The 461,373-nt window shown below is 47.3% G+C and carries 404 protein-coding genes, 16 tRNA genes, 9 rRNA genes, 17 pseudogenes and 1 riboswitch (2 of these 447 only partly in view); of the genes and pseudogenes, 268 read left to right on the forward strand and 178 right to left on the reverse strand.

Translation table 11 applies throughout. The annotated features are described in order from the left end of the window. Positions 1-858: pseudogene (locus ACUHGC_RS02920) on the forward strand (subtype B tannase); it begins 624 nt to the left of the window's first position. 42 nt (positions 859-900) lie between these two features. Here the strand turns inward: ACUHGC_RS02920 and ACUHGC_RS02925 are convergent. Continuing rightward, positions 901-1,320 (reverse strand): LysE family translocator, encoded by a 420-nt coding sequence (locus tag ACUHGC_RS02925; protein WP_446834182.1) that lies wholly within the window; start codon positions 1,318-1,320, stop codon positions 901-903. A gap of 100 nt (positions 1,321-1,420) precedes the next feature. Between ACUHGC_RS02925 and ACUHGC_RS02930 the strand changes: the two genes are divergently transcribed. The 4 genes from ACUHGC_RS02930 to ACUHGC_RS02945 all read left to right on the forward strand — a co-directional run bounded on the left by ACUHGC_RS02930 (position 1,421) and on the right by ACUHGC_RS02945 (position 4,159). Then, a complete protein-coding gene (locus tag ACUHGC_RS02930; RefSeq protein ID WP_446834183.1) occupies positions 1,421-2,263 on the forward strand; it encodes a LysR substrate-binding domain-containing protein in 843 nt (280 codons plus the stop codon). Positions 2,264-2,456: 193 nt separating this feature from the next. Beyond that, positions 2,457-3,299 carry an RNA polymerase sigma factor RpoH gene (gene rpoH / locus ACUHGC_RS02935; protein WP_446834184.1) on the forward strand — a complete coding sequence of 281 codons (843 nt, stop codon included), beginning with the start codon at positions 2,457-2,459 and terminating at the stop codon, positions 3,297-3,299. A 150-nt stretch (positions 3,300-3,449) separates the two neighbouring features. Next, the gene (locus ACUHGC_RS02940) at positions 3,450-3,857 is read left to right on the forward strand and encodes a nucleotidyltransferase substrate binding protein (RefSeq protein ID WP_446834824.1); all 408 of its coding nucleotides are present in this window, start codon (positions 3,450-3,452) and stop codon (positions 3,855-3,857) included. Next, the gene (locus tag ACUHGC_RS02945) at positions 3,854-4,159 is read left to right on the forward strand and encodes a nucleotidyltransferase family protein (protein ID WP_446834185.1); all 306 of its coding nucleotides are present in this window, start codon (positions 3,854-3,856) and stop codon (positions 4,157-4,159) included. Before ACUHGC_RS02940 ends, ACUHGC_RS02945 begins: the two co-directional genes overlap by 4 nt. 55 nt (positions 4,160-4,214) lie before the next feature. Here ACUHGC_RS02945 and ubiA read toward each other — a convergent pair whose 3' ends face one another. The 8 genes from ubiA to ACUHGC_RS02985 all read right to left on the reverse strand — a co-directional run bounded on the left by ubiA (position 4,215) and on the right by ACUHGC_RS02985 (position 13,067). Next, positions 4,215-5,081, reverse strand: coding sequence for a 4-hydroxybenzoate octaprenyltransferase (ubiA, locus tag ACUHGC_RS02950; RefSeq protein ID WP_446834186.1), 867 nt, complete (start codon positions 5,079-5,081; stop codon positions 4,215-4,217). 185 nt (positions 5,082-5,266) lie between these two features. After that, on the reverse strand, positions 5,267-5,914 hold the full coding sequence (locus ACUHGC_RS02955; protein WP_446834187.1) for a bifunctional 4-hydroxy-2-oxoglutarate aldolase/2-dehydro-3-deoxy-phosphogluconate aldolase: 648 nt from the start codon (positions 5,912-5,914) through the stop codon (positions 5,267-5,269). Positions 5,915-5,992: 78 nt separating this feature from the next. Then, the gene (locus ACUHGC_RS02960; protein WP_446834188.1) at positions 5,993-6,856 is read right to left on the reverse strand and encodes a DMT family transporter; all 864 of its coding nucleotides are present in this window, start codon (positions 6,854-6,856) and stop codon (positions 5,993-5,995) included. 47 nt (positions 6,857-6,903) lie between these two features. After that, the gene (uxuA, locus tag ACUHGC_RS02965) at positions 6,904-8,085 is read right to left on the reverse strand and encodes a mannonate dehydratase (protein ID WP_446834189.1); all 1,182 of its coding nucleotides are present in this window, start codon (positions 8,083-8,085) and stop codon (positions 6,904-6,906) included. 20 nt (positions 8,086-8,105) lie between these two features. Then, positions 8,106-8,855, reverse strand: coding sequence for an FCD domain-containing protein (locus tag ACUHGC_RS02970; protein WP_446834190.1), 750 nt, complete (start codon positions 8,853-8,855; stop codon positions 8,106-8,108). Between the two features lie 12 nt (positions 8,856-8,867). After that, positions 8,868-11,246: a TIM-barrel domain-containing protein gene (locus tag ACUHGC_RS02975; protein WP_446834191.1), complete on the reverse strand. Its 2,379-nt coding sequence runs from the start codon at positions 11,244-11,246 to the stop codon at positions 8,868-8,870. Positions 11,247-11,263: 17 nt separating this feature from the next. Next, positions 11,264-12,565: a TRAP transporter large permease gene (locus ACUHGC_RS02980; RefSeq protein ID WP_446834192.1), complete on the reverse strand. Its 1,302-nt coding sequence runs from the start codon at positions 12,563-12,565 to the stop codon at positions 11,264-11,266. 25 nt (positions 12,566-12,590) lie between these two features. Continuing rightward, positions 12,591-13,067: a TRAP transporter small permease gene (locus tag ACUHGC_RS02985; protein ID WP_446834193.1), complete on the reverse strand. Its 477-nt coding sequence runs from the start codon at positions 13,065-13,067 to the stop codon at positions 12,591-12,593. Between the two features lie 251 nt (positions 13,068-13,318). On the opposite strand from ACUHGC_RS02985, the gene ACUHGC_RS02990 reads away from it, so the two are divergent. From ACUHGC_RS02990 to ACUHGC_RS03015, 6 genes are all read left to right on the forward strand, one after another. Continuing rightward, the gene (locus ACUHGC_RS02990; protein WP_446834194.1) at positions 13,319-14,308 is read left to right on the forward strand and encodes a TRAP transporter substrate-binding protein; all 990 of its coding nucleotides are present in this window, start codon (positions 13,319-13,321) and stop codon (positions 14,306-14,308) included. Positions 14,309-14,389: 81 nt separating this feature from the next. Then, entirely contained in the window at positions 14,390-15,838 is a 1,449-nt protein-coding gene (locus tag ACUHGC_RS02995; protein WP_446834195.1) for a mannitol dehydrogenase family protein, read from the forward strand. Between the two features lie 4 nt (positions 15,839-15,842). Next, positions 15,843-17,246 carry a glucuronate isomerase gene (uxaC, locus tag ACUHGC_RS03000; RefSeq protein ID WP_446834196.1) on the forward strand — a complete coding sequence of 468 codons (1,404 nt, stop codon included), beginning with the start codon at positions 15,843-15,845 and terminating at the stop codon, positions 17,244-17,246. A gap of 9 nt (positions 17,247-17,255) precedes the next feature. After that, positions 17,256-18,200 carry a 2-dehydro-3-deoxygluconokinase gene (kdgK, locus tag ACUHGC_RS03005; protein WP_446834197.1) on the forward strand — a complete coding sequence of 315 codons (945 nt, stop codon included), beginning with the start codon at positions 17,256-17,258 and terminating at the stop codon, positions 18,198-18,200. Positions 18,201-18,311: 111 nt separating this feature from the next. Beyond that, positions 18,312-19,331 (forward strand): glycerophosphodiester phosphodiesterase family protein, encoded by a 1,020-nt coding sequence (locus tag ACUHGC_RS03010; RefSeq protein WP_446834198.1) that lies wholly within the window; start codon positions 18,312-18,314, stop codon positions 19,329-19,331. Positions 19,332-19,500: 169 nt separating this feature from the next. After that, entirely contained in the window at positions 19,501-20,331 is an 831-nt protein-coding gene (locus ACUHGC_RS03015; RefSeq protein WP_446834199.1) for a MurR/RpiR family transcriptional regulator, read from the forward strand. A gap of 64 nt (positions 20,332-20,395) precedes the next feature. On the opposite strand, the gene iolB is transcribed toward ACUHGC_RS03015, so the two are convergent. Next, positions 20,396-21,217: a 5-deoxy-glucuronate isomerase gene (iolB, locus tag ACUHGC_RS03020; protein ID WP_446834200.1), complete on the reverse strand. Its 822-nt coding sequence runs from the start codon at positions 21,215-21,217 to the stop codon at positions 20,396-20,398. A 221-nt stretch (positions 21,218-21,438) separates the two neighbouring features. On the opposite strand from iolB, the gene ACUHGC_RS03025 reads away from it, so the two are divergent. The 5 genes from ACUHGC_RS03025 (at position 21,439) to ACUHGC_RS03045 (ending at position 28,013) form a co-directional block, all read left to right on the forward strand. After that, the gene (locus ACUHGC_RS03025) at positions 21,439-22,953 is read left to right on the forward strand and encodes a CoA-acylating methylmalonate-semialdehyde dehydrogenase (RefSeq protein ID WP_446834201.1); all 1,515 of its coding nucleotides are present in this window, start codon (positions 21,439-21,441) and stop codon (positions 22,951-22,953) included. A gap of 74 nt (positions 22,954-23,027) precedes the next feature. Continuing rightward, entirely contained in the window at positions 23,028-24,164 is a 1,137-nt protein-coding gene (locus tag ACUHGC_RS03030; protein ID WP_446834202.1) for a Gfo/Idh/MocA family protein, read from the forward strand. A gap of 264 nt (positions 24,165-24,428) precedes the next feature. Next, positions 24,429-25,358, forward strand: a complete 930-nt coding sequence (locus ACUHGC_RS03035; RefSeq protein WP_446834203.1) for a substrate-binding domain-containing protein — start codon at positions 24,429-24,431, stop codon at positions 25,356-25,358. 60 nt (positions 25,359-25,418) lie between these two features. Then, positions 25,419-26,957 (forward strand): sugar ABC transporter ATP-binding protein, encoded by a 1,539-nt coding sequence (locus tag ACUHGC_RS03040; protein WP_446834204.1) that lies wholly within the window; start codon positions 25,419-25,421, stop codon positions 26,955-26,957. A gap of 27 nt (positions 26,958-26,984) precedes the next feature. Further along, the gene (locus tag ACUHGC_RS03045; protein ID WP_446834205.1) at positions 26,985-28,013 is read left to right on the forward strand and encodes an ABC transporter permease; all 1,029 of its coding nucleotides are present in this window, start codon (positions 26,985-26,987) and stop codon (positions 28,011-28,013) included. 425 nt (positions 28,014-28,438) lie between these two features. On the opposite strand, the gene ACUHGC_RS03050 is transcribed toward ACUHGC_RS03045, so the two are convergent. The 8 genes from ACUHGC_RS03050 to iolD form a co-directional block, all read right to left on the reverse strand. Next, positions 28,439-29,362: a substrate-binding domain-containing protein gene (locus tag ACUHGC_RS03050; protein WP_446834206.1), complete on the reverse strand. Its 924-nt coding sequence runs from the start codon at positions 29,360-29,362 to the stop codon at positions 28,439-28,441. 50 nt (positions 29,363-29,412) lie between these two features. Next, entirely contained in the window at positions 29,413-30,300 is an 888-nt protein-coding gene (locus ACUHGC_RS03055; RefSeq protein ID WP_446834207.1) for a sugar phosphate isomerase/epimerase family protein, read from the reverse strand. 54 nt (positions 30,301-30,354) lie between these two features. Continuing rightward, positions 30,355-31,518 (reverse strand): Gfo/Idh/MocA family protein, encoded by a 1,164-nt coding sequence (locus ACUHGC_RS03060; RefSeq protein ID WP_446834208.1) that lies wholly within the window; start codon positions 31,516-31,518, stop codon positions 30,355-30,357. Between the two features lie 11 nt (positions 31,519-31,529). Then, positions 31,530-32,435, reverse strand: coding sequence for a TIM barrel protein (locus ACUHGC_RS03065; protein WP_446834209.1), 906 nt, complete (start codon positions 32,433-32,435; stop codon positions 31,530-31,532). A gap of 231 nt (positions 32,436-32,666) precedes the next feature. After that, entirely contained in the window at positions 32,667-33,467 is an 801-nt protein-coding gene (locus tag ACUHGC_RS03070; RefSeq protein WP_446834210.1) for an AraC family transcriptional regulator, read from the reverse strand. Between the two features lie 75 nt (positions 33,468-33,542). Beyond that, entirely contained in the window at positions 33,543-34,556 is a 1,014-nt protein-coding gene (gene iolG, locus ACUHGC_RS03075; RefSeq protein WP_446834211.1) for an inositol 2-dehydrogenase, read from the reverse strand. 1 nt (position 34,557) lies between these two features. After that, the gene (gene iolE, locus ACUHGC_RS03080; RefSeq protein ID WP_446834212.1) at positions 34,558-35,454 is read right to left on the reverse strand and encodes a myo-inosose-2 dehydratase; all 897 of its coding nucleotides are present in this window, start codon (positions 35,452-35,454) and stop codon (positions 34,558-34,560) included. A 52-nt stretch (positions 35,455-35,506) separates the two neighbouring features. Continuing rightward, positions 35,507-37,447, reverse strand: coding sequence for a 3D-(3,5/4)-trihydroxycyclohexane-1,2-dione acylhydrolase (decyclizing) (gene iolD, locus ACUHGC_RS03085; RefSeq protein ID WP_446834213.1), 1,941 nt, complete (start codon positions 37,445-37,447; stop codon positions 35,507-35,509). A gap of 314 nt (positions 37,448-37,761) precedes the next feature. On the opposite strand from iolD, the gene ACUHGC_RS03090 reads away from it, so the two are divergent. From ACUHGC_RS03090 to ACUHGC_RS03100, 3 genes are all read left to right on the forward strand, one after another. Further along, a complete protein-coding gene (locus tag ACUHGC_RS03090; protein WP_446834214.1) occupies positions 37,762-39,681 on the forward strand; it encodes a bifunctional 5-dehydro-2-deoxygluconokinase/5-dehydro-2-deoxyphosphogluconate aldolase in 1,920 nt (639 codons plus the stop codon). A 109-nt stretch (positions 39,682-39,790) separates the two neighbouring features. Then, positions 39,791-41,662: a DUF294 nucleotidyltransferase-like domain-containing protein gene (locus ACUHGC_RS03095; RefSeq protein ID WP_446834215.1), complete on the forward strand. Its 1,872-nt coding sequence runs from the start codon at positions 39,791-39,793 to the stop codon at positions 41,660-41,662. Next, positions 41,659-42,393, forward strand: a complete 735-nt coding sequence (locus ACUHGC_RS03100) for a 3'-5' exonuclease (RefSeq protein ID WP_446834216.1) — start codon at positions 41,659-41,661, stop codon at positions 42,391-42,393. The genes ACUHGC_RS03095 and ACUHGC_RS03100 overlap by 4 nt, the downstream gene beginning before the upstream one ends. A gap of 74 nt (positions 42,394-42,467) precedes the next feature. On the opposite strand, the gene ACUHGC_RS03105 is transcribed toward ACUHGC_RS03100, so the two are convergent. Continuing rightward, a complete protein-coding gene (locus ACUHGC_RS03105; protein ID WP_446834217.1) occupies positions 42,468-44,150 on the reverse strand; it encodes a solute:sodium symporter family transporter in 1,683 nt (560 codons plus the stop codon). A 335-nt stretch (positions 44,151-44,485) separates the two neighbouring features. Here ACUHGC_RS03105 and narQ point away from each other — a divergent pair, with 335 nt between their 5' ends. The 4 genes from narQ (at position 44,486) to ACUHGC_RS03125 (ending at position 48,767) form a co-directional block, all read left to right on the forward strand. After that, complete coding sequence (narQ, locus tag ACUHGC_RS03110) at positions 44,486-46,189, forward strand: nitrate/nitrite two-component system sensor histidine kinase NarQ (RefSeq protein ID WP_446834218.1); 1,704 nt, start codon at positions 44,486-44,488, stop codon at positions 46,187-46,189. 32 nt (positions 46,190-46,221) lie between these two features. Next, positions 46,222-46,725, forward strand: a complete 504-nt coding sequence (locus ACUHGC_RS03115) for an N-acetyltransferase family protein (protein ID WP_446834219.1) — start codon at positions 46,222-46,224, stop codon at positions 46,723-46,725. Positions 46,726-46,807: 82 nt separating this feature from the next. After that, on the forward strand, positions 46,808-47,620 hold the full coding sequence (locus ACUHGC_RS03120; protein WP_446834220.1) for a Cof-type HAD-IIB family hydrolase: 813 nt from the start codon (positions 46,808-46,810) through the stop codon (positions 47,618-47,620). A gap of 13 nt (positions 47,621-47,633) precedes the next feature. After that, the gene (locus ACUHGC_RS03125; RefSeq protein ID WP_446834221.1) at positions 47,634-48,767 is read left to right on the forward strand and encodes a glycerate kinase; all 1,134 of its coding nucleotides are present in this window, start codon (positions 47,634-47,636) and stop codon (positions 48,765-48,767) included. A gap of 41 nt (positions 48,768-48,808) precedes the next feature. On the opposite strand, the gene ACUHGC_RS03130 is transcribed toward ACUHGC_RS03125, so the two are convergent. The 5 genes from ACUHGC_RS03130 to rpe all read right to left on the reverse strand — a co-directional run bounded on the left by ACUHGC_RS03130 (position 48,809) and on the right by rpe (position 52,715). Beyond that, positions 48,809-49,477 (reverse strand): ATP-dependent Clp protease proteolytic subunit, encoded by a 669-nt coding sequence (locus tag ACUHGC_RS03130; protein ID WP_446834222.1) that lies wholly within the window; start codon positions 49,475-49,477, stop codon positions 48,809-48,811. Positions 49,478-49,580: 103 nt separating this feature from the next. Beyond that, positions 49,581-50,321 (reverse strand): PHP domain-containing protein, encoded by a 741-nt coding sequence (locus tag ACUHGC_RS03135; RefSeq protein ID WP_446834223.1) that lies wholly within the window; start codon positions 50,319-50,321, stop codon positions 49,581-49,583. A gap of 9 nt (positions 50,322-50,330) precedes the next feature. Continuing rightward, entirely contained in the window at positions 50,331-51,338 is a 1,008-nt protein-coding gene (trpS, locus tag ACUHGC_RS03140; protein WP_446834224.1) for a tryptophan--tRNA ligase, read from the reverse strand. A 15-nt stretch (positions 51,339-51,353) separates the two neighbouring features. Continuing rightward, positions 51,354-52,016 (reverse strand): phosphoglycolate phosphatase, encoded by a 663-nt coding sequence (locus ACUHGC_RS03145; protein ID WP_446834225.1) that lies wholly within the window; start codon positions 52,014-52,016, stop codon positions 51,354-51,356. 15 nt (positions 52,017-52,031) lie between these two features. Beyond that, on the reverse strand, positions 52,032-52,715 hold the full coding sequence (rpe, locus tag ACUHGC_RS03150) for a ribulose-phosphate 3-epimerase (RefSeq protein ID WP_446834226.1): 684 nt from the start codon (positions 52,713-52,715) through the stop codon (positions 52,032-52,034). A gap of 273 nt (positions 52,716-52,988) precedes the next feature. Between rpe and ACUHGC_RS03155 the strand changes: the two genes are divergently transcribed. From ACUHGC_RS03155 to ACUHGC_RS03225, 15 genes and pseudogenes are all read left to right on the forward strand, one after another. After that, entirely contained in the window at positions 52,989-53,873 is an 885-nt protein-coding gene (locus ACUHGC_RS03155) for a substrate-binding domain-containing protein (protein WP_446834227.1), read from the forward strand. 57 nt (positions 53,874-53,930) lie between these two features. After that, positions 53,931-55,439, forward strand: a complete 1,509-nt coding sequence (locus ACUHGC_RS03160) for a sugar ABC transporter ATP-binding protein (RefSeq protein WP_446834228.1) — start codon at positions 53,931-53,933, stop codon at positions 55,437-55,439. Then, positions 55,436-56,386 (forward strand): ABC transporter permease, encoded by a 951-nt coding sequence (locus ACUHGC_RS03165; protein WP_446834229.1) that lies wholly within the window; start codon positions 55,436-55,438, stop codon positions 56,384-56,386. The genes ACUHGC_RS03160 and ACUHGC_RS03165 overlap by 4 nt, the downstream gene beginning before the upstream one ends. A 3-nt stretch (positions 56,387-56,389) precedes the next feature. Beyond that, positions 56,390-57,334, forward strand: a complete 945-nt coding sequence (locus tag ACUHGC_RS03170; protein ID WP_446834230.1) for a tagatose kinase — start codon at positions 56,390-56,392, stop codon at positions 57,332-57,334. After that, a complete protein-coding gene (locus ACUHGC_RS03175; protein WP_446834231.1) occupies positions 57,327-58,358 on the forward strand; it encodes a LacI family DNA-binding transcriptional regulator in 1,032 nt (343 codons plus the stop codon). The genes ACUHGC_RS03170 and ACUHGC_RS03175 overlap by 8 nt, the downstream gene beginning before the upstream one ends. Positions 58,359-58,391: 33 nt before the next feature. Next, complete coding sequence (gene araC / locus ACUHGC_RS03180; protein ID WP_446834232.1) at positions 58,392-58,958, forward strand: arabinose operon transcriptional regulator AraC; 567 nt, start codon at positions 58,392-58,394, stop codon at positions 58,956-58,958. Positions 58,959-59,059: 101 nt separating this feature from the next. Next, on the forward strand, positions 59,060-59,242 hold the full coding sequence (locus ACUHGC_RS03185) for a helix-turn-helix domain-containing protein (protein WP_446834233.1): 183 nt from the start codon (positions 59,060-59,062) through the stop codon (positions 59,240-59,242). A gap of 249 nt (positions 59,243-59,491) precedes the next feature. Continuing rightward, positions 59,492-60,244, forward strand: coding sequence for a substrate-binding domain-containing protein (locus ACUHGC_RS03190; protein WP_446834234.1), 753 nt, complete (start codon positions 59,492-59,494; stop codon positions 60,242-60,244). A gap of 33 nt (positions 60,245-60,277) precedes the next feature. Further along, entirely contained in the window at positions 60,278-60,475 is a 198-nt protein-coding gene (locus ACUHGC_RS03195; RefSeq protein WP_446834235.1) for a hypothetical protein, read from the forward strand. A gap of 80 nt (positions 60,476-60,555) precedes the next feature. Continuing rightward, complete coding sequence (locus ACUHGC_RS03200; RefSeq protein ID WP_446834236.1) at positions 60,556-62,034, forward strand: sugar ABC transporter ATP-binding protein; 1,479 nt, start codon at positions 60,556-60,558, stop codon at positions 62,032-62,034. Continuing rightward, positions 62,024-62,992: an ABC transporter permease gene (locus tag ACUHGC_RS03205; RefSeq protein ID WP_446834237.1), complete on the forward strand. Its 969-nt coding sequence runs from the start codon at positions 62,024-62,026 to the stop codon at positions 62,990-62,992. Before ACUHGC_RS03200 ends, ACUHGC_RS03205 begins: the two co-directional genes overlap by 11 nt. 5 nt (positions 62,993-62,997) lie before the next feature. Further along, the gene (locus ACUHGC_RS03210; protein ID WP_446834238.1) at positions 62,998-63,948 is read left to right on the forward strand and encodes an ABC transporter permease; all 951 of its coding nucleotides are present in this window, start codon (positions 62,998-63,000) and stop codon (positions 63,946-63,948) included. Between the two features lie 17 nt (positions 63,949-63,965). Beyond that, positions 63,966-64,406 (forward strand): hypothetical protein, encoded by a 441-nt coding sequence (locus ACUHGC_RS03215; protein ID WP_446834239.1) that lies wholly within the window; start codon positions 63,966-63,968, stop codon positions 64,404-64,406. Beyond that, on the forward strand, positions 64,309-65,649 hold the full coding sequence (locus ACUHGC_RS03220; RefSeq protein ID WP_446834240.1) for a ribulokinase: 1,341 nt from the start codon (positions 64,309-64,311) through the stop codon (positions 65,647-65,649). Before ACUHGC_RS03215 ends, ACUHGC_RS03220 begins: the two co-directional genes overlap by 98 nt. 44 nt (positions 65,650-65,693) lie before the next feature. Beyond that, positions 65,694-66,353 (forward strand): annotated as a pseudogene (locus ACUHGC_RS03225) (L-ribulose-5-phosphate 4-epimerase). A 68-nt stretch (positions 66,354-66,421) separates the two neighbouring features. Here the strand turns inward: ACUHGC_RS03225 and purT are convergent. The 11 genes from purT to ACUHGC_RS03280 form a co-directional block, all read right to left on the reverse strand. Continuing rightward, positions 66,422-67,603 carry a formate-dependent phosphoribosylglycinamide formyltransferase gene (gene purT, locus ACUHGC_RS03230; RefSeq protein WP_446834241.1) on the reverse strand — a complete coding sequence of 394 codons (1,182 nt, stop codon included), beginning with the start codon at positions 67,601-67,603 and terminating at the stop codon, positions 66,422-66,424. Between the two features lie 63 nt (positions 67,604-67,666). Further along, the gene (gene luxS / locus ACUHGC_RS03235; protein ID WP_446834242.1) at positions 67,667-68,167 is read right to left on the reverse strand and encodes an S-ribosylhomocysteine lyase; all 501 of its coding nucleotides are present in this window, start codon (positions 68,165-68,167) and stop codon (positions 67,667-67,669) included. A gap of 163 nt (positions 68,168-68,330) precedes the next feature. Continuing rightward, positions 68,331-69,899: a glutamate--cysteine ligase gene (gene gshA, locus ACUHGC_RS03240; protein ID WP_446834243.1), complete on the reverse strand. Its 1,569-nt coding sequence runs from the start codon at positions 69,897-69,899 to the stop codon at positions 68,331-68,333. Positions 69,900-69,911: 12 nt separating this feature from the next. Further along, positions 69,912-70,379: a YqaA family protein gene (locus ACUHGC_RS03245; RefSeq protein ID WP_446834244.1), complete on the reverse strand. Its 468-nt coding sequence runs from the start codon at positions 70,377-70,379 to the stop codon at positions 69,912-69,914. Between the two features lie 8 nt (positions 70,380-70,387). After that, positions 70,388-70,867 (reverse strand): HAD-IA family hydrolase, encoded by a 480-nt coding sequence (locus tag ACUHGC_RS03250; protein WP_446834825.1) that lies wholly within the window; start codon positions 70,865-70,867, stop codon positions 70,388-70,390. A gap of 8 nt (positions 70,868-70,875) precedes the next feature. After that, a complete protein-coding gene (locus ACUHGC_RS03255) occupies positions 70,876-71,847 on the reverse strand; it encodes an NADP-dependent oxidoreductase (RefSeq protein ID WP_446834245.1) in 972 nt (323 codons plus the stop codon). A gap of 190 nt (positions 71,848-72,037) precedes the next feature. Further along, entirely contained in the window at positions 72,038-72,667 is a 630-nt protein-coding gene (locus tag ACUHGC_RS03260) for a response regulator (protein ID WP_446834246.1), read from the reverse strand. A gap of 60 nt (positions 72,668-72,727) precedes the next feature. After that, positions 72,728-75,268 (reverse strand): class I adenylate cyclase, encoded by a 2,541-nt coding sequence (locus ACUHGC_RS03265; protein ID WP_446834247.1) that lies wholly within the window; start codon positions 75,266-75,268, stop codon positions 72,728-72,730. Positions 75,269-75,497: 229 nt separating this feature from the next. Further along, on the reverse strand, positions 75,498-76,547 hold the full coding sequence (locus ACUHGC_RS03270; protein ID WP_446834248.1) for an ABC transporter ATP-binding protein: 1,050 nt from the start codon (positions 76,545-76,547) through the stop codon (positions 75,498-75,500). After that, on the reverse strand, positions 76,544-78,229 hold the full coding sequence (locus ACUHGC_RS03275) for an ABC transporter permease (protein ID WP_446834249.1): 1,686 nt from the start codon (positions 78,227-78,229) through the stop codon (positions 76,544-76,546). Before ACUHGC_RS03275 ends, ACUHGC_RS03270 begins: the two co-directional genes overlap by 4 nt. Positions 78,230-78,295: 66 nt before the next feature. Next, the gene (locus ACUHGC_RS03280) at positions 78,296-79,306 is read right to left on the reverse strand and encodes a Fe(3+) ABC transporter substrate-binding protein (protein WP_446834250.1); all 1,011 of its coding nucleotides are present in this window, start codon (positions 79,304-79,306) and stop codon (positions 78,296-78,298) included. Between the two features lie 246 nt (positions 79,307-79,552). On the opposite strand from ACUHGC_RS03280, the gene argF reads away from it, so the two are divergent. The 4 genes from argF to ACUHGC_RS03300 all read left to right on the forward strand — a co-directional run bounded on the left by argF (position 79,553) and on the right by ACUHGC_RS03300 (position 82,766). Then, positions 79,553-80,557 (forward strand): ornithine carbamoyltransferase, encoded by a 1,005-nt coding sequence (gene argF, locus ACUHGC_RS03285; protein ID WP_446834251.1) that lies wholly within the window; start codon positions 79,553-79,555, stop codon positions 80,555-80,557. 54 nt (positions 80,558-80,611) lie between these two features. Next, positions 80,612-81,001, forward strand: coding sequence for a RidA family protein (locus ACUHGC_RS03290; RefSeq protein WP_446834252.1), 390 nt, complete (start codon positions 80,612-80,614; stop codon positions 80,999-81,001). 63 nt (positions 81,002-81,064) lie between these two features. Then, the gene (locus ACUHGC_RS03295; RefSeq protein ID WP_446834253.1) at positions 81,065-81,733 is read left to right on the forward strand and encodes an NAD(P)H-dependent oxidoreductase; all 669 of its coding nucleotides are present in this window, start codon (positions 81,065-81,067) and stop codon (positions 81,731-81,733) included. Between the two features lie 127 nt (positions 81,734-81,860). After that, on the forward strand, positions 81,861-82,766 hold the full coding sequence (locus ACUHGC_RS03300; protein ID WP_446834254.1) for a glycerophosphodiester phosphodiesterase family protein: 906 nt from the start codon (positions 81,861-81,863) through the stop codon (positions 82,764-82,766). A gap of 53 nt (positions 82,767-82,819) precedes the next feature. Here the strand turns inward: ACUHGC_RS03300 and ACUHGC_RS03305 are convergent, their stop codons facing one another. From ACUHGC_RS03305 to ACUHGC_RS03345, 9 genes and pseudogenes are all read right to left on the reverse strand, one after another. Beyond that, positions 82,820-85,066: an esterase-like activity of phytase family protein gene (locus tag ACUHGC_RS03305; RefSeq protein ID WP_446834255.1), complete on the reverse strand. Its 2,247-nt coding sequence runs from the start codon at positions 85,064-85,066 to the stop codon at positions 82,820-82,822. Between the two features lie 129 nt (positions 85,067-85,195). Continuing rightward, positions 85,196-85,687, reverse strand: coding sequence for a hypothetical protein (locus ACUHGC_RS03310; RefSeq protein WP_446834256.1), 492 nt, complete (start codon positions 85,685-85,687; stop codon positions 85,196-85,198). A 161-nt stretch (positions 85,688-85,848) separates the two neighbouring features. Continuing rightward, the gene (locus ACUHGC_RS03315; RefSeq protein WP_446834257.1) at positions 85,849-86,895 is read right to left on the reverse strand and encodes a DUF4153 domain-containing protein; all 1,047 of its coding nucleotides are present in this window, start codon (positions 86,893-86,895) and stop codon (positions 85,849-85,851) included. A 15-nt stretch (positions 86,896-86,910) separates the two neighbouring features. Further along, positions 86,911-87,279, reverse strand: coding sequence for a DUF488 domain-containing protein (locus ACUHGC_RS03320; RefSeq protein WP_446834258.1), 369 nt, complete (start codon positions 87,277-87,279; stop codon positions 86,911-86,913). A 141-nt stretch (positions 87,280-87,420) separates the two neighbouring features. After that, positions 87,421-87,501, reverse strand: a complete 81-nt coding sequence (locus tag ACUHGC_RS03325) for a hypothetical protein (protein ID WP_446834826.1) — start codon at positions 87,499-87,501, stop codon at positions 87,421-87,423. Then, on the reverse strand, positions 87,477-87,608 hold the full coding sequence (locus ACUHGC_RS03330) for a hypothetical protein (RefSeq protein ID WP_446834259.1): 132 nt from the start codon (positions 87,606-87,608) through the stop codon (positions 87,477-87,479). Before ACUHGC_RS03330 ends, ACUHGC_RS03325 begins: the two co-directional genes overlap by 25 nt. Before the next feature lie 17 nt (positions 87,609-87,625). Continuing rightward, positions 87,626-88,279, reverse strand: coding sequence for a DmsC/YnfH family molybdoenzyme membrane anchor subunit (locus ACUHGC_RS03335; RefSeq protein ID WP_446834260.1), 654 nt, complete (start codon positions 88,277-88,279; stop codon positions 87,626-87,628). A 1-nt stretch (position 88,280) separates the two neighbouring features. Further along, positions 88,281-88,898 (reverse strand): DMSO/selenate family reductase complex B subunit, encoded by a 618-nt coding sequence (locus ACUHGC_RS03340; RefSeq protein ID WP_446834261.1) that lies wholly within the window; start codon positions 88,896-88,898, stop codon positions 88,281-88,283. A gap of 10 nt (positions 88,899-88,908) precedes the next feature. Beyond that, positions 88,909-91,310: pseudogene (locus ACUHGC_RS03345) on the reverse strand (DmsA/YnfE/YnfF family dimethyl sulfoxide reductase). Positions 91,311-91,562: 252 nt separating this feature from the next. On the opposite strand from ACUHGC_RS03345, the gene dmsD reads away from it, so the two are divergent. The 5 genes from dmsD (at position 91,563) to glpC (ending at position 97,138) form a co-directional block, all read left to right on the forward strand. Then, entirely contained in the window at positions 91,563-92,180 is a 618-nt protein-coding gene (gene dmsD / locus ACUHGC_RS03350; RefSeq protein ID WP_446834262.1) for a Tat proofreading chaperone DmsD, read from the forward strand. Positions 92,181-92,207: 27 nt separating this feature from the next. Continuing rightward, positions 92,208-92,768 (forward strand): ferredoxin-type protein NapF, encoded by a 561-nt coding sequence (gene napF, locus ACUHGC_RS03355; protein WP_446834263.1) that lies wholly within the window; start codon positions 92,208-92,210, stop codon positions 92,766-92,768. 158 nt (positions 92,769-92,926) lie between these two features. Continuing rightward, entirely contained in the window at positions 92,927-94,597 is a 1,671-nt protein-coding gene (gene glpA, locus ACUHGC_RS03360) for an anaerobic glycerol-3-phosphate dehydrogenase subunit A (protein WP_446834264.1), read from the forward strand. Beyond that, positions 94,587-95,882 carry a glycerol-3-phosphate dehydrogenase subunit GlpB gene (gene glpB / locus ACUHGC_RS03365; RefSeq protein WP_446834265.1) on the forward strand — a complete coding sequence of 432 codons (1,296 nt, stop codon included), beginning with the start codon at positions 94,587-94,589 and terminating at the stop codon, positions 95,880-95,882. The genes glpA and glpB overlap by 11 nt, the downstream gene beginning before the upstream one ends. After that, positions 95,879-97,138 (forward strand): anaerobic glycerol-3-phosphate dehydrogenase subunit GlpC, encoded by a 1,260-nt coding sequence (gene glpC, locus ACUHGC_RS03370; RefSeq protein ID WP_446834266.1) that lies wholly within the window; start codon positions 95,879-95,881, stop codon positions 97,136-97,138. Before glpB ends, glpC begins: the two co-directional genes overlap by 4 nt. Before the next feature lie 15 nt (positions 97,139-97,153). Here the strand turns inward: glpC and ACUHGC_RS03375 are convergent, their stop codons facing one another. Continuing rightward, on the reverse strand, positions 97,154-98,080 hold the full coding sequence (locus ACUHGC_RS03375) for a LysR family transcriptional regulator (RefSeq protein WP_446834267.1): 927 nt from the start codon (positions 98,078-98,080) through the stop codon (positions 97,154-97,156). 131 nt (positions 98,081-98,211) lie between these two features. Between ACUHGC_RS03375 and ACUHGC_RS03380 the strand changes: the two genes are divergently transcribed. From ACUHGC_RS03380 to cynS, 10 genes are all read left to right on the forward strand, one after another. Beyond that, the gene (locus ACUHGC_RS03380; protein WP_446834268.1) at positions 98,212-99,579 is read left to right on the forward strand and encodes an anion permease; all 1,368 of its coding nucleotides are present in this window, start codon (positions 98,212-98,214) and stop codon (positions 99,577-99,579) included. Between the two features lie 72 nt (positions 99,580-99,651). Further along, a complete protein-coding gene (gene ttdA, locus ACUHGC_RS03385) occupies positions 99,652-100,554 on the forward strand; it encodes a L(+)-tartrate dehydratase subunit alpha (protein ID WP_446834269.1) in 903 nt (300 codons plus the stop codon). Beyond that, entirely contained in the window at positions 100,551-101,165 is a 615-nt protein-coding gene (gene ttdB, locus ACUHGC_RS03390; protein WP_446834270.1) for a L(+)-tartrate dehydratase subunit beta, read from the forward strand. The genes ttdA and ttdB overlap by 4 nt, the downstream gene beginning before the upstream one ends. 95 nt (positions 101,166-101,260) lie before the next feature. Continuing rightward, positions 101,261-102,085, forward strand: a complete 825-nt coding sequence (locus ACUHGC_RS03395; RefSeq protein ID WP_446834271.1) for a DUF5718 family protein — start codon at positions 101,261-101,263, stop codon at positions 102,083-102,085. A 93-nt stretch (positions 102,086-102,178) separates the two neighbouring features. Beyond that, positions 102,179-103,018 carry a DNA ligase gene (locus tag ACUHGC_RS03400; protein ID WP_446834272.1) on the forward strand — a complete coding sequence of 280 codons (840 nt, stop codon included), beginning with the start codon at positions 102,179-102,181 and terminating at the stop codon, positions 103,016-103,018. A 285-nt stretch (positions 103,019-103,303) separates the two neighbouring features. Beyond that, positions 103,304-104,844, forward strand: a 16S ribosomal RNA gene (locus tag ACUHGC_RS03405). Positions 104,845-104,930: 86 nt separating this feature from the next. Then, positions 104,931-105,006 (forward strand) — tRNA-Glu (locus tag ACUHGC_RS03410). Positions 105,007-105,251: 245 nt separating this feature from the next. Next, positions 105,252-108,257, forward strand: a 23S ribosomal RNA gene (locus ACUHGC_RS03415). A gap of 173 nt (positions 108,258-108,430) precedes the next feature. Then, positions 108,431-108,546: ribosomal RNA gene (gene rrf / locus ACUHGC_RS03420) — 5S ribosomal RNA — on the forward strand. The 16S, 23S and 5S rRNA genes sit together here with 1 tRNA gene alongside, the layout of an rRNA operon. Before the next feature lie 241 nt (positions 108,547-108,787). Further along, the gene (gene cynS / locus ACUHGC_RS03425; RefSeq protein WP_446834273.1) at positions 108,788-109,237 is read left to right on the forward strand and encodes a cyanase; all 450 of its coding nucleotides are present in this window, start codon (positions 108,788-108,790) and stop codon (positions 109,235-109,237) included. Positions 109,238-109,356: 119 nt separating this feature from the next. On the opposite strand, the gene dld is transcribed toward cynS, so the two are convergent. Further along, positions 109,357-111,060: a D-lactate dehydrogenase gene (dld, locus tag ACUHGC_RS03430; protein WP_446834274.1), complete on the reverse strand. Its 1,704-nt coding sequence runs from the start codon at positions 111,058-111,060 to the stop codon at positions 109,357-109,359. A 375-nt stretch (positions 111,061-111,435) separates the two neighbouring features. On the opposite strand from dld, the gene ilvG reads away from it, so the two are divergent. The 5 genes from ilvG (at position 111,436) to ACUHGC_RS03455 (ending at position 118,996) form a co-directional block, all read left to right on the forward strand. Continuing rightward, a complete protein-coding gene (gene ilvG, locus ACUHGC_RS03435; RefSeq protein ID WP_446834275.1) occupies positions 111,436-113,091 on the forward strand; it encodes an acetolactate synthase 2 catalytic subunit in 1,656 nt (551 codons plus the stop codon). A gap of 35 nt (positions 113,092-113,126) precedes the next feature. Then, the gene (gene ilvM / locus ACUHGC_RS03440) at positions 113,127-113,351 is read left to right on the forward strand and encodes an acetolactate synthase 2 small subunit (protein ID WP_446834276.1); all 225 of its coding nucleotides are present in this window, start codon (positions 113,127-113,129) and stop codon (positions 113,349-113,351) included. 58 nt (positions 113,352-113,409) lie between these two features. After that, positions 113,410-115,251 carry a dihydroxy-acid dehydratase gene (ilvD, locus tag ACUHGC_RS03445; protein WP_446834277.1) on the forward strand — a complete coding sequence of 614 codons (1,842 nt, stop codon included), beginning with the start codon at positions 113,410-113,412 and terminating at the stop codon, positions 115,249-115,251. A gap of 3 nt (positions 115,252-115,254) precedes the next feature. Continuing rightward, a complete protein-coding gene (gene ilvA, locus ACUHGC_RS03450) occupies positions 115,255-116,799 on the forward strand; it encodes a threonine ammonia-lyase, biosynthetic (protein WP_446834278.1) in 1,545 nt (514 codons plus the stop codon). Positions 116,800-117,028: 229 nt separating this feature from the next. Continuing rightward, positions 117,029-118,996, forward strand: a complete 1,968-nt coding sequence (locus ACUHGC_RS03455) for a BCCT family transporter (protein ID WP_446834827.1) — start codon at positions 117,029-117,031, stop codon at positions 118,994-118,996. Positions 118,997-119,063: 67 nt separating this feature from the next. On the opposite strand, the gene ACUHGC_RS03460 is transcribed toward ACUHGC_RS03455, so the two are convergent. Next, entirely contained in the window at positions 119,064-119,855 is a 792-nt protein-coding gene (locus ACUHGC_RS03460) for a DUF4198 domain-containing protein (RefSeq protein WP_446834279.1), read from the reverse strand. 222 nt (positions 119,856-120,077) lie between these two features. Between ACUHGC_RS03460 and ACUHGC_RS03465 the strand changes: the two genes are divergently transcribed. The 15 genes and pseudogenes from ACUHGC_RS03465 to tuf all read left to right on the forward strand — a co-directional run bounded on the left by ACUHGC_RS03465 (position 120,078) and on the right by tuf (position 137,755). Next, positions 120,078-121,538 (forward strand): surface lipoprotein assembly modifier, encoded by a 1,461-nt coding sequence (locus tag ACUHGC_RS03465; protein WP_446834280.1) that lies wholly within the window; start codon positions 120,078-120,080, stop codon positions 121,536-121,538. A gap of 143 nt (positions 121,539-121,681) precedes the next feature. Beyond that, a complete protein-coding gene (gene proS, locus ACUHGC_RS03470; RefSeq protein WP_446834281.1) occupies positions 121,682-123,388 on the forward strand; it encodes a proline--tRNA ligase in 1,707 nt (568 codons plus the stop codon). A gap of 171 nt (positions 123,389-123,559) precedes the next feature. Then, positions 123,560-125,053 carry an ABC transporter substrate-binding protein gene (locus tag ACUHGC_RS03475; protein ID WP_446834282.1) on the forward strand — a complete coding sequence of 498 codons (1,494 nt, stop codon included), beginning with the start codon at positions 123,560-123,562 and terminating at the stop codon, positions 125,051-125,053. Positions 125,054-125,126: 73 nt separating this feature from the next. After that, entirely contained in the window at positions 125,127-125,561 is a 435-nt protein-coding gene (locus tag ACUHGC_RS03480) for a DUF805 domain-containing protein (protein ID WP_446834283.1), read from the forward strand. 11 nt (positions 125,562-125,572) lie between these two features. Next, a complete protein-coding gene (locus ACUHGC_RS03485; RefSeq protein ID WP_446834284.1) occupies positions 125,573-126,181 on the forward strand; it encodes a hypothetical protein in 609 nt (202 codons plus the stop codon). A gap of 36 nt (positions 126,182-126,217) precedes the next feature. Next, positions 126,218-126,838: a ribosome biogenesis GTP-binding protein YihA/YsxC gene (gene yihA / locus ACUHGC_RS03490; protein WP_446834285.1), complete on the forward strand. Its 621-nt coding sequence runs from the start codon at positions 126,218-126,220 to the stop codon at positions 126,836-126,838. A 364-nt stretch (positions 126,839-127,202) separates the two neighbouring features. Then, entirely contained in the window at positions 127,203-129,713 is a 2,511-nt protein-coding gene (locus ACUHGC_RS03495; protein WP_446834286.1) for a TonB-dependent receptor plug domain-containing protein, read from the forward strand. A 78-nt stretch (positions 129,714-129,791) separates the two neighbouring features. After that, positions 129,792-132,521, forward strand: coding sequence for an insulinase family protein (locus ACUHGC_RS03500; RefSeq protein WP_446834287.1), 2,730 nt, complete (start codon positions 129,792-129,794; stop codon positions 132,519-132,521). A gap of 56 nt (positions 132,522-132,577) precedes the next feature. Continuing rightward, positions 132,578-134,245 (forward strand): annotated as a pseudogene (locus ACUHGC_RS03505) (ABC transporter ATP-binding protein/permease). 141 nt (positions 134,246-134,386) lie between these two features. Beyond that, positions 134,387-135,916: a YifB family Mg chelatase-like AAA ATPase gene (locus tag ACUHGC_RS03510; RefSeq protein WP_446834288.1), complete on the forward strand. Its 1,530-nt coding sequence runs from the start codon at positions 134,387-134,389 to the stop codon at positions 135,914-135,916. Positions 135,917-136,089: 173 nt separating this feature from the next. Further along, positions 136,090-136,165 (forward strand) — tRNA-Thr (locus ACUHGC_RS03515). Positions 136,166-136,182: 17 nt separating this feature from the next. Continuing rightward, positions 136,183-136,267: transfer RNA gene (locus ACUHGC_RS03520), tRNA-Tyr, on the forward strand. A gap of 45 nt (positions 136,268-136,312) precedes the next feature. After that, positions 136,313-136,387: transfer RNA gene (locus ACUHGC_RS03525), tRNA-Gly, on the forward strand. A 3-nt stretch (positions 136,388-136,390) separates the two neighbouring features. Further along, positions 136,391-136,466 (forward strand) — tRNA-Thr (locus ACUHGC_RS03530). A gap of 104 nt (positions 136,467-136,570) precedes the next feature. Next, positions 136,571-137,755 (forward strand): elongation factor Tu, encoded by a 1,185-nt coding sequence (gene tuf / locus ACUHGC_RS03535; protein ID WP_446833822.1) that lies wholly within the window; start codon positions 136,571-136,573, stop codon positions 137,753-137,755. Positions 137,756-138,317: 562 nt separating this feature from the next. On the opposite strand, the gene ACUHGC_RS03540 is transcribed toward tuf, so the two are convergent. After that, a complete protein-coding gene (locus ACUHGC_RS03540) occupies positions 138,318-139,343 on the reverse strand; it encodes a LacI family DNA-binding transcriptional regulator (RefSeq protein WP_446834289.1) in 1,026 nt (341 codons plus the stop codon). Between the two features lie 162 nt (positions 139,344-139,505). Between ACUHGC_RS03540 and ACUHGC_RS03545 the strand changes: the two genes are divergently transcribed. From ACUHGC_RS03545 to ACUHGC_RS03555, 3 genes are read left to right on the forward strand one after another with little or no spacing between them, the layout of a single operon-like run. Then, positions 139,506-139,946, forward strand: coding sequence for a PTS sugar transporter subunit IIA (locus tag ACUHGC_RS03545; protein ID WP_446834290.1), 441 nt, complete (start codon positions 139,506-139,508; stop codon positions 139,944-139,946). Positions 139,947-139,971: 25 nt separating this feature from the next. Continuing rightward, positions 139,972-140,241, forward strand: coding sequence for a PTS sugar transporter subunit IIB (locus ACUHGC_RS03550; RefSeq protein ID WP_446834291.1), 270 nt, complete (start codon positions 139,972-139,974; stop codon positions 140,239-140,241). Positions 140,242-140,267: 26 nt separating this feature from the next. Beyond that, a complete protein-coding gene (locus ACUHGC_RS03555; protein WP_446834292.1) occupies positions 140,268-141,626 on the forward strand; it encodes a PTS ascorbate transporter subunit IIC in 1,359 nt (452 codons plus the stop codon). A 68-nt stretch (positions 141,627-141,694) separates the two neighbouring features. Here the strand turns inward: ACUHGC_RS03555 and ACUHGC_RS03560 are convergent, their stop codons facing one another. Beyond that, a complete protein-coding gene (locus ACUHGC_RS03560) occupies positions 141,695-143,161 on the reverse strand; it encodes a glycoside hydrolase family 1 protein (RefSeq protein WP_446834293.1) in 1,467 nt (488 codons plus the stop codon). A 187-nt stretch (positions 143,162-143,348) separates the two neighbouring features. Here ACUHGC_RS03560 and ACUHGC_RS03565 point away from each other — a divergent pair, with 187 nt between their 5' ends. The 4 genes from ACUHGC_RS03565 to ACUHGC_RS03580 all read left to right on the forward strand — a co-directional run bounded on the left by ACUHGC_RS03565 (position 143,349) and on the right by ACUHGC_RS03580 (position 146,580). Next, entirely contained in the window at positions 143,349-144,329 is a 981-nt protein-coding gene (locus tag ACUHGC_RS03565) for an alpha/beta hydrolase fold domain-containing protein (protein ID WP_446834294.1), read from the forward strand. A 10-nt stretch (positions 144,330-144,339) separates the two neighbouring features. Further along, a complete protein-coding gene (locus tag ACUHGC_RS03570; RefSeq protein WP_446834295.1) occupies positions 144,340-145,956 on the forward strand; it encodes a mucoidy inhibitor MuiA family protein in 1,617 nt (538 codons plus the stop codon). Between the two features lie 79 nt (positions 145,957-146,035). Further along, complete coding sequence (locus ACUHGC_RS03575) at positions 146,036-146,293, forward strand: type II toxin-antitoxin system Phd/YefM family antitoxin (protein WP_446834296.1); 258 nt, start codon at positions 146,036-146,038, stop codon at positions 146,291-146,293. After that, positions 146,281-146,580 carry a type II toxin-antitoxin system RelE/ParE family toxin gene (locus ACUHGC_RS03580; protein ID WP_446834297.1) on the forward strand — a complete coding sequence of 100 codons (300 nt, stop codon included), beginning with the start codon at positions 146,281-146,283 and terminating at the stop codon, positions 146,578-146,580. Before ACUHGC_RS03575 ends, ACUHGC_RS03580 begins: the two co-directional genes overlap by 13 nt. A 62-nt stretch (positions 146,581-146,642) precedes the next feature. Here ACUHGC_RS03580 and ACUHGC_RS03585 read toward each other — a convergent pair whose 3' ends face one another. From ACUHGC_RS03585 to ACUHGC_RS03595, 3 genes are read right to left on the reverse strand one after another with little or no spacing between them, the layout of a single operon-like run. Beyond that, a complete protein-coding gene (locus tag ACUHGC_RS03585) occupies positions 146,643-146,756 on the reverse strand; it encodes a pirin-like C-terminal cupin domain-containing protein (RefSeq protein WP_446834298.1) in 114 nt (37 codons plus the stop codon). 42 nt (positions 146,757-146,798) lie between these two features. After that, a complete protein-coding gene (locus tag ACUHGC_RS03590) occupies positions 146,799-147,470 on the reverse strand; it encodes a pirin family protein (RefSeq protein ID WP_446834299.1) in 672 nt (223 codons plus the stop codon). A 9-nt stretch (positions 147,471-147,479) separates the two neighbouring features. Then, positions 147,480-147,713: a DUF896 domain-containing protein gene (locus ACUHGC_RS03595; protein ID WP_446834300.1), complete on the reverse strand. Its 234-nt coding sequence runs from the start codon at positions 147,711-147,713 to the stop codon at positions 147,480-147,482. Positions 147,714-147,807: 94 nt separating this feature from the next. Here ACUHGC_RS03595 and ACUHGC_RS03600 point away from each other — a divergent pair, with 94 nt between their 5' ends. Next, positions 147,808-148,680 carry a LysR family transcriptional regulator gene (locus ACUHGC_RS03600; protein WP_446834301.1) on the forward strand — a complete coding sequence of 291 codons (873 nt, stop codon included), beginning with the start codon at positions 147,808-147,810 and terminating at the stop codon, positions 148,678-148,680. A gap of 143 nt (positions 148,681-148,823) precedes the next feature. On the opposite strand, the gene recO is transcribed toward ACUHGC_RS03600, so the two are convergent. The 4 genes from recO to ACUHGC_RS03620 all read right to left on the reverse strand — a co-directional run bounded on the left by recO (position 148,824) and on the right by ACUHGC_RS03620 (position 152,441). Beyond that, entirely contained in the window at positions 148,824-149,588 is a 765-nt protein-coding gene (gene recO, locus ACUHGC_RS03605) for a DNA repair protein RecO (protein ID WP_446834828.1), read from the reverse strand. 53 nt (positions 149,589-149,641) lie between these two features. Further along, positions 149,642-150,706, reverse strand: coding sequence for a Gfo/Idh/MocA family protein (locus tag ACUHGC_RS03610; RefSeq protein ID WP_446834302.1), 1,065 nt, complete (start codon positions 150,704-150,706; stop codon positions 149,642-149,644). Between the two features lie 4 nt (positions 150,707-150,710). Beyond that, positions 150,711-151,412: a FadR/GntR family transcriptional regulator gene (locus ACUHGC_RS03615; RefSeq protein WP_446834303.1), complete on the reverse strand. Its 702-nt coding sequence runs from the start codon at positions 151,410-151,412 to the stop codon at positions 150,711-150,713. Between the two features lie 126 nt (positions 151,413-151,538). Next, on the reverse strand, positions 151,539-152,441 hold the full coding sequence (locus ACUHGC_RS03620) for a DMT family transporter (RefSeq protein WP_446834304.1): 903 nt from the start codon (positions 152,439-152,441) through the stop codon (positions 151,539-151,541). A 188-nt stretch (positions 152,442-152,629) separates the two neighbouring features. On the opposite strand from ACUHGC_RS03620, the gene ACUHGC_RS03625 reads away from it, so the two are divergent. The 5 genes from ACUHGC_RS03625 (at position 152,630) to ACUHGC_RS03645 (ending at position 158,075) form a co-directional block, all read left to right on the forward strand. Continuing rightward, complete coding sequence (locus tag ACUHGC_RS03625) at positions 152,630-153,730, forward strand: ABC transporter ATP-binding protein (protein WP_446834305.1); 1,101 nt, start codon at positions 152,630-152,632, stop codon at positions 153,728-153,730. A gap of 18 nt (positions 153,731-153,748) precedes the next feature. Continuing rightward, positions 153,749-155,098 (forward strand): ABC transporter substrate-binding protein, encoded by a 1,350-nt coding sequence (locus ACUHGC_RS03630; RefSeq protein WP_446834306.1) that lies wholly within the window; start codon positions 153,749-153,751, stop codon positions 155,096-155,098. Between the two features lie 94 nt (positions 155,099-155,192). Beyond that, positions 155,193-156,071: a carbohydrate ABC transporter permease gene (locus ACUHGC_RS03635; protein ID WP_446834307.1), complete on the forward strand. Its 879-nt coding sequence runs from the start codon at positions 155,193-155,195 to the stop codon at positions 156,069-156,071. A gap of 3 nt (positions 156,072-156,074) precedes the next feature. Beyond that, positions 156,075-156,908, forward strand: coding sequence for a carbohydrate ABC transporter permease (locus tag ACUHGC_RS03640; protein ID WP_446834308.1), 834 nt, complete (start codon positions 156,075-156,077; stop codon positions 156,906-156,908). A gap of 63 nt (positions 156,909-156,971) precedes the next feature. Beyond that, on the forward strand, positions 156,972-158,075 hold the full coding sequence (locus ACUHGC_RS03645; protein WP_446834309.1) for a Gfo/Idh/MocA family protein: 1,104 nt from the start codon (positions 156,972-156,974) through the stop codon (positions 158,073-158,075). 350 nt (positions 158,076-158,425) lie between these two features. Here ACUHGC_RS03645 and ACUHGC_RS03650 read toward each other — a convergent pair whose 3' ends face one another. After that, on the reverse strand, positions 158,426-159,226 hold the full coding sequence (locus ACUHGC_RS03650) for a sulfite exporter TauE/SafE family protein (protein WP_446834310.1): 801 nt from the start codon (positions 159,224-159,226) through the stop codon (positions 158,426-158,428). Between the two features lie 220 nt (positions 159,227-159,446). On the opposite strand from ACUHGC_RS03650, the gene ACUHGC_RS03655 reads away from it, so the two are divergent. The 5 genes and pseudogenes from ACUHGC_RS03655 to ACUHGC_RS03675 all read left to right on the forward strand — a co-directional run bounded on the left by ACUHGC_RS03655 (position 159,447) and on the right by ACUHGC_RS03675 (position 165,258). Further along, on the forward strand, positions 159,447-161,126 hold the full coding sequence (locus tag ACUHGC_RS03655) for a solute:sodium symporter family transporter (RefSeq protein WP_446834311.1): 1,680 nt from the start codon (positions 159,447-159,449) through the stop codon (positions 161,124-161,126). Positions 161,127-161,128: 2 nt separating this feature from the next. Next, a complete protein-coding gene (locus ACUHGC_RS03660) occupies positions 161,129-162,574 on the forward strand; it encodes a sulfatase-like hydrolase/transferase (RefSeq protein ID WP_446834829.1) in 1,446 nt (481 codons plus the stop codon). 95 nt (positions 162,575-162,669) lie between these two features. Beyond that, positions 162,670-163,267 (forward strand): annotated as a pseudogene (locus ACUHGC_RS03665) (Crp/Fnr family transcriptional regulator). Between the two features lie 21 nt (positions 163,268-163,288). Then, positions 163,289-164,425 carry an anaerobic sulfatase maturase gene (locus ACUHGC_RS03670; protein ID WP_446834312.1) on the forward strand — a complete coding sequence of 379 codons (1,137 nt, stop codon included), beginning with the start codon at positions 163,289-163,291 and terminating at the stop codon, positions 164,423-164,425. 14 nt (positions 164,426-164,439) lie between these two features. Then, complete coding sequence (locus tag ACUHGC_RS03675; protein WP_446834313.1) at positions 164,440-165,258, forward strand: D-hexose-6-phosphate mutarotase; 819 nt, start codon at positions 164,440-164,442, stop codon at positions 165,256-165,258. Positions 165,259-165,307: 49 nt separating this feature from the next. Here the strand turns inward: ACUHGC_RS03675 and lysS are convergent, their stop codons facing one another. Both lysS and prfB read right to left on the reverse strand, forming a co-directional pair. After that, on the reverse strand, positions 165,308-166,816 hold the full coding sequence (gene lysS, locus ACUHGC_RS03680) for a lysine--tRNA ligase (RefSeq protein WP_446834314.1): 1,509 nt from the start codon (positions 166,814-166,816) through the stop codon (positions 165,308-165,310). A gap of 44 nt (positions 166,817-166,860) precedes the next feature. Beyond that, positions 166,861-167,959, reverse strand: a protein-coding gene (prfB, locus tag ACUHGC_RS03685) for a peptide chain release factor 2 (RefSeq protein WP_446834315.1) whose coding sequence is annotated in 2 segments (ribosomal slippage) — positions 166,861-167,883 and positions 167,885-167,959 — 1,098 coding nt in all. Because the reading frame shifts where the segments join, the coding sequence is not laid out codon by codon here. Between the two features lie 289 nt (positions 167,960-168,248). Here prfB and ACUHGC_RS03690 point away from each other — a divergent pair. Together ACUHGC_RS03690 and ACUHGC_RS03695 are read left to right on the forward strand one after the other, a co-directional pair. Beyond that, complete coding sequence (locus ACUHGC_RS03690; protein ID WP_446834316.1) at positions 168,249-169,079, forward strand: formate/nitrite transporter family protein; 831 nt, start codon at positions 168,249-168,251, stop codon at positions 169,077-169,079. A gap of 237 nt (positions 169,080-169,316) precedes the next feature. Beyond that, positions 169,317-169,940 carry a DUF417 family protein gene (locus tag ACUHGC_RS03695; RefSeq protein ID WP_446834317.1) on the forward strand — a complete coding sequence of 208 codons (624 nt, stop codon included), beginning with the start codon at positions 169,317-169,319 and terminating at the stop codon, positions 169,938-169,940. Between the two features lie 51 nt (positions 169,941-169,991). On the opposite strand, the gene fdhE is transcribed toward ACUHGC_RS03695, so the two are convergent. Genes fdhE through fdnG form a run of 4 tightly spaced genes read right to left on the reverse strand, consistent with a single transcriptional unit; the run spans position 169,992 to position 175,546 of the window. After that, a complete protein-coding gene (fdhE, locus tag ACUHGC_RS03700; RefSeq protein ID WP_446834318.1) occupies positions 169,992-170,912 on the reverse strand; it encodes a formate dehydrogenase accessory protein FdhE in 921 nt (306 codons plus the stop codon). Then, positions 170,909-171,580: a formate dehydrogenase subunit gamma gene (locus ACUHGC_RS03705; RefSeq protein ID WP_446834319.1), complete on the reverse strand. Its 672-nt coding sequence runs from the start codon at positions 171,578-171,580 to the stop codon at positions 170,909-170,911. Before ACUHGC_RS03705 ends, fdhE begins: the two co-directional genes overlap by 4 nt. A 2-nt stretch (positions 171,581-171,582) precedes the next feature. Continuing rightward, positions 171,583-172,488 carry a formate dehydrogenase subunit beta gene (fdxH, locus tag ACUHGC_RS03710; RefSeq protein WP_446834320.1) on the reverse strand — a complete coding sequence of 302 codons (906 nt, stop codon included), beginning with the start codon at positions 172,486-172,488 and terminating at the stop codon, positions 171,583-171,585. A 1-nt stretch (position 172,489) separates the two neighbouring features. Beyond that, the gene (gene fdnG / locus ACUHGC_RS03715; protein ID WP_446834321.1) at positions 172,490-175,546 is read right to left on the reverse strand and encodes a formate dehydrogenase-N subunit alpha; all 3,057 of its coding nucleotides are present in this window, start codon (positions 175,544-175,546) and stop codon (positions 172,490-172,492) included. Between the two features lie 263 nt (positions 175,547-175,809). Here fdnG and fdhD point away from each other — a divergent pair, with 263 nt between their 5' ends. From fdhD to ACUHGC_RS03780, 13 genes are all read left to right on the forward strand, one after another. Next, positions 175,810-176,601 (forward strand): formate dehydrogenase accessory sulfurtransferase FdhD, encoded by a 792-nt coding sequence (fdhD, locus tag ACUHGC_RS03720; RefSeq protein WP_446834830.1) that lies wholly within the window; start codon positions 175,810-175,812, stop codon positions 176,599-176,601. A gap of 79 nt (positions 176,602-176,680) precedes the next feature. After that, on the forward strand, positions 176,681-179,479 hold the full coding sequence (gene polA / locus ACUHGC_RS03725; RefSeq protein WP_446834322.1) for a DNA polymerase I: 2,799 nt from the start codon (positions 176,681-176,683) through the stop codon (positions 179,477-179,479). 73 nt (positions 179,480-179,552) lie between these two features. Further along, complete coding sequence (locus tag ACUHGC_RS03730) at positions 179,553-179,708, forward strand: hypothetical protein (RefSeq protein ID WP_446834323.1); 156 nt, start codon at positions 179,553-179,555, stop codon at positions 179,706-179,708. Further along, on the forward strand, positions 179,701-180,009 hold the full coding sequence (locus ACUHGC_RS03735; RefSeq protein ID WP_446834324.1) for a type II toxin-antitoxin system RelE/ParE family toxin: 309 nt from the start codon (positions 179,701-179,703) through the stop codon (positions 180,007-180,009). The genes ACUHGC_RS03730 and ACUHGC_RS03735 overlap by 8 nt, the downstream gene beginning before the upstream one ends. Next, positions 179,999-181,465: a 4-hydroxy-3-polyprenylbenzoate decarboxylase gene (gene ubiD / locus ACUHGC_RS03740; RefSeq protein WP_446834325.1), complete on the forward strand. Its 1,467-nt coding sequence runs from the start codon at positions 179,999-180,001 to the stop codon at positions 181,463-181,465. The genes ACUHGC_RS03735 and ubiD overlap by 11 nt, the downstream gene beginning before the upstream one ends. Before the next feature lie 122 nt (positions 181,466-181,587). Next, positions 181,588-182,937: an NADP-specific glutamate dehydrogenase gene (gdhA, locus tag ACUHGC_RS03745; protein ID WP_446834326.1), complete on the forward strand. Its 1,350-nt coding sequence runs from the start codon at positions 181,588-181,590 to the stop codon at positions 182,935-182,937. 162 nt (positions 182,938-183,099) lie between these two features. Continuing rightward, positions 183,100-184,170: an ABC transporter substrate-binding protein gene (locus ACUHGC_RS03750; RefSeq protein ID WP_446834327.1), complete on the forward strand. Its 1,071-nt coding sequence runs from the start codon at positions 183,100-183,102 to the stop codon at positions 184,168-184,170. 9 nt (positions 184,171-184,179) lie between these two features. Next, positions 184,180-184,977 carry an alkaline phosphatase family protein gene (locus ACUHGC_RS03755; RefSeq protein WP_446834328.1) on the forward strand — a complete coding sequence of 266 codons (798 nt, stop codon included), beginning with the start codon at positions 184,180-184,182 and terminating at the stop codon, positions 184,975-184,977. A gap of 10 nt (positions 184,978-184,987) precedes the next feature. After that, on the forward strand, positions 184,988-185,824 hold the full coding sequence (locus ACUHGC_RS03760) for an ABC transporter permease (RefSeq protein ID WP_446834329.1): 837 nt from the start codon (positions 184,988-184,990) through the stop codon (positions 185,822-185,824). Positions 185,825-185,826: 2 nt separating this feature from the next. Beyond that, positions 185,827-186,624 carry an ABC transporter permease gene (locus ACUHGC_RS03765; RefSeq protein WP_446834330.1) on the forward strand — a complete coding sequence of 266 codons (798 nt, stop codon included), beginning with the start codon at positions 185,827-185,829 and terminating at the stop codon, positions 186,622-186,624. Next, the gene (locus ACUHGC_RS03770) at positions 186,624-187,616 is read left to right on the forward strand and encodes an ABC transporter ATP-binding protein (protein WP_446834331.1); all 993 of its coding nucleotides are present in this window, start codon (positions 186,624-186,626) and stop codon (positions 187,614-187,616) included. The genes ACUHGC_RS03765 and ACUHGC_RS03770 overlap by 1 nt, the downstream gene beginning before the upstream one ends. Continuing rightward, positions 187,613-188,299 (forward strand): HAD family hydrolase, encoded by a 687-nt coding sequence (locus tag ACUHGC_RS03775; protein WP_446834332.1) that lies wholly within the window; start codon positions 187,613-187,615, stop codon positions 188,297-188,299. The genes ACUHGC_RS03770 and ACUHGC_RS03775 overlap by 4 nt, the downstream gene beginning before the upstream one ends. Before the next feature lie 105 nt (positions 188,300-188,404). Next, the gene (locus ACUHGC_RS03780; protein ID WP_446834333.1) at positions 188,405-189,253 is read left to right on the forward strand and encodes a class II glutamine amidotransferase; all 849 of its coding nucleotides are present in this window, start codon (positions 188,405-188,407) and stop codon (positions 189,251-189,253) included. 55 nt (positions 189,254-189,308) lie between these two features. On the opposite strand, the gene ACUHGC_RS03785 is transcribed toward ACUHGC_RS03780, so the two are convergent. Beyond that, positions 189,309-190,217 carry a LysR family transcriptional regulator gene (locus ACUHGC_RS03785; protein ID WP_446834334.1) on the reverse strand — a complete coding sequence of 303 codons (909 nt, stop codon included), beginning with the start codon at positions 190,215-190,217 and terminating at the stop codon, positions 189,309-189,311. Between the two features lie 301 nt (positions 190,218-190,518). Here ACUHGC_RS03785 and atoD point away from each other — a divergent pair, with 301 nt between their 5' ends. The 17 genes from atoD to rrf (ACUHGC_RS03870) all read left to right on the forward strand — a co-directional run bounded on the left by atoD (position 190,519) and on the right by rrf (ACUHGC_RS03870) (position 210,242). Then, positions 190,519-191,175: an acetate CoA-transferase subunit alpha gene (gene atoD, locus ACUHGC_RS03790; RefSeq protein WP_446834335.1), complete on the forward strand. Its 657-nt coding sequence runs from the start codon at positions 190,519-190,521 to the stop codon at positions 191,173-191,175. Between the two features lie 12 nt (positions 191,176-191,187). Continuing rightward, the gene (locus ACUHGC_RS03795) at positions 191,188-191,844 is read left to right on the forward strand and encodes a 3-oxoacid CoA-transferase subunit B (protein WP_446834336.1); all 657 of its coding nucleotides are present in this window, start codon (positions 191,188-191,190) and stop codon (positions 191,842-191,844) included. Positions 191,845-191,870: 26 nt separating this feature from the next. Next, positions 191,871-193,052 (forward strand): acetyl-CoA C-acetyltransferase, encoded by a 1,182-nt coding sequence (locus ACUHGC_RS03800; protein WP_446834337.1) that lies wholly within the window; start codon positions 191,871-191,873, stop codon positions 193,050-193,052. Positions 193,053-193,106: 54 nt separating this feature from the next. Next, positions 193,107-193,883 (forward strand): 3-hydroxybutyrate dehydrogenase, encoded by a 777-nt coding sequence (locus ACUHGC_RS03805; RefSeq protein WP_446834338.1) that lies wholly within the window; start codon positions 193,107-193,109, stop codon positions 193,881-193,883. Positions 193,884-194,057: 174 nt separating this feature from the next. Further along, positions 194,058-195,404 carry a GntP family permease gene (locus tag ACUHGC_RS03810; protein ID WP_446834339.1) on the forward strand — a complete coding sequence of 449 codons (1,347 nt, stop codon included), beginning with the start codon at positions 194,058-194,060 and terminating at the stop codon, positions 195,402-195,404. A gap of 258 nt (positions 195,405-195,662) precedes the next feature. Then, positions 195,663-197,627 (forward strand): acetate--CoA ligase, encoded by a 1,965-nt coding sequence (gene acs / locus ACUHGC_RS03815; protein ID WP_446834340.1) that lies wholly within the window; start codon positions 195,663-195,665, stop codon positions 197,625-197,627. A 140-nt stretch (positions 197,628-197,767) separates the two neighbouring features. Beyond that, positions 197,768-198,391, forward strand: coding sequence for a guanylate kinase (gene gmk / locus ACUHGC_RS03820; RefSeq protein WP_446834341.1), 624 nt, complete (start codon positions 197,768-197,770; stop codon positions 198,389-198,391). A 57-nt stretch (positions 198,392-198,448) separates the two neighbouring features. Further along, positions 198,449-198,727 (forward strand): DNA-directed RNA polymerase subunit omega, encoded by a 279-nt coding sequence (gene rpoZ / locus ACUHGC_RS03825; RefSeq protein WP_446834342.1) that lies wholly within the window; start codon positions 198,449-198,451, stop codon positions 198,725-198,727. A gap of 33 nt (positions 198,728-198,760) precedes the next feature. Continuing rightward, the gene (spoT, locus tag ACUHGC_RS03830; protein WP_446834343.1) at positions 198,761-200,890 is read left to right on the forward strand and encodes a bifunctional GTP diphosphokinase/guanosine-3',5'-bis pyrophosphate 3'-pyrophosphohydrolase; all 2,130 of its coding nucleotides are present in this window, start codon (positions 198,761-198,763) and stop codon (positions 200,888-200,890) included. Between the two features lie 11 nt (positions 200,891-200,901). Beyond that, entirely contained in the window at positions 200,902-202,983 is a 2,082-nt protein-coding gene (recG, locus tag ACUHGC_RS03835; protein ID WP_446834344.1) for an ATP-dependent DNA helicase RecG, read from the forward strand. Next, positions 202,976-203,488, forward strand: coding sequence for a chorismate--pyruvate lyase family protein (locus ACUHGC_RS03840; protein WP_446834345.1), 513 nt, complete (start codon positions 202,976-202,978; stop codon positions 203,486-203,488). Before recG ends, ACUHGC_RS03840 begins: the two co-directional genes overlap by 8 nt. Further along, positions 203,485-204,324: a glutamate racemase gene (murI, locus tag ACUHGC_RS03845; protein ID WP_446834346.1), complete on the forward strand. Its 840-nt coding sequence runs from the start codon at positions 203,485-203,487 to the stop codon at positions 204,322-204,324. Before ACUHGC_RS03840 ends, murI begins: the two co-directional genes overlap by 4 nt. A 412-nt stretch (positions 204,325-204,736) precedes the next feature. Further along, positions 204,737-206,277, forward strand: a 16S ribosomal RNA gene (locus tag ACUHGC_RS03850). A 68-nt stretch (positions 206,278-206,345) separates the two neighbouring features. Further along, a tRNA-Ile gene (locus ACUHGC_RS03855) sits at positions 206,346-206,422 on the forward strand. Between the two features lie 127 nt (positions 206,423-206,549). Beyond that, positions 206,550-206,625 (forward strand) — tRNA-Ala (locus ACUHGC_RS03860). 322 nt (positions 206,626-206,947) lie between these two features. Beyond that, a 23S ribosomal RNA gene (locus tag ACUHGC_RS03865) occupies positions 206,948-209,953 on the forward strand. Between the two features lie 173 nt (positions 209,954-210,126). Then, positions 210,127-210,242: ribosomal RNA gene (gene rrf, locus ACUHGC_RS03870) — 5S ribosomal RNA — on the forward strand. Between the two features lie 413 nt (positions 210,243-210,655). Here rrf (ACUHGC_RS03870) and pyrE read toward each other — a convergent pair. Then, positions 210,656-211,297 (reverse strand): orotate phosphoribosyltransferase, encoded by a 642-nt coding sequence (gene pyrE / locus ACUHGC_RS03875; RefSeq protein ID WP_446834347.1) that lies wholly within the window; start codon positions 211,295-211,297, stop codon positions 210,656-210,658. 10 nt (positions 211,298-211,307) lie between these two features. After that, positions 211,308-212,027 carry a ribonuclease PH gene (gene rph / locus ACUHGC_RS03880; RefSeq protein ID WP_446834348.1) on the reverse strand — a complete coding sequence of 240 codons (720 nt, stop codon included), beginning with the start codon at positions 212,025-212,027 and terminating at the stop codon, positions 211,308-211,310. 128 nt (positions 212,028-212,155) lie between these two features. Between rph and ACUHGC_RS03885 the strand changes: the two genes are divergently transcribed. Next, a complete protein-coding gene (locus tag ACUHGC_RS03885) occupies positions 212,156-213,019 on the forward strand; it encodes a YicC/YloC family endoribonuclease (RefSeq protein ID WP_446834349.1) in 864 nt (287 codons plus the stop codon). 47 nt (positions 213,020-213,066) lie between these two features. Here the strand turns inward: ACUHGC_RS03885 and ACUHGC_RS03890 are convergent, their stop codons facing one another. The 3 genes from ACUHGC_RS03890 to epmB form a co-directional block, all read right to left on the reverse strand. Beyond that, a complete protein-coding gene (locus ACUHGC_RS03890) occupies positions 213,067-213,471 on the reverse strand; it encodes an MliC family protein (RefSeq protein ID WP_446834350.1) in 405 nt (134 codons plus the stop codon). A 68-nt stretch (positions 213,472-213,539) separates the two neighbouring features. Next, on the reverse strand, positions 213,540-214,676 hold the full coding sequence (locus tag ACUHGC_RS03895) for a LysM-like peptidoglycan-binding domain-containing protein (protein ID WP_446834351.1): 1,137 nt from the start codon (positions 214,674-214,676) through the stop codon (positions 213,540-213,542). Between the two features lie 94 nt (positions 214,677-214,770). Beyond that, on the reverse strand, positions 214,771-215,823 hold the full coding sequence (epmB, locus tag ACUHGC_RS03900; RefSeq protein WP_446834352.1) for an EF-P beta-lysylation protein EpmB: 1,053 nt from the start codon (positions 215,821-215,823) through the stop codon (positions 214,771-214,773). A gap of 67 nt (positions 215,824-215,890) precedes the next feature. On the opposite strand from epmB, the gene efp reads away from it, so the two are divergent. Beyond that, positions 215,891-216,457: an elongation factor P gene (gene efp, locus ACUHGC_RS03905; RefSeq protein ID WP_446834353.1), complete on the forward strand. Its 567-nt coding sequence runs from the start codon at positions 215,891-215,893 to the stop codon at positions 216,455-216,457. A gap of 58 nt (positions 216,458-216,515) precedes the next feature. Here efp and folA read toward each other — a convergent pair whose 3' ends face one another. The 3 genes and pseudogenes from folA to ACUHGC_RS03920 all read right to left on the reverse strand — a co-directional run. Continuing rightward, positions 216,516-217,001, reverse strand: coding sequence for a type 3 dihydrofolate reductase (gene folA, locus ACUHGC_RS03910; RefSeq protein WP_446834354.1), 486 nt, complete (start codon positions 216,999-217,001; stop codon positions 216,516-216,518). An 18-nt stretch (positions 217,002-217,019) separates the two neighbouring features. Then, positions 217,020-217,487, reverse strand: coding sequence for a threonine/serine exporter family protein (locus ACUHGC_RS03915; RefSeq protein WP_446834831.1), 468 nt, complete (start codon positions 217,485-217,487; stop codon positions 217,020-217,022). Positions 217,488-217,493: 6 nt separating this feature from the next. Then, positions 217,494-218,279 (reverse strand): annotated as a pseudogene (locus tag ACUHGC_RS03920) (threonine/serine ThrE exporter family protein); the annotation flags it as partial. A 116-nt stretch (positions 218,280-218,395) separates the two neighbouring features. Between ACUHGC_RS03920 and proB the strand changes: the two are divergent. The 3 genes from proB (at position 218,396) to ACUHGC_RS03935 (ending at position 221,103) form a co-directional block, all read left to right on the forward strand. Then, positions 218,396-219,532 carry a glutamate 5-kinase gene (gene proB, locus ACUHGC_RS03925; protein ID WP_446834355.1) on the forward strand — a complete coding sequence of 379 codons (1,137 nt, stop codon included), beginning with the start codon at positions 218,396-218,398 and terminating at the stop codon, positions 219,530-219,532. A gap of 99 nt (positions 219,533-219,631) precedes the next feature. Beyond that, entirely contained in the window at positions 219,632-220,894 is a 1,263-nt protein-coding gene (gene proA, locus ACUHGC_RS03930) for a glutamate-5-semialdehyde dehydrogenase (protein ID WP_446834356.1), read from the forward strand. Positions 220,895-220,950: 56 nt separating this feature from the next. Further along, complete coding sequence (locus tag ACUHGC_RS03935) at positions 220,951-221,103, forward strand: hypothetical protein (RefSeq protein WP_446834357.1); 153 nt, start codon at positions 220,951-220,953, stop codon at positions 221,101-221,103. Positions 221,104-221,140: 37 nt separating this feature from the next. Here ACUHGC_RS03935 and ACUHGC_RS03940 read toward each other — a convergent pair whose 3' ends face one another. Continuing rightward, positions 221,141-221,572, reverse strand: coding sequence for a GNAT family N-acetyltransferase (locus tag ACUHGC_RS03940; protein WP_446834358.1), 432 nt, complete (start codon positions 221,570-221,572; stop codon positions 221,141-221,143). 208 nt (positions 221,573-221,780) lie between these two features. Between ACUHGC_RS03940 and tpiA the strand changes: the two genes are divergently transcribed. Beyond that, entirely contained in the window at positions 221,781-222,548 is a 768-nt protein-coding gene (tpiA, locus tag ACUHGC_RS03945) for a triose-phosphate isomerase (protein ID WP_446834359.1), read from the forward strand. An 84-nt stretch (positions 222,549-222,632) separates the two neighbouring features. Here tpiA and ACUHGC_RS03950 read toward each other — a convergent pair whose 3' ends face one another. The 14 genes from ACUHGC_RS03950 to kduD all read right to left on the reverse strand — a co-directional run bounded on the left by ACUHGC_RS03950 (position 222,633) and on the right by kduD (position 233,057). Then, the gene (locus ACUHGC_RS03950; protein WP_446834360.1) at positions 222,633-223,118 is read right to left on the reverse strand and encodes a YchJ family protein; all 486 of its coding nucleotides are present in this window, start codon (positions 223,116-223,118) and stop codon (positions 222,633-222,635) included. Positions 223,119-223,166: 48 nt separating this feature from the next. Continuing rightward, positions 223,167-223,243, reverse strand: a tRNA-Arg gene (locus ACUHGC_RS03955). A gap of 65 nt (positions 223,244-223,308) precedes the next feature. Beyond that, positions 223,309-223,385, reverse strand: a tRNA-Arg gene (locus tag ACUHGC_RS03960). A 10-nt stretch (positions 223,386-223,395) separates the two neighbouring features. Beyond that, positions 223,396-223,485 (reverse strand) — tRNA-Ser (locus tag ACUHGC_RS03965). Positions 223,486-223,634: 149 nt separating this feature from the next. After that, positions 223,635-225,653 (reverse strand): DNA helicase Rep, encoded by a 2,019-nt coding sequence (gene rep, locus ACUHGC_RS03970; protein WP_446834361.1) that lies wholly within the window; start codon positions 225,651-225,653, stop codon positions 223,635-223,637. After that, a complete protein-coding gene (locus ACUHGC_RS03975) occupies positions 225,650-225,883 on the reverse strand; it encodes a YceK/YidQ family lipoprotein (protein WP_446834362.1) in 234 nt (77 codons plus the stop codon). The genes rep and ACUHGC_RS03975 overlap by 4 nt, the downstream gene beginning before the upstream one ends. A 186-nt stretch (positions 225,884-226,069) precedes the next feature. Next, positions 226,070-226,795: a nitroreductase family protein gene (locus ACUHGC_RS03980; RefSeq protein WP_446834363.1), complete on the reverse strand. Its 726-nt coding sequence runs from the start codon at positions 226,793-226,795 to the stop codon at positions 226,070-226,072. A 156-nt stretch (positions 226,796-226,951) separates the two neighbouring features. Beyond that, positions 226,952-227,593 carry a bifunctional 4-hydroxy-2-oxoglutarate aldolase/2-dehydro-3-deoxy-phosphogluconate aldolase gene (locus ACUHGC_RS03985; protein ID WP_446834364.1) on the reverse strand — a complete coding sequence of 214 codons (642 nt, stop codon included), beginning with the start codon at positions 227,591-227,593 and terminating at the stop codon, positions 226,952-226,954. 9 nt (positions 227,594-227,602) lie between these two features. After that, complete coding sequence (locus ACUHGC_RS03990) at positions 227,603-228,544, reverse strand: sugar kinase (RefSeq protein ID WP_446834365.1); 942 nt, start codon at positions 228,542-228,544, stop codon at positions 227,603-227,605. Positions 228,545-228,555: 11 nt separating this feature from the next. Continuing rightward, a complete protein-coding gene (locus ACUHGC_RS03995; RefSeq protein ID WP_446834366.1) occupies positions 228,556-229,860 on the reverse strand; it encodes a TRAP transporter large permease in 1,305 nt (434 codons plus the stop codon). A gap of 18 nt (positions 229,861-229,878) precedes the next feature. Next, positions 229,879-230,358 carry a TRAP transporter small permease gene (locus tag ACUHGC_RS04000; protein ID WP_446834367.1) on the reverse strand — a complete coding sequence of 160 codons (480 nt, stop codon included), beginning with the start codon at positions 230,356-230,358 and terminating at the stop codon, positions 229,879-229,881. 58 nt (positions 230,359-230,416) lie between these two features. After that, a complete protein-coding gene (locus tag ACUHGC_RS04005) occupies positions 230,417-231,403 on the reverse strand; it encodes a TRAP transporter substrate-binding protein (protein ID WP_446834368.1) in 987 nt (328 codons plus the stop codon). Between the two features lie 32 nt (positions 231,404-231,435). Next, on the reverse strand, positions 231,436-232,275 hold the full coding sequence (gene kduI, locus ACUHGC_RS04010; protein WP_446834369.1) for a 5-dehydro-4-deoxy-D-glucuronate isomerase: 840 nt from the start codon (positions 232,273-232,275) through the stop codon (positions 231,436-231,438). A gap of 26 nt (positions 232,276-232,301) precedes the next feature. After that, the gene (gene kduD, locus ACUHGC_RS04015) at positions 232,302-233,057 is read right to left on the reverse strand and encodes a 2-dehydro-3-deoxy-D-gluconate 5-dehydrogenase KduD (protein ID WP_446834370.1); all 756 of its coding nucleotides are present in this window, start codon (positions 233,055-233,057) and stop codon (positions 232,302-232,304) included. Between the two features lie 569 nt (positions 233,058-233,626). Here kduD and kdgR point away from each other — a divergent pair. Further along, positions 233,627-234,403 carry a DNA-binding transcriptional regulator KdgR gene (kdgR, locus tag ACUHGC_RS04020; RefSeq protein WP_446834371.1) on the forward strand — a complete coding sequence of 259 codons (777 nt, stop codon included), beginning with the start codon at positions 233,627-233,629 and terminating at the stop codon, positions 234,401-234,403. 88 nt (positions 234,404-234,491) lie between these two features. On the opposite strand, the gene rplS is transcribed toward kdgR, so the two are convergent. From rplS to rpsP, 4 genes are read right to left on the reverse strand one after another with little or no spacing between them, the layout of a single operon-like run. Then, positions 234,492-234,839 (reverse strand): 50S ribosomal protein L19, encoded by a 348-nt coding sequence (gene rplS / locus ACUHGC_RS04025; protein ID WP_084256716.1) that lies wholly within the window; start codon positions 234,837-234,839, stop codon positions 234,492-234,494. Between the two features lie 36 nt (positions 234,840-234,875). Next, positions 234,876-235,622 (reverse strand): tRNA (guanosine(37)-N1)-methyltransferase TrmD, encoded by a 747-nt coding sequence (gene trmD / locus ACUHGC_RS04030; protein ID WP_446834372.1) that lies wholly within the window; start codon positions 235,620-235,622, stop codon positions 234,876-234,878. A 54-nt stretch (positions 235,623-235,676) separates the two neighbouring features. Next, entirely contained in the window at positions 235,677-236,201 is a 525-nt protein-coding gene (gene rimM / locus ACUHGC_RS04035) for a ribosome maturation factor RimM (RefSeq protein WP_446834373.1), read from the reverse strand. 34 nt (positions 236,202-236,235) lie between these two features. After that, positions 236,236-236,484, reverse strand: a complete 249-nt coding sequence (gene rpsP / locus ACUHGC_RS04040; protein ID WP_446834832.1) for a 30S ribosomal protein S16 — start codon at positions 236,482-236,484, stop codon at positions 236,236-236,238. A gap of 260 nt (positions 236,485-236,744) precedes the next feature. On the opposite strand from rpsP, the gene ACUHGC_RS04045 reads away from it, so the two are divergent. The 4 genes and pseudogenes from ACUHGC_RS04045 (at position 236,745) to ACUHGC_RS04060 (ending at position 243,340) form a co-directional block, all read left to right on the forward strand. Next, positions 236,745-237,116 carry a YbaN family protein gene (locus ACUHGC_RS04045; RefSeq protein WP_446834833.1) on the forward strand — a complete coding sequence of 124 codons (372 nt, stop codon included), beginning with the start codon at positions 236,745-236,747 and terminating at the stop codon, positions 237,114-237,116. A 78-nt stretch (positions 237,117-237,194) separates the two neighbouring features. Next, positions 237,195-238,802, forward strand: coding sequence for a bifunctional UDP-sugar hydrolase/5'-nucleotidase UshA (ushA, locus tag ACUHGC_RS04050; RefSeq protein ID WP_446834374.1), 1,608 nt, complete (start codon positions 237,195-237,197; stop codon positions 238,800-238,802). 89 nt (positions 238,803-238,891) lie between these two features. After that, entirely contained in the window at positions 238,892-240,697 is a 1,806-nt protein-coding gene (locus ACUHGC_RS04055; protein WP_446834375.1) for a protein-disulfide reductase DsbD, read from the forward strand. A gap of 215 nt (positions 240,698-240,912) precedes the next feature. Continuing rightward, positions 240,913-243,340: pseudogene (locus tag ACUHGC_RS04060) on the forward strand (TonB-dependent receptor). 85 nt (positions 243,341-243,425) lie between these two features. Here the strand turns inward: ACUHGC_RS04060 and ACUHGC_RS04065 are convergent. The 5 genes and pseudogenes from ACUHGC_RS04065 to ACUHGC_RS04085 form a co-directional block, all read right to left on the reverse strand. Further along, positions 243,426-243,989 (reverse strand): annotated as a pseudogene (locus tag ACUHGC_RS04065) (porin family protein). A gap of 149 nt (positions 243,990-244,138) precedes the next feature. Next, positions 244,139-245,596 carry a catalase gene (locus tag ACUHGC_RS04070; RefSeq protein WP_446834376.1) on the reverse strand — a complete coding sequence of 486 codons (1,458 nt, stop codon included), beginning with the start codon at positions 245,594-245,596 and terminating at the stop codon, positions 244,139-244,141. 255 nt (positions 245,597-245,851) lie between these two features. Further along, positions 245,852-246,256 carry a DUF2251 domain-containing protein gene (locus ACUHGC_RS04075; protein ID WP_446834377.1) on the reverse strand — a complete coding sequence of 135 codons (405 nt, stop codon included), beginning with the start codon at positions 246,254-246,256 and terminating at the stop codon, positions 245,852-245,854. 91 nt (positions 246,257-246,347) lie between these two features. After that, positions 246,348-247,649, reverse strand: a complete 1,302-nt coding sequence (eno, locus tag ACUHGC_RS04080; protein WP_446834378.1) for a phosphopyruvate hydratase — start codon at positions 247,647-247,649, stop codon at positions 246,348-246,350. 141 nt (positions 247,650-247,790) lie between these two features. Then, positions 247,791-249,422 carry a CTP synthase gene (locus ACUHGC_RS04085; RefSeq protein WP_446834379.1) on the reverse strand — a complete coding sequence of 544 codons (1,632 nt, stop codon included), beginning with the start codon at positions 249,420-249,422 and terminating at the stop codon, positions 247,791-247,793. A gap of 230 nt (positions 249,423-249,652) precedes the next feature. Between ACUHGC_RS04085 and ACUHGC_RS04090 the strand changes: the two genes are divergently transcribed. Beyond that, the gene (locus tag ACUHGC_RS04090) at positions 249,653-250,348 is read left to right on the forward strand and encodes a 7-cyano-7-deazaguanine/7-aminomethyl-7-deazaguanine transporter (protein WP_446834380.1); all 696 of its coding nucleotides are present in this window, start codon (positions 249,653-249,655) and stop codon (positions 250,346-250,348) included. Positions 250,349-250,376: 28 nt separating this feature from the next. After that, the gene (locus ACUHGC_RS04095) at positions 250,377-251,684 is read left to right on the forward strand and encodes an MFS transporter (protein ID WP_446834381.1); all 1,308 of its coding nucleotides are present in this window, start codon (positions 250,377-250,379) and stop codon (positions 251,682-251,684) included. 391 nt (positions 251,685-252,075) lie between these two features. Here the strand turns inward: ACUHGC_RS04095 and prlC are convergent, their stop codons facing one another. Continuing rightward, positions 252,076-254,115 carry an oligopeptidase A gene (gene prlC / locus ACUHGC_RS04100; RefSeq protein ID WP_446834382.1) on the reverse strand — a complete coding sequence of 680 codons (2,040 nt, stop codon included), beginning with the start codon at positions 254,113-254,115 and terminating at the stop codon, positions 252,076-252,078. 137 nt (positions 254,116-254,252) lie between these two features. Here prlC and ACUHGC_RS04105 point away from each other — a divergent pair, with 137 nt between their 5' ends. From ACUHGC_RS04105 to phoR, 4 genes are all read left to right on the forward strand, one after another. After that, the gene (locus tag ACUHGC_RS04105; RefSeq protein WP_446834383.1) at positions 254,253-255,095 is read left to right on the forward strand and encodes a 23S rRNA (adenine(2030)-N(6))-methyltransferase RlmJ; all 843 of its coding nucleotides are present in this window, start codon (positions 254,253-254,255) and stop codon (positions 255,093-255,095) included. A gap of 120 nt (positions 255,096-255,215) precedes the next feature. Further along, the gene (gene gorA / locus ACUHGC_RS04110) at positions 255,216-256,568 is read left to right on the forward strand and encodes a glutathione-disulfide reductase (RefSeq protein WP_446834384.1); all 1,353 of its coding nucleotides are present in this window, start codon (positions 255,216-255,218) and stop codon (positions 256,566-256,568) included. A 207-nt stretch (positions 256,569-256,775) separates the two neighbouring features. After that, positions 256,776-257,468: a phosphate regulon transcriptional regulator PhoB gene (gene phoB, locus ACUHGC_RS04115; protein WP_446834385.1), complete on the forward strand. Its 693-nt coding sequence runs from the start codon at positions 256,776-256,778 to the stop codon at positions 257,466-257,468. 9 nt (positions 257,469-257,477) lie between these two features. Then, positions 257,478-258,764 (forward strand): phosphate regulon sensor histidine kinase PhoR, encoded by a 1,287-nt coding sequence (gene phoR / locus ACUHGC_RS04120; protein ID WP_446834386.1) that lies wholly within the window; start codon positions 257,478-257,480, stop codon positions 258,762-258,764. 30 nt (positions 258,765-258,794) lie between these two features. Here phoR and ffh read toward each other — a convergent pair whose 3' ends face one another. Further along, positions 258,795-260,177 (reverse strand): signal recognition particle protein, encoded by a 1,383-nt coding sequence (gene ffh, locus ACUHGC_RS04125; RefSeq protein WP_446834387.1) that lies wholly within the window; start codon positions 260,175-260,177, stop codon positions 258,795-258,797. Positions 260,178-260,373: 196 nt separating this feature from the next. Here ffh and ACUHGC_RS04130 point away from each other — a divergent pair, with 196 nt between their 5' ends. From ACUHGC_RS04130 to ACUHGC_RS04175, 10 genes and pseudogenes are all read left to right on the forward strand, one after another. Further along, the gene (locus ACUHGC_RS04130; RefSeq protein ID WP_446834388.1) at positions 260,374-261,186 is read left to right on the forward strand and encodes a cytochrome C assembly family protein; all 813 of its coding nucleotides are present in this window, start codon (positions 260,374-260,376) and stop codon (positions 261,184-261,186) included. 88 nt (positions 261,187-261,274) lie between these two features. Next, positions 261,275-262,546: an HlyC/CorC family transporter gene (locus ACUHGC_RS04135; RefSeq protein WP_446834389.1), complete on the forward strand. Its 1,272-nt coding sequence runs from the start codon at positions 261,275-261,277 to the stop codon at positions 262,544-262,546. 145 nt (positions 262,547-262,691) lie between these two features. Next, entirely contained in the window at positions 262,692-263,246 is a 555-nt protein-coding gene (locus ACUHGC_RS04140; RefSeq protein ID WP_446834390.1) for an ATP-binding cassette domain-containing protein, read from the forward strand. Between the two features lie 9 nt (positions 263,247-263,255). Beyond that, a complete protein-coding gene (locus ACUHGC_RS04145; protein WP_446834391.1) occupies positions 263,256-263,423 on the forward strand; it encodes a hypothetical protein in 168 nt (55 codons plus the stop codon). A 105-nt stretch (positions 263,424-263,528) separates the two neighbouring features. Continuing rightward, positions 263,529-264,883, forward strand: a pseudogene (locus ACUHGC_RS04150) (ABC transporter permease/substrate-binding protein). Between the two features lie 219 nt (positions 264,884-265,102). Then, entirely contained in the window at positions 265,103-265,258 is a 156-nt protein-coding gene (locus tag ACUHGC_RS04155; protein ID WP_446834392.1) for a hypothetical protein, read from the forward strand. A gap of 25 nt (positions 265,259-265,283) precedes the next feature. Next, positions 265,284-266,915: a TonB-dependent receptor domain-containing protein gene (locus tag ACUHGC_RS04160; RefSeq protein ID WP_446834393.1), complete on the forward strand. Its 1,632-nt coding sequence runs from the start codon at positions 265,284-265,286 to the stop codon at positions 266,913-266,915. A 120-nt stretch (positions 266,916-267,035) separates the two neighbouring features. Next, positions 267,036-267,491, forward strand: a complete 456-nt coding sequence (gene exbB, locus ACUHGC_RS04165; RefSeq protein ID WP_446834394.1) for a TonB-system energizer ExbB — start codon at positions 267,036-267,038, stop codon at positions 267,489-267,491. Positions 267,492-267,506: 15 nt separating this feature from the next. Further along, positions 267,507-267,893 carry a TonB system transport protein ExbD gene (gene exbD / locus ACUHGC_RS04170; RefSeq protein ID WP_446834395.1) on the forward strand — a complete coding sequence of 129 codons (387 nt, stop codon included), beginning with the start codon at positions 267,507-267,509 and terminating at the stop codon, positions 267,891-267,893. 2 nt (positions 267,894-267,895) lie between these two features. Beyond that, a complete protein-coding gene (locus ACUHGC_RS04175) occupies positions 267,896-268,657 on the forward strand; it encodes an energy transducer TonB (protein ID WP_446834396.1) in 762 nt (253 codons plus the stop codon). A 93-nt stretch (positions 268,658-268,750) separates the two neighbouring features. Here the strand turns inward: ACUHGC_RS04175 and lexA are convergent, their stop codons facing one another. Further along, positions 268,751-269,398, reverse strand: coding sequence for a transcriptional repressor LexA (gene lexA / locus ACUHGC_RS04180; RefSeq protein WP_446834397.1), 648 nt, complete (start codon positions 269,396-269,398; stop codon positions 268,751-268,753). Positions 269,399-269,637: 239 nt separating this feature from the next. On the opposite strand from lexA, the gene plsB reads away from it, so the two are divergent. Next, positions 269,638-272,076 carry a glycerol-3-phosphate 1-O-acyltransferase PlsB gene (gene plsB / locus ACUHGC_RS04185; RefSeq protein WP_446834398.1) on the forward strand — a complete coding sequence of 813 codons (2,439 nt, stop codon included), beginning with the start codon at positions 269,638-269,640 and terminating at the stop codon, positions 272,074-272,076. Between the two features lie 100 nt (positions 272,077-272,176). Here plsB and ACUHGC_RS04190 read toward each other — a convergent pair whose 3' ends face one another. Next, on the reverse strand, positions 272,177-272,881 hold the full coding sequence (locus ACUHGC_RS04190; RefSeq protein ID WP_446834399.1) for a pirin family protein: 705 nt from the start codon (positions 272,879-272,881) through the stop codon (positions 272,177-272,179). A gap of 113 nt (positions 272,882-272,994) precedes the next feature. On the opposite strand from ACUHGC_RS04190, the gene ACUHGC_RS04195 reads away from it, so the two are divergent. Beyond that, positions 272,995-273,897 (forward strand): LysR substrate-binding domain-containing protein, encoded by a 903-nt coding sequence (locus ACUHGC_RS04195; protein ID WP_446834400.1) that lies wholly within the window; start codon positions 272,995-272,997, stop codon positions 273,895-273,897. 13 nt (positions 273,898-273,910) lie between these two features. Here the strand turns inward: ACUHGC_RS04195 and ACUHGC_RS04200 are convergent, their stop codons facing one another. Beyond that, positions 273,911-274,771 carry a LysR family transcriptional regulator gene (locus tag ACUHGC_RS04200; protein WP_446834401.1) on the reverse strand — a complete coding sequence of 287 codons (861 nt, stop codon included), beginning with the start codon at positions 274,769-274,771 and terminating at the stop codon, positions 273,911-273,913. A 79-nt stretch (positions 274,772-274,850) separates the two neighbouring features. Here ACUHGC_RS04200 and ACUHGC_RS04205 point away from each other — a divergent pair, with 79 nt between their 5' ends. From ACUHGC_RS04205 to ACUHGC_RS04215, 3 genes are all read left to right on the forward strand, one after another. Then, the gene (locus ACUHGC_RS04205) at positions 274,851-275,273 is read left to right on the forward strand and encodes a hypothetical protein (RefSeq protein ID WP_446834402.1); all 423 of its coding nucleotides are present in this window, start codon (positions 274,851-274,853) and stop codon (positions 275,271-275,273) included. Positions 275,274-275,381: 108 nt separating this feature from the next. Next, positions 275,382-276,671 carry a mechanosensitive ion channel family protein gene (locus ACUHGC_RS04210; RefSeq protein WP_446834403.1) on the forward strand — a complete coding sequence of 430 codons (1,290 nt, stop codon included), beginning with the start codon at positions 275,382-275,384 and terminating at the stop codon, positions 276,669-276,671. 100 nt (positions 276,672-276,771) lie between these two features. Further along, positions 276,772-276,861 (forward strand) — tRNA-Ser (locus ACUHGC_RS04215). Positions 276,862-276,983: 122 nt separating this feature from the next. Here ACUHGC_RS04215 and corA read toward each other — a convergent pair. Continuing rightward, positions 276,984-277,931: a magnesium/cobalt transporter CorA gene (corA, locus tag ACUHGC_RS04220; protein WP_446834404.1), complete on the reverse strand. Its 948-nt coding sequence runs from the start codon at positions 277,929-277,931 to the stop codon at positions 276,984-276,986. 427 nt (positions 277,932-278,358) lie between these two features. Between corA and uspA the strand changes: the two genes are divergently transcribed. The 5 genes from uspA to galU all read left to right on the forward strand — a co-directional run bounded on the left by uspA (position 278,359) and on the right by galU (position 284,355). Beyond that, positions 278,359-278,790: a universal stress protein UspA gene (uspA, locus tag ACUHGC_RS04225; protein ID WP_446834405.1), complete on the forward strand. Its 432-nt coding sequence runs from the start codon at positions 278,359-278,361 to the stop codon at positions 278,788-278,790. A 215-nt stretch (positions 278,791-279,005) separates the two neighbouring features. Then, positions 279,006-281,630 carry an alanine--tRNA ligase gene (gene alaS, locus ACUHGC_RS04230; protein WP_446834406.1) on the forward strand — a complete coding sequence of 875 codons (2,625 nt, stop codon included), beginning with the start codon at positions 279,006-279,008 and terminating at the stop codon, positions 281,628-281,630. 179 nt (positions 281,631-281,809) lie between these two features. Then, positions 281,810-281,992 (forward strand): carbon storage regulator CsrA, encoded by a 183-nt coding sequence (gene csrA, locus ACUHGC_RS04235; RefSeq protein ID WP_446834407.1) that lies wholly within the window; start codon positions 281,810-281,812, stop codon positions 281,990-281,992. A 19-nt stretch (positions 281,993-282,011) separates the two neighbouring features. Continuing rightward, positions 282,012-283,379 (forward strand): phosphomannomutase CpsG, encoded by a 1,368-nt coding sequence (locus ACUHGC_RS04240; protein ID WP_446834408.1) that lies wholly within the window; start codon positions 282,012-282,014, stop codon positions 283,377-283,379. An 88-nt stretch (positions 283,380-283,467) separates the two neighbouring features. Beyond that, positions 283,468-284,355, forward strand: coding sequence for a UTP--glucose-1-phosphate uridylyltransferase GalU (galU, locus tag ACUHGC_RS04245; protein WP_446834409.1), 888 nt, complete (start codon positions 283,468-283,470; stop codon positions 284,353-284,355). A gap of 68 nt (positions 284,356-284,423) precedes the next feature. Here the strand turns inward: galU and ygfZ are convergent, their stop codons facing one another. Then, positions 284,424-285,383, reverse strand: coding sequence for a tRNA-modifying protein YgfZ (ygfZ, locus tag ACUHGC_RS04250; protein ID WP_446834410.1), 960 nt, complete (start codon positions 285,381-285,383; stop codon positions 284,424-284,426). Between the two features lie 207 nt (positions 285,384-285,590). Between ygfZ and ACUHGC_RS04255 the strand changes: the two genes are divergently transcribed. Further along, positions 285,591-286,040, forward strand: coding sequence for a DUF302 domain-containing protein (locus ACUHGC_RS04255; protein ID WP_446834411.1), 450 nt, complete (start codon positions 285,591-285,593; stop codon positions 286,038-286,040). Between the two features lie 148 nt (positions 286,041-286,188). On the opposite strand, the gene ACUHGC_RS04260 is transcribed toward ACUHGC_RS04255, so the two are convergent. From ACUHGC_RS04260 to ubiK, 4 genes are all read right to left on the reverse strand, one after another. After that, positions 286,189-287,076, reverse strand: a complete 888-nt coding sequence (locus ACUHGC_RS04260) for an IS256 family transposase, variant Zn-binding type (protein WP_446834810.1) — start codon at positions 287,074-287,076, stop codon at positions 286,189-286,191. A 65-nt stretch (positions 287,077-287,141) separates the two neighbouring features. Beyond that, entirely contained in the window at positions 287,142-287,858 is a 717-nt protein-coding gene (locus tag ACUHGC_RS04265; RefSeq protein ID WP_446834412.1) for a metallophosphoesterase family protein, read from the reverse strand. Between the two features lie 3 nt (positions 287,859-287,861). Next, positions 287,862-289,130: a multifunctional transcriptional regulator/nicotinamide-nucleotide adenylyltransferase/ribosylnicotinamide kinase NadR gene (gene nadR, locus ACUHGC_RS04270; RefSeq protein WP_446834834.1), complete on the reverse strand. Its 1,269-nt coding sequence runs from the start codon at positions 289,128-289,130 to the stop codon at positions 287,862-287,864. 26 nt (positions 289,131-289,156) lie between these two features. Beyond that, entirely contained in the window at positions 289,157-289,447 is a 291-nt protein-coding gene (gene ubiK, locus ACUHGC_RS04275) for a ubiquinone biosynthesis accessory factor UbiK (RefSeq protein WP_446834413.1), read from the reverse strand. A 113-nt stretch (positions 289,448-289,560) separates the two neighbouring features. After that, positions 289,561-289,710: riboswitch (FMN riboswitch) on the forward strand. Positions 289,711-289,840: 130 nt separating this feature from the next. Here ubiK and ribB point away from each other — a divergent pair. The 17 genes from ribB (at position 289,841) to ACUHGC_RS04360 (ending at position 305,108) form a co-directional block, all read left to right on the forward strand. Continuing rightward, entirely contained in the window at positions 289,841-290,485 is a 645-nt protein-coding gene (gene ribB, locus ACUHGC_RS04280; RefSeq protein WP_446834414.1) for a 3,4-dihydroxy-2-butanone-4-phosphate synthase, read from the forward strand. A gap of 223 nt (positions 290,486-290,708) precedes the next feature. Next, complete coding sequence (locus ACUHGC_RS04285; protein WP_446834415.1) at positions 290,709-291,650, forward strand: substrate-binding domain-containing protein; 942 nt, start codon at positions 290,709-290,711, stop codon at positions 291,648-291,650. A 59-nt stretch (positions 291,651-291,709) separates the two neighbouring features. Further along, a complete protein-coding gene (locus ACUHGC_RS04290; RefSeq protein WP_446834416.1) occupies positions 291,710-292,294 on the forward strand; it encodes a DUF2291 family protein in 585 nt (194 codons plus the stop codon). A 5-nt stretch (positions 292,295-292,299) separates the two neighbouring features. Continuing rightward, positions 292,300-293,820 carry a sugar ABC transporter ATP-binding protein gene (locus ACUHGC_RS04295; protein ID WP_446834417.1) on the forward strand — a complete coding sequence of 507 codons (1,521 nt, stop codon included), beginning with the start codon at positions 292,300-292,302 and terminating at the stop codon, positions 293,818-293,820. A gap of 19 nt (positions 293,821-293,839) precedes the next feature. Continuing rightward, entirely contained in the window at positions 293,840-294,883 is a 1,044-nt protein-coding gene (locus ACUHGC_RS04300) for an ABC transporter permease (protein ID WP_446834418.1), read from the forward strand. A 71-nt stretch (positions 294,884-294,954) separates the two neighbouring features. Beyond that, entirely contained in the window at positions 294,955-295,785 is an 831-nt protein-coding gene (locus ACUHGC_RS04305) for a transketolase (RefSeq protein WP_446834419.1), read from the forward strand. Continuing rightward, complete coding sequence (locus ACUHGC_RS04310; RefSeq protein ID WP_446834420.1) at positions 295,778-295,999, forward strand: hypothetical protein; 222 nt, start codon at positions 295,778-295,780, stop codon at positions 295,997-295,999. Before ACUHGC_RS04305 ends, ACUHGC_RS04310 begins: the two co-directional genes overlap by 8 nt. 20 nt (positions 296,000-296,019) lie before the next feature. Beyond that, positions 296,020-296,712: a transketolase family protein gene (locus tag ACUHGC_RS04315; RefSeq protein ID WP_446834421.1), complete on the forward strand. Its 693-nt coding sequence runs from the start codon at positions 296,020-296,022 to the stop codon at positions 296,710-296,712. A gap of 10 nt (positions 296,713-296,722) precedes the next feature. Next, positions 296,723-298,177 (forward strand): FGGY family carbohydrate kinase, encoded by a 1,455-nt coding sequence (locus tag ACUHGC_RS04320; RefSeq protein ID WP_446834422.1) that lies wholly within the window; start codon positions 296,723-296,725, stop codon positions 298,175-298,177. Positions 298,178-298,197: 20 nt separating this feature from the next. After that, positions 298,198-298,500, forward strand: coding sequence for a hypothetical protein (locus ACUHGC_RS04325; protein ID WP_446834423.1), 303 nt, complete (start codon positions 298,198-298,200; stop codon positions 298,498-298,500). Then, positions 298,443-299,615 carry an L-fucose/L-arabinose isomerase family protein gene (locus ACUHGC_RS04330; protein WP_446834424.1) on the forward strand — a complete coding sequence of 391 codons (1,173 nt, stop codon included), beginning with the start codon at positions 298,443-298,445 and terminating at the stop codon, positions 299,613-299,615. The genes ACUHGC_RS04325 and ACUHGC_RS04330 overlap by 58 nt, the downstream gene beginning before the upstream one ends. A gap of 129 nt (positions 299,616-299,744) precedes the next feature. Further along, positions 299,745-300,695 carry a sugar-binding transcriptional regulator gene (locus ACUHGC_RS04335; RefSeq protein ID WP_446834425.1) on the forward strand — a complete coding sequence of 317 codons (951 nt, stop codon included), beginning with the start codon at positions 299,745-299,747 and terminating at the stop codon, positions 300,693-300,695. 97 nt (positions 300,696-300,792) lie between these two features. Continuing rightward, positions 300,793-301,839 (forward strand): extracellular solute-binding protein, encoded by a 1,047-nt coding sequence (locus ACUHGC_RS04340; RefSeq protein ID WP_446834426.1) that lies wholly within the window; start codon positions 300,793-300,795, stop codon positions 301,837-301,839. A gap of 64 nt (positions 301,840-301,903) precedes the next feature. Beyond that, a complete protein-coding gene (locus tag ACUHGC_RS04345; protein WP_446834427.1) occupies positions 301,904-302,599 on the forward strand; it encodes a helix-turn-helix transcriptional regulator in 696 nt (231 codons plus the stop codon). A gap of 66 nt (positions 302,600-302,665) precedes the next feature. Further along, positions 302,666-303,304 carry a glutathione S-transferase family protein gene (locus ACUHGC_RS04350; RefSeq protein WP_446834428.1) on the forward strand — a complete coding sequence of 213 codons (639 nt, stop codon included), beginning with the start codon at positions 302,666-302,668 and terminating at the stop codon, positions 303,302-303,304. 61 nt (positions 303,305-303,365) lie between these two features. Then, positions 303,366-303,800 (forward strand): GNAT family N-acetyltransferase, encoded by a 435-nt coding sequence (locus ACUHGC_RS04355; RefSeq protein ID WP_446834429.1) that lies wholly within the window; start codon positions 303,366-303,368, stop codon positions 303,798-303,800. Between the two features lie 42 nt (positions 303,801-303,842). Beyond that, positions 303,843-305,108 (forward strand): DUF2254 domain-containing protein, encoded by a 1,266-nt coding sequence (locus tag ACUHGC_RS04360; RefSeq protein ID WP_446834430.1) that lies wholly within the window; start codon positions 303,843-303,845, stop codon positions 305,106-305,108. Between the two features lies 1 nt (position 305,109). Here the strand turns inward: ACUHGC_RS04360 and tusA are convergent, their stop codons facing one another. After that, complete coding sequence (tusA, locus tag ACUHGC_RS04365; RefSeq protein WP_446834431.1) at positions 305,110-305,349, reverse strand: sulfurtransferase TusA; 240 nt, start codon at positions 305,347-305,349, stop codon at positions 305,110-305,112. A gap of 85 nt (positions 305,350-305,434) precedes the next feature. On the opposite strand from tusA, the gene pepQ reads away from it, so the two are divergent. The 4 genes and pseudogenes from pepQ (at position 305,435) to hemG (ending at position 309,424) form a co-directional block, all read left to right on the forward strand. Then, a complete protein-coding gene (pepQ, locus tag ACUHGC_RS04370; RefSeq protein ID WP_446834432.1) occupies positions 305,435-306,766 on the forward strand; it encodes a Xaa-Pro dipeptidase in 1,332 nt (443 codons plus the stop codon). A gap of 28 nt (positions 306,767-306,794) precedes the next feature. Continuing rightward, positions 306,795-307,402: pseudogene (locus tag ACUHGC_RS04375) on the forward strand (YigZ family protein). Between the two features lie 11 nt (positions 307,403-307,413). Then, on the forward strand, positions 307,414-308,877 hold the full coding sequence (locus ACUHGC_RS04380; protein ID WP_446834433.1) for a TrkH family potassium uptake protein: 1,464 nt from the start codon (positions 307,414-307,416) through the stop codon (positions 308,875-308,877). A 16-nt stretch (positions 308,878-308,893) separates the two neighbouring features. Next, positions 308,894-309,424 (forward strand): menaquinone-dependent protoporphyrinogen IX dehydrogenase, encoded by a 531-nt coding sequence (hemG, locus tag ACUHGC_RS04385; protein WP_446834434.1) that lies wholly within the window; start codon positions 308,894-308,896, stop codon positions 309,422-309,424. 656 nt (positions 309,425-310,080) lie between these two features. Here the strand turns inward: hemG and ACUHGC_RS04390 are convergent. Further along, the gene (locus ACUHGC_RS04390) at positions 310,081-311,139 is read right to left on the reverse strand and encodes a glycosyltransferase family 9 protein (RefSeq protein ID WP_446834435.1); all 1,059 of its coding nucleotides are present in this window, start codon (positions 311,137-311,139) and stop codon (positions 310,081-310,083) included. A 96-nt stretch (positions 311,140-311,235) separates the two neighbouring features. On the opposite strand from ACUHGC_RS04390, the gene ACUHGC_RS04395 reads away from it, so the two are divergent. Continuing rightward, the gene (locus ACUHGC_RS04395; RefSeq protein WP_446834436.1) at positions 311,236-311,955 is read left to right on the forward strand and encodes a 3-deoxy-D-manno-octulosonic acid kinase; all 720 of its coding nucleotides are present in this window, start codon (positions 311,236-311,238) and stop codon (positions 311,953-311,955) included. Here ACUHGC_RS04395 and coaD read toward each other — a convergent pair. Further along, positions 311,952-312,452, reverse strand: a complete 501-nt coding sequence (gene coaD / locus ACUHGC_RS04400) for a pantetheine-phosphate adenylyltransferase (protein ID WP_446834437.1) — start codon at positions 312,450-312,452, stop codon at positions 311,952-311,954. The two genes, ACUHGC_RS04395 and coaD, sit on opposite strands and share 4 nt — an antisense overlap. A gap of 13 nt (positions 312,453-312,465) precedes the next feature. Continuing rightward, complete coding sequence (gene waaA, locus ACUHGC_RS04405; protein ID WP_446834835.1) at positions 312,466-313,749, reverse strand: lipid IV(A) 3-deoxy-D-manno-octulosonic acid transferase; 1,284 nt, start codon at positions 313,747-313,749, stop codon at positions 312,466-312,468. Positions 313,750-313,846: 97 nt separating this feature from the next. On the opposite strand from waaA, the gene ACUHGC_RS04410 reads away from it, so the two are divergent. Next, positions 313,847-314,623 (forward strand): glycosyltransferase family 2 protein, encoded by a 777-nt coding sequence (locus tag ACUHGC_RS04410; RefSeq protein WP_446834438.1) that lies wholly within the window; start codon positions 313,847-313,849, stop codon positions 314,621-314,623. Here the strand turns inward: ACUHGC_RS04410 and ACUHGC_RS04415 are convergent. From ACUHGC_RS04415 to ispB, 4 genes are all read right to left on the reverse strand, one after another. Further along, on the reverse strand, positions 314,620-315,660 hold the full coding sequence (locus tag ACUHGC_RS04415) for a glycosyltransferase family 9 protein (RefSeq protein WP_446834439.1): 1,041 nt from the start codon (positions 315,658-315,660) through the stop codon (positions 314,620-314,622). The genes ACUHGC_RS04410 and ACUHGC_RS04415 overlap by 4 nt on opposite strands. An 81-nt stretch (positions 315,661-315,741) precedes the next feature. Continuing rightward, on the reverse strand, positions 315,742-316,212 hold the full coding sequence (locus ACUHGC_RS04420; RefSeq protein WP_446834440.1) for a hypothetical protein: 471 nt from the start codon (positions 316,210-316,212) through the stop codon (positions 315,742-315,744). A gap of 99 nt (positions 316,213-316,311) precedes the next feature. Further along, positions 316,312-316,950 (reverse strand): epoxyqueuosine reductase QueH, encoded by a 639-nt coding sequence (locus ACUHGC_RS04425; protein ID WP_446834836.1) that lies wholly within the window; start codon positions 316,948-316,950, stop codon positions 316,312-316,314. A gap of 201 nt (positions 316,951-317,151) precedes the next feature. Next, positions 317,152-318,144: an octaprenyl diphosphate synthase gene (ispB, locus tag ACUHGC_RS04430; RefSeq protein ID WP_446834441.1), complete on the reverse strand. Its 993-nt coding sequence runs from the start codon at positions 318,142-318,144 to the stop codon at positions 317,152-317,154. Between the two features lie 248 nt (positions 318,145-318,392). Here ispB and rplU point away from each other — a divergent pair, with 248 nt between their 5' ends. The 4 genes from rplU to cgtA all read left to right on the forward strand — a co-directional run bounded on the left by rplU (position 318,393) and on the right by cgtA (position 321,213). Then, positions 318,393-318,704 carry a 50S ribosomal protein L21 gene (rplU, locus tag ACUHGC_RS04435; RefSeq protein ID WP_446834442.1) on the forward strand — a complete coding sequence of 104 codons (312 nt, stop codon included), beginning with the start codon at positions 318,393-318,395 and terminating at the stop codon, positions 318,702-318,704. Positions 318,705-318,721: 17 nt separating this feature from the next. Further along, positions 318,722-318,979 (forward strand): 50S ribosomal protein L27, encoded by a 258-nt coding sequence (gene rpmA / locus ACUHGC_RS04440; RefSeq protein ID WP_034614873.1) that lies wholly within the window; start codon positions 318,722-318,724, stop codon positions 318,977-318,979. Positions 318,980-319,085: 106 nt separating this feature from the next. Continuing rightward, complete coding sequence (locus ACUHGC_RS04445; RefSeq protein WP_446834443.1) at positions 319,086-320,024, forward strand: DMT family transporter; 939 nt, start codon at positions 319,086-319,088, stop codon at positions 320,022-320,024. 19 nt (positions 320,025-320,043) lie between these two features. Beyond that, entirely contained in the window at positions 320,044-321,213 is a 1,170-nt protein-coding gene (gene cgtA, locus ACUHGC_RS04450; protein ID WP_446834444.1) for an Obg family GTPase CgtA, read from the forward strand. A gap of 72 nt (positions 321,214-321,285) precedes the next feature. Here cgtA and ACUHGC_RS04455 read toward each other — a convergent pair whose 3' ends face one another. From ACUHGC_RS04455 to ACUHGC_RS04470, 4 genes are all read right to left on the reverse strand, one after another. Further along, complete coding sequence (locus ACUHGC_RS04455; RefSeq protein ID WP_446834837.1) at positions 321,286-322,623, reverse strand: SLC13 family permease; 1,338 nt, start codon at positions 322,621-322,623, stop codon at positions 321,286-321,288. A 361-nt stretch (positions 322,624-322,984) separates the two neighbouring features. Beyond that, positions 322,985-323,197, reverse strand: coding sequence for a transcription antiterminator/RNA stability regulator CspE (cspE, locus tag ACUHGC_RS04460; RefSeq protein WP_446834445.1), 213 nt, complete (start codon positions 323,195-323,197; stop codon positions 322,985-322,987). A gap of 245 nt (positions 323,198-323,442) precedes the next feature. Further along, positions 323,443-323,519: transfer RNA gene (locus ACUHGC_RS04465), tRNA-Arg, on the reverse strand. Positions 323,520-323,554: 35 nt separating this feature from the next. Beyond that, positions 323,555-323,631, reverse strand: a tRNA-Pro gene (locus ACUHGC_RS04470). A 173-nt stretch (positions 323,632-323,804) separates the two neighbouring features. Here ACUHGC_RS04470 and folD point away from each other — a divergent pair. Further along, positions 323,805-324,659, forward strand: coding sequence for a bifunctional methylenetetrahydrofolate dehydrogenase/methenyltetrahydrofolate cyclohydrolase FolD (folD, locus tag ACUHGC_RS04475; RefSeq protein WP_446834446.1), 855 nt, complete (start codon positions 323,805-323,807; stop codon positions 324,657-324,659). Positions 324,660-324,729: 70 nt separating this feature from the next. Further along, positions 324,730-325,176, forward strand: a complete 447-nt coding sequence (locus ACUHGC_RS04480; RefSeq protein WP_446834447.1) for a hypothetical protein — start codon at positions 324,730-324,732, stop codon at positions 325,174-325,176. Positions 325,177-325,265: 89 nt separating this feature from the next. On the opposite strand, the gene cysS is transcribed toward ACUHGC_RS04480, so the two are convergent. Beyond that, positions 325,266-326,645 (reverse strand): cysteine--tRNA ligase, encoded by a 1,380-nt coding sequence (cysS, locus tag ACUHGC_RS04485; protein ID WP_446834448.1) that lies wholly within the window; start codon positions 326,643-326,645, stop codon positions 325,266-325,268. Between the two features lie 90 nt (positions 326,646-326,735). On the opposite strand from cysS, the gene ACUHGC_RS04490 reads away from it, so the two are divergent. Then, positions 326,736-327,245 (forward strand): peptidylprolyl isomerase, encoded by a 510-nt coding sequence (locus ACUHGC_RS04490; RefSeq protein WP_446834449.1) that lies wholly within the window; start codon positions 326,736-326,738, stop codon positions 327,243-327,245. A gap of 337 nt (positions 327,246-327,582) precedes the next feature. After that, the gene (locus ACUHGC_RS04495) at positions 327,583-327,873 is read left to right on the forward strand and encodes a Bor family protein (RefSeq protein WP_446834450.1); all 291 of its coding nucleotides are present in this window, start codon (positions 327,583-327,585) and stop codon (positions 327,871-327,873) included. 43 nt (positions 327,874-327,916) lie between these two features. Here ACUHGC_RS04495 and xerD read toward each other — a convergent pair whose 3' ends face one another. The 5 genes and pseudogenes from xerD to ACUHGC_RS04520 all read right to left on the reverse strand — a co-directional run bounded on the left by xerD (position 327,917) and on the right by ACUHGC_RS04520 (position 332,359). Next, complete coding sequence (xerD, locus tag ACUHGC_RS04500; RefSeq protein ID WP_446834451.1) at positions 327,917-328,810, reverse strand: site-specific tyrosine recombinase XerD; 894 nt, start codon at positions 328,808-328,810, stop codon at positions 327,917-327,919. Positions 328,811-328,898: 88 nt separating this feature from the next. Then, positions 328,899-329,986: pseudogene (locus ACUHGC_RS04505) on the reverse strand (5-methyltetrahydropteroyltriglutamate--homocysteine S-methyltransferase). Between the two features lie 126 nt (positions 329,987-330,112). Then, a complete protein-coding gene (locus ACUHGC_RS04510; protein ID WP_446834452.1) occupies positions 330,113-330,880 on the reverse strand; it encodes an amino acid ABC transporter ATP-binding protein in 768 nt (255 codons plus the stop codon). A 4-nt stretch (positions 330,881-330,884) separates the two neighbouring features. Beyond that, positions 330,885-331,563: pseudogene (locus ACUHGC_RS04515) on the reverse strand (amino acid ABC transporter permease). Next, positions 331,547-332,359 carry a transporter substrate-binding domain-containing protein gene (locus tag ACUHGC_RS04520; protein ID WP_446834453.1) on the reverse strand — a complete coding sequence of 271 codons (813 nt, stop codon included), beginning with the start codon at positions 332,357-332,359 and terminating at the stop codon, positions 331,547-331,549. The pseudogene ACUHGC_RS04515 and the gene ACUHGC_RS04520 overlap by 17 nt, the downstream one beginning before the upstream one ends. 202 nt (positions 332,360-332,561) lie before the next feature. Here ACUHGC_RS04520 and ACUHGC_RS04525 point away from each other — a divergent pair, with 202 nt between their 5' ends. Both ACUHGC_RS04525 and ACUHGC_RS04530 read left to right on the forward strand, forming a co-directional pair. Beyond that, complete coding sequence (locus tag ACUHGC_RS04525; RefSeq protein ID WP_446834454.1) at positions 332,562-332,786, forward strand: hypothetical protein; 225 nt, start codon at positions 332,562-332,564, stop codon at positions 332,784-332,786. Beyond that, complete coding sequence (locus tag ACUHGC_RS04530; protein ID WP_446834455.1) at positions 332,764-333,747, forward strand: amidohydrolase family protein; 984 nt, start codon at positions 332,764-332,766, stop codon at positions 333,745-333,747. Before ACUHGC_RS04525 ends, ACUHGC_RS04530 begins: the two co-directional genes overlap by 23 nt. 40 nt (positions 333,748-333,787) lie before the next feature. On the opposite strand, the gene nrdG is transcribed toward ACUHGC_RS04530, so the two are convergent. From nrdG to trmB, 6 genes are all read right to left on the reverse strand, one after another. Further along, positions 333,788-334,255: an anaerobic ribonucleoside-triphosphate reductase-activating protein gene (gene nrdG / locus ACUHGC_RS04535; protein WP_446834456.1), complete on the reverse strand. Its 468-nt coding sequence runs from the start codon at positions 334,253-334,255 to the stop codon at positions 333,788-333,790. Positions 334,256-334,281: 26 nt separating this feature from the next. After that, entirely contained in the window at positions 334,282-336,405 is a 2,124-nt protein-coding gene (gene nrdD, locus ACUHGC_RS04540) for an anaerobic ribonucleoside-triphosphate reductase (RefSeq protein ID WP_446834457.1), read from the reverse strand. Between the two features lie 148 nt (positions 336,406-336,553). Further along, positions 336,554-336,850: a DUF167 family protein YggU gene (gene yggU, locus ACUHGC_RS04545; RefSeq protein WP_446834458.1), complete on the reverse strand. Its 297-nt coding sequence runs from the start codon at positions 336,848-336,850 to the stop codon at positions 336,554-336,556. Next, positions 336,850-337,401, reverse strand: coding sequence for a YggT family protein (locus ACUHGC_RS04550; RefSeq protein WP_446834459.1), 552 nt, complete (start codon positions 337,399-337,401; stop codon positions 336,850-336,852). The genes yggU and ACUHGC_RS04550 overlap by 1 nt, the downstream gene beginning before the upstream one ends. 100 nt (positions 337,402-337,501) lie before the next feature. Further along, positions 337,502-337,840 carry a YggL family protein gene (locus ACUHGC_RS04555; RefSeq protein WP_446834460.1) on the reverse strand — a complete coding sequence of 113 codons (339 nt, stop codon included), beginning with the start codon at positions 337,838-337,840 and terminating at the stop codon, positions 337,502-337,504. 32 nt (positions 337,841-337,872) lie between these two features. Then, on the reverse strand, positions 337,873-338,631 hold the full coding sequence (gene trmB, locus ACUHGC_RS04560; RefSeq protein ID WP_446834461.1) for a tRNA (guanosine(46)-N7)-methyltransferase TrmB: 759 nt from the start codon (positions 338,629-338,631) through the stop codon (positions 337,873-337,875). A gap of 259 nt (positions 338,632-338,890) precedes the next feature. Here trmB and ACUHGC_RS04565 point away from each other — a divergent pair, with 259 nt between their 5' ends. The 6 genes from ACUHGC_RS04565 to ACUHGC_RS04590 all read left to right on the forward strand — a co-directional run bounded on the left by ACUHGC_RS04565 (position 338,891) and on the right by ACUHGC_RS04590 (position 342,871). Continuing rightward, the gene (locus tag ACUHGC_RS04565) at positions 338,891-339,934 is read left to right on the forward strand and encodes a hypothetical protein (protein ID WP_446834462.1); all 1,044 of its coding nucleotides are present in this window, start codon (positions 338,891-338,893) and stop codon (positions 339,932-339,934) included. 87 nt (positions 339,935-340,021) lie between these two features. After that, on the forward strand, positions 340,022-341,155 hold the full coding sequence (gene mutY / locus ACUHGC_RS04570) for an A/G-specific adenine glycosylase (RefSeq protein WP_446834463.1): 1,134 nt from the start codon (positions 340,022-340,024) through the stop codon (positions 341,153-341,155). Positions 341,156-341,194: 39 nt separating this feature from the next. Continuing rightward, the gene (locus ACUHGC_RS04575) at positions 341,195-341,467 is read left to right on the forward strand and encodes an oxidative damage protection protein (protein WP_446834464.1); all 273 of its coding nucleotides are present in this window, start codon (positions 341,195-341,197) and stop codon (positions 341,465-341,467) included. Positions 341,468-341,497: 30 nt separating this feature from the next. Further along, on the forward strand, positions 341,498-342,583 hold the full coding sequence (gene mltC, locus ACUHGC_RS04580; protein ID WP_446834465.1) for a membrane-bound lytic murein transglycosylase MltC: 1,086 nt from the start codon (positions 341,498-341,500) through the stop codon (positions 342,581-342,583). Between the two features lie 132 nt (positions 342,584-342,715). Then, a tRNA-Phe gene (locus ACUHGC_RS04585) sits at positions 342,716-342,791 on the forward strand. Positions 342,792-342,795: 4 nt separating this feature from the next. After that, positions 342,796-342,871 (forward strand) — tRNA-Asn (locus ACUHGC_RS04590). A gap of 162 nt (positions 342,872-343,033) precedes the next feature. Here ACUHGC_RS04590 and ACUHGC_RS04595 read toward each other — a convergent pair. After that, positions 343,034-343,633: a YajG family lipoprotein gene (locus ACUHGC_RS04595; RefSeq protein WP_446834466.1), complete on the reverse strand. Its 600-nt coding sequence runs from the start codon at positions 343,631-343,633 to the stop codon at positions 343,034-343,036. A 128-nt stretch (positions 343,634-343,761) separates the two neighbouring features. On the opposite strand from ACUHGC_RS04595, the gene ACUHGC_RS04600 reads away from it, so the two are divergent. The 15 genes from ACUHGC_RS04600 to ACUHGC_RS04670 all read left to right on the forward strand — a co-directional run bounded on the left by ACUHGC_RS04600 (position 343,762) and on the right by ACUHGC_RS04670 (position 357,030). Continuing rightward, positions 343,762-344,070, forward strand: coding sequence for a BolA family protein (locus ACUHGC_RS04600; protein WP_446834467.1), 309 nt, complete (start codon positions 343,762-343,764; stop codon positions 344,068-344,070). 371 nt (positions 344,071-344,441) lie between these two features. After that, a complete protein-coding gene (locus ACUHGC_RS04605) occupies positions 344,442-345,782 on the forward strand; it encodes a Na(+)-translocating NADH-quinone reductase subunit A (RefSeq protein WP_446834468.1) in 1,341 nt (446 codons plus the stop codon). Positions 345,783-345,784: 2 nt separating this feature from the next. After that, positions 345,785-347,035 carry an NADH:ubiquinone reductase (Na(+)-transporting) subunit B gene (locus ACUHGC_RS04610; protein WP_446834469.1) on the forward strand — a complete coding sequence of 417 codons (1,251 nt, stop codon included), beginning with the start codon at positions 345,785-345,787 and terminating at the stop codon, positions 347,033-347,035. After that, entirely contained in the window at positions 347,028-347,804 is a 777-nt protein-coding gene (locus ACUHGC_RS04615; RefSeq protein WP_446834470.1) for a Na(+)-translocating NADH-quinone reductase subunit C, read from the forward strand. The genes ACUHGC_RS04610 and ACUHGC_RS04615 overlap by 8 nt, the downstream gene beginning before the upstream one ends. Then, entirely contained in the window at positions 347,797-348,426 is a 630-nt protein-coding gene (locus tag ACUHGC_RS04620; RefSeq protein WP_446834471.1) for an NADH:ubiquinone reductase (Na(+)-transporting) subunit D, read from the forward strand. The genes ACUHGC_RS04615 and ACUHGC_RS04620 overlap by 8 nt, the downstream gene beginning before the upstream one ends. A gap of 2 nt (positions 348,427-348,428) precedes the next feature. After that, positions 348,429-349,025: an NADH:ubiquinone reductase (Na(+)-transporting) subunit E gene (nqrE, locus tag ACUHGC_RS04625; protein ID WP_446834472.1), complete on the forward strand. Its 597-nt coding sequence runs from the start codon at positions 348,429-348,431 to the stop codon at positions 349,023-349,025. A gap of 15 nt (positions 349,026-349,040) precedes the next feature. Continuing rightward, positions 349,041-350,264: an NADH:ubiquinone reductase (Na(+)-transporting) subunit F gene (gene nqrF / locus ACUHGC_RS04630; protein WP_446834473.1), complete on the forward strand. Its 1,224-nt coding sequence runs from the start codon at positions 349,041-349,043 to the stop codon at positions 350,262-350,264. Between the two features lie 30 nt (positions 350,265-350,294). Beyond that, a complete protein-coding gene (locus ACUHGC_RS04635) occupies positions 350,295-351,332 on the forward strand; it encodes an FAD:protein FMN transferase (RefSeq protein ID WP_446834838.1) in 1,038 nt (345 codons plus the stop codon). A 29-nt stretch (positions 351,333-351,361) separates the two neighbouring features. Then, positions 351,362-351,598 (forward strand): (Na+)-NQR maturation NqrM, encoded by a 237-nt coding sequence (nqrM, locus tag ACUHGC_RS04640; protein WP_446834474.1) that lies wholly within the window; start codon positions 351,362-351,364, stop codon positions 351,596-351,598. A gap of 159 nt (positions 351,599-351,757) precedes the next feature. Continuing rightward, a complete protein-coding gene (mnmA, locus tag ACUHGC_RS04645) occupies positions 351,758-352,918 on the forward strand; it encodes a tRNA 2-thiouridine(34) synthase MnmA (RefSeq protein ID WP_446834475.1) in 1,161 nt (386 codons plus the stop codon). A 15-nt stretch (positions 352,919-352,933) separates the two neighbouring features. Further along, positions 352,934-353,374, forward strand: coding sequence for a GNAT family N-acetyltransferase (locus ACUHGC_RS04650; protein ID WP_446834476.1), 441 nt, complete (start codon positions 352,934-352,936; stop codon positions 353,372-353,374). Between the two features lie 105 nt (positions 353,375-353,479). Then, complete coding sequence (gene hflD, locus ACUHGC_RS04655; RefSeq protein ID WP_446834477.1) at positions 353,480-354,103, forward strand: high frequency lysogenization protein HflD; 624 nt, start codon at positions 353,480-353,482, stop codon at positions 354,101-354,103. 24 nt (positions 354,104-354,127) lie between these two features. Beyond that, on the forward strand, positions 354,128-355,495 hold the full coding sequence (gene purB / locus ACUHGC_RS04660) for an adenylosuccinate lyase (RefSeq protein ID WP_446834478.1): 1,368 nt from the start codon (positions 354,128-354,130) through the stop codon (positions 355,493-355,495). 121 nt (positions 355,496-355,616) lie between these two features. Further along, positions 355,617-356,144 (forward strand): inorganic diphosphatase, encoded by a 528-nt coding sequence (gene ppa / locus ACUHGC_RS04665; RefSeq protein WP_431053677.1) that lies wholly within the window; start codon positions 355,617-355,619, stop codon positions 356,142-356,144. A gap of 109 nt (positions 356,145-356,253) precedes the next feature. Continuing rightward, positions 356,254-357,030, forward strand: coding sequence for a M48 family metallopeptidase (locus tag ACUHGC_RS04670; RefSeq protein WP_446834479.1), 777 nt, complete (start codon positions 356,254-356,256; stop codon positions 357,028-357,030). Between the two features lie 71 nt (positions 357,031-357,101). Here ACUHGC_RS04670 and ACUHGC_RS04675 read toward each other — a convergent pair whose 3' ends face one another. From ACUHGC_RS04675 to tal, 3 genes are all read right to left on the reverse strand, one after another. Continuing rightward, on the reverse strand, positions 357,102-358,550 hold the full coding sequence (locus ACUHGC_RS04675; protein WP_446834480.1) for a surface lipoprotein assembly modifier: 1,449 nt from the start codon (positions 358,548-358,550) through the stop codon (positions 357,102-357,104). Positions 358,551-358,607: 57 nt separating this feature from the next. Next, positions 358,608-359,618: a factor H binding protein domain-containing protein gene (locus ACUHGC_RS04680; protein ID WP_446834481.1), complete on the reverse strand. Its 1,011-nt coding sequence runs from the start codon at positions 359,616-359,618 to the stop codon at positions 358,608-358,610. Between the two features lie 315 nt (positions 359,619-359,933). Then, the gene (tal, locus tag ACUHGC_RS04685; RefSeq protein ID WP_446834482.1) at positions 359,934-360,884 is read right to left on the reverse strand and encodes a transaldolase; all 951 of its coding nucleotides are present in this window, start codon (positions 360,882-360,884) and stop codon (positions 359,934-359,936) included. A 206-nt stretch (positions 360,885-361,090) separates the two neighbouring features. On the opposite strand from tal, the gene lptD reads away from it, so the two are divergent. From lptD to mtnN, 5 genes are all read left to right on the forward strand, one after another. After that, entirely contained in the window at positions 361,091-363,439 is a 2,349-nt protein-coding gene (lptD, locus tag ACUHGC_RS04690) for an LPS assembly protein LptD (RefSeq protein WP_446834483.1), read from the forward strand. Positions 363,440-363,459: 20 nt separating this feature from the next. Then, entirely contained in the window at positions 363,460-364,146 is a 687-nt protein-coding gene (dsbC, locus tag ACUHGC_RS04695; protein ID WP_446834484.1) for a bifunctional protein-disulfide isomerase/oxidoreductase DsbC, read from the forward strand. A 120-nt stretch (positions 364,147-364,266) separates the two neighbouring features. Continuing rightward, positions 364,267-365,982: a single-stranded-DNA-specific exonuclease RecJ gene (recJ, locus tag ACUHGC_RS04700; RefSeq protein ID WP_446834485.1), complete on the forward strand. Its 1,716-nt coding sequence runs from the start codon at positions 364,267-364,269 to the stop codon at positions 365,980-365,982. A 122-nt stretch (positions 365,983-366,104) separates the two neighbouring features. Beyond that, positions 366,105-366,887 (forward strand): thiol:disulfide interchange protein, encoded by a 783-nt coding sequence (locus ACUHGC_RS04705; protein ID WP_446834486.1) that lies wholly within the window; start codon positions 366,105-366,107, stop codon positions 366,885-366,887. A 39-nt stretch (positions 366,888-366,926) separates the two neighbouring features. Then, positions 366,927-367,619 carry a 5'-methylthioadenosine/S-adenosylhomocysteine nucleosidase gene (mtnN, locus tag ACUHGC_RS04710; protein ID WP_446834487.1) on the forward strand — a complete coding sequence of 231 codons (693 nt, stop codon included), beginning with the start codon at positions 366,927-366,929 and terminating at the stop codon, positions 367,617-367,619. Between the two features lie 39 nt (positions 367,620-367,658). Here the strand turns inward: mtnN and ACUHGC_RS04715 are convergent, their stop codons facing one another. Beyond that, the gene (locus ACUHGC_RS04715) at positions 367,659-368,321 is read right to left on the reverse strand and encodes a trimeric intracellular cation channel family protein (RefSeq protein ID WP_446834488.1); all 663 of its coding nucleotides are present in this window, start codon (positions 368,319-368,321) and stop codon (positions 367,659-367,661) included. A 158-nt stretch (positions 368,322-368,479) separates the two neighbouring features. Here ACUHGC_RS04715 and ACUHGC_RS04720 point away from each other — a divergent pair, with 158 nt between their 5' ends. Further along, positions 368,480-369,655, forward strand: coding sequence for an MFS transporter (locus ACUHGC_RS04720; protein ID WP_446834489.1), 1,176 nt, complete (start codon positions 368,480-368,482; stop codon positions 369,653-369,655). Positions 369,656-369,989: 334 nt separating this feature from the next. Beyond that, positions 369,990-371,258 (forward strand): NRAMP family divalent metal transporter, encoded by a 1,269-nt coding sequence (locus ACUHGC_RS04725; RefSeq protein WP_446834490.1) that lies wholly within the window; start codon positions 369,990-369,992, stop codon positions 371,256-371,258. A gap of 334 nt (positions 371,259-371,592) precedes the next feature. Here ACUHGC_RS04725 and crcB read toward each other — a convergent pair whose 3' ends face one another. The 7 genes from crcB to argC all read right to left on the reverse strand — a co-directional run bounded on the left by crcB (position 371,593) and on the right by argC (position 377,396). Further along, positions 371,593-371,967: a fluoride efflux transporter CrcB gene (gene crcB / locus ACUHGC_RS04730; RefSeq protein WP_446834491.1), complete on the reverse strand. Its 375-nt coding sequence runs from the start codon at positions 371,965-371,967 to the stop codon at positions 371,593-371,595. A gap of 9 nt (positions 371,968-371,976) precedes the next feature. After that, on the reverse strand, positions 371,977-372,591 hold the full coding sequence (locus tag ACUHGC_RS04735) for a glutathione S-transferase N-terminal domain-containing protein (RefSeq protein WP_446834492.1): 615 nt from the start codon (positions 372,589-372,591) through the stop codon (positions 371,977-371,979). 12 nt (positions 372,592-372,603) lie between these two features. Beyond that, positions 372,604-373,425 carry a Cof-type HAD-IIB family hydrolase gene (locus ACUHGC_RS04740; protein WP_446834493.1) on the reverse strand — a complete coding sequence of 274 codons (822 nt, stop codon included), beginning with the start codon at positions 373,423-373,425 and terminating at the stop codon, positions 372,604-372,606. A gap of 108 nt (positions 373,426-373,533) precedes the next feature. Beyond that, a complete protein-coding gene (locus tag ACUHGC_RS04745; RefSeq protein ID WP_446834494.1) occupies positions 373,534-373,830 on the reverse strand; it encodes a DUF2288 domain-containing protein in 297 nt (98 codons plus the stop codon). Between the two features lie 86 nt (positions 373,831-373,916). Next, on the reverse strand, positions 373,917-375,290 hold the full coding sequence (gene argH, locus ACUHGC_RS04750; RefSeq protein ID WP_446834495.1) for an argininosuccinate lyase: 1,374 nt from the start codon (positions 375,288-375,290) through the stop codon (positions 373,917-373,919). A gap of 296 nt (positions 375,291-375,586) precedes the next feature. Beyond that, positions 375,587-376,360, reverse strand: a complete 774-nt coding sequence (gene argB, locus ACUHGC_RS04755; protein ID WP_446834496.1) for an acetylglutamate kinase — start codon at positions 376,358-376,360, stop codon at positions 375,587-375,589. A 13-nt stretch (positions 376,361-376,373) separates the two neighbouring features. After that, a complete protein-coding gene (gene argC / locus ACUHGC_RS04760) occupies positions 376,374-377,396 on the reverse strand; it encodes an N-acetyl-gamma-glutamyl-phosphate reductase (protein ID WP_446834497.1) in 1,023 nt (340 codons plus the stop codon). A gap of 157 nt (positions 377,397-377,553) precedes the next feature. Between argC and argE the strand changes: the two genes are divergently transcribed. After that, positions 377,554-378,696 carry an acetylornithine deacetylase gene (gene argE / locus ACUHGC_RS04765; RefSeq protein ID WP_446834498.1) on the forward strand — a complete coding sequence of 381 codons (1,143 nt, stop codon included), beginning with the start codon at positions 377,554-377,556 and terminating at the stop codon, positions 378,694-378,696. 169 nt (positions 378,697-378,865) lie between these two features. Here argE and mutM read toward each other — a convergent pair whose 3' ends face one another. Beyond that, positions 378,866-379,696: a bifunctional DNA-formamidopyrimidine glycosylase/DNA-(apurinic or apyrimidinic site) lyase gene (gene mutM / locus ACUHGC_RS04770; RefSeq protein WP_446834499.1), complete on the reverse strand. Its 831-nt coding sequence runs from the start codon at positions 379,694-379,696 to the stop codon at positions 378,866-378,868. Between the two features lie 147 nt (positions 379,697-379,843). Between mutM and ACUHGC_RS04775 the strand changes: the two genes are divergently transcribed. After that, positions 379,844-380,422 (forward strand): LysE/ArgO family amino acid transporter, encoded by a 579-nt coding sequence (locus ACUHGC_RS04775; protein ID WP_446834500.1) that lies wholly within the window; start codon positions 379,844-379,846, stop codon positions 380,420-380,422. 25 nt (positions 380,423-380,447) lie between these two features. Here the strand turns inward: ACUHGC_RS04775 and ACUHGC_RS04780 are convergent. The 7 genes and pseudogenes from ACUHGC_RS04780 to ACUHGC_RS04810 all read right to left on the reverse strand — a co-directional run bounded on the left by ACUHGC_RS04780 (position 380,448) and on the right by ACUHGC_RS04810 (position 387,510). After that, positions 380,448-381,914: pseudogene (locus ACUHGC_RS04780) on the reverse strand (surface lipoprotein assembly modifier). 66 nt (positions 381,915-381,980) lie between these two features. Continuing rightward, complete coding sequence (locus ACUHGC_RS04785) at positions 381,981-383,378, reverse strand: hypothetical protein (RefSeq protein WP_446834501.1); 1,398 nt, start codon at positions 383,376-383,378, stop codon at positions 381,981-381,983. Positions 383,379-383,668: 290 nt separating this feature from the next. Beyond that, entirely contained in the window at positions 383,669-384,490 is an 822-nt protein-coding gene (gene cysE / locus ACUHGC_RS04790) for a serine O-acetyltransferase (RefSeq protein WP_446834839.1), read from the reverse strand. Positions 384,491-384,502: 12 nt separating this feature from the next. Further along, positions 384,503-385,528, reverse strand: a complete 1,026-nt coding sequence (gene gpsA / locus ACUHGC_RS04795; protein ID WP_446834502.1) for an NAD(P)H-dependent glycerol-3-phosphate dehydrogenase — start codon at positions 385,526-385,528, stop codon at positions 384,503-384,505. Positions 385,529-385,641: 113 nt separating this feature from the next. Further along, positions 385,642-386,151 carry a protein-export chaperone SecB gene (gene secB / locus ACUHGC_RS04800; protein ID WP_446834503.1) on the reverse strand — a complete coding sequence of 170 codons (510 nt, stop codon included), beginning with the start codon at positions 386,149-386,151 and terminating at the stop codon, positions 385,642-385,644. A 32-nt stretch (positions 386,152-386,183) separates the two neighbouring features. Beyond that, a complete protein-coding gene (locus ACUHGC_RS04805; protein WP_446834504.1) occupies positions 386,184-386,624 on the reverse strand; it encodes a rhodanese-like domain-containing protein in 441 nt (146 codons plus the stop codon). Between the two features lie 202 nt (positions 386,625-386,826). Next, positions 386,827-387,510 carry a 2,3-diphosphoglycerate-dependent phosphoglycerate mutase gene (locus tag ACUHGC_RS04810; RefSeq protein ID WP_446834505.1) on the reverse strand — a complete coding sequence of 228 codons (684 nt, stop codon included), beginning with the start codon at positions 387,508-387,510 and terminating at the stop codon, positions 386,827-386,829. A gap of 297 nt (positions 387,511-387,807) precedes the next feature. Here ACUHGC_RS04810 and envC point away from each other — a divergent pair, with 297 nt between their 5' ends. Further along, on the forward strand, positions 387,808-388,989 hold the full coding sequence (gene envC / locus ACUHGC_RS04815) for a murein hydrolase activator EnvC (protein ID WP_446834840.1): 1,182 nt from the start codon (positions 387,808-387,810) through the stop codon (positions 388,987-388,989). A gap of 139 nt (positions 388,990-389,128) precedes the next feature. Further along, a complete protein-coding gene (locus tag ACUHGC_RS04820) occupies positions 389,129-389,965 on the forward strand; it encodes a divergent polysaccharide deacetylase family protein (RefSeq protein WP_446834841.1) in 837 nt (278 codons plus the stop codon). 19 nt (positions 389,966-389,984) lie between these two features. Here the strand turns inward: ACUHGC_RS04820 and ACUHGC_RS04825 are convergent, their stop codons facing one another. Both ACUHGC_RS04825 and ACUHGC_RS04830 read right to left on the reverse strand, forming a co-directional pair. Continuing rightward, positions 389,985-391,031 carry an NADP(H)-dependent aldo-keto reductase gene (locus tag ACUHGC_RS04825; RefSeq protein WP_446834506.1) on the reverse strand — a complete coding sequence of 349 codons (1,047 nt, stop codon included), beginning with the start codon at positions 391,029-391,031 and terminating at the stop codon, positions 389,985-389,987. A 71-nt stretch (positions 391,032-391,102) separates the two neighbouring features. Then, a complete protein-coding gene (locus ACUHGC_RS04830) occupies positions 391,103-391,912 on the reverse strand; it encodes an alpha/beta hydrolase (protein ID WP_446834507.1) in 810 nt (269 codons plus the stop codon). A 186-nt stretch (positions 391,913-392,098) separates the two neighbouring features. Here ACUHGC_RS04830 and ACUHGC_RS04835 point away from each other — a divergent pair. Beyond that, positions 392,099-394,245, forward strand: a pseudogene (locus ACUHGC_RS04835) (FepA family TonB-dependent siderophore receptor). Positions 394,246-394,304: 59 nt separating this feature from the next. Here ACUHGC_RS04835 and srmB read toward each other — a convergent pair. Further along, a complete protein-coding gene (gene srmB, locus ACUHGC_RS04840) occupies positions 394,305-395,666 on the reverse strand; it encodes an ATP-dependent RNA helicase SrmB (protein ID WP_446834508.1) in 1,362 nt (453 codons plus the stop codon). 393 nt (positions 395,667-396,059) lie between these two features. Here srmB and ACUHGC_RS04845 point away from each other — a divergent pair, with 393 nt between their 5' ends. Then, positions 396,060-396,782, forward strand: a complete 723-nt coding sequence (locus ACUHGC_RS04845) for a tRNA1(Val) (adenine(37)-N6)-methyltransferase (protein WP_446834509.1) — start codon at positions 396,060-396,062, stop codon at positions 396,780-396,782. Positions 396,783-396,833: 51 nt separating this feature from the next. On the opposite strand, the gene pnuC is transcribed toward ACUHGC_RS04845, so the two are convergent. Further along, positions 396,834-397,556 (reverse strand): nicotinamide riboside transporter PnuC, encoded by a 723-nt coding sequence (gene pnuC, locus ACUHGC_RS04850; protein WP_446834842.1) that lies wholly within the window; start codon positions 397,554-397,556, stop codon positions 396,834-396,836. Between the two features lie 215 nt (positions 397,557-397,771). Between pnuC and rapA the strand changes: the two genes are divergently transcribed. The 3 genes from rapA (at position 397,772) to uvrD (ending at position 403,734) form a co-directional block, all read left to right on the forward strand. Next, on the forward strand, positions 397,772-400,699 hold the full coding sequence (gene rapA / locus ACUHGC_RS04855) for an RNA polymerase-associated protein RapA (protein ID WP_446834510.1): 2,928 nt from the start codon (positions 397,772-397,774) through the stop codon (positions 400,697-400,699). A gap of 3 nt (positions 400,700-400,702) precedes the next feature. Continuing rightward, the gene (rluA, locus tag ACUHGC_RS04860; protein WP_446834511.1) at positions 400,703-401,362 is read left to right on the forward strand and encodes a bifunctional tRNA pseudouridine(32) synthase/23S rRNA pseudouridine(746) synthase RluA; all 660 of its coding nucleotides are present in this window, start codon (positions 400,703-400,705) and stop codon (positions 401,360-401,362) included. Between the two features lie 191 nt (positions 401,363-401,553). Further along, a complete protein-coding gene (gene uvrD, locus ACUHGC_RS04865) occupies positions 401,554-403,734 on the forward strand; it encodes a DNA helicase II (protein WP_446834512.1) in 2,181 nt (726 codons plus the stop codon). Between the two features lie 73 nt (positions 403,735-403,807). Here uvrD and mazG read toward each other — a convergent pair whose 3' ends face one another. After that, the gene (gene mazG, locus ACUHGC_RS04870; protein ID WP_446834513.1) at positions 403,808-404,509 is read right to left on the reverse strand and encodes a nucleoside triphosphate pyrophosphohydrolase; all 702 of its coding nucleotides are present in this window, start codon (positions 404,507-404,509) and stop codon (positions 403,808-403,810) included. An 86-nt stretch (positions 404,510-404,595) separates the two neighbouring features. Then, on the reverse strand, positions 404,596-404,808 hold the full coding sequence (rpmE, locus tag ACUHGC_RS04875; RefSeq protein WP_446834514.1) for a 50S ribosomal protein L31: 213 nt from the start codon (positions 404,806-404,808) through the stop codon (positions 404,596-404,598). Between the two features lie 199 nt (positions 404,809-405,007). Between rpmE and priA the strand changes: the two genes are divergently transcribed. The 6 genes from priA to rrf (ACUHGC_RS04905) all read left to right on the forward strand — a co-directional run bounded on the left by priA (position 405,008) and on the right by rrf (ACUHGC_RS04905) (position 413,793). Next, complete coding sequence (priA, locus tag ACUHGC_RS04880; RefSeq protein ID WP_446834515.1) at positions 405,008-407,221, forward strand: primosomal protein N'; 2,214 nt, start codon at positions 405,008-405,010, stop codon at positions 407,219-407,221. Positions 407,222-407,307: 86 nt separating this feature from the next. Further along, positions 407,308-408,117, forward strand: a complete 810-nt coding sequence (gene ftsN / locus ACUHGC_RS04885; RefSeq protein WP_446834516.1) for a cell division protein FtsN — start codon at positions 407,308-407,310, stop codon at positions 408,115-408,117. Positions 408,118-408,550: 433 nt separating this feature from the next. Continuing rightward, positions 408,551-410,091 (forward strand): 16S ribosomal RNA (locus tag ACUHGC_RS04890). Positions 410,092-410,177: 86 nt separating this feature from the next. Further along, positions 410,178-410,253, forward strand: a tRNA-Glu gene (locus ACUHGC_RS04895). Between the two features lie 245 nt (positions 410,254-410,498). Continuing rightward, a 23S ribosomal RNA gene (locus ACUHGC_RS04900) occupies positions 410,499-413,504 on the forward strand. A 173-nt stretch (positions 413,505-413,677) separates the two neighbouring features. After that, positions 413,678-413,793, forward strand: a 5S ribosomal RNA gene (gene rrf, locus ACUHGC_RS04905). A gap of 403 nt (positions 413,794-414,196) precedes the next feature. On the opposite strand, the gene ACUHGC_RS04910 is transcribed toward rrf (ACUHGC_RS04905), so the two are convergent. From ACUHGC_RS04910 to ACUHGC_RS04975, 14 genes and pseudogenes are all read right to left on the reverse strand, one after another. Continuing rightward, positions 414,197-414,655, reverse strand: a complete 459-nt coding sequence (locus tag ACUHGC_RS04910; protein WP_446834517.1) for a DMT family transporter — start codon at positions 414,653-414,655, stop codon at positions 414,197-414,199. A gap of 4 nt (positions 414,656-414,659) precedes the next feature. Further along, on the reverse strand, positions 414,660-414,998 hold the full coding sequence (gene glnB / locus ACUHGC_RS04915) for a nitrogen regulatory protein P-II (RefSeq protein ID WP_446834518.1): 339 nt from the start codon (positions 414,996-414,998) through the stop codon (positions 414,660-414,662). Between the two features lie 12 nt (positions 414,999-415,010). Continuing rightward, complete coding sequence (mog, locus tag ACUHGC_RS04920) at positions 415,011-415,595, reverse strand: molybdopterin adenylyltransferase (RefSeq protein WP_446834519.1); 585 nt, start codon at positions 415,593-415,595, stop codon at positions 415,011-415,013. Between the two features lie 12 nt (positions 415,596-415,607). Next, positions 415,608-416,507, reverse strand: a complete 900-nt coding sequence (ccmI, locus tag ACUHGC_RS04925) for a c-type cytochrome biogenesis protein CcmI (RefSeq protein WP_446834843.1) — start codon at positions 416,505-416,507, stop codon at positions 415,608-415,610. Further along, positions 416,504-416,971, reverse strand: coding sequence for a cytochrome c-type biogenesis protein (locus tag ACUHGC_RS04930; protein ID WP_446834520.1), 468 nt, complete (start codon positions 416,969-416,971; stop codon positions 416,504-416,506). Before ACUHGC_RS04930 ends, ccmI begins: the two co-directional genes overlap by 4 nt. Then, complete coding sequence (locus ACUHGC_RS04935; protein ID WP_446834521.1) at positions 416,959-417,525, reverse strand: DsbE family thiol:disulfide interchange protein; 567 nt, start codon at positions 417,523-417,525, stop codon at positions 416,959-416,961. Before ACUHGC_RS04935 ends, ACUHGC_RS04930 begins: the two co-directional genes overlap by 13 nt. Continuing rightward, on the reverse strand, positions 417,515-419,491 hold the full coding sequence (locus ACUHGC_RS04940) for a heme lyase CcmF/NrfE family subunit (RefSeq protein WP_446834522.1): 1,977 nt from the start codon (positions 419,489-419,491) through the stop codon (positions 417,515-417,517). Before ACUHGC_RS04940 ends, ACUHGC_RS04935 begins: the two co-directional genes overlap by 11 nt. Beyond that, complete coding sequence (gene ccmE / locus ACUHGC_RS04945) at positions 419,488-420,042, reverse strand: cytochrome c maturation protein CcmE (RefSeq protein ID WP_446834523.1); 555 nt, start codon at positions 420,040-420,042, stop codon at positions 419,488-419,490. Before ccmE ends, ACUHGC_RS04940 begins: the two co-directional genes overlap by 4 nt. Continuing rightward, the gene (gene ccmD / locus ACUHGC_RS04950; RefSeq protein ID WP_446834524.1) at positions 420,032-420,271 is read right to left on the reverse strand and encodes a heme exporter protein CcmD; all 240 of its coding nucleotides are present in this window, start codon (positions 420,269-420,271) and stop codon (positions 420,032-420,034) included. Before ccmD ends, ccmE begins: the two co-directional genes overlap by 11 nt. After that, positions 420,268-421,023 (reverse strand): heme ABC transporter permease, encoded by a 756-nt coding sequence (locus ACUHGC_RS04955; RefSeq protein ID WP_446834525.1) that lies wholly within the window; start codon positions 421,021-421,023, stop codon positions 420,268-420,270. The genes ccmD and ACUHGC_RS04955 overlap by 4 nt, the downstream gene beginning before the upstream one ends. A 44-nt stretch (positions 421,024-421,067) precedes the next feature. Then, entirely contained in the window at positions 421,068-421,730 is a 663-nt protein-coding gene (gene ccmB, locus ACUHGC_RS04960; protein WP_446834526.1) for a heme exporter protein CcmB, read from the reverse strand. 13 nt (positions 421,731-421,743) lie between these two features. Further along, complete coding sequence (ccmA, locus tag ACUHGC_RS04965; RefSeq protein ID WP_446834527.1) at positions 421,744-422,385, reverse strand: cytochrome c biogenesis heme-transporting ATPase CcmA; 642 nt, start codon at positions 422,383-422,385, stop codon at positions 421,744-421,746. 245 nt (positions 422,386-422,630) lie between these two features. Continuing rightward, positions 422,631-424,812 (reverse strand): annotated as a pseudogene (locus tag ACUHGC_RS04970) (molybdopterin-dependent oxidoreductase). 34 nt (positions 424,813-424,846) lie between these two features. After that, positions 424,847-425,955, reverse strand: a pseudogene (locus ACUHGC_RS04975) (NapC/NirT family cytochrome c). Positions 425,956-426,254: 299 nt separating this feature from the next. On the opposite strand from ACUHGC_RS04975, the gene ACUHGC_RS04980 reads away from it, so the two are divergent. The 3 genes from ACUHGC_RS04980 to ACUHGC_RS04990 are packed head-to-tail and all read left to right on the forward strand — an operon-like array spanning position 426,255 to position 428,491. Further along, positions 426,255-426,884 carry a nucleoside recognition domain-containing protein gene (locus tag ACUHGC_RS04980; RefSeq protein WP_446834528.1) on the forward strand — a complete coding sequence of 210 codons (630 nt, stop codon included), beginning with the start codon at positions 426,255-426,257 and terminating at the stop codon, positions 426,882-426,884. A gap of 2 nt (positions 426,885-426,886) precedes the next feature. Continuing rightward, positions 426,887-427,354: a YjiG family protein gene (locus ACUHGC_RS04985; protein WP_446834529.1), complete on the forward strand. Its 468-nt coding sequence runs from the start codon at positions 426,887-426,889 to the stop codon at positions 427,352-427,354. A gap of 15 nt (positions 427,355-427,369) precedes the next feature. Beyond that, positions 427,370-428,491, forward strand: coding sequence for a M20/M25/M40 family metallo-hydrolase (locus ACUHGC_RS04990; RefSeq protein ID WP_446834530.1), 1,122 nt, complete (start codon positions 427,370-427,372; stop codon positions 428,489-428,491). A gap of 146 nt (positions 428,492-428,637) precedes the next feature. Here the strand turns inward: ACUHGC_RS04990 and ACUHGC_RS04995 are convergent, their stop codons facing one another. Together ACUHGC_RS04995 and ACUHGC_RS05000 are read right to left on the reverse strand one after the other, a co-directional pair. Then, on the reverse strand, positions 428,638-428,922 hold the full coding sequence (locus ACUHGC_RS04995; RefSeq protein ID WP_446834531.1) for a helix-turn-helix domain-containing protein: 285 nt from the start codon (positions 428,920-428,922) through the stop codon (positions 428,638-428,640). Continuing rightward, entirely contained in the window at positions 428,912-429,256 is a 345-nt protein-coding gene (locus ACUHGC_RS05000; protein ID WP_446834532.1) for a type II toxin-antitoxin system RelE/ParE family toxin, read from the reverse strand. The genes ACUHGC_RS04995 and ACUHGC_RS05000 overlap by 11 nt, the downstream gene beginning before the upstream one ends. An 809-nt stretch (positions 429,257-430,065) precedes the next feature. Here ACUHGC_RS05000 and ACUHGC_RS05005 point away from each other — a divergent pair. The 10 genes from ACUHGC_RS05005 (at position 430,066) to ACUHGC_RS05050 (ending at position 440,155) form a co-directional block, all read left to right on the forward strand. Further along, positions 430,066-431,934, forward strand: a complete 1,869-nt coding sequence (locus ACUHGC_RS05005; protein ID WP_446834533.1) for a PTS mannitol transporter subunit IICBA — start codon at positions 430,066-430,068, stop codon at positions 431,932-431,934. Between the two features lie 65 nt (positions 431,935-431,999). Further along, on the forward strand, positions 432,000-433,148 hold the full coding sequence (locus tag ACUHGC_RS05010; RefSeq protein ID WP_446834534.1) for a mannitol-1-phosphate 5-dehydrogenase: 1,149 nt from the start codon (positions 432,000-432,002) through the stop codon (positions 433,146-433,148). Positions 433,149-433,174: 26 nt separating this feature from the next. Next, positions 433,175-433,723 (forward strand): MltR family transcriptional regulator, encoded by a 549-nt coding sequence (locus tag ACUHGC_RS05015; RefSeq protein WP_446834535.1) that lies wholly within the window; start codon positions 433,175-433,177, stop codon positions 433,721-433,723. 82 nt (positions 433,724-433,805) lie between these two features. After that, positions 433,806-433,958, forward strand: a complete 153-nt coding sequence (locus ACUHGC_RS05020; protein ID WP_446834536.1) for a hypothetical protein — start codon at positions 433,806-433,808, stop codon at positions 433,956-433,958. A gap of 203 nt (positions 433,959-434,161) precedes the next feature. Further along, a complete protein-coding gene (rbsD, locus tag ACUHGC_RS05025; protein WP_446834537.1) occupies positions 434,162-434,581 on the forward strand; it encodes a D-ribose pyranase in 420 nt (139 codons plus the stop codon). A gap of 9 nt (positions 434,582-434,590) precedes the next feature. Then, entirely contained in the window at positions 434,591-436,081 is a 1,491-nt protein-coding gene (rbsA, locus tag ACUHGC_RS05030) for a ribose ABC transporter ATP-binding protein RbsA (RefSeq protein WP_446834538.1), read from the forward strand. Between the two features lie 9 nt (positions 436,082-436,090). Further along, the gene (rbsC, locus tag ACUHGC_RS05035; protein ID WP_446834539.1) at positions 436,091-437,071 is read left to right on the forward strand and encodes a ribose ABC transporter permease; all 981 of its coding nucleotides are present in this window, start codon (positions 436,091-436,093) and stop codon (positions 437,069-437,071) included. A 46-nt stretch (positions 437,072-437,117) separates the two neighbouring features. Then, positions 437,118-437,999 carry a ribose ABC transporter substrate-binding protein RbsB gene (gene rbsB / locus ACUHGC_RS05040; protein WP_446834540.1) on the forward strand — a complete coding sequence of 294 codons (882 nt, stop codon included), beginning with the start codon at positions 437,118-437,120 and terminating at the stop codon, positions 437,997-437,999. 92 nt (positions 438,000-438,091) lie between these two features. After that, complete coding sequence (gene rbsK, locus ACUHGC_RS05045) at positions 438,092-439,021, forward strand: ribokinase (RefSeq protein ID WP_446834541.1); 930 nt, start codon at positions 438,092-438,094, stop codon at positions 439,019-439,021. A 108-nt stretch (positions 439,022-439,129) separates the two neighbouring features. Further along, positions 439,130-440,155, forward strand: coding sequence for a substrate-binding domain-containing protein (locus ACUHGC_RS05050; protein ID WP_446834542.1), 1,026 nt, complete (start codon positions 439,130-439,132; stop codon positions 440,153-440,155). 72 nt (positions 440,156-440,227) lie between these two features. On the opposite strand, the gene pssA is transcribed toward ACUHGC_RS05050, so the two are convergent. Next, entirely contained in the window at positions 440,228-441,595 is a 1,368-nt protein-coding gene (gene pssA / locus ACUHGC_RS05055; protein WP_446834543.1) for a CDP-diacylglycerol--serine O-phosphatidyltransferase, read from the reverse strand. Between the two features lie 203 nt (positions 441,596-441,798). Between pssA and ACUHGC_RS05060 the strand changes: the two genes are divergently transcribed. Further along, on the forward strand, positions 441,799-442,923 hold the full coding sequence (locus tag ACUHGC_RS05060) for a TrmH family RNA methyltransferase (RefSeq protein ID WP_446834544.1): 1,125 nt from the start codon (positions 441,799-441,801) through the stop codon (positions 442,921-442,923). A 15-nt stretch (positions 442,924-442,938) separates the two neighbouring features. On the opposite strand, the gene ACUHGC_RS05065 is transcribed toward ACUHGC_RS05060, so the two are convergent. Continuing rightward, positions 442,939-443,199, reverse strand: a complete 261-nt coding sequence (locus ACUHGC_RS05065; protein WP_446834545.1) for a YfhL family 4Fe-4S dicluster ferredoxin — start codon at positions 443,197-443,199, stop codon at positions 442,939-442,941. Between the two features lie 118 nt (positions 443,200-443,317). Here ACUHGC_RS05065 and ACUHGC_RS05070 point away from each other — a divergent pair, with 118 nt between their 5' ends. The 3 genes from ACUHGC_RS05070 (at position 443,318) to fbaA (ending at position 446,597) form a co-directional block, all read left to right on the forward strand. Then, positions 443,318-444,007 carry a ribonuclease T2 family protein gene (locus ACUHGC_RS05070; protein ID WP_446834844.1) on the forward strand — a complete coding sequence of 230 codons (690 nt, stop codon included), beginning with the start codon at positions 443,318-443,320 and terminating at the stop codon, positions 444,005-444,007. Positions 444,008-444,281: 274 nt separating this feature from the next. Continuing rightward, positions 444,282-445,448 carry a phosphoglycerate kinase gene (gene pgk, locus ACUHGC_RS05075; RefSeq protein ID WP_446834546.1) on the forward strand — a complete coding sequence of 389 codons (1,167 nt, stop codon included), beginning with the start codon at positions 444,282-444,284 and terminating at the stop codon, positions 445,446-445,448. Positions 445,449-445,517: 69 nt separating this feature from the next. Next, a complete protein-coding gene (fbaA, locus tag ACUHGC_RS05080) occupies positions 445,518-446,597 on the forward strand; it encodes a class II fructose-bisphosphate aldolase (protein WP_446834547.1) in 1,080 nt (359 codons plus the stop codon). 54 nt (positions 446,598-446,651) lie between these two features. On the opposite strand, the gene cpxA is transcribed toward fbaA, so the two are convergent. The 3 genes from cpxA to mutH all read right to left on the reverse strand — a co-directional run bounded on the left by cpxA (position 446,652) and on the right by mutH (position 449,639). Next, the gene (gene cpxA, locus ACUHGC_RS05085) at positions 446,652-448,085 is read right to left on the reverse strand and encodes an envelope stress sensor histidine kinase CpxA (protein ID WP_446834548.1); all 1,434 of its coding nucleotides are present in this window, start codon (positions 448,083-448,085) and stop codon (positions 446,652-446,654) included. A 68-nt stretch (positions 448,086-448,153) separates the two neighbouring features. Then, positions 448,154-448,867: an envelope stress response regulator transcription factor CpxR gene (gene cpxR / locus ACUHGC_RS05090; protein ID WP_446834549.1), complete on the reverse strand. Its 714-nt coding sequence runs from the start codon at positions 448,865-448,867 to the stop codon at positions 448,154-448,156. Between the two features lie 82 nt (positions 448,868-448,949). Then, on the reverse strand, positions 448,950-449,639 hold the full coding sequence (gene mutH / locus ACUHGC_RS05095) for a DNA mismatch repair endonuclease MutH (protein WP_446834845.1): 690 nt from the start codon (positions 449,637-449,639) through the stop codon (positions 448,950-448,952). A gap of 663 nt (positions 449,640-450,302) precedes the next feature. Between mutH and rppH the strand changes: the two are divergent. The 10 genes and pseudogenes from rppH to ACUHGC_RS05145 all read left to right on the forward strand — a co-directional run. Beyond that, positions 450,303-450,758, forward strand: a pseudogene (gene rppH / locus ACUHGC_RS05100) (RNA pyrophosphohydrolase); the annotation flags it as partial. 230 nt (positions 450,759-450,988) lie between these two features. After that, on the forward strand, positions 450,989-451,780 hold the full coding sequence (locus ACUHGC_RS05105) for a sulfite exporter TauE/SafE family protein (RefSeq protein WP_446834550.1): 792 nt from the start codon (positions 450,989-450,991) through the stop codon (positions 451,778-451,780). A 13-nt stretch (positions 451,781-451,793) separates the two neighbouring features. Beyond that, positions 451,794-452,603, forward strand: a complete 810-nt coding sequence (gene lgt / locus ACUHGC_RS05110) for a prolipoprotein diacylglyceryl transferase (protein WP_446834551.1) — start codon at positions 451,794-451,796, stop codon at positions 452,601-452,603. Positions 452,604-452,615: 12 nt separating this feature from the next. Next, positions 452,616-453,467: a thymidylate synthase gene (locus ACUHGC_RS05115; protein WP_446834552.1), complete on the forward strand. Its 852-nt coding sequence runs from the start codon at positions 452,616-452,618 to the stop codon at positions 453,465-453,467. 115 nt (positions 453,468-453,582) lie between these two features. Further along, positions 453,583-454,026 carry a peptidoglycan-binding protein LysM gene (gene lysM / locus ACUHGC_RS05120; protein ID WP_446834553.1) on the forward strand — a complete coding sequence of 148 codons (444 nt, stop codon included), beginning with the start codon at positions 453,583-453,585 and terminating at the stop codon, positions 454,024-454,026. A gap of 249 nt (positions 454,027-454,275) precedes the next feature. Continuing rightward, positions 454,276-455,577 carry a trigger factor gene (gene tig, locus ACUHGC_RS05125; RefSeq protein ID WP_446834554.1) on the forward strand — a complete coding sequence of 434 codons (1,302 nt, stop codon included), beginning with the start codon at positions 454,276-454,278 and terminating at the stop codon, positions 455,575-455,577. A 124-nt stretch (positions 455,578-455,701) separates the two neighbouring features. Beyond that, positions 455,702-456,286 carry an ATP-dependent Clp endopeptidase proteolytic subunit ClpP gene (clpP, locus tag ACUHGC_RS05130; protein WP_446834555.1) on the forward strand — a complete coding sequence of 195 codons (585 nt, stop codon included), beginning with the start codon at positions 455,702-455,704 and terminating at the stop codon, positions 456,284-456,286. 12 nt (positions 456,287-456,298) lie between these two features. After that, positions 456,299-457,552: an ATP-dependent protease ATP-binding subunit ClpX gene (gene clpX, locus ACUHGC_RS05135; RefSeq protein WP_446834556.1), complete on the forward strand. Its 1,254-nt coding sequence runs from the start codon at positions 456,299-456,301 to the stop codon at positions 457,550-457,552. 151 nt (positions 457,553-457,703) lie between these two features. Beyond that, positions 457,704-460,115, forward strand: coding sequence for an endopeptidase La (lon, locus tag ACUHGC_RS05140; protein ID WP_446834557.1), 2,412 nt, complete (start codon positions 457,704-457,706; stop codon positions 460,113-460,115). Between the two features lie 143 nt (positions 460,116-460,258). After that, on the forward strand, positions 460,259-461,373 hold the 5' portion of the coding sequence (locus ACUHGC_RS05145; RefSeq protein WP_446834558.1) for a SurA N-terminal domain-containing protein. The gene runs 766 nt beyond the window's last position; only the first 1,115 of its 1,881 coding nucleotides appear in the window; it begins with the start codon at positions 460,259-460,261; its stop codon lies beyond the right edge, outside the window.

Raw genomic sequence — 461,373 nt, forward strand, 5'->3', positions numbered from 1 at the left:
CAGCCGTATCTGACCGCACTTGGTGCTGCACCCGTTTCTGATCATATTTTTGCGGTGTCCGCCTATTGCCCGATCATCAATTTAGAACACGCCGATGCGGCGTACGAATGGCAATTTAACGGCATTAATGATTACAAACAGATTTAAATCAGTATGCTGGATTACAACGTCAAGCGCACCGAAGTGCCGGGAACATTGGACAGCGAACAAATCACCGTTTCCAACCAATTAAAACCGCTCTTTACCGATTATCTCAATCAACTGCAGTTGCGTGACTCGGACGGCGCGGTGTTATCGCTGGATAAAGACGGCAACGGCAGCTTTAAGCAATGGGTAAAAGATTATGTTTTAGCCTCGGCGCAGCGGGCATTGGACAGTGGCAGTGATTTGTCCGCTCATTCGTGGTTGACGATCCGCTCAGGTAAGGCGGTCGATTTAGATTTTGACGGTTACTTGGCATATCTCGGACGAATGAAAACGCCGCCGGCGTTTGGCGCATTGGATTTAAGCAGCGGCGAGAACCAACTGTTCGGCACGGAAAAAATTGATGCGCAACATTCCACTGCCTACGCACTGCAACACAGCACCAAAGCGGGAAGCATGGCGGATTCACAGCTGATTAAATTGATGAATCCGATGAATTATCTCGACAACAAAGCGGGCGCGGCACCGCACTGGCGGATTCGCCATGGCACTAAAGATCGCGACACTTCGCTGGCGATTCCGATTGTGCTGGCGACTGCACTGCAAAATCACGGCTATCAGGTTGATTTTGCGCTACCGTGGGATCGCCCGCACAGCGGCGATTATGATCTGCCGGAATTATTCGACTGGATTAAGCAGCTTACGGCGAAATAATATCAACTGACAGGGCGGCAGTGCCGCCCTCACTCCAAACGCTTATGTTGTAGCAGATGAGAACAGCAACATCGCGCCGAGCACCGATAAAATCACGCCGATAATTCGATTAACATACACTTGTTTGCTTAATAAGTGATTGCGGATACGCGGCGTGGACAGCATGATCGCCACCAAACCGAACCAGATGAGGTGCGCAAGCGACATAAACGCACTGTAACCGATTTGCAGCCACAACGGCGTGTCGGGATTAACGATTTGGGTGAAAGTGCTGAGCACAAACAGCGTGGTTTTCGGATTCAGCGCATTGGTGATGAAGCCCTGTTTAAACGCCTGTTGATCGCTCAACACCGCACGTTTGCCGTATAAATAACTATTGCGAGTGGTCATGGCAAAATCGCCGCCGGGGCTGATCACTGCTAAAATGGTAATTGTCATCACCGCGAGAAGTTCGTTCATCATACTTGAGAAAATATCCGATAAATTATGTTATGATTTACAAAAATTTTGCCGTAGTTTCAAGCAAAAGAAAATCGAAATATTTTAACCTAAGTGTGAGATTTTGGAACAGATCAAGAACCTGCCGCTCAAGGCACTAAGCTTTTTTTACTTCGTCGCCGAGTACGGCAGCTTAAGTGCGGCTGCGGTACAGTTAAACGTCACCCACGGTGTGGTCAGCAAGCAGTTGAAGCTGCTGGAAAGCTATCTGGGCACGCCGTTGTGGCTGAAACAGGGCCGCAATCTGGTGTTGTCGCCAAACGGCGAAATTCTGTATCAAAGCTGCCAATTGCTGTTCGGCGAACTGCAAAGTGCGGTACGAAAAATTCAAGCCCGACAGCAGCGGGATTTGGTGGTTTCTTGCGAACCGACATTGGCGATGAAATGGTTAATTCCGAGAATTTCGGCTTTTCAGCAACAAAGCGGTATTCAGCCGGTGATTCTTGCTGCCGGTGGCGAGGTGGATTTTACCCGCCAGGGGATCGACATTGCGATTCGGCGCAATGATTTTCAGTGGTCGAAACAGTTGTATGCTGAAAAAATTGTCGATGAGCAGATTGGCTTGCTGCACAGCCCGCAACTGAATCACACCAATCGGCTGCACACCCACACTCGTCCGCAAGCATGGCAAAACTGGCAGCAGCTGACCGGCGAGACCTATCCGCAGTATCAAGGCGATGTATTTTTTGAACATTTTTACTTATCGCTACAAGCCGCAATTGCCGGCATGGGTGCAGCGATTGGTTCGCGTTTTATGGTGCAAGACGAGGTGGCGCAGGGCATTCTGCTTGTGCCTTACGGCTTTGTCGCCGACGGATCGGCGTATTATCTGCTGTCGCAAACCCCGTTTGACGCAAGCGATGTCAAGCGTACATTTTTACGCTGGCTAAGAACCGAAATGGGCTGAAAGCAACCGCAGAAATACAATATTTTTTGAACTTTTCAACAAAAGTGACGTCTAATTTTGCGTACCAAACTAACTTGCGTGAGGCTAAAACGGGTTGAAATTTTGCACTCGGCACGATTTATGCTATAACTAGCAACTCACCGCACAAATCAAGGCAAGTTAGCGGTTTTAACTAGAACAAAGAAGGAATGCGATGACTAAAGATATGCAAATGATGCTTGTTCCTCAAGGCAGCTTGGAAGGCTATATCCGAGCGGCGAATCAATACCCGATGCTGACTGCTGAGGAAGAGAAGGAGTTAGCGGAGCGTTTGTATTACCAACAGGATCTGGAGGCGGCGAAAGAGTTAATTCTGTCGCACCTGCGTTTTGTGATCCATGTTGCGCGTGGCTATTCCGGCTATGGCTTGCCGCAAGCGGATTTGATTCAGGAAGGCAACATCGGCTTGATGAAAGCGGTGCGCCGTTTCAATCCGGAAGTGGGCGTGCGCCTGGTTTCGTTTGCCGTGCACTGGGTGAAAGCTGAAATTCACGAATATGTGCTGCGCAACTGGCGGATTGTGAAAGTCGCCACCACTAAAGCGCAGCGCAAATTGTTCTTCAACTTGCGCAAAACCAAACAGCGTTTCGGTTGGTTCAACGAAAATGAAGTGGCAATGGTCGCCAATGAACTGGGCGTGTCGGTTGAGGACGTGAAAGAGATGGAATCACGCATGACCGGACAAGACATGGCGTTCGATCTGCCGACTGACGATGCTGAGGAAAGTTACAGCCCGGCGTTGTATCTGGAAGACAAAAGCTCGGATTTTGCCGCCGAACTGGAAGATGAAAACTACGACACTCAAGCCACCGAACAGTTGAACGAAGCGTTAGCCGGCTTGGACGAGCGCAGTTTGGATATTATCCGTTCCCGTTGGTTAGACGACGACAAAGCGACGCTGCAAGATTTGGCAACCAAATACAGCATCTCCGCCGAACGTGTGCGTCAGTTAGAAAATAACGCGCTGAAAAAACTGAAAGGCGCCGTGAATTTTTAATCGAATAATTCTCGAAAACCCGTCCTAGTGGCGGGTTTTTTATTGCCGGACGGTTGTCGCAAAATGATGGCACTTGATACAATTAAGACGTACACTACTCTAAGAACATAAATCACGCATAACTATACCGAAAATATGCTCAAGGAGAGAATCATGCGTTTGGATTTGACATCATTCACCAATGCGGTGGCTCGATTGGACGAGGGCTTGATCCGCTACCAGCAAGACATCAGCGACAGTCAAATTCGTGACGGTTTGATTCAACGTTTTGAATTTACTTATGAAATCAGCCATAAAATGTTAAAACGTTATTTGGAAGCGGCTTCCGCCAACCCTGCGCAGTTTGACAGTATGGCTTTTCAGGATTTGATTCGCACGGCAAACGAACAAGGGCTGTTACAGGGAGACTGGCGAAACTGGAAGCAATATCGCGAAATACGCAGCCGCACCAGCCATACTTATGATGAAAATACCGCACTTTGGGTGGTCGGAGGCATTCCGGCATTTTTACAAGAAGCGGCATTCTTACTCAATTCGCTGCAAGTGCGGTCGGCATGACGGAATCGTTGATTATGCGCCCGGATGAACGGGAAATTGTTCGGGATATTTTGCAGCAATATGTGGCGCAATATCCGGTATGGGCATTCGGCTCCAGAGTGAACGGCAATCCGAAGCCTTATTCCGACTTGGATTTGGCTGTGATCACGCAAACGCCATTATCGCCGGCGGTGTATGCCGATCTGATCGACGCCTTTTCGAATTCGGATTTGCCGTGGAAAGTCGACATTGTCGATTGGGCGATGATCCAGCCCGCATTTCGTGACATTATCCGTCAAAAATATAGCGTGTTACAGCCGTAAAAACCGAATGCCGCCGGGTAGAAAAAGCTGATAATTTTCCTAAAGTTGGTCGAACCTATAAAAAAATCCCCAGCAACAGTGCGATAAAAATCCCCATGCCGAAGTAGTTGTTATTCAAAAAGGCATTGAAGCAGTCTTCACGCGTGCGTTCGCGAGTGAGTTTGCATTGGTACACAAAGCAAAGTGCGGTGACGGCAAGGGCGGCATAGTAGATCGGGTGCAGTTGTGCCAGATGCCCGATGCTGATAAACAGCAACAGCGCGACAAATTGCAGCAAGGCGATGATTTTGTTGTCATATTGCGCGAACAGAATCGCGGTTGATTTCACCCCGATGCGTAGATCGTCATCGCGATCAACCATCGCATATTGCGTATCATAGGCGACAGTCCACAACAGATTGGCGGCAAACAGCAGCCAGCAGATCAGCGGAAGTTGTTCGCTCACCGCGCCATACGCCATCGGGATCGACCAACCGAATGCCGCGCCGAGCACAAATTGTGGCAAGTGGGTGTAGCGTTTCATAAACGGATAGACAAACGCCAACGCCACCGCGATAAACGACAGCACAATCGCGTACAGATTCAGATTCAGCACCAGTAAAAATGAAAGTGCGGTCAGCCCGAGAAATAACCTTTTTGCCTCTTTCTCGCTCACCTCGCCGGTCGCTAGCGGACGATGGGCGGTGCGCTTCACGCTGCCGTCGATATGGCGATCGGCATAGTCGTTGATCACACAGCCGGCAGCACGCATTAACACCACGCCACACAAAAAAATCAGCAAAGTGCGGTAGTCCGGTACTCCGTCAGTCGCCAAAAATAGCGCCCACAAGGTCGGCCACAACAGCAGCAAGGTGCCAATCGGGCGATCAAGGCGCATTAAACGGGCATAAGCCGACAGCTTTTGGGTTAATACATTAGACATGGTGGTAATCGTTTTACGGTCAAACTGAGTGTTGCTTATAAAAAATAACGGCGAATAAGATGCGCTATCTTACCCCAAAATAGGCAGGAACGCATAGGGTTATGCGGGATTTTAGTGCTGTCGGACGCACAAAAGGCAGGCAACGGCGCCTGCTTTTGTGTGAGTTGTGGTGAAAAAGTGAACGGTTATGCGCGTAAACTACGGATAAAACTCACCGCTTCTTGGGTCAAACGCGTCACTTCCTGCCAGTTTCCGGCAGCAATTGCACCGTTTGGTAGAATCCAAGAACCACCGACCGTTGCCACACAATCCAGTGCTAAATAATCAGCCACATTTTTCGGACTGATGCCGCCGGTCGGGCAGAAAGTCAATTGCGGCAACGGCGCGGAAATGGCTTTCAGTGCCGGCGCACCGCCGTTGGCTTCCGCCGGAAAGAATTTCAGGTGGTCGTAACCCAACTCAAGTGCGGTCATCATTTCCGACGGGGTCGATGTGCCCGGCATTAACGGCGCGTCGCCTTGTGCGGCGTGTTTCAGTAAGGAAAGGCTCACTCCCGGAGAAATCACAAATTTCGCCCCGGCTGCCACAGCATCGTCATACTGTTTCGCCGAAATCACCGTACCGGCACCGACCAACGCCTGCGGCATTGCTTCATGAATCAGTTTAATCGCATCTAACGCAACCGCACTTCGCAAGGTGATCTCAAACACATTAATCCCCCCGTCCAGCAATGCCTGCGCCATCGGCACCGCATCGTCCAAATTTTTAATCACCATCACCGGTACCAGAGGAGAGGCGGCAAACACCGCACTTGGTTGTAATTTCCATGACATAGTTGTGTTTCCTATTTAAGTGTGATCTCTTTGCAGAGAATGTAAGTTTAAATTGAACGGTCTATCTTTTTCGATTGATTAGTGTTTTATCATTCGCAGTCGATAAACGAGTAATGCACATAAAATTAGCGCGCAGCCAACTAACTTTAGTGCTGTAATTGTTTCATTCATAATCCAAACACTGAGCATCAGCGTCCAAACCGGTTCCAAGACCATAATAATGGCGGCGGTGGTGATATTGCAGTGTTTTTGTCCGAGTGTCTGTATAAAATAGCGTAAATTGCTCGCAATTAATACACTGGCAGTAAACCAGAACCACGTTTTTGTTGAAATATTCGATTGCCAAGTTTCAAATCCGAGTGAATATCCACTACACAAAAGACCCACGATCACAAATTGGATCATGATTAATGGCACCGGCGGGATATCTTTTGCATATTGGTGATTTAAAACAAAATAGAGTGCCGCCGAAAGTGAGCTGAGCAGAAAAAGAATACTGCCGACAGCAAAACGAAGCTCACCGTAACGACCGATCGCCAAGCAATATAATCCGACTAAAGCCAGTGGCATCGATAGCCAAAATACCGGCATCGGGCGATGCTTAAAAAGCAGCCAAGACACCAATGGTGCAATCAGCATGGCAAGGCTGACCAAAAAAGCACCCTCGCCTAAATCATTGCTGTAGGTGACACCCTGCACCCATAAAAATAAATTTAAAGCCAGTGCGACACCCACCGCAGCGGCACGCAGAATATGCGCTTTACTGAGATGATATAACTGGCGATAAGCAAAGGGCAAAAAAATCAGTGCGGCAACTAAAAATCGTGCGCCCATAAACCCTACCGAGGGCATTTCCATGATCGCATTCTTAGAGAAAAACCATCCGGATGCCCCAATTAGGGTGACAAAAAAGATCAGAATTTGCCCGAAATACGTTTGCATATCGCTAGCCGATTGTAATGGGAGAGTGGCTCTCCCATTTTGTTTGATTAACTAAAATAAATTTTCTTCAATGCCAGCTCCAATCCACGAAACTCCGCCAATCCTTTTAAACGCCCAATGGCAGAATAGCCCGGATTGGTTTTCTTGCGCAGATCGTCCAGCATTTGGTGACCGTGATCAGGGCGCATCGGAATCAGGCGCAGATTGCCCGCCGCTTTGCGTTTATACTCTTCAGCCAATAAGGCTTTGACCACGTTGAACATATCCACATCGCCTTCTAAATGCGCTGCTTCATGGAACGTCAACGGATTATCTTCACGACAAGTTGAACGTAAATGGGCAAAATAAATCCGGTCGGCAAATTTTTCGGTCATGCTGACCAAATCATTATCCGAGCGCACCCCGTAAGAGCCGGTACACATCGTAAAGCCGTTCGCCGCCAGTGGTTGTGTTTCCACAAACCATTGCATATCTTCAATGGTGGACACAATGCGCGGCAAACCTAAGATCGGGCGTGGCGGATCGTCAGGGTGGATTGCCATGTTAATCCCCACTTTTTCAGCAACCGGAATAATCTGTTGTAGGAAAAATGCCAAATGCTGACGGAACTGCTCTTTGCTGATGCCTTGATAGCGATCCAACTGCTGTTGGAATTCGGCAAGGGTATAGCCCTCTTCCGCACCCGGTAAACCTGCGATGATATTGTTGGTCAGCTGTTGAATATCCTGCTCGCTCATCTTGTCAAAATAGGCTTTAGCCGTTTGCTGTTCACTTTCGCTGTAGTTGTCGGTTGCTCCCGGGCGTTTTAAAATATACAACTCAAAGGCGGCAAAGGCATCTTGATCAAAGCGTAATGCCTTTGAGCCGTCAGGCAATTGGTATGCCAAATCGGTGCGGGTCCAGTCCAGCACCGGCATAAAGTTGTAACAAACGGTATCAATACCGCACTTTGCCAAATTACGCAGCGTTTGTTGATAGTTTTCAATCCACGTTTGGAATTGCCCGGTTTGGGTTTTGATCTCTTCATGCACCGGCACACTTTCCACCACCGACCAAACCAATCCCGCTTGCTCAATGACTTGCTTACGTTTTTCGATCTCTTCAACACTCCACACTTGTCCGTTTGGAATGTGGTGAAGTGCGGTTACGATGCCGGTTGCACCGGCTTGTCGAATATCACTCAATGAGACCGGATCATTCGGTCCGTACCAACGCCATGTTTGTTCCATTTTTTACTCCTGTAAATAAACTAAATCCCGACTATCACCGGATTGACACTAAATAAGTAACCATCAAAATTAGGATCTTCAACATCAGATAATTCAAACAATTTTTGTTTTACATTTTCTAGGTGCTGCCACATTGCTTTTCTTGCTAAAGCGGGATCTTTACGTTGAATGGCGGTAATAATATTTTCATGATCTTGTAACCATAAATAACGATAACTCTGGTTTGGAATGTGTGTATGTAACCCTTTCCACATTTCGCTGTCAGTTCGATATTTCCAAAGATCTTTCTGCATTCTGATTAAGACTTCATTTTGCGTAATTTCAGCAATACTCGAATGAAAATCTTCATCCGCAATATAATCTTCATCCCCCTGTTCTAAGCTTTTTCTTTCTTGGCTTAGAATTGATTTCAATCGATCTATATCTTTTTTTGTCGCTTGAATTGCCGCAAATTCGGCAATGCTACTTTCTAATAGCTGGCGAGCTTGTAATAGCTCAAAAGGCCCGATATCGGAAAAAATATCGTCTTTTTCATCATTGGCTGCTATTGGTAATGTGGCAACATAAACGCCGGAACCTTTTCGAATATCGACAAGATTTTCCAGCTCAAGCATAATCAGCGCTTCTCTGATGACAGTACGACTGACGCCAAACTCTTCGGCAAAATCACGCTCGGTGGGAAGTCGTTCGCCAATGTTATAAATACCATTAGCTAGCCTTTCTTTTAGTAGCAGCCCTATTTTTTTATAAGATCGTAATTCATTATCCATCTCTAAATACCTTTAATGAGTTTTTATATCGGCAGTAGTGATTTTATTTCCAGGTATATTATTGATTATTAACTCTCTTTTTTCTCCAGCAGGTAAGGTTAATAATATTTCACTATAGCCTGGCGTAAAATCGCCGCTTTTATTGACGATTAATTCTATACTATTTTCCGTACATTTCATTTTTATATCTAGGCTAAAATAGCGATTGTTGAGATAATCAAAGCTAACGCCATCGTCATCAAATAAGCTCACATCAGTATGACCTTTATCTAAAAACGGCATAATTAACAATTCACGTTGATTATCATGCAGTGTATTTTTAAGGTGACTTCTTGATAGCGGAATGATGCTTCCTGCACGAATGAAAAGCGGTATTTTTTCAATTGGCGCATCGGCAGTAATTGTTTGTTTTCCGGCAAACCATTGATGCGTATAAAAATCATACCAGCCTGACTGATTATCCGGTAAATAGACTTCACGCTTGGTTTGCCCCGGTTCGACGACAGAGGCGACGAGTAAATCACGTCCTAAAAGATAATCATCACACTCTTCAAAGGTTTTTTTATCCCACTCATAATCGAGGAAAGTCGGGCGAAGCATTGGCTCATGCTCATGGTGTGCTTTCCATAATAAATTATATAAATACGGCATGAGTTGATAACGTAATTTGATAGCCTCACGAATAATCGGTGTGACTTCAGGATACATCCACGGTTCATTAACCGTTTTATCATCATTCCAAGAATGAATGGTAAAACGAGGGTGCATAACGCCGTTTTGTACCCAGCGGACAAAGAGTTCCGGATCAGGTTTATTGCCTGAAAATCCTCCGACATCATGTCCGACGTTATAAAGCCCTGATAAGCTCATACCTAAGCCCATTTTGATATTGTAACGCAACGTATTCCAATTGGTTCGGTTGTCGCCGGACCAGGTTTGTACATAGCGGTTCATGCCGGGAGAGCCGGAGCGCGAAATCAAATAAGGGCGGATATTTGGCGCATATTCCATTTGCGCCTCATAAGAGGCTTTCATCATTAATAATGGTTGTAGAGGACGAATCAGCTTAATTGGTAATCCCTTACCAAAATAGTGGCACTTAGCATTATTATCCCAAACTTCAAATTCATTATTATCATTCCATGTGGAGTCAATGCCGTATTCAAGCAGCTGTTGTTTGACATTATTTTTCCACCAAGTAATTGTTTCAGGATTGGTGAAATCTAAATGGGAGCCTTCATCGTCCCAGAAAACGGAGATCTCCGGTTTATTCGATTCGGAATCTTGGATAAATAAACCGGCTTTTGCTACTTCATTGTATTTCGGGTGATCATGCAGTAAGCAAGGTTTGATATTGGCGGCAAGTTTCATACCGGCATTGTGGAAATAATCACTCATTTTCTGAGGTTGAGGTACTTTGTCATAGTTCCAATTGAAAACATAACGTTTATCGCCAATCGAGGTATAGCCTGATGACAATTGGAATGAATCACATGGAATCGAATGTTCCGCACACAGATCAACAAATTTTTTCAATTGCTCCTGTGCATCTGGTGCGTCGGTATAATGCATGGTTGAACCGCTATAACCCAAGCTCCATTTTGGTCCGAAAATGGTTCCGCCGGTGAGTGCGGTGTATTTTTTCGTTACATCGAGGATCTTCGGACCTAAAATCATGTAGTAATCCAGATCGCCGTCCTCGACCTGATAACTACGATAATAGGTATGATAATTATCAATTTCGCTGCCTAATCTGAACCAGCAAGAGGCTAAATTATCATAGTACAATCCATAGCTGACATTTTCCGCGTGGGAAATATAGAAAGGAATGTGCTTATATAACGGATCGGTTGTTTCCGCATTGTATCCCATCGCATCAAGGTTTCGCATTTCAAAGCGCCGACCGTGGCGATTTAAATTCCCTGTTTTTTCCCCTAAGCCGTAATATTGCTCAGACACATTTCTTTGTAAAAAATGTGATAGCTGATTATTTGAAATCCCAAACAAGTAAGCCCCGGTTTTACGATCGGAAACAAATGTTTTCCAGACTCCCTCATCATTGTATTGCCATTCCAAGCATAACGGTTGATGGATAATCACCCTGAGTTTTTTACTTTCTACTGTGATATCACTTTCATTTTCAGTAACACTGTAAGTTGGTAGAGAAAAGCCGTCTAAAGACCAACGATCTCGCCCCTGCCAGGCAATATCTGCTTGGTTTGGGGTAATTGCCCATGTTTGAGGCACTCGAAAAGCTTCATTTTGGCTGAATGCGACCCGGAATAGATCCTGTTCTAATACAAAAAGATGCAGCGTCCAATTATATTCGCACTGTATATCAATCCGGTTGTTATGGTTATTCAGCAGTTTCCAATTTTTTAATGTTTTCATTCTACAATCCTATTCAATTAGTAACCGAGGAAAAAGCGAGGAAGCGCCAAGCTTAATTCCGGAATAAATGTAACTAACATCAATGCCACGATAAGTACGGCATAGAATGGTAATAATGGTTTGATCACTTTATCAATTTTAACGCCACCGACAGAGCAGCCGATAAATAACGCACTGCCTACCGGTGGTGTACAAATCCCGATAGATAAGTTAAATGCCATTAAAACACCAAAGTGAACGGGATCCATTCCTAGTTCGGTTACAATTGGGAAAAAGATTGGTGTAAAAATAAGAAGTGCCGGTGTCATATCCATGAAAACACCTACAATTAACAAAATAACGTTGATGATTAATAGAATAACAATTGGATTTTCTGAAACGGTTAACAGTGCGTCACTAATGGTATAAGGAATATCAGCATTTGCCATTGCCCAAGACATCCCCATTGATGTACCGATTAGTAGTAAAACGATAGATGTTGTAACGACAGAATCTAAAATAATTTTCGGTAGTTGCTTTAATGAAACTTCACGGTAGAAAACTGATGCCAAAATTAAGGTGTACACAACGGCAAAGGCAGATGCTTCGGTTGCGGTGAAAATTCCGCCGACAATCCCCCCCATGATGACAACAATGAGTCCGAGACTAGGTAGTGCGTCTAATGTTTTTTTAATGACTTCTGACTTTGTTGGTCTTGGTGATATCGGATAATTTCTTTTTTTGGCAATGATACAGATGACGGTCATTAGCGCCAATCCCATTAGGATGCCAGGGATATAACCGGCTAAAAACAGTGCGCCGATAGAGGTACCACCGGAAATTAAGGAGTAAACGATAAACGTATTGCTTGGCGGAATCAGTAGCCCGGTTGGTGATGAAGTGATATTTACTGCGGCAGAAAAGGCGGGGTCATAGCCCTCTTTTTTCTGTAATGGTGCCATTGTTCCGCCTACGGCAGCAGCAGACGCTACGGCAGAACCGGAGATTGAACCGAACATCATATTGGCTAATACGTTCACGTGTGCTAATGAGCCCGGCAAGCGTCCTCCAAGCACTTTTGCAAATTCAATCAGGCGAAGCGCTATTCCACCTTGATTCATAATGTTACCGGCTAAAATAAAGAATGGAATTGCCAGTAATGAAAAACTGTCTAATCCGGAAGCCATTTTTTGTGAAATAACCGTAATCGCCGCATCAAATGGAATTGAAAGCATGATGGTGATTAATGATGAAAGACCGATGGCAAAGGAAATTGGTACGCCAATAAAGAGGAAAAAGAAGAACGTTGAACAAAGTACGATAACTGTTGACCATTCCATATTACTTACCTTTTGTCAAAAATGACTAACTATTTAATTCTTTAGAAATATCTCTAATGAGATAAATCAACATAAAGATGCCGCTCAGTGGGATTGCAAAATAGACCCACCCCATTTGAATCCCAAGTACCGGAGAAATTTGCCCGGCGTTCATAGTGTCAAGAACTAGTTTGCTGCCGCCATAGCACATAATTAATACAATAAAAAACAGACTAATAATGTTGATTAGTAAATTAAGAAGATTGTGCTTTTTAGGTGACGATTCTAATTTTGTCAGCAGCAAATCAATAGCAAGATGCTTTTTTTGTCCCAATGCGTAAGCCGCACCGATGAGACCGACCCAGATAAAGAGAAAGCGTGCAATTTCATCGGTATAAGTGCTTGGTTGATTCAGCACATAGCGTGAAAAAACTTGCCATACAACACAGACGACTAAGAATACACTCAGCGTAACGCATAGTGCGGATAATGTTTTATCTATTGTTGATATAAATTTAGCCATGATATTCCTTAATATTGAATAAAAATGGTGAGGCTGGAGTATTTTGGTATGCCAAAATATACATCAAAGCCATTTTATAGCAATTAATAATTATTTATTTTGTGATCTGGCTCACCAATATCGTCATATTGGCTTGATATCTTATCAATACCTTGTACGATTCTTGTCAACCACCGCCAAGAGGAAGTGAGGCTTGTGGGTAATTTCAACTTAACTAACCTTAAGCAGTAACCAAAACGGAGACTCTGTATATGTTGACTAAGAAAACAATTCTTTCATGTGCTTTAACGACGCTTTTATCCGCGGGCATTGCATTTAGTGCCTCGGCAAAGACAACATTAAAATTAAGCCACAATAATGATAAAACTCACCCGGTTCATATCTCGATGCAATATATGGCGGATGAAGTGAAAAAACTGACAGACGGAGAGGTTATTGTTCGTATTTATCCTAACAGCCAATTGGGAACTCAGCGTGAATCAATGGAACTCTTGCAGGCGGGTTCTTTAGATATGGCAAAATCCAATGCCAGTGAGTTGGAAACATTTGAGGCTTCTTATGGGGCATATAATTTGCCATATTTATTCCGCAATACCGATCATTACTATCGCGTTTTATCCGATAAAGATGTAGGACAAAAAATTCTATCCGCTTCCCAAGGAAAGGGTTTTATCGGCTTGACGTATTACGACGGCGGTGCTCGCAGCTTCTATGCCAGCAAACCGATTCGCTCACCTGCAGATCTGGTCGGTATGAAAATTCGTGTTCAACCGAGCCCAAGTGCGGTTGAGATGATTAAATTAATGGGCGCTTCACCAACACCGCTGGCTTACGGCGAATTATATACCGCATTACAACAAAAAGTGGTTGATGGTGCCGAGAATAATCCAACGGCTTTAACCTTGGCGCGTCATGGCGAAGTTTCCAAATACTTCAGTCAAGATGAACATACTATGATCCCGGATGTATTGGTCATCGGTGAAAAAGCATGGGCTAAATTGACGCCGGAACAACAAGTTGCGTTAAAACAAGCCGCTGACGCTTCCATGATGTATCACAAAGATTTATGGGTGAAAATGATTGCGGAGAACGCACAAGAAGCGAAAGATAAAATGGGTGTAGAGTTTATCGAAGTTGAAAAACAACCATTTATTGATGCGGTGAAGAGTATGCACGATAAAGCCTTAAATGATCCGGCTATCGGTGAATATATCCAAAAAATTGATGCGCTGGCGAACTAAATCATCGCAAAGCGAAAGGAAGAGGATACTGTGAAAGGGCAGTATCCTCTTTTCGTAAAATCGGATTAATAAGGACGTAATATGAATGAGATTCAACCAGTTAACTATAGTAAGGCAAAACTAAAATCTAAAATCGTTCACCTCGGTTTCGGCGCTTTCCACCGTGCGCATCAGGCACTGTTTGCTGATCAGCTGGCACGGGTTTCAGACAGTGACTGGGGTTATGCCGAAGTCAATTTAATCGGTGGTGAAATGCTGATTGAATTGCTGAAAAAACAGGATTTGCAATATTGTGTATTGGAAAAGGGCAACGGCAAAAATACCGCTAAAATCATCAATTCAGTATGCGAAGCGTTGCACGCAAAAGTGGACGGCATCGAGGCGGTGTTGGAAAAAATGGCAGAGCCGCAAGTTGCGATTGTATCGCTGACCGTTACCGAAAAAGGCTATTGTACCGATTTGGCAACCGGCAAACTGGATTTGAATAATCCGTTGATTCAACAGGATCTGGCTAATCCGCAACAGCCGACTTCCGCTATCGGATATATTGTGGAAGCATTGCGCCGCCGCAAAGCCCGCAATCTTGCACCGTTTACGGTGATGTCTTGCGACAATGTGATGGAAAACGGGCATATTGCCAAAAGTGCGGTTTTAGAATTGGCATACCAAATTGATGAAACACTGGCACAGTGGATTGAACAACACGTTACTTTCCCTTGCACTATGGTTGATCGAATTGTGCCGGCGGCAACCGAAGAAACCTTGCAGGAGATTGCCGAGGTTTTAGGCTATGACGATCCGTGCGGCATTGCTTGTGAAGCGTTCAGACAATGGGTGATTGAAGACAACTTTGTTGCTGGTCGCCCGCAATGGGAGCTGGTCGGTGCAGAATTGGTTGCCGATGTGCGCCCGTTTGAGCAGATGAAACTGCGTATGCTAAACGGCAGCCACTCTTTCTTGGCGTATTTGGGGTATCTGGGCGGCTATCAACATATTTCTGACACCATGACCGATCCGCATTACCGTGCTGCAGCGCATCAATTGATGTTGCAAGAACAAGCCACCACCCTCGCCATGCCAGAAGGCATTAATCTGCAGAACTATGCCGATTTGTTGATTGACCGCTTTACCAACCCAAGCCTGAAACACCGCACTTGGCAAATTGCAATGGACGGCAGCCAAAAATTGCCGCCTCGCTTGTTGGAGTCGATAGCGTTTCATCTGGAAAACAATAGCTCGTTCCGATTATTGGCGTTGGCAGTTGCCGGTTGGGCGCGTTATGTCAGCGGCATTGACGAGAACCAACAGCCGATTGAGGTGAAAGATCCGATGGCGGAACAGCTTGCTGCCATTTATGCCAAGTGCGGTTTAGATGTTGCCGTTGTCGATGAATTATTGAAACTGGAGAACATCTTCCCTGCGGAGCTAGCGGCGAACCCGACGTTTGTTGAACACGTCCGCACGGCCTATCAAACTTTGTTAGATCATGGCGCGCGTCAAGCGGTCGCCGATGCGTTAGCACAGGAGTAACATCATGAAAGCGTTTATGTGTGAAGATTTTTTGTTATCAACCGAAACCGCACGCCGTTTGTATCACGACTATGCGGCACAGCAACCAATTTTTGATTACCACTGCCATCTTAACCCGAAAGAGATCGCTGAAAACCGCCGTTTTAACGATTTAACCGAAATTTGGCTGGAGGGCGATCACTATAAATGGCGGGCATTGCGTACCGCCGGTGTCGAAGAGCGGTTGATCACCGGTGATGCCAGCAACTATGAAAAATATCAAGCATGGGCAAATACCGTGCCGCAGTGTATCGGCAACCCGATTTATCACTGGACGCATTTGGAGCTGCGTCGTCCGTTCGGCATTCGTGAAACCCTGCTTAACCCGCAAAATGCCGACAAAATCTGGCAACAATGCAACGAAATGCTGCAAGATAGCCGCTTTTCGGCACGTGGCATTATGCAGCAGATGAACGTGAAACTGGTCGGCACGACCGATGATCCGATTGACAGCTTGGAATACCACCAACAGATTACCGATGATGTCACTTTTGATATTGACGTTGTGTCGAGCTTCCGACCGGATAAAGTCTTTAAAATCGAACTACCGCACTTTAATGACTATTTGGCACAACTTAGTGCGGTCAGCGATGTAGAGATTCTCAGCTTTGCCGATTTACAACAGGCATTATTGAAACGCTTGGCACACTTTGATGCGCACGGCTGTAAATCTGCCGATCACGGGATTGAAATTCTGCGCTTCGCACCGATTCCGGCGGAAAGTGAATTGAATCATATTTTGCGTTTGCGGCGTGATAACCAACCGTTGACGGAGTTGCAAATCGCACAATTCAGCACCGCCGTCTTAGTGTGGCTGGGCGAACAGTACCACCGTTTGAATTGGGTAATGCAATTGCATATCGGTGCGCTGCGCAACAATAACAGCCGTATGTTCAAGCTGCTGGGTGCAGATGCCGGTTTTGATTCCATCGCCGACCGCACGTTTGCCGAACCGCTTTCTCGCTTGCTTGACAGCATGGATCAGCATGACTGCCTGCCGAAAACCATCATTTATTGCCTGAACCCGAGAGACAACGAAATGATCGGCAGCATGATTGGCAATTTCCAAGGCGGTGGCGTTGCTGGCAAAATTCAGTTCGGTTCGGGCTGGTGGTTTAACGATCAAAAAGACGGCATGGAACGCCAATTACAACAGCTTTCCCAATTAGGGCTGCTCAGTCGGTTTGTCGGTATGTTGACCGATTCCCGTAGCTTCTTGTCTTACACCCGCCATGAATATTTCCGCCGCATTCTGTGTGAAATGTTGGGGCAATGGGTTGAGAAAGGCGAAGCACCGAATGATCTGACGCTGTTGGGCGGCATGGTTAATGACATCTGTTTCAACAATGCCAAACACTATTTTAAATAAGGGTGTCGCATGAAAAAAATAGCGATTATCGGTGAATGTATGGTCGAGCTGGCACTGAAAGGGACGCAGCCGCCACAGTTGGGATTCGGTGGCGACAGTTTAAATACGGCGGTCTATCTGGCTCGGCAATTAACCCAAAGTGCGGTATCCATTTATTATGTCACCGCACTTGGACAAGATCCGTTCAGTGCGCAAATGCTGGCGCACTGGCAGCAGGAGGGCATCAACATCGATTTAGTGCAGCAGCTGCCGGATAAATTACCCGGTCTGTATTCGATCGTAACTGATGAACAGGGCGAGCGCAGCTTTTACTACTGGCGCAACGATGCCGCTGCCCGTTATCTGTTGAAAACCGCTGACAGTGCCGCCATCGTGCAGCAACTGGTTGGCTTTGATTACCTGTATCTCAGCGGCATCAGCGTGGCGATTTTGGATCACGCCAGCCGTGAAACCTTGTATCAGCTGCTTGCCGATTTTAAACGGCAAGGTGGAAAAGTGATTTTTGACAACAATTTCCGCCCACGCCTGTGGGAGTCGATTGCCAGCGCAAGGGAGGTGTATCAGCGGATTTTGTCTTTCACCGATATTGCTTTCCTCACGCTTGATGATGAAACCGCACTTTGGGCAGACGATTCAGCGCATCAAAGCGCGGTTGAAGCGGTGATCGCACGCACCCAAACCTATGGCGTGGCGGAAATCGTGATTAAACGTGGCGCAGACAGTTGCATCATCACCCAAGGCGAACAGCGTACAGAGGTGGCTGCAAACCGTATCGCCGCCGACAAGGTGATCGACACCACCGCCGCCGGCGATTCTTTCAGCGCCGGGTATCTGGCAGCACGCTTGAGCGGTGAATCCGCCGAACAAGCGGCACAACAAGGACATCGCCTCGCTGGCACGGTGATTCAATATCGGGGCGCGATTATTCCGCCGGAGGTCATGCCGAGCCGCTAAAATAAACGGCTGCTGTCATCTTTTTATCATACGGCAGCCTTATAATCGTGCTCTATTTGTATTGATTTATCGTCATAAATAGTCTTAATTGCACTCAAGGAAAACATCTAGATGAAACACAAAATCAGCAGCGCACTGGCGCTCTTATTATCCCTGACCGCACTTTCGGCAACCGCCGCCCCGAACCATGTTGATGCGATTTTAGAACGGTTGAGCAACGCCAATCAACATCGTGATCATGTGATGGTTGCCGCTCACCGTGGCTTATGGAACAAACACGGGCAAACCGTCTATCCGGAAGCCTCGGTGTCTTCGGTGCGTAAAGCAATTGAATTGGGCATTGAAATCGTGGAACAAGATATTCGCCAGTCAAAAGACTGGGTGTTTATCGTACTGCATGACGAAGAGCTAGAGCGCACCACCACCTGCACAGGCTTGGCAAAAGAGAAAACTCTGCAAGAGCTGAAACAGTGTAAATTGAAAATCGTCAATCAAGGGCAAGAAACCATCACCGATGAACAGATCCCGACATTGGAAGAGCTGTATGTTGAAATCAACGGTAAAATCTTACTCAATTTAGACAATAAAATCGGTTACGAACACTTCCCTGAAATGTTCCGTTTGGCACAAAAACACGGTGTCGAAAAACAAATTCTGGCATCGGTGAACCAAAACACTCCTGAACAGCGTGAAAGTGCGAAGAAAATCAATGCCGATTTGGCGCAGTACGGTGTGAACCTGATGCCGAACATCTACGACAGCCATGTAGATTTTGAGCTGTACAAAACCGTGTTGGAAGAATACAAACCGAAACTGGTGCAATTGCGTAATGCGCATAAGCTGGGACAACCGCTCACTCAAGACGGCGGCATTTTCTTCAGCGATGAAAGCCGTGAACTAGCGAAAAAATACAACACCCACTATTGGGTGAACACCTTGTATGATCCGGGTACAACACCGGGATTGCGCTCCGGCGGCCGAGGCGATGAGATGGCATTCTATGCTAAATTGCCGAATGAAGTGTTTGGCTTCTGGGTCAACAAAGGCGTAACCATTTTCCAAACCGACGAGCCTGAGTTTTTATTGGATTGGCTAACCGAAAACGGCTATCGTAAGCCTTATAAGAACTAACCTGTTCACTCGAACCGTATTTTTAATAACCGCTGGTGGAATTTTCACTGGCGGTTATTTTTATGAAATAAATTTTCTATTTTGTTAAATAACAACCAATTAATGACTTATAATTAGACAAAAAAGCGCTTATACTAGTTAAAAATTTATTGGTTGAGAAGAATAAAATATGAATAAATCCCTTGAGCTGGAGCAGTTGGAAAGCCAGATTCGTGAGCGTTATGATAATTTGAGCAAACGGCTGAAGCAGGTCGCGAAATATATTTTAGATAATCCGAATAGCATTGTATTTGATACTGTCGCTGTGATTGCCGAGCGGGCGGATGTGCCGCCTTCCACTTTAATTCGCTTCGCCAATGCGTTCGGTTATGGCGGATTTAATGAAATGAAACAGATATTTCGCGAAAATTTGATGGAAGAAACCGTCAATTATAGCGAGCGTGCGCTACTATTCGATCAAATTGATCCGGAAAATGCGACACAGGGCGCGCCGAATGAGATTTTAAGCGTATTTGCGCAGGCAAACCACCAAGCGTTATTGCAATTGAGCGCACAAATTAGCCGTGAACAATTAGAAAGAGCGGTTGATATACTGCATTCTGCCAATAATATTTTTATTATCGGTTTGAAGCGTTCGTTCAGTGTGGCGAGCTACTTGAATTATGCCCTGCATCACCTTAATTGCCATTCGTATATTATTGATGGTTTGGGCGGAATGTTCGAGGAGCAACTGAATTTAATTAAGCCGGGAGATGTGGTGGTGGCAATCAGCTTCTCGCCGTATGCCAAAGAAACGCTGAATATTATGAACGCCGCAGCTAAAAATGGCGTGAAACAAATCGCGATTACTGACAGCCAAATCAGCCCGTTAATCAGCTTCAGCGATGAAGCCTTTATCGTTAAGGAAGCGCAAGTCAGCGGCTTCCGCTCGCAGTGCGCCACTATGACGCTGGTACAAACGCTGGCAATTTCTTTGGCGTTTAAGCGTAATGAGGGATAACACTCGAAGCCAAGTTAAAAAATAAGCGGCTGTAATGAGCCGCTTATTTGTTTATTTCAAATGACTATTTAAATTTCGCCGCATATTCTTCGCTGTTAATCCACTGGTGATCTTGTTCCCAAGTGAAACGCCATTTGCGCACCGGCCCTGCCATGACATTCAGATAATAGTTGTTGTAGCCTGCGATAGTGGCGACCGGGTGATAGCCTTTCGGTACTTTGACCACATCGCCGTCATACACTGCCATGCATTCATCCAAAGTGCGGTCGTCGGTATAAACGCGTTGCAGGCAGAAGCCTTGTGGCGGGTCGAAACGGTGATAGTAAGTCTCTTCCAAATAGGTTTCATGTTCAGATGCTTTTTGATCGTGCTTGTGGCTCGGGAAAGAGCTGGTGTTGCCTTCATCGGTAAACACTTCCACCACCAATAAGCTGTCGGCGGCTTCCGTTTCCGGCAGAATATTATGCACTAAGCGTTTATTGTTGCCATAACCGCGTTTTTCCACGCCGACATCTTCCGGTTTGATCACTCGGATTGGCAGATTGCCGTTACTCGGTGCGCGGCAGATCGCCAGTTCAAGCTCGGTTTCGGCAATAACCAAAACTTGTTTTTGGTGCGGAACATACAGTGAATATGGCGGAATACGTTCAAACGGCGAAGTGCGGTTTCCGAGATGTTCGAAAATTTTGGCATCGACTGCAAATGAGGCATAGCCTGATACCACCACAAAGCAGGTTTCGGTATTGTCGGTATTGATTTCAATATTTTTACCGGCTGATAAATGCAGCAATTCAAAACCGACATATTCCCATCCGGCATTTTGTGGGGTGATTTGTTGGCGAAAGCCGTCATCGACAGATTTGGATTTGGATAATAATGGACTCATGCTTAACCTCATTTTATTGTTGGCACGTTAGATATAATCAGTATAAAGGACAACCGCATTTTGCTGAACGGGATCTTTCTTAAGATTCTACTTAGATCACAAAAAATGAAATAAAAATTTCATTTTTTCGATTTTCGGTTGAAAAAACTGTTTCGTAAGAGTATCGTGTAATGGAAATTTGCACTTATTGTCATCAGTTAATTTTTTCGTCGAGGAGAAGTATGAGCCAGTTTATTCCAAATTTTATCAACGGAGAAACCGTTGAAAGCCAAAGTTCCCATTTAGCGCCTGTTTTCAATCCGGCTACCGGCGAGCAAACCAAGCAAGTCAAACTGAGCACTGCCAGCGAAGTAGAAGCGGCAATTGCAGCGGCGCAAGCAGCTTATCCGGATTGGTCGCAGCAATCACCATTGCGTCGCGCACGCGTATTGTTCAAATTTAAAGAGTTATTGGAAGCGAATTTTGATGAGCTGGCAAAATTAATCACCAACGAGCACGGCAAAATTTATTCGGATTCTATCGGTGAATTGACTCGCGGTTTGGAAGTGGTGGAATTTGCGACCGGCATACCGCACTTGCTGAAAGGGGAGTTTTCAGCCAATGTCGGACGCGGCATCGATACGCATTCGGTTATGCAGCCGTTGGGTGTGGTCGCAGGTATAACGCCGTTCAATTTCCCGGCAATGGTGCCGATGTGGATGTTCCCGATTGCTTTGGCTTGCGGTAACACCTTTATTTTGAAACCGTCGGAGAAAGATCCGTCGCTGTCGATTCGCTTAGCGGAGTTGTTAAAACAAGCGGGCTTGCCTGACGGGGTGTTTAACGTGGTGCAAGGCGACAAGGAAGCAGTGGACGTGTTGTTGCGTGATCCGCGTATTCAAGCGGTGAGCTTTGTCGGCTCAACTCCGATTGCACAGTATATTTATGAAACCGGTTCGGCTCACGGCAAACGCGTGCAAGCCCTCGGCGGCGCGAAAAACCATGCGTTGATCATGCCGGATGCGGATATCGAAATGACCGCAAATGCCTTACTGGGCGCGGCATTTGGTGCGGCGGGCGAGCGTTGTATGGCGTTGTCGGTTGCGGTGACTACCGATGACAAAGTGGCGGATGCGATTGTAAACAGCCTGAAACCAAAAGTCGAAGCGTTGCGTATCGGCCCGGGTGTGTTGCCGGAAGGACAAAAAGAAAATGATATGGGGCCGTTAATTTCCAAAGTACATTTGGAAAAAGTGTCCGGTTATGTTGATCAAGGTGAAGCGGCTGGTGCGACCTTGGTGGTTGATGGTCGTAACTATAAAGTAGCGGGGCATGAAAACGGCTATTTCATCGGCGGAACCTTATTTGATCATGTAACCACTGAGATGAGCATTTACCAAGAAGAAATCTTCGGGCCGGTACTGTGTGTGGTGCGGGCAAAAGATTATGCTTCGGCGATTAAATTGATTAATGATCACCAATATGGCAACGGCAGTGCGATTTTCACCAGTGACGGCGATGCCGCCAGACAGTACAGCCAAGATGTGCAAGCGGGCATGGTGGGCATTAACGTGCCGATTCCGGTGCCGATGGCGTTCCATTGCTTCGGTGGTTGGAAAGCCTCCATTTTTGGTCCGTTAAATGCGTATGGTCCGGATGGGGTGCGCTTCTATACCCGCATGAAAACCATTACCAGCCGTTGGCCTAACCATAATGTGCGCGAACAAGGCGCAGCATTCAGTATGCCAACATTATAATTTCAGCGATACAACGAGCATGGGCGGATTAAATATCCGCCCATTTTTGAGTGAAAAGAAAAAAGGGGGATGCAATGGAAAAAGTGAGAGTCGGACTAATCGGTACCGGTTATATCGGGCGCTGTCATGCAATTGCTTATGCGCAAGCGCCGGCAGTCTTTAATTTACAAGGCAAGCTAGAGCTGGAATATTTGGCAGAGATTACCCCCGAGCTTGCGGCACAAAAAGCACATGAATTCGGTTTCAAACGTTCAACCGGCGATTGGCGCGAAGTGGTCAGTGATCCGAATGTCGACGTCGTGGATATTTGCACGCCTAATTTTTTGCATAAAGAGATTGCGTTGGAAGCGATTAAACACGGCAAACACGTTTACTCGGAGAAGCCGCTAGCCTTAACCGCACTTGAAGCCAAACAGATGTATGATGCTGCTGAGAAGGCGGGCGTGAAAACGTTAGTTGGCTTTAATTATATGAAAAACCCGACCAGCCAACTGGCAAGGGAAATCATTGCTAACGGCGAAATCGGTGAAGTGATTCATTTCTACGGTACACATAATGAGGATTATCTTGCCAGCCCGAATACGCCGATCGATTGGCATTGTTACCGTGCAAAAGCGGGTTTGGGTGCATTGGGCGATATTGGCGCGCACATTGTTAATATGGCGCAATATCTGCTCGGTGAAAAGGTTGTTAGTGTCAGCGGTGATCTGCAAACGGTGATTAAACAACGCCCGGATCCGCAAGATAACACTAAATTGGTTGAGGTGGAAAACGAAGATCAAGCCAGTGCGCTATTGCGATTTGCTGACGGCACAATGGGAACGATCGAAACCTCAAGAATTGCTAGCGGTCGAAAAATGGGGTTGACGTATGTTGTCACCGGCACCAAAGGCACTCTTAGTTATACTCAAGAGCGGATGGCGGAATTGAAATTGTACCTGCATGATGACGATCTGGCTCGCCAGGGATTTAAAACGATTTTGACCGGGCCCTTACATCCGGATTACAAACCGTTTTGTGTCAGTGCCGGTCACGGAATTGGCTTTAACGATCAAAAAACCGTTGAAATCCGCGATTTGATTATGGGACTGACTGAAAATAGACCGATGTGGCCGGATTTTGCCGAAGGCTATTATGTTTCTCGGATTCTGGAAGCGATCGCGAAATCTGCCGAAATAAAACGCTGGGTTGATGTCAGCGAAATGGATTAATCGAGCTAAAAATGAAATAAAGCAGATCATTTTTATGATCTGCTTAACAGAAATGAAACATAATTTCCAATCTTAATTGACAGAGTTGCATTGCGTGCTATTCTCATCGACATGAAATGAATTAAACATTTCATATTTTTAATATCTTGATTTTTTGTTCGGTATTAAATAAGTCACATTACACGTCTTAATTATTCGATAAATAAACATGACGTATCTATGATTGATGTTTTTTCGAATCATTCAATATCATGAGGTGAATATATGAAAAAATGCAGTAAATTGGCTCTTTCCTTCTTGGCTAGCACATTGGCTTTCAGCGTTTATGCGAAAGACGAATTGGTTGTTTTTAGCCTACCGAATTTATCCAGTCCTTTTGAAGTCCAGATGTCCAAAGTCGCAATCAATACCGCGAAAGAACTGCAATTTAATTTGCAAGTTTTGGACGGTCAAAGCAGCTCAACTAAACAAGCAGCTGACCTTGAGAATGCAATTACCAAAGGCGCAAAAGGCATTATTATCGCACCAAATGATGTGAATGCGATTGCCGCAGCGGTTGAAGAAATTATTGCTGAAAAAATTCCGGCGGCAACTTTAGATCGCAAAGTACAAAGCAGTGAGCCGATCGCACATTTCGGCGCAAATAACTATACCGGCGGGCAAGAGATTGCCAATGTGGTCAAAGGTAAATTTCCGGATGGCGCGAATATTATCCTGTTAAGCGGTCAGCCGGGCTCCAGCTCGAATATTGAACGGATGAACGGGATTCGTGAAGGGCTAAAAGACGCCAAATACAACATCGTGGTTGACCAAACCGGTAACTGGTTACGTTCCGAAGGGTTACGGATCATTGAGAGTGTGCTGCCGACACTGAAACAAAAACCGGATGTGATTTTATCAGCAAATGATGATATGGCATTAGGCGCAATTGAAGCCTTAACCGGACTGGGCTATAAAGCCGGTGATATTCTGGTGACCGGATTTGATGCAGGCCCGGAAGCGCTATCGCGGATTAAAGACGGCTGGTTGTATGCAACTGCTGATCAACGCCCGAGTTATGCGGTCAAAACCGCACTTGAACAAGTCGTTTCCAAAGCGCGTGGTGAAGGTGAGGTTCAGGGACTAGACTTTGCACCGACAATTATTACTCAAAGCAATTTGAATGATGCTGAACGAATCGGAGAAGTAAAATAATTAGCAGCTAAATTTTCGGTCTTTATATCGCGATATAAAGACCGAATCTGTGAGGTTTATATGTCAGTCCCTTTATTAAAAGTCCAGAATCTGAGCAAAAGTTTTTCCGGTGTGATGGCGTTGAACGGGGTGCAGCTCGAAGTCGCGGCAGGTGAAGTTCATGCCCTGTTGGGCGAGAACGGTGCGGGAAAATCAACATTGCTGAAAGCCTTGTCCGGCGCACAGCCGCAAACCAGCGGCGAGATTATTTTTAACGGCAAACCGTTGGATATTAATGATACGCCACACGCTAGACAATTGCAGGGTATCGTCACCATTTACCAGGAATTTAACCTATTGCCGAACATGACAGTGGCAGAAAATTTCTTTCTGGGGAGAGAACCGTTAAAAAATGGCCTTTTTGTTGATCGCAAAAACTTAGAGCAAGAAGCCAAAATGGTGTTGGATAATCTGAAGCTCAATATTTCCCCGAATGCACAAGTGGCGTCTTTAAGTGTTGCGAAACAGCAAATGGTAGAAATCGCACGCGCGTTGACCCTCAATGCCAAGTTGATCATTATGGATGAGCCCTCTGCCGCATTGAGCGATAAAGAAGTCGAAACCTTGCATCAGATTGTGAGAGACTTAAAGGGCCGCGGTGTCAGCATTATTTATGTTACCCACCGCTTAAACGAGGTCTTTGCATTATGTGATCGTTTCACCGTTTTCCAAGACGGGAAATATACCGGTCAAGGTAATGTTGCTGAAACCAATGTAGATGAAATCATCCGAATGATGGTTGGACGCAATGTCATTTTTAGTCGTCGCCCACCTAGTGAAACCCACCATACCGACAAACCTGTTGTACTCTCGGTTCGCCATTTAAGAAAAGAGAAACCGAAAATGGATCCGCATGGCATCGCGTTGCATGATGTCAGCTTTGACATTCATCAAGGCGAGGTGCTGGGTATTGCAGGGCTAGTCGGCGCAGGTAGAACCGAAATTGCGCGCTGTCTTTTCGGGGCGGACGAGTATAAATCCGGTGAAGTCAAATTAAATGGCGAGCCTTATCACGCAACCTCACCATTAGAAGCGTTAGAAAAAGGGATTGCATTAGTGCCGGAAGATCGTAAAAAAGAGGGCTTGGTATTGGGGCTGCCGATTAGAACCAATATGACCTTATCGAATTTAAAAAATCTGCTCAGCATGAAATGGTTTGTGAATGAAAACCGTGAAACCGATTTGATCGAAGCCTATCGTCAGGCGTTGCGGATTAAAATGGCGAGCGCTTCCCTTGAGGCGCGTAAATTGTCCGGCGGGAATCAACAAAAAATTATTCTTGCCCGTTGTATGTCTTTGCAACCGAAAGTATTAATTGTTGATGAGCCGACCCGCGGCATTGATGTCGGGGCTAAATCCGAGGTGCATCAGGTGTTGTTTGACATGGCGAAAAAAGGGGTTGCCGTTTTGGTAATTTCATCCGATTTGCCGGAAATTATGGCGATTTCGGATCGGATTATCACATTGTCGGAAGGTAAAGTCACTGGCGAAATCCATGGCGATGATGCAACAGAAGAAAAATTGATGTCAATGATGGCGATCGGTGTAAACCGGAATTAAGCAGCCTTGTAAGATAAGGAAATGATTATGTTTGAGAATATGCTAAAAAATTTAGGAATTGTGGATGAAAACGGCAAAAAAGATCCGATAGCTTTTTTTGAACGTTTTGGAGTGTTGGTATTTCTAGTCTTTTTGGTTATCTTTTTCCAATTCCAGAATAGTGCGTTTTTATCCGAACGCAATATCTTCAATATCCTGACCGAAGTCTCTATTTTCGGGATTATGGCGGTCGGTATGACCTTTGTGATTTTGACCGCGGGTATCGATCTATCGGTCGGCTCGATTCTAGCCGTGTGTGCGATTTTCGCTGCGTATGTGATTAAAGGCGACAACACTGTAACAGTTGAACCCGGCGCATGGGGCGGCATGAGTTGGTTAATCGGCTTAGGGATCTGCTTAGCAATGGGAACCTTTATCGGCTGGTTACACGGCTTGGGCGTGACTAAACTGAAAATCCCACCGTTTATCGTTACCTTAGGTGGCATGACCATTTGGCGTGGATTAACATTAGTGATTAATGATGGTGCACCGATCGCGGGTTTTGACCAAGGCTATCGCTGGTGGGGGCGTGGCGATCTGCTAGGTATTCCGGTGCCGGTAGTGATTTTTGCTATCGTTGCGATTCTCGGTTATATCGCATTGCATAAAACCCGTTGGGGACGTTATGTTTATGCTGTCGGCGGCAATCCGGAAGCGGCGCGTTTGGCAGGGGTGAATATCAACCGCACTTTAGTCAGTGTGTATGTCGTGATCGGCGCATTAGCAGGTTTGGCTGGCTTTATCCTCAGCGCCCGCTTAGGTAGCGCAGAATCCGTTGCCGGTGTAGCTTTTGAATTGCGGGTTATTGCCTCAGTCGTTATCGGCGGTACTTCTCTTATGGGAGGTTACGGCCGGATTACCGGTACTATCTTCGGCTCGATTATTATGGGCGTGTTGATTAACGGCTTGGTCTTGATGGATGTTTCCGCCTACTACCAACAAATTATCATGGGTGCGATTATTATCCTTGCGGTATCGTTTGATACTTATGCGAAGAGCAGAAGAGGGGCGGTGTGATTTTAGTTTAGTTTAGAACGTGTAAGAGTCCAAAAACAGAAGATCAGAATTGGTCTTCTGTTTTTTTATAGTTGTTATTTCAATTACGTATTTTTTCATGATATGTTGAAGAGCAAACCAAGAGTATTATGTGCAATTCAATGACCTCGTGTTAGAAACACGCTGAAATTTTAGATATGCAGGGTTTCTTGCTGGAAAATGTATTATAGATAACGTAATGAATACTAGGGTGGGAGTGGATTGTTAATTGAAACCGCTGCTATAAAGAGTAACATGGCAGTCAATAAGCGGTAAGGTTCTTGCTACAGTTGAGTAAGATATATCCCTGAAGAGGATGGTATATACAAGATAAGGAAGAAAGAGATTTGAACGCAAAAGCCATTTGATAATTACAAATGGCTTTTTTCCGTGATTAACTAAAAGAGCTACTTCAACTCGACTATTCTCTCTGCTTCGGTAACATTTTCTTTCTTGATAATCATCGGTGCGAAGTCCAATCCTTCGATTTCGGTTCCATTTCGCAATTTAGCGGCAATTTGGCTCAGCGCGGTGCTAACAGCATAGCTTGGACGTTGATCTGCGGTCACATACAGCCAATCGTCTTGTATTCTTGATAGCGCTTCTGGACCCGCATCAAAGCCAGTTACCGTAATTTCACCAGCCTTATAACCCAAAGCGCGTAGTGCTTCAATCGCCCCCATCGCCATATCATCATTTGCTGATAAAATCACATCCGGTTTTTGTTTTAACGTAGGTAGCACACTTTCAATGATTCGTAATCCTTCTGAACGTAGCCAGTTACCAGTTTGATCTACCAAAATATTATAAGTGTCACCGTATGATTTCAACTCATCCCGAATGCCTTTTGTGCGCTCAATATTTGATGTTGACCCTGGTTGCCCGGTGAGCAAGATAATATTTGCACCATTCGGAAATTTTGCTTTTACTTCTTGTGCAATTTTTTGTCCACCTAGATAATTATTGGCACCAAAGTGCGGTATGTTTCTTGAGCTACTGACTTTTCTATCTACCGTAGCGACAATGACACCAGTATCTAGCGCATCTTCAACTGCTGCCGCGATGGCATTGACATCATTGGGGGCAATTAAAATGGCTTTTGCGCCTCGAGTAACGGCATTATCTACATCGGAAACCTGTTTAGTTGAACTGTCCTGTCCGTCTAGGACTTGCATTTTCAAATTCAATTGTTTACCCGCTTCCGTTGCTGCCTGGCTCATTTTGATTTGGAAAGGGCTGTATAAACTTGGCGAGCTGAATGTCACAAATTCATCTTTTGCCGCTGCATTTAAGGCGAGTGTTGCCCCTAGTAATAACACCAGTTTTTTCATAATGATGATCCTCAATATGTGATTAGTAAAGGTTATCTAGTTTAAAACCGTTATTTTCCAAGTAATTCCTTTTCAATTCGCTCTCTGGCTCTAGGTGCTTCTACGGCCATTTTTTCAGGAAAACCGAACATAGATACACAAGCAATTGATTCGCCACCGACAGCAAAAGTGCGGTCTGAAAATTTCATTTTTCTCAAGCTTTCAAAGATGCCGCCAAAATCAACCTCACCTTCGCCTAATGGCAAATGTTGATGAATGGTTGAGCAACAACCTGGAGGATTCATGATATAGCGACAATCTATGGTGTGATTATGGGTATCGGCAAATAAGATATGGGACAGATCTTCACCTGCATAATCCAGCATAGCGCGCACATCGCCTTTACCTTTATCATAGAAAAATCCGTGCGGGCTCGAATATACATATTTCAGATGATCTGAACGATAAGATTTTACTATGTCGACGGTTTCATTATTCAACTCACAAAAATCATAGGGGTGCGATTGAATTTCACAACGGATACCATATTTTTCAAATAATGGTAATAATTCGTCCAAAGAGCGAAATAACATACCGTTACAGATTTCTGGTTGGTGCGGATCTCCCGATAATTCGGTATTAATCACCCGTACGTCCATGCTGTCAGCAATTTCAATCATGCGCTTCCAGTTAGCCACTGCGTGACTTCGTTGCTCTTCCGTTGGACCTGACCAACGGTAAACAACGATAAACGATGAAATCTCTACTCCGGTGCGTTGAAGTGCGGTACGGTATTCTTGCTCACACTCTTTTGAGAATAGTGGGTGTTTATAAAACGGATTAATCCGTGGATGTGGAGATTGTTCGATATATTTATACCCCCAGTCTGCTACTTGGTGAACCATATCGGAGATGCTCATTTGTTTAGCGAGCACATCAACGTCAAATGCAATTTTCATAAGATTACCTCTTTGTGTGTTGCGGAATGATTCAAAATATAGATACTTGGCTATTTACCGGTAGTCCACCCAAATTGCGCCTGCATCAGCGGATTTGACGCAATTTTCAACCCAGCGTACACCCTCGACACCAGCATTAATATCTGGATACCAAAAATCAAATGGCAACCCATTATCTTTAGCAACGATGGCTTCAGCAAAACGGGCGTATAAATTCGACCAAGCCTCAAATAGTCCTTCAGGGTGTCCGCCACCGATACGATCTTCTAGTAGGGCACTATCATGTAAATAACCCATGCCACGCTCTAAAATACGTACGGGTTCACCTTGTATTTCCAGGCGCAATTGATTAGGTTGTTCGTCCCACCATTCAATACTGGCTTTTTCACCAATAATTCGAATACGTTGCCCGTGCATTGAGCCAGCATTCACACAGCTTGACCAGACACTACCAACAGCACCAGTGTTATATTGCATTAATGTCAAGGCGTTATCTTCTAATGGCGCACGACTTGTAACAAAACTTTGTCTGGAGCACAACAGACGCTTAATTTTCAAGTGTGGTAATAATACTTCGGAAATAAATAGCGGATGAGTGCCTAAATCGCCTAATACATAACTAGGTCCAGCCATTTTTGGATCGACCCGCCACTTTGTGCTCTCCGTATCTTTTTCGACGGCAACATTATGGAAGCCATGGGCAAATTCCATTTTAACAATTCGAATTTCACCGAGTACGTCATCGGCAATCAAACGCCGACCTTCCTCTAAAACTTGATGCCCAGAATAACCGTAAGTGACACCGACAATACGCTGTTTCTGTTTTGCTAGTGCAGCCAATTCCTCTGCTTCCGCTATGCTAAAGCAGAGTGGTTTTTCACAAATAACGTGCAAGTTTGCTTCTAAGGCGGCTTTGCAAATTTCGTAGTGCGTCCCATTCGGTGTGGCGATTGATACCGCTTCAATACCGTCAGGGCGGTTTGCCTCTTGAGTAAATAGTGTTTTGTAGTCTGGATAGCAGCGTTCAGGATTAATATGTAGTTGCTCAGCAAATGCTTTTCCTCTTGTAAAATCTAAATCGAATGCGCCAGCAACTAATTCAAAGCAAAAGTCGCGTAATGCAGCTGAACGATGGATGTAACCAATTTGACTTCCTTTGCCACCACCAACCATTGCCCAACGTATTGGTCTTTCGACCCGTTTTTCTCCGTAAATCATGTTTCTCTCCTTTAAAATCCAATACTGTGTAGGTAATCACGACTAATTTTTACGTCATCTAGGCTTGAGGCGGCATTGCGTGGATCCCGTTCTTGCTCCACGGTAATGTAGCCTCGATACTGTTTATCATGTAAGAAGCGATAAATGGCAGGATAATCAATAACGCCCTCTCCGATGCGACACATCACCCCCTTACCACACGCAGCGAAAAAGCGAATTCTTTCATTCATAACTTGATGATAAACATCAATATTAATATCTTTGAAATGTAGGTAGTCAATGTGATCCCAATATTGATTCAGCAATGTTAATGGATCCATTTTAGAATAATAGAGATGCCCAGTATCTAAACATAAACCTGCTTGTTCATACGGAATGTCTTGAACCACTTTTTCAAGTTCATCTGCAAATTCAATATATCCGCCTGCATGAGGGTGAATAACCGCTCTTACGCCGTAGCCTTTCGCAATGGCAGCTAGATTTTTAATATGCGAGATCATTTTGTCCCATTCTGCTTGCGCTAATCTTGGGGCTTTGTCAGGGTGTCCTGCGGCATAATCACGTTCATCGTGTCCCCAATCAATAATTACTAAATAAGGTGTCGGGAACTTTTGGTATGGCTGAGATGGTTGTTGCGGAAGACGGGTAATTAAGCTGCAGATATCATGAACTTGCTGTTTCAGTTTTGCTTGATTGTCATCGGAAACTAAATCATCAAAAATCGTGCCGGCAACAATAAATAATCCTTGTTTTTTGAGCTCAGTGGACACGCGTTCAATATCAATCGGTAAATATCCGTAAGGGCCTAGCTCAATCCCCTGATAACCAGCTTGCGCGGCCTCTTCCAACACTGAAGTCCATTTGTGCAAGTAAGGATTTTTAGGATCGTCAACCCCCAACAACAAGGGGCGGTACAAATATGGATGCTCATATACGTTACTCCTATTCAATTAAGTCATGGAGCAAGTATATGAATGATTTCAAATAGAGGCGTTTAACATCTTGCTTTTTTATGAAAGAAAAAGGTTAAAATTTCGTTAATGAAATCACATTTTCCACAGGCAATCTTCACTATCTTGCGTTCAGGAATTTATTTCTTTTTTCCAATCCAGTAAGTGCGGTACGCACTCGGTGAAATTCCTGTCATTTTAGTAAAAAATAGTACTGAAGTAGTTGATATTGTCATAGCCAACTAAGGTGGAAATTTGTGTTACGCTATAGCTTGTATTGATCAGTAATGATTGTGCCTCCCCAATTCTGCGGCGTAAGGTGTATTGAATCAATGAAAATCCAGTATTACGTTTGAATAAATGGGATAAATAATAGGGATTAATGTTAAATTGTTCAGCAACAGATGACAGGGTTATGGCTTCCCAATAGTGGCTGTCGATGTATTGTTTGACTTGATGAATCAACACCAGTGTATTATTTTGCTTTTTCGTGTTTTTTTGTGGAAGTTGCAAAATAATGGTAATCAAGGATGCCAGTAAGTAGCGGCAAGTTTCACTAGAGGTATCTGGATTGTATTTGATTTGCGCATCCATAATATCCAGCAACGTATTGATTTGTTTGGTGTATTTACCGGCTTGTAACACCGCTGGATACTCTAAATCCAACAGACAATTTTGTCTTTTACCTTTTATTTTTAAGCGGTTAATACCACAACAATAAACGGTCATATCGGATCCGATTTCTGCCACTTCATCGTGCAATACACCTTGGTTAAAGATTAAGATATCCCCAGCTTGGGTTTGGTATTTTTCATTTCCGATTAGGTGGCTACCCTTACCTTTCACAATAAAAACGATTTCTACCCGATCTTCATGCTTGTGCATTAAGCGAGGGAAATATTCTTGCATCGTTTCGGTATTACACAAGTAAAGTAATTGCGGTAGCGTACCGTTTTCGAAAACCGAACATTTATTTTCTTTCACAAAATACTGTAGCATGGCGGATTCCTTTTAGTAGAATAGATATATAAAGGCATGAAAATCATGCCTTTATATATTGTCTGTGAAATTGAGTTATTGATTCACTTCACTGATCTTAACCGGCCGCCCCTCTTCCATCGATTTCTTCGCCGCAAGTGCGATAAGCACCGGCTGTAAACCGTCATCACCGTTGACTACGGTTGGTTTGTTGTTAACCACCGAGTCGACAAAGCAAGAGATTTCATCGGCGAAAGATTGCATATAGCGTTCTAGGAAGAAATATTTTGGTTTTTCCGCCACCACACCGTGTTCACCGGAGAAAACCGCACTTGAACCGGTGTCATTGCTGATTTGAATCGCACCTTTTGAGCCGAACACTTCTGCGCGTTGATCATAGCCGTAAACCGCTTTGCGGCTGTTGTCGATCACACCGATTGCGCCGTTTTCCAGTTTTAAGGTAATCACCGCAGTATCAATATCGCCGGCTTTGCCGATTTCAGGGTTCACCAATACGCTGCCAACGGCGAAAACTTCGGTGACGTTGCTGCCTGACAGGTAGCGAATCATGTCGAAATCGTGAATGGTCATGTCGAAGAACATACCGCCGGAGACTTTTACATACTCGATTGGTGGCGCGTCGGGGTCGCGTGAGGTCACTTTAATGATATGCGGCTCACCAATGTCGCCAGCCACCACCCGATCTTTAATCGCTTTGAAGTTATGATCGAAACGACGGTTGAAACCGACTTGGAATTTCACGCCGGCTTTTTCCACTTCGGTTAATACTTGTTTGATTCTGCCGACATCGGCATCAATCGGTTTTTCACAAAAGATGTGCTTACCGGCTTGCGCCGCTTCGATTGAAATTGGGGCGTGCGTATTGGTGGAGGAACAAACTAACACCGCATCAATTTCTGGATCTTGCAGAATCTGTTTGTAATCGTCATAGACATTCGGAATGCCCATGGATTTTGCCCATTGTTGTAGCTCGTCGGTCACTTTAATATCAGAAATCGCTTTGATTTCCGCGCCTTTGACGTATTTGCTGATGCTTTCTGAATGAACACGTCCGATACGGCCTGCGCCGATAATACCTACTTTAATCATATTAAACTCCTGCTACGTCTTTAATGTATTTGCGGCCTTTCAGCGCATATTCGAATGGGTTTGCCAACGCCGGATCTTGTTCGGCTTCCACCACCATCCAGCCTTGATAATTGTGTTTTTCTAAAATATCGAAAATCGGTTTGAAGTCGATAACCCCATCGCCTGGTACAGTGAAAGTGCCTTTTTTCACGCCTTCGAGGAAGCTCAAATCGTTGGCTTTCACTTCTGCCACCACGTCATCACGTACGTCTTTTAGGTGAACGTGAACGATGCGGTCGATGTATTTTTCCAATACATCCAACATCGCTTGCTGTGATCCTTCGGAATAGTAAAGGTGACCTGAATCGAACAATAAATAAACATCATCATTAGTGACTGCCATATAACGATCCACTTCTTCCGGAGTTTGAATGCCGGTGCCCATGTGGTGGTGCAGGCAGACTTTCATGCCTTTTTCCGCCGCCAGTTTTGCTAGTTCGTTATAGCCTTCGGCTAACAATTGCCATTCGGCATCGGTAAACACGGTTTTCTCTTTGAAAATGGCTTTTTTCTGCCCTTGAATACTGCGGCTTTGTTCGGAACAGCCGATCACTTTCGCGCCCATGGCGTGTAGGAAGTTCATGTGTTCGATAAAATCGTTAATCGTTTGTTCTTTTTTACCGTCCACAAAAAAGGTGCTGAACCACGCGTTACAAATTTGAATGCCGCGCACGTCCAGCTTATGCTTTAATACCGCCACATCGCGCGGGTATTTATTGCCGACTTCGCAGCCTTGATACCCCGCAAGCGCCATTTCGCTGACGCACTGCTCAAAGGTGTTTTCAGCACCCAACTCGGGTAAATCATCATTGGTCCAACCGATCGGGGCGATCCCCAACTTCACATTTTCTGCCTTCATGTTTTTCTCCTTGAAAAGGGTTAATTTGAAATTCTATTGCTATGTAAATCGATTAATAACGACGTGCCCGATGAATTTGGACCTCGGCGTTTTTAAAGGCTTCTCGCACCCGCTCTTTTTCCGAGACTTCCGCAACACCCACGTGCCACCAGCTGCCGTAGCCGTGCATCATGGTCTTCGGCAACACTTTAATGTCGATCAGAGTGGACACTTTCTGTTGTTTAGCATCTTCAAGTGCGGTTTGCAGTTCATCCGCCGTTCTGACTTTATAGGTTTTACAGCCATAAGAAGCGGCATTCATCGCAAAATCCACCGGAATAAAGCCGGCATCCAATTTGTTGCTTTCCGGATTTCTAAAGCGGAATTCGGTGCAGAAGCTATCCATGCCGTGTCCGATTTGCAGGTTGTTGATACAGCCGTTGGTCATATTGTCGAGCAGGATAATATTGATTTTTTTGTGTTCCTGAATTGAGGTGATTAACTCGGAATGCAGCATCAGGTAAGAACCATCGCCTAAGAAAGCGTACACCTCTTTTTCTGGTTCGGCGATTTTTACCCCTAGAGCGGCATTGACTTCGTAGCCCATGCAGGAATAGCCGTATTCCAGGTGATAGGTGTTTTCCCCTTTGCTTTGCCAGGTGCGTTGTAAATCGCCCGGCAAACTGCCGGCGGCGGCAACGATAATGTCATTCGCACCCAAAGTGCGGTTTAAAATGCCTAAGACTTGGCTTTGGGTTAAACAAGAGCCGGTGAGGTGTTGAAATTCTTGATAAACGCTGTTGGTATCTAAACGGTCATTGACTTCAGGTACGAAATCTTTGCCGGTGTAGGTGATGCCATAAACCCGATTCAGCTCGTTTGCAAATTGTTGTTTGGCGTTTGCGATTTGATCGCCCCATGCCGCTTGGTAGCCGCTTTCTGCCAGTTTGGTTTGCAGTTGTTGTAACGCCGCTTTGGCATCGGCAGTGACTTGTACGCCGTCGAGTTTATAGGCGTCAAAACGCGCGACGTTGATGTTTAAAAATTCAACATCCGGATGTTGGAAAATCCATTTTGAAGAGGTGGTGAAGTCGGTGTAGCGCGTGCCGACCCCAATTACTAAATCCGCCTCTTTTGCCAACAGGTTTGCCGATAAGCAACCGGTTTCGCCAACGCCGCCGACATTCAGCGGATGATCGGACACCACCGCACTTTTGCCCGCTTGCGTTTCGGCAAACGGAATGCCGTAGGCTTCAGCAAAGGCTTTCAGTTCGGCGGCTGCTTCGGAATAGCGCACGCCGCCGCCGCAAATGATTAATGGTTTTTTCTTGGTTTTAATCAACTCAACCGCTTGTTGCAACATCGGCTCGGTCGGCAAGCTGTGTTCAATGCGGTGAATGCGTTTTTGCAGGAAATAATCCGGGAAGTCATAGGCTTCGCCCTGAACGTCTTGCGGCAGGGCAATGGTCACCGCGCCGGTTTCCGCCGGATCGGTCAAGACTCGCATGGCATTAATGCAAGCAGTCATCAACTGCTCCGGGCGGCTGACTCGATCCCAATATTTACTGACTGCTTTAAACGCATCATTGGTGCTGATGCTTAAATTGTAGCTTTGTTCAATTTGTTGTAATACCGGATCAGGTTGACGAGTGGCAAACACATCGCCCGGCAGTAATAATAGCGGGATCCGATTTGCCGTTGCAGTGGCGGCGGCGGTGATCATATTGGCGGCACCGGGGCCGACGGACGAGGTGCAGGCATAAATTTGTTTGCGCGCTTTTTGTTTGGCAAAGCCCATTGCCGCGTGTGCCATGCCTTGTTCGTTGCGGCCTTGGTGCACAATCAGCTGCCCACTGTCTTGTTCTAACGCTTGCCCCAAACCGAGTACGTTACCATGCCCGAAAATACCAAAGACCCCTTTAACGAACTTGATGACTTTGCCGTCGAATTCAACATATTGATTATCCAAGAATTTCACCAGCGCTTGTGCGACTGTTAATCTTTGTGTTTTCATATTTTCTCCTGCCCATTTGATTTGGAAACTGCCGCTATTCTACTCAAAATAAATTTCAATTAAATATAAAATGGAATGTAAATTTCATTTTTGCGAGCGAGATCAATTTCTTTATCAAAAAAAGCACAAAACATGAATTTTTTGGAAACTCATTTGGTGGATAGTAAAAAAATTTTTGGGATCAAGATCGCAAAAAAGAAGGTATATAATAGCAAAATGAAATATTTATTCTAAAATATAGTGTATTAAATGTTTTATTTTGATTAAAATGAAATTCATCATATACATGAGCAAAATGCCAACAGGAGAGCCTTATGTTAGAACCTTCAGTTTCGAAGCCTTTAGATTTGATTTGTCTGGGACGGATTGCGGTTGATCTTTATGGTCAGCAAATCGGTTCGCGCTTGGAAGATGCCACCAGTTTTGCTAAATACCTCGGCGGTTCTTCCGGTAATGTGGCATACGGCACCGCGATTCAGGGGCTGAAATCATCAATGCTTGCGCGCGTCGGTGATGAGCATATGGGGCGTTTTTTGCGTGAAGAGCTACAAAGCGTCGGCGTGGATACCAGCCATTTAATCACTGACAAAGAGCGGTTGACCGCACTGGTGATCTTGGGCATTAAAGATACCGAGACTTTCCCTTTGATTTTCTATCGTGATAATTGTGCCGATATGGCAATCAGTGCCGATGATTTCAACGAAGAATATATCGCTTCGGCAAAAGCGCTGGCGATCACCGGCACGCATCTTTCACATCCGAAAACCCGCCAAGCGGTGCTGACCGCACTTGAATATGCCGGACGCAATGGCGTGAAACGTCTGCTGGATATTGATTATCGTCCGGTACTTTGGGGCTTAACCTCATTGGGCGATGGTGAAACCCGCTATATTGATTCGCAAACGGTAACCGAATCGTTGCAAGAAGTGCTGCACCATTTTGATGTGTTAGTCGGCACGGAAGAAGAGTTTCATATTGCCGGTGGCTCGACCGATACCTTAACCGCACTTAAAAATGTGCGTAAATGCAGCCAAGCAACGTTGGTTTGTAAACGCGGGGCATTAGGCTGCTCGGTGTTTGAAGGCGAGATTCCGGATGATTTGGACGGCGGCTTGAATGTGTATGGTGTGCGGGTTGCGGTGCTGAATGTGCTGGGCGCCGGTGATGCCTTTATGTCAGGATTGCTACGCGGCTATATCAACAACGAAGGCTGGGAACAGGCGTGTCGTTATGCAAATGCTTGCGGCGCGCTAGTGGTTTCTCGCCACGGCTGTGCACCGGCGATGCCGACCAAACAAGAGTTGGATAATTATTTGTTGCGTGCCGAATCCGTGCCGCGTCCGGATTTGGATAGTGGATTGAACCACTTACACCGTGTTACCACCCGCAAGCAGGCATGGAATAATTTGTGTATTTTTGCCTTTGATCACCGTAAACAGCTGGAAGAAATGGCAAGCAAGTGCGGTGCTGACGTAAAACAAATTCCGAAATTAAAAACTTTACTGTTGCAAGCGGCGGAACAAACTGCACTGGCGGAACAGGTGAATAACGGGCAATCGGGCATTCTGGCGGATACGACTTACGGGCAAGATGCGCTGAACGCAATCACCGGTAAAAACTGGTGGATTGGGCGTCCGATTGAGCAGCCGTCATCTCGTCCGTTAGCCTTGGAGCATGGTGATTTAGGCAGCCAGCTGATTTCTTGGCCAAAAGAACACGTGGTGAAATGTTTGGCATTCTACCACCCGCACGACAGCGCCGAACTTAAAGCGCAACAGGATCAAAAACTGTTGGAAGTTTACCAAGCCTGTTGCCGTACCGGACATGAGTTATTGCTGGAAATTATCCTGCCACTGGATATGGAGAAACAAGAGAACTATTATCACCAAATAATCGAGCACCTCTATTCACTAGGCATTAAACCGGATTGGTGGAAATTGCCGGGCATGAGCGCCGAAGGGTGGGCGAAGTTGAGCCAATTGATCGAGCAAAATGATAAACATTGTCGCGGCATTCTGATTTTAGGATTAGATGCACCGGAGTCGGTGTTTGACGAGACGTTCAAAGCCGCTGCCAGTGCGCCGCTAGTGAAAGGCTTTGCTGTCGGGCGTACCATTTTCGGCGAACCGTCGGCAGCGTGGTTAGCGGGCAAACTGGACGATCAACAATTGATTGAAGCGGTGTCGGCACGCTATCAACGTTTGATCCGGTTATGGAAAAAATACCGCACTTGATACTCGGCTAAACGGCTGATGCGCGAAGACACCTTAAATGCTGGGATTTAAGGTGTCTTTATTTTTGATGCAGGCTAAAATAATCGTAAACGATCATAAGGAGCCATCGATGGACGCCTCGCTTATTCCAAATATTGAACTGTTTATCGCGCAAGTCGATCCGTTCAATCAGCTGCCGAAAACGGTTATTGCGCAAATTGCCGCCAATGTTGAAATTCGCTATGTGCCGCAAGGCGAGATTATTGTTGCGGCGGAGCAGGCGGCACAGCACGTTTTGTATATTATCCGTATTGGGGCGGTCGAGCAGAAAAAAGCTAACGGCGAATTGCGCGCCCGCTTGGAAAGCGGCAGTGTATTCGGTTTCAGCATTTTTAATCCTAAAGAGGACGAAAAATACACTGCCTGCGCCCTTGAAAATTGCCTGATTTATCAAATTCCCTATTCTCTGTTAAATGAGATTCTCAAAAATCATCCTGAATATGCCGCCTATTTTGCGGCGGAAGCCGGAACGCGGTTGCATAACGCCTCAAAAGCCGGCTGGCTGCAAAATCAGGACGGCATTTTTATCAAGACGGTTGAGGAGGTGGCAAACCGCAAAATCGCAACCGTGACGGCGTCGGCAACGATTAAAGAAACGGCAAAAAGTATGTGCCGTCAGCGACGATCTTCTGCTTTAGTGATGCAAAACGGCAAATTGGTCGGCATGGTAAATGATCGTGATATGACCAAAAAAGTGGTGGCGGAAGGGCTGGACGTTAATCAACCGATTAGCCGTGTGATGAGCGTCAACCCGCCGACTATTGCCGCGGATGAGCTGGTGTTGAACGCCATTTCTTTGATGATGCGGCATAATATTCGCAATTTGCCGGTGATGGTAGATGAAACCGTTATCGGGATTTTGACCGCCACCGATCTGGTGCAAAAAAACAGCACCCAATCGGTTTTTATGATTAATCATATTTTCCAAGCCGATAGCCTAGCGCTGCTCATTAACTTATCAACAAAACGGCAGGCGATTTTTGAGGCGTTGATCGACGGTGGCGTGGATTATCAAAATATCATGCAGGTGATGACCCTGATCGCCGATGCGTTCCACCAAAAATTACTGCTAATGGCGGAACATCAATTTGGTAAGCCGCCTTGTGCTTATGCTTGGATTGTTGCCGGTTCACAGGCGCGTGCGGAAATTCACCCGCTGTCGGATCAAGATAATGCGATTATCACTGAACGGGCGTTGAATGACGACGAACGTCACTATTTCGCGCAATTGGCGGAATTTGTCAACCAGGGATTGGATAAGTGCGGTTATGAGCGCTGCTCGGGCGGTTATATGGCGTTAAATCCACGCTGGTGCCAATCACTGGCGCAGTGGAAACAAGATTTTGAACACTGGATATTAACGCCGGAACTGGAAAGTTTGCTGCATGCCTCGGTATTTTTAGATTTGCGTGCGATTCACGGCGATCAGACGTTGGCGGATGAGCTCAGTCACTTTTTTGTGGAGCGCATTCAAGGAAATCGCCGTTTTCTGGCATTTTTAGTTGCCAACGCTATTCGAGTTAAACCTCCGCTAAGTATTTTCAGAAACTTTGTGCTAATTAAAGACGGTGAACATAAAAATAAACTGAATTTGAAAAAACGTGCTATCAGTTTATTAGTTGATTTAGGACGGATTTATGCACTAGCGGCAGGGATTGTACAAACCGCCTCGACCGAGGAGCGGTTTCTTGCCTGTTATCAGAAAAAAGCAATTAATAAGGAAATGTTGGACGATATTCTGGGTGCTTACCGTTTTGTATGCGAAGTGCGGTTTAAGTATCAATTACAAGCGTTACGCCAGCAACAACCACTGACTAACCATATTGCGCCTGATGAGTTGACCTCATTCGAGCGTAATAATCTAAAAGATGCGTTCCGCTTGATCGCGAAATTGCAGGAAGCGGCGGAAATGCGCTTTTCACAGCAAGGATTAATTCGATGATTACCGGCATTTCCCACTGGTTCCAGCGTTTTGACCCGTTGCACAAACTGGAAAAACAACGCCAAAAACTGATTCAATCCAAGCAGTGCCCGGCGAAGTTATTGCCGCTGTTCGCCACACCTTATCCTGAATTACGGGCGGAATTAAGCCGGTTGCACTACTTGGCGATTGATTTTGAAACGACGGGGTTTAACCCGATGATCGATAATATTTTGAGTGTTGCGGCGGTGCCGATAGATCAGCTGACATTGAAATTGTCGGGTTCATGGCATCACTTTGTCGCCGATCAAGAGGTGAAGCAGGACACAGCGGTGATTAACCATATCGTGCCGGAAATGTTGCAAAGTGCGGTCGCACTTGATGAGGTGATGGCGAAACTGTTTACCTTAATGCAAGGACGGATAGTGATTGCTCACGGTTCCAGCATTGAAAAGCGCTTTATCAATCATTATTTGGCAATCAAGTATAAATTAAATCACTTTCCGCTTTTGTGGCTGGACACCTTAAAAATTGAGCGTTCGTTACGCTCGTCGGCAGCGCCTGTTCCGAATCCGAATTATCAATTGAATGCGGTGCGACGGCGTTATCAGTTGCCCGAATATGTGGCGCATAATGCCTTGAGTGACGCGATTGCCGCAGGCGAGCTATTTTTGGCGCAGCTGGTTCGACTGTTCGGAACACAGCCTAAAATCTTAGGCGTGGTATATCGGCGCTCGCAATCATCGGCGTAATGTTACCATTCCATGGTACGAACGAAAAACCCCATTCAAATTTGAATGGGGTTTGTTTTAATGGCAATGTGCAATTAAATGCCGGCGTTTAACTGCTTGTTGCGCTGCTGTACAAACACATACAGGAAATACAATACGGTGGCGATAGCGAAGCAGTAGTAACCAATCCAAACTAGCGTAGCGACATTGTTCGCCATAAAGATATACATGGTTAAAGACAACAAGGTGATGATTAATGAGACCGGTTTAACGTATGCCCACGGCTCAATATCCACTTGTTTGGTGTACACTTCTTGGTACGGGGTTGCCATTGGTTTAATGCGCCCGATTAACAGCATAATGGCAACGTTAATCACAAACAGCAATCCGACTAAGTGGAAGAAGTGGAGATCGACTTTCAGGATAAAGTTACATACGATATACGCCACCATGCCGAAAATCAGCCCGAATTTTGCTGCAATCGGCGGAACGCGTTTGGTCAACAGCCCAACCACAACCACACTCAAAATCGGCGCATTAAATACCCCTTGCAGCTGTTGAATCAGATAAAACAAACCGTCCGGCGCATTGGCGACCAGTGGTGCGACAATCATGGCGGCAATCGCTAATACAATGCCGACGATTTTGCCGACGCTCACCAGTTTGGTGTCGCTGGCATTTGGGTTGATTTGCACTTTATACACATTGCGAGAGAACAGGGTCACCGATGAGTTAAGTGCACTGTTGAAAGTAGACAATAATGCGCCGACCACGACAGCAGCGAAGAAGCCGACCAGCGCATCCGGCAATACCAACTGTACCAAATCCGGATAGGCTTGGTCAGGAATATCCAGTTTGCCTTGGAAAATATGGAACGCGATAATCCCCGGCAGGATAATCAATAATGGGCCTAATAATTTCAAGAAGGCGCAAAGCAGAACGCCTTTTTGCCCCTCTTTCAGATTTTTTGCGCCCAATGCGCGTTGGATAATCGATTGGTTGGTACACCAAAAGAACATATTTGACACGATCAAACCGGTAAATAGCGTAGAGAAAGGCACCACTGAATCGGCGGCGCCGATGGAATTAAAGTGATCCGGATTGGCATGGTAAATCTCTTTTAGCCCTGCCCAAGCATTGCCGTCGCCGACATACATTAACCCTAAAACCGTCACCAAAATCCCGCCGACCAATAAGCCGACACCGTTGATGGTATCGGAAACCGCCACAGCTTTTAAACCGCCGAAGATGGCGTAAATCGAACCGAGAATCCCGACACCCCAAACGATAATCCATAATGACGTGGTTTTATCCAGCCCGAAAACTTCCGAGACGTTAAATAGACTTTCTAATGCCAGCGCACCGGTGTACAGCACGATTGGCAGCAGCGAGATAACATAGCAACCGAGGAACAGCAGTGAGGTGATTAACAGGGTTCCTTTATCAAAGCGTTTTTCCAGAAATTCCGGAATAGTGGCAATCCCTAATTTCAGATATTTCGGCAAAAAGTAGAAAGCAAACATTGCAATCGTGATTGCCGCCATCACTTCCCATGCCATGACGATGAAACCGGAACGATATGCCAAACCGTTCAAACCAACAAGATGTTCGGTCGATAAGTTTGTCAACATCATTGAGCCGGCGATAAATACGGCGGTTAACGAGCGCCCGGCGAGATAGTATCCCTCGGAATGACTCAGATCATCATTTCGCGTATACCACCATGCAATAATGGCGACCATTGCGGTAAAGCCAACAAATGATATAAAAGCTAACATACATTTTCCTCACTTCTTTAGGATAAAACGGTTAAGTTCAGCATAAAACAAAAAAACTGCTATTTCATTAATGGAATATACGTTTCAATTTTTGGATTGGCAATCAGCAATCTTCGGTTTTGTTATACAGATCAAACTTTGGCGGATAACTTGTGAACTAATCGATAAAAATCTCTTTTTTTCTCCAACTGAAAAGAGGAGGGAAGATAGGTTATAAATGAAAATTTTATTTCATTTATGTCAGTAAAATGGCAAGAAATGATAGCAAAACCCGCTATACCGCACTTCGCATAACCACTATAATATTCCCACCCCCTTATCACAGGAGCTTTGGCGTGCAGATTAAAAAATCGGTAACTTCGCGGTTGGCGTATTATTTGGTGATGATTATCATGTTGTCCGGGTTGTCTATTTGTGTGACCACCTTGATTATGATCAGCAACCATTCCGATGCCGAGATGATTAATGTGTCGGGTTCGCTGCGGATGCAGAGTTATCGTTTGTTGTACGAAATGGAGTATCAGCCGGAGCTGTTGGAGGGCGGGATTGACACTTATCAGGCGAGTTTGCAGACGCCGACGTTGATGAATCTGGAGCGTTTTTATGTGCCGCACACAGTGCAATCCGCCTACCGCACTTTGCTCGAAAGTTGGCAGGTGATGGAAGGCTATTTGCGGCAGGAAAATGCCGAAGCGTATCGGCAGAATCTGGAACGCTATGTTGATCAGGTGGATAATTTTGTGTCGGTATTGCAGCAGTTTTCCGAGCAGCGGATTCGTTTTGCGATTTATATTAATCTGTTCAGCTTATTGCTGATGGCGCTGCTGGGCTTGTATCTGTTGAGTTACAGCCGCAAAAAAGTGGTAGCGCCGTTGCAGCGTTTGGTCACCGCCAGTCAGCAGGTGCAAAACAGCCAGTTCCAACATATTGAGTTGGATATTGATAGTGATAACGAACTGGGCGAATTGTCGCGCGGCTTCACGCAAATGGCGGCGCAGCTACAAAAGCTGTACCAATCGTTAGAAGAACAAGTCAGCCAGAAAACTCGCAGTTTAACGCAGATCAACCGCACGTTGTCGATGTTGTATTACTGTTCACAACAACTCACACTACATGAAATTACCCGTGAGAATCTAACCACCGTATTGAAACTGCTGCTGCAAAATGAAAAACTGCAAGTGGTGCGACTGGTGGCGAACGCCAATGAGGCGTTTAATCTGGAAGTGGGCGAGGAGTCGGCGACGGCGAATTGGCAGACCACCCGAATCACGATTAACGATCAGAATTTAGGCAGCCTGAATTGGCAGCGCACCGAAGCCTATCCCGATTTGCGCACCATTGAAAATATCGCACAAATGCTCGGACGGGCGATTCATTCCTATCAACTGCTGCGCCAGCGGCAACACCTGATTTTAATGCAAGAGCGGTCGATTATTGCGCGCGAACTGCATGACTCACTGGCGCAAGTGTTGGCATATTTGCAAATTCAGTTAACCTTATTGAGGCGCAGCATTTTAAACGATGTCAGTGAAACTCAAGCGGTCAAAAGTCTGGCGATTTTGCGCCAGTTTGAAACCGCACTTAGTGACGGTTACACTCAGCTGCGCGAGCTGTTGGCGACTTTCCGCTTAACAGTGAGCGAATCCAATCTGAAACTGGCATTGCAGGAAGTGATTGATTCCTTACAACCGCGCTCCGAGGCACAGATTACCCTTGATTGCGCCTTGCCGTCACAGCTGCTGAATGCGCAACAGCAGATTCACTTGCTGCAAATCGTGCGCGAAGCGGTGCTGAACAGCATTAAACACGCCAAAGCCGATTTGATCGAAGTGATTGCGCGCAGCACCGAAGACGGTGAAAATCAGGTGTTAATTCGAGATAACGGCATCGGCATTCCGTCTTTAACCGAACCTAGCGGACACTACGGCTTGAATATCATGCTGGAACGCGCGCAGGAGTTGAACGCGCGCTTGGAAATCCGACGTCGCAACAGTGGCGGCACCGAAATCAGCCTGTTGTTGGCGGACAGTGTCGAGTAATCACAAGATAAAAATAATCAGAGGGAATCACAATGCCGAACATTCAGATTGAGAAATCTCAGCCGCACGATTTGGAAAAAATCGTGGAAATTTATAACCAAACCATCGACAGCCGCCACATCACTTCGGATTTGGCACCGATTTCGGTTGCCGATCGGCAAGAATGGTTTGAATTTCACCGCAACAGTGAACGCTACCCGATTTGGTCGCTACGCAATGCGGAAAACGACTTGATCGGCTGGGCGACATTGTCACCGTTTTATGGTCGCCCGGCGTATGACATTACCGCGGAAGTCAGTTTTTATCTGGATAACTGCGCCAAAGGGCAAGGCATCGGCGCGCAGGTGGTGGAGTTTTTGCAACAGCAAATGCAGCCGCTTGGCTTCAGCACGCTGCTCGGTTTCGTGTTTAAAGGCAACCTGGCCAGCGTCGGCGTGCTGCAAAAGTGTGGTTTTCAACGCTGGGGCGAACTGCCGAATATCGCCGATATGCAGCAGCATAAAGAAACGCTACTGCTGTTGGGCTATCAGCGTTAACGAATGCATAAAATACCGTGATTTCAGGCGCGCGCAGAGCTTGTAAAATGTTATGCTAAAGCAAAACGACAAGGAGACCACCATGACAACTTATAAACTGATCGCCCTGGATTTAGACGGCACGCTGTTGAATACGCAAAAAGCGATTAGCCAACGCAACCAAGACGCCATTTTAGCCGCCCGCGCACAAGGGGTTTATGTGATTTTAGCCTCCGGGCGACCTTACATCGGCATGAAAAAATATATGCAGCAGCTCGGCATGACCGGTAGCGATGATTATGTGCTGTGCTTTAACGGCGCACGGGTTGAACGGGCAGACGACGGTCATGTGATCAACAGTAAAATGTTGAGCGGCAAAGACGCGAAACGGGTGGCATATTACGCGCAACAAATGGGGCTGAACACCCATGCGTTTTCGCCGGAGCGCGGCTTGATCACCCCACAGCCAAGCCACTACACTCAACACGAAGCCGATTCCAATTTTATTGATTTCACGGTGATAGATTTTGATACGCTGGATGACGACGAACCGATCATCAAAAGCATGATTATTGATCCGCCCGAATTGCTGGAAAAGATCGTCACTAACCTGCCGTCGGAACTGGCACAGCGCTACACCGTGGTGCGTAGCGCGCCATTTTTTCTGGAGTTTATCCACCCGCAAGCCAACAAAGGCGCCGGCGTGGCGGCACTTGCCGAACACCTGAATATCGCCGCCGAACAGGTGATCTGCTGCGGCGATGCGGGCAACGATCTGCATATGCTGCAATACGCCGGGTTAGGCGTGGCAATGGGCAACGCCACCGACGAACTGAAAGCCGTCGCCGATTATATCACTGCCGATCACAACGATTCCGGCGTGGCGCAGGTGATTGAGAAATTTGTGTTGAGGTAAGGAGAAGCTGACAATGAAAATTATTATTGCGCCCGATTCATTTAAAGAGAGCCTGACCGCACTTGAAGCGGCGGAAGCGATTGAGGCCGGTTTTCGCAAGGTTTTTCCGCAGGCGGAATATCTGAAAGTGCCGATGGCGGATGGTGGTGAGGGCACGGTGCAATCGCTGGTGGATGCCACCGGCGGCAAGCTACAACCGGTGACGGTGACAGCGCCGTTAGCGAATAAGGTCGAAGGATTTTTCGGTTTGTCCGGCGACGGCAAAACCGCGATTATCGAAATGGCGGCGGCATCCGGGCTGCATTTGGTGACGCCGGAGCAGCGCAATCCGCTGTTGACCACCAGCTATGGCACCGGCGAATTAATCAAAGCGGCACTAGATTGCGGGGTGAACAAGATTATTTTAGGCATCGGCGGCAGTGCGACTAACGACGGCGGTGTCGGCATGCTGCAGGCGTTAGGGGCGAGTTTTCAAAATGACCGACAACAAGAACTTGGCTTTGGTGGCGAAGCGTTGGCGCAGATGGCACAGATTAGTCTGGAGCAGTTGGATTCGCGTTTGCAACAGGTGGAAATTGAAGTGGCGTGCGACGTGGACAATCCGCTTTGCGGACCACAGGGCGCATCGGCGACGTTCGGACCGCAAAAAGGCGCCGACGAGGCGATGGTGCAGCAGTTGGATCAGGCATTGGCGCATTTTGCCGAAATCGCACAACAGCAATTGGCGATTAATATTGCCGATCAAGCGGGCGCCGGAGCGGCGGGCGGCATGGGCGGCGGCTTATTGCTACTGCCGAATGTCAGTTTACGTCCGGGCGTGCAAATCGTGGTGGAAGCGGTGAATCTGGCACAGCAATTGCAGGATGCCGACTTGGTGATCATCGGCGAAGGGCGAATCGACGGGCAGACGGTACACGGCAAAACCCCGATTGGCGTCGCCAAAACCGCCAAGCAGTTCGACAAACCGGTGATCGCGATTTGCGGCTGCTTGCGAGACGATTATGAGGCAGTGTATCAGCACGGCATTGATGCGGTGTTCCCGATTATCAGCCAACTCGGCAGCTTGCAAGAGACACTGGCAAACGGGCGCAATAACCTGATTTCAACCGCGCAAAACGTGGCGCGGCTGTATCAATTGGCAAAATAGTTGTCGCTCAAACCGCACTTTGCACGCAAGTGCGGTATGGTTTACTCTGCACCTTGGACAATATGATAGCTGATTGGCGCTTGCACGATTCCGTCGGCAAAGCCGCTGATCAGCTTGTTGTTTTTAACCTCATCCGCGGTGATCAGCAGGCGAGTGCCTTCGCTGCGCAACAGCTGTTGGATTTGCGGCTCGGAATAGTCGGTGCACTGGCGGTAGGTGTTGGAAAAGACTTGATTGTATAGCTGCGACTCTTTTTTCAGATTCTCAATATCATCGGGACGCAATAAGCCTTCCGAACCGGTTAAGCTGGAAGCGTGTAGCAGAAATTTGCCGTTCGGCAATGATAAACGCTGTTCGGCGCCGCAAAAAATGATGGTTGCAGACGAACCGACCATTGACAAATTCACCGTGGTCACCGGAATTTTAGAGCTTTTCACCGCCCAATAACCAATCTGTCCGCTATCCATATCGCCGCCGTCGCTGTTGAGATACAGATAAATCCGTTTCACTTTCGGGTAATTGCTATTGATGTCATCAATGGCGTACACCAATTCGGAAATCAAGTGCGGTTCGACCGGAGCGGTATAGTAGATTTTCGCGACTTCGGCACGTTCGTCCGCTTCGATTTTTTTCAGTTCGGCAGAGGTGCTAAACGGCAACGCAAGGCACGCCAATAGGGAAAGTGCGGTTTGAGTAAGACGGATTTTCATGGGAAACCTCGTTATCAAGAAATAATAAAAAACCACTTATTATTGAATAAGTGGTTGAAAATACAAAACGAGTTTACTGAGTTTTAATTAATCACGCAGGTTATTAAAGTTCGGCAAAGGCGTCGATTTTTGCCCAGCCGCGACTTTCCAGAAAATCGAGTAACACCCGTGGGCTTTGGTTTAAAACTCGTTCCGGCGGAAAATCGGTGGCTTCCAGCAGTGCCAGGCTGTGGGTGAAATCGCCCAAATAACCGGCATAGTGCGAATCGGAACCGATACTGACCCAACCACCGGCGTCACGCACCGCAGCGGCAATGGTGAGGCAGTTGTCATAGCTGCCGACTCGTGAATGCAAAAACGAGGAGTTGTTGATTTCCAACGCGACGTTGTGTTGTGCGGCGGCTTGCGCCACGGCAATGGCGTCGATCGGAAATTTCGGATTGCCGGGGTGGGTGATGATGTCCACCTTACCGCTCTTGATACAGTTGATCAGCGCAGCGGTGTGATCGCCGCGGGTGGTCGGCTGAATTGACGGCGGATGAAATCCCGCCAGCACCAAATCCAACGAGCGACGCATCCGATCGTTGCAATCAGTTTCACCGGCGGTGTTCAGAATATTGGCTTCAATACCACGCAAAATGCCCACGCCGTCGATAAATCGTGGCAAAATCGCCAGATTGGAAAAATGCCATTCGTGCGGCGCATCGCCCAGTGCCGGACCGTGATCGGTGTTGGCAAACAGGCGAATGCCGCGCTGTTTGGCGACGGCGATATATTCGTGTAGCGTGCTGTAGGCATGGCTGCTGGCAATGGTGTGCGTGTGTAAATCGACCGGATAATTCATCGCGTCCTCTTATGCTTTTGCCACAAACCCGACCGCTTGATACGCTTTCTGTAAGGTTGCCGCAGCGCGTGCTTCGGCTTTTTCTGCCCCTTCACGCAAAATGCGGTTCAACAACGCTTCATCGTTGCGGAAATGCTGGAAGCGGGCTTGCAGCTCGGTCAACATGCTGGAGACTTCGTCCGCGACCGCACTTTTCAAATGCCCGTACATTTTGCCTTCAAATTCCGCTTCAAGATCAGCGATCGTTTTGCCCGTAACACCCGACAGAATATCCAACAGATTCGATACGCCCGCTTTGTTTTGGCGATCATAACGCACCACTGGCGGCTCATCGGAATCGGTAACCGCTCTTTTGATTTTTTTCGCCACCGCTTTGGGATCTTCCAACAAACCGATCACGTTATTGCGGTTGTCGTCGGATTTCGACATTTTTTTCTCAGGTTCCAGCAGCGACATCACGCGCGCGCCGGCTTTTGGAATAAAGGCTTCTGGCACGGTGAATGGGTTGTCGTACAGCGCATTGAAACGCTGGGCAATATCACGGGTGATTTCTAAATGTTGACGTTGATCATCGCCCACCGGCACTTGATTGGCTTGATACAACAGAATATCCGCTGCCATCAGCACAGGGTAGGTGAACAACCCGACATTCACGTTCTCTTCATAACGTGCTGATTTGTCTTTGAACTGGGTCATGCGGCTCATTTCACCGAAATAGCTGTAGCAGTTCAGCACCCATGCCAGTTGGGTGTGTGCCGGTACATGAGATTGCACAAAAATGGTGCTTTTTCTCGGGTCAATGCCTGCCGCTAAATAAATGGCTAAGGTATCCAGTGTGGCGTTGCGCAGTGCTTGTGGATCTTGGCGTACGGTGATGGCGTGCAGATCGACAATGCAAAACAGGCAATCAAATTCGTCTTGCATTTTCGCCCACTGGCGCAGCGCACCCAAATAGTTGCCGATTGTCAATTCGCCCGACGGCTGCACGCCGCTAAATACCACAGATTTGTTACTCATTGTTTTTCCTTAAACTTAATTAATTACGGTTAAAATGTCGGCAAAATCGTCAAAAACCCAATCAGGTTGCGATTCGCTGATCGGAATGTTGTAATTATAACCGTAAGTCAGCCCGACCACCGCACAGCCTGCGCTGTGTGCCGCCAGAATATCATTTTTAGAATCGCCGACAAACAGCAATTGTTTTGGATAAATCCCGAATTTGCCGCACAGATAATACAGCGGCGCAGGGTGCGGCTTGATCGCAGGCAAGGATTGCCCGCCCAGTAATTCCGAAAACAGGTGATCAATCCCGAATGCGGCAAGCACAGGCTGCACGTGTTTGGTCGGTTTATTGGTGATCACAGTCAAAATATAGCCTTGCGCTTTCAACGTTTCCAAGGTCTCTTTTACATGAGGGAATAGTCGGCTTTTATTGCAGATATTTTCGCCGTAATAGAAACCAAAGCGTCTTTTCAGCTGCTTAATACTTTCATCATCTAAGTTCGCCTCACTCCATTCAAGTCCGCGTGCCAACAGCACATCGGCGCCGTTGCCGATCCACGTCATGACTAATTCTTCGGGGGCTTGCGGCAAACCGACTTCAGCAAACGCTTGATTCAGCGATAGTGCCAAATCCGGCAAGCTGTCCACCAACGTGCCGTCTAAATCGAATCCGATAACCTTAAATTGTCCCATATATTGTCCTTATTGTTAGATATAGGTGGGATCTAGCGTTGCCAATTGCTGGCGCATGTCGCGGATCACTTGTGCGTAATCGGGCTGGTCGAAAATCGCCGAGCCTGCGACAAACATATCTGCCCCCGCCGCGGCAATGTCAGCGATATTATTGATTTTCACCCCACCGTCCACTTCCAAACGAATATCAAAACCGCTTTGATCGATTCTCGACCGCACTTGGCGCAGTTTATCCAATGTTGCGGGGATAAACGATTGCCCGCCGAACCCGGGATTCACCGACATCAGCAAAATCACATCTATTTTGTCCATTACATAATCCAAATACGACAGCGGCGTGGCAGGGTTAAATACCAAGCCCGATTTACAGCCGCAATCCCGAATCAGCTGCAACGTGCGGTCGATATGCTCACTGGCTTCGGGGTGAAAGGTGATGTAGGTTGCGCCTGCTTTGGCAAAATCTGGGATAATGCGATCAACCGGCTTCACCATCAAATGCACATCAATCGGCGCTGTGATGCCGTAATTGCGCAGCGCCTGACACACCGCCGGCCCGAAGGTTAAATTCGGCACATAGTGGTTGTCCATCACATCAAAATGAATCACATCAGCACCCGCCGCCAACACATCGGCGACATCATCGCCTAAACGGGCTAAATCAGCAGAAAGAATCGAAGGAGCAATTAAATAGGGTTGCATAAATCACCTTTGGTTATGAAAGTGCGGTAGGGGTAGTTTACTACTTAATCATGGGGGTGTGAAATATTAAGCCGTGTAATCTCAAGAATTTTAACATTATTAGTTTATAAAAAGTTATCTGGATCATATTTTTGAATTTATCTTGTTTACACGTGTAAATTTGATTGTTATAACGGAATTGTACTTAGGTATCGACAGCGATATTTTTTGTATTTAAGTGCGCAATGCGTCAAGAGTTTGCAATTTAATCAATTTAGATATTGGAGACGAGTTATGAAAAAGATATTCAAACAATTTATGTTGAGTGGTGCAATCGCCGTTGCTTGCGGAAGTGCGTGGTCGGCTGACTTAATTGGTGCTTCATTATTGACTCAGCAACACCCGTTTTATATTGAGTTGGCGGATGCCATCAAAGCGGAAGCAAAGGATAAAGGTGTCGATTTGGAAGTGTCGATTGCCAATCAAGATTTGGGTAAACAGCTAGCGGATGTGGAAGACTTTATTGTTAAAGGGGCGAAGGCGATTATTATCTCGCCGGTTGATAGTAAAGGCGTTCTGCCTGCAATTAAAAAAGCACAAAATGCGGGAATTAAAGTGATCACTGTCGATGTGCCTGCCGAAGGCGTGGAGGTAACATCTTATATCGGTACCGATAACTATGCCGGCGGTGTAAAAGCTGGCGAATTAATGGCAAAAGAACTAAATAACAAGGGCAATGTTGCCATTATTGATTATCCGACGGTGCAATCCGTTGTGGCGAGAGTTGAAGGTTTTAAAAAAGCGCTTTCCGACTATCCTGAAATAAAAATTGTCGCCCAACAAACGGGGATCACACGCGCAGAAGCCTTATCTGTTGCACAGAATATGCTACAAGCCAATCCAGATATTCAAGGGATTTTCGGATTTGGTGATGATGCGGCACTGGCAGCTGCGGTTGCAGTTAAGTCGGCAAGATTACAAGATCAGGTGAAAGTGATTGGCTTTGACGGTATGAAAGAAGCCAGAGATGCTGTGGACTCAGATCCGGTTATGGTCGGTGTTATTCGCCAATATCCGGATAAAATGGGGAAAGAAGCATTGAATACGGCAGTCAAAGTGCTGGCTGGAGAAAATGTTGCTAAAGAACAGCCAATTGAACCGGGTGTCTATACTAAATAAGCTCTTTATAATGCGGGCGGGATGGTTACCTCCCGCCCATGATAAAGGAAGGACAGTATGATCAAACAAGATGATATTGCACTGACATTAAAAGGAATTAATAAATCATTTGGTGTAGTTCATGCGTTAAAAAATATGAATTTGACCGTTAAACGAGGGCGAGTACATACACTGTTGGGAGAAAATGGCGCCGGTAAATCAACATTAATGAAAATTTTAGCCGGGGTTTATAGTGCGGATTCAGGAGAAATGTTATTAAATAACCGCACTTATAGTCCGAAATCACCACAAGATGCTTCTGCATCCGGATTATCTATTGTATTTCAAGAGCTGAGTTTAGCGAATAATTTAACTGTTGCTCAGAATATTTATGCGAACCATGAGCCTTCATATTTTGGGTTTATCAATGATCGTAAGATCGAAGAACAGGCTTCCACTCTCATTAATTCATTAGGATTACCGATAAATGTAAGTGCGAAAGTAGGTGATTTGTCTATTGCACAGCGGCAATTAGTTGAAATTGCAAAAGGTCTAAGCCGTTCTTCTGACATTATTATTTTAGATGAACCGACTTCATCACTTTCAGATTCCGAGGCGGAAATTCTATTTTCTATCGTTAACCAGCTCACCGAATCAGGAAAAGCCGTTATTTATATCTCACATAGAATGGAAGAAATTATGCGCTTATCGGATGATATTACGGTTATGCGCGATGGTGAGTATGTGCAAACCGTACTTAAAACTGATACTACGATTGATAAATTGATTGCGATGATGGTTGGACGCCAAATGGATCAAATTTATCCACCAGCGCTTGAAAAAAACTTTACGGATGAGCGTACGGTTTTAAATGTTAAGAATTTAACGATAGCCAATAAAGTTAAGGATGTAAGCTTTGACCTAAAAGCGGGTGAGATTTTAGGTTTTTTTGGGTTGGTTGGCGCGGGGCGTTCTGATGTCATGAAAGCGTTGTTCGGAATGTTGCCTTATCAGGGGGATATTTATTTAGATAATAAGCTCATTAAAATCACGAATGCAAATATTGCGATCAAACAAGGAATAGGCTTTGTCACGGAAAACCGGAAAGAAGAGGGTTTAGTGCTACCGGCATCTATTCGATATAATACCACGATGGCAGCGCTATCTCGATTTTCTTTTAATGGAGGATGGCTAAATTATCAGCGTGAATGCCATGAGTCTAAAGAGGCAATTAAACGACTTGCCATCCGAACGCCGTCAGAGGAAGTTTCAGCAAATACTCTTTCAGGAGGAAATCAGCAAAAAGTAGTTTTGGCTAAATGGCTGACAACACAACCTAAAATTCTTATTTTAGACGAGCCAACCCGTGGGGTTGATGTCGGCGCGAAGTTTGAAATCTATAATATTATTCGGCAACTATCATCAAATGGAACGGCCATACTCTTAGTTTCTTCTGAATTGCCGGAAATTTTGGGGCTATCCGATCGTATTGTCGTGATGGCAGGGAAGCGTATTCAGACCATAGCTGCAGCAAGTTCATTGAATCCGCAGCAAATTATGGCTGCGGCAACGGGGCAAATCTCATGACAAAACATGATCGTTTAATGCAATATGCACGTCAACTGGGTGGTATTTTCCTTTCGCTTATTGTGCTGTGTGTATTCTTTTCTTTCGCTAATAATCGGTTTATGTCGATAGCAAACTTTATGAATATCTTACAGCAGGTTTCAGTCGTGGCTATTGCTGCGTTTGGTATGACGTGGGTTATTTTGTTGGGCGAAATTGATCTTTCTATCGGATCGATTATTGCAGTTAGCGGCATGGTCGGCGCCCAGGTCTTAGCTTTGGATTATGGGTTAGTACCAGCCTTGCTTGTTACGGTATCCGCGGGAGCAGTGATGGGATTGATTAATGGCGCCTTAACCGCAAAGTTAGCGCTTCCCTCATTTATTGTGACGGTTGCAACGATGGGGATTTATCGAGGAATGGTCAGCTTGCCCACGAATGGAGCACCGCAAATGATCACCAATAATGGCTGGACCTCAATAGGAAATGAGGCATGGTTTGGTATTCCTATTGTGATTTGGATTTTACTGGCGTTATTTTTAGTGAATCACATCGTGCTGTCTCGAACCGTTTTTGGGCGTAAAGCCTACCTTACCGGTGGAAATATTGAAGCGGCTCAATATTCAGGAATTTCTACCGCAAAAGTGAAAATTTGGATCTTTACCGTTTCAGGAATTATGGCGGCAATTTCCGGAATATTGCTGTCATCTCGGCTCTATTCAGCACAAACGAATGCCGGTATGGGCTATGAATTAGATGCGATTGCCGCAGCAGTGCTAGGTGGCACGAGTTTAGCGGGAGGTGTCGGCACGATGATCGGCACATTGGTCGGTGCGTTGATTATTGGCATTTTGAATAATGGTATGAATATGATGTCTGTTCCCTATTTCTATCAACTCATTGTAAAAGGTATCGTTATTTTAATTGCGGTTTGGTTGGATGTGAGATCTAAGAAAAAACGGAGTTAGGATATGAAACAGAAAATATTAACGATTGGTGAAGTCTTAGTCGAAATTGTGGCGACAACAAAAGGCGATGGATTCTTAGAAACACAACCGCTGATTGGTCCATTTCCGTCCGGAGCACCCGCTATTTTTATTGATCAAGTAGGTAAATTGGGAATCCCCTGCGCCATTATCTCAAGAGTGGGTGACGATGATTTTGGTGTATTAAATTTGAAACGCTTACAGCAAGATAATGTTGACATTAGTGGTATTTCAGTCGCAAAAGGTGAGACAACGGGCAGTGCTTTCGTTCGTTATCGAGAGGACGGAAGTCGCCATTTTGTCTTTAATATTGCACATAGTGCTTGCGGCAAATTAGATGAAAATACCAATATTGAAAACTTGCTGCAGAGCTGTAGTCATTTACATTTGATGGGAACCGCACTTTCATCACCCGGATTAAAAAAAATGGCATGGCGTGCAGTGGAGGAAATTAAATCACGTGGAGGCACACTCTCTTTTGATCCGAATTTAAGACCAGAAATTATGACTTCGGAATTAAGGAATGATCTACAGAAAATATTATTACAGACCGATTTATTTTTGCCCTCCGGTGAAGAGTTGTTTTTATTTACCCAATCAAAAGAAGAGCGGTCGGCTATTGATGAATTATTAAAGTGCGGTATTAAAGAAATTGTGGTTAAAAAAGGCCATCAGGGTGCAACATATTTCACACAAGATAAGCGGCTGGATATTGCAGCGCATACAGTGGAAGAAATTGATCCGACGGGAGCGGGGGATTGTTTTGGCGGTACATTTGTCGGCTTGTGGTTGGCGGGTTATTCGGCAGAAATTGCGCTTAGTTATGCAAATGCAGCGGGGGCACGAGCAGTTACGCGCTTAGGTCCAATGGAAGGGACATCAACTCGGCCGGAACTGGATTTATTTTTAAAAGAGACGGTAGATGAATAAAAACAAAATGGGGCTGTCGGTAAATACCATGCAGCAATTGGCGGAGTACATAGGGCTCTCACGACAAACGCTGTCCAAGTATTTTAACGATCCGCAACAAGTTAGTAGTCACACCCAATTGCTTATTCGAGCTGCTGTCGAGGAAACGGGATTTCGACCAAATTTATTTGCCAGTAATTTAAAGCGTAATAAAAGCCGAGTGATCGGAATCATTATTCCCAGTATCACTGATCCGTTTTATATGCAACTCGTTTCGCGTATATCCACTATTGCAGAAGCATCGGGGTATTTTATCTTTACATTGCCTTCTAACGGGAAGCTGAGTGTAGAAGCTGATGCGGTTGCAAAATTACAAGCCATGAATGTTGCGGGTGTGTTGATTGTGCCGCTAGGCAAAGACTCAGTACAAAGTAAGCTAATACGAATGGAAGACGATCTCCCGATTGTATATCTTGATTCGCCACCAAAGCATGACGCACCTTTTATCGGCACCGACAATCAACAAGGTATCACGTTGTTGGTGGATTATCTTTGCCAAAGTGGAACACCACCGGCTTTCTTGGCAATGCCGGAAATTAATCGAAATGCTAAAACGCGTTTGCACTCATATGAAACAGCGATGGGAAAAAATAAAGAAAATCCGTGTGTATTAAAAGCGGATAGCTGCGTTGATTGGGAATTTGAAACATACGGTTATCATCGAACGACTCGATGGCTGCATGAACGTAAAACGAAACATCAAGCGTTATTGTGTGCTAATGACCGTTTAGCGTATGGGGCATTTCTTGCAACATGGGAGAAAGGTATTCCTATTGGTATCCGAGAAGATGGATTGCGGATTGCCGGGCATGATGATCACCCGCTTGCTGCATATACATGCCCGCCTTTAACAACAGCTGCACAAGATTATGATGGGATAGCTAAATTAGCGATAGATACATTATTGGGATATATTAATGGCAATCGTCCATTAACAACACCGCAGCTTGTGCCGATGACGTTAGTAAGAAGGCAGTCAGCCTAATAAATCTGATCTATAGCGAGAAATATATTGAGTATGGATAATCAAAAAGATCTTCCTTTGTTGTTATCAGATTACCCATTCGATATGGATCTGGTGGCAGGACGTACGATCATTGAAAAAGATAACTACTTGGATTATATCATTAATCGTCCGCAAGGCATGAAAGGCTATATTATCAATTTAACCACTCGGGGTAGGGGCGAAATTTTTAATGGAGAGAAAACTTTTTTGGCGGATAAAGGCGATTTGCTTTTGTTTTCGCCACAAGCAATGCACCATTATCGCCGGGAATCAGCCTATTATTCTTGGTATCACCAGTGGATTTATTTCAGACCGAGAACGTTTTGGATTGATTGGTTGAGATGGTCTTCAACAGACAATGGCATTGGGCGATTAAGCATTGCAAATAAGGAGGAGTATCAAGCGATCTTGGATCTTTTCTTGAAAATTGAAAATCTATCGAAATCCAACGAGGTGTTTGCCAAAGATACTACGATGTGCTTTTTAGAATTATTGCTGATTAAGTGTGCAAGGCTTGATCCAAAAAATATTGAGCATAAATCGAATAATGCCTTAGAATTGATATTGTCTGCAATTTAATCCTGAATGATTTACAACAAAATCATAAAATTGAATATTTTGCTAATCGGGTCAATCTTTCGACCTCTCGGTTAACCCATTTATTTTCTGAACAGCTTGGCATGAGCCTAACTCAATGGCGGGATTATCAAAGAATGGAAAACGCCAAAAAATTACTTTATACCTCCGATATTTCGATTATGAGTATCGCCAAACAGCTGGGCTTCGATGATCAGCTGTACTTTTCAAAAGTCTTTAAAAAGTATTGTGGTGTTAGCCCTTCCGTCTTTCGTCATTCCAGATAGTGAAAAGCAGTGACCTGCTTCACAAAAAAAATCTTTCTGCCAAATAGTCTATATAAATAGCCGAATTTTACATATAACCTGACAGTTTTTTAGACTATCATTCCCTCAGACTGAAAGGATACAGTATCTCATAATGATTTAATTTCTTTTTAATCATTATGTTACGCTAATTTTTGGTCGTGCATATTGATAAGGATGTAATATGCCAATAGCAAAAATAACCATGTTCATAATATCAAGAGGTGAATAATGAAAAAGCTGACGATTAAAAATCTATTATTGACGGGGCTATTAGGTATGACGGTTCTTGCGCCTAATGTAATGGCAAAAGATGTTGAAATCGTAAATATTTCTAAAATAGCAGGTATGTCGTGGTTTAACAGAATGGCGGAAGGTGTTGAGCAAGCAGGGAAAGACTTTGGTGTCAATGCTTATCAAGTCGGGCCGTCCAGCACTGATGCTCCGCAACAAGTCAAACTGATTGAAGATCTTATTGCGAAAAAGGTGAATTCGATTTCCATTGTGCCGAATGATGCAAATGTGCTAGAGCCGGTATTGAAAAAAGCGAAACAACAAGGAATCGTTGTGCTAACACATGAATCTGTCGGCCAGCCAAGTGCGGATTGGGATATTGAGATCATTGATAATGCTCAGTTTGCTGCGGACAATGTTGAAGAAATGGCTAAAGCCATGGACGGAAAGGGCGGTTATGTCATTTATGTTGGTGGATTGACCGTACCGCAGCATAACCTTTGGGCGGATTTATTTGTTAAATATCAAAAAGAACATTATCCGGATATGTTTGAAGTTACAACGCGTATGCCGGTTGCTGAGAATATTGATGATGCACGACGCACCACATTGGATTTAATGAAAGCGCATCCTGACTTGAAAGCGGTAGTTTCTTTTGGTTCGCAAGGCCCGATCGGTGCGGGTTTGGCGGTTAGAGAAAAACGCATGAAAGATAAATTCTTTGTATTTGGCATGATGATCCCTTCGTAAGCCGCTTCACTGATTAAAAGTGGAAACATTACGATGGGTATCACATACGATCCGGCATCTGGTGGTTATGCGTTAGCTGCAGTTGCTGCCAAATTATTAAAAGGCGAAGAGATTGTTGATGGTTTCGAAATTCCAAATGTAGGAAAAGCCAGTGTCAATAAAGAAAATCGTTTAATTCAATTCCATAAAGTCTTAAAAGTGACAAAAGAGAATATTGATAGCTTATATTAATTTCTCATCATGATGGATTTTCTTGAAAAAGGGAATCCATCATTTCCTCCTTATAAATATTCATATCAAAGGTGATTATTATGACTTTTATTACCATGGAAAATATTTCTAAAACCTTTTATGGTGTGAAAGCATTAAATAATGTCTCGCTAACTTTAAATAAGGGTGAGGTGCTTTGTTTAGCCGGACAAAATGGCTGTGGAAAATCAACATTAATTAAAATTTTATCTGGTGTTTATCAACCGGATAAAAATGCGCTTATTAAAATTGATTCGGATGAGTATGCAAAATTAACACCAAAAGAGTCAATTAGAAAAGGTATTCAAGTTATTTATCAAGATCTCTCTCTCTTTCCTAACTTAACAGTAGCTGAAAATATAGCGATTAATTTGCACCATGATCACTTTTTATCAAGTCAAAAAACGATCCGTCAGGTTGCTAGTGAAACATTAAAAAATATTAATGCGCACTTAGAACTGGATGCGATTGTTGAAACGCTTTCTGTCGCACAACAGCAATTGGTGGCAATATGCCGAGCATTAGCTCAAGATGCACGTTTGATTATTATGGATGAGCCGACAGCGTCATTAACCGTGCAGGAAGTTCAATCCTTGTTGAAAATCGTGCAGCAGCTTAAAAACGCCGGAATCAGTATTATTTTTGTTAGCCATAAATTAAATGAGGTGATTACGGTTTCGGATAGGGTGATGGTGTTGAAGGATGGAAATTTGGTTGGAGATTATCCTATTGCCGAAATGAATGAGAAAAGACTGGCTTATTTAATGACAGGTATTGAGTTCAATTATGAAAAATTATCGACAATTGCAGATTCTCAATCAATTTTAACGGTAAAACAACTTTCTAAGCAGAACCAATACCATGATATTTCATTTTCGGTACAAAAAGGTGAAGTCGTTTCAATTATTGGGTTGCTAGGATCTGGCAGAACGGAACTTTGCCTTAGCTTATTCGGGGTAACACAACCGGATTCGGGCGAAATCATTTTCAATAATCAGCAAGTCCAATTCAAAAGTAATCGAGATGCGATTACTAAGGGTATTGGCTATGTATCTGAAGATAGAATGGCAACTGGATTGGTAATGGATTCATCGATTAAAGATAATATTATTTCCACTATTTTCAATAAGATTAGCACTAAATTTGGCTTAATTAATGAAAAACGTGCGCATTCGTATAGTGATCATTTGATTAAGCAGTTAAAGATTAAGTCGCCTGATTCAAATCTTCCGGTAAACACCCTGTCCGGTGGTAATGTTCAACGGGTTTCGATTGTCAAATGGTTAGCGATTAAACCTGATCTATTAATTTTAGATGAGCCGACTATTGGTGTAGATATTGCAAACAAAGAGGGCATATTTAATATCATTAAATCGCTTTCACTCCAAGGCATATCCGTTATTTTCATTACAGATGAGGTAGAAGAGGCCTACTATAATAGCCATCGAATTTTTGTTATGAAATCAGGCAGAATAAGCCATGAATTTGAAGCCGATAAAACCAGTGAACAACAAATATTGGAGGCGATCAATGAAAAATAAATCTATCTCACAAAACTTTTTCTTGATTGTAACGATTCTTATCATCTCTATTTATTTATCCATTAGGACAGATGACTTTTTAACAATAGAGAATTTTTATGATGTCATCAACAGTTATGCCATGTTGGCGATTCTGGCGTGCGGCTTGTTTATTGTTTTAATTTCAGGTGGAATTGATATTTCGTTTCCGGCGATAACCATTATTTCTCAATATATTATGGTGTCGTTTATTATGAAACATGATGGGAATTATTTTATTGTTTTCCTGATTTCCATTATTTCAGGTATTACTTTGGGATTGGTGAACGCATTTATTGTCAATAAACTCAAGGTGCCATCAATTATCATCACAATATCAACATTAAATATTTTTTACGGATTACTGCTTTATATTACCAAAGGAATATGGCTAGATGATTATCCGGCGTGGTTTCAAGAGGAAATTATCCTTTTCAAATCAACAACCGCAGACGGATTTGAATATGGTTTATCATTTCAGTTTATGCTGCTGATTGCGGTGGTCTTGCTTACGGGTTTTATTATGAATAAAACCAGTATCGGAAGAAAAATCTATGCTTTGGGAGGAAATGCTGAGGCGGCATCCAGAATAGGCTTTAGTCTGCTCAAATTACATCTTTTTGTTTATGGCTATATGGGATTTGTTTCGGGAATTGCCGGTGTTGTTCAATCCTATACCGTGCAAACCGTCGCACCCGATTCATTATTAGGATATGAATTGACAGTGCTGGCCGCAGTGGTACTTGGCGGAACAAGTTTAATCGGTGGGAAGGGAACGCTGTCTGGCACGATCATGGGGGTTGTGCTACTGGCAATTATTCAAAATGGCTTGAATCTTTTGGGTATCTCATCGTACTGGCAAACGGTCGTTACAGGTTTAATTATCGTGTTCAGTGTCAGTATGACCGCTTGGAGCCAACGAAATAAAGCAGGAGTTTAATTGTTATGAACAAATTCAAAGATAATTCATTTAACTATTTGATTATTTTGCTTTTATTAATAACGTTATCATTTAGTTTTTTTATTCCGGATATTTTTTGGTCTGTGAGTAATTTTCAATCCATTGCATCACAGATGCCGATCTTGGGAGTGTTGACACTGGCAATGGCGATTACTATGCTGACCGGCGGTATTAATTTGTCCATTATTGCCACCATGAATTCATGTTCGCTGGTGATGGCATTTTATCTGATCAATAACCCGTCCTCTCTTGTGATTGCTATTTTACTGGGATTAATCACGGCTGGTATTATCGGCTTGCTGAACGGCGTGTTAATTGCCGTTATCAGGGTATCCCCGATTCTGGCGACACTGGGCACGATGACACTACTTAACGGATTAAATGTCCTGTTATCGAAAGGATCGGCTATTTCTAATTTCTCTGATAGTGTCTTAGTCTTAAATAGTGGTGCTTTTTTCGGCATTCCTATTCCATTGCTTGTTTTTGCATTATTAGCCGTGGTGTTATGGGTTATTTTTGATAAGACAACGTTGGGGAAATCAATCTATTTCATTGGAAATAATGAGAAAGTAACATATTTCTCGGGAATTAATACTAAAAAGATTATTATTTTAGTCTATATCATCTCCTCTATTCTTTGTGTTGCCGCCGCACTTTTGATGATGTCAAAATTAAATTCGGCAAAAGCCTCTTATGGTGATTCCTATTTGCTGACGGCAATTTTAGCAGCGGTATTAGGCGGTGTGAATCCGGATGGTGGGAAAGGAAAATTAGTCGGTATTCTCGTGGCTTTGATTTTATTACAAACGTTGGAAAGTGGCTTAAATATTATCGGAGTGAGCAGTTACATTACCATGGCGTTATGGGGTGCTTTATTAATTATTTTTATTTTCTTACAAAAATATCAATTTAATTTTCTCATCAGAAGAAAATAATATCGGGGGTCATCATTATGTCAGAAAAATTTGTTATTGGTTTGGATTTCGGTAGTGATTCGGTGCGTTCACTATTGGTTAATTGCCAGAGTGGTGAGGAAGTTGCGACCTATGTTAGCCATTATCCTCGTTGGAAAAAAGAGTTGTATTGCGATTCGGATAACAATCAATTTCGCCATCACCCGTTAGATTATATTGAATCGATGAGCGAGGCGATTTGCAAAATTACTGAAAATATCGATGAAAATATTCGAAAAAACATCGTTGCCATCGGTATTGATGCAACCGGCTCAACGCCCGCTCCGATAGATGCTGATGGAAATGTTTTAGCACTGACCGAGCAATTTAAAGATAATCCCAATGCGATGTTTATCTTATGGAAGGATCATACCGCAACTAAAGAAGCGGATTATATTACCGAGTTGTGCCACAGCGGAAAATATCCGGATTATATTTAAGTACATTGGCGGTACTTACTCTGCAGAATGGTTTTGGGCGAAAATAACGCATATACACACGATTGATCCAGAAGTCAGACAGTCTGCGGCTAACTGGGTTGAGCTTTGTGACTGGGTGCCGGCGTTATTATCCGGAACAACTAAGCCAACTCAGTTAAAACGAGGCCGTTGCACCGCAGGACATAAAAGTTTATGGCATCCGGATTGGGGCGGATTGCCATCTACGGCATTTTTAACCGCACTACACCCTTCAATCACCGAAAATTTGCAAGTGCCGCTGTTCACTGAAACGCAAACCGCGGAGATTGCCGTTGGTACGATCACGACGGATTGGGCGAAAAAGTTAAATCTACCTAAGAATGTGGTTATTTCAGGCGGCGCATTAGATTGCCACATGGGAACGGTTGGTGCGGGGGCGTCTAAAAATACACTGGTTAAGGTGATTGGCACGTCCACTTGTGATGTTTTAATTACAGACTATGAAACGGTTAACAAACGCTCGATTGAAGGAATATGCGGTCAAGTTGACGGCAGTGTTGTGCCGAATGCGGTTGGATTAGAGGCAGGGCAATCCGCGTTTGGTGATGTTTACGCTTGGTTTGCTCGTGTACTGAGTTGGCCATTAGACCAGTTAAGGCAACAGCAGCCGCACTTGCAATCGGAACTGGATGAATTTAGACAAAATCTGTTATCAATTTTAGCGGAGGAGTGGGATAAAAATCCAAGATTGGAGCACCTGCCGTTAACTTTAGATTGGTTTAATGGACGGCGTACGCCTTTTGCCAACCAAAAATTAAAAGGGGTTATTTCAGGAATCAGTCTAGGAACCGACGCCAGCTCTATTTTTGGCTCCTTAATCGTTGCAACGGCTTTCGGTTCAAAAATGATTATGGAATGTTTGGTTTCACAACAAGTGCCGGTAGAGAAAATCATCGGATTAGGTGGAATTGCAAGAAAATCTCAAGTTGTGATGCAAACCTGTGCCGATGTGATGGAAAAACCGATTCAGATTGTAAAATCGGATCAGTGTTGTGCATTGGGGGCAGCGGTTTTTGCAGCGGTTGCGGCGGATATTTACTCAACGGTAGAAGCGGCACAGGAAGTGATGGCGAGCAAAATGGAAAAAACATATTATCCGAATGAAGCCAGAAGCAAACACTATAGTGCGCTCTACCAACAGTATAAGGAGTGGGCTACAGCAACGGAGCCTCTGTATAATAAATTTTTTGAACAAGCTGAGTAGGTCGCTGACCGCCATTAAGGTTAACGAAGCTAAAAAAACAGGTTTTGGCTGCCAACTTAGCGTTACCGAAATACGGTTTACTTGGGGCAATGTCAGTGGAATTGACCGTGAGCGAGGTTTGGTGGTGATCAAGCCTTCAGGGGTTGAGTATGAGCAGATGACGTTGGCGGATATGGTTGTAGTGGATCTGGCAAGTGGAGTGGTGATTGAGGGCGATAAGAAGCCGTCCTCCGATACTGCGACACATCTGGAGCTATATCGCAGCTTTCCCGATATTGGCGGAATCGTACACACTCACTCTCGGCACGCCGCCATTTGGGCGCAAGCGGGGCAGGATTTGACCGCACTTGGTACAACATGCGGATTATTTTTACGGTGCAATTCCGTGTACTCGGTTGATGACCGATTCTGAGATTCAAGGCGAATATGAATTGGAAACAGGCAAGGTGATCGTTGAAACATTTCGTCAACGGGCATTGAGCCCTCATCAAGTTCCTGCCGTGTCGGTGTATTCCCACGGGCCTTTTGTCTGGTGAAGTGATCCCGCCAATGCAGTACACAATGCGGTGGTATTAGAAGAAATCGCTTATATGAATCTATTCTCTCAGCAACTTAATCCGGTGATTAACCCCATGCAGAGCTCATTATTGGATAAGCGCTATCTGCGAAAGCATGGTAAAGATGCGTATTATGGACAACGTTAAGCCTATTCAATCTTAGAAACCCCAAGTGCGGTCAGCTCTCCCCAACCGCACTTTCCCCTCAACTATCTCTACAATGTCACCACCAACTTCTGATACGCACGTCGTGCTTTTTCAAGTGCGGTTTCCACGCTTTGATCACGGGCGAGGATTACGCCGAGGCGGCGGTGGCCGTTGACTTCGCCTTTGCCGAATAGGCGCAGGTTGGTGTTTGGCTCAGCCAGCACCTGTTCCAGATTGCCGAACCGCACTTGGGTGGACTGCCCTTCCACCACAATCGCTTTTGAGGCAGACGGGCTGATCAAATTGATTTCCGGAATCGGCAAGCCGAGAATTGCACGGGCGTGCAGTGCAAATTCCGACAGTTCTTGCGAAATCAGCGTTACCATGCCAGTGTCGTGTGGGCGTGGTGAAACTTCGTTGAAAATCACCTCATCGCCGCAAACAAACATCTCCACCCCGAAAATCCCACGTCCGCCTAAGCCGTCGGTAATTTTTCCGGCGATCTGTTCCGCTTTGGCAAGTGCGGTCGGTGACATGGCTTGTGGCTGCCAGGATTCACGATAATCGCCGTCAATTTGAGTGTGTCCGATTGGTGGCAGGAACGAGGTGTCGCCGATATGGCGCACGGTCAGCAAGGTGATTTCGTAATCGAATTTGACGAAGCCTTCCACAATCACCCGTCCGCCACCGGCACGTCCGCCTTGTTGCGCATAATCCCACGCTTGTTGCAGCTGTTGCTCGGATTTAATCACGCTTTGTCCGTGTCCGGACGAACTCATAATCGGTTTCACCACACAAGGAATGCCGATTGCCGCCACTGCCGCTTGGAAGTCGGCATAGTTATCGACAAAACGGTAGTTTGAGGTCGGCAAGCCCAATTCTTCAGCGGCAAGGCGGCGAATGCCTTCACGGTTCATGGTCAGGCTGGTGGCTTTGGCGGTTGGGATCACGGTAAAGCCCTGCTGCTCCAGTTCCAATAAGGTGGCGGTGGCGATCGCTTCGACTTCCGGCACGACATAGTCCGGGCGCTCTTTTTCGACTAAGGCTTTCAGCGTATCACCGTCTAACATGGAAATGGTATAGGCACGGTGCGCCACTTGTTGCGCCGGTGCATCGGCGTAGCGATCGACTGCGATCACTTCCACGCCTAAGCGTTGCAGTTCAATCACCACCTCTTTGCCGAGTTCGCCGGCGCCGAGCATCATTACTTTGGTGGCGGAGGGGGTCAGTGCAGTTCCGATAGTTGTCATCTTCTATTCCTTTTATCTGGCAGCGGTAGGCAAAAAAACCGAGCGCAACGGCTCGGCTTTGGGTTAGATCAAATTTAAATCCAAGGTTAAATCGTCATTTTTATTAATGCCGATTTTACGCTCCAAAATATGGCGGGCAATATCTTGCGCTTCTTGCAATGAGTGATCGGTGTAAGTGCCGCACTGGTATTTGTTCAGTTCCGGAATGTCGTTTTGATCGGCAACGTTCAGCACATCTTCCATTGAGGCAAGCCATGCGTCGGCAACTTGCTGCTCGTTCGGTGTCCCGATCAGGCTCATATAGAAACCGGTGCGGCAGCCCATTGGCGAGATGTCGATAATTTCAATGCGTTCGCTGTTGAGGTGATCACGCATAAAGCCGGCGAACAGGTGTTCCAGCGTATGCACACCTTTCATCGGCATGATTTCCAGATTAGGACGGCAAAAACGCAGGTCGAATACGGTGATGTCGTCGCCTTTCGGGGTGCGCATATTTTTTGCCACACGCACTGCCGGTGCATTCATTTTGGTATGATCAACGGTAAAACTGTCCAGTAATGGCATATTGTGTCCTTTTTTGGGTTAATTTAACTATTTTTCAGATTAGGGTGAACTTTCCGCTCATTGTCGAGTCTTATTATACAAGCAACCTGCAGTTGTTTTCTAATAATTAAGTTGGTTCCTTAGGTTATTTTACGCCCTCTCTTGAGGGCGTTTTTTTGCCTGATTATCGGTTTTGCTGTGCAAGGTATTGCTCAAACGGCAGATCGTCCGCTTGCTCTAACGCCTGTTGCTGTTTAACCGATTGTGCGGCGATCTGTTCCAGTTGCTGACGGCTTAAAGTGCGGTACGGCTGCGCCAACAGTTGTTGCTTGAAATGTTCGGCTTGTTGATCGCCGAAAGCGCCGATGCCGTGTTGCAAGCAATCCGCCAGCACCCGTGCCGAGAGAGTGAGTTCCGGCTTGGCGAAGGCTTGACGCAGTTCTTGGCAAATGGCGACATAACCGTGATCTTGCCCGACGCAATCGACCACTTCCGCCAGTTGCAGCAGGTCGTCAAAAATCGCCTCGCCCATCGCTTGTAGTGAATATTGGGTGCTGTCGCAGCCGATACCGATGGTCTGTCCGGGCTGTCTACCTGCTAAAATCACCTTGTTCCAATTTTTGCGACAACATTGCTGTTCAGAATCACCGAGCGGCTCGGCTTCCGCCAATTCGCACCACAACATAAACAGATCGAGGAAATAAATTTGTTGTTCGCTGATCCCGACCGGCGAATACGGATTCACGTCCAGCGACCGCACTTCCACATATTGAATCCCCGCCCGTTCTAATGCCGCCACCGCACGCTCGCCTGGTTCGGTCACCCGTTTCGGGCGAATTTGGGCATAAAACTCTGCTTCGCTTTGCAGCACGTTAGCGTTCAGTTGATGATGGGCTTTGCCGTCTTGCCAATCACGGTGGTCGATCTGCGCAAAGTGCGGTTCAGGGCGACGGGTGGCGGCACGCAAAGCGGCGGTGTATTGCGATAATTGATTGTAATTAATGCCTAAATTGGCTTGAGTATTGGTGGTGTAGCCTAAATCGCTCAAGCGCAATGAGGTGGCATACGGCAAATAAAGAAAGCCGTGTTCGGAACGTTCAAACGCAATCTTGGTCTGCTGCCCTTGTAAAAAGCAGCTGCAAATCGCCGGTGAAGCGCCGAACAGATAGGGGATAATCCAGCCGTAGCGCAGGTAGTTGCGGATCAGATTGAGATAACGTTCGGATAACCGTGCTTGCAGCTCATTTTGTTCCAGCTCGCCGAAGCGCGACTGCCAGTAATCTTGATCAAAGGAAAAGTTGTAATGAATGCCGGCGATGGTTTGCATTAGCGTGCCGTAGCGGTTTTTCAGCCCTTCGCGATACAGGGTTTTGTAGCGTCCTAGATTCGAGCGGCCGTATTGAGCCAGTTGAATGTCGCTTTCATCGTCGATAAAACATGGCATACTCATCGGCCAAAACCGCTCTCGCCCGAGATGTTCAAGGGTGAAACGGTGTAAATCATGCAGGAAGTCGAGCAAATCGACCGCTTTTTCACGCACCGGGGTGACAAATTCCAACAGGCTTTCGGCGAAATCGGTGGTGATCCACGGGTTGCACAGTGCCGAGCCGAGTGCTTTAGGATGCGGGGTTAACGCCAAATGTTTGTTTGGCAAAAAGCGCAAGGTTTCGCGTTCCAAGCCGCGTTTAAAGTGTTGCACCGCCTGCGGATGCTGTTTCAACCAGGCAAGTGCGGTATCCAGTTTCGGTAACACAACAAACTCCTTTTAAAATAGGGCTAAACCCAGCAGCAATAAATAGCGCAAGCCTTTGCCTAAGCTGATAAACAGTAGCGCCGCCAACCACGGCAGCCGCAGCCAGCCGGCGGCAACACACAGCAGATCGCCAATCAACGGCAGCCAGCTTAGCAGCAGTGCGGCACTGCCGTAGCGGCTGAACAGTTGCATTCCGCGCCGCTGGCGACGATTCAGATTTTGCCATTCGGGCACTGCTACCATGCGTCCGATAACATAGCTGCTGAGCCCGCCCAGTGTGTTGCCGAGCGTCGCCGCCAGCCATAGCTGAAACAGGGTGCTCGGGTCGCTGAAACTGTTGGCAAGCAGCAAGCCGCTGAACACCAGTTCGGAATTGCCGGGCAGCAGGCTGGCGCTTAACAGCGCACTGACAAACATCAGCAGCAGCTGGTTTTGCAGCACCCAGTCCGGCAGCCAACTGAGCAGCCATTCGGCAAGCATAGTTCGATTTATGCCTTTAACAATGTATTATCACGCACATCGAACGCGTCCATACCTGCGGCATGGGCGGCTTCGATGCCGAAATCGCCGTCCTCAAATACCAAAGTGCGGTCTGCGGGCACGCCGAGCAGTTCGGCACAGCGTAAGAACGTATCCGGCGCCGGTTTGTGGGCGGCAACGTCGTCGGAGGTGACAATTGCCTCGAAATACGGCTGCAATCGGAATTTCTCCACTAGCAGATCGGTCATCGCACGGTGTGCGCCGGTGCCGAGTGCCAACGGCATATTCGCAGCACGCATAATCGCTTCGGCGATGGTGTAAGTGGTTGCGCCGCTGAGTTGATACATCAAGCTGCCGTCGAGCGGATAACCGAAATATTCTCCGGTTTGGCGCCAAGCCTCTTCGTGTGCCGGCATGGTGTCGATCAGCGTGCCGTCCATGTCAAAAATCAGCCCGGCATAGCGCTGAATAATTTGGGGATCGAGAATCAGCTCACTCATGCGATTTTGCCTGCGTCCAAAATAATTTTGCCTTGTGTGCGCCCTTGTTCCAGTTGGCGGTGCGCCTGTTGGATTTGGGTTAACGGATAAGTCTCGGCGATTTCAATTTGCAGGCTGTGATCGGCTAATTTTGCCAACAGCTCACTTAATGCGGCGGCACTCGGCTGTGCCAGAATTTTTTCCACTTGCAATTGGCGGCTCTCACCGGCTTGCTGCAACAGCGGAACATGAATAGTCGGCACACAAATCACCCGCCCGCCTTGTTTCACCGCCGCCAGCGCTTTCACGCCCGCCTCACCGCCGACTAAATCGAGGAAAATATCCGCATCTAAGGCAGGGTAGTGCTCAAGTGCGGTGTAGTCCAAACAGTCGTGTGCACCCAGTTTCTGTGCATAGGCTTGTTTCGCCGCTGAGCAGATCGCTACGATCTTGACCGGCAGCTGTTTTAACAGTTGCACTGCCAAATGCCCGACCCCGCCCGCCGGTGCGGAAATCAGCACGGTTTGTCCGGCTTGTAGATTGGCTTGGTTGACCAGTTGAAGTGCGGTCACACCGGCGGTCGGCAAGGCTGCCGCTTGTTGCAGCGAAACGCCGTCCGGCACGCGCGCCACCAAATCGGCATTCACCGCAAAATAGCGGCTGTAGGCTCCGCCGTCAAAGGTCAGTACCGCCACGCGTTCGCCGACTTGAAAGCCGCTGTTCACACCGGCTTTTGCCACCACCCCGGCGGCATCAAAACCGAGCACCGCAGGAAACTGGCTTTTAAATTTCTCTGCGCCCCAACCCAGCCCTAAACGGGTTTTGTAGTCCACTGGATTAATGCCGGCATAGTGGGTTTCCAACAGAATTTGATCGTCGTTAATTTCCGGCAACGGTAATTGCGCCTGAAATGTCAGCACCTCGGCAGCACCGAATTCAGACAAGGTAACACCGTAATTGGTGAATGAGTGGGGAATGTGAGTTGACATAACGGTTCCTCTTAGCTATTCATCGTGTAATCGGCAAAGATTAAGAATACCATTTTAGCGGCGAGGAATAAGGATTTTTTTGTTATATCAAATGCAAAAAATTTGTAAGGCGCAAAGGCAGAAGAGCGTCAAGTGCGGTCAGCAGGCGTGATTCACGCCACCGCACATTGAACGGAAAAACGGAGAAAGGTTAAACCCCTTTATATTGCAGATACAGCACGGTTGCCGCCACGCGAGAGTTGACGTTCAACTTGCGCAGCATATTGCGGATATGCACTTTAACGGTCTCTTCCGAGATAAACAGCGTCTCGGCGATTTGCTTATTCGACATCCCTTTAGCGACCAGCTCTAAAACCGCACTTTCACGCTCGGTCAGCGACAGCAGCGGCTCCGGCGAGAATTGACGTTGTTGCAGTTGATATTGCACTTCCGGGCTATACACCACTTCGCCGCGTGCCAGTTGCTGTAACTGGCTTAACAGCAAATCCGGCTCGCTGTCTTTCAGCAGATAGCCGTCTGCACCGGCATCGACTAAGGCGAAAATGTCGGCTTTGGCATCGGAAACGGTCAGCACCGCAATGCGCGCGGTGACCCCTTGCTGTCTCAACTGTTGTAAGGTTTCCAACCCGCTCAACCCTTTCATGTTGAGATCGAGAATAATCAAATCCGGTTCGGTTTGGCGTGCCAGCCGAATGCCTTCCATGCCGTTGCTGGCTTCGCTGATTGAACTGAATTCAGGTTCCAGTTCTAATAATTGGCGGATCCCACGACGCATCAGCGGATGATCATCAATGATTAGAATGCGATATGATTGCGACATAATGTTCCCATGTTGATACAAGTATAAAAATGCTTCAGATAAAAAGCGTAACGGCAACCATTATAGCGCTTTTTTTATCGAATTGACTTTACCTTGATCATAATATTGCAAATGTTGTTGGCTGTGGAACGGCACTACTTTGGTTTCGTCTTGGTGGCGGATCAATTGGTAAAATTGCGGATAGTTAAAGCTGTAACCGTCATAGCGCGCTTCGCTGTCGAAACGGCCTATGGTATAAATTTTGTTGATCTCTTTAATTTTGTCGAATTTTTCATCTTTGCAGCGGTAATACACTTCCGGATTGTTCTCTTCATCCAAAATATACACATTAAAGCTGTTGTCGTCGTTGTCTTCAAAGAAAAATTGCAAAAAGCCTTCGCTGGCAAATTCGCCGATCGCTGCCGGGAAGTGATATTTCGGATGCTTGACCACACTTTTCGCCTCGTCGTTGTCGGAAGCGACAGATGGCGGCAGCATTTCGCCCAGATTGGAACAGCGCACGATGCCGCCTTCCTCGATTTTTAATCCGCGGGTTTCGTAGGAGAAATTCCAAATTTTCCCCGCCACTTGCAGCCGGTTGATCGAGCGCTTGTTCAAAATCGCGCTGACTTGAGTGTTAATACATTTTTTAATCAGCTTTTCGGTCACTGTCAGCATTTCACTGCGATAGCGTTTGCTGTAGCAATACACCTGCACCGATTCCAACGGGTGTGCGCCGCGGTGGATTTTGTGCGCCAACACTTTCAGGCAGTTCAAAATCGCGTGTTCACCTTCGAAATGCAGAGTGCGGATTTCGTTCCAGCGGTTGCGGTAAATCAGATCGATACTGCCGACCAAACTCTGCTGTTTTGGTCCGAAGTTGAATAGATCGTTCGACAGCACTTCGCGCCGCTGGTTGCCACGAATATGTTCGGTCGGATCGTGGCTGAGATTGATCGCCACAAACAGATTGCGTAATTCGCACGGATGGCTGAGATCGTCATTGCTCGGCGGTGTCACTTGTTGCGGAAATGACAAGCGCAAATCGGTGGCGAACTGTTGGATTTTGCCTAATGCCAAGTTAGCGCTGCGCACTGTCAGTCGGGTTTTGGCGCCGAGTAATCCGTTGAAATATGCCCACGCCACCAGTTTGCTGATATTCGGTGCGTATTCGACATAGCGATCGGTGGAGCTGGAGATTTGTTGCAGATTGCAATTAATCAAATGCCAGCCGTTTCTGACCGCACTTGAGTTGCACACTTCCACTAACATCAGCTCGTTTTCGGTGATGTTGTCCGCAATTTCGCGATTAAATAGTGTAACTTTCTCCGGCAACACCTCAAATGCGGTGTATAGTTTACGGGTCAGAATGCTGATGTCTTCCGGCATCAAATTGGCGGAAATTTTCTGTTTGCGAGCGAAAGTAATCAGATTGCGATAACCCTGCATCAACAGTTCGACCAGTGAGGCGTAGAAACTTTTCACCTGCTTGATTTTCCAATCGGCATGGTTATTCAGGTGTTGAATATCTTGCGGCGACCACTGCCAATCGGCAATCAGCTGTTGCAGTTGACGGCGACGCGGGCTGTCTTCCGGGTTGTGCGCCAAATCGCGATTGGCTTTGATATAAAAACAGCGCCGCGTCAAATCCAAGCGGTGCAGATCGTTAATCTTGAGCAAATGTTCGCTCACCTGCTGCAACATCGCCAGATAAGGATCGAAATCGTGCTCGACCGCTGTGCCCGACAGCAGCTGCCGTTTGAATTGTTTCGAGATCAGATCGCCGGTCGGGTAGTTCGCCATCAGCGTTTCTAAGAACAGCACCTTGATCACCGATTTATACGGCGAATCAATCGCTTTGAACAGATGCCACAGGGTCGCGCCGAAATATTCGTTGGCAGACAGAGCGCCGAGGCTGCCGAAATCCACCCACTCATGGCGTCGGATTTTGCCTTCGGCGACCCATTTTTCCACCAAGGTGTCGTAGTGCTGTTCGTGATTAACCGGCAAATGCAGCCACAATAATGGCTTGCCAGCAAGGCGGATCGCAGAGCGGTAAAATTCGTCCAACAACAGCATATATTGGCTGCTGCCGCAATGTTCGGTGGTCAGCGCTTCGGAATAGGTGATATTGCGGAAGTGGTTTTCGTCCAGCAAGTAAAAATTAGCTTCGACATTCAGCGCCTGCGCCCATTTTTGAATCAGCAGGGTTTTTTGGAGTAATTTATTGCGCTGGCTGAGGTTTAAATCCGGCTGGTGGCAGATCCAAATATCCAAATCCGATTGGCTGTTTTGCGTGATCGAGCCGGTGCTGCCCATGGCATAGACGCCGAGCAGCGGCTTGTCGGTATCGGTGTTTTTGCTGAGTAAGGCTTGATATTGGCTTTCAGGCAGAATCTCGGCGAGATAGTGTTGTTGGTAGCTGCTGATTTCAAAGTCGACAATGCCTGCCGGCGCGTCGCTGACGAAGCCCGGAAGCAAAGGATCATTGGTATTTAACAACAGAGTGAGCAATTGAAAGACATGGCGAAATTCGTCCGAAGTGCCTGTTTGCGCCCTTTGGTAACGGGTTTTGTCCAGTGCCGCCACTAACTGTTTAGCAGATTTAAGATAACTACTCAAAAAAACAATCTCACAACAATCAATTAGTAATTTGTGACCGAGGTCACAGTTATAGCTTTTGGTGCAAGCCTAACACTTAACGTGGTGTAGGTAAAGATCGGCTAAATTTTTTTAGTAAACTAATTAATTATCAGGCGCTATCAAGGGATAGTGCTAAATATTCAAGCGATCTGAAACGCTCGGCATAGCAGAATTTAGTATTCAAACCGAGCGAGTTTCAGCGTGCCGCTTAGGCTTGGAACAAATTCAGCGCAGCGGGCTGTGATTGCACTGCCACCGTCTCGCCGACGGCAAATTGTTGTGCCGAATAGGCGGACAGAGTTTGCCCTGCCAGTTCGATTTGATATTCAAAACTGTGTCCGAGAAAGCGTTTGCCACGGATAACACCGCGCGCGACCGCACTTTGTGTCGGGTTCGCTTCCAGTTGCAGTTCCTGCGGGCGAATCAAACAAAACAGCGGCTGTGTCGGATCAATCGGCTGCCCGTTTGCCAGTTTCAGTGCCGTTTCGGACTGCCAATTGCCAAGTGCGGTTTGCAAGGTGTGTGAATGTTGCAACTCGCCGTGCAGATAATTGCTGCTGCCGAGAAAGTCGGCAACAAAACGGCTGTGCGGGTGTTGATACAGCGCTGCCGGTTCGCCGAATTGCACGATTTTGCCCTGTTCCATCAGCGCGATTTGATCGGCAAACACAAACGCCTCTTCTTTGCTGTGGGTGACAAAAATTGCCGCCACCTGCTGGCTTTTCAGAATGGCTTTGATTTCCTCGATCAGCTGATACCGCACTTGGCTGTCGATATTGGAAAACGGCTCGTCCAGCAGCAGTAAATCCGGTTTACACGCCAAGGAACGGGCAATTGCCACACGCTGTTGTTGCCCGCCGGAGAGTTCGTGCGGATAGCGTTGTAAAAACGGCGATAGTTTGACTAACTCCGCCATTTCCGCCACGATCTGTTGCGCTTCCGCTTTGCCGATCTTGCCCAAACCAAACGCGATATTTTCCGCCACGGTTAAATGCGGAAACAGCGCATAATCCTGAAAGATCATGCCGATTTTGCGCTGTTCGACAGCGATTGTCGCCAAATTGCATTGATTCAGCGAAATCGTGCCTCGTGCCAACGACACTAAACCGGCAATCGCTTTCAGCAGCGTGGTTTTGCCGCAGCCGCTGGCGCCGAGCAAACACAAAATCGTGTCGCCGTGCAGCGCTAGGCTTAAGTTTTGCAAGACTGGCTGTGCTTGATAGCACACGCTCAAATTTTCAATTTGTAATGACTTCATGGCAATACATTCTCTGTAGGATTCGATGACGCTTGTTGTTTGGCTAATAACGACCGAGTCAGCACGATCACCGGAAGCAAGCCGACCAATACCAGAAATACCGCCGATAGCGATGCCTGTTCCAATTGTTCGTCCGAGGTCAGGGTGAACACATGGGTCGCCAGCGTATCGAAATTAAACGGACGCAGTAACAGCGAGGCGTTCAGTTCTTTCATGCTCTCTAAGAACACCAGTAAAAGTGCGGTCAGAATGCCTTTGCTCAACAGCGGGAAATGGACGCGCAGCAGCATTTTGATGCCGTTATAACCCAAGGTGTGCGCCGCCATATCAAGCGACGGCGCGATTTTTTGCAATGAAGTTTCCACGCTGCCGATGCTCATTGCCGAAAAGCGAATAATGTAGGCGCTGACTAAGGCGAACATCGAGCCGCTGAAAAACAGCCCGACCAGTGGCAAATTCAGGCTTTTTAGTAGATTATTCAGTAAATGGTCGGCAGAAATCAGCGGAATCATCAAGCCGATTGCCAAGACCGTGCCCGGCACCGCATAGCCTAATGACGAAAGCGGCAAGCCGTAGCGTGCCAGTGAGGCAGAGGCGCCGCGCGGCTGCAATTGATTTAAGCGACGGAAAAACAGCAGGCATAACGCCAAGATCACGCTCACCACGGCGGCGAGAATCGAAACCCGTAAGCTGTTATAGGCATACAACCAGAATTTATCGTTCCATGCCTGTTCAAAATAGTGGTATGACCAATACAGCAGCTTCGCCAACGGAATAAAAAACGCGAAAGCCAGCAATCCCCAGCAATACAGTTGTGCCAGCGCGGCACGCCAGCCGCGCAGTTCGCGCAGCGGTTGTTGCCGTTCATAGCCGCGTTGATACAGCTTTTGTTTGCGGCGGCTATAGCGTTCAAGGCTGAGCAGCAGGAAAATCAGCAGTAACATTAATAATGAAATTCGCGCCGCCGTACCTAAATCATTTAATCCGAGCCAAGTGTCATACACTGCGGTGGTCAGGGTCGGCACGGCAAAATAGGAAACCGTACCAAAATCGCCCAAGGTTTCCATCGCCACCAATGCGCTGCCGATTGCAATCGCCGGACGTGCCAATGGCAAAGTGACCTTGCGAATCAGCCGCCAGCCGTGAACGCCTAAGATTTTGGCGCTGTGATTTAAGTTTTCCGACTGTTCCATCAGCGCGATGCGGGTCATCAAAAAAATATACGGATACAGCACCAGCGCCAGCACCACGCAGGCACCGCCTAATGTGCGGATCGACGGAAACCAGTAATCCAGCGCGCTGTTCCAACCGAATAATTGGCGCAAAAAGCCTTGCACCGGCCCGGCATAATCCAGCAAATCGGTGTACAGATAGGCAACCAAATACGGCGGCATGGCGAGCGGCAAACACAGCATCCATTGCAATGTGACTTGCCCGCGAAAACGAAAGCTGGAAACCAACCAACTGCACGGCAGGGCGAACAGCAGGCTGCAAAGCAACGTGCCGCCAATCAGCAGCAGTGAATTTTTCAAATAATCGAACAGTACCGTGTTCCACAAATGCGACACGCTGTCGCTGTCGGCGGAAACGGCTTGATAGAGAATTGCCGCAATCGGCAACAGGAAAAAAGCGATGATCAACAACGCGGTTAAAAACCAACAGCTACGCCAAAAATTCTTCATTCTTTCTATTTCGCAAAAATGGCAAAGAGCGGTCATCAACCGCTCTTGCCGATAAAATGGCGCAAATTATAGATCAAATTTGACTTCATCTACCAGTTTTAACGCTTTATCGTAATTTTCAGCAATTTTTTCAAGCGGCAATGTGTCCGCGTTGTAGCTGCCCCATGATTCAACCAATGTGGAATATGGCACGCCGGCTTTAACCGGGTATTCGTGGTTCAATTCGGCATACAGTTTTTGCGCCGCATCGCCACTCAAATATTCCACTAGTTTGATCGCGTTGTCTTTATTCGGGGCGTGTTTTGCGACCACCACGCCGCTGATGTTAACGTGCGTGCCGTGTGCGTTTTGGTTCGGGAAGTTGATATACGCCGATTCCGCCCAGCTGCGTTGTTTGTCGTCGTCTAACATTTTGCCGTAGTAGTAGCTGTTGCCGACGGCATAATCACAGACGCCTTCTTTGATCGCTTTCACTTGATCGCGATCGCCGCCTTGCGGTTTTTGTGCCAAGTTGGCTTTCACCCCTTCCAGCCACTGTTTGGCTTTGGCTTCGCCGTCATGTTCGATCATCGAAGCAATCAGCGACACGTTGTAAGCATTTTTGCCGGAGCGAATACAGACTTTGCCTTTGTGTTCCGGTTTGGCTAAGTCGTAGTAAGTGAAATCCGTAGGCAGTTTGCCGACGCGATCTTTAGAGCTGTAGATCACGCGCGCGCGGGTGGTCAGTGCGAACCATTGATCTTTAGAATCACGATATTGTGCCGGAATATTTTTTTCCAGCGTTTCGCTGTGAATCGGCTGCGCCAATCCTGCTTTCACCACGTCCATCACGTGTTTGATATCCACGGTCAGCACCACATCGGCAGGGCTGAGTTCGCCTTCACGTTTTAAACGTTCAACCAATCCTTTATCGTCAAAAATTAGATTGACCTTCACGCCGGTGTCTTTTTCAAAATTTTTTAAAATCGGCTCGATTAAATACGGCTGGCGATAAGAATACACATTCACTTCAGCGGCGAGAGCGGAGCCGGCAATGGTGGTTAATCCCAAAGCGAGAGCGAGATAACTTTTTTTCATTTTATTCTCCATAACGGTTAATTTGGTTGATATTGCGGACGCTAGTATAGTGCAGGCGAGCTTGCTTCTCAAAAGAGAATTATTCTCATTTTATACAAAGTTAGATCCAGATCACATTTTTCCGTTAACTTTACCCAAACTGAATGGCTTTTACTTTTTTGTTTAACCAGCCCTACACTTTCAGCTGAATTGCGGTAGAATCACAACACGCATTTTTATCGTATCATCAGACATAAGGGGTCAATCATGCCGGTTAATTTACGCAATCGTCACTTTCTGCGCTTAATGGATTTCAGCCCGACGGAAATCCAGTTTCTGCTCGATCTTTCCGCCGATTTAAAACGCGCCAAATACAGCGGCACCGAACAGCCCCGCTTGCGTGGCAAAAACATTGCGCTGATTTTTGAGAAAACCTCCACCCGCACCCGCTGTGCGTTTGAAGTGGCGGCGTTTGATCAAGGGGCGAATGTGTCGTATATCGGGCCGAGCGGCTCACAAATCGGACACAAAGAGTCGATGAAAGACACCGCGCGGGTGCTCGGCAGAATGTATGACGGCATTCAATATCGCGGCTACGGACAGCATTTGGTGGAAACACTGGCGGATTTCTCCGGCGTGCCGGTGTGGAACGGCTTGACCGATGAATTTCACCCGACTCAAATTCTAGCGGATTTCCTCACCATGTTAGAACACGGCAACGGCAAACGTTTGAATCAGATGAAACTTGCCTATCTGGGCGATGCGCGCAATAACATGGGCAACTCGTTTGTCGAAGGGGCGGCACTAATGGGGCTGGATCTGCGCTTAGTGGCGCCGAAACAGTTCTGGCCGGAACAGAGCCTGCTGGACGAAGTGGCGGAAATCGCCGCTAAAACCGGCGCGAAAATCAGCTGCACTGAAGATGTTGCGGCGGGTGTGCAAGATGTCGACTTTCTATATACCGATGTTTGGGTTTCCATGGGCGAGCCGCCGGAAGCGTGGGAAGCACGAATTGAATTGATGAAACCGTATCAGGTCAACCGCCAACTGCTGGCGCAGACCGGCAATCCGAACGTGAAATTCCTGCACTGCCTGCCGGCATTCCATGACGATCAAACCACCGTCGGCAGAGAGATGCTGGAAAAATACGGCATGAACGGGCTGGAAGTCACCGATGAGGTGTTTGAATCCGACGCCTCGATTGTGTTTGACGAAGCCGAAAACCGAATGCACACCATTAAAGCGGTGATGGTGGCAACATTGGGCAACTAGCGCGACGGCTGACCGCACTTTTACGATTAGAGCAAAAACAAAAAGGAAAATATTATGACAAAAATTATTCACACTGAAAAAGCCCCTGCCGCTATCGGACCGTATGTTCAAGCGGTGGATTTAGGCAATCTGGTACTGACTTCCGGACAGATTCCGGTTAACCCGACCACCGGCGAAGTGCCACAAGACATTCAAGCGCAAGCGCGTCAATCGCTGGAAAACGTCAAAGTGATCATCGAACAGGCTGGTTTGCAAGTGAAAGACATTATCAAAACCACGGTGTTTGTGAAAGATCTCAATGATTTCGCCAGCTTGAACGCCGAGTACGAAGCGTTTTTCAAAGACAATAACCACCCGAGCTTCCCTGCTCGCTCATGCGTTGAAGTGGCGCGTTTGCCGAAAGACGTCGGCGTTGAAATCGAAGCGATTGCGGTCAGAAAATAAATACGTTATGCCAAGTGCGGTTCGACCGCACTTTGGCGACATCACGACATAAGGAAGGGTATAATGAGTGTGCAAATAGACAAACAGCAGGTGCTGGACGCGTTCCAGTTTCGCTGTGCGATGCGCAAATTTGATTCGAGCAAAAAAATCAGCGACGCCGATTTTGTTTATCTGCTGGAATTGACGCGCTTGTCGCCAAGTTCGGTCGGCTCCGAACCGTGGAAATTTCTGGTGCTGCAAAATCCGGCATTGCGTCAAGCCTTAGTTCCACATTGCTGGGGCGGGCAAAAGCAGTTGCAAGACGCCAGCCATATTGTGGTGATTCTGGCGCGCCGCAACGCGCGCTACGATTCGGCAGATTTCTACGACACCATCAAAAAGCGCGGTTTCAATGAGGAACAAATCGTCAAAACTTTGGCGGTGTACCAAAAATTCCAACAGCACGACATTAAAATTCTCGACAGCGAACGTGCGTTGTTTGACTGGGCGAGCAAACAGACCTACATCGCCTTGGCGAATATGATGACCGGTGCGGCGCTGATTGGCATTGATTCCTGCCCGATTGAAGGATTTGACTACGACAAAGTTAATCAAATTTTAATCGACGCCGGGCTGTTTGATCCGGCTGAGTTTGGCGTTTCGGTAATGGCGGCATTCGGCTACCGCGCTGCCGATCCAAGCCGCGCCAAAACCCGCAAATCGCTGCAAGAAGTGGTGCAATGGGTGGAATAAGCGGCTGAATTTCAGCAGCATAACGATTTAAATGCGGCATTTTTCCAGTCGCGTTTTTTATGGCTGTCATCAAACCGTCATCTTTGTTGTGTAGTATGGAGTGGTTCAATTCAACAGGAGAGCCACAATGTTACACGCGAAAAAACGTTATTTATCCATGCTGTTAACCGCACTTTTATTGCCTGCCGCCGTGATGCCGAGCGCATTGGCGGCGGAATATAAACCGCAAATCATCGCCCACCGCGCAGGCACTGCCGATGCACCGGAAAATACGCTGTACGCCGTTGAGCAAGCGCTGCAAAACGGTGCCGATGCGATTTGGATCACGGTGCAGCTTTCAAAAGACAATATCCCGGTGCTGTACCGCCCGAGTGACTTGTCGGCGCGCACCAATTTGAACGGCAAGGTTTCAGCCTATACCGCAAGCGAATTGCAGCAAGCTGATGCGGCTTGGTTGTTCGATAAAGAGAATAATTATCCGCTACGCGAAAAAAATATCGGTGTGCCGAGCCTAAGTGCGGTATTGGCGCAATTCCCGAACACCTTCTTTTATCTGGATCTGAAATCGCCCGACGCCGAACCGCAACAGTTTGCCGCTGCGGTGCGAGAGGTGATTCAACAAGCCGGTGCGCAGCAGCGGATTCGAATTTATTCCACCGAACAGCCGTTCACCGAAGCGATCGGCGATAGCTTGCCGACCTTCGCCAGCCGTGATACCACCCGCAATTTCTTGGCGCAAACCGCACTTGCCGGCGATCGCTGCCCGCCTGAAGCCTTGTCTCAAACCTTGTGGCACGGCTTCGAGCTGAACCGCAAAGTTAAAGTGGTGGAAACTTTTACTTTGGGCGAAGGCGTGAGCGAGGGCGTATTGACTTGGTCGCCGCATGAAGTTCGTTGTTTCAACCAAACCGCCGCACAACATATCGTGCTGTTTGGGATTAATAACGCCGAAGACTATCAAAGAGCGGTTGAGCTGAATGTTGACGGGGTGATGGTCGATTCCCCGAAAAAAGCGGCGGGATTTGCGAAGTAATAAAAAACGCCCTTGGCATACAAGATGCGAAGGGCGTGATTTACTCATTGAAATTATTGCATTTTCAGCTCAATCAACTGTGTTTTACCGCTGTTGCCGTCCACGCCGTCGTTATCGTTAACGATAAATACACGTCCGTTTTTGGTGACGGTTAAGCCTTCGATTTTCTCCGGAATCGCGCCGTTAGCGGCTTTGAGGTCGTCGATTAGGTCGCGCACCAAGGTTTTGCTGAGCGTTTCATCGGCTTTGGCATTGCTGAGATCGATTTGATAAATGCGTTTGATTGCCGCATCAGGGCCGCCTTGATTGTCTCGTTCCAGCACCCAGAACACACCGTTGCCACGCGCGGTTAAATCGGAAATCCCGACCCAGCCGCCGTGTTGTGAAGCGACGGCATCTAACGGATAAAACACAAACGCCCAGCTGTTGGCGTTCAAATCATAAATGCCGATCCGTGGATTAGCTTCTTTACCCCATGCACGTTGAAACGCTACATACAATTTGCCCTGATCGACCGCGATACCTTCAAAGCCGAAGCGCAGCTGCTGTTGATTGACGGCTTCCGGCAGTTGCACCACTTGGGTGATCTCGCCGCTTGGCGTCAGTTTTAACAGCAGGTTAGGCGATTTGACCGGGCGTTTCTCATCGCCGACTGTACCTGCGCCCTCTGAGGCAATCCAAAGGTTACCGTCTTGATCAACGGCGACGCCTTCCGGATCCAGATTCACGCTTAAATCGTCATTGATCAGTTTTGCCGCGCCGTCAAACGCAGTGCTTAAAACTTTGCCGCTGTCTTTGATCCGAATCGCATCGACGATTTGTGCCGGTTTTTGCGCCACATCTAAAACAAATACCCGATTGCTGCCGAAGAAGCTGTCTTCAATGCTGTAGAGCTTGTTTTCATCTTGCGGATCGGCGGCAAGCCCGGACAGTGCCGCCCAAGGAATCGGGCTGCCGTTTTGTTTCACCGATTGCAAGGTCGGATAGTTAGCTTGATCGGCACCGTATTGATAAATCGAAATACTGGAACGGATTTTATCTTTGCGCGCATCGGCTTCACTGGCGACCACTAACGCATTGCGGCTTGGAATGGCATATGCCCCTTCCGGCGCAACCCCGGAAGGTAGCGCTTGCTTGAATTTCGGCTGGCGCGGATCGTCTACGTTATACACAAACACTAAGCTGGCGCGCTCGGCATTGACGAACAACAATCGCTCGCCGTTAAACACCCCGACTTCGACGTTTTCCGGTTCGCTGCCTTTATTTTCCGAACGCTTGTCCGGATAATGCCCGAACTGTATCGCCAGATGATCGAGCGTATTGCCCGAATCCCAAATCACTTCGCCTTGGGTGTTAAAAACGCTGAAGCCACGGCTGCCGCCTTTCCAATCGCCTTCGTTGGCGGTGGCGAAATGCTGGTTGTCAATCCAGGCGACGCCGTCCGGCTCGCGCGCCAGATCATTCACGGATTCGGTCATTTTGATTTGCAGTGGTTTTTCTTCGGTCAAATCCACATCGGTTAAATTCACGCTGCCGGCGGAGAAGTGGTTGATCACCTCACCTTTCGCCAGATCGACCAGTGCCAGCGCATTGTTTTCTTGCAGGCTGACCACCGCGATATTATTCTGATTAATATCCACATATTCCGGCTCAGGATCTTCCGGCGAAATGCCGCTTAAACCGGTCAGCTCGACTTTGCGTACTTGCCAGTTTTTCGGATCGGGATCGGCGCTGTCAATCACGCTCAGGTAGCCTGCGGGCAGCTGTGGCAGCGCGCCTTTATTCAGATCTTCATCGCGTTCGTTTTCAATCGCAATCGCAGCAAATTTGCCGTCCGGACTGATCGCCACCGAATCCGGCTGTCCGCCCAACGGCAAACTGGTCAGCAGCTCAAAGCTATCTAAATTGAACACCTGTAACTCACCGGCAGTTTCCACATAATTTTTTGAGGTATTGACCGCCACTAGCGCGAAGCGATCTTTAATCGCCACCGAAGTCGGCTCACCGTTCAGTTTCACCACTTTTTTGGCTTTCGGCTGTGCTAAGTCACGAATATCGACAAAGCCAAGCTGCTTCGCCGGGCTGTCGTTATACACCAAGGTATTGCCTTCTTTGTCGGCATATAAAATCTCCGCTGAGGTTTTGCTATCGTCATTGCAATCGGCTTGCAATTGCGAGCAGACCGCAAAGGTGGCGACCCGATTGAAATACGGGGCTTGTTCGGCGTGTGCCAGATTCACACAAAGTGCGGTGCTGACGGCGAGGGACAGGGTTTTTAATTGCAAGAATTTTGATGACATACAGCGCTCCTTTTATCAATGGATACGCCATTTTTGCATAACTTTATGACAGCTTGATGACAGCTTGCAATTCTGCGGGGAAAAACCGCACTTTGTTGTTTTAAATGGCGAAAGTGCGGTTTTAGGCGGCTATTGCAACAGCAGATCTAAGGTGGCATTTTGAAACACATAGCCGTGATCTTGGCTATAGCAGAGTGTCAAACTGGAAAATTTCAACAACGAATTATCGACTTCTATCAACAAAAACTGTTTGCTGAGCGGCTCCAGCTCTGCATTGGAATAGCGCTTTTTCAACTCCAGCCCGTTATCAAGCAGAATCTTGTTAATCATAGCATTGAAATCAATTTTAAAGTCAGTCATGCCAAGTTCTGCAAAGTGAAATAGATGCTCAGGCGACTCACTACAATCTCGTTTGTTATGCATCACGTTGCCAAACGGGTAATGCAGAGTGAGCATTTTGCGGTATGTCCGTTTCAGCTCGCGGCTCTTGGTTTCCGTAACATCCCAGAAAGTCATTTCGTGCTCGCCGGCAACAGCAGATTTGGCATCAACTTCGAGCAGTTGGGAAACGAGCTGACCGTAGCGCGCGTCTAGCGTGTTGTGTTGAAGTGTGGCTTGCAATGTATCGCCTGATCGCGCAGAGCGGCTTGCTGTTGTTCCGAGAACGTGGCTGGCATCGATGAGAGCGGTTTGATTTTACCGTCTGAATCCAATAAATCCAGCTGTCGAAGCTGATCCTCAAAGCGTGCCAATTGATTTTCGCTGGCAATTTGTGCCGGATTTCATATTCCGCCGACCAACAGGATTGCCGCGGCAAGTAGCAAAGCGAAAGTGCGGTAGAGGGTGGTGGCTTGAAACAGCGACAAGCCGATAAACAGTGAGATCACGCTCACGCTTGCCAGCAGATAAATCCGAAGCTCGGTTAAGCCGTAGTGGCTGAGCCGTTGATAAACCGCAATCCACAACAGCGCCAACGGCAGCAATGCCAGCCAGCTGAACAGGCGATAAAATCGCGTCCATTTCGGCTGTTCCACCAAATCCAAGATCGCTTTACACCATAGCCCGAGCAGCAGATACGGCAGTACGATAAAGCTGATTTGCCCTTGCGGCAGCTTGCCCAGCATCACGATTCGCAGTGTGTATAGATACAGAATCAGGGTATATATTATCAGCGTCGGCGAAAGAATCAGGTTCATCACCAGTTGGCTGATGTGGTTCATGGCAATCTCATCTTGCCGCTGGCGGTGTTCAAACAGCAGGAAAAACAGTGGAAACAGCCCGAACAGTGTCGCGAGATACAGACGGAGTACGGTGTCTGTCAGCGACAAATTCAGATCGAACAAAAATTCGATGCTGCTAAGTAACACAAAACCGATCGCAAAACACAACAAGCTCACCAGCAGTGCCCAGCCGATACTCAGCACGGTTTTCAGCACGCCGCCGATAAAAGTGCGGTTATCAGCAGCCCAAGGATGAGTGAGCAGCGCTAATAACAGCAACAGTTGGAGCGTCCAAAATCGCGGCTGTTGCACATATTGATGTCCGCTTAAACCGAATGCGGTTTGCCCACAAACCAGCAATAGCGGAACGGCAGCCGTCAGCCAATACAGCCGCCGTTGCGGTTGGCATAAATAGCTCAACACAAAGCAAGCCGGCGCAAATAACCAATATTCGATCAAGTCATATTTTTCAAACGTTTCGAGGCTAAAAATCAGAAACGGCAGTGAAAAGAGAATTGCCCACAGGCTTTCCAACGGATATTGGCGCAGTAGCAGTTTGGGTTGCCACAGCTGTTGTGAGAGTCGCGAAAATAATGTTGATGATGACATAGCAGTTCCTTATGCTTATTTGGCACACTGGTCGGCAGCGAGTAAGACGCTTGCCAGCACCGGCAAATGGCAGTGTGCGATCGTTTTGGCGGCGGTCAGCAACGTTAATTCGTGCTGCTCGGCGTGATATTGCCGCAATTGTTGTAAACCCGCCTGACATTTCGCGCTGCTCAGCTCTTGCCGATAACGGTGGCAAAATTCCGGATAACGCGATTCAGGCGCTTGGTGAAACCACTGGCGCAATTCATTCGACGGCGCCACGCTTTTCAGCCACACCACTCCTTCCAACCGCACTTTAGCCACCCCACGCGGCCACAACCGATCAACCAACACCGCCGGACGATCGCTCGGCTGAAAATCATAAACGCGTTTGAGGTTATACATGAATGTCACCGTTTAAATATTGGATTAAAATTGTTGAAAATACGGCGTTTAAATACCGCACTTTAGCGCAAAGTGCGGTAAAAGGGTATAAAAAAAGCAGCTTCACCCAAGGGGCAAGCTGCTTTTTTAATCTATTTAAGATTAACCGGCGATCGCGGTGCCGACCGTCATATGTAGCCCGTAAAAGAGCGTACGGCCTAACAATTCCGCGGCAAATACCAAGATAACCGCACAGCAGAGAGAGAGAGTCCGGCGCCGGTGTTTTGGCGGCTGCTATAAAATAACAAGCCCACACCGACAAACAGCAGCAACACTCGCAGCATGACCATTTGTGCATAATTCGGAATCAGTGCGCTGGCTTTTTGCGCCGAGGTTGAATGTCTGCCAGTGAAAATGTTTGTGAAACCACTAACAACACGCTGAGCAACAGCGCTAGCAGTAACCCAAAAAGAACCGGACGTAATGCAGCGGATTCTGTTCCGGCAGCGCGTAGCAAGGCATAAGCAAGGGCGAATCCGGCGAGTATTGCCGTCAGAATAAAGGAAGCGGAGGTGTAGCCGTTATTCCAAGTCGGCACGGTGCTGATTAAATAAACCGCACTCATGCTGTAGGTAAACAAGATGCCGCTGACAATGATCAGAGTAAGCCAACGTTTATTCAGCACTGGCGGCATTTTTTTCAGTAGCTGCACCAGCCAATAACAGCCTGCGAGAATGAAAAATAATGCGCCGGAAGCAATCTCGTTACTTAACGCCGATGATCCGATTCGGTTCAACGAGTTAAACGCACGCCACGGCGAGCCCAAATGTAGAATTGAAGCCAGAAAGCCCAGCCCCAACAACACTAAAGGCACAATCAGGAAACGTGCCGTCCGTTGCTGCAATGCCGCAGTTTGATTGCGAAAGAGCAGATACACTGCCATAAGAATAATGGCGCCGACCGCACTTTGTGCCAGAACGGTAAAAAATACCAGGGGCAATTCGTGTAATCCTGCATTCATGTTATACCTCCCTCGGATTGGCTAGGAAGCCGCTGGTATCGCCACTTGGGCGCGCATTTTTATTCGGCTTGATCACTAAATTAGGCGCGGTGTAATGCTCGGCAGGCAGCGGCGCCAAGCTTGCCAGTTCGCCGTATTTTTGACGCAATTCGCTAATCGGTGCGAAATCCAACGCGCGCAACGGACAAGAGTCAACACAAATCGGTTTTTGACCGGTTTTAACCCGCGAATAGCAGCCGTCGCATTTGGTCATGTGCCCTTTAACTTCACTGTATTGTGGCGCATCATACGGACAAGCCATGTGGCAATAGCGACAGCCGATACAGGTTTCTTCGTTCACAATCACAAAACCGTCGGCATTTTTGTGCATCGCTCCGCTTGGGCAAACCTTAACACAGGCGGGATCATCGCAATGATTGCAGGAAATCGACAGATAATACGAAAACACATTCTGCTGCCAGCAATTGCCGTTTGCCTGCCAATCGCCACCGGCATATTCGTAAATGCGGCGATAATTCACATCGACCGGGAGATCTTTGTAATCTTTGCAGGCCAATTCACAGGTTTTGCAGCCGGTGCAGCGATCGGAATCAATGTAAAAACCATATTGTTCATTCATCATCTGCTCCTTACACTTTTTCAATCTGAACTAAATTGGAATGTTGCGGGTTGCCTTTCGCCAGCAGAGAAGGACGCTGAGTGGTGAGGACGTTGATGCTGCCGTTATGGTCTATTTTATCTCCCCACATATTTGCTCGATGCCACGCACCTTGTCCCATGCCAACCACGCCAGGGATAATGCGAGGAGTTACTTTTGCCTCGATGCGAGTTTCGCCTAATTCATTGAAAAATTTAACTAAATCGCCATTTTAAATGTTGCGTTGTTGAGCGTCAATCGGGTTGATCCATACTTCTTGAGGACAAGCGCTTTCCAATACATCAATATTGCCATAGCTTGAGTGAGTCCGAGATTTATAGTGAAATCCGACCAATTGCAGTGGAAACTCATTACTTTTCGGATCGCCATACCCATTAAAACCGGGGTGATAAATCGGTAACGGATGGGTAACTTCGTCACTTTTTAGCTCCCAGGTTGCAGCCAACTCAGCCAATTGAGAGGAATAGATTTCTATTTTCCCTGACGGTGTTTTCAACGGGTTTGCCTCTGGATCTTCTCGAAATTCTTTATAGGCAACGAGATGACCTCTCGGATCTTTTTTCTTGAAAATCCCCATTTTTTTCAGTGCATCATATTCAGGCAAATCCGGATCTTGCGCCCGCATCTCGCTATATAGGTGCTGCAACCATTGCTCCTGTGTTCTGCCTTCAGTAAATTTATTATAAACATCCTCACCTAGGCGTTTAGCAATATCACTTAAAATTTGATAAATAGGACGACGTTCAAATTTAGGGCTGGTAGTCGGTTGTCCGAAAATGAGATAGCCCATATTGCCGGTGGAATCATTTGGAATAATATCTTCTTGTTCGGTTGTCATCAGATCCGGCAGTAAAATATCGGCATATTTAGCGGAAGATGTCATGAAGTTTTCGACCACGACAATCATTTCACATTGGGTATCATCCTGTAGGGTTTCGTGGGTCTTATTGATATCCGAATGCTGATTAATAATCGTATTACCGGCATAGTTCCAGAGAAATTTAATTGGAACATCAAGTTTGTCTTTACCTTGGATACCATCTTTAATCGCCGTCATTTCAGCACCGCGCGCAATTGCGTCAGTCCACATAAAAACCGGAATTTTGGTTTTGACAGGATTTTCCAATACCGGGAAACGTTTTATTGTGATGGTATAAGTGCTTTCTCTCGCACCGGAATTTCCCCCGCTAATTCCAACGTTACCGGTTAGAATTGGCAACATGGCAATTGACCGGGCTGATAATTCACCGTTTGACTGGCGTTGTGGTCCCCAGCCTTGACTGATACAGCAAGGTTTTATACTGCCGATTTCTCTTGCCAGTTTGATGATTTTCTCGGCAGGAATACCGGTAATTTGGGCTGCCCAGTCCGGTGTTTTTGCAAGTTTGTCATCTCCTTGACCTAAAATATAGGCTTTATAGTGACTATTTGCAGGTGCTCCTTCGGGGAGTGTTTTTTCATCATAACCGACACAATATTGATCGAGGAAAGGCTGATCGACCAAATTCTCCGTAATCAACACATAAGCAATTCCGGAAACTAAGGCGGCATCTGTGTCGGGGCGTATCGGTATCCATTCATCTTCTCTACCGGCAGCCGTGTCGGTATATCGAGGATCAATGACAATCAACTTCGCATTGGAACGTTCGCGAGCTTGTTGTAATAAATAAGTAATTCCACCCCCGCTCATGCGGGTTTCTGCTGGGTTATTGCCGAAATACACGACCAATTTTGAATTAACAATATCGGAAGTACTATTGCCGATATTTGAGCCATAAGTAAACGGCATGGCGCGTGCTATTTGTGCTGTACTGTAGGTTCCATATTGGTTGAGAAAGCCACCATAACAAAAGCAAATGCGGATGAGCGGGTCATATTTCCGCCCACAATGCCGGAACAATAGTTGATATAAACGGCTTCATTTCCATAATCTTTAACGATGCGTTTTAAGTTATCGGCTATCGTATCGAGCGCTTCATCCCAAGTGATGCGTTTAAATTTTCCTTCTCCGCGCTTTCCGACTCTTTTCATCGGGTAATTTAACCGATCGGGATGATTCATACGGCGGCGTATAGAGCGACCTCTTAAACACGCTCTTACTTGATGTTCACCATATTCATCATTGCCGGTATTATCAGTTTCCACCCAGTAAAGCTCGTCTTGCTTAACGTGCATACGGAGTGCACAACGACTTCCACAATTGACGGAACACATACTCCACACCACTTTGTCCGCGTCATCTGATAAATTGCTTGTGCCGACTTGGCTATTATTTGCCGGCTTAACTGAAAACGGCAAACTAACCCCTGCCGCGGCGGTGACCATGCCGATGTCTTTTAGCAGCTCCCTTCTATTTATCGCAATACCTTTCATTGCTTTCTCCTTATATCTGAGTACTTATTTAGAGGTATTAAAACAAAAAGGACACAATAAAAATGTGATTAATATCAATTGGAGCGGTTTGAAGGGCGTAAATCCCAATAAACTTGATTAAAATCAAACAGAAATAATGGGAATTATTCCTGATTTTAATTGCGTGATTTTGCCTCTTTTTGACTAAACTCAAACGCTTTTTGGCGGCTTATGTTAAAGTAATGGCAAATTCACTAACATTAAAAACAGACCATGACTCCAACACTCACTTCCATTTCCCAATTCGGGCGAATTTTAGGTTCGCTGTTTTATACTTCGCCTGAGCAGGCGCAGAATCAACCGTTGCTTGCGCTTTTTGCTGACTCACAATGGCACGCCGGTTGCGATTTTTTACCGGAATCAACCTTAAACGCGATCCAAGTGCGGTTTGAGCAAGGGCTAGCACAAGGCGAAGCGCAGTTGGCGGACGATTTTCAGGCGCTGTTTATTGGTCCGAATGCGCTGCCTGCGCCGCCGTGGGGCTCGGTGTATCTGGATAAAGAAGCGGTGGTATTTGGCGAATCGCTGCTGGAGCTGCGCCGTTTTATGCGCTCTCATGGAATCAGCTTAGAACTGGCACAAAATGAACCGGAAGACCATTTCGGGCTACTGTTGATGCTGGCGGCGTGGGTGGCGGAAAATCAGCCTGCACAGCTGAACGAATTGCTGCAACAACACCTGCTGCCGTGGTCGGGGCGTTTTTTAACCTTGCTCAGTGCCGAACAACAATACCCGTTCTATGCTGCCCTTGCCGAACTCAGCCAATTATTGCTGGCTTATTGGCAACAACAATTGCAGCTTGATGTGCCGCAAGTGCGGTTGTATCGCTAATTATGGTTTACGCAACGCGGTTTATTTATGAGCGATAAAAACGAGCGCTACTATCAAGCCTATCTGCAACATAACCACATTTCACGCCGTGGGTTGCTGCGTGGAATTTTTAATGCGGGGCAGAAAGCGCAGCAGCAGATTCAGCCGGCGGTTTATCAGCGTGCGTTCACCCGCCCGCCGCAAGCGGTGGCGGAACCGCACTTTTTGCAACGTTGCACCGGCTGTGGCGATTGCGTGAAGGCTTGTCCGTATGGCTTGATTTCGCTGCAAGACGGCAAAGCGCAGCTTTCGATTGAATATTGCGGCTGCGATCTGTGCGGCAAATGCACCGACAGCTGTCAAACAGGGGCGCTGGCGCGCGAAATGCGGTCAGACACCGAGCTGCGATCGCACTTTCATCGGCTGTGCGTGCAACAGCAGGGCAGACGTTGCGATTTCTGCCGACAAGCCTGTTCTACCCAAGCAATCGCTTTTGATAGCACAACCCGTCAAATGACGCTCAATAGCGAACATTGCAACGGCTGCGGCGAATGTAAAATCGCCTGCCCGACACATCATATCGAATTAAAGTTAACCATTCCGGCGTAATTTTCAGCTTTTTATTTCCGCAAATCCGACTAAACTGTGATCAAACCCTTAGTTTTTATGTTTGTTTTCGAACATTTTATGGCAACTTCGTGCACCATGACGTACAATAGTGATTAACTAATTTCGTATTCGAATTTCTTAATTAATGTGGGGGCAGAATGATGACATCGCCATTTTCTTCTCGTCAACAAACCGATGTAATTATTATCGGCGGCGGCGCAACCGGCGCGGGGATCGCCCGAGATTGCCGTTTGCGTGGGCTAAGTGCGGTTTTATTGGAACGGCGCGACATCGCAACCGGTGCAACGGGGCGCAATCACGGACTGCTGCACAGCGGCGGACGCTATGCGGTCAACGATCCGGAATCGGCAAAAGAGTGTATTGACGAGAATAATATTCTAAAACGAATCGCCAAACACTGTATTGACGACTGCAAAGGGCTGTTTATCACCCTGCCGGAAGATGATCTGGCATTTCAAACCCCGTTTCTTGCCGCCTGTGAACGTGCTGGCATTGATGCGGTGCAGATCGAACCGTCATTGGCACGCCGCTTAGAGCCGTCGGTCAATCCGAATTTAGTCGGTGCAATTGTGGTGCCGGACGGCAGTATCGATCCGTTTCGGCTCACTTCCGCCAATATGCTTGATGCGAAAGAACGCGGCGCAGACGTGTTCACCTATTGCGAAGTGCAGCAACTGATCCGTGAAGGTAATCGGGTAATCGGCGTGCGGGCTTACGATCATAAACACAAAATCCAACGGGAATTTTTTGCGCCGGTGGTGATTAACGCCGCCGGTATTTGGGGGCAAGGCATTGCGGAATATGCCGATCTGAAAATCAAAATGTTCCCGGCCAAAGGCTCGCTGCTGATTATGGGACACCGTTTGAACAACATGGTGATCAACCGTTGCCGCAAACCTGCCGATGCCGATATTTTAGTGCCGGGCGACACCATCAGCGTGATCGGTACGACGTCCAGCCGCATTCCGTATGATCAAATTGATAATATGGTGGTGACGCCTGAAGAGGTGGATCTGTTGATTGAAGAGGGTGAAAAGCTCGCCCCAAGCCTGCGCCACACCCGTGTATTGCGAGCCTATGCCGGTGTGCGCCCACTGGTGGCGACCGATGATGATCCGTCAGGGCGCAATGTCAGTCGTGGGATTGTGCTGTTGGATCACGCGGAGCGGGACGGCTTGGACGGCTTTATCACTATCACCGGCGGCAAATTGATCACCTATCGTTTAATGGCGGAATGGGCGACCGATTTAGCTTGTAAAAAACTGAATAAAACTGCAGCTTGCACCACCGCCGAGATTCCGTTGCCGGGTTCAAATGAAAGTGCGGTGGAAACTCACCAAAAAGTGATTTCCCTGCCGACACCGCTGCGGGTTTCTGCGGTGTATCGTCATGGTTCACGTGCGACAGGCTTACTGGAGAAAGAGCGGTTGGATCGCAGCCTCGTGTGTGAATGTGAAGCGGTTACCGCAGGCGAAGTGCGCTATGCGGTGGACGAATTAAAAGTGAATAATCTGGTGGATTTACGCCGCCGCACCCGAGTGGGCATGGGCACTTGCCAAGGTGAGCTATGCGCCTGCCGTGCGGCAGGATTAATGGCACGCTTTAAGGTGGCGACACCACAACAATCTACCACCCAGCTTGCCTCGTTTATGGAAGAACGCTGGCGCGGGATTGAGCCGATTGCTTGGGGCGATGCGCTGCGTGAAGCGGAGTTTACCTCATGGGTGTATTACGGCTTATTAGGGCTAAATGATGTGCCGCAAGCAGGGCAGCAACAACTACAAGGAACCGATCAAAATGAAGTTTGATAGTTTGATTATTGGCGGCGGATTGGCAGGCTTGCTGTGCGGAATCCGCTTACAACAAGGCGGGCAGCGTTGTGCGATTGTCAGCAACGGACAAAGTGCATTGGATTTTTCTTCCGGCTCGTTTGATTTTTTGAGTCTATCCAACCAAAACGGCGAACCGATTAGCGATTTCACGCGAGCGTTAACACAACTGGCGCAACAGCAACCCGAACACCCTTATAGCTTATTAGGGCATGAAACGGTGTTGAGCAAATTGAGTGTATTTGAACAACTGGCGGGCGGTTTACAACTGAATTTAAAACAGGGCGGCAAGCAAAACCACCTGCGTTTAACGCCGCTCGGTTCATTGCGCCCAACATGGCTTTCCCCGCGCAGTGTGCCGACGTTTGCTGCGGAGCCAGCGCAAAGTGCGGTTTTGTCTGCCAAAAAAGTGGCGGTGCTCGGGATTGAAGGTTTCAACGATTTTCAACCGGAATTACTGTGTGAAAATATGCAACGGCTACCGCACTTTGCCCAATGGCAACTGAGCTTCGGCTATCTACATATTCCGGAACTGGATCACTTGCGCGGCGATGCGCGTGAATTTCGCAGTATCAATATTTCACAAGCGTTAGAACATAAATTAAATTTTGAACAATTGGTAAATGAGCTGAAAAAAGCCGCAGGCGATGCCGACACCGTGTTCTTGCCAGCCTGTTTTGGTTTGGATAATGACGATTTCCTGCAACAACTTCAGCAAGCAAGCGGCATTCGCCTGTTTGAACTGCCGACCCTTCCGCCGTCATTGCTGGGGATTCGCCAACATCGCGTGTTGGAAAAAGCGTTTGAAAAAGCCGGTGGTTTGATGATGAAAGGCGACAGCGCGCTGCGTGCCGAATGGAATGAAGCCGGTGAAGTAACCGCACTTTATACCCGTTTGAACGAAGAAGTGCCGTTGCAAGCCGATCACTATGTGTTGGCAAGCGGCAGTTTTTTCAGCAACGGTTTAGTCGCCAGTTTCGATCAGATTGTCGAGCCGATTTTCGGTTTGGATTTGTTTAATGCACCACAGCGCAGCCAGTGGACACACCACCGTTTCGCTGAACCGCAACCGTATCAACAGTTCGGCGCGAAGATTAACACCCGCTGTCAGGCGCAAAAACAGGGCGCAAGCGTGAATAATCTGTATGCAATCGGCGCGGTGGTCGGCGGCTATGATCCGATTCATCAAGGCTGCGGCTCAGGCGTGGCGGTGGTAACCGCACTTTATGTCGCCGATCAGATTTTACAAGGAGGCAACGCATGAATTTGCAACAATTAATTCAACAAGCCGAGCAAACACAACTGCAAGCCCACACTGATAACAGCTTTGAAAGTTGCATCAAATGCACGGCGTGTACGGCCGTTTGCCCGGTTTCGCGCAATAATCCGTTCTACCCCGGTCCGAAACAGTCGGGGCCTGACGGCGAGCGGTTGCGACTGAAAAGTGCGGATTTTTATGATGAAGCCCTGAAATACTGCACCAACTGTAAACGTTGTGAAGTAGCGTGTCCGTCGGATGTGAAAATCGGTGATATTATCGTGCGTGCCCGTAACCGTTACGGCAAAGATAAGCAGAAATCGTCAATTCATAAATTGCGTGATGCGGTGCTGAGTAATACCGATATTATGGGCTCACTATCCTCGCCATTTGCGCCCGTGGTGAATGCCATGACCAGCCTGAAAGCCACCCGCTTTTTGCTGGATAAAACCTTAAAAGTGGCGAAACAGCGCAGCTTGCCGAAATACTCGTTCGGCACATTCCGCCAATGGTACGGCAAAGTAGCAGAACAGCAAAAACAGTATGCGGAAAAAGTCGGCTACTACCACGGCTGCTATGTGAATTACAACAACCCGACACTGGGCAAAGAGCTGATCGAAGTGTTCAATGCCATGGACATCGGCGTGGTGCTGCTGGAAAAAGAGAAGTGCTGCGGCGTGCCGCTGATGGTGAACGGCTTCCCTGAACGGGCAAAAAAACAGGGCGAGTTTAATATTCAACAGCTGGAAAAAGCGGTGAGCGAGCGCAAACTGGAGATTGTCGGTACCTCGTCCACTTGCACCTTGACGCTGCGTGATGAATATCAGCATATTTTGGGGTTGGATAACCACAAAGTGCGGTCGCACGTTCAATTGGTTACCCGTCATCTGTATAAGCTGTTGGAACAGGGCAAAACTTTGCCGTTGAAACCTATGCCGCTGCGTGTGGCGTATCACACCGCCTGCCACATGGAAAAGAGCGGTTGGGTGCCGTACACCATTGAAGTGCTGCGCAAAATTCCGAATTTGGACATCGTGATGCTCAATTCACAATGCTGCGGCATTGCGGGCACGTATGGCTTTAAATCGGAAAACTATGAAACGTCACAGGCGATTGGCAACAACTTGTTCCAGCAGATTGATCAAGGCGGTTTTGATTACGTGGTGTCTGATTGTGAAACCTGCAAATGGCAGATCGATATGTCCACCACCCGCCAATGTTTGCACCCGATCACCTTGTTGGCAATGGCATTGAAAAAATAGCGTGCAAGTGCGGTGTCAAACCGCACTTTGTGCCAGATAGGTTTTCAATGTTTGTACAAACGCTCGGGTCGCATGGGATAAATAGCGGCCTTTGCGATAGACTACCACCACGGTGCGGCTCGGGTGGCTGTCGAGGCGGCAATAGCAGGGCTCTTTGTCGAAGTGATCGGCATACACCAGCGTTTCCGGCAGTAACGCGGCGCCAAGCCCGGCGCCAGCGAGGGCTTGAGCAGTGGTCATACTTTCGGTTTCTAATACCACATTCGGCGAAAATCCCGCCTGTTCGCACAGTTTTTGCAGCATATTATGCAATTTATGCCCTTTGTTCATTTGAATAAAGGGCGTATCTTTGAGCTCCGCCAGCGTAATCACCGGAGTATGCGAGTGATCGCCCGCGCGCAACTGCCATTGCTGGGCGATCGGATGATTCGGCGGCAGCGCTAACAGCATTTGCTCTTCAAATAAGATCTCATGGTCGAACAACGCGGGGTTGATCGGCATCAGCGAAAGTGACAGATCGGTTAAGCCGTGTAAAACCCGATCCTCGAGATTATGGGTGTTGTCCTCTTGCAGAATCACGTCGATATGCGGATATTGCTGCCTAAACAGCGGCAGCACGCGCGCCAATAAATAAGCACTGCGAAACGGCGAGCTGCCAATAGTGACTTGCCCCTGTTTGGCATTTAATGTGTCATCCACCCGCTGTTCGAATTGGGTTTGCAAATCCATAATCGCGCGTGCATTTTCAACGTATAAGCTGCCGATATAGGTGAGTTTTAATGGCGAAACGCTGCGATCAAACAGCGGCGCGCCGACTTTTTCTTCCACTTTTTGAATAAATTGGCTCAATGACGGCTGCGAAATATACAGTTTTTTGGCGGCACTGGAAAAGTTTCGCTCTTCCGCCACTTTCAGCACATATTTGAATTGTCGAAATTCCATTCATACCTCATTTATAGGTTAATGCCTATATTAATTATATAAAAAATCATATTGGACTTATCTTAAGCGAATTTCGTAGCATATACCACATAAAACATAAGGCTTCTTAATTTTGATATTTGGAGTGGGGCATGAGTCGGTTAACACGCGGTGTGATAGTAATTTTACTGATGGTGGCGATTTGGCTGTTGCCTGCGCCGGAAGGGCTGACGCCACAGGCATGGCAGCTGTTTGCGATTTTTGCCGCCACCATCGTCGGCTTTATTTTACAACCGTTGCCGTTAGGTGCGATCGCATTAATCGGGGTCACGTTTGCCGCATTCAGCAAAACAATCAGCATCTCGGAGGCATTGTCCGGCTTCAGTAACAGCACGATTTGGCTGATTGTTTCCGCTTTCCTGTTTGCGAAAGGGTTTATTAAAACCGGGTTGGGGCGGCGGATCTCTTATCAACTGATCAAATGTTTCGGCAGCAGCGCACTGAAATTGGGATATACCTTGGTGATCAGCGATTTTATTATCAGTCCGGCGACACCGTCGAATACCGCACGTTGCGGCGGCACTATGTATCCGATTGTGCGCAGTCTTGCTTCAGCTTTCGGATCCGAGCCGACCAAAGCGCCTCGCAAAATCGGTGCTTATATTTTATCGACCACTTTCCAAGTGGACGCGCCGATTGCCGCAATGTTTTTAACGGCTTGCGCGCCAAATCTGCTGATTGTGGCATTCGCACAACAAACCGCCAATGTCACGATCAGCTGGGGCACTTGGGCGCTGGCGGGGATTGTGCCCGGGTTGTTGTCGATGCTGATAATTCCGTACTTTATTTATAAATTTTATCCGCCGGAAATCAAAGACACTCGAGAAGCACAGCAGGTTGCCCGCGAAGAGCTTGCCAAAATGGGCGCGATGAGCCGCGGCGAATGGATTATCAGCGGTGTGTTTATTGGCGCGCTGCTACTGTGGAGCACATCACAATACACCAATATTAACGCCACCGTGGTCGCTTTATTAGGGGTTTGCATCATGCTTGTCAGTGGGGTGCTGGAGTGGGATGAAATTCTGCAAGAAAAAGGAGCCTGGGACGGCATGATCTGGATGGGCGGCATTATCGGTTTGGCGGGAATGTTAAACAAAGTCGGGTTCATGTCGTGGTTTGCCGGCACTGCCAGCGGGCAAATGGACGGCGTTTCTTGGGTGCCAACCTTAGGGGTTTATATGTATAGCCACTATGTGTTTGCCAGTTTGTCGGCGCACGTTACGGCGATGTATGCGGTTTTTCTGGCGGTGGCGGTAGGTGCCGGTGCGCCGCCGTTTCTTGCTGCGTTCGGCTTTGCCGTATTGTCGAATTTGATGGCGGGATTAACGCATTACGCGACCGGCGCAGCGCCGATCTATTTTGGCGCAGGCTATATTAAACAACACGATTGGTGGCGGATTGGCTTCTTCGCTTCATTAATCAACGTAACGATTTGGATCGGTGTCGGTTCATTGTGGTGAAATATTCAGGGGTTATGGTAATCAATTCGCCAGAAGAAGATAAATTTTAGTGATGAAAAAGAGGGGTTATCTATGATGACAAAAGAACAGGGCGTACGTTATCTGAGCGATACGATTGCCAAATTTGTAGGTGTTACCGGCAAAATCCTGCCGGATGACGTGATGCGCAAATTAAGCGAGCTGCGTGAACAAGAGCAGGAACAACTTCCCAAAATTATTTATGGTGCGATGTTCCAAAATCAGGATTTGGCGGCAAAACTAAACCGTCCGAGCTGCCAAGATACGGGGGTTATTCAATTTTTCGTCAAGTGCGGTGCAAACTTTCCGTATATCGGCGAACTGGAAGCATTACTGAAAGAATCGGTGATTCAGGCAACCAAAGATGCGCCATTGCGCCACAATAGCGTGGAAACGTTTGACGAATACAACACCGGCAAAAATGTCGGCAAGGGTACGCCGAGCGTATTTTGGGAAATTGTGCCGGACAGCGATAAATTGGAGCTGGACACTTATATGGCCGGCGGCGGCTGTTCCCTGCCGGGGCAAGCGAAAGTGCTGATGCCGGGCGAGGGTTACGAAGGTGTTACCCGCTTTGTGATGGACATTATGACCAGCTACGGTTTGAATGCCTGCCCGCCATTGTTAGTCGGCGTCGGCATTGCCACCTCGGTGGAAACGGCGGCGGTGTTGTCGAAAAAAGCGCTGTTCCGTCCGCTAGGGCTGCACAATGAAAATGAAAAAGCCGCATCGATGGAAAAACTCCTCGAGGATGGAATCAATAGCATCGGATTAGGGCCGCAGGGCTTAAAAGGCAAAATGTCGGTAATGGGCGTACATATCGAAAACACCGCGCGCCATCCGTCGGTGATCGGCGTCAGTGTGAATGTCGGCTGTTGGTCACACCGCAAAGGACACATTATTTTTGACAAAGATCTGAATTACACCATTACTTCACTCTCAGGAGTGACATTATGAGCGAGAAAAAAATTCTGACGACACCGATTAGTGCGGACGATTTACAGGATATCAATGTCGGCGACATTATTTATCTGAACGGCTATCTCGTCACTTGCCGCGATGTGGCACACCGTCGCTTGATCGACGAAAAACGCCCGTTGCCGGTGGATATCGACGGCGGTTCTATTTTACACGCAGGTCCGATTATTCGAGCTTTGGGCGAGGACAAATATGAAATGGTATCGGTCGGCCCGACCACCAGTATGCGGATGGAGAAATTTGAAAAAGAATTTATCCGACAAACCGGCGTTAAGTTGATTTTAGGCAAAGGGGGAATGGGCAACGGCACGATGGAAGGCTGTCGCGATTACAAAGCGTTGCACTGCGTGTTTCCTGCCGGTTGCGCCGTACTGGCGGCTGAATGTGTGGAAGAAATTGTCGATGCGCAATGGAAAGATTTAGGAATGCCTGAAACCCTGTGGGTGTGCAAAGTGAAAGAGTTCGGGCCGTTAATCGTGTCGATTGATACTCACGGGCGCAATATTTTTGAAGAAAACAAAATCGAATTCAACCAGAAAAAAGAAGCCGCGATAGAAGAAATTTGCGAACACGTCAGTTTCATCAAATAATCGCCGCATAAAACCGCACTTGGTGTTTTTTCAGCACAAAGTGCGGTTTATTGTTATACTCGCCAGCATTAACCATGCGCAATCAGGAGAACAGAATGACATTCAAACAGGCAATCGGATTTGGAGTGGCTGGCAATTTTGCAGGGCATTTGGAACAAGCGGGCGAAGCCGCCGATTTCAAACAGGTGGAAGTGCAAGAGGCGCATCAACCGAAAGCGATTTTTCCGTTTTATGTACCGCACTTGGGCGACAGCTTTTTGGCGACCTATCCGCTTTCTGCCACCATGTTGCGTTTTCCGCAAGATGCCGACAATTTGCAGATTGAGCCTGAAGTGGCGATTGTGTGCGAGGTGGAATATGACGCCGAGCGACGGGTGACCGCACTTCGTCCGACAGTGTTCGGTGCATATAACGACTGCTCGATTCGCCGCCCGAATGCCAATAAAATTGCCGACAAGAAAAACTGGGGCACAGAAACCAAAGGCTTATCAGCGGATTTAATTGCCTTGGACGGCTTTGAACCGGGCTGTAATTTGGATCACTATCGCATTGCTTGTTTTCACCGGCGCGGCGATCAATTCAATATTTACGGCGTCGATAGTCCGACTACCGGCTATAGCTATTTCCACCAAAAGCTGCTGGATTGGATTGTTGACCGCATGAATAATCAGCCTGATCAAGGCCCGATGCACCCGATTGCATCGCTGTTGGCACAAGCGGATTATCCAACCCAAGCGGTGATCAGTATTGGTGCTACGCGTTACACCGAATTCGGTGAAACGAATTTCCTGCAACCGGGCGATGTCAGCATGGTGGTGGTGTATAACAGTCGGCGACACAGCGCCGAGCAAATTATTGAAATGGCGAAAAAACAGCAGTTTAATGGCGATTTATCGGCATTAATCCAGCAAGTTGTTTAATTTTTTGCGATCCGCATTCCAGAAATTTAGGGCAAATTCCCGCAACTCGCCGGAGCAACGATAGACTGACCGCACTTTGACTTTTTACGCGAGGTGATTGTGCGTCAGATCTTTATTGTATTGCTGTTAATTCTTGGGGTTATTCCGTATATTCCGGCGAAAGCGCCGGATTTGATGTTGCTGCAGGAATATCAGGGCGAACCACTGGACGGTTGGCTGATGAGTGAAAAATTAGACGGTATCCGAGGCTTTTGGGACGGACGGCAGCTTGTCAGTCGTAACGGCAATCCGTTGAATCCGCCGCCTTATTTTATACAACAGTTCCCACCGTTTGCGATTGATGGCGAGCTGTTTTCCGCGCGCGGCGAATTTGAGCGGATCGCTTCTATTGTGCGCAGCTCGCAAGATCGCGGCTGGCACCAGCTGAAACTGTATGTTTTCGATGTACCAAATGCCGACGGAAATTTGCCGCAGCGCCTGCAACAATTGGCGGATTATTTGCAGCAAAATCCGAGTCCGTATATTGAAATTCTTCCGCAATATCCGATTCAAAGTAAACAGCACGCCGAAGCCTTTTTAGCGGAGGTTGAGGCGCTGGGTGGCGAGGGGATTGTGGTTCGCAATCCGAATATACCTTATCAAGCTCAGCGCAGTTCGCAGATCCTCAAATTTAAAACCAAGCAAGATGAAGAGTGCGAAGTGATCGCTCATCATCCGGGTAAAGGGCAATTTTCACAAATGCTAGGTGCGGTGAGTTGCCGTAATCAGCGTGGTGTTTTTCGGATTGGATCGGGATTTAAAATCGCGGATCGGCAAAATCCGCCGCCGATCGGCAGTCTGATCACCTATCAATACCGTGGGTTGACCAAGAACGGTTTACCGCGCTTTGCGACTTTTTTACGTCGAAGAGCGGATGTTTCGTTGCTTAAATAAGCAAAAGTGCGGTTTTTAGCCTAAAAAACCGTCAGGTAAATAAAAAATCAAAAAAACTTTCAAAAGGGGCTTGCAAAGATTTCGTGAATGTCTATAATGCGCACCTCACAACGACGCAGTGATGAACGAAAGGTTCAAGTCGTTGTGTTGTTCTTTAACAATTTATCAGACAATCTGTGTGGGCACTTGTGCAAGACATTGGTATGAAAATTTTAAATATTAAAGTCTTAATGAGTGCTGAAGTAAATTTATTTTAGGTCAGATATTCATTGAGCGATTGAACTTGAATTGAAGAGTTTGATCATGGCTCAGATTGAACGCTGGCGGCAGGCTTAACACATGCAAGTCGAGCGGTAACAGGGGGGAGCTTGCTTCCTTGCTGACGAGCGGCGGACGGGTGAGTAATGCTTGGGGATCTGCCTTATGGAGGGGGATAACGACGGGAAACTGTCGCTAATACCGCGTAGTATCGAGAGATTAAAGTGTGGGACTTTTCGGAGCCATGCGCCATAAGATGAACCCAAGTGAGATTAGGTAGTTGGTGGGGTAATGGCCTACCAAGCCCGCGATCTCTAACTGGTCTGAGAGGATGACCAGTCACACTGGGACTGAGACACGGCCCAGACTCCTACGGGAGGCAGCAGTGGGGAATATTGCGCAATGGGGGCAACCCTGACGCAGCCATGCCGCGTGAATGAAGAAGGCCTTCGGGTTGTAAAGTTCTTTCGGTGATGAGGAAGGGGCTAATTTTAATAGGGTTAGTCATTGACGTTAGTCACAGAAGAAGCACCGGCTAACTCCGTGCCAGCAGCCGCGGTAATACGGAGGGTGCGAGCGTTAATCGGAATAACTGGGCGTAAAGGGCACGCAGGCGGATAGATAAGTGAGATGTGAAATCCCCGAGCTTAACTTGGGAACTGCATTTCATACTGTTTATCTAGAGTATTGTAGAGAGGGGTAGAATTCCACGTGTAGCGGTGAAATGCGTAGAGATGTGGAGGAATACCGGAGGCGAAGGCGGCCCCTTGGACAAATACTGACGCTCATGTGCGAAAGCGTGGGGAGCAAACAGGATTAGATACCCTGGTAGTCCACGCTGTAAACGATGTCGATTTAGGGGTTGGGTGTATATCTGGCTCTTGTAGCTAACGCGTTAAATCGACCGCCTGGGGAGTACGGCCGCAAGGTTAAAACTCAAATGAATTGACGGGGGCCCGCACAAGCGGTGGAGCATGTGGTTTAATTCGATGCAACGCGAAGAACCTTACCTACTCTTGACATCCAGAGAATCCTGTAGAGATACGGGAGTGCCTTCGGGAGCTCTGAGACAGGTGCTGCATGGCTGTCGTCAGCTCGTGTTGTGAAATGTTGGGTTAAGTCCCGCAACGAGCGCAACCCTTATCCTTTGTTGCCAGCGATTCGGTCGGGAACTCAAAGGAGACTGCCGGTGATAAACCGGAGGAAGGTGGGGATGACGTCAAGTCATCATGGCCCTTACGAGTAGGGCTACACACGTGCTACAATGGCGTATACAGAGGGTGGCGAGTCAGCGATGATGAGCAAATCTCTTAAAGTGCGTCGTAGTCCGGATTGGAGTCTGCAACTCGACTCCATGAAGTCGGAATCGCTAGTAATCGCAAATCAGAATGTTGCGGTGAATACGTTCCCGGGCCTTGTACACACCGCCCGTCACACCATGGGAGTGGGTTGTACCAGAAGTAGATAGCTTAACCTTCGGGGGGGCGTTTACCACGGTATGATTCATGACTGGGGTGAAGTCGTAACAAGGTAACCGTAGGGGAACCTGCGGTTGGATCACCTCCTTAGTAGATTGATGTGTTGTATAGGTGTTCACACAGATTGTTTGATGATGAAGAGAAGAGAGATAACAGAATATCGTGTTATGGTCGGAGTCCCCATCGTCTAGAGGCCTAGGACATCGCCCTTTCACGGCGGTAACCGGGGTTCGAATCCCCGTGGGGACGCCATAACACGATGTTGTTGAAATCGTATTGTTCTTTAAAAATTTGGACACAAGCTAAAAACTGAAGAGAACTCAAGCGAGTTGTTTTTGATGAATGAAAGTTTATTGAAGATAACATCGTAAGAGCTGAGTAATCGAGAAATCGAAGGACTTGTTGAGTGATAAAAGGCACTTGATAGGTCAGCGTAGGGAAACTTACGCACGAGTCAATTGAGACAGCGTCAGGGATGAAAACTCTTGAGGTTGTATGGTTAAGTGACTAAGCGTGCAGGGTGGATGCCTAGGCAGTCAGAGGCGAAGAAGGACGTGCTAATCTGCGAAAAGCGTGGAGGAGTTGATAAGAAGCGCTATCACTCCACGATATCCGAATGGGGAAACCCAGTGGGTGAAGAACCCACTATCAACACATGAATCCATAGTGTGTTGAGGCGAACCGGGAGAACTGAAACATCTCAGTACCCCGAGGAAAAGAAATCAACCGAGATTCTGTAAGTAGCGGCGAGCGAACGCGGAAGAGCCGTTAGTGATAGCGATGGAATTAGGAGAATGTGCTGGGAAGCACAATCGTAGAGGGTGATAATCCCGTATCCGAAGATTCCATTGTGGTACTAGGCTAACAACAAGTAGGGCGGGACACGAGAAATCCTGTTTGAAGATGGGGGGACCATCCTCCAAGGCTAAATACTCCTGACTGACCGATAGTGAACCAGTACCGTGAGGGAAAGGCGAAAAGAACCCTGGTGAAGGGAGTGAAATAGAACCTGAAACCCTGTACGTACAAGCAGTGGGAGCCTCTTTAATGGGGTGACTGCGTACCTTTTGTATAATGGGTCAGCGACTTATATTATGTAGCGAGGTTAACCGAATAGGGGAGCCGAAGGGAAACCGAGTCTTAACTGGGCGAGTAGTTGCATGATATAGACCCGAAACCCGGTGATCTAGCCATGGGCAGGTTGAAGGTTGGGTAACACTAACTGGAGGACCGAACCGACTACTGTTGAAAAAGTAGCGGATGACTTGTGGCTGGGGGTGAAAGGCCAATCAAACCGGGAGATAGCTGGTTCTCCCCGAAATCTATTTAGGTAGAGCCTTAGATGAATACCTTCGGGGGTAGAGCACTGTTTCGGCTAGGGGGTCATCCCGACTTACCAACCCGATGCAAACTGCGAATACCGAAGAGTAATATCTAGGAGACACACGGCGGGTGCTAACGTTCGTCGTGGAGAGGGAAACAACCCAGACCGCCAGCTAAGGTCCCAAAGTACTAGTTAAGTGGGAAACGAAGTGGGAAGGCTTAGACAGCTAGGATGTTGGCTTAGAAGCAGCCACCATTTAAAGAAAGCGTAATAGCTCACTAGTCGAGTCGGCCTGCGCGGAAGATGTAACGGGGCTAAAACTAGTCACCGAAGCTGCGGCATCAGGCGTATCACTAATACGCCTTAAGCTTAACAACTTACGAGTGGAATGAGTAAGTTGGTCAAGCCCTTTAAACGTTGAGACGGTATGCTGTTGAATCGGCGTGAGGAAGGATTATTAGTGATACGCCTGTTGGGTAGGGGAGCGTTGTGTAAGCGGAAGAAGGTGTATTGAGAAGTATGCTGGACGTATCACAAGTGCGAATGCTGACATAAGTAACGATAAAGGGGGTGAAAAACCCCCTCGCCGGAAGACCAAGGGTTCCTGTCCAACGTTAATCGGGGCAGGGTGAGTCGGCCCCTAAGGCGAGGCTGAAGAGCGTAGTCGATGGGAAACGGGTTAATATTCCCGTACTTGTTATAAGAGCGATGTGGGGACGGAGCAGGTTAAGTGAGCCGGGTGACGGAAGTCCCGGTCCAAGCGTGTAGGATGGATGATTAGGCAAATCCGGTCATTTAAATCAGAGGCGTGATGGGGAGACTCTACGGAGTCGAAGTTGCCGATACCACACTTCCAGGAAAAGCCGCTAAGCTTATCTTATAATAAACCGTACTGAAAACCGACACAGGTGGTCAGGTAGAGAATACTCAGGCGCTTGAGAGAACTCGGGTGAAGGAACTAGGCAAAATAGCACCGTAACTTCGGGAGAAGGTGCGCTGATGGTAATTGAAGTCCTTATCGGATGGAGGTGAAGTCAGTCGAAGATACCAGCTGGCTGCAACTGTTTATTAAAAACACAGCACTCTGCAAACACGAAAGTGGACGTATAGGGTGTGACGCCTGCCCGGTGCTGGAAGGTTAATTGATGATGTGAGAGCATTTGATCGAAGCCCCAGTAAACGGCGGCCGTAACTATAACGGTCCTAAGGTAGCGAAATTCCTTGTCGGGTAAGTTCCGACCTGCACGAATGGCGTAATGATGGCCAGGCTGTCTCCACCCGAGACTCAGTGAAATTGAAATCGCCGTGAAGATGCGGTGTACCCGCGGCTAGACGGAAAGACCCCGTGAACCTTTACTATAGCTTGACACTGAACATTGAATTTTGATGTGTAGGATAGGTGGGAGACTATGAAGTAGCAACGCCAGTTGTTATGGAGTCGTTGTTGAAATACCACCCTTTAAGGTTTGATGTTCTAACACAGACTGCGGAACGTGGTCGTGGACAGTGTCTGGTGGGTAGTTTGACTGGGGCGGTCTCCTCCCAAAGCGTAACGGAGGAGTACGAAGGTTTGCTAATCACGGTCGGACATCGTGAGGTTAGTACAATGGTATAAGCAAGCTTGACTGCGAGACGGACATGTCGAGCAGGTGCGAAAGCAGGTCATAGTGATCCGGTGGTTCTGAATGGAAGGGCCATCGCTCAACGGATAAAAGGTACTCCGGGGATAACAGGCTGATACCGCCCAAGAGTTCATATCGACGGCGGTGTTTGGCACCTCGATGTCGGCTCATCACATCCTGGGGCTGAAGTAGGTCCCAAGGGTATGGCTGTTCGCCATTTAAAGTGGTACGCGAGCTGGGTTTAGAACGTCGTGAGACAGTTCGGTCCCTATCTGCCGTGGGCGTTGGAGAATTGAAAGGGGCTGCTCCTAGTACGAGAGGACCGGAGTGGACGCACCGCTGGTGTTCCAGTTGTTTCGCCAGAAGCATTGCTGGGTAGCTACGTGCGGAAGAGATAAGTGCTGAAAGCATCTAAGCACGAAACTTGCCTTGAGATGAGTTCTCCCCGACTAAGAGTCGGTAAGGGTTGTTTAAGACTAAGACGTAGATAGGCGGGGTGTGTAAGTGTAGTGATATATTGAGCTAACCCGTACTAATTGCCCGAGAGGCTTAACCATACAACGCTCAAGGGTTTTTGAGTTGAGGATAGAGTCAACTAGAGAACCTGATAAGAAAGAGTTTTTGAAGAGATTAGCTTGTGACCGAATAAAGAATAGCGTGACGCACGAAAGAATAGATACGAAAGTATAGATAAGTACGAACGAACAAAATGACAATCAAGCCGAATTATTCCGGCGGCGATAGTGCAGTAGTCCCACCTGATTCCATGCCGAACTCAGAAGTGAAATGCTGTAACGCCGATGGTAGTGTGGGGTCTCCCCATGTGAGAGTAGGACACCGCCGGATTTTATATAAGATAGCCCCTGTATCGAGAGATGCAGGGGTTTTTGTTTTGGGGAAATAAAAAACGGCAAAGGCAGAAGGCATCGTAGAAAAATAACAAAAATACCTATTATTGAAACGATCTACCGGCATCTCAGTCCCTCCCTCTAATTTTATTTCGCTATTGAATGCGTTTTTTAACATCAACAACTCTCTTTTTTAGGCGTATAGTGGATTTGAAAATATCATTAAAAGGAGAATCAAAATGCTGAAAAGTCGTTTAGAGGTAACCGAACAAATTATTGCAAATAAAGCGGCGAAAGGTTTGAAATGGGCGGATATTGCGAGCAAACTTGGATTAAGCAAAGAGTGGGTGACCGCGGGATGCTTAGGACAAATGGCTTTTAGCGCAGAACAAGCCAAACTAATTGCTGAATTTTTTGAGCTGGATAGTGAGGCGGAAAAATGGTTACAAACTGTCCCTTACAAAGGCGGCTTGCCGACGGCAGTGCCGAGTGATCCGTTATTATACCGACTATATGAAGTCGTTAGTGTTTACGGCCCGGCGATGAAAGCGCTGATCCATGAAGAGTTTGGCGATGGTATTATGAGTGCAATAGATTTCTCCATGGATATCCAACGTGAAAGTCATCCGGCAGGGGATCGGGTTAATATCGTGATGTCGGGTAAATTTTTGCCATATAAAGCGTTTTAATAATAATCACCATACTAAATAAACAAAGTAAACCAGCCGGTTATACCGGATTGCCGAATTAATTGGGCAATCCAGTGTAACCGGCTTCAAGTGATTAGCATAACTTAATCACTATGATGTTATTGCCAGTTTTTTAGTTTGGATGTTTTGCCGATACCCGGATTAAAGCTGTTGGTCGGATCTAAATCACGATAGAATTTTTTCAGTTCCGGTTTGGCATGATACAAATGGCCAACGTTATGTTCTGCCGGATATTGCGCGCCGCGTTGATCCAATAATGCCAACATCTGTTCTTCTAATGCCACCGGATTTGATCCTTTCTTCGCAATATAATCCTGATGAAATACATGACACATAAAATGTCCGTAATACAGTTTATGGATAAATTGCTGATTTAGCTCTGTCGGCAGGATTTCAAACCAGTCTTGATCATTGCGCCGCAGCGCCACATCGAGTGCCACAATGTCTTCCACTTCTTGATGATGAATAATGCGATAGCGAACGGCGGCACCCGCCACGGCAAAGCGGTGTAGCATTGCCGCTTGTGACTCTTCCGGATTGCAAACAAAAAAATCGCCGCTGTGCTGGCTGAAATAATTCTGCAAAAAAGTTTTGGCTTCACCAATCCCGTCGCCTGCCATTTTAAGAATCAAATGATGTTCATATTGATCGCGATAGTCGCGCATTTTTTTCGGCAGATGTTGCGGCAATATTTTACTGAGCAATTGCAGGCTTTTATCTGCCATATTTTCCGGCAAAAACCGCACTTTGTTACAAATTCGGTCGACTTTGTTTTTCAGGCTGAACAGTTTTGGCAGATTGTTGGTTCCCAACTTTTTAATCGCCCAAAACGTATCTTTGCCATAAATGGTAGCGACATCAAACGCCTCGCGGTGGATATATTCGCCGGAAACCGGCAGCGATTGAAAACGGCTTAAAATATGACGGCGAATATTGTTGAGTTCCGCGGTATTATTGGTGCCGATATAAAATACCTGAGTATTTTTCTCCAATGGGAAAGTATCTAAACGCACGGCAAACACCATAAGTTTACCGGCACAGCCGGACGCTTCATATAAGCGGCGACTGTCGGCATTGAAGCGGGCAGGAGTATCGGCGTCGATTTGGCGCACATGGTTGCAATAGCTGTGATCGTGCCCCTGACCTGAACCGCTCTTGATGTCGGCGTCTTGGTAGCGTTTCTGTTCCAAGCGCGCCAAAATTTCTTCCGGCTCTTTACCCAGATCCACGCCTAAATGATTGACTAAATGCAATTCCCCGTGTTGATCTAATTGTGCAAACAGCGCCATTTCAGTATAGGCAGGCCCACGTTGCACCAATGCTCCGCCGGAATTATTACACACGCCACCCAATACCGATGCGCCGATACAAGAGGAACCGATCACCGAATGGGCTTCACGTTGGTGTTTCAGTAAGATTTCTTCTAGCTTGAATAAGGTGCTGCCTGGTAGGCAGATCACCTGCTCTGCTTGGTTGATGACTTGAATTTGATCGATGCGTAAGGTATTGATAATCACAATGTCACGATCATATTGATTGCCGTCGGGCGTGGAGCCGCCGGTCAAGCCGGTGTTGGCGGCTTGGGTGATCACAATCACGTCCGCTTTGACGCAAGCCTGCAGAATTCGCCATTGTTCGACCAACGAACCGGGAATTGCCACCGCCAACGCATCGCCGTTGCCGAAGCGAAATCCCTGGCGATAAGGCAAAGTGCGGTTTGGATCGGTGAGCAGATATTTCTCGCCGACAATCGTTTGTAATTGCTGAATCAGTGAGCTTTGTTTTTGGTTATATGATGCCATTGATTTTTCCTTAGAATACGAAAACGGGGTCGAATCAGTCTATACCGATTAAGCGGAAATAAACAGCGCAGAGCGCGTGCTTGCGCCGGTTTTTTGCTGGAATTGCGACTGATCTTTTATAAAATAAAAAAAAGTTTTGAACCTGTAATAAAATATGGTATTTATGTAAGCTACAAATTTAGACAGATTGGTACTGTGGTATGAAACATATCGGCATGATTAGCATTATTCTCAGCGTGGTGATTATTAACACCGCCAGCGAGCGGTGTGCTAATTAGTCGGTGCCAGCCTGCGAACAGCATAACCCTCGCTTAATCAGCGGGGGTTTTTTGTTATTGGCAGTCGATAAGCTGCAAATGTGGTTACGAGGAAAAAATGAACGGAGCGAGATTAGTTACCGAAAGTTTGAAAGCGCATCTGGTCGATGTGATTTTCGGCTATCCCGGCGGCGCGATTATGCCGGTATACGATGCGATTTATGACTCAGGGTTGGATCATCTGCTCTGTCGTAATGAACAAGGGGCTGCGATTGCGGCAATCGGCTATGCACGTTCCAGTAAAAAAGTCGGGGTGTGTATTGCCACTTCCGGACCGGGGGCGACCAATTTAATCACCGGGCTTGCCGATGCGCTGCTCGATTCCGTGCCGGTTGTGGCGATCACCGGACAAGTTGCCAGCCCGTTTATCGGCACCGATGCGTTTCAGGAAATTGATGTGCTCGGTTTGTCGCTCGCCTGTACCAAACAAAGTTTTATTGTGCAAAATATCGACGAACTGCCGCTGATTTTAGCGCAAGCGTTTCAGTGCGCACAAAGCGGGCGCCCCGGACCTGTCTTAGTCGATATTCCGAAAGATGTGCAATTTGCCCCAACCACAGCGCAGCCGATCGTGCTCCCTGTTGAGCCAGCCCCCGCGCAACAAGCTGACGGATTACAACAAGCCAAAACCCTGCTACAACAAGCTAAACGCCCGGTGTTATACGTTGGCGGTGGTGTAGGCATGGCAAGTGCGGTGCCGGCATTGCGTCGCTTTCTGCAAGCCAGCCAAATTCCGTCGGTTTCTACCATTAAAGGTTTGGGCGCGATTGAGGCGGACAGCCCGTATTATATGGGGATGGTCGGGATGCACGGTACTAAAGCTGCCAACTATGCGGTGCAGGAAAGTGATTTGTTGGTGGTGTTCGGTGCGCGGTTTGATGATCGGGTAACCGGCAAACTCGACACGTTTGCGCCGCACGCCAAAGTGATTCACGCTGATATTGACGTAGCGGAAATTAATAAACTGCGCTGTGCTGATGTGGTGTTGCGTGGCGATTTATCACAAGCGTTTGACGCACTTGCGCAGCCGCTGGCGATCGCCGACTGGCAGCAGGATATTCTGCGTTTGAAGCAAGATTTCCCATTTGTTTATCCAAGTAATGAAGGGCAAGATAGCATTCACCCGTGGACACTGCTGAAAACCCTGTCCGAGCTCAAGCCGCAAAGTGCGGTCGTCACCACCGATGTCGGACAGCACCAAATGTGGTCGGCACAACATATGTGCCATTTTCAGCCGGAAAACTACATCACCTCCGCCGGACTCGGCACCATGGGCTTCGGTTTACCTGCGGCGGTCGGCGCACAAAAGGCACGTCCGAATGATACCGTGATTTTAGTGACCGGCGACGGCTCGTTTATGATGAATGTACAGGAGCTGGGCTCGATTAAACGCGCGAAGTTGCCGATTAAAATCTTGTTATTAGACAATCAACGTCTCGGCATGGTGCGCCAATGGCAATCGCTATTTTTCCATGGTCGCCACAGCGAAACCATTTTGGACGACAACCCTGATTTTGTCACGCTGGCTTCGGCGTTTGGCATTCAAGGCGAGCGCATTGAACACGGCTCACAAGTGCAAGCGGCGTTGCAGCGCTTATTAAACAGCGAGGGCAGCTATCTGTTGCACGTCTGCATAGATGAAGACGAAAACGTGTGGCCGTTAGTGCCGCCGGGGGCGAGCAACGAAACCATGTTGGAAGACATTGGCGTATAAAGTGCGGTTTGAAGCCGAATACGAGAGAGAATAAGATGAAAGAATATCAATTAACCCTACAAGCGCAATGGCGACCGGAAGTGTTAGAGCGGATTTTGCGCGTGGTGCGCCACCGTGGTTTTCGGGTGTTGCAAATGCAGATGACATCCGCCGAAAGTGACATTCAGCTAGCCCTGGCTGTTGCCGGTGAACGTCCGATTGAAACATTGTGTAATCAATTAAGTAAGCTGTTTGATGTGATTCATGTGGAAGTACAATAGCAAAGTGCGGTTAGCCCGTATGTTGCGAGTGATGATTTAAGAAAATAGAGGAAAAATTATGCCTAAATTACGTTCAGCGACCAGCACCCAAGGTCGAAACATGGCAGGCGCACGCGCGTTGTGGCGTGCCACCGGTGTGAAAGATCAGGACTTCGGCAAGCCGATTATTGCGGTGGTCAACTCCTTCACCCAATTTGTACCGGGACACGTGCACCTGAAAGACATGGGACAGCTGGTTGCCAAGCAGATTGAACAAGCAGGCGGGATCGCCAAAGAGTTCAACACCATTGCGGTGGATGACGGGATTGCGATGGGGCACGGCGGAATGCTGTATTCGTTGCCGTCGCGCGAGCTGATCGCCGACTCGGTGGAATATATGGTGAATGCGCACTGCGCTGATGCAATGGTGTGCATTTCCAACTGTGACAAAATCACCCCGGGAATGTTGATGGCGGCATTGCGCTTGAATATTCCGGTGATTTTCGTTTCCGGCGGTCCGATGGAAGCCGGCAAAACCAAATTGTCGGATCAAATCATCAAACTGGATTTGGTCGATGCGATGGTGCAAAGTGCGGACAGCAACGTGTCTGATGCCGATGTTGATGCAATCGAACGCTCGGCTTGCCCGACTTGCGGCTCGTGTTCGGGAATGTTCACCGCCAACTCAATGAACTGCTTAACCGAAGCGTTAGGCTTGAGCCTGCCGGGCAATGGTTCTTGTTTGGCGACCCATGCGGATCGTAAACAGCTGTTCTTGCGTGCCGGTACGCAAATTATCGAGCTGTGCAAACGCTACTATGAACAAGATGATGACAGCGTGCTGCCCCGTTCGATTGCCAGCAAAGCGGCATTTGACAATGCGATGAGTTTAGATATTGCCATGGGCGGTTCGACCAACACCGTATTGCATTTATTAGCCGCGGCGCAAGAGGCGGAAGTGGATTTCAGCATGGCGGATATTGATCGTCTGTCTCGTGCCGTGCCGTGTTTGAGCAAGGTTGCGCCGAACACCAATAAATACCACATGGAAGACGTACACCGTGCCGGTGGCGTAATGGGAATTTTAGGCGAACTGGATCGTGCAGGCTTGTTGAATAATCAAACCCGTACCGTATTGGGCTATAGCATGTTAGAACAGCTGGAACGCTATGACATCATGCGCACCGATGATGAGCAAGTGCGGTCATTCTTCCGCGCAGGCCCGGCGGGAATCCGCACCACTGAAGCCTTTTCACAAGATTGCCGTTGGGAAACCTTAGACGACGACCGCACTTCAGGCTGCATTCGCAACAAAGCCAATGCCTACAGCCAAGACGGTGGGCTGGCAATGTTGTCGGGCAACTTGGCGGAGAACGGCTGTATTGTCAAAACTGCCGGTGTTGACGAAAGCATTCTCAAATTTAGTGGCAAGGCGATTGTGTTTGAAAACCAAGATGACGCAGTAGCGGCAATTTTGGGCGGCAAAGTACAAGCCGGACACGTAGTGGTGATTCGTTATGAAGGGCCGAAAGGTGGGCCGGGCATGCAAGAGATGCTGTATCCGACCAGCTATCTGAAATCAATGGGCTTAGGCAAAGCCTGTGCGTTGCTGACTGACGGACGTTTTTCCGGCGGTACATCGGGCCTGTCTATCGGGCACTGTTCGCCTGAAGCGGCAGCCGGTGGCATGATTGGCTTGGTGCAAGACGATGATCTGATTGAGATTGATATTCCAAACCGTTCAATCCAATTGGCTGTTGACGAAGCGGAACTGGCGGCACGCCGTCGCGCACAAGATGCGAAAGGCTGGAAACCGGCAAACCGTCAGCGTGAAGTCTCATTTGCATTAAAAGTGTACGGTCATTTTGCCACTTCCGCCGACAAAGGCGCGGTGCGTGATCGCAGCAAATTACAGGACTAAACCATGAGCCTTTCTGCACACTTATCGGCTCAACCGAGCGGAGGCGAGTACCTAAGAGCGGTACTCACCTCGAATATTTATGAGGTGGTTGAAGTCACGCCGCTACAAAAAATGGCAAAACTGTCGGAGCGTTTTGAGAATCAGATTTACATCAAGCGTGAAGATCGCCAGCCGGTCAACAGCTTTAAGATCCGTGGTGCTTATGCGATGATCGCCGGATTGAACGAACAGCAGAAAGCCGCAGGTGTGATTGCCGCTTCGGCGGGCAACCATGCGCAAGGCGTGGCGTTATCCGCCAAAAAATTGGGGCTGAAAGCCTTGATTGTGATGCCGCAAAACACGCCGAGTATCAAAGTCGATGCGGTGCGTGGCTTTGGTGGTGAGGTGCTGTTGTTTGGTGCAAACTTTGATGAAGCCAAAGCCAAAGCGATTGAATTGGCGCAAGCCAAAAACATGACCTTTATTCCGCCGTTTGATCACCCTGCGGTGATTGCCGGGCAAGGAACGTTGGCAATGGAGTTGATCCAACAGTCGCAGCATATCGATCGGATTTTTGTGCCGGTCGGTGGCGGCGGTTTGGCGGCTGGCGTGGCGGTGCTGATTAAGCAACTGATGCCTGATGTCAAAGTTATCGGGGTGGAATCAAAAGATTCCGCCTGCTTACAAGCCGCGTTGGCGGCGGGTGAGCCGGTTGATCTGGAGCGGGTCGGGCTGTTTGCCGACGGCGTGGCAGTGAAGCGCATCGGCGATGAAACCTTTCGCGTTTGCCAACAGTATTTAGACGATGTGATCACCGTTGACAGCGATGAAATTTGTGCTGCGGTGAAAGACATCTTTGAAAATGTGCGCGCGATCTCGGAGCCGTCTGGCGCACTGTCGTTAGCAGGATTGAAAAAATACGTCAAGTTGCACCAAATTCAAGGCGAAACTTTGGTAAATGTGCTGTCCGGCGCCAATTTAAATTTCCACAGCCTGCGTTATGTCTCCGAGCGCTGTGAAATCGGCGAAAAACATGAAGCCTTATTGGCGGTGACAATTCCTGAACAGAAAGGCAGCTTTCTGAAATTCTGTCATTTGCTAGGCGATCGTGCGGTGACGGAATTTAACTACCGTTATGCCGATAATCAGCGCGCTTGTGTGTTTGTCGGGGTGCGAATCAGTGGCGGCGAAGCGGAAAAACAGGACATTATCAGCCAACTGCAACATTCGGGCTACGACGTGCAAGATCTGTCGAATGACGACGTGGCGAAAACCCATATCCGCTATATGATCGGCGGGCGCAGTACGAGTTCACAGCGGGAAAAATTATACACCTTCGTATTCCCCGAACAAAAAGGCGCATTGGTGAAATTCCTGCAAACCCTCGGCACGCAATGGAATATCTCGCTGTTTCACTACCGCAACCACGGGGCGGATTACGGCGATATTTTATGTGCGTTCCAGTTGAGCGAATCGACCGAACAGGTGTTTCAGCACCATTTGCAAGCGCTGGGTTATGCCTATCAAGATGTCACCGATTTACCGTCTTATCAGTATTTTTTGAAATAACGACAGATGGTCGATCAGCAACCGGCTGCGGAGAAATCCCAGCCGGTTTTTTATTGGCATAATGTTTATTTTCCCGCTGTATTTTTATTTCCTTTTGTAATTAAATTTGATTTATTTATTCCAATTAATTATTATAAGTGCGGTTTTTAATATTAGAAGTTGAATTTATGATAATAATTAAGGAGATAACGCTTTGTTTTCATTATTAAAAAAACAGACCACGTTCAGTATGCCTGTGTTTATTCCAAGCTTTCTGTTTGTGGTCGCGATTGCGATTTTCTGTATCTTTTTCCCACAAGCGATGCAGCAAAATTTGGACGCGGCAAAAAACTTTGCCTTCGATCATTTCAGCTGGTTTTATATCTTATCGGTCAGTTTTTTTATCCTGTTTTTACTGCTGCTGTCGATGGGGCGACTGGGCGACATTCGTTTGGGCAGTGATGACGAGGAGCCGGAATACCCGTTTTTTTCCTGGATTGCAATGTTATTTGCCGCCGGAATGGGTGTCGGCTTGATGTATTTCGGCGTGGCGGAGCCGCTGATGCACTCGGTTTCGCCGATTGCGCAAGGCAATGCACAAAAAGATGCGATGCTTTACACCTTCTACCATTGGGGCGTGCATCCGTGGGCAATCTACGGCACGATTGCGTTGGCATTGGCGTATTTTGGTTTCCGCTACCGTTTGCCGCTGTCGATTCGTTCGGCGTTTTATCCGCTGCTACGAGATAAAATCCACGGTGTTTACGGACATATTATTGATACACTGGCGCTAGTGGCGACTTTGTTCGGGATCATCACCACCTTGGGCTACGGCGCGTCGCAGTTGAACGCCGGTTTACAGGCGATGGGGATTGTGGAACAGAATAATTTCACCACTAATGCGTTGGTGATTTTAGTGGTGGTCAACATTGCGGTGCTGTCGGCAATTTCCGGCGTGGGTAAAGGCGTGCGCCGCTTAAGTGAGATTAACCTCGGACTGGCATTGATTTTCATGCTGTTTATTCTGCTGAGCGGCTCAACCCTTTTCCTATTGTCGGTGTTTTCGGAAAATATCGGTTACTACTTAAGTAATTTGGTGGAAATCAGTTTCCGCACCTTTAGTTATGAGCCGGAGCACGCCGGTTGGTTCAGCGGCTGGACGGTGCTGTATTGGGCGTGGTGGTTTTCGTGGGCGCCGTTTGTCGGGCTGTTTATCGCGCGAATTTCCCGTGGCAGAACCATTCGCGAATTTATCCTCGGGGTGTTGATTATTCCGTCGACCTTTAATTTACTGTGGTTTACCATTTTCGGCGACAGCGCGATTATGCAAAACATCGAATCGAACGGTGCGCTCAGTGCGCAGACCGGCGCGCCGGAAACTTTGTTATTCGCATTTTTACAATCGTTTCCTTTACCAACGGTCAGCGGGTTTTTAGCGCTGTTGATTTTATCGCTGTTTTTTATCACTTCGGCAGATTCGGGGATTTTCGTACTGAATAATATCGCCTCTAACGGCAAAACCAACGATATGCCTCGCTGGCAAAGTGTGTTGTGGGGCGCGATTATGATCGTGCTGGCGATCGGCTTGCTTAATTCAGGCGGACTGGCGGCGGTGCAGGCGATGACGCTGGTGGTGGCGCTACCGTTTGCAGTGATCACGGTCTTCTTGTGTTTTAGCTTGTTGCAGGGATTGCGCGCGGATAAAAGCTATTTCAACACCGGCTTAAATCAATCGACGGTTTTCTGGAACGGTGATAAATGGAAAAAACGGCTGGGGCAGATTTTAAAGCAGACTCAAGAAGAGGATATTCAGCAGTTTGTGAACCAAGTGGTGAAACCGGCGTTTTATCAGTTGCGCAACGAATTGGTGAATCAGCACAAGCTGCAAGTGCAAATTAATGAAACCCAACAGCCGCAGCGCAGTATTGAGCTGGTGATCCAGAAAGGTGCGATACGAGATTTTATTTACGGTGTAAGCATTCAACGTAAGGAAACCGCACTTTCACTGTTGGAAGAAGAGAGTCTGCCGAGCGTGCAGCATGAACAGGTGTTCGAGCCAATCACCTATTTCGGTGACGGGCGCATCGGCTACGACGTGCAATATATGTCGGCAGACGAATTGATCGCCGATATTCTGAAACAGTATCAACGCTATTTAGTGTTGCTAAGCAGTGAAGCGAATGAGCTGATGGTGCAGGCGCCGCTCGATCCGTCTTGATATTAGCGGCAAAGTGCGGTTTAGGTTAAGTAAAGCGGCAGGTGAACCTGCCGCTTTTTGTTGACGATTATTGCACTGCAAATGTATAAGTGCTGTACAGTTTTTTCTTCTGACACACTTTTTGATCCGGGAATTCCGCTTCGTGGCTGGTTTTTAGTTTCCAAGTGCCGGCGACTAACGGAATCAGGTTCATCATGCCTTTTTTGTCGGTTTTGCCGGAAAACGCTTGCGGCTCACGGTGATCCATCACTGCGTCCCAATCCAGTTTGGTCAAGCTGTCGCTGGTGCCGATAACGGTGGCGCCTTTCAGCGGTTCGCCATTATACAACACTTGCACCGGCACCACTTGCATCGCTTTGATTTGCGTCGGATCGACCAACGGCACGATCTCCAATTCTAAGCCGACCGGTTTTTGTGCAAACTCACTGACTTTGGCATCGCCCAGTTTGAAGTAAGTGGAAGCATACATACTGGATTGTTCGCAGTAGTGTGCGTCTTGCACTTCAGTCATATTCTGCATTTTCCAGCCTTCGTCATTTTTCGACCAGAAGGTCGGGTTGTAAGTGCCGGTGATTTTATATTCCCCGGCGCTCAACGGCTGCGGGCTGACATAGTGATAATTTTCGCCTTGCTGAGTTAAGGTTTCGGTTTTTTGCGGGCTGATTAACTGCAACGGATTTAAAATGTGCAGCCGTTTTTCTGAAATTTTTTCGCCTAACGGGAAGTTATCGCCATAGCCCAACACCGCTTTTAACGGCTTGCCGGCTTCGGCGTTTTCAGCATACGCCCAAAGATCGTGCGCTTGGCTTAATGAACTGGCAGACAGCGCGCAAAGTGCGGTCAACATTACTTTTTTCATGGTAAATATCCTCTTTCATCGTGAATGATATTATTTGATGATTCTCATTTACATGGCTGTAAATGAGAATTGATTGCGATACTAGCACAGTTTTATGACGGCACCATGACAATTTTAATAAAGAATTGTATAGACGGTTCGATTTGCGCTGAAGGTAAAACAGGCATAAGATACGCCATCCAATTTCGATTAAATTCGAGCAACAAGCCGAAGATCATCACTATGCAAGCAAAACAGACTTTTTGGATTATCAGTTGTTTAACCTGTCTGCCAACGATCGGCAATGCGGCAACAACGGAAACCGTCACTCCAAAACAAGTGCGGATGAATTTGCCTGACGAACAGATTGCCGTCGCACAACCCGAATTAGCACCGAAGACACAAGTGCGGTCCGAAGGCGCGCAGCAAGCGCAGTCGGTTTCGATGACCAAAGAACAGTTGCTGCAACACCCCGAATTAATCACCCGCGCACTGATTCCGGCGCTGATGCAAAACAATACCGAAGGCGTGCTATTGCTACTGCCGCTGTATCAACAACAACCGCAGCAAGATCCGTTTCTGTTGAAATGGGCAAGTGCGGTCGCAGCCCGTGAACAGAGGGATTACCGCACTTCACTGGCGTTATACCGACAGCTGTTTGCCGACAAACCGAGTTTTATTCCGGTGCGCTATCAAATGGCGCAAGTGCTGTTTTTAAATAACGATAATGAAGCGGCAAAAGATCAGTTTGAAAAGTTACGCAGCGAACAGCTGTCGCCAGCGTTTTTAGCGCATATCAATCAATATTTGAACGCGCTGAATAAACGCGACGCGTGGAATTTCTACAGCGGCTTGGGCTATTTGAACGAGCGCAATGTCAACAACGCGCCGAAAGCCGGCACAGAAGTCAACGGCTGGCGGGCGTGGCAGTTGGAGAAGGCGGAAGGGGTGAATTATAACGTGGGCGCAGATAAAAAATGGTCGTTGCAGGGCGGCTTTTTCGCCAAGTTGAGTGCGTCGGGTTACGGGCGTTATTATTGGGATAATAAAAAATATAACGAACTGAACACGCGGATCGACGCAGGCTTGGGCTACCAAACCGCACACAGCGAAATCAGTCTGATGCCGTTTAGCGAACGCCGTTGGTATGGCGGCGGTTCGTCGGGCAGCGATTCGTTAAAACGATTTTCACAAAATTCCGGCGTGCGGCTGGATCTCAGCCATTGGCTGACGCCGCGCTGGCAGATTTCGATCGCACTTGAATACGGCGAGCAGTGGTATGTGATTCGCAAGCATTTAAACGGCAATAGCTATTTGTGGTCGAACACCCTGCTATATATGCCGAGCGGCAACCAATATTGGTTTGTCGGCGCGGATTATCATCGTGATAATGCGCACGACAAAAGCGATGCCTACAGCCGAATCGGCGGACGGATTGGCTGGGGGCAAGAATGGGCTTGGGGCGTTTCCAGTCGGGTTGCACTCAATTATGCGCAGCGTCGCTATCATGCCAATGCCTCAGTTTTCAACATTCGCCAGAAAAACAAAGAGTACGGCGCGCAGTTGAGCCTGTGGCACCGCGATTTGCACTTGTTCGGCGTCACGCCGCGCGTTACTTGGGCGTATACTAAAATCGACAGCAATAATCCGTTCTATTCTTACGATAAAAATCGGGTTTATCTGGAAGTGAGTAAACGCTTTTAACCATTCCGCTGACCGCACTTGCAGCAATTATTTGCCGTTCGCCGATTTTGTGGCGCGCGTCATTCAGTTTTTGTTTTGCATCGGCGTGCCGAGTGCTAGAATAAGCACAATTTTTCTTAAAAAAACGAATAACAGGAATCATCATGCGTACATCACAGTATTTATTATCCACCTTAAAAGAGACTCCGAACAATGCCGAAGTGGTCAGCCACCAGTTGATGCTACGCGCCGGCATGATTCGCCCGTTGGCTTCGGGGCTGTATATCTGGACGCCGACCGGCTTAAAAGTGTTGCGCAAAGTGGAGAAAATCGTACGCGAAGAGATGGACAAGAGCGGTGCGTTGGAAGTGTCTATGCCGGTGGTGCAGCCAGGCGATTTGTGGGTCGAATCCGAGCGTTGGGAGCAATACGGCCCTGAGTTGTTGCGTTTCACCGATCGCGGCGATCGCCCTTTCGTGTTAGGGCCAACTCACGAAGAGGTGATCACCGATCTGGCACGTCGCGAGCTGACTTCATACAAACAGCTGCCGATCAATCTGTATCAAATTCAAACCAAATTCCGTGATGAAGTGCGCCCGCGTTTCGGCGTGATGCGCGCGCGTGAATTTTTAATGAAAGATGCTTATTCTTTCCATTTAACTCAAGAGAGTTTGCAACAGACCTATGATTTGATGTATCAAACCTACAGTAATATTTTCAACCGTTTAGGCTTGGATTTCCGTGCGGTGCAGGCGGACACCGGCTCAATCGGCGGCAGTGCCTCACATGAATTTCAAGTGCTGGCAGCAAGTGGTGAAGACGACATCGTCTTTTCCACCGCATCGGATTATGCGGCGAACATTGAACTTGCCGAAGCGGTGGCATTAGGCGAACGCACCGCGCCGAGCGAAGCGTTGCGTTTGGTGGATACACCGAACTGCAAAACCATTGCCGCGCTGGTGGAACAATTCGGCTTGCCGATTGAGAAAACCGTGAAAACCTTAATGGTGCACGCCACTGAAGAGAGTGGGCATCAACTGGTCGCGCTGATGGTGCGTGGCGATCACGAACTGAACGAAGTGAAAGCGGAAAAATTACCGTTGGTCGCAAGCCCGTTACAATTTGCAACCGAAGACGAAATTTGTGCCGTGATCGGCGCAGGGCCAGGGTCATTAGGGCCGCTGAATCTGCCGATTCCGGTGGTGGTGGATCGCACCGTGGCGAATATGAGCGATTTTGGTGCGGGCGCAAACGTCGACGACAAACACTATTTCGGCATCAACTGGGAACGTGATCTGCCGTTGCCTGAGGTTGCCGATCTGCGCAATGTGGTGGAGGGCGATCCAAGCCCGTGCGGTAACGGCATGCTGTTAATCAAACGCGGGATTGAAGTGGGGCATATTTTCCAACTGGGCGATAAATATTCGCAAGCAATGAATGCCACGGTGCAAGGCGAAGACGGACGCCCGCAAGTGATGACCATGGGCTGTTACGGTATCGGAGTTAGCCGTGTGGTGGCGGCAGCGGTTGAACAAAACCACGACGAGCGCGGCATTATTTGGCCGGCACAGATTGCGCCATTCCAAGTGGCGATTGTGCCGATGAATATGCACAAATCCGAAGCGGTGCAACAGTATGCCGAGCAGCTATACAGCACGTTGCAAGCACAGGGCGTGGACGTAATGTTTGATGATCGTAAAGAGCGTCCGGGCGTGATGTTTGCCGATATGGAACTGATCGGCGTGCCGCACATGGTGGTGATCGGTGAGAAAAACTTGTTGAACGGCGAAGTGGAATACAAAAACCGTGCCAGCGGCGAAAAACAGATGATCCCACAAGCGGAATTGTTGGCATTTTTGCAACAATGCTAAACCGTTAACAGCGTATTTCAAACTAAGCCGGATTCGTCCGGCTTTCTTTTTTGGCGACGGGCAATTGTAAATTCGCAGCGGATCCTTTGTTTTCTACGAAACTTCCTCTATGATGTGGGAGTTTGTTTTTTTATGTAAAGTTACCGTGCTAGGAATTAGAGACGATTAGTGATGAAAAAATTTCTGATGCTCCTGTTGTTGCTCAGCAGCGTGGCTCATGCCGATACATTAACGATCGGTAAGCGCATCGCCCCGTCAAGCTGGGATCCGATCGATAGCTATAACTTATTTTGGGGCGCGATCGCTTCAAATCTTTTTGACGGTTTAGTGCTGCGAACTGAAACGTTTGAGCTGAAACCGGGGTTGGCAACAAGTTGGCAGCCGTTGGATAACGGTCGGCGTTTTCGTTTTCAACTGCGACAAAATGTCCGTTTTCATAACGGCGAGCCGTTTAATGCGCATGCGGTGCAATTCACCTTTGAGCGCTTGCTGGATCCGAAAAACCAGCAGAATACGCTACAACGCGCGTTGTATGATTCGATTGAACGTGTCGAGGTGATCGATGACTATGCCGTCGATTTAGTGTTGAAGCGCTATGATCCTTCGTTGCTGGTAAAACTGTCCGGTTACGGCGGCATGATCGTGCCGCCGGAATATATTAAAAAACACGGCGAAACGCATTTTGATCGCAATCCGGTCGGCACCGGCCCGTTCAAATTTGTCAAACAGCAAGCGGATTCATTGCAGTTGGACGCTTATCCGGACTATTTTGCCGGCAGAGCGAAACTGGATTCGTTAGTGTTCCGCTTTATTGACGATGACGAACAGCGAGTGCGAGAGTTTTTGGAAGGGCGTTTGGATGTGCTGCATGATTTGCCGTTTGCCGCCGTGCCGCGGATTAAAAAGGCGGCAGGGAAAGATTTGGTTTCGGTGCCCGGTTTAACCGTGCAGACCCTGCAATTTAATCTGGATAAGAAAATCGTGCAGGACGTTCGAGTGCGGCAGGCGCTGAATATGGCAATTGATAAACAAGTGTTGATCAATATGCTGCTGAACGGCTACGGGCGCAGAGTCGCCGGGCTACAGACCGAAATGACGTTCGGCTACGATCCGCAGCTGATGATTTATACTTATAATCCGGAAAAGGCAAAAGCGCTATTACAACAAGCCGGCGTGCAGGCGGGCGAGAAAATCAGCATTAATTACCGCGCCAATAATCACAATATGTACGAAATCGCGCGTGCGATCGGTGTATTTTTCAAAGCGTTGGATCTCACACCTGAAATTAAGCCGATTGACGGTAAAAATTTGCGCGACGGCTTCCTGTCGTATGATAAGATCAACGAGTTGTTCCAATTTGGTTGGAACGGCTGGACAATGGATTTCGGCGACACCGCTTATTTGCTGTTCCATAGTGGGCAGAGTTGGAATCCGCAAATTGACGTTGCGCCGTTAGACGCGATGTTGGAAAAACAACGGATTTTGGACGATCCGCAACCGCGCCAGCATCTGCTGCAACAGATCGCACGCTTTATCCACGAACAAGCCTATTATATTCCACTGTTCAACGAGGACAGCATTTACGCGATTTCCGATAGCGTCAGTAATTTCGTTCCGGCGCCGGATCGGCGTATGCGTTATTTGAATACCGAAATTCACGATTAGACAAATTACCTCGAAAATCACGCCAAATCCTTTATAATGACCGCACTTTGAGCATTTTAGAGGATTTGGCGAGATGTCATGGCAGCAATTATTGTTTTCGTTTAACGGACGGTTAAACCGCAAAGGCTTTTGGCAGGGCTTCGGCATCTGCTTTGTCAGCTTGCTGTTGGCGGCGAATGTATTGCCAATCCGACAACTGTTTCAACACACCGCGACCGCACTTTTGGCTTCCGCATTTTTGTTGCTGGTGGCGTGGTGCGCGCTGGCGGTGGTGGTGAAACGCTTACATGATCGCGGACGCAGCGGCGGCGCGGCGCTGATTCTGATTTTTCCGATCTTGTGTTATGTTATTGCCGACTACAGTGAAGGCATCATGGCGTGGGCGCTTGGCAGTTTTTTGCCGCTGTTTTTTACGCTGTTATTGCTGCTGGATTGGGGCGTGTTTGTCGGTGAAGCCAACGTCAATCGCTACGGCGAACGGGGGCTTGCCTTGCGCCGGGCATCATAAGGAGAAACCGCATGAAAACTAAATTGATCGTATTCCCACCTTTGTTGTTGGCGACACTATGCTTGAGCGCGTGTAGCAGCTCGGAGCGCAGCTTGACGTTTTTTGAACCGCAAGGGGAAATGCGGCAGATGCGCTTTGCGCTGACGCCGGACGGCACACAAGCCCAAGTGACAATTTCCGGCTCTGAAGGCGAGCCGAACCGCACTTTGAGCCTGCAACAGCGCGACGGGCGGAAAATCATGCTGGCAATCAATCACCAAGATCAACCGCTGAATCAACATATTCGCCACGATATTCAAGATCTGCAATTTTATGAACTCGGACAGGGCGGTTTCGTCGATGCCTATCATCTGCAAGGTGAGGATCTGTGCCGCCGCTTCATGCGCAATCAAGTACTGAACGCCGAACATGCGCTGAGTTTTTATCAGCAAAACGCCCAAGGGCAAGCGCGAATGTTCGGGGTGGTTTCCCGTTTTTCGTTTAACTATAAAGAAGCGCCGCTGAAAATTCAGTCAAGCCGCAACATTCCGGAGCATTCGCAGGATTACCGCGAATTGGTGCAAGGCAGCGCGAAAAAAATTCACTCATTTTTAGCCAAAGTGGTTTGCCATCAACATTAACGGCAAATCGACTTTTATTGCAAATAAGGACAGAATATGTCGCAAATTCAATTGAATTACCATAAAACCCATTTTCTCACCAGTGCGCCGGACATTCGTCACCTGCCGGAAGATAGCGGCATCGAAATCGCGTTTGCCGGGCGTTCTAATGCAGGCAAATCGACCGCACTTAACAGTCTGACCAATCAAAAAAGCCTAGCGCGCACCTCGAAAACACCGGGGCGAACCCAGTTGATCAATCTGTTTGAAGTTGAACCGAGCTGTAAAATTGTCGACTTGCCGGGCTACGGCTATGCCGCAGTGCCGGAACAGATGAAAATCAAATGGCAACAGGCATTAGGCGAATATTTACAAAAACGCGAATGTTTGGGCGGGGTGGTGATTCTAATGGATATCCGCCACCCGCTGAAAGATTTGGATCAGCAGATGATCGAGTGGGCGGTGCTGTCGAAATTGCCAGTGCTGCTGTTGCTGACCAAAGCCGACAAACTCAGCCAAAGCGCGCGCAGCAAACAGGTTAAACTGGTGCGTGAAGCGATTCTGCCGTTTCAGGGCGATATTCAGGTCGAAGCCTTCTCCTCGTTAAACAAAATCGGCATCGATAAATTGGCGGCAAAACTCGACAGCTGGTTTACGCCGAATTTTGCATCGGAATAACCTTCATTTCCTCTCCTATCTTTAGGCGGTTGACAAGTTTCACCTTTTCTCATCCGCCGTTCTATATTTTATTTCAATTTAATATTTTTAATTGATAATAATTATTATTAATCTTTTAAAAGGTATATTTTTTTATGCTAAAATAATATCACTCCAAATAAATCGTTTTAGCTTTATGTTTAGGCATTTCATGCGTAGTAGCCGATTTATGAATTGACCGCCATAAAAGGAGTCGTGCTGATTTCTTTAAAGGGAATGATGTTCTGAGAATCTCAATGGCAGAGCATGGCGCACAAAAAGCGGGTAGCCCTTGTTAACCAGATGATGATCCATTGTTAACCAACCTTACTAGAGAGACGAGAAAATGAAAAAGTATCAATATAGTTTGATTTATAGCAGTATTATGGCGGTACTGTCGATGAACGCCTATGCGGAAGAAATATCAGTAGAAGAAATATTAACCGAAAATACCGCGGTTGAAACGCTGTTATCGGAAGAAAGTGCGGTGGTTGCGGAAAATACGTTGGAAGAAATTTTGGTCAGCAGTAGCTCTTTTAGTCAGGATATGGGTACACAAAAAATTAGCGAACAGGAGATAAAAAATCGCCCGTTAAAAGATGGAAATATTACTGAATTATTGAAAAATAACCCAAATATCCAATTTTCAAATACCGCCGATAAATCAACTGCAGCTGGTGAGATAGCACCGAATGAGGTATCGATTAACGGTGAAAAATACTATAACAATAACTATACGATTGACGGTTTATCCAATAATGATAATTTAAATCCTGCAGCGAATAATGCATTAACCAGTGGTGGTAATGATGTGGAAGGTTATAGTCCTACCGATTTACCTTCCGGCGGTACTCAATCTTTCTGGATTGATACCGGTTTATTAAAAAATGTGGAAGTGTTTGATAGTAATATTTCTGCAAAATACGGACGTTTTACCGGAGGCGTGATCAATGCCGAATTGATTGATCCGCGTTTAGACAAATCATCGGGTAAAATATTTTATCGCACGACGCGTGATTCTTGGGCGAGTTTTCATCTGCAAGAAGGCACCGAAGAATCTTACGATAAAGCGGAAAATTTAGGTAATCAACCACAATTTACCAAGCAACAGTACGGTGTTCAGATGAGCCAGCCGTTAAGTGATAAAGCCAGCCTTTTATTTTCCTATAACCGTTCCGAGTCCAAAATTCCGTATCATCATGCCTATTTAGATCAATGGGATACTCAACGTCGTATTAATGAAAGTTACTTATTAAAAGGAATTTACTTGCCGGATAACGGTGATTTATGGAAAGCCACGATTATGTATTCGCCGCACCGTTCGGAATATTTTAAGAAAAATATTAAAAATGGCGGATTTACCAATACCGGCGGTGGTTTCCAAGCCAGCTTGCAATGGGATACTCAGTTTGACTGGGGAAAAATATCGTCAACGGCGGCCTATAAAAAATCAGGTAATAAGGTCAAGCATGAAGAACAAAATTATTACAACTACAATAATACCAATGATATTTACGATTGGTGTTCCAATGCTGCTTGTACTTCATCTCAATTTGGTGGGTATGGTCAATTCAGTACTGAAAAAGAGAGCTTAACTTTTAAACAAGATATTACCTTTGACGCGTTTAACACTGCTGCTATCGAACATAATTTAAAGGCTGGCTGGGAGTATATTAGTGCCAGAGCAAAATATAAACGTGATAGTGATAGTTATTCTAATATTTATAATGCCGATGGTTATTTAAGGAGCTATACATTATATCCAGCGCGTGATGTTTCAGCGAATGATGATAACTATGCCGTGTATATTGAAGACAGCATGAAATGGAAAAATCTTAGTGCGAGTATCGGCTTGCGGTTTGATCGTAGCCAATTCTTAGGTAATAACAATGTAGCACCGCGTTTGTCGACGTCTTATGATGTTTTTGGTGATAATTCAACCCAATTATTTGGCGGGATTAACCGTTATTATTCTGGAAGTGTATTAACGTATAAATTGCGTAATTTAATTGGTAGCAGATCGACCTGTACCGATACCCGAGCTAGCGGCACTTATACTTGTAGCGCAGCAACAGGTACAAGTTATGACGTATCGGATCTGAAAACCCCGTATAGTGATGAGTATGTGTTAGGATTGTCACAAAAATTATACGATACCCGAGTAACGCTGAAATGGGTAAACCGCCATAGTAAAGATCAATTTGTTCGATCCGCTTCAACGATTCGAAATGCTGATGATGTAAGCACGTACTATATGACAAATTTAGGTCGTAGCAAAACAGACACTTTCACATTAAATATCGCACCGGAAAAGGCGTATCAATTTAAATATGCGACTATAAACTGGTCATTCGGCGCTCAAATTTCTGATTCGGAAAGCAATTATTCAACATATGCGGTTAGAGAAACCGGGTATGGTTATGATAAGGCGATTGTGAATGGCGCATTGAAAGATATTACTCAATTGCCTACAACTGATTATAATACTCCGTGGTCCGCATTTTTTACGTTAGATACGCATTTCCCTGATTTAAGATTGGATTGGTCACAACGTTTCAGTTATTCCGCCGGTTATAAGGGGTACACTACTTCTTCCGGATCTTGTCCAACAGATTACAGTGCGTGCGGTACTTATCAAGGGGATGTATTGGTTTATGACGAATATAAACAGGGCAGTTATTTTATGTGGGATTGGCATTTTGCTTACAGGCATCCTACATTTAAAGAGCAATTCTTAGAATTCACAGTCGATATCAATAATGTATTGAACCGCCGTGTAGTTGCAGCTTCCTCTTCTGGTTCCAGCACCTATAAAATGGGACGTAATGCCTGGTTAGGTGTCAGTTATAACTGGTAATCAGATTTATTTCTTGTCTGATACAAATAACCTCTCGTCCGTTCGGCGAGAGGGTTTTCTATTTTGAGAAACCTTAACATGCGATTTATATTTACTTTTTTACTTTTTCTCATTCCGCAAACTGTTTTGGCTGAAATCAGCCAACCTTTGTTTGGTAACTTACAGAACGGGCTTCGCTATACCTTGCTTCCTTTGCACGCGGAACCGAATCGTATTGAGATTCGAGTCAAGGTTTATGCTGGTGCTGTTGATGAAAACGATGATCAGGCCGGTGTTGCCCATATGGTTGAACATCTGGTTTTTCGCCAAACAGCAAAATTTCCGAACGTAATGAGTTTTTTACATGAAAATCAATGGGTGAGAGGGCGAAATTATAATGCCGTCACCACTAATGATAATACGACTTATATGTTCACCCCGCCTGACGGTAATCTGGAGCAAGGGTTGGAAGCACTATCGCAGATGTTATTGTATGCCAAATTAACCCAGCGTGATTTAGATGATGAACGAAAAATTATTTTTGAGGAATGGCGTGCCGGGCAAGGCGTTGGAGCAAGAATGGCACGTTTGCGGACTGACTCGGTACGTGCAGGTTCCCGTTATACGCGCACGCCGGTAATTGGTACACCGGAAAGCATCGAGCAGATGCCGGCAACGCAATTACAACAATTTTACCGCACTTGGTATTTGCCGAATAATATGCAGTTATTGATTGTTGGCGATTTTGAGCCACAACAGGCGGAACAGTTGATTAACCGTTATTTCGGTGCAGCGCAAAAACAACCACTGCTGGAACGGGATTATCTCGAGCCTGTACTCAGCGATAGATTGCGTATTACCCAATTACAAGATGCGCAAAGTGCGGTTAGTCAAATCGCTTATATTGTACGATTTGATGAAACGGAGATGCGCAGGCAAACCGATGCTGCCCGCTATCAACGCTTGATTGATCGTTTGGCTCTGGCAGCAGTTAACCAACGATTCAGAAATCAGGGCGAAGCTTTACCGGAAGGTGTTAAAACACTTGCGCTCAGAAAATCAGATATCGGTCAGCAAACGGTGGCGTTAGGTATTTTTAGCAACATAGATAAAAATAGTCATCGCTTAGGATTGGAACAAATTTTTAGTGAAATAGCACGGTTGCAGCATTATCCCATCACTGAGCAAGAATTAGATGTACAGAAAGAAAAATATCAGGAACAAATTAATAACGCCAAACAGCATAACAGCGATCGTGATTTTTCCGGTTGGATGCAGGCACTAGTCAGTACAGTGTTGATGGACAAGCCTTATTTACCTCAGCCGGAAATCGCCGTGCTATTCGAACCAATGTTGCACAAAATCAGTGCGGAAGAAGTCAATCGGCATATTCAAGCCTGGTTTGCGGCAAAGGATCGAATTGTGCAGTATCAAGCACCAAGATTGACTCAGATTGATCCGATTACTGCCGAACAGGTGACCGCACTTCAGCAAAAAGTGGATAGCAATAATATTGTGCCGCCACAACAAGAAAAAGTAATAGAGCCGATGTCATTAGAAGGCTTAAAACAACAAGGCAATATTGTCAATGAACAATTTTTTCCTGAGCAACGGGTTACCCATTGGATGCTTTCCAACGGTGATAAAGTGATATGGCTTAAAACGCCGTTAGCAGAAGATAAAACCCTGTTTCAAACGCGTAGTAGTGCCGGATTTAAAGCAGAAGGGTTAGGTGCTTGGCAAAGTCAGTTTGCCAGCCAGTTGATTATGCAAAATGCGCCGTTGGATTGGGATGTTGAACAACTCAATCGCTGGAAAACATTGAACAAAATCAACTTATCAGCCAAACAGACGGAAAATTATCTCAGTTTTTCCAGCCGTGTTAATAATGATCAACTGGCGGATATGTTGCGTCTTTTTTATGCCTACCAACAAGAAACCAAAGTAAAAGACGGCTTGGATGAAAGCAAAGAAGACGCATTCCGTGCGTTGGATATGGAACATGCCAAAAACGACGAGAAGTTACGGATGTCGGCAGTGACCCGATTGCGTTTCGGGGTCGACAGTGCGGATATATTGCCGACCAAAGATACATTGACGTCTTTATCAAATGAGGATTTGGATTTGGAATGGCAAAAAATGATGTCGGCCCCGACAACGTATTTTTTTGTTAATGATCTGAATGTGCAGGAGATGAGTCGACTGGTCACATCCTATTTGAGCGCAATTCCACGTGGAAAACCATTGGCTTCTTCTTGGTTGCTGCCGGCGGAAGGCAATCAGCGCAGCGCTTTTGCCATGAACATTGAACCGAAGAACGATGTCAAAATCTGGTATTTCAATCCCCATCAATGGCAAGGCAAAGATGCAGTGTTGGTTTCGTTTTTACAAAACATTGCAACTGAAAAGTTAAAACTGTCATTACGCGATCAACATTTAGGCATTTATAGTTTGAGATTTCAAGCTAAGCTCAACCCTGAAACTCATCGAATTGAAAGTGAATTAAGTTTTGTTGCTAATCCGGAGATGACTGATGAACTGATCGTCTTGGCGAATAATGTATTGAAAACGCTGCCGCAACAAATTAGCGAAGCCAATATTAAGCAGGCGAAAATCCAATTTTCAAAAGCCGAAAAAGAGCGGTTGAATAGTGTTGATACTTGGATGAATCGCCTGATTTTAAGTGAAACCCAATTTGGCAACCCTGATTATTTACGCGATATGCAGGATCTTGGTGCTGAAATTGAGCTGGATAAGCTCAAAGCAATGGCGAGCCAAATTTATAGCCAACAAAACCAAAAGATCTTTATCACCACTCAAAAACCTTAATGAATATAAGCTCGCTAACTATGTGTTGGTGAGCTTGCCTACTTGAGAGCAAAAAAATGAAGCAGTTTTTTATTCGCCTGTTTTCCCTTTGTAAACCATTTTGGGGAAAGAAAAGCCAGTGGCTTGCATGGGTCTTATTAATCGTGGTGGTTGGCATCGGCTCATTGATTGCCTGGCTAAATGTTCAAATTAATGAGTGGAGTAAAGTTTTTTACGACACGCTTACTGCATTGGATATTGATAAAATTTATTCCTTACTTACGGAATATTCTATTTATTTAGTGATTTTTATCGTTGTCAATGTTTACCGCACCTGGTTGCGAAAGTTATTGATTATCCGCTGGCGGGAAGCAATGACAGATCAATTTATCAAACAGTGGTTGGCTAATCAGGTTTTCTATAAGCTAGCCTACAAAAAGAAAATGGATAATCCTGATCAGCGTATTGCCGAGGATGTGCGTATTTTTATTGAATACAGCATTGAATTAACAGTTTCTTTTTTGTTTAACATGATCCAGCTTTATTCTTTTTTAGTGATCTTGTGGGGGCTGTCCGGCGCACCGACGTTTACCTTTTTTGGCTACAGCATTGTCGTAAAAGGCTATTTTAGTTTGGGTTGCTTTAATTTATTCTGTCTTGGGCACGATAATCACCCATTTAATTGGGAAAAAGTTACACATCTACAATTATCATCAACAAGTTTTCGAGGCAAATTTTCGTACCGACCTAATTCGTAAGCAAGATAATGCGGAACAAATAGTTCTGTATAAAGGTGAAAATACGGAATATCAAACACTGAAAACAAAATTTCAGGATATTGTACATAACTGGCATTTATTAATGAATAGAGAGCGAAATCTAGGGTTTTTTACGGTCGGTTACGGACGTTTTGCCAATTTGCTTCCGGTCGTATTTTCAATTCCGCTCTTACTTGCCAAAATCATTACGTTTGGTGGTGTGATGCAGATACGCAGTGCTTTTGGGGTCGTTATTAATGCGTTCAGTTGGTTTATTTTTGCTTATTCGGTATTGCCCAAGTGGTCAGCGGCAATTTCGCGTTTAAGCCAGTTAAAACAAGAAATGGATGAATTGGAAATATCAGTTAAAACAATAATTGAGACAACCGAGCAAGCAGTAGAAACTAATGATTTGACAGTATTCACTCCTGAACACAGCCGCTTATTTGAGCATTTATCATTAACAATAGCGCCGAATAAATGGGTGCGATTACAAGGAAAAAGCGGTTTGGGAAAATCCACTTTGCTTCGGGTTTTGAGCGGAATTTGGGAGTATTATCAAGGGCAATACAAACAGACACGGCAAAAAACATTACTAATACCCCAACGTAGCTATTTGTATTACGATACGTTGGCAAATGTGTTGAGTTATCCTGATATTCAACGACAGAATTAAACCAGGCACTACAAGCGGTTGGATTGGCGGAATGGAGCGATCGCTTAGATGAAATTCGTCCATGGCAAACGATATTTTCAGGCGGCGAGCGGCAGCGAATCGCTTTCGCTCGAGTGTTATTAAATAAACCGGAATTATTGTATTTAGATGAAGCGACTTCAAGTTTAGACTTAGACTCGGCACAATCTTTAATGCAGTTAGTCAAAGAGCGATTGCCAAATATCGGTGTTATTTATATTTCCCACCAGCCGGCATTAAATCATTTTGCGGATGAAGTGATTGATTTAAGTGCTTATGCGTCAGGGAATTAATTGAGCTTTTCTGCTCTAACTTTAACAGTGCGGTCTGAATATCAATTTTGGAATTCAGATCGCAAAAATTCCTCGCTGATCTTCCGTCTAAACCGCACTTTTCTATACTTTCATTTCAATTTAACTTGAAACGGAAGCGATATGTCATTAGCGATTGTTTATAGTCGTGCCTGCGTCGGCGTGCAAGCCCCGCTGGTCACCATTGAAGTTCACATGAGTCGCGGCAAACCGGGTTTAACGCTGGTCGGTTTGCCGGAAACCGCGGTGAAAGAGGCGCGTGATCGGGTGCGCAGTGCATTGTTGAATGCACGCTTTGACTACCCGATGTCGCGGATCACCATCAATCTTGCCCCAGCCGATCTGCCGAAAGAGGGCGGGCGTTATGATCTGGCGATTGCGTTGGGAATGCTGGCGGCATCGGGGCAGATTTCCAGCGAAAAACTGGGACAATACGAATTTTTAGGCGAACTGGCGCTCACCGGCGAATTGCGCGGCACGCAAGGCGTGATCCCAGCAGTTATTGAAGCCAAAAAAGCCAAGCGCAAGCTGATTATTGCCACAGAAAATGCTGAACAGGCCGGATTGCTAAGCGATCACGAAACCTACTTTGCCGACTCGTTACTGCAAATTGCGGCGTTTTTGCAAGATAAAGACGAATTGCCGCAGGCACAGTTGAGTGAATTTGCCCATCAGCATCATGAGGCGATTGAGCCGCGTTGTTTAACCGATATTATCGGGCAACAGCACGCTAAACGTGCGTTGACGATTGCCGCCGCCGGGCAACACAATCTGCTGTTTTTAGGGCCGCCCGGCACCGGAAAAACCATGCTCGCCAGCTGCTTGACCGCACTTTTGCCGGAAATGAACGATCAGGAAGCGATAGAAACCGCAGCGGTGGCGAGTTTGGTGCAGAACTGCCTGCACAGCCGAGATTGGCGACAGCGTCCGTTTCGTACTCCACATCACAGCGCCTCTTTGGCGGCGTTGGTCGGGGGTGGTTCGAACCCACGTCCGGGTGAAATCTCGTTGGCACACAATGGCGTGCTGTTTTTAGACGAGCTGCCGGAATTTGAGCGCAAGGTGCTTGATGCGTTGCGTGAGCCGTTGGAATCGGGCGAGATCATTATTTCGCGCGCCAATGCCAAAGTGTGGTTTCCGGCGAAATTTCAAATGATTGCCGCGATGAATCCGAGCCCGACGGGGCACTATCAAGGCGTGCACAACCGCACTTCGATTCAACAGGTGATGCGCTATCTTAACCGCTTATCCGGTCCGTTTTTAGATCGCTTTGATTTGTCGATTGAAGTGCCGCTGTTGCCGGCGGGCAGTTTGCAACAACATAGCGATCGCGGTGAAACCAGTGTCGAAGTGCGGTCGAAAGTGGTGGCGGTGCAGCAAATTCAGTTGGCGCGCAGCGGCGTGATTAATGCTCATCTCAGCGGTAAACGCTTGGAACAGCATTGCCGTTTACAAACAGAAGATGCCGCATTTCTAGAAAATGCACTGCTGAAATTAGGCTTATCGGTGCGCGCCTATCATCGAATTTTAAAAGTGTCACGCACGATTGCGGATTTAGAAGGAAGTGAAAATATCGAACGCCAACACCTGACCGAGGCATTGGGTTATCGCGCAATGGATCGGTTGTTGGCACGATTAGGCAATGAAAATTAAGCATAAAAAATGGTCAAGAGCAGCCGGTGAACCGCACTTTGTCAACGGAATCGGTTTAAATCTTCTTCATCTTGTCTAAAAAGCAATCGAACAACGAAAAATTGCGATTTTTTTGCAAAAAATACTTGTCAGGGAAATTTATATCCCTATAATACGCCTCACTTGTTTGCGTCGCCGACTTAGCTCAGTAGGTAGAGCAACTGACTTGTAATCAGTAGGTCACCAGTTCGATTCCGGTAGTCGGCACCATTAAACAGGTATAGCGTGGAGGGATTCCCGAGCGGCCAAAGGGAGCAGACTGTAAATCTGCCGGCTCAGCCTTCGAAGGTTCGAATCCTTCTCCCTCCACCATTTTCAAATTCAAAAACCAAATGATTGGGGTAGATGAATAAGAACGCGGGCATCGTATAATGGCTATTACCTCAGCCTTCCAAGCTGATGACGCGGGTTCGATTCCCGCTGCCCGCTCCAAGCGCTGATATAGCTCAGTTGGTAGAGCACACCCTTGGTAAGGGTGAGGTCGGCAGTTCGAATCTGCCTATCAGCACCACTCTTTTTCTCGTTACTTCCATCATTTTAGTTGAAATCAATTTCTACATTAGGTTAATGTGGTAACTGAACCATCGATAACCGTGTTTGTTTAGAGGGACTAAAATGTCTAAAGAAAAATTTGAACGTACAAAACCGCACGTTAACGTGGGAACAATCGGCCACGTTGACCATGGTAAAACAACTTTAACCGCTGCAATCACAACCGTATTGGCAAAAACCTACGGCGGTGCTGCTCGTGCATTCGATCAAATCGATAACGCACCGGAAGAAAAAGCACGTGGTATCACCATCAACACTTCACACGTTGAATACGATACGCCAACTCGCCACTATGCGCACGTTGACTGCCCGGGACACGCCGACTATGTTAAAAACATGATCACCGGTGCGGCGCAAATGGACGGCGCTATCTTAGTTGTTGCGGCAACAGACGGCCCAATGCCACAAACTCGTGAACACATCCTGTTAGGTCGCCAAGTAGGCGTTCCATACATCATCGTATTCCTGAACAAATGTGACATGGTAGACGATGAAGAATTATTAGAATTGGTTGAAATGGAAGTGCGTGAACTTTTGTCTCAATACGATTTCCCGGGCGATGACACGCCAATCGTTCGTGGTTCTGCGCTGAAAGCGTTGGAAGGCGATGCAGAGTGGGAAGCAAAAATCATCGAATTGGCAGAGCACTTGGATACTTACATCCCAGAGCCGGAGCGTGCGATTGACCAACCGTTCTTGTTACCAATCGAAGACGTATTCTCAATTTCAGGCCGTGGTACCGTAGTTACCGGTCGTGTTGAGCGCGGTATCGTTCGTACCGGTGACGAAGTTGAAATCGTAGGTATCAAAGAAACCACTAAAACAACCGTAACGGGTGTTGAAATGTTCCGTAAACTGTTAGACGAAGGTCGTGCAGGTGAGAACATCGGTGCCTTGTTGCGTGGTACAAAACGTGAAGAAATCGAACGTGGTCAAGTCTTGGCGAAACCGGGTTCAATCACGCCGCACACTGACTTCGAATCAGAAGTGTACGTATTGTCTAAAGATGAAGGTGGCCGTCACACGCCATTCTTCAAAGGCTACCGTCCACAATTCTATTTCCGTACCACTGACGTAACCGGTACAATCGAGTTACCGGAAGGCGTGGAAATGGTAATGCCGGGCGACAACATCAAAATGGTTGTAAGCTTGATTCACCCAATCGCGATGGACCAAGGCTTACGCTTTGCGATTCGTGAAGGTGGCCGTACAGTAGGTGCGGGCGTTGTTGCTAAAATCATCAAATAATTGATTTTAAAACAATAAATAAGAGGGTGAACAGTTTGTTCACCCTTTTTGCTATTTGGGATAAAGGGAATTGAGATGCTGCCAATTAAGCTATTTTATGGATTATTGATTTTATTGGTATTGCTGCCACTGATCATCTTCCGTTTCAGCCACCATAAAAACTCGCTCAAAATCAACCGTTATTTAGCGCTCGGCTTGGCGATTGTCGCCGGCGTGTTGTGGGGCGCGGCAAATCAATTGCTGATCGTCACCGATGATAATCAGGCACAAGAATATGCGTTATTTTTTCCGCAGGATTATAGCTTGTTAAACGGCAAATCCGTCGCGGTGCCGTACCAATTGGGCTGGTGGCAGGCGAGTGTGATCAATAATGGACAACTGCCGCTGATTTATGAAACTGTGAAATACGGCAGCTCAGAAACCAGCGCCGAAGTTCGCGGTATTTTCCCGTATGCGTTGATGAGTAATTTACCAGAACCGATCAGTTATACTTTTTCCGAACCACCAAGTGCGGTACGGCTCACTTTTTTCAGCTCGGATTTAAGGGGTTGGGTGCATCGTTTTAAGCACTGTTTCTTTCCAGCAGTTTCACCGGCAATGCAATTCGCTCGCTTGCCGGATTCGTTGCGTCCTGTCGCAACACCGCTTGCAGCTTTTTCGCCGCTAGTTCGCCCATTTTTTCATACGGAATTTGCAGCGTGGTCAGGCGTGGGTGGATGATGCTACCGATGTTTAAACCGCCGATGCCAACAATCGCCGCTTGGTGTGGCACGGCAATATGCTTACGTGCAATTTCGCACAAGGCGCCGCACGCCAGTTCATCGGAAAGAAAGAGATAAGCGTCAATTTGCCCCCATTCTGACAGTGCGTCATTGAACAGCTCCGCACCGGTTGAGAAGTTGGTTTCGGTCGGGCGGTGCAGCACCAAGTGCGGACTGATATGTTGGCTGAGCAGCACACTTTGCCAGCTTTCCAAATATTGTTGAAAAATCGTATGATCCGGCATGGCGGAAAGCAAGCCAAGCTGGCGATAGCCTTTTTTCAGCAGGAACTGCACAATCTGTTGAACCGCACTTTTACAATCGATCCCGATATTAATGCCAATTGGGCTCGGTTGCAGCATTCCGATTTCGATCACCGGAATCGCACTGTTTTTCAACCATTCCGTTTCTTTTGGCGGACAGTTTAGGTTTAGTAGAATGATTGCGGCGGGAGCATGGCGAATCAGCGCCTGCATCCAGTGGGGATCATTGAGCATTAAAATAATCAGTTGTAAATTCGCACTTTTCAGATTTTTTTGCAGTGCGGATAAAATCAGTGCATTTTCGCTGGAGGTGATTGACGAGCTGATAATCACGATATTGCGCGAAGAAACGGAAGCCAGCTCTCTGGCGGCGGAGTTGGGAATATAGCCCAGTTGTTTGACCGTACTTTCGATTTTGTGTCGCAGGCTGTCGGAAACCAGCTCGGGCGTGCGTAAGGCGCGAGAAACCGTCATCTGCCCGACGCCGACCCGCTTGGCGACATCCGCCAGCGTTACTCTGCCGGTGGTGCGTCGTGTTCGTGTTGAGGGGGTATTGGAAGACATGGGGCAACCTTTAGTTTTTTATTCCAGTATAACAAACAAATCAGCTAAAACAGGTTTTTTACCGAAAAATGTTAGCGCTATCACTAAATACGATCAATTTGATTGATAGCGCTAACATCAACGCTTACATCCTGGGTATCTTAATCATCCGGAGAAGTCACCATGCTGAAATCTTTCCTCCCTTTGGCGCATATTCAACAAGTCGAGACGGTTTCCGACTGGCAACAGGCGGTGAAACAGTGCGCCGAGCCGTTATTGCAAGAGCAGCTGATTGAAGCGCGCTACCTTGATCGCATTTTTACCCTGTATGACGAAATCGGGCCGTATTTTGTGATTGCGCCGCAGATTGCGATGCCACACGCCCGACCGGAAGACGGTGCTCTGGATCAAGCGCTTTCGCTGCTGGTGATTAAGCAAGAGGTGGATTTTGGTTCGGAAAATGATCCGGTCAAACTGGTGATTTTATTGGTAGCAAAAGACAATCATTCACATCTGGATATGCTGGAGGCGGTTGCGGAGTTGTTATCCGACGAAAGTGCGGTCGAAGCGATTATTCAGGCGGAAAACAGTACAGCGATTGCCGAGATAGTGCATCGCTATTAAGTGTTATTAACAGAGGAGAAACACGATGAAAATTATGGCAGTTTGCGGACACGGTCTGGGCAGCAGCTTTATGATGGAAATGAATATCAAAAAAGCGCTGGTGAAATTGGGGATCGAAGCGGAAGTCGGGCATACCGATTTAGCCTCAGTAACACCAAATGAGGCTGATGTTTTTGTGATGGCGCGTGATATTGCCGAAAGCAGCAGCGTACCGGCAGACAAAATTGTAGTGGTCACCAATATTGTCAGTGCCGCAGAATTTGAACAAAAATTAGGCGAATATTTTAACCGCTAATTTAGCGTCAGCAAAGGAGCTATGCTATGGAATCCATTCTGTTTTTTATCCTCGATATTCTGAAAGTGCCGTCGATTCTGGTCGGGGTGATCGCTTTAGTCGGCTTGCTACTACAGCGCAAAGCCTTCCCCGATGTGGTGAAAGGCACGATTAAAACCATTCTCGGTTTTATCGTTTTAGGTGGCGGCGCGGGCGTGTTGGTCGGCTCGTTGAATCCGCTCGGCAATATGTTTGAATTTGCGTTTAACGTGCAAGGGATTATCCCGAACAATGAAGCAATCGTATCAATGGCGTTGGAACAATACGGCACTGCAACTGCGCTGATCATGGAGTTCGGAATGTTGGCGAATATCGTGGTGGCGCGTTTCACTCGTTTAAAATTCATCTTCCTGACCGGACACCACACCTTCTATATGGCGTGTATGATCGGGGTGATTTTAACTGTAGCAGGCTTTGAAGGCGTACAATTAGTGTTTGTCGGATCGCTGACGTTGGGCTTGATTATGGCATTTTCCCCGGCAATTGCGCATCGTTATATGAAACGGATCACCGGCAGCGATGAAGTCGGTTTCGGACATTTCGGCACTATCGGTTATGTGTTGTCCGGTGCGATTGGCGAAGCGGTCGGGAAAGGTTCGAAATCTACCGAAGAGATCAACCTGCCGAAAAACCTCAGTTTCCTGCGCGACAGTTCGATTTCTATCTCATTGACCATGATGGTGATTTACTTGGTGCTGGCGTTGTCGTCCGGTAGCGAATATATCGAACAAAACCTCAGCGGCGGGCAAAACTATTTGGTGTATGCGATTATCCAAGGCATCACCTTTGCTGCCGGGGTGTATATTATCTTAGCAGGGGTACGTTTGATTCTGGCGGAAATCGTGCCGGCATTTACCGGAATTTCTGAAAAACTAGTGCCGAACGCCAGACCTGCACTGGATTGCCCGATTGTGTTCCCGTATGCACCGAATGCGGTGTTAATCGGCTTCCTGTTCAGCTTTTTGGGCGGAATCGTCGGGCTGTTTATCTTAGGGCAATTGAGTTGGGTGCTGATCCTACCGGGCGTAGTACCGCACTTCTTCTGCGGTGCAACCGCAGGCGTGTTCGGTAATGCCACCGGTGGTCGTCGTGGGGCGATGTTGGGCGCATTCTGCCACGGGGTGTTAATCACCTTCCTGCCGGTTTTCTTGCCGGTGCTAGGTTCACTCGGCTTTGCCAACACCACATTCTCAGACACCGATTTCGGCGGCGTCGGCATCGCGTTAGGCTATATGGCACAATATTTGTCATTGAACATGATCATCGCAACCATCACCGGAATCTTTGTGTTGTTAGTGGCTTATAACTACTTGGCGAAAAAACCGCAAGCCGGCGACAACCAATAACCAGTGTTATGCTTCATCCATACCGCACTTGGCATACCAAGTGCGGTATTTTTGTCGCTAAACTGCGGTTACAACTCCGCCCCGTTACTGGCGATCACTTTTTGATACCAATAGAACGAATCTTTGCGTGAGCGGGCTTTGGTGCCGTTGCCGTCGTCGTCTAAATCCACATAAATAAAGCCGTAGCGTTTCGACATTTCCGAAGTGGACATACTCACCAAATCAATCGGCCCCCAACTGAGATAACCGCGCAGATCGACACCGTCGCCGATCGCTTCCTGCATTTGCTGAATGTGCGCGCGCAGATACGCAATTCGATAATCGTCGTGAATGCTGCCGTCAGCTTCGACTTTGTCATAAGCGCCCAAGCCGTTTTCCACGATAAACAGCGGTTTTTGATAGCGGTCGTACATATCGTTCAGGGTAATCCGCAAGCCGACCGGATCGATCTGCCAGCCCCAGTCGGAGGCGTTGATATACGGATTTTTCACCCCGCCCATCAGATTGCCGCCGGTGCGCTCCACATTGTCGTGGGTGGTGGCGCAGAGCGAAACGTAGTAGCTGAACGAGATAAAATCGACCGGATACTGTTTTAAGATTGCCTCATCGCCCGGCTCTTGCTGAATCTTAACGTTATTTTCCGCCCAGTGGCGCAGCATATATTTCGGGTATTCACCACGGGCGTGCACATCGGTGAAGTATAAGTTTTGCTGGTTCAGCCACTGTGCCAAACGCTGATCTTGCGGATCGGCACTGTAAGCATAGTGCGGCAGACGTGCTAACATACAGCCCATTTGCCCGTCGGGAATGATTTCATGCAGTGCTTTGGTCGCCAGCGCACTGGCGATGAATTGGTGGTGCAACGCTTGATATTTGGCATTCTCACGTTCACTTTCAGCGACGCGATCAATCACCACGCCGCCGCCGGTGAACGGGCTGTGCATGGTGATCATATTGATTTCATTAAAGCTCAGCCAATATTTAACCAAATCTTTATAACGGGTGAAGACGGTTTCGGCATAGCGCAGAAAATGCCCGACCGTTTCACGCCCTAGCCAGCCGTTGTATTTTTCGGTTAGCCCCAACGGTGTTTCATAATGGCAAAGTGTCACCATCGGCTCAATGCCGTGTTTGCGCATTTCTTCAAACACCGCTTGATAATATTGCAAGCCGGCTTCGTTCGGCTGTTGATCATCACCGTTCGGGAAGATCCGCGTCCAGTGGATCGAAATGCGGAACATTTTAAAGCCCATTTCCGCCAACAGCGCAATGTCCTGCTTATAATGGTGATAAAAATCAATCCCTTCGCGTTTTGGAAAGCGGGCTTGTTTCTTGCCGCTGAGAATATCCGCCAGCTCCTGCGAACTGATTTCAATCGAGGCGGTGTGTGCGCCACGTTCGGCTTTCGGCACATAGGCGACCATATCTGCGCTGGACAGCCCTTTGCCGTCGGCGTCAAATGCGCCTTCAATCTGATTGGCGGCGGTGGCGCCACCCCATAAAAAATTTGATGGGAAAGGTTTTAAACTGCTCATTTTGATTTCCTTATGTTCATCATGCTGTTGGTTACGACAGGGCGGCTTCGCCCTGAAAGTGCGGTTTACTGTAGCATGAATATTGAGTGCGTGATAAATCCTTTTATTCCACCATACCGCACTTTTCGCCGAAAGTGCGGTCAAACTAAAATCATTTATGCAAATTTTCGTCTGATTGGAGAATAAAATGAAACAACAGCTTTTAACATGGGCAAGTGCGGTCTTGCTGGCATTGCCGCTGGCGGCGGGCGCCAACTTAAATCCGCAGCCGCCGCAAAGCACACTACTTGAAGTGGCGGTGGAGAAACCGTTAGTCAACGAATTGCAAGATATCACCTACGCCCAGCCGCAGGTGATGGGGCGGCGGATGAATTTAAAAATGGATATTCTAAAACCGCAAACCGAAGAGCGGTTGCCGGCGGTGCTGTTCGTGACCGGCGGCGGTTTTCTGATGTCGCCGAAAGCAAATTATATTCAGCAGCGGCTGGCGATTGCCGAGGCGGGCTATGTGGTGGCGAGTATCGAATATCGCCATATTCCGCACGGTAAATTCCCTGATCCGCTGTTAGACGTGAAATCGGCGGTTCGCTATCTGCGGGCGCACGCCGAAGAATTTGGCATTGATAAAGATAAAATCGCAGTGATGGGCGAGTCGGCGGGCGGTTATTTTGCCGCACTTGCCGCCACCACCAACGGCGATCGCCAATTTGATCTGGGTGAAAATCTGGATCAAAGCAGTGCGGTGCAGGCGGCAATTGATATTTACGGCTTGTCCGATTTAACCCAAATCGGCGCGGATTATGCGGCGGAAGTGCAGGCATTGCACGATCGTGATAATGTCTCGGAAGCGTTAATGCTGAACGGAATACCGCCGTTTGCCGCCGGTGGTGCGGTGAAATCCACGCCGGAATTGGCGGCGCAAGCCAACCCGATTAGCCATATTTCCAACCGCACGCCGCCGTTTTTATTAATGCACGGCGATGCGGATCTGCTGGTTTCACCGAGCCAGACCGAGATTTTATTTGCAGCCTTGCAGGAAAAAGGCGTTAGCGCGCAGCGTTATGTAGTGAAAAGCGCCGATCATGCCGGTATCTACTGGGCGCAGCCGCAAGTGGTCAAGGTGATGATTGATTTCTTAAACCAACAATTTAAACCGTCAGCAAAATGAGGATTGAATGATGCAAAAAACCGTATTGACTTCACTTGCCGTCGCGACCGCACTTTGCAGCGCTCAGAGCCTGGCGGCGATCGAAAAAATTGACTCCAGCATCGAGCAGGTCACGCTGTATCAACATTTGGCAAAAGTAGAACGCCGCGCTGAAGTTCATTTAAACCCCGGCACGCACGAATTGCAGTTTGCCAATCTGCCGCTCAGTTTGGAAGAGAGTTCACTGCAGTTTAGTGCCGAAGGCAACCGCGGTTTGACGGTGCTCTCAATAGACAGTGAAGTGCGGTCTGCGCGGCAGCATTCGGCAAGTTTGTTGCGTGAGCTGCAACAGGAAATTAGCGCACAGCAGTCGGAGTTACAGAAAATTGCCGATCAGTTGGCAATGCTTGAAAATCAGTTTTCCTTGCTGCAAACCTTACAACATGGGCGGCTGAACGGGCAAAGTGCGGTACAAAGCGTTTCGTTTGAAGATTTTAGTCAGTTGCAGAAATTTTCGCGCACCACTTATGCCGAGTTAACCGGCGAAAAAAGTTGGCTTGTATCACGCCAACAAGATGAACAACGCAAACTGGAACAGTTGCAGCAGGAGTATCAGCGCTTAGGCGGAGATCAGGGTTTGATGCAGCGCGTTGTTCGGGTGCAGGTACAGGCGGCGGATAGCGGCAAGCAAACGCTTAAGTTGGCGTACAACACGGTCAATGCTTCGTGGCAACCGCAGTATCAGCTGGATTATAACAGTGAAAACAACCAGTTAAGCCTGCAATATGCCGCCAGCATCCGGCAGAACAGCAATGAGGATTGGCAGAATGTGAAACTGATTTTATCCAGCGCCAATCCGATACAAGTCGGCGAAGCGCCGCAAGTTGAGCCTTGGTTGATCGATTTCTATCAGCCGTACAACCTACAGCAGCCAAGGGCAGTGGCGATGCAGCACAAAAGTGCGGTTGCTGCGATGGACGGCGCCGAAGTGTTGGAATTGGCGGCACCACAGCCGATGATGATTGAAAGCGGCACGATCGCCTCGCAGTTTGAAATTTCTGGCACGGTGAATTTGCTCAGCAGCAACAGTGCGCAAAATGTGGTGATCGCGCAAACAGCGCAGCCGGTCAGTGCCGAATATGCGTTTTATCCGGGCTATCAGCAGAAAGTGTTGCTGACGGTCAGCGGCAAAAACCAGCAGGATTATCCGCTGCTGGGCGGCAGTCTGCGCACTTCTTACGACGGACAGGTGATCGGTTCTGGTTACTTGCCGACCCTATTGCCGGGCGAAGAGTTTAAGCAGCTGATCGGCGAAGATCAAACCATCAGCGTTCAAGCCGAACCGCTCAAACGCAACGAGGAAAACAGCGGCTTAATCAATAAATCCAAAGTGGTGCGAATCAGCAGCGGCTACACCCTGCAAAACAACCGCCCGCAAGCGGTCGAAGTGGTAGTGTACGACCGCATTCCGCAAAGTGTGCAGCAAAAGCTTGTGGTCACGGTCAGCGAACCGAATTTGAAAAACGTCACCCTCGACGACAACGGTCGCTACCAACAAAAAATCACCCTCGCGCCAAACAGCAAGCAACGAGTGGAAAAAGCCTTTAGTTTGCAATATCCGCAAGATAAACAGCTTGAAGGGTTGTAGGGAAAGTGCGGTTTTTAATCATTGACTCGCTCAACAAGTGATACTATAGTATCACTTGTTGACGACGAAGGATTAACGTATGAAAGTGGAATTAGTCACCTCGCTTAAGCGGCAGGCAACGCAAATTTTAGCGGATTTGAATCAGAGCAAGGAGCCGGTGCTGATCACCGAATATGGCAAACCGGCAGCCTATTTGTTGGCAGTTGATGATTACCAATTTATGCAGCAGAGATTGGCGATTTTAGAGGGAATTGCCCGCGGTGAGCGCGCACTTGCCGAGCAAGAGGTGCTGTCGCATGGTATGGCGCAGGATAGCATGGCGAAATGGCTGAAATAATTTGGACAAAACCGGCGTTAACCGATTTAAATTATATTGCCGAATATATTGCATTGCATAATCCCACTGCGGCAAAGAAGCTAGTTAAAACGGCGTTTAATAAAGTCGGACGCTTGCAGGATTTCCCTGATTCGGGGCGTATTCCGCCAGAGTTACCGCACTTGAACTATCGAGAAATTGTTGTACCGCCTTGCCGTATTTTTTATAAACAGCAAACGAATGTTGTTGTGATTCTATTTGTTATGCGGCAAGAACAGGATTTGCGTCGTTTTATGTTGTCGCTATAACGGAAGCAAACAAAAAAGTGCGGTCAGGCTGTTTGCCGACCGCACTTTGGTTTTAGTTTGGTTTACAGATCCCCAAACTCGCCGCGATTGAAGGCTTGGAATTTTTCCAACAGTTCTTCACGGCTGTTCATCACAAACGGACCGTGGGCGGCGAAATACCAGTTTTGCCGCTTCATCGCCCGCTTGCAGGCGGATTGCGCCGCTTTCCATATTGAACGTTACCAATTCGGTTGGACGTGCGACTTTGTCATCATTAATCCGCGCAGTGCCACTAACATCAGATTATGATTGGCAGGCACTTCAAGTGCGGTTTGGCTGTCGGCATTCAGATCGATTTCCCACATATTCAACTCGGTGAAGGTGCGAGCTGCGCCTTTTTGTCCTTGATAATCGCCTGCGATAATCCGCACTTGCCCCGCATTATCCGCCAATGTGATAACCGGAATGCTGGCGGCAGTAATGCTTTGGTAAGCCGCTGGGGTGTTTTTATCTTTGGCAGGCAAATTCACCCAAAATTGCAACATTTCAAACATGCCGCCTTCACGGCTGAAGCGTTCGCTGTGAAACTCTTGGTGCACAATGCCACGACCGGCAGTCATCCATTGCACGTCGCCGGTGCCGATCACGCCGCCGTTGCCGGTGCTGTCACGGTGTTCCACTTCGCCTTGCAATGCGATAGTCACGGTTTCAAATCCGGCGTGCGGGTGAGCGCCCACACCACGCGGATTTGCTTCATTCGGTGCGAATTTTTGCGGCATCGCATAATCCAGCATCAAAAACGGACTGGTGAATTTGTCGTTTGCCATATGTGAAAACAGTGGTGAAACATAAAAGCCGTCACCGACCCAGTGTTTGCTTGGGGCGGAATAAATCGTGTTAATAGTACTCATAATTTCTCCTTAGTTTGTCATCATACCGTTGCGTTGTGCTTGGCGCAGTTTTTCCGGGGTTACATCGTTGCCGAGCGGATCTAGCACGCTGACGGTCGATAAAATGTTGTTCATCTGTCCGCGAATTGCGCGCAGATAACGTTGTCTTAATTCATCACGTTCAGCCAGTTCTGCCGCTGAAAGTGCGGTATTTCTCGCTTTGCGGGCGAGCTCATTGATTCGATCCAATTCTAAAATTCGCATAACGCCTCCTAAACGTTGCTGTCTTGATGTGGCACAGTTTATAATGGTTTCATTATATGAACAAGATTGAAAAATTAAACGTAAGGTTGCAAAAATGGAACGAATTGATTTGAACGATATGCGTTTTTTTGTCGCCACGGTGCAGGCTGGCAGCTTAAGCCGTGCCGCCGAATTATTGCACTTGCCGAAGTCCCGCTTAAGCCGCCGTTTAACCGAATTGGAAACCGCACTTGGCAGTAAATTGATCGATCGCGGGCGCAACGGCGTGCGGTTGAACGAGCTGGGCGAGCCGTTTTACCGCCATGCGGTGATGATGTTGGAATGTGCCGATAATGCCGTTGGCAGCGTGGCACAGAGTTTAGGCACGCCGCGCGGCTTGCTGCGGATTTCCGTTTCCAGCGAAGTGCTGCACCACTGCGTTGCACCGCACTTGAGCGAGTATTTGCGCCGTTATCCCGATGTGGCGTTGGATATCAGCATGGATAATCGGCGGGTGAATATGATTCAAGACGGCGTGGATATTGCACTGCGTATTGGGCTGCCGCAACAAGAGGATCTGGTGGCAAAGCAGGTCGGCATGATTTCGCTCGGCGTGTACGCTTCGCCCACCTATTTGCAGCAACAGGGCACGCCGCAAACGCCGAGTGAGCTGGCGGCACACACGCTGTTACATAAAAGCGACGGGCGGGAGTGGCAGTTTCATCAAGCAGGCAAAACGGAAAAAGTCACCGCCGCCAAACGGGTTTCCGCCAACGATGCGGATCTATTGGCAAGATTGGTTGATGATCACATCGGCATTGCACTGTTGCCTGAAATGGGCATGCTGCACAATGCCGAACGGGTTCGGTTACTGCCCGACTGGCAGTTGGAATCGGTGCCACTGTATGCCATTTATTATAAAAATCGCGGTTTTGTGCCGACAGTGCGCAGTTTTGTCGAATTTATGGCGTCGCTTTTTACTGAATAAGATGATTGTTTTACTCGCTTTGTAAAAAATTAATCCTTTTTTGGTCGTGCTGTTGATTGTGGTGAGCATTCAGTCGGTTGCGCTATTTATCTTGCAAGCGTTATCCAAACTACACAAAGCGGGTGCGTCGTGTAAGGGCTAACTCAGCCTTTCAAATTCCTCGGCAGAATTGTCTGAAACAGCTCACGGCTTTTCAACGGCTGGCTGCCGAGGTAGGGTTTTAATGCCATGCGGGTGAAGCGTTTGGCGGCTTGCAGAACGTGCTTCTGCTCAAATTCCAACGCAGCAAATGCCAGCAACTCATCGCCGTAAAAGGTGTTGTTGTTTTTCAACAGTGAGGCGATAAAGCCTTTTTCCGCCTGATATTGATAGCTCATTTGCGGATCGACCGCTTGCCCTGAACCGGCGCAATGCAGAAAGTCCACGCCGTAGCCGAGGGTGTGTAGCAGTTGAAATTCAAACTTGCGCAGCGCCGGTTCAATCGCACTTAGCCCTGAAGCATTTAGCCCCGCAGCGTCGGCGGTGTGCGGCGTTTGTTGGATAGCAAGTGCGGTCAGACAGCCGAGATAATCTTGAAACAGTTGCGGATAAGCGGTTTCGGTTTCAATCACCCGTGCGATTAACTCATTGACATAAAATGCGCTGTAAAGTGCGGTATGCGCTAGCGGCAAGGCTAACGACGCCGCTTCCGCTTTGGTCAAAATTTTCAAGTCGCCACGCCCCGACCAACGCAGCAACAGCGGTGTGAACGGCTGCAACAGGCTTTTCAACGCCGAACGCTTCGCCCGTGCGCCTTTCGTCAACACAGTCAAACGCCCGCTCTCTTCGGTGAAGAGATCGACCAACAGACTGGTTTCATTATAAGGCCTGCGATGCAACACAAACCCACGCTGCCATGTTTCGATGATGCTACTCCGTCAAATCAATTGCTTGCCGCTACAAACTGTACCGGCGAAAATACTCAATATTCGACCTTAATCAAGGCTTTTTCCCGAATGGATTGTTTGGCGGCGACGGCAACACAAACCGCACGCATCGGCGCATCGTGTAACACGCTGGTCTGTTTTTGCTGTAAATGTTGTAGCACGCTGAGGGCTTCGATTTCGACCGCCCGACTGAGCCAAAACGGGCATAATCCGTGAGTTTGGTTGTATTTTTGTATGCTTTTGCCGTTTTCACGCAGGGATAAATCCGCTTCAAATTCATCATACAGGCTGTATTGTTGCCGGTGTCCGTCAGCAAACGAGAGTGTTAAAGTTGAAGTGAAAAAATTGACCACCAGCGAACCCAGTTCACCGTGAATAGCAATGCCCCATTCATGCAGGCGGTAGGCCGTTCCCATTTCCAATGATCCGAAAACGCCGTTTTTAAATTGCAACAGCAGCTGAATAATATCGTGATTATCCGGTGTGTCGGGGTGCGCTCGATTGGTTGACTGCGCATATACTGAATCTACTTCGCCCAATAACCAACACAACAGATCCAGTTCGTGAATTTCATGTAACAGTTTGCCGCCGGTCAAATTGATGTCGTTTTTCCACCAGTCTTTATCACGAGCGGAGTCGATCCAGCGCTGGCGATTGGCTCGGGCAACGGTGATTTTGCCCAGTGTGTTGGCTTCAATCAACTGTTTGGCTTTCAGCAAACCCGGCAACGTGCGCAACACGTGTCCGATAAAGACCGGTTTTTTCACCTGTCGCGCCAGAGTTAAAAGGTGATGGCAATCAGCGGTTTCTGTGGCAAACGGGGTTTCGATAAAAACCGCACTTCCGGCATTGAGTGCCGCTTCGGCAACGTTGCGGTGTGCAGAGTTGTAGGTTGCGATCAGCACCAAATCAGGCTGGGTTGCCAGCATCTCTTCGTGGCTTAGATAGGCGGTAGTATTGAGTTTGGTGGCTAGGTTAACGGCAAGTTGCTGATTGATGTCGGTGACGCCGACCAATTCAGCACCGTTTTTATGAAAACCGATAGCCAATTGCTGACCAAAGAATCCGCAGCCGATTAAGGCGATTTTAGTGGTATTCATCGTGTTACGCTTCCTTTGCGGTTAAACGCTGTCTGACGCCCTGAAAATAGAGCAAAATAGCGTGTTGCATACGTTCTAGATCCCGAGCTTCAATGGCATCGACCCATTCCCGATATTGAATTGCGGTGGCGGTGGGGCTGATTTGGCTAGGCGGCAATTCATGTTCCAACAAGCGGTAAATCTGCCAGAACGCATCAAGATATTGCGACAACAGATGATTTTCTACCGCTTGATAAACCAAAAGATGCACCTGCCGTTCTTCTTCCTCAGAAAAAGCGGCACTACGGGCATTGTGCTCAATTACGGTGACCAGTTGTAGCAGTTGTTCTACCTGTGTATCAGTAATTTTTGCCAGCGCAATCGGGGCAAAGCCGTATTGCAAAATTTCCCGCACATCGAGAATATCAAGCAGACATTTCACATCATTATGCAGGTGTAATTGTGCATGAAATGCCAAACCACGGATCATCGGTACCAGTGAGGATTCGCCGACAAACGTACCGATACCGTGATGAATGTCGAGAATATGCAAGGCTTCCAGTGATTTAATCGCTTCTCGCAAACTGGAGCGGCTCACGCCCAGCGTCTCGATTAATTCGCTTTCTGTCGGCATCAAATCGCCCGGTTTCAGATGATGTTCTAAAATCAGTGTTTTGATCTTTTCTTGCAACGCCAATGTTGCCGCTTTTTTAGTCAGTTTTTTCATGTCAGAAAATATCGGTTTGAATGAAACGTCAATAGATATATGATGTCTTATGTTTATGTTAATAGTAAACTATTTTGCCCTCTCTGTCAGGTGAATCTTGCCAGTGCGGTTAAAGAATTATGCGGCTTACGGCTTGGCTACTTTGGGTTTCAGTGCCAGTGCACAGCCGAAAATCACCAGTAAACTGCTAACCGATTGGTAAACATTGATTTTTTCACCCAACAGCAGATACGCCATGATAGCGGCTGAAATCGGAATCAGCAATTGAATGATATTAAATGCAACAACTCCCTGCTTTTGTACGATATAAAATGCCATCAGCATTCCGGTCAGAATCCCGTACATCCCGGCTAGCCCCAGCCCGATCAATAGCCCTTCACTAACCTGTTTTAATTCGATGATTTTTCCGCTATAGCAGGCAAAAAACAGGAATAGTAAACCGGAAAACGTGGCAACCACGGTGCTGATCACAACGGTGTGTAGCTGTTTGGCGACCCGTTTGACCAGTAAATTTTGTACTGACTGAATGGAAATAGCGATGGTTAACCAAATTGCGCCCTGCACAAAATCAGTGCCGTGTTGGCGTTGTTCGGCATAGACAATAAACAACAGTGAGCCAAGGAGAGCGAACAGGCTGCCGAGATAAAAAGTGCGGTTTTTCAGCCGTTGGCGTTCGTCCGGATAGCAGATTGCTGCAACAAAAATAGCCAACGGCATTGCCGATACACCAAAAATGCTGCCTGTCAGGGCGGAAGTTGCCTGAATGCCATTGATAAAAAAATACATATTGCCGGTCATCAGTACGGCTAACAACAGGAGCAGCGGCAGTTGGCGAGGTGAGTGGAGCAAAGCTTGCAGCGGAGTGCGAAATTTAAATAAACAAAGCAACAACAATAGGCAGCCGCCGGATAAAAAACGCACGGCGTTATTGTTAACCGTTTCAATATGTAGGCTCATGTAGCGCATGATCGGAAAGCCGATGCCCATCAGCAGAATATACAATGTGGCGAACAACGAAGGAGTAACCATATCAATCCTCAAATTTTTTGCGAGCAATTGTTTAAATTGTGATCTGGATCGTTTTATTTTACTTCAACATAAGACATCATATGTCTAAGTCATTATAGAGATATGATGTCTTATATTTATGGTTCTATTCTAAAACATATTTCCTGTGTCTGTCAGAATATATTGAATTAACACATCAAGGAAGCAAAATGGCAACTTTATCCTTAAGTCATATTTATAAACGTTACAGCAATGGATTTGAAGCGGTGCAGGATTTTAATCTGGAAGTCGCCGACAAAGAATTTATTGCATTGGTCGGTCCATCTGGCTGCGGGAAATCAACAACACTGCGCATGATCGCAGGGCTTGAAGATATTTCTGACGGTGAATTTTATATTGATGATCGACTGGTCAACCATGTAGAAGCGAAAGATCGGGACATTGCGATGGTCTTTCAATCCTATGCATTGTATCCGCATATGAGTGTTTACGACAATATGGCGTTTGCACTGAAATTGCGCAAAGTGTCGAAAAGCGAAATTGATCGCAAAGTCAGGGAAGCGGCGGCGATTTTGGGCTTAGAGCAATTACTTGATCGCAAACCAAAGGCGTTGTCAGGCGGTCAACGTCAACGAGTGGCGCTCGGTAGAACGATTGTGCGTTCACCGAAAGTCTTTTTAATGGACGAACCGCTGTCAAATTTAGATGCCAAACTGCGTGGCAACATGCGGGCAGAAATTATCCGTATCCATAAAAAACTGAATGCCACAACGGTTTACGTGACGCACGATCAAACCGAAGCCATGACCATGGCGGATCGGATTGTGGTGATGAGCGCCGGTGTTGTGAAACAGATTGGTTCACCGAAAGCGATTTATGATCACCCGGATAATCTGTTTGTGGCGGGTTTTATCGGCTCGCCGACCATGAATTTCCTACACGGCACGATTGCCGACGGCTATTTTGTCACGCCAGACAATCAGCGTCTCTACATTCCCGATGAGATATATCAACGACTACAGCAGCAAAGTGCGGTCGGCAAAGCGGTGATTTTGGGGATTCGGCCGGAAAATATTTCGAATGAACCGCTGCTGCTCGGCAGCTACCAAAAAGCGATGATCAATTCGACCGTGAATGTTGCCGAGTTATTGGGCGCAGAATATATCGTACACACGCAGATCGGGCAGCAAGCGATTAAGGCGGTGGTGCATTCACGGCAACAAATCAAAATGGGGGAGAACATCAGTTTAGCCTTCGATATGAAACGTGCTCATTTTTTTGATCCGCAAACTGAGCAATCTCTATTATAACAAGACAAGGAGCATTCCATGAAAGTGAAAAAATTGGTTACGGCTACAGCGGCGCTGATGTTCGGGGCGTTTATGCTCAGTGGCTGTGATGATAGCAAAACTGAGGCGGCAAGTGCGGTTGGGGCAAATAACGGCGAAATGGCAGGCAATATTACCGTTTGGCACTCCTTCACTCAGGGCCCTCGTTTAGAAGTGATTCAAGCGGCTGCCAATGATTTTATGCAGCAACACCCACAGGTGAAAATTAAAATTGAAACCTTCTCTTGGAACGATTTTTATACCAAATGGACCACAGGGCTTGCTTCAGGCAATGTGCCGGACATGAGCACCGCATTGCCTAATCAAGTGGTGGAGATGATCAATGTCGGCGCATTACAACCAGTGAATGATCTGATCGACAGTATTGGACGTGATAAATTCTCTGCGGCAGCGATTAATGAGGGCACGGTTGATGCGCAAAATTATTCTATCCCGCTCTATTCTCATGCACAGGTGATGTGGATTCGTAAGGATTTATTGGAACAACATAATTTGCAAGTGCCGCAAACATGGGACGAATTATACCAAGCCGCTAAAATGCTGACTAAAGATGGGGTTTACGGTTTATCGGTGCCGATGGGAACCAATGATTTTATTGCGACGCGTTTTCTGAATCTTTATGTCAAAAGTGGTGGCGGCACGTTGCTGACACCGGATTTGAAAGTCGATTTAACCAGCCCGTTAGCGCAAGACGGGATTAAATACTGGGTGAAAATGTATCAAGAAACCTCGCCAAAAGACTCGATTAATTACAACGTGTTGCAACAAGCGACGCTCTATTATCAAGGCAAAACTGCATTTGATTTTAACTCTGGCTTCCAAATCGGTGGCGTGCAAGCAAACTCCCCACAATTATTGGAATATGTCGATGCTTATCCAGTACCTAAAATTAAATCTAGCGATCCGGATTATGGATTAGAGACAGCGAATATTCCGATGGTGGTATGGAAAAACAGCAAGCACCCTGAGATCAGCAAAGCGTTTATCGAAACCTTATATCAGAAAGATCGTTACATTCAGTTCCTGAGTTCGGTTCCGGTCGGTATGCTGCCGGCTGTTAGCGGGATTTCCGATGATCCGGCGTATAAAGAAAATCCTATCATCAAGCAATTTGCCCATGCGGAAAGTGTGATTGAAAGTGCGGTTAAAACCGGTACTGCAATCGGCTATGAACACGGCCCGAGCGTGCAAGGCGGACTGCTGACCAACCAACATATCATCGAAGCGATGTTCCAAGAGATTGTGACCCACGGAACCGATCCGATGGTGGCAGCACAGAAAGCCGAGAAACAATTAAATGAATTGTTTGACACGGTGACTGCACATTAGTCCTGTCGATAGCGGCGGTTCGCTGCCGCTATTCACAAAATAATGCCTGTTTACGTTATTTCCATTTCCTGTTTCAGCAGGAGGGAGGTTACTTATGATTCAAAAAAACTATACCCGCTGGATTTTTGTGTTGCCTGCAATGATTGTCGTATCGGCATTATTCATCTATCCGTTTTTATCCAGCATTTTTTACAGCTTCACCAACAAAAATCTGGTGATGCCGTACTACACCTTTGTTGGTTTTGATAACTACCGTGCGGTATTGGCCGATCCCAATTTTTGGTGGTCATTTTTAAACTCGATTAAATGGACGGTATTGTCGTTAGTCGGGCAAGTCCTGATGGGCTTTGCACTGGCAATGGCGTTACACCGCATTCGCCATTTGCAATGGCTCTATAAAATCCTGCTGATTATTCCGTGGGCGTTCCCGACCATTGTGATTGCGTTCTCATGGCAGTGGATCTTAAACGGCGTGTACGGCTATTTGCCGAACATGATTGAGAAATTAGGCTTGATGGAGATGGCGCCTAACTTTTTATCCGACAGCACGTGGGCATTCGTCAGTTTAGTGTTTATCAATATCTGGTTTGGCGCACCGTTGATTATGGTGAATGTACTTTCAGCCCTGCAAACAGTGTCGGTTGAACAATACGAAGCGGCACGGATTGACGGCGCAAATGCTTGGCAGGTTTTCCGCCATATCACGCTGCCGCACATTAAGGTGGTGATCGGCTTATTGGTGGTGTTAAGAACGGTTTGGGTGTTTAACAACTTCGATATTATCTATCTGATCACTGGCGGCGGCCCTGCCAACTCGACCATGACACTACCGATTTATGCCTACAACATGGGTTGGGGAACCAAACTACTGGGACGCTCTTCTGCGGTAACCGTCCTGTTATTTATCTTCCTGCTGTTGATCTGCTTTATCTACTTCAAAGTGATTAACCGTTGGGAAAAAGAGGGGGAATAGCATATGAAAAAGCAAAAATCGCTGATTGGAGATTTACTGGCACACCTGTTTTTAGCTGTATCGACGGTGATTGCCGTGTTCCCTCTGGTGTGGATTGTGATTTCCTCGATCAAAGGCAAGGGTGAACTGACCAGTGATCCGACCCGCTTTTGGCCGAAAGTCTTCACCTTAGACTATTTTGACAACGTGATAAATAATCTGAATTTTGCGGTGAATATCAAAAACAGCCTATTTATTGCGCTGGTCACCACAGTGATTGCGATCATCATCTCATCGATGGCGGCATACGGCATTGTGCGCTTTTTCCCGAAATTGGGCGCAATTATGTCGAAATTACTGGTCACGACCTATATTTTTCCGCCGATTTTACTGGCGATTCCCTATTCGATTGCAATGGCAAAAGTGGGGCTGACCAATACCACCACCGGTTTGATTATTGTTTATCTCTCGTTCAGTGTGCCATACGCCGTTTGGTTGTTGGTCGGTTTCTTCCGCACCGTGCCGATTGAAATTGAAGAAGCGGCACGGATTGACGGAGCGAATAAATTCACCGTGTTCTTCAAAATTGTGTTGCCGTTGGTCGCACCGGGGATTGTGGCAACGGCGATCTACACCTTTATCAACGCTTGGAATGAATTCCTGTATGCCCTGATCTTAGTCAACGACACCAGCAAAATGACCGTAGCTGTGGCGTTGCGCTCCTTAAACGGCGCAGAAATTCTCGATTGGGGCGATATGATGGCAGCGTCGGTGCTGGTTGTTGTACCGTCAGTGCTTTTCTTCTGCTTTATTCAGAACAAAATTGCCGGAGGACTATCGGAAGGATCGGTGAAATAAACAAGATTATCTACACAATGCAATATCCACTTACAGCTTATTATTATTTTTAGGAGAAACAAAATGATTAACTATGCAGTTATTGGGGTGGGGTATTTTGGTGCCGATCTCGCCCGTATTATGAATGAAAACGACCAAGCCAACGTGACGGTGGTGTATGATCCGAATAACGGTGAAACGATTGCCGAAGAGTTAGGCTGTGAATATGCGTCGGATCTGGAATCGGCAATCAACCGTGATGATGTTGATTGCGTGATCGTAGCAACCCCGAACTATTTACATAAAGAGCCGGTGTTACTGGCGGCAAAACATAAAAAACATGTGTTCTGTGAAAAACCGATTGCCTTGAGCTATCAAGATTGCGATGACATGGTGCGAGCTTGTGAGCAAAACGGCGTAACCTTTATGGCTGGGCATATTATGAACTTCTTCAATGGCGTGCAACACGCCAAAGAGCTGATTCAACAGGGCGTGATCGGTAAAGTGCTGTATTGCCACTCTGCACGCAACGGCTGGGAAGATGAACAACCGAGCGTGTCATGGAAGAAAATTCGTGAAAAATCAGGCGGACATCTTTACCACCATATTCACGAACTGGACTGCGTGCAATTTATTATGGGCGGCATGCCGAAAACAGTAACCATGACTGCTGGCAATGTGGCGCATCGTGGTGAAAAGTTTGGCGACGAAGACGATATGTTGTTTTTGAATCTGGAGTTTGATGACAATTGTTTTGCCGTGCTAGAGTGGGGATCAGCGTTCCGCTGGGGCGAGCATTATGTGCTGATTCAAGGTGAGAAAGGGGCGATTAAACTGGATATGTACCACTGCGGCGGCACGTTGCGAGTCAACGGCGAAGACTCACATTTCTTAATCCACGAAACCCAAGAGGAAGATGACAACCGCACTCAAATTTATACCGGCACTTGCATGGACGGCGCAATCCAATATGGACAACCGGGGAAACGCACCCCATTGTGGCTCAATGGGGTGATGCGCAAAGAAATGAAATACTTAAACGACATTATGCACGGCATGGCACCGACAGAAGAGTTTGTCAAACTCCTGACCGGCGAAGCCGCCCGTGCCGCCATCGCCACGGCGGACGCTTGCACCAAATCGCGTTATGAGAACCGTAAAGTCGCCTTGAGCGAAATTATCGCTTAACTTGCCACAGACCGTACTTTGAATCCAAAGTGCGGTTTGCTTTTATCATAAATCGACTTAATGCCAATGGTGTGATAGCTAATTCGTGCTTATTTTGGTGTTTAATTAAATCAATAATATCGTGAGATTCCATTTTTGAATGATAGATTAATAATCAATCGGAGTGGGGGGTTATTAATAATAAATTAGATAAGGATGATTTTTATTGAGATGTTGTCTGATGAATGTCTGAAATAAAAAGTGGATTATTAAAATGTCTATGCTTTATAATTAAGTTTTGTATAGCTGCTAATATTTTGGTTTATTTTGATGATTATTAAATGGATAAAATTAATTATGTTCAGCGAAGATTATTTTATTAAATGAACCAGCAGCGTATAACTCGCAATAACCAATAAAATCAAGCCTAGCAGTTTTCTTGCCAAGTCGGGCTTCAGAATGCCGCGGATTTTCATGGATAAGAAGCTGGTGACGAACGAGCTAGATACCACAATAGCGACAATCGAGAAATTCACATAGCCGATTTGCCAGCCGAAAGTTAAATGCACAGGGGGAGTTTTTGCAAGGTAGCCGTATAAGCTGCCGAGACCGCCGAGCACCATCATGTAGTTTGTATAGGGAGCGATCTGGTGCGGTCTGACGCTGCGTAATTGCCCAAGCAACGGCGCCATGATTGAACCGCCACCGATGCCTGTCATGCCTGCTATTGTTCCACCGAATAGGCATAAACCTGCGCCTTTTAAGCAGTCATCTGAAACCGCACTTGAGACGGTTTTCGGTGATTTATTCAGGATAGTTCGGATCGACAGCAGCGTTAGCGTGCCGATAAAAACCGCAATAATCACATCGTCTGAAAGATAGAAACTGGTTTCAAAGCCCAGCTGTACCCCAATAATCATGCCTAATGACCATACCAGTACTGATTTAAAACTCATTTGAATTTTTTGTTTGTAAAAATAGATCAGGTTAATTAATGCCGAGCCGATTACAATGGTGAGTGAGGTGGCGGCGATAATTTGCAGTGGTAGTTCGGGGAATAAAGTATAAAGAATCGGCACCATCAGTACGCCGCCGCCAATCCCAAAAACAGCAGACATTAAATTGGTGAGCATTCCGCATAATATTAAAATAATAATCAATGGTAGGCTCATATTGCTCTTCCTTATTTTTTAGCCGCATTATGCCTGATGAAAATGTATGGATTTATGATCGCGCTCATATTCAATAAAAAATATTTATCCGATTTTAAATTTGTGATTAAACTCACTGGCGCTCTATGATAATTATCATAATGCTTTATTATCCGCTGTATTATGCTAATGATGTATCTTATTTAGATACCTTATTTTTGATTAATCTAAGGAGAATAATATGTTCATCACAATTGTTAGCTTTCTTCTTGTAACCGGGATTGTCGGGTTTATTTCCTGGCAAAAAACCAGAGGTGATGATTTAACCACATCTAAAGGCTATTTTCTTGCCGGACGCGGCTTGAGCGGTTTAGTGATTGGTTGTTCAATGGTGTTAACATCATTATCTACAGAACAGTTGATCGGGGTGAATGCGGTTTCTTATAAAGGCAATTTTTCGATTATTGCTTGGACAGTGCAGTCGGTGATTCCATTGTGTTTCTTGGCGCTGTATCTGCTGCCGAAATATCTGCGCAACGGTTATACCACCATTCCGGAATTCTTTGAAAATCGATTTGACCGCCAAACCCGCTTGATTATGTCGGCATTATTTTTGGTGTTCTATCTGTTTATCGTGATTCCGACCGCACTTTATACCGGCGCAATTGCGTTTAATAAAATCTTTAATTTAGAAACCTATTTCGGCATTACTTATGCGGAATCTATAGTCTATACCGTGATTGCAATCGGCATTGTCGGCGCGATTTATGCGATTTTCGGCGGCTTGAAAGCGGTTGCGGTGTCCGATACGCTGAATGCGGTGATTTTGGTTATCGGGGCATTGTTGGTGCCGATCTTTGCGTTAGCGCATTTAGGTGATGGCAGCATTACCGAAGGGGTGCGCACGATAACGACCACGCACGTTGAGAAGTTTAATGCGATAGGTAGTGCTTCTGATGCGGTGCCTTGGCCGGCAATGTTTACCGGTATCCTGATCGTGAACTTTTTTTACTGGACGACAAACCAAGCGATTGTACAACGGGCGTTAGGCGCCAGAGATCTGCAAGCGGGACAAAAAGGGATTCTGATTGCCGCCTTGTTCTTATTGACCTTGCCGGTGATTCTGAATTTACCGGGTTTGCTGAGCTTCCACATCTTTGGTGATACGCTAAATCCGATGGATACTTCCTATCCGGCATTGGTGAGTAAAGTACTGCCGACTGCGCTTCAAGGCTTCTTTATTGCTGCCTTGTTCGGTGCGATTTTAAGTACTTTCAACTCATTCTTAAACTCTGCGGCAACTATTTTCTGTAAAGACTTACTGCCGTCGCTCAGCAGCAAAGTGCGGTCTGATCAGGAGTTAATCGCGTTTGCGAAAAAAGTATCGACAGTAATGGCGGTGTTGACGATGATTATCGGACCGTTGTTGATGTTCGGTACTGACGGTATCTTCCTATTGACCAAACGTTTTGCCGGCTTTGTCAATATTCCGATTGTGGCGCTGTTTGCAGTCGGTTTGTTTAATAAAACCGTATCCGGTAAAGCCGCTCGTATCGCTCTGTTACTGCACGTTGTCTTATACTTCTCGATTGTGTGGGTGTTTAAAGTTCAAGTCAATTTCGTGTATGTGATGGCGGCATTGTTCGTGTTCGATGTTGTCGTAATGTTGCTGTTGGGACAATTCTTAAGACGTGAACCATATCAAGAGAATACCGTTAACCATAGTGATATCGATTTGACCAACTGGAAATATGTTCGTGTTACCGTTGTGTCATTAGTATTAGGTCTGATTTTTCTACATGTCCTGCTTTCTCCGCTAGGTTTGGCTTCACAGGACGGACAACCGCTGACCGTGCTGGGAGTTTATGCCGTGTTACAATGTATTGTGTTATTCGTGGTACGCAATAAAAAAGAGGCTTAATGATGAATATCGTTTATATTTTGTTGGATCAAGTGCGTAAGGATATGTTGGGCACTTACGGTCATCAGATTGTTAAAACACCAAATCTTGATCGATTGGCACAAGACGGTATTCGTTTTAATAATGCGTTTACACCGGCTTCGGTTTGCGGACCAGCACGCACGTCTTTGTTCACCGGATTAATGCCGTCATCGCACGGCATTATCAAAAACGGGGAAAAAGGCGGAACGGGCGAAATCAGTCGTCAAGCACCGAATATCGCCAATCTTGAAGGTTATAACAGTTATATCGTCGGCAAATGGCACGTCGGCACCAAATCCGTACCGGAAGATTATCAGATTCAGGGGCATAATTTTGATGGCTACGGCTATCCGGGTAGTGGCGTGTATAAAAACTTGGTATTTAACCAACCGCCGACGCACTCCAACCGTTATCACGAATGGTTATTGGAAAAAGGCTATGAAATCCCAGAAGTCAGCAACGCTTATTTCGGCGATAATCCGCACTTGCGGGTGCAAGAATTATGTGGCTTATTATCCGGCACAAAAGAGCAGACCATCGCCTATTTCATTATTGATGAAGCTAAACGTTATATCACACAGTCATTAGCCGAGAATAAACCCTTCTTTACTTGGATTAACTTTTGGGGACCGCATACGCCTTGTATCGTGCCGGAGCCGTATTATTCGATGTACAGCAAAGACGATGTGATACTGGACGAAAGTTTCTTCAAGCCGTTGGAGGGCAAGCCTGGACATTTCCGCACGATCTCAAAAATGTGGGGAATGTGGGAAGCGAGCGAAGATCATTGGAAAGAGGTGATCACCAAATTCTGGGGTTACATCACCTTAATTGATGACGCTATCGGCGAACTGTTCGCCTTTTTGGAACAGCATAATCTGTATGACGACACTTTTGTGGTGGCAACCGCCGATCACGGTGATGCGATGGGCGCACATCGCATGATTGAAAAAGGTGAGTTTATGTTCGACACCACCTATAACATTCCGATGATTGTCAAAGATCCGAAATCTGAGCGAGTGAATCAGCAAGATGACAATTTGGTGTATCTGCATGATTTAACTTCAACCGTGTACGACATTGCCGAACAGTCGATTCCGAACGAATTTCAGGGCGAAACGCTGCTGCCGATCACCCGCCAGCACCACACGAACGACCGCAAAGGCATTCTGGCACAGTTGGCAGGGCATTTTGTCTATTTTGAACAGCGAATGTGGCGGCGCAAAGATTATAAATTGGTGTTTAATGCCACTGATGTTTGCGAACTCTATGACGTACGTCAAGATCCGGAAGAAATGCATAATTTATTCTATGATCAACGCTATACCGACGTGAAAAAAGAGCTGTTGGAAGAAATGCGGACAGAAATGAAGAAGCTGGGTGATCCGCTGGAAAATTGGGTCTATCGGATCATTGATGAAATTTAGGGTTTTCAACAGAAAATCACAGGTTACGCACCATTCCGATGATGCGTAACCACCATCACATCTTCCCACGCTTTAATTAGGTTTTCGAGGGAAATATGGACAACGATACGATTTTGCCGACCGCACTTTGCTATTGCCAATTAACCGATCTGCACCAGCTGAACAAAGGCATGGTGGTATATCAGCAAGGGGGAAGAAGCGCACGAATTTTATTTTGTGAAACAAGGGCTTGTCGGGCTGTATCACACATTGGATAACGGCAAAGAGAGTTTGGTACGGCTGTATCGCCAAGGGGATTATTTTGGATTTAGAACCCTATTCGGACTGGGTGACAACCACTATCACTGCAATGCCAAAGTGTTGATGGACGCAGAAATTATTCGGGTGAAACCGGAAAGTATCGAAAAGTTTTTTCTACATAACAGCGAATTGGCGAAGTGTCTGATGCAAACGCTGGCAAATGAGTTGCGTGATGCCGAAGAGCGGTTGGCGAAAAGTGCCTATTTGCGCACGTTGGATCGGGTGATCGACAGCTTGTGTTTTCTCACCACCCATTTCCCCGATTATAATTGGACCTATCGTGAAATTGCCGAATACGCTGGTTGTGAAACCGAAACGGCGATTCGCATCGGCAAAGAATTGAAACAAAACGGATTATTCAGTGAGTTATTGCCGAATCAAAAGGGCAAGTAATCAACAGCAACGGGACGTGGTATGTCGTTTTTTTCGCCGCAAGTGCAATTTCATTTAATGGCAAAACCCAGTAGTTTTCACTGCAATATTCAGTGTGAATACTGCTTTTATTTGGAAAAAGAGCAGCACTTCGGCAAAAATGCCGCCTTTATGTCGCCGGAAACACTCAAAAACTATATCCAAAACTATATCGAATCCCACGACGGCGATCGGGTTGAATTTGCTTGGCAAGGCGGCGAGCCGACACTGTTAGGATTGGATTTTTTTCAGCAGGCGGTTGCCTTTCAACAGCAGTTTGCCAACGGTAAAATCATCACCAATGCCTTTCAAACCAACGGCATTGCATTGAATCGCCAATGGGCGCGCTTTTTTAAAAAACATCAATTTTTGATTGGGCTGTCGATTGACGGACTAAGCGCGGTTCACAACCGCTATCGGCTGTCTAACAGTGGCAGCCCGACCTTTGAGAAAGTGGTGCGTGCGTTGGAATTGCTGCAAGCCTATCAAGTGGATTTCAACACCTTGACCGTGGTAAACGATCAAAACTGGCAAAAAGGGAAAGAAACCTATCTTGCGCTGAAAGCACTGGGTTCAACTTTTATGCAATTTATCCCGATTGTTGAGCAGCACGGGCAGCAGATGCGTGGTTTTTCCGTGCCGCCTGACGGCTTCGGGCAGTTTTTGGTAGACGTGTTCCACACGTGGCAAGTGCAAGATGTCGGCAAGATTTTCGTGTTGGAGTTTGATAATTTACTTGGGCAGTGGTTGGGCTATCCGTCAAGCAGCTGCGTGCATCAGCCGACTTGCGGTAAATCGCTGGTGGTGGAGGCCAATGGCGAGGTGTATGCGTGCGATCACTATGTCTATCCTGAATATCAAGTCGGCAATCTGAATCACCAATTGCTGCGTGAGGTGGTGCTGTCTGCCAAACAGCAGCAATTCGGACTGAACAAACAACAACAGCTGACCGCACTTTGCCGCCAGTGTGAATATCGTGCTTTATGCCAAGGCGGTTGCCCAAAACATCGGTTGGTGACACTGGAAAACGAACCGTTTAAACATAACTATTTGTGCGCCTCTTACCGCTACTTTTTCCAACAAACCGCCCCTTATATGCAGCAGATGCGGCAACAGATCCACGCTGCTCACCGAACTTAATCAAGGAATCCGCTATGATCACACCACAGAAAATCCAACAGCTCACGCCAGAACTCAGCCTGTATCGCTACCATGAAATTGACGTTCTACGTTTGCAGCACGCCGTCGGCAGTGCGGAAATTGCGTTGCAAGGGGCGCATTTGTTGCGCTGGCAACCGGTACACGCTACGCAACAGGTGTTGTGGTTGAGCGATATTGAGCCATTTAATGCGGGCGAAGCGATTCGTGGCGGCGTGCCGATTTGTTATCCGTGGTTCGGTATGGTTCAGCAGCCGATTCATGGCACGGCAAGGTTGCGCTTATGGCAGTTGAGCGACTATTTGTTGGAAAGTGGGCAAGTGCGGTTAAATTTCAGTTTGTTTGATGACAAGCAGCGGCTAGAAGCGACACTCAGTATGATTTTCAGCGATAAATGCGAACTGATTTTTACCCATCATGCACCGCAATCGGCACAAGCTGCGTTACACAGCTATTTTTATGTGGATGACGTCCGTCAGATAGAAATTGCCGAATTGCCGCCACGCTGTTTTAATGCTGTTAGCCGAAAGCTGCAAGATGTGCCGACTAGCCGCACCATCAGTGAAAATGTAGATTGCATTTATTCGGCAGACAGCCGACATAATCGGATTATCGATCCGCAATTACAGCGTGAAATCAGAGTTACCCACAGTAACGCCAGTGAAATTGTATTATGGAATCCATGGCAAACCCCACTACCGGCAATGCAGCCGAACGATTACCAAAAGATGATCTGTTTGGAAACCGCGCGAATTTCCCAGCCGTTACATCAGGGAGAAAGCATCTCGGTTGAGGTGGCGGTAGTTAAGGCATAAAAAACCGCTGTTGGTTGACAGCGGTTGAAGCGAGCTTAAGCCGATATGCTTAATCCTTATGTTGACGCATTGCCGGGAATAAAATCACATCACGGATAGACGGCGAGTTGGAGAAGATCATCGCCAAACGGTCAATTCCCAAGCCTTCGCCTGCGGTCGGTGGCAAGCCGTGTTCAAGTGCGGTGACAAAGTCTTCATCTTTGAACATCGCTTCATCATCGCCTGCTTCTTTGGCGGCGACTTGCGCATCAAAACGGGCGTTTTGATCTTCGGCATCGTTCAACTCTGAGAAACCGTTGCCGATTTCACGTCCGCCGATAAACAGCTCGAAACGGTCGGTAACCTCTGGGTTTTCATCATTGCGGCGCGCCAGTGGTGAGATTTCCGCAGGGTGCGCCATTAAGAAGGTTGGCTGAATCAAATGGTGTTCTGCCACTTCTTCAAAAATGGCGTTGATCACGCTGCCTAAGCCCCATGATTTTTGCACTTCAATGTGTAGGGATTTTGCCAACGCTTTCGCTTGTTCAAAATCTTGCAACTGTGCGGGCGGAATGTTATCGCCGTATTTCAAGATCGCATCGGTCATGGTGAGGCGTTCAAACGGTTTGCCGAAATCGAAGGTGTATTCGCCGTAAGGCACGGTGGTGGTGCCGAGAATGTCTAACGCCAGTTTGCGCAGCAACTCTTCGGTGTTGTCCATTAAATCGTGGTAATCCGCATATGCCTGATAGTATTCCAACATGGTAAATTCAGGGTTGTGGCGCACCGATACGCCCTCGTTGCGGAAGTTGCGGTTCAGTTCAAACACCCGTTCAAAGCCACCGACCACTAAGCGTTTCAAGTACAGTTCAGGCGCGATCCGCAGGTACATATCAATATCCAGCGCGTTGTGGTGGGTGACGAACGGACGTGCCGCCGCGCCGCCTGGGATCACTTGCAGCATTGGGGTTTCCACTTCCATAAAGCCTTTGTCGAGGAAGAATTGGCGAATGCCGCTGATCACTTTTGAGCGAATCACAAACGCACGGCGCGATTCATCGTTGCTGATTAAATCTAAATAGCGTTGGCGATAACGAGTTTCTTGATCCGATAAGCCGTGGAATTTGTCTGGCAATGGGCGCAGCGCTTTGGTTAACAGCTGCAGTGCGGTACAACGCACGGTCAGTTCACCGGTTTTGGTTTTAAACAGCGTGCCTTTTGCGCCGACAATATCGCCCAGATCCAACATCGACATCAGGTTTTCATAGTCGCCCTCCGGCAGCAGATCACGTGCTACATATAGCTGCACTTTGCCGCTCATGTCTTGCAGGGTGATAAAGCTTGCCTTGCCCATTTTACGGCGGGTCATGATGCGCCCTGCCACGCTCACGGCAATCTCTTGCGCTTTCAGGCTTTCGCCGTCTTGGTTTTCATATTGGGTGTGCAGATCGTTTGCCAAATGCTCACGGCGGAAATCATTCGGGAAAGGGTTACCTTGTTGACGAAGTGCGGTCAATTTTTCACGGCGCACCAACATTTCACCATGCAGATCCAGTTCGGGGGTTTGTTGTTCTGACATAATCGTTACCTTAGGTTTTTTTAATCTTGAGTTCTTTCAATACATTACAAACCGGCTTTTAAGCTGGCTTCAATAAATTTATCTAAATCGCCGTCTAACACCGCTTGAGTGTTGCGATTTTCAATGCCGGTGCGCAAGTCTTTGATCCGCGCGTCGTCTAACACATACGAACGAATCTGGCTGCCCCAGCCGATGTCGGATTTGCTGTCTTCCAACGCCTGCTTCTCGGCGTTTTTCTTTTGCAATTCCATTTCATACAGCTTTGCTTTCAGCTGTTTCATACACTGATCTTTATTTTTGTGTTGCGAACGGTCATTTTGACACTGCACCACAATGCCGCTTGGCATATGGGTGATCCGCACCGCACTTTCGGTTCGGTTAACGTGCTGTCCGCCCGCACCTGAAGCACGGTATACATCAATCCGTAAATCCGCAGGGTTGATCTCAATATCAATATCGTCATCAATTTCAGGGTAAACAAACACCGCACTGAACGAGGTGTGGCGGCGGTTGTTCGAGTCGAACGGGCTTTTGCGCACCAAACGGTGAATCCCCGTTTCCGTGCGCAACCAGCCAAACGCATATTCGCCGCTGATCCGCAGCGTTGCCGATTTAATCCCTGCCACATCGCCGTCAGAGGCTTCCATCAGCTCGGTTTTAAAGCCCTTGCTTTCCGCCCAACGTAAATACATGCGCAGCAGCATTTCTGTCCAGTCTTGCGCTTCCGTGCCGCCTGAACCTGCTTGTAAATCCACATAGCAATCGGCACTGTCGTGATCGCCGCTGAACATACGGTGGAACTCCAGCAATGCCAGTTTTTGCTCCAGCTCTTGCAATTCGGCAACCGCTTCATCAAAGGTGTCTTGATCCTCGGCTTCCACCGCCAATTCCAACAAGCCTTCGGCATCTTGCAGCCCTTGCTCAAGCGTACGGATTGTGCCGACCACATTTTCCAATGACGACCGCTCTTTGCCCAGTGCCTGCGCCTTTTCAGGCTCGTTCCAGACATCGGGTTGTTCTAATTCGGCATTGACCTCTTCTAATCGTTCGACTTTGCTGTCGAAGTCAAAGATACCCCCGAAGCACCGCAGTGCGTTGGCTCAGGTTACTGATTTGATTTTTTACAGGGTTGATTTCAAACATACGGATTTCGCTGATAATAACGTTAAAAGTGAGTGATTATAGGCTATTTGGCGGAAATTTAACAGGTGCAATTCAGCCTTCAGCGAGGGGTGATTTTTCATTCAGGGGGCGTTTATGCTATAGTCAGCCCGATTTTAGCCACAATTGCACGTTGCATGATGGGAAAGTGAAATAAAAATACGGAGAATAAAACCGTAGGATGGGCTTGCCAGCCCATCAGTATCTCGATTTACGTGGTGGGCTGGCAAGCCCACCATATCTTACATTAGACACCGAAAAAGGAGGAGCAATGAAATCAGAATTGAACAATAACAAATTATCATACCGCGATCGCATGGCGGTGGAAGAACACGAGCGCCTAAGCCCACGGCTGTTGTATGAAATTATCCGCCAAGACGGGATTGAAGAGTTATCGCGCCCGAGCAAAGCGCTACTGTTTTCTGGCATCACCGCGGGGTTGGTGATCACCTTCTCATTTATTTTTAAAGCGATTTTCACCGCCTACACCCCCGATGAACCTTGGGCGCCACTGATCACCAACATGGGCTACACCGTTGGCTTCTTGCTGGTGATCCTCGGGCGTATGCAACTGTTCACCGAAAACACCATCACCACTGTCGTGCCGCTGTTTAACCCGCTCAGTTTGAAAAAACTGCTCGCGGTTGCCAAATTATGGGGCACGGTGTTTGGCGCGAATTTGATCGGTACCACACTGGCGGCGCTGTTTTTGCAAAACGATCACGTGTTCAACCCTGAATTTGTGCTGGCGATGAAAGCCATTGCGCACCATGTGGCGGCTATGTCGGTGAGCGATAACATCTTGCGCGGCATTCCTGCGGGCATTTTGATCGCCTCGGTGGTGTGGATGATGCCAACCGTCGGCAATGGCAAATTTGTGATGATTTTCTTCTTTATCTACCTGATCGCCCTAGGCGATTTCACCCATGTGGTAGTCGGCTCGGCAGAAATGGCGTATCTGGTGATTCAAGGCGAAGCCAATTTATATGATTATTTCGTCACCTTCCTCGTCCCGACCGCACTTGGCAATATTTTAGGCGGCACCGTGGTGTTCACGATGATGATTTACGGGCAAGTGACCGACGAAATCGGCAAGCAGTAAATCCCCCTCAAAACGGCGTTTAGAAATAAGCGCCGTTTTTCTCACATCAATTAATGCGGCAGCGCACAAAATCCTCGGCTTGAGACTTTATAGAGCAAAAATGGGTTTATTTAGCATATCAAAGTCATTTAAATGAGAATAATATTTATCTAGCTATATCGCTATATGAATTTTTATATAATGATATGGCGATACTTTTTTAGGGTTTATGATATGTCTAACAATAACGAGGTGAGTATGATCACAACAGTTTTAACCATGGCGGCAAATTTTCTCGCCACTAAACAGCGGATTTTCATCAATTTTGTGCGAATTGCGATTTGTATCGTGATGCTGTGGATTGGCGGGCTAAAAGCCTTTCAATATGAAGCAGACGGCATTGTACATTTTGTGGCGAATAGCCCGTTTATGAGCTTCTTTTATAAAGACAGCCAAAAAATGGTGCAAAATGAGAAAGGTGAGTTGGTTAAAGAATATACGCTGTATAAAAATCCGGAAGGCAAAATGGTGCAGAAAAACATCGACTGGCACAAACAAAACGGCACTTATCCGTTCTCTTACGGCTTAGGGGCGGTGATTGTGACGATCGGGCTGTTGACGCTGTCTGGCATCTGGAACCCGACCACGGGCATGGCGGGGGGCTTGCTGACCTTTGGCATGTCGATCGTCACGCTGTCGTTTTTGATAACCACGCCTGAAACCTATGTGCCGAATCTCGGTGGCGACTTGCCGACACCGAACTATGGATTCCCTTATTTATCCGGCGCAGGGCGGCTTATCTTGAAAGACATCATTATGATGGCAGGCGGTTTGATTGCCGCCTCGGAATGCGCACAACGGTTTTTGAAGGCGAGAGCATAGTAATTAAAAGGGCGTATGCTGATCATGCAATACGCCCTCATATACGAAAGCTTATTCCGACGGAAATAAAAACGGATTGACCGCACTTTTGGCGTAGCCCAGTTTCTCCAGTTCGTCATCTAGGAATAGGCTGGCGAGGTCATCGGCGACCGCTTCGACCTCGGGATCTTTATCTTGATACAACACCTTCAGATAGCTGTGGCAATCGTCACAGCTTTCGCCTTTGATGGCGTTTTCAGAGTCTAGCGCCCAGTAGTTGAGTTTGCCGCCTTGCTCACAGTTGCTGCATTTCACCCGCACCATGTGCCATTCACTTTCACATAACGAACAGTGCAGATAACGTGTACCTTGTGCTTCACCGATGTGGATCACGCTGGCAACCGGCGTTGAGCCGCAAACCGGACAGAATTGGCGGTTTTCGCCCAGTTCGGTTTTGGCTTGATGTGGAATTTGCTGCACTAATTGCGTCCAATACAACGACAGTGCCGCCCACAGGAAAATCGCTTTGTCGCTGTGTTCAGGCAAGTAGTTGTCTTGCAAAAGCTGATCGGCTAACGCGTTCAGTTCGTTATCGGCGGCTTTTTCCAGCCAGTCGATGGTTGCCAGAATGGTGTCGTTTGCCGTTGGTTTCAGCCTTTGTAACAGCAGGTTTAATAGTTCGATCCAGATTGGATCGCGCTGCCAGTTTTTCCAGTGTAGCGGCTGTTGGCTCAGCAGTTCGGCATTGTCTTTCACCGCACTTAGCCGCGGATCCAATGCGATTGGGGCGGTTTGCAATAGCTCGGATTGAGCGTCGGCAATATCAGCACAAAAGCGTAGATAATCTTGCAGTGGGTGATTCTCTGCCAGTTTACACAGCCTTTTAGCGCGGCGTTGATACAGATTTTTCGGATTGGCGAACAGTAGCGGTGGGGCAAAGAACCCCGCCGCGGCTTGTTTGATTTCGCTTTCCGCTAAGATGCGAATACTCATTTATCTTGCTCTTGTTTGTTTTGTTGCGCTTCTTTTTCCAATTCAGGCAAGATGGATTCGCGGAACCAACGTGGGTGGTGTTTTTTCGCCCAGCGTGCGGTTACCCAGCCTTCTACCATGCCGGTGATCGAGCCTTTAACCCAAATCGCCATGTAGATATGCACCATGATGCCCAGAATCAGCGCGATAGCGCTGGTGGCGTGCAACAACAACGCAATGCGAATCACCGGAATCGAGAAGTTTTCGGCAAAATACGGACGCCAGATGATGATGCCGGTCGTCAGTAGAATGACGAGCGCCATGATCAGCGTCCAGAACAGCAGTTTCTGCCCCATGTTGTAGTGTCCGACATCGGCAACGTGGTGTTCGTTGCCTTTCAGCACCTCCACCACGTTGAACAGCCATTGCCAGTCACCTTTTTCGATTAGGTTATCGCGCCAGTAGTGTTTCGCCAAAATCGCAAACGCCACAATCATCACCAACCCGGTGAACGGGTGAATGAAGCGTGCCAGTTGCGGTGTGCCTAACACATCTGCCAACCAAGAGAAGTCAGAGAAGAAGAACGACAAGCCGGAAAGTGCGGTCATAAAGAAGCACAATACCAGCAGCCAGTGGCTCAACCGCTCTTTGAGGTTGTGGCGAATAACTTTTCTGTTTAAATCAACCATCATTATTCTCCTTTCTCATGTGTATCAAGCGGTTTCTGGATTTCATCGTCATCTTCTTCGGTATTCGGACCGATTCCGATATAGTGCGCGGCGGAGGCGATTGCCAACGCGCCCATCGCCATACCGGCTAACGGTTTCAAGATACCTTTCCACAAGCTGACAACCGGGCTGATCGACGGATCTTGCGGCAAGCCGGAATATAACTCAGGCTTGTCGGCATGGTGTAACACATACATCACGTGCGTGCCGCCAACGCCTTGCGGATCGTACAATCCGGCGTTTTCGTAACCGCGGGATTTCAGATCTTTCACGCGAGTTTCGGCGTATTGCTGCATTGCCTCTTTGCTGCCGAAGTGAATCGCACCGGTCGGGCAAGTTTTCACGCAAGCCGGTTCTTGTCCGACATTCACGCGATCCGAACACAGGGTGCATTTGTATGCACGGTTGTCTTCTGGATTAATCCGAGGAATGTTAAACGGACAACCGGCGATACAATAGCCGCAGCCGATACATTTATCCGACTGGAAGTCAACGATGCCGTTGGCGTATTGAATAATCGCCCCCGGCGCCGGGCAGGCTTTCAGGCAGCCCGGTTCGGAACAGTGCATACAGCCGTCTTTGCGGATTAACCATTCCAGACGATCGTTTTCTTCCACCTCATTAAACTTCATCACCGTCCACGATTTGGCGGTTAAGTCTATCGGGTTGTCGTAAACCCCGGTACAGACCCCCGGGGTGTCGCGCAAGTCGTTCCACTCGGAACACGCCACCTGACAGGCTTTGCAGCCGATACAGGCGCTGACATCGATCAGCTTTGCAACTTCGACTTTATAATCCCGCGTTTGTGGTGGCGGGGTTAAGGACGAAGTGGCAGAGGCTTTAATAATATCTTGGGTTTGAACTGCCATATTAAGCCCCCGTTACTTTTTCAATGTTGACCAGGAAGGTTTTAAATTCCGGTGTTTGCGTGTTGGCATCGCCGACACTTGGTGTCAAGTTATTGGCAAAGAAGCCTTTTTTACCCACGCCGGCAAAGCCCCAGTGAATCGGAACCCCGATGGTGTGAATGGTTTTGCCGTCCACTTCCAGCGCTTTAATCCGTTTTGTGACCACTGCCACCGCTTTAATGTAGCCGCGTTTCGAGAACACTTTCACCTCATCGCCGTGGCTGATGCCTTTTTCGGCAGCTAAGGCTTCGCCCATTTCGATGAATTGCTCAGGCTGTGCGATTACGTTTAACAGTGCATTTTTGGTCCAATAGTGGAAATGCTCGGTTAAGCGGTAAGTGGTTGCCACATACGGGAACTCACTGGCATCACCCATGGTTTTCTGATCGTTTGGCAAAATCCGTGCCGCCGGGTTGTGAATCACATTCGGATGCAGCGGGTTAGTGCCGATCGGGCTTTCAATCGGTTCGTAATGCTCAGGGAACGGACCTTCCGCCATTTTATCAATCGCAAACAGACGGCTCACGCCTTCAGGTTGCATAATAAACGGCGACACATTGCTGCCCGGAGGGGCGGTTGTGTAGTCGGCAATATCATTGTAGTTCCAGTTTTTACCGTTCCATTTCACCAATTGGCGAGTTGGATCCCACGGATTGCCTTGACGGTCAGCGGAAGCGCGGTTGTAAATAATCCGACGGTTCAACGGCCAAGCAAACGCCCAGTTCAGGGTGTTGCCCAAGCCTGACGGATCGGAGTTATCACGGCGCGCCATCATATTGCCTTTTTCGGTCCACTGTCCGGTATAGATCCAGCAGCCGGACGAGGTGGTGCCGTCATCACGCAATTGCGCAAAGCTCGACAACAATTCGCCTTTTTTCACCACCACGTTGCCATTTTCATCAAGTAAATCGGCAAGCGCGTAACCGTTATTCTCTTTCGCCAATTCTTCGGCGCGTGGTTCTAACGGATTGAGGTAGTTCCATTGCATCGCATTGATTTGCTCGATGCCTTGTCCGCCCTCTTTTTGGTACAGATGCAACAAGTGTTCGCGCAATTCAGACAGAATTTCCACGTCCGGTTTGGCTTCTTGTGGCTGATCATTGCCTTTCCAGTGCCATTGTAACCAGCGGCCGGAGTTGGCGATTGAGCCGTCCTCTTCGGTGAAACAGGTGGTCGGCAAACGGAATACTTCGGTTTGGATCGATTCGGTATCCACATCGTTATATTCGCCGTAGTTCTGCCAGAAATCCGAGGTGTCGGTTTTCAGCGGATCCATAATCACCAGATATTTCAATTTGCTAAGTGCGGTCATCATTTTCGCGCGGTTCGGATAAGAGGCAATCGGGTTAAAGCCTTGGCACAGATAGCCGTTGACTTTGCTTTCGAACATCATATCGATATAGCGGAAATGGTCATACGCACCGTCGATTTTCGGCAAGAAGTGATAGCCGAATTCGTTATCCGCCGTGGCTTTGTCGCCATAGAAGGTTTTCAGCAAGCTGATAAAGAACTTCGGTGTATTTTTCCAGTAGTTGACCTGATCTTTTTGGGTCAATTTCGGCGTAATCCGTTGCAGGAACGCGTCCAGACTGGTGTCTTTATCGGTCGGCAACGGCATATAGCCGGTCAACATATGCGGGAATAAGCCGAGATCGGTAATCCCTTGTACGTTGGAGTGCCCGCGCAACGCATTCACGCCGCCGCCGGAAACGCCGATATTCCCCAGTAACAACTGGATCATCGCCATGGTACGGATATTTTGCGAACCGACAGTATGTTGTGTCCAACCTAACGCATATAAGAACGTGGCATTTCGGTCTTTGGCCGAGGTTTTGGCGATCTCTTCACAGAAGTGCAGGAAATCTTTCTGTTTGCTGCCACAAATGCGCTCAACCATTTCCGGCGTATAGCGGGAAACGTGCTCTTTCAACAAGTTGATCACGCAGCGAGGGTGCTGCAGAGTCGGATCTTGTTTGGCAAAACCGTTCTCATCAAATTGATAGTTCCAAGTGGATTTATCATATTGACGTTTGCTTTCGTCATAGCCGCTGAACAAGCCGTCTTCAAAGTTGAAGCCGTCGGCGACCAGATAGCTGGCATTGGTGTATTGCTGCACATATTCGTGCTGGATTTTATCGTTGTCCAACAGGTATTTAATCACGCCTGACAGGAATGCGATATCGGTACCGGAACGGATTGGCGAATAGAAATCAGCCACCGATGCAGTACGGTTAAAACGGGGATCGACAACCATTAGCTTCGCGCCACGGCGTTTTTTCGCTTCAATAACCCAACGGAAACCGACAGGATGCGCTTCAGCAGCGTTACCACCCATGACGATCACCAAATCAGCATTAGCGATATCCGCCCAGTGGTTTGTCATGGCACCGCGACCAAATGATGGAGCAAGACTTGCTACCGTTGGTCCGTGTCAGATACTCGCCTGGTTGTTAATGGCTATCATGCCCAGTGAACGTGCCCACTTTTGGCTTAATAAACCGGTTTCATTGCTGGAGGCGGAAGCCATCAGCATCCCGGTTGAAAGCCAGCGGTTAACCGGCAAGCCGTCGCTGTTGGTTGGAATAAAATTGGCGTCGCGATCGTCTTTCATTAAGCGGGCAATGCGCTCATAGGCTTCATGCCAGCTGATGCGTTTCCACTCTTTCGAGCCCGGCGCACGATATTCAGGGTATTGCACCCGACGTTCGCTGTTAACATAATCCAATGCGCCTGCGCCTTTCGGACACAGTGCGCCGCGGCTGACCGGGTGGTCGGCGTCGCCTTCGATATGGATCAATTTTTCACGGGCGTTCATCGCCCCATCGCCTACGCTGTAGAGTAACATTCCACAGCCGACGGCACAGTAAGTACAAGTGTTGCGTGTTTCACGTGCGCGCAGCAGTTTATACGAACGAGGCGCAGCTAGTGCGTTCGCCGGAGCAAAACCTAATGCGGCAGCGGTGGTTCCCGCCATCCCACTTGCACAAACTTTAAAGAATTTTCTTCTGCTGAGTTGCATAAGAACCTCTCAAGATTGTGAGATATAGAGTAAAATAAAAAACAGATTTCGTTTTAGGGTTGTAACAGAAATGTAAAATACGTTGCATTCGGTGAGTAGCTTACTCCTGTTCAAAAAACAGCGCAATAAGTAAACGCATTTTATGTAACCTAGATCAAGGCGATATACCCAATTTTTTGTGAGCGGCGTCAGAATAATAACAATTTACCTATTTTTAATTAGGAATAAATATCTTGTCGACAGTTAAAACCAGACAAATTCGCGTGTTCCACGGCGCGAAACCAAGCGAAGCGCAACCGCACTTTGTCAATAAATCCGATCAACTTACCTGCGAAGTGCCGGTGGCGTTGGTGTATAACGGCATTGCCCACACCGTGATGATGTGCAGCCCTGCGGATCTGGAAGATTTTGCGCTGGGTTTCTCGCTTGCCGAAGGGATCATCGACAAACCCGGCGACATTTATTCGCTGGAAGTGCAAACGGTGGCAAACGGCATTGAAGTGCAAATCGAGATGGCAAGCCGCTGCTTTATGGCGTTAAAAGAGAAGCGTCGCACCTTAGCGGGCAGAACCGGCTGCGGTTTGTGCGGGGTGGAGCAATTGCAACAAGTGGCGCGCCCGCTCACGCCGCTTAATCGCACTTTGCAGTTGGATTTAACCAAATTGAATCACTGTTTGGCGCAATTGCAACAAGCGCAGCAACTGGCACAACAAAGCGGCGCAACTCACGCGGCGGCATTTTTCAATCTTGAGGGAAAGCTGCTGGCAATCCGCGAAGATGTCGGACGCCACGTTGCGCTCGACAAACTGCTCGGCTGGCACGCCAAACAGCAAAAGTGCGGTCAACTATCCGGCTTCGTACTGGTCACCAGCCGTGCCAGCTATGAAATGGTGCAGAAAACCGTTGCTTGCGGCATTGAAATCCTAATTGCCGTCTCCGCCGCCACCGACTTCGCGGTGCAGCTCGCCGAACAGTACAACCTTTCCTTAATCGGCTTCGCTCGCGAAAATCGGGCGACGATTTATAGTGGCGAAGTGCGGTTTGGCACGGAATAAATCCGACATCAAACCGCACTTTGCCGCCATTTTTTGCTACAATGCCCGCATATTTTTGATTCTAACCAAGTGATAATTTATGACAGCTAAAATTGCCGAAAACAGCCTCGTTCTGGTGGACGGTTCTTCTTATTTATACCGCGCCTTCCACGCTTTCCCACCGTTGACCAACTCGTTGGGTGAACCGACGGGGGCGATGTATGGCGTGTTGAATATGCTGAAAAGCCTGATTGCACAAGCAAATCCACGCTATTTGGCGGTGGTGTTCGATGCTAAAGGAAAAACGTTTCGTGATGCGCTGTTTGAACAGTATAAATCGCATCGCCCGCCGATGCCGGATGATTTACGCAAACAGATTCAGCCGTTACACCGGGTTATCACGGCTCTCGGCATTCCGTTGTTGGTGATTGACGGGGTGGAAGCCGATGATGTGATCGGCACGTTGGCGCTGAATGCGTCAAAGTGCGGTCAGAAAGTGCTGATCAGCACCGGCGATAAAGACATGGCGCAGCTGGTGGACAACAATATCACGCTGATTAACACCATGAATAACAGCCTGCTTGATCGTGAAGGAGTGATTGAGAAATACGGCATTCCGCCGGAGTTGATCATTGATTATTTAGCATTGATGGGCGACAGTTCCGACAACATTCCGGGCGTGCCGGGAGTGGGCGAAAAAACCGCACTTGGCTTGTTGCAGGGCATTGGCAGTATGCAGCAGATTTATGCCAATCTGGATAAAGTTGCCGAATTGCCGATTCGTGGTGCGAAAAAGCTGGGCGATAAATTGGCTGAAGCGAAGCCGATGGCGGATCTCTCTTATCTTTTGGCAACGATTAAAACCGATGTTGAATTGCCGCTGAATTATGATCAATTGACATTACAACCCGCACAAAATGACGAACTGATCGAAGCCTTTGGGCGCTATGAATTTAAGCGTTGGCTGAATGAAATGTTGCAAAACGGCAGCAGCTCGGTCACCTCCGCAGAAGCATCGGCGGCGAAATTTAATGGTTATCAGGCAACCCCGAAAACCGAAAGTGCGGTTGAAGAAGTCAATAAAGTAACGATTGATCGCACGCTGTACCAAACCATTCTGAGCGAGTCGCAATTGGCGACATGGCTGGATAAACTAGCCCAATCCAAATTGATTGCCGTAGACACCGAAACCGACAGTTTGAACTATATGCAAGCAAATTTGGTCGGCATTTCTTTTGCGTTGGAAAACGGCGAAGCGGCGTATCTGCCGTTGCAACACCGCTATTTAGACGCACCTGAACAGCTGGACTTGGCGCAGACGTTAGCAAAATTGAAGCCGATTCTGGAAAACCCTGAGATTCAAAAAATCGGGCAAAACATTAAATACGATGAAACCATTTTCTTCCGCCACGGCATCACGCTACAAGGCGTTGCCTACGACACCATGCTGGAATCCTACACCCTCGACAGCACAGGGCGGCACAATATGGACGACTTGGCAAAACGCTATTTGGGGCACACCACTATCACGTTTGAGGAATTGGCGGGCAAGGGCAAAAATCAGCTGACTTTTGATCAAATTCCATTGGAACAAGCGGCGGAATATGCCGCCGAAGATGCCGACATCACCATGAAGCTGCATCAAACCTTATGGCAAAAACTGCAAGCCGAACCGAGTTTGGTTGAGCTGTTTAATCAGCTGGAAATGCCGTTAGTGTCGGTGTTGTCTCGGATTGAACGCAACGGCGTGTTGCTCGACAGCGGTTTATTGTCGCAACAGTCTCATGAAATTGCCAACCGCTTGCTGCAGTTGGAACAGCAGGCGCATGAACTGGCAGGCGAGCCGTTTAATCTGGCATCGACTAAGCAGTTGCAAGAGATTCTGTTCACCAAGTTAGGCTTGCCGATTTTGAAAAAAACCCCGAAAGGGGCGCCCTCCACCAATGAGGAAGTGTTGGAGGAATTGGCATACGAACACGATTTGCCTAAAATTTTGGTGGAACACCGCGGCTTAAGTAAACTGAAATCGACCTATACCGACAAATTGCCGTTAATGGTGGATAGCAACAGCGGACGAGTACACACCTCGTATCATCAGGCGGTTACTATCACCGGACGTTTATCATCGAGCGATCCGAATTTGCAGAATATCCCGATTCGCACCGAAGAGGGGCGGCGGATCCGCAAGGCGTTTGTTGCCGCAGAAAATCATAAAATCATCGCCGCTGACTATTCACAAATTGAATTGCGGATCATGGCGCATTTATCCAACGACAATGGCTTAAATCAGGCATTTGCCGACGGTAAAGATATTCACCGAGCCACTGCGGCGGAAATTTTCGGTGTGGCATTGGATCAGGTGAGTGCCGAGCAGCGGCGTAGCGCCAAAGCGATTAACTTCGGTTTGATTTATGGCATGAGTGCGTTTGGGCTGGCACGTCAGTTGGGCATTGCCCGAGGTCAGGCGCAGCAATATATCGATTTGTATTTCCAACGTTATCCGGGCGTGCAGGCGTTTATGAGCGACATTCAGCAAAAAGCCCGTGAACAGGGCTATGTGGAAACGCTATTTAAACGCCGACTCTATCTGCCGGAAATCAAATCCTCTAATGCTATGCGGCGTAAAGGTGCGGAGCGGGTGGCGATCAATGCCCCGATGCAAGGCACGGCAGCGGATATTATTAAACGGGCAATGTTGTTGATAGATCAAGAGATTGCCGACAGCGATGAAATTAAAATGATTATGCAGGTGCACGATGAACTGGTGTTCGAAGTGCGGTCTGACAAAGTGGAACATCATAGCACCCGAATTAAAGCCCTGATGGAACAAGCCGCCGAACTGAGCGTGCCGCTGATTGCCGAAGTGGGCATCGGCGATAACTGGGACGAGGCGCACTAACACCCGCAATTGACGAAAAAACCAACAGGCGATACTATTTGACTGTCGCCTGTTCAAAAAGAAGGAGAGCGTGATGAAAACAGAAGCGTATAAAAAATTTTTGGCTGAAAAGGTTAAACTTGGCGATTTAGCTATCGCACAACAACGCCACTACACCCCTGAACAAGTCTATGAAAATGCTATTCGGGCAGCATTAAAAGCAGCAGAGGGCATGAAGAAAAGTGCGTGAGATCACCTATTCAGCAATCGCTAATCAGGATATTGAAACCATTATGATCAATATCACCGAATTTGTTGGCTTACAAAGTGCGGTGAATGTGATCAATGATATTCAAAAATCAATTGCGCTGCTATCCACCATGCCAGACATGGGAGCAAAGGGGGACGTAGAGGGAACACGAGAAATTTACCCTAGAGGGTATCGTGTTGTTTACCGCACCACAGAGACACATATTTTGATTATTACCGTTCTCCACTGTCGCCGCCTTTACCCACCGCTATCCTCTTATGAGAACCATAATGAAATATAAAAACCTGCGTGATTTTATCGCCTTGTTAGAACAACAGGGCGAATTGAAACGGATTAGCCAGCCGATTGATCCCTATTTGGAAATGACCGAAATTGCCGACCGCACTTTGTGTTTGGGCGGGCCGGCGTTGTTATTTGAAAATCCGGTCGGTTACGATATACCGGTGCTTTGCAATCTGTTCGGCACGGCTCGGCGAGTGGCGCTTGGCATGGGGCAAGAGAATGTTACCGCTTTGCGAGATGTCGGCAAGTTGCTTGCTTTTTTAAAAGAGCCTGAGCCGCCGAAAGGCTTTAAAGATCTGATCGACAAATTGCCGCAATTTAAGCAAGTGCTGAATATGCCCACCAAAGTGTTGAGCAAGGCCGACTGTCAACAGATTGTCTGGCAGGGCGAGGAGGTCGATTTATATAAATTGCCGATCATGCACTGCTGGCCGGACGATGTTGCGCCCTTGGTGACATGGGGGCTGACCATCACTCAAGGGCCGTATAAAAAACGGCAAAATTTAGGCATTTATCGCCAACAGCTGATCGCTAAAAATAAATTGATTATGCGTTGGCTGTCGCACCGTGGCGGCGCATTGGATTTTCAGGAGTGGAAAGAAGCGCACCCGAATCAGCCTTTCCCGGTTTCAGTGGCATTAGGCGCAGACCCTGCAACCATTTTAAGTGCGGTCACCCCGATTCCCGACAGCTTATCGGAATATGCCTTTGCCGGGTTATTGCGTGGGCATAAAAGCGAAGTGGTGAAATCGCTATCCAATGAACTGGAAGTGCCGGCCGGTGCGGAAATCGTACTGGAAGGTTATATCGATCCCGATGAAACCGCACTTGAAGGGCCGTATGGCGATCACACCGGCTATTACAACGAGCAAGAGTATTTTCCGGTGTTCACGGTTACACACATCACCATGCGCCAACAGCCGATTTACCACTCCACCTACACAGGGCGCCCGCCTGATGAACCGGCGGTGTTGGGTGAGGCGCTAAACGAAGTGTTTATCCCGATTCTGCAAAAACAATTTCCGGAAATTGTCGATTTCTACCTGCCACCGGAAGGCTGTTCATATCGCTTGGCGGTCGTTACGATCAAGAAGCAATATCCGGGGCACGCCAAACGGGTGATGATGGGGGTTTGGTCGTTCCTGCGTCAGTTTATGTACACTAAATTCGTAATTGTGTGTGATGATGATGTTAACGCACGCGATTGGAAAGATGTGATCTGGGCGATCACCACGCGCAGTGATCCGGCGCGCGATTGTACAATCATTGAACACACCCCGATTGATTATCTGGATTTTGCCTCGCCGATTGCCGGATTGGGATCGAAAATGGGAATTGACGCCACCAATAAATGGCAAGGTGAAACCACTAGAGAATGGGGCGTTCCGATAACGAAAAATGAGGATATTGTGAAAAAAATAGACGAAACATGGGAAAGTTTAGCTATTCTTTAGAAAAAATATAGTTTAGAATGAAAATCCTCCACGGCAAAAAGCGAGCCGAGAGAATTTTTTATTATAATTATAAAATACATAAAACACACAACAACATCATCTTGAAACAAGAAGGAAAACCCATGAGCAATTTAACTACTCTTGACGATTTTTTGGCACAACTGGCAAAACGTGATGGGCATCAGCCTGAATTCTTGCAAGCGGCAAAAGAAGTATTCACCTCTCTGTGGCCGTTTATCCAAGCCAATCCCAAATATGCTTCTCAAGCGTTGCTGGAGCGTCTAGTTGAGCCTGAGCGTGCGTTCCAATTCCGTGTGGCATGGACAGATGACAAAGGGCAAGTGCAAGTCAACCGTGCTTTCCGCGTGCAATTCAACAGCGCTATCGGGCCTTACAAAGGCGGCATGCGTTTCCACCCTTCAGTCAATCTTTCTATCTTAAAATTCCTGGGCTTCGAGCAAATCTTTAAGAATGCGTTGACCACCCTGCCAATGGGCGGCGGTAAAGGCGGTTCGGACTTCGATCCGAAAGGTAAATCCGATGCCGAAGTGATGCGTTTCTGCCAAGCATTAATCAGCGAATTATATCGCCATGTTGGTCCGGATACTGATGTACCGGCGGGTGACATCGGTGTAGGCGGTCGTGAAGTGGGCTACCTTGCCGGTTACATGAAAAAATTATCCAACCAATCCGCTTGTGTGTTCACCGGTCGCGGCTTGTCTTTCGGCGGCAGCTTGATTCGCCCTGAAGCAACCGGTTACGGATTGGTGTACTTCGCGCAAGCGATGTTGGAAGAAAAAGGTCAATCGTTTGAAGGTAAAACCGTTACCGTCTCCGGTTCCGGCAACGTAGCGCAATATGCGATTGAAAAAGCCTTAGAACTGGGTGCGAAAGTCGTGACTTGCTCCGACTCTTCCGGCTATGCCTACGACAAAGACGGTTTCACTGCGGAAAAACTAGCTGCATTACAAGAGATCAAAGAAGTGAAACGCGGTCGCGTGAAGGATTATGCAGAACAATTCGGCTTGGAATACCACGAAGGTCAACGTCCTTGGGGCGTAAAAGCCGATATCGCACTGCCTTGCGCCACTCAAAACGAATTGGAACTGAGCGATGCCGAAACCTTAATCGCCAATGGCGTGCAGCTGGTGGCAGAAGGTGCGAATATGCCAACCACTATCGAAGCGACCGATCGCTTACTGGAAGCCGGAGTGTTGTTCGGACCGGGCAAAGCGGCGAACGCAGGCGGCGTGGCAACTTCCGGCTTGGAAATGGCACAAAGCTCACAACGTCTATACTGGACGCGTGAAGAAGTGGACGCACAATTAAAACGCATCATGCTGGATATTCATGCCAATTGTAAAAAATACGGCACAGTAGAAGGTGAAGCTAACATCAACTATGTTGTCGGCGCCAACGTTGCCGGTTTCGTAAAAGTGGCTGACGCGATGTTAGCACAAGGTGTGTTCTAATCACCGATAATGTAAACTGCACTTTTTGCGAATGAAAAAACCGAAAGGCTTGTCCTTTCGGTTTTTTTCATTTTCAGCGCCTGTCATCATTTTGTAACATTTCCCCGCTATACTCTAGCCATCTTCAAGGTGAAGATCTTATGAATACAAAAGGAGACTCAAATGGGCTTGTCATATTTTAATAAAAAAAGTTTAGCCGTTGTGTTGACCGCACTTAGTGTCGGGATGACTTCTGCTTATGCCTCAACGGATTTGGCTGCACTGGAAGCAGCGGCGAAAAAAGAAGGCGTGGTGAACAGCGTCGGGATGCCGGATACTTGGGCGAACTGGAAAGACACTTGGGTGCAATTGGGTGAGAAATACGGCTTGAAGCACAGCGATACCGACATGAGTTCGGCGCAGGAAATTGCGAAATTTGATGCCGAGAAGAAAAATGCCACCGCCGATATTGGTGATGTCGGGGCTTCTTTCGGACCGATTGCGGTGCAAAAAGGCGTCACTCAGCCGTATAAAACCAGCTACTGGAATGATATTCCCGATTGGGCGAAAGATGCCGACGGGCATTGGATGTTGGCATATACCGGCACAATTGCGTTTATCGTGAATAAAGATACAGTGAAAAACATTCCGCACAGTTGGAATGATTTGTTGAAAGGCGATTATAAAGTCACCGTCGGTGATGTGAGTGTGGCGGCGCAAGCGGTGAACGGCGTGTTAGCGGCGAACTTCGCCCGTGGCGGTGATGAAACCGATTTAACCCCGGCACTGGATTTCTTCGCCGAGATCGCAAAACAAGGGCGTTTGGGCATGGTGGATCCGAGCATTGCTAATCTGGAAAAAGGCGAAGTGGAAGTCGGTGTAGTTTGGGATTTCAACGGCTTAAACTACCGTGATCAAATTGATCCGAACCGTTTTGAGGTGCTGATTCCGTCTGACGGCAGTGTGATTTCTGGTTACACCACGATTATCAATAAATATGCTAAAAACCCGAATGCGGCTAAGTTAGCGCGCGAATATATTTTATCTGATGAAGGGCAGATCAATCTGGCTCGCGGCTATGCCCGTCCGATTCGTGCCGATAAAATCAGTTTGCCGCAAGATGTAACCGCTAAATTGCTACCGTCGGAGCAGTATAAAAATGCTCGCCCGATTAAAGACGGCAAAGCGTGGGAAAAATCCTCAAAACAGCTGCCGCGTCTATGGCAGGAAAAAGTCATTATCAATATGAAATAAGAGGCGGCGATGAAAGCGATTCTGGTGATTTTAGACGGTTTAAATTACGACACGGCAGTGCAAACCATGGGGCATTTGCAGGCGCTTTGTCGCCGAGGCATCGGCAAGCTTTATCAAGTGCAAAGCGAGCTGCCCGCACTTTCCCGTCCGTTGTATGAATGTCTGCTCACCGGCGTTGCGCCGATTGACAGTGGGGTGGTGAATAACCGTGTTACCCGCTTGTCGCAGCAAAAAAGTATTTTTCATTACGCATCGGCAGCCGGTTTAACCACCGCTGCCGCAGCCTATCACTGGGTGAGCGAGCTGTATAACCGCACGCCGTTTAACCCGACTTTGGATCGCCATGTGCAGGATCGCGATTTGCCGATTCAATATGCGCATTTTTATTACGAAGACGATTACCCCGATTCGCACCTGTTTGCCGACGGTGATAGCTTGCGACATCACCACCAACCGCACTTTATCTTGTTTCATTCGATGAATATTGACGATCTCGGGCATAAATTCGGACAAGACAGTAAACAGTATCGCGATGCGGCAAGGCGTGCCGACAATATTTTGTCGGATTATTTGGCGAACTGGTTGCAAGAGGGTTATCAAGTGATTATCACCGCCGATCACGGCATGAATGATGACGGCAACCATTGCGCTGATTCGGAGACCGAAGCCCGCGTGCCGTTTTATGTGTTCGGCGAGGCATTTAGCCAAGCGGAAACCGCACTTTTACAAACCGAGATTTGCGGCACGATTTGCCAAATACTCGGGGTGGCGCATGATAAGGCGTATTGCGCGGCATTATTAAAATAAGAGGCAACGAATGAGAGGAAAGTGGTTGGCTATTGCGGCAACCTTGCCGTTTTTCCTATTTTTTCTGGCGTTTCAATTTATTCCGTTAATCTGGATTGTGATTAACGGCTTTCAAATTGAAGACGGCGGCTGGGGCTTGGACAATTTCCGTGAAATTATCAATTCCTCATTTTATCTGCAAGCGATTCGCTATTCACTGGAAATTTCGCTGTTGTCGAGCCTGTTCGGATTAGTGATCGCGCTGTTCGGCAGCTATTCTCTGAGTGCGATCAAGCCTTCGCGAGTCGGTGATTTTATTTTATCGTTCAACAGCATGACCAGTAATTTTTCCGGCATTCCATTGGCGTTTGCTTTCATTATTTTATTGGGCGCGAATGGGGCACTGAATCTGTTATTGCGTCAGCAAGGGATAGAGGCAATTAATATCTATTCCAAGAGCGGCATCATCATTATTTACACCTATTTCCAAATTCCACTGGCGGTGTTGCTGCTGTATCCGGCGTTTGACGCGTTGAAAAGCGAATGGCGTGAAGCCGCCGCATTGTTAGGAGCAAATAGCCGAGCTTATTGGTGTAAAATTGCAGTACCGGTGTTTATGCCGGCGTTGCTCGGCACCTTGGTGGTGCTGTTTGCCAATGCGATTGGGGCGTATGCCACGATTTATGCCCTCACCAGCGGCAATTATAACGTGGTGCCGATTCGGATCGGCGCGTTGGTGTCGGGCGATATTTTCCTTAATCCGTATCTGGCAAGTGCGCTGTCACTGTTTTTAATCGGCTTAATGTTGCTGATCACGTTGGTGCACCGTTGGCTGAGCCGACGCTACAACTATCGCGATAAGGGGTGAAGATGAACAATACACGCAAGACCCGCCTTTATCATTACACGGTGCTGTTGATTTTGCTGTTGATTCTGGCAGCGCCGATTGTGGCGACCGCACTTTACTCGTTATCGACCAGCTGGGGCGCGACTTTGTTGCCGGACGGACTGACTTTGGATTGGTACTACCAACTTTGGACTGATGAACGTTTTCTGACCGCACTTTTCCGCTCGTTGTGGATCTGCTTTACCGCACTTTTAGTGGCGATTGGTTTGACCTTTCCGGTGATTTTTGTGGTGGATTACTATTTCCCGAAACTCAAACCGTTGATGAACCTGATTGTGATCCTGCCGTTTGCGATTCCGCCGGTCGTGTCGTCAGTCGGGCTGTTACAGCTCTATTCCGATGAACCGTTGGCGCTGACCGGCACGCCGTGGATTCTGATCAGTTGCTATTTTATGATTGCGCTGCCGTTTATCTATCGCGCGATTGAGAATAATTTAAGCGCAATTAACTTGCGTGAGCTGGTGGCCACCGCACACTTATTGGGTGCCAGCACCTTTCAGGCAGTGTGGCGCATTATTCTTCCGAATTTGAAAAACGGCTTGCTATCGGCGATTTTCCTCTCATTTTCGTTCCTGATCGGCGAATTTCTGTTTGCCAATATGTTAGTCGGCGGACAATACGAAACCCTGCAAGTGTATCTGTATAACATTCGTAACCGCAGCGGGCATTATTCCAGTGCGCTGGTGGTGTCATATTTCTTGCTGATTCTGATCGCCACATTGATAGCCAATACCTTGAGCCGGAAAAAAAGGAAAAACTGATGTCGTATTTAAACGTAATTGATTTGGATAAAAAATACGGTGACAACACCATTTTTGAGAATATCCGCTTTCATGCCGAACAAGGCGAATTTGTGACCTTGCTCGGGCCAAGCGGCTGTGGCAAATCCACGCTGCTGCGCTGCATTGCCGGCTTAACGGAAATTGACAGCGGCACGATTGAACTTAACGGACGTGAAATTACCCACGCCGCGCCGCAAAAGCGCAATATCGCAATGGTGTTTCAAAGTTACGCACTGTTTCCAAACATGACGGTGCGCGAAAATGTGGCATTCGGACTAAAAATGCGCAAAGTGCGGTCAGATGAAATTCAGCAGCGGGTGAAACAGATTTTAGAATTGGTTGAGCTGGAAAGCTATGCCGATCGCTATCCGCAGCAGCTCTCCGGCGGGCAGTGTCAGCGGGTGGCGCTGGCGCGTTCGCTGGTCACCCGTCCTGATTTATTGCTGCTGGATGAGCCGCTGTCGGCGTTGGACGCGCGGATTCGCAAACATTTGCGCCAACAAATTCGCCAGATTCAGCAAGAACTGAATTTAACCACGATTTTTGTCACCCATGATCAGGAAGAGGCGTTGACCATGTCCGATCGGATTGTGCTGATGAACCAAGGGCGAATCGAACAGAACAGCGATGCCGAAACCCTGTATCTGGCGCCGCAAACCCATTTTAGCGCCGGTTTTATCGGCAGTTACAATATTCTCAGCGCGCCGGACGCCAGCCGCCTGTTAGGGCGCGAAGTGCGGTCGGATATTGCGATTCGTCCCGAATCAATCTTGCTGGAAACCGATTTACAGCACGGAGAAGCGAATATTGTCGAGCGCAGCTTGCTAGGCAATATTATCCGTTACAAAGTGCGGTTGGGCGAGCTGGATTTAACCGTAGATAAACTGAATTTATCGCGTGAGCATTTCTTCCCGCTCGGAACGCGGGTGAAGTTGACGATTGAACCAACACAAATTCGGGAGTTGCAATGAGTTTAGTCTTATTTGATTTGGACGACACCTTAATCGACGGCGACAGTGCTTCGCTGTGGAGTGAATTCATGCTACAGCGCGGCTTGGTCGATCAAGAATTTGTCGAGCAAGAGCAAGAAATGATGAAAAAATATGCTGCCGGCGAAATGTCGATGGAAGATTACATGGCGTTCACCCTCAGCCCGTTGCGCGGAATGTCGCAACAAGACGTTGCCAAGCAGACCGCACTTTTCGCGCATTGCGAAATCGAACCTAGAATTTACCCCGAAGCTCAACAGGCGATTAAAGCGTTTCAGTTGGCGAATCGGCGGATCATCATTATTTCCGCCACCGCCGATTTTGTGGTGGAGGCGATCGCCAAAAAGCTGGGCGTTCAAGAAGTGATCGCGATTCAAACCGAAGTGGTCGACGGACATTACAGCGGCAACACGTTTGGCATTTTGAGTTATCAGCAGGGTAAAGTGCAGCGACTGCAAGCCTATCTGGGCGCGGAATATGCCGAACAAATTCGTGAGGCGCTGTTTTATTCCGACTCACGCAACGATTTACCGCTGCTGAACGAAGTCGGTTATCCGATTGCGGTCAACCCGGACAGCGTGTTGCGCCAACAGGCGGAGAAGTGCGGTTGGACGATAGAACATTGGCAGCTGGAAAGTGTTGAAAAAAATTTGCACGAAAAGTAATAACCCCCTATTTTCTATTGATAAAAAAAGCGTATAATTCTGCACCATTCTAGGTATTTTCGCTTCTTTACAGAAGCATCGTCAGCATTTGCAGGATTTGGTTCTATGTGTCAACTTTTGGGCATGAATTGTAACAGCCCGACCGATATTGTGTTCTCTTTTGAAGGGTTCCGCCGCCGTGCGGGCATCACCGATCACCACTCCGACGGCTTCGGCATTGCGTTTTTTGAAGGCAAAGGTGTACGCGTTTTCCGCGATGACAAACCGTGCAGCTCATCGCCGATCGCCGATTGTGTTAAGCAATATCACATCAAATCACTGAATGTGATTGCGCATATCCGCAAAGCCACGCAAGGTTTGGTCAATCTGGAAAATACCCATCCGTTTATGCGCGAAATCTGGGGCGAAAACTGGATGTTTGCGCATAACGGCAATCTGAAAACCATGCCGGATCTGTCCGAAAGCCGCGCCCAGCCGATCGGCAGCACCGATTCCGAAGCGGCATTTTGCTATATGGTGGAAAAACTCAAAGTGCGGTATCACAAAAAGCCGAGCGATCAGGAAATCTTTGATGCCGTGCGTGAAATTTCAATCGAACTGGCGGAATTGGGCACGTTTAACTTCATTTTGTCTAACGGACAAATCATGCTGGCGCACTGCTCGACCAACCTGCACTATGTGATGCGCAAAGCCCCGTTCGGCAAGGCGTTCCGCATTGACGACGACGGCGTTATTGATTTCAACGACTTCGCTAAGCCAAACGATAAAGTCAACATCATCTCGACTTTCCCACTGACCAAAAATGAAGAGTGGGTCAAAATGGAACACGGTGGCTTCGTAATGTTCAAAGACGGCGAGAAAATTCACGAAGTGGTCGGCGTGTTCAAACAAATGGAAGACGACGGCACCACCTGCCAAGAACAGCAACAGCCTCTGGAAAAGAAGGTGGCGTAATGCTGCCTTTTGAGTGATAGTAAAGTAGCACTTTCATGGAAGGCAATATTCGCCATTATTTGGGATAATTAGATTTGAACGCCGTCAATAAGGAATCCAAAATATAATTTTCGATATTGCTATGATTACTGTGTTTTAAACGGCACAAAGTCACTCGCCACGGTACAGGATCCTTGATTTTTCGGCAGATATAATCCGAGGCGGGATACTGCTTTGAAATTGGAAAAGGTAAGATCGTCAGTAATTCTTTATTAATTTTAGTTGAATTAAGGAGAAAATCCCAAGAGCTAGAGGTCAATATAATATTGGGATAAATATTATGCCGATCAAAATACTCACTTAATTGGTGATGGATCATAAATGTTTGATCAAAAATCGCCATTTTTTCATTATGTAAATCCTGCCAAGTTAAGATCTCTTTCTTTGCTAAGTGGTGCTGTGGTGAGAAAAAAACCGCCAGTTCCGAGCATGATATTTCAAACGATTCAATGATGTTTTTAGAAATGCGTTCAGGATAAAGCAATGCGGCAAGATCAATATTTTCGAGCAGCAATTCATTTTTTAGCACATACGCACCTTGTTCTTTGATACTGAAATTGATATTAGGATTATTTAAAATCAATTGCGGCATAATTTCAGAAAAGACGACGGATAAAACCAGTGGTGGAATACCAATGCTAATACTGCCTTCAACTTGGTTAACCATTTTATGTAGGCTTTTGTGCATTTCATTATATTTTTCAATCAATTCCTTCGCATTACGATAATAGTTTTCACCTAGATAGGTTAAACCGATGATTTTTCCCTGTGAGCGTTTAAATAATGCAATATTTTCTCTGCTCTCAAATTCATTAATCATCATGCTAAGTGCTGGCTGAGATATATACAAATATTTTGAGGTTTTGCTTAAGTTAAAATCATTTTCAACGATAGCGGTAAAATACCGCAGATGTCTGATATCCATAATCTTCCTCTCACCTGTGACCAAATCATGTCGACCAAAATTGCAGTTATTATAAATAAAATTTATATGATTGCTAAAAAATCAATATTTCTTTTCTGTTTTCCCTTTTGCTATGCTCATATCGTGTTATGAGAACCGGCTGGCTATCTTATAACTTAATGAAATTAATGTGATTATATATTTTTATTCAGTAAATATATATTCCACACTAAAAAACAAATTAAGAATGAGAGTCAGAAACATTGTTAACAAAAATATTGTATAAATAAACTTTATTAAAAAAATAGCATTTGGAGAGGATATGTCTAAAAAAATTCCTATCAGTGAGATAAAACAGCATTTATTTGACGGCATGAGCATTATGTCCGGCGGTTTTATGGGGATTGGCGCGGCAGAAATGTTGATTAATGCCGTTTTAGAATCAGGGATTAAAGATATTACGTTGATCAGCACCGATACAGCGTTGGTAGATACCGGAGTCGGACCATTAATTAGCCATAACCGTGTTAAAAAAGTGATTGCATCGCATATCGGCACAAATCCTGAAACCGGGAAAAAAATGATTTCGGGTGAAATGCAAGTTGAACTGGTTCCGCAAGGGACATTGGCTGAGCGAATTCGCGCCGGTGGTGCGGGGTTAGGCGGCATTTTAACCCCGACAGGGGTTGGCACGGTAGTCGAAGAAGGAAAACAAAAAATCAGCGTAGAAGGCGTTGAATATTTGCTCGAGCTACCGCTAAAAGCCGATTTGGCGTTGATTAAAGCGGACATTGCCGACGAAAGCGGCAATCTGATTTATGCCGGTTCTGCGCGTAATTTTAATCCGTTAATGGCATTAGCGGCGAAAACGGTGATTGCGGAAGTAAATAACATTGTCGCAGTTGGTGAACTTGATCAAAACCAAGTGATGACGCCGGCAACATTAGTCGATTACCTTGTGTGTAATAGCCAGAATTAAGAGGATATATCAATGAATGCAAAAGAATTAATTGCTCGCCGAATCGCAATGGAATTGAAAAATGGGGATGTGGTGAACTTAGGGATTGGGCTGCCGACGCTGGTGGCGAGTTATCTGCCGGAGGAGGTCAATATCACACTTCAATCGGAAAATGGGTTTCTCGGATTGGCTGCGCTTGATCAAGAGAACATTGATCCGACGGTGGTGAATGCAGGCGGTCAGCCTTGCTCAATTCAAATCGGTGGCGCATTTTTTGATAGTGCTTACTCTTTTGCGCTAATTCGTGGCGGGCATGTTGATGCTTGCGTGCTGGGCGGATTAGAGGTGGATCAAGAGGCGAACCTGGCAAACTGGGTTGTACCGGGAAAAATGGTGCCGGGCATGGGCGGTGCGATGGATTTGGTTACGGGAGCGCGAAAAGTCATCATCGGCATGGAGCATTGCGCGAAATCAGGCGCTTCAAAAATTCTTAAAAAATGCAGCTTGCCGCTAACGGCACAAAATAAAGTCAATATGGTGGTAACGGAATTGGCCGTTTTCAATTTTATTGACGGACAATTAACGCTGCAAGAACACGCACCAAATGTCGATTTAGCCACGATTAAAGCAAAAACCGAAGCGGATTTCGTGGTGGCGGACAGCTTTAAAGAGATGGCAATCAGCTTATAGCGGTATCAATGTGAAGTGAGGAAAAAATGGAAAATGTTGTAATTGTTAGTGCTGCAAGAACAGCGGTTGGCGGATTTAACGGCTCACTTGCAACGGTAAGTGCGGTTGAATTGGGAGCGTTGGTGATTCAAGAGGTGCTGAAGCGTGCCAATATTTCAGCCGAACATATTGATGAGGTGATTCTTGGGAATGTATTACAAGCCGGGCTGGGGCAAAATCCTGCAAGGCAAGCGGCGCTGAAAGCGGGGATTGCAAAGGAAGTCTCTTCGCTGACGATCAATAAAGTCTGTGGTTCGGGGCTAAAAAGCGTGGTATTAGGCGCACAGGCAATTTGTTGCGGTGACGCTGATGTTGTTATTGTCGGCGGCATGGAAAATATGAGCCAAGCGCCCTATTTGTTGAGTAGTAAGGTGCGCACAGGCACGAGAATGGGAAATTTAACGTTGCAGGACACCATGGTTGAGGATGGTTTAACCTGTGCAATGAATCACTATCATATGGGCATTACTGCGGAAAATATTGCTGAGAAATATGCAATCAGCCGCCAAGAACAAGATGAGTTCGCATTGCGTTCGCAAACATTGGCGACGAAAGCAGTGCAATCGGGGGTATTTGATCGGGAAATTGTGCCGGTGGTGATCAAAAATCGCAAAGGTGACGTCATTTTTAGCCGTGATGAACATCCAAAGTGTGACACGACTATCGAACAATTGTCGATACTCAAACCGGCATTTAAAAAAGAAGGGACGGTTACGGCAGGCAACGCATCCGGTTTAAATGACGGGGCGGCGGCATTGCTGCTGATGAGCGAAAGTAAAGCCGAGCAACTAGGTTTAGTGCCGTTAGCGCGCATTCGTAGTTATGCCAGTGTAGGAAATGATCCTGCGGTAATGGGATTAGGACCGGTTGAAGCAACGCGCAAGGCGCTACAAAAAGCAAATCTTAGTCTGGCGGATATTGATCTTATTGAAGCGAATGAAGCCTTTGCCGCACAATTCCTAGGGGTTGGCAGGGCGTTGAATTTTGATTTAACTAAAACCAATATTCACGGCGGAGCGATTGCACTGGGACATCCGATTGGGGCAAGCGGCGCCCGAATTTTAGTCACGCTGTTATACGGAATGCTTGCACAAAATGCGACGTTCGGGCTTGCAACATTGTGTATTGGCGGCGGACAAGGTATTTCAATGATTATTGAACGAACTTAAGATTTTTTCAAGTAACAAGACTAACCAACAAATAAAACAAAAAGTGAGGTTGAAATGATAGATGTAAACGGAAAAGTAGCGGTGATTACGGGTTCTGCCAGCGGCATTGGTTTGCATATGGCAAAAAAATTTTTAGCAAACGGCGCAAAAGTCGTGATTAGTGATGTGAACGAAGCAGCATTGGAAGCGCGCTTAAAAGAGTTTGATAATCCGAATATCATTGCGATTAAAGCTGATGTGACGAAAGAGGATGACATTAAACATCTGATTTTTACTGCAGTGGAACGCTTTGGCACATTAGATATTTTCGTTAATAACGCCGGTATTCAACATGTTGCACCGATTGAAGATTTTCCAACGGAGAAATTTGATTTAATGCTGCAAATTATGCTGAGAGCATCATTTTTGAGTATTAAATACTGCCTGCCAATTATGAAAAAGCAAAAGTTCGGGCGGATTATTAATGTTTCATCGATTAATGGCTTAGTCGGCTTCGCCGGTAAAGTCGCTTATAACGCCGCTAAACATGGCATTATCGGGATCACACGTGTTGCAGCGCTAGAATGCGCAAAAGACGGCGTCACCGTGAATGCGATCTGCCCGGGGTATATTGAAACGCCATTAGTATTAAACCAGATGAATGATTTGGCAAAAACACGCAATGTGAGTTTGGATAAAGTATTGGATGAGGTTCTCTATCCGTTAATTCCGCAAAAAACCTTGATTGATATTGATGATATCGCAAGTTTGGTATTGTTTGCTTCCAGCCCTTGTGCGAAGCACATTACGGGCACGAACCTTGTGATTGACGCCGGTTATACGGCGCAATAAATATCTGTTGCAGCAAGCCGAATATTGAGCAATCGGCAGCGGCATAAAATGACACGGATTAAAAGGAAAGCTGGCTTTCAAGGACGAAACCGGCTTTTATTTGTCCCGAAGTGCGGTATTTGAATATATTTCATCTTGTTGGAGGTGAGACATATTCATAGTAGGAGAATCATTATGTTAGGTATTTTGCTTGGTCTTACGATTATTATTGTCTTAGCGTTTCTCGGTTGGTCAATTATCTGGGTTGCGCCGATTGCTGCCGGTGTGGTGGCATTATTTGGGGGATTAGATCTACTTACCGCTTATACCGGCGATTATATGGGCGGGTTTGTCGGTTTTGCTAAAACGTGGTTTCCTATTTTTATGTTGGGCGCTATTTTTGGTAAATTAATGGAAGTCACTGCAATGGCAAATTCTATTGCAGCAACAATTAGCAAATGGCTAGGTGCAAAACGAGCAATTTTGGCGGTGGTGGTTGCTTGCTCGGTACTGACGTACGGTGGTGTCAGCTTATTTGTGGTAGTGTTTGCGGTTTACCCGCTGGCGGTGTCACTATTTCGCGAAGCAGATATTTCACGCCAATTATTGCCGGGCACTATCGCATTAGGTGCCTTTACCTATACGATGACCGCTATTCCCGGCACTCCGCAAATTCAAAATCTCATCCCGATTAGTTATTTTAATACCAACCCGACGGCAGCACCGGCAATGGGGATTGTGGCATCTCTACTCATGGCGGGTATAGGTTATGCGTGGTTAATCTATCGAGAAAATGCGCTGCGTTCCAAAGGGAGAGTATTTATTGAGCCGGAAGTCAGTATTCAAGTAAGCATTGAAGATGAGAAAACCCCGGATCAGCGTGAGAAGCTGGAGAACGGCAATTCAGGGCAAGCTGTGACACAAAAAAATCCTAATTTTTGGTTTTCAATGGCGCCATTGGTTGCGGTGGTGGTCGCCTTGAACGTGAGTAAAATGGCAATTGTTAACGCATTATTGATTGGGATTTTATTGATTTTAGTACTTAGTGCAACGCGATATAAAACGTTTATCAAAGCGATTAATGAAGGGGCTAACGGTTCAGTGACCGCGATAGTGAATACCTCGGCGGCAGTTGGATTTGGCACGGTGGTTAAAGCCGTCCCGGGCTTCGCTGCGCTTTCTGAATTTTTATTAAATATTAAAGGTACGCCACTGATTTCAGAAGCGATATCGGTAACCGCACTTGCGGGGGCGACAGGTTCCGCCAGTGGTGGAATGGGAATTGCGTTAGAAAGTTTGGGACAAAAATATTATGAGTTAGCAATAGCACAAGGATTAAATATCGAGCATTTTCATCGCGTCGCCTCGATTGCTTCCGGTGGGCTGGATACTCTGCCGCATAATGGCGCAGTGCTGACCTTATTGGCGATCACCGGCATGAGCCATCGGCAAAGTTATTTTGATATCGCTATGGTGTCATTAGTGATTCCCACCATTTCCCTGATAATCGTTATTGGATTAGCGAGTGCTGGAATAGTTTAGGATCTCTGCACTGAAGGCGGCGATAATATTTTCTTATCGCCGTTTTTTATGCCGCATTTATTCAGTATTGAAGCATTTTTGAGAATTGAGCATAATTTATTATTCAATTTTGTGATCCAAATCCTGAAACAAATTATTAACAACTCTTGATCATCTTTTTTACTTCATATAGGGTAAAAGGTAGCTTGTTTTCATTTACAGCACAGCGATCGTTTGCTTTCTTTCGCTTCCTATAACTTCGTTAAGAGGAACGCCGATATGCAACACCTAGACTCCATATTAAAAGAGAACCGCATTTTCAAACCCAGTGATGATTTCCGTCAAGCCGCCAACATCGGCAAACTGGAAACCTATCAAGATTTATGGGAATTTGCCGATAAAGATTACCTGCAGTATTGGGCGGATTTGGCGCGCGAGCTGATCAGTTGGAAAAAACCGTTTATGACGATTTTCGACGACAGCAATGCGCCGTTTTACCAATGGTTTCCGGACGGCAAGCTCAACGCTTCATATAACTGTCTCGATCGCCATTTGCCGGACAAGGGCAATAAAACCGCACTGATTTTTGAATCCGATTTCGGACAAGTGAGCAATTTCACCTATCAGCAACTGCACAACCGAGTATGCCGTTTCGGTAACGCCTTGCGCGAGCTGGGCATCGGCAAGGGCGATCGGGTGGTGATCTATATGCCGATGTTGGTTGAAGCGGTGATTGCGATGCAGGCGTGCGCGCGAATTGGTGCGGTACATTCGGTGGTGTTTGGCGGTTTTTCGGCTGGCGCATTGAAAGATCGAATAGAGGATGCCGGCGCTAAATTGGTGATCACCGCAAACGGCGGTTTGCGCGGCGGCAAAATTATTCCGTTGAAAGAAACCGTGGACGAAGCGCTGGATATGGGCTGCCCGACGGTACAAAACGTGGTGGTTTATTACCGTTTGAATATCGACACTCCGTGGAAAAACGGGCGCGATCTGTGGTGGCATGAACTGTCGAAAAAACAGCCTGATTTTTGTGAGCCGGAATGGATGAATTCGGAAGATCCACTGTTTATTCTTTACACCTCCGGTTCAACCGGCAAGCCGAAAGGCATCGTGCACAGCACTGCCGGCTATTTATTGGGCGCGATTAACACCTTCCGCAATGTATTTGACAATAAACCGGACGATATTTATTGGTGCACCGCCGATGTGGGCTGGATCACCGGGCATTCTTATGTCTGTTACGGGCCGTTGGCGAACGGCGCGACCCAAGTGATTTACGAAGGAGTGCCGAGCTATCCGGATCCGGGGCGGATTTGGCGGACGATTCAACGGCACAAAATCAGCGTGTTTTATACCTCGCCGACTTTGATCCGTTCATTAACCCGAGTGGGTGATTGGATCCCGAAAAAATATGATCTTTCCTCATTGCGTCTGCTCGGCAGCGTTGGCGAGCCGATCAATCCGTCGGCGTGGATGTGGCTGTATGATGTTATCGGCAAAACCCAATGCCCGATTGTGGATACTTGGTGGCAGACCGAAACCGGCTCGATTATGCTGTCGCCGCTGCCGGGGATTAACTCGATGAAACCAGGCTCTTGCACCTTGCCATTGCCGGGCATTATGGCGGATGTGGTTGATGATCAGGGACAGAAAATTACCGATCAGAGCGGTGGTATCTTGGTGATCAAACGCCCGTTTCCGTCGATGTTGCGCACGATTTGGAATGACGATGAACGCTATAAAGCGACCTATTTCCCGGCGGAACTCGGCGGTAAATATTATGTGGCGGGCGATTCGGCGCATCGCGACGAAGACGGCTATTTCTGGATTTTGGGGCGCACTGACGATGTGTTAAATGTTTCCGGCCATCGTTTAGGCACGATGGAGATCGAATCGGCACTGGTCGCCAGCCCGAAAGTGGCGGAAGCCGCGGTGGTCGGCAAGCCGGACGAAGTTAAAGGCGAAGCGGTGGTGGCATTTGTGGTCCTGAACGAGGCGCTGCCGGACGGCGAGGAAGCCAAAGCCTTGGCGGAGGAGCTGAAGCAGTGGGTGTCGAAAGAGATCGGTAAAATCGCTCGTCCGGAGGATATTCGTTTTGCCGAGAATTTACCGAAAACCCGCTCCGGCAAAATTATGCGCCGTTTACTGCGGGCGATTGCGAAAAACGAAGTGATCACCCAAGACGTTTCCACCTTGGAGAATCCACAGATTATCGGACAATTGCAGCGCCAAGTGCTGTAATTCGTTCAGATACGGCAAAGTGCGGTTTGAATGATGTGTCAGACCGCACTTTGCAATTTTCTTTCGAGTTATCCATTTTTTGACTGATTTTTTTTGCATTTTGCGACATAATCAACGCAGAAATTCAAACAAGGAATACTATGCAAAACGGTCATCTTTATATTGTTTCTGCGCCGAGCGGCGCGGGCAAATCCTCTCTGATTGCAGCGCTGTTAAAACAGCTGCCGCAAAATAAAGCGCAAGTGTCAATTTCCCACACCACCCGCCAGCCGCGCCCGGGTGAACAGCACGGCGTGCATTACTATTTCAGTTCGGTTGCGGAATTTGAAAACTTGATCGAACAAGGCTTGTTTTTGGAATATGCCAACGTATTCGGTAATTACTATGGCACCTCAATCCCGATGATCGAACAGAGCTTGGCGCAGGGGATTGATGTTTTTTTGGACATCGACTGGCAGGGCGCGCAGCAAGTGCGGTTGAAAATGCCGGATTGCAAAAGTATTTTTATCCTGCCGCCGTCGTTGGACGAACTGGAGCGCCGCCTGATTGGGCGCGGGCAGGATTCGGCAAAGGTGATCGCCGCAAGAATGGCGAAAGCGATTAGCGAAATGGAGCATTATGCCGAATATAATTATGTGATTATTAATGATAATTTTGAACAAGCCGTGACGGAAATACAGGCGATTTTAACCGCTGAAAAAGTGACGCTTGCCGCGGCGCAGCAAAATCATCCATTATTAATTCAGCAACTACTGGCGAAATGACAGCAGCTTTAGTATCATATTAAGCTTTTAACGAATTTTTAGAGTGGAGAAAGAACTATGGCACGAGTAACTGTGCAAGATGCGGTCGAGAAAATCGGCAACCGTTTTGATTTGATTTTAACCGCGTCGCGCCGTGCAAGACAATTGCAATCTAACGTGCGTGAGCCGTTAGTAGAGCCGGAAAACGACAAGCCGACCGTGATCGCGCTGCGTGAAATCGAAAAAGGCTTGATCAATAACGAGATCATGGACAAACAAGATCGCTACGAGCAATTAGAGCAAGAAACCGCAGAAATTCATGCCGTTTCACTGCTGTCGTCAGAAGATCAACAATAAAATCCCCCGTTTTTATTGATAGGCAGGTGTGATTTGTATCTATTCGAAAGCCTAAACCGGATTATTCAAGGCTATTTGCCGCCGGAACAGATTGAACTGGTGAAGCAAGCCTATGTTATCGCGCGCGACGCCCACGAAGGCGTCACCCGTTCCAGCGGCGAACCGTATATCACCCACCCGGTGGCGGTGGCGTCGATTATTGCCGAAATGAAACTGGATCATGAAGCGGTGATGGCGGCATTGCTGCACGATGTGATCGAAGATACCCCTTACACCGAACAACAGCTGACCGACGCCTTTGGTCGCAGCGTAGCCGAAATCGTTGAAGGCGTGTCGAAGCTGGATAAATTGAAATTCAGAACACGCAAAGAGGCGGAAACCGAAAATTTCCGCAAAATGATTTTGGCGATGACCAAAGACATTCGGGTGGTGTTGATTAAACTTGCCGACCGCACCCACAATATGCGTACGCTTGGATCATTGCGTCCGGATAAGCGGCGTCGGATTGCCAAAGAAACGCTGGAAATTTACAGCCCGCTGGCACATCGCTTGGGGATCGAGCATATTAAAAACGAATTGGAAGATCTGGGCTTTGAAGCGCTGCATCCGAATCGTTACCAAGTGCTGCAAAAAGTGATCCAAGCTGCGCGTGGCAACCGTAAAGAGATGATCCAGCGGATTGCCGATGAGATCAAAGGGCGGTTAGACGATGCCGGCATCCATTCGCGCGTATTCGGGCGGGAAAAACACCTGTATTCCATCTATCAAAAAATGCGGCTCAAAGAGCAGCGCTTCCATTCGATCATGGACATTTATGCGTTCCGCGCGATTGTCGATGACGTCGATACCTGTTATCGGGTGCTCGGGCAGATGCACGGTTTGTATAAGCCGCGCCCGGGGCGAGTGAAAGATTACATCGCGATTCCGAAAGCCAACGGCTACCAATCACTGCACACCTCAATGATCGGGCCGCACGGCGTGCCGGTCGAAGTGCAGATCCGTACCGAAGATATGGATCAAATGGCAGAAATGGGGGTCGCGGCGCACTGGGCGTATAAACAGGGCAGTGAGGTGAAAAACACCACCGCGCAAATCCGCGCCCAGCGCTGGCTGCAAAGCCTGATTGAGCTGCAACAAAGTTCGGGGAACTCGTTGGAATTTATCGAAAGTGTAAAATCTGATATGTTCCCGGACGAAATCTATGTATTCACGCCGAAAGGGCGGATCGTCGAGCTGCCGACCGGCGCAACGGCGATCGACTTTGCCTATGCGGTGCACTCCGATATCGGGCAAACCTGTATCGGCGCACGGGTTGATCGCGTGCCGTATCCGTTGTCGCAAGCGCTGGAAAGCGGGCAAACGGTGGAAGTGATCACCGCGCCGTCGGCACGCCCAAGTGCGGGTTGGCTGAATTTTGTGGTCACGGCAAAAGCGCGTTCCAAAATTCGTCAAACTCTGAAAAGCCTGCGCCGCGATGAGTCGATTATTCTCGGCAAACGTCAGCTGATTCATTCGCTGTCGCCGTATAAGCTGGAAGATATTGATCAACAGCGCTTGCAGCATTTGCTGGCGGAATTAAAACTGAGCGATTTTGATGACCTGCTGGCGGAAATCGGGCTGGGCAATCAGATGAGTGCGGTGATTGCACACAGCTTGTTAGGCGAGAAAATTGCGGTCGACACCGACGGCATTCCGAACAACCATAAAGACGCCAACCTCATCATCAAAGGTGCGGAGGGCTTGCTGATCAGCTGTGCGAAATGCTGCCATCCGGTGCCGGGCGATCCGATTATTGCGTTTGTCAGCCCGGGCAAAGGCTTGGTGGTGCACCATGAATTTTGTTCCAATATCGCACGTGAAAGTCATCAACAGCCGCAGCATTTCACTTCCGTCGAATGGGAAAAAAGTGAAAACGGTGCGGAATTTGATGCCGAACTGCGGATCGAAATGGTCAATAAGCAGGGGATTTTGGCGAACTTAACCTCGGCAATTGCCGCGACCGGCAGCAATATTAAGAGTATCACCACCGAGGAAAAAGAAGGACGCGTGTATTTTGTGACATTGCTGATTTCAACGCATAACGTGCAACAATTGAGTGGCGTGATCAAAAAACTCAGCGCGGTTTCCGGCGTGATCGAGATTATCCGCAACACCAACGAATAGGCTAATTTGGCATGAAAGAGCAACTGCTGGATGCGATTCCCCTGACCACACTTGCCGGCGTCGGGGCGGCAGTTGCGGCTAAATTGGCAAAAATCAACATTAATAACGTGCAGGATTTGCTGTTTCACCTGCCGAGCCGCTATGAAGACCGCACCAGAATCACCCCGCTTGCCGACATTCGCCCGGACAGTTACGCCACGGTAGAAGGCGTGGTGCAGAGTTGCGATGTCACTTTCGGCAAACGCGCGATGCTGAGTGTCACCTTGTCGGACGGCAACAGCAAAATTGCGCTGCGTTTTTTCAATTTCAACGCCGGTATGAAAAACAGCCTGCAAAACGGCACGCGGGTTAAGGCTTTCGGCGAAATTAAGCGCGGGCGCTTTATGGTGGAAATTCATCACCCGCAATACCAAATTATTCGCAATGATCAGCCGTTAGTATTGGAAGAAAACCTCACCCCGATTTATCCGACCACCGAAGGCTTGCGCCAGACCGCACTTCGCAATTTAACCGATCAGGCGTTGAAACTGCTTCACAGCACGCCGGTTAACGAACTGCTGCCGCTTGAATTTAATCCGCATAAAATCAGCTTAAAACAGGCGCTGAGCTTTTTGCACCGCCCGCCGCCGAGCATTTCATTTGAACAGCTGGAACAAGGCTCGCATCCGGCGCAGCAACGACTGATTTATGAAGAATTACTGGCGCATAATCTGGCAATGCAGCAAAGCCGAGTAGAAACCAAGCGCTTGGCGGCGCAGCGGTTGGAGCAAAATGATGAACTCACAGCACAATTTCTGGCACAATTGCCGTTTCAACCGACCAATGCACAACGGCGAGTTACTGATGATATTCGCCGTGATTTGGCACAGTCTGAACCGATGATGCGGTTGGTGCAGGGCGATGTCGGTTCAGGCAAAACATTAGTGGCGGCATTGGCAGCCTTAATTGCGATCGGCAATCAGGCTCAGGTGGCGTTAATGGCGCCGACCGAAATTCTGGCGGAACAACACGCGCAGAATTTCCGTCGTTGGTTTGAACCGCTAGGCATTGACGTCGGCTGGCTTGCCGGTAAAGTGAAAGGAAAAGCCCGTCAAGCGGAGCTGGAAAAGATCAAGTGCGGTCAGGTGAAGATGATTGTCGGCACCCATGCGCTGTTTCAAGACGAGGTGGAGTTTCAGCATTTATCGTTGGTGATTATTGACGAGCAACACCGTTTCGGCGTACATCAACGTCTGATGTTGCGCGAAAAAGGCTTGAAAAATGCGATTTATCCGCACCAACTGATTATGACCGCCACCCCGATTCCACGCACCCTGGCGATGACGGTGTATGCCGATCTGGATACTTCCATTATTGACGAACTGCCGCCGGGACGAACGCCGATTCAGACGCTGGTGGTGTCGGAGGATCGGCGAGCCGAGATTGTGCAGCGGGTGAATCGCGCGTGCAGTGATGAAAATCGGCAAGCCTATTGGGTGTGCACCTTAATTGAAGAGTCGGAAGTGCTGGAAGCGCAAGCCGCCGAAGCGATTATGCAAGACTTGCAGCGCGCGCTGCCGAATTTGGCGATCGGCTTGGTACACGGGCGAATGAAACCGCAAGAGAAGCAGGCGATCATGCAGCAATTCAAGCAAGCGGAATTGAATTTATTGGTGGCGACCACAGTGATTGAAGTCGGTGTTGATGTGCCTAATGCCAGTTTGATGATTATTGAAAATGCCGAACGTTTGGGCTTGTCACAGTTGCATCAGCTACGCGGGCGCGTCGGGCGTGGCAGCATTGATTCGTATTGTGTACTGTTATACAAGCCGCCACTGGGCAAAGTTTCACGCCAGCGGCTGCAAGTACTGCGCGACAGCCAAGACGGCTTTGTAATTGCCGAAAAGGATTTGCAAATCCGCGGGCCGGGCGAAGTGCTGGGCACCAAGCAAACGGGCATCGCCGAATTTAAAATTGCCAACTTGATGCGCGATCGCAAAATGATCCCGCTGGTGCAGCATAACGCGCGTGAAATCATCAGTCGTCATCCTGAGTGTGTGCAAGGGCTAATTCTTCGCTGGTTGGATCAACGGACAATGTACAGCCATGCGTAAACCCTCAGAAATTCAACATTACCGCACTTTATTGCAAAGTGCGGTCTGGCAGCCGGCAACGTCTGATACACATTCACTCAGTGCGGCGGAAAAAGCGTGGTTGCTGGGCGAAGATTCGCTTACCGCGAAGCTCAAACGCCATTGCCATCACTTTCGGGTGGAATTATTAAATCAAAGTTGGCAGCAAGCGTTATTACCGAATGAAGGTGCGGTTTTGCCACCAGATCAAGCGTATCTGATTCGTGAAGTCTTTTTATATGGCGATCAACAGCGCTGGGTTTTTGCCAGAACAGTAATTCCGGCAGCGCTTTGCCAGCAGTTCCCGCAATTACAAACGCTGGGCGAAAAATCGCTCGGTGAATTTTTATTTGAACAAAAATTAGCACGCGGCGAATTACAATGGAGTAAACTGAATACACTTTCAGCCAGGCGTTCGCTTTTTTCCGATGCGACGTCGGGGCTGCTGGTGACGGAACTGTTTCTTGATGATTTTGGTTATGTATGATGAAAAAAGATAATGATAATGAAGTAGCAACTATTTTAGTATTTGATTCAGGTGTTGGCGGGCTGACGGTGTACCGCGAAATTCAACAGCTGTTGCCTAATTATCATTATCTCTATTGTTTGGATAATGCGTTCTTTCCTTACTCGGAAAAAAGTGAGCAGCAAATTATTGACCGCACTTTGCTGATTTGTAGTCAATTGATTAGTCAATACCCGATCGATTTAGTGGTAATCGCCTGTAACACCGCCAGCACCGTAGTGCTGCCAACCTTGCGACAGCAACTGCCGCCACATATCGGCATTGTCGGAACCGTGCCCGCTATCAAGCCGGCGGCTGCGGTTTCGCAAAGTAAACATATCGGTTTACTGGCAACCAAAGGTACGGTCAAACGCGCATACACCGAGGAGTTGATCGAAAATTATGCGGCAGATTGCATCGTTGAAAAAATCGGCACGACTGAATTAGTTGAATTGGCGGAAAAGAAAATGCGCGGCGATTCGGTTGATCTGGGGCGATTACACAATATCGTAAAACCGTGGATTGCACTGAAAAATCTGGACACCGTGATTTGGGGTTGTACCCATTTTCCGCTATTAGAAAATGAATTGAAACTCTGCCTGCCGCATGTGAAATATTTTGTTGATTCGGGAGAGGCGGTAGCAAAACGGGTCAAATTCTTATTGCAAGAAAAACAGCTGCTGAATGAAGAGCCTTCGGAGCAGTTTCATTGCGAAAATATGATCTTTGCCACCGCGCCGATCAACAATATTTTTGGTTTTCACAATATCATGCAGTGCTATGGCTTTAGTGAATTGCGCTATTTGGTACAAGACTAAAGGTTGCTGTGTTGGATTATTAAGCGCAGAAAGTCCGATAAATCGCCATTTTGCTTAAGAAGTTATCATCCGATCTTATTTTCAGAAAAATAATGATCTTTTTTGAAAAAAGATCTTGCCAAAAAAAATTGGCGTCCTATAATGCGCACCCACTGACAGCGAGAATGCGAAAGCAACTTGGCTGAAGTGGAAACGAAAAGTGACTGAAGAAATCGCTTGACGTCAAAACTGGATTGTGTAGAATAACAATCCTTTCCGCTAAAAAATAGCGGATATGTTCTTTAACAATTTATCAGACAATCTGTGTGGGCACTTGTGCAAGACATTGGTATGAAAATTTTAAATATTAAAGTCTTAATGAGTGCTGAAGTAAATTTATTTTAGGTCAGATATTCATTGAGCGATTGAACTTGAATTGAAGAGTTTGATCATGGCTCAGATTGAACGCTGGCGGCAGGCTTAACACATGCAAGTCGAGCGGTAACAGGGGGGAGCTTGCTTCCTTGCTGACGAGCGGCGGACGGGTGAGTAATGCTTGGGGATCTGCCTTATGGAGGGGGATAACGACGGGAAACTGTCGCTAATACCGCGTAGTATCGAGAGATTAAAGTGTGGGACTTTTCGGAGCCATGCGCCATAAGATGAACCCAAGTGAGATTAGGTAGTTGGTGGGGTAATGGCCTACCAAGCCCGCGATCTCTAACTGGTCTGAGAGGATGACCAGTCACACTGGGACTGAGACACGGCCCAGACTCCTACGGGAGGCAGCAGTGGGGAATATTGCGCAATGGGGGCAACCCTGACGCAGCCATGCCGCGTGAATGAAGAAGGCCTTCGGGTTGTAAAGTTCTTTCGGTGATGAGGAAGGGGCTAATTTTAATAGGGTTAGTCATTGACGTTAGTCACAGAAGAAGCACCGGCTAACTCCGTGCCAGCAGCCGCGGTAATACGGAGGGTGCGAGCGTTAATCGGAATAACTGGGCGTAAAGGGCACGCAGGCGGATAGATAAGTGAGATGTGAAATCCCCGAGCTTAACTTGGGAACTGCATTTCATACTGTTTATCTAGAGTATTGTAGAGAGGGGTAGAATTCCACGTGTAGCGGTGAAATGCGTAGAGATGTGGAGGAATACCGGAGGCGAAGGCGGCCCCTTGGACAAATACTGACGCTCATGTGCGAAAGCGTGGGGAGCAAACAGGATTAGATACCCTGGTAGTCCACGCTGTAAACGATGTCGATTTAGGGGTTGGGTGTATATCTGGCTCTTGTAGCTAACGCGTTAAATCGACCGCCTGGGGAGTACGGCCGCAAGGTTAAAACTCAAATGAATTGACGGGGGCCCGCACAAGCGGTGGAGCATGTGGTTTAATTCGATGCAACGCGAAGAACCTTACCTACTCTTGACATCCAGAGAATCCTGTAGAGATACGGGAGTGCCTTCGGGAGCTCTGAGACAGGTGCTGCATGGCTGTCGTCAGCTCGTGTTGTGAAATGTTGGGTTAAGTCCCGCAACGAGCGCAACCCTTATCCTTTGTTGCCAGCGATTCGGTCGGGAACTCAAAGGAGACTGCCGGTGATAAACCGGAGGAAGGTGGGGATGACGTCAAGTCATCATGGCCCTTACGAGTAGGGCTACACACGTGCTACAATGGCGTATACAGAGGGTGGCGAGTCAGCGATGATGAGCAAATCTCTTAAAGTGCGTCGTAGTCCGGATTGGAGTCTGCAACTCGACTCCATGAAGTCGGAATCGCTAGTAATCGCAAATCAGAATGTTGCGGTGAATACGTTCCCGGGCCTTGTACACACCGCCCGTCACACCATGGGAGTGGGTTGTACCAGAAGTAGATAGCTTAACCTTCGGGGGGGCGTTTACCACGGTATGATTCATGACTGGGGTGAAGTCGTAACAAGGTAACCGTAGGGGAACCTGCGGTTGGATCACCTCCTTAGTAGATTGATGTGTTGTATAGGTGTTCACACAGATTGTTTGATAAGAAAGAAGAGAGTATTCCTCGGCAGGCTTGTAGCTCAGGTGGTTAGAGCGCACCCCTGATAAGGGTGAGGTCGGTGGTTCAAGTCCACTCAGGCCTACCAATTCTACTTATTCTGCGCCCTTTTAATGGTTGCGATGCTCATGTATTAACATACATTGCGCTTCTCACCTTAAAATGACTTTGAATAAGCGAATTGGCTAACGGAAGGGAATACAAAAGACTGACGAGGGGCTATAGCTCAGCTGGGAGAGCGCCTGCCTTGCACGCAGGAGGTCAGCGGTTCGATCCCGCTTAGCTCCACCAATCCTGTTGGTTGTTAGGTTTTGCGATTAATAGTGAATTTTCTTCGAGCACGGTAATATCGAAGTGCGGTAAGAGAATTGAGTATTGGTTGAAAAACTGATTTGTTCTTTAAAAATTTGGACACAAGCTAAAAACTGAAGAGAACTCAAGCGAGTTGTTTTTGATGAATGAAAGTTTATTGAAGATAACATCGTAAGAGCTGAGTAATCGAGAAATCGAAGGACTTGTTGAGTGATAAAAGGCACTTGATAGGTCAGCGTAGGGAAACTTACGCACGAGTCAATTGAGACAGCGTCAGGGATGAAAACTCTTGAGGTTGTATGGTTAAGTGACTAAGCGTGCAGGGTGGATGCCTAGGCAGTCAGAGGCGAAGAAGGACGTGCTAATCTGCGAAAAGCGTGGAGGAGTTGATAAGAAGCGCTATCACTCCACGATATCCGAATGGGGAAACCCAGTGGGTGAAGAACCCACTATCAACACATGAATCCATAGTGTGTTGAGGCGAACCGGGAGAACTGAAACATCTCAGTACCCCGAGGAAAAGAAATCAACCGAGATTCTGTAAGTAGCGGCGAGCGAACGCGGAAGAGCCGTTAGTGATAGCGATGGAATTAGGAGAATGTGCTGGGAAGCACAATCGTAGAGGGTGATAATCCCGTATCCGAAGATTCCATTGTGGTACTAGGCTAACAACAAGTAGGGCGGGACACGAGAAATCCTGTTTGAAGATGGGGGGACCATCCTCCAAGGCTAAATACTCCTGACTGACCGATAGTGAACCAGTACCGTGAGGGAAAGGCGAAAAGAACCCTGGTGAAGGGAGTGAAATAGAACCTGAAACCCTGTACGTACAAGCAGTGGGAGCCTCTTTAATGGGGTGACTGCGTACCTTTTGTATAATGGGTCAGCGACTTATATTATGTAGCGAGGTTAACCGAATAGGGGAGCCGAAGGGAAACCGAGTCTTAACTGGGCGAGTAGTTGCATGATATAGACCCGAAACCCGGTGATCTAGCCATGGGCAGGTTGAAGGTTGGGTAACACTAACTGGAGGACCGAACCGACTACTGTTGAAAAAGTAGCGGATGACTTGTGGCTGGGGGTGAAAGGCCAATCAAACCGGGAGATAGCTGGTTCTCCCCGAAATCTATTTAGGTAGAGCCTTAGATGAATACCTTCGGGGGTAGAGCACTGTTTCGGCTAGGGGGTCATCCCGACTTACCAACCCGATGCAAACTGCGAATACCGAAGAGTAATATCTAGGAGACACACGGCGGGTGCTAACGTTCGTCGTGGAGAGGGAAACAACCCAGACCGCCAGCTAAGGTCCCAAAGTACTAGTTAAGTGGGAAACGAAGTGGGAAGGCTTAGACAGCTAGGATGTTGGCTTAGAAGCAGCCACCATTTAAAGAAAGCGTAATAGCTCACTAGTCGAGTCGGCCTGCGCGGAAGATGTAACGGGGCTAAAACTAGTCACCGAAGCTGCGGCATCAGGCGTATCACTAATACGCCTTAAGCTTAACAACTTACGAGTGGAATGAGTAAGTTGGTCAAGCCCTTTAAACGTTGAGACGGTATGCTGTTGAATCGGCGTGAGGAAGGATTATTAGTGATACGCCTGTTGGGTAGGGGAGCGTTGTGTAAGCGGAAGAAGGTGTATTGAGAAGTATGCTGGACGTATCACAAGTGCGAATGCTGACATAAGTAACGATAAAGGGGGTGAAAAACCCCCTCGCCGGAAGACCAAGGGTTCCTGTCCAACGTTAATCGGGGCAGGGTGAGTCGGCCCCTAAGGCGAGGCTGAAGAGCGTAGTCGATGGGAAACGGGTTAATATTCCCGTACTTGTTATAAGAGCGATGTGGGGACGGAGCAGGTTAAGTGAGCCGGGTGACGGAAGTCCCGGTCCAAGCGTGTAGGATGGATGATTAGGCAAATCCGGTCATTTAAATCAGAGGCGTGATGGGGAGACTCTACGGAGTCGAAGTTGCCGATACCACACTTCCAGGAAAAGCCGCTAAGCTTATCTTATAATAAACCGTACTGAAAACCGACACAGGTGGTCAGGTAGAGAATACTCAGGCGCTTGAGAGAACTCGGGTGAAGGAACTAGGCAAAATAGCACCGTAACTTCGGGAGAAGGTGCGCTGATGGTAATTGAAGTCCTTATCGGATGGAGGTGAAGTCAGTCGAAGATACCAGCTGGCTGCAACTGTTTATTAAAAACACAGCACTCTGCAAACACGAAAGTGGACGTATAGGGTGTGACGCCTGCCCGGTGCTGGAAGGTTAATTGATGATGTGAGAGCATTTGATCGAAGCCCCAGTAAACGGCGGCCGTAACTATAACGGTCCTAAGGTAGCGAAATTCCTTGTCGGGTAAGTTCCGACCTGCACGAATGGCGTAATGATGGCCAGGCTGTCTCCACCCGAGACTCAGTGAAATTGAAATCGCCGTGAAGATGCGGTGTACCCGCGGCTAGACGGAAAGACCCCGTGAACCTTTACTATAGCTTGACACTGAACATTGAATTTTGATGTGTAGGATAGGTGGGAGACTATGAAGTAGCAACGCCAGTTGTTATGGAGTCGTTGTTGAAATACCACCCTTTAAGGTTTGATGTTCTAACACAGACTGCGGAACGTGGTCGTGGACAGTGTCTGGTGGGTAGTTTGACTGGGGCGGTCTCCTCCCAAAGCGTAACGGAGGAGTACGAAGGTTTGCTAATCACGGTCGGACATCGTGAGGTTAGTACAATGGTATAAGCAAGCTTGACTGCGAGACGGACATGTCGAGCAGGTGCGAAAGCAGGTCATAGTGATCCGGTGGTTCTGAATGGAAGGGCCATCGCTCAACGGATAAAAGGTACTCCGGGGATAACAGGCTGATACCGCCCAAGAGTTCATATCGACGGCGGTGTTTGGCACCTCGATGTCGGCTCATCACATCCTGGGGCTGAAGTAGGTCCCAAGGGTATGGCTGTTCGCCATTTAAAGTGGTACGCGAGCTGGGTTTAGAACGTCGTGAGACAGTTCGGTCCCTATCTGCCGTGGGCGTTGGAGAATTGAAAGGGGCTGCTCCTAGTACGAGAGGACCGGAGTGGACGCACCGCTGGTGTTCCAGTTGTTTCGCCAGAAGCATTGCTGGGTAGCTACGTGCGGAAGAGATAAGTGCTGAAAGCATCTAAGCACGAAACTTGCCTTGAGATGAGTTCTCCCCGACTAAGAGTCGGTAAGGGTTGTTTAAGACTAAGACGTAGATAGGCGGGGTGTGTAAGTGTAGTGATATATTGAGCTAACCCGTACTAATTGCCCGAGAGGCTTAACCATACAACGCTCAAGGGTTTTTGAGTTGAGGATAGAGTCAACTAGAGAACCTGATAAGAAAGAGTTTTTGAAGAGATTAGCTTGTGACCGAATAAAGAATAGCGTGACGCACGAAAGAATAGATACGAAAGTATAGATAAGTACGAACGAACAAAATGACAATCAAGCCGAATTATTCCGGCGGCGATAGTGCAGTAGTCCCACCTGATTCCATGCCGAACTCAGAAGTGAAATGCTGTAACGCCGATGGTAGTGTGGGGTCTCCCCATGTGAGAGTAGGACACCGCCGGATTTTATATAAGATAGCCCCTGTATCGAGAGATGCAGGGGTTTTTGTTTTGGGGAAATAAAAAACGGCAAAGGCAGAAGGCATCGTAGAAAAATAACAAAAGTGCGGTGGTCAGATAAAAAAAACCGCACTTCAAACCCAGAAATAAAAGTGCGGCGAAAATGGTTGCCTATAATTAGCCAACCTAAAACTTAGTCAGGCCAATTAATGCTGTTGATTGCAAAAATAGCCATATAGTTGCTTTCCGAAAATAGAAGATAAAAAATAAAACTCAATGATGGGTTATTTATATAGGTATAAATACAATAAATCAAGATTTTTAATGTTAAAAAATACAAATAAAATCTAATAAAAATTAAATTTTATTAGATTTTATTTAATTCGAAAAAGCTATATGAGCGTAGATGCGTGGATAATTAGATCCCATACTGCTGTTGGTAGGCACGCATAGCGGGTAGATATTGCTGATAGTTCGGGCTTGTTGTTAAGAATTGCAGCAGATCGTCGAGAGTGATGATCGAGAGTACTTGGCAGCCGTGATCACGTTCCACTTCTTGAATGGCAGACAATTCGCCTTTGCCGCGTTCTTGGCGGTTGAGGGCGATCATGACCGCACTTAATTCAGCCTCATTAGCTTCGATGAGTTGCATTGATTCGCGGATCGCCGTTCCGGCGGTGATTACATCGTCCACCAACAGCACCTTGCCTTGTAGCGGGCTGCCGATTAAATTACCGCCCTCACCGTGATCTTTGGCTTCTTTGCGGTTAAAACAGACCGGCTTGTCACAATCAAATTGGTTTGCCAGGGCAACCGAAACCGTGGTGGCAATCGGAATGCCTTTGTAGGCGGGTCCGAAAATTACGTCGTATTCCAATGCTGTCGCTTGGATCGCCGCGGCATAAAACTCCCCTAGGCGCGCTAAGTCTTTACCGGTGTTAAACAGTCCGGCATTGAAAAAATAGGGGCTGATACGCCCTGATTTGAGGGTAAATTCGCCGAATTTTAGCACCTTGCGACTTAGCGCGAATTCAATAAAGTGTTGTTTGTAATCTTGCATAACTGATCCCTTACTCCGCATTTAGAGCCTGACGCTGCACCGCAAAGATCTGCTCAATCCCGCCTTTTGCCAAGGCCAATAGGGTGAGCAGTTCTTCATGGCTGAACGGCTCGCCCTCGGCAGTGCCTTGCACTTCAATCATGCGTCCGTCTTCCGCCATTACCACGTTCATATCGGTTTCGGCGGCGGAATCTTCCACATATTCCAAATCACACACCGCAGTGCCATTGACGATACCGACCGAAATAGCGGCAACCAGTCCTTTAATCGGATTCGTTTTTAGCTCTCCATTTGCCAATAGCGTATTGACCGCATCGATCACCGCTACACACGCACCGCTAATCGCTGCAGTGCGAGTGCCGCCATCGGCTTGGATTACATCGCAATCCACGGTGATGGTACGTTCGCCAAGTGCGGTCAAATCGATCATTGCACGCAACGAGCGGCCGATTAAGCGTTGGATTTCCAAGGTGCGACCGCCTTGTTTGCCACGCGCGGCTTCACGCTGCATTCGCACGTTGGTTGAGCGCGGCAGCATTCCATATTCGGCGGTGATCCAGCCTTGCCCCTGACCTTTTAAAAAGCGCGGAACGCTGTTTTCCAGTGAAGCATTGCACAGCACTTTCGTATCGCCAAATTCCACCAGCACCGAGCCTTCGGCGTGTTTGGTGTAGTGGCGGCTGATTTTAATCGGGCGAGTGGCTTGTAGTGGGCGGTCGTTCGGACGCATCGGAAAATCTCCATATCAGAATTAAACTAAACCCTGTAATTCTAACACCAAACCGCACTTTAAACACGACAGCTTAGGCAAGAATCGGTACAATAGCGGCAGTTTAATCATTGAATAAAGGAAAAAACATGATTTACAGCATGACTGCGTTTGCGCGTTTAGAATTGAAAAAAAGCTGGGGCAATGCGGTATGGGAAATCCGCTCGGTTAATCAGCGTTATTTGGAAAATTTTTTCCGCCTGCCGGAACAATTCCGCGGTGTGGAAAATACCCTGCGTGAAAAAATTCGCCAGCGGATTGCACGCGGCAAAGTCGAATGCAATTTACGGGTGGAATTGAAAAACCAAAGTGCGGTTGAGCTGCAGCTTAATCAAGAGTTGGTACAGCAAGTGTTAAAATCGTTGCAATGGTTGAAACAACAAGCGGGCGAGGGCGAGATTAATCTGAGTGATGTGCTGCGTTATCCGGGGGTGGTCGAAGCGCCGGAGCAGGATTTGGATCAAATCAGTATTGATTTATTGAGCGGCTTTGATCAACTATTGGATGAGTTTATCGCGATGCGCGGGCGTGAAGGCGACAAATTGCAGGCGATTATCGTGCAGCGTTTGGATGCGATTAGCGTGGAAGCCGACAAAGTGTGGTCGCAGATGCCGCAAATTTTGCAATGGCAGCGCGATAAGCTACAACAACGCTTTGATGAAATCCAGCTGCAGGCTGATCCGCAGCGCTTGGAGCAGGAAATGATCCTGTTGGCACAGCGGGTCGATGTGGCGGAAGAGTTGGATCGGCTGCAGATGCACGTTAAAGAAACCCGCGCGATTTTGAAAAAAGGTGGTGCCGTCGGGCGCAAGCTGGATTTTATGATGCAGGAATTAAATCGCGAATCTAACACCCTTGCCTCAAAATCGATTAATGCCGATGTGACCAATTCTGCGGTCGAACTGAAAGTATTAATCGAACAGATGCGCGAACAGATTCAGAATTTAGAATAGGTGTGGAAAGCGCGGTGAGCGGCTTAACGGCTCACCGCAAATTTTGTTTACTCACGCACGCAGCCGCTGGCAATCACTTCGCCGAGGCTGTTGGTTAATACCGCACTTTGCTTTTTCTCCCACCAATTCCATTGAATATTGGCGTAGCGCTTGCCGCTGTCGGAAATCACCGGCTGCAAGTGTTGTTTGATATTGTTCAGCGTCAACTGAATGGACGGATTTTTAGAATGCTGCTTGATGGCTAAGGCGTTGAGCACCGTCACCTTAATTTCAAGTTGATTGTCACATTGATAACGGTAGCTGACGTCTTCCGTCGGCAAGATTTTGGCGGACGCGGTTGAGCCTGAAGTACTTTGTTGTGCTTGAGGCCGCAGTTTGTCTACGCTCGGTTGCAGATATTGGCAGGCGGAGAGTAAGATCACGGCGCTGCCGAGCAGAAGCGATTTTAACATACAAAATTCCTTATCCTAAAAGAAACGGAAAAGAAAACGCCACCCTCCGAAGAGCGTGGCGCGCGGATTTATTGTTTATAATTATAACTGCCGTCGCTGTTGCGGTTGAAGCTGCTGCCGTTTTGCAGCGTCAGCTTGCTAACGCGTCCTTGGGCGTTCAGTTGAACCGTCACTTTATCGCCCGGCTTAAAACTGCTTAACGCTTTTTCGCCGCCGTTGGCTTTGGTCATGGCGTTAACATCGGCAATGTTCAGATTATTGTTACGGAACACCTGCATTAACGTCACGCCTTGCGGAATGGTCAATGTGCGGCTGGAAGCCGAAGCAGTGGTTTCCGAATTGGTGCGCGCTGCCGGTTTTGTCGCGGTAGGGGCTTTAGGCTGAGTCTGTGCTTTTGCCGGTGCGGTTGTGCTGCTTGGTTTGCTGGTTTGCGCGGCTTTTGGCTGTGGCTTAATCGACTCGCTACGCGGGGTACTTGCCGGGGCAGCCTGTGTGGTTTGTGCTGGCGGCGCTACGACTGCTTGTGGCTGTTGAACCGGCGCAGTTTGGTTTGGTGTCGCGGCGGTGTTATTCGCACTTTCCGGCAGAGAAACGGCATTATTTTCGGTTGCGATATTGTTTGGCAACAGAAGAGCATTGCCCTCATCGGCAGTTTGGTTGGTCAACTCTTCTTCCGATTGGTTCAGCGGCTGAAATTCAATCGGCAGTGCATTGGCGTTTTGCGCTTGCAACGCATCTACGGTGGTGGTTGAACTTGGTTTTAGCCAGAAGAAAATCAATAACAGCAGAATTAACCCGAGCAGCGCGATAAATAAGCGGCGGTGTTTTGCTGGCAGGCGATTGAGCAGCCCCCAAGTTTCCGGTTTTTTCAAGCGGTTGCTTAACGGCTCACGTGCGTTGTCATTCACTTCAGACGGCGCTTCCTTAGGTGCGCTTGCTGCGACGGCGGCTTCCGCATCGGTTTGAATGCTCGGTTCGGTGCGCGGCTGTTCCGGCTGTGATGGATTATTTGGGTTCACGCTGTCCTCCTTGTGGTCACGCTTGGGGAAAAAGCCCTTGGCCTTATCCAAAAATGAGGGTTTCTCTTCAATCGGTTTTTTGGGCGTAATCGGCTCCACATTGCTGAATTCAAATTTTAATTGGTTTTGTTGTTCGTTAGACGACGCACCGGCGTCGCCTGTTTTTTGTGAATTATCGGAAGTCACACTACACCTCAAATGTAAAAATACGTTTTTATCAATAAAAATATCCTGTCTATTCTAAAGGAATTAGACAAAAGAAAAACTGTTTTTGCTGGAATTAATTTGAATTTTTATCAAAATTCACGCCAAGCAGGGTTTTGTTCGGCTCGCCGGCGATTTCGCGCGCCAGTTTCGGCACTAAGTAACCGGAACTGATTTTTTGTAATTCGCGATAAATCGCCAGTGCCTGTTGATCGTCAAGATAGAAATGCGCCGCACCTTGTACTTTGTCGAGCAAATGCAAGTAATACGGCAAAATACCGGCGGCGAAGAGTTTATCGCTTAAGGTTTTCAGCACGGTGGCGCTGTCGTTTACGCCTTTCAGCAACACCGATTGATTCAGCAGAGTGATGTTTGCCGCGCGCAAGTCGGCAAGGTAAGCCGCTAACGTGTCGTCGATTTCATTGGGGTGGTTGATATGGGTCACTAACACCGCATTTAAACGTGATGTCGCCAAACGGCTACAAAGTTCGGGCGTAATCCGTTGCGGGATCACCACCGGCAAGCGGCTGTGAATCCGCACCGTTTTAATATGCACAATCGCCTCAAGTGCGGTCAGCAGCCAATCCAGTTCGTGATCTTTTGCCATCAGCGGATCGCCGCCGGAAAAAATCACTTCCTCGATTTGCGGATGCTGCGCAATATAATCAAGTGCGGTCTGCCAATTTTGTTTATTGCCTTTGTTGTCTTGATACGGAAAATGGCGGCGGAAACAGTAGCGACAATTCACCGCACAACCGCCTTTCACCATCAGCAACACACGGTTATGGTATTTATGCAATAAGCTCGGTACCGCACTTTGCTGCTCCTCAAGCGGATCGGTGCTGAAGCCTTCCACCTGCAAAAACTCTTGCTGCGCCGACATCACTTGCAAAAATAGCGGATCGTGCGGATTGCCCTTTTCCATTTTATCGATAAACGGCTGCGGCACGCGTAGCGGAAACAGCCGCCGAGCGGCAATGTCTTGTTCAAACCGCACTTTGGGTAATTCCAATTGTTGTAACAGTTTTTCCGGGTCGTTAACCGCTTCGGCAAGGCAGCTCAGCCAATCGGGCTGTGGTTGATGAATTGGCACTTCTCTAAACGGGGGGTTTTGGGTTATCATACGCAAGTTTTATTAAAAATTTTACCTGAGCTTAATTCGATTTGGCTCACTTTTTTCAAGTAATGAGGACATTATGGCAACCTATTCTACCAGTGATTTCAAACCGGGTCTTAAATTTATGCAAGACGGCGAGCCTTGCGTAATCGTAGAAAACGAATTTGTGAAACCCGGCAAAGGTCAAGCGTTCACCCGCACCCGTATCCGCAAACTGATTTCCGGCAAAGTATTAGACGTGAACTTTAAATCAGGTGTAACCGTTGAAGCGGCAGACGTGATGGATACTAACCTGACTTTCTTATATAAAGATGAAGATTTCTGGCATTTCATGAACAACGAAACCTTTGAACAATTGTCAGCCGACGCTAAAGCGGTGGGCGACAACGACAAATGGTTGTTGGATCAAGCCGAGTGCATCGTCACACTGTGGAATGGCAGCCCGATTTCTGTCACACCACCGAACTTTGTTGAACTGGAAATCGTAGATACCGATCCGGGCTTGAAAGGTGACACCGCAGGAACAGGCGGCAAACCAGCCACGTTAAGCACCGGCGCAGTGGTGAAAGTGCCATTATTTGTGCAAATTGGTGAAGTGATCCGCGTTGACACCCGTTCAGGAGAATACGTTTCTCGCGTGAAATAATCGGATTTTACCCGAAGAAAAAATCGAGCCTGTGGCTCGATTTTTTGTTTATCGTCAATTATTTTTGCTTTTCTAATATCATAAATCGGCAATCATAGCGGTTGTTGTCATCGGCTTGGCTGTATTCCTCCGACACCAATTTCCATTGGTTAAAATCAATCTGCGGAAAAAACGTATCGCCCTCAAGTGCGGTTTGAATTTCGGTTAAATACAGTTTATCTGCTAACGGCAGGCTTTGTTTAAACAGCTCGCCGCCGCCGATAATCATCACTTCCTCAACATCACGGCAGCGCTCAAGTGCGGTTGGCAGGCTGTCCGCCCATTGCACGCCGTGGTGTACGAACGGATTGCGCGATAACACGATATTGGTGCGGTTCGGCAACGGGCGACCGATCGATTCAAAAGTCTTGCGCCCCATAATCACCAGCCTATTCAAGGTGTTGCGCTTAAACCACGCTAAATCACGCGGCAAGTGCCACGGCATTTGGTTGTCTTTGCCGATCACGCGGTTTTGGGTGAACGCGACGATTAAGCTGATTTGCATGATGTCCCCTTAAAAATATCAGATCACCGGACGGCGGCGATAAAACAGCAAGCCCGGCAAGGCAAGCCCAAACGCCAAAGCGCCGAGAATAAATCCGGATTTCACAAAATTATCAACAGCTTGTTGAAATAGAGTTTCAGAATACCCGATATGATAAATCTGCACAACGGCAATCATCGCTTTATACGCAAACACCCCCGGAATCATAGGAATAATCGCCGCAACGGTGAACACTTTCGGGTGTGCCAGGTAGCGCTGGGATAAATAAACTCCAATAAAGCCAATCAGCGCGGCGGCGAAAAAGGTGGCGAACACCAGCGGCATATCGAACGCCAATAATAAGAGAGTGCGAAGCCCATGCCCGATTGCGCCGAGCAGGGCGCAATATTTCAGTGCATTTTGCGGCACATTAAACAGCAGCGCAAAGCCGACCGCCGGAATCGCGGCAAACACCATATCGTCGAGTAACGTGAGTAATAATCCCATCTCAACCCCCCATTGGCTGATGTTCAGTAAACTTAACGCAAACACAATCCCGATACAGGCGCCAAAGGTCAGCACCGTGGCAAGCGCCCAGCGCCCGATCCCCATATTGGTGTATCCCTTCAAAATATCCGACAACGCATTGATAAATGGAAAGCCGGGTACTAATAGCAACACACTGGAAGCAATCGCAATTTGCGGATCATTGCCGAGTGCAAAGCGTAGCGATAAGCCGGAAATACAGGTGGCGACAAACGCGGTGCAGGCAAAGACGATCATCGGATTATAGTGGCGCAGCGCCAGGGTTTGGCGCACGAACATCGCCACGCAAGCCGCAAGAAAAGTGATCAGGCAGATTAACGCGTCGCCGCCTGCTAAATGTGCGAAACTGGCGCATGACAGCCCGACCATTAGCAATACATAATAGCGATTATATTTTAACGGTTTGATATGGTAGAGTTTTTTGCGCACCACGGCGCTATCGTAAATGCGGTGTTCGGCGGCGATCACAATATGCTGCACTTCAGTGACAACGTGCATATTAATGCCTTGATCCTGATTGCGGCGGGCGGTAGTGATGCAATGCCCTTGATGCAGAGTGGTCAGCACCACCGCATTGGTGGTGAGCGCCACTTCGACGCTTTCCACCCCGAGCGCCTTGCCAAGCCGCGTTGCGATTTGGCTGACCAAGGTGCTCTCGGCGCCGTGTTGTAACAGTAAAAGTGCGGTATGCACGCAAAGCCGAGTAATTTCTTGTTGTTCCGCATGGCTCAAGGCGGAATCTGCTGTTGTCATAACGTCTCCGAATAAGGCTGAATCAGGCGCGCGCAAACGCAATTTTATTGCATGATTTTTCTGACGATTAATGGTAACGTAACATTCATTTTCATCTTTATTTTAGATCAAGAATTATGCAAAAAAACGCGCAATCCGAGTTAGTTGAAACTAAACAGCAAAAAACCATTGTGTTGAAATTCGGCACCAGTGTGCTGACCCAAGGCTCACCGAAACTGAATCGTCCGCATATGTTGAATATCGTGCGCCAATGCGCGCAGTTGCAGCAAGAGGGCTATCGGGTGGTGATCGTCACTTCCGGTGCAATGGCGGCGGGGCGGCACTATTTGAACCACCCGCAGTTGCCGCCAACCATCGCCTCAAAGCAGCTGTTGGCGGCGGTCGGGCAGAGCCAGTTGATTCGAACTTGGGAACAACTTTTTGAAATTTATGATATTTATATCGGGCAAATGCTGCTGACCCGTGCCGATGTGGAAGATCGCGAACGTTTTCTGAATGCGCGCGACACCTTAAACGCGCTGCTGGATAACCGAATTATTCCGATTATCAACGAGAATGACGCGGTGGCAACGGCGGAAATTAAAGTCGGCGATAACGATAATTTATCGGCGCTGGCGGCGATTTTAGCCAATGCCGATCAGCTGTACCTGCTGACCGATCAGCAAGGGCTGTTCGACAGCGATCCGCGTGCGAACCCGAATGCGAAGCTAATTCCGTGTGTGGATAAGATTACTGATCATATCCGCGCCATTGCCGGCGGCAGTGTTTCCGGTTTGGGAACCGGTGGCATGAGCACCAAAATCACCGCCGCCGACATCGCTACCCGTTCCGGGATTGAAACCATCATCGCCCCCGGCAGCGCACACAATGTGATTGTCGATCTGGCGCACGGCGAAGCGATCGGCACTAAATTCAACGCGTTGCTTTCGCCATTGCAAAGTCGCAAACAGTGGCTGTTTGCCGCACCGTCGGCGGGCGTGCTGCTGGTGGATAGCGGGGCGGAAAGTGCGGTTTTAGAAAAACACCGCTCGCTGCTGCCAGCAGGCATCGTGCGGATCGAAGGGCGTTTCTCGCGCGGTGAAGTGGTGCGGATTCGCACGCAGCAAGGCAAAGACATTGCGATCGGGGTCGCGAGTTATAACAGCGACGCGCTGGAGCTGATCAAAGGCAAAAAATCTGCTGAGATTGCCGCCACCTTGGGCTATGAGTACGGCTCGGTGGCGATTCATCGCGACGATTTGGTTGTGCTGTAACCTCTAAACGGATAGGGATTTATCCATAATCAAAAAAACAAAGTGCGGTTCGGGCGCAACCGCACTTGGTGTAATTTCAGAGCAAATTAAGGTGTAATGATGACAATCGATCTTATTGAAATGGGCAAAAAAGCCAAACAGGCAGCGTTTGTGTTGGCGCAACTCTCCACGGCAGAAAAAAATCAGGCGCTGCAAGTTATTGCCGAGCAACTGGAAGCCAGAGAAAGCGAGATTTTAGCGGCGAATGCACAGGATATTGCCGCCGCCGAAGCACAAGGCATCAGTCCGGCGATTATTGATCGCCTACTGCTCACGCCGGAACGGCTGCGCGGCATTGCCAATGATGTGCGTCATGTGATTTCGCTGGCGGATCCGGTCGGCAAATTGATCGACGGCGGCACGCTCGACAGCGGTTTGTCGATTCAGCGCGTGCGGGTGCCGTTGGGCGTGGTGGCAACGATTTATGAAGCCCGTCCGAATGTTACCATTGATGTCGCCTCATTATGCTTAAAAACCGGCAATGCCGTGATTTTGCGCGGCGGCAAAGAGACACGACACACCAACCAAGTGCTACTGCAAGTGGTACAAGGCGCCTTGCAACAAGCGAACTTGCCAGCCGAGGCGGTGCAGGCGATTATCGATCCTGAGCGCACTTTGGTGATGCAACTGCTGAAGCTGGATCGTTATGTCGACATGATCATTCCGCGTGGCGGCGCAGGGGTGCACCAACTGTGTAAAGAAAATTCCACCATTCCGGTGATTGTCGGCGGCATCGGCATTTGCCATATTTTCGTCGAGCAAAGTGCGGATCTGCAACGTGCGCTGACGCTGATTGACAACGCCAAAACCCAGCGCCCGAGCGCCTGTAACTCGCTGGAAACTTTATTGCTGCAACGCAGCATTGCCGAACAGTTTATTCCGCAATTGGTGAAGCAGTTAGCCGATAAAAAGGTGCATTACTTCGCCGATCCGCAAGCATTGCCGCTGTTACAGCAAGCGGGCGCGGAGGCAAGTGCGGTCGGTGATGAGCAGTTGCGGCGTGAAGCGCTGTGTAACGATGTGAATGTGGTGGTGGTTGATGATATTGATCACGCGATTTCGCATATTCGGGAATACGGCAGCCACCATTCCGACGGCATTCTGACCGAATCCCAAGCGTTGGCGCGCCAGTTCGTCAATCAAGTGGATTCTGCAACCGTTTACGTTAACGCCAGCACCCGTTTCACCGACGGCGCACAATTCGGCTTAGGCGCAGAAGTGGCGGTCAGCACCCAAAAACTGCACGCTCGCGGCCCAATGGGATTAGAAGCACTCACAACTTATAAATGGGTTTGTAGTGGGGATTATTTGAGTAGAAAATAAACGGCATATTAGATTTTATGCTAGACTGCTCAGTAAATTGTTACGGAGGTGGAGATATGAATTCGTCTTATAAACGCTACTTGAATGAAAAAGTGGCAAAAGGTAGAAAAGATATTGCGGAAAAGAAAACGGCATCATGGCAGGAAGCGGTAAATTTTGCTCGTCAGGCATTGCTGAATAATCATCAGCAAATTAAAAGATCTGCATAAGAGCGATCTTATTCGGGTTAGCTAAATTTGGTTTATTTTACAACCGCACTTCAAACACGCCTTTATTCGAATTCAAGTTAAAGCCCTGAGCCTGCCAAAAATCACGCTGGCTTTGGGCGGCTTCCACCACCAACAGATTGCTTTGGGTGAAGCTGACGAACTCGCGGCTTTTGCGCAGTAACTCACGCTGAATCTCTTGTTGATTTGGGATTTGGCTGACGAACAGATCAGTCAGCTGCCAGTAGCGTTGTAGCCTGAGTGAGGATAACCGCGGGTAAAGCTGCACAAAACCGACCGCTTGCTGATCATTCACTGCAATAAATACGATACTTTCGCTGAAACGGATCCGATTCGCCAGAAAGGCTAGCGATCTTTCCGGATTCTCACCCATGCCCTGCTCGCGGCGGTATTGCTCAAACAGGGGCAAAATGAGCTCAAGATTCCATAATTCAGCTTTAAATATCCGCATATCTGATTGCCTCTTAATCAATTATTGAGCGAATTGTAGCGTTTTTATAAGCAATAATCATCTGTTGTTAAAGAAAAAACGACAAAAAAGTAAAAATTCCAAAATTTTTTGAACGGAAAAAAGCAATTCCAAATAAGTTTTGTTATAGTGGGGAAAATTTTTATTAATTAACCAAGCGCCGATAGAATGCGCAAACAAGGAGAGAAAGATGGCACGTCGTCCTTTAGTGATGGGTAACTGGAAATTAAACGGCAGCAAAGCAATGACTCGCGAATTAATCGCCGGTCTGAAAGCGGAACTGGCAGAAGTGAAAGGCTGTGATGTTGCAATTGCGCCGCCGGTGATGTATCTGGCAGAAGCGGAAGCGGCATTGCAAGGCAGCAACATTGTGTTAGGTTCACAAAACGTGGACGTGAATGTTTCCGGCGCGTATACCGGTGATATTTCAACCGATATGCTGAAAGATTTCGGCGCAAAATACATTATTATCGGGCACTCCGAGCGCCGCACTTATCACAAAGAGTGTGATGAATTTGTCGCCAAAAAATTCGCAGCGTTAAAAGTAGCGGGTCTGATCCCAGTGTTGTGTATCGGTGAAACCGAAGCGGAAAACGAAGCGGGCGAAACCGAAGCGGTGTGCGCACGTCAAATTGATGCGGTGTTAAACAGCTTGGGTGCAGAAGCCTTCAACGGCGCGGTGATTGCCTATGAGCCGGTTTGGGCAATCGGTACCGGCAAATCCGCCACTCCTGCACAAGCACAAGCGGTGCACAAATTCATTCGTGATCACATCGCAAAACAAGATCAAGCGGTTGCGGATCAAGTGATTCTGCAATACGGCGGCTCAGTGAACGACGCGAATGCGGCAGAGCTATTCACGCAACCGGACATCGACGGCGCATTAGTCGGCGGCGCATCACTGAAAGCCGCAGCCTTTGCGGTGATTGTAAAAGCGGCGGAAAAAGCCAAAAACTAATTTTGCGTTAACCGCACTTTAAGCAAAAACCGAATCCTGTTCGCAGTGATTCGGTTTTTTTGTTACTTGGGCATAAGTGCGGTATCAATCCAAAAACACCGCACAACATTGTTTAAACTTTTTGCCTGAGCCGCAAACGCAAGGCTGCTTCATGCTGGGACGTGGGGTGGTTGGATCGAGGAAATACCAACGCTCACCAATCCGCACAAAGGTGGACAGCTCGTGGTGCTGTTTGCGTTCGTTGGCATGGCGAAAATAGGCATTAAATTCCACCTGTGCGTGTCTTTTACCGATTTTTGGAATGTGGTGTAAGATCGTTAATCCGCCCCATGCGGTGCTTGCGCTCCAACGTTGCATCGCGTCAATTTGCAACTGCGGTTGTTGTGCCGGCACGGTGGTTTGTACTAAGTAGTCGATTTGTTGCAACACATAAGCGGCATAACGTGAGCGCATCAATTGTTCTGCGCTGCTGGCAAAAGTGTTGGCTTGGTGTAAGGGCGCGCAACAATCGGCATACTGTTTGCCAGATTGACAAGGACAAAGTGAAACGGTTTCAAGCGTTATCGACATGATAAAAGGGAATATACTGATGAATGAATTGAGAGAAGAAAGATGAAATGGCGCATCCGAGAGGATTCGAACCTCTGACCGCTCGGTTCGTAGCCGAGTACTCTATCCAGCTGAGCTACGGATGCGTCGTTTTGATTTCATTAACCTGTCATTTATTCTTTTTACATTTTAATGAGAGTAAGCATTAAAATGGCGCATCCGAGAGGATTCGAACCTCTGACCGCTCGGTTCGTAGCCGAGTACTCTATCCAGCTGAGCTACGGATGCGCAGAACAAATGGCGGTGAGAGAGGGATTCGAACCCTCGATACAGTTTCCCGTATACACCCTTAGCAGGGGTGCGCCTTCAGCCTCTCGGCCATCTCACCGCAATCGGTTTGAGCGCACATGATACGGTTTTCGGAAAATATGTCAATTGCTTTTTTTGTTGAAACCGCACTTTTCATGCGAATCGCCATTCGTTTGCTTGATTTGCAAGCACTTTTGCCAAGCAAGGCTGCCAAAAATCAAACACGAATTAGCTTTTGCGCTTTAACATCGCTTTCAAATTGGAAACGTGATTGCTGGTTTTCAGTTCGATCTGCACTTCGGTTAATGGCGGTTTGTCGCGTTCCCATTGCAGATCATCTTGCGGCAGTTCCAATAAAAAACGGCTTGGCTCGGGGCGAATCAGTTCACCGTATTGGCGCCGTTCTTTGCATAGTGAAAAAGTGAGTTCTTGCTGTGCGCGGGTGATGCCGACATACGCCAAACGGCGCTCCTCTTCCACATTGTCTTCGTCAATGCTGGTTTGGTGCGGCAAAATGCCTTCCTCCATGCCGATCAAATACACATACGGAAATTCCAACCCTTTTGAGGCGTGTAGTGTCATCAATTGTACTTGATCACTTTCGTCGTCCTCTTCGCCGCGTTCCAGCATATCGCGCAGCGTGAGGCGGGTGACCACTTGGTTTAAGCTCATCGCGTCGTTATAGTCATCACCGCGCAGCATTTCGGCGACCCACTCAAACAGCGTTGCCACGTTTTTGCTCTGCATTTCCGCCTGTTTCGGACTGGTGGCGTGTTCAAACAAATACTCTTGATATTGCAGCGCGGAAAGCATCTCGCGCACCGCACTTTCAGCGTCGCTGCGAGTTGCCTGATCATTCAGTTCCACAATCCAGCGGGCAAAATTTTGCAACGCTTGATAGCCGCGTGGCGGCAGGCGTTGAATCAGCTCAAATTCAAAAATTGCCGCAAACAGACTGATATGTTTCTCTTGCGCCAACTGTCCCAGTTTTTCCAGCGTGGCAGTGCCGATTTCGCGCTTCGGGGTGTTCACGATCCGCAAAAAGGCGGCATCATCATCTTGGTTCACCGCTAAACGCAGATACGCCATCATATCTTTGATTTCTGCGCGCGAGAAAAATGAGGTGCCGCCTGAAATTTTGTACGGAATACGGTTTTGCATCAGCATTTTTTCCAACAAACGTGATTGATGGTTGCCACGGTATAAAATCGCATAATCACGGTAGCGGCTGCGGCGTAAGAAGCGGTGCGCCACTAGCTCAGCTACTACGCGCTCGACTTCATGCTCCTCGTTTTTGGCTTCAATAATATTCAGCTTTTCGCCTTGCCCTAAGTTGGAAAACAGCTTTTTCTCAAATACATGATCGTTGTTATCGATCAAAATATTGGCCGCATGCAAAATGCGTTCGGTGGAGCGGTAATTCTGTTCCAGTTTAATCACGTTCAGCATCGGGAAATCGTCGCGCAGGCGAATCATATTTTGCGGACGTGCGCCGCGCCACGAGTAAATCGATTGATCGTCATCGCCCACCACGGTAAAGCAGGCGCGCTCGCCGACCAACAGTTTAATCAATTCATATTGGCTGGTGTTGGTATCTTGGTATTCATCGACCAGCAGATAGCGGATCTTCTCCTGCCAGCGCAACCGCACTTCGGGGTATTGTTGAAACAGCAGCGTCGGCAGCATGATCAGATCGTCAAAATCCAATGCGTTATAGGAACGAACTTGGTTGTAATACTGCTCATAGCACAGCGCAAACAAAATCTCTTTCTGCCCGTCGGCAATCCCTTTCGCCCGTTCCGGTAAAATCAGATCGTTTTTCCAGTTGGAAATGGTATTCAGCAATTGATTCAGTAGATCTTTATCACCTTTCAGATATGGCTCGGTCAGATCTTTTAACAGGGCAAGTTGATCGTGTTGATCAAACAACGTGATATTCGATTTATAACCCAAATGCCGATATTCACGTTTGATGATATCAAAACCAAGGGTGTGGAACGTGGAGACAATCAGCCCTTTGCTCGCCTGTTTGCCAATCGAATGCGCTACCCGCTCTTTCATTTCACGCGCGGCTTTATTGGTGAACGTCACCGCCGCAATATTTTTCGGCTGATAACCGCACTTGTCGATTAGATGAGCGATTTTATTGATGATCACCCGTGTTTTGCCTGAACCTGCGCCCGCCAGCACAAGGCAAGGGCCATCGGCATATTCAACGGCATTTTGTTGTTGTGGATTGAGTTTCATGGTGCGTCCTGTGGCGAGGCTTGGGTTAACGCATAAGGCAAAAGTGCGGTATCGAGAATAAACGATAACGGCAAATCCAAAATCGGCAAGCCCCATTGCTGCGCCATGCGGTAATCATATTTCACCCCTGCATAGGCAGAGTAGGGCGTGCTTGGGTTAATCAGCGCTACAATCGTGCCGCAGCCACTCAATAGCCAGCCAAGTAAAAAAATAAAAAGCGGTTTATACATAACGTTCACGCCAAGAGAAATGTGGCGATTATAAAGAGAATTGCGGGGTAGGGGAAATGGTTTATTGTTGGGTTGTGCAGCTAATATTGCCCCGACAGAGGATAAATTGGAAGTCTATTTCCAATTTATCCCATTTCTCACCCAAATAGGAAATGGGCTTCCAATTAAGCTTAACATCGTCATTCATTACACTTTGCGATAAATATTCTCGAACGGCAGGCGGAAACGGTTTCCCCAGATGCCGCGTTGCGGTTCACGGATGCCGCAAACCACGATCATATTGATTTCCGCCCCTTTCGGTAACTTTAAAATCCGTTTTACCAAGCGGCTGTCGAAGCCCTCCAACGGGCAGGTGTCGTAGCCTTGTTCCGCCATGGCCAGCATAAAGGTTTGTGCCGCCAAGCCACAACTTTTGTGGGTGACGATGCGTAAGTCTGCTTCCGATACGGTGGTGGTGATCGGGCGGAATAAGCCGATGCTGTGGGCGATCAATTTGCGTAAAATTCCCAGCAAGCCGAAGCCACGGGCATATAAAAACGGCATTAACTTTCCGTAATAGCCGGTTAGTTTTTTTAACCGTTGGGCGTGTTGTTCCGCTGGCGTATTACGTTTCAGGTCGTCACTGACCGCACTTAGCACCGCTTGCGCCCGCTGGCGGTGTAAATCTTGTCTGGTGACAAACACCACCATTTGTCGGGCGGTGGTTGCCGCATTTTGGCTGAGGCAGGCGGTTGCCAGTTGATGAAGTGCGGTTTTATCGCAGATATGGTAAAACTCGTATAACTGCATATTTGAACTGCTTGGTGCGAGTTGCGCCAATTGTAGGCAGTGGCGTACTTTTTCGTCGTCAAGCGGTTGATCGCTATAATGGCGCACTGCACGGCGGTGTTGCAGGATGTCGCTTAAGTTCATGGAGTGTCCTTTCTGAACGGTGAATTTAAGATTATCTTACATCGGTTGGTGCCGGCGAACCAGTGGCTGAATTTAGTGAATTGGAGGGGTATTAGCCTACCTCTATAGCCTTTATTAGCCGTCTAAATGCCCTGACGATGACAGGCGATTGATTTTCTAGCAATTAATCGTATCTACCGCATCTTTTGCCAATTGACCGATTTCATCCCAGTTTTTGGCTTTAATTAATGCTTTATCCACAAACCAAGAACCACCGCAAGCCACTACATTGGGAATCGCCAGATAATCCTTAATATTATTCACACTAATGCCCCCGGTGGGCATAATTTGTAGATTGCCATAAGGACCAAGCAATGTCTTGATCATTTTCACTCCACCACTGGCCTCTGCCGGAAAAAATTTCACTGCGGTTAACCCCATATCCATCGCTGCATCAATAGACATAGGATCGTTGATTCCCGGTGTAATCGGCAAATCTAAATCTTGGCAAAGTTTGACAATCCGCGGATTCAATCCCGGTGTCACCACAAAATCCGCTCCCGCATTTTTTGCTTTGACAACTTGCTCTTGCGTCAGCACCGTACCGGCGGCAATAAGCATATCCGGATCCTGTTGACGGAGTAATTTAATCGCTTCTTCAGCGGCATCGGAACGAAAAGTAATTTCCGCCACCGGCAATCCGTTTTTGGAAAGCGTATCCATTAACGGAATAATATCTTCCGTATTATCCAAAGCGATCACCGGTACGAGTTTGATTTTACGCAGTTTTTCGACAATTTGTTCGGTTGTGTATTTCATTGGAATTCCTTACTTAAATTGATTAATAAAATGAGCGGTGGCTGATTTTTCAATAATCGCCCCTTTATGTTGAATAACCACACCGGCCACTTGATTGCCTTGCCGGCAACATATATCTAACGGTTTATTTCGCAAATATTCGTTGAGAAAACCAGCATTAAACGCATCACCGGCAGAGGTGGTATCTACCACGTTTTCCACCGGAATGGTCGTCACCCGCCGTTCAATATTTTCTATGCTATTGAAAATTGCACCGTTTTTACCGGATTTGACTATCACGTTGCTCACGCCCGCTTGTTTTAAACGTTTGATAGTGGCTTGTTCATCCGCATCCGCCCAAATAGCTTGTTCATCATCAAAAGTCACTAATGCCACGCTCACAATCGGCAAAAGTGCGGTGTAAATTTCTTGCGTTTTTTGCCGCGATTCCCACAAAGCCGGACGATAATTGCTATCAAAAGCAATTTCAACCCCTGATTTCGCCAGTTCCGCTAATTGCTTAAGCAACAATATACGATCACTATCTGGCAAAATTGCCAAAGAAATACCGCTTAAATAAATCATATCCATATTTTTTAGCTGCTGTAAAACTCGAGGATAATCATTATGTTGCAATAAATAACGAGCCGCCGATTGATTACGCCAATATAAGAACGTGCGTTCGCCTTGGGCATCAAGCTGGATCAAATACAGTCCGGGCTGACGTGTTTCATCACGCAATACTAACTCGGTATTAATGCCATCGGCTTGCCAATGAGCCATCATTCCCAAACTCAATTTATCCGAACCCATGGCAGAAACATAGTAAATTTCCACCGCACTTTTGGGCGTGGTGCGTGCTAAATAAGTCGCCGTATTTAAAGTATCGCCCCCATAGGTTTGCCACATTGAACCGAACGGCTCACCGTTCAGTTCAATCATACATTCACCGATAATTGCGAGTTTTTTCATAGTTATTTATCTCAAACTAATCCCATAATTTTAGGAATAAACATAGAAATTGAAGGTATGTATGTCACTAACATTAACACGACAAAAATTACTATAAAGAAAGGCACCAACATTTTTATTACATCTTCAATTTCAATATTAGCCACTTTACATCCAGTAAATAATATCGGTCCAACAGGTGGCGTAATCGTACCTAAAGATAAGTTAAATACCAACATTATTCCAAAATGAACAGGATCCATACCTAAATTCATGCAAATAGGTAAAAAGATAGGTGTAAAAATTAATACAGCTGGAGTTGGATCCATAAAAGTACCAATAAAAAGCAACACAATATTTATAATTAGCAATATTAAAATTGGATTATCTGTAATTGATAATAAACTATTTGCAATAATCGTTGGTAATTGAGTGAATGCCATAACCCAAGACATAATAGATGAAGTAGCTAACATAAAAATCACTATGGCAGACATCTTTGCCGTATCTAAAAAGATCTTAGGTAAACTTTTTGGAGATAGCGTTCTATAACAAAAGCTTAAAATTAATGCATATACAACAGCTATTGCGGATGCTTCCGTTGCCGTAAAAATACCACCTAAAATACCACCAATAACTATAACTATTAACGATAAACTAGGTATAGCATCAAATAAGACTTTCAGAATTTCTTTCATTGGCATCTTATTTTTTTGGATATAACCTTTTCTTTTAGCGATTATCCCTGCCACAAACATAACACTAATACCCCACAAAATACCTGGAATATAACCTGCCATAAATAAAGCTGAAACAGATACGCTACCTGCTACAGTTGCATAAACAATAAGAGTATTACTTGGGGGAATAAGCATACCGGTAGGAGCAGAAGCAATATTTACAGCAGCACTAAATCTAGGATCATAGCCTTCCTTTTTTTGTATTGGTGACATGATGCCACCTACGGCAGCCGCTGATGCAACACCAGATCCACTTATTGAACCAAATAACATATTTGATACTGTATTAGTTTGAGCTAAAGGCCCAGGAAAACAACCACTGACTATTTTTGACAGATTAATTAATCTTAAAGCTATTCCTCCGCTATTCATAATATTCCCAGCTAAAATAAAAAAGGGAATAGCAAGTAACGCAAAAGAATCTAAACCAACAAAAATACGTTGCGATGATGTTATAATTGCTCCTGAAAATGGAAGGATTACTAACATGGATAAAAATGATGAAATGCCAACACTAATACTAATAGGCGTTCCTATAATTAGAAAAAATATCGTCCCTATTAACATAACAAAAGCAGCAATAGTTGCTGTGTCCATAATAAATCTCCTCTATAATTATAGATCTTTTAATTTATGCAACAACATGATTTCATTATAAATAAAATAGAACAGCATAATTACTCCTGATATGGGTATAGCCATATAAACTACTCCAATAGGTAATTGTAAAGATGAGTCCATTTGTAACATTTGCCGTGTTGTAATACTATATCCGCCAAGAATCATAATGGCAGAGGAAAATATTACAATTATTAGTTCAGAAAACATATCAAGATATATTTGTATTTTTTTAGGTAGCTTGAGTTTAACGAATGAAATAGACATATGCTCTCTTAATCCAAAAACATATGCCCCTCCAAATAAAATAAGCCAAATAAATAAATATCTAGACAATATTTCACTAATAGCACTGGGATTATCAAAAATATATCTTGTGACAACTTGATAGGTGACTAGAATACACATTAAAAAAACTATTAATATACATAAATATTCCATAATTTTATCAATGATATTCTTAATATATAAAAGCATGATTCCTCCTTAATATAAATACAGAGCATTATGAAAATGCTCTGTACTAATATGGTTTTTACATTAAAGAAATGATTTTATCATATAATGATTTTTGTGATTCAGTCTTAATTAAATCACTTTGTAGTTGTTTACAACTATCTTGAAAAGGTTTTATATCAACATCTAAGAAGCTTGCTCCTTTATCTTTTGCAAATTGCTCTGCTACAACAACCTGCTCTCTCCATAGGTCATATTCTTTATCAATACTCTCTTTAACCAATTTTTTTAATGTTGCTTGATCATTTTGAGGCATAGAAGATAAAAAATGTTCACTAATAACTAAAAGATCCGGTACCATTAAATGTTTTGTTCTAGAAAAATATGGAGCAACTTCATATTGTTTTAAGTCCATATATGTAATTTCATTATTTTCTGCACCATCTAAAACGCCTTGTTGTATGGCGGTATAAACTTCACCTTGATTCATTGGAACACCAGCCCCCCCCATACAAGATAGCATTTTCACCATAGTATCAGATTGCATCACTCTAATTTTCTCTCCCTTCAGATCTTTCATTGAAGAAACTGGTGATTTTTTTGTATATATACTTCTAGCTCCTGCGGTATATGCACCTAAAACTTCAAATCCAAAGTTTTTAGTTGATGCAAATAATTCATCAAGAATATTTCCTGTAAACACTTTTTCTTGATGTTCTAATGAATTATAAATATAAGGTAATGCAATAACAGAGAAATTCTTATCATAATTCTCTACTAATGGGTTTGCTACAATAGCCATTTGAATAGCTCCATTTTGAACTAATTCTAATGACGCTCTTTGGGCTCCTAAAAGTTCATTTGGATAAATATTTAGTTTATATCTTCCATCAGTTTCTTTTGACAGGTTTTCACTCAAATACTGTAATGCCTTGTATTGTGGGTGTTTATCAGACTGATTAAAAGCGACCTTTAATTCAGTTGCTGCATTCACAGATAATGTAAAACATAAGCCTGTCGCAATAATTATTGACTTGAGTGAGCTAGTTAATTTTTTATTAAACATAGTGATCTCCTTATTTAGGTAATATTGATAGATTATTTAATTTCATCCATATTGATAAAATCCATATCATCATAAGTTTGATTTTCTCCTGCCATCCCCCAAACAAAACTGTAATTTTGTGTACCGCATCCAGAATGAATAGACCAACTCGGTGAGAACACAGCCTGTTTTTCTCGCATAATTATATGTCTAGTTTCTGACGGCTCTCCCATAAAATGGAATACAACTTGAGAAGGTTTAATATTAAAATACAAATAAATTTCCATTCGTCTAACATGTGTATGAGGAGGCATTGTATTCCAAACGCTGCCTGGCTCCAGATGAGTAACGCCTAAGCAGAGCTGGCAAGTCCGAACAACTTCGGGATGAAGGTATTGATAAATAACTCTTGCATTCGCATTTTCTTGAGAACCTAATTTCACTATTCGTGCATCATTCTTTTTGATGAGTTTACTTTCATATTTATGATGTGCGGGTACACTTAAGCAGTATAAAAAACAGTCCTCAGATTCATTTAATGATGAGAACTCAATAGATTCTGTTTCTTTAGATAAATATAAGGCATCTAAAGGTTCTAAAATAAAACTTCCACCTTTATATTTTATCTCTGCTTTCCCCCCTAAATTTACAATTCCTAATTCTCTACGCTCAAGAAAATAATCTGTGCCAAACTGTTTTTTATCTATAAAATCATCTAATTTTAAAGTATTTGTACTTGGCATAGCTCCAATTGCAACTAATCTATCTATGTGACTATAAACAACTTTTACAGAGTCTTTCTCAAATAAGGTTGAGCATAGATATTCTTCTCTAAGTCTATCTGTATCATAATGTTTAGAGTCGTTGGGGTGAATATTGTGATAAACTTTCATTATTTCCTCCTATAATTAAGCCTAAATTATCTAGCTAACCAACCACCATCAACAGCAATTGTATAACCATTAATATAATCTGCTGCAGATGATGCTAAGAATACACAAGGACCACCGACATCATTAGGTGTTCCCCATCGCCCTGCAGGAATGCGATCTAAAATTTCTTTGCTACGCTCCATGTCAGCTCTTAATGCTGAAGTGTTATTTGTGGCCATATATCCAGGAGCGATTGCATTAATATTTATATTAAATTTTGCCCATTCATTAGCCATCGCTCTAGTAATTCCCATTACCGCACTTTTAGATGCTGTGTATGATGGAACTCTAATACCGCCTTGAAAAGATAGCATTGAAGCTATATTGATAATTTTTCCTCCTGTACCTTGGAGAATAAACTGTTTTGCTACTGCTTGAGAAAAGAAAAATACTGTTTTAAGATTGATATTGATAACATCATCCCAATTTTGTTCTGTAAATTCGATAGCGTCTTCACGTCGAATAATTCCTGCATTATTGACTAATATATCTATGCTCCTAAATACTGATAATGCTTTGTCGATTACAAGAGATATATTGTCTTGGATCATTAAATTGGCCTCTACATTAATAAATTTTTGCCCTAAAGACTCAATCATACTTCTTGTTTCACTTGGCTCAACAAGGTTAACACCTACAATATTACATCCAGCCTTTGCTAGGGCAACTGCCATTCCTTGACCTAAGCCTGTATCACATCCTGTAACAATCGCTGTTTTTCCTGTTAAATCAAAAATACTCATAATTACTCTCCTGTGATTAGTGGTTATTAAATCAGTTTATATCATTTGATATGCGTACAGTACCACTTGTAAAACCCAAGGTCAAACAAATAAAACATTTTCCCATAAAAAAAGAAACGCAGTTTCATTTGAGAGTGGTGGTTATTTCATTATTTTTGAGTTAGACTGTGGTGGTAGCTAGTTTCGGTGTCCTAACTGGGTGATAAAATTACGAAAATCAATGAGAAAACATTGTGCTAAGAAGAGCATTTAGTACTGAGTTTAAAGCTGAAGTTGTAAAATTAATCACCGAGTGTAGCTATTCGATATGTTGCTTTGAGGTGGAAAGGGCAGAAAGACACAGAGCTTCGGGCACTGGCAAGTGCAGTATTTAGGCTTCGTAGGCTGAAAGGGATTTTTACCGAGTTGTATCAGATTTGCATATTATGATCATTAACGTCTACACTGCATCAATTAAGGCTTACCGACAAAGATACGGGCAATCCCTTGTCTGGAGATCTCGAATTAGTAGAGCACTACAAACTATATGAAAATAGTATAACCTGTTTGTTTATGAGGGAGCGTTAACAATGAATCAACTTGAATCAGTATCATCAGTGCTTAAAGTATTTGCTATATTAGAAATATTAGCTGAACAAAAAGATATTGGAATAACAGATCTAGCTAAAAAGCTGATGATGCCCAAAAGCACAGCTTATCGTTTTTTACAAACTATGATAAATTTAGGTTATGTAAAACAAGAAGAAAGTGATAAATATAGCTTAACATTAAAACTGTTTGAAATTGGAGCTAAAGCCTTAGAATATATAGACTTAATTGCTTTGGCAGATACGGAAATGTCATATATATCTAAAGAAACTAATGAAACAATACATTTAGGTATATTAGACCAGGATGAGATTATTTATCTTCATAAAATAGATTCAACATATAACTTACGTATGCATTCAAGGATAGGTCGAAAAAATCCATCATATAGTACCGCTTTAGGAAAAATTCTTCTTTCCGACTATAGTGATACAGTTATTAGAGATATATTGAAAGAAACTACTTTTATTTCTTATACAAGCAACACTAGAAAAAATATAGATGAGTTATTAAGCGAACTATCCTATGTCCGAAAAAAGCACTATGCTGAAGATAATGAAGAGCAAGAACCTGGTTTAAAGTGCATTGCTGTGCCTATCTATAATCGTTTGGGTCACATTATTGCCGGTATTTCTATATCACTCCCGATAATTCGCTTTAAAGAGGAGCATTTTCCAATTTTGATAAAACTGTTAAAACAAGCTGGGAAAAATATATCTGAAAAATTAGGATATTATGACTACCCAAGCTTTATGTAAATTGTCAGATCAAGTCTGTTCTTCTACACAAAAGAAAAAGGCTTGGAAAATTCCAAGCCTTTTATTGATTGAGCAAATGCCTTGCGGATTAGTTCAAACGCTCTTTGATACGTGCAGACTTACCACTACGCTCACGCAAGTAGTACAGTTTCGCTTTGCGAACCGCACCTTTACGTTTCACGCTGATGCTGTCGATCACCGGTGAATGAGTTTGGAATGTACGCTCAACACCCACACCGTTTGAAATTTTACGCAATGTAAATGCAGAATGCAGGCCGCGGTTACGAATTGCGATAACCACGCCTTCGAACGCCTGCAGACGTTTTTTACTACCTTCAACAACCCATACTTTCACTTCCAATGTGTCACCAGGACGGAAGCTCGGTACGTCTTGTTTCAATTGTTCTTGTTCAAGTTGTTTAATAATGTTACTCATAATAAATACCTTTTATTCCTAGATGTAACTGAATCTTTACTCTTGCTGTTTGATGTGATCTAACAGCACTCTCTGTTCGTCAGTCAGAGCTAGGCTCTCTAATAGCTCAGGTCGGCGCGTCCAAGTGCGGTGCAATGACTGTGTTAACCGCCATTTGCGTATTTCCGCATGGTTGCCCGACATCAATACCGGTGGCACAGCCACACCGTCTAACACTTCCGGGCGGGTATAATGCGGGCAATCCAGTAAGCCGTCGGCAAAAGAATCTTCTTCTGCGGAGGCTTGTTTGCCCAATACCCCGGGAATAAAGCGTGCAACGGCGTCAATTAACGTCATTGCGGGCAGTTCCCCGCCAGTGAGGACATAATCACCCACTGACCACTCTTCATCAACTTCCGCTTCAATTAAGCGTTCGTCAATGCCCTCATAGCGACCGCAAACTAAAATCAGTTTTTGGTGTTGCGACAACTGTTGCACGCCATGTTGATCGAGTTTTCGCCCTTGCGGTGAAAGATAAATCACTTTCACCGCATCACCTGCTACCGCACTTGCGGCTTGTTTGGCTGCTTGAATGGCATCACGCAACGGTTGCACCATCATCAGCATGCCTGGTCCACCGCCGTAAGGGCGGTCGTCTACCGTGTCGTGCCTGTCATGTGTGAAATCTCGCGGATTCCAGCACTGCACTTGCAGCAGGTTGTGTTTTACGGCACGTCCTGTTACCCCGAATTCAGTGATTGCTTTAAACATTTCAGGGAAAAGACTAATAATCCCAATCCACATATGATTACCTATGCTAAAAATGTTACCGCCAAAGCGCTCACGTTATGCCTGAGGTTAGAAACCAGCGTCCCAATCCACTTCAATAGTCTTTGTGGCGAGATCGACTCTTTTAACTACTGTTTGTTCAAGATACGGGATTAACCGCTCTTGTTTGCCGAAAGCATCGTTCAGATTGGCTTTCACCACGAACACGTCGTTCGAACCGGTTTCCATCATGTCACTGACTTCGCCCAATTGGTACCCTTGCAGGTTGACGACTTGGCAACCGATTAAATCGTGCCAGTAGTAGCCTTCGTCCAATTCGGGAAAATTGTCTGCGCTCACGCCAATTTCAACATTGGTCAGCGCTTGTGCTGCGTTGCGATCATCAACGTTTTTCAGTTTCACGATCAAATCGTTACTGTGATAACGCCAGCTTTCCAGTTCGGTTGGTTGCCATTGTCCTTTGATAAATAAATACCAAGGCTGATAATCGAAAATACTTTCGTGTTGTTCTGTCGATGAATAAATTCGCAACCAGCCGCGAATCCCGTAAGTTGAACCCAACTTGCCGACAATGCTGAAGTTTTGCGCGCTCATATTCACCTACTTATTTATTTGCTTAAAAAGCAGATTAAGCTGCTTTTTGCGCTTCTTTAACTAACGCAGATACGCGCTCAGATAAAGATGCACCTTTTTCGATCCAAGCGTTTACACGCTCTAAATCTAAACGTACACGTTCTGCATTACCAGAAGCAAGTGGGTTAAAGAAACCTACGCGTTCGATAAAACGACCGTCACGCGGGCTGCGGCTGTCCGCAACAACTACTTGATAAAATGGGCGTTTTTTTGCACCGCCACGAGATAAACGAATGGTTACCATAGCGTCCTCTAAAATGATAGTAAAAATAAAACCCTCGTTCGAGGTGAGGGTGTATGAACTTTTCATGGCAATACAGCCATAAAAAGTCGTCAGATTTTACTCTTTTCCGAGAGAAAAGCAAGTTAAAGTGCGGTCGACGGCGAAATTATCGGCACAGGATTTCGGCGGCAAGGGTTGCTAAATCCGTCGATTGATCTCTATAATGAGAACGATTATTGATAAGGTGTTTTTGACAATAAAGTGCGGTTTTGATGAAGTTGATTAAATGGGTTTATATTTTTCTAGGGTTTGTTTCGCTCGGATTAGGAATTGCCGGCATTCCGCTGCCGGTGTTGCCGACCACGCCGTTTCTGCTATTGGCGATGTATTTTTTCGGCAAAAGCTCCGAGCGGCTGCACGCATGGTTTATGCAGACCGAGCTGTATCATAAACACTTAAAAACCTTCGACCAACAGCGCGCGTTGAGCGCCAAAAGCAAAGGTTATATTTTACTGCTCTCCACCGTCATGATTGCGATCAGTTTCTATTTTATGCCGTCGATTTACGGGCGAATTTTCATTATTTTATTACTGCTGGTGGAGTACTGGTTTTTCTTTTTCTGGATCAAAACCCTGCCGCCGACAAAACAATAGCTTTTTCGACGATTTTTTAGCATACTTGGTTTCGGCATTTTCGCTTTCTATTTGAGACTGACTTAAAAGGACACCAACATGAAATCTTTTTTAAAGTTAAGCAGTTGCGCAAGCCTGTTAATCAGCAGCCTTGCCTTTTCGAGCGCACAAGCCTACGAGCAAGACCGCACTTATCAATTCACCGTAATGCACATCAATGATCTGCATGGGCGTTTCTGGCAAAACCAAAACGGCGAATACGGCCTGGCGGCACAGAAAACCTTGATCGATCGCATTCGTAAGGAAGTTGCCGACAAAGGCGGCGAAGTGATTTTGCTGAACGTGGGCGATTACAACACCGGCATTCCGGAATCGGATCTGCAAAATGCCAAGCCGGATATTGAAGCGATGAACCTGATTGGTTATGAAGCACTGACTCTTGGCAACCATGAATTTGATAACCCGCTGCAGTTGTTGGATATGCAGCAAGGCTGGGCGAAATTCCCGTTCCTGTCCGCCAATGTGTTTAACAAAAAAGACGGTAAGCTGCTGGTCAAGCCTTACACCATGTTGGATAAACAAGGGCTGAAAATTGCGGTGGTCGGCTTAACCACTGAAGACACCGCCAAACTGGGCAATCCGGAATTTATTTCGAATGTGGAATTTGTCCGTCCTGCGGAAGCGGCAAAATCGGTGCTGGCGACGATTGATAGCAACGAGAAGCCGGATATTAAAATCGGTTTGACTCACATGGGCTATTACCACGACGCGAACTATGGCTCCAATGCACCGGGCGATGTTTCGCTGGTGCGCGAGCTGGACAAAGGCGCATTTGATATGGTGATTGGCGGACACAGCCACGATACCGTCTGCATCAATGACGATGGCAGCTTCAATGAAAAATACAAACCGGGCGACGCCTGTAAACCGGCGTTTGAAAACGGCAGCTGGATTATGCAAGCCGGCGAATGGGGCAAATATGTCGGACGCGCAGATTTTGAGTTTAAAAACGGCGAGTTGAAGCTGGTGAATTATCAGTTAGTGCCGGTTAACCTGAAAGACAAAGTGAAAAATGCCGAAGGCAAAAGCGAATATGTGCTGTTCCAAGAGGAAATTCCTGCTGACGCTGAATTATTAGCGCATTTGAAAGCCTATCAAGACAAAGGCGATGAGCTGCTGGGCGTGGAAGTGGGCAGCGTGAACGAGCGTTTAGAGGGGGACCGCAATGTGGTGCGCTTCCAACAAACCAACTTAGGACAGCTGATCGCCCGTTCGCAAAAAGAACGCGCCAAAGCCGATGTCGGGATTATGAATTCCGGCGGTATTCGTGCCTCGATTGAGCCGGGCAAAGTCACTTATAAAGACATTCTGACCGTGCAGCCGTTCGGCAATATCATCAGTTATGTTGAATTGAGCGGTGCCGACTTGATTGATTATCTGAACGTGGTGGCGTTGAAAGAGGTGGACTCCGGCGCGTATGCACAATTTGCCGGCATCGCGATGACTGTCGATCGCGCAGCGAAAAAAGTCTCCGACGTGAAAATTAACGGCGCGCCGTTGGATTTGAAAAAAACCTATCGCATTTCACTGCCGAGCTACGTTAACACCGGGTTTGTCGATGCGGAAAGCCTGAAGCTCTATTTTGAGGAAAATTCACCGATCGACGCCAAACAGTTTAAGGCGAATGACGAGATTATTTATAAATAATCCTAGACAGCAAGCATAGATCTTGTGGCTAAAATCCGATATTGTAACGCTCAATATCGGATTTTTCTTTTTTCATTAAACGGATGATTATGTTTAGTAAACCGCACTTTGCTCGTAGGCTGACGCTGTTCAGCCTGTTTTTATTGTTGACCACGGCGGTGGTGAATGCTGCATTTGCCGGTGGGCTATTTGCCAGCAAGAAAGAGCGGTTTTTGCCGCCACATGAAGCGTTTATGTTCTCTGCGCAAGCCGAGCAAAACCAGCTGAATTTAGATTGGCAAATTGCCGACGGCTATTATTTGTATAAAAAAGAGCTGGCGGTTGAAGACGCAAACGGCAAAATCGAAGGCTTAAGTTTGCCGAATGCCGAATTACATCAAGACGAATTTTTCGGTGAAGTGGAAATTTATCGCAACCAATTGGCATTTTCAGTGCCGACCCACAACCGCAACGGCAAAATTTTGGTGCATTATCAAGGCTGCACTAGCGGCTTCTGCTATCCGCCGCAAACCGAAGAAATTGAGCTTGGCGTTTTGGCAGGTGCGGCAAGCAGTGCGGATGCCAGTACGCCGACGGTGAGCAGCCCGGCGGCGAATGCTCCGGCAGTAGACGACAGCCTGTTTAATCAAAACAGCACCGAACAACTGGCAAGCACCTTGGGTGAAAACAAATTCAGTATTTTCTGGTTTTTCGTATTGGGATTAGGCTTGGCGTTCACGCCGTGTGTGCTGCCGATGTTGCCGCTGTTGTCGTCAATTGTCATCGGGCAGAAAGAGCGCCCGCAAAGCCTGCGCGCGTTGCTGCTGAGTTTGGTGTATGTGCAGGGCATGGCGCTAACCTATACCGCACTTGGCTTAATGGTGGTGGCGATCGGCTTGCCGTTTCAGATTGCGCTACAAAGCCCGGTAGTGCTGATTGCGTTCTCGATTCTGTTTATCGTGCTGGCAGGCTCGATGTTTGGGCTGTTTACTTTGCAATTGCCGTCGGGTTTGCAAAACAAATTGAACCAGCTCAGCCAAAAACAGAGCGGCGGCGCCTATTGGAACGTATTTTTAATGGGCATGATCGCAGGGCTGGTGGCTTCGCCTTGCGTCAGTGCGCCGCTTTCCGGCGCGTTGCTGTATGTGGCGCAAAGCGGTGATTTTGTGATCGGCGGTTTGAGTTTGTATCTGCTGGCGCTGGGCATGGGGATTCCGCTGGTGCTGGTGACGCTGTTCGGCAATAAAATTCTGCCGAAAGGCGGTGCATGGCAGGAAAAAGTCAAAATCGCATTTGGCTTTGTGATGCTCGCGGTGCCGGTATTCCTGATTTCACGCTTACTGCCGGAAGTGTGGGGAAACCGCTTGTGGTCGCTACTGGGCGTGTCGTTCTTTATTTGGCTGACCGCCACAATCAGCGACAAAAAATCAATGCTCGGGATTAAACTGCTGCCGTTGGTTGCCGCGATTGTGGTGGCACAGCCGCTGGTGGATTGGGTGAAGCCATTGTTCAACGGCGAAACGCAAAGTGCGGTTCAGCCAGCAGTGCAGCACGCGGAATTTGGCGAAGTTGCCGATTACAACGAGCTGCAACAAGCCTTAAGCCGCAATGCGGGCAAAATCACGATGTTGGATCTGTATGCCGACTGGTGTGTGGCATGTAAGGAATTTGAGAAATATACCTTCAGTGATCCGCAGGTGCAGCAGCAATTCGCACAAATGAATTTACTGCGCGCCGACCTGACCCGTAACAGCCCGCAAAACCGCACTTTGATGGAACAACTCAGCGTGGTCGGATTGCCGACGATTATTTTCTTCGATCAACACGGCAAAGAGATCCCACAAAGCCGAATCAGCGGATTTTTAGATGCTAAGCAATTTAACGAATGGGTGAGACCGTTGTTGGAACGACAGTAAAAGAAGAAAGCAGAATCAGCGCGATCAGGCTGAAAAGAGAAAACGATGGTGTATAGAATACCATCGTTTTTTTATTTACTTTTCCAATAATCCCGACATTTAACGCTCTGGTCTAATTTTAGATAAAGTGTGATATATGTCACAGAATGATGGATTGTATTCCCGTAAATTCGAGCCCTTTGTATTTATTAGCTCAACTATAAAGGGAGAAAAACATGTTTGTATCGAAGTCTTTATCTTATTCACACAACCTAAATCGACACTTTAAATTAAAACTCAGTGTTGCGCTGCTGCTCGGCGCGTTATATCCGATCCAGCCTGTGTCGGCAGCCCAGGGCGACAGCGCGCTATTGGATGAAATTAAAGTCGTGGAAACCGAGGCAAGTTTCAGCAGTGATCCGCTTTCAGGGGTTCCGAAGCAGAATGATATTGTGGTGACTAAGCAAAAATTAAAACGGGCGGCAAGCACACTGGGCAATGCGCTGTCTGACGAATTGAGCGTGCACAGCAATCAGTTCGGCGGCGGTGCCAGTGCGCCGGTGATTCGCGGTCAAGAGGGCGTGCGTTTGAAAATTCTACAAAATGGCTCGGATGTGATCGATATGTCGCAACTCTCGCCCGATCATGCGATTGGGGTTGATACCTTAATAGCGGAGCGCGTTGAGATCCTGCGCGGTGCGCCCACGTTGTTGTATGCCAATGCTTCGCCTGCCGGGGTGATTAATGTGATTGATAATCGCATTCCGACCCAAATTCCCGAACGCGGTTATCAAGCGGATTTCAACTTGCGTTACAACACGAACAGCAATGAAAAATTAGCGACCGGTGGCATTACTCTTGGCTTGGGAGAGCATATTGCGCTGCGTTTTGAAGGTTTAACCCGCGATTCAAATAACTACCATGTGCCGGAATTTAATTTGGGCAAGAAAATTGATTTCGTGCCGGACACCTTCAATAAAACCAATTCCGGCACTTATGCTCTGTCATTTCTTGGTGAGCGCGGCTATTTGGGTGTGGCTTACAATGAACGGCGGGAAGTATACGGTTTGCCGGGGCATAATCATTCGTTAGATACTTGCGGCGCACATATTTGGGGGCGCAATCCTGAGAGCGATTACTTTTTAGAGATCTATCCGCATCGCATGCGCAATTCGGATCTGGTGAATACCCACTTCCACTGCGGTTCAAATCACGTGTTAGGCGGCGCACACAGCCATGATAATCCTTATGGACACAAGCATGATCACACCCTTGGCGGACCAGTGGTGGATTCGTTATCTTAGAGCTATGACATTCGCGCTGAGTTGCAACAGCCGTTCCGCGGCTTTGACAAGTTGCGGATAAGTTATTCGGCGACAGATTATAAACATGACGAACGAGATGGCAGCATTCCGGTGAATCTATTCAAAAAATAAAGGCTATAACGTGCGCTTAGAGCTGTTGCATCAAGAAATTGCAGGCTTAACCGGCGTCTGGGGCGTGCAGTATCAAACCGCAACCAGCAGCGCCAACATTCCTCGGCTTCCGCCTTGCAGCAACAGCTTTGAGGCGGGTGGCAATCAATGTTGCCCTGAAAAAATCAGCCCGAATGATCGCAAACAATGGGCGTTGATTGAAAACAGTAACAAGCAGTTAAGCTTTTTTGCAATAGAGCAGCTGCGAAAAGGCAACTGGCTGTTTGATCTGGGCGTGCGAACCGAAAGACAACAGATTCCGATCAAATATGATGCCGCCAATCTGCGCCAAATTAAGAAAGAGCTGGAGTGCTCAAATTGGTTTGGGGTGGTAAGCTGTTCGCCGGGCTCTCTCAACGATCCTGATTTATCCACTTACCACAAATGGGCGACTTCTTATTCCAGCTCGGCGACTTGGAATTTCCATCCGGATTATTCGCTGTCTTTCGCGTTTTCCCATAATGAACGTCACCCGACACCAATGGAGTTGTATTATCACGGCAAACATCTGGCAACGGTATCGTTTGAATATGGCAACCGCGATCTAAATAAAGAGGTATCGAATAATTTTGAAGCCGGATTGAGTTATGTCGGCGACAAGCTGAGTTATCATGTCGGCGTTTATTACAACCGATTCAAAAATCGGATTTTCAATCAAACACTGGCGAAAGAGGGCAATCTCGCCTTAAACCGTTATTCACAATCCAAAGCGGTTTATTATGGTGCCGAAGGACGGATTGATTACCAATTTTTACCGGAATTGAGCGCCGGTTTGTTTGGGGATTATGTCCGTGGAAAATTGTTCGGCTTACCGCCAACGTATAAAGTCGATCATCTTTTTAATACTGAAACCTTGATTCCACAAGCCGATCAAAATGCACCGCGAGTGCCGCCGATGCGCTTGGGTTTGCGGATGAATGCGGATTTAAGCGAGCATCTGTCAGGCTCGTTGGAATACACTTATGTTCATCAACAGAAAAAAGTTGCACCGCTAGAGAATAAAACCGCTGGATACCGTTTGCTTAATGTCGGGCTGAATTATTCCGATCGTATTGCGCAAATGGATTATGCGCTATTCGTGCAGGCGAATAATCTGTTAAACCAAAAAGTGTATTCGCACACCTCGTTCTTGCCGTTTGTACCGCAAATGGGGCGAAATATCACGCTAGGGGTGAATTTTAGCTTTTAGCTAGAATTGTCGGAAAGTGCTAAACCGCACTTGGTATGATAAATAAAAAACGGCTCTGGTTAGAGCCGTTTTTGTTGAGAACAGATTAGAAGCGGTAAGATGCTAAGAACGAAAATACATTGGATTTACTTTTGCCAGCAGTATCTTTTGAGTGTTGGCGAGTATATTCCGCGCCGACTTCTACATTCTGTGCAAGTGCATATTTAGCACCTAGGCCATAACCGAGGCCTTTAATCTAGAATGAGTCATCGCCATCCCATTTTGCTCTACCGTAGTCATAATTGACTTTCACATACGGCAATAAGTTAGGCAGCACACGGTAACCTTGGGCGTAGCCAACGCTAAAGTTACGCGTTCTTTTTAAGCGATCGCCTTCATCTTCTGCCAGTTTACCGCTTTTGCCTAGCTGGATACCGGCTTGGGCTAAACCGACAAAATCATTGCCGAAATCAAAACCGTAATCAGCAACCAGCTCTACAGATGAAGCGCGTTTAGCGGAGCCACTGACATCACTGCCTTTGAATTTTTCAGTATTGACTTGTAACCCGATAGACGGACCAACAAAAGTTTGTCCGGCAGGGGCGGCAACTACATTGGCAGAAACAACAGCGCCTGCAATGATGGTAGTTAAGACTAGTGCTTTTTTCATAATAATTTCCTCAAATTAAAAACTCCAAATGGCGGAATAATCTTATCATTGGGAAAAAGAAAAAGTCAATTTCTAATCATAGTTAGCATTATTGGACATAAAAAAACGGCTCTAAATCGAGCCGTTTTGCTTGAGCCATAATCTGCTGATTATAACCCTAATGCTTTTTTCACGCCTTCGCCGTAAGCCGGATCGCATTTGAAGCAGTTGTCGATATGGCGTTGCTTGATGAAATCAGGCGCGTCGCCCATTGCGCGGGCGGTGTTGTCGAACAGCACTTGTTTTTGTTCGGCGCTCATCAATTGGAACAGCGCTCGTGGTTGGGTGAAGTAGTCGCTGTCGTCTTCACGGTAATCCCAGAAATCGGCATCGCCGGTGATTTTCAATGGCGGCTCTTTATATTGCGGCTGCTCTTGCCAGTAACCGAAGCTATTTGGCTCATAGTGAGGTGCGCTGCCATAATTGGCATCGACACGTCCTTGACCGTCGCGATGGTTGCTGTGTACCGGACAACGCGGTTTGTTCACCGGAATTTGTGTGAAGTTCACGCCTAAACGGTAGCGCTGTGCATCGGCATAGTTAAACAAACGAGCTTGTAACATACGGTCAGGAGAAACACTGATACCCGGTACTAAGTTGCTTGGCGCAAATGCTGATTGTTCCACATCTAAGAAGAAGTTTTCCGGATTGCGGTTCAATTCAAACTCACCCACTTCGATCAACGGATAATCGGCTTTCGGCCAGACTTTGGTTAAGTCGAACGGGTGGTAAGGCACTTTTTCCGCATCGGATTCCGGCATGATTTGCACGAACATCGTCCATTTCGGGAAGTCGCCGCGTTCAATCGCGTCATACAGATCTTTCTGATGACTTTCACGATCTTTACCGACAATCGCTTCCGCTTCGGCATCGGTCAGGTTTTTGATCCCTTGTTGGGTTCTGAAGTGGAATTTCACCCAGAAACGCTCGTTATCGCTGTTGATAAAGCTATAGGTGTGTGAACCGAAACCGTGCATATGACGGTAGCTTGCCGGAATGCCGCGATCGCTCATCACAATGGTTACTTGGTGGAACGCTTCCGGTAACAGTGTCCAGAAATCCCAGTTGTTGGTTGCGCTGCGCATATTGGTGCGCGGATCACGTTTCACCGCTTTATTCAAATCCGGGAATTTACGCGGATCACGCAGGAAGAACACCGGCGTATTGTTGCCGACCATATCCCAGTTGCCTTCTTCGGTGTAGAACTTCAGCGCAAAGCCGCGAATATCGCGCTCGGCATCAGCCGCACCGCGTTCACCGGCTACGGTGGTGAATCGGGCAAACATTTCGGTTTTTTTGCCGATTTCGCTAAAAATTTTGGCACGGGTGTATTGGGTAATATCGTGTGTCACGGTGAAGGTTCCGAATGCGCCGGAACCTTTAGCGTGCATACGACGCTCAGGAATAACTTCGCGCACGAAGTTGGCGAGTTTTTCATTCAGCCATAAATCTTGTGCCAATAACGGACCGCGCGGACCTGCGGTCATGCTGTTTTGGTTATCGACAACCGGCGCGCCGCCGTTGGTGGTTAAATGGCTATAAGGGCATTTTGCTTTTTCTTGACTCATATAATTCATCCTTTTGGTAAAGTTCATAGGGTCTAACATCAGGGTACGACTTAGCCTGGTAGCAGGCAGTTGAGGCTATACTAACAAGAACAAAAAAAATTATCTTATATGGATTTGATAGCAAATGGCTATTATTTGATATAAATCAATTTGCAAAAGTAATAAATAAAATGTCTATTTTTAAAGTATCATGAGGTGGCGTTAGAGTATAAGTGCGGTTTCTTGAGCAAACCGCACTTGGCATTTACGGCAAAGTTAGGCCAGCCATTGCTCGACGAGTTTATCATCAATCAGCTTGCGCGACCACATACTGCCAAAATCCGGTTCGGGAAATTTGTTGTGGTTATAGGCAATGAGCTTGACGAAATCAAACGCCGCGTGCGGATAATCGTTGATCAATAGCAACGCAAACAGCCCGTCTTCCGACCAGCAGATCTGTAATTTGCGCGGTGTTTCTTTTTCCGAAACCGCACTTGCGTTATAAATATGTAGTGAATCGACAATCGGCATTTGAGTTTGGCGGGTGTCGAGCGCATAAAAGTAGCCGGTGTCGCCGTCGTCTTCAAAAATCACCGATAAATAATCGTGCTTATCAGATGCGGTGCCGACTTGCTTTTGTTGCCCGATAAACAGTTGGTCTTCAAGGGTTAAATAAAACATAGGAATTCCTTATAGCCGTCAGGGAAGCGGTAATAAAAAAGGTTGTTTGAATCGCTTCAAACAACCTTTTGCTATTCAATCAACGCGCGAATTACGCTTGACCTTTCACTTCTTTCAAACCGTTGAAAGGTGCTTTTTCGCCCAATGCTTCTTCGATACGAATCAATTGGTTGTATTTCGCCACACGGTCAGAACGGCTCATTGAACCGGTTTTGATTTGACCTGCTGCAGTACCGACTGCTAAATCAGCAATAGTCGCATCTTCGGTTTCGCCTGAACGGTGAGAGATAACCGCAGTGTAGCCCGCATCTTTCGCCATTTTGATCGCAGCCAAGGTTTCGGTTAATGAACCGATTTGGTTGAATTTGATCAAGATAGAGTTTGCGATGCCTTTTTCGATCCCTTCTTTCAGGATTTTGGTGTTGGTTACGAACAGATCGTCGCCGACCAATTGAACACGGTCGCCCAATACTTTAGTTTGGTACGCAAAACCGTCCCAGTCAGATTCGTCTTGACCATCTTCAATAGATACGATTGGGTATTCTTTGGTCAACTCTTCTAAGTAGTGAGTGAACTCTTGAGAAGTAAAGGTTTTGCCTTCACCTTTCATTTCGTAGTTGCCGGTTTCTTTGTTGTAGAACTCAGAAGAGGCGCAGTCCATTGCTAAAGTAACGTCTTTGCCTAATACATAACCCGCTTTTTCTACCGCTTCTTTGATACACGCCAATGCGTCTGCGTTAGATGCTAAGTTTGGTGCGAAACCACCTTCATCACCTACAGCGGTGTTCAAGCCTTTGCCTTTTAATACTTTGGCTAAGTTGTGGAACACTTCAGCACCGATACGCAATGCTTCACGTAAGGTTTTCGCGCCAACAGGCTGAATCATGAACTCTTGAATGTCCACGTTGTTGTCTGCGTGCTCACCACCGTTGATGATGTTCATCATTGGCAACGGCATAGAGTAAACGCCCGGAGTACCGTTCAATTCAGCAATGTGAGCGTAAAGTGGCAAGCCTTTAGATGCTGCCGCTGCTTTTGCATTCGCAAGAGAAACCGCAAGAATGGCGTTTGCACCGAAGTTAGATTTGTTTTCTGTGCCGTCTAAGTCGATCATGATTTGGTCGATTTCAGCTTGGTTAGTCGCATCTTTGCCAACCACTGCCGCAGCAATTGCGCCGTTTACCGCTTCAACCGCTTTCAGAACGCCTTTGCCTAAGAAACGGCTTTTATCACCGTCACGCAATTCCAACGCTTCGCGTGAACCGGTAGAAGCACCTGACGGCGCTGCCGCTAAACCAACGAAGCCACCTTCCAAATGCACTTCTGCTTCAACGGTTGGATTTCCACGAGAATCGATAATTTCACGACCAATTACTTTAACAATTTTTGCCATTGTATTTTCCTCTTGTGATTAAATTGAAATCAATACTAAAAATCTGAGCTATATACTAAAGGGATTTGTTTTATTTGTCTTGTAAAAAGTGCAGGAATGGCGATTCCTGCACTGAATTATTTTTTAATTTTAACAAATTAATTACTTTTTCTGATGTTCTTTCGCAGCTTTAACAAATCCGCTAAATAAACGGTGTCCGTCACGTGGGGTGGAGGTGAATTCCGGGTGGAATTGTGCTGCCACAAACCATGGGTGGTTCGGGATTTCGATGATTTCCACCAGCTTTTTATCCGCCGATAAGCCGCTCACTTTCAGCCCTGCCGCTTCGATTTGCGGCAACAGGTTGTTGTTGACTTCATAGCGGTGGCGGTGGCGCTCTTCAATGGTGTCCGCACCGTAAATCTCACGGGCTTTCGAGCCGTCTACTAAATGACAAAGCTGTGCGCCTAAACGCATGGTGCCACCCAGATCAGAACTTTCACTACGGGTTTCCACCTTGCCTTCGGCATCTTGCCATTCGGTGATCAACCCCACCACAGGGTATGGGGTATTTTTGTCAAATTCAGTTGAGTTGGCGTTCGTTAACCCCGCAACATGACGCGCAAATTCAATCAACGCCACTTGCATGCCCAAACATATGCCTAAATACGGAATGTTGTTTTCGCGCGCGTATTGGGCGGTCATGATTTTGCCTTCAACGCCACGATAACCAAAGCCGCCCGGCACTAAAATGCCGTCTAAACCTTTCAGTAAATCCGTGCCTTTGGATTCCACATCTTGTGAGTCAATGTATTTAATGTGTACGCTTAAGCGGTTGCTTAAGCCCGCGTGTTTCAACGCTTCGTTCACTGATTTGTAAGCGTCCGGCAATTCAATATATTTGCCGACCATGCCGATAGTCACATCACCATTGCTCGGGTTGCTTTCACGGTACAGAACTTGCTCCCACTCGCTTAAATCCGCTTCCGGCGCGTCAAAGTGGAAGCGTTGGCAGATGTAGTCATCTAAGCCTTGTGATTTCAACATTGCCGGAATTTGATAGATCGAGCTGACATCTTTCAGTGACACTACCGCTTTTTCCGGTACGTTACAGAACAGCGCAATTTTCGCCCGTTCATTCGCCGGAATCGAGCGATCGGAGCGGCAAATCAGAATATCCGGCTGGATCCCGATTGAGAGTAACTCTTTAACCGAATGTTGAGTTGGTTTAGTTTTCAGCTCGCCTGCGGCGGCAATGTAAGGAACCAGCGTTAAGTGCATAAACAAAGTGCGGTCACGCCCCACTTGTACCGCCAATTGACGCAGCGCTTCCAAAAACGGCAGAGATTCAATATCGCCAACCGTACCGCCGACTTCCACAATCGCCACGTCATGATCCGCTGCGCCGTCGATCACGCGCGCTTTAATTTCATTGGTAATGTGCGGAATCACTTGAATAGTTGCGCCTAGATAGTCGCCGCGGCGCTCTTTGCGCAACACTTCGGAATAGATTTTACCGGTGGTGAAGTTGTTGCGTTTGGTCATTTTGGTGCGGATAAAACGCTCATAATGCCCCAAATCCAGATCGGTTTCGGCACCGTCTTGGGTTACGAACACTTCGCCGTGCTGAATCGGGCTCATTGTGCCGGGGTCAACGTTGATATAGGGATCAAGTTTCATCATGGTTACGTTCAAACCACGCGCTTCTAAAATTGCAGCCAGTGATGCCGCTGCAATACCTTTACCGAGGGAAGATACGACACCGCCCGTCACAAAAATATAATTGGTAGCCATTTGAAATCCAGTTGTGTATGAGATGATTTTGGGATAAGAAAGTCTTATCAGGACGGGACAATAGTGTATATCAAAGTACGGTTAAACTCAAATGTTGATTCATGCGATTTCGTCGCGCATTTTGCTTGCGTTTTGCACAAAAATCCGTATTATCACCGCTCTTTTAATCAATAGTCGAAACGATTTATTTGGGTTCCCTCACCCCCAAACACAAACAAAAAGGTTATAACATGATTTCCACGTCTACGCTGTTTAATAGCAAACAGAAACGCAATGCGTTAATTATTCTCAGTTTTTTTCATATTTTAATCATCACTGCCAGTAATTATCTGGTGCAATATGCCTTTGAAGTGCGGTTGCCGTTCAGCGATTTTAGCTTTCACACCACTTGGGGCACGCTGACTTTTCCGTTTATTTTTCTCGCGACCGATTTAACCGTGCGGGTGTTCGGTGCAAAAGAGGCGAGGCTGATTATTTTTATGGTGATGATCCCAGCACTGGTGATCAGCTATTTGGTCTCAACCCTGTTTGTCGATCAACAATATCAAGGGCTAACCGCACTTTCGACCTTTAATCAATTTGTATTTCGGATTGCGATTGCCAGCTTTGCCGCCTACGTTTTCGGGCAGTTGCTGGACGTGCTGGTGTTTAACCGTTTGCGCCGATTGCAACGCTGGTGGATTGCACCAAGCTGCTCGATGACCTTCGGCAGTGCTTGCGATACCTTGATGTTTTTTGCCATCGCCTTTTATCAGAGCAGTGATCCGTTTATGGCGGAGAACTGGCTTGCATTGGGCTTTGTCGATTATCTATTCAAGCTGTTTATCGGCTTATTGTTCTTTGTGCCGGCGTATGGCGTGGTGCTGAACATAATTTTGAAAAAACTGCAGCAGTTGGCGAGCGTTCGCCAACCGGCTTTAAATTAATTTTTTAACCACTAATAAGGATAACGCAATGGATTTAAGACAAGCGATTGCCAGAAGTTCGATGAGCCCGTTCCAATGGGGCATTGTGATGTTGGCGTTTTTACTGAACGTGCTGGACGGTTTCGACGTGTTGGCGCTTGCCTTCACTGCCTCGGCGATTAAAACCGAGTTTGCTTTAAGCGGCGCGGAAGTCGGCTATCTGTTAAGTGCGGGGCTGGTCGGAATGACCATCGGCTCACTGTTTTTAGCACCGCTGGCAGATAAATTCGGGCGTCGTCCGTTGTTGTTGATCTCAGTGCTGCTTTCCACGCTGGGTATGTTGATGTCGGGATTTGCAACCGATCACTATCAATTGGCACTCTGGCGGGTGATCACCGGGCTGGGCGTGGGCAGTATTTTGGCTTGTACCAACGTAATTGTCAGTGAATACTCCTCCCGCAAATGGCACGGTTTGGCGATTAGTTTGTATGCCGCGGGCTTCGGCATCGGCGCGGTGTTAGGCGGAATGTCGGCGCGTTTCCTGCAAATGAGCTACGGCTGGCAGTCGGTGTTTTTTGTCGGTGCGGCGTTGACCGGCTTCTGTTTTATCGTGATTTTCTTCTTTTTGCCGGAATCGATCGATTTCTTAATGAGTAAGAAACCGAAAAATGCGCTGCAACACTTACAGAAAATTGCCAAGCGTTTGAAATTGGACGGCGACTGGACATTAATCGGCTCAAACCAACCGCAGCAACAACCGCGCGGCATTTTAGAACTGTTTTCGCCGAATTATTTAAAAATCACCCTGCTGATCTGGGCGGCGTTTTTTACCATTATGTTCAGCTTCTATTTTATCAGTTCGTGGACGCCTGCACTGTTAGAGCAAGCGGGCATGAGCAAAAATGAGAGTGTGAGCGTCGGCATGATGTTATCCCTCGGCGGCACTTGCGGCGCGTTGACCTTCGGGCTGTTCGCCAGCCGCTGGACGGCACGTCATATCCTGATTGTTTTTGGGGTGTTGGCAAGTTTGGCGATCGTCGGTTTTGTGTTCTCACTGCAAAGCGTCGGCTTTGCGTTTGTGTTGGGCATTTTGATCGGTAGTCTAATTAACGGCTGTATCAGTGGGTTGTATATTTTGAATCCAAGTCTGTATCAAGCCGAAATCCGCAGCACCGGCGTGGGTTTTTCAATCGGTGTCGGGCGTTTTGGGGCGATTTTTGCGCCGATTTTCGCCGGACATTTGTTAGATGCCGGTTGGCAGTCGAAAGATTTATATCTGGGTGCCGCGGCGGTGATGTTACTTTCTACGTTGGCGATTTATTTGCTGAAGCCGAAAGCGGCTGTTACCTCAATTTAGATTTTTCGCTTTGCGACTTAAATTTTTTCGCCTTTCGGCGACCATATATAAGTTACAAAAAACCGCACTTTTGCTTATAAAAGTGCGGTTTCAAGTCAAATACTTTACGTCGTGTTTTTTCTTCCCTTATGAACTGCCTGAGCGGGTGTGAAATTTGTAGGGAAATTTTTTTGTTTGAGCGAAGCGAGTCTGCCCGCAACGCGGGCGAATTAAAAATTTTCCGTTAAGCAAATTCACACTGAGCGAAGATAAGCAGTTCATTAGGGCGTGTTTTTTTGCTTACGTTTTTTGCACGAGCAAAAAAAGTAAGTCGCCGCCAGGCGAAATTGCGAGAGTGAATACACCAAGCAACTCGCCAGCGGCGACATCTTATCATTAAACCAAAGTGCGGTTAGCCCGCGATGCCTTTATGTCTTAACAACGCATCCAGTTGCGGTTCGCGACCACGGAAATGTTTGAACAGCGCCATCGGTTCTTCCGAGCCGCCGCGGGTCAGGATATGATCTAAAAACGCCTGCCCGGTTTGCGGATTGAAAATCCCTTGCTCCTCAAATAACGAAAACGCATCAGCCGACAGCACTTCCGCCCATAAATAGCTGTAGTAACCCGCTGAATAGCCACCGGCAAAAATATGGCTGAACGAATGCGGGGTGCGTACCCAATCCACCGCTTTGAACAGCGACACCTGATCTTTCACCGCACTTAGCGTTTCTAAGACGCGCGCGCCTTGCTGCGGCTGGTATTGATAGTGCAAACGGAAGTCGAAAATCCCGAATTCCAACTGGCGCAATACAAACATTGCCGCTTGGTAGTTTTTTGCCGCCAGCAGTTGATCCAGCTTGTCGCTTGGCAGTGGTTCGTTGGTTTGATAGTGTCCGGAAATAAAATCCAACGCCTCTTTTTCCCAACACCAGTTTTCCATAAACTGGCTTGGCAGCTCGACTGCATCCCAGGGCACACCGTTAATGCCGGATACGCCGTCGACGTCAATCAAGGTCAGCATATGATGAATGCCATGCCCGAATTCATGGAACAGGGTGGTGACTTCATCGTGAGTGAACAGCGCCGGTTTGTCGCCGATCGGCTTGTTGAAATTGCACACCAAATAGGCAACCGGAAGCTGGATTTCACCGTTGGCACGTTTTTTGCGCCCGATACAATCGTCCATCCACGCGCCGCCGCGTTTGTGTGGGCGGGCGTATAAGTCTAGGTAGAAGCTGCCGCGCAGTTGATCGGCGCTGTCGTACAGCTCAAAAAAGCGCACGTCATCATGCCACACGTCAATGTCAAACCGCTCTTGCGCACGAATGCCGAAAATGCGTTTCACCACTTCAAACAAGCCGTTTAACACTCGATCTTCAGGGAAGTAGGGACGCAGTTCTTCATCGTTAATCGCAAATAGGTGCTGTTTTTGTTTTTCACTGTAAAAAGTAATATCCCACGGCTGCAACTCGCTAATGCCGAAGGTGCTTGAGGTATACGCCGTCAGCTCCGCCAGCTCTTTTTCGCCTTGCGGTTTGGCGCGAGTGGCTAAATTTTCAAGGAAATCTAACACTTGTTGCGGATTTTCCGCCATTTTGGTGGCGAGGGAGTAGTCGGCATAGGTTGTGAAGCTGAGCAGTTGCGCCAATTCAAAGCGCAATTGCAAAATTTCTTCAATCAGTTCGCTGTTGTCCCACGTGCCGGCATTCGGGCCTTGATCGGAGGCGCGGGTGTTGAAGGCACGATACATCTCTTCGCGCAAAGTGCGGTTTTCGCAATAGGTCATCACCGGCAGATAGCTTGGAAACTCCAAAGTGAAGCGGTAGCCTTCCAGGTCTTTCGCTGCAGCCGCCTCTTTTGCCGCTTGCAGTGCTGATTCCGGCAAGCCTTGCAGCTCACTTTCATCAAGGATCACTTTGTCCCAGCCCATAGTCGCGTCCAGTACGTTATTGCTGAATTGCGAGCTGAGCTCCGACAGGCGGGCGACGATTTCGCCGTAGCGCTGCTGTTTTTCTGCGTCTAAGCCGATGCCGGATAATTCAAAATCGCGCAGGGTGTCGTTAATCGCTTTTTGCTGTGCTTGAGACAGAGTGGCAAATTCGGTGCTGTTTTTCAGTTGAGAATAAGCGTTGAACAGCCCTTGATGTTGTCCGATCCAAGTGCTGTATTCGGACAGCAGCGGCAAACAGGCTTGATAGGCTTCGCGCAGTTCGGGGCTGTTTTTCACCGCGTTCAAGTGGCTGACCGGCGACCAAGCACGCCCGAGGCGATCACCGGCTTCGCTTAACGGTTGAACGAAATTGTCCCAGCTGAAGTGCGGTTGTTGCAACACAGATTCTACGGTTTGGCGCGCGTCGGCAATCAGTTGCTCAATTGCCGGAACAACGTGTTCGGGCTGAATTTGGGAAAGGTGCGGTAGCCCGCTTTGATTTAATAAAGGATTCGACATGATTTTCTCTTGTTCTGATGATAGCGTTTAGAATAAGTGAGGTATGTTTTACCTTAATTCAAGACAACAATAAAGAAAAAGCACGAAAAGTGCGGTAAACTGTCGCACAATCAGTTGTGCAACAAAAAGGATTTATTATGCTGAGCTATCGCCACAGCTTCCACGCAGGCAATCATGCCGATGTGCTGAAACATTTGGTGGTGTTGTTGATCATTCGATCTCTGCAACAAAAAGACAAAGGCTTTTTCTATCTCGACACCCATGCCGGGGTCGGGCGCTATAACCTGACCGGCTACGAAGCGGAAAAAACCGCCGAATATCTGGAAGGGATCGCACGCTTGTGGCAGCGCGACGATCTGCCAAGTGAGATCGCCGATTATGTTGCACAAATTAAAAAACTCAATCACGGCTCACAATTGCGCCATTATGCCGGTTCGCCGTTGATTGCCGCCAACTTGCTGCGCCCGCAGGATCGCGCGTTGTTAACCGAACTACACCCGAGCGATTTCCCGTTGCTGCGCAATAATTTTAAACAATACGAAAACGTCACCTGCAAACGTGATAACGGCTACCAACAGCTGAAAGCCGCATTGCCGCCAAAAGAGCGGCGCGGGTTGGTGTTGATCGATCCTCCGTATGAGTTGAAAGAGGATTACGAACTGGTGGTGCGTGCGATTGAAGAGGGCTACAAGCGTTTTGCCACCGGCACGTATGCGATTTGGTATCCGGTGGTGCTGCGCCAACACGTTAAGCGGATTGTGCGCGGCTTGGAACAAACCGGCATTCGCAAAATTTTGCAAATTGAACTGGCGGTACGTCCGGATTCTGATCAGCGCGGCATGACCGCTAGCGGCATGATTGTGATCAATCCGCCGTGGACGTTGGAAGCGCAGATGAAATCGCTATTGCCGTATTTGTGTAAGGCGTTGGTGCCGGAAAATACCGCGTCGTGGAAAGTGGATTGGATTACGCCGGAATAAAACGTGGAATAGATTGTTACTGACAATCAAAATAATTAGTTTTATTGAATGGCTTTTCGCGGGCTTTTTCGACAGAATGAGCCAAATTTTATGGATTAATTCAGGTAAGGACAAAATAAAATGAGCAAACATTATGACTATCTGGCGATTGGCAGCGGCAGCGGCGGCATTGCCTCGATTAACCGTGCAGCGAGCTACGGCAAAAAATGTGCGATTATTGAAGCGCAATATCTGGGCGGTACTTGTGTCAATGTCGGTTGTGTACCGAAAAAAGTGATGTGGCACGGCGCACAAATTGCCGAGGCGATTAACTTGTATGCGCCGGATTACGGCTTTGATGTCAAATTGAACGGCTTCGATTTCTCGAAACTGGTCGAAAGCCGCCAAGCCTATATCGGGCGGATTCACCAATCGTATGAGCGCGTGTTGGGCAATAACAAGGTTGATGTGATCCACGGCTTTGCCAAATTCGTTAACAGCAACACAGTAGAAGTGAACGGCGAGCAGATCACCGCCGATCACATTTTGATCGCCACCGGCGGTCGTCCGTCTATGCCGAACGTAAAAGGCGCGGAATACGGCATTAATTCCGACGGCGTGTTTGCGCTGCAACAATTACCGAAACGCGTTGCCGTAGTCGGCGCAGGTTATATTGCGATCGAACTGGCGGGCGTGTTGCATAGCCTTGGCGTGGAAATGCACCTGTTTGTGCGCCAACACGCACCGTTGCGGAGTTTTGATCCGTTGATTGTCGAAACTTTGCTGGAAGTGTTGAATGCCGAAGGCCCTACCCTGCATACTCATGCCATTCCACAAGAGATTGTCAAAAATGATGACGGTAGCCTGACGGTGAAACTGGAAGACGGACGCAGCCAAACCGTTGATGCGCTGGTGTGGGCAATTGGACGTGTGCCGGCAACGGATAAGCTGAATTTGGAAGCGGCGGGAATTCAGACTAATGCCAGAGGTTATATCACGGTCGATAAATTCCAAAACACCAACGTAAAAGGCATTTATGCGGTGGGTGACAACACCGGCGCAGTGGAATTGACGCCGGTTGCGGTTGCGGCGGGTCGTCGTTTGTCTGAGCGCTTGTTCAACCACAAGCCGAATGAGCATTTGGATTACAATCTGATCCCGACCGTCGTGTTTAGCCACCCGCCAATCGGCACGATTGGTTTGACTGAGCCACAGGCGATCGAACAATACGGCGAAGCCAATGTGAAAGTGTATAAATCGTCGTTTACCGCAATGTACACCGCGGTGACTCAACACCGCCAGCCGTGCCGAATGAAACTGGTTTGCGCAGGCCCGGATGAAAAAATCGTCGGCTTGCACGGCATCGGTTTCGGGGTAGACGAAATGATCCAAGGCTTTGCAGTCGCCATCAAAATGGGTGCAACCAAAGCGGATTTCGACAACACCGTGGCGATTCACCCGACCGGTTCGGAAGAGTTCGTCACCATGCGCTAAGCCGCCAAGTGCGGTTTTCCTAGACCGCACTTTCGCTATCTTTAACCAAACCCGCCTTGTGCGGGTTTTGTCGTTTAGGCGATTGAGATTAGGGGCGGTTTTTTGTATAGTGAGGCATCAAATTCGTTTGAACATTACAATAATAACTCATTTTCAGCCAGCCCCCTTTGGCGGCTGAATGCCGTTTATGATAAAAGGAGAATTCGGGTGTCCACCAAAATTTTATTAGTGGAAGATGAAGTCGCTATTCGTGAAATGGTGGCGTTAGTCTTGCTGCAACAGGGCTATGAAGTGATGGAAGCGGGCGACTACCGCAGCGCGATCCGTCAGGTCGGACAGCAAATACCGCACTTGGTGGTGTTGGACTGGATGTTGCCGGGCAAATCCGGCTTGCAGTTTTTGCAATATTTGAAACAGCATGACGAATGCGCCAAAGTGCCGGTGGTGATGCTGACTGCCAAAAGCGAAGAAGCGGATTGTATCGCCTGTTTGAATGCCGGCGCGGATGATTATGTCACCAAGCCGTTCTCGCCGAAAGAGCTGGTGGCACGGCTGAAAGCGGTGCTGCGCCGCAGCGGTTTTGAACAGACGGAACAAGTGCTGGAAATTGACGGGCTGGTGCTGGATAAAAACACTCATCGCGTCAGTTGCCAAAATCAAGAGATAACTCTCAGCTTGACCGAATTCAAATTGTTGAATTTCTTTATGAAACATCCGGAAAAAGTCTACAGCCGTGAGAAGCTGCTCGATCGGGTGTGGGGCGATGATATTTATGTGGAAGATCGCACCGTCGATGTATATATCCGCCGGTTGCGCAAAAGTCTGGAGAAGCACGGCTATGATCAATATATCCAAACGGTGCGCGGCGCCGGTTATCGCTTTTCCAAGCACGCCAAATAGGACACCGCCATGCTGAAAATGCCCTGTTTTAACTATGTGATTGAGGTCGCGGCGGCAGCGGCGGTTGCGGCGCTGTTCAGCTATTTCAGCGGCAGTTTTCTGGTGTGGTTTGTGTTGGTGCTGCTGCTGATTCTCATTTGGCATCACTACAACGAAACCCGTTTCCTCAAAATGCTGGATCGCAATCGGGTCAGCGATAAATATCAGATCGGCATTTGGGAAACCATCTCGCAAACCGTAGCATATCAAAAACGGCGCTCGCACAAAGAGCGGTTTAGAACGCTGCGGATTTTGTCGCGGTTGAATAAAAACATTCAATTCATTCCCGATGCTGTGATCATCTGTCATCAGGACGGACAAATTTATTGGTGCAATAATGCCGCACAGGAGCTGTTTTCATTTTTTTGGAATAAAAAAAGCCATAAAAACCTGCTGAATGTGATTTTCTACCCCGAATTTAAGCAATATTTCGAAAGCGGCGAACACCATACGCCGCTGGTGCTGATGCCGCATAGTGATCAATATATCGAAGTTAATTTAAACCGCTATGACGACGAAAACTATATGCTGATTGCACGCGACATCACCCAAATCATCAAACTGCTGCAAAGCCGCCAAGTGTTCCTTTCCAACCTGAATCACGAGCTGCGCACGCCACTGACGGTGCTGCAAGGCTATTTGGAAATGTTGGAAGATCGCAAAGCCTCGAAAACCCTGCACGCGCGGGCGGTGTCGATTATGCAGGAGCAGGTGCAACGCATGAGCAACTTGTTGCAACAACTGACTTTGCTGATCAAAATCGAAACCTCAAACGGCAGCGAAGCACTGGAAGTGGTCGATGTGCCGGCGATTTTGAAGTTATTGGCAAATGATTCGGAAATCTTGAGTGACAAAGCGCAAGTCGACTTTGAATTTGAACCGCACTTGAAGATCAAAGCCAACCCCAGCGAGCTGAACAGCATTTTATCCAACTTGGTGTATAACGCGATTCACCATTCTGAAGGCGACAAAATCGAGGTGAGCTGGAAAAAGAACGAGGCGGGCGCTTATTTTGAGGTGAAAGACAACGGCAAAGGCATTTCGCCGGAACACTTACCGCACTTGACCGAGCGTTTTTATCGGGTGCAGGATTCGCGCAGCCGGGACAGTGGCGGCAGCGGCATCGGACTGGCAATCGTCAAACACGCCCTAATGCACCTCAACAGCCACCTGCAAATCCGCAGCGAACCGGGCAAGGGCAGTATTTTTTCCTTCACCGTACCAAACGAATTTGTGGTGGAAGAGCGAGGCGAATAGCTAAAGTGCGGTTTCAAACCGCACTTTGAATTAGCGGCGAAACATATTGCCCAAGCCGCCCATTCCACCACCGCCCATCATGCCTTTCATGCCCTTCATCATTTTCGCCATGCCGCCTTTGCGCATTTTTTTCATCATTCGCTGCATTTCGGTGAATTGCTTCAGCATCTTGTTGAGATCTTGCACTTGAGTGCCTGAACCCAAAGCAATCCGACGCTTACGCGAGCCTTTGATGATATCGGGATTTTGCCGCTCTTTGAAGGTCATCGAGTTGATCATCGCTTCCATTTTGTTGAACATTTTGTCGTCGACTTGTCCTTTAACGTGATCCGGCAGGTTTTTGGCGCCGGGCAGCTTTTCCAGCATACTCATCATGCCGCCCATTTTTTTCATTTCGATCAATTGCTCACGGAAATCTTCCAGCGTGAATTCATCGCCCTTCTTGAATTTCTGCGCCATTTTTTCGGCTTTTTCTTTATCGACCGAGCGCTCTAAGTCTTCAATCAGCGACAGCACATCGCCCATGCCGAGAATGCGCGAGGCAACCCGATCCGGATAGAACGGCTCTAACGCATCGGTTTTTTCGCCCATCCCGAGGAATTTAATCGGTTTGCCGGTGATTTGGCGAATCGACAATGCCGCCCCACCGCGTGCATCGCCGTCAACTTTGGTTAAGATCACGCCGGTCAGCGGCAGCGCTTCGTTGAAGGCTTTGGCGGTGTTGGCGGCGTCTTGACCGGTCATCGCATCGACGGTGAACAGCGTTTCGATTGGGTTTAACGCAGCGTGCACCGCTTTGATTTCGTCCATCATTTCGCCGTCAACGTGCAAACGACCGGCGGTATCGACAATCAGCACATCATAAAATTTCAGTTTGGCGTGGGCTAACGCATCTTGCACAATCTGCACCGGTTTTTGTGCGGTGTCGGACGGAAAGAAATCGGCGTGTACCGTTGCCGCTAGGGTTTCCAACTGTTTGATCGCCGCAGGACGGTAAACGTCGGCAGAGACCACTAACACTTTTTTCTTATGGCGTTCGCGCAGGAATTTTGCCAATTTACCGACGCTGGTGGTTTTCCCTGCGCCTTGCAAGCCCGCCATTAAAATCACCGCCGGTGGTTGGCTGGCGAGATTTAGGGTTTCGTTCGCCTCGCCCATTGCCGCTTCCAGCTCGTTTTGTACGATTTTGACAAATTCTTGCCCCGGCGTCAGGCTTTTATTGACTTCAACGCCAACCGCGCGCTCTTTGACTTTGTTGATAAATTCACGCACCACCGGCAAAGCGACGTCGGCTTCCAGCAACGCCATCCGCACTTCGCGCAGCGTTTCTTTGATATTGTCTTCGGTTAAGCGCCCGCGCCCGCGAATATTGCGCAGGGTATTGGAAAGGCGATCGGATAAGTTTTCAAACATAATATAAATTCCTGTAGCGAATACCGCACTTTATCATCTCAAGGCGGAGTGGTGCGGAAAGATAGTGCCGATTATACAAGATTTCCGCTTATTTTCACCCTTAAACCATTTTGTAGTAGAAAAATTGGGTTAAAACTGGTACTTTCAAGCGAAATCATTATCAATAAATTCAAACCGAAGGACGAGAATTCAGGTTATGTACATCTTCGCCGTATTGTCGATTATCGCCTATCTTATCTGCACCGTTTCTCTGTTGCCACAGTTGCTGCTGGCGCAAGGCGGCGACGGCGCATCAGCCGATAAAAAACCGAACCGCAGCCGTTTTATTTTCAGCTCGGCGGTGGCGCTGGTGCTGCATGCGGTTTTTATTCAGCAACTGTTTGCCAACGGCAGTGAGTCGTATAATTTTACCTTGCTGAATATTCTGAATTTGATGACCCTGCTGATTGTATTGTTGGTCACTATGGCGCTGTCGCATTTGAACACGCTGTGGTTTTTATTGCCGATTGTGTACAGCTTCGCGATTTTGGGCATTTTAGCGGCGGCGCTGATTCCGGGGCATATCATTGCTTATTTCCAAGATAATACCGCTCTTTTAGTGCACATTTCATTGTCGTTGATTGCCTATGCGCTCTGCTTTATTGCGCTGTTGTATGTGTTGCAGCTCAATTGGCTGGATAACAAACTAAAACGCAAAAAAATCGTATTTTCGCCGATGATCCCCTCATTAATGACCGTTGAACGCCAATTTTTCAAAATTTTATGTGCCGGTGAACTGTTTTTAACCTTGGCATTGGTCAGTGGTGCAATTTCGTTACACAATTTTTTTGCACCGGAACAGATTCACAAAGTGATTTTCTCATTTCTGGCGTGGCTAGTGTTTGGGCTACTGCTAATGGGACACCGAAAACTGCATTGGCGCGGAAAGAGGGTGCTTATTTATACAATTTCAGGTATGATTCTGCTCACTATTGCTTACTTCGGCAGCCGGACGCTGTTGATGCTGTAAGCAAAGTCTGAAAGTGCGGTTCGCTCAAATTCATGGACACCGTCAGCAGCGCACTTTCGGCATGATTTCTTAACGGAAGGAAAATTTTTTGGACAGTATCCCCCTTAGTACGTTGTTTATCGTTTTAATCGTACTGCTTATTTGTTCTGCCTATTTCTCAGGCTCGGAAACCGGGCTGCTTTCACTCAACCGCTATCGTATGCGCTACCTTGCCGGACAAGGGCACAAAGGCGCTAAAAAAGCGGAACACCTGCTGAAACGCACCGACACTTTGTTAGGCTTGGTGTTGATTTTCAATAATATGGTCAATATTGCGGCATCGGCGATCGCCACCATTATCGGGATGCGATTATACGGCGATATGGGCGTGGCGATTGCCACCGGCGCACTGACTTTTGTTATGTTGGTGTTTTCCGAAATTTTGCCGAAAACCTTGGCGGCGATGTATCCGGAGCGCGTGGGTTTTACGACGAGTCATTTTTTAACCCTGCTATTAAAAATTTCGTTACCGCTGGTGCATTTCATCAATTTTTTCAGCAAATTGATTATGAAACTGATGCGGATTAAAACCGATCACAAAACCCATTCGATCAGCCCAGAAGAGCTACGCAGTATCGTACACGAATCGGGTAAATTTATTCCGTCCGCTCACCATGAAATGTTGCTGTCGATTTTGGATTTGGAACAGGTGACGGTGGACGACATCATGGTGCCGCGCAACGACATCGGCGGGATTGATATTGACGACGACTGGAAAGCGATTATGCGCCAGTTGAATCACGCGGCGCACAGCCGTGTGGTGCTGTATAAAGGCAATATGGACGAAAATGTGCTGGGAATGCTGCGGGTGCGTGAAGCCTATCGTTTAATGTTGGATAAAAACGAATTTAACAAAGAAACGCTGGTGCGCGCCGCCGATGAAATCTATTTTATCCCGGAAGGCACGCCGCTGAATACTCAGCTGCTGAATTTCAAAACCAACAAAGAGCGGATCGGGCTGGTGGTCGATGAATACGGCGATTTGAAAGGCTTGGTCACGCTGGAAGATATTCTGGAAGAAATTGTCGGTGAATTTACCACCTCGATGATGCCGTCGATTGAAGAGGAAGTCACCGAACAATCCGACGGCTCGGTGTTGATTGACGGGCAGGCGAATATTCGCGATTTGAACAAATTGTTCGGCTGGGATCTCAGCACCGAAGGGCCGCGCACTTTTAACGGCTTGATTCTGGAACATTTGGAGGAAATTCCGGCGGAAGGCGTGGTGTGTGAAATCGAGGGGCTGTTGATTACCATTCTGGAAGTTTCGGATAACATGGTGAAACAAGCGAAAGTGGTGGCGAAAAATATCGTGGAATAGCCCCACCGTCACGATCGATTCAACCGCACTTGGCATTTAAAAATCGCAAAGTGCGGTTTTTTTTATCTTAATTTGCGGCAAAAAGTAGCATTTTTCAGTTGATGTAGTAGTTTAACGGCGTTTGCGAAACTTAAAGGAAGGCAGAATGATTGAGCTGCAGAATGTGAGTAAGTCCTATCAAGAGAAATACGCGGTGCGGGATGTCAGCCTGACCATCGGCTGCGGCGAATTTTTTGTGCTGGTCGGCGAAAGCGGCAGCGGCAAAACCACGTTGCTTAAAATGCTGAACGGCTTGATTGTCAATGATCAAGGCGAAATTCGGATTATGGGTAAAAACAGCCGCAGTTATGATCAGCGCCAGCTGCGGTTAACAATGGGCTATGTGTTGCAGCAAATCGCACTATTCCCGAATATGACGGTGGCGGAAAATATCGCATTGATTCCCGAATTGAAAGGCTGGGATAAAAAACGGATCCGCAACCGCACTTTGGCACTGTTGCAGCAAGTACAATTATCGCCGGACTATCTACAGCGCAAGCCTTCCGAGCTGTCCGGCGGCGAACAGCAGCGGATCGGCATTTTGCGCGCGATTATAGCTGAGCCGCAAATCATCTTAATGGACGAACCGTTCAGCGCGTTGGATCCGCTTTCCCGCGTGGAATTACAAAATTTAATCAAACTGATCCACAAAGAATTGTAAACCACCATAGTGTTTGTAACCCACAATGTTGATGAAGCGCTGAAACTGGGCGATCGGATTGCAGTGATGCAAGGCGGCGTGTTGCAGCAGGTGGCGGAGCCAGAGGTGATTTTAAACCGTCCGGCGAATCACTATGTGCGGCGTTTTTTCCGCTCGGCAGAGTTGACGGAGGTGTAACGCATGAACGGCTTGTTGGAAACGTTGCTCGAAAGACAACACGAATGGCTACAAGCGATTTGGGTGCATTTGCAGCTGTCGCTGCTGTCGGTATTGCTGGCGGTGATGATCGCCGTGCCGTTGGCGATAGTGGTTGAAAAGCACAAACGCGCTGCGGATTGGGCATTGCAGCTCAGCGGCATTTTGCAAACCATTCCGTCATTGGCGTTGCTCGGCTTGCTGATTCCGCTGGTCGGCATCGGCAAAGTGCCGACGGTTATCGCCTTGGTGGCGTATGCGATTTTCCCGATTTTTAACAGCACCTACACCGGCTTACGCGAAATCGATCCGTCGCTGGAAGAAGCGGCGGAAGCGTTTGGCATGACTCGATTGGAAAAGCTGAAAAAATACCGTTTGGCGCTGGCACTGCCGATGATGATAACCGGGATCCGCACCTCGACGGTGATGGTGATCGGCACTGCGACTTTGGCGGCATTAATCGGCGCCGGCGGATTGGGCAGTTTTATCCTGCTGGGAATTGACCGCAACAACAGCAACTTAATTTTAATCGGTGCGTTGTCATCTGCACTGCTGGCGGTGTTGGCACATTATGCGATTGCCTATTTAGGGCGTTTGAAATTGCGGCTGATCGGAATCGTATTTTTCAGCGCACTGATTGCGGTATCCGTTAGTTTAGGCATCGGCGGCAACTCACAGGGCAGAACAGACAACCGTTTGGTGATTGCCGGAAAATTGGGCGTAGAGCCGGAAATCTTAATCAATATGTATCAGCAGCTGATCGAAGCCAATTCGGATATTCGGGTCAGCATTAAACCGAATTTCGGCAAAACCACCTTTTTGTATAACGCCTTGAAACGAGGTGATATTGATCTTTATCCTGAATTTACCGGCACAGTGGTCAGCACTTTGCTGCAAGGGCATCAATTCCAATCGCACGATCCAGCCGAAGTTTACCGTTTTGCCCGTGATCAGATTTTACAAGCGGACAACTTGGTTTACCTGCCGCCAATGGAATTTCAGAATACTTATGCGCTGGTGGTCAGAACCGATTATGCACAGCAGCACGGCCTAAAAACCATTTCGGATTTGCGCAAAGTGGAAGGCGATGCGATCGCCGGTTTCACCCTCGAATTTGCCGATCGTGAGGACGGCAATAAAGGTTTGCAAGCGCTTTACGGGCTGGATCTACAGGTTAAGACCATGGAACCGGCATTGCGTTATCTGGCATTAAAAAATAACGAAACCCAAATCGCCGATGCCTATTCCACCGACAGCTTTTCCCGGCTTACCAGGGCGCGCCGTTACTGCGTGCCGAGACGCTGGCGAAATATCCTGAGCTGACTGCGATTTTGAATCAACTGGCGGGCATTATCAACGAAGAGGAAATGTCGGCGATGAATTATCTGGTGAAAGTGAAAAATCAACCGGCCGTTGAGTGGCACAGAGTTATTTGCGCATGAAAGGGCTGCTTAAGCATTAATTAACACAATTATTCACAAATTAAAACCGCACTTTAATCGTAAAAATTGATTAAAGTGCGGTTTTTTATTGAAGCGGACATTTTTTACATCTATCAATTGAAAACAGGTTTCATTTGAATTATTATGATTTTGATAACTATTGTTATTTGTGTTACTGCTTTTTTATTTTTTATCTCTTTATAACCTAAGGATTTCTCGATGAAAAAACAAACCACTTTTCGCTGGGCAATCTTGCCGTTGGCGATCCTCAGCAGCTTTTCGTACGCCGAAACACTAGATGAAATCACAGTGAATGCTGATCGCGAAGGGGCGAAAACCAAAACCTTTGTACCATCAAGGACGCTTTATTATTGATCCGTCGCTCTTGAAAAGCGTTTCGGTGCAAAAAGGAGCGGGTTCTGCCAGTGCCGGGATTGGTGCAACCAACGGAGCGATTATCGCGAAAACCGTTGACGCCTCGGATTTGTTAAAAGGTAGTGATCGTGATTACGGTTTCAAGCTCAACAGCGGCTATTCCAGCAATGACGGATACTCTTACGGCGGCGCGCTATTCGGTAAAGCCGGTAATTTTGATGCGTTGTTCTCGTTCAACCGTACTGATGAAGACAACTATAAACCGGGGAAAGGCTACCGCAATATTGACGGTGGCAAAACCGTACCGTATAGCGGTTTGGATAAACGTAATTATTTAATTAAACTCGGTGCGACCTTTGGCGATCATCGTTTTGTCTTAAGCCACTTACAAGATCAGCACCGTGGCGAACGCTTAGTGCGTGAGGAGTTTACCGTTACCGGCGGCAGATTAACGTTAGCTCGCCAGTCTCCGGCTTATCGTGAAACCACCCAACAAAATACCAACCTGGAATGGACAGCGAAAAACTTAGGCTTTATCAGTGAATTAACTGCGAATGCCTATGTAATGGAAAATAAACGTTATTCTGCAGATGACAGCGGTTGTGGCTATTGCGGCATGATTGCCGGTCCAACCACCACCAAAATCGAAACCCGCGGTGCGAACGTTAATTTTGACTCTCATTTGGGCGAAAATGTTCTGATTAAATATGGTTTGAATTATCGTTACCAAGAGATTAAACCACACACTAACCGAGTAGCTATCCGCAATCCGGAGAAAACCGATACTGGGGCGTATGTTGAAGTGATTGGTGGCGTTGGCGACTTTACGCTGACCGGTGGTTTGCGTTATGACCACTTTAATATTACCGCTAACGACGGCGTAAAAGCGTCTGACGGTAATTTTAATCCAAGTGTCGGGTTAATTTGGCAAGCTACACCGGAGTTAAGCTTCAGTGCGAACCACAACTATGCTTCTCGTAGCCCGCGCCTTTATGATGCCTTAATGGTTGGAATCAGACGAGTATCCGTCTCGGAAAATATTAAAGCTGAACAAGCGCGTAATACCGAAATCGGTTTTAATTATGACAATGGCAACTTCTCACTTGACGGCAGCTACTTCTGGCAAAAAGTGAATAAGTTGATTGTAAATCCGCAAAATCGCCACAATACCGATTGGTCAGAAGCGGTTAACGGTGGTTATTCTAAAAATCATGGTTATGAATTGAACGCCGCTTATCGCTATCACGGATTTACCGCACGCATCGGGGTTGCCGATAGCAAACCGAGATTCTACTTAAATGATACCAAAAGTGATTCAACTCTAATTCCGGAATTTGCAGTGCAAACTGGTCGTACTTGGACGGCTTCTTTGGCTTACCGCTTTAATAATCCGGATTTAGAACTAGGCTGGCGCAATCGTACCGTTGAAGATGAAGAGGGCTATGCTTTGGTCGGCACGGACATTTCCATTAAACGCGACAGTTACACAGTACATGATTTTTATGTTAACTGGAAACCGTTTAGCAATGATGATCTGAATGTGAATGTTTCACTGAACAACGCGTTTAATAAATTCTATTACCCGCACAGCCAGCGTGGTGAGACTTTAGCCGGTGTCGGTCGCGATTTCAGAGTGGGCATTAATTATAAATTCTAATTTACCGCAGTAGCGAAATACGCTACAATAATGCAATTAATTCTCAATTACAAAAAATACAAAGTGTGAACCGCACTTTGTATTTTTTATCTGGATTTTACTGCAGCAAGGAATTTATCGATGGATCAGCTGTTTGAGTTTTTAGAAGAGTACACCGACTACATCATTTTAGGCACGTTGGCGCTGATGAGTTTTATCATGCTTTGGATGGTGATTGAGCGGGTGATTTTTTTCCGTCAAGTCAATGTCGAAAACTACACGACGATCCACGATTTGGAAATTGATTTAACTCGTAACCTCACCACCATTTCAACTGTCGGTTCAAACGCGCCGTATGTCGGCTTGCTGGGAACAGTGATCGGGATTTTGTTAACATTCTACGCCATGGGCAAATCCGGTGGCGATATTGATGCGGCAGCGATTATGGTGAACTTATCACTGGCGCTGAAAGCCACGGCGGTCGGGATCTTGGTCGCGATTCCGTCGATGGTGTTTTATAACGGTTTAAACCGCAAAATCGACGTCAACAAAATGAAATGGTTTGCGTTTACGGCGAAACAGAAACAACAGGCATAATGCAGGGGAAGTGCGGTGAAAAAATTTGATGAAATTAACATTATCCCGTTTTTAGACATTATGCTGGTGTTGTTGGCGATTGTGTTAGTGACCGCTTCGTTTATTTCACAGGGCAAAATTCAGGTCAACGTGCCGAAGGCGAGCAGCAGCGTAATCATGAAAGCTGACGATCTCGCCAAGTTATTGACCGTGACTGAAAGCGGCGAATTGTATTACAACGACAAGCCGATTGACAAAGAGGCGTTGGCGACGGAAATTTCCGGCTGGGATAAAAGCCAAAAAGTGACCTTGAAAGTGGACGCCGCAACAGCATTTCAGCAATTTGTTGATATTACAGATATTTTTTCCAGATATGAAATTAAAAACGTGGCGATTGTAACCCTCAAGCCACAAGGTGAGTAGCGATGAAAAAACGTCATTCACTCATTGGTTTTCTACTGTCATCGATCGTGCATGGCGGTTTGGCAGTGATGATCATCTTTGCCGTCAGCCGTTCGATGGCGGAAGAAAGCCTCAACGGGCAGCAGGTTGCGGAAGTGGATACCAGCATTTCGATGGAAATGATGATGGCAATGGTGCAAGCGGAGCCGGAGCCGGAACCCGAGCCGATTAAAGAGCCGGAGCCTGAACCGAAAGAGGAAATTCCGGATCCGACCGTAGAGCCTGAGCCGAAAAAAATTGAGAAGCCAAAAGAGCCGGAAAAACCAAAAGAGAAGCCGAAACCAAAACCAAAGCCGAAAGAAAAAACGGTGAAAAAAGAGCGTAAGCCGCCGCGTGACGCAGTGAAAGGCGATCGCGACGTGGATTCGCCACAACAGGTTAATTCCGCCGCAGGCGGACCACAGGCGAATGTGAATAATCCGAATATTGTCGGCAGCGGCGGCAAAGTGATTGATGCCTACCGTTCACAATTGCGACGCGAAATTGAACGCAACAAGCGCTATCCGCAACGCGCCAAAATGATGCGCAAACAAGGCGTGGTGACGGTTTCATTCACTTTAAATGCCGACGGCAGCATCCAAAGTCCGATAATAGCCAAATCTTCCGGCAGTGAGGATTTAGACAAAGCGGCGATTCAAGCGGTGCAAAACGCCCGCAGTATCGGCCCCCGCCCGGCGGGAATGTCGGCGACGGTCAGTGTGCCGATTAAATTCAGCATTAGCTAGTGAAAATAAAAAACGGTGGAATTGTCGATTTCCACCGTTTTTTTATGAAGTATTGTGTTGCGGAACACAAAGTGCGGTCTGCACCGATACGCGTTACATCCAAGCGTTATTGCGGATAATCCCGACCGCAATCCCTTCAATGTCTAATTGCTCGCTTTTCAGATCCACCACAATCGGTTTAAATTCCTCATTTTCGGCGTGCAGATAGACCGTCGAGCCTTTTTTCTCCAAGCGTTTAACCGTCACTTCATCTTCAATTCGGGCGACTACCACTTGTCCGTTGCGCACATCTTGGGTGCGGTGTACCGCCAGCATATCGCCGTCCAGAATCCCGATATCCTTCATCGACATTCCATAGACTTTCAGCAGAAAATGCGCCTGCGGTTTAAACATCGAAGCATCGACTTTATAACTGCCTTCAATATGTTGCTGCGCCAAAATCGGCGCGCCGGCGGCGACCCGACCGATTAACGGCAAACCGTCCTCGTCGTTTTCCGCCTGGAGCGCACTTTCCTCATCATTCAACAGCAAACGAATGCCGCGCGAAGTGCCGGAAAGAATTTCGATCACGCCTTTGCGCGCAAGGGCTTTTAAGTGTTCTTCCGCCGCATTCGGCGAGCGGAACCCCAACTCTTTGGCAATTTCGGCGCGAGTCGGCGGCATTCCGGTGGATTCCAAATGGGAACGGACAAAGTCATACACTTTCTGTTGACGCGGGGTAAGCGCTTTGGTTGGCTTCATAGCCGGCCTCCTGTTTTTTTATACAGCTTTCCTGTTATTATATACAGTATCCCTGCGGATGCAATGACTTCTTGAAATTGTTACGCGCCGATTTAACGCGGCGGCGTGTGCGAGCGTAGGCGATCAGCAGAATTTATGCTAAAATTCGAAGCCGCGCCCGAGGCAGCCGCCGTTGAGCGGCTTGCTGCGGCGGTTGGTTTTGACTCACAGGATAATGATAATTTTAAATCGGATTAACCATGTCAACTTTCTTGAATATTTACCGTAAAGTATTGAACTTTATGTTGTCGCTTTTGGTTAAAAGCAATCCTATTCCGAACGATCCGGTCGGCGAGTTGGGATTTGATAAGCAACAATGTTTTCTGTATTTGCTCCCTTACACTTCGCAAACCGACTTGTTGATTTTGCGTAAAAACTGCCTGCAATTAGGCTTGCCCGATCCGCTGTTGCAGAACAAAATTAACGGCGATACCTTGCCGAGTTTTGTGTTTTTGGATAAGGGGCGGCGTTTTTTTAAATCGCGTCAATTGACCGAAAACACCCGCACGCTGTTTTCCAAATATTTTGAACTGCACTGTAGCCACCCGGAATTGGATGTGCAGCTGGTGCCGGTTTCAGTGTTGTGGGGGCGCTCTCCGGGGCATGAGAACAAGCTACCGCACTTGCGCTTTTTAGGGCGCCTGCAAAAACTGTGGGCGATGTTGTGGTTTGGGCGCGATAACTTTGTGCGTTTTTCTAAAGCGGTGTCACTGCGTGACATGGCAAGTTTGCAGGGCAGCGATGATGAAATTGCGCTGAAACTGACGCGGGTCGGCAAAATTCACTTCGCCAAACAACGCACTTCGGCAACCGGTCCACGCTTGCCGGATCGGCAGGCGATGTTCCGCGAGATTTTGCACTCAAGTGCGGTACAAGATGCAATTGCCGACGAAGCAAAAAGTAAGAAAATCGATTTAGACAAAGCCACTAAAAATGCCGAAGCGATTCTGGACGAAATCGCCGCCAACGTCAGCCACGAGAGCCTGCGACTGGCGGATCGCTTTTTACGCTGGTTGTGGAATAAACTGTATCGCGGAATTGACGTGCGCAACGGCGATCGGGTGCGCAAACTGGCGATCGAGGGGCATGAAATTGTGTATATCCCATGCCACCGCAGCCATATCGACTACTTATTGCTGTCGTATATTTTGTATCATCAAGGGCTGGTTCCGCCGCATATCGCTGCCGGAATCAATCTGAATTTCTGGCCGGTCGGCAGCTGGTTCCGCCGCTGGGGCGCGTTCTTTATTCGCCGTACTTTTAGCAGCAACCGTTTGTATTCGACGGTATTCCGTCAGTATCTGTCCGAGCTGTTCCGTCGCGGCTACGCGGTTGAGTTTTTTATCGAAGGTGGGCGTTCGCGCACCGGGCGGTTATTGGCGCCGAAAACCGGAATGTTATCCATGACGCTGCAAGCGCTGTTGGAAGGGCACACCCGCCCGATCAGCCTGGTGCCGGTGTATATCGGCTATGAACACGTTTTGGAAGTGGACACTTATGCCAAAGAGCTGCGTGGCGCGGCGAAAGAGAAAGAGAATGCCGGTCTGGTGCTGCGGGTGATCAAAAAGCTGCGCAACATGGGCAAAGGCTATGTTAATTTTGGTGAGCCGATCACCTTGAACACCTACCTGAACCAGCATTATCCAAGCTGGAAGGATACTGAAGGTGATGAAACCAAAGTTTGGTTGAACGAAGCGGTGGACAAACTGGCGGTGCAGGTGATGCGCAATATCAACAAAGCCGCGGCGATTAATGCCATGAACCTGATTGGCACGGTGCTGTTGTCCTCGCGTCAGCGTGCGTTGGCGCGCGAGCAGTTATTGGCGCAATTGGGCAGTTATCAGCAATTGCTGAATAATGTGGCGTACAGCCGTGATGTGATTGTGCCGCAGGAAACGCCGGAAGAGATGTTGGAACACGTTCTGGGGCTGGATAAGGTCGGGATTATTCAAGAGAAGGATAACTTCGGCGAAATTATTCGCTTGGAACGCTCTTCTGCGGTGCTGATGACTTACTACCGCAACAATATTCAACATCTGTTTGTGTTGCCGTCGCTGGTTGCTTCGATTGTGTTGCACCACGAAGCCATTCAGCAGAGCCTGTTGTTAGATGCGGTGCAGAAAATTTATCCGTTCCTGAAATCCGAGCTGTTTTTGGATATTGATGAACGCGAGCTGACGCCGTGGGTGAAGCAAATTTTAAACGAGCTGCAACGCCAAGAGTTGATTAACCAGCATGACAACATGGTCGGCATCAACAAGCGCAATATCCGTTCACTGCAGCTGCTGTCGTCGGGGATTCGTGAAATTGTACAGCGTTATTATATCACCCTGAACTTTCTGCAAACCGATCCGAACATTTCGCGCGGCAGCTTGGAAAAAGAGAGCCAGTCGGTAGCACAACGCTTGTCGGTGCTGCACGGCATCAATGCGCCGGAATTTTTTGATAAAGCGGTGTTTTCCACTTTTATCGCCAGCTTAAGGGAAAACGGCTATTTCACCGAGCAGGGCGAAGCCGACAGCGCCAAAGTCGAAGCCTTGGCGGCGATTTTGAAAACGCTGTTGTCAACCGAAGTCTCGATGACTATTTCCAGCTCGGTGGAAAGTGCGGTTGAAAAAGACAAAGAGAAAGCCGAGTAGTACGAAAAGCGGCAGCCTTCAAAAACACACAAGCCCGACGCATGATGCGTCGGGCTTTGTTTTAGCCATTCAAAGCAAAGCCATTCAAACTAAAGTGCGGTTATTGCGTGTCCACCAACACCACTTCGGCATCGGAAAGTGCGGTTACGCGAATCACGCTTTCGCCGTGAATTGCCGCGCCGTCGCCGCAGTCAATCCGCACGCCGTTGATTTCCACTTCGCCTTGTGCCGGCACTAAATAGCCGTAGCGTTCGGCGTCGGCGAAATGATATTCGACCTGTCTGCCGGCTTTAATCGTAGCGCCGAGCACGCGCGCATCGGTGCGAATCGGCAACGCGTCATCGCCTTCAATGCCGCTGGCAAGCACCACAAAGTTATCGGCACGATCGCCTTTCGGGAACGGTTGGGTTCCCCATGACGGTGCCTGGCGTGCGCTTGCCATGGTCGGCATAATCCAGATTTGGAAAATTTTTGTCGCTTCGTTTTCGTGGTTGTATTCGGAATGGTAAATTCCCGAACCGGCAGACATCACCTGCACGTCGCCAGCCTCAGTTTTGCCGTTGTTGCCCAAGCTGTCACGGTGTGAAATCGCGCCTTGGCGCACATAGGTGATGATCTCCATCTCTTTGTGCGGGTGGGTGTCAAAGCCGGTTTGCGCCGCAATGGTGTCGTCATTCCAAACACGCAGGTTGCCCCAGTGCATTCGGTTGCGATCCAGATAGTTGGCGAAAGAAAAATGGTGTTTCGCATCCAGCCAGCCGTGGTTGGCGGCGCCGAGCGTGTGGTAAGGGCGGCGTTCAATCATAAGTTACTCCTAGTTTGTTCGTTGAGTGTCCGCAGTATAGTCAAAAAAGATTGTTGATACTATGGAATATATTTAATAACATCTATTCCAAAATTGGTTTAATGGAGAGTGGGATGACTAAACTTCCGGATTTTGAGGCTTGGGCGATTTTTGCCAAGGTGCTGGAGCATGGCTCGTTTTCTGCCGCCGCTGCGGCACTGCAATTGTCGCAAGCGACGGTTTCAAAAGCGATTTCACGTTTGGAAAACCGCATGAATACCACCCTGTTTCAGCGTACTTCGCGTAAATTAACGTTGACCACCAGTGGATTGGCGGTACAGGATTATGCCAAGTCGTTGTTAGCACAGGGCGTGACACTGGAATCGCAATTGCGTGCAGAGGTGAATCAATTTCAAGGCAAAGTGCGGTTTGCACTGCCGATGTCGTTTGGCTTATTGCAAGTCGCACCATTATTACCAGAATTTAGCGCGCGCTATCCTGAAATTGAACTGGATCTGCAGTTCGCCGATGAGCAGCAGGATTTGATTGACGCCCATTTTGATTTTGCACTGCGGATTGCTAAGCTGGACGATTCTTCTTATCGTGCCAAACGGCTTTGCAGTGTCGCGCGTTTGCTGGTGGGGGCGCCAGGTTATTTGGCGACGCACGGCGAATTACGGCATCCGCACGATTTAGCCTCACACAGCACTTTTATCTACAATAACGCCAAAAATGCGGTAAGCTGGCGCTTTACGCATCGCAGTCAAGGAAAGTTCACCCAGCAAGTGTTGCCGACGCTACAAGCCAATAATGCCGAAGCCTTTCTACCGGCGCTGATTGCCGGGCAGGGACTGGCGATTATGCCGGCATTTATGGTCAATCACGCCTTACAAGCCGGGCAGTTACAAATACTGTTACCGGATTGGCAGATTGAGCCGATTTCGCTGTATCTGCTGGCGCCGCCGAATCCGTTGCGCCCGAAGCGGGTGCAGGTGTTAATGGATTTTTTGAGTGATAAATTAGCCGATCATCAGTAACTAAGCTGACGTTTTAGTATTTTTGCCAGTCGCTATCCGCCAGTTTTTCCGCCAGAAAATCAATAAAGGTGCGAATCTTCGCGCTCAAATGCTCGCGGTTCATATAGGCGGCGTAGAGCTTCAGCACCTTTGATTCTTGTTGCTCGAATATCCGGACCAAGCGTCCGTCGGCGAGTTCGGCTTGAACCGCACAGCGCGGCAGGTTGCCGATGCCGTGTCCGGCGACCACCAACTCTTTTAACATCAAGGTGTTGTTGCTGTCAGCAATGCTGTTGACCGGGTATTCAAAGCTGGTGTAATTCGGGCTGACCGCCGGATAGTCCGCCAGCCGTTGGAAATCCAGCTCGGCGTATTGGCGCACAAAGTGCGGTGCGGCGACCCAGTCGAAATGGATCTCGCAGAGCGGTTTAACGATAATATTCGGATCGGGGCTGCGATCAACCCGCAGCGCCAGATCAAAGCCTTGGGCGATCAAATCCGAATGCTGATTGTCAAGGTATAACGACAGTTTCACATCGGGATATTGGCTGCGATATTGCTGCAACAGGTGGGCAAAGTGCGGTGTTGCCAACCAAATCGGCAGCGTGATTTTCAGCGTTCCCTGCGGATTGACCACGCCTTGTTGTGCGCTTTGTCGCGCAGCATTCAGAATATCCAATGCATGGCAACATTCGCGATAATAGTTCTGTCCGATTTCGGTTAAACTCAAATGACGACTGGAACGATTGAGCAATTTCGCCTGTAGCCGATCTTCCAAGTGGCGTAAGTGCTTACTTGCCATTGCCGGTGAAATATTCAGATGCGTGGCGGCTTTGCTGAAATTGCCCAGTTCGACTACTTGCCGAAAGACATTCATGCTGGTTAAGGTATCCATGGATTGATTTCCTGAGAAGAAACGAACACAATGACTCAAGCATATAGCGGTTTGTCATCGGATTCAATAAGGAACAACTATGAGCCGACTTTTAATTTTACACAGTGAAATGGCTGCCGAGCGTGGCACAGTGCGGCAGGTGATAGATGAATTTATACAACAGACATTGCAGCGCTGGAACAAGACCCAAATAAGCCAAGTGCGGTTACCGTGTGATAACTTTACAGCGAGCTTTGCTACGCTACGGCAGAGCGATTATTTGTTGCTGGCGTTAGGCGCGAATGATTTAGCAAGTCCGCTTTTTCAGCGTGATCTAACCGCACTTTGTGATCCAAACCTAGCTAAACCGAATATGACGCTGATTTTTTATCAGATTACGCCGGCTGAGCAAGCGATATTGATTGAGCGCATTAACCATGCGGGGTTTTCAGTTTGTCGCTATATTCAAGCGGATGACCTTACACTGGCGTATCGACAGCTAAACGATATCATGGCGTGCTGACTGATTTTTAGTTCACTGGATTGCCTGTCACTTGGGCAAGGTTTTGGACGTATTTTCCCTTATGTTACAATGTTAGTAAGACAAATAATGACAAGGAGAATGTAATTTATGCGTGAACAATTGTTCCAATGGCTGGTTGCACAAGGTTATTCACACCCTTATCTTATTGTGAATTTGGTGATGATCGGGCTGATTATTCTGACCACCTTGCTGCTGCATATCGGGATCCACCATGTTTTATTCCGGATCTTAAATAGTCGTTTTCAAGCGTCTAAGCTGCTGTTTTTGAATATTCTTGCCGAACAGAAGCTGTTTAATAATGTGGCGAAAATGCTGCAAGGGATCTTGTTGGCGGCACAGTTGCGGATTTGGCTGCCGGAAAGCGGCTGGCGCGAGGGGCTGATCACGCTGATCCAAATTTGGTATCTGATTTTTGCACTATTCAGCGTATTCGCCTTGCTCGACACGCTACAAGCCTATGTTTCGCGCCGTAATCTGGCACCGCACTTTCCAATGGGCGGGCTGGTACAAACGGTGAAATTGATCGCCTCGATCAGTATCGGGATTTTATTGGTTTCGCTGCTGTTAGGACAATCGCCGTTGATTCTGCTCAGCGGGTTAGGGGCGATGACTGCGGTGCTGATGTTGATTTTTAAAGATCCGATTCTCGGCTTTGTGGCGGGTATTCAGCTTTCCGCCAACCGAATGCTGAATATCGGTGACTGGCTGGAAATGCCGAAATACAGTGCCGACGGTAGCGTGATCTATATCGGGCTGACCACGGTGAAAGTGCGCAACTGGGACAACACGGTCACCACCTTGCCGACCTATGCGCTGATTTCCGACTCGTTTAAAAACTGGCGAGCAATGAGCGAATCCGGTGGGCGGCGGATTAAACGGGCGGTGTATATCGACAGCAACAGTGTTCATTTCTTAGATCAAAATGAAATTGCCCATCTGCACCAAAGTCGATTGCTCGGTGATTATCTGGATCAGCGTCAACAATCGATCCGTGAGTTTCATGAGCGGCATAACATTGACAATAACAGTAATCTGAACGGACGTCATTTAACCAATATCGGCACATTTCGCGCCTATTTGCAGCAATATCTGCAAAATAATCAACATATTCGCAAAGATATGACCTTAATGGTGCGCCAGTTGGACGCAGTGGATAAAGGGATTCCGATTGAAATTTATTGCTTCACCAATACGGTGGTTTGGTCGGAGTATGAGAATATCCAAGCCGATCTGTTTGATCATATTTTTGCGGTTGTCGGCGAATTTAATTTGCGGGTGTATCAAGCGCCAAGCGGCTATGATATGCAGGGCATCGGCGGGCTAGGCGCGAAAGCGGCGGAAGAGCGAAATCTGCCGGTGGCGAAAAAAGCCAAGTGAGTTATTAATCGCCAACTATCGGCGGAATTGTCAAAAAATACTTGACGGCAGGGCGATAAATCCCTATAGTTTGCGCCCTGTCAGCATTCAAATTCATCACGGTGAGATGTCCGAGAGGCTGAAGGAGCACGCCTGGAAAGTGTGTATGCGCGAAAGTGCATCGAGGGTTCGAATCCCTCTCTCACCGCCATTATTTCTCAATTCCCTTTTTAGTATTCTCGCCTTGCGGCGCAATCCATTTTTAGTCGATTTTCAGGTACAAAAAAACCGCACTTTGCAGCACGGTTCGTTTGAGTTATCGGCAATTTTGCATTATAGCCAGCCTTTACGTTTGAAATAAATATACGGTGCAAACGCAGCCAGCAGCATTAAGCCGAGCGCCATTGGGTAACCGAAAGTGAAGCCGAGTTCCGGCATCTCTTTAAAGTTCATGCCGTAGTTGGACGCCACCAATGTTGGCGGTAGGAAAATCACCGACACAACCGAGAAGATTTTGATGATTCGGTTCTGTTCGATATTGATAAAACCCATTGCCGCCTGCATTAAGAAGTTCACTTTTTGGAACAACGATTCATTGTGCGGCTGTAGGGATTCGATGTCGCGCAGCACTTCACGCGCCTGTTCCAACTGGCTTGCCGGTAAGCGGGTTTTGCGCACTAAAAAACTCAGCGCACGCTGGGTATCCATCAAACATAACCGCACTTTGGAACTGGCGTCTTCTTGTTCGGTCAGAGTGGAAAGCGCTTGGTCGAACGCTTCGCCTTGTTTTCCTTCTAAAATCACCCGACTCAATTTCTCCAAATCGGCGTAAATGTTTTCGATCACGTCCGCCAACTGTTCGATTTTGGTTTCAAACAGATCAAGCAGCAACTCATAGGCATTACAGGCTTCGAGTTTTTGAATCCTCGAACGCATTCGATACAGTCGAAAAGCCGGCAGTTCTCGATCACGCAGAGTGAATAGTCGTCCGTCACGCAAGGTAAACGCTACAGTAGAAATCGCAGCGTAGTCATCTTCGTCTTCGCAATAAAAGAAAGAGTGCAGGTGCAATCCGTCCTCGTCTTCGAAAAAACGCGCGGACGCTTCCAAATCTTCCAACTCTAAATAACTAGCGAGGCTTTGCCCCAAACCTTGTTGCAGAACTTCACGTTCTTCGCTGCTCGGATCGATCAGATCGATCCAAATGGCGGTGTCTAAATTTTGGCTGGTTTCGTCAATTCGAACCAAGCGGGCGTTGTCCAATGCAAAAGCACCAATCATATTTCATACTCCCCAATGGGTTTATGAACACGCAATGAACAAATTAAGATTCCGGTAAGTGAAAACAGGGAAAGTAACAAAAGTGAGTACTTATCCGCGATACGTTCGCCGACAAGTCAAAGAGAATGAGGGCGGGCATCAAGCGTAACAATTAAACCAGTATCGACTATGGCTGTCCAAAGTGAGTGTCCTCATATTATTAAATCGTGCGAATATTACGCTTTCGGGTTTTAAAGGTCAAGTTATATGTCACCTGACAATCGGATTCGTGAGGCTTTGCTTGCCGAGATTTTTTTATAACGAAAATAATAATTTGTGATCTGGCACAAGCTCTTTTGTGTTGTGTAGTGTTATTATTTAGTCAGATTCGAGAGTATTTTTGATACGAAACATTTAGTTATCTGATAAGTAATACAAGGAGGCAATTATGTATAAACACATTTTGGTAGCCGTCGATCTCTCCGAAGACAGTCCGGTTTTACTGAACAAAGCAGTGGATATTGCCAAGCGGCACCAGGCAAAATTGTCGCTGATCCATGTTGATGTCAACTTTTCCGATCTCTATACCGGACTGATTGATATTAATATGGCAACCATGCAAGATCGGATTTCGGTGGAAACACAAGAAGCACTGAATAAACTGGCGTTATCGGTTGACTATCCGGTCACCGAAAAATTGAGCGGCACCGGTGATTTGGAGCAAGTATTGAAAGAAGCTATCGGCAAATACGAAGCGGATTTGTTGGTGACCGGACATCACCAAGATTTCTGGAGCAAATTGATCTCCTCAACCCGCCAAGTGATGAATTCGATCACCATCGATATGCTGGTGGTGCCGTTGAAAGATGAAGACGAATAAGCGTTTTTAACTTTCGGCAGTTTGTCCTTTCGACCGCACTTTGCTTAAAAATAGCCAAAGTGCGGTTTTGTTCGTTTGAAATAACCGCAGAATTTGCCCGCAACCGCACTTAAACCCGCGAGAAAGCCATTCCCCACGCCTATTTTTTATGCGAAAATAGACCGTTTTTAAATAAGATAAACCATCACGTTGTGATCGCAAAGGATTAGAGATTAATGAAAACAACAGCAGATATCAGACGCGATTTTTTGCGTTTTTTTGAAACCAAAGGGCACCAAATCGTTGCCAGCAGTTCGCTGGTGCCGGAAAATGATCCGACCCTGCTTTTTACCAACGCGGGCATGAACCAATTTAAAGAAGTTTTTTTGGGGCAAGATCAGCGCAGCTACAAACGCGCCACCACCGCACAGCGCTGCGTGCGTGCCGGCGGCAAACATAACGATTTGGAAAATGTCGGTTACACCGCCCGTCATCACACGTTCTTTGAAATGCTGGGTAATTTCAGCTTTGGCGACTATTTCAAACCGGATGCGATTCAATTTGCATGGGAATTTTTGACCTCTCCTCAATGGCTGAACCTGCCGAAAGAAAAATTGTGGGTCACGGTGTATGAAACCGATCAGGAAGCCTACGAAATCTGGAACCAAACGGTCGGTGTGCCGGCGGAACGCATTGTGCGCATTGGTGATAATAAAGGTGCGCCGTATGCCTCGGATAACTTCTGGCAAATGGGCGATACCGGTCCGTGCGGTCCGTGTACCGAAATTTTCTACGATCACGGCGATCATATCTGGGGCGGCCCGCCGGGATCTGCCGAGGAAGACGGCGACCGTTATATTGAGATTTGGAACGTGGTATTCATGCAGTTTAACCGCCAAGCGGACGGCACAATGTTGCCGTTGCCGAAACCGTCGGTCGACACCGGCATGGGCTTAGAGCGGATCACTGCGGTGTTGCAACACGTTAACTCCAATTACGATATTGATATTTTCCGCCGCTTAGTCGGCAAAGCCGCCGACATCACCGGCACTGTCGATCTGAAAAATAAATCACTGAACGTGATTGCCGATCATATTCGTTCTTGTGCTTATTTGATTGCCGACGGCGTGATTCCGTCGAATGAAGGTCGGGGTTATGTATTGCGTCGGATTATCCGCCGCGCGGTGCGCCACGGGCATTTGCTCGGCGCGAAAGGGGCGTTTTTCTATCAATTAGTGCCGACTTTGATTGAGGTGATGGCGGAAGCGGGCAGCGAACTGAAAGACAATCAAGCGCTGATCGAAAAACTGCTGCGCCAAGAAGAAGAACAGTTTGCTCGTACGCTAGAGCGCGGCTTGGTGCTGTTGGACGAAGCACTGGCGCAAGTGGAAAATAAGGTATTATCCGGCGAAGTGGTGTTTAAACTTTACGATACCTACGGCTTCCCGTATGACCTGACCGCCGATATTTGTCGTGAGAAAGAGATTGTGATCGACCAAGACGGTTTTGATCGTGCAATGGAAGCTCAGCGTCAACAAGCGCAAGCGGCGAGCAACTTCGGCGTTGATTACGGCAACGTGATTGCGGTTGAAGGTGAAACCGATTTTGAAGGTTATACCACGGCTGAAAGTTTGGCAAAAGTGACCGCACTTTTCCATGACGGCAAACAGGTCGAGCGAATTACCGCCGGACAAAGTGCGGTGGTGGTGCTGGAAAATACGCCGTTTTATGGCGAATCGGGCGGACAAATTGGCGACAGCGGCCGCTTGGAAAGTCAAAGTGCGGTTTTTGAAGTCAAAGACACGCAAAAATACGGCAAAGTGTTCGGACATATCGGCGAATTGCTGCAAGGTGAATTGGTGGTCGGGCAGAGCCTAAACGCGGTGGTAGATAGCCAACGTCGTGCCAAAACGTCGCTTAACCACTCGGCAACTCACTTGCTGCACGCGGCGTTACGCCAAATTTTGGGTACGCACGTTAACCAAAAAGGCTCATTGGTTTCCGACAGCATTTTGCGTTTTGATTTCGCTCAACCGGAAGCGATCAGCAAGGCTCAACTGAACCAGATTGAAGATCTGGTCAACCGTGAAATTCGTGCCAACTACCCGATCGTCACAGAAGTGATGGATCTGGAAGCGGCAAAAGCCAAAGGCGCAATGGCACTGTTCGGTGAAAAATACAGCGAGCAAGTGCGGGTGTTGTCGATGGGTGAGTTCTCGACCGAATTGTGTGGCGGAATCCACGCCAATCGCACCGGCGACATCGGCTTATTCAAGATCATTTCTGAAGGCGCGATTGCCTCCGGTATTCGCCGAATCGAAGCACTGACCGGCGGCAATGCGATCAACTGGCTGCATCAACAACAAGCAGTGCTCCAACAAAGTGCGGAGTTGCTGAAAGGCGATACGGCAAGTCTGGTGGAGAAAATCCAACAGCTGCAAGAGCGCAATAAACGTGCTGAAAAAGAGCTGCAACAGCTGAAAGAAAAAGCGGCGCAGCAAGCCGGTAGCGATTTGGCGAAACAGACCAAGATGATTAACGGTGTGAATGTGCTGTTGCAACAACTTGACGGTATCGAAGCGAAATCACTGCGCACCATGGTCGATGATCTGAAAAATCAGCTGGGTTCGGCGGTGATTGCGTTTGCTTCAGTTGCGGACGGCAAAGTAAACCTGATTGTCGGCGTGACTGCGGATTTAACCTCGAAAGTCAAAGCCGGTGAGCTGGTGAATGTGATGGCACAGCAAGTCGGCGGTAAGGGCGGCGGACGTCCTGATTTGGCAATGGCAGGTGGCACGCAAGTTGAAAATGTCGTGGCTGCGCTGGCAAGCGCGCAAACCTGGTTAGAAAACCAGCTTTAATTTCATTTCAAATACAAGCAGGACAAATGTCCTGCTTTATTTTGTGGGCTACTGCACATTTTCCGGTTTTTTCGTTCACTTTTTTTTATTAAATAAAGTATTATCAATCTAGGTTATTTTTCAAAAATAAATATTTGATGGCAGCTGAGTGAAACCATTTGTGATGTAAGAGGTGCAATATGCTGATTCTAACAAGAAAGATCGGTGAGAGTTTATTAATCGGAGAGGATATTTCCATCTCTGTCCTCAGTGTGCGCGGCAATCAAGTCAAAATTGGAGTGAATGCTCCAAAAGATGTCTCGGTGCATCGGGAAGAAATTTATCAGCGGCTTAAAGACGCAGATGAGAAAAAAATTGATTAATCATAATGGAGTTAAGTAGATGACAAAACTAACCTGTTTTAAAGCCTATGATGTCCGTGGGCGTTTGGGTGATGAGCTGAATACCGATATTGTTTACCGTATCGGACGTGCATTCGGGCAATTTTTGCAACCGAAAAACGTGGTAGTCGGTGGCGATGTCCGCTTGAGCAGTAAAGAGCTGAAAAGTGCGTTGACCAACGGGCTGTTGGATTCCGGTGTCGATGTCATTGATTTAGGCTTAACCGGTACTGAAGAAGTTTATTTTGCCACTTCATTTTTGCAAGTGGACGGCGGGATTGAAGTGACTGCCAGTCACAACCCGATGAATTATAACGGCTTGAAATTCGTGCGCGCCGGTTCACGTCCGATCAGCTCGGATAGCGGATTGGGCGATATTCAGCGTTTGGCGGAAGAAAATAATTTCCCGGAAGTGGCGAAACGCGGTGAATACAAACAATTGTCGGTGCTAAAAGAGTATGTTGATCATTTGCTGACTTATATCAATTTGGATAACTTCAATAAACTGTTAAAACTAGTGATCAACTCCGGCAACGGCGCGGCGGGCCATGTGATTGACGAGCTGGAAGCGCGTTTCAAAGAGAAAGCGCCACTGGTCAGTTTTATCAAGGTGCACAACGAGCCTGACGGCAATTTCCCGCATGGTATTCCTAACCCAATTCTGCATGAAAACCGCCAAGATACGATTGATGCGGTGCTGGCGAATAAAGCCGATATGGGGATTGCGTTTGACGGTGATTTCGATCGCTGCTTCTTGTTTGATGAAAATGCGACTTTCATTGAAGGCTACTACATCGTCGGCTTGTTGGGGCAGGCATTCCTTGCCAAAAATCCGGGCGCGAAAATTATTTTGGATCCGCGCTTGATGTGGAACACCGTTGAACTGGTAGAGCAGATGGGCGGCGAGGCAGTTGTCTCCAAATCCGGACATTCATTTATTAAAGAAAAAATGCGCGCGGTCGATGCGATTTATGGCGGAGAAATGAGTGCGCACCACTATTTCCGTGATTTCTTCTATTGTGATAGCGGCATGATTCCGTGGTTGTTGGCGGCGGAATTGCTGTGTACCACCGGCAAAACTTTAGGGCAGTTGGTCGGCGATCGCTTGAATGCTTATCCTTCGCCGGGCGAAATCAACAGCAAACTGGAAGACGCGAAAACCGCGATTGCGCGAGTGCGTAAGTTTTATGAGAAAGATGCGATTGCGGTCGATGAAATGGACGGCATCAGCATTGAATATCCGAATTGGCGCTTCAATCTGCGCAGCTCAAACACCGAACCGGTGGTGCGGCTAAATCTGGAAACCCGCGGCGATAGAGCGCTGATGGAAGAGAAAACCGCAGAAATTTTAGCATTACTTCGCGCGTAATTTTCAGTAAAATAAACACCGTTGAGGGAATGCCGAAACGGTGTTTTTTATTTTATTCAGCGGCTAAATACAAAGATAAGGATATTGAATGAAAGCGATTATTCCTGTGGCGGGACTGGGCACGCGGATGCTGCCGGCGACCAAGGCCATTCCGAAAGAGATGCTGACGATTGTCGATAAGCCGTTAATCCAATATGTGGTCAGTGAGTGCGTTAATGCGGGGATTAAAGAGATCGTATTGGTGACCCACTCTTCTAAAAACTCGATTGAAAACCATTTTGATACCTCGTATGAGTTGGAATCCATGTTGGAAAAACGGGTGAAGCGCCAACTGCTAGAGGAAGTCCGTTCCATTATTCCGCCGGGCGTGACAATTATGCACGTTCGCCAAGGGCATGCTAAAGGCTTGGGGCACGCGGTGTTATGTGCCAAACCGTTGGTCGGCAACGAACCTTTTGTGGTGGTGCTGCCGGATGTGATTTTGGCGGAATTTAGCGCCGATCAGCAAACTGAAAATCTGGCGGCGATGCTACAACGCTTTAGTGAAACTCAGAACAGCCAAATTATGGTGGCGCCGGTGGCTAAAGAAGAGGTCAGCAACTACGGGATTGTTGATTGTAGCGGCAGCGATCTGCTTGCCGGGCAAAGTGCGGTGATTAAAAATATTATCGAAAAACCGTCGCAGCAGGATGCCCCGTCTAATCTGTCGGTGGTCGGGCGCTATGTGTTTTCGGCGTCGATCTGGAGCTTGCTGGCAAAAACGCCGATCGGGGTCGGTGATGAAATTCAGTTGACTGATGCGATTGATATGTTAATCGAGCAAGAGCCGGTTGAAGCGTTCCACATGAGCGGCAAAAGTTTCGACTGCGGTGACAAACAAGGCTATTTGCAAGCGATTGTTGAGTACGGCGTTCAGCATCCGAAGCTGGCTGATGAATTTAAGCGTTTCCTGAAACAGTTGGTAAAAACACTTTAACTCGGTGCTAAAGAAACTGAAAAGCGCAGCCGAAATGCTGCGCTTTTGTATTTGTGGCGAGAGCCGTACTATTCCGTTTGCTCCAAAGTATAAGGCAACGGATATGGGCAAAACGGCTGATTATGCCGCTCACTTAGGCGGAAACGATGACTTAGTTCAGTGTCGTTTGCCAAAACCACCTGTATCCATAAGGTATCGTTATGTTCGATGAAATTGATGACCGAACCGGTTTTGCGCCAGTTGGTTTCCAGCAATAACTCCACGCCTTCGCCCAGCGTCGGCACGCCGCCGACTTGCCCGACCAACGTAAACAATGCGCGTTTATTCGCGCCGCGATATTTGGCGCGTGCAATGGTTTCTTGCCCGATATAGCAGCCTTTATGGAACGAAACGGTTTGTTCCAACAACTGCAAATTGATGGCTTGCGGAATAAACTGATTTTGCCCCTCACTGGTCAATAACGGCACGCCGTCTTGCAGATCGAGCAAATCCCACGCCGTGCAGGATTCGGTAAAAGTGATCTGCGGCGTCGGCTGTTGGGTGATCAGCAACCAGCGCGGCTGGGCGCGATCAATATACAGCAACAGATGATCATTTTCCGCCTCCAACGGTGTTTCTGCATTTGGCAGCTGCGTGCTGAAGGCGGACAATGCCTCAGCGGCTTGTTCACCGGCAAAGCCGATCAAAGTGCGGTCTTGGATTTCGGTAAAGCTCACTTTGGAGAATACCGCATATTTTTTCAGCTGTTCCAAGGCAACCGGCAACAAGGCTTTGCGGATAATCAAGTAGAACCGGCTTTGGCTTAAACGCAGAACACGGAATACCGACCAGACTTTTCCTTTCGGATCACAGTGTGCACTCAATGTCGAGTGTCCGATCGCCAGCTTGCTGATGTCGGTGGTCAATTGCCCCTGCAAAAATTTTTCGCTGTCTTCGCCGTCAATTTCAAACAGCTGATATTGTTCGAGCGAACAGACGATTTGTGGATTGGTTTCGGTGAGTCTTGGATATTGGCAATGTGTTATCATCTCTTACTCCCTTTTTTAAAATAGTTAAAGGTATAAACAGCTTACAACTGTCATTGTATACCGATTCTTAACCAGAATACCACAGCCGGCGGTCGAATCGGAAAAAAATGAGATCAAATCTTAAGCAATTGGGTTTTTATCACAATCTTGTTTTGGTTATCCGAGTATACTGATAAATCAGATTTTATTATCGAAAGGAGAGAGAGTATGAACTTGAAAAAAACAATCGGATTAGCGGCGGCACTGTTGCCGATGTTATCACAGGCGGAAGTGGCGGATAACGGCTTGTTGACCGTGCCGAGCAGCTACCCGGCGACAGAAACCGTGCAGTTGATTGAAAAAGCGGTGACTGATAAAGGGATGACGATTTTCGGCGTGATTGACCACCAAAAAGCGGCGAAAGACAACGACTTAACCATGCCGGCGGCAACCGTGATTTTATTTGGTACGCCGAAAGCCGGCACTCCGTTGATGATCGAAGCGCCGACCTTGGCAATTGATTTACCGTTGAAAGCCTTGGTTTGGGAAGACAAAGCCGGGAAAGTATTCGTTTCATTGAATAAAGCGGCATTTTTAGGCGAACGCCATAATGTGCCAGCCGAATTGTCGAAAAAATTATCCGGCGCAGAAACCTTAATCCCAAATACGGTGAAATAATTCCGCGCCGTTTGGCTGCGGCAATTTGCTAACTGCCGTATACCGCACAAAATAAACCGCGGCATAGTAGCCAAAAATGTGGCTGATTTTGAGATCTAAGCTTCTATTAGACATTTTTGTGGCTACTCCTCTTAAAGCGCTAGTTTTTCTAGCTCTTTTTATTCAAAAAATCCTGTATAAACATAATCTTATTCCTTCGGTTTAGTCCATTATGAACGGATAATTTCTGCTTTAAATCCTTAAACAGCCCTTCCAGCCGATTTGTCGTTTTTTCTATCCGTAACTCCGGGTATTTTTCAAAGACAAACAAGTAATCCATATAGCGTTTAATACTGGCATAAGCCCCTCTCAATTTGCGATGTTTATAAGGAAATTTACCCTGATTATCGGGTATATCAGACCGTTCTTCTAAGTAAGCTTTATGCTGCAAAAACCAGTGATGCAAACGGACATAAAAGTCATTTTTGTGACTCTGCTTGAGTGTTTTAACCATTGTTTTCAGTTCCTTTCCGGCAACGGATTTAGGGTTTCTCGTCAGCTTGCGAATCACCATTGCAACAAGGTGAAATTGGCACATTTGGGTTGGCGTATTAAATATATCTTTCAATAAGCCCCGTCGCCCATCGCAAGTAATAGATTGAATAATAAATCCTTTTTTACGCAATCGATTGATGGCTTTGGTATAGTAAATGTCCTTTTCGGTACGAACGATTTGGTGGTAAATCACCTTTTTTGAGCGGGAATCCATTATGACTAATACGCCGAATTGTGGCCCGAAAAAAGTGACATCCATAATAAGATTCAACATTGTGGTTTGCGGTGTGCTGAGTGGCGTTTTAGGGGCTTTTTTCAGGTGCCTTTGGATAGTCCTGACCGAACAATCATAGGTTAACGCAAGCTGCTTATACGTCTGTTTTCCGACGGTGTAATCGTGCCAGATTTGGGCGGATTGAAGGTAATTTGTGTGAGAATATGTCCGTAAACAATCCAAGCATTTATAGCGTTGCTTGCCTGAATTTTTACCGTGTTTTTTAATGTGTTCTGAACCACAGAAATAGCAATTTTTTGGTCATTTTAAAAAATCTCACTTAACGCCTTATTCTATAAGGGATTAAGCGAGATTTCAGCCACATTTTTGTCTACTATGCCTTTTAATAAATACTCGCCCTCGATTGTCGCAAGGCTGCGAAAGCCGATATTGAAAATTTGCACCGAAGTGCGGTTTTCTAATTCACGATAATCAAAATTCTCATGATGATGCCCGTGAAAAATCTTTTGCACCCCCATTTTTTCAGCCAACTGATTGATGACTTCAAAGCCGGAAGGGTGCGGTTTCGGTGCTTCGTGGCAGATTAAAATGTCAGCCTGCTGCTGTTCAAGCTGTTCAAAATCGGATAAAAAGATCGAAGTGCGGTGGCGTAGCGGTAAGCCGCCTTGCCAGATTTTATCTGATGGGCAATATTGGCAGAAATGGATCGGATCAAAAAACAGCGGCTTGTTTGGCGGCATCCAGATCTGTCCGCGGAATACACCGCCTAAACCGGCAATTTTCACGCCTTGAATCTCCACACTGCGTCCGTGTAGGTTACGGCTTTTCCATTCTGTTCCCCATAGCGCTTGAAAAGCGGCGACGGTTTTGCTGTCGTGGTTGCCGTGGATAAACCACAAATCGCAATGTTGAGATAGCCGTTCTAAAATGTCACAGTCATTCAATTGTAAATCGCCTAAAATAATTAAGGCGATCTCTTCCTGTTGCTGCTGCAAAAATGGAAATAGATGTTCAAAACTGCCGTGAGGATCGCCGGCGAACAAGATCATCGGCTATGCCTCCCGACTGTTTTCAGTCTGCAATGCCGGCAAATCTTCTTCATTCAGCACTTTTTCCACGATCTCTTTTGCCATATCGTAGCGTTCCAGATAGCTTGGTGATTCAATTTCAATGTACGGCACTTTATATTTATCCAACAGCCGTTTCAGCAAATCTTGGAATTTTTGACGCGATTTCTGATCGCCGAGGCTGCGTAAGCCGTCGTCCACCCACTTGGTATTGTTGGAGAGCAGAATCGTAATATCAAACGGATATTCTTTGATCATCGAATCCAAAAACGGGTGCGCCTTGCCTTCATATTGAATGCAAAACGCCTGAGTGGTAATAAAATCGGTATCAATTATTGCCACCTTGTGCGCGTGCCGCACGGCGTAATCCAGATAGCGCAGATGTCCGATTGCCATCAGCGGATAGTCGGAGAATTGCATTGCCTGTTCATCGCCGCCTAACTGTTCGAACACATATTCGCGCCCGTATTCCCAGGCAGAAGTGGTGTTAAACACGGTTGCCAGTTTGTTGACCAGCACGCTTTTGCCGCTGCTTTCACCGCCCAAAATTGCAATGGTTTTGGCAAAAAACGGACGCACCTCTTTCGGAATGAATTTCCAATAGTGGAACGGGTGATTGCGGATTTTGGTGGCGGAAACGTTGAAAAATTTGCGTTCCGGATCGACCAAATTTACCTGCAAGCCTAAGTATTTCTCATACGGCTCTTGGTCTTGCGGCTCACTGCTGAACACAATGGTCGGGGTGACATTTTTTTCTTCGAACAGCTGCTTCACCCGCGCCGCCCACGCTTCCCAACCGTTTGGATAGCTTGGTAAGCCGTCCTCAACCAAATGGTGAATAAAAATATGCTTTTGCTGATATTTAAAAATCTGCTGCATCCAACGCAGGCGATCTTGCGGGGTCGGCATTTTTTTCATTTTGCTGTCATAAAACAGTTTTAAATCGCGCTCACTTTCGCTACACACCACCACATGAATCTCATCAACTTTACTGAACGCTTCATAGATCATGTTGATATGCCCGGTGTGCACCGGATAGAACTTGCCGAAAATCACGCCGATTTTTTTATCTTCGACTTCGGTGATGTTTAACACTTTATGTAGCGCTTGCAGTTTAATCGCGCTCGGGTTTTTAATTTTACCGCTCACCAACTGATTGAAATACGCGCGGGTCACCCCTGCCTGTTCGCAAATTTCCGCGACTTTCAGGTTGAGTTGTTTTCGTTTGTGTTGCAAGTAGGCAAAAGACATCAGCAAGCTCCAGCATGAATCGTAATAGATTATTCGGTATCGGCAACGGTATTCACCGCACTTTCAATTTCAGCGGGGGTGAGTTTAGCTTCTAACTCGTCAAGGCGCTGCTCAAGTGCGGTCAGTTTTTCGCGGGTACGGATTAACACTTGGGTTTGCACCTCAAAATCTTCCTGTGTTACCACATCCAGTTTGGCGAGTTGCGCCTGAATCACCTGCTTGATTTTGGCTTCCATGTCTTCACCAAAATTTTTCACGCCTTGCGGCAGCGAATCGTGAATTTGTTGTGCAAATTGTTCGAGTTTTTTCGGGTTTAGCATAGTTTATGCTCCAAAATAGTGAATGTAGCATCTATTGTACGAAATGGACTGATTAAAGGGAACTTTTTTATGCAAACTGCTGGGCAGCCCGATTTTTTGCGCTATAATGGGCGGGCAATTCTCAGGGCGGGGCGCAATTCCCCACCGGTGGTAAGGGTGCAACCGCACTTAAGCCCACGAGCGCCGGTTTTAACGAACAGGGTCTAGCAGATTCGGTGCAAATCCGAAGCCGACAGTGATAGTCTGGATGGTAGAGAATGCGGGTTTTTCCGTTCGGAAAAGCCGGCTTATCCGTGTGAAAACCGCACTTTGGCAGAGGCTGAAGTTGCGTTTTTGCCGCTTCTCCATTTGCCCTGATTCTGGTATCTACATAATATTTTTGAGGAATTTACCATGAGTCAGTCATTACTCACCCAATTCGGCGACAGCCAACAACGTGTCCTTGCCGCAATCGAAGCCTTTAAACAAGGCAACGGCGTGCTGGTATTAGACGATGAAGATCGTGAAAACGAAGGCGATCTGATTTTCCCGGCAGAAACCATCACCACCGAACAAATGGCAAAACTGATCCGCCACGGCAGCGGGATTGTTTGTCTTTGTATTACTGATGAACTGTGTCAGCAATTAGATTTGCCACCAATGGTTGGTCATAATACGAGTGTAAATAAAACAGCATTTACAGTCACAATTGAAGCAGCCAGTGGAGTTTCAACAGGTGTTTCAGCAGCAGACCGAGTTACGACAGTTAAAGCTGCAATTGCGGATAATGCTAAGCCAAGTGATTTACACCGGCCTGGTCATGTTTTCCCACTAAGAGCGGCTAACAATGGAGTATTACAGCGAAATGGGCATACTGAAGCGGCTATTGACTTAGCGCGACTTGCAGGTTTTAAGCTAGCGGGTGTTATCTGTGAAATAACTAATGATGACGGTAGTATGTCAAGAACACCTGAGTTAGTGGAGTTTGCGCAAATAAATGGTTATGCAGTTGTAACAATTGAGGATATGATTGGTTATCGCTTAAAATTTAATGTGTAAGATCAATTATGTTATTGGTGTAGAGGCAGCTTATATGAGCTGCCTTTTTTGTATTTGATTTTTATGCTCATCTTATCTATTCAAATTGCTCGATAGACTTAGAATAAAAATTTTGTGATTTACTTCTTATTTTAGAAAGAATCTACTATTTCTTTTGTAGTTGATTCGTTATAGTGTTATTGAATTTATAATCCACTTCGAATAAATATTCAAGGAGTTTACAATGACTAAGAAATTTTTAACTTCATCACTTTTAGCTGTAACCCTAGCGCTATCTTCAACAATCTCGAATGCGAATAACGGATTGATCGCCATTATTACACCATCTCATGATAATCCATTTTTTAAAGCTGAAGCAGAGGGTGCTAAACAAAAGGCGGAGGAGTTAGGATATACCACGCTTGTTGCATCTCACGATGATGATGCAAATAAACAAGATCAGTTGATTGCAACAGCCGTAGCTCGTAAAGCAAAAGCGATTATCTTAGATAATGCAGGATCAGATGTCACTGTTGGCGCTTTAGAAAAAGCAAAAGCGGCAGGGGTTCCGGCTTTTTTAATTGATCGTGAAATTAATAAAACTGGTGTCGCTGTTTCTCAAATTGTTTCCAATAATTATCAAGGTGCCCAACTTGGTGCTGAAAAATTTGTGGAATTAATGGGTGAGCAAGGTCTTTATGTTGAACTATTAGGACGTGAATCTGACACGAATGCTTCCGTCCGTTCTCAAGGATTTCATGACATCATTGATGATTATCCGGAGATGAAAATGGTAGCTCAACAAACTGCCAACTGGAGCCAAACAGAAGGGTTTACCCGTATGGAGTCTATTTTGCAGGCACATCCAAATATTAAAGGTGTCATTTCAGGTAATGACACAATTGCATTAGGTGCTGAAGCCGCATTAAAAGCAGCTGGACGGACGGATGTTATTGTAGTGGGTTTCGATGGTAGTGATTATGTACGAGACTCAATTTTAGCAAATAGCAATATTAAAGCAACAGTTCTACAACCAGGTTGGGCTCAGGCTCAAGAGGCTGTAGTTCAGGCTGATGCTTTTATCCGGACCGGAAGCACAGGCAAAGATGAGAAACAATTGATGGATTGCATCCTGATCGATAGCAGTAATGCGAAGCAATTAAATGGATTTGCATTAGGCAAATAGATTAATAAAAGTATCCGATGGGTGTGTCTCTAAGATGCACCCCGTACGAGGAGACGAAAATGCGAAGCTTGAAAAAGTTAAGAATGAATTTATTTTTAGTCTGTATTAGTTTTTTCTTTATTGGCTGTGAAGTAGTTGAATTGGATTCTACAGGAAAACCAATTATCCCAATGTCTGCGGAAGAAGCAGCTGCACTGGCTAATATGGAACCAAAGGATATAGCTGAAAAAATTTGGGATGAGGTTATACAGGATGCAAAATCATCTAATATTGACTTAGCACAGATATTACCTATTGCAGAAAATGATAAAAGTTATTTTGCTATGGTTGAGGGTGTTTTAGAAAATATTGATGAGCGGCAAAATTTAATTATTAAATCAAAAGAAAGATTAATAACTGTACAAGCAGGGACTATTGTTCGTGGAAATGCAATACGAGATTCTCTATCTATTATTAGTTTTGATCAATTTAAAAACCAAATTCAATTTGCTAGATTGTCGAAAGAGTTAAATAAAAAATCACTCGAAAATATTAATAAGCCTGACAATACTTTGATTGGTAAAGAGATTAAAATGTTAATTGCATTTACAATGAAAAATAACCAAATTCAAGATGTTGTGCCACTTGAAATCTATACAAGGTAGATGTTATGACCATAAATAATCATGATATTGTGATGCGAGCAGAGCATATTTCGATGGTTTTTCCTGGTACTAAAGCATTAGATGATGTTAGTTATAATGTTTATCGCGGCGCAGTAAATGTCATTATTGGCGAAAATGGTGCTGGAAAATCAACATTAATGAAAATTTTGGCTGGAGTACAACAGCCTACAGAAGGTTGTCTTTATATTAATAATGAAAAAGTATCGATCACGAGTACGAGGAGTGCTACTGAACACGGGATTGGTATGGTACACCAAGAACTGAATCTATCTGAAAATCTAAGTGTAATGGAAAATATTTTTCTTGGTAGAGAAGTTCAATCCGGTCTTTATCCTATTAATACTAAGTTTCAATATGAGGTGACAGAAAAATTATTAAAAAGATTAAAGCAAGATATTAAACCAACAGAAATTGTATCTGATTTAAAAGTGGGTCAAAAGCAATTAATCGAAATTGCCAAGGCTCTAGTAGGTGAAATAGACATTTTAATCCTAGATGAACCAACTTCAGCATTAAGTAAAACAGAGATACAGATTCTATTTGATGTTATTCGAGAGCTAACATCTCAGGGAGTTTCCATCATTTATATTTCTCACCGTTTAGAGGAGTTAATGGAAATTGGTACTTACATTACGATATTACGAGATGGTAAATTTCAATCAGAAGCGGCAGTAAAAGATATTGATGTACCTTGGATCGTTCGGGAAATGTTAGGCAGTGAACCCATAACTAATTTTTTACCGCCAAATAGAGAGTTTGGCGTTAAGCTTTTAGAAGCTGAGAATATAACATTGATCAATGAATCTGAACAGAAAATCGTTAATGATGTATCTTTTGATTTACGAGCTGGTGAAATTGTGGGGATTTATGGCTTGATGGGCGCTGGTCGGACGGAATTATTTGAATGTTTATTAGGAAAAGCTGAATATCAAGGTCGGTTTTCATTAAACGGAATTATTATTAATCCAAAAACATCAACAACGAACAGAATAAAAATGGGGATTGGTTTAGTCCCAGAGGATAGAAAAAGAACAGGAATTTTTCCAGTTAGTTCTGTCGCAAATAACTTAACTGTTTCAAGTTTATGGAAAAGATTAAAAAGTGGTATCTCAATTTCAAAAACTGATGAGAAAAAAGCGGTTGAATCCACTATTGGGGAATTATCAATTAAGGTGTCGTCTCCTGATGTTGAAATTCAGGCTTTGAGTGGTGGCAATCAGCAAAAAGTGGTTATAGGTAGATCATTATTGACAGAACCTAAAGTTTTGCTATTAGACGAGCCAACTCGTGGGATTGATATTGGTGCAAAAGCGGATGTTTTTGAAATGATGGTGAAATTATCACAGCAAGGTATTGGTATTTTATTTTCAACGTCTGACTTGAAGGAAATTATGGCTGTTTCTGATCGAATATTGGTAATGTCAAACGGTAAGCTTACTGAGAATATCTCGAGGGAGTATACAACAGAATCAGCATTAGTTACTGCAAGTGCAAAGGGATTTTAAATTTAAGAAGGAATTGTTTATGTCTAAATCTTCATTATCTAGTAGTAATATCGTTTTGTTGATGTTGAAATTAAGAACATTTATTGCATTATTTGTTATTTTAGGTTTTTTCACAATTATGGTTGATGGTTTTTTAAATCCTTCAAGTATTATGATTAAACATATCTCTATTAATGCACTTTTAGCATTAGGAATTACCTTCGTTATTATTACTGCAGGAATTGATTTATCAATAGGTGCGATTTTAGGTTTTTGCGGAATGATAGCTGGTTATATGATTTCTAAGGGAATTATTCTACCAATGTTTGGTATTGCCATTTTTCCTAGCGTGTGGCTCATTATTCCTATTGTTTTATTAGTCGGAGGATTGATTGGTGCATTGAATGGATGGATTATTACGCGTTATAACGTAGCACCATTTATTTGTACTCTTGGAACGATGTATATCATTCGGGGGGCAGCAATGCTGACATCTAATGGAGAAACCTTTCCTGGTTTATCTGGAAATCCTCAGTTAGGGAATACTGGATTTGAACAGATTGGGGCGGGAAGTTTATTGGGTGTTCCTTATGCGATTTGGCTGATGTTTATTGTTGCTGGCATTATTGCTTATATTGCGAAGCGCCTTCCCTTTGGACGACATGTTTATGCAATCGGTGATAATGAAAAAGCGGCAGAATTATCTGGAATTAAGGTAAATAGCACTAAAATTTGGGTGTATACCATTTCAGGTTTATGTGCAGCCTTGGCTGGTATTGTTGTGACATCACAACTAGTTGCAAGCCATCCTGCTACGGGTACAGCATTTGAAATGAATGCTATTGCGGCAGTTGTGCTGGGTGGTACGTCACTTGCTGGTGGGCGAGGAACAATTGGGGGAACATTAGTTGGGGCATTTGTTATCGGTATTCTGGCTGATGGACTGGTTATGATGGGTGTTAGTGAATTTTGGCAAATGGTTATCAAAGGAATTGTGATTATTGTTGCAGTTGTAGTTGATCAAATGCAAAGCCGTTTACAATATAAAGCAGCAATTACCTCACAGAAAATTGAAGCTGCATAGTTAGAATTTTACATCGAATAAATTTTTTGAACCAATGGAATATATATTCAAATATGAATAAGGGGTTAGGTATGAATCCATATAGATTGTCTTATAAAGAATTGGAACGGAAAGCGCGTGCAATCCGCCGTAAAATTATCGTACTGAATGCTAATAGTCCTGCGGGAGGACATACTGGAGCGGATTTATCTCAGGTGGAAATAGTAACATCACTCTACTTTAGAGTATTGAACTGTGCCCCGAATCGTTTATCGGATCCAGAAAGAGATATTTATATTCAGTCTAAGGGGCACGCTGCAGGCGGTTACTATTGCTGCTTAGCTGAAGCAGGGTATTTTCCTGAAGAATGGTTGGCAAGTTATCAACATGCGGACTCTAAATTACCAGGGCATCCAGTTAAACAAAAAACACCCGGAGTTGAGCTTAATACTGGTGCACTAGGACATGGGCTTCCTGTTGCAGTTGGTTTGGCACTGGCTGCTAAAAAAAGTGGTAGTCAACGTAAGATTTATGTGGTCACAGGTGATGGTGAGCTGGGAGAGGGAAGTAATTGGGAGGCAGCAATGGTAGCTGCACAATATAAATTGGATAATTTGATCATTATTAATGACAAAAATAAACTTCAACTTGCTGGTTATACAAAAGATATTTTAAATACAGAGCCATTAGATAAGAAATGGGAAGCGTTTGGAATGGATGTTTCAATATGTGAGGGAAACAATATCCAATCAATTGTTGAAACCCTAGAGGGATTAAAAGCTAATGGTAAGCCTCATGTTGTAATTGCAAATACTATCAAAGGTGCAGGTATTTCCTTTATCCAGGGGAAGCCAGAGTGGCATCACCGGGTACCAAAAGGAGAGGAAATTGATCTAGCATTAGAGGAGTTGAAAGATGAGTAATACAGAACATTTAGCCAATATTATGGTAGAAAAATTTATAGAGGCTGTAAATAACGGCGTGGATTTAGTACCTGTTGTTGCGGATTCAACCTCTACAGCGAAAATTGCACTATTTATCAATGCGTTTCCTGGTAGATTAGTAAATGTAGGCATTGCAGAACAAACATTAGTGGGGTGTGCGGCAGGATTAGCTTTGGGGGAAAAGTCGCAGTAACATGTAATGCAGCACCATTCTTGGTTGCAAGAGCTAATGAGCAAGTTAAAGTTGATATTTGCTATAACAATACAAACGTCAAACTGTTTGGATTAAATTCAGGCGCAAGCTACGGCCCACTAGCCAGTACACACCATTGTCTTGATGATATAAGTATTATGCGTGGATTTGGAAATATTCAAATTTATGCTCCGTCGAGTCCGAATGAATGCCGACAAATTATTGACTATGCAATTAAGACCGTTGGACCGATTTATATTCGTTTAGATGGAAAAGAATTGCCTGAATTACATGATGAGAACTATCAATTTATTCCTGGAAATATAGATGTTTTGCAATCAGGAAAAGAAGTCGCACTGATCGCCGTCGGCTCAACTGTCCATGAAGTTGTTTCCGCAGCAGAGATACTTAAAACCAAAGGAATTATTCCGGTAGTTATTAATGTACCTTCGATCCGACCTTGTGATACAGATTCCTTGTTTAATACTATAAAGGATATGAAACAGATTGTTACCGTTGAGGAACATAATATTAATGGTGGATTAGGCAGTTTAGTTGCGGAAGTTTTGGCTGAAAATGGTGTGGCAATTAAATTGAAGAGACTAGGGATTTCTGATGGGGATTATGCATTGGCGGCAGATAGAAAATCCATGCGAGCTCATCACGGTATTGATGCTGATAGTATTGTTAAATTAGTATTGGAATTGTTGTAATGGAGGATGTATGGCTCAGCCGTTTATTTTATCAATTGATGAGGGTACAACAAACGCCAAAGCAATAGTAATTGCTCCGGACGGAAATATTATAGCCAAAGGAAGTAAAGCTGTTACTTTAAGTCATCTACATCCTGGCTGGGCAGAACAAGATCCGATGGAAATCTGGTGCAGGGTTGAGGAGGCTGTTGCAGAGTGCTTAACCCAGCTTGATATTTCAATTAGCAACCAACGAGAATCGGTATTAGCTTGGGAAAGAGATAGCGGAAGACCGCTATCTCAATTAATTAGCTGGCAATGTAGGCGAACAGAAGGTATTTGCCAGCAAATAATGAATCTGCCTAATGCAGAGATTATTAAGCCGCTAACAGGTTCTGTATTAGATCCATTATTTCCAGCCTCAAAAATTAACTGGCTGCTCACCAATATTGAGAATGGCTTTCAACGGGCAGTAGATGGTGAAATTTGTGTAGGAACAGTTGATGTATGGTTGGTTTGGCAGCTAACAAACGGGCGTTCATTTGTTACGGATTATTCTAATGCTTCACGCTATCAAGTTTTTAACCTGCAGACAGCACAGTGGGATGAGAATTTATTAGATTTATTTAGTATTCCGATTCAGTGCTTGCCAAAAATTATCTCTTCAACTGGCTATCGTGGGGAAACATTAAATTGCCGTACTATATCTGATGGTATACCTATTCTTGCTCATATAGGAGATTCGCACGCAGCTCTTTATGGACAAGGAGGCTTTAATGATGGTGTTGTTAAGGCAACTTATGGCACAGGCAGTTCATTAATGGTTAAGAGTAAAACATTGCCAATAAATAATTCAGCGGTAAGTGCGACGGTGGCATGGCATGATACTGAGTTGAATTTTGCTCTTGAGGGAAATATCACGCATACAGGCGCTGCGTTAGGGTTTATTGCTAGACTTTTAGGTATTCAACATATTGATCAACTTAGTGATATGGCTCAGTCAGTTGAGAGTAATCAAGGTGTGTATTTTGTCCCGGCTCTTGCTGGTTTAGGGACGCCTTATTGGGATAGCAAAGCTCGGGGAATTATTTGTGGATTAACAGATTTAGCAACACCGGAAATTATTGCAAGGGCTGCATTTGAGTCTGTTATCTATCAAGTGGCAGATTTATTTATCAGTATGGAAACGTCACTAGGTGAAAAATTAAAAGTCTTATCTGTTGATGGAGGCCCAACCAAAAATAGATGGTTAATGCAACTTCAGGCAAATTTATTGCAGAGAGAAATTATTTGTAGTGATGTTGCGGAAGTGTCTGCATTAGGTGCTGCTTTTTTGGCAGGCAAGGCGCTTGGTTGGTGGGAAAATTATGAACAGCTGTCAATGCTGCCTAGAGCGGTAACAATACTTGAACCAGGCAATCCATCGAAACAACTTGAGGATGGCTATATTTTGTGGAAACAAGCTGTACAGAAGGCTAGATTATAAATTAATAGGAGTGATTAAAAATGAAAAAATCTTTAGAGAAGATGACATTAGCAGTTCTTATTGGAAATAGAGGATTTTTCCCAAGTTATCTTGTAGGTGACGCAAGGAGTGAAGCCCAGAGGATTTTTAAAGAGATGAATATTAATGTCGTCATGCTAATTGAGGAGCAAACCAATTATGGTGGCATTGAGACTCATCAAGATGCGAAAATTGCGGGAGAGTTGCTAAAAAACATAAAGATGAAATTAATGGTATTGTGGTTTTATTGCCTAATTTTGGTGATGAAAAAGCTATTTCGGAGGCTATTCGTTATTCAGGTTTGAATGTACCTGTTTTAATCCAAGCCGAGGAAGATGAGCTAGATAAGATGGGATTAGCGACTCGTCGAGATAGTTTTTGTGGGAAAATTTCGTTATGTAATAATTTGCGCCAATATGGAATTCCTTTCACACTAACGACCCAGCATGTTTGTGCATTAACGGGGGAGATTTTTAGGAGAGACTTGGATAATTTTGTATCCTTATGCCGAGTTGTAACTGCAATGAGAGGATGTCGAGTTGGTGCTATTGGGGCCAGACCAACTAGTTTTAATACTGTTAGATATAGTGAAAAATTATTGGAACGACTAGGGGTTACAGTAGAAACGATAGATTTATCAGAAATCTTTGCAAGTGTTAATAATTTGAAAAATGATGATTTGAGAATTATTGATAAATTAGAATTACTTAAAAATAATGCCGATACATCACAGATTCCACAAGAAAAATTGTTAATTATGGCGAAGTTATTTGTAGTCATTAGTAACTGGATCGTTGATAACGATATTGATACGACGGCAATTCAATGCTGGACATCGTTACAAAATACTTTAGGAATAAATGTTTGCTCCATTATGAGTGTTCTGTCCGGGCAACTTATTCCGAGTGCTTGCGAAGTTGATGTAATGGGAGCGTTGTCAATGTATGCATTGTCAATATCTTCGATAAAGCCAGCTTCTATCGCAGATTGGAATAATAACTTTGGTGATGACAGAGATAAGTGTGTTATGTTCCATTGTGGAAACTTTGCCACTGATGAGCTAGATAATCCTTTTATGAGCACCGCTGATATTATTGGTACGACAGTTGGATGTGAAAATACTTGTGGAGCAATCAATGGAAGAATGAAGGCTGGTCCTTTGACTTATTTTAGATTATCCACAGATGATTTTACCGGAAAAGTCAAGGCGTATGTTGGTGAAGGGAAGTTTGTTGATGATGAATTAGATACTGTAGGCTGTAGAGCCGTAATTCAAGTGAAGCAGTTGGAGGAACTACTATCTTATATCTGTAATAATGGTTTTGAACATCATGTTGCGTTTAATCATTCCTCATCGGCTAATGTGTTATATGAAGCATTTACAAAATATTTAAATGTGGAGTGCTATTATCACAGATAATAGTTTGGAACCATAATATATCTGTAGAGAAAAGAGAATTATAAGTTTATAATTCTCTTTTTAATTTTATGAATACAACTAAAGATGATAATATGTACAAATTAACGGTTAAGATAAGGTGACTTAGTTATGTCTATTCGGGATGAATTACGCCTTCTTGTAAAAATTGCTAACTTATATTATATCGATAAACTAAAACAATCGGATATTGCAAAAAAATTGAATTTATCTCAATCATTTGTTTCAAGATCATTGTCACGTTGTTTGAATGAGGGGATTGTTAAAATTAATATTGTTCAACCTGCGGAATTTTTCCTTAACCTCGAAAATCAATTGCAGAAAAAGTTTGATTTAGAACAGGTTGTCATTGTGGATATTGATGAATCGAGTAACAGTGAGGCGATAAAAAAAACAATTGGTTCTGCTGCTGCATATTATCTGCAAACAACGATTCGAGATAATGAATTGATAGGTCTATCGGCTTGGAGCGATACGATTAAGGCGATGACTGAGCAACTACCAAAACAAACAATTAAGGCGAAAGGGGTCGTTCAACTATTGGGTGGTGTTGGTATCAATGGTAGTGTTCAAGCCAATTTTATGACTCATGAACTGGCAGATAAGCTCAATTGTAAGCCTTTTTTATTACCGGCACAAAGCTTAACAGGTACAATGAGTTATAAAAATGAGCTTTTTAGTAGTAATGAAATAGCTTCCGTCATAAACCAATTTAAGGATATTGATATAGCTTTAATAGGGATTGGAATGCTAGAACCCTCATTACTTTTAAAAAATTCAGGTCTTTATTATAAAGATGAAATGCTCAGCTTTTTGGCATCTAGAGGGGCTGTTGGAGATATCTGCTTACATTATTATGATCAAAATGGTAATCCAATTTTAAATGAGCATGAGGATCCCGTGATTGGAATGCCACTTAAATTAATAAAAGAATGTCCGAGAGTCGTAGCTTTGGCAGGAGGAGATGAGAAAGTCTCAGCCATCTTGGGGTCGCTTAAAGGAGGCTATATTGATGTGCTTATTACCGATAAATTTGTTGCATCAAAGTTACTTGAAGCTTAAGGTTTTCTATACATTTGACAGCATATCTGGCTATAATAGTCCATCTTGAATTTGAAGTAACAAAGAAACATTAAAACGATCAATAAGGAATCATGCTATGAAAAAACTTTCGGCTCTTTTCACTGCCGCAACGATGTTGTTTGCCGTCAGCGGTGCTGCAAAAGCGGATAATGATACGGTTTATCTTTATACTTGGACCGAATATGTGCCAAGCGGATTATTGGATAATTTCACTAAGGAAACCGGCATTAAGGTGATTGTCTCCAGTTTGGAATCGAATGAAACCTTGTATGCTCGCTTGAAAACCCTGGGCAACAACAGCGGTTACGATGTGATCGCGCCGTCAAACTACTTTGTTTCAAAAATGCGCAAAGAAGGGATGTTGATGCCGTTGGATCACAGCAAATTGCCGGTGTTGAAAGAATTGGATCCAAACCTGTTGAACAAACCGTATGATCCGAATAACGAATACTCCTTGCCACAGATTTTGGGCGCACCGGGGATTGCATATAACCGTGATACGGTGGATTCAAGCAAAATCAATTCTTGGGGTGATTTATGGAACCCGGAATATAAAGATCAGTTGCAGCTGTTAGACGACGCACGCGAGATTTTCAACATTGCGTTGTTAAAACTGGGACAAGATCCGAACACCACTGATCCGGAAGTGATTAAGCAAGCCTATGAAGAGTTGCTGAAACTACGTCCGAACGTATTGGCGTTCAGCTCCGATAATCCGGCAAATGCGTTTGTTGCCGGTGAAGTGGATTTAGGCATGCTGTGGAACGGTTCGGCTTATATCGCGCGCAAAGACGGTGCGCCGATCGACTTGTTGTGGCCGAAAGAAGGCCCGGTTTTATGGGTGGACACCTTGGCAATTCCAAGCACCTCACAAAATCCGGACGGCGCGCATAAGCTGATCAACTATTTGTTGAGTGCCGACGTGGCGAAACAGTTGGCGTTGGAAATCGGTTACCCGACTCCAAATCTGGAAGCGCAAAAATTGCTGCCGCCGGAAATGGTCAACGATAGCTCGCTGTACCCACCGGCGGAAATCCTGCAAAAAAGTTACTGGCAGGATGACGTTGGCGACGCTGCCATCATCTATGAAAATTACTACCAGCAGTTAAAAGTGGCGAAGTAATTTTTCCATACACAAAGTGCGGTTTATGTGATGTAAACCGCACTTTGCGTTTTCAGGGGGGGCTATGTCAAAAAGTGAACGGCTATTTAGCTTATTGCAAATTCTGCGCGGGCATAAATACCCATTGCGCGGTGCGGTGTTGGCTGAAAAACTGAATGTAAGTCTTCGCACTCTGTACCGTGATATTGAGAGCTTGCGCGCGCAAGGAGCAAATATTGAGGGCGAGGCGGGGCTTGGTTATTTGCTGCGGACTGAGTTTGAGTTGTCCAAATTAATGTTATCGGAAAGTGAGATTGAAGCTTTAGTGCTCGGAATGCGCTGGGTAAAACAGTTTACCGATAGTGAACTCAGTCAGGCGGCTCAGCATGGTTTAAGCAAAATATCGGCACTGCTGCCCGATAAGTTAGCACAACAATTGGAAAATAGTCCTTTGTTTATTGCGGTCAGCCAAAACCCACCACCATTTTTAGACGATGTGTTTATCAAATTGCGCCATGCGATCCGACAGCAGCTGAAAGTAAAAATAACTTATCGAAATAAACAACAGAAATATTCCCGGCGGATTATTTACCCATTTGCAATCGGTTTTTTCGAACAAGCACAATTAGTTGCGGCGTGGTGTGAACTGCGGCAGGAATTTCGTCATTTTCGTCCCGACAGAATCGAGCAAATCGAATTGTGTGATGAGCGCTACCAGCCTGACCGCACTTTGCTGCTACAACGCTGGCAAAAAAGGGAAAGGGACTGTGCGCATCGTTAAATCCTGCTGACAAAATCTGTCATTGAGCTGTGTTAGAGTGATTTCAGATTAACCAAGGAGGCAATTATGCAGCAACTGACTTTTTATACCCACCCGATGTCGCGTGGCAGAACCGTTCGCTGGATGTTAGAGGAAATCGGTGTTCCTTATCAAAGTGTGGTATTTTCTGATTTTGATACCGACATCAAAGCACCGGATTACTTAGCGATAAATCCGATGGGGAAGGTGCCGGCATTAAAACACGGCGATACGGTCATCACAGAATCTGCGGCGATTTGCGCTTATTTAGCGGATCAATTCCCTGAAAAGCAGCTTGCACCGGCATTGAGTGATCAGCAGCGAGGCAGTTATTATCGCTGGCTGTTTTTTTCCGCGGCACCGCTAGAGGCGGCGATAATGGAAATCGCATTGCAGCTAACACCAAAAGAGCGTGATCGCAAAGCATTGGGGTATGGCAGCTTATCACTCTGTTTAGAAACGCTTGAACACACGTTAAAACAGCAAGATTTTTTATGCTGTAATCGTTTTACCGCAGCGGATTTATATCTGTCGGAATTGTTGGATTTTGGTATTAATATGACAAAAGTCATCGACCCGAATCCGATTTTTGTTGAATACATTGCTCGTCAGCAAGCTCGCGACAGTTATGCCCGCGCAACAAAAATAGATAATGTGTTACTTGCAAAAACAACGCCTAACCGCTAAATTTATGCCATTCAGATTTGAAAGTGCGGTTTTGACCGCACTTTGCGTTTTAAGGAACCCTATGATCACAGCGCGTTGGACAACCAGTTTGCAAGATTCAGTCTATTTAGACGGTTTGCAAATTCGCAAAACGGTTTTTGTCGAAGAACAAGGCTTTTCACTGGAAATCGAAGTCGATGAGCTGGAAAGTCAATGTGAATATTTGACGCTGTATGCCGATCAGCAGCCGCTGGCAACCGCACGAATATATCGTTACGCTGATGACGTATATAAATTACAACGGATTGCAGTGCTGAAATCGCAGCGCGGCAAGGCGTTAGGCGAACGCTTAATGCAAGAGATGGAACAGCGCGCGGCAGCATACGGCGCAAGCCGCACCATTCTTGGCGCACAGGATTCAGCGATTGGTTTTTATCAAAAGTGCGGTTATCAGGTGTTCGGCGACGGCTACGACGAAGAGGGCGTGCCGCATCACATGATGCAAAAGCAATTATAAATCCGCATAACGGCATGGCGATTAAATAGGAAAGAGAACGCGATGATTTTAAAAGATAAATTTTATACTTGGTTGCTGTGGATAAGAAAACCAAGCAATACGTTATGGATCACGCCGGTGTTCGGCGCGTTTGTCGCGATTATCTTTGTCGCGCTTGCCGCATCAACCAACGGTTTGTTGCCGGAAAAATTTATTTTGGACGTCAAGCCGGAAACGCTAGATGCGCTGTTAAGCATTATTGCTTCCAGTATGCTGGCGGTTAGTACCTTCTCCCTGTCAATTATGGTTTCGGCGTTTACTTCCGCTTCAAATAATGCTACGCCACGCGCCACCGAGCTGGTGATGGGCGACGATAACACTCGGGTGGCGATTGCCAGTTTTATTTCCGCTTTCGTGTATGCGGTGATCGCCAAAACCGCACTTGGCATCGGGTACTACCAAACATCGGGGCGATTTGTCTTATTTCTCGGCACGTTAGCAGTGTTGGCATATCTGATTTATACCCTGATCCATTGGGTGAAAACCTTGTCTCAATTAGGGCGACTGAATAACACTTTAAGTAAAGTCGAACAAGCCGCGGCAACCACGTTGCAAGCCTATCGCGCCGCGCCGTTTATGGGGGCGGATAAGATCACGGGCGAGCCGCGTTTTCAGCATCCGATTCGGGCGCAAACCAGCGGGTATCTCACACATATCAATTTTGCACAGTTGCAGGATATCGCCGAAAGCGAGGATTGCTGCTTTGAAATTTTGATTCGCCCCGGCGATTTGGTGTATTCCGGCATGGTGTTGGCGTATGCGGAGAAAGCGTCGGAATCGGCGCAGGATATTGAGAAAACATTTGTGCTGGAGGAGAACCGCAGCTATGCGCAAGATCCGAAATTCGGCATGGTAGTGTTGAGTGAAGTGGCGCAGCGGGCGTTATCACCGGCGGTTAATGATCCGGGCACGGCGATTAAAGTGCTGACGATTTTAATGCGCTTGCTGCTCGACGCTAAACCGGACGAGGTAAGTGAACCGACGGCAGTTAAGTATCAACGGCTGTCGATTGTCAATTTGAATGAGCAGGATTTGGTCGATCATGCGTTTTCGCCGATTGCCCGCGATGGCGCCGGTGTATTGGAAGTTCAAGTGCACTTGCAAAAGATTTTACAGATTATTGCTACGCAAGCGCCCGAAGCGAGCATTCGGCAGGCAGCTTGTCGGCAAGCCGAGCTGGGATTACAGCATGGCGAGCAAGGATTGGCGCTGGAACAGGAGCGGCAGCAACTAAATCAACTGCATCGGAAGCTGTTTGCCGATCGCTAAATTATTTCCCTTTTTTCAGCCAGTAGCGATAGGGCGTAGCCGCCGTTTCGCTTTGCAGCAGGGTGTGATCCATAAATTGACAAAAGCCCGGAATATCTCGGGTGGTGGCAGGATCATCAGCGATCACTAACAACACCTCACCGTCTTGCATATGGCGGATTGCCTTGCGCACCAGCATCACCGGCTCAGGGCAGCGTAGCCCTAGCGTGTCTAGGGTGGTATGAATTTCAAATTCGGTCATAAAATTTTTGCTTGTTTGGATTATTTAGGCGATATAATAGCGCAAATTACAGCATTTTCACATCAGCAGTCAAAGTGGGGCAGGCGTGTCAGATTTAGAACAGCGGCTTTTTCAACAGCATCTCAGCAGGTTACAACCCGTAGTGCAGGATATTTTGCACAGCAACCGTTTGGACGGGATTTGGATTCACGCCGGCGAGGAGCGTTACCATTTCCTTGACGACCAAACCAAACCGTTCAAAATCAATCCGTTATTTAACTATTTCTTGCCGCATACTCAGGCGGTCGGCAGTTGGTTGTATCTGGACGGAGTAAATAAACCACGCCTCTATTTTTACCAGCCCGATGACTATTGGTATCTGCACGAGGCGGCGCCGCAGGCATTTTGGACCGATGAATTTGAGTGGACGATCCTCAAACACGCCGATGAGATCCAAGCGCATTTTGCGAACCTTGACCGCACTTTGTATCTGGGCGAGCAAGTGCGGTTGGCGGAAAGTGTCGGTTTCACCCACATTAACCTGCAAAAAGCATTAAATTATCTGCATTATCAACGCAGTATCAAAACCGATTACGAATTGCACTGTTTACAACAAGCGCAATTTGCCGCTTTAAAAGGGCACGAAGCGGCGAGGCAGGCATTTTTTAACGGCGAATCGGAATTTGCGATTAATCTGCGTTATCTGCAAGCCAGCCAACAATCCGAGCTGAATGTGCCGTATGGCAACATTGTGGCGATTAACGAACACAGTGCCGTGTTGCACTACACTCAGCTGCAACACCATTCACCGAACATTCGCCGCAGCTTTTTGCTTGATGCCGGTGCCAGCTATTTGGGTTATGCGTCGGATATCACCCGCAGCTACAGTTTTGATTCGAATGATGAATTTGCCGAGCTGATTGGCGCGGTGGAACGGCAAAAACGGGCAATTATTGCACAAATGCAAGTGGGGTATAACTATTTGAGTTACCACACCATGATGCAACAGGCGATTGCCGAAATTCTGCATGATTTTGAGCTGGTGCGTTTGCCCGCCGAACAGATTTTTGAAGAGGGGATTAACCGCACATTCTTTCCGCACGGCTTGGGGCATTTTCTTGGCTTGCAAGTGCATGACGTGGCAGGCTTTCAGCAAAACCGCCGTGGCACACATAAAGCCGCACCGGAAGTTTATCCGAGCCTGCGTTGCACCCGCACCCTTGAACCGAATATGGTGCTGACGGTGGAGCCCGGATTGTATTTTATCCCGATGTTGCTTCAGGCGTGGCGTAATGCTCCGTTGGCGAGCCGCTTTAATTGGCAGAAAATCGATCATTTTATCGCTTATGGCGGCATTCGCACTGAGGACAATATTATGATCACCGCTGGCGGGGCGCAAAATCTGACGCAGAATGCGCTGACCGCACTTTACAACTAAGCGATTAACCGCAACAATACAGAGCACGATGCGTTATTTAATCCCGGCCGAAGCCGCTGAATTTAGCGAAGAAATGAAGAAAAGTCGCTTCATCACCTATTTGCAAGCCACGTCCGGCATTGAGCAGGCACGTGCTTTTTGGCTGCAGGTGAAACAGCAGCACCCGAACGCCCGCCACCACTGTTGGGCGGCGGTGGCAGGGCGACCGAACGACTCGCAGCAGTTGGGCTTTTCCGATGACGGCGAACCGTCCGGAACGGCAGGCAAACCGATGTTGAATGTGCTGGCGGCAGCGGAATCGGCGAAATCAGTGCGGTGGTGGTGCGTTATTACGGCGGAATCCAACTCGGCACCGGCGGTTTGGTGCGGGCTTACGGCAACGGGGTGCAGCAGGCGCTGAAAAATTTGGCGACGATAGAAAAAATCGAACGGCAGGATTTTCAGTTAATCTGTGATTACGAGCAGATCAATCTGGTACAACAGCTGATAAAACAGCATCAAATCGAAATTCGTACGCAGCAATTTTCACAACAGATTGAGCTGCAACTCGGCATCAGCGCAGAGCAGCTGGCGGACTTCAGCCAACAATTAAACGATCGCAGCGGCGGTAGTTTGCGCCTGCTTGCTTTAACTTAAAAGAGAACTCGGTGCATATACAGTCTATTATCCGTATTGTCGGCATTTTGGTGATGTGTTTCTCACTCACCATGTTAGCGCCTGCGCTGATCGCCTTGTTGTATGGCGACGGTGGCGGCAGTGCCTTTGTGGAAACCTTTTTTATCACCCTTGCCGTCGGGGCACTGTTGTGGTGGGCGACACACAGCCACAAACATGAGTTGCGTTCGCGGGAAGGATTCCTGATCGTGGTGCTGTTCTGGGTGGTGCTGGGCAGTGTCGGGGCATTGCCGTTTTTGCTGTTCGACCACCCGCAGCTGAACGTAGCAAATGCGTTTTTTGAATCTTTTTCAGGGCTCACCACCACCGGTGCAACGGTGATTGTCGGGTTGGACGATTTGCCGAAAGCGATCCTGTTTTACCGCCAAATGCTGCAATGGCTTGGCGGCATGGGGATTATTGTGTTAGCGGTGGCGATTATTCCATTGCTCGGCATCGGCGGCATGCAGCTGTATCGTGCCGAAATGCCGGGGCCGCTGAAAGAACAAAAAATGCGGCCACGAATTGCTGAAACCGCGAAGGCGTTATGGGTGATTTATTCCACATTGACGTTGTTATGCGCACTGGCGTATTGGTTGGCAGGCATGGACGTGTTCGACGCTATCAGCCACAGCTTTTCCACGATTTCGATTGGCGGCTTCTCCACCCACGATGCCAGTATGGGCTATTTCGACAGCACCACGATTAATGTGATCGCTGCGGTCTTTCTGTTTATTTCTGGCTGTAACTTTGCATTGCACTTCTCCGCCTATTTCGAACTGGGCAGAAGCAATATTTTTAAACTGTATTTCACCGATCCGGAATTTAAGGCGTTTTTGTTGATTCAATTGGTGTTGGTGGCGGTTTGCACCGTCAGCTTGATTGGATACGGGCATTTTGCCAATAGCGGCGAAGCGTTGGAACACGCGCTGTTCCAATCGGTTTCGATTTCAACCACCGCCGGTTTCACCACCTCGTCTTTCGACAGTTGGCCTTCTTTTCTGCCGATGATGTTGCTGATGACCTCGTTTATCGGCGGCTGTGCCGGCTCGACCGGCGGCGGCTTAAAAGTGATTCGGGTGTTGTTGCTGGTGGTGCAGGGCAAACGCGAGATGAACCGCTTGGTGCACCCGAACATCGTGCAGCCGATCAAGTTGGGCGATCGAGTGCTGTCGGAGCGCGTGATCCAAGGAATTTGGGCGTTTTTCTCCGCTTATTTACTGATTTTTATGCTGTGTTTGTTGGCAGTTATTGCTTGCGGAGTGGACAGTTTCGATGCCTTTAACACCGTGGTAGCGTGCTTAAATAATCTCGGTCCGGGCTTGGGCAGTATCAGCAGTAATTTTGTTGGGATCCCCGACAGTGCAAAATGGATTCTGACCTTTGCAATGGTTTGCGGACGGTTAGAAGTATTCACCTTGCTAGTGCTGTTCACTCCGGCATTTTGGAAAAGTTAAAGTATAAGATAACATAATGAAAATATTAATTATTTATTCAAGCACCGACGGGCAGACCCAAAAAATCGCTGTGGCGATCGCTTCAGAACTGCAAACCCAACAGCCAAGTGCGGTGGTGGATTTGCGTCCGTTAGCGCAAGCTGAAAGTGTGGTGCTGGCGGATTATGACAAGGTGATCATCGGCGCTTCAATCCGCTACGGGCATTTCAACCGCACTTTAGAGCCGTATATCAACCGCCATGCAGACGAATTGAACAGTAAAAAAACTGCCTTTTACGCCGTCAACCTCACTGCCCGCAAAGCGGATAAAAACACACCGCAAACCAATGTCTATACCCGCAAATTCCTGCAACGCATCAACTGGCAACCGACCCAAAGTGCGGTTTTCGCCGGTGCCTTGCGCTACCCACGCTACGGCTTTTTCGATCGTTTTATGATCCGTCTAATTATGAAAATCACCGGCGGCGAAACCGACACCAGTAAAGAAGTCGAATACACCGACTGGCAAAAAGTGTCGAAATTTACGAAAGGGTTTGGGGAGAGTTAGTGTTGTAAGTTACAAACCGCACTTGGCTATTCGCTGTTGTTTGGATATTCAACTATCGGCTTTCGCCGAAGGCGACTTCTTTTTTTTTGCTCTGTTTCGCTTGTTGCGAATTTCTACGTTCGATTTGTAAACTCGCTACGCTCAAACACGACAAATCGAACTTGAAATTTACCGAAACCGCTCAACGCAAAATGATGGGGAATTAAAACCCAACGCACCGCACGTTATCTCATTTAATACCGCTAAACTAAGAGTGAAAGATCCGTAGGATAGGCTTGCCAGCCCACCATTTCAAACAGTATTGTTACATGGTGGGCTGGCAAGCCCACCCTACAGTTTCTATCAAATTTAGATATCATTCATTAATAGATAAAAATCAAAGTGCGGTGCGTCGTGTTTTCATTTTCCCCTTATGAACTGCCTGAGCGGGCGAATTAAAAATTTTCCGTTAAGCAAATTCACACTAAGCGAAGATCAGCAGTTCAATAGGGGCGCTTTTCTTTTGCCTTCTTTTCTTTGGCGAAGCAAAGAAAAGAATGGTCGCCGTTAGGCGAAATGCGGTATCGAATATAAAAGGAAGTCGCCTTCGGCGAAACTCGATAGTAATTAAACAAACTGCCGAAAATAGTCAGCGTGCGGCTTGTGTTGGGCTATAGCTAAGAACTCATCGGCAACAACAACTCAATCTGTCGGATCACATCCTCAACTTGAATCTGCTGCATCAAATCTTTGCCTTTGGCGCGGGTTGCCCACGGAAGCTCGGAGGAAGGTTTGCCGTATTGCGCCTGAATATTTTGCTCATACACCGACACCACATTGGCAAGATTGTTGTAAGGCGCGGTGCGCAGCGGATTATGGATCGCATATAGCCCGATCACCGGCGTGCCTTGAGTGGTCGCCATGTGCGCCGGGCCGGAATCAGGGGAAATTAACAGATCCACCTTGCCGATTAGCGCAATCAACTGTAACAAACTGGTTTTGCCGACCACATTTTGCACCGCTACACCGCACTTTTGCTCGATCTCGGCGGCGACTGCCACTTCACGTGCGGCGGGCGAACCGGCAAGGATCACGTTGATATTGCGTTGTGCCGCATAGCGCACCACTGCGGCATAACCCTCTACCGTCCAATCTTTTTCCGCTTTGCTGGAACACGGGCAAATCAACAGATTTTGACGCTGCGGATCAAGCAAACCGGCGGCAAATTGCCGATCAGAATCACTTAACGGAATATCCCAACTCGGTGCGCTCGGCGGCACACCGATTTCCGCTGCGAATGCCAAAAATCCGTCTAAAACGTGCGGCTTGCTCGGTTCACTGATTTTGTGGTTAGTGAACAGCCACTGCCCTTCGCGCGCCCGTTTTTTGCCGAAACCGATTTTATATTTCGCCTTAATCCCTAGCGACAACAATGAAGCACGAAGTGCGGTTTGCATATTCAGCAACGCATCGAAACGTTCATTTCTCAACTTCTTCCAAATCGCCAACACCCCGTGCCAGCCCTGTTTTTTATCAAATACAATGGTCTTGATATTCGGCAATACGGAAACGATCTGCGCTTCGGTTTTGCCCACGATCCAGGTGCTCTCGCAATCGGGATAATGGCGCTGGATCTGCTGCACCATTGCAATCGCGTTGCAAACATCGCCGATCGCCGACAGGCGCAGGACACAGAGTTTTTTCGGTGCGGTGGTGAAAAGTGCGGTTTTTAACATAGTTTTACTGGTATTAAGTGATTTCTGATTGGGATTTGATTTATTCTAAAGTAAAATCGCAAAAGGATCATCAGCCACAATCAAAATGGAACGCCCATGTCGCAAATTCAACACGGAAACCACTATTTTTTGCTCAATCTCGACACCGAAATCGCGCCGCAGCAGCTGTTTGACATTCAGTTTTGGCAGCAGCAACAGCGGGTTGTCGGGCAGGCTAAAGGGCGTGGCATCACTTGGTTTTTGCGTGCCGATGATTTGGATATCGGCAAAAATTTAGCGCTGCGCCACTATTATCGCGGCGGCTGGTCGGCAAAATTTAACCGTGATCGCTATTTTGACCGCTCTTTAAAGAACAGTCGCAGTTTTGTGGAATTTGGTATGCTGCGCCGTTTGCACAAGGCGGGATTGCCAGTGCCGCAGCCGATTGCCGCCCGCACCATTAAAAAAGCGATTGGCTATCAGGCGGATATTTTGCTGGAACGAATCGAAAACGCCGTCGATTTAACCGCACTTTTGCAGCACGAAATCTTGTCGGAAAACCAATGGCAGGAAATCGGCGGGCTGATTCGCCAAATGCACGATCTACAGGTGTGCCACCGTGATCTGAATGCGCACAATATTTTATTACAACGGCAAAACGGGCAGCAAAAATTCTGGCTGATCGATTTCGACAAATGTACATTTTTAAGCGGCAACGACTGGAAGCAGGGCAATTTAGATCGTTTACACCGCTCTTTCATCAAGGAAATTGAACGAATGGGGATTCAATTCAGTGAGCAAAACGGGCGCGCCTTGCTCACCGGTTATCATTTTTAGCGACGAGCTTTTTGCTTCTCTTGCAATGCCTGATACACTGCTTCCGGCACCAGCGCACGGGTGTCACCGCCGTGCAAGCTGATTTCGCGGATCATGGTGGAGGAAACATACGACCAGCGATCCGACGGCGGGAAAAACAGGCTTTCGACACCGTTGGTCAGCAAGCGGTTTAAATGCGACAACTGCAATTCATATTCAAAATCCGCCACTGCGCGCACGCCTCGAATAATCGCTTTTACTTGGTGCTGTTTAATCAAATCCGCCAGCAAGCCGGAAAAGCCGATCACTTCCACATTTGGCAAATAGCTGACCGCCTGTTGCACCAGTTCGCTCCGCTCTTGCAAGCTAAACAACGGCTTTTTGCTAGGGCTTGCCGCCACCGCCACTATAATTTTCGGAAACAGCAACGCGCTGCGTTCAATAATATCTAAATGTCCGTTGGTGATCGGATCAAATGTGCCGGGGTAAATCACGGTGGTTTGCACAGTTGTTTGCATAATGAAATCCTGCTTATTTTTCAAGGTAAGGTTGCAATAATAACATCAGGCGATCTAGTGCGCCTCGGTTTTTGATTAAGACCTGATGCCCCGCCTGCCCGTAATCAGCAGCGCGCTGAGGTTCGGATAGCAGCTTGGCGACGGTATGCGCCAACTGTTCGCTCTGCGCATCAATTTCGATCACCCCTTGCACCGTTCGCAATTCCGAAAAAACCTCAGGGAAGTTGAATGTATGCTTGCCGGAAATGACCGGCAGCTTGAAGGCTAACGGCTCCAGCGGATTATGTCCGCCAATCGGCAACAGGCTGCCGCCGACAAACGCAATATCGCTGATGCCATACATCTGCATCAGCTCGCCCATACTGTCGATCAACATCACTTGGGTATCGGCTTGCGGTGGTTGTTGTGTCGAACGGCGATTTGCCGTGAGGTTAGATCTTTCAATCAATTCGTACACCGCTTGAAAGCGTTCCGGGTGGCGCGGCACTAACAGTAGCAATAAATTCGGATAGCTTTGCAACAAAGTGCGGTGCGCTTCGAGCGCGATTTCTTCCTCGCCTTGGTGAGTGCTAGCGGCAATCCACACTGGGCGCGGCGTCGGCAGCCACTGCTGGCGCAGGCTGTCAATTTGCTGCTGCAAAACCGCACTTAGGGTGAGATCATATTTTAAATTGCCGGTGATGCTGAGCTTCGATTGCTCATATCCCAAGCCCAGATAGCGACTGGCACTGGTGCTATCTTGTGCTGCAATCTGGCTGATTTCAGACAGCATTTGGCGGATCACTTTTTTCAATTTGCCGTAACGCCGCGCAGAGCGCGCCGATAAGCGCGCGTTGGCAATCACAAACGGAATATCACGCTTTGCCAGTCGATGAATCAAATTCGGCCACAGTTCAGTCTCTATCACCACGCAGAGTTTAGGCTGAACAAAACGCAAAAATCGCTCCATTGCGGTTGGGGTGTCGTAAGGTAGATAAGCATGGCTGACTTTATCACCGAATGCGGATTTTACCCGCTCCGAGCCGGTCGGGGTGACGGTGGTTAGGGTGATCGCCAAATGCGGATATTGGGTTAAAATCGCATTCACCAACGGACGCGCCGCCAACACTTCACCCACCGACGCGGCATGGATTAACACCCCGCCCGCTTGTGGCTTGACCGCACTTTTGCCATAACAGGCATAGCGCTCGTGCAAACGCTGACGATATGCCGGCGCTTTGCGGCTGCGATAGAGCGTAAACAGCAGCACGAAGGGTTGGATGAGATACAGCAACAGACTATAACAGTAGAGAATCATCAAGATCACTTTTCTTTAATTGAGTTGCTTTGAATTATACCCTATTCTCAACTTCTGTTAATATATGGCAACTAATATCTCAATTTAAGGATTTCCCATGTCAAAACCTACGCTTGCCGTTGCGTTGATCGTCAAAAATGAAGCCAAGCATCTTGCCGCCTGCTTAGACACCGTGAAAGGCTGGGTTGATGAAATTGTCATTTTAGATTCCGGCAGTCAGGATCAAACCGAAGCGATCGCCCGCCGTTATACTGATAAATTCTATCAAAACCTTGATTGGCAAGGGTTCGGCAAGCAGCGCCAACTGGCACAGCAATATGTCAGCAGCGATTATGTACTGTGGCTAGATGCCGATGAACGCATCACGCCGGAATTACAAGCCGCCATTCAACAAGCGGTATCGGCGCACCAAGCAAATACCTTATATCAAATCGGACGCTGTAGCGAAGTTTTCGGACGCGAAATCTGCCATTCCGGTTGGTATCCGGATTGGGTGACCCGTCTGTACCGCACTTCGGACACCCAATATAACGATTCGTTGGTACATGAGAAAATTATCGAACCAACCGGATTTCAGATTGAAAAATTAAACGGTGATTTGTTGCATTACACCTATGAAAATTTGCATCATTATCTGACCAAATCCGCCTTTTACGCCCAAGCCTGGGCGCAACAACGCCAGCAAGCGGGGAAAAGCGCCAGCTTACTGCAAGGTGTCAGCCATGCGTTCAGTTGTTTTTTCAAAATGTACCTGCTGAAAGCCGGTTTTTTAGATGGGAAACAAGGATTTCTATTAGCGGTGTTATCGGCACATTCGACTTTTGTTAAATATGCCGATTTATGGATTCGAACCAATACGCAAACAAAAAATTAGTCCGTTTGCCAGTGTTGACGCACAAAAGGCACAACGCCGGCAACCACTTCCTCAGCTGAAATTTGCGCCATTTCGCTCGCTTCATCATTGCCGGTCGGCGGCGTAAACGCCAAATGGCGATCCGGCTGATTAATCGGCTGCCAACGTAGCGCTTTCGCAGAACGCTTGCTTGGGAAAAAGCCAACCGTTAAGCCGTTTAACGCAGCACAAAGATGTAGTGGGCCGGTTGAACCGGCGACAAACAGATCGGCACACGCCAAAGAGCGGGCAAAATCGACTAATCCGTCGTTTTCAGCATAAACCTTCACAACTTCTGCGCTCAACCCGGTTAATTTTCGCAACTGCTCGGCTTTTTCTTTTTCCCCCGGTCCCGCAGTCAACACCACCTGACAAGCCAGTTGCCCGACCAAGCCTTGAATAATATCCGCATATTGGCGCAGGTTTAAATTATTTGCCGAACCGCCGGTTCCCGCGTGTACAAAAATCCATTTTTGGGCTTGCGATAAACCAAGCAGCTGCGCTAATTTTTGCTTTTGTTGTGCCAATTCGGAAGGTGAAAATTGTAAATATGGCGCTTGTGACTCAAGTGCGGTTATTTTTTGATCGCGTAAAAATGCCCGAATCAAATCCAGATTATATTGAAACTCCGGCTTCAATGAGCGAGAGCGCCGCTGTTTAACCCGCTTATTATATAGAAATTGAATAATTTTCGTCGCTGGTGCCAAACGGTAAGGAATCCGCGCTTTCCACATTAATAACGCGTTATAGCGATCGGAAAATAAGTTGATTACTGCGTCAAACTTCTGTGCACGGATAGCTTGTAAGGTTTCATTTTGTGCGGCTTTCGTGTTGTTTTTGCCAGCATCGATGAACACCTCATCAATATAAGGACAAGCCCGCGCCAATTCAGCAGTGTATGTGGGCACAAGTGCGGTGATCTGATAATCCGGCGCCGATTGCTTTAACATCGCAAAACTCGGCCACGCCAACATAAAATCCCCTAACTTATCATTCCGGACGACTAAAATTTTTTTCATGGTAAAATCCGACTTACTAAAATACACCCTATTATGATAACAAAAACCCCGCAATGCGGGGTTTTTCAAATCTAAAACAAGTTATTTTGCTTCGACTTTACTTTTGAGCTGCTGAATGCCTTGTGCTGCTTCCATTAGCTTTTGAGTCGCTTGCTGTTGTAATGTGACCAGTTCTTGCTGCTGTTCGGCAGTCGGTGGAGTTACAACATAAGTGGCAGAATCCGTCATTAACTTAATGAAATCATCAAAACCGGTAGCAAATTTGTCTTTCAACCCTTTCGCTTCAGCCGTTTTGATATTTAATGCGTTAACGCTCTCTTTAATAGATTTATATTTATCCGCAATTTTGTTAAAAATAACCGCTTGTTCCTCAGGAGTCGCCGCACTCATTAACTCCGATTGTAACTGTTGGATTTCAGCCAAATTACCGTTTTGCTCGGTAGCAGCATCAAAGGCTTGTAAATCTGCTTTCAAATCTGCATTTTTGTCACCACAAGCAACAACAGCCAACGCTACAAAAATAAAAGCAAAAAATTGGTAAAAACGTTTCATTGGATAATTCCTCATAAAATAATCATATATCTCTTATCATACCTGATAAGAGTCAAGCTAGTTTACGACCTTTGTTCCTTCAGGTAAAGTAATTGTCAGTTAATCGGCGGAATAATACAGTTTGCCAATTTCGATTTTTTGTCTGCCACTGGCTTCACGCCACTTGTTGGTGTCTCTCAACGAATAGACGCAGCCGCAATATTCCTGCTGGTAGAAATGTTCACGTTTGCTGATTTCAATCATGCGCTGTGAACCGCCGCCTTTGCGCCAATTATAGTCCCAGTATTCCACATCTTCATATTTTTCCGTCGCACGGTGTCCGCAGCCGTTGATTTGGTTCATGTCTTTCCAGCGGGAAATCCCAAGACAACTGGTGAACACCGGAAAGCCGTTTTGATGGGCGTATTCTGCCGCTTTTTCAAAGCGCATATCAAAACACATGGTGCAGCGAATGCCACGCTCCGGCTCATCTTCCATGCCTTTCGCACGATCAAACCAGTTTTGGCGATCGTAATCGGCGTCAATAAACGGAATATTGAATTTTTCGGCAAAGCGAATATTTTCCTCTTTGCGAATCAAATATTCCTTTAGTGGGTGAATATTCGGGTTGTAAAAATAGATGGTAAATTCAATGCCGGAGGCTAGGATCGCTTCCATCACTTCACCGGAACAAGGGGCGCAGCAAGAGTGTAGCAGCAGTTTGTTGTGTCCGTTCGGCAGTGACAAATTCGGGCGCATGAACGGCGCTTTCTCTTTTTGCTTGCGACGTTTGGCGCGTACCGATTCGAAGTGCGGTTCGGCATTGTTTGGTGTTACCGCACTTGGGGCGGTGGCGTTTAATTCAGTCATAATTTTGTTTCTTTCTATAGTGCAACGGGCGGATATATCATCCGCCCCTACATTCATTAAAATATTTACGTTATTGATTCCAATGGCGTATTAACTATTTCTATCCACCGATAAATATGCCAACGCAATCAAGGCTTGTTTATAGTCGCTGTCTGCCAGTGGCGCCAACGCATCAACCGCTTTTTGTGCTTCTTCACGGGCTTTTTGCATTGCGTAGTCCAACGAGCCGTGTTGCTGCATCGCGGCAAGCACGTGTGCGAGCTGATCGCGCCCGTTGCCTTGTTCTATCACTTTACGGATCAGCTGTTGTTGTTCAGGATCGCCGTGCTGCATGGCGTGCAATAACGGTAGCGTTGGTTTGCCTTCGGCCAGATCGTCACCGAGATTTTTGCCTAATGCCTGTTGATCAGCGCTGTAATCCAATACATCATCGACCAATTGAAACGCCGTGCCAAGATAGCGTCCGTAATCCAGCATCGCTTGCTCAATGGTTTCGTCCGCTTGAGTCACAATCGCTGCGCACTGGGTTGCCGCTTCAAACAGGCGTGCGGTTTTGCTGTAGATCACCTGCATATAGCTCTGTTCGGTAGTGTTGGGATCGTTACAATTCATCAATTGCAACACTTCCCCTTCCGCAATCACATTGGTGGCATCAGACATAATCTTCAGGATCTTTAATGAATCCAGTGAAGTCATTAACTGAAATGCACGGGTATAAATAAAATCACCGACCAGCACACTGGCGGCATTGCCAAACAGCGCATTGGCGGTCTCTTTGCCGCGACGCATATCCGATTCGTCCACCACATCATCGTGCAACAGTGTGGCGGTGTGGATAAACTCGATAAAGGTGGCTGCGGTGATATGTGCTTTGCCTTGATAACCGAGCGCCCTTGCCGCCAGCACTGCGATCATCGGGCGGATCCGTTTGCCGCCACCGCCGATAATATAATGCCCGAGTTGATTGATCAGCACCACATCAGCGCTCATCTGTGCCAGAATCAATTCATTGACCTTGCCCATATCGTCGGCGCAAAGTGCTTGGATCTTTTTAAGATCAAACGCTATTTGTTGTCCCGTCATGCTCTCAAACTTGTTAGATTACGATTGTTTAAGGACTGATTGTACCTGAATTTTGATCATATCTAAATATGATTTCCATAATCAATTTTGGTAAGGATCAAATTTTTTAGTCTGATCCGAAATAGTTGCTTGCTATCGGCGGAATTTTTGCGTAAAATCCGCACCCTATTTATATGAATTTTGATTGTGCCAGATTCAGTAAACAGCATTTGTTTATTCGGCACATATTTTTAGCGGAGTTTTTTTCTATGTACGCGGTTTTCCAAAGTGGCGGCAAACAACACAGAGTAAGCGAAGGTCAAGTAGTTCGTTTAGAAAAACTTGAAATCGCAACTGGTGAAACAGTTGAGTTCGATTCAGTGTTGATGGTTGTCAACGGTGAAGATATAAAAATTGGTGCCCCATTAGTTGATGGTGGTAAAGTAGTGGCTGAAGTAGTGGCTCATGGTCGTGGCGATAAAGTTAAAATCGTTAAGTTCCGTCGTCGTAAACACAGTCGTAAACAACAAGGTCATCGTCAGTGGTTCACAGAAGTGAAAATCACTGGTATCAGTGCCTAATTTAGAGGAGATCGAAAATGGCTCATAAAAAAGCTGGTGGTTCCACTCGCAACGGTCGTGACTCTGAAAGTAAACGTCTTGGTGTTAAACGCTTTGGCGGTGAATCAGTATTAGCCGGTAGCATTATTGTTCGTCAACGTGGTACTAAATTCCACGCTGGTAGCAACGTAGGTATCGGTCGCGATCACACTCTGTTTGCAACTGCAAACGGTAAAGTTAAATTTGAAGTGAAAGGCGACAAAAATCGCAAATACGTAAGTATCATCGCTGACTAATTTAATTCAGAGTTGAAGAACCCCGCACTTTAAACAAGGCGGGGTTTTTTATTGTCGCTGAAGCAGGTAGAATATCTTCATCATTCCCAACAGTATAAGGTCTCGTATGAAACAAACGATCCGCCCGCTCAGCGGCTTTTTCTTCGCCTTAACCACCGCCATTTTATGGGGGACGGTTCCGCTGGCGTTGAAACCGATTGTGCAAGTTATGAGTATCAGCAGCATTGTTTGGTATCGCTTCGCTGCGGCGGCAGTCGGTTTGTTGTTGATTCTGGGCTTTTTGGGGAAATTACCGAAAATATCACTGTTATTCAGCCCGCGGTTTCGTTGGCTGATTGTGGTCGGGGTGCTGTGTTTAGGCGGCAACTTTCTGTTGTTTAATACGTCGTTAAGTTATTTGGATCCTGCCGTCACACAAGTGATTGCCCAGGTTTCACCGTTTATGATGATGATCGCAAGTGCGGTTTTTCTAAAAGAAGTGATCGGCACTACGCAAAAAATCGGCGCAGGGTTGCTGATTATCGGGTTGTTGCTATTTTTTAACGAACGACTGGCAGAGCTGTTCACCAGCATGACCGAATACACGATTGGCGTGTTGTTGAGCCTGTCGGCGGCAGTGGTTTGGGTTGGTTATGGCTTGGCACAAAAATTGATGTTGCGCCGTTTTAATTCGCAGCAGATTTTGCTGGTGTTTTATGCCGGTTCAGCCTTGTTGTTTACCCCGACGGTGGAGATCGGCAGCGTTGCACGTTTGCCGCTGCTGGAGCTGTGTTGTTTGGCGTATTGTTGTTTAAATACCTTGGTCGCATACGGCGCGTATGGTGAAGCGATCAATCGCTGGGATGTTTCCAAAGTGAGCGCGATTATCACCCTGACACCGCTGTTTACGATTCTGTTTTCAGAAATCGCACATCTGGTGGCGCCGCAAGCTTTTGCGCTGCCGGATTTGAATCTGCTTTCGTATCTTGGCGCGTTGGTTGTGGTAACCGGCGCGCTGTGTTCGGCTATCGGACACAAATTTTTATTTCGCCGCGCGGCTCGTTAAGCGGTGAACAGGAGAAAAAATGAAATTTATTGATGAAGCGTTAATTCGCATTGAAGCCGGCGACGGCGGCAACGGCTGTGTCAGTTTCCGCCGTGAAAAATACATTCCGAAAGGTGGCCCGGACGGCGGCGACGGCGGCGACGGCGGCGATGTGTATCTGATTGCCGATGAAAATTTAAATACCTTAATTGACTACCGCTTTGAAAAGCGTTTTGCCGCCGAGCGCGGTGAAAACGGACGCAGTGCAAACTGCACCGGGCATCGCGGAAAAGACATTACCCTGCGCGTTCCGGTCGGTACGCGCGCGATTGATAACGACACTCAAGAGATCGTCGGCGATCTGACCCAACACGGCATGAAAATGCTGGTGGCGAAAGGCGGCTATCACGGCTTGGGCAATACCCGTTTCAAATCCTCGATTAATCGCACCCCGCGCCAAAAAACCAACGGCACTGCCGGTGAAAAACGTGATTTACAACTGGAATTGATGCTGCTTGCCGATGTGGGTATGTTAGGTTTACCAAATGCCGGTAAATCTACCTTTATTCGAGCGGTGTCCGCCGCCAAACCGAAAGTGGCGGACTACCCGTTCACCACCTTGGTGCCAAGTCTTGGTGTGGCGCGGGTTGATGCAAATCGCAGCTTTGTGATCGCCGATATTCCCGGGCTGATTGAAGGGGCATCTGACGGTGCTGGCTTGGGGATTCGCTTCCTGAAACATTTGGAACGCTGTCGCGTGCTGATTCACTTGGTGGATATTGAACCGATTGATCAAAGCGATCCGGCGGATAATATTGTGATTATCGAATCCGAACTGTTCCAATACAGCGAAAATCTGGCGGAAAAACCGCGCTGGCTGGTATTCAACAAAATCGACACCATGAGCGATGAACAAGCGCAAGAAAAAGCCGCTGAGATTGTCGAGCGTTTAGGTTGGGAAGATGATTACTATCTGATCTCAGCTGTCACCGGCAAAAATGTGAAAGAGCTGTGCCGTGATATTATGCAGTTTATTGAAGATAATCCGCGTGAAGTGGAACAAGCCGAACCGCAAGCCGAAGAAGTAAAATTCAAGTGGGACGACTATCATCAGCAACAAATTGCCGCTCACAGCGATGATGACGATGATTGGGATGACGACTGGTCTGAGGAAGACGAGGAAGGCGTGGAAACCATCTACAAACCTTAATTTGTTTCGACTGACGAAAAATAAAACCGCACTTTGGATTTTAAATCTAAAGTGCGGTTTGTTTTTAGCTGACTAGTTAAAAATTGATGTGATCACCAACACCCAAATAATGCTGCTTAACGGCCCGAACAGCCCAATTGAGACCCCACCAAGGCGAAATTCCGATTGTTTGATTAACCCGGTGCTGAACGCAATCGCATTCGGCGGAGTGGAAACCGGCAGTAGCAAGGCGCAAGAGGCGCTCAACGCGATCACTAACGGCAGGACTGCCGGGCTGAAATCCCCGCTGGAAATGCTCATCAGCGACAATGCAATCGGCACTAAAATTGTGGTGGCGGCAGTGTTACTCATAAAATTGGAAAGGGTGACGGTCACAAAACCGAACAGCAGCATCAGCAAATAGAAATTAATCTGTACATGGCTGAGTTGGCTTACAAAGTGGCTCGCCAATTCCTGCTCTTGAATCGCCATGCCGAGCGCTAAGCCGCCGGCGACCAGCATTAAAGTATCCCAGGGTAATTTCCGCACATCATCGGCATCTAACACACCAAGCATGGTCAGTGCGACAATCGGAATCCCGGAAACCGCTGCAATCGGAATACCGAACCATTTTGAAGTCAGCCAGAAGAACAGAGTGACGGCAAGCACCGTGATCATAATGATTTTTTGTATCCGTAGCTCTTTACTGACAAAATGATCCGTACTTTCCGCTTCCTCGGCGTGCAAAGCAAAATCAATCTCCATATCTTCACGCCCAATACGATAGCGGCGCAGCAAGATTTTCCAGAACAGATAAATCAAGACTGCCGCAATCGGCGCCCCGATAATCATCCATTCCAAAAACGAAATTTGAATCCCGATGCCTTCCAACGCGCCGACCGCAATCGCATTTGGCGCCGAACCGATAATGGTGCCCATGCCGCCGATCGATGCCGCCGTCGGAATCCCAAGCAATAACGCTTTGGAAAAATTGGATTTTTTATCCAGTGAAGCGAAAATCGGGCTGACCGTAGCGATCATCATCGCGGTGGTGGCGGTGTTACTCATCAGCATTGAAATCACTGCCGTGGTGCCCATCAGCCCCAACAAGATAAAGTGCGGTTTTTTGCCAAACTTCGGCAACAACTGTTTTAGCAACGCTTCGTCGAGCTTGGTTTTTTTCATGCCTTCCGCCAGAAAAAAGCCGCCGAGGAACAGCCAAATTACCCCGTCAGACCAAGTTTGCACATAACGCATTGCGTGCTGGCTTTCGTCGGTTCCCATCACGACCACCAGATAACCTATTACCAGTATCCCAACCGAAAACGGCGGAATCGCTTCGGTGATCCACAGCGCAATCGCCATAAACAACAACAGCAACACCAGATTCTGTGTCCGCGTAAAACTTGGATCAGACAAAAGATACATCATGCCTAAACCAAAAAGAATGGAAAGAATAAATTGAAGCACCCGGCTTTGTCGTGCTAAAGCAATCGGGTGAAGCGTCAACTTTTTAAGCGAATAATAACGAGAATCCGGCATAGTTTATTTCCCTAAAGTAAATCGGTAATAGCATTCTAGAGGGAAAAAATCATTTTAGCCAAATGATATGAAGCTAAATTGTTAGTTATCTCACAGATTATTTCTTGTGATAACAATTAGATATTGAAATGTTAACTGATTCTTTACAAAAATCACTCGGAATGATAACCTTCAATAGATCATGACACAAAATAAAAAACCTTCTGCAAATTCATGCGGAAGGTTTCTCGAATCACGGTAATTGTCGAAATTATTTAGTGACAACCACGTCAACTGCAGCCGGGCCGCGTTGTGAATCTTGAACGGTGAATTCAACTTTGTCGCCTTCTTCCAGTGTTCTGTAGTTAGTGCCTACGATGCCGGAGAAGTGAACGAATAAATCTTTGCTGCCGTCAGCAGGCGTGATGAAGCCGAAGCCTTTAGTTGAGTTAAACCATTTTACGGTGCCGGTTAATTTAGACATGATGTCATCCTTACTATATCAATTTAATTTGTTTGCTTAGTGCAAAGGTGTTTGCTAGTGACTTGAACTTAGATAGAGATTGGTATTCAAAGACTTTCAGGAAAACAAAATAAATTTGTATTAAAGGAAGTACTACAAATATCGAACTTAAATAAACTGTCGTTTAGCTGGAACGGATTAGAACACGATTACGCCGACAGTACAAGCAATTTCGCAGTTTAATTTCGCAATCTTAGAAATAATCATGGCACGCCCTACAGGATTCGAACCTGTGACCTACGGCTTAGAAGGCCGTTGCTCTATCCAGCTGAGCTAAGGGCGCATTGAATAGTTGGATATGTTCAGGGAAAAGAGAAGTGGTCGGCGAGATAGGATTTGAACCTACGACCCACTGGTCCCAAACCAGTTGCGCTACCAAGCTGCGCTACTCGCCGACAAGTAGCGTGCATTATAAGAGCCTAAATTTTTTCGTCAATCATTTTTTGCTTTTTTTAGTTTAGTCGTTTATTTTTTAACGGATTCAGACTTACAATAACCGCACTTTTCTGCCAAAATAACGCTTTGCCAAAGATTAGTTTCTTACTTGCACTGATTAAAAGGACGATTCATGTCAGCTCAAATTATTTCCGGCACACAAATTGCCAAGCAGATTAAAACCGAAGTTGCTGAAAAAATAGCCCAACGCCTCGCCGACGGGAAACGTGCTCCCGGTCTTGCGGTGGTTTTGGTCGGGGCTGATCCTGCCTCACAAGTGTATGTCGGCAGCAAACGCAAAAGCTGTGCTGAATTGGGGATCAACTCCCAATCTTATGACTTACCTGCAGAAACCAGTGAGCAAGAATTATTGCAGCTGATCGATCAACTGAATGCCGATGACAGCATTGACGGCATTTTGGTGCAATTGCCACTGCCGGCGCAAATTGATTCAACCAAGGTGATCGAGCGCATTACTCCGAGTAAAGACGTGGACGGCTTCCATCCGTACAATGTCGGGCGCTTGTGCCAGCGCATTCCGACGCTACGCGCCTGCACGCCTTACGGCATCATTAAATTGTTACAAACCACCGATATTGATCTCTACGGACAACACGCGGTGGTGGTTGGTGCGTCCAATATTGTCGGTCGCCCGATGGCGCTGGAATTATTGCTTGCCGGCTGCACCGTCACCGTGACCCATCGCTTCACCAAAGATTTGGAACAGCATGTTCGCCAAGCCGATATTTTAGTGGTTGCAGTCGGCAAACCGCACTTTATCCCCGGCAACTGGGTTAAACCGGGAGCGGTGGTGATTGATGTCGGTATTAACCGCACCGAAAACGGTTTAGTCGGCGACGTGGACTTTGACTCGGCAGCCGAAAAAGCCGGCTACATCACCCCGGTGCCGGGCGGCGTCGGCCCGATGACGGTCGCGATGCTGATGAGCAACACCTTATATGCTTGTGAGCATTATCACGCAAAATAGTGTATCCTAATACAGAAGCTCAAAACATCACACAGAGTTTCTATCTTTAACGTATTTTAAGGAGAAAACAATGGTTTTGAAAAAAAGTGCTTTATTTCTTGCAACTTGCGCTGTGCTATTAGCCGGTTGTTCAAGCAATGCCGACGATCAAATCGTGGTGAAAGATTACCAAGAGCCGGTGTTAAATGCCAAATGGGTGCAATACCAATGTGAAGCCGGAGTTGATCAACAACAAGCCGAAGCACGCTATCACTTCGGCGAAGCGACCGCTGTCGCTCAGGTGAAACTGGGTGAGGAAGTGCTGACATTAGATTACGACGGCGATAAATCCAATGCCGAAACCACGGTATTCAGCGTTGGAAACTATTCATGGTCAATCACCAACAAATTTGCCGGACAAAAACCGGAGTTGGAAGAAAATGGTTTCTTAACCGTTTCAAAAACCGATACCGTCAGCGGCACCACGGTTGAAGTGGAAGAAATCCTGAAAAAATCCTGCTTCCCGGTTAAAAAATAACTGAAATAATACGGCAAATTCGCCGTAAAAATGAAAAGTGCGGTATCAACTTCTGCTTGATACCGCACTTTTTGTTTACTGACGCTCAATCAGCCTTTGCGCCAAGTTGTTTCATTTGCACCGTCTTCCAATACGATGCCCATATTGTTCAGCTTATCACGTGCTTCGTCAGCCGCTGCCCAATTTTTATCAGCTCTTGCTTGATTGCGCTGTTGAATCAAGGCTTCAATTTCCGCCACTTCATCGTCATTCGATCCTGCTTGTAAGAAGGCTTCAGGCTGCTGTTGCAAAATGCCCAACACATCGCCTAACTCACGCAACCGTGCCGCCAGTCCGTCGGCTTGGCTCGGGTTGTCTTGTTTGGCTTTGTTGACCGCTCTTGCCAGTTCAAACAGCACCGAAAGCGCATTCGGCGTGTTGAAATCGTCGTCCATCGCCACTTTAAAGGCTTGCACAAATTCCTCGCCGCCTTCAGCCGCCACATTCGGATTAGTGTCTCGAAGTGCGGTGTATAAACGCTCAAGTGCGGTATGCGCCAAATTCAAGTTTTCATCGCTGTAATTCAGCTGGCTGCGGTAGTACGCGGTCAGCAGGAAATAGCGCACGCTTTCGCCGTGATAGTGTTTCAGCACCTCACGAATGGTGAAGAAATTACCGAGCGATTTCGACATTTTCTCTTTATCGACCATGATCATGCCGGAGTGCAGCCAATAGTTGACATAATTGTCGCCATGCGCACAGCAGGATTGTGCTATTTCATTTTCATGGTGAGGGAACATCAGATCCGAGCCGCCGCCATGAATATCAAAATGCGCGCCTAATTCTTTGTGGTTCATCGCCGAACATTCGATATGCCAGCCCGGACGCCCTTTGCCCCACGGGGAATCCCAGCTCGGCTCGTTCGGTTTCGACATTTTCCACAGTACGAAATCCATCGGGTTTTGTTTAATCGCGGAAATTTCAACCCGTGCGCCCGCTTGCAGTTGATCTAAATCTTGGCGTGATAACAAACCGTATTTGGCAAAACTCGGCACCGCAAACATCACATCGCCGTTATCGGCAACATAGGCGTGCCCGCGCCGGATCAGTTTTTCCACAATCGCAATAATTTCAGCGATATGCTGCGTAGCACGCGGCTCGCTGTTTGGCGCTTGAATATTTAAGGCGGCAAAATCTTGGTGCATTTCCGCCACCATGCGATCCACTAATTGATCGCAACTTTCGTTATTTTCCAGCGCACGTTTAATGATTTTATCGTCAACATCGGTGATGTTGCGCACATAATTCAGCGCATAGCCACTATAGCGTAGATAACGGGCGATCATGTCAAAACAAACGAATGTCCGTCCATGTCCGATATGGCAAAAATCGTACACCGTGACCCCACAGACATACATTCCGACTTTTCCCGGCTCGATTGGTGTGAACGTTTCTTTTTCTCGTTTTAAGGTATTATAAATTTTTAACATGATTTTGCTCTCTAAACCGCATTGGTAGCGATCCTGCTGTTTTTATGGAATAATAGCCGCCACTTTTATCACCGTTATAGGATATTTATTATGGTAACGTTACATACCAATTTTGGCGATATAAAAATCGCATTAAACACTGAAAAAGCCCCAATTACCAGCGAAAACTTTCTTAATTACTGCAAAAAAGGCTTTTATGACAACACCATTTTTCACCGTGTGATCGACGGCTTTATGATCCAAGGCGGTGGTATGGAAGCGGGTATGAGAGAAAAAGCCACCGACGCGCCGATTGAAAACGAAGCCGGCAACGGATTAAGCAATAAAAAAGGCACAATTGCGATGGCGCGCACCAGCGATCCGCATTCGGCAACGGCACAGTTTTTCATTAATGTGGCTGACAATAACTTCCTGGATTATCGTGGCAAAGAGATGTATGGTCGCCAAGTGGTACAAGAGTGGGGCTACGCAGTATTTGGTGAAGTGGTTGAAGGCATGGACGTAGTAGATAAAATTCGCAAAGTAAAAACCGGCAACAAAGGCTTTCACCAAGATGTACCGAACGAAGATGTGATTATTCAATCAGTCACGGTTGAGTAACCCTTTCTTCGCCGTATAAGCCGACGCAGGTCGGCTTTTTAATTTTTTGACGAGAGAACAAAGATGAAACGTTTTATTACTTTATTACTGCTAAGCGGCTTACTGACAGCGTGCAGCCTTGATGTGCCCTTTGTGCCGTTGATTTAGGCTATTACATAATTGCTGTTATTTGGCATCTCGGCTAAAAGTTCGTTTTATTTGCTCGTGGCATGATGATTCACATCAATTTTTTGAAAGAAATATTGCTTGTTTAAAATGATTTACTGAGACATAATAACCCGCGTTACCAATATGGTGCAATAATATTTATTATCATTAACAAGAAACTGGAACATTTATGAAAAAAATTATAACAGTAATTTCCCTGTCTTTATTATTGAGCGCTTGTTCACAACAAGCTTTTGTTATTAACAATCAAGCCATTTCTCCGGCTGTATTGAACAAATCCCAAAGCTTTTATGTTTACGGCGTGAACCAAACACAAACCATTTCCGCAGCCGAAGTGTGCGGCAGTGCGGACAAAGTGGCGAAAGTCGAGTCACAACTGACTTTCAAAAACTGGTTATTGGGAACATTAACCTTAGGCATCTATGCGCCGCGTGAAGCGCGCGTGTATTGCAATAGCTAAGTTGATGTAGCAAATAGGGAATGCGATCTTCGGATCGCATTTTTTATCCGCGCGGGTGAAATTGCTGGTGCAGTTTTTTTAACCGCTCTTTGGCGACGTGAGTATAAATTTGAGTAGTAGAGAGATCGCTATGCCCAAGCAGCATTTGCACCACCCGTAAATCCGCGCCGTGATTGACTAAATGGGTGGCGAACGCATGGCGCAAAACGTGCGGGGAAAGGGTGTTTTGGTCGATTTCAGCCAGCAACGCATAGTGTTTAATGCGATGCCAAAAAGTTTGTCGGGTCATCATTGTGCCGCGCAAGCTGGGGAACAGCACATCAGAAGTTTGTCCTTTGAGCAGCAGATGCCGTCCGTAGAGAACAAATTGTTCAATCCAGTATGCTGCTTCCTCACCGATCGGCACCAACCGCTCTTTGTTGCCTTTGCCGATCACCCGCACCACGCCTTGATTTAAACTTATGCTGTCTATGCTCAAGCTCACCAATTCGGTCACCCGCAAGCCGGTGGCATACAACAATTCCAACATCGCTTTGTCACGCAGTTCCAGCGGTTCGTCGGTTGCCGGTGCATTCAACAAATCGCTGACTTGCGCCTCGCTTAAATATTTCGGCAGACGTGAAGGCAGTTTCGGCGAGATTAAAAGTGCGGTCGGATCATCTGGGCGGTATTTTTCACGGTATAAATATTGAAACAGCTTACGCAACGCACTCAACATTCGTGCCGAGCTGGTGGCTTTATAACCTTTGGCAAGCCGTTCGCCGAGAAAGGTTTGCAGATCGATATTGTCCAGCTGCAACAAACTGAGCTGTTGTGTTTTGAGCCAAGTGCAAAGTGCGGTCAAATCCAAACGATAAGACGCCACCGTATTTTCAGACAAGCCTTTTTCCAACCACAGCTCGTTTAAAAACAGATCAATCAGCATATTATCGTTCATTTTGCGCTCACTTTGTGCCGGTATAACCTAAAAATAGGGCGGATATCCAATCCGCCACTTTTTGTCAAACGATGAACCGTCAGTTCGATTAGTCTTCGCCCCAAACTTCTTTGGCGATCTCTTCGACTAACCGCATTTCGCCCATTGCTGCTCTTCGCTCATAATGTTGCCTTCCTCGGTGGAAGCAAAGCCGCATTGCGGGCTTAACGCCAGTTGTTCCAACGGCACATATTGCGCAGCTTGGGCGATACGATCTTTGATTAGTTGTTTGTCTTCCAATTCCGGGAATTTAGAGGTGATCAAGCCCAGCACCACACACCCTTTGTTGCCTTTGAAGTGCTGCAACGGCTCGAAACCGCCGGAGCGTTCGTTGTCATATTCTAAGAAATAGCCGTCAAAAGTGGTTTGCCCAAACAGCTCTTTCGCAATCGGATCGTAAGCTCCGTTCAACATATACGTGGATTTATAGTTGCCACGGCAAACGTGGGTGGTGATTGCCATGTCCGCCGGTTTTTTCGCTAATACCGCTTGCACGTTGGCTAACGCAATCGCTTTATTTTGTTCGAAATCATCGGCGTTCGGATCGTTACACAGATGTCCCCAATACACATCATCAAACTGCAAATAGCGGCAACCGGCTTCATAAAACGCCAACATCGCATCAATATATGCCTGTTGCACGTCTTTCGCCAACTCTTCTTTAGTGGCATAAATTTCCGGATTAAACACATTTTTGTGCATTAACTGGTTCGGGCTTGGAATAGTAAACTTCACCACCGCACGACCGGCAACGATCTTATTCAGCGATTTAAAATGTTCGATAAACGGGTGATCGTTGTTCCATGACACTTTGCCGCAGTTGCGGATATTATAGCGGCGCACTTGCACGCCGTGGAATTGATACGCTTGTTCCGGCTCGTAGCCTTCAATGCCGTTCAAGCCTTCCAAAAAGTCGATATGCCACCATGAACGGCGAAACTCCCCGTCGGTGACCACTTGAATACCGGCATTTAACTGATCTTCCACCAGTTTCGCCACTTCCTGCTCTTCAAGTGCGGTCAGCTGCTCACGGCTGATGTTACCGGCGTTAAAATCAGCACGCGCCTGCTTCCAAGCCGCAGTACGCAGATAGCTGCCGACCGTATCGGCGTGTAAAGGTAAAGTTTGCTGTGTCATGGTTTCCCCCAAGTTATCGTCTTTTAAATTGAAAATAGTACAGCGTCAGGCTCGCTTGCTGTACTATTTGTACTATCTTCGCTCGCCTTCCTTGTCCTATTCCCAATTTATTTGACTATACATTCATTAAATACAAAAATCTTGATAATCTTCCGGATCGACTTGCTGCAAAAACTGCTTAGTGCGTTCATGTTGCGGGCGGCTGAAAAAGGTTTTTGCCTCGCCCTGCTCCACGATTTTGCCTTGATCAATAAAAATTACTCTGTCCGCCACCTCTTGTGCGAAACGAATTTCGTGGGTGACGATCACCATCGTCCAGCCCTCTTTGGCAAGCAGTTTCAAGGTTTGCAACACTTCATTCACCAATTCGGGATCCAATGCCGATGTCGGTTCATCAAGCAGAATCACTTCCGGCTGCACCGCTAACGCCCGTGCAATCCCGACTCGCTGCTGCTGTCCGCCGGAAAGTTGTGACGGATAATGATCCAGTTTATCGCCTAATCCGACTTTTTCCAGTAAATTTTTTGCTTCTTGTCGCGCCTGTGCAGGATCTTTTTTCTGCACAATTACCAGCCCTTCCATCACATTCTCAATCGCAGTACGGTGAGGAAACAGATTGTGCTGCTGAAACACCATCGCAGTGCGGCGGCGCAGTTGCAGAATTTGCTGTTTGCTGATTTTTTGCGAAAAATCGATCTGCAAAGTGCGGTCGCTGAACGCCAGAGTGCCTTGATCCGGCGTTTCCAACAGATTCAAACAGCGCAAAAAGGTGGTTTTGCCCGATCCCGAAGGCCCGAGAATGGCGATCACTTCGCCTTTTTCCACTCGCAAATCAATCCCTTTCAGAATTTGATTGCCGTGGAATTGTTTATGAATATCATTGACTTGTAACATCGGTTTATCCGTAGCGTGAGAAATGTTTTTCCAACCTGCCCTGCGCCAACGACAACAAGAAACAGATAATCCAGTAAATCAGCGCCGCTTCGCTGTAGATCCACAAAAATTCATACGTGGTGGAAGCGATATTTTGCGCCTCACGAAACAGCTCCGTCACCAACACCGTTGAGGCAAGGGAGGTGTCTTTCACCAAACTGATAAAACTGTTCGACAGCGGCGGCACCGAAACCCGCATAGCTCATACCGATCGAATACGATGCTTCCCACTGCCCTTTCGGAATCGACAAAATCGCCGCACGAATGGTTTCCGAGGCGTAAGCGCCGATATTCAATGAAAAGGCGATCACCGCCGACGGGAACGGATCGAGTTTCACCCCGATATTCGGCAAACCGTAGAAAATAATAAACAGCTGCACCAGCAACGGCGTGCCACGAATTGCGGAAACATAGATCCGCGCCAGATAATAGTCGAGATGATATAACGGATTAGTGCGAGGAATCACGCGCATTAACGCCACCAGCACCGCAATAATCATGCCGAAAAAGAAAGAGAACAGCGTCAGCGGAATGGTATTGGAAATGGCGCCGCGCAACATAGGCCAACAAGCGTCGATTAACATCGACGCTTGTTGTTCATCTAAAAACGGCAGGGAAGATAGCAGATTATTCAGTAACGTCATCGCCGAACCATTGGATTGATAACGCTTTTAATGTTCCGTCTTGGCGCATTTCAGCCAAAGTGCGGTTGAACCCCGCCACTACATCGTCGTTACCTTTCAAAAATACAAAGCCAGAACCGATTTTGGTCTCATCTTTATAGGCAATTTTCAAACCGGAATTCGGCTGTTGTTTGAAGTAATCCAAAATCGCCAGTTGTCCGTTTAAGGTTAAATCAGCCCGTTTTTGTTTCACCAATTCCAACGCAGGCGCCATGCCTTCCACCGGCAAAATTTCCGCGCCGTTCTCTTTCGCCAGCACATAGTAGCTGCTGTTGATGCTTTGTGCTGATTTTTTGCCGTTGATCTCGATAAGTGCGGTCAAATCGGCATTGTCCGCAGTGGTCACCACCACAGAACGTTCAAAGTTATACGGTTCGGACAACAGGTATTTTTGCTGGCGTTCCGGATTAGTCAAATCCACTTGATTGGCAATCATATCAAAACGCTTGGCATTTAAACCGGCAAACATCGCGTCCCATTGGGTTTCAAAAAATTCTACGTTCAAGTCCAAACGTTTCGCCACTTCACGGGTGACTTCCACATCAAAACCGGTCAATTTGCCGTCTTTGTCATGGAAAGTAAACGGCGGATAGGTGCCTTCGGTGCCGACACGAATGGTTTTGCTGCTCGCCAAGGTTTCTGACAAGGTCGCTTCTTTTTGCTCGCTCGCGGTTTGGCTTTTTTGATCACAAGCCGTCAGCCCCAATGCCGCAACCAACACGCCAAAAACAGTTAACAGTTTTTTGTTTAATTTCATTTTGTTATATTCTCATCAGTTTTAAAGAAAATAATTGAGGCGCACAGTATAATGGATTGTGCCATGCCCTACCATAATTACATTCAATAAGTTATAACTTTTCGCTATAACGCGCTGTTTCGCCACCCACACGAAAAATCGCTTTATTTCCGCGCCGCAACTATTTATACTATCCGTCTAGTGCCAACAAGGAACTAGAATTATGCAAACATTATCATTTGAACATAACCGCACTTTTGCTTTCGGCAAAACCATTATGCGATCTCTGCATAATCTCGCGTTATTTTCATTTGATCACCAATCCTCAATTAGTGGGGATTTTTTTTGCCTGCAATTTACCAATCCGACGCCAAGCACCATTCAATCTCTTTCCATTCTGATGACCAATTCACGGAGTAACTGCAATGCAACACGTTCGTACTTTTAATACCTATATTCGCGATGAAATTATCAAAAAAGGCGGCTGGGTCAATTCCCACGCGCACGCCGACCGCGCATTCACCATGACGCCGGAAAAAATTGATATTTACCGCACTTGCAATCTGCAACAAAAATGGGATTTGGTGGACGAAGTTAAGCGCAATTCCAGCATTGAAGATTATTACGCCCGCTTCTGCCAAGCGATTGAAATGATGATCCAACAGGGAGTGACCGCATTCGGTACGTTTGTCGATATCGATCCGGTGTGTGAAGACCGTGCAATTATCGCGGCCCACCGCGCACGCGAAGTGTATAAAAACGATATTATCCTGAAATTCGCCAACCAAACCTTAAAAGGCGTGATCGAACCGACCGCACGCAAATGGTTCGACATTGGTGCCGACATGGTGGATATGATTGGTGGCTTGCCGTATCGTGATGAATTGGATCACGGACGCGGTGAAGAAGCGTTTGATATTTTAATGGACGCTGCCAAATCGCGCGGCATTATGTGTCATGTACACGTTGACCAATTCAACACCCCGCGCGAAAAAGAGACCGAAATGTTGTGTAACAAAACCATTGAACACGGGATGCAAGGTCGCGTCGCCGCCATTCACGGCATCTCAATCGGCGCCCACTCGAAAGAGTACCGTTATCAGCTATACGCCAAAATGCGTGAAGCACAAATGATGATGATCGCCTGCCCGATGGCATGGATCGACAGCAACCGTAAAGAAGATCTGATGCCGTTCCACAATGCGCTGACTCCGGCGGACGAAATGATTCCGGAAGGCATCACCGTAGCAATCGGCACCGACAACATCTGCGACTACATGGTGCCGCTGTGTGAGGGCGATATGTGGCAAGAACTCAGCCTGCTCGCCGCCGGCTGCCGCTTCCCGGACATCGAAGCGATGATCAACATTGCCAGTGTGAACGGACGTAAAGTGTTGGGGCTGGATTAAGCAAAACGGGGAGGGCGAAAGTGGGGGGCTGATTATCGTACTATACCCTCAAACGATAAATCACCTGATTGCTGGAACCACGCCAGGCCAGTTTTGGATCGGCGAGTTGTTGCTCGAATTTGCCGTCGATTAACACATCAACATACGCCAAAAAAGCCTGTTGTTCGGCGCTGAGATCTTGCAGACGATAGCCCGTCCACAGCCAAATGTCTTTGTCGGGGCATTCACGTTTCACCCGTTGCACCAACGGCAAAAGTGCGGTCAGGTTTTTCGGGTGCAGCGGATCACCACCGCTGAGGCTCAGGCCTTGCCGCTTGATTCGGCGATCTTGCAGATCACGGATAATCTGATCTTCCATCGCCTGATCAAACGGCACGCCGGCGCAAAACGACCAGCTTTTTTGATTGTAGCAGCCCTTGCATTGATGCTCACAACCCGCCACGAACAGCGTGCAGCGCGTGCCTTCACCATTGACCACATCGACCGGATAATATTGCAGATAATTCATCACAACCGCACTTTGCTTATTTTAAGTTACAGATGTTTCACCCGACGTTTGACTTCCTCTTGCTTGCCGCTGTTGAACGGACGTGCGTCCGGGCTGCCGAGATAGCCGCAGACACGGCGGGTTACCGACACCGAGTTGCTGTCGTGGTTGCCGCAGCTTGGGCAAGTGAAGCCTTTGCTGGTGCAGTCAAATTCGCCTTTGAAACCGCATTGATAACACTCATCAATCGGCGTATTTGTGCCGTAATACGGCACACGTTGGTAGCTGTAATCCCACACATCTTCCAACGCTTGCAGATTGTGTTGCAGGTTAGGGTATTCGCCGTAGCAGATAAAGCCGCCATTGGCGATCGGCGGATATGCCATCTCAAAATCCAGCTTGTCGTACGGATTGACCTTTTTTTCCACGTCTAAGTGGAAACTGTTGGTGTAATAGCCTTTGTCGGTTACGCCGTCGATGATGCCGAATGCTTTGCTGTCGAGGCGGCAGAAGCGATCGCACAGGTTTTCACTTGGGGTGGAATACAGGCTGAACGCATAGCCGGTTTCGGTTTTCCACTGTTCAACCGCACTTCGCAAGTGTTGCACGATATCCAGCCCTTTTTGCCAAAGTGCAGTTTGATCGTAAATCGCATTGCCGAACAGTGCGTTGATGGTTTCATGGATACCGATATAGCCGAGTGAGATTGAGGCTCTGCCATTTTTGAAAATATCGGCAACGCAGTCGTTTTCTTGCAAGCGCACGCCGCACGCCCCTTCCATATACAGAATCGGGGCAACTCGTGCTTTGGTTTGTTGCAGCCGGGCAATGCGGGTCATCAACGCTTTTTTGGCGATTGCCAAACGTTGATCCAGCAGCTGATAAAACCGCACTTCATCGCCTTTGGCTTCCAAGGCAATGCGTGGCAGGTTGAGGCTGACCACACCTAAATTATTGCGTCCCTCGTGAATTTCCTGTTGATCCTGTTCATAACGCCCCAAGAAGCTACGGCAGCCCATCGGCGCTTTAAACGAACCGGTGACTTTCACCACTTGCTCATAATTCAGAATGTCGGGGTACATTCGCTGGCTGGCGCATTCCAGTGCCAGTTGCTTGATGTCGTAGTTCGGATCGCCGTTTTGCAGATTCAGCCCTTTTTTCAGGGTGAACACCAGTTTCGGGAAGATTGCGGTTTTATGATTTTTCCCCAGTCCACGAATCCGATTTTGCAAAATCGCCCGTTGGATCAAACGGGATTGCCAGCTCTCGCCCAGCCCGAAACCAAAGGTAACAAACGGCGTTTGCCCGTTGGCGGTGTGCAGGGTGTTGACTTCATATTCCAACGATTGAAACGCATCGAAGCACTCTTTTTCCAAACGTGATTTGGCGTAGCCCTCAGCGTTGGCAATCTGCCACTCGGCGGCAATCGCCAAATGCTTTTCATAGCTTTTTTGCACATAAGGCGCCAGCACTTCATCGATTCGATTAATAGTGGTGCCGCCATAAATATGGCTGGCTACTTGGGCGATAATCTGGGCGGTTACAGCGGTGGCGGTGGTGATCGATTTTGGGGTTTCAATTTCGGCATTGCCCATTTTGAAGCCCTGTTCCAACATCCCTTGCAGATCGACCAGCATACAGTTGAACATCGGGAAAAACGGTGCATAGTCCAGATCGTGATAGTGGATTTCGCCTTTTTCATGGGCGGCGACCACATCGGCAGGCAGCAGATAACGCTTGGCGTAGTGCTTGGCGACGATGCCGGCAAGCAAATCACGCTGAGTCGGGATCACTTTCGCATCTTTATTGGCGTTTTCATTCAGGATTTCCAGATTGCTCTGTTCGATTAAGCCCTCAATCTCTTTGGTCAGCTGGCTGCGTTTTTCACGCGCCAAATCACGATCATGGCGGTATTCGATATAGGCGCGCGCAATTTGCGGATATTGGCTTTTCATCAGCTGTTCTTCAACAATCGCCTGAATGTGGGCAATATCGATCTGCTGTTGATAGCGGGAGAAAATTTCGCCGCAGGCATCGGCGGCGCACTGCATGATAAATTGTTCGTTATTGATGCCGCTGGCGGCAGCCGCTTTGCGAATCGCCTGTAGAATCCGTTCCGCCACAAACGGCACGCTGGCGCCGTCTCTTTTGATGACCTGTAAGCCTGACATAAATTCCCCTATGTTGTGAGTTTTCAAAAACGAGAACACTATATATAGATATTTATTGTTTAAAAAGCACTATATCTTGAATATTTGATCTGCGTCAAATAAAAATGATTCTCAAAAAATAAGGGGTTGATTTTATTTGGAATTGAATTTAGGCGTTGTTGAGCAGTTCGTTGACTACGTTCGGAATGGCTTTGGGAGTAGGAATAAACAGCTGCTTATGTCGGCTAAGTTCGCCTTTTTCCAGCATGATGCTGCTTTTGGCGACTTTGAATTGTTTGCTGAGGAATTTTAATAAATGAGCGTTGGCCTGCCCGTCGATCGGCGGAGCGGTGATCTGAATTTTCAGTTCGTTGTCGTGCAAGCCGACGATCTGATCGCGGCTGGCTTTGGGCTGCAAAAAAATGTTTAAACGCAGCCCAAGTGCGGTCTGTTCAATAGCTGCCATTAAGCGGCAAGCCACAACGAGCCGAAAATATCGAGCAACAGCTTGTTGCCCAAAATCAGGATAAACGCCAACGCCATCACCGAAAAATCGATCATGCCGGTGTTCGGCAAAATGCGGCGAATCGGTGCTAGTAGCGGTTCAGTGATGCGCTGCAATTGATATTCCAACGGGTGATTGCCTTGTGAAAACCAGCTCATTACCGCACGGATTAAAATTGCCCAGAAAATGATTTCACCAAACGCTTTCACCACCGCCAGGGCGCCGATCAGCGCCAGCTGTCCCCAATTTAACCCGACTGACAGACTGCTGAGCAGCAATGGGTATTTCAACATGTTGATCACAAACGCCAACAACAGCGCCGCCAAATCAATTCGATTACGGCTTGGGATCAGCTTGCGCAGCGGCGCGAGCACCGGCTGGGTTAATTTCACCACCGCTTGCGACAGCGGGTTGTAAAAATCGACCTGACAATATTGGAACCACGCACGCAGCACCAGAATAAAGGTATAAAGCCCGACAACGGTTTGTACTAAAAACTGTAATGTGTTCATGATGCTCCTTGAAATAGCAAAAGTGCGGTTTGAAACCGCACTTTAGTAGATGGAGATGGATTGATGAAATTCAAGCCGTCAATCCGATTCGTCGCATGAATTATTTGGTTGGATAATCCCACCAAATGTCGAACAATTCGCTGATTTCAATTTGCTGCAAATTGTTTTCGCTCAGCCAGTTTTGCACCAAAGTGCGGTGTGAATCATCGCAGTTGCCGACTTTCTCCAAGCAAACCAAACCTTCCCAGTGCAGGTAGCCGCTGCCTTCATAGGCTAAGCCGTGCGGTTTGATCACTTGCTCGATAAAACGGTCTAAAGTTGCGTCGATCTCTTCAACGGCAGTGTTGTCGGCAAATTGCCAGCGAACAACAAAGCCTAATTCTTGAAACTCGGCAAGGTGCATTTTTTTGCGTTGTCTGCGGTTACGCTGAATAGCCATACTATTTTCCTTTTTGGTTGATAATTCATTGATTAATGATAAATAAAATACAGATCCCAAACCCCGTGCCCCAGTCGCTGCCCGCGCTGTTCAAACTTGGTCAACGGACGAAAATCTGGACGCGGGATATAATCGCCGCTTGCCGATTGGTTGACCAAATTGTCGCTGTTTTGCAGGGTTTCCAACATATGTTCTGCATAATTTTGCCAGTCGGTTGCCATATGAATAAAGCCACCGGAGACTAATTTCTGTTGTATTAAGCGGATAAAGTCCGCTTGTACGATCCGCCGTTTATGGTGTTTGCTTTTTTGCCACGGATCCGGAAAGAACAATTGTAATCCGCCTAAACTGTTGTCGGCAATACTATCACGCAAAATTTCCATCGCATCATGGCAAATCACGCGTAAATTGCGCACATTTTCCTGCACCGCCAACGCTACACAGGCGCCGACACCGGGGGTGTGCACTTCAATCCCCAAATAGTTGCGATCGGGATTGTTTTTCGCCATTTCAACCAGCGACGTGCCCATGCCGAAGCCGATTTCCAACACCACAGGACTATTGTTGCCGTAAATCGCTGCAAAATCAAACGTTTCAGCTTGATATTCCAAGCCGAAATCCGCCCAATGGCTGTTCATCGCATTTTTTTGGTATTCGCTCAGCCGCCCGGTGCGCAGCACAAAGCTGCGGATTTTGCGCACATAGCGCCCGTCTGCGGTGAATTCGGCGGTTTCCACGGTTTTGCGTTTTTGATCGGCAAAGGTGATTGGTTGTGGTGTTGAGTCTGACATAGTGCTTTATAACAGGTCCGTTGCGATTTAATAGGCGCATTATGCAAATATCGGCGGGGATTACAACTGTTTTTCGTATTTCTTTGGTGATCGCGGCGATGAATTGCGCGATTTCTTACGCATGGCAGACAGAAATTGGCCGAACGTTTGTTACAATCCGCGCCAATTCGGTGTGCGATAAGAATGGTTTGTATTTCTTTTTTCTAAGCGGATTTCACCGATAATTCATTCTAAATTAATCAATTACGAGAATTCGATTATGCAAAATATTTATATTAAAGCTTCAATTGCGATTTTTCTGTCGGCATTTTTAGCGGCGTGTAGTGGCGGCGGTTCGTCATCTCAATCGGCGCCGATTGCAAGCAATCTTACCGTTGCACCTGCAAATAGCACTAGCGGTTCAAAAGTTGATTCAAGTGCGGTTACGGATTTGAAAGAGAAAGAGGCGCTGCAAAAAGCGGAGGCGGATCGGAAAGCAAGATTAGAGAAAGAAAAAGCGGATAAAGAAAAAGCAGAAAAAGAATCGGCTGAAAATACGATTGTCGACGAGCCAAAAGCGACATCAGATCAGCCGACAGCACCTCAGCCGCTAAAAGAAACTAAAACTCCAGTTTATGGTGGATATTCTATTTCTTTAGACGGTTCGCGAAGTGCTTGGGATGGAAAGACAGGGAACTATGAGGTAAAAAAAGAAGGGAATGAATTTAAGCCTTCTATTACTAGTGGAGTGAGCAACCTTCAAATAGGTGACACTAAGCTGGAACTGATTGCGCCTAATAATATTGACTTAGGCTATTACGGCTATGTTTCAACATTTACGCCAGATAACGGTGTTGTTGGCGAAGGAAGTGGGCAGAAGCGAGCGGTAGATTTGCTATATGCCTATGATACAAATAGAAAAGATACGGCAGCACCAATGTTGAATGGTTATCAAGGCACTGTAACTTATGGTGGTGATTTCTGGTATATCGTAGATGCAGGAAATACTGATAATGCAGCCAAAGCAGATATTTCATTAAGCTATAATCCGTCTGGCAAAACACTAGTTGGTCATATTAGAGATACAAATAAAGGTGTCAATTTAGATCTTCAATTAACGGGTGAACTTAACGGTGATTTTATGATGACTGCAAAACCGGCTAAAACTGGACATTCATCAACTCAAGTAACTGAGCCGGGAGTGTTAAACGGTCAATTCTTAGATCAGGGTAAATATATTGTTGGTGATGCCCAGTCAGGTGATTCGGCTAAACAATGGCAAGGTGTATTCGGCACAAAAGAAACGGAGCGTGTAGCTAAATAAGATTAATCTTTTTATATCCTCGCTTTCCAACCGCACTTGCTGTAAAGTGCGGTTTTTGTTTATCTGCAATACGGAAATGCCCGCATCATGTTAGCTCAATCCTCAATTCACGCGCCTTTTGCCCGAGCGGTGCTCGACTGGTATCAACAATACGGGCGAAAAGAGTTGCCGTGGCAGCAAAATAAAACGCTGTACCAAGTCTGGCTGTCGGAAGTGATGTTGCAACAAACTCAAGTGACGACGGTGATCCCCTATTTTCAGCGTTTTATCGCCGCTTTTCCGGATGTGGTCACGCTGGCGAATGCGCCGATTGATGAGGTGTTGCATTTGTGGACCGGGCTGGGGTATTACGCACGAGCCAGAAATTTACATAAGGCCGCCGTTATCATTCGCGATCAATATCAAGGCGAATTTCCGACGGAATTTGAACAGGTTTGGCAGTTGCCCGGGGTGGGACGCAGCACCGCCGGGGCGATTTTATCCTCTTGTTTGAATGCGCCCTATCCGATTTTAGACGGCAATGTCAAACGCGTGCTGGCGCGCCATTTTGCGCAGGACGGCTGGGCGGGCGAGAAGCGTGTGAGCGATCGCTTATGGCAATACAGCGAACAGGTGACACCCACCGAACAAGTGGCAGATTTCAATCAAGCTATGATGGATTTGGGCGCGCTAGTTTGTACCCGTTCAAAGCCAAAGTGCGGTTTATGTCCGTTGCAAACCAGTTGCCTTGCCAATCAACAACAGAACTGGCAAGCCTATCCGGGCAAGAAACCGAAGAAAAGTTTGCCTGAAAAACAGGCGTATTTTCTGATTCTGCAACAACAAGACAGCGTGTTATTACAGCAGCGCCCGCCGCAAGGCTTGTGGGGCGGATTGTACTGTTTCCCGCAATTCAGTGATAAAGCCGAATTGCTGGCTTATCTGGCTCGACACCAAATTGAGCACTACCGGCAATGGACGGCATTTCGCCATACCTTCAGCCATTTTCATCTGGATATTGTACCGATTTATGCCGAAAAAAGCGCAAATCCAATGCAAAAGTGCGGTCAGCCCGTTCTTTTTGAGGGAAAAGTGGCGGAAATTGAGGCGGAATATCGAGCGGATATACCCGAACAGAATAATTATTGGTATAATTTTCAATCACCGCCAAAAATTGGATTGGCGACTCCAATGAAAAATTTATTATTACAATTACAGGCAATGCAACCAAAGCAAGAATGACCTGTCTAATAAACGATCTACTGTAAAAAGGACTAGCACATGGCACGAACAATTTATTGTGAATATTTAAAACAGCAAGCCGACGGATTGGATTTCCAGCTATATCCGGGCGAACTGGGCAAACGGATTTTCGACTCAATCAGCAAACAAGCATGGGGCGAATGGATGAAAAAACAGACCATGCTGGTGAATGAGAAAAAACTGAATATGATGAATGCCGAGCACCGCCAATTGCTGGAACAGGAAATGGTGAACTTCCTGTTTGAAGGCAAAGAGGTGCATATCGAAGGCTACGTTCCGCCGAGTCAATAATTGTTCCACCAGCCATTTAGGATTTACCATATGAAAAAGTACCTGCTCTTGTTGTTGCTTCCGTTGTTGTACGCCTGCGGCTCGTCGCAGAAAACCGCCGGAATCGACTACGATGATGCCTTTGCCAAAGACTTGCGCGGATTAGACATTCTGACCGGTCAGTTCTCGCATAATATTGACCGCAAATGGGGCGTCAACGAGTTGTTGGTCGCCAGCCGCAAAGATTATGTCAAATACACCGACCAATACAGCACGCGTAGTCACATCAGCTTTGATGAAGGCAAGATTACAATTGAAACACAAGGCATGGATGCTTACCGTTTGAAAAAATCGATCGTGCATACCCTGATGATGGGTTCGGATGCCAACGGCATTGATTTATTTGCCGACGGTGACGCGCCGATCAGCTCGCGCCCGTTTTTGTCCGGGCAGGTCGTCGACCACCGTGGCGCCACGATCAATAATCTTGATAGCGCCAATGCGTTTGCCAATCACCTGTTGCAAACCAGCTTGCAAACTCGTCGTTTAAGCAACGGACAGCTGGTGGAATATGTCACGATTCCGATGATCGCCAACCATATCAACGTACGGGCGCAAAAATATGTGCCGTTCGTGCGTCGTGCCGCCCGCCATTACAACATTGACGAGAGCCTGATTTTGGCGATTATGCAGACCGAATCCAGCTTCAACCCGTATGCGATCAGTTATGCTAACGCAATGGGCTTAATGCAGGTGGTACCGCATACCGCCGGGCGTGATGTGTTCCAAATTATGAAAAAAGTGCCGGGGCAGCCGAGCAAGGAGTATCTGTTTGATCCGCACAAAAATATTGATGCCGGTGTGGCGTATCTCTCTTTGTTGCAAAATAACTATCTCGCAGGGATCACCGATCCGTCCTCTAAACGTTATGCGATGATTTCGGCGTATAACAGCGGCGCAGGAGCGGTGTTGCGGGTGTTTGATCAGGATAGAACCATGGCGGTAGAGAAAATCAATCGCTTACTTCCTGAGCAAGTGTACCGCACTTTGACCACGCGCCACCCGTCGGCGCAAGCTAGAAACTACTTGGTGAAAGTGGATTCGGCGCAAAAGAAATATCGGGTGCGAGCTAATTAATAAACAGTTTGCGAATTAAAAATAAACGCTTTGCACGCAAAGTGTGCAAACAAGTGATATAATCAATCTTTTTTAAAAATAGGTGTTGACTTGAAAGCGAAAAAAACGTTTAATACGCACCACTGATGAGTTGCCTCGATAGCTCAGTCGGTAGAGCAGGGGATTGAAAATCCCCGTGTCGGTGGTTCGATTCCGCCTCGAGGCACCACTTTTCCTCCTTAGTTCAGTCGGTAGAACGGCGGACTGTTAATCCGTATGTCGCTGGTTCAAGTCCAGCAGGAGGAGCCATTATTTACGACCCGTTGAGTGTTAATACTCAGCGGGTTTTTTCTTGCCTGAATTTCCGATTGTTTTCCTCAACTCATTTTCTGTATTGTTGGCAGCGTAAAACAATGGCATAAAAAAACCGCACTTTGCAAGTGCGGTTTGATGTTTGGAATATTGCGACAATTAGTTGCTCAAGCCTAGCAGCGCATTACTGATTTCGTTGTCGTTGTAGAATTTGGTCACCACATCTTGGAACGATTTATTCAGGACTTTTTGAATCCCTTCGTTATCCGCGCCGAATACCCCTTCTTGTGAATGGGTTGCACCGAAACTTTTCGAGAACGAGCCTTTCGCACCCTGGATTTCAATCACGATATTCACTTTACTGTCGATTTTGTATTTTAAATTACCTTCGCTCACCTGTGCGTTGAAATCGGTGATTTTGACAACCGCGTTACTGTTGGAATTTGCACCGCTGGCGATGCGAAAGCCTTTGCTGTTTAATCCCTGTTGCACCACTTGTTGGAACAGTTGTGCCACTTCAGGACTGGCGGTCAAGTGTTGCATACTGCCGCCGGAAGTGTAGCTGGCAACGGTTGCGGTTGCACGTTGATCTTGCGTGACCACATTTACGGCAACGCGCTGGTTGGCGGTGTTGAATTGTGCGCTCGGCGCCGGTGGCGTGAAGGTCAGGGTATTATTTTGGGTTTGGCAGCCCGCCAGCAATACCACACTTCCCAACACCAATGCCGAAGCCAGTTTTTTGAAGGAATGTTGTTTCATTGTTATCTCCTTAAAATATCAAGTTTAAAGTCACTGTCGCTGATTATTGTTGCAAACTACAACAATAAAGTATAGCGTTAGACCGCAAAATCGTTATTTTATTCACAATAAAACCATGCAGGAAGATTATGGATCAACAGCAGATTACCGCATTTTTGCAGCAAGCGTTACAGCCGAGCTATCTGGAGGTGCTGAACGAAAGCCATATGCACGGCTCAGGCAAAGGGGCAAATTCGCATTTTAAAATTATCATTGCCGCTTCCGCCTTTGACGGCTTACGCGCAGTGACACGGCATCAAAAAATTTATCAAATTCTGCAACAGGGCTTGGAAGGCGGGATTCACGCGCTGGCAATTCACGCCTACAGCGTTGCGGAGTGGCAACAAAAACAGCAGCCTGTGATTTCATCGCCAAATTGTATGGGACATGGCGATTAACCATTTATGGGTAAGGCTGTAACACTTTTGCCACAAATCGCAATAAAAAGTGTGATCAGATCAAAAAAAGTCTCGGTTAAAGTGGAATTTTAGGGGCTTAATTGGTTACAATAAGCCGTTTTTATTATCAAAAAATTAACTATCGGAAGCGGTGCGGATTAAGGCGGAATGTTTCGCCGTGTGGAATGATGCCGTTTCTGATGCTTTACGGAATTTGAGTTTTAAATTGTATGTTTGAGTGGTAAGTGTTTAGTTGTTGTGGTACGCCCATGTTTAGACCTTTCCCCATTCATTGCTCAAAAAGAGATTGTCGAGATAACGCTATTTCGGCAATTGTGATGTAAACCTAACTAAAAAGTAGTGCTAACAATATGATTACAATTAAGAAAGGCTTGGATCTTCCAATTTCAGGGAAACCGGCACAGGTAATCCAGAATGGTCCTACCATTACTGAAGTTGCGGTGCTTGGCGAAGATTATGTGGGTATGCGTCCGTCTATGAGTGTTCGCGAAGGTGATGTTGTCAAGAAAGGCGAAGTGCTTTTCTCTGATAAGAAAAACCCGGGTGTGGTGTTCACCGCACCGGCGAGTGGCACAGTGACGGCGGTTAACCGCGGCGCTAAGCGTGTATTACAATCGGTTGTGATTACAGTTGAAGGAAATGAACAAATTACCTTTAACCAATACGACCGCCAAAAATTGTCATCGTTAAGCGATGAGCAAGTGCGGGAAAACCTGCTGAAATCCGGTGTTTGGACTGCCCTGCGCACGCGTCCGTTCAGCAAATCGCCGGCGGCGGATGCGGTTCCGGCTGCGATTTTTGTCAATGCGATGGATACCAATCCATTGGCGGCGGATCCAACGGTGATCATTAATGCAAATCAGCAAGCCTTCGAAGACGGTTTGGTGGTGCTTAGCCGTTTAAACAGCAAAAAGTTGTATGTGTGTAAGGCTGCCGGTTCATCCGTTGCCGTGCCACAAATCGACAAACTACAAACCGAAGAGTTTAGCGGCCCGCATCCGGCTGGTTTGAGCGGCACGCACATTCACTTCCTCGATCCGGTCAGCGCAACCAAAAGCGTTTGGACGATCAACTATCAAGACGTGATTGCGATTGGTCAGTTGTTCACTACCGGTGAACTGTACACCGATCGCGTGGTGGCACTCGGCGGCCCGAAAGTTAAAGAACCGCACTTGGTTCGTACGCGTGTCGGCGCATCTTTAACTCAGCTGACAGCCGGTCAATTGAAAGACGGTGAAAACCGCGTGATCTCCGGTTCGGTATTAAGCGGAGCGACGGCGGAAGGGCCTCTCGCCTATTTAGGCGCTTTCCATCAGCAAGTTTCCGTGATTGCCGAAGGACGCGAAAAAGAATTTTTGGGCTGGATTATGCCGGGGTCAGATAAATTCTCGATTACCCGTACCGTATTGGGGCATTTCGGCAGCAAATTATTTAACCTGACCTCCGCAGTAAACGGCGGACATCGTGCAATGGTGCCGATCGGCGCGTATGAGCGCGTTGTGCCGTTGGATATTATCCCGACGTTGCTGCTGCGTGATTTGAGTGCCGGCGACACCGACAGCGCCCAAGCATTAGGTTGTTTGGAGCTGGACGAAGAAGATTTGGCACTTTGTACTTTTGTCTGTCCGGGCAAAAATGAATATGGTCCGATGCTACGCGCTGCGTTAGACAAGATCGAGAAGGAAGGTTAAAAATGGGTTTAAAACATCTTTTAGAGAAAATCGAACCTGCGTTTTTACCGGGTGGAAAATACGAGAAGTGGTATGCGCTGTTTGAAGCCACCGCAACATTCTTGTATACACCGGGAACGGTAACCAGCAAATCCTCCCATGTGCGTGATGCGATTGACTCAAAACGTATGATGGTGTTGGTGTGGTTGGCGTTGTTCCCGGCAATGTTCTACGGTATGTATAACGTAGGGGCGCAATCGTTATTGGCATTGGGCAGCATTGCCTCGCCGGACGTGTTTGCACAAAACGTCGCACAAAATATCAATAATGACTGGCATTTCGCGTTAGCGAATATGTTCGGAATCTTGTCGCAAGATGCCGGTGTGATCGCCAAGATCGTACTGGGCGGCATTTTCTTTTTACCGATTTACGCCGTAGTTTTCTTGGTGGGCGGTCTCTGGGAAGTGTTGTTTGCGATGATCCGCAAACATGAGATTAACGAAGGCTTCTTTGTCACCTCTATCTTGTTAGCGTTGATCGTGCCACCGACTCTGCCGTTATGGCAGGCAGCTCTGGCAACCACCTTCGGGGTTGTTGTGGCGAAAGAGATCTTCGGCGGCGTGGGTAAAAACTTTATGAACCCGGCGTTAGCGGGACGTGCATTCCTGTTCTTTGCGTATCCGGCACAAATCTCCGGTGATGCAGTCTGGGTTGCGGCCGACGGCTTCTCCGGTGCAACCGCACTTTCACAGTGGGCAGCCGGTGGTGAAGCCGGTTTAAAACATCTGGTGACCGGCGAGCCGATTCAGTGGATGGACGCGTTTTTAGGTAACATTCCGGGGTCTATCGGCGAAGTTTCAACCTTAGCGCTGATCATTGGTGCGGCGATTATCGTATTTGCGCGTATCGCATCTTGGCGGATTATCGCCGGTGTGATGATCGGGATGATTGCAACCTCAACCTTGTTCAACATGATTGGTTCTGAAACCAATTCATTGTTTGCGATGCCGTGGTATTGGCATTTGGTGTTGGGTGGTTTTGCATTGGGTATGTTCTTTATGGCGACCGATCCGGTTTCTGCTTCTTTCACTAACAAAGGCAGATGGTGGTACGGCGTTTTAATCGGTGTAATGTGCGTATTAGTGCGTGTTGTGAATCCGGCGTATCCGGAAGGCATGATGCTGGCGATCCTGTTTGCCAACTTGTTTGCACCGTTATTTGACTACCTTGTCGTTCAGGCAAATATCAAACGTAGGAGAGCGCGCAATGTTTAAGTTTAATAAAGACAGCTTTGCAGGCACTATTCTGGTTATTTTTCTGGTCAGCTTGGTTTGTTCGATTATTGTTGCGGGTTCTGCGGTCAGTTTGAAACCAACACAAGAACAACAAAAATTGCTGGATAAACAAAAAAATATTCTGAGTGTTGCCGGTTTATTGCAACCGAATATCAATATCAGCGAAGTTTATGCCCAAAGCATCGAGCCGCGTTTAGTTGATTTAAACAGCGGTGAATATGTTGCAACAAAACCGGGCTTTGATGCGACTGCGGCAGCGAAAGATCCACAAACCAGTGTCGCGTTGTCGTCTGAAGAAGATTTAGCTAAAATCCGCCGTCGTGCGAATTTTGCAGAAATCTATTTGGTTAAAAATGCTCAAGGGCAGGTCGATAAAATTGTTTTACCGGTTTATGGTTCCGGATTATGGTCGGTAATGTACGGCTTTATGGCAATCCAGCCGGACGGTAACACTATTGATGGCATCACGTACTACCAACACGCGGAAACTCCGGGATTGGGCGGTGAAATCGATAATCCTAACTGGCAAGCACAATTTGCCGGTAAGAAAATCTACGATGAACAGGGCAATGAAGCACTGACCGTGAGAAAAGGCGGTTCTGCAGATAAAGCGCACGGAGTGGACGCATTATCCGGTGCGACCTTGACCAGTGATGGTGTCAATGCAAGTTTCAAATTCTGGTTTGGTAAAAATGGTTTCGCTCCGTTCCTGGAGAAATTGAGAACAGGAGAATTAAACAATGGCTGAGTTAAAAGGTAGAAAAGGCTTATTGCTGTCGCCTATCCTGGATAACAACCCGATCGCATTGCAAATCCTCGGGATCTGTTCTGCATTGGCGGTAACCACCAAACTGGAAACTGCTGTAGTAATGGGGATCGCGGTAATTTTTGTTACTGCATTTTCAAGCTTATTCATTTCCACTATCCGCAATTTTATTCCGAACAGTGTGCGGATTATTGTACAAATGGCAATTATTGCGTCACTGGTAATTTTGGTTGATCAGATTTTACGCGCTTATGCGTATGATATTTCCAAACAGTTATCGGTGTTTGTTGGCTTGATTATCACCAACTGTATCGTAATGGGACGTGCCGAAGCGTTTGCGATGAAAGAACCGCCATTAGACAGCTTCCTGGACGGGATCGGGAATGGCTTAGGTTATAGCGCGATCTTGATCGTGGTAGCTTTCTTGCGTGAACTGATCGGATCAGGAAAATTATTCGGCGTAACCATTTTTGAAACCATTAATAATGGTGGCTGGTATCAGCCGAACGGCTTATTCCTGCTGGCGCCGAGCGCATTCTTTATTATCGGTTTTGTCATCTGGTTATTAAGAACCTTCAAACCGGAACAAGTGGAGAATAAATAAGCATGGAACATTATATCAGTCTTTTTGTGCGTTCGATTTTTATCGAAAATATGGCACTGGCGTTCTTCCTTGGAATGTGTACCTTCCTGGCAGTATCGAAAAAGGTTTCGACCTCATTCGGCTTAGGGATTGCGGTTATCGTGGTGCTCGGTATTGCCGTGCCGGTTAACAACTTGGTATATAACCTAATTTTGAAAGACGGCGCCTTGGCTGAAGGGGTGGATTTAAGTTTCCTTAACTTCATCACTTTCATCGGGGTTATCGCGGCGTTAGTACAAATTTTGGAAATGATTTTAGATAAATATTTCCCGGCATTGTACAACGCATTAGGGATTTTCCTGCCGTTGATTACCGTAAACTGTGCGATCTTCGGTGGCGTGTCTTTCATGGTGCAACGTGATTACAACTTTGCCGAATCGATCGTATACGGTGTTGGCGCCGGTACCGGTTGGATGTTGGCGATTGTTGCCTTGGCGGGGCTGACAGAAAAAATGAAATATTCCGATGTGCCGAAAGGCTTAAGAGGATTGGGGATTACATTTATTACTGTTGGTTTAATGGCGCTTGGTTTTATGTCATTCTCCGGCATTCAGCTGTAAAGAGAGGAATCACAGATGGAAATAATTTTAGGTATCGCAATGTTTACCGTGATTGTTTTGGTCTTGGCTGTATTAATTTTGTTTGCCAAATCCAAACTGGTCAATTCCGGTGACATTACCATCGGGATCAACGAAGATCCGAGCAAAGCGATTAAACTGCCGGCAGGCGGCAAATTGCTGGGCGCGTTAGCGAGCGAAGGGATCTTCGTTTCTTCCGCGTGCGGCGGCGGCGGTTCTTGCGGGCAGTGTAAAGTGAAAGTATTGCATGGCGGCGGCGATATTCTGCCGACCGAGCTTTCTCACATCAGTAAAAAAGAAGCGAAAGAAGGCTGGCGTTTATCTTGCCAAGTCAATGTCAAAACGGACATGGAAGTGGAAGTTGAGCCGGAAATCTTTGGTGTGAAAAAATGGGAATGTACGGTTATTTCTAACGATAACAAAGCGACATTCATCAAAGAGCTGAAATTGGCGATTCCGGAAGGGGAAGAAGTTCCATTCCGTGCCGGTGGTTATATCCAGATTGAAGCTGAACCGCACACTGTCAAATATAGCGATTTCGACGTGCCGGAAGAGTACCGCGAAGACTGGGACAAATTCGACCTGTTCCGTTATGTATCTAAAGTGGACGAGCCGATTATCCGTGCTTACTCCATGGCATCTTATCCGGAAGAAAAAGGCATCATCATGTTGAACGTGCGGATTGCAACACCGCCACCGAAACAACCTGATGCGCCTCCGGGGCAAATGTCATCTTATATCTGGTCGTTGAAAGCCGGTGATAAAGTGACGATTTCCGGTCCGTTCGGGGAATTCTTTGCTAAAGAAACCGATGCCGAAATGGTCTTTATCGGCGGTGGTGCGGGTATGGCGCCGATGCGTTCACATATCTTTGACCAATTAAAACGCCTGCATTCAAAACGCAAAATGTCATTCTGGTATGGTGCGCGTTCTAAACGTGAAATGTTCTATGTAGAAGATTTCGACGGCTTGCAAGCGGAAAACGACAACTTCCAATGGCACGTTGCCTTGTCTGATCCGTTGCCGGACGACAACTGGGACGGTTACACCGGCTTTATCCATAACGTATTGTATGAAAACTATCTGAAAGACCATGAAGCGCCGGAAGATTGTGAATACTATATGTGTGGACCACCGGTGATGAATGCTGCGGTGATCGGTATGCTGAAAAACCTAGGGGTTGAAGACGAAAACATCCTATTGGATGACTTCGGTGGTTAATAAAATCACATTCAGAGATGAAAAATGTTTTTGAAACAAGTAATTAACTGGCTGGCCCTGATGGGGCTAGCCTTTTTTGTTAGTGCCTGTGGCGAGAAAACCACGGAAGTGGCTTTTGCCGGCAAAACGATGGGCACGACTTATAGCGTGAAATATTTGACGGACAGCAGCCAAAATCTGCCGGATCAACAAACCGTGCAGCAACAGGTTGACCGCACTTTGCAAGAAGTGAACCGTCAAATGTCGACTTATCAAAAAGAGTCGGAAATTTCGCAGTTTAACCAATCGCAAGCGGTGCAAAGTGCGGTGGCGATTTCGCCTGAATTCGGGCGAGTGGTAGAAGAAGCGATTCGTCTGAATCAACTCACCGACGGCGCATTGGATATCACCGTCGGGCCACTGGTCAATTTGTGGGGTTTCGGGCCGGAAAACCGTCCGGAAAAAATACCGAGTGAAGCGGAAATTGAAGCGCGCCGTGCTTGGATTGGGCTGGACAAATTGTCGCTGGATAAAAGCGATGGGCAATACCGTTTGAGCAAAAGCGTGCCGAATCTGTATATTGATCTCTCCTCGATCGCCAAAGGTTTCGGCGTTGATCAACTGGCGGAATATTTAGATTCTCTCGGCATTGCTAATTATATGGTGGAAATCGGCGGTGAAATTCGTGCCAAAGGGCTGAACAAAGAGCAAAAAGCTTGGCAAATTGCGATTGAAAAACCGGAATTTGACGGGCAAAGAGCGGTACAGTTGATCATCGGGTTGAAGGATATGGCGATGGCGACCTCGGGCGATTATCGCAATTACTTCGAGCAGGGTGGCGTTCGGTTTTCGCATGAAATCGATCCGCACAGCGGCAAACCGATTCAACATAATTTAGTCTCAATCACGGTGCTAAACCCGTCGAGCATGACCGCCGACGGCTTGGCAACGGGCTTGTTTGTGTTGGGCGCGGAAAAGGCGCTGGAGATTGCCGAAAAAAATAATTTGGCAATTTACCTGATTATCAAGACAAACACCGGTTTTGAGACTAAAATGTCATCAGTATTTAAACAGCTTGCCGAGCAATAAAGGCAAGCGACAGGATTAAGGATTGAGCTATGAACCTCTTTTTTATCACATTTGGTTTTTTTGTCTTAGTGATTCTTGCTATGTCAATCGGCTACTGGATCAAACAAAAATCCATTCACGGCAGCTGCGGCGGAATCGCCACTCTGGGAATGGAAAAAGTGTGTGACTGTCCGGAGCCTTGCGACAACCGCAAAGCCAAAATGGCGGCGGAAGCGGAAGAAGCCGCCCGACAACAAAAATTGCAGCAGCAAGAACGCATTTTATAGGCTAACGCTCAAACGCATTGCGCTATTTTCAGTGGCAACTTCAACGGGGCGGGTGAATTTATCCGCCCGTTTTTGTCATTTGCCAACGGCGAGTAGCCAACCAACAAAGTGCGGTCAGCTTACCGCACTTTTGATTTTTATAACGAATTTGGTATCAATATGAATTTAATTTCAGCGACTTATGAGAAATTAAACCCGCTTGACAACGCGCAAAAACAGCATAACGCAAGCAAAAAAGTGATCGTCGGCATGTCCGGCGGGGTCGATTCTTCCGTTTCCGCCTATATCTTGCAACAGCAAGGTTATCAGGTGGAAGGACTGTTTATGAAGAACTGGGAAGAAGATGACGACAGCGAATATTGCTCGGCGGCGACCGACTTGGCAGACGCGCAGGCGGTGTGCGACAAGCTGGGGATTCGGCTGCATAAAATCAACTTCGCGGCGGAATATTGGGATAACGTCTTTGAGCATTTTTTAACCGAATACAAAGCCGGGCGTACGCCGAATCCGGATATTCTGTGCAACAAAGAGATCAAGTTCAAAGCCTTTTTAGAGTATGCCGCCGAAGATCTGGGGGCGGATTACATCGCCACCGGGCATTATGTGCGCCGAACCGCACTTGGGCAGCCGGGCAAAGTGGCACTGTTGCGCGGCTTGGACGGCAATAAAGATCAAAGCTATTTTCTATATACTTTAAGTCACCAGCAAGTCGGGCAGAGTCTGTTTCCGGTCGGCGAACTGGAAAAACCGGTGGTGCGCCAAATTGCCGAAGAATTAGGATTGATCACCGCCAAGAAAAAAGACTCGACCGGCATTTGTTTTATCGGCGAGCGCAAATTTAAAGATTTTCTGGCGCGTTATTTGCCGGCGCAACCGGGCGAAATTCGCACCGTTGACGGCGAAGTGATCGGTCGCCATGACGGCTTGATGTATCACACTCTCGGACAGCGCAAAGGCTTGCGAATCGGCGGCTTGAAAAATGCCGGTGACGAGGCGTGGTATGTAGTGGAAAAAGATCTGGCGAATAACGAACTGATTGTGGCGCAAGGGCATGATCACCTGCGTCTATTTGCCAACGGTTTGATCGCACAACAATTACATTGGGTGAATCGCGAACCAATCCGCGAGCCGCTGCGCTGCACGGTGAAAACCCGCTATCGTCAGCAAGATGTGGCGTGTGAAATCATTCCACTGAATGACGAAAGCATCGAAGTGCGGTTTGACCAGCCGCAAGCCGCCGTCACGCCGGGGCAATCGGCGGTGTTTTATCTGGGCGAAGTCTGTCTGGGCGGCGGCATTATCGAGCAATCGATTAAGTAAGCAGGCGATCACAATATGCAAACCGCAGTTGAAATTCGCCCGATGCAGATCAGCGATTACCCGCAAGTCGCCGAGTTGTGGCGCAACACGCCCGGCATGGGGATGAGTGCGGTTGATGACAGCGAGCAGGGGATTGCGGCGTTTTTGGCGTTCAATCCCGATCTCAATTTCGTGGCGCTGCTTGAACAGCGCGTGGTCGGCGTGATCATGTGCGGCTACGACGGGCGACGCGCAACGCTCTACCACATGGCGGTGGCGCAAAGTCAGCAGGGCAATGGCATCGGCAGCGCACTGCTGCGCAAACTTGAGCAACAATTCGCCGCTAAAAATATCAGCCGCGGACGCTTGTTAGTATTCGCCGACAACCAAAGCGGCAACCGTTTTTGGGCAAAACACGACTGGACGCGGCAAGATGATCTGAATTACTATTCGAAAGCGTTTTCCGCCGTGAAATAAAGTGCGGTGGGTTTTGTGTAAACTTTAAAAAAATAGCGAACAATGGTATAGTTTCGCCGTTATCTCGACGTTGATTATCACTACAAGGATTATACGCAACTCATTATGGCGGATTATCACGATCTCACCTTGGCACTTGCCGGCGTTTGCCAGTCGGCGAAACTGGTGCAGCAATTTTCTGAGCAAGGCAGTGCCGATCAGGCAGCGTTTGCCGTTTCCCTTAATTCCTTAATCAATACCGCACCCGATTCCACTTTGGCGGTGTATGGCGGCGATCCGGCGAATTTGCGTCTGGGGCTTACCACTTTGCTGGAACAGGTTTCCGGCGCCAAGGGTGAGCTGGATATGAATGTCGGGCGTTATTGGATGAGCCTGCTGGCGTTGCAAGGCAAACTGGACGCCAACCCGCAAAGCAAACAACTGCTCGGCAGCCGCATTCAGGGGCTGGAGCGCCAGCTGCAACATTTTGAACTGCTTGACGAACAGATGATCGCCAATATCGCCGCGATTTATGTTGATGTAATTAGCCCATTGGGCGCCAAAATTCAGGTGAAAGGTTCGCCGATCTATCTGCAACAAAGCGGAATTCAAAACCGAGTACGTGCCGCCTTGCTGTGTGGCATTCGTTCGGCGGTGCTGTGGCGTCAATTGGGCGGCTCACGTTTAAAACTGCTGTTCAGTCGCAGCAAATATCAGCAAGCGGCACAACAAATCTATTCTTCACTTTAACCTCAATCACACGGAGTTTTCTTCATGGAACTTAATGCTTTAACCGCACTTTCGCCAATTGACGGCCGTTATCAAGACAAAGCCGCCAGTTTACGTTCAATTTTCAGTGAATTCGGACTGTTGAAATTCCGTGTTACGGTGGAAGTGCGCTGGTTGCAAAAATTGGCTGCCACGGCGGAAATCGGCGAAGTTGCCGCTTTATCGGCGCAGGCTAACGATTATTTGAATCAAATCGTGGCGGAATTCTCCCTTGCCGATGCGCAGCGAATCAAAGAGATCGAGCGCACCACCAACCATGATGTGAAAGCGGTTGAATATTTTCTGAAAGAAAAATCCGAAGCGTTGCCGGAATTGGCGGCGATCAGCGAATTTATCCATTTTGCCTGTACTTCGGAAGACATTAATAATCTGTCGCACGCTTTGATGTTAAAAACCGCCAAAGAAACCGTGTTGTTACCGGCGTGGGAAAAATTAATCAACGAAGTGAAAGGGCTGGCAGAGCAGTTTAAATCCATTCCGTTGTTGTCGCGCACCCACGGACAACCGGCTTCGCCTTCTACCGTCGGCAAAGAGATGGCGAACGTAGTATATCGTTTGCAGCGCCAATACAAACAACTGCAACAAGTTGAAATTTTAGGCAAAATTAACGGTGCGGTCGGCAACTATAACGCCCACTTGTCTGCCTATCCGGAAATCGATTGGCACCAATTCAGCCAAGAATTTGTGGAAAGTTTGGGCATTACTTGGAATCCGTATACCACCCAAATCGAGCCGCATGACTACATCGCCGAAATGTTTGATAACATCGCACGTTTTAACACCATTGTGATCGACTTTGACCGCGATATGTGGGGCTACATCGCTTTGAATCACTTCAAACAACGTACGATTGCCGGTGAAATCGGTTCGTCCACCATGCCGCACAAAGTCAATCCGATTGACTTTGAAAATTCTGAAGGCAACTTGGGCTTGGCGAACGCGGTGATGGCGCATTTGGGCGCAAAATTACCGATTTCCCGTTGGCAGCGTGATTTAACCGATTCCACCGTGTTGCGTAATTTGGGCGTCGGCTTGGGCTACACCTTAATCGCTTATGCGGCAACCGGCAAAGGCATCAGCAAACTGGAAGTCAACGAAGCACACCTGCGCGCCGAACTGGATCAAAACTGGGAAGTGCTTGCCGAACCGATCCAAACCGTAATGCGTCGCTATGGCATTGAAAAACCGTATGAAAAACTGAAAGAACTGACTCGCGGCAAACGTGTTGACGCCGACGCTATGCAGGCATTTATCGACGGCTTAGAAATTCCGCAAGCGGAAAAAGTGCGGTTAGAACAACTGACACCGGCAAGCTATATCGGCGCGGCGGTTGAGCTGGTTGAAAAACTGTAAACAGTCAAAGTGCGGTTTGCTTGACCGCACTTTGCTGGTGTCGTGATTTTCTCGACAAAACGAAAAGATTAACGCTATAATCCGTAGCGTTTATATTCACTAATTTAAAAAGGAATACAAAATGGGTTTAGAAAAAGTGCCTGCCGGTAAAGAACTGCCGGACGATATTTATGTTGTGATCGAAATTCCTGCCAATGCCGATCCGATCAAATATGAAGTAGACAAAGAATCCGGCGCAGTGTTTGTTGACCGTTTCATGGCAACCGCGATGTTCTATCCGGCAAACTACGGCTACATCAACAACACCCTGTCTTTAGACGGCGATCCGGTTGACGTGTTAGTGCCGACGCCATATCCGTTGATCCCAGGCTCAGTTATCCGTTGCCGTCCGGTCGGCGTGTTGAAAATGACTGACGAATCCGGCGAAGATGCGAAACTGATCGCAGTTCCGCACAGCAAATTGAGCAAAGAGTACGATCACATTCAAGACATTAACGATGTGCCGGCGTTGCTGAAAGCGCAAATTCAACACTTCTTCGAAAACTACAAAGCACTGGAAGCCGGCAAATGGGTGAAAGTGGACGGTTGGGAAGGCGTGGAAGCTGCCCGCGAAGAAATCAAAACCTCATTCGAGCGCGCGCAGAAATAACGCACGATCTTTCCTGTTATTCGGAAAGTCAGTTTATTGATTTGATACCGCGCTTTGTAAAAAGGGCGGTATTTTTTTAGATAGCTATTTAAATACTTAGGAGCTGATTATGAAAAAATCACTGAGAACCTTGTCGCTGGTTGCAGCACTGTCCGTCGGTTTAGCCTCTTGTGCCGACACACAAACCATCAACCAACAAGCGGCAAGCAGTTACACCCAAACCGTGAATGAAATGAAACAGAAAGGGGTGATTGATACCAGCTCTAGCACTGCAAAACGGATTAACAGCGTTTTTTACCGAATCAAACCGTTTGCCGAAAAAGCCAACGACACCGGTGTGCCGTTCCAATGGCAAATCACCGTGATGAAAAGCAACGAACTCAACGCTTGGGCGATGCCGGGTGGCAAAATGATGTTTTATACCGGCTTGGTGGACAAACTCAAACTCACCAATGACGAAATCGCAGTGGTAATGGGGCATGAAATGGCGCACGCCCTGAAAGAACACGGCAAACAAAAAGTGAATTTTAACATGGCGACCGGCTTGCTCGGCAGCGTCGGCAACGCGGTGTTGTCCGCCACAACCGGCATGGATTTCAGCAGCGTGGTTGGCTTAACCCAAGAATACGGCTTGAACAAACCGTTCTCGCGCAGCAATGAAACCGAAGCTGATGAAGTCGGATTATTATTAATGGCGCAAGCCGGTTATAACCCGCAAGCCTCAATCAAATTATGGCAGAAAATGAGCGCAGCAACTGGCGGCTCCGGGAGCTCGCTGGAAGGATTAATGTCGACTCACCCGACCAACGCCGATCGTGAGGCCAATTTGACCCGGCTGATGCCGGAAGCGATGGCGGTGTATAACCAAGCGAAAAAAGCGGGCTAAGTATTGAAATTTCAGCATCTTTTCGGTGTTCTGGCAGTCTCAAGTGCGGTCAAACCGCACTTGATATCGGTTTAAGACGTCTTTTCAAAAATCAAATTGACATTTTTCTGGCTGTAGGAATACATCGACGGCAGATTGCTGTCTTGTTTTTTCCAGTTGAAATGCAGCTTCGGCGTGATGCCCCAAAAGTGCCAATCCCGTTTCCACAAGGTCAAATTCGCGCTATAAATCTTGTCGCTGCGAGTTTTGCCAAGCGGCAAAATGCCGCCTAAGCGCGCCTGATCTTTATAATGGCGGCTGGTTGCCGACACACTGATTCGACTGGAAATTCCTGCTCCCCATTCCTGCCCCCAACCAAGGCGCAGTCCGCGCTGGTTGTAGCTGTATTGGCGAACTTTGGTCTGAGTGCGGCTGTAGTCGCTGCCGAGGTAAAAATATTGGCGCGGATTGCGCTGCCATAACAACGTGGCGGACGCCAGTTTATTATTGCCGTTCAGCGAATCGCTGCCGTAGTAATACTGCTTGGCATATTCCAACGCCGATGAAAGCTGGATATTATCATTTAGCCAACGGCGATATTCGCCGCGCACGCCGTTGCCCCATTGGTAGCTGGTGTTGCCGTACCAACGTTTTTCATAAAACGGTAGAATCGACCAAGTTTGCACCGCACTCTTGTTGCTGTAACCCAGTGAAGTGCGCTGATAAATATCGTCGTATTCGTGGTTGTCCCAATAATTTTTGCCGTTCAGCTCGGCGTTGAAGTGCAAATAGTGGGAATCCGCCAGATTAAAATCCCGCTGTAAATTGAAGGCGTAAGCAATGCCGTGTGCGGTCTGCGGCAGCATACTGTCGCCTTTGACAAAGCCGGTGTTCTCAATTTCGCGGTTCGAGGCGGTGTTATTCACATTGCTGTCGCGGACATAATAGGCGCTGATGTCGCTTTGCCAGCCGCTGCGTTGTTGCAGTGCGTTCAGATAGCTATTGATCAAGCTGCTAACTGCCGGCGGCACGTCGACCGCACTTTTGGCTTTTTCAAACTGTTCACGCGCGTTGCTGTCTTGCCTGTCATGAAACAGCGCTTTCGCCAGCTCGATCCGCACCGGATTCAGCTCAGGGTGTTGTGCCAAAATAGTACGATATTTGCCGATAGCGCGGGTGTAATCTTGCTGAGCGTGCGCTTGCGTGGCTTCGGCAAATTGCTGCAATGTGTGATCGCGTTCGGGAAACGTGCGGTAAATTTCAAGCAAATGCCCGATTAATTCGGGATTGCGCGCTTGAATGGCGTAATTTAGCAAATTTTCGGTTAAAGTGCGGTTTTGCAGCAGCTCAGTTGCAGTCCAAGAAATCTGCTGTTGCGGCGCACTTTGTTCCGGCAGCGGCACTGAAACCGCACTTGGCGCTTGCGCCGAAGCAACAATCGGCTGAATATTTTCGGGGCGGTTGATATCGTTGCTAATGGGTTCTGCCAACAGCGGATTGGCAAACAACAAACCGGAAATAAATAGGGTATATTTTTGCATAATGTCTTTAAATCAGAAAAAGAAAGCCACTAGTAAAAGTGGCCTTATGATTAAGGATTATTTTGTGGCATTAAAAACAGCTTTAGTTTCATTATTAAACGGGTCTTTTAGTGTTGCAGAACCCGCCACTTCTTTCGCACCACGCCCCATAAATTTTCCTTCATAAGTTCCTGAAGATGGAATATCGAATAATCCTTTATCTGTCGTTTTGGCGCGACCGGCAAATGTGATTTCACCATTTTTCGCTTTAATTTCAGTTGCAGATAATTCGATTTCTTCCCAGATATTATCGCCTAATATTTGAACAATATTGCCGGAGATTGCTTTCTTATCAAAGTTGCTGTTTAAGGTTACAGTAGCTTCACTTACTACATAATTTCCTGACGCAACGTAGCTAGTGCCGTGATATTGCGCACTGCCTTTTAGGGTTTCTAATTCATTGGCATTAGTTGCACGCCCTGAATACAATACCATCGCATCATTTGCGTTGTAACCATTCACGGTGCCAGTCGCTGAAATTGCAGCAATCCCTGAATCAGCCAGATTATTTGCATAAGATCTATACGTTGCGTTTAGCTCGACTACTTTACCATTACTAACTGAGGTAGAATTAATTCTGGAGGAACCTTGTGATTTACCACTACCGTCTGCTTTAGGAATATAACTATCTAAATTAGATTTATTTGTCCAAATATCTTTTTGTTCTAAATAGTCAAAAATTTGACTATCATTTAGGGTCTCTTTTTTGTAAGTGTAAGCTTTAGGCTGGGTGCGCGCTTCTTCGGCTTTACGAGCTTCTTCGGCTTTGCGAGCTTCTTCGGCTTTGCGAGCTTCTTCGGCTTTGCGAGCTTCCTCGGCTTTACGCGCTTCTTCGGCTTTACGAGCTTCTTCGGCTTTGCGGGCTTCTTCGGCTTTACGTGCTGCTTCAGTTTGTTGCTGGGTTGGTGTTACGATCGGCGTTTTGGATGTAGTAGATTTGTTATTTGATCCGCTACTACTTGAACCACAAGTTACGGCACCTAAGGAAATTAAAATCGCAAGTGCGGTTGTTCTCAACGCTGGTTTCATAATGGCTTCTTTATTCATTAGTTAAATTTAGAATTATTGCAGGTTTAATATTTTTGAAGTGAAATTTCATAAAATTATTAAACTTTCTTAGTTTAAAAAAAAAAAAAAAAAACAAGGGATTAGCGAAGTTTTGTTAATTTCTTTGATCTTTGTCACCACTTCGTATTTTTTGGAGTGAAATTTCAAAAATGGACTTGTGCGATACAAAGATAAATTGAATTCAAACGAAGCGAATGGCAGGCGAAAAGGGGAGAAAACATAAAAAAAGCCGCCTAATTAGGCGACTTTTGGAGTTTGAAGCTTGGCAGCGCGGAATTACAGTTTTTCCACCAACATCGCTTCCAATTTTTCTTGGTCGGCGGCGAATTTACGGATGCCGTCGGTTAGTTTTTCCACTGCCATCGGATCGCTGTTGTGTTGCCAGTAGAATTCGGCTTCGGTCAGCGGCTCCGGGCGCTCTTTTACGTTGCCTTTGAATTCTAATTTACGTTCTAACGGTTCGTTGCTTTCTTGTAGCTCTTTCAACAAGCCCGGCGCAATGGTTAAGCGATCGCAGCCTGCCAATTCGGTGATTTCGCCGATATTGCGGAAGCTGGCGCCCATGACCACGGTTTTGTAGTCGTATTTTTTGTAGTAGTTATAAATTTCAGTAACAGAAACCACGCCCGGATCTTCGTGCGGCGCGTACTCTTTTTTGTCAGTGTTGGCTTTGTACCAGTCTAAAATCCGTCCGACGAATGGGGAGATCAGGTAAACACCGGCTTCGGCACAGGCGCGGGCTTGCGCTTGTGAGAATAATAAAGTCAGGTTACAGTTGATGCCTTCTTGTTCTAATACTTCGGCGGCGCGAATGCCTTGCCAAGTGGAGGCGATTTTGATCAGGATGCGATCGTTGCTGATGCCTGCTTGATTGTATAATTTGATCAGTTTGCGCGCTTTTTCAATCGTGGCTTCAGTGTCGTAAGACAAGCGGGCGTCCACTTCGGTTGAAATGCGTCCCGGCACAATTTTCAAGATTTCTAAGCCGATATTCACCGCCAGTTTGTCTTCTGCGTCAATCAACTGCTGTTTTTTGTCGCTGCTTTGTTGCTTGGCGTATGCGATTGCATCGTCGATTAACGGCACATATTGCGGCAGTGATGAGGCGCTTAAGATCAGTGACGGGTTGGTGGTGGCGTCTTGCGGCTGGTAAGTTTTGATAGCTTCAATATCACCGGTGTCGGCGACAACCACTGTGATTTTGCGTAGTTCTTGCAATTGCGACATAGTTTTTCCTCATGGATAGTGAATAAAAGAATTGATTCATTCTACCCTCATTATGTCGCAATGTGCCAATAATTTCTCTGATAGATCATTATTTTTTTAGCGTTATGATCTCAAGTGCGGTTGTGGCGAAAATATTCGCTGATCGAACGCAGGATTTCGAGTACAATCAAGGCAATTACTCTGCTTTTAACACCATGGGTTACAGAATGAAAAAAAATAGCTATAGCCTGCTGGCGATCTTGGTGGTCGGCGCGCTCTACGGCAATGCCGCACAAGCCGATTTGAAACACGAATGTTTGTTGGGCGTACCGCACTTTGTCGGCGAGCCGGTGCGCGGCAATCCGAATGAGCAGCCGATCCATATCGAAGCGGATCGCGGCGAGATGCGCCACGCCACCGAAGCGACGTATCAAGGCGATGTCGATATTAAGCAGGGCAACCGTCATTTGCAGTCGCAACACGCGAAAATTACCACCGAAGGCAGCGGCAACGAGTTGACGCGCTTGGCGTATGTCGACGGCGATTTAACCTATCGGGACGAGCAGATCGATTTGCGCGGCAGTAACGCCAAAATCAATTTGAACAGCAAAGACAGCGATATGCAAAGCGTGGATTATCAGTTTGTCGGCCGCCAAGGGCGAGGCACGGCGGAACAGGCGGAAATGCGTGATCGCTACCGCACTTTGCGCAATGCGTCGTTCACCTCTTGCTTGCCGGACGACAATGCGTGGTCAATTGAAGCCGATAAAATCCGTCAGGATTTACAAGAGGAAGTGGCGGAAATGTGGGGCGCTCGTTTTAAAGTGTTGGGTGTGCCGATTCTGTATGCGCCGTATTGGCAATTGCCGCTGGGCGATCGCCGCCGCAGCGGGCTGTTGATGCCGCAATTCAGTATGTCGAGCCGCGACGGCTTCAGTTATGCCCAGCCGATTTATTGGAATATTGCACCGAATTATGATGCGACGATTACGCCGAAATATATGGTTGATCGCGGGTTACAATTGCAAACCGAATTTCGTTATTTAAACCAACTCGGCAACGGTACAATTGCCACTGAATATTTGAACAAAGATCGCTTAAAAGAGTATCTGGGCGAGAACAAATCGCGGCATCTGTTTTTCTGGAAACACGACGCGCGCTTTGGCGACAACTGGCGTGCCAATTTGGATTACACCCGCGTGAGCGATAAACGTTATTTTAACGATTTCAGCTCGGAATACGGCAGCAGCACCGACGGTTATGCCAACCAGCGTTTCAGCGTCGGTTATTATCAGCCGAATTATAATCTGACGATTTCCGGCAGACAGTTCCAAATTTTTGACGAAACCGATATCGGACCGTACCGTGCGCTGCCGCAGATTGATTTTAACTATTATCAAAACGGCTTGGCGAACGGTTGGTTGGATTTTGCGTTGTATTCGCAAGCGGTGCGCTTTGACAACGACAGCGGATTAATGCCGAAGGCTTGGCGTTTTCATTTGCAGCCGGAATTGAATTTGCCGCTGAGCAATGATTACGGCAGTTTGAATCTGCAAACCAAATTGTACGCCACCCATTATCAGCAGACCAAAGGCAAAGATGTGTTGGCGGATGATGTGCAGCGCAGCGTGAACCGGGTGTTGCCGCAATTTAAAGCGGATCTGCAAACGGTGCTGTTTAAGTTGGAAACTTTTTTGGACGGCTACAGTCAAACCTTGGAGCCGCACGTTCAGTATTTGTATCGTCCGTATAAGAACCAAGCCAATATCGGTGATTCGGGCAATAGTTTAGGCTTGGGTTATGACAGTGCGTTGTTGCAGCAGGATTATTTCTCGCTGTTCCGCGATCGTCGTTATAGCGGCTTGGATCGAATCGCTTCGGCAAACCAAGTCACCGTCGGCGGCACCACGCGCTTTTTTGACCGGAATGTCGATGAACGCTTTAATCTTTCATTAGGGCAGATTTATTATCTCAGTTCATCGCGGATTGACGATTCCCTTAACAACCGCACTAACCGCCACTCCTCGGCGTGGGCGCTGGAATCGAACTGGAAAATTAATCGCGCGTGGAACTGGCGCGGCAGCTATCAATATGATACTGATTTGAATAAAACCGCACTTGCCAATATGGTGTTGGAATATAACCCGAGCGGCAACAATCTGGTGCAACTGAACTACCGTTACGCCAGCCAGGCATATATTGATCAGAATTTGCAAGGCGGTTCAAATGTTTATGCGCAAGATATTAAACAAATCGGTGCGACTGTCGCTTGGGATATTGATGATAACTGGGCGGTGATCGGGCGTTACTACCACGATGTGGCATTGAACAAGCCGGTGGAACAATACGGCGGCGTTCAATATAACACCTGTTGCTGGAGCGTCGGCATCGGCGCGCGGCGTTATCTGACCTCGCCGCGTGGCAATGCGGATTACAGCAGCAATAAAGTGTTTTACGATAATTCGTTCTCAATCAACTTTGAGATTCGCGGCTTGGGCAGCAACTATTCCAGCGGGCTACGCAGTATGCTGCATAAAGGAATGTTGCCGTATGTCAAACCGTTTAGTTTGGAATAATTGAAATAACAAGGAAATCAATGAAAAAGTCTATTGTAGTATTAACAACCCTGTTCAGTGCGACGGCGTTCGCCTCTGATGCGCAGATCCAACAAAATTTAAGCGGCTTGGGCATGACCAATCTGCAATTGCAGCCGAGTCCGTTAAAAGGAGTTAAATCGGTGGTTTCCGATCAAGGCATTTTTTATGTGTCTGACGACGGCAACTACATTTTACGCGGCGATCTGTTCGAATTGAAAAACGGCGAGCTGGTGAACCTGAGCGAAAAAATGTTGTTAAACAAACTGAACGGCTTTGCGGATCAAATGATTGTTTATCCGGCAAAAAATGAAAAATATGTGGTGACGGTATTTATGGACATCACTTGCCATTACTGCCATTTGTTATACAGCAAAAAACAGGAATATAACGATTTAGGCATCAGCCTGCGTTTCTTGGCATTCCCGCGCGGCGGCTTGGAAACCCAAACTGCCCGCCAAATGGAAGCGATCTGGCAGGCGAAAGATCGTAACGAAGCGTTGGATCAAGCGGAAAACGGCAAATTGCCGAAAGAGCTGAAAACGCCGGACATTGTAGCGAAACACTATGCCTTGGGGCGTCAATACGGGGTGCGCGGCACGCCGAGCATCATCACCGACAGCGGCGAGATGCTGGGTGGCTACTTGCCGCCGAAAGAGTTGTTGGAAGTGCTGGAAGAGTCGAACTAATCCGCAGGCAGTCATTGCCGAACACAGTTTCAACTTCACTCGGACGGATTTTCCGCCCGAAAGTTTATGGCTAATCGCCGGTGTTAGCCTCATTTTTATCGTTTAAGGTACAACCATTTCGTGAATAAAATCATCTGTCGCCGACAGCCGCAAACGGTGTTCCCGTTGGCGGATCATCCGTTGCTCGATCGCGTTTTTTCCGCGCGCCATATTCAAGACAAACAGCAGCTAGACCGCACTTTGCAATCAATGTTGCCGCCACAACGGCTGCGTGGGATGCAAAGTGCGGTTGAGTTGTTGCTGGCGGCACGCGAAACACAGCAAAAAATCGTGATTGTCGGCGATTTCGATGCCGACGGCGCAACCAGCACCGCACTTGCGGTGTTGGCACTACGCCGGTTGGGCTTTCAAAACGTCGATTATTTAGTACCGAACCGTTTTGAACAAGGCTACGGATTGAGTGTTGAAGTAGCGAAACTGGCGCAGGCGAAACAGGTCGAATTGTTGATCACCGTCGATAACGGCATTTCGTCGCATGAAGGGGTTGACTGGATCAAGCAGCAAGGCGCGAAGGTGATCATCACCGATCACCACTTGCCGCCGAACGAATTGCCGAATGCCGATGCGATTATCAATCCGAATTTGGCGGATTGCGATTTTCCGTCGAAATCGCTTGCCGGCGTCGGGGTGGCATTTTATCTGATGCTGGCGTTGCGTGCCGCGCTGCGCGACAGACAGTTGATTGCCGCCGCCGAGCTGCCGAATTTTGCCGAACTGCTGGATTTGGTGGCGTTAGGCACGATTGCCGATGTGGTGCCGCTGGATCAAAATAACCGGATTTTAGCCTATCAAGGGATTAATCGGATTCGCGCTCAGCGTTGCCGTTACGGCATTCAAGCATTGGCGGAAATTGCCAACCGTGATTTAAGCCGCTTTGTTGCCTCCGATCTCGGGTTTTCGATCGGCCCGCGTTTGAATGCCGCGGGGCGGTTAGACAATATGAGCGTCGGGGTGGAGCTGCTGCTGGCGGAAGATATGCAAACCGCTCGCCAACTGGCGCACGAACTGGACGCCTTGAATCAGACGCGCAAAGAGATCGAACAGGGCATGAAGCTGGAGGCGCTGCAAATTTGCAGCAATCTGGGAGAATTGGAACGCGAGTTGCCGTGGGCGATTGCGCTGTATCAGGCGGACTGGCATCAGGGCGTGTTGGGGATTTTAGCCTCACGGATTAAAGATCGCTTTCACCGTCCGGTGGTGGCGTTTGCGCAGGATCAAGCCGGCATTTTGAAAGGCTCGGCGCGCTCGATTGAAGGCTTGCATATTCGTGATGCGTTGGAGCGGGTCGATCAACGTTGCCCGGGGCTGATTTTAAAATTTGGCGGCCATGCAATGGCGGCAGGCTTGAGCATTGTCGAAGTGCGGTTTGCCGAATTTCAGCAGGCGTTTGCCGCGGTGGTGCAAGAGAGCCTGACAGCGGAGCAGTTGACCGGCGTGATCTGGAGTGACGGCGAATTGTCGGCGGCGGATTTTAATTTGCCGACTGCCGAGCTGATTGCCTCCGCTGGCCCCTGGGGGCAGGCATTTCCCGAACCGCTGTTTGACGGCGAATTTGAGGTGTTGCAGCAGCGCTTGGTCGGCGGGCGGCATTTGAAAATGATGGTGCAGCCGCGCGGCAGCACCCAATTACTGGACGCGATCGCATTTAATATTGATCCGCAATGTTATCCCGATCTGTCGATTAAACGGATGAAACTGGCGTATCGTTTGGATATTAATGAATTTCGGGGTAACCGCCAATTACAGTTAATGGTAGAATATCTGCAACCGTTGTAAAAATAGCGTAAAATAACGGCGATTAACGATGATTTTGCGTAATTTGGTAAAGTCGCTGGCGAAGTTCGCGGCGGAACGCAAAAATAGTAACCAATATCGGGTGGAGTATATCAAGTCATACCATGAGAACGGAAAAACGTTGGCTGTTACTGATCGGTGCCTTTTTCGCTTTTGCCTGTTCGCAAGCTTGGGCGGAGCAAGTCGCGAGCGCCAAAGCCGAAAACGACGAGCCGCAGACGAGTGAGCAAGTTGCGGCAGAAGCGGAAGGAGAAAGCGCGCCGTTTGCTTTTGAGGACGGCAAAGACTATTTTTCCTATGCCACGCCGATCAAATCGAAGCCGATTGATAATCGGATCGAAGTCAAACTGTTTTTCACTTATGAGTGTGCCCATTGCCTGACGGCGTTTGATAATCTCAGCTTGTATCAGCGACTGCACGAGGAGCAGATCCAGCTGATGTTGGAGCCGATCGCGGTGCCGGAGGTGCTGTTCAGCCCGAATGTATATTACAGCCTTAAGGGGATGGATAGACAAGGGCTGGCGGAATTACTGCTATTCGACAGTGCCGAATTGCAAGGCAAAAATTCGCTGCAACACGGCGAGAATTTATATCACTGGCTGATCGGACACAGTGTGGCGTTGGATCAGTTTTTAATGCAGCTCAATTCACCGGCAGTCGCCGCCAAGGCGCAAGAAGCGGTGGAACAGACCGAAAAATACGGGGTGTTCACCAGCCCGTTTTTGGTGATTGACGGGCAATATGTGTTAACCAGCAGCACCTTGTATAACGATGATTATACTTTTGCGGTGATGGATTTTTTAATTTCCCGCATTTTGCAGCAGAAACAGCGCAAAACCACATTTGTTGCGGGCGCAAACCGCACTTCAGCCAACACGAATCCATAAAATGAAGAACTCACTAAGGCGCAAACTAAGGAACCCAGCATGAAAATCGGAATTGTCGGCGCAATGGCGCAAGAAGTTGAAATTTTACGCAATAAAATGACGGATGTCAGCACCCGCCAACTTGCCGGTTGTACCTTGTATCAAGGCAATTTGGACGGCTTGGAGGTGGCGCTGATTCAATCCGGCATCGGCAAAGCGGCAGCGGCAATGGCGACCACCGCACTGATTTTATCGGCGAAACCGGATTGTGTGATCAACACCGGTTCTGCCGGTGGCATTTGCGCCGAGCTGAATATCGGCGATGTGATTATTTCCACCGAAACCGCTTACCATGACGCCGATGTGACCGCATTCGGCTATGCCAAAGGGCAATTGCCGGGCTGTCCGGCGGCTTTTCCGTCGAATCAGGCATTGATTGAATTGGCGGAAAAAGCGTTGCAAACGCAGGGCAAAAGTGCGGTCAAAGGGCTGGTTTGCAGCGGCGATATGTTCTGTAACGGCGAACAACAAATTGCGGCGATCAAAGCTGATTTCCCACAGGCGATTGCGGTGGAAATGGAAGCGGCGGCGATTGCACAGGTCTGCTTCTCGTTTGATCTGCCGTTTGTGGTGGTGCGCGCGGTGTCGGATGTGGCGGACAAGGAATCTCATCTCTCGTTTGATGAATTTTTGCCGCTGGCGGCGCAGCAATCCTCGGAAATGGTGCTGGCGATGTTGGCGGAGCTGCAATAATCGGGCGGCTATCCGCCCGACGACTAGCCGGATAACGGCTTATTTTTTCCGGTTTTTGTGCCATTTTTCCAACAGCGGTTTTGGCGGCTCCTCTTGCTCCTGATAATCAAATACTGGCAGCGACAAGTGGAAATAGATCGCCAACAGGCGCAAGCCGAAGCCGCTGAGCAAGGTGATGATCACCACCAGGCTGTGTGGAATGCCAAAGTGCGGTAGCGCAAAATAGATTGCCGCCGATAACAGCGCGATACTGGCATACAACTCTTTTTGAAACACCAACGGAATGCGGTTACAAAGCAGATCGCGCAGCACGCCGCCGAAAGCGCCGGTCACCACCGCTGCCACCGAGGCGATAATAAATCCGTGCCCCATATCCAGTGCCACTTGTGCGCCGATAATCGAAAACACAATCAATCCCAACGCATCCAGCACTAGGAACACCGTGCGGAAATAGCGCATCAGCGGTGCGATAAACACCGTCAACACCGCCGCACTTGCGACGATCATAATATATTCGGGGTGCGCGACCCAGCCGAGAGGGTAGTGTCCGAGCAGCATATCCCGAATTGAGCCGCCGCCAATGGCGGTCATCGAGGCGATGATGATCACGCCGAACAAATCCATTTTTTCACGTCCGGCAGCCAGTGCGCCGGTGATTGCCTCGGCCGTGATGCCGATAATATAAAGCACGGTCAGTAACATAATGCGGTTCGGAAGAAAAAATCAGGTAGCATAGCGTAAGCGGATTTGCGCTTTAGATAAAGAAAAATTTGAACAAGCGAACATTTTTGTGATCAAGCCCTTGTATAAACCGCACTTCGGCTTATGATGTAATCAAATTGTTATCAAATGTGCGTGTGATGATTAAAACAAAAACCCGAGCCTATTTCTGGGCAACTTTGGTGCTGTCGGTTTCCTCTTTTTTGGTGTTTGCCAATCTGTATGTGGTGCAGCCGCTGTTGTCGTTATTTGTCGAACGCTACGGCGTATCGCTGAATGTCGCGAACGGGATCTTTGCTGCAGCGTCGCTCGGCATGAGTCTGTGCCTGATTCCGTGGGCGCTGTTGGCAGATCGCTATGGACGGCGGCTTGTGATGTTGCTGAGTTTGAGCTTGAGCGCGCTGTTTTCGTTTTTATTGGTGTTCAGCGATTCGATCACCGCTTGGATTGTGTTGCGCTTTTTGCAAGGCATTGCTTTAGCAGGCTTGCCGGCGGTGGCGATTGCTTATATCAGTGAGGAATTTGAAGCCGACGCGGTGATTCCGGCGGTCGGGATTTATATCGCCGCCAATTCGATCGGCGGCATTTCCGGGCGGATTCTCGGTGGCTTGCTGGCTGAGATATTCGGCTTAAACGCACCGATGATTGTGACCGCACTTTTCACTCTTGGTGGCGCGTTGTTGACCTATTTCTGTTTGCCGAAAGAGCGGCATTTTACGCCGCAATCGCTGGCATTCAAAACCATTCTTGCCAATCTTTGCGGGCATATCAAAAATCCGCTGTTATGGCGCACCTTCTTAATCAGCGGCATCTGTTTCGGCATGTTCGTGAATATGTTTTCGGTGATCGGTTTGCGTTTGCAGCAAGCGCCGTGGCTGCTCAGCACGTTGCAAGTCTCGCTGTTGTTCCTGTGCTATTTGAGCGGCACGTTCGCCGCCTCAATGGCGGGGCGCTTCAGCCGTCGTTTTAGCGCACCGCGCGGAATGTTTTTAGGCTGGCTACTGTTGATGTGTGGAATGTTGTTGTTGATCAGTCAGTCATTGTTGATTCTGATTACCGGGCTGTTATTGTGCAGCATCGGCTTTTTCTTCACCCACGCCCTTGCCAGCGCTTGGGTCGGCAAAAATGCCACTCACGCGCGCGCCTTGGCGTCGGCACTGTATCTTTCCAGTTATTATCTGGGCGCCAGTATCGGTGGTAACTATTTGTTGACCGTGTGGCAGCAGCTCGGCTGGTATTGGGTCGCTCCTTCGGCTATGCTGCTGTTATTGCTGGTGTTGTGGTTATTGTACGGAATGTTTAAACTGCAAAAATAGCCGTTTAAAGCACTTTCTACTGTCAACTTTTTAACACTTGCGTGTGAAAATTGCACAAAGTCGATTGCCAAGCCCAGAAATAATCAGTAAACTCAAACACCTTGTCTGAAAAGATAAGTCGACTTTATAAAAATATTAATAGTTTTTTATTTTGTTTATTTGGAAAAAAGCAGTTTTTTATTTTAATTTCTCTTAAAATTAAAGTGTTAATGCGCAGTGTTTTTGCAAATATAAAACATATTCGTCAAGCCTACTTGCCGTGGTGTTTTATTTTTTGAACAGCTTATTGCCAGATTGACCCATTGACTAAAGAAAGAACCTTGAGATCAACATTATGACAACCAACACAGAATCAATTCAAGACGAAGAAATTTCCAACTGGAGAACCAAGCTGAGCGCGTTGGGGCCGGGCATTTTAATGGCATCAGCGGCGGTCGGGGGATCGCACTTGATCGCTTCCACCCAATCCGGCGCGATTTACGGCTGGCAGTTAGCGATTATTATTATTTTGGCAAATCTGTTCAAATATCCGTTTTTCCGCTTCGGTGCACAATATACCCTGGATTCAGGTAATACTTTGCTAGAAGGTTATCGCCAAAAAGGGCAGTTCTATCTGTGGATTTTCACCATTATGAACGTGTTTGCCGCGATCATTAACACTGCGGCGGTAGGGCTATTGTGTGCGGTTATTCTTTCATTCATTTTACCGTTTAGCGTGCCGATGCCGATTTTGAGCACCATCGTACTGGCAATCAGCCTGTTATTGCTGTTGTTAGGCAAATATCGAGTGCTGGACGGCGTATCGAAAGCGATTATGATCAGCTTAACCTTGGCGACAGTGATTGCCGTGCTGATTGCGATGAGCCGTGGCGCGGTCGCACCGGCGGATTATGTTAGCGCAACGCCGTGGAACTTGGGCGCGTTAGCGTTTATCGTGGCATTGATGGGCTGGATGCCGGCGCCGATTGAGATCTCGGCGATCAACTCGATGTGGGTGGTGGCAAAACGCCGTTTGACTAACGTCTCTTACCGTGACGGTCTGTTTGACTTCAACGTCGGTTATATCGGCACGGCGCTGTTGGCGCTGGTTTTCTTGGCGTTGGGTGCATTGGTGCAGCACGGTTCGGGGGTGGAAGTTGAACGTGTCGGTGGTCGCTATATCGCACAGTTAATCAATATGTATGCGGTCACTATTGGTGAATGGTCTCGTTTATTGATCGCCTTTATCGCTTTCTGTTGCATGTTCGGCACAACAATTACTGTAATTGACGGCTATAGCCGTACTAACATTGAAGCCGCTCGTTTAATTTTGAATAAACAAGAAACCCGTCAAGGTTATCTGAACTTGTCAATGCTGTTTACTACGGTGTCGGGTCTAGTTGTACTGTTCTTCTTTAACAATGCGCTTGCGCCGATGCTGCAATTTGCGATGATCGCGTCGTTTGTGTCTACGCCGATTTTCGCTACCTTGAATTTATTGCTGGTGCTGAAGGGCGAACATAAAATCAGTAAAGGTTTATACTGGCTGTCGATTATCGGCTTGATCTACCTGACTGCATTCGCGTTGCTGTTTATCGTGCAGCAGCTTGGGTTGTTGGGATAAGCCAACCGCACTTTGAGTTCAAAAGGATAGCGTTTGCTATCCTTTTTGCATTTATGCGGTTAAGTAGAAAGCGCTGTCGAATTGTTCCGCTATCAGGGTTTTCATTGTCAGTCTCCATGAATGTCGCAACTGTGTTTGCTACTGTTATGAAATCAATATCGCATTGCCTCCCTCTGCCCTTCGGGCATCTCCCTCCGCAGGCGGAGGGAGACAAAATCAGCGATATCACCAATCATAGGCAACAATATTTCTTTCGCCCTCTCCGTTTACGGAGGGGGCTGCCGAAGGCTGGGGGAGGCATTGCGTACTATGTGAATCAGGTCGCGAAGTGCGGCTAGTGCAACACTTTCCAAAGATAAACCCCAAGTGCGGTACACAGCAGCGCGCCGCACAAATGGGCGAAAATCACTCCAATGCCGTTCAGCCATTTATCGTTCAGCAGTTTTTCGATCACTTCGCCGGAAAATGCTGAAAAAGTGGTGAAACTGCCGAGAAAGCCGGTCACTAAAAACAGCCGCCATTCGGCGCTGATCGCCGGAAATGAGATAAACACGCCGATTAACACGCCAATCAGCAGGCTGCCGAGGCAGTTGGCAATCAAGGTGCCGAGCGCAATTTGGCTCAGCAACGGATTGAGTAACAGCGACAGCGCCCAGCGGGCAATCGCGCCCAAACTAGCGCCGCCACATAACAGCAATAGCGTTTTCATACGCTAATACTATGCTTGATACGGCTTAGTATCAGCCAAACAAGGGTAACGCAGGTTCATTTGCTGCGCCCATTGGTCAAGCTGCGGCACGATTTCCGCCGGATTGACGCCGATAAAATTCAAGCGGAAATGGAAGAAATCGATCACGCATACCAGATACAGGGTGGCGATATTCAGTTCTGTGCCAATTTGGTCTAACCGCTGTTCCAAATAACGCAGCGAGCGGATATTGCGCTCAATTAGCTGCTGGTGGCGCAGATTCCACCACTCCGCCGGATCGCGCATCATGCGTTCGCCCAAATACAGCAAAGTGTTTTCCATAATACCGTCGGCAATCGCATGGAAATTCAGCACTTGCCAGCGGTTTTCGTCTTGCGGGAAAAGCGCGGTTTGGCTGCCTAAACTGTCCAGATATTCGGCAATCAGGCTGCTGTTAAATAGCCATTCGCCCTGATCGGTTTGCAGCGCAGGGATTCGCCCGAGCGGGTTGTCCTGATTGTGCGGCGATTCGGCTTTTGCCGCCACGTTCGGCAGCAGTTCAACTTGATTTTCTAATTGATGATGGGCAATCACTGACCGCACTTTGCGCACGAACGGGCTGGTGGTGGAGTACCAAAGTTTCATCTTGCACCTCGTTTAGCTTAACTTAAATAATGCACGCAGATAGGCGGCGACCGATTCGTCACGATTCAAGCCGATTTGCTGCAAGTGCGGTAGCGCGTTTTTCACTCTCGGATCGGCATTGCGCATCACGCAGCCGCGCCCGACTTCGGTCAGCATCTCTATGTCGTTCATGCCGTCGCCGAACGCGATGCAGTCGCTTAATTCGTAGGCGCGATCTTGCAGCAAATGCGCCAGCGCGTGCGCTTTGGTCACTCCTTGATTCATAATTTCCAGACAGATCGGAGTGGAGTAGGTCATACTGACTTTTTCGCCGTATTGGCGACGAATTTGCTGTTCAATCGGCGATAAATCCTCGGCGGTTTTGCCGATAAAAAATACCTTTTCGGTGCCGCGCCCGTGGTGGCGGGAAAAATCGATCACCTGATAATCAAAGCCGGAATCTTTGTGGTATTTGCGCAGTTGTTGCAAATCAATATTGATAAACCAGCCGTCGTCTTGATAGGAATTGAGCACCACGCGCTGCGGGTCAAATTCCAGATTCATCAGCTCGAACGCAATGTCTTCCTGCAAGCTGTTGCTGTACAGCAGATTACCGTGCAAATCATGGATTCGCGCGCCGTTTGAGGTGATCATCGCCGCACGTTCCGATTCGATTTTTCTCAAAATATGCGAAACGTCAGTGTAATTGCGTCCGGAAGCCAGCACAATATCAATGCCTTGATCTTCCAAACGTTTAATGGTTTCGGCACTGTAGCTGCCGATGACGTGTTGATGAGTGAGTAGCGTGCCGTCTAAATCGGACACCACCGCCTGAAAAAGGTGATTGAAAGCCATACACAATCCTAGATAAAAGAGAAGGAATTGCGTTTTATGATAGCAAAGTGCGGTGATGATTGTTGGATTATTTTTGTTTCTTTAACAAGTGAACGTTGATTGTCTTACTTATTGCAACGTTGCTGCTACCGGCTGTGCCAATACCCAAGGCGCCAACACCACTGCCCACATCAGTTGATTTTGCTGATAAAAATCCAGCGCTTGCGATTCGCTGACCGGATAAATTCGTTGTTGCTCGATCAGCTCGGCAATATAGCGGCTGTTGTCTTGCAACATCGCTTGCGTCACTTCGATTAAATCCAATTGCGGTTCGACATACAGCACCCTGCCGCGCGCAAAGTGCGGTTGCAATTCATGCCAGTGAATTTTAGCGGTTTGTTGGTTGAGATCGGTTGGGTTTTGCATAACAGATTCGGTTATCAATTTGAGTGAGAAATCCGCTATCGGATTTCGTTTAACAGAAACCCGATAGCAATCTAGACAAAGCTGAATTACGCCGACCGCACTTTGGCATTTGCAATCGCTTCCGCCACGCGCTGTGGTGCGACACCGCCTTTGGCGCAGCGTTTGTCGAGGCAGGATTGCAGCGACAGAATCGGATACACATCGTCAGCAATCACTTGGCTGAATTGCTGAAATTCCTCCAAGCTCAGCGCTTCTAACGCTTTTTGTTGCTGAATCGCATACACCACCGCTTCACCAACGATATGGTGCGAATCACGGAACGGAATGCCTTTGGCGACCAAGTAATCCGCAAGTTCGGTGGCGTTGGAGTAGCCTTTCAGTGCCGCGTCGCGGGTGCGTTCCGTGTTGACTTTAATGTCTTCCAGCACCAGCGTTGCCATGTCTAAACAGTCATGCCATGTATCCAGCGCATCGAAAATGCCCTCTTTGTCCTCTTGCATATCTTTGTTATACGCTAGCGGTAAGCCTTTCACCGTCATTAACATGCCATTTAATGCCCCAACGACACGCCCGGTTTTGCCGCGGATCAGCTCGCACGCATCAGGGTTTTTCTTTTGCGGCATCAGCGAAGAGCCGGAAGTAACCTTATCGGACAATTCAACGAAATTGGCTTCGCCACTGTTGAAGATAATCAAATCTTCCGCAAAGCGAGACAAGTGAACCATGCTGAGTGATGCCACTGACAGCAGTTCGATAATGTGATCGCGATCAGAAACCGTATCAAGGCTGTTGTGCGTGGCGGAAGCAAAGCCCAAATCCTGTGCCAGCTGTTCACGATCAATCGGATACGCCGTGCCTGCCAGCGCGCCGCAACCCAGCGGGCAGCTGTTCATGCGTTGATACGCATCGGCAAGGCGGCTGTAATCACGTTCCAACATTTCAAAATAGGCTAAACACCAGTGGGCGAATGTCACGGGTTGCGCACGTTGTAAATGGGTGTAACCCGGCATAACCGCACTTTGATTGGCTTCGGCGGTGGCGACCAGTTTGCGTTGCAATTGGCGGATAGATTTTTGCAATTCGGTCACTTGCTGCTTGCACCACAATTTGATGTCTAACGCCACCTGATCGTTACGGCTGCGCCCGGTATGCAATTTTTTGCCCAGATCGCCCACTTTTTCAATCAGCTTGCTTTCCACCCAGCTGTGAATGTCTTCGTGATCATCTTGCAAAATAATTTGCGGATCAGCGGCGACTAGGCTATGCAGCTCTTGCAGTGCGTTTTCCAATTGCTGCTGTTCGGCAGCAGTCAACACGCCCACCGCAGTTAAGGCTTTCGACCAGCCGATTGAGCCCTCAATATCTTGTTCTGCCAAACGGTAGTCAAAAACCAATGAGTCGTTAAATTGTTTAAACCGTTGATCCGCCGCTTGCGTGAAGCGTCCGCCCCAAAGTGCCATAGTGTTCCTCTTTTTGTGATTAAATCGTGTTATTCAGTTTTTATAGTGTATTGTGTTTGATATATCGTTTTTCCCTCCCTCCCCATTTTTTTACAAAAATGGTACTCCCTCCGCTTGCGGAGGGAGGGAAATAACAGGCAGAAAATCCACCTTGTTATTATTTTTTCTCCCTCAGCAATTGGAGGGAATAATAACCAGTAGAAAACTTACCTTGTTATTATTTTTCGCTCCTTCCGCAGGCGGAGGGAGCTGTCCGAAGGACTGAGGGAGGGAAATTGTAATATTCCCCTGACACCTTAAATTCGAATCCGTGTCCCCACAATCTCGCCGCTTAAAAGTGAGGTCAGCTTATCAGGGTGTTTCCAGTTGGCGATGTCCACGCCACGCCCTAAATCTTTCGCCGCTTCCAACGCCGCATTGACTTTAACGATCATGCCGTCGGTGATCACCTGATCAGCGATTAACTGAGCAATTTGTGCGCCATTCAATTCCGGAATCCGCTGTTTATTGGCATCAAGCACCCCGTCCACATCGGACAACATCACCAAATCGGCATCGAGCAACTTGGCAATGGTGATTGCCGCTTGATCGGCATTCACGTTCATCAACCGCCCTTGATCATCTAAACCGATTGAACTGATGATCGGCAAGAAATCCGCTTGCAGCAGTTGTTGCAACAGTGTCGGATCGTGCGGAATTACATTAGCAACGTGCCCTAAATCCGGATCGAACTGCTGTGCGCGTGTCATATTGCCGTCAGCTAAAAACAGTCCGACTGCGTTCAGCTGCATGGTCAGAGCTTTTGCCAACAGGGTTTTATTTGCCGTGCCTGCCAGTGCGCCGACGATAATGTCGATCTGATCGCTTGGCGTGATGCGCAAACCGTTTTTCTTGCTCACCGGCAGATTCAATTTTTTCATCAAATTATCCACCACGATTCCACCGCCGTGGACGATCACAATCGGGCGGTTATGCTGACGGCGATAGTCGGCAAGTGCGGTCAGCAGGTTATCCATCGCTTGCGGGGTGTCGAGCAGCACGCCGCCGACTTTCAATACTAATGCGTTCATGATCTGTCCTGTTTTAAAATAGCCCTAAGGTTTCAGGGAAGTTGTAGCGAATATTGGCACACTGCACTGCCTGTGCCGATGCACCTTTCAGCAAGTTGTCTTCTGCGCCTACAATAATAATGTGGCTGTCTTTCACTGCAAACGCAATATCGCAGAACGGGGTGAATTCCACCTGTTTAATCGACGGGAAGTTGCGTCCGCACAGGCGCACCAGTGGGCGACCTTGATAGGCTTGTTCAAATGCCTGTTGCACCTGCTCGGCGGTCACGCCTGCTTTCAGTTTGGCGGTGATGGTGGCTAAAATGCCGCGTTTGAAATTGCCCAAGTGCGGTGTGAAAATCACTTCACAACCCAAATGGGTGGCGATTTCAGGCTGATGACGGTGGTTGAACACGCCATACGGATTCAGGCTCACTTCGCAAAAACTGCTGGTTAAACTGGCTTTGCGTCCCGCACCACTCACACCGCTGACGGCGTTGATCACCGGCAATTGCGAACGGTCGATCAGATCGCTTTCCAACAACGGTTTCAAACTCAATTGCGACACGGTTGGATAACAGCCCGCCACCGCGACCAAATCGGTCTGTTTAATCTGCTCGTGGTTCCATTCCGCCAAGCCGTAAACCGCACTTTGCAATAGTTGCGGATATTGGTGAGTGAAGCCATAATAGTCGGTATAAAATTCCGCTTTGTTGACACGATACGCCCCCGAGAGATCAAACACCTGACAGCCTTGTTCAAGGAAAATCGGCGCATAATCGTGGCTGACTTCGTGGGCGGTGGCAAGGAACACGGTGTCAAATTGGCTTGCCAATTCGCCGATTGCTTCGTTGCCTGCCGGCAATGGTTGCAACGGCAGATCGACCACGCTTTTCAATTGCGGGTATAATGCCGAAATCGGTTTATTTGCATCGGCGCTGTTGCTGGAAACATACAATCCGCTCAGTTCAAAATTCGGGTGGCGGTTTAAAATCAGGGCAAGTTCTGCGCCGGTGTAGCCGCTGGCGCCGACAATGATGGCTTTTAATTTTGACATGGGGTACGCTAGTCCTTATAACAGAAAAGTTAACGCTATTGTATGTGATTTATACCGGATTTGCACTCACCGTGAGCGCAAACTGAACAATGCTTAATTATGCGATAATTTGCATAATTATACAAGATTAAAGCAAATGATAATTTAAGGAATAACTATGGCAGTGCCGCAATTTCTCGATTTATACCGCACTTTGATTGGGTTGCCGACCATCAGCAGCTTAGAGCCGACGGAAGATCAGTCTAACCGCATTCTGATTGAAACGCTGGCGGGCTGGTTGGATTCGCTAGGCTTTAAAACCGAGATGATTGCGGTCGAAGGTTCTCGTGATAAATATAACCTGCTTGCCACCTACGGCGAGGGCGAGGGCGGTTTGTTGCTTGCCGGCCACACCGACACTGTGCCGTTTGATGAAGGGCGCTGGACGTTTGACCCGTTCAAGCTCACCGAAAAAGACGGCAAATTTTATGGTTTAGGCACGGCAGACATGAAAGGCTTTTTTGCGTTTATTGTCGACACCGTGGCGAACATGGATTTGACGTTGCTCAAAAAACCGTTGCGGATTTTGGCAACTGCCGATGAAGAAACCACCATGCTCGGTGCACGCACCTTTGCACAGCACAGCTACATTCGCCCCGATTGTGCGATTATCGGCGAGCCGTCATCACTGAAACCGATTCGCGCGCACAAAGGCTACATGGGCAATGCGGTGCGGGTGATCGGCAAGTCTGGGCACTCCAGTGATCCCGATAAAGGGGTGAATGCGATCGAAATTATGCACCACGCCACCGGCAAGCTGATTGATCTGCGTAATCATTTGCGTGAAAAATACCGCCATGACGGCTTTGCAATTCCATATCCGACCATGAATTTCGGCAATATTCACGGCGGCGATGCGCTTAATCGGATCTGCGCCTGCTGCGAATTGCAATTCGATATTCGCCCGTTGCCGAATTTGGAATTGAAAGATCTGAATGAAATGATGCAACACGCCTTGCAACCGCTGATCGAACGCTGGGGTGATCGGGTGACCCTGACCGCACTTTATGAACCGATTCCGGGTTATGAATGCGCCCACTCGGCACAAGTGGTGCAAGTGGTGGAAAAACTGTTGGGTGAAAAAGCTGAAACCGTGAATTACTGCACCGAAGCGCCGTTTATTCAACAACTGTGCCCGACACTGGTGCTCGGACCTGGTTCAATCGAACAAGCGCACCAACCCGATGAGTTTTTAGAAAGCCAATATGTGCAACCGACCAGAGATCTACTGGCGAAGCTGATTGGTCATTTTTGCGGGTAGACGCTGATTAGTCTTATCTTCGCCCCTTCCACGTGCGGAGAGAGTGCTATTTAGTTGCCACAATCCAGAATGAAATTACATCATAGCTATCTAATAAATAAAGGAAATGTTATAAGTGCGGTTTATGCTGGGCTAGCAAGCCCGGCCTACGGCAAGTACCGAAAATCCACTAATCTAACGGCTGACACTTAGGACAATAAAAACTATTCCGCTGCCCGATAACCGCACTTTCGATTTTATTGCCGCAAGTCGGGCAAGGCTCACCGGCTTTGCCGTAAATATACAACTGCTGTGCGAAATAACCCGGGCGACCGTCGGGTTGAATAAAATCTTTAAGCGACGTGCCACCTTGACGAATCGCGTCGCGCAACACCAACTTTATTTGCTCAACTAATTGCGTACACTGCGCTTGTGTCAATTGCTTACTTGGTGTGAGTGGATGAATGCCGCACAGAAACAGCGTTTCATTGGCGTAAATATTGCCCACGCCGACCACTACCGCATTGTTCATAATAACCGACTTGATCACCGTGTTTTTATTGCGGCTTTTTTGCCAAAAATACTCGGCATTAAACGCCTCGGAAAGCGGCTCGGGGCCGAGCTTGGCAAACAGCGGAAAATCCGCCAGGCTTTTCGTCCACAACCAGGCACCGAAACGACGCGGATCGTTATAGCGCAGGATTTTGCCGTTGGCAAAAATAAATTCCAGATGATCGTGTTTATCGCGTACCGCACTTTGCGTCGGATCGTCGGCATCGACCACGCGCAGCGAGCCGGACATTCCCAAATGTCCGATAATATAGCCCTGCTCGGTTTCTAAAATCAGGTATTTAGCACGGCGCTGTAAACCGTTGACGCGCACGTTATACAGCTCGCTCAGCTCGGGGCTGACTTCCCAACGCAGTTTCGGGCGGTGGACGCGGATTTGTTCGATATATTGCCCCATCACATAGGGCGCAATGCCGCGCAGGGTGGTTTCGACTTCAGGTAATTCAGGCATAATGTATTATTCGCTCCAGGATCAAGAACCGCTATTTTACCTAATCCTGATTTTTCTTTCAGCTGTTGATTAAATCGGGTATAGTTTGCTTTTCTTTGTTTCTTTGTTTCTTTGTTTCTTTGTTTCTTGGTGTCGGGCAGCTTAATCGTGGCAATTGGCGCGCAAAATGCGTTCGTGTTGAAACAGGGCTTGTTGAAACGGCATACCTTTTGGATCGCGCTTACCTGCTTTTTGTGTGATTTTGCGCTGATTTGCGTCGGCGTGCTGGGGCTTGGCAGCCTGATCAGCCAAAGCCCAAGCGCCACGCTGGCGTTAGCCGCTATCGGTGCGCTGTTTTTGCTGGTGTACGGTGCGCGCGCGTTTCGTAGCGCGTATCGAGGCAACAGCGGGCTGAATCTCGATCCGCAAGACGACAAGCCGCAAAGTGCGGTTAAAGCGGTGTTGGTCACGCTTGGTTTCACGCTGCTCAATCCGCACGTCTATCTGGATACGGTGGTGATTATCGGCGGAATTGCCTCAACACTGCTGTTTGAACAAAAAATCCAATTTTTGATCGGTGCGGTGTTCGCCTCCGGCTTATGGTTTTTCAGCCTCGGTTATGGCGCCCGCCTGCTGATCCCACTGTTTAAACGCCCGATCACCTGGCGGATTCTGGATTTCGTTATCGGCTGCGTGATGTGGCTAATTGCCTTCAGCCTGATTCGCTACGCTTTAACGCTTGTGTAAGTGCGGTTAAACCGCACTTTTGGCGCTAAAATGTCTTTTCAAAAATCAGATTGGCATTTTTCTGGCTATAGGAATACATCGACGGCAGGTTGCTGTCTTGTTTTTTCCAGCTGAAATGCAGTTTAGGGGTGATGCCCCACAAATGCCAATCACGCTTCCAGAGCGTCAGATTCACACTGTAAATTTTGTCGTTCCGCGCTTTGCCGAGCTGCAATATTTTGCCTAAGCGCGCCTGCTCTTTGTAGTTTCGTTGAGCATAGGCAAAGCCTAAACGCGACGAAATGCCCCATTGCCACTCCTGCCCCCAGCCCAAGCGCACTGTTCGGGTGTTGTTGCGGTATTGCAGCTCACGCGTTTTTTCACGGTTATAATCGGCGCCAAGATAAAAGAACTGGCGCGGGTTGCGCAGCCAAAGCAGGGTTGCGGAAGCCAGTCGGCTGTGTCCGTTCAGGGTTTGGCTGTCGTAGTAATGCTGTTCGGCGTGTTCAAGTGCGGTGGAAATTTGCCAGTTGTTATTTAGCCAGCGGCGATATTCGCCACGCACACCGTTTGCCTATTTATAGGATTGATTGCCATACCAGCGTTTTTCATAAAATGGCAACACAGCCCAAGTTTGCACCGCACTTTTATGCTTATAGCCGAGGTAAGTGCGGTTATAAATATCATCATACGCATGATTGTCCCAAAAATTCTTGCCGAACAATTCGGTGCTGAAATGCAGATAGTGCGAGCCATTGAGGTTGAAATCTCGTTCTAAATTAAACGAATAGGCAATGCCGTGCGCAGATTGCGGCAACATACTGTCGCCTTTTTGTATGCTGTCAAAATTGGTATTCTCAATATAGGGATTGGAGGAGGCATTATTAACATTATTAACATTGCTATCGCGCAGATAATAAGCGCTAATGCCGCTTTGCCAACCGCTGCGTTGTTGCAGCGCATTTAAATATGCCGCAATCACCTGCCGAATGGGCTGCGGCACGCCGACCGCACTTTGCGCTTTTTCAAATTGATCGCGCGCGGCGTTGTCTTGGTGATCATGAAACAGGGCTTTCGCCAGCTCAATCCGCACCGGATTGAGCTCTGGATTGACGGCTAAAATTTCGCGCAAATGTGCAATAGCAAGCGAATAATCTTTTGCCAGCTGCGCCAGTGTTGCCTCGGAAAAGCGAGCCAGAATCGGATCATGCTGTGGGAAAGTGCGGTAAATCGCGAGCAGTTCTTGGATTAATTCCGGATTATGTTGCTGCAATGCCAGATTGAGCCAATCTTGGGTGAGTTGCAGATTTGATAGCAACAGTTCACGCTTCAGTTTTGCCAATTCGACGCTGTTCGGCGCTTGTTCATCAATCGGAATGCTTGGTGGCGCTGGCTGTGCAACATTTTGAATGTTTTCGGGCAGTAGCGGCTGATTGATCGATTCTGGGGCTTGTGCCATCGTACTGGAAATAGCAAGTGCGGTTAAAGTGAGAGTAGCAAGGCGTTTTTTCATGGGAATAGGGTGTCGTTATGCTTATTAAAAAAGAGAGGCGCAGCTGCGCCTCAGGGTTGAAGTCAATCAGAACGGATTATTTTTTTCGTGACCAATCATGGTGTTACCACCAATTCGACCAACAATTTTTTCAGCCTCTGCACCAACCATCATGCCTAGATAATTAAGTTGATCTTCGCCTTTATAACCGCCGTTGACACCAGTAAATTCAACATCTACATAGTTATCGCCACCAAATTGGATAATACCGTCTTTGGTGTAGATTGGATTTTCTGGAAAAATAAGATCGCCGGGCGCAGTAAAAGGATTGTTATCCATTTTGACAGCTTTTCCGGAAATAACCGCTTTCCCGAAATCGGCAGTTAACGCAATATCGTAGCTGTCATGCCAACGGTTTAGACCCGGAGCAACTTTCACGCTATAGGTTTTTTTGGCATCGAGTTTTTGCAATTCAGTAAATTTATCGGCAGGGGTTGCATTTCCGCCGTATAAAACGATTGACGTTGGATTAATCTCTTTTCCATCGATTGTTCCAGAAGCCTGAAGTTCCGCCAGATAAGCATCTTCTTCGCTGTAACGGTATGTGCTATAAGTCATGTTGACGCGCTTTCCGTCAATCGTGTTATTAACCATATAGTCATTCCATTGGTTGTCGCGAGGCTGATTTAAGATGCCGGAGGTTGCTGGCGCGAATAAGAATTTGCGCAAGCGTTCTTCTTCACTGGCACCGGGCTGTAAGAGATAATCCAAGGTGCCGTCAATTAAGGTCGAACGAGCCTCTCTTGGAACGTTGGACACTCGGATCCGCCAATCTGCAGCATAGCCAACAGTTGGGTTTTCAGCCTTAAATTTTGTTAACTGATTTTGTAATTCGACCGCAGTCGCTTTCTCTTTTTTTAACAGCGCTTTTTCATTTGCTAACTGTTTTTCTAATTTTGCAATTTCCGCTTTTTTGCTTTGGTCAGCCGCAGCGAGATCTTGAGTCAGTTTTGTGATCTTATTTTGGCTGTCTGCGATTTTTTTATTAGCGGCAGCGACCGCACTTTGGGTTGCTTCAAGCTGTTTCTGCAAGGCAACAGTGGCATTTTTAGCGTCTTGTAATGATAGCTCTGCTGCTGCTTTTTGTGCATCTGCCAAACGTTGTTTTTCGGCGGCAAGTTGCTGCTGTAATTTCTCCACTTCCGCTTTTTTGCTTTGGTCAGTAGCGGCGAGATCTTGAGTCAGTTTTGTAATCTTAGTTTGGCTGTCTGTGACTTTTTTATTGGCGGCATCTTGCGCGGTTTTCGCTTTTTCTGCAGCAGCTTTTTGGACTGCGGCAATTTGATCGGCGCTTTGGTCTGTGGTGGTTGTAGCGGTGTTGTTGGTGGTGGTTTTTTGGGTTGATGAGCCGCCGGACGAGCCGCAAGCAGCAACACCGAGAGAAATTAATACAGCAAGTGCCGTCGTTTTTATTGTTGGTTTCATAAGCGATTCCTTTAGTGGTAAATAGTTGGCAGAAAAAAAGAAAAATAGCCGCTTAATGGTTTTTCACTCCAAAATTGACAATGAAATCATTAAACTTTTTAAGTTTAAAAAAACAAGGCTTTAGCGATCTTTAACTAAAAATTTAGATCTAGCTCACATTTTTAATGAAAAATGGAGTGAAATTTCAAAAAAGGGGAGGGGATTTTATCGGATTGGGCTTAAATCGCCGCTTACTCTCTCTGTTTTCAGGCATATTCCTGTGTAAACGGAAAGATTAAGCAGCGTGAGTGTTAGATATTCCTAAACTCATATTGCAGTTGTTCGTCATCTTCAAAATATTGATCCATTTCGAAAGACGGTTTGTTTTGCTGGTGGTGACCAATGACTTTGGCGGGCACACCGGCGGCGGTGGCGTATTCGGGCACGGCTTGTAGCACCACCGAGCCGGCGCCGATTTTGGCGAAGCGTCCGACTTCGATATTGCCGAGAATTTTCGCGCCCGCGCCGATCATCACGCCTTCGCGCACTTTCGGGTGGCGATCGCCGCACTCTTTGCCTGTTCCGCCTAGGGTTACGCCTTGTAGAATCGAAACGTCGTCCTCAATCACCGCGGTTTCGCCGATCACAATGCCGGTGGCGTGATCGAGCATAATTCCTTTGCCGATGCGCGCGGCGGGGTGAATGTCCACGTCAAACGCCACCGAGATTTGGTTTTGCAGGTAAATCGCCAACGGTTTTCTGCCGACTTTCCACAAATAATGGGTGATGCGGTAGCTTTGCAGCGCGTGGTAGCCTTTGAGATAGAGCAGCGGCGTGGAGCACATATTCACCGCCGGATCGCGCTCGCGCACCGCGATTAAATCACTGGCGGCAAACAGGATCAGATCGGGGTTTTGCTCGTAGGCTTCTTCGATAATCTCTTTCAGCGCAATGGCGGGCATGATCGGGTTCGACAGCTTGTTTGCCAGAATATAGCTCAGCGCCAAGCCTAAATCATAATGCTTTAAAATCGTGGCGTGGAAAAAGCTCGCCAACATCGGTTCGCTTTCCACCAACTCTTTAGCTTCGTTGCGAATCGACAGCCATAAATCCAGTAACTTTTGCGGAGACATTTCGGTCATAACTTACTCTCTGGTGTATTCTTCTTTGCGTTCGCGCCCCAACAAGGCGACCGCCGCGTCGCGCGCATCTTTGCCGCAGAACAGCACTTGGTAGATCTGTTCGGTGATCGGCATTTCAATCCCTTGCCGCTGTGCCAGCAGGTGCGCTTCTTTGGTGTTATAAAAGCCTTCGACCACTTGCCCGATATTGTCCAGCGCCTGTTGTGCGCCGAAGCCTTGCCCTAACATTAAGCCGAAACGACGGTTGCGTGACTGGTCGTCGGTGCAGGTCAGCACCAAATCGCCTAACCCCGCCATGCCCATAAAAGTGGCGGGCTGTGCGCCCAATGATAGCCCCAAACGGGTGATTTCGGCAATACCGCGGGTGATAAGTGCGGTTCTGGCATTGGCGCCAAAGCCCATGCCGTCGGAAATCCCGGCGCCGATAGCGATCACGTTTTTCACCGCGCCGCCCAGCTGCACGCCGATCATGTCGGTGTTGATATACACTCGAAAATGCTTGCTGCAATGAATGCGGGTTTGCACTTCGCGCGCAAATTGTTCGTTGTCAGAAGCAAGGGCAATTGCGGTCGGCAAGCCGTTTGCCAGCTCTTTGGCGAAGGTCGGGCCGGACAGCACTGCGAGCGGGTAGTGGCTGCCGAGCTGTTCTTTCACCACCTCTTGCAATAAGCGTCCGCTGTCGCGCTCTAAGCCTTTGGTCGCCCAGATTAAACGGCTGTCATCGCGCAGCAGCGGTTTGATTTGTGCAATCACATCGCCGAACACATGGCTCGGCACTACCAGCAGAATGTCGCGTGAGGCTTGAATCGCTTTGGCTAAACTCGGTTCGATAATCAACGATTCCGGAAAAGAAATGCCGGGCAAAAAGGTGCTGTTTTGACGTTCTTGCGCCAGCCGTTGTAAATGTCCGGCATCGTGCCCCCACAGGTAGGTCGGGTAGCCGTTGCGTGAAAAAGCAATTGCGAGTGACGTGCCGAACGAGCCGGCGCCTAAAACGGTGATTGGCGTGTTGCTAAGTGCGGTAGGCATTTTTTCCTCTCTTGCAAAATAGTCGATACAAAAAGGCATAGGCATATTCTAAAACAAAATCGCAGGCAATTGCCTGCGATTTATGTAATTAAGCGCAATGATTTAATGCGAAATTAGTGCGTTTGCACCTCTGCGCTTTTCTCGATTTCTTCTTGCTGTGCTTGTAGTTGTTGCATAAACAGCGCATCGAAGTTCACCGGCGATAAGTTCAGCGCCGGGAATGTGCCGCGGTTGACTAAGCTGGAAATCAATTCGCGCGCATACGGGAACAGCATATTCGGGCATTGTGCGGTCAGGCAGTGTGCCAGTTGCACGCCTTCCAAGCCTAACACGGTGAACACGCCGGCTTGTTTTACTTCGCAGATAAACGCAACGTCGCCGCTGTCTTCCAGCGTGGTTTCCACGGTCAGATTCAGGCAAACTTCGTATAAACCTTCGGCAAGTTCAACGGTTTCGGTGTTCAGATCGAATTGCAGATTCGGTTTCCACTCTTGTTGGAAAATGGTTGGCAGGTTCGGTGCTTCGAAAGAAACGTCTTTTACATAGATGCGTTGAATTTGTAACGTCGGTTGAACCGCTTGTTCTTCGGTGTTTGCCGCTTGTTGATTGTTCTCGTCAGCCATTGTCAGCTCCCTTATATGATGAAAATAGAAAATTAATGTTTAACCAAAGGCAGATTCGCCGCGCGCCAGCCGCCAATCCCTTCTTTCAAACTGTAAACTTGTGCGAAACCTTGTTTGTGTAACTGATTTGCCAACGCTTCCGAGCCTAATCCGCTGGCATCAGCCACGATTAACGGTGCATTTTTGTGTTTTTCCAACACGCTGGCTTTGTTGTTTTTAATTTCACTTGGCAATAGTTGGACGCTGCCGATAATGTGACCGCGTTGGAATTCGTCTAACGTGCGGACATCAACCACCACGCCGTTTTCTTTATTCAGCAGTTGGGTCAGTTGTGCGTTGTCGACCACTTTCACCGACGATGTTGCCGATTTGACAAAGGTGACGATCACGCCGATAAACACCACAACCCAAGCAGCGACCATAATGGTGTGATTGCCGGCAAATTCGATAGCCTTAGGGATAAAATCTTCCATTTAAAATCTCAATCCGTAAAAATAATAATAGTTAAAAGAGTGCTAAGTATAACCGCTCTTATCCGGTTTAACCAAATAAAACTGGGCGGGGATTGATTAAATTATCGCTAGTCGGGCGAAAAGATCGGCAGAAAAGAGCATAAAAAAACCGCACTTGCGCCGATTGGGCGGCAAAGTGCGGTTCAGATGTTAAGCGGTCAAATTACAGATAGTATTTTTTAACCACTTTCAAATTATCGTCTAATTGATATACCAACGGCTGACCGGTCGGGATTTCTAAATCCATAATGTCAGCATCAGAGATGCCTTCAATGTGTTTTGCCAAGGCACGCAAAGAGTTGCCGTGCGCAGTCACTAACACGCGTTTGCCGCCTAACAGCGCAGGGGCGATTTGATCTTCCCAGAACGGCAATACGCGTTCTAACGTCACTTTCAGGTTTTCACCGTCCGGCACCACATCGCTCGGCAAATGCGCATAGCGGCGATCGTTGTGTGCGGAATTCGGATCGTCTTGTGCCAACAACGGTGGCAAAGTGTCGTAAGAACGGCGCCAAATATGAACTTGCTCGTCGCCGTATTTTTCAGCGGTGGCTTTTTTATCCAAGCCTTGCAATTCACCGTAGTGACGTTCGTTTAAACGCCAGTTTTTCACTTGCGGGATCCACAGTTGATCTGCTTCTTCCAACACGATATTACAGGTTTTGATCGCACGGGTTAAAACAGAGGTGAATGCGATGTCAAATTCAAAACCGGCTTCTTTTAATTTTTGACCGGCAGATTTGGCTTCTTCGATGCCGCGTTCGGTCAGGTTGACATCACGCCAGCCGGTGAATAAATTTTTGGCATTCCACTCACTGAAACCGTGACGAATGAATACTAATTCCATAAAAAAGTTCTCCTGTAGGATGATAAAATAAATCGTAATAACTGCGGCATTTATAACAAATATTTCCCGAAGTTTAAATAGTAAAACCGGATCTTTGCTGATATTCTGCCGTGAATTGCTGATCTTTTGCCAAGAAGCGATTAAAATGTGTTAATTTTGTTAGGGGAGTGTAGGCGTTTTGTCGAATTAGGCAAAATTAACGCCGCACAAACCGCTTAGAGTCACAGTCAGCAGGAGTTACAGCCGGTGCCATTGCAGGGTATTCAAAAATCGTTACCGCTCTTTTTCGCGATCGTCATGTTGTTTGGCGGAGCGAGTTCGATCGCCACAGCCAATCAGCAGGATTTATCGCAAGTTCAGCAGCAAATTAAACAGCAGCAACAGCAGCTTTCGCAACAGCGCAAAGAACAAAACCGTCTGCAACAGGATTTGAAAAAACAGGAAAGCAGCATTAACACTGTGTTGGGCGAGTTGCGCAAAACCGAGCAGGAATTGGACGAGCTGCGGCGCAATATTCGAGAAACCGATAAACAGATTGCACAATTGGAAAAACAGTTGGCGGGACAAAAGCAGAAACTGGCGGAACAACTGGACTCGGCATATCGCGCCGGTTTGAACCCTTCCGCAGTGGAAAAAATGCTGTCGGAAAAGGCACAGGTGAGCGATCGGATGTTGGCGTATTACCAGCAGTTTAACCGCACGCGGATGGAATTGATCGAATCGATCCAACAAACGCAAGCCAACTTAGAGCAGCAAAAAACCGAAGCGCAGCAGCAACAGAAGCAACAGCAAGCCATTTTAAGCAAGCAGAAACAGTCACAATCCTCGTTGCAAAAAACGCAAAACGAGCGCAAATCGACACTCACTAAATTGGATCGCTCGATTAAACAGGGCGAAAACCGCTTGGACATGTTGCGTGAAAATGAAAACAGCCTGAAACGCTCGATCGCGCAGGCGCAAGAGCGTGCCAGAAAACGCGAGCAAGAGGAACTGGCGGCATACCAAAAGAAAAAAGCCGAGCAAGAAAAGAAAAGCGAGAAGCCTTATCAGCCGACCGAAAACGAAAAGAACCTGACCCGAAAAACCACCGGTTTAGGCGCGGGTAAAAAACAATATGCGATGCCGGCAAGCGGCAGCGTCGCCAACCGTTTCGGTTCGGTGCAAATGGGTGAACTGCGCTGGAAAGGGATCGTCATCAACAGCAGTGCTGGCGCAACGGTGAAAGCGATTGCCGACGGGCGGGTGATTTTATCCGACTGGTTGCAAGGCTACGGCTTGGTGATCATCGTCGATCACGGCGCCGGTGATATGAGCCTGTACGGCTACAACCAACGGCTAAGCGTGAAAAACGGACAATATGTCAAGAGCGGTCAGAAAATCGCCGAAGTCGGCAACAGCGGCGGACAAGGCAAACCGGCACTCTACTTTGAAATCCGCCGCAAAGGCAATCCGGTGAATCCGTTGAGTTGGGTGAAATAGGTCAGGCATCGTCCGACCAATTCAACTTAAGTCGGTCGTATTGCCTAAAATTTATATGCGTTCAAGACGAAAACGCGTAAATTACAGCAGCACGATAGCGCACTTAACTATTTATTTTAATGAAAAAGACAACTAACCCATAGCCATGAAATTAAAAAATCTAATCCAAACCGCACTTTGCCTGTTTTGTTTGCTGTTTACTGCCAGCGGCTTTGCGGCGCGCTTGGCGATTGTGATTGATGACATCGGCTACCGTGCAGATGATCAGAAAATTTATCAGTTGCCGAAAGAGATTTCGGTGGCGATTATCCCTTCCGCACCGAATGCCACTGCTCGGGCGAAGCAAGCCAAGCAGCAGGGGCGCGATATTTTGATTCACCAGCCGATGCAGCCGAAAGCCAATATGAAGCTGGAAAAAGAGGGTCTGCGTTTGGGGATGTCGGCGCAGCAAGTGGCGAAAAATATTGAGTATGCCCGCCAGCGCGTGCCGTATGCGATCGGTTTGAATAATCACATGGGCAGCGCTGCCACTGCAGACCGCTCTTTGATGCAGCAGTTGATGCAAAATTTGGCGCAGCATAAATTGTTCTTCCTCGACAGCCGCACTATCGGCAGCAGCGTGGCAAGCAAAGTGGCGCGTGAAAACGGCGTGGTCGCGCTCGATCGCCATATTTTCCTTGATGACAGCGACGAGTATGCCGACGTGCAGCGACAATTTAATTTATCGCTGCAATATGCGCGCAAACACGGCACCGCGATTGTGATCGGACACCCGCGCAAGAATACGATTCGGGTGTTGCAACAGGGCATTGCCAACCTGCCGAAAGATATTCAACTGGTCGGCATGGGCAGCTTGTGGCGCAATGAAAAAGTGATTCCGGCGAAGCCGTTTATCCTGTTGTTTAACGACTTACCGGCTTCGACCTCAGTTGAACCGTTTGTGAAATATCCGCTGCTCAGAGGCGTGCCGGAATAGCACGCCTTAGCGCAAACCGTTACGGGCAAGGATTGCTGATTTCGGCATGAACCGCATTGATTTGCGCGATCACCTCATCACTCAACCGCACTTGCACGCTGTCGATATTCTGTTTTAGCTGGGTTAAATTGGTGGCGCCGATAATATTGCTGGCGACAAACGGCTGTTGATTAACAAACGCCAAGGAAAGTGCAGTCAGGCTGATATCAGCTTGCTCGGCGATTTCGGCATAGCGTTCCACCGCTTCAAAGGCTTTCGGTTTGGTATAACGTTTAAAACGTTCAAACAGAGTTAAACGTCCGTTTTCCGGCCACGGCTGGGTGCGGTATTTGCCGCTCAACAAGCCGAACGCCAACGGCGAATAGACAAGCAGCCCGACTTGCTCACGCAGTGAAATTTCGCTTAAGCCCACTTCATAACTGCGGTTTAGCAGATTATACGGATTCTGCACCGATTGTACTTTCGGTAGATTCAGTTCACGTTGTAGCCGTAAACATTCCATCACGCCCCACGGCGTTTCATTCGATAGCCCGAAATGGCGGATTTTGCCCTGTTGTTGTAAGGTTTGCAACGCCTCAAGGCTCTCTTGCAACGGCGTGATGTCATCAGCTTCATCAAGTGCGGTCAGCCCTAACTGTCCGAAAAAATTGACTTGCCGCTCCGGCCAATGCAGTTGATACAAATCCAGATAATCGGTTTGCAGCCGTTTCAAACTGGCATCACAGGCGGCGATGATCTGCTCGCGGGTGAAGCGTGAACCGCCACGGATATAGTTTTGGTTATCGTTGGCGCGCGACGGGCCGGCGATTTTACTGGCGATAATCAATTTATCGCGCTGCTGTTTCGCCAGCCAACTGCCGATATATTGCTCGGTTCTGCCGTAAGTTTCGCCATTCGGCGGTACGGGATACATCTCGGCGGTGTCAATAAAATTTACGCCGTGCGCCACTGCGTAATCCAGCTGCTGGTGCGCTTCGCCTTCACTGTTCTGCTCGCCAAAGGTCATGCTGCCCAAACAGATCAGGCTGACGTTTAAATCGCTGTTGCCCAGTTGTCGATATTGCATTTTGCTTTCCTCATTTAGATATAAATAAGAAAACTATAACAAATTTTTCGCGCGGGTTGTGAACCGAACCGCTATTTTTTCGGTTGCTGCGCTTTTTGTACCGCCATTTTTAACGCCGGGATTGCGCTGTTGCCGTGATTGGTTTTTGCCATTAGGTGGAACTCACTGACGATGTTGTGTTGCGCCAATTGTTGCTGAAAATCTTCCACTTTCAGAACGCAGCGGCGTTTGATAACCCGCTGAATCCGAGCAGGATCTGAGTCGGGATCGGCGTGCGGATTGGCTTCATATTCGCCCAGCGTGAACAGCAGTGAAGCCGCTGGTAATCGTTCGAAAGGCACGCTGCGCTGTTGTAAAATAGTGCCGTTTCCCCACCACAATGACGGGCTGGCTATGGTGTAATCATCAAATAGCTCAGGTCTGTTCAGCCACACATACAGCCCGAACAGCCCGCCGAACGAATGCCCGAAAAACAGCTTATATTGCGGTTGCAGTGCATATTGCTTTTCTAGCCAATTCGGTAACTCGGCGACAAAATCCAGAAAATCCGCCGCGCCGCCACCGGCGGCAAATTGATCTCCGGCAGCGGCAAAGGTGTAATCGCGGGTGCGCTCAGCCACGGCATAGCGTTGTTCGGTAGGATAGCCGATAGCCACAATTGCAGGCAGGGGCAAATTCGGATCAAGCGCTTGCAGTGCCGCGGCAAAATGGGCATTGCCGTCGAGCAGATATAACACGCTGCCGTTATTTTGTTGTTTCGGTAGCGCAATAAACAGCCGATACGGCTTTTGTTGAAAAGTGCGGTCTTGCTGGCTGAGGTGAAACAATTCAGCATTCGAGTTGACCGCACTTTGCGGTTTGGCGCAAATTGAAAAAGGCATGAGCATCAAGAATCAATATAAAAAGTAGAGGCATTTTCGTATAAATATCATATTGATAGCGGCGTTCATTAAATTACAAAATATTACAATGAATGATAATGGTTATCATTTATTAATTGGTATTTATTATCATATCATAATTTAGCTTTACAGAATCAAGATGAATCTTCAAATTAAGGATACGATATGCAGTTTGCCAAAAATAAAATCACCGCCGGAATCTTACTCGCGTTCAGCCCGTTGTTGTATGCCAATGACAATATTACTGTTTTAGAACAAATCAATGTAACCGCCGAACAGCAATTGAAACAGTCGCTGGGCGTTAGCCAATTGTCGGCAGAGGAAATCGAAAAGCGCTCGGTCACCAATGATGTGTCGGAGCTGGTGCGCAAAATGCCCGGTGTCAATCTCACCGGCAACACCGCAACCGGACAGCGGGGCAATAACCGTCAGATCGATATTCGTGGGATGGGGCCGGAAAATACGCTGATTTTAATTGACGGCAAACCGGTGACATCGCGCAACTCGGTGCGTTACAGCTGGCGCGGACAGCGCGATACCCGCGGCGATTCCAACTGGGTACCGGTTGAAGAAATCGAATCGATCGAAGTGCTGCGCGGCCCGGCAACGGCACGTTACGGCTCCGGTGCTGCAGGTGGTGTGGTGAATATCACCACCAAAAAAATCAGCGAACAGTTAAGCGGCGCCTTGACTTACTACACCAATCAACCGTTCGATAGCAAAGAGGGCGCAACAAACCGTGTCGGTTTTAACCTGAACGGCCCGATTGTCAGCGATGTGCTGTCTTTCCGCCTTTACGGCAACGCCAATAAAACCGATGCCGATGCGCAAGACATTAACACTGTGAAAAACGGCTCGAATGCAGCCGGTAAAGAGGGCGTGCGCAATCGTGATATTGCCGGACGTTTAGCGTGGAAAATCAGCCCGCAGCAATTGGTTACCGTTGATACGGCGTATAGCCGCCAAGGTAACGTCTATGCCAGCGACACCCAACACAATACCCAGACTGATGTAACTAAAATGTTATACGGCAGCGAAACCAACCGTATGTATCGCCAAAATTATTCGATTATGCACGAGGGTGATTGGGCGTGGGGGCAAAGCAAACTTACCGCCAGTTATGAAAGAACCACCAATTCTCGCTTACTGGAAGGTTTAGCCGGCGGGCCGGAAGGGCAGATTATTCTTGATGAGAACGGTGAATTAGTTTTTACCGATAGCGTGCTGAAAAGCTCACGCATTGCCGGTGAAATCAGCGTGCCATTTGAATGGGGCGTGCCGCAAGTGGTGACGATTGGCACAGAATTTAACCATGACAGCTTGGACGATCCGGCTTCAATGCGGCAAGGGTTTGCAAAAGATGCCAATTTTGCCGGATTAAACAATCTAGACAAAGGCAAAACCTCGCAAGATAATTTCTCGGCATTTATTGAGAATAATATTTTGTTGAGTGAACAAATTAACCTGATTCCGGCGGTGCGTTTTGATCACAACAGCCGCTCCGGCAGCCAAATCAGCCCGGGCTTGAATGCGTTTTATCATATTAATGAAAACTGGACGCTGAAAGGCGGGGTAGCGCAGGTGTATAAAGCGCCGAATCTGTATCAAAGCACACCGGGATATCTTTTAGCTACTCGTGGCAAAGGATGTCCGGTTGGTAACGCGCGCAACTGTTATTTGATTGGCAATGATCACCTGAAACCAGTATCAATAAAGAACTGGGCGTGGAATATAATCTGCGGGATTGGAGCGCGTCATTTGCTTGGTTCCGCAATGATTACCGCAATAAAATCGGTGCGGGCAAAGAATTTCTGCAAAGTGTCAACGGCTACAATCTGTTGGAGTGGACGAATATTCCAAGAGCGGTGGTCGAAGGCTTAGAAGGCAGTTTCACTGTGCCACTGAGTGATGATTTGAAATGGACTAATAACTTCACGTATATGATCCAAAGTAAAGATAAATCTACCGGCAATCCGTTGTCGATTATTCCGAAATATACCATCAACACCTTCCTAGATTGGCAAATCACGCCGAAATGGGATACTCAGTTGACGGCAACCTTTTACGGCAAGCAAAAACCGCGCCAATATGCGGAAAACAACACCGAAAATAATGATGGTTTAGATAAAAGCACATTGGGAAGTTATACCTTGGTTGGTTTCAATACCGGCTACCAATTCAATAAAAACGTGGATATTCGTGTCGGGGTGAATAACATCTTCAACAAAAAACTGTACCGTAGTGGAGCGGGTGCTTCCACCTATAATGAAAGCGGCGCAGCGGTGTACGGCAAATTGGCGATCCGTTTTTAAGTTATCGTCGGTTTAAAAAATCCCCTTTTCGGCTCAGCGCCGGAAAGGGGATTTTTGTATTAGTCGTCTTTTTTCGGACTGCTGACCGCACTTTCGTTTTGGCTGCGTTGCGGATCGCTTGGTTTGCGGCGTTTGCCCACGTTTTTACTGTCGCGATGCCGCACTTTGACCTTTTTCTTGCTTTCTTCTTTTTTGTCGGCTTTTTTCTGCTTCAAGCGCGCTTTTTGCTTTTTGCTGACGGTTTTTTGATCGCCGTCTTTCGGTGGCTTGGTGCGTGGTTCTAGCCCTTCGACAATTCGCGATTTCAATGCTTCGCTGCTGTAACGGCGGATTTTGCCGAGCAGGCGATAGTCGTGTCCTTCCACCAGTGAAATGGCGTTGCCTTTTTTACCGGCGCGCGCAGTGCGTCCGATTCGGTGCAGATAGGTGTCGGCGCTGTACGGCAAATCGTAGTTGATCACATGGCTGATGTCGTCAATGTCGATCCCACGGGCGGCAACATCGGTCGCCACTAAAATATTCACTACACCGCTCTTGAGCTTGTCGATGGCATTATTGCGTTGCGTTTGTGCCATTTCGCCCTCTAAATAAGTGCTGCGAATCCCGCGTTTGCGTAGGTTTTCCGACAGTTCGCGCACTTCTTCGCGTTTGCGTACAAACACGATGCCGCGCTCGATCTGTTCGTTTTCAATCAGCCGTGCTAACAGTTTGAATTTATGCTCTTTGCTGTCGGCGTGGTACATCCATTGTTGGATTTTTTTACGTTCGCGGCGGCTCGGATCGGCATCGATTTTCACCGGTTCGTTTAAAATACGCTCGGCAAAATCAGCCAGCAACTCACCCTCAAGGGTGGCGGAAAACAGCAGGGTTTGTCTGCGCCAGCGGGTTTCGGCGGAGATGGTTTCGGCATCTTGTCCGAAGCCCATTCCCAACATACGATCCGCTTCGTCAAAAATCAGGATTTCGACCGAGCGGCAATCAAAGTTTTCCTCTTTGATGTATTGCAGCAAGCGCCCCGGGGTGGCGACCACCAGATCTTGATTTTTGTTAAAGATTTCACCGTGGTTTTGATATGCCACGCCGCCGGTGATGGTGGCGATGCTTAATTTGGTGTATTTTGCCAGTTCTTTGGCTTGCTCGGCAACCTGCATTGCCAATTCGCGCGTCGGGGTCAACACTAAGACGCGTGGTGCGCCCGGTTTGCGGCGTGGGAAATCCAGCAGGTGTTGGATTGCGGGCAGTAAAAATGCGGCGGTTTTGCCGGTGCCGGTCGGGGCGGAGCCTAGAATGTCACGCGCTTCGAGGGCGTGGGGGATCACTTCTGCTTGGATCATCATTGGGCGCTGGTAGTTTTTATCGCGTAGAGCTTTGAGTAGCTCGGGCTCCAGATCAAATGCTTCAAAGTGTTGTGCTGTTGTCATAAATTACCTCAATATTGCTGTGCGCTGATTATAGCCCCGTTGCGCCGATACCGCACTTGTTTTATGTGAATAAAACGATTTGGGGTAGAATGGCGGGAGTTTATTCGCTATCGGGTTTCGCCTGACGGCGACTTCTTTTTTTGCTCGTGCAAAAAAAGGAAGCAAAAAAACACGTCCCTATTGAACTGCTGATCTTCGCTTGGTGTGAATTTGCTTAACGGAAAATTTTTAATTCGCCCGCTATGCGGGCAGACTCGCTGCGCTCAAACAAAAAAATTTCCCTACAAATTTCACACCCGCTCAGGCAGTTCATAAGGGAATCTAAAAACACGCCGCAGAGTACGAGCGGTTGTTCTCGAACGCAAAGAAAATAAGATTAAATAATAGGAAAACATGGCTGGATTTCAATTTAAACAATTTTTTGTTGCCCATGATCGTTGTGGTATGAAAGTCGGGACGGACAGTATTTTGCTCGGGGCGTGGGCGGAGGTTCGGCAAGTGCGGTCGGTGTTGGATATGGGCTGCGGCAGTGGGTTGTTGGCGTTGATGTTGGCGCAGCGCTTGGCGGTAAGCGCGGCGGATTATCATATCTGTGCGCTGGAAATCGATTCGGCTGCGGCGCAGCAGGCGCGGGAGAATATTGATCAATCGCCGTGGGCGGATAGAATCGAATTGATTAATCAAGATTTGGCTGATTATGCCCGCCAAGCTAAACCGCACTTTGACTTAATTATCTCTAATCCGCCATATTTTGCACAAGGTGTAGAGTGTGGCAGTCATGCGCGGCAAACGGCGCGTTATACGGCGGGTTCGCAAGGGCATTTGGATTGGCTGCTGAAAGCGCAAGCATTGCTGAATCCGCAGGGCAGAATTGCATTTGTGCTGCCTTATGCCGAAGGGGAGACGCTGTTGCGCCAGCTGCACCAAACCGCACTTTACTGCTCAAAACGGGTTGAGATTATTACTAAAACGGCAAAGCCGCCGCAACGTCTGTTGCTGGAATTTCGCTTGCTTGAAAGTGCGGTACAGCACGCGCAAATTACGATTTATCAAGCGGATAATCAATACCATCCGGAGTTTATCGCGTTGACGCGGGATTTTTATCTGAAGTTTTAACCAAACAAAAACACCGCCAATTGCGGCGGTGTTAGTCAACGATTTCAGCGGCTAAGCCTGCGCTCGGCTGCGCACCATTCTTGCCCAGTTGTGATAGCCGTAAATTGAGTTCCACAGATACATGATGTACATCACCAGCAAAGGCAGACTGGTTTCGCCGTTTTTGATCCACATTGCCGTCCAGAGGCTGACGGTTAGCAGGTTGACGATAATCCACAACACCCACTGCTCACGGTAGCGCAGCACCATTAGCACTTGTGCCACAATCGACACCACCACAGTCACGCCGTCCAGTGCCGGCAAGGCACTTCCCATATTTTGCAACAATTGGATATAGGCAAAGATGCCGATAGTCGACACTAAAAGCACAATTCCCCATTGCTTTAATGTCAGTGCTTTGGCAAGCACTTCCTCATATTGTCGGGCGTGTTGCGGATCGTTTTTGGTGTGCATATGGCGGCTCCAGAGATAGAAGCCGATAAACTGCACCGGCACATACACCAGCAGATTCAGCATCATTTCGCCGTATAACTTATAGGTGTAGGAAATATAGGCGTAGCAGCTGACGCTGATTAAGCCGAAAAAATAGTTGCTGATTTTGCCCTTACTGACGAACACCACGCACAGAATGCCGCTGATCGCGGCAATGGTTGCCAAAACGGAATCGGGCTGAATATAAAAGATAATCAGTTGAATGGTTAAAAAGAAAACGATCCAGAGGGTTTCAAAGGCAGTCCAACCGGAAAAAAGTTCATTTTTGATTTTAGCGATCATACTCACGTCACTGTTACCTTATTGGAATGGATAATTTTCGGAAATTATATATCACATTTTTACATAATCAATCAAAATCCATCCAATTTTTGTGCTATTTAGCTACTATTCGCCAGCGGCAAATTTTTTCTCGCAAAAAGATTAAATAAATCCCCGTATTCCTCTATAATCAGCGCCCTTTCCACTATGAAATAACAAGCAGGCAGGGCAACAACATGACGGCATTTGCAATTGGGCAACGCTGGGTAAGCGAAAGTGAAAACGGATTGGGATTAGGCGTGGTGATCGCATTAGATGCGCGCACGGTCACGCTACTCTTCCCCGCAGCAGATGAGCAACGGGTTTATGCGTTTGCCTCGGCGCCATTAACGCGCGTGCTGTTTAGCGTTGGCGATGTGGTGAAAAGCCATGAAGGCTGGCAATTGCAGGTGAAGCGTGTTGATGAACAGCAAGGCTTAATCCATTACCAAGGCACAAGTTTAGATAACGGCGAAAGTGCGGTTTTGCGTGAAATGGAATTGGATCACACCATTTCGTTCAGCAAACCGCAAGAGCGGTTATTCGCCGCGCAGATCGATCGCAACGAACATTTTAACCTGCGCTACCAAGCGCTACGCCATCAACAGGCGCAATTTCAATCACCGCTGCGTGGCTTGCGCGGCATTCGGGCGGGCTTGATTCCACACCAATTACACATTGCCACGGAAGTCGGACACCGCATGGCGCCGCGTGTGCTACTGGCGGACGAAGTCGGCTTGGGTAAAACCATTGAAGCGGGCATGATTTTGCAACAACAGCTGTTCAACGGCAAAGCCCAGCGGGTGCTGATTTTAGTGCCTGAAAGCTTGCAACATCAATGGCTGGTGGAAATGCTGCGCCGCTTTAACCTGAATTTTTCACTGTTTGATGAAGAGCGTTGCCAAGATTTCGATCGCCAAGATGATCACCAATCTGATCAAAGTGCGGTTCAAAACCCGTTTGACAGCGAATCACTGGTAATCGGTTCGATCAATTGGCTGGTGCAACAGCCGCAGCGCGCCGAGCAACTGTGCCAAAGCCAGTGGGATATGTTGATTGTCGATGAAGCCCACCACTTGCAATGGAGCGAAAATCAGCCAAGCTGCGAATATCAACTGGTTGAAACGCTGGCACAACAGATTCCGTCTGTACTGCTACTGACTGCCACCCCAGAACAATTAGGGCAACAAAGCCACTTTGCACGGCTGAAACTGCTCGATCCTGAGCGTTTTTATGACTATCAGGCGTTTGTTGCAGAGCAGCAGCAATATCAACCCGTTGCCGATGCGGTCAACAGCTTGTTGAGTGATGTTGCGCTGTCAGCCGAAGAACAAAACAGCATTGCCGATCTGCTGTCGGAACAAGACGTTGAGCCGCTGTTTAAAATCATCAATGCCAAACGCAGCAGCGCCGAGCAGCAACAAGCCGCGCGCCAAGAGTTGATCCGCAACCTGATCGATCGTCACGGCACCAGCCGCGTGCTGTTCCGCAACACCCGCCAATCGGTGAAAGGCTTCCCAAGCCGCACGTTGCACCAAATTAAATTGGAATTGCCGAAGCAGTATCAAAATGCGCTGAAAGTCTGGAAAATGCTCGAGGAAGACGTGAGCGACGATGTGGTGTTCTACCCTGAAATGCTGTTCCAAAAACTCAACCCAGCCGCGGCATGGTGGGAATTTGATCCGCGCATTGAGTGGCTGATCACCTTTTTGAAAAATCACCGCGATGAAAAAATCTTACTGATTTGCCAGCACGCCAACACCGCGATTCAGCTGGAACAGGTGTTGCGTGAAAAAGAAGGCATTCGCGCGGCGGTGTTCCATGAAAAAATGAGCATTATCGAGCGTGACAAAGCCTCAGCCTATTTTGCGCAAGCGGAAGAGGGCTCGCAGATTTTACTCAGTTCCACCATTGGTTCAGAAGGGCGCAATTTCCAATTTGCGGCGAAACTGGTGCTGTTTAACTTGCCAACCAACCCCGATTTGTTAGAGCAATGTATCGGGCGTTTAGATCGGATCGGGCAACAACACGACATTCAAATTTATGTACCGTTTTTTGCCGACAGCCGCCAGCGGTTGCTCGCCCGGTGGTATCACGACGGGTTGAACGCGTTTGAAGAAACCTGCCCAATGGGGGCGGCAATTTTTGCTGAACACGCCGAACAGTTACAAGCCTTCTTAGATGCCGAGCAAGCCAGCAGTGAATTTGAACAGTTTGTGAAACAAACTCGCCAGCAGCAACAACAGCTCAAACAACAATTAGAACACGGGCGGGATCGCCTGTTGGAATTGAACTCTAATGGTGGCGAAACGGCACAACAGCTGGCAACCGACATTGCCGCCGACGATGCCACCACTGATCTGATTCAATTCAGCTTAAGCCTGTTTGATATCATCGGCTTAGAGCAAGAAGATTTAGGCGAAAAAAGCATTGTGATTCACCCAACGGGGCACATGCTGGTGCCTGATTTCCCGGGGCTAAAAGAAGACGGCAGCACCGTAACCTTTGATCGCCGTTTGGCGCTGGCGCGTGAAGAGTTGGAATTTCTGACGTGGGATCACCCGATGATCCGCAACGGCATTGATCTGATTACCTCGGGCGACATTGGCAAAAGTGCGGTATCCTTACTGATCAATAAAGCGCTGCCTGCAGGCACGTTGCTGGTTGAACTGATCTATGTGGTGGAAGTGCAAGCCAACGCCGCGCTACAGCTCACGCGCTTTCTGCCGCCAACCCCTGTTCGGCTGTTACTCGACAGCAAAGGCAATGATCTGGCAGACAAAGTCGCGTTCAGCGCATTACAAAAACAGCTGAAGCCGATTGGCAAAAATATGGCAAATAACGTGGTGAAAATGACCCGAAGTGCGGTTGAACAGGCATTGCAACAGGGCGAAGCGCAGATCGCACATAAAGCGCAGGCGCTTATCGCACAAGCCTGTGTTGATGCCGAACAGCAATTGAACGCCGAATACCAGCGGCTGACTGCACTGCAAGCGGTGAATAAAAATATCCGCCCTGATGAAGTGCGCGCGCTGGAACAACTGCAACAGCAATCGCTACAGCACCTGCAACACGCCAACTGGCGGCTGGATAGCCTGCGCGTGATCGTCAGCAATAAGGAATAACCGATGGCACTGATTCATTACGATCCGCCAACCGAACCGTGGTTGGATCTCGTCTATCACGATAACTACATTGCGGTGGTAAACAAACCCAGCGGATTGCTTTCCGTGCCGGGCAACCGCCCTGAATACCTCGACAGCGCCACCACACGGGTGCGGCAAAAATTTGGCTTTGCCGAAGCGGCGCACCGTTTGGATATGTCCACCAGCGGCATTATGCTGTTTGCGTTGAGTAAAAATGCGGAAAAAGAGCTAAAGCGCCAATTTCGCGATCGCGAAACAGGCAAACACTACCAAGCCTTAGTGTGGGGACACCCCGAACAGGATCGCGGTGAGATTGACTTACCGCTGATCTGTGACTGGGAGAATCGCCCACGGCAAAAAGTGTGCTATCAACGCGGCAAGCGTGCGCTCACCCACTACGAAGTGCTGGCGCGCTACCCGAACAACACCGCCCGCGTGCGCCTTACCCCAATTACTGGGCGCTCACACCAACTGCGCGTGCATTTGCTTGCGCTCGGACACCCGATTCTCGGCGACAAATTCTATGCCCACCCCGCCGCCTGCGCCCTTGCGCCTCGCTTGTGCCTACATGCGGAATCCCTCAGCATTACCCACCCGATTAATGGCGAACCGATGACCTTTACGGTAGAGGCAGGGTTTTAGTGGATTTTATACAAAATTATACACGCTAAGTATAATTATACTCAGCGTGTATAATTGAATATAATTTTATTCCTTGAGAAAAACCGCACTTCGCCAAAACAAATCCCTTCCCGACATTTCAAAAGCCGAAAATCCTGCTATAATGAGCTGTATAAATAACCAGTAAATTACAGTAAAACAAACGGCAAAACATGGATATTTCAGAATTATTGGACGGGCTGAACGACAAACAGCGCGAAGCGGTTGCGGCGTCATTGGGCAACTATTTGGTGCTGGCGGGCGCCGGCAGCGGCAAAACACGGGTGTTGACTCACCGTATCGCATGGTTGGTCGGAGTGGAAAATGTGCCGGAATCGAATATTCTGGCGGTAACCTTCACCAACAAAGCCGCCGCCGAGATGCGCCATCGGATCACCGCTACTTTGCAGCGCAGCAGCGAACAACCGTTGTTCGGCATGTGGATCGGCACGTTTCACAGCATTGCCAATCGGCTGTTGCGCGCTCACTATCCCGATGCCAACCTGCCGCAGGATTTCCAAATTCTGGATTCAGAAGACCAAGTGCGGTTGCTGAAGCGGCTGTTGAAACTGCACAACTACGACGAAAAAAACTTCCCGCCGAAACAAGCCGCGTGGTACATCAATCATAAAAAAGACAATGGTTTGCGTCCGCACCAAATCGACGATCATCACGATCGCAGCGAACGCGAATGGATTCGGATTTATCAAATTTATCAAGATGCCTGTGATCGCGCAGGACTGGTCGATTTTGCTGAATTATTGTTGCGTGCCTATGAATTGTGGCTGAAAAAACCGCTGATTTTGCAGCGTTATCAACAGCGTTTTCAGCATATTTTGGTCGATGAGTTTCAAGACACCAACAATATTCAATATGCGTGGATCAAATTGCTGGCGGGCGATCATGGCAAAGTGATGATCGTCGGCGATGATGATCAGTCGATCTACGGTTGGCGCGGGGCGAAAATCGAAAATATTCAACGCTTTTTGCAGGATTACCCGAAAGCCGAAACTATCCGGCTAGAGCAAAATTACCGCTCCACCGGCAATATTTTGCAAGCCGCTAACCAGCTGATTGCCAATAACAGCGATCGCTTGGGCAAGAATCTTTGGACCGACGGCGAACAGGGCGAGCCGGTCGGCATTTATTGTGCGTTTAATGAATTAGACGAAGCGCGTTTTGTGGTAGCGCAAGTCAAACAGTGGCAAGAGGACGGCGGACAATATAGCGACTGCGCGGTGTTGTATCGAAGCAACAGTCAGTCTCGTGTGCTGGAAGAGGCGCTGTTGCAAGCGCAAATTCCTTACCGAATTTACGGCGGAATGCGCTTTTTTGAACGCCAAGAGATTAAAGATGCGCTTGCTTATTTGCGACTACTTGCTAACCGAAACGATGATGCTGCCTTTGAACGAGTGGTGAACACGCCACCAAGAGGCATTGGCGACCGCACTTTAGATACCTTGGGCCAGTTAACAAGGGAGCGACAGATCACCCTTTGGCAGGCGACGAATCTGGCGATCAGCGAAAACAAACTGGCGGGGCGCGCCGCAACCGCACTTTTGCGTTTTATGGAACTGATTAACGCACTGGAGCAAGACAGCAACGAAATGCCGCTGTTTGAACAAACTGACTTTGTGATTAAACATTCGGGTTTGTACCAAATGTATCAACAAGAAAAGGGCGAAAAAGGCGAAGTGCGGATCGAAAACTTAGAGGAACTGGTTTCAGCGACGCGTGAGTTTCTTAAACCGGACGAATCCGATGAGATGACCGATCTCAGCGCGTTTCTTACCCATGCTTCACTGGAAGCCGGAGAAGGACAAGCCGATCGTCATCAGCCGAGCGTGGAGATGATGACTCTGCATTCCGCCAAAGGACTGGAATTTCCGCGCGTGTTTATTGTCGGCATGGAAGAGGGCATTTTCCCAAGCCGCATGGCGTTAGAGGAGAGCGGACGGCTGGAAGAAGAACGCCGACTTGCTTATGTCGGCATCACCCGCGCCAAGCAGCAGCTCACTATCAGCCATGCTGAAAGTCGCCGTTTATACGGCAAAGAGGAACGCCATGTGGTTTCGCGTTTTGTCGCTGAATTGCCGGCAGAGAATATTCGCGAAATCCGCCTGCGCGGCACAGTCAACCGCACTTTCCACTCAAGTGCGGTCGGCCAACCGGCTAGCGATCCCCTCAACCAAAGCAGCTGGAAAATGGGGCAAAAAGTCAGCCACCCTAAATTCGGCAACGGCACGATCATCAATGTAGAAGGCAGCGACAACAACACCCGCCTACAAATTGCATTTCAAAATCAAGGAATTAAATGGCTGATTGCGCATTTGGCGAAGTTGGAGAAACTATAGGAACACGATAAAGTCAGGGCTGAAAATGGTCAGCCCTCTTTTGTATCAGTTAAGACGTAGTAAAAAATTCAGGCTATTTCTCCTCAAACTCCCTCGCCGCCTGTTCAAACCGTTGATTTTCCTCTCTTAACAAGGTTTCGGCTTGTAAGCCCAGCTGGCGGCTGAGATTCGACACGGAAAACAGCAATTCGGCAAGTGGGGCGGCGACCGCAGTTTGTGGATGTTCGCCAGCAAGTACGGTTTTGATTGCTGCCAATTGCTGTTCCGCTTGGCTGAGGCTCTGTTCGGCGGTTTGGCTGCCGAAGCCCAGTTTGTTGCCGCGTTTTTGTAATTTTTCGGCACGCAACAGCGCAGGCAGGGCGTGTGGCACGTCGTCCAGTTGCGAAAATTGCTGTTTCTGGTGGCGCTCTTGTTGCTTTTTCTGTTCCCAGTTTTTCAGCGCCTGTTCGCTGTTTTCCGCTTTATTTTCACCGAAAACATGCGGGTGGCGGCGGATCAGTTTGTCGCTTAAGGTTTCGACCACGTCCTGAAATGCAAAGCGTTGTTCCTCTTCCGCCAATTGGCTGAGAAACACCACTTGCAGCAGCAGATCGCCCAATTCTTCTTTTAATGCAGGGAAGTTTTCAGTTTGAATCGCGTCCACCACCTCATAGCTCTCTTCCAACAGGTGCGGCACAATAGTGTGATAATCCTGTTCCAAATCCCACGGGCAGCCGCCGTCCGGATTGCGCAGCTGCGCGACAATTTCCAGTAACTGTTGAAGTGCGGTATTCATATTGCCTCCTGATATTCAAGTGCGGTAAGTGGATAACAAAAAACCGATTCCATTGCTGAAATCGGTTCTTTTTAAATCGGTTACGATTATTTTGTGCCCGGAATGCTGAAACGTTTGTTGAAACGCTCAACACGGCCGCCGGTGTCAACAACACGTTGTTTACCGGTGTAGAACGGGTGGCAAACACCACAAACGTCCAAGTTGATGTCACGTCCGATAGTAGAACGTGTTTTGATCACGTTACCGCAAGAGCAGTTTGCAGTAATTTCTTTATATTCTGGATGAATACCTTGTTTCATGGAAAACCTCGATTGAAGCCATATCGCTATCGGGAACGCGCCCGACACCATATGTAGTTAATAAAATGCGCTTAACACGCCGATCTTTTTAAAGACGGCAAATTATACAGGATAAAAATCGGTTAAGCAATAGGCGCAAGCCGTGCGGTTTGGGTGGAAATCTGCTATAATCGGGCATTATTTTTTGATTGAGAGTGTTATGCGTTTGATCCGTGTGGCGTTGGCGATTCCGCTAGCCCGTTATTTTGACTATTTGATTGACGATGCCGCAGTGGTGGCGATAGGCAGTCGGGTTATCGTGCCGTTTGGACGGCAACAACGGGTGGCGATTGTGATCGAATTTCCGCAGCAAACGGAAGTGGCGCAGGCGCAGCTTAAATCGGTGATTCGGGTGTTGGATCCGCAGTCGATTTTCACGCCGGAACTCTATCCTTTGCTGACATGGTCGGCAACGTATTATCAAACCGGATTGGGCGAGGTGTTGTTTCAGGCGCTGCCGATTAAATTGCGCCAAGGTGAGGCGGATCACAGAGCGGTTGAATCATTCTGGCAGATCACGCCGCAGGGCGAACAGGCACTGGCAAACCACAGTTTGGTGCGTGCCAAAAAGCAGCAACAGGCACTGGCACAGTTGGCAAATGAGCCGAATGCGGAGCAGCCGCAGGAATTTTCTCGTGCGATTTATACCGCATTGGAACAAAAAGGGTTGATTGCGCGCGAAACCGTTTCGCACCAAATCACCCCTTGGCAGACTGCGCTTGAGTGTTCGGATTGGCTTAATGTGCAGAATAAATTGCGTTTAAACAAACAACAGGCGCTGGCGGTCGGGGCGGTGAATTTTGCGCAGGGATTCAATACTTGGGTGCTCGACGGCGTGACCGGTTCGGGCAAAACCGAAGTGTATCTGCATTTAATGGAAAACGTGTTGGCACAGGGCAAACAGGTGCTGTTGCTGATTCCGGAAATCGGTTTAACTCCGCAATTGGTACGCCATGTGCAACAACGCTTCCGATTGCCGATTTCAATTTTACATTCTAATTTAACCGACGCCCAACGGTTGCTAGCCTGGCAACAGGCAAAAAGTGGCGAAAGTGCGGTGGTGATCGGCACGCGATCCGCACTTTTCACCCAATTTCAGCAGCTTGGGCTGATTATTTTAGATGAAGAACATGATTTGTCGTATAAACAGCAAGACGGCAGTTGGCGGCATCATGCGCGCGATTTGGCGGTGATGCGTGCCAAAAATAATGGGATTTCGCTGGTGCTCGGCAGCGCCACGCCGAGCCTGGAAAGCCTTGCCAATGTGGCAAACGGCAAATATCGGCATTTAATTCTGAATCAACGGGCGATGAACAGCACGGCATTGCAGCATCGAGTGCTGGATTTGAAAAAGCAGCGGGTGGATCGTGGGCTGTCGGAACAATTGTTGCATTTGATGCGTCAGCATTTAGAAAAAGGCAATCAGGTGTTGCTGTTTCTCAATCGGCGGGGCTATGCGCCGATTTTGCTGTGCCATGAGTGCGGTTGGATTGCAGAATGCCAGCATTGCGAGCGTCCTTATACTTATCACAAAAAGCAGAATATCCTGACCTGCCACCACTGTGAGCGCAAAGTGAAAATTCCGCAACAGTGCCCTGAGTGCGGTTCAACTCATTTGATCACTTCCGGTGTCGGCACAGAGCAGTTAGAAAGTGTGCTGGCAGAAAAGTTTCCTGATTACGGCATTGCGCGCATTGATCGCGACACCACTGCGCGCAAAGGGGCAATGGAAAATCAATTAAAGCAGATTAAAACGGGTCAACGGCAGATTTTAATCGGCACCCAAATGTTGGCGAAAGGGCATCACTTTCCGGATGTCACCTTAGTGGCGATGGTAAATATCGACGGCGCGCTGTTTTCGGAAGATTTTCGCAGTGAAGAGCGGTTGGCGCAGCTGTATGTACAGGTTGCCGGGCGCGCAGGGCGCGGTGACAAAGCAGGCGAAGTGGTGTTGCAAACCCACTTTCCCGATCATCCGCTGCTGCAAACCTTACTACGACAAGGCTATGATGAATTTGCCAAACAGGCGCTGCAACAGCGGCAAATCATCGGGCTGCCGCCGTTTGCCGCACAAGCGTTGTTTCGAGTGAAAAGCAAAAACAGCCAAAGTGCGGTTGACTATTTAACACAAATTGCGACATTTTTTGAGACTTATAGCCGGCAAACAAAGCTGGAAGGGCTACAGATCCTCGGGCCAATAGAGGCTCTGCACGCTAAAAAAGCGGGGCAATATCATTGGCACCTATTGTTACTACATCGCTCAAGAGCGGTTTTGCAGCACTGCCTTCAGCATTTTTCAAATCATAAAATGGCGTTAAATTTGGATCAGTCGGTGCGTTGTATTTTAGACATTGATCCGCAGGATTTCAGTTAACGGCAAATAGAGGCTAGGATTTTTACGCTTTTTTAAGTAAAATTGCGCTTCATTTTGGCTAAAATTTAAGTAAATAGGATAATTAAGTGGTTCAGCGTGATTATGCTTCTCGTGGCAGAACGGCATCGAAGAAGAAAAAAAATAAGGTAAACAAAGGGTTATTGCTGGGGATTGCTTTTGCATTAGTAGCACTGTTTGCTGCGGGATTGTATTTCTTAAAAGAAAAATCGAATGAAAACGGTGTTGTCATCGGCAGCACGGAAAAAGTGGAAGAAAACAAACCGAAAAGCACGCTGCCGAGTCGTCCCGAAGAGGTGTGGAGCTATATTCGCGATCTGGAAACCCGTGAGATTCCGGTGGACAATAGCCCGAAAAGTTTAGATAAAGTCCAAAATTTAACCGACGAACAGAAAAAAATTCTGCAAATGTTGGAACGCGACGCACAAGCGGCGGAAGCTGCGCAAGTTGATAAAAATGTGGCGGTGCAGGCGAAAGTGCAAGAGACTGTGAAACCGACAACGCCGGTAGCGGCGCCGGCTACGACAGCCAGCGCAGCCGCACCAAATGCAGAAAAGCCAATTGTGGAAAAACCGAAACTGCAAGCGACGACTAAACCGGCTGAAGTGGTGCAAGCAAAACCGAAGCAAGAGAGTACAGCAACACAAACAAAACCGACCTCTACGGCAAAATTCGGCTTGCAATGCGGTGCGTTTAAAAATCGCGAACAGGCTGAGAATTTGCAAGCCAGATTGGTGATGTCAGGATTTGATGCACGCGTCAGCAGTAGCTCGACCTTCAATCGGATCTTTATCGGTCCGATTGGCGACCGAGCAGCGGCGAATGCGACATTACAAAAAGCGAAAAGCGTTGCCGAGTGTGTGGTTGTCGGTATGTAATACCGCACTTTGAACAACTGAAAACGGTCAAAAGTGAATTTTTGACCGTTTTTTGATCTGCGCCGATTAAAATATGTGGCTTTCGATTAAAAAAGGATCAGCCGATCAAAATAATGATCTTTTTTGAAAAAAGATCTTGCCAAAAAAAATTGGCGTCCTATAATGCGCACCCACTGACAGCGAGAATGCGAAAGCAACTTGGCTGAAGTGGAAACGAAAAGTGACTGAAGAAATCGCTTGACGTCAAAACTGGATTGTGTAGAATAACAATCCTTTCCGCTAAAAAATAGCGGATATGTTCTTTAACAATTTATCAGACAATCTGTGTGGGCACTTGTGCAAGACATTGGTATGAAAATTTTAAATATTAAAGTCTTAATGAGTGCTGAAGTAAATTTATTTTAGGTCAGATATTCATTGAGCGATTGAACTTGAATTGAAGAGTTTGATCATGGCTCAGATTGAACGCTGGCGGCAGGCTTAACACATGCAAGTCGAGCGGTAACAGGGGGGAGCTTGCTTCCTTGCTGACGAGCGGCGGACGGGTGAGTAATGCTTGGGGATCTGCCTTATGGAGGGGGATAACGACGGGAAACTGTCGCTAATACCGCGTAGTATCGAGAGATTAAAGTGTGGGACTTTTCGGAGCCATGCGCCATAAGATGAACCCAAGTGAGATTAGGTAGTTGGTGGGGTAATGGCCTACCAAGCCCGCGATCTCTAACTGGTCTGAGAGGATGACCAGTCACACTGGGACTGAGACACGGCCCAGACTCCTACGGGAGGCAGCAGTGGGGAATATTGCGCAATGGGGGCAACCCTGACGCAGCCATGCCGCGTGAATGAAGAAGGCCTTCGGGTTGTAAAGTTCTTTCGGTGATGAGGAAGGGGCTAATTTTAATAGGGTTAGTCATTGACGTTAGTCACAGAAGAAGCACCGGCTAACTCCGTGCCAGCAGCCGCGGTAATACGGAGGGTGCGAGCGTTAATCGGAATAACTGGGCGTAAAGGGCACGCAGGCGGATAGATAAGTGAGATGTGAAATCCCCGAGCTTAACTTGGGAACTGCATTTCATACTGTTTATCTAGAGTATTGTAGAGAGGGGTAGAATTCCACGTGTAGCGGTGAAATGCGTAGAGATGTGGAGGAATACCGGAGGCGAAGGCGGCCCCTTGGACAAATACTGACGCTCATGTGCGAAAGCGTGGGGAGCAAACAGGATTAGATACCCTGGTAGTCCACGCTGTAAACGATGTCGATTTAGGGGTTGGGTGTATATCTGGCTCTTGTAGCTAACGCGTTAAATCGACCGCCTGGGGAGTACGGCCGCAAGGTTAAAACTCAAATGAATTGACGGGGGCCCGCACAAGCGGTGGAGCATGTGGTTTAATTCGATGCAACGCGAAGAACCTTACCTACTCTTGACATCCAGAGAATCCTGTAGAGATACGGGAGTGCCTTCGGGAGCTCTGAGACAGGTGCTGCATGGCTGTCGTCAGCTCGTGTTGTGAAATGTTGGGTTAAGTCCCGCAACGAGCGCAACCCTTATCCTTTGTTGCCAGCGATTCGGTCGGGAACTCAAAGGAGACTGCCGGTGATAAACCGGAGGAAGGTGGGGATGACGTCAAGTCATCATGGCCCTTACGAGTAGGGCTACACACGTGCTACAATGGCGTATACAGAGGGTGGCGAGTCAGCGATGATGAGCAAATCTCTTAAAGTGCGTCGTAGTCCGGATTGGAGTCTGCAACTCGACTCCATGAAGTCGGAATCGCTAGTAATCGCAAATCAGAATGTTGCGGTGAATACGTTCCCGGGCCTTGTACACACCGCCCGTCACACCATGGGAGTGGGTTGTACCAGAAGTAGATAGCTTAACCTTCGGGGGGGCGTTTACCACGGTATGATTCATGACTGGGGTGAAGTCGTAACAAGGTAACCGTAGGGGAACCTGCGGTTGGATCACCTCCTTAGTAGATTGATGTGTTGTATAGGTGTTCACACAGATTGTTTGATGATGAAGAGAAGAGAGATAACAGAATATCGTGTTATGGTCGGAGTCCCCATCGTCTAGAGGCCTAGGACATCGCCCTTTCACGGCGGTAACCGGGGTTCGAATCCCCGTGGGGACGCCATAACACGATGTTGTTGAAATCGTATTGTTCTTTAAAAATTTGGACACAAGCTAAAAACTGAAGAGAACTCAAGCGAGTTGTTTTTGATGAATGAAAGTTTATTGAAGATAACATCGTAAGAGCTGAGTAATCGAGAAATCGAAGGACTTGTTGAGTGATAAAAGGCACTTGATAGGTCAGCGTAGGGAAACTTACGCACGAGTCAATTGAGACAGCGTCAGGGATGAAAACTCTTGAGGTTGTATGGTTAAGTGACTAAGCGTGCAGGGTGGATGCCTAGGCAGTCAGAGGCGAAGAAGGACGTGCTAATCTGCGAAAAGCGTGGAGGAGTTGATAAGAAGCGCTATCACTCCACGATATCCGAATGGGGAAACCCAGTGGGTGAAGAACCCACTATCAACACATGAATCCATAGTGTGTTGAGGCGAACCGGGAGAACTGAAACATCTCAGTACCCCGAGGAAAAGAAATCAACCGAGATTCTGTAAGTAGCGGCGAGCGAACGCGGAAGAGCCGTTAGTGATAGCGATGGAATTAGGAGAATGTGCTGGGAAGCACAATCGTAGAGGGTGATAATCCCGTATCCGAAGATTCCATTGTGGTACTAGGCTAACAACAAGTAGGGCGGGACACGAGAAATCCTGTTTGAAGATGGGGGGACCATCCTCCAAGGCTAAATACTCCTGACTGACCGATAGTGAACCAGTACCGTGAGGGAAAGGCGAAAAGAACCCTGGTGAAGGGAGTGAAATAGAACCTGAAACCCTGTACGTACAAGCAGTGGGAGCCTCTTTAATGGGGTGACTGCGTACCTTTTGTATAATGGGTCAGCGACTTATATTATGTAGCGAGGTTAACCGAATAGGGGAGCCGAAGGGAAACCGAGTCTTAACTGGGCGAGTAGTTGCATGATATAGACCCGAAACCCGGTGATCTAGCCATGGGCAGGTTGAAGGTTGGGTAACACTAACTGGAGGACCGAACCGACTACTGTTGAAAAAGTAGCGGATGACTTGTGGCTGGGGGTGAAAGGCCAATCAAACCGGGAGATAGCTGGTTCTCCCCGAAATCTATTTAGGTAGAGCCTTAGATGAATACCTTCGGGGGTAGAGCACTGTTTCGGCTAGGGGGTCATCCCGACTTACCAACCCGATGCAAACTGCGAATACCGAAGAGTAATATCTAGGAGACACACGGCGGGTGCTAACGTTCGTCGTGGAGAGGGAAACAACCCAGACCGCCAGCTAAGGTCCCAAAGTACTAGTTAAGTGGGAAACGAAGTGGGAAGGCTTAGACAGCTAGGATGTTGGCTTAGAAGCAGCCACCATTTAAAGAAAGCGTAATAGCTCACTAGTCGAGTCGGCCTGCGCGGAAGATGTAACGGGGCTAAAACTAGTCACCGAAGCTGCGGCATCAGGCGTATCACTAATACGCCTTAAGCTTAACAACTTACGAGTGGAATGAGTAAGTTGGTCAAGCCCTTTAAACGTTGAGACGGTATGCTGTTGAATCGGCGTGAGGAAGGATTATTAGTGATACGCCTGTTGGGTAGGGGAGCGTTGTGTAAGCGGAAGAAGGTGTATTGAGAAGTATGCTGGACGTATCACAAGTGCGAATGCTGACATAAGTAACGATAAAGGGGGTGAAAAACCCCCTCGCCGGAAGACCAAGGGTTCCTGTCCAACGTTAATCGGGGCAGGGTGAGTCGGCCCCTAAGGCGAGGCTGAAGAGCGTAGTCGATGGGAAACGGGTTAATATTCCCGTACTTGTTATAAGAGCGATGTGGGGACGGAGCAGGTTAAGTGAGCCGGGTGACGGAAGTCCCGGTCCAAGCGTGTAGGATGGATGATTAGGCAAATCCGGTCATTTAAATCAGAGGCGTGATGGGGAGACTCTACGGAGTCGAAGTTGCCGATACCACACTTCCAGGAAAAGCCGCTAAGCTTATCTTATAATAAACCGTACTGAAAACCGACACAGGTGGTCAGGTAGAGAATACTCAGGCGCTTGAGAGAACTCGGGTGAAGGAACTAGGCAAAATAGCACCGTAACTTCGGGAGAAGGTGCGCTGATGGTAATTGAAGTCCTTATCGGATGGAGGTGAAGTCAGTCGAAGATACCAGCTGGCTGCAACTGTTTATTAAAAACACAGCACTCTGCAAACACGAAAGTGGACGTATAGGGTGTGACGCCTGCCCGGTGCTGGAAGGTTAATTGATGATGTGAGAGCATTTGATCGAAGCCCCAGTAAACGGCGGCCGTAACTATAACGGTCCTAAGGTAGCGAAATTCCTTGTCGGGTAAGTTCCGACCTGCACGAATGGCGTAATGATGGCCAGGCTGTCTCCACCCGAGACTCAGTGAAATTGAAATCGCCGTGAAGATGCGGTGTACCCGCGGCTAGACGGAAAGACCCCGTGAACCTTTACTATAGCTTGACACTGAACATTGAATTTTGATGTGTAGGATAGGTGGGAGACTATGAAGTAGCAACGCCAGTTGTTATGGAGTCGTTGTTGAAATACCACCCTTTAAGGTTTGATGTTCTAACACAGACTGCGGAACGTGGTCGTGGACAGTGTCTGGTGGGTAGTTTGACTGGGGCGGTCTCCTCCCAAAGCGTAACGGAGGAGTACGAAGGTTTGCTAATCACGGTCGGACATCGTGAGGTTAGTACAATGGTATAAGCAAGCTTGACTGCGAGACGGACATGTCGAGCAGGTGCGAAAGCAGGTCATAGTGATCCGGTGGTTCTGAATGGAAGGGCCATCGCTCAACGGATAAAAGGTACTCCGGGGATAACAGGCTGATACCGCCCAAGAGTTCATATCGACGGCGGTGTTTGGCACCTCGATGTCGGCTCATCACATCCTGGGGCTGAAGTAGGTCCCAAGGGTATGGCTGTTCGCCATTTAAAGTGGTACGCGAGCTGGGTTTAGAACGTCGTGAGACAGTTCGGTCCCTATCTGCCGTGGGCGTTGGAGAATTGAAAGGGGCTGCTCCTAGTACGAGAGGACCGGAGTGGACGCACCGCTGGTGTTCCAGTTGTTTCGCCAGAAGCATTGCTGGGTAGCTACGTGCGGAAGAGATAAGTGCTGAAAGCATCTAAGCACGAAACTTGCCTTGAGATGAGTTCTCCCCGACTAAGAGTCGGTAAGGGTTGTTTAAGACTAAGACGTAGATAGGCGGGGTGTGTAAGTGTAGTGATATATTGAGCTAACCCGTACTAATTGCCCGAGAGGCTTAACCATACAACGCTCAAGGGTTTTTGAGTTGAGGATAGAGTCAACTAGAGAACCTGATAAGAAAGAGTTTTTGAAGAGATTAGCTTGTGACCGAATAAAGAATAGCGTGACGCACGAAAGAATAGATACGAAAGTATAGATAAGTACGAACGAACAAAATGACAATCAAGCCGAATTATTCCGGCGGCGATAGTGCAGTAGTCCCACCTGATTCCATGCCGAACTCAGAAGTGAAATGCTGTAACGCCGATGGTAGTGTGGGGTCTCCCCATGTGAGAGTAGGACACCGCCGGATTTTATATAAGATAGCCCCTGTATCGAGAGATGCAGGGGTTTTTGTTTTGGGGAAATAAAAAACGGCAAAGGCAGAAGGCATCGTAGAAAAATGACTAAAAAGAGTCCTTTTTGCAATAAATGCTACTCCCACAAATACGGCTTTAAGCAAGCTGCTTATAAGTCTGTTTTCCGATGGTATAATCGAGCCGGGTTTGAGCGGATTGGAGGTAATTTGTGTGAGAATATATCCGTAAACAATCCAACCATTTATAGCATTGCTTGTCCTGAATTTTTACCGTGTTTTGTAATGCGTTCTGAGCTACAGAAATAACAATTTTTGGGCCATTTTAAAAAATCTTACTTCAAGCCTTATTCTATAAGGGATTCAGCAAGATTCAGCCACATTTTTGTCTATTATGCCGTTATTTAGAGAACCACTTATCACCGTAAAAAAACAGCAGCATTCCGAGAAATACCACACACAAGCCGATGAATTTCCAGACGGTTGCAGGGCGGATTGGCATTTGGATTAAGCCGTAGTGATCGATCAGCATTGCCATAATCAGCTGCCCGACGATAATAAAAAACAGCATATTACTGACGCCGACTTTTGGGGCGAGCATGATAGTGGTGAAAACCACCAACGCGCCGAGTGTGCCGCCGGTCCATTTCCACCAAGATTGGTGTGGTAGATTAATCCAGATGTCGTTGAGATTGGCTTTGCTGATGGTGATGATGAGTAAGACGAGCGTTCCGGTGAAAAACGAAATCAGCGCGGCGGCAACCGGTTGCTCGCCGACGCCTTTGCTCAGTTGGCTATTAATGGCGGCTTGGCTGGCGAGGGCAATGCCGGAAACCAGCGCAATAAGATAGAACAGCATAGGCTTAGATCGCTTCTTCGTTTTCTTCTGAAGTGCGGATCCGGATAACGCGCTCGACATCGTAGATGAAAATTTTGCCATCGCCGATTTTGCCGGTTTGCGCGGTTTCGATAATCGCATTCACGCAGTCGTCGACTTGTTCATCGGCGATCACGATCTCCAGTTTTACTTTCGGCAGAAAATCGACCATATATTCTGCGCCACGATAAATTTCAGTATGTCCTTTTTGGCGACCGAAGCCTTTCACTTCGGAAACCGTCATGCCGGTGATGCCGACATCAGAAAGCGCTTCACGCACGTCGTCTAATTTGAAGGGTTTGATGATGGCTTCAATTTTTTTCATACTGCTTCCTTATTAGCTGGATTTGCGCGCCGATTTCGGGCGAAAACTTTGAATCACTTCCGGCACTGTATCAATATAAATCCCGTCGATCAACTGTAAGCAATATGGCACGGCGCTGAAAATGCCTTTAACCAATACGTTGCCGTGTTGATCTTTAACGCCTTCCAATGTTTCCTTAATCGCTTTCGGCTGACCGGGCAGATTGAGAATCAGCGACTGTTTGCGAATCACGCCCATTTGACGCGAGAGAATTGCGGTCGGCACAAAATGTAGGCTGACTTGGCGCATCTGCTCGCCAAAGCCAGGCATTTCGCGATCCGCCACCGCCAGTGTGGCATCAGGGGTGACATCACGTTTGGCAGGCCCGGTGCCGCCGGTGGTGAGAACCAAATGGCATTCATGTTGATCCACCAGTTCGATCAGCGCTTGCTCAATGAGGGCTTGTTCATCCGGAATCAGGCGGGTTTCGACTAAAAATGGCTCGCAGAGTGCCTGCTCTAACCAAGTTTGCAGTTCGGGGATTCCCTGATCTTGATAAACACCCTGTGAAGCGCGGTCGGAAACCGACACTAAACCGATTTTAAGTTGTTTTTCCATAAGACTATTCCGTTACTGTTGTTCTGTTTTTGGCGCTTGCAGTTTGAGTTCTTCAATCGCGTGGGTCATGCTGCGTTGAATTAACGGCACACGTTCGTCATCCGCCGGTAGTTGGCGCAACATCATTTCCCACGACATTAACGCCATTTTATAATCTTCTTTTTCAAACGCACTGAATGCCAGCAAACTTAAGGCTTGTACGTTGTTGTGATCAAGCTTAATCACTTCACGCAACAGCAGTTCGCCGCGGAGTTTGTCGTTTTCATCTTGTGAGAACATCAACACCCGGGCATAACTCAGTTTGTATTCGTTGTTTTCCGGCTGAAGTGCGGTGGCGCGTTTGTAGCTGTCTAACGCCAGTTGTCCATTGCCGGCTGCCATTGCAATTTGCCCTAACAACCACCAATTTTGGTGATTTTCAGGATTTTTCTGTAAATCGGCACGCAGCGCAATAATAAAGCGGTGCAATTCATCGGTAGTGAGCGGATTTTGTTGTTCCTCGGCTAGCCGTTGCTGCAAGTGCGGTAGCTCGCCATGCGCTTGTTCCAGCATACTCTCCGAATGCCATGAGCCGACGGCAAAATAAGTCAGCAGGGCGATCGAAGCTAATCCGAGGGTGGCGGAAGCGAACCAAATCTTGCCGTTTTTCACCCGTTGTTTGCCAACCGCACTTTGTTCTTGTGGAATGTCGTTGAGCAAGCGCTGTTGTAGCTCATGTTCACTTTGCTGCGGATCGTCGAGCAACCCTTGCTCATTATCCTGCTGCAACTCTTGTAGGCGATCGTAGTAGAACGCCTTGTTCAAATCCTGCTGCCGAACCGCACTTTGTGACTGGCGGCTGCGCAGTAGCGGAAAAAACGCGACCACTGCGATAAACAGCGTCAGCAGTAAAAAACTTAACCACAACATTATTTTTTCTCCTGGCGGTCGGCTTGCAAAATCGCATCCAGACGCTGTTGATCTTGCGCTTGGCTTGAGGCTTGCGGTTTATTCGCATCGCGGCGAGGTTTACGGCGAAATAACACGCCAATTCCGAGCAGCAACAGCAGCGCCGGAATCAACCATAAAAGTGCGGTTGACATCGTGAGCGGTGGATCGTAGGTGACGAAATTGCCGTAGCGTTGCACCATATAATCGACGATTTCTTGTTTGTCTTTGCCTTGTTGCAGCAGTTCGTATACCTTGGCGCGCATATCGTTTGAAATCGTCGCATTGGAATCGGCGATATTGTTATTCTGGCATTGTGGGCAGCGCAATTGTTGGGTCAGTTGTTGATATGTCTGCTCCTGTTGCGGCGAACTAAATTCATAGGTTTCAATTGCCGCAAAAGTCGATACGCTGACCAGCAATAAACAGATGATTTTTAAGCTTTGCATTCTGAATCCTCTGTGATGATTTTGTCAAATAGCGACTTAAACCGCTCTTGCCACACCGATTCGTTCATATCGCCGGCATAGCGGTAGCGAATAACGCCTTTACAGTCAATCAAAAAGGTTTCCGGCGCGCCGTACACCCCTAAATCCAAGCCGAGCATTCCTTTCTGATCAAAAATATTGTATTGATAAGGATTGCCTAAATTTTTCAGCCATTGCACCGCTTTATCTTGCTGGTCTTTGTAGTTAATGCCGATGATCGTGACATTTTGTTTTGCCAGCTGATTCAAATATTGGTGTTCGGCATAGCAGGTCGGGCACCACGTCGCCCACACGTTCAGCAATAGCGGCTTGCCTTGTTGAAAAATAGCCGGTGTAAGCGGTTGTTCACCCGGCAGCAAGGCGGGCAGTTCAAAGTGCGGTATCGGCTTGCCAACGAGAGCGGATTCCAGCGCTTTCGGATCATCACCGGCGGAATTACGCACCAATTGCCAAGCGAAAACCAGCACCAAGCCTAAAAACGCCAACAACGGCAGAAACAGTTTTTTATTGTTCATTCACCGCCTCCTGTTTGCGGGTTTGTTTGGCGATTCGGCTCAGGCGATAGCGTCGATCCAGCATTGAAAGCAAGCCGCCGAGCGCCATAAACACGCCGCCGATCCAGATCCAGCGGATAAACGGTTTATAATATAAGCGCACCGCCCAAGCGTCGTCCTCCAAGCGTTCGCCCAGTGCCACATAAATATCGCGGCTGAAACCCCAGTCGATAGCGGCTTCGGTCATGCTCATGCGGCTGACGGTATAAAAGCGTTTTTCCGCGTGTAAAATGGTTTCCAGCTTGTCTTTGTGGTGCACTTCAACCACCGCTTTCACGCCTTCATAGTTTGCGCCATTGTCCGGTGTGACGCCTTGGAAAACAAAGCGGTAATCGGCAATTTGCGCGCTGTCGCCCGTTTTCATGCGTACATCGCGTTCCACGCTGTAATTTTGGCTGAACGCAATGCCGAATACTGTCATCGCCACCCCAACGTGGGCGGCAATCATGCCCCAATGCGAGCGGGACAGTTTGCCGATACCTTTAATAAAGGTGTGGCGATGAGTCGCACGCTGCTGCATTTCATACAGACTGAGCAAGAAAATAAGCACTGCCATCATGGTGCCCAACACCGCAGTGGTGGTGATTTGATCAAACAGCAAGTGCGGTAGCGCGAAGCCTGCGACGATCATCACAATCACACTGATGATCACCGGCTTGCGAATGGCGCTAAATTGATCGCGCCGCCATTTGACTAATGGCCCGATTCCCAGAATAAACGAAAACGGCAGCATTAAAATCAGAAACATTTGATCGAAAAACGGCGCACCGACTGAGATCGAACCTAAGCCGAGCTGCTTATGCACCAACGGCAGCAAGGTGCCGATTAACACAATCGAAAGTGCGGTCATCAGCAACACGTTGTTTAACAGTAATAAATTTTCGCGCGAATAGCGTTCATAGTGAGTTGTCGATCGGATTTGGTTGCCTTTGACCGCATATAACGCCAGTGAGCCGCCGATGACGATCACCAGATATGCTAGAATGTACAAACCACGGGTCGGATCGGAAGCAAAGGCGTGCACCGACACCAAAATCCCGGAACGCACCAAAAATGTACCAAGCAGACAGAGTGAGAATGCCAGAATTGCTAATAATACAGTCCATGCTTTAAAACTGCCGCGTTTTTCAGTCACCGCAAGTGAGTGAATCAGTGCCGTTCCGGCAATCCATGGCATTAGCGACGCATTTTCTACCGGATCCCAGAACCACCAGCCGCCCCAGCCCAGTTCGTAATACGCCCACCAAGAGCCGAGTACGATGCCGAGGGTCAAAAACAGCCAAGCGGCGAGTGTCCATGGACGCGACCAACGTGCCCATGCGGTGTCTAAATTGCCGCCGAGCAGCGCAGCAATCGCAAAAGCAAAAGCAACGGAGAAGCCGACATAGCCCATGTAGAGCAATGGTGGATGAAAAATCAGCCCGACGTCTTGCAGCAGCGGATTCAGTTCGCGTCCGTCAACCGGAAAATCAGGAAAAGTGCGGTCGAACGGATTGGAGGTGAAAATAATAAACATTAAAAAGCCGATGCTGATCACGCCCATTACTGATAGTACGCGAGCGATCGCCTCTTGTGGCAGGCTTTTACTGAATATCGCCACTGCGGCGCCCCACAGCGACAACAGCCAGATCCACAATAATAACGAGCCTTCGTGCGAGCCCCACACCGCCGAAAGACGGTAGTGTAGCGGCAGGTTAGTATTGGAGTTATTGACGATATATTGCACGCTGAAGTCGTTAACTGCGAATAAATAGCTGAGTGCAATAAATGAAAACGTCAGACAGAAAAACAGGCTGAAGGCCATCGGTTTTGCCAATGACATTAAGGTGCTGTTATTTTTCAAGCAACCGTAAGCGGGAAGCGCGCTCAGCAAAACCGCAATCGCCAAGCCGAGCGCTAGCGCATAATTTCCGAGTTCCGCAATCATTTATTTGCCTCAATCGTTTGTTGCAGATTGTGTTGAAATTTTTCCAAATTCTGTTGATCGCGATCGGAAACGCCTTTTAGATCCACATCAGATACGCCCATCGGCTGGTGTACTTTCTGCATCTGGCTTTCCAATTCCGGCGGCACATAATTTTCATCATGTTTTGCCAACACTTCATGCGCTTTTAAGGTGCGTTCATCAACCAGCACGCCTTGCGCCACAATGCCTTGTCCTTCACGGAACAGATCCGGCAAAATGCCTTCATATTCCACGGTGACCGACGGACCAATGTCGTTCAAATCGAACCGCACTTTCAGGCTTTTCGGATCACGCACCACCGTGCCTTCGACCACCATGCCACCGATTCGTAACCGTTGTCCGGGCTGTGGGCGAGTGTCACTCTTGTTGTCTTTACCGTAGATCACTTCGGTCGGGGTATAAAACAGGTCGATATTTTGTCGCAAGGCGTACAACATCAAACCGACGGCAACGGATACGCCGAGCAGCACCAATAACACTAAACTGAGGCGGGATTTGCGTCTAGGATTCATTATTGGCTCCTGTTGAGTTGTGTGGTGAAGGCTGCTGCGAACGTTGTTGCACGCGTTGCTGCCGTTGTTGCTCTTTGGCAACCCAGCTTAAAATCTGTTTTTTCTCACGAATGCTGACTACAATTAAAATCAGTAACGCAGCCACGGTGATGGCATAACATAGCCAAACATAAAAACCGTAGCCGCCCATATCAAAAAAGTCGTGCCAAGTTTGGAAAAATGGGGTCATTTTTTCACTCCTGTAAGATAGTGTTCAGCCATTGCTTGCACCCAAGGGCGTTTTTGTTCTTCTTGCAACAGCGCATTGCAATAGCGGATCAGCGTCAGCCAGACCGATAAAAACAGAAATCCGAAAATCGACAGAATTAATGGAATCAGCATTGGCGTTGCCATCGACGGCTTTTCAAATTTTGTGATAGTCGCACCTTGGTGCAGCGTATTCCACCATTCAACTGAAAAATGGATAATCGGCAGGTTGATTACGCCGACCACCGCCAACACTGCGGCGGCTTTTGCCGCGCTGCGGCGATCTTGAAACGCCGAATAAAGGGCTAAAATGCCTAAATACAGGAATAATAAAATTAATTCGGAAGTGAGGCGTGCGTCCCATACCCACCAAGTGCCCCACATCGGCTTGCCCCAGATTGCGCCGGTTACCAGCGCTAAAAAGGTGAAAGTCGCTCCGATCGGCGCCATCGCGATCATCGCCAAATATGCGTGGCGAATCTGCCATACCAAGCCGACAATTGCGGCAACTGCCATTGAAGCATAAATCCCCATCGACCAAATCGCCGCCGGAACGTGCGGATAAATCATTCGGAAACCATTGCCCTGTTGATAATCCGCCGGTGCAAATGCCAGCCCCCAAATCCAGCTGATGCTGAGTAGCGCTAACGCCAACACGCCGAAAACCGGCTGTAATTTACCAAGCAGATGGTATTGTGTTTCTGCTTTGGCATAAGGGTGTAACCATTTCCACATAGGTCATTTCACTCCATTTATTTTTAAACATATTTATCAAATGATTAATCTAGGCTGATACGCAACGCTGCAGCAATCGCAAAAGGCGACAGCGAAACGGTTAGTGCCATAATCGCACCTAAAATTGCCAGTTGCCCGCTGTAGCTTAAATTCAGCAGCGCAGCATCCAACACCGACGCCGAAAAAATCAGCACCGGGATAATCAATGGCACAACCAATAAACTCAATAACACACCGCCTTTGCGCAGCGCAACGGTCAGCGCCACGCCGATCGCACCGATTGCGCTTAACGTTGGCGTGCCGAGTAATAGGGTCAAAATCAGCGCGCACCAAACCACCGGCTCCATCGACAGTAACAATGCCACAATTGGCGACAGTAACAGTAACGGAAGTGCGGTCAGCAGCCAATGCGCCACCACTTTCGCCAACATTGCCAACGGCAACGGATACGACAGCAACATTAACTGTTCCAACGAGCCGTCGCGAAAATCATCGGCGAACAAACGCTCAAATGCCAACAGCGCAGAGAGTAGCGCGGCAACCCACACCACACCCGGTCCAATCCGTGCCAGCAGCGCCGGTTCAGGGCCAATCACCAATGGAAACAGCGTGATCACCAACAAGAAAAACCACAACGGATTTAACAATTCGGCTTTTTTCTGCCACGCAATTTTCAGTTCCCGTTTCACAATATTCCAAAAAATCATTCGTGCTAATCCTTTACGCCGCGGCTTTAAACGGCTGCATCGGGAAGATTTGCAGCAGCTCACTTCTGACGGTTTGGTGGCTGGTCAACAACACCAAACCACCTTGCTGGCAATGGCGTTCAAAAAGTGCGGTCAGCTCTGCGCGCCCTTGTTTATCAATGGCGGTAAAGGGTTCGTCTAAAATCCATAACCCGGCGTTGCTTAACAACAAACGCGCCAATGCCACGCGTTTTTGTTGCCCGGCGGACAACTGATAAACCGCACTTTCCTCATAACCGCCGAGACCAACCTGATACAGCGCCTGCCAAATGATCTCGTCGCCTTGTTTGGTATTGCTGATTTGCTGATAAAAGCGCAGATTTTCATAGGCGGTCAATTCGCTTTTCACGCCGCTGTAATGCCCTAAATAGAGTAAATTAGCAAGATAGCCTTCTCGATTTTTAAAAATATCTTGCTGATTCCAAAAGACATTGCCGTGAATCGGTTGCGAAAGGGTGGTTAAAATCCGCAACAAGCTGGTTTTGCCGATCCCGTTGTGCCCTTCCAATTGCACTAATTGCCCGCTGCCGAAGGTCGCCGACAAGCCCTCAAACAACAGTTTCTCGCCCCGTTGGCACGCCAGATTGCTTAGTTTTAATTGATTTTGTGCAAACATCAGACCCACTCGACATTAAGAAAAATTGAACCTGAATTTTAGCATAAGTGATTGATTAGTGATAACAATCAATTTTGCTAAAAACTACCTCTTTAGGTGTATTTTTTGGGTTGCTTTCCATTGTAATGTATTGATTTCAAGGTTAATTTTGTCATCAACCGATCTGCCGGTTGTTTGATCTAACGCAAATGAAAAATCCCAAGCCGACTTGAACCGGCTTGGGATTACTCGTACAAAGTGCGGTTTTACAGTTTGCTGTATTTCGGTTCGTCAAACACCGTGACGTTTGGCACTTCTCCGCTGTATTTTTCAACCTGTAAAATAGCCGTATTCGGCGAGTTGCCTTGCGCTAATTTTGAGGTGCCGATGTCCATGGTCAACACGTTCGGATTGCCGAATTTGCAGAGCGGTTTTTCGCCGTCGCCAAGCCCTTCCGGATCATACCAAGCCCCTTCGTGCAGCGCGACGGTGCCTTTGATAATTCCGTCCGTCACTACTGCTCCGGCAAGCACTTGCCCTCGTTGATTAAACAGGCGGACAATATCGCCGTTGGCAATTCCGCGCGCCTTGGCGTCATCTGTGTGGATTAAGACCGGTTCGGGTCCATTAACGGTGTAGTAACCTCGCAGCGTTTCTGAGAAACACAGCTGGCTATGCAAGCGATAGTATGGATGTGGCGTGACTAATGCGAGTGGGGATTCCGCTGTCACATTGCCGGCGTACTCCTCCGGCACCATCCAACTCGGATGACCTTTGCAGTCGTCATATCCCATTTTAGCTACGGTATCGGAGTAGATTTCGATTTTTCCTGACGGCGTACCTAATGGATTAAGCAACGGATCACTACGGAATTCCTCATAACGCACCCATTTTTTCGCTTTGTCGCTGGCTTTAAAGGTGATCAGTTTGTTTTCCTGCCAGAATTGTTCGAAGCGCGGCATGATAACCCGATTTTTGCGGGCGGCATCGTATGCGGTTTGGTAGAAGCCTTTTAGCCAATCCATTTCCGATTTATTTTCGGTAAATTTATCTTCTACACCCGCTAATTTAGACAATGCTGAAAAAATGTCGAAGTCGCTTTTTGCTTCAAATTGTGGCTCAACCGCTTTTTTCATCGGGTAGATATTCATCATTGAATAGTCACCGCTCATGGTTAAGTCATCGCGCTCATAAGACGTAGTAACCGGCAAGACAATATCTGCCATACGCGCAGTCGGCGTCCAATAAATTTCATTAACAATCACGGTATCCGGCTTTTGCCATGCCTTAATCAAGGTATTGGTATCCTGATGGTGCGTAAACGGATTGCCACCTGACCAGTAAATCAATTTAATGTCAGGATACGTGACTTCACTGCCGTTATATTGAATCACTTTGCCCGGGTTAAGCAAAGCATCGGAAATGCGCGCCAGAGGGAAACTTTGTTTACTGGTTTCATCTAACCAAGTCTGATTTCCGCTTTCACCAGATGCGTTGGCAGAAATCGCACCGATAATTCCGCCGGTGGCGGTTGGGCTGCCGCCATTGGAGTAGTGATAACTAAAACCAAATCCGCCACCCGGTAAACCGATTTGCCCCAACATAGAGGCAAGAGTGACCAACATCCAGTGGGTTTGCTCGCCATGGCGTTGGCGCTGCATTCCCCAGCCGCCCATCAGCATAGTGCGGTTGGCTGCAAAATCGAGCGCCAGTTTTTTAATGATGTCGGCAGGCACGCCACAAATTTGACTTGCCCAGTTTGCATCTTTAACGATACCGTCTTCGGCTTGCCCTAAAATATAAGGTTCGAATTTATCATATCCGACAGTATATTTTTTTAGAAACTCAGTATTGTGTTTTCCCTCACTAATTAAGGTGTGGGCAATTCCGAGCATTAGCGGCACATCGGTTGCGGTATTCACCGGGATCCATTCAGCGCCTAAATATTCACAGCTTTCACTTTTAACCGGATCAATGCAGATAATCCGCTTTCCGCTCTCTTTTAATTTTTTGAAATAATCAACGCCTTGCTGATCGGTGGATGTCCAAGCAATCCGCAGGGTGGTCATCGGGTTAGCAGCCCAAAGTACTACAATATCGGTATTTTCTAATACCACTTCCCAGCTGGTTTGCTGTTCATAAACTTCGATTGTACCTAAAACGTGCGGCATAATGACCTGTGCCGCACCGGTGGAGTAGTCACCTTTCGTTGGTTACGCTAGGTTCAATTGCCGGGCCGGATTTCACCACTTTGCCATTTTCAACCACAATGCCTAATGGCCCCCAGTGTGCGGCTGAAACGACGGTTGATGATTCCGCCGCCGCCGCGTTGGTTGCAGTGAATAGTCCGGTTGTAATGCCGCCGGTGCTAGCAAGCCCAACACTTCCCAATGAGGTGTTTTTTAAGAATTGGCGGCGACTTGCGTTTATTTTGTTTGTGCGTTGCATAAGATCTCCTCGTAGTATATTCAATAGCAAAAAATTAATGGGTATTTGCCATATCTTTGGCAAAGTGCTGCAAATAAATCGTAATGGCTCTTACTTCATTTTCATTCATCGAAGTGCGGTCTTTCATGGAATTAATCACGCCAACCCATTGATTTGCCGTGTAGTGATCGGCAGCAATCGGTGCATGACAGGTGCTGCAGTGGGTTTGATCTAAACTTTTACCATAGGCGTTTAGCGCATTGAGATCGGCGGTGAGCGCATTTTTATTGGCGCTGAGTTCGACACTCACTTGGTGCCAATCGGAACTGGTGACATCGTCATACACGGTATTGAGAATTTTCACCTCGGCTTTGGCATCGTCATCTAAAATCCCAACAATGATCCGTTTTCCCATTTCCTGATAAATGATGTTCTCTGCACCAGCCTGTTGCCAGCCTTGAGCCAAACCGCGGATATTGTCATTCTCTTGCTGCCAGTCGGAGAGCTGTGCGAAAGGCATTAAACGAATTTGTCCGTTGCCTACACTGGCAGGCGACATTGCGAGTGAATAAAGGACTTTATTCTCAGCGCTGAAATCTCCGGCGTGTTTAGTCAATTCGCCGGTGGCTGCGCTGGAATCAACCGGAATATCCGGCATAAAGTGGACTAAGCCTTTGTGGCAATCAATACAGGTTTGATTGGTTTCATCGGCTAATTTGTGCATTGTTTGCGCTTGTTCGGATTGCTCACTAAGAATCCAAGCCTCTGGGTTATGACAGGTTTTACAGGATGACGAATCCAGGGCTTTCATGTTATCCCAAACGGACTGTGCCATTTGCAGCCGATGTTGTTCGTAGGCTTCCGCATCCGGAATTTTGCCGGTGATTTCGCCCCAAACACCCTTAAGCGCCAGAAATTTGGCTTTAACATAGTGCCAGTTTTCAGGTGGAAGATGGCAATCGGCACATTCGGCTCGAATACCACGCCGATTGGCGAAATGCGTGCTGCCTTCCCACTCTTCTTTTGGTGTTGTCATGGAGTGACAACTGACACAAAATTCAGTTGAATTGGTTTTATGAACAGGCTTTGTGTCAGCCATAAACCCAGCGCACCCAGCAGCAGTAAAATAACGATTCCAAGTAGTGCTTTCTTTTTTATTAACATATTGATATTCCATTTGATGTTAGGGTTGTAATGAAACGGAGCCAGTGTTTCATAATTTTCATGGATTGAAATTGATATAAGTCAAAAATAAAATTAATTTCATGCTTAAATTAACTTAATGTCTTTTGTTGTAATTAAATTGTTATCGTATTGTTTTTCTTATTTTTATTTTTTGTATCTTGATTCTATTTAATTAAAGTTTGAACTGTGCGACAAAAATGAATAATGCGGATTGTTTCGATAATGGGATTTGGTTAAGGTAATAACGGTGGTTTATCTTAATTTAAAGGAGGCTCTATATGAATGAAAATAGCTTAAAAAAATTAATTGTCGGAACAATTTCGTTGGTGCTTGCCGTGATATTTTTTGGTGGATTTGCCAAGGATGTTATGGGCGGGATATTTGATTTCAGTAAATTGACCGGGCAATTTCCCGAGTGGTTGAAAACCAGTGGCGGGACGAGTGCCAAGGGCGGTTTTCTGTTTGCGCTGACGTTGGTGCCGAGTGTGATGCTGGCATTGGGTTTTGTGGCGATTTTTGAACATTACGGTGCGCTTTCTGCGGCATCTAAGTGGTTGAATCCGATTTTAAAACCGGTGATGGGGATTCCGGGGAACTGTTCGATCTCGCTGATCGCCAGCACCCAAAGCACCGACGCGGGCAGCTCGACCACTAAATTTTTGCGTGACGAAAAAGAGATCACCCATAAAGAATTGTTGATCTTCGCCGCATTTCAATTTAGCGCGGGGGCATTATTAACGAACTTTTTATCATCGTTTGCTCCGGTATTACTGATTCAAGATACTGCGGGACAGGTCGCGCCGGTTTCGATTGCGATGTGTTTGGGTATTATTTTTGTCTTTAAGATTTTTGGTGCCAATTTGATGCGGCTGTATGTGAAAAAATTTGTCAAAGATGATGAAGAATAATTATGAGCCAGACAACCAATCAAAATAAACTGATTACCGATATTTTTATTGAAGGCGCCAGAAAAGGCTGGAATATTGCGATCACCAGCACTATTCCGAACGTATTAATGGCGTTTGTGATTATTTATATCTTGAACGCGTCCGGCTTATTAAAACTGATCGGTGAATATTTAGGATTTATTATGTTGCCGCTCGGTTTGCCGGGAGAATCAATCGCCGTATTGTTGGCGGCGTTTCTCAGTTGGGGTGGTGCTGCCGGGGTGTTGGTCGCACTGGTGCAAGAAGGGGTTTTAAATGCGCAGCATATTGCGATTCTATTGCCGGGCATGGCGCTGGTCGGCTCAACCGTGCAATATATGGGGCGGATTCTGGGCGTATTGGGCGTGCCGGGGAAACACTATTTGGTGCTGTTCGGCATTTGTATTATCAACGCTTATTTGGCGATGCTCGTGATGCGCTTTTTAATATAACGCGGAGGTTTAACCATGAAACATGACGATTTACAGCCATTTTTGGCGGAACTAAAGCAGTTAACCGATATTGAAAGTCCGAGTTATCATTTGGAGGGCGTGCAGCGCGTCGCGGAGTGGTTTGCGCAAAAAGCCGATGCGCAAGGCTTAAAATCTAAGCCTGTCAAAATGAGTAGCGATCAGGTCGCCGATGGGTTATTGATCAGTAATAATCCTGAAGCCGAACAGTTTGATTTATTGTTTATTGCGCACATGGATACCGTATTCCCTGTCGGAACGGCAGAAACGGTTCCGTTTTTGCAAAGCGAGGACTGCATTAATGCGCTTGGGGTGATTGACGATAAAGCCGGTGCGTTGTTGGCGCTTTATGTGATCAAAGAGCTGGATTTGACCGCACTTAACGTTGCGTTGTATTTAAATTCCCATGAGGAAATTGGTTCATTGTATGCCAAAGAAAGCATTCGGGAATATGCGAAAAAATCTAAATATTGCTTTGTAATGGAGCCGGCGCGTGAAGACGGTTCGATGGTGGCAACCCGCAAAGGAGTGCTAACGTATCAAATTGATTTTCACGGCATTGCGGCGCATTCCGGCAACAATCCGCAGCAAGGGCGCTCGGCACTGGTGGAGGCAGCCAATTGTGTGGTGGCGTTTGCCGGTTTAACGGATTTCTCGGTGGGACACACTTTCAACAGTATTATCACCAACGGCGGAACGGCACAAAATATTGTTCCTGATTTTGCCTCATTAACGGTGGAAATGCGCTATCGCCGTCCGGCATCGGTAGAATATTTTGAACAACAGTTAGAGCAGTTGCTGAGCAATCCGTTGGTCGTGGGCGTAACGTCACAAAAAACGCTGCTCAACCACGAAGCACCGATGATCGATGAGGTGAATTTGCCGACTATCAAAGCGCTGTTTGCAGAGGTTGCACAAGAGATGAAACTAGAGGTCAGCTGGGTAGATGCAGGCGGAGTGAGCGACGGCAATATTGCCTCTTCCGCAGGCTGCCCGACCATTGACGGCTTGGGGCCGACCGGCGGCAATATGCACGTCAGAACCGAGTATATGGTTGCCAGTTCGGTGGTGCCGAAATGCAATCTTATCTTGCGGGTGATTGAAAAATTGCTGGCATAGCTGTCTTTGGTGAGGTGTTAAAATAAAGGCATAGTAGATAAAAATGTAGCTAATTTTGAGATCTAAGCTTTTTTGTCTACTATGCTGTAGAAGATTAATTCAACTTTGCCGCACTGACCGCGATATTTCAGGAAGGCATCGTGTAATTATGAAAAATTGAAAGTTAAGTTAACACCGCAAGCGTCTGCATAACGCTGTAGGCTGTTCACGCTTGCTCGGCTGGCATTACGTTCAAGCTTGCTAACAGCTGGTTGTGAAATGCCCATACGTTTAGCAACTTGACTGCTATTCAGCCCTGCTTTGTTACGCATTTGCTGCAACAGTTCTTGAAGCTCATCAACCCGTTTTTCTGCTTGATAAGCCTCATTTACAGCAGGATCAGACAACAGTTCGGCTTTGAGTGTTTTATATGCGATAGGTTTAATTTTCATCGGTCATTTCTCCTAAACGTTTCAATGCAAGTTCGATTTCGGCGGGTGGTGTCTTAGGCGTTTTTTTGATAAAAGTGCGCAAAATATAGATTTTTTTACCAACCGCAAAGGCAAAAAATGTGCATGTAATGTTTTGTTTACCAACTCTTAACTCAAACAGTCCATCGCGGACAATATCCGTATCAGGATAGCGCAGCTGATTGCCTAAAAGCTCAAGCTTATCTAATTTAGCCAATAATTTAGCTTTCATTTTATGCTCAAGCACAGTGATTTCATCGGCGGCATCAGGGTGAAAAAGAAGCTCAAACATTGGCTCATCCTTGTTAATTTTCATAAATTATAACCTAAAAGTTAATATAACCCAAAGGTTATTTTTAGGGCGGATATCGCAACATTAGGTATTCAGATCACGACAAGTCGTACCAGGAAATCAAATCAAGAATTAAAAGATATTATATGGTGATCTAGCAATTCAAGAGTTCCAAATAAGAAATTTCTATTTATAGCATTGTCATCTCTGCTGTCGGGGTGAATTGGCGGTTCAACAGATTTTTAAATTTCATCGAGCTGTTGGGAGTTTTCGCAAAAAGGATTAATAACGGAATCCCGACAACAATAAATAATATCTTTGCAATATAGACGCTAAATGCCGTCAGATCAGTCATAGCCGAGCGCATTGTACCCTCCTTGCCATATTAATTTCTCATACCTTTAACTTAGCAAGAGATGCTTAATTTTTCAACAAAATTGCGTGCTCAAATAGTGATTTTACCGCTTATATCAGACAAATCATGAATTTTAATCAGCCCAGTCTCCGACATCAATTTGTCGTAATACGTCACTGCTTCGGCGGCGCCCCCTCTGAACTGGTCGGAATGAAAGAAACTCTCCGTATCGGTTTTTTCTTCCAATATTTGAATTTTCTAGATGCTTAAAGTGTGATTCATATCACAAATTTGTCATTTTTAGATCGTAATTGTGATGTCTATCACATTTTATAAAATGACCCTCAAATATTTAATGTGAGATAGCTCACAAATCAAATCAATAAAATTTTGGTTTCATTTATAAGCATGATACTTTTTTGACCACGTAAAACGCTGTTTTACAATCCTGACTCTGACAATAACACTGAGGTGAAAAATGTTATCTGCTTCTGTAAAAGTGAAAGTCCAAAATTTTGGGCGCTTTTTATCTAATATGGTAATGCCGAATATCGGGGCATTTATCGCGTGGGGTTTCATTACCGCACTTTTTATTCCAACCGGCTGGATCCCGAATGAAACATTAGGCGCGTTGGTCGGACCAATGATCACCTATTTGTTGCCGCTGTTGATCGGTTATACCGGCGGTAAATTGGTTGGCGGCGATCGCGGTGCGGTGGTCGGTGCGATCACCACCATGGGGGTGATTGTCGGTTCGGATATCCCAATGTTCTTGGGGGCGATGATCGCCGGTCCTCTGGGCGGTTATGCAATCAAAAAATTCGACAAATGGGTTGACGGCAAAATCAAGAGCGGTTTTGAAATGTTGGTCAACAACTTCTCTGCCGGGATTATCGGAATGCTGTGTGCCTTGTTGGCGTTGGTGTTAATTGGCCCCGCGGTTAAAGCGTTGTCCGTAACACTGGCTGCCGGTGTTGATGTCTTGGTTAATGCAGGTTTGCTACCGCTAACATCTATTTTTGTTGAACCTGCCAAAATCCTATTTTTAAACAATGCGATTAACCACGGAATCTTCACCCCGTTGGGCGTGCAACAATCCACTGAATTCGGTCAATCTATCTTCTTCTTGATTGAAGCGAATCCGGGCCCGGGGCTGGGCATTTTGTTAGCCTATATTTTCTTCGGTCGCGGCAGTGCGAAACAAACTGCCGGTGGTGCTGCGATTATTCACTTCTTCGGTGGAATCCACGAAATTTACTTCCCGTATATCTTAATGAAACCACGCTTGATTCTGGCGGTGATTGCCGGTGGTATGGTCGGAGTATTGACACTGGTATTATTTAACGCAGGCTTGCGTGCACCGGCTTCTCCGGGGTCGATTTTTGCCGTGTTGTTAATGACGCCACCGCCTGCGTTTGTCGGCGTGATTATCTCGGTTATCGCGTCTTGCGCCACCTCATTTGCCGTCGCCTCTTTCTTATTGAAAACCGACAAACAAGATGACAGCGTTTCATTGGAAGATGCGACTTCGCAAATGAAAGCGATGAAAACGGGCAGCGGAAAAACCGAATTGAGTGCGGCGGATTATGGCAGTTTGCAAACCATTTATGTCTCTTGCGATGCAGGCATGGGTTCGAGCGCGATGGGTGCCAGTATGCTGCGCAAAAAAGTGCAAACCGCCGGTTTAGATCTGCATGTGGTGAACTGTGCGATTAACGATTTGCCGACAGATGCGCGCTTAGTGGTGACACACAAAGATTTAACTCCGCGCGCCAAACAACGCGTGCCGGAAGCGACACATTTATCGTTGACTAACTTCTTGGATAACGCATTTTACGATTCTTTGGTGAGTGATATTGTCAATAAAGTCGGCGCATCCGAGCCGGAAGCGGCAGCACAAGAAGTGGAACAGCCTGCGGCGTTCCAGCTACAAAAAGAGCAAATTTTCCTTGGTTTAAAAGCGGCGACTAAAGAAGACGCTATCCGTTTCGCCGGTGAGCAACTGGTGAAAGCCGGTTTCGCGAAACCGGACTATGTACCGGCGATGTTTGAACGTGAAAAACTGGTTTCAACTTACTTGGGCGAAGGCGTTGCGGTTCCGCACGGCACGATTGAAGCGAAAGACCAAGTCATTAAAACCGGCATCGTGTTCTGCCAATATCCTGACGGGGTACAATTCACCGACGAGGACGACGGCGTTGCCAAACTGGTGATCGGGATTGCCGCGAAGAATAACGAACACATCGCGGTGGTGACTTCTATCACCAGTGCGCTGGACAGCGAAGAATCTATCGAACTGCTGACCACCACAACCGATGTGGAACAGGTATTAAAACTGTTGAAATAACAGCAAAGGGGGGCTTGCCTCCCTTTTATCTTTGCAGTTTCAACATTTAGAAAAAAGGGTATATTATGAAAGCATTACATTTTGGCGCCGGTAATATCGGGCGCGGGTTTATCGGCAAGTTGCTGTCCGATTCGGGCATTCATGTGACATTTGCCGATGTCAACGACACGGTGATTGATCTGTTGAACCAACAGCAGGCTTATGACGTGAAAATTGTCAGCGAACAGGCGAGTAACATCGAACGTGTCGCGCCGGTAGGCGGCATCAATTCCAAAAACAGCGATCAGATCATCGAAAAAGTCAATCAAGTGAATTTGATCACCACCGCAGTCGGACCGAATGTGTTGGAAATCATCTCCGGCACGTTGGCGAAAGCGTTGGAAAATCGTTTTGCCGCCGGTAATCAGGATTACTTGAACATCATCGCTTGTGAAAACATGGTGCGCGGTACGTCTTTCTTAAAAGAAAAAGTGTTGGCGAAACTGAATCCGGACTACCATACCGCACTTGAGCAGTATGTTGGCTTTGTAGATTCCGCAGTGGATCGCATCGTGCCGCCGGTGGCGCCGAATGCCGAAAATCCGTTGCTGGTGACGGTGGAGGAGTTTAGCGAATGGATTGTTGATCAAACCCAATTCAAAGGTGAAATTCCGAACATTGCCGGTATGGAATTGACAGACAACTTAATGGCGTTTGTCGAGCGCAAATTGTTCACGCTGAACACCGGACACGCGGTGACCGCGTATTTAGGCAAACTGAAAGGCTTGCATCTGATTCGCGAAGCGATTGAAAATGACGAAATCAAACAGCAAGTGCGGTCGGTGATGCAAGAAAGCGGCGCGGTGCTGATCAAACGCTACGGCTTTGAACAAGAAAAACATTTCGCTTATATTGAAAAAATTCTGAAACGCTTTGCCAATCCGTATCTGCCGGATGATGTTGATCGCGTCGGGCGCGAACCGATTCGCAAGCTGAGCATGAATGATCGCTTGATCAAACCGTTGCGCGGCACAATCGAATATGGGCTACCGCACTTGGTGCTGTGTAAATCGGTGGTGGCGGCGTTGCATTATCACAATGAAAATGATCCGCAGGCTATTGAGTTGCAAACATTTATTGCGGATAATGGCGTGCAGGCGGCAATTGAAAAATACACCGGCTTGGACGACCGCGCGGTGATTGAGCAGATTATCGTCGCGTATCAGCAATTATAATTACACAGGATTGATGTCTTAACACTATGTCTCCGTCTCAAGAGCAGTTTGTTTACGAGCAGTTGCATGATATTCCGACGTTGCGCGGCGTGATCACGGCAGCGGTAAACATTTTTGATAATGACGTGGAACAACTGATGCAGCGGGTTTTTCGCAAAACGGATTTTGCGGTGAAATCGGTGGTTGATTCGTTGCTCGGCAGTCATGGGCCGTTAGCCGATTTAAGTGTGCGCTTGAAAGTGCTGCTTGGCTTGGGCGTACTTGAAACGGAGGCATATCAGGACATTGAGTATTATTTGGCGTTGAAAGAGCGGTTAAACAACGAAACCCAAGAATATGCCTTTTCCTCGGCGCTGACGCTGGAATTTTTAAACCAACTGAATTCGGTGCAAGATAAAGCCGTGCTGAAAAAGCAGGAAAAAGAGCTGCAAGCGGCGGCTTCCGGCGTGCAAGACAATAAAGATTCGTTGCTATTACAAGTCAAAACCATGCGCAGTGAAAAAATCCTGCGTTCCTACCTGCTGCTTTCGGTTAGCACCCTGTGCGAGCAGCTGCATATCGACAGCCCGCTGTGACCTTCGGCTATCTTAACGATAGCTTGCTTTTCCCAGACTACTCACCACGCTGCCCGATCATTTTTTGCGTACAGGATTGCTTATGACCGCACTTTTCTCACTTCCCGACTTGCCAAAAGTGGTTTTACACCAACATCTCAAAGGGGCTATCGCGTCGTCGTTGGCGTTCAAACCGGCAGAAAAACATCAAGTGCGGTTGCAGCGGTGCTATGGTCAATTAACCGAATCCGAATAGTACACCGTTTGTTCCTTTTGACGGAAAGCTGGCGAATTTGTCAGCTTTTTTCTCCCTTCAAATGATAAAACTCGATCTGCCTCACAAACTGAAACAAAGCTGCTATCTATTTTGATTTTTCTTCCCTAGAATATCGCCATTGTTTATCGAAACGTTTCGATGCGCTATTTTCAGCAGCATGATGAACGTGATGGAGTATAGAAATGAAAAAAACCAGTGTGCTGAATGCGCAATTATCCCATTTAATCGCCACCCTTGGGCACACCGACAGCCTGACAGTTTGCGACGCCGGCTTGCCGATTCCATTTGAAGTCGAGCGTGTGGATTTGGCGCTGACCGCGGGTGTACCGCACTTTTTGCAAACCGTCGAGGTGGTGACACAAGAGCTGTTTGTCGAGCGCGCGGTATTGGCGGAGGAGATCAAAGAAAAAAATGCCGAACTGCACCAAAATTTGTTACGGCAGTTGCAACAACTGGAACAGCAGCAAGGCAATCAAATTCAGATTGAGTATGTCAGCCATGAAGTATTTAAACAATTGAGCGGTGAATCCAAAGGGATTGTGCGTAGCGGCGAATGTACGCCGTATGCCAATGTGATTCTGTATTCCGGCGTGCCGTTTTAAGGATCGCGTATGCAACACCAAACCTTATTAAAAATAGAAGGGATCGATAAATCCTTCCCGGGCGTGAAGGCGCTGAATAATGCCTGCTTGAACGTGTATGCCGGACGAGTGATGGCGCTAATGGGCGAAAACGGCGCAGGCAAATCAACGCTGATGAAGGTGTTGACCGGCATCTATAGCAAAGACAAAGGCACGATCGAATATTTGGGGCAGCCGGTGAATTTCAGCGGCCCGAAAGCTTCGCAGGAAGCGGGCATCAGTATTATTCACCAAGAACTGAACTTGATTAACAATTTAACCATTGCCGAAAATATTTTCCTCGGACGTGAGTTTTTGAACGCATTTGGCGGCATCGATTGGAAAAAAATGTATCTCGAAGCGGATAAACTGCTGGCGAAATTAAATGTGAAGCACAGCAGCCGCCAGTTAGCGGGCGAGTTGTCGATTGGCGAACTGCAAATGGTGGAAATTGCCAAGGCGCTGAGTTTTGAGTCGCGGGTGATCATTATGGATGAACCGACCGACGCGCTGACTGACACCGAAACCGAATCACTGTTTAAGATTATTCGCGAGTTGACCGCCGAAGGGCGCGGAATTGTCTATATTTCCCACCGGATCAAAGAAATTTTTGAGATCTGCAACGACGTGACCACTCTGCGTGACGGTGAATTTATTGCCGAAGGTGCGGTGATCGATTTGGACGAAGATCGCTTAATTGAGCTGATGGTCGGGCGCAAATTGGAAGATCGTTATCCGCACTTGGAAAAAGCCTACGGTGAAACTCGCTTGGAAGTGAAAAATCTCTCCGGCAGCGGCGTGCACGATGTGAGTTTCAAATTACATGAAGGCGAAATTCTTGGTATTTCCGGCTTGATGGGCGCCGGGCGTAGCGAGTTGATGAAAGTGATTTATGGCGCGCTGCCGAAAACCGAAGGCGAAGTGCGGTTGGATAATCGGCTGCTTCACAATCGCAGCGCAGAAGACGGTTTGAATAACGGAATTGTGTATATTTCGGAAGATCGCAAAGGCGACGGGCTGATTTTGGGGATGTCGGTGAAAGAAAACATGACCTTGACCGCACTTCAATACTTTTCCCAATACGGGCACGTTAAGAAAGCCGCCGAACGCTTGGCAGTGGACGATTTTGTGATGTTATTCAACATTAAAACCCCGAGCCGAGAGCAGGAAGTCGGGCTGCTATCGGGCGGCAATCAGCAAAAGGTGGCGATCGCCAAAGGCTTGATGACTCGTCCGAAAGTGCTGATCTTGGACGAACCGACGCGCGGTGTCGATGTCGGGGCGAAAAAAGAAATTTATCAGCTGATCAATAAATTTAAAGACGAGGGGCTGAGCATTATTTTAGTGTCATCGGAAATGCCGGAAGTGCTGGGCATGAGCGATCGGATTCTGGTGATGCACGAGGGGCGAATCAGCGGTGAATTTATGCGCAATCACGCAACACAAGAACAATTATTGGCAGCCGCTATCGGTAAGTATTAAGGATGTAACATGACAACACAAACTAGCACAAAAAAATCGTTCAACTTGGGGCATTTCCTGATTGAACAACGCTCGATTATCGCGCTGCTGATTTTAGTGGCGATCGTCTCCATGCTGAACCCGAATTTTTTCAGCATGGATAATATTTTAAATATTCTGCGTCAAACGTCGGTGAACGCCATCATTGCAGTGGGTATGACCTTTGTAATTTTAATTGCCGGGATTGACCTGTCGGTCGGTTCGGTTTTAGCGCTCACCGGCGCGTTTGCCGCCACCATGGTCGGCTTGGATCTGTCGATTTTTATCGTAGTGCCGGTGGTGCTGATTGCCGGTGTGCTGCTTGGCGGCGTCAGCGGTTTAATTGTCGCCAAAGGCAAAGTGCAGGCGTTTATTGCCACCTTGGTCACCATGACCTTACTCCGCGGCGTCACTATGGTATATACCGACGGTCGCCCGGTCAGCACCGGCTTTTCGGATAGTGCTGATCAATTCAGTTGGATCGGAACTGGCTACCTGTTCGGCATTCCTGTGCCGATTTGGATTATGGCGCTGGTATTTGCGGTGGCATGGTACATTTTGCAACACACCCGCATGGGGCGTTATATCTATGCGTTAGGTGGCAACGAAGCGGCAACTAAATTGTCCGGGATTAACGTGACCAAAATCAAATTGTTTGTGTTCGCGGCAAGTGGCTTCTTAGCGGCATTGGCAGGGCTGATTGTTACCTCCCGCCTCTCCTCGGCACAGCCGACCGCCGGCGTGAGTTATGAGTTGGACGCGATTGCAGCAGTGGTGGTCGGCGGCACCAGTCTGATGGGCGGAAAAGGGCGCGTAATGGGCACGCTGATCGGAGCATCGATCATCGGCTTCTTGAATAACGCGCTGAATATTTTAGATATTTCATCGTATTATCAAATGATTGCAAAAGCATTGGTTATTCTGGTTGCGGTGTTGGCAGATAACTATTTGGGCAGTAAAAAAGTCGGATAAGAAAATAGATTCGACACACTTTAACTTACTTTAATGAGGAAACAAGATGAAAAAATTAACGACAGTAGCATCAGCATTAATCATGAGTTTAGCGATCGGCGGTTCTGCGCTGGCAAAAGAAACCATCGCATTGGCGGTTTCAACCTTGGATAACCCGTTTTTCGTGACGCTAAAAGATGGCGCACAAAAAGAAGCCGAGAAATTGGGCTACAACTTGGTGGTGCTCGATTCACAAAATGATCCGGCCAAAGAGCTGGCAAACGTGGAAGATTTGCTGGTGCGCGGCGCGAAAGTGTTAATGATTAACCCGACCGACTCCGAAGCGGTAGCAAATGCGGTGATGCGTGCCAATAAACAAGGTGTGCCGGTGATTACATTGGATCGCGGTGCGGCAAAAGGTGAAGTGGTGAGCCACATTGCGTCTGATAACATCGCAGGCGGCAAATTAGCCGGTGATTTCATTGCAGAAAAAATCGGCAAAGACGCCAAAGTGATCCAATTAGAAGGGATTGCGGGCACATCGGCGGCGCGTGAACGCGGCGAAGGCTTTGCACAAGCGGTTGCGGCACACGGCTTCAGCGTGTTGGCGAGCCAACCGGCGGATTTCGACCGCACTAAAGGTTTGAACGTGATGGAAAACCTGTTAGCCAGCCAAAGTGCGGTACAAGCGGTGTTTGCGCAAAACGATGAAATGGCATTAGGTGCATTGCGTGCGCTGCAAGCAGCGAAAAAAGGCGATGTGTTAGTGGTCGGCTTTGACGGCACTGACGATGCGGTGCGGGCGGTGGAAGGCGGCAAACTGGGCGCAACCATTGCACAACAGCCGGAAAAAATCGGTGAGTTGGGTGTTGTCACCGCGGATAAAATGCTGAAAGGTGAGCAAGTGGAAGCGACTATTCCGGTGCCGTTAAAAGTGGTGAGCAAATAATCAACAGGCAATAACAGCAGGAAACCGCACTTGGTTTTCAATCGGGCGGATAGACTATCCGCCTACAAGTGCGGTGATAAAAAGGTGAAAAAATGTCAAAACCGAAAAAACTGGCGGTGCTCGGCAGCATTAACGCCGACCATGTGATCAGCGTACCGCACTTTGCCAAGCCCGGAGAAACCTTGTCGGGGTATAGTTATCATATCGCCTACGGCGGAAAAGGGGCGAATCAGGCGGTTGCCGCCGCACGCCTTGGCATGGCGACCGATTTCATTGCGTGTATCGGCAGTGATGACATCGGGCAAGCGATGGTGAAGGCGTTTGCGAAAGACGGCATCAACACCGACACCATCAGCTGCATTGACGGCGAAATGAGCGGCATTGCGATGATTCAAGTGGCAGAAAGCGGTGAAAACAGCATCGTGATTGCCGCCGGTGCCAATGCGGCGCTAGATGAACAATTAGTTAAGCGCTTTCAACAGAATATTCTTGCCGCCGATGCCTTGTTAATGCAGTTGGAAACCCCACTCAGCGGTGTGCTGGCGGCGGCTAAACTGGCAAAGCAAGCGGGCACAAAAGTGATTTTAAACCCGGCGCCCGCCCAGCCGTTATCCGATGAATTGTTAGCGCAATTGGATATGATCACCCCGAATGAAACCGAAGCCGAGATTTTAACCGGTATTACAGTAGTGGATGAAGCCAGCGCACAACAAGCGGCAGATATTTTCCACCAAAAAGGGATCGCAACCGTATTGATTACCTTGGGCGCAAAAGGCGTATTTGTTAGCGAACAGGGAAAAGCCGGGCAGGTGATTGCGGGCTTCCGCGTGCAAGCGGTGGATACCACCGCCGCAGGCGATACTTTCAATGGTGGCTTGCTTACCGCACTTTTAGAGGGCAAACCGTTAGCCGATGCTGTCCGCTTTGCCCACGCTGCCGGGGCGATTTCGGTCACACGCCAAGGCGCACAACCTTCGATTCCAACCCGCGAAGAAACGGAACGGTTTTTACAAACGAGGTAAAAGTGCGGTTTTGTCGCATCTTTCCCAAAAGGTAGGGTGGGCTTGCTAGCCCACCATATTTGCGATCAATGAGGTGCATTTGTAGCTTAATAGAAAGAGCAAAATAGTATGGCAACCATGAAAGATATCGCGCGTCTGGCGCAGGTTTCAACCTCCACGGTTTCGCACGTCATCAACAATTCGCGCTTTGTCAGTGACGACATCCGAGAAAAAGTGATGCGGGTGGTGCGCGAATTGAACTACACGCCCTCGGCACTGGCGCGCAGTTTAAAAATCAAAGAGACCAATACTATCGGACTATTAGTCACCGCCAGCTCAAATCCGTTTTTCGCCGAAGTATTACGCAGCGTAGAGCGCTATTGCCACCGTCACCAATATAATCTGATTCTTTCTTACACCGACGGTGACAGCGAACGGCTACAGCGCAACCTCGAAACCTTGATCCGCAAACAAGTGGACGGCTTAATCTTAATGTGCGCCGAATCGCACTGGCAATTGAGCGATGATATCAGCCAGCGCTTACAGTTGCCAATGGTAATGCTCGACTGGTGGCCGACAGCCCTGAATGCTGACAAAGTACATGAAAATTCAGAATATGGCGGCTATTTGGCAACCAAAACCTTAATTGACGCTGGGCATCGTGAGATTGCAATTATCACCGGCAGCTTCAAAAAATCCTTGGCGTTCAACCGTCTGAAAGGCTACCAAACCGCACTTGCCGAAGCCGGTATTCGGTTGCGTCCGGAATGGATTCTCGAAAGCCATTTTGATATGGAAGGAGGGATTGAGAGTATGCAAAAATTGCTGCAGTTCAATCCCCGCCCGACAGCGGTTTTCGCCTGTTCCGACACCATTGCGATCGGCGCTTACCAAGCGGCATGGCGCGCAGGGCTGACCGTCGGCAAAGAAATTTCGATTATCGGCTACGACAACATCGAAATGGCGCAATACCTCTCGCCACCGCTGACCACCATTCATCAATCAAAAAACAACCTCGCCAAGCAAGCGGTCGAAATGCTGATCGCACGAATCAAAGATCCCACACGAGAAAACCGCACTTTGACACTCGAACCGCACTTGGTCTGGCGCGAATCGGTTGGTTTGAAAGAGTCGGTATTACTGAGTAAAGAATGATGGCTGGCTTGCCGCCGTATCATAGCAAAGTGCGGTTTGTCCGCACTTTCATAACTTAAACCAAAAGTGCGGTTACAAAACCAACCGAACGATTTTATCCGCTTGCACACGGCGAAAGCGATTCAGAAGTTTTTTGACTTCCGGCGGGTAATTTTGCAGTTTTTCCAGTGCCCGATAGTGGTGGATCAGGCTGGTATGCTGGCGAATGGTGTCCAGCTCTTTGCATAACTGCGGTTGCAACTGCTGTTTCGGATCGAGGATCAGCAGCCCGTTTTCGGCATCTAAACGCCATGCGCGCGGGTTTAGATTATTGCCGGTCAACAGAATATAGTGATCGTCCGCCCACACGCCTTTCAGATGGTAGGAGTTTTCGTCATGCTGCCACAAGCGTATTGTCAGTTGACCGTTGCTCAGCATGTTACGGTGTTTTTTGCAGAAATTACGAAGATTCATTTCATACAAATACGGCAGTGCCGCCGACATACTAAACGGTTTATCCGGCGGTGAGTAGAAATCATTGGCTGTTTTATCGCCGACAATAATTTCGATGTTTTTCCCTTCTTTGAGCAATTGCCCCAGTTGTGAGCGCAGGCTACGCGGGAAATTGAAATAAGGGGTACAGATCGTCAATTTTTGCTGCACCACGCCAAACAACGCCTCAATCACGCCATTTAACGGATTATGGTTTGCCAAGCCGAAGATCGGGGAAATCAGCAGTTGATTCGGCTGAAACGGCGTGGTTTCCGGCAATGAATAGCCTGGGTGTTGACTTAATTTTTTGCGATAGTGACGGATTGCCGAGCGAATAGTTTTATCTTTACGCACCGCTTGATCGAGCCGCTGAACCGCACTTGGGTCATGGATGCATTGCGCCAAAAATTCGACAAAGCTGTCGGCTAAGGCACTGTTGGTGATTTTTTGATAGCGGTCATAGCGGTATTTTTCCTGCTGGTGCAGATACACATTATTAATGCTGGCGCCGCTGTACAGTACGGTGTCATCGAATACCGAGCCTTTGATATGTAAAACGCCAAATAATTCACGGGTGTTAATCGGCACCCCGTAAAACGCGATATCGTTATCCGGCGGCAGCGCATATTGTTGCCGTTGTTCGGCGTACCATTCGGCATTGGTTTGGCTGCTTTCCGCGCCTAATAGCCCGCGTTGCGCGCGGTGAAAATCGACGAAAACCCGCACGTCCAACTCCGGACGGCGCAGCTTCGCTTGGTATAGCTCGTGCAGCATCTCTTTTCCGGCTTCGTCATTCTGCCAGTAAAGTGCGGTAATATAGATGCGCTTTTTTGCCAGTCGGATCAGTTGCAGGAATTGTTGTTTATAATCCGCTGCGGAATAGATGATTTCCACGTTTTCCGCCTGTAGCGGCAGGAACGGCAGCGATTGCAACTGATTGAGTGACTGATAATATTTAGGATTCAACATAGTCATCAAAATAGATCAAATAATCAGAGAATTCTCGTAAAGTGATTTAGTTTACCTGCGTTAATTAGCTTTGAACAGGATTTTCCCCAGAAGTTTGCTTAAATAAGCAGAAAATTTGTTATAATCCACCATCACTCGCCAAGCTATTATGTTATGAACTGCACTTGGCTCCCTTTCACTTCGTTATTCAAGATAGGCACTCCATGAACGATAAATTTGACGCTTCAAAAAATCGCCCGCAAGGCCGTAAGCCTTCCTTTCAACAGCCGACATCCGGCAGCCGCTTTTCATCACGTGACGAGCAGCCGCGCAACCGAAAACGCGATGAGGGCGGCGAAAAACGCTTTCCCGAAAACCGCACTTCGTCGCGTCTGCCGCGCCAAGAGCGGGACAAACGTGATAATCGCGAGCGCCGTGAACCGCGTCGCGACAATCGAGATCGTCAAGACGGCGACACAGCGGCGTATGTTTGGAGCAATCGTGAATTGAGCGCCAACAAAGCCGGAAAAAACAGCAGCGGCAATGTGAAGGTGATGATCAAGGGCGAAGTGAAAGGTGAGAAAAAAACCGGTCCGTTATCTCCGCGCGCGCCGGAAAAAATTCGCAAAAATCGCAATGAAGAGATGAAAATCTATGGCGAAGCGGCTTGTTTGGCCCTGTTCCGCCAGCGCCCCGACAGCATTGTCCGCTTGTGGGCGACGGTGGAAATGAGCCATAAGATCGGTGAGATGATGAGCTATTTAGCCGGTGCGAAAAAGGCGTATCATGTGGTCGACAGCGAGGAGCTGGAGCGCGTGAGCGGCAGCGAACACCATGGCGGGATTTGTCTGCTGGTGAAAAAAGCCGCACCGATGAGCCTCGGCGGCTATTTGCAAACCCCGAAACGCCAAGATTGCATTTTGTGGCTGCAAGGTGTTAACAATGCGCACAATCTGGGCAGCGTGATTCGCACTGCGGCCTATTACGGCGTGAAAGGCGTGGTGTGTGAAAGCGCCGACAAACTCTATTCCGCAGCCTCCGCCAGAGTGGCTGAAGGCGGCATGGAGCATATTTATGCACTGGAAAGCGGCGACAGCGAAACCGCACTTGCACAATTGAAAGCGGCTGGTTATCAAGTGGTTGCGCTCACTGCAAACAAACAGGCGCAACCGTTGGATAAGCTGACATTCGGTGATAAAGTGGTGTTCGTTCTGCGTGAAACTGTTTCGGCGGAAAGCGATTCATCGGCGGATCAACAAGTGGTCTTGTCGTTTGAAAATCCCCTCAGCAGCGGCTTAAATGTGGCGGTGAACGCCGGAATTTTGTTGTCGCGCTGGTATTTCCGCTAACGATAACAGTAAGGCTTATAGTTGATCGGCGTGGTGCAGCAGGGCAAAACGCTCCCACAGCACCTCGTCCGATTCGATATGCAGCGGATCGGTGATGATACAGTTGTTGATCGGGCAGACTTTTTGGCAAGTCGGCACTTCATAGTGCCCAACACATTCGGTGCATAACGCCGGATCGATAACGTAGATTTCGTCGCCCATGCTGATCGCTTGATTCGGACATTCCGGTTCGCACATATCGCAGTTGGTACATTTTTCGGTGATCAGCAGTGCCATGAATTTAACGCCTCAAGCAGGTATAGGGTCAGGTAAAAAGCGGACGATTATAATCAATATCGCTGAAAAAAACCAACAAAGCAAAATTAAATTTTAATGAAAATGGAAAAATATGCAGATTAATTCAAATAAAATCGCACATCTAACCCTATTTGTGGTGTTGTTTTTCGGTTTAATTTTAAGTGCGTTATACGTTTCGCTTCGCCAAAAATCGACTATCGACACGGTGCTGGAGGCCGATTATGACGTTTCGATGGCGCAAGATAACATCGGGCAAAATAAGCGGGCAAAAACCGGCTATTACGCGCTGGTGCTGTCATGGTCGCCGGGTTATTGCCAAAGCCAAAGAGCCAGCAATGCGGGGGCGATTCCAAAAGCGGCGGCTTATCAATGTGATGGTGTACAAAAGTTCGGCTGGGTGATCCACGGCTTATGGCCACAAAGTAACACCGCACGGCGCGTGACTGATCATCCACGCTTTTGTCAGGGCGATTTGCCGCCGTTGGACGTGGCGTTATTGGAGCCGTATTTACCCCAGTCACCGAGTTTAAAACTGCTGCAAGGCGAATGGGAAAAGCACGGCGCTTGCGCCTTCCCGGATGCTAAAAGCTATTTTGATAAGCAGCAAGAGCTATTTCTTGCATTGAAATTGCCGGATTACGAATTGAAACGAGGAGATCTGTTTGCCTGGCTGCGCAAGAACAATCCGCACTTGGCGGGAAAATATTTGGGTGCGGGGCGTGACGAGCTGCAAATTTGTTACGACTTGAATTGGGAGGTGATTAACTGCCCGAAAATTCGGTTTTAACGCGATTAATTTTAATAATTTTGCATTGAAAGTACTATAGTTGAAAAAGAAAGGTAAGCAAACTGTTACAATCCGTTTTGAATTGCCGGAAAATGCGTGGCAAGCCTAGTATGGCGTTGTTTTAACGGTATAATCAAGGCACTTAAAACGAATAATTTTAGAGATTAAAATTTTACATTGTGGTCAAGGATTAAGTTGTTATAATCAAAGACCAATCGGATACAGTAATCGCTTTAACATTATCATTTACAAATATTAAAAAAGAGGACTTATTATGTCAGTAATTAAAATGACCGATTTAGATTTGGCAGGCAAACGCGTTCTGATTCGTTCCGACTTAAACGTACCTGTTAAAGACGGTAAAGTCACTTCCGATGCCCGCATTAGAGCATCGATCCCGACAATTGAACTGGCACTGAAACAAGGTGCGAAAGTGATGGTGACTTCCCACTTCGGTCGTCCGACAGAAGGTGAATACAATGCGGAATATTCGTTACAACCGGTCGTTGATTATTTGAATGACGCATTAGATGTGCCGGTGCGTTTAGTGAAAGATTATTTGGACGGTGTGGAAGTTGCAGCGAACGAATTAGTGGTGTTGGAAAACGTGCGCTTCAATAAAGGCGAAAAGAAAAATGAAGACCAACTGACCCAAAAATATGCCGCACTTTGTGATGTGTTCGTAATGGATGCCTTCGGCACCGCGCACCGCGCACAGGGTTCAACCCACGGCGTGGCAAAATTTGCCCCGGTAGCTTGCGCAGGTCCGCTATTGGCGAATGAATTAGACGCATTAGGCAAAGCGCTGAAAAGCCCGGCTCGTCCGATGGTGGCGATCGTCGGCGGTTCTAAAGTTTCAACTAAACTGACCGTTTTAGATTCATTGTCAAAAATTGCAGATCAATTGATCGTTGGCGGCGGTATCTCCAATACGTTTGTGGCGGCGCAAGGCTTGAATGTCGGCAAATCATTGCATGAAGCCGATTTAATTCCGGAAGCGCAACGTTTAATGCAAACCTCCGATATTCCGTTGCCAAGCGATGTGCGCGTGGCGACCGAATTCTCCGAAACCGCAGAAGCAACGGTGAAATTGGTGACCGACATCCAAGACGACGAGCAAATTCTGGACTTAGGCGACGCTTCGGCGGAAGTGTTGGCGGATATTATCCGTAACGCGAAAACCATTTTGTGGAACGGCCCGGTCGGCGTATTTGAATTCCCGAATTTCCGTAAAGGAACTGAAATCATTGCTAAAGCGATTGCCGAAAGCGATGGGTTCTCCATTGCAGGTGGTGGCGACACCTTGGCGGCAATCGATCTGTTCGGCATTGCAGATAAAATCTCTTATATCTCCACCGGTGGCGGCGCATTCCTTGAGTTTGTCGAAGGCAAAGTCTTGCCTGCCGTTGCTATCTTGGAAGAGCGCGCGGCTAAAGCGTAATCACCCCGATTTATTAACTTGGGCAAAAGTATTGCGCTTTTGCCCGCTATTTAAAATAGGAAATGTATCATGTCAAAATTATTAGATATCGTACAACCGGGCGTATTAACCGGCGATGATGTTCAAAAAGTATTCGCGTATGCCAAACAACATGGCTTTGCACTGCCGGCGGTTAACTGTGTCGGTACCGATTCAGTTAACGCAGTATTAGAAACTGCAGCCCGTGTAAAAGCACCGGTTATCGTGCAATTTTCTAACGGCGGCGCACAATTCTATGCCGGTAAAGGCATCAAACCGGCTGACGGTTCTCGCCCGGATGTTTTAGGTGCGGTTGCCGGTGCGAAACACGTTCACGAATTGGCAAAACACTACGGCGTGCCGGTGATCCTGCATACCGACCACGCAGCGAAAAAATTACTGCCTTGGATCGACGGCTTGTTGGAAGCGGGTGAAAAACACTTTGCCGAAACCGGAAAACCGTTGTTCTCCTCACACATGATCGATCTGTCCGAAGAGCCGATGGAAGAAAACATGGCAATCTGCCGTGAATACTTGGCGCGTATGTCAAAAATGGGCATGACCCTTGAAATCGAAATCGGGATCACCGGCGGCGAAGAAGACGGCGTGGATAACTCCGGCGTTGACGAATCCAAACTGTACACCCAACCGGAAGACGTATTGTATGTTTACGACCAACTGAATCCGGTCAGCCCACGCTTCACTATCGCGGCGGCATTCGGTAACGTACACGGCGTTTACAAACCGGGCAACGTGAAATTAAAACCGTCTATCTTAGGCGCATCACAAGATTTCGTGTCTAAAGAACGCGGCTTGCCTGAAAAAGCGTTAGACTTCGTATTCCACGGCGGTTCCGGTTCTTCCACCGAAGAAATCCGCGAAGCGATCAGCTACGGCGCTGTGAAAATGAACATTGACACTGACACCCAATGGGCGGCATGGGAAGGCATTCTGAACTTCTACAAAGCCAACGAAGCCTATCTGCAAGGTCAATTGGGCAACCCTGAAGGCGAAGACGCACCAAACAAAAAATTCTACGATCCGCGCGTTTGGCTGCGTAAATCGGAAGAATCCATGTCCAAACGTTTGGAACAATCTTTCGACGACTTAAACTGCCGCGACGTGCTGTAAGCACCGACCGCACTTTAGGTTACAAAACACCGCTTCGGCGGTGTTTTTTATTAGCTAGTCATCAAACCAAAGCGGCAGCTGAATCGTGATGCGCAATCCGCCGAGCGGGCTTTTGCTGGCGGTGACCGAGCCTTTGTGCTGTTCTACCGAATTGGCGACGATGGATAATCCCAGTCCGGTGCCGCCGGTGGTGCGGGCGCGGGCTTGGTCGGTGCGGTAGAATGGGCGGAAAATTTGCTGATATTCATGTTCTGCCACGCCTTCGCCGTTATCATCTATAATAATCTGTAGCTGTTGCTCATCAATGATATTACAGCTGAGCTGCACTTTATTGCGCGCGTATTTAAAGGCGTTGCGGATAATGTTTTCCAATGCACTGGCAAGGGCGTCCTCATTGCCGTTAATAAAATAATCTTCCGGGTGCTTAATATTTTGCTCAAAGCTGAATTCAAAGTTGCGTTCGCGCCCTTCGAATTTGGCATCGTCGACCACTTCTTCCCAAATAAACGGCAGGCTGAATACTTCACGATTAATGTGAGTGCTCATGTGCTGACGCGAAAGTGATAGCAGTTGGGTCAGCATTTTTTCCATTCGCTCGGTTTCGGTCTGAATCCGCTCCAATTCGCTGCTGTCGCCCTGACGGCGTCTTAACAGCGCCGCCGCCAATTGCAAGCGGGTGAGCGGTGTGCGCAGTTCATGGGAAACGTCAAGCAGTAAGCGCTGTTGCGAGCTGATCATATCTTCCAGAGAGGTGATCATGTGATTGAAACTTTTCCCCACCTCACGCAATTCGAGCGATCCTTGTTTCTCCAGAATCGGTCGGACGGCGAGATCGCCGGTGGAAATTGCATTGGCGGCGCTGCGCAGTTCTTTAATCGGCTGAGTTAAGCTGAAAATCAGGCCGAGCAACAGCGGGGTACTGGTTGCCATCAGTAAAAACAGCATAATCAGCGGGTGATCAAAGAAAAAGTTAATAAATTCCCGCTGCGGATCGACGGTTTCGATAAAATACAGTAAATAAGGTTCGCTGTCGGTGAATGGGTAAGGAGAAATAAACGGTCCAATAATATCTAAATTGTAAAAGCGACGTTTTTGAGGTGCCAATGGATTATTGGAGCGGTTAACAAACTGGTATAACTCGCTGCCTTCGTTGTAGTCCAGATGACCGATAATTTGGTTATAATCGTTCGGATCGACCAACACCGGTTTGCGAGGCAGTAGCATAATGTCGTAGCGGTCGCTAGACAGTTTGTTTTGTTGGTATTGTAGCTCGTGCAGTATGTTATTTTTAGTCAGCTTAATCACTTCAAGCTGATAAACATCGACTTCTTCAGTCGACAGTTCGGTATAATTGCGCGCGTCCATGGTGGGAATAAAAAAAGCGAATCCCATCAAAACGAAAAAAGCCAACCAAATCAACCAAAATAAAAAAAAGATTTGTACATTGATTGAATTAAGAAGGCGAAGTAGTTTACGCGATATTTTCATAATCGGGACTTAATAAAAAATGATAGAGCATCAAGACCGCACTCTATCATTTCTTTGTGGTTAATTCACTATTTTTCAGTGACTAACAGATAGCCTCTGCCACGCAGGGTTTTAAACCACGGCAGATTGTCGGCACGTTCCGGCAATTTTTTGCGTAAATTTGAGATGTGCATATCAATTGCGCGGTCAAATGGGGTTAAGCGTTTGCCTAGAATTTCCAGGCTCAGCAGTTCACGTGACAGAATTTGCCCCGGGTTTTTCACCAAAATTTGCAGCAAGGCAAATTCGGTGCCCGTTAAGTCTAAATCGCGATCTTGATATAACGCTTGTTGTCTTCCCGGATGTAAGGTGATCCCGCCGAAATCCAATTGTTTATTGTCATCTTTATCGGCATTCACTATTGAGCCTAAGGTGCTCGCTTGATTCTGTGTGCGGCGCAAAATGGCTTTAATCCGTGCCACCAGTTCACGATCATTAAACGGTTTCGCCAAATAATCGTCTGCGCCCAGCTCTAAGCCGAGTACACGGTCAATATCATCGCCGCGCGCGGTCAACATTAACACCGGAGTTGAGAAGTTTTTTCTGATTTGTTTTAATGTTTCAATTCCGTTTAATACCGGCATCATAATATCAAGTAAAATGATATCATGGCTGAAGTTAAGCAGTTTCAGCGCTTCTTCTCCGTTATAAGCCAATTCAACTTCAAATCCTTCGATTCTCAGCACTTCAGCCAACAGATCGGTGAGTTCTACGTCATCGTCAACAAGGAGTATTTTGGACATGAAATGGTTTCCTTACTTTATCATTATTTGTTATTTATAATAGTGTATTTAGGACAGGTACGATACATGAAAGTTCATATTATTAATTTAAGTTAATACAAAATAAATGCAAAATTTCCGCAGTAAAGTTCTTTCTTAAGTAAAATCCTAGAGGTAATGTCTTAATCGGTTGTCCCAGCTGCCCGTGAGCTGCGGTTAATTCTCGATTATTCGCCGCTTTCGGACGTAATTGCAACACTTCGCCAATCGAAGCGGTAATCTCATTTACCCTGCCTAACACGATCAAATCCATCAGCTCTTCCCAATCACGCGCCAGTCGAGCTTCTTGCTCGGCAGTCGGCTGCCACAAAATCGGGCTGCCGATCCGTCTTTCCGCCAGTGGGATCGTGCGTTCGCCCTCAATCGGGATCCAAAGCACTTTCTGCAATTTGTGGCGAACGTGGCTGTTTTGCCATATCACGCCACTATTTTGGGTTAACGGCGCCAAACTGACAAAGGTCGTTTCCAGCGGATAGCCGTGGCGGTTGACCGGGATGGTTTTCAGCTCAATCCCCAGCTCGGCGAAATCTTGCTGCGCTTTGTTGCCCGCTTGCGCCCCAAGTGCGGTTTCCAACAACATTCCTACCCAGCCTTTATGCCGTTTTAGATTTTCCGGCACGCTCAGTTGATGTTCGGCGGCAAGATCGGCAAACCGCAACCCTGCCAAACGGCGGGCGGCTTGCAGTAATTGCGCTTCTGATTGCGGCGCGGCAATCTTTGGGGAGGCTGTCATCATTATCCTATGCTCGAACCATGGGGCAACATTGTAACGGCAATAAGACAAAGACTCAAACGCTTGAGGGAAATAATTATGGTTGAAAAGTGAACAGCTATGATTCGAGTTAAAAAGCCGAATTATAGAAAATCAATCAATAATTATATCTTATTGATTTATAATATAAAAAATAATCCTTGGTGAAGTGCTGGCGTGGTTGTCCGTTTTAATTCCGCAATCAGCCACAAATTTATCCACAGAAAATCTGAATAACTCGATCTTCTCACGCCGACCGCACTTTTTATGGCGCACAAAAATAAATTGATGACAAACCGAGTGAGAAATGGTTTTTTTATCAGCATGAATTCATCGACTTTTCACCATAGGCATGAAAAAGCACCAGCTTGCCTAGGATCTCAACAACGATCCGCGATCCTTTGATAGGTTCTGGGGGCAGCGCATTCAGAAAGTGGAGCGAACAACATCTATTCCCGAGATTACACACAGAGTTATCCACAGCCAGGTTAAAATATTGGCGATCGCACGAATGAAATACAAATGGATCGGGGAAAAAAGCGCAAGTGCGGTTCGAGTAGGATCGGTTGTTGTTGTATCGCCGACGATATTATGAAACAATCAACTACATTTCAGAATTTATAATACGGTATAAGAGGATCGATAGTGATCGATTTCGATGGTTACCGCCCGAATGTTGGCATTATTATTTGTAATCAACAAGGGCAGGTTTTATGGGCGAAACGCTGCGGACAAAACTCATGGCAATTTCCACAGGGCGGCATTAATTCGGGCGAAACGCCGGAACAGGCGATGTATCGCGAGTTGTATGAAGAAGTCGGCTTGAGTCGGCAAGATGTTAAAATTTTAGCCATTTCAAAAGGCTGGTTGCGTTATAAATTGCCGAAACGCTTGGTGCGCAACGACAGCAACCCGGTCTGTATCGGACAAAAACAGCGCTGGTTTTTATTGCTGCTGACCGGCGGCGAAAAAAATATCAATATGCAAGCAACCCAAAATCCGGAATTTGACGGATGGCGCTGGGTCAGTTATTGGTATCCGGTTAGACAGGTGATTTCTTTTAAACGCGAAGTTTACCGCAAGGTGATGAAAGAGTTTGCGTTTACCGTTATGAACCCGCCACAGAAAAAAAATTACAGTGCGCATAGCCCGGCGGAAGGCAAAGAGCGGTATAAAAAAGATGACGCCGAACGCCAACCGCAAGGACGCGGCAAGAAAGGTTATCGCCATTTCAGTAAACCGAATGACAAAAGAGCGGTGCAAACCGCTCAGCCGAATAATCAGCAAAACAATCAGCAAAACAATCCGCAAAACAAAGGGAATCGTAACTCATGACGCTGTTTATTATCTCCTGCCTGTTGCTGGGCGCAGTCGCCGGTTTTCTTGCCGGCTTGTTTGGGATCGGCGGCGGTTTGATTATCGTGCCGACTTTGGTCTATTTATTGCCACAGGTTGGCGTGCCGCCGGAATTGTTGATGAACGTAGCGTTAGGCAGTTCATTTGCCACGATCGTGATCACCGCTTTTTCATCAGCGCAACGCCACCACAAACTGGGCAACGTCGATTGGCAGGCGTCGGTTTATTTAATTCCGGCGTTGATGATCTCGGTATTTATTGCCGGGCTGTTTATCGTTGATTTGCCCGCTTCAGTCACCAGCAGTATTTTTGCGATAATGGTGTTTTACCTGGCATTTAAAATGTTCCGTTCGATTAAAAAGCCAGCCGGTGACAAACCGTTAACTCCGCAGAGCAGCATTATCGGCGGTGCGTTGATTGGGATTGCCTCGAGCTTTGCCGGCATCGCCGGTGGCGCGTTTATCGTGCCGTTTTTAAATTCGCGCGGGGTCGACATGAAACGTGCGATCGGCACGTCGTCTTTTTGCGGAATGTTGCTCGGTGTATCGGGCATGATTAGCTTTATGTTCAGCGGCTGGGGTGTTGCCAGCTTGCCGGCGTATTCCGCCGGTTATGTCTATCTGCCCGCTGTGCTGTTGGTGACCTCGGTTTCTTTTTTCACCTCAAAAATCGGCGCAACCATGAGCACTAAACTACCGGTTGCGACCCTGAAAAAAGGGTTTGCCGTGTTGTTGTGTGTGATTGCACTGAAGATGCTGTTAAGCTAAGTGAGAGATTGAGATGGACGCGTATATCACTTTTCCACAAATTGATCCGATCATTTTTCAAATCGGGCCGCTGGCGTTGCGCTGGTACGGCTTAATGTATTTGATCGGATTTGTTTTTGCCCGCTGGTTGGCGGTGCGCCGCGCCAGACAGCCGAACAGCGGCTGGACGGTCGAGCAAGTCGATTCGCTGTTATTTAACGGCTTTCTTGGCGTGTTTTTAGGCGGGCGAATCGGCTATGTGCTGTTTTATCAATTCGAACGCTTTGTGCAAGATCCGCTTTATCTATTTCGCATCTTAGACGGCGGAATGTCATTTCACGGCGGTTTAATCGGCGTGATTTTGGCAATGATGATCACCACACGCCTGCAAAAGCGCCCGTTTTGGGTCACCGCTGATTTTGTCGCGCCGCTGATTCCTTTCGGTTTGGGCATGGGGCGAATCGGCAATTTTATTAATGATGAATTATGGGGTCGGGTCACCGATGTCTCTTGGGCGGTGTTGTTTCCGTCCGGCGGCTATCTGCCGCGCCACCCGTCGCAGCTGTATGAAGCGTTTTTAGAAGGGATCGTGCTGTTTTTTATTCTAAACACGTTTATCCGCAAGCCTCGCCCGGCAGGCTCCGTTGCCGGACTGTTTTTGTTTTTCTACGGCTTATTCCGGTTTATCGTCGAGTTTTTCCGCGAGCCGGACGAACATCTGGGGCTATTCTTGGGGCAGCAGATTTCAATGGGGCAAATTTTGTCTACCCCGATGATGATTATCGGGCTGTTAATTCTGCTGTGGGCTTATCGACACGCGGTAAATAAGCCAAGTGCGGTCTAAAGGGAGGAGCGAATGCGTCAATATCTGGATTTATGTCAACGAATTGTGGACGACGGCGTTTGGGTCGGCAATGAGCGCACCGGCAAGCGCTGTTTAACGGTGATCAATGCCGATTTAACTTATGATGTTGCCAATAATCAATTCCCGCTGATCACCACCCGCAAAAGCTATTGGAAAGCGGCAATCGCCGAATTTTTAGGCTATATTCGCGCCTATGATAATGCGGCGGATTTCCGCAAACTCGGCACCAAAACCTGGGACGCCAACGCTAACGACAATCAAGTTTGGTTGAACAGCCCACACCGCAAAGGCGTTGACGATATGGGGCGGGTGTATGGCGTGCAGGGCAGAGGCTGGCGAAAGCCGGACGGCTCGCATTTGGATCAGCTGCGCAAAGTGGTCGATAACCTGTCGCAAGGTATTGACGATCGCGGCGAAATCATCACCTTCTACAATCCGGGCGAAATCGAACTGGGCTGTTTACGTCCGTGTATGCACACTCACACCTTTTCATTATTGGGCGATACGCTGTATCTCACCAGCTATCAGCGCTCTTGCGACGTGCCGCTCGGCTTAAATTTTAACCAGATTCAGGTTTACACTTTCTTGGCGTTAATGGCGCAGATCACCGGCAAAAAAGCCGGGCAGGCGTATCATAAAATCGTTAACGCACACATTTATGAAGATCAGCTCGAACTGATGAAAACCGTGCAGTTACAGCGTGAGCCGCTGCCGCTGCCGCAATTGGGAATCAATCCGCAAATCAAAACCCTGCAAGACCTGGAAAGTTGGGTAACAATGGATGATTTCAAGGTGGTGAGGTATCAATCCCATCCGCCGATTCAATATCCGTTTTCAGTTTAAACTCAGCGCATTTTGTTTGATTTAAAGTAAAACTGATTGGATAATGGTCAGCGACATTCGTTCGGTTTCGCGAGAGGCCGTTAAAGTTAATCAATAACATAAATAAGGACATCACATGGGATTATTTGATTTTGTCGGTAATATCGGTAAGAAAATTTTCGGTAAGGAAGAAGAAGCCTCAAGTGCGGTTACCCAGCACATCAGCGAAGATAACCCGGGCGTGGAAAACGTGGCGGTGACCGTTGAAAACGGCGTGGCGAAAATCGAAGGCACCGCGAAAGATGCGTCTGCACTGGAAAAAGCGATTTTAATGGCGGGCAATATCGCCGGCATCACCAAAGTGGAAGCCGAAGGTGTTACTATTGCCAGCGGCGAAGCATTGGCGACCGACGATGAGTTTTATGTCATTGAAAAAGGCGATACCTTATGGAAAATCGCGGAAAAAGCCTACGGCAACGGTGCGAAATATACCGCGATTGTAGCGGCGAACAAAGAAGTGATCAAAGACGCCGATAAAATTTTCCCGGGGCAAAAAATCCGTATTCCGAAAGGACTGTAATTGTCGCGATTTGATGTTAAACCCGATTCTATCTTGAATCGGGTTTTGTCATTTATAGGCGCGAATCAATAAATATCAGATAAAGTACGGTTTAAAAAATCGCCAATTATCCGCTTTTGTGCGCTTATAACTCGACTGAAAGGCTTGGACTGGGTATAATCCCCTGTCTATTTTTTTAAGTTCGGTGTTTGTAGTTCATACAATAGAGATGAGTAGCGCCGAGAGTGTCTGATTTTTTTGAGGTAAAAAATGCAATTTTCCGTAGAAACTACCCAAGGTCTTGAGCGCCGTATCACTATCACGGTTCCGGCTGAAACAATCGAACAAAACGTTCGTGAAGAATTAAAAAATGTGGCTAAAAATGCCCGTATCGACGGTTTCCGTAAAGGCAAAATCCCACCGGCAGTGGTTGAAAAACGCTTCGGTGCGTCCGTTCGCCAAGATGTATTAAGCGACGCGATGCAACGCAGTTTCTTTGATGCGATCATGCAAGACAAAATCAACTTTGCCGGTCGTCCGACATTTACCCCGGAACAATACGAATTAGGCAAAGATTTCACTTTCAGTGCCACGTTTGAAGTATATCCGGAAGTTGCATTACAAGGCTTGGAAAATATCCAAGTTGAAAAACCGGTTGTTGAAATCAGCGAAGCCGACATCGACAAAATGATCGATGTTTTGCGCAAACAACAAGCCACCTGGAAAGAAAGTGCGGTTGCGGCGAAAGCCGATGATCGCGTAACAATCGATTTCGACGGTTCAGTTGACGGTGAAGCGTTTGACGGCGGCAAAGCGGCTGATTTCGTATTGCTGATGGGGCAAGGCAGAATGATCCCTGGCTTCGAAGAGGGTATCGTGGGTCACCAAGCGGGTGAATCTTTTGCGATTGACGTAACTTTCCCGGAAGATTACCACGCAGAAAACCTGAAAGGCAAAGCGGCGAAATTCGAAATCACCCTGAAAAAAGTGGAAGAAATGGAATTGCCGGAAGTGACCGAAGAATTCGTACAAAAATTCGGTTCTAAAAATAAAACCGTTGCCGACCTGCGTGCTGAAATCAGCAAAAATATGCAACGCGAACTGAACAATGCGTTGACCACGCGTGTGAAAAACCAAGTGATCGACGGTTTATTGGCAAACAACAGCATTGACGTACCGGCTGCAGCGGTTGATCAAGAAATCGAAGTGTTGCAACAACAAGCGGTGCAACGTTTCGGGGGACAAGCCCCGAAAGATTTCCAATTGCCACGCGAAATTTTTGAAGACCAAGCGCGTCGTCGCGTACAGGTCGGCTTGTTATTCGCTGAAGTGATTGCAACTAACGAATTGAAAGTGGATGAAGATCGTGTGAAAGCGATGATCGAAGACATCGCCGCCGCTTACGAGCAACCGGCTGAAGTGATCGAATACTACAGCAACAACAAAGAGTTAATGAATAACTTGCGCAATGTTGTGTTGGAAGAGCAGGCTGTTGACGCCGTATTGGCAAAAGCCCAAGTGACTGAAAAAGCCGCTTCGTTCGACGAGATCATGAACCCGCAACAAGCCTAATCGGCAAGCGGTTGTTTGCAATATCAAAGTGCGGTTTATGACCGCACTTTTTGTTTTTTTAGATAGTTTTTAGCCGATTTTTCGGTAGAATATCGCCAATCATTTTGAAATAGTCGAGGGAAAAATGAGTTTAGTTCCAATGGTGGTGGATCAGACATCACGCGGCGAAAGAGCCTATGATATTTATTCACGTTTATTAAAAGAGCGGATCATTTTTTTAAGCGGTCAGGTGGAAGACAATATGGCAAACCTGATTGTCGCCCAGTTGTTATATTTAGAATCGGTAGATCCGGAAAAAGATATCAATTTGTACATCAACTCACCGGGCGGGGTGGTCACTGCAGGTTTGGCGATTTACGACACCATGCAGTTTATCAAACCGGACGTGCGAACCCTGTGTATTGGGCAAGCCTGTTCAATGGGTGCATTCCTGTTAGCCGGCGGCGCGGCGGGCAAACGCTTTGCCCTGCCACATTCGCGGGTGATGATTCACCAGCCGCTGGGCGGCTATCGCGGACAGGCGTCGGACATTCAAATTCACGCACAGGAAATTCTGAAAATTCGTGATACCCTGAACCGCCGCTTGGCACAGCACACCGGGCAGCCGCTGGAGAAAATCGAGCGCGATACCGAGCGTGACAACTTTATGTCGGCACAAGAAGCTCAACAATATGGCTTGGTAGACGAAGTCTTAACTGAACGAATTTAATTGGATAACAGTATGTCAAACGAAAAACAACATCATTGTTCCTTCTGCGGAAAAGAACAGCATGAAGTTGAGAAACTGATTGCCGGTGCTTCCGGCTTTATTTGCAACGAATGTATCGAAGATTGCTACGAACTGCTGGAAAAAGACGAACAGCAAAATGCGGCGCAAACGGAACAAAGTGCGGTCAAGGAAGAAAAATTGCCGACTCCGCATGAAATTCGCAAACACTTGGACGATTATGTTATCGGACAGGATCACGCCAAAAAAGTGTTGGCGGTGGCGGTGTATAACCACTATAAGCGTTTGCGCGGCGATACGGTAAGCGATGTTGAATTGGGAAAAAGTAACATTTTGCTGATCGGTCCGACCGGCAGCGGCAAAACCCTGTTGGCGGAAACCTTGGCGCGAATGCTGAATGTGCCGTTTGCGATGGCGGACGCGACCACGCTGACCGAAGCCGGTTATGTCGGGGAAGATGTGGAAAACATCATTCAGAAATTACTGCAACGCTGCGATTATGATGTGGCAAAAGCCGAGCGCGGCATTGTCTATATTGATGAAATCGACAAAATCACCCGCAAATCGGAAAATCCGTCGATCACCCGCGATGTGTCCGGCGAGGGGGTGCAGCAGGCGTTATTGAAATTGATCGAAGGCACCACAGCGTCAATTCCACCGCAAGGCGGCAGAAAACATCCGCAGCAGGAGTTTTTACGAGTTGATACCTCGAAAATTCTGTTTATCTGTGGCGGCGCGTTTGCCGGTTTAGATAAAGTGGTCGATCAACGCAATAACGTCCGCAGCGGCATCGGTTTCGGTGCGGAAGTGAAAGGCGAGAAAGACAAAGCCGGTATCAGTGAGCTGTTAAAACAGGTCGAACCGGAAGATTTGATCAAATTCGGTTTGATTCCGGAATTTATCGGGCGTCTGCCGGTGGTTGCCGCATTGAGCGAATTGGACGAGGAAGCGTTGATCAAAATTCTGACCGAGCCGAAAAACGCATTGACCAAACAGTATCAGGCACTATTCCAATTGGAAAATGTCGAGCTGGAGTTCAGCGAAGCGGCACTGGTGGCAATGGCGAAAAAAGCGCTGAAACGCAAAACCGGCGCGCGTGGTTTGCGCTCGATTTTAGAAGCGGTGCTGCTGGATACGATGTACGATCTGCCGTCATTGGAGAATCTGCAAAAAGTGTTGATCGACCAAGATGTGATCGACGAGCAACAGCCGCCGAAACTGGAATATCGGCTGGAACAGGCGAGCTAAGCAAAAAGTGAAAGTGCGGTTGGTAACACCGCACTTTTTGTTTTCAGGCGAAAATTTTGCTGAAAAAACAAATAATCCTTGAGATTTCTGCCGAACAGCCCAATATAGAATTCATTAATCCCCAATTAGCATAGCAAAGAGAGATAAGATAATGAATCAACAAACCAGACAAACACACATTCCGGTGTTGCCGCTGCGCGATGTAGTGGTGTTTCCGTTTATGGTGATGCCTTTATTTGTGGGACGGGAAAAATCGATTCGCAGCCTGGAAAAAGCCATGGAAAGCGGCAAACAGCTGCTGCTGGTCGCACAAAAACAAGCCGATCAAGAAGATCCGGGATTTGATGATGTGTATACGGTCGGTACGCTGGCGAACATCATTCAGCTGTTGAAATTGCCGGACGGTACGGTGAAAGTGCTGGTTGAAGGACAGCAACGGGCGAAAATTGTTGAGTTTCATCAAGACAGTTTGTTGACCGCCGATATTGAAACCATTGCCAGAGTCAGCGGCGACGAACGCGAGCTGGAAGTGATCCAAAACAGCGCGTTGGAAGAGTTCGATTCTTATGTGCAGTTGAATAAAAAAGTGCAGCCGGAAGTGGTCAGCGCCTTGCGGGCTATTGACGATCCGGAGCGCTTGAGCGACACCATGTCGGCGCATATGCCGATTGCGTTGGAAAACAAGCAAAAATTACTGGAAAAATATAACGTTCTTGAGCGTTTTGAACTGCTGATCGGCACAATGCAGAATGAGTTGGATATTCTACAGGTTGAAAAACGGATTCGCGGGCGGGTTAAAAAGCAGATGGAAAAAAGCCAGCGCGATTACTACCTGAACGAACAAATTAAAGCGATTCAAAAAGAATTGGGCGAGCAAGACAGCCAAAATGACGAAATCGAGCAGCTGCGGTTAAAAATCGAAGACGCCAGAATGCCGATTGAGGTGCGGGAGAAAGCCGAAGCCGAATTGCAGAAACTGCGAATGATGTCGCCGATGTCGGCGGAAGCCACGGTGGTGCGCAGCTATATCGAATGGCTGACCCAAGTGCCTTGGCACAAACGCAGCAAAGTGAAAAAAGACTTGGCAAATGCGCAAAAAGTGCTGGATTCCGATCACTACGGTTTGGAGCGAGTGAAAGAACGGATCTTGGAATATCTGGCGGTACAAAGCCGTTTGAACCAAGTCAAAGGTCCGATTCTGTGCTTAGTCGGCCCTCCGGGCGTGGGGAAAACCTCGCTAGGGCAATCGATCGCCAACGCCACCGGGCGCAAATATGTGCGCATGGCGCTGGGCGGGGTGCGTGACGAAGCGGAAATTCGAGGACACCGTAAAACCTATATCGGTTCATTGCCGGGTAAGTTGATCCAAAAAATGTGCAAAGTCGGGGTGAAAAACCCGCTGTTCCTGTTGGATGAAATCGACAAAATGGCGGCGGATATGCGCGGCGATCCGGCATCGGCGTTGTTGGAGGTGTTAGATCCCGAGCAAAACTCGACTTTCAGCGATCACTATCTGGAAGTGGATTATGACTTGTCCGATGTGATGTTTGTCGCCACTTCAAATTCAATGAACATTCCGGCGCCGTTGTTGGATCGAATGGAAGTGATTCGTTTATCGGGCTATACCGAAGATGAAAAACTGAACATCGCCAAACGCCATTTGTTGGCAAAACAGATGGAACGCAACGGGCTGAAAAAAGGCGAACTCAGCGTTGAAGACAGCGCGATTATGGGGATTATCCGTTTCTATACTCGCGAAGCGGGTGTTCGCGCACTGGAACGCGACATTTCTAAAATCTGCCGTCGTGCGGTGAAAAATCTGCTGTTGGATAAATCACTGAAATCTTTGGTGGTGAACGAAGATAACCTGCATGATTATTTGGGCGTGAAACGCTTTGAATACGGGCGCGCCGACACCGAAAATCGCGTCGGCGAAGTAACCGGGCTGGCGTGGACGGAAGTTGGCGGCGATCTGCTGACGATTGAAGCCGCCTCGGTGTTGGGCAAAGGCAAATTGAGTTACACCGGCTCACTGGGCGATGTGATGAAAGAGTCGATCCAAGCGGCGATGACCGTAGTGCGTTCGCGCGTCGAACGTTTGGGCATCAATCCGGACTTTTATGAGAAGCGCGATATTCACATTCATGTGCCGGAAGGGGCGACGCCGAAAGACGGCCCAAGCGCGGGTATCGCCATGTGCACCGCATTGGTTTCCAGCCTGACCGGTAATCCGGTGCGCGCCGATGTGGCAATGACCGGTGAAATCACTTTACGCGGCAAAGTATTGCCGATCGGCGGCTTGAAAGAGAAGTTGCTGGCGGCGCACCGTGGCGGCATCAAGCTGGTGCTGATCCCGAAAGACAACGTGAAAGATCTGGAAGAAATTCCGGAAAATGCCAAAGCGCAATTGGATATTCGCCCAGTGGAAACAATTGATGAAGTGTTGTCATTGGCGTTGCAAAACCCGCCGGAAGGCGTGCAGATGGTAAGTGCGGTTGAAAAAGCGGTGGTGGCGGCGAAAAAACTCGGCGCCAAATCACAGCCGAAGCCAATCGTCAACTAAGATTATCCGCCGTGAAAAGCCAAATTCGATGAGTTTGGCTTTTTGCCTTTATAGCAGGGCGGCAAAAAGAATTATGCGTGCATAAACACAGGGTTTCACATATAATTCGGCAATATTTAAGCTAAATAACAGGAACACAGATTATGTTGGAAAAACTGGGAAGCGGCGTAGGCGGCTGGTTATGGAAAATCATTTTTGGTTTGATCGCGATCTCGTTTGTATTGGGCGGGGTCGGCACCTATTTAGGCAGCTCGATGAATAACTCGGCGGCAACGGTCAACGGCGAAGAGATCAGCCAGCAAACTTTCCAAAACGCTTATCAAACGCAAAACAGCCAGTTCAGTCAAGAAATGGGCGCGCAATTTTCATTATTAATGGATTCACCCGAATTTGAAGCGCAATTCAGACAAGATGTGCTGAACGGGCTAATCGATGAAACTTTGTTGGGGCAATACCTGCAAACCTTAGGTTTGGCGGTGAGCGACGAGCAAATCAAGCGCGCAATTGTCAGCAGCCCGAATTTCCAAAAAGACGGTAAATTTGATAACGAACAGTATCAAAGCTTCTTGCGTTTTAATCGGATTAGCTCCGATTATTATGCACAAACCTTGCGCGCCTCGGTGGCAATGCAACAGTTGCAAGGCGGCTTGCTGGGTTCGGAGGCCTTAAGCGAACAACAACTGAATCAACTGATCAAACAAATCTTCCAACAACGCGAAGTGCGGTTGAGCGCTTTGCCGTTAGCGGCGGAAATTGCAAAACAGCAAGTCAGCGATCAAGAAGTCGAACAATATTATCAAGCCAACCAAGCGGCATTTATGGTGCCTGAATTGGTGAAGGTCGAATACATTGACATCACCAAACCGGATGTGGAAAAGAACATTCAGGTCGGCGATGTTGAAGTGGCGCAGTATTACCAAGATAACAAAGCGCAATTCAGCGGCAGAACCAACCAGCACTTGGCGCACATTCAAGTTGCTGATCAAGCGTTGGCGCAGGACTTAGCGCAACAATTACAAAACGGTGCGGATTTCGCTGAATTGGCAAAACAACATTCGCAAGACAAATTATCGGCGGTGAACGGCGGGGATTTAAGTTGGTCGAGCGATGGCGCATTCCCGGAAGCGTTTGAAAAAGCGGCGTATGCCACCGAAGTCGGGCAAATCAGCCAACCGGTGAATGTCGATGGTGCATATCATTTAATCAAAGTGCTTGAGCGCCGCGCCGGTGAAACCCAGCCGCTGGAGCAAGTGAGAAA

The organism is Testudinibacter sp. P27/CKL/0425, from assembly GCF_052931395.1.

Coding starts and splice junctions, on each gene's coding strand:
- ACUHGC_RS04355 (WP_446834429.1), top strand. CDS start 303,366: ATGATCACAGCGCGTTGGACAACCAGTTTGCAAGATTCAGTCTATTTA.
- ACUHGC_RS03460 (WP_446834279.1), bottom strand. CDS start 119,855: ATGAAAAAAGTAATGTTGACCGCACTTTGCGCGCTGTCTGCCAGTTCA.
- ACUHGC_RS03145 (WP_446834225.1), bottom strand. CDS start 52,016: ATGGGACAATTTAAGGTTATCGGATTCGATTTAGACGGCACGTTGGTG.
- acs (WP_446834340.1), top strand. CDS start 195,663: ATGCAACACCTAGACTCCATATTAAAAGAGAACCGCATTTTCAAACCC.
- ACUHGC_RS03335 (WP_446834260.1), bottom strand. CDS start 88,279: ATGAATGCAGGATTACACGAATTGCCCCTGGTATTTTTTACCGTTCTG.
- rbsC (WP_446834539.1), top strand. CDS start 436,091: ATGACAACACAAACTAGCACAAAAAAATCGTTCAACTTGGGGCATTTC.
- purT (WP_446834241.1), bottom strand. CDS start 67,603: ATGACAACTATCGGAACTGCACTGACCCCCTCCGCCACCAAAGTAATG.
- xerD (WP_446834451.1), bottom strand. CDS start 328,810: ATGAACGATAATATGCTGATTGATCTGTTTTTAAACGAGCTGTGGTTG.
- ACUHGC_RS04295 (WP_446834417.1), top strand. CDS start 292,300: ATGACCATAAATAATCATGATATTGTGATGCGAGCAGAGCATATTTCG.
- envC (WP_446834840.1), top strand. CDS start 387,808: ATGTTGTTTGGCGGAGCGAGTTCGATCGCCACAGCCAATCAGCAGGAT.
- ACUHGC_RS04565 (WP_446834462.1), top strand. CDS start 338,891: ATGCAAAATATTTATATTAAAGCTTCAATTGCGATTTTTCTGTCGGCA.
- ACUHGC_RS03165 (WP_446834229.1), top strand. CDS start 55,436: ATGACAAAACATGATCGTTTAATGCAATATGCACGTCAACTGGGTGGT.
- ACUHGC_RS04785 (WP_446834501.1), bottom strand. CDS start 383,378: ATGAAACCAACAATAAAAACGACGGCACTTGCTGTATTAATTTCTCTC.
- ACUHGC_RS03040 (WP_446834204.1), top strand. CDS start 25,419: ATGTCAGTCCCTTTATTAAAAGTCCAGAATCTGAGCAAAAGTTTTTCC.
- ACUHGC_RS02945 (WP_446834185.1), top strand. CDS start 3,854: ATGACGGAATCGTTGATTATGCGCCCGGATGAACGGGAAATTGTTCGG.
- ACUHGC_RS03455 (WP_446834827.1), top strand. CDS start 117,029: ATGCCTGTGTTTATTCCAAGCTTTCTGTTTGTGGTCGCGATTGCGATT.
- mutM (WP_446834499.1), bottom strand. CDS start 379,696: ATGCCTGAATTACCTGAAGTCGAAACCACCCTGCGCGGCATTGCGCCC.
- ACUHGC_RS02995 (WP_446834195.1), top strand. CDS start 14,390: ATGAATGAGATTCAACCAGTTAACTATAGTAAGGCAAAACTAAAATCT.
- ACUHGC_RS04715 (WP_446834488.1), bottom strand. CDS start 368,321: ATGTTACTGACCGTGCTTTATATTATCGGCATCACGGCCGAGGCAATC.
- ACUHGC_RS03300 (WP_446834254.1), top strand. CDS start 81,861: ATGTTACACGCGAAAAAACGTTATTTATCCATGCTGTTAACCGCACTT.
- ACUHGC_RS04670 (WP_446834479.1), top strand. CDS start 356,254: ATGAAAAAATCACTGAGAACCTTGTCGCTGGTTGCAGCACTGTCCGTC.
- ACUHGC_RS02960 (WP_446834188.1), bottom strand. CDS start 6,856: ATGCAAACGTATTTCGGGCAAATTCTGATCTTTTTTGTCACCCTAATT.
- fdhE (WP_446834318.1), bottom strand. CDS start 170,912: ATGAGTATTCGCATCTTAGCGGAAAGCGAAATCAAACAAGCCGCGGCG.
- ACUHGC_RS04735 (WP_446834492.1), bottom strand. CDS start 372,591: ATGAAACTTTGGTACTCCACCACCAGCCCGTTCGTGCGCAAAGTGCGG.
- argF (WP_446834251.1), top strand. CDS start 79,553: ATGCCGGTTAATTTACGCAATCGTCACTTTCTGCGCTTAATGGATTTC.
- ilvA (WP_446834278.1), top strand. CDS start 115,255: ATGAGCCTTTCTGCACACTTATCGGCTCAACCGAGCGGAGGCGAGTAC.
- ACUHGC_RS03010 (WP_446834198.1), top strand. CDS start 18,312: ATGAAACACAAAATCAGCAGCGCACTGGCGCTCTTATTATCCCTGACC.
- ACUHGC_RS03480 (WP_446834283.1), top strand. CDS start 125,127: ATGTCATGGCAGCAATTATTGTTTTCGTTTAACGGACGGTTAAACCGC.
- ccmD (WP_446834524.1), bottom strand. CDS start 420,271: ATGACCCCATTTTTCCAAACTTGGCACGACTTTTTTGATATGGGCGGC.
- rbsB (WP_446834540.1), top strand. CDS start 437,118: ATGAAAAAATTAACGACAGTAGCATCAGCATTAATCATGAGTTTAGCG.
- ACUHGC_RS03940 (WP_446834358.1), bottom strand. CDS start 221,572: ATGCGGATATTTAAAGCTGAATTATGGAATCTTGAGCTCATTTTGCCC.
- ACUHGC_RS03090 (WP_446834214.1), top strand. CDS start 37,762: ATGTTAGAACCTTCAGTTTCGAAGCCTTTAGATTTGATTTGTCTGGGA.
- iolB (WP_446834200.1), bottom strand. CDS start 21,217: ATGAGTCCATTATTATCCAAATCCAAATCTGTCGATGACGGCTTTCGC.
- rbsK (WP_446834541.1), top strand. CDS start 438,092: ATGTCAAAACCGAAAAAACTGGCGGTGCTCGGCAGCATTAACGCCGAC.
- ACUHGC_RS04930 (WP_446834520.1), bottom strand. CDS start 416,971: ATGCAAAGCTTAAAAATCATCTGTTTATTGCTGGTCAGCGTATCGACT.
- ACUHGC_RS03785 (WP_446834334.1), bottom strand. CDS start 190,217: ATGGATATCAGACATCTGCGGTATTTTACCGCTATCGTTGAAAATGAT.
- pyrE (WP_446834347.1), bottom strand. CDS start 211,297: ATGCAAGATTACAAACAACACTTTATTGAATTCGCGCTAAGTCGCAAG.
- ACUHGC_RS04740 (WP_446834493.1), bottom strand. CDS start 373,425: ATGGCTTTCAATCACCTTTTTCAGGCGGTGGTGTCCGATTTAGACGGC.
- ACUHGC_RS03315 (WP_446834257.1), bottom strand. CDS start 86,895: ATGTCATCATCAACATTATTTTCGCGACTCTCACAACAGCTGTGGCAA.
- ACUHGC_RS04005 (WP_446834368.1), bottom strand. CDS start 231,403: ATGTTTAATAAAAAATTAACTAGCTCACTCAAGTCAATAATTATTGCG.
- pgk (WP_446834546.1), top strand. CDS start 444,282: ATGTCAGTAATTAAAATGACCGATTTAGATTTGGCAGGCAAACGCGTT.
- iolE (WP_446834212.1), bottom strand. CDS start 35,454: ATGAAGGCAGAAAATGTGAAGTTGGGGATCGCCCCGATCGGTTGGACC.
- kduD (WP_446834370.1), bottom strand. CDS start 233,057: ATGAGTATTTTTGATTTAACAGGAAAAACAGCGATTGTTACAGGATGT.
- ACUHGC_RS03650 (WP_446834310.1), bottom strand. CDS start 159,226: ATGAGCCTACCATTGATTATTATTTTAATATTATGCGGAATGCTCACC.
- nrdG (WP_446834456.1), bottom strand. CDS start 334,255: ATGAATTATCTGCAATATTATCCGGTCGATGTGGTCAATGGTGAAGGC.
- waaA (WP_446834835.1), bottom strand. CDS start 313,749: ATGATTCTCTACTGTTATAGTCTGTTGCTGTATCTCATCCAACCCTTC.
- pnuC (WP_446834842.1), bottom strand. CDS start 397,556: ATGATCGCTAAAATCAAAAATGAACTTTTTTCCGGTTGGACTGCCTTT.
- ACUHGC_RS03675 (WP_446834313.1), top strand. CDS start 164,440: ATGATCACACCACAGAAAATCCAACAGCTCACGCCAGAACTCAGCCTG.
- proB (WP_446834355.1), top strand. CDS start 218,396: ATGCAAAAAAACGCGCAATCCGAGTTAGTTGAAACTAAACAGCAAAAA.
- ACUHGC_RS04190 (WP_446834399.1), bottom strand. CDS start 272,881: ATGATTGAACGCCGCCCTTACCACACGCTCGGCGCCGCCAACCACGGC.
- ACUHGC_RS04290 (WP_446834416.1), top strand. CDS start 291,710: ATGCGAAGCTTGAAAAAGTTAAGAATGAATTTATTTTTAGTCTGTATT.
- dld (WP_446834274.1), bottom strand. CDS start 111,060: ATGGCATCATATAACCAAAAACAAAGCTCACTGATTCAGCAATTACAA.
- ACUHGC_RS03130 (WP_446834222.1), bottom strand. CDS start 49,477: ATGAAAATCCGTCTTACTCAAACCGCACTTTCCCTATTGGCGTGCCTT.
- purB (WP_446834478.1), top strand. CDS start 354,128: ATGGAACTTAATGCTTTAACCGCACTTTCGCCAATTGACGGCCGTTAT.
- luxS (WP_446834242.1), bottom strand. CDS start 68,167: ATGCCATTACTGGACAGTTTTACCGTTGATCATACCAAAATGAATGCA.
- ACUHGC_RS04105 (WP_446834383.1), top strand. CDS start 254,253: ATGCTGAGCTATCGCCACAGCTTCCACGCAGGCAATCATGCCGATGTG.
- ACUHGC_RS03730 (WP_446834323.1), top strand. CDS start 179,553: ATGAAAACAGAAGCGTATAAAAAATTTTTGGCTGAAAAGGTTAAACTT.
- ACUHGC_RS04075 (WP_446834377.1), bottom strand. CDS start 246,256: ATGTTTTATTTAACCCTTGAAGACCAACTGTTTATCGGGCAACAAAAG.
- gorA (WP_446834384.1), top strand. CDS start 255,216: ATGAGCAAACATTATGACTATCTGGCGATTGGCAGCGGCAGCGGCGGC.
- ACUHGC_RS04575 (WP_446834464.1), top strand. CDS start 341,195: ATGGCACGAACAATTTATTGTGAATATTTAAAACAGCAAGCCGACGGA.
- mutH (WP_446834845.1), bottom strand. CDS start 449,639: ATGACAGCCTCCCCAAAGATTGCCGCGCCGCAATCAGAAGCGCAATTA.
- ccmA (WP_446834527.1), bottom strand. CDS start 422,385: ATGTTTGCACAAAATCAATTAAAACTAAGCAATCTGGCGTGCCAACGG.
- ACUHGC_RS04675 (WP_446834480.1), bottom strand. CDS start 358,550: ATGCAAAAATATACCCTATTTATTTCCGGTTTGTTGTTTGCCAATCCG.
- ACUHGC_RS03255 (WP_446834245.1), bottom strand. CDS start 71,847: ATGTCAACTCACATTCCCCACTCATTCACCAATTACGGTGTTACCTTG.
- ACUHGC_RS03100 (WP_446834216.1), top strand. CDS start 41,659: ATGATTACCGGCATTTCCCACTGGTTCCAGCGTTTTGACCCGTTGCAC.
- lysM (WP_446834553.1), top strand. CDS start 453,583: ATGGGATTATTTGATTTTGTCGGTAATATCGGTAAGAAAATTTTCGGT.
- ACUHGC_RS02980 (WP_446834192.1), bottom strand. CDS start 12,565: ATGGAATGGTCAACAGTTATCGTACTTTGTTCAACGTTCTTCTTTTTC.
- tuf (WP_446833822.1), top strand. CDS start 136,571: ATGTCTAAAGAAAAATTTGAACGTACAAAACCGCACGTTAACGTGGGA.
- ACUHGC_RS03935 (WP_446834357.1), top strand. CDS start 220,951: ATGAATTCGTCTTATAAACGCTACTTGAATGAAAAAGTGGCAAAAGGT.
- ACUHGC_RS03030 (WP_446834202.1), top strand. CDS start 23,028: ATGGAAAAAGTGAGAGTCGGACTAATCGGTACCGGTTATATCGGGCGC.
- ttdA (WP_446834269.1), top strand. CDS start 99,652: ATGATGACAAAAGAACAGGGCGTACGTTATCTGAGCGATACGATTGCC.
- ACUHGC_RS04360 (WP_446834430.1), top strand. CDS start 303,843: ATGATTTTAAAAGATAAATTTTATACTTGGTTGCTGTGGATAAGAAAA.
- hemG (WP_446834434.1), top strand. CDS start 308,894: ATGAAAATATTAATTATTTATTCAAGCACCGACGGGCAGACCCAAAAA.
- fbaA (WP_446834547.1), top strand. CDS start 445,518: ATGTCAAAATTATTAGATATCGTACAACCGGGCGTATTAACCGGCGAT.
- clpP (WP_446834555.1), top strand. CDS start 455,702: ATGAGTTTAGTTCCAATGGTGGTGGATCAGACATCACGCGGCGAAAGA.
- galU (WP_446834409.1), top strand. CDS start 283,468: ATGAAAGCGATTATTCCTGTGGCGGGACTGGGCACGCGGATGCTGCCG.
- ccmB (WP_446834526.1), bottom strand. CDS start 421,730: ATGATTTTTTGGAATATTGTGAAACGGGAACTGAAAATTGCGTGGCAG.
- ACUHGC_RS03495 (WP_446834286.1), top strand. CDS start 127,203: ATGAAAAAGTATCAATATAGTTTGATTTATAGCAGTATTATGGCGGTA.
- ACUHGC_RS03620 (WP_446834304.1), bottom strand. CDS start 152,441: ATGGTTACTCCTTCGTTGTTCGCCACATTGTATATTCTGCTGATGGGC.
- yggU (WP_446834458.1), bottom strand. CDS start 336,850: ATGGCAGCTATTGAACAGACCGCACTTGGGCTGCGTTTAAACATTTTT.
- kduI (WP_446834369.1), bottom strand. CDS start 232,275: ATGAAAGTTTATCACAATATTCACCCCAACGACTCTAAACATTATGAT.
- nqrF (WP_446834473.1), top strand. CDS start 349,041: ATGGAAATAATTTTAGGTATCGCAATGTTTACCGTGATTGTTTTGGTC.
- ACUHGC_RS04745 (WP_446834494.1), bottom strand. CDS start 373,830: ATGCAAAACCCAACCGATCTCAACCAACAAACCGCTAAAATTCACTGG.
- ACUHGC_RS04445 (WP_446834443.1), top strand. CDS start 319,086: ATGAAACAAACGATCCGCCCGCTCAGCGGCTTTTTCTTCGCCTTAACC.
- ACUHGC_RS03055 (WP_446834207.1), bottom strand. CDS start 30,300: ATGAAAATTGCATTTGACGTTGATGTGCTCGCTAAACAAATGAGCATC.
- ACUHGC_RS04000 (WP_446834367.1), bottom strand. CDS start 230,358: ATGCTTTTATATATTAAGAATATCATTGATAAAATTATGGAATATTTA.
- ACUHGC_RS03320 (WP_446834258.1), bottom strand. CDS start 87,279: ATGTATAACCTCAAACGCGTTTATGATTTTCAGCCGAGCGATCGTCCG.
- ACUHGC_RS03560 (WP_446834293.1), bottom strand. CDS start 143,161: ATGAGCAGTTTAAAACCTTTCCCATCAAATTTTTTATGGGGTGGCGCC.
- ACUHGC_RS04415 (WP_446834439.1), bottom strand. CDS start 315,660: ATGAAAAAAATTTTAGTCGTCCGGAATGATAAGTTAGGGGATTTTATG.
- ACUHGC_RS04845 (WP_446834509.1), top strand. CDS start 396,060: ATGGCTGGATTTCAATTTAAACAATTTTTTGTTGCCCATGATCGTTGT.
- ppa (WP_431053677.1), top strand. CDS start 355,617: ATGGGTTTAGAAAAAGTGCCTGCCGGTAAAGAACTGCCGGACGATATT.
- ACUHGC_RS03210 (WP_446834238.1), top strand. CDS start 62,998: ATGAACAAATTCAAAGATAATTCATTTAACTATTTGATTATTTTGCTT.
- ACUHGC_RS03120 (WP_446834220.1), top strand. CDS start 46,808: ATGACAACTTATAAACTGATCGCCCTGGATTTAGACGGCACGCTGTTG.
- ACUHGC_RS04305 (WP_446834419.1), top strand. CDS start 294,955: ATGAATCCATATAGATTGTCTTATAAAGAATTGGAACGGAAAGCGCGT.
- ACUHGC_RS04130 (WP_446834388.1), top strand. CDS start 260,374: ATGTACATCTTCGCCGTATTGTCGATTATCGCCTATCTTATCTGCACC.
- ACUHGC_RS03025 (WP_446834201.1), top strand. CDS start 21,439: ATGAGCCAGTTTATTCCAAATTTTATCAACGGAGAAACCGTTGAAAGC.
- gmk (WP_446834341.1), top strand. CDS start 197,768: ATGCAAAACGGTCATCTTTATATTGTTTCTGCGCCGAGCGGCGCGGGC.
- ACUHGC_RS03190 (WP_446834234.1), top strand. CDS start 59,492: ATGAAAAAGCTGACGATTAAAAATCTATTATTGACGGGGCTATTAGGT.
- ACUHGC_RS02985 (WP_446834193.1), bottom strand. CDS start 13,067: ATGGCTAAATTTATATCAACAATAGATAAAACATTATCCGCACTATGC.
- ACUHGC_RS04395 (WP_446834436.1), top strand. CDS start 311,236: ATGTCGCAAATTCAACACGGAAACCACTATTTTTTGCTCAATCTCGAC.
- ACUHGC_RS03770 (WP_446834331.1), top strand. CDS start 186,624: ATGTCGTATTTAAACGTAATTGATTTGGATAAAAAATACGGTGACAAC.
- rimM (WP_446834373.1), bottom strand. CDS start 236,201: ATGAGCGCGCAAAACTTCAGCATTGTCGGCAAGTTGGGTTCAACTTAC.
- ACUHGC_RS03555 (WP_446834292.1), top strand. CDS start 140,268: ATGGAATCCATTCTGTTTTTTATCCTCGATATTCTGAAAGTGCCGTCG.
- mltC (WP_446834465.1), top strand. CDS start 341,498: ATGAAAAAGTACCTGCTCTTGTTGTTGCTTCCGTTGTTGTACGCCTGC.
- rplU (WP_446834442.1), top strand. CDS start 318,393: ATGTACGCGGTTTTCCAAAGTGGCGGCAAACAACACAGAGTAAGCGAA.
- crcB (WP_446834491.1), bottom strand. CDS start 371,967: ATGAAAACGCTATTGCTGTTATGTGGCGGCGCTAGTTTGGGCGCGATT.
- ACUHGC_RS03805 (WP_446834338.1), top strand. CDS start 193,107: ATGATAGATGTAAACGGAAAAGTAGCGGTGATTACGGGTTCTGCCAGC.
- ACUHGC_RS04480 (WP_446834447.1), top strand. CDS start 324,730: ATGGTTTTGAAAAAAAGTGCTTTATTTCTTGCAACTTGCGCTGTGCTA.
- ACUHGC_RS03755 (WP_446834328.1), top strand. CDS start 184,180: ATGAAAGCGATTCTGGTGATTTTAGACGGTTTAAATTACGACACGGCA.
- ACUHGC_RS04605 (WP_446834468.1), top strand. CDS start 344,442: ATGATTACAATTAAGAAAGGCTTGGATCTTCCAATTTCAGGGAAACCG.
- ACUHGC_RS03550 (WP_446834291.1), top strand. CDS start 139,972: ATGAAAATTATGGCAGTTTGCGGACACGGTCTGGGCAGCAGCTTTATG.
- ACUHGC_RS03885 (WP_446834349.1), top strand. CDS start 212,156: ATGATTTACAGCATGACTGCGTTTGCGCGTTTAGAATTGAAAAAAAGC.
- trmB (WP_446834461.1), bottom strand. CDS start 338,631: ATGTCAGACTCAACACCACAACCAATCACCTTTGCCGATCAAAAACGC.
- prlC (WP_446834382.1), bottom strand. CDS start 254,115: ATGTCGAATCCTTTATTAAATCAAAGCGGGCTACCGCACCTTTCCCAA.
- ACUHGC_RS03645 (WP_446834309.1), top strand. CDS start 156,972: ATGATTAACTATGCAGTTATTGGGGTGGGGTATTTTGGTGCCGATCTC.
- ACUHGC_RS04320 (WP_446834422.1), top strand. CDS start 296,723: ATGGCTCAGCCGTTTATTTTATCAATTGATGAGGGTACAACAAACGCC.
- ACUHGC_RS03660 (WP_446834829.1), top strand. CDS start 161,129: ATGAATATCGTTTATATTTTGTTGGATCAAGTGCGTAAGGATATGTTG.
- lon (WP_446834557.1), top strand. CDS start 457,704: ATGAATCAACAAACCAGACAAACACACATTCCGGTGTTGCCGCTGCGC.
- mtnN (WP_446834487.1), top strand. CDS start 366,927: ATGAAAATCGGAATTGTCGGCGCAATGGCGCAAGAAGTTGAAATTTTA.
- ACUHGC_RS03340 (WP_446834261.1), bottom strand. CDS start 88,898: ATGAATGAACAATATGGTTTTTACATTGATTCCGATCGCTGCACCGGC.
- ACUHGC_RS03575 (WP_446834296.1), top strand. CDS start 146,036: ATGAAAGTGGAATTAGTCACCTCGCTTAAGCGGCAGGCAACGCAAATT.
- lptD (WP_446834483.1), top strand. CDS start 361,091: ATGAAAAAAAATAGCTATAGCCTGCTGGCGATCTTGGTGGTCGGCGCG.
- ACUHGC_RS04510 (WP_446834452.1), bottom strand. CDS start 330,880: ATGTTACAAGTCAATGATATTCATAAACAATTCCACGGCAATCAAATT.
- argH (WP_446834495.1), bottom strand. CDS start 375,290: ATGGCACTTTGGGGCGGACGCTTCACGCAAGCGGCGGATCAACGGTTT.
- ACUHGC_RS03135 (WP_446834223.1), bottom strand. CDS start 50,321: ATGAATTATCCGGTCGATTTACACACGCACACCATTGCCAGCAGCCAT.
- efp (WP_446834353.1), top strand. CDS start 215,891: ATGGCAACCTATTCTACCAGTGATTTCAAACCGGGTCTTAAATTTATG.
- ACUHGC_RS04495 (WP_446834450.1), top strand. CDS start 327,583: ATGAAAAAAATTATAACAGTAATTTCCCTGTCTTTATTATTGAGCGCT.
- ubiD (WP_446834325.1), top strand. CDS start 179,999: ATGAAATATAAAAACCTGCGTGATTTTATCGCCTTGTTAGAACAACAG.
- rpmA (WP_034614873.1), top strand. CDS start 318,722: ATGGCTCATAAAAAAGCTGGTGGTTCCACTCGCAACGGTCGTGACTCT.
- ACUHGC_RS04595 (WP_446834466.1), bottom strand. CDS start 343,633: ATGAAACAACATTCCTTCAAAAAACTGGCTTCGGCATTGGTGTTGGGA.
- ttdB (WP_446834270.1), top strand. CDS start 100,551: ATGAGCGAGAAAAAAATTCTGACGACACCGATTAGTGCGGACGATTTA.
- ACUHGC_RS03170 (WP_446834230.1), top strand. CDS start 56,390: ATGAAACAGAAAATATTAACGATTGGTGAAGTCTTAGTCGAAATTGTG.
- csrA (WP_446834407.1), top strand. CDS start 281,810: ATGCTGATTCTAACAAGAAAGATCGGTGAGAGTTTATTAATCGGAGAG.
- uvrD (WP_446834512.1), top strand. CDS start 401,554: ATGGATATTTCAGAATTATTGGACGGGCTGAACGACAAACAGCGCGAA.
- ACUHGC_RS03780 (WP_446834333.1), top strand. CDS start 188,405: ATGTGTCAACTTTTGGGCATGAATTGTAACAGCCCGACCGATATTGTG.
- ACUHGC_RS04830 (WP_446834507.1), bottom strand. CDS start 391,912: ATGCCTTTTTCAATTTGCGCCAAACCGCAAAGTGCGGTCAACTCGAAT.
- dmsD (WP_446834262.1), top strand. CDS start 91,563: ATGACTCCAACACTCACTTCCATTTCCCAATTCGGGCGAATTTTAGGT.
- srmB (WP_446834508.1), bottom strand. CDS start 395,666: ATGACAACAGCACAACACTTTGAAGCATTTGATCTGGAGCCCGAGCTA.
- ACUHGC_RS04070 (WP_446834376.1), bottom strand. CDS start 245,596: ATGAGTCAAGAAAAAGCAAAATGCCCTTATAGCCATTTAACCACCAAC.
- rapA (WP_446834510.1), top strand. CDS start 397,772: ATGACGGCATTTGCAATTGGGCAACGCTGGGTAAGCGAAAGTGAAAAC.
- ACUHGC_RS03200 (WP_446834236.1), top strand. CDS start 60,556: ATGACTTTTATTACCATGGAAAATATTTCTAAAACCTTTTATGGTGTG.
- pssA (WP_446834543.1), bottom strand. CDS start 441,595: ATGTTGAATCCTAAATATTATCAGTCACTCAATCAGTTGCAATCGCTG.
- ygfZ (WP_446834410.1), bottom strand. CDS start 285,383: ATGATAACACATTGCCAATATCCAAGACTCACCGAAACCAATCCACAA.
- ACUHGC_RS02970 (WP_446834190.1), bottom strand. CDS start 8,855: ATGGATAATGAATTACGATCTTATAAAAAAATAGGGCTGCTACTAAAA.
- ACUHGC_RS04620 (WP_446834471.1), top strand. CDS start 347,797: ATGGCTGAGTTAAAAGGTAGAAAAGGCTTATTGCTGTCGCCTATCCTG.
- dsbC (WP_446834484.1), top strand. CDS start 363,460: ATGAAAAAGTCTATTGTAGTATTAACAACCCTGTTCAGTGCGACGGCG.
- eno (WP_446834378.1), bottom strand. CDS start 247,649: ATGGCAAAAATTGTTAAAGTAATTGGTCGTGAAATTATCGATTCTCGT.
- ACUHGC_RS04420 (WP_446834440.1), bottom strand. CDS start 316,212: ATGAAACGTTTTTACCAATTTTTTGCTTTTATTTTTGTAGCGTTGGCT.
- ACUHGC_RS03615 (WP_446834303.1), bottom strand. CDS start 151,412: ATGAAAAAACTGACTAAAAAAGCGGCAACATTGGCGTTGCAAGAAAAG.
- tal (WP_446834482.1), bottom strand. CDS start 360,884: ATGTCGCAATTGCAAGAACTACGCAAAATCACAGTGGTTGTCGCCGAC.
- ACUHGC_RS03630 (WP_446834306.1), top strand. CDS start 153,749: ATGAAAGTGAAAAAATTGGTTACGGCTACAGCGGCGCTGATGTTCGGG.
- cynS (WP_446834273.1), top strand. CDS start 108,788: ATGCTGAAAAGTCGTTTAGAGGTAACCGAACAAATTATTGCAAATAAA.
- ACUHGC_RS03695 (WP_446834317.1), top strand. CDS start 169,317: ATGATCACAACAGTTTTAACCATGGCGGCAAATTTTCTCGCCACTAAA.
- ilvD (WP_446834277.1), top strand. CDS start 113,410: ATGCCTAAATTACGTTCAGCGACCAGCACCCAAGGTCGAAACATGGCA.
- ACUHGC_RS03795 (WP_446834336.1), top strand. CDS start 191,188: ATGAATGCAAAAGAATTAATTGCTCGCCGAATCGCAATGGAATTGAAA.
- ACUHGC_RS03540 (WP_446834289.1), bottom strand. CDS start 139,343: ATGTCTTCCAATACCCCCTCAACACGAACACGACGCACCACCGGCAGA.
- ACUHGC_RS04265 (WP_446834412.1), bottom strand. CDS start 287,858: ATGATCTTGTTCGCCGGCGATCCTCACGGCAGTTTTGAACATCTATTT.
- ACUHGC_RS03765 (WP_446834330.1), top strand. CDS start 185,827: ATGAACAATACACGCAAGACCCGCCTTTATCATTACACGGTGCTGTTG.
- ACUHGC_RS03330 (WP_446834259.1), bottom strand. CDS start 87,608: ATGGTCATGCTGCGAGTGTTGCTGCTGTTTGTCGGTGTGGGCTTGTTA.
- ACUHGC_RS03050 (WP_446834206.1), bottom strand. CDS start 29,362: ATGAAAAAACTGGTGTTATTACTAGGGGCAACACTCGCCTTAAATGCA.
- ffh (WP_446834387.1), bottom strand. CDS start 260,177: ATGTTTGAAAACTTATCCGATCGCCTTTCCAATACCCTGCGCAATATT.
- ACUHGC_RS03070 (WP_446834210.1), bottom strand. CDS start 33,467: ATGCTACAGTATTTTGTGAAAGAAAATAAATGTTCGGTTTTCGAAAAC.
- napF (WP_446834263.1), top strand. CDS start 92,208: ATGAGCGATAAAAACGAGCGCTACTATCAAGCCTATCTGCAACATAAC.
- ACUHGC_RS03155 (WP_446834227.1), top strand. CDS start 52,989: ATGAAAAAGATATTCAAACAATTTATGTTGAGTGGTGCAATCGCCGTT.
- folD (WP_446834446.1), top strand. CDS start 323,805: ATGTCAGCTCAAATTATTTCCGGCACACAAATTGCCAAGCAGATTAAA.
- ACUHGC_RS03990 (WP_446834365.1), bottom strand. CDS start 228,544: ATGAAAAAACTCGCAATTATCGGTGAATGTATGATTGAACTGAACGGT.
- ACUHGC_RS03295 (WP_446834253.1), top strand. CDS start 81,065: ATGAGTGTGCAAATAGACAAACAGCAGGTGCTGGACGCGTTCCAGTTT.
- ACUHGC_RS03585 (WP_446834298.1), bottom strand. CDS start 146,756: ATGAAGCGGCAAAACTGGTATTTCGCCGCCCACGGTCCGTTTGTGATG.
- ilvG (WP_446834275.1), top strand. CDS start 111,436: ATGAACGGAGCGAGATTAGTTACCGAAAGTTTGAAAGCGCATCTGGTC.
- ACUHGC_RS05015 (WP_446834535.1), top strand. CDS start 433,175: ATGTCTCCGTCTCAAGAGCAGTTTGTTTACGAGCAGTTGCATGATATT.
- ACUHGC_RS03800 (WP_446834337.1), top strand. CDS start 191,871: ATGGAAAATGTTGTAATTGTTAGTGCTGCAAGAACAGCGGTTGGCGGA.
- ACUHGC_RS03095 (WP_446834215.1), top strand. CDS start 39,791: ATGGACGCCTCGCTTATTCCAAATATTGAACTGTTTATCGCGCAAGTC.
- ACUHGC_RS04530 (WP_446834455.1), top strand. CDS start 332,764: ATGCAACACGTTCGTACTTTTAATACCTATATTCGCGATGAAATTATC.
- iolD (WP_446834213.1), bottom strand. CDS start 37,447: ATGAAAACACAAAGATTAACAGTCGCACAAGCGCTGGTGAAATTCTTG.
- ACUHGC_RS04935 (WP_446834521.1), bottom strand. CDS start 417,525: ATGAACAATAAAAAACTGTTTCTGCCGTTGTTGGCGTTTTTAGGCTTG.
- ACUHGC_RS03635 (WP_446834307.1), top strand. CDS start 155,193: ATGATTCAAAAAAACTATACCCGCTGGATTTTTGTGTTGCCTGCAATG.
- ACUHGC_RS03115 (WP_446834219.1), top strand. CDS start 46,222: ATGCCGAACATTCAGATTGAGAAATCTCAGCCGCACGATTTGGAAAAA.
- yihA (WP_446834285.1), top strand. CDS start 126,218: ATGTCGCAAATTCAATTGAATTACCATAAAACCCATTTTCTCACCAGT.
- ACUHGC_RS03570 (WP_446834295.1), top strand. CDS start 144,340: ATGCAAAAAACCGTATTGACTTCACTTGCCGTCGCGACCGCACTTTGC.
- argC (WP_446834497.1), bottom strand. CDS start 377,396: ATGTCAAAATTAAAAGCCATCATTGTCGGCGCCAGCGGCTACACCGGC.
- ACUHGC_RS03625 (WP_446834305.1), top strand. CDS start 152,630: ATGGCAACTTTATCCTTAAGTCATATTTATAAACGTTACAGCAATGGA.
- ACUHGC_RS04090 (WP_446834380.1), top strand. CDS start 249,653: ATGATTTCCACGTCTACGCTGTTTAATAGCAAACAGAAACGCAATGCG.
- ACUHGC_RS03035 (WP_446834203.1), top strand. CDS start 24,429: ATGAAAAAATGCAGTAAATTGGCTCTTTCCTTCTTGGCTAGCACATTG.
- uspA (WP_446834405.1), top strand. CDS start 278,359: ATGTATAAACACATTTTGGTAGCCGTCGATCTCTCCGAAGACAGTCCG.
- ACUHGC_RS04390 (WP_446834435.1), bottom strand. CDS start 311,139: ATGTTAAAAACCGCACTTTTCACCACCGCACCGAAAAAACTCTGTGTC.
- glpB (WP_446834265.1), top strand. CDS start 94,587: ATGAAGTTTGATAGTTTGATTATTGGCGGCGGATTGGCAGGCTTGCTG.
- fdxH (WP_446834320.1), bottom strand. CDS start 172,488: ATGGCAGTTCAAACCCAAGATATTATTAAAGCCTCTGCCACTTCGTCC.
- mutY (WP_446834463.1), top strand. CDS start 340,022: ATGTTAGCTCAATCCTCAATTCACGCGCCTTTTGCCCGAGCGGTGCTC.
- ilvM (WP_446834276.1), top strand. CDS start 113,127: ATGAAAGAATATCAATTAACCCTACAAGCGCAATGGCGACCGGAAGTG.
- ACUHGC_RS03500 (WP_446834287.1), top strand. CDS start 129,792: ATGCGATTTATATTTACTTTTTTACTTTTTCTCATTCCGCAAACTGTT.
- ACUHGC_RS03510 (WP_446834288.1), top strand. CDS start 134,387: ATGTCATTAGCGATTGTTTATAGTCGTGCCTGCGTCGGCGTGCAAGCC.
- ACUHGC_RS04805 (WP_446834504.1), bottom strand. CDS start 386,624: ATGGAAGATTTTATCCCTAAGGCTATCGAATTTGCCGGCAATCACACC.
- priA (WP_446834515.1), top strand. CDS start 405,008: ATGCGTTTGATCCGTGTGGCGTTGGCGATTCCGCTAGCCCGTTATTTT.
- iolG (WP_446834211.1), bottom strand. CDS start 34,556: ATGATTAAAGTAGGTATTATCGGCGCAGGCCGTATCGGACGTGTTCAT.
- ACUHGC_RS05000 (WP_446834532.1), bottom strand. CDS start 429,256: ATGAAAATTAACAAGGATGAGCCAATGTTTGAGCTTCTTTTTCACCCT.
- ACUHGC_RS04985 (WP_446834529.1), top strand. CDS start 426,887: ATGAGCCAGACAACCAATCAAAATAAACTGATTACCGATATTTTTATT.
- ACUHGC_RS03760 (WP_446834329.1), top strand. CDS start 184,988: ATGAGAGGAAAGTGGTTGGCTATTGCGGCAACCTTGCCGTTTTTCCTA.
- nqrE (WP_446834472.1), top strand. CDS start 348,429: ATGGAACATTATATCAGTCTTTTTGTGCGTTCGATTTTTATCGAAAAT.
- ACUHGC_RS04095 (WP_446834381.1), top strand. CDS start 250,377: ATGGATTTAAGACAAGCGATTGCCAGAAGTTCGATGAGCCCGTTCCAA.
- ACUHGC_RS04910 (WP_446834517.1), bottom strand. CDS start 414,655: ATGCTGTTCTATCTTATTGCGCTGGTTTCCGGCATTGCCCTCGCCAGC.
- ACUHGC_RS02955 (WP_446834187.1), bottom strand. CDS start 5,914: ATGTCATGGAAATTACAACCAAGTGCGGTGTTTGCCGCCTCTCCTCTG.
- ACUHGC_RS05050 (WP_446834542.1), top strand. CDS start 439,130: ATGGCAACCATGAAAGATATCGCGCGTCTGGCGCAGGTTTCAACCTCC.
- rpoH (WP_446834184.1), top strand. CDS start 2,457: ATGACTAAAGATATGCAAATGATGCTTGTTCCTCAAGGCAGCTTGGAA.
- ACUHGC_RS02975 (WP_446834191.1), bottom strand. CDS start 11,246: ATGAAAACATTAAAAAATTGGAAACTGCTGAATAACCATAACAACCGG.
- cspE (WP_446834445.1), bottom strand. CDS start 323,197: ATGTCTAAATTAACCGGCACCGTAAAATGGTTTAACTCAACTAAAGGC.
- ACUHGC_RS03565 (WP_446834294.1), top strand. CDS start 143,349: ATGAAACAACAGCTTTTAACATGGGCAAGTGCGGTCTTGCTGGCATTG.
- exbB (WP_446834394.1), top strand. CDS start 267,036: ATGGATCAGCTGTTTGAGTTTTTAGAAGAGTACACCGACTACATCATT.
- ACUHGC_RS03245 (WP_446834244.1), bottom strand. CDS start 70,379: ATGCTTGCCGAATGGCTGCTCAGTTGGCTGCCGGACTGGGTGCTGCAA.
- ACUHGC_RS03280 (WP_446834250.1), bottom strand. CDS start 79,306: ATGAAAAAAAGTTATCTCGCTCTCGCTTTGGGATTAACCACCATTGCC.
- ACUHGC_RS05115 (WP_446834552.1), top strand. CDS start 452,616: ATGCGTCAATATCTGGATTTATGTCAACGAATTGTGGACGACGGCGTT.
- ACUHGC_RS04705 (WP_446834486.1), top strand. CDS start 366,105: ATGAGAACGGAAAAACGTTGGCTGTTACTGATCGGTGCCTTTTTCGCT.
- ubiK (WP_446834413.1), bottom strand. CDS start 289,447: ATGCTAAACCCGAAAAAACTCGAACAATTTGCACAACAAATTCACGAT.
- ACUHGC_RS03670 (WP_446834312.1), top strand. CDS start 163,289: ATGTCGTTTTTTTCGCCGCAAGTGCAATTTCATTTAATGGCAAAACCC.
- ACUHGC_RS05010 (WP_446834534.1), top strand. CDS start 432,000: ATGAAAGCATTACATTTTGGCGCCGGTAATATCGGGCGCGGGTTTATC.
- kdgK (WP_446834197.1), top strand. CDS start 17,256: ATGAAAAAAATAGCGATTATCGGTGAATGTATGGTCGAGCTGGCACTG.
- coaD (WP_446834437.1), bottom strand. CDS start 312,452: ATGCAAACAACTGTGCAAACCACCGTGATTTACCCCGGCACATTTGAT.
- ACUHGC_RS03595 (WP_446834300.1), bottom strand. CDS start 147,713: ATGCGAATTTTAGAATTGGATCGAATCAATGAGCTCGCCCGCAAAGCG.
- ACUHGC_RS04425 (WP_446834836.1), bottom strand. CDS start 316,950: ATGCGCCCGAATTTGTCACTGCCGAACGGACACAACAAACTGCTGCTA.
- ACUHGC_RS03160 (WP_446834228.1), top strand. CDS start 53,931: ATGATCAAACAAGATGATATTGCACTGACATTAAAAGGAATTAATAAA.
- rpe (WP_446834226.1), bottom strand. CDS start 52,715: ATGCAACCCTATTTAATTGCTCCTTCGATTCTTTCTGCTGATTTAGCC.
- rph (WP_446834348.1), bottom strand. CDS start 212,027: ATGCGTCCGAACGACCGCCCACTACAAGCCACTCGCCCGATTAAAATC.
- ACUHGC_RS04340 (WP_446834426.1), top strand. CDS start 300,793: ATGAAAAAACTTTCGGCTCTTTTCACTGCCGCAACGATGTTGTTTGCC.
- rbsD (WP_446834537.1), top strand. CDS start 434,162: ATGAAAAAAACCAGTGTGCTGAATGCGCAATTATCCCATTTAATCGCC.
- ACUHGC_RS03750 (WP_446834327.1), top strand. CDS start 183,100: ATGGGCTTGTCATATTTTAATAAAAAAAGTTTAGCCGTTGTGTTGACC.
- ACUHGC_RS04490 (WP_446834449.1), top strand. CDS start 326,736: ATGGTAACGTTACATACCAATTTTGGCGATATAAAAATCGCATTAAAC.
- ACUHGC_RS04335 (WP_446834425.1), top strand. CDS start 299,745: ATGTCTATTCGGGATGAATTACGCCTTCTTGTAAAAATTGCTAACTTA.
- clpX (WP_446834556.1), top strand. CDS start 456,299: ATGTCAAACGAAAAACAACATCATTGTTCCTTCTGCGGAAAAGAACAG.
- ACUHGC_RS03395 (WP_446834271.1), top strand. CDS start 101,261: ATGACATTCAAACAGGCAATCGGATTTGGAGTGGCTGGCAATTTTGCA.
- rep (WP_446834361.1), bottom strand. CDS start 225,653: ATGAAACTCAATCCACAACAACAAAATGCCGTTGAATATGCCGATGGC.
- ACUHGC_RS04955 (WP_446834525.1), bottom strand. CDS start 421,023: ATGTGGAAATGGTTACACCCTTATGCCAAAGCAGAAACACAATACCAT.
- gdhA (WP_446834326.1), top strand. CDS start 181,588: ATGAGCAATTTAACTACTCTTGACGATTTTTTGGCACAACTGGCAAAA.
- recG (WP_446834344.1), top strand. CDS start 200,902: ATGAAAGAGCAACTGCTGGATGCGATTCCCCTGACCACACTTGCCGGC.
- ACUHGC_RS03275 (WP_446834249.1), bottom strand. CDS start 78,229: ATGAAGAATTTTTGGCGTAGCTGTTGGTTTTTAACCGCGTTGTTGATC.
- corA (WP_446834404.1), bottom strand. CDS start 277,931: ATGATTGGTGCTTTTGCATTGGACAACGCCCGCTTGGTTCGAATTGAC.
- ACUHGC_RS03810 (WP_446834339.1), top strand. CDS start 194,058: ATGTTAGGTATTTTGCTTGGTCTTACGATTATTATTGTCTTAGCGTTT.
- rpmE (WP_446834514.1), bottom strand. CDS start 404,808: ATGAAACAAGGTATTCATCCAGAATATAAAGAAATTACTGCAAACTGC.
- ACUHGC_RS04410 (WP_446834438.1), top strand. CDS start 313,847: ATGTCAAAACCTACGCTTGCCGTTGCGTTGATCGTCAAAAATGAAGCC.
- alaS (WP_446834406.1), top strand. CDS start 279,006: ATGAAAACAACAGCAGATATCAGACGCGATTTTTTGCGTTTTTTTGAA.
- lysS (WP_446834314.1), bottom strand. CDS start 166,816: ATGTCAGAACAACAAACCCCCGAACTGGATCTGCATGGTGAAATGTTG.
- trmD (WP_446834372.1), bottom strand. CDS start 235,622: ATGTGGATTGGGATTATTAGTCTTTTCCCTGAAATGTTTAAAGCAATC.
- ACUHGC_RS04055 (WP_446834375.1), top strand. CDS start 238,892: ATGTTTAGTAAACCGCACTTTGCTCGTAGGCTGACGCTGTTCAGCCTG.
- cysE (WP_446834839.1), bottom strand. CDS start 384,490: ATGTCTCCGCAAAAGTTACTGGATTTATGGCTGTCGATTCGCAACGAA.
- ACUHGC_RS04285 (WP_446834415.1), top strand. CDS start 290,709: ATGACTAAGAAATTTTTAACTTCATCACTTTTAGCTGTAACCCTAGCG.
- kdgR (WP_446834371.1), top strand. CDS start 233,627: ATGAATCAACTTGAATCAGTATCATCAGTGCTTAAAGTATTTGCTATA.
- cpxA (WP_446834548.1), bottom strand. CDS start 448,085: ATGAAAATATCGCGTAAACTACTTCGCCTTCTTAATTCAATCAATGTA.
- rbsA (WP_446834538.1), top strand. CDS start 434,591: ATGCAACACCAAACCTTATTAAAAATAGAAGGGATCGATAAATCCTTC.
- rpoZ (WP_446834342.1), top strand. CDS start 198,449: ATGGCACGAGTAACTGTGCAAGATGCGGTCGAGAAAATCGGCAACCGT.
- cysS (WP_446834448.1), bottom strand. CDS start 326,645: ATGTTAAAAATTTATAATACCTTAAAACGAGAAAAAGAAACGTTCACA.
- ACUHGC_RS03995 (WP_446834366.1), bottom strand. CDS start 229,860: ATGGACACAGCAACTATTGCTGCTTTTGTTATGTTAATAGGGACGATA.
- ACUHGC_RS04455 (WP_446834837.1), bottom strand. CDS start 322,623: ATGATGTATCTTTTGTCTGATCCAAGTTTTACGCGGACACAGAATCTG.
- nrdD (WP_446834457.1), bottom strand. CDS start 336,405: ATGTCAGGCTTACAGGTCATCAAAAGAGACGGCGCCAGCGTGCCGTTT.
- ACUHGC_RS03640 (WP_446834308.1), top strand. CDS start 156,075: ATGAAAAAGCAAAAATCGCTGATTGGAGATTTACTGGCACACCTGTTT.
- ACUHGC_RS04175 (WP_446834396.1), top strand. CDS start 267,896: ATGAAAAAACGTCATTCACTCATTGGTTTTCTACTGTCATCGATCGTG.
- ACUHGC_RS03105 (WP_446834217.1), bottom strand. CDS start 44,150: ATGTTAGCTTTTATATCATTTGTTGGCTTTACCGCAATGGTCGCCATT.
- nqrM (WP_446834474.1), top strand. CDS start 351,362: ATGAACCTCTTTTTTATCACATTTGGTTTTTTTGTCTTAGTGATTCTT.
- ACUHGC_RS05105 (WP_446834550.1), top strand. CDS start 450,989: ATGACGCTGTTTATTATCTCCTGCCTGTTGCTGGGCGCAGTCGCCGGT.
- ACUHGC_RS04810 (WP_446834505.1), bottom strand. CDS start 387,510: ATGGAATTAGTATTCATTCGTCACGGTTTCAGTGAGTGGAATGCCAAA.
- ACUHGC_RS04155 (WP_446834392.1), top strand. CDS start 265,103: ATGAAAAAACAAACCACTTTTCGCTGGGCAATCTTGCCGTTGGCGATC.
- ACUHGC_RS03545 (WP_446834290.1), top strand. CDS start 139,506: ATGCTGAAATCTTTCCTCCCTTTGGCGCATATTCAACAAGTCGAGACG.
- ACUHGC_RS03220 (WP_446834240.1), top strand. CDS start 64,309: ATGCGATGTTTATCTTATGGAAGGATCATACCGCAACTAAAGAAGCGG.
- ACUHGC_RS03580 (WP_446834297.1), top strand. CDS start 146,281: ATGGCTGAAATAATTTGGACAAAACCGGCGTTAACCGATTTAAATTAT.
- trpS (WP_446834224.1), bottom strand. CDS start 51,338: ATGAGTAACAAATCTGTGGTATTTAGCGGCGTGCAGCCGTCGGGCGAA.
- ubiA (WP_446834186.1), bottom strand. CDS start 5,081: ATGTCTAATGTATTAACCCAAAAGCTGTCGGCTTATGCCCGTTTAATG.
- ACUHGC_RS04550 (WP_446834459.1), bottom strand. CDS start 337,401: ATGAACACATTACAGTTTTTAGTACAAACCGTTGTCGGGCTTTATACC.
- uxaC (WP_446834196.1), top strand. CDS start 15,843: ATGAAAGCGTTTATGTGTGAAGATTTTTTGTTATCAACCGAAACCGCA.
- ACUHGC_RS03380 (WP_446834268.1), top strand. CDS start 98,212: ATGAGTCGGTTAACACGCGGTGTGATAGTAATTTTACTGATGGTGGCG.
- ACUHGC_RS03705 (WP_446834319.1), bottom strand. CDS start 171,580: ATGGTTGATTTAAACAGAAAAGTTATTCGCCACAACCTCAAAGAGCGG.
- araC (WP_446834232.1), top strand. CDS start 58,392: ATGGATAATCAAAAAGATCTTCCTTTGTTGTTATCAGATTACCCATTC.
- ACUHGC_RS03590 (WP_446834299.1), bottom strand. CDS start 147,470: ATGAGTACTATTAACACGATTTATTCCGCCCCAAGCAAACACTGGGTC.
- ACUHGC_RS03195 (WP_446834235.1), top strand. CDS start 60,278: ATGGGTATCACATACGATCCGGCATCTGGTGGTTATGCGTTAGCTGCA.
- ACUHGC_RS04325 (WP_446834423.1), top strand. CDS start 298,198: ATGAAAAAATCTTTAGAGAAGATGACATTAGCAGTTCTTATTGGAAAT.
- ACUHGC_RS03175 (WP_446834231.1), top strand. CDS start 57,327: ATGAATAAAAACAAAATGGGGCTGTCGGTAAATACCATGCAGCAATTG.
- ACUHGC_RS04825 (WP_446834506.1), bottom strand. CDS start 391,031: ATGCAATATCGACAACTGGGCAACAGCGATTTAAACGTCAGCCTGATC.
- ACUHGC_RS03655 (WP_446834311.1), top strand. CDS start 159,447: ATGTTCATCACAATTGTTAGCTTTCTTCTTGTAACCGGGATTGTCGGG.
- proS (WP_446834281.1), top strand. CDS start 121,682: ATGCGTACATCACAGTATTTATTATCCACCTTAAAAGAGACTCCGAAC.
- cpxR (WP_446834549.1), bottom strand. CDS start 448,867: ATGTCCAAAATACTCCTTGTTGACGATGACGTAGAACTCACCGATCTG.
- ACUHGC_RS05005 (WP_446834533.1), top strand. CDS start 430,066: ATGTTATCTGCTTCTGTAAAAGTGAAAGTCCAAAATTTTGGGCGCTTT.
- ACUHGC_RS03890 (WP_446834350.1), bottom strand. CDS start 213,471: ATGTTAAAATCGCTTCTGCTCGGCAGCGCCGTGATCTTACTCTCCGCC.
- ACUHGC_RS03185 (WP_446834233.1), top strand. CDS start 59,060: ATGAGCCTAACTCAATGGCGGGATTATCAAAGAATGGAAAACGCCAAA.
- secB (WP_446834503.1), bottom strand. CDS start 386,151: ATGGCTGACGAGAACAATCAACAAGCGGCAAACACCGAAGAACAAGCG.
- folA (WP_446834354.1), bottom strand. CDS start 217,001: ATGCAAATCAGCTTAATCGTCGCGTTCACCCAAAACCGCGTGATCGGC.
- ACUHGC_RS04195 (WP_446834400.1), top strand. CDS start 272,995: ATGACTAAACTTCCGGATTTTGAGGCTTGGGCGATTTTTGCCAAGGTG.
- ACUHGC_RS04600 (WP_446834467.1), top strand. CDS start 343,762: ATGGATCAACAGCAGATTACCGCATTTTTGCAGCAAGCGTTACAGCCG.
- ACUHGC_RS04520 (WP_446834453.1), bottom strand. CDS start 332,359: ATGAAATTAAACAAAAAACTGTTAACTGTTTTTGGCGTGTTGGTTGCG.
- plsB (WP_446834398.1), top strand. CDS start 269,638: ATGTCAACTTTCTTGAATATTTACCGTAAAGTATTGAACTTTATGTTG.
- uxuA (WP_446834189.1), bottom strand. CDS start 8,085: ATGGAACAAACATGGCGTTGGTACGGACCGAATGATCCGGTCTCATTG.
- ribB (WP_446834414.1), top strand. CDS start 289,841: ATGAGTCAGTCATTACTCACCCAATTCGGCGACAGCCAACAACGTGTC.
- ACUHGC_RS03975 (WP_446834362.1), bottom strand. CDS start 225,883: ATGTATAAACCGCTTTTTATTTTTTTACTTGGCTGGCTATTGAGTGGC.
- ispB (WP_446834441.1), bottom strand. CDS start 318,144: ATGACGGGACAACAAATAGCGTTTGATCTTAAAAAGATCCAAGCACTT.
- phoR (WP_446834386.1), top strand. CDS start 257,478: ATGCTGAAAATGCCCTGTTTTAACTATGTGATTGAGGTCGCGGCGGCA.
- ACUHGC_RS04615 (WP_446834470.1), top strand. CDS start 347,028: ATGTTTAAGTTTAATAAAGACAGCTTTGCAGGCACTATTCTGGTTATT.
- ACUHGC_RS03985 (WP_446834364.1), bottom strand. CDS start 227,593: ATGAAATACACAACCGAACAAATTGTCGAAAAACTGCGTAAAATCAAA.
- polA (WP_446834322.1), top strand. CDS start 176,681: ATGACAGCTAAAATTGCCGAAAACAGCCTCGTTCTGGTGGACGGTTCT.
- ACUHGC_RS02990 (WP_446834194.1), top strand. CDS start 13,319: ATGTTGACTAAGAAAACAATTCTTTCATGTGCTTTAACGACGCTTTTA.
- ACUHGC_RS03375 (WP_446834267.1), bottom strand. CDS start 98,080: ATGGAATTTCGACAATTCAAATATGTGCTGAAAGTGGCGGAAGAGCGA.
- ACUHGC_RS03015 (WP_446834199.1), top strand. CDS start 19,501: ATGAATAAATCCCTTGAGCTGGAGCAGTTGGAAAGCCAGATTCGTGAG.
- ACUHGC_RS03290 (WP_446834252.1), top strand. CDS start 80,612: ATGACAAAAATTATTCACACTGAAAAAGCCCCTGCCGCTATCGGACCG.
- ACUHGC_RS04990 (WP_446834530.1), top strand. CDS start 427,370: ATGAAACATGACGATTTACAGCCATTTTTGGCGGAACTAAAGCAGTTA.
- ACUHGC_RS03215 (WP_446834239.1), top strand. CDS start 63,966: ATGTCAGAAAAATTTGTTATTGGTTTGGATTTCGGTAGTGATTCGGTG.
- ACUHGC_RS03690 (WP_446834316.1), top strand. CDS start 168,249: ATGAAATCAGAATTGAACAATAACAAATTATCATACCGCGATCGCATG.
- ACUHGC_RS04300 (WP_446834418.1), top strand. CDS start 293,840: ATGTCTAAATCTTCATTATCTAGTAGTAATATCGTTTTGTTGATGTTG.
- tusA (WP_446834431.1), bottom strand. CDS start 305,349: ATGACCGAATTTGAAATTCATACCACCCTAGACACGCTAGGGCTACGC.
- ACUHGC_RS04940 (WP_446834522.1), bottom strand. CDS start 419,491: ATGATTGCGGAACTCGGAAATTATGCGCTAGCGCTCGGCTTGGCGATT.
- ACUHGC_RS03485 (WP_446834284.1), top strand. CDS start 125,573: ATGAAAACTAAATTGATCGTATTCCCACCTTTGTTGTTGGCGACACTA.
- ccmE (WP_446834523.1), bottom strand. CDS start 420,042: ATGAATCCTAGACGCAAATCCCGCCTCAGTTTAGTGTTATTGGTGCTG.
- argE (WP_446834498.1), top strand. CDS start 377,554: ATGGCAGTGCCGCAATTTCTCGATTTATACCGCACTTTGATTGGGTTG.
- ACUHGC_RS03060 (WP_446834208.1), bottom strand. CDS start 31,518: ATGATTTACGGAGAAAAACGGGTCGAAAGACCAATACGTTGGGCAATG.
- ACUHGC_RS05020 (WP_446834536.1), top strand. CDS start 433,806: ATGACCGCACTTTTCTCACTTCCCGACTTGCCAAAAGTGGTTTTACAC.
- ACUHGC_RS03045 (WP_446834205.1), top strand. CDS start 26,985: ATGTTTGAGAATATGCTAAAAAATTTAGGAATTGTGGATGAAAACGGC.
- ACUHGC_RS03205 (WP_446834237.1), top strand. CDS start 62,024: ATGAAAAATAAATCTATCTCACAAAACTTTTTCTTGATTGTAACGATT.
- ACUHGC_RS03915 (WP_446834831.1), bottom strand. CDS start 217,487: ATGGGATTATTACTCACGTTACTCGACGATATGGTGTTTGCCGCGATT.
- ACUHGC_RS03610 (WP_446834302.1), bottom strand. CDS start 150,706: ATGAATACCACTAAAATCGCCTTAATCGGCTGCGGATTCTTTGGTCAG.
- lexA (WP_446834397.1), bottom strand. CDS start 269,398: ATGAAGCCAACCAAAGCGCTTACCCCGCGTCAACAGAAAGTGTATGAC.
- murI (WP_446834346.1), top strand. CDS start 203,485: ATGATGAAAAAAGATAATGATAATGAAGTAGCAACTATTTTAGTATTT.
- ACUHGC_RS04255 (WP_446834411.1), top strand. CDS start 285,591: ATGAACTTGAAAAAAACAATCGGATTAGCGGCGGCACTGTTGCCGATG.
- rluA (WP_446834511.1), top strand. CDS start 400,703: ATGGCACTGATTCATTACGATCCGCCAACCGAACCGTGGTTGGATCTC.
- proA (WP_446834356.1), top strand. CDS start 219,632: ATGACAATCGATCTTATTGAAATGGGCAAAAAAGCCAAACAGGCAGCG.
- ACUHGC_RS03305 (WP_446834255.1), bottom strand. CDS start 85,066: ATGTCATCAAAATTCTTGCAATTAAAAACCCTGTCCCTCGCCGTCAGC.
- ACUHGC_RS04345 (WP_446834427.1), top strand. CDS start 301,904: ATGTCAAAAAGTGAACGGCTATTTAGCTTATTGCAAATTCTGCGCGGG.
- ACUHGC_RS04140 (WP_446834390.1), top strand. CDS start 262,692: ATGATTGAGCTGCAGAATGTGAGTAAGTCCTATCAAGAGAAATACGCG.
- ACUHGC_RS04720 (WP_446834489.1), top strand. CDS start 368,480: ATGATTAAAACAAAAACCCGAGCCTATTTCTGGGCAACTTTGGTGCTG.
- ACUHGC_RS03475 (WP_446834282.1), top strand. CDS start 123,560: ATGAAAAAATTTCTGATGCTCCTGTTGTTGCTCAGCAGCGTGGCTCAT.
- rpsP (WP_446834832.1), bottom strand. CDS start 236,484: ATGGTAACCATTCGTTTATCTCGTGGCGGTGCAAAAAAACGCCCATTT.
- ACUHGC_RS04980 (WP_446834528.1), top strand. CDS start 426,255: ATGAATGAAAATAGCTTAAAAAAATTAATTGTCGGAACAATTTCGTTG.
- ACUHGC_RS05060 (WP_446834544.1), top strand. CDS start 441,799: ATGAACGATAAATTTGACGCTTCAAAAAATCGCCCGCAAGGCCGTAAG.
- ACUHGC_RS05065 (WP_446834545.1), bottom strand. CDS start 443,199: ATGGCACTGCTGATCACCGAAAAATGTACCAACTGCGATATGTGCGAA.
- ACUHGC_RS03950 (WP_446834360.1), bottom strand. CDS start 223,118: ATGTCGATAACGCTTGAAACCGTTTCACTTTGTCCTTGTCAATCTGGC.
- glpA (WP_446834264.1), top strand. CDS start 92,927: ATGATGACATCGCCATTTTCTTCTCGTCAACAAACCGATGTAATTATT.
- tpiA (WP_446834359.1), top strand. CDS start 221,781: ATGGCACGTCGTCCTTTAGTGATGGGTAACTGGAAATTAAACGGCAGC.
- ACUHGC_RS04085 (WP_446834379.1), bottom strand. CDS start 249,422: ATGGCTACCAATTATATTTTTGTGACGGGCGGTGTCGTATCTTCCCTC.
- ACUHGC_RS03600 (WP_446834301.1), top strand. CDS start 147,808: ATGGAACGAATTGATTTGAACGATATGCGTTTTTTTGTCGCCACGGTG.
- ushA (WP_446834374.1), top strand. CDS start 237,195: ATGAAATCTTTTTTAAAGTTAAGCAGTTGCGCAAGCCTGTTAATCAGC.
- cgtA (WP_446834444.1), top strand. CDS start 320,044: ATGAAATTTATTGATGAAGCGTTAATTCGCATTGAAGCCGGCGACGGC.
- ACUHGC_RS03980 (WP_446834363.1), bottom strand. CDS start 226,795: ATGAACTTAAGCGACATCCTGCAACACCGCCGTGCAGTGCGCCATTAT.
- hflD (WP_446834477.1), top strand. CDS start 353,480: ATGGCGGATTATCACGATCTCACCTTGGCACTTGCCGGCGTTTGCCAG.
- lgt (WP_446834551.1), top strand. CDS start 451,794: ATGGACGCGTATATCACTTTTCCACAAATTGATCCGATCATTTTTCAA.
- mnmA (WP_446834475.1), top strand. CDS start 351,758: ATGAATTTAATTTCAGCGACTTATGAGAAATTAAACCCGCTTGACAAC.
- ACUHGC_RS03840 (WP_446834345.1), top strand. CDS start 202,976: ATGCGTAAACCCTCAGAAATTCAACATTACCGCACTTTATTGCAAAGT.
- ACUHGC_RS03125 (WP_446834221.1), top strand. CDS start 47,634: ATGAAAATTATTATTGCGCCCGATTCATTTAAAGAGAGCCTGACCGCA.
- ACUHGC_RS04610 (WP_446834469.1), top strand. CDS start 345,785: ATGGGTTTAAAACATCTTTTAGAGAAAATCGAACCTGCGTTTTTACCG.
- ACUHGC_RS04350 (WP_446834428.1), top strand. CDS start 302,666: ATGCAGCAACTGACTTTTTATACCCACCCGATGTCGCGTGGCAGAACC.
- ACUHGC_RS02925 (WP_446834182.1), bottom strand. CDS start 1,320: ATGATGAACGAACTTCTCGCGGTGATGACAATTACCATTTTAGCAGTG.
- ACUHGC_RS04995 (WP_446834531.1), bottom strand. CDS start 428,922: ATGAAAATTAAACCTATCGCATATAAAACACTCAAAGCCGAACTGTTG.
- ACUHGC_RS03260 (WP_446834246.1), bottom strand. CDS start 72,667: ATGTCGCAATCATATCGCATTCTAATCATTGATGATCATCCGCTGATG.
- atoD (WP_446834335.1), top strand. CDS start 190,519: ATGTCTAAAAAAATTCCTATCAGTGAGATAAAACAGCATTTATTTGAC.
- gpsA (WP_446834502.1), bottom strand. CDS start 385,528: ATGCCTACCGCACTTAGCAACACGCCAATCACCGTTTTAGGCGCCGGC.
- glnB (WP_446834518.1), bottom strand. CDS start 414,998: ATGAAAAAAATTGAAGCCATCATCAAACCCTTCAAATTAGACGACGTG.
- argB (WP_446834496.1), bottom strand. CDS start 376,360: ATGAACGCATTAGTATTGAAAGTCGGCGGCGTGCTGCTCGACACCCCG.
- ACUHGC_RS03465 (WP_446834280.1), top strand. CDS start 120,078: ATGCAAGCAAAACAGACTTTTTGGATTATCAGTTGTTTAACCTGTCTG.
- ACUHGC_RS04650 (WP_446834476.1), top strand. CDS start 352,934: ATGCAAACCGCAGTTGAAATTCGCCCGATGCAGATCAGCGATTACCCG.
- ACUHGC_RS04240 (WP_446834408.1), top strand. CDS start 282,012: ATGACAAAACTAACCTGTTTTAAAGCCTATGATGTCCGTGGGCGTTTG.
- ACUHGC_RS03775 (WP_446834332.1), top strand. CDS start 187,613: ATGAGTTTAGTCTTATTTGATTTGGACGACACCTTAATCGACGGCGAC.
- ACUHGC_RS04200 (WP_446834401.1), bottom strand. CDS start 274,771: ATGGATACCTTAACCAGCATGAATGTCTTTCGGCAAGTAGTCGAACTG.
- ACUHGC_RS04205 (WP_446834402.1), top strand. CDS start 274,851: ATGAGCCGACTTTTAATTTTACACAGTGAAATGGCTGCCGAGCGTGGC.
- ACUHGC_RS04210 (WP_446834403.1), top strand. CDS start 275,382: ATGCGTGAACAATTGTTCCAATGGCTGGTTGCACAAGGTTATTCACAC.
- glpC (WP_446834266.1), top strand. CDS start 95,879: ATGAATTTGCAACAATTAATTCAACAAGCCGAGCAAACACAACTGCAA.
- ACUHGC_RS04680 (WP_446834481.1), bottom strand. CDS start 359,618: ATGAAACCAGCGTTGAGAACAACCGCACTTGCGATTTTAATTTCCTTA.
- tig (WP_446834554.1), top strand. CDS start 454,276: ATGCAATTTTCCGTAGAAACTACCCAAGGTCTTGAGCGCCGTATCACT.
- mog (WP_446834519.1), bottom strand. CDS start 415,595: ATGGAAAAACAACTTAAAATCGGTTTAGTGTCGGTTTCCGACCGCGCT.
- mazG (WP_446834513.1), bottom strand. CDS start 404,509: ATGAATACCGCACTTCAACAGTTACTGGAAATTGTCGCGCAGCTGCGC.
- rplS (WP_084256716.1), bottom strand. CDS start 234,839: ATGAGTAACATTATTAAACAACTTGAACAAGAACAATTGAAACAAGAC.
- ACUHGC_RS04310 (WP_446834420.1), top strand. CDS start 295,778: ATGAGTAATACAGAACATTTAGCCAATATTATGGTAGAAAAATTTATA.
- ACUHGC_RS04725 (WP_446834490.1), top strand. CDS start 369,990: ATGACAACCAACACAGAATCAATTCAAGACGAAGAAATTTCCAACTGG.
- ACUHGC_RS04555 (WP_446834460.1), bottom strand. CDS start 337,840: ATGGCTATTCAGCGTAACCGCAGACAACGCAAAAAAATGCACCTTGCC.
- ACUHGC_RS04525 (WP_446834454.1), top strand. CDS start 332,562: ATGCAAACATTATCATTTGAACATAACCGCACTTTTGCTTTCGGCAAA.
- ACUHGC_RS03270 (WP_446834248.1), bottom strand. CDS start 76,547: ATGAAGTCATTACAAATTGAAAATTTGAGCGTGTGCTATCAAGCACAG.